This window comes from Jejuia sp. G7-7, from assembly GCF_055808955.1.
In genome coordinates this window covers 519043-980415 of sequence record NZ_JBVVSZ010000002.1, presented here as the reverse complement: position 1 = coordinate 980415, position 461373 = coordinate 519043, and the positions used below count along the sequence as shown (strand labels likewise).

General features: G+C 32.4%; 378 protein-coding genes, 4 tRNA genes and 36 pseudogenes (2 of these 418 cut by a window edge). 168 read left to right on the top strand and 250 right to left on the bottom strand.

What is annotated here, in order from left to right:
* The 4 genes in view from AC0L5U_RS14635 to AC0L5U_RS14620 are tightly spaced (at most 50 nt apart) and all read left to right on the top strand, a layout consistent with a single transcriptional unit that may run on beyond the window.
* Positions 1–641 carry the 3' portion of an HU domain-containing protein gene (locus AC0L5U_RS14635; protein ID WP_473417185.1) on the top strand. It extends 295 nt beyond the left edge of the window, so only the last 641 of its 936 coding nucleotides appear in the window; its start codon lies beyond the left edge, outside the window; its stop codon occupies positions 639–641.
* A 49-nt stretch (positions 642–690) separates the two neighbouring features.
* Positions 691–1254 carry a GNAT family N-acetyltransferase gene (locus tag AC0L5U_RS14630; RefSeq protein ID WP_473417184.1) on the top strand — a complete coding sequence of 188 codons (564 nt, stop codon included), beginning with the start codon at positions 691–693 and terminating at the stop codon, positions 1252–1254.
* A 39-nt stretch (positions 1255–1293) separates the two neighbouring features.
* On the top strand, positions 1294–1803 hold the full coding sequence (locus AC0L5U_RS14625) for an acyl-CoA thioesterase (RefSeq protein ID WP_473417183.1): 510 nt from the start codon (positions 1294–1296) through the stop codon (positions 1801–1803).
* 50 nt (positions 1804–1853) lie between these two features.
* A complete protein-coding gene (locus tag AC0L5U_RS14620) occupies positions 1854–2066 on the top strand; it encodes a DUF6515 family protein (RefSeq protein WP_473417182.1) in 213 nt (70 codons plus the stop codon).
* Positions 2067–2286: 220 nt separating this feature from the next.
* Here AC0L5U_RS14620 and AC0L5U_RS14615 read toward each other — a convergent pair whose 3' ends face one another.
* The 24 genes from AC0L5U_RS14615 to AC0L5U_RS14500 form a co-directional block, all read right to left on the bottom strand.
* Positions 2287–3471, bottom strand: a complete 1185-nt coding sequence (locus AC0L5U_RS14615) for a murein hydrolase activator EnvC family protein (protein WP_473417180.1) — start codon at positions 3469–3471, stop codon at positions 2287–2289.
* 50 nt (positions 3472–3521) lie between these two features.
* Positions 3522–4310 carry a lipoprotein insertase outer membrane protein LolB1 gene (gene lolB1, locus AC0L5U_RS14610; protein WP_473417179.1) on the bottom strand — a complete coding sequence of 263 codons (789 nt, stop codon included), beginning with the start codon at positions 4308–4310 and terminating at the stop codon, positions 3522–3524.
* Positions 4310–5677, bottom strand: coding sequence for a tetratricopeptide repeat protein (locus AC0L5U_RS14605; RefSeq protein ID WP_473417178.1), 1368 nt, complete (start codon positions 5675–5677; stop codon positions 4310–4312). The genes lolB1 and AC0L5U_RS14605 overlap by 1 nt, the downstream gene beginning before the upstream one ends.
* Before the next feature lie 211 nt (positions 5678–5888).
* Entirely contained in the window at positions 5889–6908 is a 1020-nt protein-coding gene (locus tag AC0L5U_RS14600; protein ID WP_473417177.1) for a sugar phosphate nucleotidyltransferase, read from the bottom strand.
* Positions 6909–6950: 42 nt separating this feature from the next.
* Complete coding sequence (dut, locus tag AC0L5U_RS14595) at positions 6951–7385, bottom strand: dUTP diphosphatase (protein ID WP_473417176.1); 435 nt, start codon at positions 7383–7385, stop codon at positions 6951–6953.
* A gap of 3 nt (positions 7386–7388) precedes the next feature.
* Complete coding sequence (locus AC0L5U_RS14590; protein ID WP_473418301.1) at positions 7389–8783, bottom strand: oligosaccharide flippase family protein; 1395 nt, start codon at positions 8781–8783, stop codon at positions 7389–7391.
* A 254-nt stretch (positions 8784–9037) separates the two neighbouring features.
* Positions 9038–9499, bottom strand: a complete 462-nt coding sequence (locus AC0L5U_RS14585) for a hypothetical protein (RefSeq protein WP_473417175.1) — start codon at positions 9497–9499, stop codon at positions 9038–9040.
* The gene (locus tag AC0L5U_RS14580; protein ID WP_473417174.1) at positions 9496–9987 is read right to left on the bottom strand and encodes an RNA polymerase sigma factor; all 492 of its coding nucleotides are present in this window, start codon (positions 9985–9987) and stop codon (positions 9496–9498) included. Before AC0L5U_RS14580 ends, AC0L5U_RS14585 begins: the two co-directional genes overlap by 4 nt.
* Positions 9988–9990: 3 nt before the next feature.
* Complete coding sequence (locus tag AC0L5U_RS14575) at positions 9991–10833, bottom strand: alpha/beta fold hydrolase (RefSeq protein WP_473417173.1); 843 nt, start codon at positions 10831–10833, stop codon at positions 9991–9993.
* 152 nt (positions 10834–10985) lie between these two features.
* Entirely contained in the window at positions 10986–11846 is an 861-nt protein-coding gene (atpG, locus tag AC0L5U_RS14570; protein ID WP_473417172.1) for an ATP synthase F1 subunit gamma, read from the bottom strand.
* A 52-nt stretch (positions 11847–11898) separates the two neighbouring features.
* Positions 11899–13473, bottom strand: coding sequence for a F0F1 ATP synthase subunit alpha (atpA, locus tag AC0L5U_RS14565; protein ID WP_473417171.1), 1575 nt, complete (start codon positions 13471–13473; stop codon positions 11899–11901).
* 6 nt (positions 13474–13479) lie between these two features.
* Positions 13480–14016 (bottom strand): ATP synthase F1 subunit delta, encoded by a 537-nt coding sequence (atpH, locus tag AC0L5U_RS14560; RefSeq protein WP_473417169.1) that lies wholly within the window; start codon positions 14014–14016, stop codon positions 13480–13482.
* Between the two features lie 7 nt (positions 14017–14023).
* The gene (locus AC0L5U_RS14555) at positions 14024–14524 is read right to left on the bottom strand and encodes a F0F1 ATP synthase subunit B (RefSeq protein WP_473417167.1); all 501 of its coding nucleotides are present in this window, start codon (positions 14522–14524) and stop codon (positions 14024–14026) included.
* An 88-nt stretch (positions 14525–14612) separates the two neighbouring features.
* Positions 14613–14804, bottom strand: a complete 192-nt coding sequence (gene atpE / locus AC0L5U_RS14550; protein WP_033959615.1) for an ATP synthase F0 subunit C — start codon at positions 14802–14804, stop codon at positions 14613–14615.
* A gap of 39 nt (positions 14805–14843) precedes the next feature.
* The gene (gene atpB / locus AC0L5U_RS14545; protein ID WP_473417165.1) at positions 14844–15965 is read right to left on the bottom strand and encodes a F0F1 ATP synthase subunit A; all 1122 of its coding nucleotides are present in this window, start codon (positions 15963–15965) and stop codon (positions 14844–14846) included.
* 103 nt (positions 15966–16068) lie between these two features.
* A complete protein-coding gene (locus tag AC0L5U_RS14540) occupies positions 16069–16467 on the bottom strand; it encodes a DUF6168 family protein (RefSeq protein ID WP_473417162.1) in 399 nt (132 codons plus the stop codon).
* On the bottom strand, positions 16468–16713 hold the full coding sequence (locus AC0L5U_RS14535) for an AtpZ/AtpI family protein (RefSeq protein ID WP_473417160.1): 246 nt from the start codon (positions 16711–16713) through the stop codon (positions 16468–16470).
* The gene (locus AC0L5U_RS14530; RefSeq protein ID WP_473417158.1) at positions 16658–17089 is read right to left on the bottom strand and encodes a bactofilin family protein; all 432 of its coding nucleotides are present in this window, start codon (positions 17087–17089) and stop codon (positions 16658–16660) included. The genes AC0L5U_RS14535 and AC0L5U_RS14530 overlap by 56 nt, the downstream gene beginning before the upstream one ends.
* 15 nt (positions 17090–17104) lie before the next feature.
* Entirely contained in the window at positions 17105–19663 is a 2559-nt protein-coding gene (gene porW, locus AC0L5U_RS14525; RefSeq protein WP_473417157.1) for a type IX secretion system periplasmic lipoprotein PorW/SprE, read from the bottom strand.
* A 466-nt stretch (positions 19664–20129) separates the two neighbouring features.
* Entirely contained in the window at positions 20130–20567 is a 438-nt protein-coding gene (locus AC0L5U_RS14520; RefSeq protein WP_473417156.1) for a hypothetical protein, read from the bottom strand.
* Between the two features lie 74 nt (positions 20568–20641).
* Complete coding sequence (locus tag AC0L5U_RS14515) at positions 20642–21337, bottom strand: ABC transporter ATP-binding protein (protein ID WP_473417154.1); 696 nt, start codon at positions 21335–21337, stop codon at positions 20642–20644.
* 14 nt (positions 21338–21351) lie between these two features.
* A complete protein-coding gene (locus AC0L5U_RS14510) occupies positions 21352–22746 on the bottom strand; it encodes a DUF5687 family protein (RefSeq protein WP_473417153.1) in 1395 nt (464 codons plus the stop codon).
* An 89-nt stretch (positions 22747–22835) separates the two neighbouring features.
* Entirely contained in the window at positions 22836–23237 is a 402-nt protein-coding gene (locus AC0L5U_RS14505) for a DUF2059 domain-containing protein (RefSeq protein ID WP_473417152.1), read from the bottom strand.
* Between the two features lie 123 nt (positions 23238–23360).
* Positions 23361–23699 (bottom strand): PadR family transcriptional regulator, encoded by a 339-nt coding sequence (locus tag AC0L5U_RS14500; protein WP_473417150.1) that lies wholly within the window; start codon positions 23697–23699, stop codon positions 23361–23363.
* Between the two features lie 111 nt (positions 23700–23810).
* On the opposite strand from AC0L5U_RS14500, the gene AC0L5U_RS14495 reads away from it, so the two are divergent.
* From AC0L5U_RS14495 to AC0L5U_RS14480, 4 genes are all read left to right on the top strand, one after another.
* Positions 23811–24869, top strand: coding sequence for a 2Fe-2S iron-sulfur cluster-binding protein (locus tag AC0L5U_RS14495; protein WP_473417149.1), 1059 nt, complete (start codon positions 23811–23813; stop codon positions 24867–24869).
* Positions 24870–25541: 672 nt separating this feature from the next.
* Positions 25542–28547, top strand: a complete 3006-nt coding sequence (locus AC0L5U_RS14490; protein ID WP_473417148.1) for a SusC/RagA family TonB-linked outer membrane protein — start codon at positions 25542–25544, stop codon at positions 28545–28547.
* A 45-nt stretch (positions 28548–28592) separates the two neighbouring features.
* Positions 28593–30122 carry a RagB/SusD family nutrient uptake outer membrane protein gene (locus AC0L5U_RS14485; RefSeq protein WP_473417146.1) on the top strand — a complete coding sequence of 510 codons (1530 nt, stop codon included), beginning with the start codon at positions 28593–28595 and terminating at the stop codon, positions 30120–30122.
* A 158-nt stretch (positions 30123–30280) separates the two neighbouring features.
* Complete coding sequence (locus AC0L5U_RS14480; protein WP_473417144.1) at positions 30281–33643, top strand: VCBS repeat-containing protein; 3363 nt, start codon at positions 30281–30283, stop codon at positions 33641–33643.
* 1 nt (position 33644) lies between these two features.
* Here AC0L5U_RS14480 and AC0L5U_RS14475 read toward each other — a convergent pair whose 3' ends face one another.
* From AC0L5U_RS14475 to AC0L5U_RS14465, 3 genes are all read right to left on the bottom strand, one after another.
* On the bottom strand, positions 33645–34235 hold the full coding sequence (locus AC0L5U_RS14475; protein ID WP_473417141.1) for a glycosyltransferase family 9 protein: 591 nt from the start codon (positions 34233–34235) through the stop codon (positions 33645–33647).
* Between the two features lie 65 nt (positions 34236–34300).
* Positions 34301–34669: a glycosyltransferase family 9 protein gene (locus AC0L5U_RS14470; RefSeq protein WP_473417140.1), complete on the bottom strand. Its 369-nt coding sequence runs from the start codon at positions 34667–34669 to the stop codon at positions 34301–34303.
* 37 nt (positions 34670–34706) lie between these two features.
* Positions 34707–35312 (bottom strand): DUF4254 domain-containing protein, encoded by a 606-nt coding sequence (locus tag AC0L5U_RS14465; RefSeq protein WP_473417139.1) that lies wholly within the window; start codon positions 35310–35312, stop codon positions 34707–34709.
* Between the two features lie 70 nt (positions 35313–35382).
* Here AC0L5U_RS14465 and upp point away from each other — a divergent pair, with 70 nt between their 5' ends.
* Positions 35383–36042 (top strand): uracil phosphoribosyltransferase, encoded by a 660-nt coding sequence (gene upp / locus AC0L5U_RS14460; protein WP_473417138.1) that lies wholly within the window; start codon positions 35383–35385, stop codon positions 36040–36042.
* A 92-nt stretch (positions 36043–36134) separates the two neighbouring features.
* Here the strand turns inward: upp and AC0L5U_RS14455 are convergent, their stop codons facing one another.
* Positions 36135–36953, bottom strand: coding sequence for a DUF6427 family protein (locus AC0L5U_RS14455; RefSeq protein WP_473417137.1), 819 nt, complete (start codon positions 36951–36953; stop codon positions 36135–36137).
* 39 nt (positions 36954–36992) lie between these two features.
* On the opposite strand from AC0L5U_RS14455, the gene AC0L5U_RS14450 reads away from it, so the two are divergent.
* Positions 36993–37220: a DUF6341 family protein gene (locus AC0L5U_RS14450; protein WP_473417136.1), complete on the top strand. Its 228-nt coding sequence runs from the start codon at positions 36993–36995 to the stop codon at positions 37218–37220.
* Positions 37221–37227: 7 nt separating this feature from the next.
* Here AC0L5U_RS14450 and purD read toward each other — a convergent pair whose 3' ends face one another.
* Positions 37228–38499, bottom strand: coding sequence for a phosphoribosylamine--glycine ligase (gene purD, locus AC0L5U_RS14445; RefSeq protein WP_473417135.1), 1272 nt, complete (start codon positions 38497–38499; stop codon positions 37228–37230).
* A gap of 308 nt (positions 38500–38807) precedes the next feature.
* On the opposite strand from purD, the gene AC0L5U_RS14440 reads away from it, so the two are divergent.
* A complete protein-coding gene (locus tag AC0L5U_RS14440; RefSeq protein ID WP_473417134.1) occupies positions 38808–39893 on the top strand; it encodes a phenylacetate--CoA ligase family protein in 1086 nt (361 codons plus the stop codon).
* Between the two features lie 183 nt (positions 39894–40076).
* On the opposite strand, the gene AC0L5U_RS14435 is transcribed toward AC0L5U_RS14440, so the two are convergent.
* The 25 genes and pseudogenes from AC0L5U_RS14435 to AC0L5U_RS14315 all read right to left on the bottom strand — a co-directional run bounded on the left by AC0L5U_RS14435 (position 40077) and on the right by AC0L5U_RS14315 (position 63682).
* The gene (locus AC0L5U_RS14435; RefSeq protein WP_473417133.1) at positions 40077–40661 is read right to left on the bottom strand and encodes a glycosyltransferase family 2 protein; all 585 of its coding nucleotides are present in this window, start codon (positions 40659–40661) and stop codon (positions 40077–40079) included.
* Positions 40661–41581, bottom strand: coding sequence for an exopolysaccharide biosynthesis polyprenyl glycosylphosphotransferase (locus AC0L5U_RS14430; protein ID WP_473417131.1), 921 nt, complete (start codon positions 41579–41581; stop codon positions 40661–40663). The genes AC0L5U_RS14435 and AC0L5U_RS14430 overlap by 1 nt, the downstream gene beginning before the upstream one ends.
* Complete coding sequence (locus AC0L5U_RS14425; protein ID WP_473417130.1) at positions 41547–41816, bottom strand: hypothetical protein; 270 nt, start codon at positions 41814–41816, stop codon at positions 41547–41549. The genes AC0L5U_RS14430 and AC0L5U_RS14425 overlap by 35 nt, the downstream gene beginning before the upstream one ends.
* Positions 41817–42074: 258 nt before the next feature.
* A complete protein-coding gene (locus AC0L5U_RS14420) occupies positions 42075–43061 on the bottom strand; it encodes a UDP-glucuronic acid decarboxylase family protein (protein WP_473417129.1) in 987 nt (328 codons plus the stop codon).
* Between the two features lie 10 nt (positions 43062–43071).
* Positions 43072–43959 carry an MraY family glycosyltransferase gene (locus tag AC0L5U_RS14415; protein WP_473417127.1) on the bottom strand — a complete coding sequence of 296 codons (888 nt, stop codon included), beginning with the start codon at positions 43957–43959 and terminating at the stop codon, positions 43072–43074.
* A 383-nt stretch (positions 43960–44342) separates the two neighbouring features.
* Positions 44343–45515 carry a glycosyltransferase family 4 protein gene (locus AC0L5U_RS14410; protein ID WP_473417125.1) on the bottom strand — a complete coding sequence of 391 codons (1173 nt, stop codon included), beginning with the start codon at positions 45513–45515 and terminating at the stop codon, positions 44343–44345.
* A 32-nt stretch (positions 45516–45547) separates the two neighbouring features.
* The gene (locus tag AC0L5U_RS14405) at positions 45548–46294 is read right to left on the bottom strand and encodes a dTDP-4-dehydrorhamnose reductase family protein (protein WP_473417123.1); all 747 of its coding nucleotides are present in this window, start codon (positions 46292–46294) and stop codon (positions 45548–45550) included.
* Between the two features lie 112 nt (positions 46295–46406).
* Positions 46407–47339 (bottom strand): annotated as a pseudogene (locus AC0L5U_RS14400) (UDP-N-acetyl glucosamine 2-epimerase); the annotation flags it as partial.
* Positions 47340–47542: 203 nt separating this feature from the next.
* Complete coding sequence (locus AC0L5U_RS14395) at positions 47543–48010, bottom strand: cupin domain-containing protein (protein ID WP_473417122.1); 468 nt, start codon at positions 48008–48010, stop codon at positions 47543–47545.
* Complete coding sequence (locus tag AC0L5U_RS14390; protein ID WP_473417120.1) at positions 47994–49013, bottom strand: polysaccharide biosynthesis protein; 1020 nt, start codon at positions 49011–49013, stop codon at positions 47994–47996. The genes AC0L5U_RS14395 and AC0L5U_RS14390 overlap by 17 nt, the downstream gene beginning before the upstream one ends.
* Positions 48989–50281, bottom strand: a complete 1293-nt coding sequence (locus AC0L5U_RS14385) for an O-antigen ligase family protein (protein WP_473417119.1) — start codon at positions 50279–50281, stop codon at positions 48989–48991. The genes AC0L5U_RS14390 and AC0L5U_RS14385 overlap by 25 nt, the downstream gene beginning before the upstream one ends.
* A 7-nt stretch (positions 50282–50288) precedes the next feature.
* Positions 50289–51449: a glycosyltransferase gene (locus AC0L5U_RS14380; protein ID WP_473417118.1), complete on the bottom strand. Its 1161-nt coding sequence runs from the start codon at positions 51447–51449 to the stop codon at positions 50289–50291.
* Between the two features lie 7 nt (positions 51450–51456).
* Positions 51457–52215, bottom strand: coding sequence for a glycosyltransferase (locus AC0L5U_RS14375; RefSeq protein ID WP_473417117.1), 759 nt, complete (start codon positions 52213–52215; stop codon positions 51457–51459).
* A 95-nt stretch (positions 52216–52310) separates the two neighbouring features.
* A complete protein-coding gene (locus AC0L5U_RS14370; RefSeq protein WP_473417116.1) occupies positions 52311–52517 on the bottom strand; it encodes a hypothetical protein in 207 nt (68 codons plus the stop codon).
* Positions 52518–52560: 43 nt separating this feature from the next.
* Entirely contained in the window at positions 52561–53400 is an 840-nt protein-coding gene (locus AC0L5U_RS14365; protein WP_473417114.1) for an EpsG family protein, read from the bottom strand.
* Positions 53401–53408: 8 nt separating this feature from the next.
* On the bottom strand, positions 53409–53780 hold the full coding sequence (locus AC0L5U_RS14360) for a hypothetical protein (protein ID WP_473417113.1): 372 nt from the start codon (positions 53778–53780) through the stop codon (positions 53409–53411).
* A 133-nt stretch (positions 53781–53913) separates the two neighbouring features.
* The gene (locus AC0L5U_RS14355) at positions 53914–55179 is read right to left on the bottom strand and encodes a lipopolysaccharide biosynthesis protein (protein WP_473417111.1); all 1266 of its coding nucleotides are present in this window, start codon (positions 55177–55179) and stop codon (positions 53914–53916) included.
* Between the two features lie 117 nt (positions 55180–55296).
* Positions 55297–56076, bottom strand: coding sequence for a dTDP-4-dehydrorhamnose reductase (gene rfbD / locus AC0L5U_RS14350; RefSeq protein WP_473417110.1), 780 nt, complete (start codon positions 56074–56076; stop codon positions 55297–55299).
* A complete protein-coding gene (gene rfbC, locus AC0L5U_RS14345; RefSeq protein ID WP_473417109.1) occupies positions 56066–56617 on the bottom strand; it encodes a dTDP-4-dehydrorhamnose 3,5-epimerase in 552 nt (183 codons plus the stop codon). The genes rfbD and rfbC overlap by 11 nt, the downstream gene beginning before the upstream one ends.
* 3 nt (positions 56618–56620) lie before the next feature.
* A complete protein-coding gene (rfbA, locus tag AC0L5U_RS14340; protein ID WP_473417108.1) occupies positions 56621–57478 on the bottom strand; it encodes a glucose-1-phosphate thymidylyltransferase RfbA in 858 nt (285 codons plus the stop codon).
* A 3-nt stretch (positions 57479–57481) separates the two neighbouring features.
* Positions 57482–58537 carry a dTDP-glucose 4,6-dehydratase gene (gene rfbB, locus AC0L5U_RS14335; protein WP_473417106.1) on the bottom strand — a complete coding sequence of 352 codons (1056 nt, stop codon included), beginning with the start codon at positions 58535–58537 and terminating at the stop codon, positions 57482–57484.
* Positions 58527–59588, bottom strand: a complete 1062-nt coding sequence (locus tag AC0L5U_RS14330; RefSeq protein ID WP_473417105.1) for a hypothetical protein — start codon at positions 59586–59588, stop codon at positions 58527–58529. The genes rfbB and AC0L5U_RS14330 overlap by 11 nt, the downstream gene beginning before the upstream one ends.
* An 11-nt stretch (positions 59589–59599) precedes the next feature.
* The gene (locus tag AC0L5U_RS14325; RefSeq protein WP_473417103.1) at positions 59600–61288 is read right to left on the bottom strand and encodes a DUF6909 family protein; all 1689 of its coding nucleotides are present in this window, start codon (positions 61286–61288) and stop codon (positions 59600–59602) included.
* Positions 61289–61315: 27 nt separating this feature from the next.
* Positions 61316–62818 (bottom strand): GH3 auxin-responsive promoter family protein, encoded by a 1503-nt coding sequence (locus AC0L5U_RS14320; RefSeq protein ID WP_473417102.1) that lies wholly within the window; start codon positions 62816–62818, stop codon positions 61316–61318.
* Positions 62819–63682 (bottom strand): M23 family metallopeptidase, encoded by an 864-nt coding sequence (locus AC0L5U_RS14315; RefSeq protein WP_473417101.1) that lies wholly within the window; start codon positions 63680–63682, stop codon positions 62819–62821.
* Positions 63683–63813: 131 nt separating this feature from the next.
* On the opposite strand from AC0L5U_RS14315, the gene AC0L5U_RS14310 reads away from it, so the two are divergent.
* Positions 63814–63999: a Sec-independent protein translocase subunit TatA/TatB gene (locus AC0L5U_RS14310; RefSeq protein WP_473417100.1), complete on the top strand. Its 186-nt coding sequence runs from the start codon at positions 63814–63816 to the stop codon at positions 63997–63999.
* Between the two features lie 68 nt (positions 64000–64067).
* On the opposite strand, the gene AC0L5U_RS14305 is transcribed toward AC0L5U_RS14310, so the two are convergent.
* The 4 genes from AC0L5U_RS14305 to AC0L5U_RS14290 form a co-directional block, all read right to left on the bottom strand.
* The gene (locus AC0L5U_RS14305) at positions 64068–65060 is read right to left on the bottom strand and encodes a DUF4837 family protein (protein WP_473417099.1); all 993 of its coding nucleotides are present in this window, start codon (positions 65058–65060) and stop codon (positions 64068–64070) included.
* A 25-nt stretch (positions 65061–65085) separates the two neighbouring features.
* Positions 65086–66669, bottom strand: coding sequence for a LysM peptidoglycan-binding domain-containing protein (locus tag AC0L5U_RS14300; RefSeq protein ID WP_473417098.1), 1584 nt, complete (start codon positions 66667–66669; stop codon positions 65086–65088).
* A gap of 79 nt (positions 66670–66748) precedes the next feature.
* A complete protein-coding gene (locus tag AC0L5U_RS14295) occupies positions 66749–67936 on the bottom strand; it encodes a phosphoglycerate kinase (protein ID WP_473417097.1) in 1188 nt (395 codons plus the stop codon).
* Positions 67937–68049: 113 nt separating this feature from the next.
* Entirely contained in the window at positions 68050–69123 is a 1074-nt protein-coding gene (locus tag AC0L5U_RS14290; RefSeq protein ID WP_473417096.1) for a DUF2652 domain-containing protein, read from the bottom strand.
* A gap of 386 nt (positions 69124–69509) precedes the next feature.
* Between AC0L5U_RS14290 and AC0L5U_RS14285 the strand changes: the two genes are divergently transcribed.
* On the top strand, positions 69510–70664 hold the full coding sequence (locus AC0L5U_RS14285; RefSeq protein ID WP_473418300.1) for a DNA polymerase III subunit: 1155 nt from the start codon (positions 69510–69512) through the stop codon (positions 70662–70664).
* A 110-nt stretch (positions 70665–70774) separates the two neighbouring features.
* On the opposite strand, the gene AC0L5U_RS14280 is transcribed toward AC0L5U_RS14285, so the two are convergent.
* The 13 genes and pseudogenes from AC0L5U_RS14280 to AC0L5U_RS14220 all read right to left on the bottom strand — a co-directional run bounded on the left by AC0L5U_RS14280 (position 70775) and on the right by AC0L5U_RS14220 (position 85413).
* Positions 70775–71458: a hypothetical protein gene (locus tag AC0L5U_RS14280; RefSeq protein WP_473417095.1), complete on the bottom strand. Its 684-nt coding sequence runs from the start codon at positions 71456–71458 to the stop codon at positions 70775–70777.
* A gap of 11 nt (positions 71459–71469) precedes the next feature.
* A complete protein-coding gene (locus AC0L5U_RS14275; protein ID WP_473417094.1) occupies positions 71470–72558 on the bottom strand; it encodes a hypothetical protein in 1089 nt (362 codons plus the stop codon).
* Positions 72559–72569: 11 nt separating this feature from the next.
* Positions 72570–73079: a hypothetical protein gene (locus tag AC0L5U_RS14270; RefSeq protein ID WP_473417093.1), complete on the bottom strand. Its 510-nt coding sequence runs from the start codon at positions 73077–73079 to the stop codon at positions 72570–72572.
* Between the two features lie 2 nt (positions 73080–73081).
* The gene (locus AC0L5U_RS14265; RefSeq protein WP_473417092.1) at positions 73082–73618 is read right to left on the bottom strand and encodes an RNA polymerase sigma factor; all 537 of its coding nucleotides are present in this window, start codon (positions 73616–73618) and stop codon (positions 73082–73084) included.
* Between the two features lie 109 nt (positions 73619–73727).
* Positions 73728–74384, bottom strand: a complete 657-nt coding sequence (locus tag AC0L5U_RS14260) for a GIN domain-containing protein (protein WP_473417091.1) — start codon at positions 74382–74384, stop codon at positions 73728–73730.
* 70 nt (positions 74385–74454) lie between these two features.
* Entirely contained in the window at positions 74455–75273 is an 819-nt protein-coding gene (locus AC0L5U_RS14255) for a DUF4249 domain-containing protein (RefSeq protein WP_473417090.1), read from the bottom strand.
* A gap of 13 nt (positions 75274–75286) precedes the next feature.
* Positions 75287–77660, bottom strand: a pseudogene (locus AC0L5U_RS14250) (TonB-dependent receptor).
* A 164-nt stretch (positions 77661–77824) separates the two neighbouring features.
* A complete protein-coding gene (locus AC0L5U_RS14245; RefSeq protein WP_473417089.1) occupies positions 77825–78340 on the bottom strand; it encodes an OmpH/Skp family outer membrane protein in 516 nt (171 codons plus the stop codon).
* 256 nt (positions 78341–78596) lie between these two features.
* Positions 78597–79457 (bottom strand): class I SAM-dependent methyltransferase, encoded by an 861-nt coding sequence (locus AC0L5U_RS14240; RefSeq protein WP_473417086.1) that lies wholly within the window; start codon positions 79455–79457, stop codon positions 78597–78599.
* 172 nt (positions 79458–79629) lie between these two features.
* On the bottom strand, positions 79630–81501 hold the full coding sequence (mnmG, locus tag AC0L5U_RS14235) for a tRNA uridine-5-carboxymethylaminomethyl(34) synthesis enzyme MnmG (RefSeq protein ID WP_473417085.1): 1872 nt from the start codon (positions 81499–81501) through the stop codon (positions 79630–79632).
* 75 nt (positions 81502–81576) lie between these two features.
* Complete coding sequence (ybeY, locus tag AC0L5U_RS14230) at positions 81577–81993, bottom strand: rRNA maturation RNase YbeY (RefSeq protein WP_473417084.1); 417 nt, start codon at positions 81991–81993, stop codon at positions 81577–81579.
* On the bottom strand, positions 81986–82282 hold the full coding sequence (locus AC0L5U_RS14225; RefSeq protein WP_473417083.1) for a hypothetical protein: 297 nt from the start codon (positions 82280–82282) through the stop codon (positions 81986–81988). Before AC0L5U_RS14225 ends, ybeY begins: the two co-directional genes overlap by 8 nt.
* A 56-nt stretch (positions 82283–82338) precedes the next feature.
* On the bottom strand, positions 82339–85413 hold the full coding sequence (locus AC0L5U_RS14220; RefSeq protein WP_473417082.1) for a hypothetical protein: 3075 nt from the start codon (positions 85411–85413) through the stop codon (positions 82339–82341).
* A 320-nt stretch (positions 85414–85733) separates the two neighbouring features.
* Here AC0L5U_RS14220 and gltX point away from each other — a divergent pair, with 320 nt between their 5' ends.
* The 3 genes from gltX (at position 85734) to AC0L5U_RS14205 (ending at position 88748) form a co-directional block, all read left to right on the top strand.
* The gene (gene gltX, locus AC0L5U_RS14215; RefSeq protein WP_473417081.1) at positions 85734–87245 is read left to right on the top strand and encodes a glutamate--tRNA ligase; all 1512 of its coding nucleotides are present in this window, start codon (positions 85734–85736) and stop codon (positions 87243–87245) included.
* A gap of 225 nt (positions 87246–87470) precedes the next feature.
* On the top strand, positions 87471–87770 hold the full coding sequence (locus AC0L5U_RS14210) for a hypothetical protein (RefSeq protein ID WP_473417080.1): 300 nt from the start codon (positions 87471–87473) through the stop codon (positions 87768–87770).
* Positions 87771–87809: 39 nt separating this feature from the next.
* Positions 87810–88748 carry a GDSL-type esterase/lipase family protein gene (locus AC0L5U_RS14205; protein ID WP_473418299.1) on the top strand — a complete coding sequence of 313 codons (939 nt, stop codon included), beginning with the start codon at positions 87810–87812 and terminating at the stop codon, positions 88746–88748.
* Between the two features lie 4 nt (positions 88749–88752).
* On the opposite strand, the gene AC0L5U_RS14200 is transcribed toward AC0L5U_RS14205, so the two are convergent.
* Positions 88753–89436 (bottom strand): hypothetical protein, encoded by a 684-nt coding sequence (locus tag AC0L5U_RS14200; protein ID WP_473417079.1) that lies wholly within the window; start codon positions 89434–89436, stop codon positions 88753–88755.
* A 74-nt stretch (positions 89437–89510) separates the two neighbouring features.
* Between AC0L5U_RS14200 and AC0L5U_RS14195 the strand changes: the two genes are divergently transcribed.
* Together AC0L5U_RS14195 and AC0L5U_RS14190 are read left to right on the top strand one after the other, a co-directional pair.
* Positions 89511–90434, top strand: a complete 924-nt coding sequence (locus AC0L5U_RS14195; RefSeq protein ID WP_473417078.1) for an SPFH domain-containing protein — start codon at positions 89511–89513, stop codon at positions 90432–90434.
* Positions 90427–90954 carry a hypothetical protein gene (locus AC0L5U_RS14190; RefSeq protein WP_473417076.1) on the top strand — a complete coding sequence of 176 codons (528 nt, stop codon included), beginning with the start codon at positions 90427–90429 and terminating at the stop codon, positions 90952–90954. The genes AC0L5U_RS14195 and AC0L5U_RS14190 overlap by 8 nt, the downstream gene beginning before the upstream one ends.
* 9 nt (positions 90955–90963) lie before the next feature.
* Here AC0L5U_RS14190 and AC0L5U_RS14185 read toward each other — a convergent pair whose 3' ends face one another.
* From AC0L5U_RS14185 to AC0L5U_RS14160, 6 genes and pseudogenes are all read right to left on the bottom strand, one after another.
* Complete coding sequence (locus AC0L5U_RS14185) at positions 90964–91467, bottom strand: hypothetical protein (RefSeq protein WP_473417075.1); 504 nt, start codon at positions 91465–91467, stop codon at positions 90964–90966.
* A 60-nt stretch (positions 91468–91527) separates the two neighbouring features.
* Entirely contained in the window at positions 91528–92202 is a 675-nt protein-coding gene (locus tag AC0L5U_RS14180) for a hypothetical protein (RefSeq protein WP_473417074.1), read from the bottom strand.
* Positions 92199–92678, bottom strand: a complete 480-nt coding sequence (locus AC0L5U_RS14175; RefSeq protein ID WP_473417072.1) for a hypothetical protein — start codon at positions 92676–92678, stop codon at positions 92199–92201. The genes AC0L5U_RS14180 and AC0L5U_RS14175 overlap by 4 nt, the downstream gene beginning before the upstream one ends.
* Positions 92679–92745: 67 nt before the next feature.
* A pseudogene (locus tag AC0L5U_RS14170) lies at positions 92746–93227 on the bottom strand (DUF1761 domain-containing protein).
* 86 nt (positions 93228–93313) lie between these two features.
* Positions 93314–95824 carry a sulfatase-like hydrolase/transferase gene (locus AC0L5U_RS14165; protein ID WP_473417071.1) on the bottom strand — a complete coding sequence of 837 codons (2511 nt, stop codon included), beginning with the start codon at positions 95822–95824 and terminating at the stop codon, positions 93314–93316.
* A 16-nt stretch (positions 95825–95840) separates the two neighbouring features.
* On the bottom strand, positions 95841–97838 hold the full coding sequence (locus AC0L5U_RS14160) for a glutamine--tRNA ligase/YqeY domain fusion protein (RefSeq protein WP_473417070.1): 1998 nt from the start codon (positions 97836–97838) through the stop codon (positions 95841–95843).
* A gap of 100 nt (positions 97839–97938) precedes the next feature.
* Between AC0L5U_RS14160 and folB the strand changes: the two genes are divergently transcribed.
* Positions 97939–98301 carry a dihydroneopterin aldolase gene (gene folB, locus AC0L5U_RS14155; protein ID WP_473417069.1) on the top strand — a complete coding sequence of 121 codons (363 nt, stop codon included), beginning with the start codon at positions 97939–97941 and terminating at the stop codon, positions 98299–98301.
* Between the two features lie 116 nt (positions 98302–98417).
* Positions 98418–98492: transfer RNA gene (locus AC0L5U_RS14150), tRNA-Cys, on the top strand.
* 59 nt (positions 98493–98551) lie between these two features.
* Here AC0L5U_RS14150 and AC0L5U_RS14145 read toward each other — a convergent pair.
* The 23 genes and pseudogenes from AC0L5U_RS14145 to AC0L5U_RS14035 all read right to left on the bottom strand — a co-directional run bounded on the left by AC0L5U_RS14145 (position 98552) and on the right by AC0L5U_RS14035 (position 130625).
* Positions 98552–99247, bottom strand: a complete 696-nt coding sequence (locus AC0L5U_RS14145; protein ID WP_473417068.1) for a LysE family translocator — start codon at positions 99245–99247, stop codon at positions 98552–98554.
* Between the two features lie 107 nt (positions 99248–99354).
* Entirely contained in the window at positions 99355–100938 is a 1584-nt protein-coding gene (locus tag AC0L5U_RS14140) for a T9SS type A sorting domain-containing protein (RefSeq protein WP_473417067.1), read from the bottom strand.
* A 354-nt stretch (positions 100939–101292) separates the two neighbouring features.
* Complete coding sequence (locus AC0L5U_RS14135) at positions 101293–102216, bottom strand: glycoside hydrolase family 17 protein (RefSeq protein ID WP_473417066.1); 924 nt, start codon at positions 102214–102216, stop codon at positions 101293–101295.
* Positions 102217–102342, bottom strand: a complete 126-nt coding sequence (locus tag AC0L5U_RS14130; RefSeq protein ID WP_473417065.1) for a hypothetical protein — start codon at positions 102340–102342, stop codon at positions 102217–102219.
* A pseudogene (locus tag AC0L5U_RS14125) lies at positions 102336–103549 on the bottom strand (MFS transporter). Before AC0L5U_RS14125 ends, AC0L5U_RS14130 begins: the two are co-directional and overlap by 7 nt.
* Before the next feature lie 264 nt (positions 103550–103813).
* The gene (locus tag AC0L5U_RS14120; protein ID WP_473417064.1) at positions 103814–104725 is read right to left on the bottom strand and encodes a glycoside hydrolase family 17 protein; all 912 of its coding nucleotides are present in this window, start codon (positions 104723–104725) and stop codon (positions 103814–103816) included.
* Positions 104726–104796: 71 nt separating this feature from the next.
* Positions 104797–105414 (bottom strand): hypothetical protein, encoded by a 618-nt coding sequence (locus tag AC0L5U_RS14115; protein WP_473417063.1) that lies wholly within the window; start codon positions 105412–105414, stop codon positions 104797–104799.
* A gap of 47 nt (positions 105415–105461) precedes the next feature.
* Positions 105462–106892: an MFS transporter gene (locus AC0L5U_RS14110; protein ID WP_473417062.1), complete on the bottom strand. Its 1431-nt coding sequence runs from the start codon at positions 106890–106892 to the stop codon at positions 105462–105464.
* A 34-nt stretch (positions 106893–106926) separates the two neighbouring features.
* Entirely contained in the window at positions 106927–108423 is a 1497-nt protein-coding gene (locus AC0L5U_RS14105; RefSeq protein WP_473417061.1) for a glycoside hydrolase family 30 protein, read from the bottom strand.
* 13 nt (positions 108424–108436) lie between these two features.
* Positions 108437–109744: a glycosyl hydrolase family 17 protein gene (locus tag AC0L5U_RS14100; RefSeq protein ID WP_473417059.1), complete on the bottom strand. Its 1308-nt coding sequence runs from the start codon at positions 109742–109744 to the stop codon at positions 108437–108439.
* Positions 109745–109746: 2 nt separating this feature from the next.
* Positions 109747–110967: a glycoside hydrolase family 17 protein gene (locus AC0L5U_RS14095; RefSeq protein ID WP_473417058.1), complete on the bottom strand. Its 1221-nt coding sequence runs from the start codon at positions 110965–110967 to the stop codon at positions 109747–109749.
* A gap of 28 nt (positions 110968–110995) precedes the next feature.
* Entirely contained in the window at positions 110996–114451 is a 3456-nt protein-coding gene (locus AC0L5U_RS14090) for a hypothetical protein (protein ID WP_473417057.1), read from the bottom strand.
* A gap of 78 nt (positions 114452–114529) precedes the next feature.
* Positions 114530–116818, bottom strand: a complete 2289-nt coding sequence (locus AC0L5U_RS14085; RefSeq protein ID WP_473417056.1) for a PKD domain-containing protein — start codon at positions 116816–116818, stop codon at positions 114530–114532.
* A gap of 16 nt (positions 116819–116834) precedes the next feature.
* Complete coding sequence (locus AC0L5U_RS14080) at positions 116835–117683, bottom strand: glycoside hydrolase family 16 protein (protein ID WP_473417055.1); 849 nt, start codon at positions 117681–117683, stop codon at positions 116835–116837.
* Between the two features lie 25 nt (positions 117684–117708).
* On the bottom strand, positions 117709–119133 hold the full coding sequence (locus AC0L5U_RS14075; RefSeq protein ID WP_473417053.1) for a carbohydrate-binding protein: 1425 nt from the start codon (positions 119131–119133) through the stop codon (positions 117709–117711).
* 13 nt (positions 119134–119146) lie between these two features.
* On the bottom strand, positions 119147–121732 hold the full coding sequence (locus tag AC0L5U_RS14070; RefSeq protein WP_473417052.1) for a hypothetical protein: 2586 nt from the start codon (positions 121730–121732) through the stop codon (positions 119147–119149).
* Positions 121720–122331, bottom strand: coding sequence for a hypothetical protein (locus AC0L5U_RS14065; RefSeq protein WP_473417051.1), 612 nt, complete (start codon positions 122329–122331; stop codon positions 121720–121722). The genes AC0L5U_RS14070 and AC0L5U_RS14065 overlap by 13 nt, the downstream gene beginning before the upstream one ends.
* A 456-nt stretch (positions 122332–122787) precedes the next feature.
* Positions 122788–125601 carry a helix-turn-helix and ligand-binding sensor domain-containing protein gene (locus tag AC0L5U_RS14060; RefSeq protein WP_473417050.1) on the bottom strand — a complete coding sequence of 938 codons (2814 nt, stop codon included), beginning with the start codon at positions 125599–125601 and terminating at the stop codon, positions 122788–122790.
* Positions 125602–125721: 120 nt separating this feature from the next.
* Entirely contained in the window at positions 125722–126456 is a 735-nt protein-coding gene (locus AC0L5U_RS14055; protein WP_473417048.1) for a head GIN domain-containing protein, read from the bottom strand.
* A gap of 28 nt (positions 126457–126484) precedes the next feature.
* Entirely contained in the window at positions 126485–128719 is a 2235-nt protein-coding gene (locus AC0L5U_RS14050; RefSeq protein WP_473417047.1) for a ribonuclease R family protein, read from the bottom strand.
* A gap of 196 nt (positions 128720–128915) precedes the next feature.
* Positions 128916–130070, bottom strand: coding sequence for a T9SS type A sorting domain-containing protein (locus AC0L5U_RS14045; RefSeq protein WP_473417046.1), 1155 nt, complete (start codon positions 130068–130070; stop codon positions 128916–128918).
* Positions 130071–130161: 91 nt separating this feature from the next.
* Complete coding sequence (locus AC0L5U_RS14040) at positions 130162–130338, bottom strand: T9SS type A sorting domain-containing protein (protein ID WP_473418298.1); 177 nt, start codon at positions 130336–130338, stop codon at positions 130162–130164.
* 14 nt (positions 130339–130352) lie between these two features.
* Positions 130353–130625, bottom strand: coding sequence for an FG-GAP repeat protein (locus AC0L5U_RS14035; protein WP_473417045.1), 273 nt, complete (start codon positions 130623–130625; stop codon positions 130353–130355).
* Between the two features lie 563 nt (positions 130626–131188).
* Between AC0L5U_RS14035 and rpiB the strand changes: the two genes are divergently transcribed.
* From rpiB to AC0L5U_RS14015, 4 genes are read left to right on the top strand one after another with little or no spacing between them, the layout of a single operon-like run.
* Positions 131189–131623, top strand: coding sequence for a ribose 5-phosphate isomerase B (gene rpiB, locus AC0L5U_RS14030; RefSeq protein WP_473417044.1), 435 nt, complete (start codon positions 131189–131191; stop codon positions 131621–131623).
* Complete coding sequence (locus tag AC0L5U_RS14025; RefSeq protein ID WP_473417043.1) at positions 131624–132541, top strand: cation diffusion facilitator family transporter; 918 nt, start codon at positions 131624–131626, stop codon at positions 132539–132541.
* Positions 132542–132550: 9 nt separating this feature from the next.
* On the top strand, positions 132551–132790 hold the full coding sequence (locus AC0L5U_RS14020; protein ID WP_473417042.1) for a hypothetical protein: 240 nt from the start codon (positions 132551–132553) through the stop codon (positions 132788–132790).
* Positions 132791–132813: 23 nt separating this feature from the next.
* Positions 132814–133257, top strand: coding sequence for a GNAT family N-acetyltransferase (locus AC0L5U_RS14015; protein ID WP_473417041.1), 444 nt, complete (start codon positions 132814–132816; stop codon positions 133255–133257).
* Here the strand turns inward: AC0L5U_RS14015 and AC0L5U_RS14010 are convergent, their stop codons facing one another.
* From AC0L5U_RS14010 to AC0L5U_RS13985, 6 genes and pseudogenes are all read right to left on the bottom strand, one after another.
* Positions 133258–134589: a T9SS type B sorting domain-containing protein gene (locus AC0L5U_RS14010; protein ID WP_473417040.1), complete on the bottom strand. Its 1332-nt coding sequence runs from the start codon at positions 134587–134589 to the stop codon at positions 133258–133260.
* Between the two features lie 175 nt (positions 134590–134764).
* A complete protein-coding gene (locus AC0L5U_RS14005) occupies positions 134765–135526 on the bottom strand; it encodes an OmpA family protein (RefSeq protein WP_473417038.1) in 762 nt (253 codons plus the stop codon).
* A 43-nt stretch (positions 135527–135569) separates the two neighbouring features.
* Positions 135570–137203 (bottom strand): annotated as a pseudogene (locus tag AC0L5U_RS14000) (S41 family peptidase).
* A gap of 4 nt (positions 137204–137207) precedes the next feature.
* Positions 137208–138011 (bottom strand): DUF4349 domain-containing protein, encoded by an 804-nt coding sequence (locus tag AC0L5U_RS13995; RefSeq protein ID WP_473417037.1) that lies wholly within the window; start codon positions 138009–138011, stop codon positions 137208–137210.
* A gap of 10 nt (positions 138012–138021) precedes the next feature.
* Positions 138022–138399 (bottom strand): ribonuclease P protein component, encoded by a 378-nt coding sequence (gene rnpA / locus AC0L5U_RS13990; protein WP_473417036.1) that lies wholly within the window; start codon positions 138397–138399, stop codon positions 138022–138024.
* Positions 138400–138542: 143 nt separating this feature from the next.
* Positions 138543–139274, bottom strand: coding sequence for a hypothetical protein (locus tag AC0L5U_RS13985; protein WP_473417035.1), 732 nt, complete (start codon positions 139272–139274; stop codon positions 138543–138545).
* Between the two features lie 306 nt (positions 139275–139580).
* Between AC0L5U_RS13985 and AC0L5U_RS13980 the strand changes: the two genes are divergently transcribed.
* On the top strand, positions 139581–141431 hold the full coding sequence (locus AC0L5U_RS13980) for a CBS domain-containing protein (protein ID WP_473417034.1): 1851 nt from the start codon (positions 139581–139583) through the stop codon (positions 141429–141431).
* Between the two features lie 5 nt (positions 141432–141436).
* Positions 141437–142468, top strand: a complete 1032-nt coding sequence (locus tag AC0L5U_RS13975; RefSeq protein ID WP_473417033.1) for a succinylglutamate desuccinylase/aspartoacylase family protein — start codon at positions 141437–141439, stop codon at positions 142466–142468.
* 187 nt (positions 142469–142655) lie between these two features.
* Here the strand turns inward: AC0L5U_RS13975 and AC0L5U_RS13970 are convergent, their stop codons facing one another.
* From AC0L5U_RS13970 to AC0L5U_RS13960, 3 genes are all read right to left on the bottom strand, one after another.
* Positions 142656–144353 (bottom strand): M1 family metallopeptidase, encoded by a 1698-nt coding sequence (locus AC0L5U_RS13970; RefSeq protein WP_473418297.1) that lies wholly within the window; start codon positions 144351–144353, stop codon positions 142656–142658.
* 235 nt (positions 144354–144588) lie between these two features.
* Positions 144589–146196 (bottom strand): S8 family peptidase, encoded by a 1608-nt coding sequence (locus AC0L5U_RS13965; protein ID WP_473417032.1) that lies wholly within the window; start codon positions 146194–146196, stop codon positions 144589–144591.
* Between the two features lie 23 nt (positions 146197–146219).
* A complete protein-coding gene (locus tag AC0L5U_RS13960; protein ID WP_473417031.1) occupies positions 146220–147080 on the bottom strand; it encodes an MBL fold metallo-hydrolase in 861 nt (286 codons plus the stop codon).
* Between the two features lie 311 nt (positions 147081–147391).
* Here AC0L5U_RS13960 and AC0L5U_RS13955 point away from each other — a divergent pair, with 311 nt between their 5' ends.
* A complete protein-coding gene (locus AC0L5U_RS13955) occupies positions 147392–149263 on the top strand; it encodes a cation:proton antiporter (RefSeq protein ID WP_473417030.1) in 1872 nt (623 codons plus the stop codon).
* A 24-nt stretch (positions 149264–149287) separates the two neighbouring features.
* On the opposite strand, the gene AC0L5U_RS13950 is transcribed toward AC0L5U_RS13955, so the two are convergent.
* The 16 genes from AC0L5U_RS13950 to AC0L5U_RS13875 form a co-directional block, all read right to left on the bottom strand.
* Positions 149288–151516, bottom strand: coding sequence for a SulP family inorganic anion transporter (locus tag AC0L5U_RS13950; RefSeq protein ID WP_473417029.1), 2229 nt, complete (start codon positions 151514–151516; stop codon positions 149288–149290).
* A gap of 405 nt (positions 151517–151921) precedes the next feature.
* The gene (locus tag AC0L5U_RS13945) at positions 151922–152671 is read right to left on the bottom strand and encodes a hypothetical protein (protein ID WP_473417028.1); all 750 of its coding nucleotides are present in this window, start codon (positions 152669–152671) and stop codon (positions 151922–151924) included.
* A gap of 187 nt (positions 152672–152858) precedes the next feature.
* Entirely contained in the window at positions 152859–155261 is a 2403-nt protein-coding gene (locus AC0L5U_RS13940; RefSeq protein WP_473417027.1) for a glycoside hydrolase family 31 protein, read from the bottom strand.
* A 308-nt stretch (positions 155262–155569) separates the two neighbouring features.
* Complete coding sequence (gene glgB / locus AC0L5U_RS13935) at positions 155570–157477, bottom strand: 1,4-alpha-glucan branching protein GlgB (RefSeq protein WP_473417026.1); 1908 nt, start codon at positions 157475–157477, stop codon at positions 155570–155572.
* 6 nt (positions 157478–157483) lie between these two features.
* Positions 157484–157912 (bottom strand): hypothetical protein, encoded by a 429-nt coding sequence (locus AC0L5U_RS13930; RefSeq protein ID WP_473417025.1) that lies wholly within the window; start codon positions 157910–157912, stop codon positions 157484–157486.
* Between the two features lie 56 nt (positions 157913–157968).
* Positions 157969–158184, bottom strand: coding sequence for a hypothetical protein (locus AC0L5U_RS13925; RefSeq protein ID WP_473417024.1), 216 nt, complete (start codon positions 158182–158184; stop codon positions 157969–157971).
* Between the two features lie 129 nt (positions 158185–158313).
* Positions 158314–159108, bottom strand: a complete 795-nt coding sequence (locus AC0L5U_RS13920; protein WP_473417023.1) for a hypothetical protein — start codon at positions 159106–159108, stop codon at positions 158314–158316.
* 3 nt (positions 159109–159111) lie between these two features.
* Positions 159112–160536 (bottom strand): alpha-1,4-glucan--maltose-1-phosphate maltosyltransferase, encoded by a 1425-nt coding sequence (locus AC0L5U_RS13915; protein WP_473417022.1) that lies wholly within the window; start codon positions 160534–160536, stop codon positions 159112–159114.
* Entirely contained in the window at positions 160533–161051 is a 519-nt protein-coding gene (locus AC0L5U_RS13910; RefSeq protein ID WP_473417021.1) for a maltotransferase domain-containing protein, read from the bottom strand. Before AC0L5U_RS13910 ends, AC0L5U_RS13915 begins: the two co-directional genes overlap by 4 nt.
* A 36-nt stretch (positions 161052–161087) precedes the next feature.
* The gene (locus AC0L5U_RS13905) at positions 161088–162353 is read right to left on the bottom strand and encodes a glucose-1-phosphate adenylyltransferase (protein ID WP_473417020.1); all 1266 of its coding nucleotides are present in this window, start codon (positions 162351–162353) and stop codon (positions 161088–161090) included.
* 33 nt (positions 162354–162386) lie between these two features.
* Entirely contained in the window at positions 162387–163589 is a 1203-nt protein-coding gene (gene glgA / locus AC0L5U_RS13900) for a glycogen synthase (RefSeq protein ID WP_473417019.1), read from the bottom strand.
* Between the two features lie 549 nt (positions 163590–164138).
* Entirely contained in the window at positions 164139–165518 is a 1380-nt protein-coding gene (locus tag AC0L5U_RS13895; protein WP_473417018.1) for a hypothetical protein, read from the bottom strand.
* Between the two features lie 150 nt (positions 165519–165668).
* The gene (locus AC0L5U_RS13890) at positions 165669–167048 is read right to left on the bottom strand and encodes an outer membrane protein (RefSeq protein ID WP_473417017.1); all 1380 of its coding nucleotides are present in this window, start codon (positions 167046–167048) and stop codon (positions 165669–165671) included.
* 284 nt (positions 167049–167332) lie between these two features.
* Positions 167333–169153 carry a sensor histidine kinase gene (locus AC0L5U_RS13885; RefSeq protein WP_473417016.1) on the bottom strand — a complete coding sequence of 607 codons (1821 nt, stop codon included), beginning with the start codon at positions 169151–169153 and terminating at the stop codon, positions 167333–167335.
* Positions 169131–169739 (bottom strand): response regulator, encoded by a 609-nt coding sequence (locus AC0L5U_RS13880; protein ID WP_473418296.1) that lies wholly within the window; start codon positions 169737–169739, stop codon positions 169131–169133. Before AC0L5U_RS13880 ends, AC0L5U_RS13885 begins: the two co-directional genes overlap by 23 nt.
* A 193-nt stretch (positions 169740–169932) precedes the next feature.
* Entirely contained in the window at positions 169933–170607 is a 675-nt protein-coding gene (locus AC0L5U_RS13875) for a hypothetical protein (protein WP_473417015.1), read from the bottom strand.
* 401 nt (positions 170608–171008) lie between these two features.
* On the opposite strand from AC0L5U_RS13875, the gene AC0L5U_RS13870 reads away from it, so the two are divergent.
* The 3 genes from AC0L5U_RS13870 (at position 171009) to AC0L5U_RS13860 (ending at position 175282) form a co-directional block, all read left to right on the top strand.
* The gene (locus tag AC0L5U_RS13870; protein ID WP_473417014.1) at positions 171009–173390 is read left to right on the top strand and encodes an outer membrane beta-barrel protein; all 2382 of its coding nucleotides are present in this window, start codon (positions 171009–171011) and stop codon (positions 173388–173390) included.
* Positions 173391–173405: 15 nt separating this feature from the next.
* Positions 173406–174413: a sensor histidine kinase gene (locus AC0L5U_RS13865; RefSeq protein WP_473417013.1), complete on the top strand. Its 1008-nt coding sequence runs from the start codon at positions 173406–173408 to the stop codon at positions 174411–174413.
* 104 nt (positions 174414–174517) lie between these two features.
* On the top strand, positions 174518–175282 hold the full coding sequence (locus AC0L5U_RS13860) for a LytR/AlgR family response regulator transcription factor (RefSeq protein WP_473417011.1): 765 nt from the start codon (positions 174518–174520) through the stop codon (positions 175280–175282).
* A 272-nt stretch (positions 175283–175554) separates the two neighbouring features.
* Here AC0L5U_RS13860 and lepA read toward each other — a convergent pair whose 3' ends face one another.
* On the bottom strand, positions 175555–177351 hold the full coding sequence (gene lepA / locus AC0L5U_RS13855; RefSeq protein ID WP_473417010.1) for a translation elongation factor 4: 1797 nt from the start codon (positions 177349–177351) through the stop codon (positions 175555–175557).
* Between the two features lie 104 nt (positions 177352–177455).
* On the opposite strand from lepA, the gene AC0L5U_RS13850 reads away from it, so the two are divergent.
* Entirely contained in the window at positions 177456–177854 is a 399-nt protein-coding gene (locus AC0L5U_RS13850; protein ID WP_473417009.1) for a DUF4345 domain-containing protein, read from the top strand.
* Here the strand turns inward: AC0L5U_RS13850 and AC0L5U_RS13845 are convergent.
* The 5 genes from AC0L5U_RS13845 to AC0L5U_RS13825 all read right to left on the bottom strand — a co-directional run bounded on the left by AC0L5U_RS13845 (position 177822) and on the right by AC0L5U_RS13825 (position 180943).
* Positions 177822–178028 (bottom strand): hypothetical protein, encoded by a 207-nt coding sequence (locus AC0L5U_RS13845; RefSeq protein WP_473417008.1) that lies wholly within the window; start codon positions 178026–178028, stop codon positions 177822–177824. The two genes, AC0L5U_RS13850 and AC0L5U_RS13845, sit on opposite strands and share 33 nt — an antisense overlap.
* A 10-nt stretch (positions 178029–178038) precedes the next feature.
* Positions 178039–178242 (bottom strand): hypothetical protein, encoded by a 204-nt coding sequence (locus tag AC0L5U_RS13840; RefSeq protein ID WP_473417006.1) that lies wholly within the window; start codon positions 178240–178242, stop codon positions 178039–178041.
* Between the two features lie 2 nt (positions 178243–178244).
* Positions 178245–178457, bottom strand: a complete 213-nt coding sequence (locus AC0L5U_RS13835; protein ID WP_473417005.1) for a hypothetical protein — start codon at positions 178455–178457, stop codon at positions 178245–178247.
* A complete protein-coding gene (locus AC0L5U_RS13830; RefSeq protein ID WP_473417004.1) occupies positions 178454–179845 on the bottom strand; it encodes a radical SAM protein in 1392 nt (463 codons plus the stop codon). Before AC0L5U_RS13830 ends, AC0L5U_RS13835 begins: the two co-directional genes overlap by 4 nt.
* 363 nt (positions 179846–180208) lie before the next feature.
* Complete coding sequence (locus AC0L5U_RS13825) at positions 180209–180943, bottom strand: prolipoprotein diacylglyceryl transferase (protein WP_473417003.1); 735 nt, start codon at positions 180941–180943, stop codon at positions 180209–180211.
* A gap of 64 nt (positions 180944–181007) precedes the next feature.
* On the opposite strand from AC0L5U_RS13825, the gene AC0L5U_RS13820 reads away from it, so the two are divergent.
* The gene (locus AC0L5U_RS13820) at positions 181008–182135 is read left to right on the top strand and encodes a T9SS type A sorting domain-containing protein (RefSeq protein ID WP_473417002.1); all 1128 of its coding nucleotides are present in this window, start codon (positions 181008–181010) and stop codon (positions 182133–182135) included.
* Here AC0L5U_RS13820 and AC0L5U_RS13815 read toward each other — a convergent pair whose 3' ends face one another.
* A complete protein-coding gene (locus tag AC0L5U_RS13815) occupies positions 182136–183791 on the bottom strand; it encodes a glycoside hydrolase family protein (protein WP_473417001.1) in 1656 nt (551 codons plus the stop codon).
* A 114-nt stretch (positions 183792–183905) separates the two neighbouring features.
* Between AC0L5U_RS13815 and dusB the strand changes: the two genes are divergently transcribed.
* Positions 183906–184901: a tRNA dihydrouridine synthase DusB gene (dusB, locus tag AC0L5U_RS13810; protein WP_473417000.1), complete on the top strand. Its 996-nt coding sequence runs from the start codon at positions 183906–183908 to the stop codon at positions 184899–184901.
* 375 nt (positions 184902–185276) lie between these two features.
* Here dusB and AC0L5U_RS13805 read toward each other — a convergent pair whose 3' ends face one another.
* From AC0L5U_RS13805 to rbfA, 4 genes are read right to left on the bottom strand one after another with little or no spacing between them, the layout of a single operon-like run.
* Positions 185277–186197: an alpha/beta hydrolase gene (locus AC0L5U_RS13805; RefSeq protein ID WP_473416999.1), complete on the bottom strand. Its 921-nt coding sequence runs from the start codon at positions 186195–186197 to the stop codon at positions 185277–185279.
* Positions 186198–186629 carry a hypothetical protein gene (locus AC0L5U_RS13800; RefSeq protein WP_473416998.1) on the bottom strand — a complete coding sequence of 144 codons (432 nt, stop codon included), beginning with the start codon at positions 186627–186629 and terminating at the stop codon, positions 186198–186200. It abuts the gene before it with no gap.
* 55 nt (positions 186630–186684) lie between these two features.
* Positions 186685–187890 carry an ABC transporter permease gene (locus AC0L5U_RS13795; protein ID WP_473416997.1) on the bottom strand — a complete coding sequence of 402 codons (1206 nt, stop codon included), beginning with the start codon at positions 187888–187890 and terminating at the stop codon, positions 186685–186687.
* Positions 187891–188295 carry a 30S ribosome-binding factor RbfA gene (gene rbfA / locus AC0L5U_RS13790; protein WP_473416996.1) on the bottom strand — a complete coding sequence of 135 codons (405 nt, stop codon included), beginning with the start codon at positions 188293–188295 and terminating at the stop codon, positions 187891–187893.
* 108 nt (positions 188296–188403) lie between these two features.
* Between rbfA and mce the strand changes: the two genes are divergently transcribed.
* From mce to AC0L5U_RS13680, 22 genes are all read left to right on the top strand, one after another.
* Complete coding sequence (gene mce, locus AC0L5U_RS13785; protein WP_473416995.1) at positions 188404–188808, top strand: methylmalonyl-CoA epimerase; 405 nt, start codon at positions 188404–188406, stop codon at positions 188806–188808.
* A 50-nt stretch (positions 188809–188858) separates the two neighbouring features.
* Positions 188859–188932: transfer RNA gene (locus AC0L5U_RS13780), tRNA-Ile, on the top strand.
* A 315-nt stretch (positions 188933–189247) separates the two neighbouring features.
* Positions 189248–190408: a mandelate racemase/muconate lactonizing enzyme family protein gene (locus AC0L5U_RS13775; protein WP_473416993.1), complete on the top strand. Its 1161-nt coding sequence runs from the start codon at positions 189248–189250 to the stop codon at positions 190406–190408.
* A 9-nt stretch (positions 190409–190417) separates the two neighbouring features.
* Positions 190418–191872, top strand: a complete 1455-nt coding sequence (locus AC0L5U_RS13770) for an NAD-dependent succinate-semialdehyde dehydrogenase (RefSeq protein WP_473416992.1) — start codon at positions 190418–190420, stop codon at positions 191870–191872.
* A gap of 33 nt (positions 191873–191905) precedes the next feature.
* Positions 191906–192904 carry a family 16 glycosylhydrolase gene (locus AC0L5U_RS13765; protein WP_473416991.1) on the top strand — a complete coding sequence of 333 codons (999 nt, stop codon included), beginning with the start codon at positions 191906–191908 and terminating at the stop codon, positions 192902–192904.
* 18 nt (positions 192905–192922) lie between these two features.
* The gene (locus tag AC0L5U_RS13760; protein ID WP_473416990.1) at positions 192923–193936 is read left to right on the top strand and encodes a family 16 glycosylhydrolase; all 1014 of its coding nucleotides are present in this window, start codon (positions 192923–192925) and stop codon (positions 193934–193936) included.
* 53 nt (positions 193937–193989) lie between these two features.
* Entirely contained in the window at positions 193990–194346 is a 357-nt protein-coding gene (locus AC0L5U_RS13755) for a hypothetical protein (protein ID WP_473416989.1), read from the top strand.
* 65 nt (positions 194347–194411) lie between these two features.
* Positions 194412–194648: a hypothetical protein gene (locus AC0L5U_RS13750; protein ID WP_473416988.1), complete on the top strand. Its 237-nt coding sequence runs from the start codon at positions 194412–194414 to the stop codon at positions 194646–194648.
* A 260-nt stretch (positions 194649–194908) separates the two neighbouring features.
* Positions 194909–196348, top strand: a complete 1440-nt coding sequence (locus AC0L5U_RS13745) for a sulfatase-like hydrolase/transferase (RefSeq protein WP_473416986.1) — start codon at positions 194909–194911, stop codon at positions 196346–196348.
* Positions 196349–196583: 235 nt separating this feature from the next.
* Positions 196584–197858: a ligand-binding sensor domain-containing protein gene (locus AC0L5U_RS13740; protein WP_473416985.1), complete on the top strand. Its 1275-nt coding sequence runs from the start codon at positions 196584–196586 to the stop codon at positions 197856–197858.
* A 104-nt stretch (positions 197859–197962) separates the two neighbouring features.
* Positions 197963–200650: a hybrid sensor histidine kinase/response regulator transcription factor gene (locus tag AC0L5U_RS13735; RefSeq protein ID WP_473416984.1), complete on the top strand. Its 2688-nt coding sequence runs from the start codon at positions 197963–197965 to the stop codon at positions 200648–200650.
* 333 nt (positions 200651–200983) lie between these two features.
* Positions 200984–201841: an AraC family transcriptional regulator gene (locus AC0L5U_RS13730; RefSeq protein ID WP_473416982.1), complete on the top strand. Its 858-nt coding sequence runs from the start codon at positions 200984–200986 to the stop codon at positions 201839–201841.
* Positions 201842–202030: 189 nt separating this feature from the next.
* Positions 202031–205222 (top strand): SusC/RagA family TonB-linked outer membrane protein, encoded by a 3192-nt coding sequence (locus AC0L5U_RS13725; RefSeq protein ID WP_473416981.1) that lies wholly within the window; start codon positions 202031–202033, stop codon positions 205220–205222.
* Between the two features lie 36 nt (positions 205223–205258).
* Complete coding sequence (locus tag AC0L5U_RS13720) at positions 205259–207019, top strand: RagB/SusD family nutrient uptake outer membrane protein (protein ID WP_473416980.1); 1761 nt, start codon at positions 205259–205261, stop codon at positions 207017–207019.
* Positions 207020–207174: 155 nt separating this feature from the next.
* Positions 207175–207903, top strand: coding sequence for an MFS transporter (locus AC0L5U_RS13715; RefSeq protein WP_473416979.1), 729 nt, complete (start codon positions 207175–207177; stop codon positions 207901–207903).
* An 11-nt stretch (positions 207904–207914) separates the two neighbouring features.
* A complete protein-coding gene (locus tag AC0L5U_RS13710; protein WP_473416978.1) occupies positions 207915–208493 on the top strand; it encodes an MFS transporter in 579 nt (192 codons plus the stop codon).
* Positions 208490–209650 (top strand): mandelate racemase/muconate lactonizing enzyme family protein, encoded by a 1161-nt coding sequence (locus tag AC0L5U_RS13705; RefSeq protein ID WP_473416977.1) that lies wholly within the window; start codon positions 208490–208492, stop codon positions 209648–209650. The genes AC0L5U_RS13710 and AC0L5U_RS13705 overlap by 4 nt, the downstream gene beginning before the upstream one ends.
* A gap of 19 nt (positions 209651–209669) precedes the next feature.
* Positions 209670–211439, top strand: coding sequence for an arylsulfatase (locus tag AC0L5U_RS13700; RefSeq protein WP_473416976.1), 1770 nt, complete (start codon positions 209670–209672; stop codon positions 211437–211439).
* Between the two features lie 44 nt (positions 211440–211483).
* Positions 211484–214036 carry a beta-galactosidase gene (locus tag AC0L5U_RS13695; RefSeq protein WP_473416974.1) on the top strand — a complete coding sequence of 851 codons (2553 nt, stop codon included), beginning with the start codon at positions 211484–211486 and terminating at the stop codon, positions 214034–214036.
* Positions 214037–214202: 166 nt separating this feature from the next.
* Complete coding sequence (locus AC0L5U_RS13690) at positions 214203–216488, top strand: T9SS type A sorting domain-containing protein (protein ID WP_473416973.1); 2286 nt, start codon at positions 214203–214205, stop codon at positions 216486–216488.
* An 8-nt stretch (positions 216489–216496) separates the two neighbouring features.
* Positions 216497–218380 (top strand): sulfatase-like hydrolase/transferase, encoded by a 1884-nt coding sequence (locus AC0L5U_RS13685; RefSeq protein WP_473416972.1) that lies wholly within the window; start codon positions 216497–216499, stop codon positions 218378–218380.
* On the top strand, positions 218338–218493 hold the full coding sequence (locus AC0L5U_RS13680; protein WP_473418295.1) for a T9SS type A sorting domain-containing protein: 156 nt from the start codon (positions 218338–218340) through the stop codon (positions 218491–218493). The genes AC0L5U_RS13685 and AC0L5U_RS13680 overlap by 43 nt, the downstream gene beginning before the upstream one ends.
* A 422-nt stretch (positions 218494–218915) precedes the next feature.
* Here AC0L5U_RS13680 and AC0L5U_RS13675 read toward each other — a convergent pair whose 3' ends face one another.
* The gene (locus AC0L5U_RS13675; RefSeq protein ID WP_473416970.1) at positions 218916–219887 is read right to left on the bottom strand and encodes a T9SS type A sorting domain-containing protein; all 972 of its coding nucleotides are present in this window, start codon (positions 219885–219887) and stop codon (positions 218916–218918) included.
* A gap of 486 nt (positions 219888–220373) precedes the next feature.
* Between AC0L5U_RS13675 and AC0L5U_RS13670 the strand changes: the two genes are divergently transcribed.
* The 20 genes from AC0L5U_RS13670 to AC0L5U_RS13575 all read left to right on the top strand — a co-directional run bounded on the left by AC0L5U_RS13670 (position 220374) and on the right by AC0L5U_RS13575 (position 248378).
* Positions 220374–223406, top strand: a complete 3033-nt coding sequence (locus AC0L5U_RS13670) for a SusC/RagA family TonB-linked outer membrane protein (RefSeq protein WP_473416969.1) — start codon at positions 220374–220376, stop codon at positions 223404–223406.
* Positions 223407–223434: 28 nt separating this feature from the next.
* Complete coding sequence (locus AC0L5U_RS13665; protein WP_473416968.1) at positions 223435–225204, top strand: RagB/SusD family nutrient uptake outer membrane protein; 1770 nt, start codon at positions 223435–223437, stop codon at positions 225202–225204.
* Positions 225205–225211: 7 nt separating this feature from the next.
* On the top strand, positions 225212–226918 hold the full coding sequence (locus tag AC0L5U_RS13660) for a hypothetical protein (RefSeq protein ID WP_473416967.1): 1707 nt from the start codon (positions 225212–225214) through the stop codon (positions 226916–226918).
* Between the two features lie 24 nt (positions 226919–226942).
* Positions 226943–227380, top strand: coding sequence for a hypothetical protein (locus tag AC0L5U_RS13655; RefSeq protein ID WP_473416966.1), 438 nt, complete (start codon positions 226943–226945; stop codon positions 227378–227380).
* Positions 227381–227622: 242 nt separating this feature from the next.
* Entirely contained in the window at positions 227623–229056 is a 1434-nt protein-coding gene (locus AC0L5U_RS13650; RefSeq protein ID WP_473416965.1) for a sulfatase-like hydrolase/transferase, read from the top strand.
* A gap of 14 nt (positions 229057–229070) precedes the next feature.
* Entirely contained in the window at positions 229071–229478 is a 408-nt protein-coding gene (locus tag AC0L5U_RS13645; RefSeq protein ID WP_473416964.1) for a hypothetical protein, read from the top strand.
* Between the two features lie 64 nt (positions 229479–229542).
* The gene (locus tag AC0L5U_RS13640; protein WP_473416963.1) at positions 229543–230565 is read left to right on the top strand and encodes a glycoside hydrolase family 16 protein; all 1023 of its coding nucleotides are present in this window, start codon (positions 229543–229545) and stop codon (positions 230563–230565) included.
* 25 nt (positions 230566–230590) lie between these two features.
* Entirely contained in the window at positions 230591–232075 is a 1485-nt protein-coding gene (locus tag AC0L5U_RS13635; RefSeq protein WP_473416961.1) for a family 16 glycosylhydrolase, read from the top strand.
* 45 nt (positions 232076–232120) lie between these two features.
* A complete protein-coding gene (locus tag AC0L5U_RS13630; RefSeq protein ID WP_473416959.1) occupies positions 232121–234100 on the top strand; it encodes a glycoside hydrolase family 127 protein in 1980 nt (659 codons plus the stop codon).
* 82 nt (positions 234101–234182) lie between these two features.
* On the top strand, positions 234183–236057 hold the full coding sequence (locus AC0L5U_RS13625) for a CRTAC1 family protein (protein WP_473416958.1): 1875 nt from the start codon (positions 234183–234185) through the stop codon (positions 236055–236057).
* A gap of 41 nt (positions 236058–236098) precedes the next feature.
* A complete protein-coding gene (locus AC0L5U_RS13620) occupies positions 236099–237667 on the top strand; it encodes an MFS transporter (protein WP_473416955.1) in 1569 nt (522 codons plus the stop codon).
* Positions 237668–237708: 41 nt separating this feature from the next.
* The gene (locus AC0L5U_RS13615; RefSeq protein ID WP_473416954.1) at positions 237709–238455 is read left to right on the top strand and encodes an HpcH/HpaI aldolase family protein; all 747 of its coding nucleotides are present in this window, start codon (positions 237709–237711) and stop codon (positions 238453–238455) included.
* Between the two features lie 12 nt (positions 238456–238467).
* On the top strand, positions 238468–239202 hold the full coding sequence (locus tag AC0L5U_RS13610; protein ID WP_473416953.1) for a GntP family permease: 735 nt from the start codon (positions 238468–238470) through the stop codon (positions 239200–239202).
* Positions 239181–239804, top strand: coding sequence for a GntP family permease (locus AC0L5U_RS13605; protein WP_473418294.1), 624 nt, complete (start codon positions 239181–239183; stop codon positions 239802–239804). Before AC0L5U_RS13610 ends, AC0L5U_RS13605 begins: the two co-directional genes overlap by 22 nt.
* 56 nt (positions 239805–239860) lie before the next feature.
* A complete protein-coding gene (locus tag AC0L5U_RS13600; RefSeq protein ID WP_473416952.1) occupies positions 239861–241936 on the top strand; it encodes a glycoside hydrolase family 127 protein in 2076 nt (691 codons plus the stop codon).
* A 113-nt stretch (positions 241937–242049) separates the two neighbouring features.
* Positions 242050–243696 (top strand): sulfatase, encoded by a 1647-nt coding sequence (locus tag AC0L5U_RS13595; RefSeq protein ID WP_473416951.1) that lies wholly within the window; start codon positions 242050–242052, stop codon positions 243694–243696.
* A gap of 169 nt (positions 243697–243865) precedes the next feature.
* The gene (locus AC0L5U_RS13590; protein ID WP_473416950.1) at positions 243866–245809 is read left to right on the top strand and encodes an FAD-dependent oxidoreductase; all 1944 of its coding nucleotides are present in this window, start codon (positions 243866–243868) and stop codon (positions 245807–245809) included.
* 29 nt (positions 245810–245838) lie between these two features.
* Positions 245839–246939 carry a hypothetical protein gene (locus tag AC0L5U_RS13585; RefSeq protein WP_473416949.1) on the top strand — a complete coding sequence of 367 codons (1101 nt, stop codon included), beginning with the start codon at positions 245839–245841 and terminating at the stop codon, positions 246937–246939.
* Between the two features lie 15 nt (positions 246940–246954).
* A complete protein-coding gene (locus tag AC0L5U_RS13580; RefSeq protein ID WP_473416948.1) occupies positions 246955–247770 on the top strand; it encodes a carbon starvation CstA family protein in 816 nt (271 codons plus the stop codon).
* Positions 247767–248378, top strand: coding sequence for a carbon starvation CstA family protein (locus tag AC0L5U_RS13575; RefSeq protein ID WP_473416947.1), 612 nt, complete (start codon positions 247767–247769; stop codon positions 248376–248378). Before AC0L5U_RS13580 ends, AC0L5U_RS13575 begins: the two co-directional genes overlap by 4 nt.
* Before the next feature lie 473 nt (positions 248379–248851).
* On the opposite strand, the gene AC0L5U_RS13570 is transcribed toward AC0L5U_RS13575, so the two are convergent.
* Entirely contained in the window at positions 248852–249439 is a 588-nt protein-coding gene (locus tag AC0L5U_RS13570) for a riboflavin synthase (protein WP_473416946.1), read from the bottom strand.
* A 64-nt stretch (positions 249440–249503) separates the two neighbouring features.
* Between AC0L5U_RS13570 and pdxA the strand changes: the two genes are divergently transcribed.
* From pdxA to AC0L5U_RS13525, 9 genes are all read left to right on the top strand, one after another.
* Entirely contained in the window at positions 249504–250562 is a 1059-nt protein-coding gene (gene pdxA / locus AC0L5U_RS13565) for a 4-hydroxythreonine-4-phosphate dehydrogenase PdxA (protein WP_473416945.1), read from the top strand.
* A gap of 62 nt (positions 250563–250624) precedes the next feature.
* Positions 250625–251161, top strand: a complete 537-nt coding sequence (locus AC0L5U_RS13560) for a YceD family protein (protein WP_473416944.1) — start codon at positions 250625–250627, stop codon at positions 251159–251161.
* Positions 251162–251169: 8 nt separating this feature from the next.
* Positions 251170–251370, top strand: coding sequence for a 50S ribosomal protein L32 (rpmF, locus tag AC0L5U_RS13555; RefSeq protein ID WP_473416943.1), 201 nt, complete (start codon positions 251170–251172; stop codon positions 251368–251370).
* 178 nt (positions 251371–251548) lie between these two features.
* The gene (locus tag AC0L5U_RS13550; protein WP_473416942.1) at positions 251549–252544 is read left to right on the top strand and encodes a beta-ketoacyl-ACP synthase III; all 996 of its coding nucleotides are present in this window, start codon (positions 251549–251551) and stop codon (positions 252542–252544) included.
* Between the two features lie 30 nt (positions 252545–252574).
* Positions 252575–253060 carry an acetyl-CoA carboxylase biotin carboxyl carrier protein gene (gene accB / locus AC0L5U_RS13545; RefSeq protein WP_473416941.1) on the top strand — a complete coding sequence of 162 codons (486 nt, stop codon included), beginning with the start codon at positions 252575–252577 and terminating at the stop codon, positions 253058–253060.
* Between the two features lie 80 nt (positions 253061–253140).
* Positions 253141–254490, top strand: coding sequence for an acetyl-CoA carboxylase biotin carboxylase subunit (gene accC, locus AC0L5U_RS13540; protein ID WP_473416940.1), 1350 nt, complete (start codon positions 253141–253143; stop codon positions 254488–254490).
* A 127-nt stretch (positions 254491–254617) separates the two neighbouring features.
* A complete protein-coding gene (locus AC0L5U_RS13535; protein ID WP_473416939.1) occupies positions 254618–255730 on the top strand; it encodes an NAD(P)/FAD-dependent oxidoreductase in 1113 nt (370 codons plus the stop codon).
* A gap of 52 nt (positions 255731–255782) precedes the next feature.
* Positions 255783–256232 carry a 3-oxoacyl-ACP synthase gene (locus tag AC0L5U_RS13530; RefSeq protein WP_473416938.1) on the top strand — a complete coding sequence of 150 codons (450 nt, stop codon included), beginning with the start codon at positions 255783–255785 and terminating at the stop codon, positions 256230–256232.
* A gap of 27 nt (positions 256233–256259) precedes the next feature.
* Entirely contained in the window at positions 256260–258512 is a 2253-nt protein-coding gene (locus AC0L5U_RS13525) for an efflux RND transporter permease subunit (RefSeq protein WP_473416937.1), read from the top strand.
* Between the two features lie 6 nt (positions 258513–258518).
* On the opposite strand, the gene AC0L5U_RS13520 is transcribed toward AC0L5U_RS13525, so the two are convergent.
* The 8 genes and pseudogenes from AC0L5U_RS13520 to AC0L5U_RS13485 form a co-directional block, all read right to left on the bottom strand.
* Complete coding sequence (locus AC0L5U_RS13520; RefSeq protein WP_473416936.1) at positions 258519–259430, bottom strand: ABC transporter ATP-binding protein; 912 nt, start codon at positions 259428–259430, stop codon at positions 258519–258521.
* 23 nt (positions 259431–259453) lie between these two features.
* Entirely contained in the window at positions 259454–260203 is a 750-nt protein-coding gene (locus AC0L5U_RS13515; protein WP_473416935.1) for a hypothetical protein, read from the bottom strand.
* 357 nt (positions 260204–260560) lie between these two features.
* Positions 260561–261529, bottom strand: coding sequence for an HAD hydrolase-like protein (locus AC0L5U_RS13510; protein WP_473416934.1), 969 nt, complete (start codon positions 261527–261529; stop codon positions 260561–260563).
* A 3-nt stretch (positions 261530–261532) separates the two neighbouring features.
* A complete protein-coding gene (locus tag AC0L5U_RS13505) occupies positions 261533–263698 on the bottom strand; it encodes a prolyl oligopeptidase family serine peptidase (protein WP_473416933.1) in 2166 nt (721 codons plus the stop codon).
* An 86-nt stretch (positions 263699–263784) separates the two neighbouring features.
* Positions 263785–264774 carry an aspartate-semialdehyde dehydrogenase gene (locus tag AC0L5U_RS13500; protein WP_473416932.1) on the bottom strand — a complete coding sequence of 330 codons (990 nt, stop codon included), beginning with the start codon at positions 264772–264774 and terminating at the stop codon, positions 263785–263787.
* 136 nt (positions 264775–264910) lie between these two features.
* Positions 264911–265315, bottom strand: coding sequence for a large conductance mechanosensitive channel protein MscL (mscL, locus tag AC0L5U_RS13495; RefSeq protein WP_473416931.1), 405 nt, complete (start codon positions 265313–265315; stop codon positions 264911–264913).
* Positions 265316–265392: 77 nt separating this feature from the next.
* A pseudogene (gene alr / locus AC0L5U_RS13490) lies at positions 265393–266493 on the bottom strand (alanine racemase).
* A 9-nt stretch (positions 266494–266502) separates the two neighbouring features.
* Positions 266503–267132, bottom strand: a pseudogene (locus AC0L5U_RS13485) (thymidine kinase); the annotation flags it as partial.
* A 109-nt stretch (positions 267133–267241) separates the two neighbouring features.
* Between AC0L5U_RS13485 and AC0L5U_RS13480 the strand changes: the two are divergent.
* The 5 genes and pseudogenes from AC0L5U_RS13480 (at position 267242) to AC0L5U_RS13460 (ending at position 269655) form a co-directional block, all read left to right on the top strand.
* Complete coding sequence (locus tag AC0L5U_RS13480; RefSeq protein WP_473416929.1) at positions 267242–267748, top strand: hypothetical protein; 507 nt, start codon at positions 267242–267244, stop codon at positions 267746–267748.
* Positions 267696–267992, top strand: a complete 297-nt coding sequence (locus tag AC0L5U_RS13475; protein ID WP_473416928.1) for a hypothetical protein — start codon at positions 267696–267698, stop codon at positions 267990–267992. Before AC0L5U_RS13480 ends, AC0L5U_RS13475 begins: the two co-directional genes overlap by 53 nt.
* Positions 267992–268666 carry a 16S rRNA (cytidine(1402)-2'-O)-methyltransferase gene (gene rsmI, locus AC0L5U_RS13470; RefSeq protein ID WP_473416927.1) on the top strand — a complete coding sequence of 225 codons (675 nt, stop codon included), beginning with the start codon at positions 267992–267994 and terminating at the stop codon, positions 268664–268666. Before AC0L5U_RS13475 ends, rsmI begins: the two co-directional genes overlap by 1 nt.
* Before the next feature lie 6 nt (positions 268667–268672).
* Positions 268673–269017 carry a HopJ type III effector protein gene (locus tag AC0L5U_RS13465; RefSeq protein ID WP_473416926.1) on the top strand — a complete coding sequence of 115 codons (345 nt, stop codon included), beginning with the start codon at positions 268673–268675 and terminating at the stop codon, positions 269015–269017.
* 65 nt (positions 269018–269082) lie between these two features.
* Positions 269083–269655, top strand: a pseudogene (locus AC0L5U_RS13460) (uracil-DNA glycosylase family protein).
* Positions 269656–270290: 635 nt separating this feature from the next.
* Here AC0L5U_RS13460 and AC0L5U_RS13455 read toward each other — a convergent pair.
* The gene (locus tag AC0L5U_RS13455) at positions 270291–270881 is read right to left on the bottom strand and encodes a carboxymuconolactone decarboxylase family protein (RefSeq protein ID WP_473416925.1); all 591 of its coding nucleotides are present in this window, start codon (positions 270879–270881) and stop codon (positions 270291–270293) included.
* A gap of 58 nt (positions 270882–270939) precedes the next feature.
* On the opposite strand from AC0L5U_RS13455, the gene AC0L5U_RS13450 reads away from it, so the two are divergent.
* From AC0L5U_RS13450 to AC0L5U_RS13440, 3 genes and pseudogenes are all read left to right on the top strand, one after another.
* Positions 270940–271368 carry an OsmC family protein gene (locus AC0L5U_RS13450; RefSeq protein WP_473416924.1) on the top strand — a complete coding sequence of 143 codons (429 nt, stop codon included), beginning with the start codon at positions 270940–270942 and terminating at the stop codon, positions 271366–271368.
* A 36-nt stretch (positions 271369–271404) separates the two neighbouring features.
* On the top strand, positions 271405–273096 hold the full coding sequence (gene recJ / locus AC0L5U_RS13445; RefSeq protein ID WP_473416922.1) for a single-stranded-DNA-specific exonuclease RecJ: 1692 nt from the start codon (positions 271405–271407) through the stop codon (positions 273094–273096).
* A gap of 2 nt (positions 273097–273098) precedes the next feature.
* Positions 273099–274366 (top strand): annotated as a pseudogene (locus tag AC0L5U_RS13440) (MFS transporter).
* A gap of 146 nt (positions 274367–274512) precedes the next feature.
* Here AC0L5U_RS13440 and AC0L5U_RS13435 read toward each other — a convergent pair.
* The 4 genes and pseudogenes from AC0L5U_RS13435 to AC0L5U_RS13420 all read right to left on the bottom strand — a co-directional run bounded on the left by AC0L5U_RS13435 (position 274513) and on the right by AC0L5U_RS13420 (position 278002).
* A pseudogene (locus AC0L5U_RS13435) lies at positions 274513–275291 on the bottom strand (UDP-2,3-diacylglucosamine diphosphatase).
* 101 nt (positions 275292–275392) lie between these two features.
* Positions 275393–275842, bottom strand: a complete 450-nt coding sequence (locus tag AC0L5U_RS13430) for a 6-pyruvoyl trahydropterin synthase family protein (protein WP_473416921.1) — start codon at positions 275840–275842, stop codon at positions 275393–275395.
* Positions 275843–276170: 328 nt separating this feature from the next.
* A complete protein-coding gene (locus tag AC0L5U_RS13425) occupies positions 276171–277505 on the bottom strand; it encodes an MATE family efflux transporter (RefSeq protein ID WP_473416920.1) in 1335 nt (444 codons plus the stop codon).
* Complete coding sequence (locus AC0L5U_RS13420; protein ID WP_473416919.1) at positions 277502–278002, bottom strand: GNAT family N-acetyltransferase; 501 nt, start codon at positions 278000–278002, stop codon at positions 277502–277504. The genes AC0L5U_RS13425 and AC0L5U_RS13420 overlap by 4 nt, the downstream gene beginning before the upstream one ends.
* A gap of 59 nt (positions 278003–278061) precedes the next feature.
* On the opposite strand from AC0L5U_RS13420, the gene AC0L5U_RS13415 reads away from it, so the two are divergent.
* The 10 genes and pseudogenes from AC0L5U_RS13415 (at position 278062) to AC0L5U_RS13370 (ending at position 286322) form a co-directional block, all read left to right on the top strand.
* On the top strand, positions 278062–278856 hold the full coding sequence (locus tag AC0L5U_RS13415; protein WP_473416918.1) for a universal stress protein: 795 nt from the start codon (positions 278062–278064) through the stop codon (positions 278854–278856).
* A 511-nt stretch (positions 278857–279367) separates the two neighbouring features.
* Positions 279368–280827, top strand: a pseudogene (locus AC0L5U_RS13410) (type III PLP-dependent enzyme domain-containing protein).
* 2 nt (positions 280828–280829) lie between these two features.
* Positions 280830–281768 (top strand): agmatinase, encoded by a 939-nt coding sequence (gene speB, locus AC0L5U_RS13405; RefSeq protein ID WP_473416917.1) that lies wholly within the window; start codon positions 280830–280832, stop codon positions 281766–281768.
* Positions 281758–282730 (top strand): annotated as a pseudogene (locus AC0L5U_RS13400) (deoxyhypusine synthase family protein). The gene speB and the pseudogene AC0L5U_RS13400 overlap by 11 nt, the downstream one beginning before the upstream one ends.
* A gap of 10 nt (positions 282731–282740) precedes the next feature.
* Entirely contained in the window at positions 282741–283025 is a 285-nt protein-coding gene (locus tag AC0L5U_RS13395; RefSeq protein WP_473416916.1) for a hypothetical protein, read from the top strand.
* Between the two features lie 2 nt (positions 283026–283027).
* Entirely contained in the window at positions 283028–283441 is a 414-nt protein-coding gene (locus tag AC0L5U_RS13390) for an NUDIX domain-containing protein (RefSeq protein WP_473416915.1), read from the top strand.
* A 10-nt stretch (positions 283442–283451) separates the two neighbouring features.
* A complete protein-coding gene (locus tag AC0L5U_RS13385) occupies positions 283452–283865 on the top strand; it encodes a VOC family protein (RefSeq protein WP_473416914.1) in 414 nt (137 codons plus the stop codon).
* Between the two features lie 3 nt (positions 283866–283868).
* Positions 283869–284657 carry an RMD1 family protein gene (locus AC0L5U_RS13380; protein ID WP_473416913.1) on the top strand — a complete coding sequence of 263 codons (789 nt, stop codon included), beginning with the start codon at positions 283869–283871 and terminating at the stop codon, positions 284655–284657.
* A 7-nt stretch (positions 284658–284664) separates the two neighbouring features.
* Positions 284665–286038: a 30S ribosomal protein S6--L-glutamate ligase gene (gene rimK, locus AC0L5U_RS13375; RefSeq protein WP_473416912.1), complete on the top strand. Its 1374-nt coding sequence runs from the start codon at positions 284665–284667 to the stop codon at positions 286036–286038.
* 210 nt (positions 286039–286248) lie between these two features.
* A tRNA-Ala gene (locus AC0L5U_RS13370) sits at positions 286249–286322 on the top strand.
* 28 nt (positions 286323–286350) lie between these two features.
* Here AC0L5U_RS13370 and AC0L5U_RS13365 read toward each other — a convergent pair.
* The 13 genes and pseudogenes from AC0L5U_RS13365 to AC0L5U_RS13305 form a co-directional block, all read right to left on the bottom strand.
* Entirely contained in the window at positions 286351–286491 is a 141-nt protein-coding gene (locus AC0L5U_RS13365) for a hypothetical protein (RefSeq protein ID WP_473416911.1), read from the bottom strand.
* Between the two features lie 52 nt (positions 286492–286543).
* Positions 286544–289663, bottom strand: coding sequence for a VCBS repeat-containing protein (locus AC0L5U_RS13360; protein ID WP_473416910.1), 3120 nt, complete (start codon positions 289661–289663; stop codon positions 286544–286546).
* 41 nt (positions 289664–289704) lie between these two features.
* Positions 289705–291361, bottom strand: a pseudogene (locus AC0L5U_RS13355) (solute:sodium symporter family transporter).
* Between the two features lie 15 nt (positions 291362–291376).
* Entirely contained in the window at positions 291377–293137 is a 1761-nt protein-coding gene (locus AC0L5U_RS13350) for a glycoside hydrolase family 36 protein (protein ID WP_473416909.1), read from the bottom strand.
* 126 nt (positions 293138–293263) lie between these two features.
* Entirely contained in the window at positions 293264–294859 is a 1596-nt protein-coding gene (locus AC0L5U_RS13345) for a RagB/SusD family nutrient uptake outer membrane protein (protein ID WP_473416908.1), read from the bottom strand.
* 10 nt (positions 294860–294869) lie between these two features.
* Positions 294870–297884, bottom strand: a complete 3015-nt coding sequence (locus tag AC0L5U_RS13340) for a SusC/RagA family TonB-linked outer membrane protein (RefSeq protein WP_473416907.1) — start codon at positions 297882–297884, stop codon at positions 294870–294872.
* Between the two features lie 677 nt (positions 297885–298561).
* On the bottom strand, positions 298562–299071 hold the full coding sequence (locus AC0L5U_RS13335; protein WP_473416906.1) for a GntR family transcriptional regulator: 510 nt from the start codon (positions 299069–299071) through the stop codon (positions 298562–298564).
* A gap of 20 nt (positions 299072–299091) precedes the next feature.
* Positions 299092–299934 (bottom strand): alpha/beta hydrolase family protein, encoded by an 843-nt coding sequence (locus tag AC0L5U_RS13330; protein ID WP_473416905.1) that lies wholly within the window; start codon positions 299932–299934, stop codon positions 299092–299094.
* 2 nt (positions 299935–299936) lie between these two features.
* Positions 299937–302693: a PD-(D/E)XK nuclease family protein gene (locus tag AC0L5U_RS13325; protein ID WP_473416904.1), complete on the bottom strand. Its 2757-nt coding sequence runs from the start codon at positions 302691–302693 to the stop codon at positions 299937–299939.
* A gap of 90 nt (positions 302694–302783) precedes the next feature.
* A complete protein-coding gene (locus AC0L5U_RS13320; protein ID WP_473416903.1) occupies positions 302784–304187 on the bottom strand; it encodes an OmpA family protein in 1404 nt (467 codons plus the stop codon).
* Positions 304188–304365: 178 nt separating this feature from the next.
* Positions 304366–304821: a hypothetical protein gene (locus AC0L5U_RS13315; protein ID WP_473416902.1), complete on the bottom strand. Its 456-nt coding sequence runs from the start codon at positions 304819–304821 to the stop codon at positions 304366–304368.
* Positions 304822–304951: 130 nt separating this feature from the next.
* The gene (locus tag AC0L5U_RS13310) at positions 304952–307255 is read right to left on the bottom strand and encodes a UvrD-helicase domain-containing protein (RefSeq protein ID WP_473416901.1); all 2304 of its coding nucleotides are present in this window, start codon (positions 307253–307255) and stop codon (positions 304952–304954) included.
* Complete coding sequence (locus tag AC0L5U_RS13305) at positions 307198–307500, bottom strand: UvrD-helicase domain-containing protein (protein WP_473416900.1); 303 nt, start codon at positions 307498–307500, stop codon at positions 307198–307200. The genes AC0L5U_RS13310 and AC0L5U_RS13305 overlap by 58 nt, the downstream gene beginning before the upstream one ends.
* A 124-nt stretch (positions 307501–307624) precedes the next feature.
* Here AC0L5U_RS13305 and AC0L5U_RS13300 point away from each other — a divergent pair, with 124 nt between their 5' ends.
* Both AC0L5U_RS13300 and AC0L5U_RS13295 read left to right on the top strand, forming a co-directional pair.
* Positions 307625–308233, top strand: a complete 609-nt coding sequence (locus tag AC0L5U_RS13300) for a superoxide dismutase (protein ID WP_473416899.1) — start codon at positions 307625–307627, stop codon at positions 308231–308233.
* Between the two features lie 110 nt (positions 308234–308343).
* Positions 308344–309254 (top strand): annotated as a pseudogene (locus AC0L5U_RS13295) (M28 family peptidase).
* A 453-nt stretch (positions 309255–309707) separates the two neighbouring features.
* Here AC0L5U_RS13295 and AC0L5U_RS13290 read toward each other — a convergent pair.
* Together AC0L5U_RS13290 and AC0L5U_RS13285 are read right to left on the bottom strand one after the other, a co-directional pair.
* Positions 309708–311606: an amidophosphoribosyltransferase gene (locus AC0L5U_RS13290; RefSeq protein ID WP_473416898.1), complete on the bottom strand. Its 1899-nt coding sequence runs from the start codon at positions 311604–311606 to the stop codon at positions 309708–309710.
* 114 nt (positions 311607–311720) lie between these two features.
* Positions 311721–312646 (bottom strand): annotated as a pseudogene (locus AC0L5U_RS13285) (PfkB family carbohydrate kinase).
* 185 nt (positions 312647–312831) lie between these two features.
* On the opposite strand from AC0L5U_RS13285, the gene AC0L5U_RS13280 reads away from it, so the two are divergent.
* Entirely contained in the window at positions 312832–313479 is a 648-nt protein-coding gene (locus AC0L5U_RS13280) for a hypothetical protein (protein WP_473416897.1), read from the top strand.
* 5 nt (positions 313480–313484) lie between these two features.
* On the opposite strand, the gene AC0L5U_RS13275 is transcribed toward AC0L5U_RS13280, so the two are convergent.
* Together AC0L5U_RS13275 and purN are read right to left on the bottom strand one after the other, a co-directional pair.
* On the bottom strand, positions 313485–314141 hold the full coding sequence (locus AC0L5U_RS13275) for a ribonuclease H1 domain-containing protein (RefSeq protein ID WP_473418293.1): 657 nt from the start codon (positions 314139–314141) through the stop codon (positions 313485–313487).
* Between the two features lie 12 nt (positions 314142–314153).
* A pseudogene (purN, locus tag AC0L5U_RS13270) lies at positions 314154–314725 on the bottom strand (phosphoribosylglycinamide formyltransferase).
* 186 nt (positions 314726–314911) lie between these two features.
* Between purN and AC0L5U_RS13265 the strand changes: the two are divergent.
* The 5 genes from AC0L5U_RS13265 to pyk all read left to right on the top strand — a co-directional run bounded on the left by AC0L5U_RS13265 (position 314912) and on the right by pyk (position 319205).
* Positions 314912–315145 (top strand): acyl carrier protein, encoded by a 234-nt coding sequence (locus tag AC0L5U_RS13265; RefSeq protein WP_473416896.1) that lies wholly within the window; start codon positions 314912–314914, stop codon positions 315143–315145.
* Between the two features lie 12 nt (positions 315146–315157).
* Positions 315158–316408, top strand: coding sequence for a beta-ketoacyl-ACP synthase II (gene fabF, locus AC0L5U_RS13260; RefSeq protein ID WP_473416894.1), 1251 nt, complete (start codon positions 315158–315160; stop codon positions 316406–316408).
* A 7-nt stretch (positions 316409–316415) separates the two neighbouring features.
* On the top strand, positions 316416–317156 hold the full coding sequence (rnc, locus tag AC0L5U_RS13255; protein WP_473416892.1) for a ribonuclease III: 741 nt from the start codon (positions 316416–316418) through the stop codon (positions 317154–317156).
* A 122-nt stretch (positions 317157–317278) separates the two neighbouring features.
* Positions 317279–317764, top strand: a complete 486-nt coding sequence (locus tag AC0L5U_RS13250; RefSeq protein ID WP_473416891.1) for an IPExxxVDY family protein — start codon at positions 317279–317281, stop codon at positions 317762–317764.
* Positions 317765–317768: 4 nt separating this feature from the next.
* Positions 317769–319205 (top strand): pyruvate kinase, encoded by a 1437-nt coding sequence (pyk, locus tag AC0L5U_RS13245; protein WP_473418292.1) that lies wholly within the window; start codon positions 317769–317771, stop codon positions 319203–319205.
* A gap of 225 nt (positions 319206–319430) precedes the next feature.
* Here the strand turns inward: pyk and AC0L5U_RS13240 are convergent, their stop codons facing one another.
* From AC0L5U_RS13240 to dinB, 5 genes and pseudogenes are all read right to left on the bottom strand, one after another.
* Positions 319431–319907: a hypothetical protein gene (locus AC0L5U_RS13240; RefSeq protein WP_473416890.1), complete on the bottom strand. Its 477-nt coding sequence runs from the start codon at positions 319905–319907 to the stop codon at positions 319431–319433.
* Between the two features lie 120 nt (positions 319908–320027).
* Positions 320028–320543, bottom strand: a complete 516-nt coding sequence (locus AC0L5U_RS13235) for a hypothetical protein (RefSeq protein WP_473416889.1) — start codon at positions 320541–320543, stop codon at positions 320028–320030.
* 15 nt (positions 320544–320558) lie between these two features.
* Complete coding sequence (locus tag AC0L5U_RS13230; protein WP_473416888.1) at positions 320559–321563, bottom strand: DNA cytosine methyltransferase; 1005 nt, start codon at positions 321561–321563, stop codon at positions 320559–320561.
* A complete protein-coding gene (locus AC0L5U_RS13225; RefSeq protein ID WP_473416887.1) occupies positions 321545–321721 on the bottom strand; it encodes a hypothetical protein in 177 nt (58 codons plus the stop codon). Before AC0L5U_RS13225 ends, AC0L5U_RS13230 begins: the two co-directional genes overlap by 19 nt.
* Before the next feature lie 71 nt (positions 321722–321792).
* A pseudogene (dinB, locus tag AC0L5U_RS13220) lies at positions 321793–322894 on the bottom strand (DNA polymerase IV).
* 57 nt (positions 322895–322951) lie between these two features.
* On the opposite strand from dinB, the gene AC0L5U_RS13215 reads away from it, so the two are divergent.
* From AC0L5U_RS13215 to AC0L5U_RS13185, 7 genes are all read left to right on the top strand, one after another.
* Positions 322952–323554, top strand: a complete 603-nt coding sequence (locus AC0L5U_RS13215; RefSeq protein ID WP_473416885.1) for a DUF2238 domain-containing protein — start codon at positions 322952–322954, stop codon at positions 323552–323554.
* Positions 323551–324021, top strand: coding sequence for a CYTH domain-containing protein (locus AC0L5U_RS13210; protein WP_473416881.1), 471 nt, complete (start codon positions 323551–323553; stop codon positions 324019–324021). The genes AC0L5U_RS13215 and AC0L5U_RS13210 overlap by 4 nt, the downstream gene beginning before the upstream one ends.
* The gene (locus tag AC0L5U_RS13205; protein WP_473416879.1) at positions 324021–324575 is read left to right on the top strand and encodes a YciI family protein; all 555 of its coding nucleotides are present in this window, start codon (positions 324021–324023) and stop codon (positions 324573–324575) included. The genes AC0L5U_RS13210 and AC0L5U_RS13205 overlap by 1 nt, the downstream gene beginning before the upstream one ends.
* Before the next feature lie 196 nt (positions 324576–324771).
* The gene (locus AC0L5U_RS13200; protein WP_473416877.1) at positions 324772–325437 is read left to right on the top strand and encodes an endonuclease/exonuclease/phosphatase family protein; all 666 of its coding nucleotides are present in this window, start codon (positions 324772–324774) and stop codon (positions 325435–325437) included.
* A 496-nt stretch (positions 325438–325933) separates the two neighbouring features.
* The gene (locus AC0L5U_RS13195; RefSeq protein WP_473416876.1) at positions 325934–326128 is read left to right on the top strand and encodes a hypothetical protein; all 195 of its coding nucleotides are present in this window, start codon (positions 325934–325936) and stop codon (positions 326126–326128) included.
* A 29-nt stretch (positions 326129–326157) separates the two neighbouring features.
* Positions 326158–326703 carry a hypothetical protein gene (locus AC0L5U_RS13190; RefSeq protein ID WP_473416874.1) on the top strand — a complete coding sequence of 182 codons (546 nt, stop codon included), beginning with the start codon at positions 326158–326160 and terminating at the stop codon, positions 326701–326703.
* Positions 326700–327290 carry a PcfJ domain-containing protein gene (locus AC0L5U_RS13185; protein WP_473416872.1) on the top strand — a complete coding sequence of 197 codons (591 nt, stop codon included), beginning with the start codon at positions 326700–326702 and terminating at the stop codon, positions 327288–327290. The genes AC0L5U_RS13190 and AC0L5U_RS13185 overlap by 4 nt, the downstream gene beginning before the upstream one ends.
* Before the next feature lie 47 nt (positions 327291–327337).
* On the opposite strand, the gene pbpC is transcribed toward AC0L5U_RS13185, so the two are convergent.
* Positions 327338–329704, bottom strand: a complete 2367-nt coding sequence (gene pbpC / locus AC0L5U_RS13180; RefSeq protein ID WP_473416871.1) for a penicillin-binding protein 1C — start codon at positions 329702–329704, stop codon at positions 327338–327340.
* Between the two features lie 209 nt (positions 329705–329913).
* Between pbpC and AC0L5U_RS13175 the strand changes: the two genes are divergently transcribed.
* Positions 329914–332238, top strand: coding sequence for a T9SS type B sorting domain-containing protein (locus AC0L5U_RS13175; protein ID WP_473416869.1), 2325 nt, complete (start codon positions 329914–329916; stop codon positions 332236–332238).
* Between the two features lie 237 nt (positions 332239–332475).
* On the opposite strand, the gene AC0L5U_RS13170 is transcribed toward AC0L5U_RS13175, so the two are convergent.
* A complete protein-coding gene (locus tag AC0L5U_RS13170; RefSeq protein WP_473416868.1) occupies positions 332476–333039 on the bottom strand; it encodes a hypothetical protein in 564 nt (187 codons plus the stop codon).
* 166 nt (positions 333040–333205) lie between these two features.
* Positions 333206–338776: an alpha-2-macroglobulin family protein gene (locus AC0L5U_RS13165; protein ID WP_473416867.1), complete on the bottom strand. Its 5571-nt coding sequence runs from the start codon at positions 338774–338776 to the stop codon at positions 333206–333208.
* 253 nt (positions 338777–339029) lie between these two features.
* Between AC0L5U_RS13165 and AC0L5U_RS13160 the strand changes: the two genes are divergently transcribed.
* Entirely contained in the window at positions 339030–339539 is a 510-nt protein-coding gene (locus tag AC0L5U_RS13160) for a CAP domain-containing protein (protein WP_473416865.1), read from the top strand.
* On the opposite strand, the gene AC0L5U_RS13155 is transcribed toward AC0L5U_RS13160, so the two are convergent.
* Positions 339536–340585 carry an isoaspartyl peptidase/L-asparaginase family protein gene (locus tag AC0L5U_RS13155; RefSeq protein WP_473416864.1) on the bottom strand — a complete coding sequence of 350 codons (1050 nt, stop codon included), beginning with the start codon at positions 340583–340585 and terminating at the stop codon, positions 339536–339538. The two genes, AC0L5U_RS13160 and AC0L5U_RS13155, sit on opposite strands and share 4 nt — an antisense overlap.
* Before the next feature lie 121 nt (positions 340586–340706).
* Here AC0L5U_RS13155 and amaB point away from each other — a divergent pair, with 121 nt between their 5' ends.
* The 7 genes from amaB (at position 340707) to AC0L5U_RS13120 (ending at position 346631) form a co-directional block, all read left to right on the top strand.
* Entirely contained in the window at positions 340707–342260 is a 1554-nt protein-coding gene (gene amaB, locus AC0L5U_RS13150) for an L-piperidine-6-carboxylate dehydrogenase (protein ID WP_473416862.1), read from the top strand.
* Between the two features lie 137 nt (positions 342261–342397).
* Positions 342398–343333, top strand: coding sequence for an OmpA family protein (locus AC0L5U_RS13145; protein WP_473416861.1), 936 nt, complete (start codon positions 342398–342400; stop codon positions 343331–343333).
* A gap of 17 nt (positions 343334–343350) precedes the next feature.
* Positions 343351–343896 (top strand): hypothetical protein, encoded by a 546-nt coding sequence (locus AC0L5U_RS13140; RefSeq protein WP_473416859.1) that lies wholly within the window; start codon positions 343351–343353, stop codon positions 343894–343896.
* A gap of 278 nt (positions 343897–344174) precedes the next feature.
* Positions 344175–344765: a DUF1800 family protein gene (locus tag AC0L5U_RS13135; protein WP_473416858.1), complete on the top strand. Its 591-nt coding sequence runs from the start codon at positions 344175–344177 to the stop codon at positions 344763–344765.
* Positions 344747–345046 (top strand): DUF1800 family protein, encoded by a 300-nt coding sequence (locus tag AC0L5U_RS13130; RefSeq protein WP_473418291.1) that lies wholly within the window; start codon positions 344747–344749, stop codon positions 345044–345046. Before AC0L5U_RS13135 ends, AC0L5U_RS13130 begins: the two co-directional genes overlap by 19 nt.
* Positions 345040–345438: a DUF1800 family protein gene (locus tag AC0L5U_RS13125; protein WP_473416857.1), complete on the top strand. Its 399-nt coding sequence runs from the start codon at positions 345040–345042 to the stop codon at positions 345436–345438. The genes AC0L5U_RS13130 and AC0L5U_RS13125 overlap by 7 nt, the downstream gene beginning before the upstream one ends.
* 2 nt (positions 345439–345440) lie before the next feature.
* A complete protein-coding gene (locus tag AC0L5U_RS13120) occupies positions 345441–346631 on the top strand; it encodes a DUF1501 domain-containing protein (protein ID WP_473416855.1) in 1191 nt (396 codons plus the stop codon).
* 321 nt (positions 346632–346952) lie between these two features.
* Here AC0L5U_RS13120 and AC0L5U_RS13115 read toward each other — a convergent pair.
* From AC0L5U_RS13115 to AC0L5U_RS13105, 3 genes and pseudogenes are all read right to left on the bottom strand, one after another.
* A pseudogene (locus AC0L5U_RS13115) lies at positions 346953–348087 on the bottom strand (DUF5929 domain-containing protein).
* A gap of 125 nt (positions 348088–348212) precedes the next feature.
* Positions 348213–348749, bottom strand: coding sequence for an HD domain-containing protein (locus tag AC0L5U_RS13110; RefSeq protein WP_473416854.1), 537 nt, complete (start codon positions 348747–348749; stop codon positions 348213–348215).
* Entirely contained in the window at positions 348746–349498 is a 753-nt protein-coding gene (locus AC0L5U_RS13105; protein ID WP_473416853.1) for an SDR family NAD(P)-dependent oxidoreductase, read from the bottom strand. Before AC0L5U_RS13105 ends, AC0L5U_RS13110 begins: the two co-directional genes overlap by 4 nt.
* A gap of 259 nt (positions 349499–349757) precedes the next feature.
* On the opposite strand from AC0L5U_RS13105, the gene AC0L5U_RS13100 reads away from it, so the two are divergent.
* The 13 genes and pseudogenes from AC0L5U_RS13100 to can all read left to right on the top strand — a co-directional run bounded on the left by AC0L5U_RS13100 (position 349758) and on the right by can (position 364021).
* Complete coding sequence (locus AC0L5U_RS13100) at positions 349758–350759, top strand: AAA family ATPase (RefSeq protein WP_473418290.1); 1002 nt, start codon at positions 349758–349760, stop codon at positions 350757–350759.
* Between the two features lie 78 nt (positions 350760–350837).
* A complete protein-coding gene (locus AC0L5U_RS13095) occupies positions 350838–351704 on the top strand; it encodes a DUF58 domain-containing protein (RefSeq protein ID WP_473416852.1) in 867 nt (288 codons plus the stop codon).
* Between the two features lie 35 nt (positions 351705–351739).
* Positions 351740–353379 (top strand): annotated as a pseudogene (locus AC0L5U_RS13090) (BatD family protein).
* Complete coding sequence (locus tag AC0L5U_RS13085; RefSeq protein ID WP_473416851.1) at positions 353379–354386, top strand: vWA domain-containing protein; 1008 nt, start codon at positions 353379–353381, stop codon at positions 354384–354386. The pseudogene AC0L5U_RS13090 and the gene AC0L5U_RS13085 overlap by 1 nt, the downstream one beginning before the upstream one ends.
* 5 nt (positions 354387–354391) lie before the next feature.
* A complete protein-coding gene (locus tag AC0L5U_RS13080) occupies positions 354392–354832 on the top strand; it encodes a cytochrome c oxidase assembly factor Coa1 family protein (protein WP_473416849.1) in 441 nt (146 codons plus the stop codon).
* A gap of 9 nt (positions 354833–354841) precedes the next feature.
* Positions 354842–355879, top strand: coding sequence for a VWA domain-containing protein (locus tag AC0L5U_RS13075; protein ID WP_473416848.1), 1038 nt, complete (start codon positions 354842–354844; stop codon positions 355877–355879).
* 171 nt (positions 355880–356050) lie between these two features.
* Positions 356051–356767 (top strand): tetratricopeptide repeat protein, encoded by a 717-nt coding sequence (locus AC0L5U_RS13070; protein WP_473416847.1) that lies wholly within the window; start codon positions 356051–356053, stop codon positions 356765–356767.
* A gap of 28 nt (positions 356768–356795) precedes the next feature.
* Positions 356796–358567, top strand: a pseudogene (locus AC0L5U_RS13065) (BatD family protein).
* Between the two features lies 1 nt (position 358568).
* The gene (locus tag AC0L5U_RS13060; RefSeq protein WP_473416846.1) at positions 358569–359324 is read left to right on the top strand and encodes a tetratricopeptide repeat protein; all 756 of its coding nucleotides are present in this window, start codon (positions 358569–358571) and stop codon (positions 359322–359324) included.
* A gap of 206 nt (positions 359325–359530) precedes the next feature.
* Complete coding sequence (locus AC0L5U_RS13055; protein ID WP_473416845.1) at positions 359531–359827, top strand: hypothetical protein; 297 nt, start codon at positions 359531–359533, stop codon at positions 359825–359827.
* 77 nt (positions 359828–359904) lie between these two features.
* Positions 359905–361497, top strand: coding sequence for a SulP family inorganic anion transporter (locus AC0L5U_RS13050; protein ID WP_473416844.1), 1593 nt, complete (start codon positions 359905–359907; stop codon positions 361495–361497).
* A 6-nt stretch (positions 361498–361503) separates the two neighbouring features.
* Positions 361504–363355, top strand: a pseudogene (locus tag AC0L5U_RS13045) (SulP family inorganic anion transporter).
* A gap of 24 nt (positions 363356–363379) precedes the next feature.
* Complete coding sequence (can, locus tag AC0L5U_RS13040) at positions 363380–364021, top strand: carbonate dehydratase (RefSeq protein ID WP_473416843.1); 642 nt, start codon at positions 363380–363382, stop codon at positions 364019–364021.
* A 199-nt stretch (positions 364022–364220) separates the two neighbouring features.
* Here the strand turns inward: can and AC0L5U_RS13035 are convergent.
* A pseudogene (locus AC0L5U_RS13035) lies at positions 364221–365182 on the bottom strand (sodium-dependent bicarbonate transport family permease).
* A gap of 90 nt (positions 365183–365272) precedes the next feature.
* On the opposite strand from AC0L5U_RS13035, the gene AC0L5U_RS13030 reads away from it, so the two are divergent.
* Both AC0L5U_RS13030 and AC0L5U_RS13025 read left to right on the top strand, forming a co-directional pair.
* Positions 365273–365455 (top strand): helix-turn-helix domain-containing protein, encoded by a 183-nt coding sequence (locus tag AC0L5U_RS13030; protein WP_473416841.1) that lies wholly within the window; start codon positions 365273–365275, stop codon positions 365453–365455.
* A gap of 88 nt (positions 365456–365543) precedes the next feature.
* Positions 365544–366200: a LysR substrate-binding domain-containing protein gene (locus tag AC0L5U_RS13025; protein WP_473416840.1), complete on the top strand. Its 657-nt coding sequence runs from the start codon at positions 365544–365546 to the stop codon at positions 366198–366200.
* 127 nt (positions 366201–366327) lie between these two features.
* Here AC0L5U_RS13025 and AC0L5U_RS13020 read toward each other — a convergent pair whose 3' ends face one another.
* From AC0L5U_RS13020 to AC0L5U_RS13005, 4 genes are all read right to left on the bottom strand, one after another.
* Complete coding sequence (locus tag AC0L5U_RS13020) at positions 366328–366759, bottom strand: tellurite resistance TerB family protein (RefSeq protein ID WP_473416838.1); 432 nt, start codon at positions 366757–366759, stop codon at positions 366328–366330.
* 885 nt (positions 366760–367644) lie between these two features.
* Positions 367645–367830, bottom strand: coding sequence for a hypothetical protein (locus AC0L5U_RS13015; RefSeq protein WP_473416837.1), 186 nt, complete (start codon positions 367828–367830; stop codon positions 367645–367647).
* Positions 367831–368001: 171 nt separating this feature from the next.
* On the bottom strand, positions 368002–368391 hold the full coding sequence (locus tag AC0L5U_RS13010; protein WP_473416836.1) for a DUF2459 domain-containing protein: 390 nt from the start codon (positions 368389–368391) through the stop codon (positions 368002–368004).
* Positions 368342–368650 carry a DUF2459 domain-containing protein gene (locus tag AC0L5U_RS13005; protein WP_473416835.1) on the bottom strand — a complete coding sequence of 103 codons (309 nt, stop codon included), beginning with the start codon at positions 368648–368650 and terminating at the stop codon, positions 368342–368344. The genes AC0L5U_RS13010 and AC0L5U_RS13005 overlap by 50 nt, the downstream gene beginning before the upstream one ends.
* 93 nt (positions 368651–368743) lie before the next feature.
* Here AC0L5U_RS13005 and mfd point away from each other — a divergent pair.
* Together mfd and AC0L5U_RS12995 are read left to right on the top strand one after the other, a co-directional pair.
* Positions 368744–372095: pseudogene (gene mfd, locus AC0L5U_RS13000) on the top strand (transcription-repair coupling factor).
* Between the two features lie 33 nt (positions 372096–372128).
* The gene (locus AC0L5U_RS12995; protein WP_473416834.1) at positions 372129–373466 is read left to right on the top strand and encodes a TlpA family protein disulfide reductase; all 1338 of its coding nucleotides are present in this window, start codon (positions 372129–372131) and stop codon (positions 373464–373466) included.
* A gap of 50 nt (positions 373467–373516) precedes the next feature.
* Here the strand turns inward: AC0L5U_RS12995 and AC0L5U_RS12990 are convergent, their stop codons facing one another.
* From AC0L5U_RS12990 to AC0L5U_RS12960, 7 genes and pseudogenes are all read right to left on the bottom strand, one after another.
* A complete protein-coding gene (locus AC0L5U_RS12990; RefSeq protein ID WP_473416833.1) occupies positions 373517–373876 on the bottom strand; it encodes a YraN family protein in 360 nt (119 codons plus the stop codon).
* A gap of 3 nt (positions 373877–373879) precedes the next feature.
* Complete coding sequence (locus AC0L5U_RS12985) at positions 373880–375040, bottom strand: metal ABC transporter permease (protein WP_473416832.1); 1161 nt, start codon at positions 375038–375040, stop codon at positions 373880–373882.
* Entirely contained in the window at positions 375033–376160 is a 1128-nt protein-coding gene (locus AC0L5U_RS12980; protein ID WP_473416826.1) for a metal ABC transporter permease, read from the bottom strand. Before AC0L5U_RS12980 ends, AC0L5U_RS12985 begins: the two co-directional genes overlap by 8 nt.
* Before the next feature lie 2 nt (positions 376161–376162).
* A pseudogene (locus tag AC0L5U_RS12975) lies at positions 376163–376898 on the bottom strand (metal ABC transporter ATP-binding protein).
* Positions 376899–376904: 6 nt separating this feature from the next.
* Positions 376905–377809, bottom strand: a pseudogene (locus tag AC0L5U_RS12970) (metal ABC transporter solute-binding protein, Zn/Mn family).
* 9 nt (positions 377810–377818) lie between these two features.
* Entirely contained in the window at positions 377819–378610 is a 792-nt protein-coding gene (locus tag AC0L5U_RS12965) for a transporter (protein WP_473416825.1), read from the bottom strand.
* Complete coding sequence (locus AC0L5U_RS12960) at positions 378597–379256, bottom strand: metal-dependent transcriptional regulator (RefSeq protein ID WP_473416824.1); 660 nt, start codon at positions 379254–379256, stop codon at positions 378597–378599. The genes AC0L5U_RS12965 and AC0L5U_RS12960 overlap by 14 nt, the downstream gene beginning before the upstream one ends.
* Positions 379257–379404: 148 nt before the next feature.
* Between AC0L5U_RS12960 and AC0L5U_RS12955 the strand changes: the two genes are divergently transcribed.
* The gene (locus AC0L5U_RS12955; RefSeq protein WP_473416823.1) at positions 379405–379944 is read left to right on the top strand and encodes a hypothetical protein; all 540 of its coding nucleotides are present in this window, start codon (positions 379405–379407) and stop codon (positions 379942–379944) included.
* A gap of 1 nt (position 379945) precedes the next feature.
* Here the strand turns inward: AC0L5U_RS12955 and AC0L5U_RS12950 are convergent, their stop codons facing one another.
* The 5 genes and pseudogenes from AC0L5U_RS12950 to AC0L5U_RS12930 all read right to left on the bottom strand — a co-directional run bounded on the left by AC0L5U_RS12950 (position 379946) and on the right by AC0L5U_RS12930 (position 383754).
* Positions 379946–380083, bottom strand: coding sequence for a FeoB-associated Cys-rich membrane protein (locus tag AC0L5U_RS12950; protein WP_473416822.1), 138 nt, complete (start codon positions 380081–380083; stop codon positions 379946–379948).
* A gap of 16 nt (positions 380084–380099) precedes the next feature.
* Positions 380100–381311 carry a nucleoside recognition domain-containing protein gene (locus tag AC0L5U_RS12945; RefSeq protein WP_473416821.1) on the bottom strand — a complete coding sequence of 404 codons (1212 nt, stop codon included), beginning with the start codon at positions 381309–381311 and terminating at the stop codon, positions 380100–380102.
* Between the two features lie 595 nt (positions 381312–381906).
* A pseudogene (locus tag AC0L5U_RS12940) lies at positions 381907–382338 on the bottom strand (FeoB small GTPase domain-containing protein); the annotation flags it as partial.
* Complete coding sequence (locus AC0L5U_RS12935; RefSeq protein WP_473416820.1) at positions 382331–382567, bottom strand: FeoA family protein; 237 nt, start codon at positions 382565–382567, stop codon at positions 382331–382333. The gene AC0L5U_RS12935 and the pseudogene AC0L5U_RS12940, both read right to left, overlap by 8 nt.
* Positions 382568–383080: 513 nt before the next feature.
* A pseudogene (locus tag AC0L5U_RS12930) lies at positions 383081–383754 on the bottom strand (SCO family protein).
* 162 nt (positions 383755–383916) lie between these two features.
* Here AC0L5U_RS12930 and rseP point away from each other — a divergent pair.
* Both rseP and AC0L5U_RS12920 read left to right on the top strand, forming a co-directional pair.
* Complete coding sequence (gene rseP, locus AC0L5U_RS12925; protein ID WP_473416819.1) at positions 383917–385248, top strand: RIP metalloprotease RseP; 1332 nt, start codon at positions 383917–383919, stop codon at positions 385246–385248.
* 71 nt (positions 385249–385319) lie between these two features.
* A tRNA-Asn gene (locus AC0L5U_RS12920) sits at positions 385320–385393 on the top strand.
* Positions 385394–385436: 43 nt separating this feature from the next.
* On the opposite strand, the gene AC0L5U_RS12915 is transcribed toward AC0L5U_RS12920, so the two are convergent.
* A complete protein-coding gene (locus tag AC0L5U_RS12915; RefSeq protein WP_473416818.1) occupies positions 385437–385784 on the bottom strand; it encodes an arsenate reductase family protein in 348 nt (115 codons plus the stop codon).
* A gap of 57 nt (positions 385785–385841) precedes the next feature.
* Here AC0L5U_RS12915 and AC0L5U_RS12910 point away from each other — a divergent pair, with 57 nt between their 5' ends.
* Entirely contained in the window at positions 385842–386306 is a 465-nt protein-coding gene (locus AC0L5U_RS12910) for a DinB family protein (RefSeq protein WP_473416817.1), read from the top strand.
* Here the strand turns inward: AC0L5U_RS12910 and AC0L5U_RS12905 are convergent.
* The 3 genes from AC0L5U_RS12905 to AC0L5U_RS12895 are packed head-to-tail and all read right to left on the bottom strand — an operon-like array spanning position 386286 to position 387828.
* Positions 386286–386393 carry a DUF3298 domain-containing protein gene (locus AC0L5U_RS12905; RefSeq protein WP_473418289.1) on the bottom strand — a complete coding sequence of 36 codons (108 nt, stop codon included), beginning with the start codon at positions 386391–386393 and terminating at the stop codon, positions 386286–386288. The genes AC0L5U_RS12910 and AC0L5U_RS12905 overlap by 21 nt on opposite strands.
* A 20-nt stretch (positions 386394–386413) precedes the next feature.
* The gene (locus tag AC0L5U_RS12900; RefSeq protein WP_473416816.1) at positions 386414–386995 is read right to left on the bottom strand and encodes a DUF4163 domain-containing protein; all 582 of its coding nucleotides are present in this window, start codon (positions 386993–386995) and stop codon (positions 386414–386416) included.
* A 26-nt stretch (positions 386996–387021) separates the two neighbouring features.
* Positions 387022–387828 (bottom strand): THC0290_0291 family protein, encoded by an 807-nt coding sequence (locus AC0L5U_RS12895; RefSeq protein WP_473416815.1) that lies wholly within the window; start codon positions 387826–387828, stop codon positions 387022–387024.
* A gap of 194 nt (positions 387829–388022) precedes the next feature.
* Between AC0L5U_RS12895 and gdhA the strand changes: the two genes are divergently transcribed.
* From gdhA to AC0L5U_RS12865, 6 genes and pseudogenes are all read left to right on the top strand, one after another.
* Positions 388023–389366: an NADP-specific glutamate dehydrogenase gene (gdhA, locus tag AC0L5U_RS12890; RefSeq protein WP_473416814.1), complete on the top strand. Its 1344-nt coding sequence runs from the start codon at positions 388023–388025 to the stop codon at positions 389364–389366.
* A gap of 141 nt (positions 389367–389507) precedes the next feature.
* On the top strand, positions 389508–390524 hold the full coding sequence (gene porZ, locus AC0L5U_RS12885; protein WP_473416813.1) for a type IX secretion system anionic LPS delivery protein PorZ: 1017 nt from the start codon (positions 389508–389510) through the stop codon (positions 390522–390524).
* Positions 390457–391854 (top strand): type IX secretion system anionic LPS delivery protein PorZ, encoded by a 1398-nt coding sequence (gene porZ / locus AC0L5U_RS12880; protein WP_473416812.1) that lies wholly within the window; start codon positions 390457–390459, stop codon positions 391852–391854. Before porZ (AC0L5U_RS12885) ends, porZ (AC0L5U_RS12880) begins: the two co-directional genes overlap by 68 nt.
* Positions 391854–392572 (top strand): annotated as a pseudogene (recO, locus tag AC0L5U_RS12875) (DNA repair protein RecO). Before porZ (AC0L5U_RS12880) ends, recO begins: the two are co-directional and overlap by 1 nt.
* 119 nt (positions 392573–392691) lie before the next feature.
* Positions 392692–393579 carry a TonB-dependent receptor plug domain-containing protein gene (locus AC0L5U_RS12870; RefSeq protein WP_473416811.1) on the top strand — a complete coding sequence of 296 codons (888 nt, stop codon included), beginning with the start codon at positions 392692–392694 and terminating at the stop codon, positions 393577–393579.
* The gene (locus AC0L5U_RS12865) at positions 393525–394838 is read left to right on the top strand and encodes a TonB-dependent receptor plug domain-containing protein (protein WP_473418288.1); all 1314 of its coding nucleotides are present in this window, start codon (positions 393525–393527) and stop codon (positions 394836–394838) included. Before AC0L5U_RS12870 ends, AC0L5U_RS12865 begins: the two co-directional genes overlap by 55 nt.
* A 147-nt stretch (positions 394839–394985) precedes the next feature.
* On the opposite strand, the gene AC0L5U_RS12860 is transcribed toward AC0L5U_RS12865, so the two are convergent.
* The 4 genes from AC0L5U_RS12860 to AC0L5U_RS12845 all read right to left on the bottom strand — a co-directional run bounded on the left by AC0L5U_RS12860 (position 394986) and on the right by AC0L5U_RS12845 (position 401168).
* Positions 394986–397964 (bottom strand): T9SS type A sorting domain-containing protein, encoded by a 2979-nt coding sequence (locus AC0L5U_RS12860; protein WP_473416810.1) that lies wholly within the window; start codon positions 397962–397964, stop codon positions 394986–394988.
* Positions 397965–398130: 166 nt separating this feature from the next.
* Complete coding sequence (locus tag AC0L5U_RS12855; RefSeq protein ID WP_473416809.1) at positions 398131–398928, bottom strand: T9SS type A sorting domain-containing protein; 798 nt, start codon at positions 398926–398928, stop codon at positions 398131–398133.
* The gene (locus AC0L5U_RS12850; RefSeq protein WP_473416808.1) at positions 398898–400379 is read right to left on the bottom strand and encodes a hypothetical protein; all 1482 of its coding nucleotides are present in this window, start codon (positions 400377–400379) and stop codon (positions 398898–398900) included. Before AC0L5U_RS12850 ends, AC0L5U_RS12855 begins: the two co-directional genes overlap by 31 nt.
* Positions 400380–400544: 165 nt before the next feature.
* Complete coding sequence (locus AC0L5U_RS12845) at positions 400545–401168, bottom strand: hypothetical protein (RefSeq protein ID WP_473416807.1); 624 nt, start codon at positions 401166–401168, stop codon at positions 400545–400547.
* Between the two features lie 77 nt (positions 401169–401245).
* On the opposite strand from AC0L5U_RS12845, the pseudogene AC0L5U_RS12840 reads away from it, so the two are divergent.
* Positions 401246–401718: pseudogene (locus tag AC0L5U_RS12840) on the top strand (regulatory protein RecX).
* A gap of 66 nt (positions 401719–401784) precedes the next feature.
* On the opposite strand, the gene AC0L5U_RS12835 reads toward AC0L5U_RS12840, so the two are convergent.
* From AC0L5U_RS12835 to AC0L5U_RS12800, 8 genes and pseudogenes are all read right to left on the bottom strand, one after another.
* Positions 401785–402300: a DUF6646 family protein gene (locus tag AC0L5U_RS12835; protein WP_473416806.1), complete on the bottom strand. Its 516-nt coding sequence runs from the start codon at positions 402298–402300 to the stop codon at positions 401785–401787.
* 62 nt (positions 402301–402362) lie between these two features.
* On the bottom strand, positions 402363–403223 hold the full coding sequence (locus AC0L5U_RS12830; protein ID WP_473416805.1) for a cupin-like domain-containing protein: 861 nt from the start codon (positions 403221–403223) through the stop codon (positions 402363–402365).
* A gap of 178 nt (positions 403224–403401) precedes the next feature.
* On the bottom strand, positions 403402–404496 hold the full coding sequence (bioB, locus tag AC0L5U_RS12825; RefSeq protein WP_473416804.1) for a biotin synthase BioB: 1095 nt from the start codon (positions 404494–404496) through the stop codon (positions 403402–403404).
* Positions 404497–404556: 60 nt separating this feature from the next.
* Positions 404557–405711, bottom strand: a pseudogene (locus AC0L5U_RS12820) (beta-ketoacyl synthase N-terminal-like domain-containing protein).
* 119 nt (positions 405712–405830) lie between these two features.
* Positions 405831–407096, bottom strand: a complete 1266-nt coding sequence (gene bioA / locus AC0L5U_RS12815) for an adenosylmethionine--8-amino-7-oxononanoate transaminase (RefSeq protein WP_473416803.1) — start codon at positions 407094–407096, stop codon at positions 405831–405833.
* On the bottom strand, positions 407093–407707 hold the full coding sequence (bioD, locus tag AC0L5U_RS12810; protein WP_473416802.1) for a dethiobiotin synthase: 615 nt from the start codon (positions 407705–407707) through the stop codon (positions 407093–407095). Before bioD ends, bioA begins: the two co-directional genes overlap by 4 nt.
* 95 nt (positions 407708–407802) lie before the next feature.
* Positions 407803–408216, bottom strand: coding sequence for a putative signal transducing protein (locus AC0L5U_RS12805; RefSeq protein WP_473416801.1), 414 nt, complete (start codon positions 408214–408216; stop codon positions 407803–407805).
* Entirely contained in the window at positions 408213–409367 is a 1155-nt protein-coding gene (locus AC0L5U_RS12800; RefSeq protein ID WP_473416800.1) for an aminotransferase class I/II-fold pyridoxal phosphate-dependent enzyme, read from the bottom strand. The genes AC0L5U_RS12805 and AC0L5U_RS12800 overlap by 4 nt, the downstream gene beginning before the upstream one ends.
* Positions 409368–409488: 121 nt before the next feature.
* On the opposite strand from AC0L5U_RS12800, the gene AC0L5U_RS12795 reads away from it, so the two are divergent.
* The 6 genes from AC0L5U_RS12795 (at position 409489) to AC0L5U_RS12770 (ending at position 413865) form a co-directional block, all read left to right on the top strand.
* Entirely contained in the window at positions 409489–410058 is a 570-nt protein-coding gene (locus tag AC0L5U_RS12795) for a DUF2975 domain-containing protein (RefSeq protein ID WP_473416799.1), read from the top strand.
* Between the two features lie 3 nt (positions 410059–410061).
* Positions 410062–410586 (top strand): DUF2975 domain-containing protein, encoded by a 525-nt coding sequence (locus tag AC0L5U_RS12790; RefSeq protein WP_473416798.1) that lies wholly within the window; start codon positions 410062–410064, stop codon positions 410584–410586.
* 2 nt (positions 410587–410588) lie between these two features.
* Positions 410589–410795 carry a helix-turn-helix domain-containing protein gene (locus AC0L5U_RS12785; RefSeq protein WP_473416796.1) on the top strand — a complete coding sequence of 69 codons (207 nt, stop codon included), beginning with the start codon at positions 410589–410591 and terminating at the stop codon, positions 410793–410795.
* A gap of 34 nt (positions 410796–410829) precedes the next feature.
* Positions 410830–411267: a DUF3157 family protein gene (locus AC0L5U_RS12780; RefSeq protein ID WP_473416795.1), complete on the top strand. Its 438-nt coding sequence runs from the start codon at positions 410830–410832 to the stop codon at positions 411265–411267.
* A gap of 600 nt (positions 411268–411867) precedes the next feature.
* Positions 411868–413124 carry a Y-family DNA polymerase gene (locus AC0L5U_RS12775; protein ID WP_473418287.1) on the top strand — a complete coding sequence of 419 codons (1257 nt, stop codon included), beginning with the start codon at positions 411868–411870 and terminating at the stop codon, positions 413122–413124.
* A 45-nt stretch (positions 413125–413169) separates the two neighbouring features.
* Positions 413170–413865, top strand: a complete 696-nt coding sequence (locus AC0L5U_RS12770) for a porin family protein (protein WP_473416792.1) — start codon at positions 413170–413172, stop codon at positions 413863–413865.
* 39 nt (positions 413866–413904) lie between these two features.
* Here AC0L5U_RS12770 and AC0L5U_RS12765 read toward each other — a convergent pair whose 3' ends face one another.
* The 20 genes and pseudogenes from AC0L5U_RS12765 to AC0L5U_RS12670 all read right to left on the bottom strand — a co-directional run bounded on the left by AC0L5U_RS12765 (position 413905) and on the right by AC0L5U_RS12670 (position 431576).
* The gene (locus AC0L5U_RS12765; RefSeq protein WP_473416791.1) at positions 413905–414513 is read right to left on the bottom strand and encodes a hypothetical protein; all 609 of its coding nucleotides are present in this window, start codon (positions 414511–414513) and stop codon (positions 413905–413907) included.
* A pseudogene (gene rpoN, locus AC0L5U_RS12760) lies at positions 414513–415972 on the bottom strand (RNA polymerase factor sigma-54). The gene AC0L5U_RS12765 and the pseudogene rpoN overlap by 1 nt, the downstream one beginning before the upstream one ends.
* Positions 415973–416261: 289 nt before the next feature.
* A complete protein-coding gene (locus AC0L5U_RS12755; RefSeq protein WP_473416790.1) occupies positions 416262–416408 on the bottom strand; it encodes a hypothetical protein in 147 nt (48 codons plus the stop codon).
* Positions 416409–416677: 269 nt separating this feature from the next.
* Entirely contained in the window at positions 416678–416950 is a 273-nt protein-coding gene (locus AC0L5U_RS12750; protein WP_473416788.1) for a hypothetical protein, read from the bottom strand.
* Positions 416951–417008: 58 nt separating this feature from the next.
* Positions 417009–418442, bottom strand: a complete 1434-nt coding sequence (gene asnS, locus AC0L5U_RS12745; RefSeq protein ID WP_473416787.1) for an asparagine--tRNA ligase — start codon at positions 418440–418442, stop codon at positions 417009–417011.
* Positions 418443–418557: 115 nt separating this feature from the next.
* Positions 418558–420969 (bottom strand): efflux RND transporter permease subunit, encoded by a 2412-nt coding sequence (locus AC0L5U_RS12740; protein ID WP_473416786.1) that lies wholly within the window; start codon positions 420967–420969, stop codon positions 418558–418560.
* A 59-nt stretch (positions 420970–421028) separates the two neighbouring features.
* A complete protein-coding gene (locus AC0L5U_RS12735; protein ID WP_473416785.1) occupies positions 421029–421949 on the bottom strand; it encodes a hypothetical protein in 921 nt (306 codons plus the stop codon).
* Between the two features lie 89 nt (positions 421950–422038).
* Positions 422039–422254: a hypothetical protein gene (locus AC0L5U_RS12730; RefSeq protein WP_473416783.1), complete on the bottom strand. Its 216-nt coding sequence runs from the start codon at positions 422252–422254 to the stop codon at positions 422039–422041.
* A 106-nt stretch (positions 422255–422360) separates the two neighbouring features.
* Positions 422361–422917: pseudogene (gene frr, locus AC0L5U_RS12725) on the bottom strand (ribosome recycling factor).
* A gap of 48 nt (positions 422918–422965) precedes the next feature.
* Complete coding sequence (gene pyrH, locus AC0L5U_RS12720) at positions 422966–423673, bottom strand: UMP kinase (protein WP_473416782.1); 708 nt, start codon at positions 423671–423673, stop codon at positions 422966–422968.
* Between the two features lie 144 nt (positions 423674–423817).
* The gene (tsf, locus tag AC0L5U_RS12715; protein ID WP_473416781.1) at positions 423818–424792 is read right to left on the bottom strand and encodes a translation elongation factor Ts; all 975 of its coding nucleotides are present in this window, start codon (positions 424790–424792) and stop codon (positions 423818–423820) included.
* Between the two features lie 85 nt (positions 424793–424877).
* Positions 424878–425660, bottom strand: a complete 783-nt coding sequence (gene rpsB, locus AC0L5U_RS12710; protein WP_473416779.1) for a 30S ribosomal protein S2 — start codon at positions 425658–425660, stop codon at positions 424878–424880.
* A 190-nt stretch (positions 425661–425850) separates the two neighbouring features.
* Positions 425851–426237: a 30S ribosomal protein S9 gene (gene rpsI, locus AC0L5U_RS12705; RefSeq protein ID WP_473416778.1), complete on the bottom strand. Its 387-nt coding sequence runs from the start codon at positions 426235–426237 to the stop codon at positions 425851–425853.
* Positions 426237–426693: pseudogene (gene rplM / locus AC0L5U_RS12700) on the bottom strand (50S ribosomal protein L13). Before rplM ends, rpsI begins: the two are co-directional and overlap by 1 nt.
* 224 nt (positions 426694–426917) lie before the next feature.
* Positions 426918–427142, bottom strand: a complete 225-nt coding sequence (locus tag AC0L5U_RS12695; protein WP_473416777.1) for a hypothetical protein — start codon at positions 427140–427142, stop codon at positions 426918–426920.
* Between the two features lie 92 nt (positions 427143–427234).
* Positions 427235–427432, bottom strand: a complete 198-nt coding sequence (locus AC0L5U_RS12690) for a hypothetical protein (protein WP_473416776.1) — start codon at positions 427430–427432, stop codon at positions 427235–427237.
* Positions 427433–427559: 127 nt separating this feature from the next.
* Positions 427560–428615 carry a DUF3179 domain-containing protein gene (locus tag AC0L5U_RS12685; RefSeq protein WP_473416775.1) on the bottom strand — a complete coding sequence of 352 codons (1056 nt, stop codon included), beginning with the start codon at positions 428613–428615 and terminating at the stop codon, positions 427560–427562.
* Between the two features lie 5 nt (positions 428616–428620).
* Complete coding sequence (locus AC0L5U_RS12680) at positions 428621–429571, bottom strand: transporter (protein WP_473416774.1); 951 nt, start codon at positions 429569–429571, stop codon at positions 428621–428623.
* A 137-nt stretch (positions 429572–429708) separates the two neighbouring features.
* Positions 429709–430671, bottom strand: coding sequence for an L-threonylcarbamoyladenylate synthase (locus AC0L5U_RS12675; RefSeq protein ID WP_473416773.1), 963 nt, complete (start codon positions 430669–430671; stop codon positions 429709–429711).
* A gap of 68 nt (positions 430672–430739) precedes the next feature.
* The gene (locus tag AC0L5U_RS12670; RefSeq protein WP_473416771.1) at positions 430740–431576 is read right to left on the bottom strand and encodes an AraC family transcriptional regulator; all 837 of its coding nucleotides are present in this window, start codon (positions 431574–431576) and stop codon (positions 430740–430742) included.
* A 151-nt stretch (positions 431577–431727) separates the two neighbouring features.
* On the opposite strand from AC0L5U_RS12670, the gene AC0L5U_RS12665 reads away from it, so the two are divergent.
* The 3 genes from AC0L5U_RS12665 to AC0L5U_RS12655 are packed head-to-tail and all read left to right on the top strand — an operon-like array spanning position 431728 to position 434449.
* Entirely contained in the window at positions 431728–432885 is a 1158-nt protein-coding gene (locus AC0L5U_RS12665) for a cytochrome P450 (RefSeq protein ID WP_473416770.1), read from the top strand.
* A 7-nt stretch (positions 432886–432892) separates the two neighbouring features.
* A complete protein-coding gene (locus AC0L5U_RS12660; protein WP_473416768.1) occupies positions 432893–433201 on the top strand; it encodes a 2Fe-2S iron-sulfur cluster-binding protein in 309 nt (102 codons plus the stop codon).
* A 12-nt stretch (positions 433202–433213) separates the two neighbouring features.
* Entirely contained in the window at positions 433214–434449 is a 1236-nt protein-coding gene (locus tag AC0L5U_RS12655) for an NAD(P)/FAD-dependent oxidoreductase (protein ID WP_473416767.1), read from the top strand.
* A 56-nt stretch (positions 434450–434505) separates the two neighbouring features.
* On the opposite strand, the gene AC0L5U_RS12650 is transcribed toward AC0L5U_RS12655, so the two are convergent.
* The 4 genes from AC0L5U_RS12650 to AC0L5U_RS12635 form a co-directional block, all read right to left on the bottom strand.
* On the bottom strand, positions 434506–435087 hold the full coding sequence (locus AC0L5U_RS12650; protein WP_473416766.1) for a hypothetical protein: 582 nt from the start codon (positions 435085–435087) through the stop codon (positions 434506–434508).
* Between the two features lie 210 nt (positions 435088–435297).
* Positions 435298–435927, bottom strand: a complete 630-nt coding sequence (locus AC0L5U_RS12645) for a response regulator (RefSeq protein ID WP_473416765.1) — start codon at positions 435925–435927, stop codon at positions 435298–435300.
* Positions 435924–437846, bottom strand: coding sequence for a tetratricopeptide repeat-containing sensor histidine kinase (locus AC0L5U_RS12640; RefSeq protein WP_473416764.1), 1923 nt, complete (start codon positions 437844–437846; stop codon positions 435924–435926). Before AC0L5U_RS12640 ends, AC0L5U_RS12645 begins: the two co-directional genes overlap by 4 nt.
* A 129-nt stretch (positions 437847–437975) precedes the next feature.
* The gene (locus tag AC0L5U_RS12635) at positions 437976–438191 is read right to left on the bottom strand and encodes a hypothetical protein (protein ID WP_473416763.1); all 216 of its coding nucleotides are present in this window, start codon (positions 438189–438191) and stop codon (positions 437976–437978) included.
* Positions 438192–438621: 430 nt separating this feature from the next.
* On the opposite strand from AC0L5U_RS12635, the gene AC0L5U_RS12630 reads away from it, so the two are divergent.
* The 3 genes from AC0L5U_RS12630 (at position 438622) to AC0L5U_RS12620 (ending at position 441644) form a co-directional block, all read left to right on the top strand.
* A complete protein-coding gene (locus AC0L5U_RS12630) occupies positions 438622–439188 on the top strand; it encodes a hypothetical protein (protein ID WP_473416762.1) in 567 nt (188 codons plus the stop codon).
* A gap of 12 nt (positions 439189–439200) precedes the next feature.
* On the top strand, positions 439201–439611 hold the full coding sequence (locus tag AC0L5U_RS12625) for a hypothetical protein (RefSeq protein ID WP_473416761.1): 411 nt from the start codon (positions 439201–439203) through the stop codon (positions 439609–439611).
* 80 nt (positions 439612–439691) lie between these two features.
* Entirely contained in the window at positions 439692–441644 is a 1953-nt protein-coding gene (locus AC0L5U_RS12620; protein WP_473416759.1) for a YgiQ family radical SAM protein, read from the top strand.
* A 3-nt stretch (positions 441645–441647) separates the two neighbouring features.
* On the opposite strand, the pseudogene polA reads toward AC0L5U_RS12620, so the two are convergent.
* From polA to AC0L5U_RS12570, 10 genes and pseudogenes are all read right to left on the bottom strand, one after another.
* Positions 441648–444513, bottom strand: a pseudogene (gene polA, locus AC0L5U_RS12615) (DNA polymerase I).
* Positions 444514–444647: 134 nt separating this feature from the next.
* On the bottom strand, positions 444648–445460 hold the full coding sequence (locus tag AC0L5U_RS12610) for a T9SS type A sorting domain-containing protein (protein ID WP_473416758.1): 813 nt from the start codon (positions 445458–445460) through the stop codon (positions 444648–444650).
* Between the two features lie 21 nt (positions 445461–445481).
* Positions 445482–446492, bottom strand: coding sequence for a hemagglutinin protein (locus AC0L5U_RS12605; RefSeq protein ID WP_473416757.1), 1011 nt, complete (start codon positions 446490–446492; stop codon positions 445482–445484).
* Positions 446493–446519: 27 nt separating this feature from the next.
* Positions 446520–447935: a hypothetical protein gene (locus tag AC0L5U_RS12600; protein WP_473416756.1), complete on the bottom strand. Its 1416-nt coding sequence runs from the start codon at positions 447933–447935 to the stop codon at positions 446520–446522.
* A gap of 18 nt (positions 447936–447953) precedes the next feature.
* On the bottom strand, positions 447954–448280 hold the full coding sequence (locus AC0L5U_RS12595; RefSeq protein ID WP_473416754.1) for a tail fiber domain-containing protein: 327 nt from the start codon (positions 448278–448280) through the stop codon (positions 447954–447956).
* A complete protein-coding gene (locus AC0L5U_RS12590) occupies positions 448277–450418 on the bottom strand; it encodes a hypothetical protein (RefSeq protein ID WP_473416753.1) in 2142 nt (713 codons plus the stop codon). Before AC0L5U_RS12590 ends, AC0L5U_RS12595 begins: the two co-directional genes overlap by 4 nt.
* A 30-nt stretch (positions 450419–450448) precedes the next feature.
* Positions 450449–450706 (bottom strand): hypothetical protein, encoded by a 258-nt coding sequence (locus AC0L5U_RS12585; RefSeq protein WP_473416752.1) that lies wholly within the window; start codon positions 450704–450706, stop codon positions 450449–450451.
* A gap of 1 nt (position 450707) precedes the next feature.
* Positions 450708–452702, bottom strand: a complete 1995-nt coding sequence (locus AC0L5U_RS12580) for an FG-GAP repeat protein (protein WP_473416751.1) — start codon at positions 452700–452702, stop codon at positions 450708–450710.
* A 178-nt stretch (positions 452703–452880) separates the two neighbouring features.
* Positions 452881–453570 (bottom strand): LytR/AlgR family response regulator transcription factor, encoded by a 690-nt coding sequence (locus AC0L5U_RS12575; protein ID WP_473416750.1) that lies wholly within the window; start codon positions 453568–453570, stop codon positions 452881–452883.
* Between the two features lie 101 nt (positions 453571–453671).
* Positions 453672–455462: a tetratricopeptide repeat-containing sensor histidine kinase gene (locus tag AC0L5U_RS12570; RefSeq protein ID WP_473416749.1), complete on the bottom strand. Its 1791-nt coding sequence runs from the start codon at positions 455460–455462 to the stop codon at positions 453672–453674.
* A 166-nt stretch (positions 455463–455628) separates the two neighbouring features.
* Here AC0L5U_RS12570 and AC0L5U_RS12565 point away from each other — a divergent pair, with 166 nt between their 5' ends.
* Both AC0L5U_RS12565 and AC0L5U_RS12560 read left to right on the top strand, forming a co-directional pair.
* Positions 455629–456861: a metallophosphoesterase gene (locus AC0L5U_RS12565; RefSeq protein ID WP_473416748.1), complete on the top strand. Its 1233-nt coding sequence runs from the start codon at positions 455629–455631 to the stop codon at positions 456859–456861.
* A 55-nt stretch (positions 456862–456916) separates the two neighbouring features.
* On the top strand, positions 456917–457213 hold the full coding sequence (locus AC0L5U_RS12560) for a thioredoxin family protein (protein WP_473416747.1): 297 nt from the start codon (positions 456917–456919) through the stop codon (positions 457211–457213).
* Between the two features lie 290 nt (positions 457214–457503).
* Here the strand turns inward: AC0L5U_RS12560 and AC0L5U_RS12555 are convergent.
* Together AC0L5U_RS12555 and AC0L5U_RS12550 are read right to left on the bottom strand one after the other, a co-directional pair.
* Positions 457504–458165, bottom strand: a pseudogene (locus tag AC0L5U_RS12555) (polysaccharide deacetylase family protein).
* Between the two features lie 16 nt (positions 458166–458181).
* Positions 458182–461373, bottom strand: a pseudogene (locus AC0L5U_RS12550) (glycosyltransferase family 117 protein); it runs 138 nt beyond the window's last position.

Below are 461373 nucleotides of genomic sequence, written 5' to 3'. Positions count from 1 at the left end.
TTAATAACATAGGCGAAATAATTTTTAATACAGAAGGAAAAATTGTTTTTGAACCTTCTTATAATCTAAATTATTTAACGGATGCCTTTGGATTATCTCAGTTTGAATCTACTGAAGTAACTCGTGAAGTTTATAAAGAAACAGTTGAAGCTGTTGAAAAAGTAGTCCCAATAACTATCTCTCCCGAAAAACGTAAAAGTAGAGGTTATTTAAAATATGCTGCCGTTGCATTAATTGCGTTAACACTAGGTGGAGTAGGTGCTTCAAAATATTATGTTGATGATATTGAAGCGCATAATCAATTAGCTCAAGAACAAGCGACGCAACAACTTGAAACTAAAATTCAAGAAGCAACGTTTAGCTTAAACCCTTTACCTGCTATTACGCTTAATGTTACCAAACAAACAGGTAATTACCATATTGTTGCTGGTGCCTTTAGAATAGAAGAAAATTGTGATAAAAAAGTATCTCAATTGAAGCAAGATGGTTTTAGCGCTCGTAAAATTGGTGCAAATAAGTATGGTTTACACCAAGTGGTTTATGCTAGCTATGAAGGTAGACTTGATGCACTTAAAGCTTTGAGGACCATTAAAAGAACGCATAATGAGGATGCGTGGTTGCTTGTTAAGAAACTAGATTAACTCTACTACTACATTTCATCTTAGATTTTTAAAGAAATAATTATTTACAATGGTTTTAAGCGATTTTTTCGAACAAGATATTGTTCTTGAAAACGAAATATTAGTATTGCGTCCACTTTCTAGAACAGATATTGATACTATTGAATCCATAAGCTATTCAAAAGCATTAGGCGAGTTTGGCGCTAGAGTAAATCATCGAAATGACTTGGAATATTATTTTGATTATATCTTAAATTCAAAATCAAATAAAGAGCTCTATCCATTTATTATCATCAATAAATCCAACAACCAAGCTATTGGTGTGACTATGTTTGGAAATATCGATTTCCCTCACAAAAGATTAGAAATTGGATGGACATGGATTGGCGAAAAATTTCAAGGAACAGGCTTAAACACAATATGTAAAAACCTCTTATTAGACTATTGTTTCAATACATTAAATTTAAGAAGAGTTGAGTTTAAAATTGATATTATAAATATTAAATCACAGAAAGCAATAGAAAAGATTGGTGCTATCAAAGAGGGGTTATTAAGAAATTATAATATTCAATCCTACGGAAATAGCTCAGGGACTTATGTCTATAGTATTCTTAAAGAAGAATGGGGGAATTAACTGGTTTAATATGTAACTTTGCCACTTCAAAACTCAAAGATGACCGCAAAAACTCCAGAACAATCTAAAACTACAATGACCGATATGGTTTTACCTAGTGAAACCAACCCTTTAAACAACTTATTTGGTGGTGAATTATTAGCGCGTATGGATCGTGCTGCTAGTATTTCGGCGAGACGTCATAGCAGACGAATTGTAGTTACTGCATCGGTAAATCATGTTGCTTTTAATCGTGCTGTACCTCTTGGGAGTGTTGTTACGGTTGAAGCTAAAGTGTCTCGTGCTTTTAATACTTCTATGGAAATTTATATTGATGTTTGGATGGAAGACCGAGAATCTGGAGCGAGAACAAAAGCAAACGAAGCTATTTATACCTTTGTTGCTGTAGATGAAACTGGGCGTCCTGTAAAAGTACCCGAAGTTACTCCCGAAACAGAACTTGAAATAGAGCGTTTTGAAGCTGCATTGCGCAGAAAACAGCTCAGTTTATTACTTGCTGGAAAAATAAAACCTAGTGATGCTACTGAGTTGAAAGCGTTGTTTGATTAAACCTTTTTTCACTACCAAAGTCTTATAGTAAACCCAAAAATCTTAATGCTATGAGAACTTTTGTTATTTTATTATCTGCTATTTGTATGATGAGTTTATCATCATGTGCCACTAGAGTAGTTACAAGACCAGCTTCTGTAACTGTTGTAAAAACACCTCCAAGACATTATAAAGTTGTAAAAGTAAAAGGGAAACGTTACTATTTCTGGAATGGAAACCATTATAGAAAAACGAAACGTGGTTATGTGATTTCGAGAGTCTAAAAGACTTCTTAAAATTAAACCTTCAGATTTAGTTTAAATATTCATTTTAGACGTATTTCCGCGTTAAGGATTGAGGCATTTGTTGAAGCTCCCCGACGTAGGAGGGAGCGACTGCCGAAAGCCTGACCCTTTAGGGTAACGCCCAAATGATTTAATAAAAAATTTAACATGATTACGAGATAAGATCCTGAAACAAGTTCAGGATGACACAAATTGTGTGTCACATCTTATAAATCCAACTTGAAGGGTTTTGTGTTTGTAAGTCTTTAAAAACAATAAAGTTAAGTACGGTTTCTCCTGTGGTTGGGTTTGTGAAAACTTCGCCTATTTCCTGCTTGGTAGTTACTTTGTCACCTTCTTTTACAGAGACTTTATGTAAGTTTTTATAGGCTGTAATGTAGTTTCCGTGACGAATCATTACAATAGGGTTAGCGTTTTTTATCAACACAATTCTACTCACAACGCCGTTAAATACAGCACGGGCTTTGGAACCCTTTTCGGTGGCGATACGCACACCATTACTTTTAATAGTTAACGATGGGTCTACTGGTGAACGTTGCGTGCCGTAACCTACCTTTACATAACCTTTCTCGACTGGCCAAGGCAACCTTCCTTTGTTAGACACAAAATTACTTGCCAATACCTTTTCTTCTGCGGTTAAAGCAAAACTAGATTTGCTTGACGATGTGGTTTTCTTTCCTTTGTTTGATGCTGCAATTGCTGCTTTTATGATGCGTTCTATTTCTCTATCAATTTTTGCAGCTTCTCTTTGTTTTGATTTTATTTGAGCCGCAAATTTATTTAAGTTCTTTCTAATTGAAGTCATCAAATTTTGATGTTGAGCACGTTCTTTTTCCAAAGACTTTTGGGTTACTCTATTTTCGGCTATTAGGGTTTTCTTGTCTTCTTTTTGAACCAGTAAGTCTTTGTTTATATTTTGTAATTCGGTAGTTTTTAATTTGATAGTTTCGCCTTGTTCCTTTTGATGGTTTGTATATTGTTTCATATACTGTAAGCGTTTGTAGGCTTGTTTAAAATCGTTTGAGGACAACAAAAACATAATACGACTTTGTTGGTTTCTACTCTTATACGACTTTACAATCATAGCTGCATAATTGGCTTTAAGGTTTTTTAATTCGTCTCTTAGGCTTGTAATTTGCTTTTGATTGTTGTTTATTTCTCGCGTTAATAAATTTGCTTGCTGATTGGTAACTTTTATCAGATTATTTAAAACACTAATTTTATAGTTGAAGTCTTCAATTTGTGATAATTCTGATTTTTCTTTAGATTTATTTTCGGCACTTAAGGCATTAATTTTTTGAATCTCTCTTCGTAATTCTTGCCTGCGTGTTTCTAGTTGTTTTTGTTTGTCATTCTGGGCAAAAGTAGAGTGACTGTAACTCAAGAAAAGAAGTGTTAAAAAAAGGAATTTCAGTATGTTATTTTTAGACCGCATTATAATTCTATCTTCTTAAAACCTGATGGTATTTTAAATGGAAATCTTAATTCTTCATTTAAGGAAACTGATTTGAATTCGAGTTCTGCAATCATCTCTTCATTCCCTTCAACTGCAATTACTTTTATATGCTCTGGTAATATTTGACTACTTATTTCTTGATGCGTTAAATAATCAATTTGTAAATGGCGTTGCTCCGAAATTTGAGATAATTGTTGCGACTTCACTTTATAATGCGAAGGGTTTAACAGAAAAAATATCTCAAAAAGTGCACGCTGATTTTTAGGTTGCAATAAATAACTCTCTTCATGAACAGATACTTTATAGCTTTCATCTTTTAGATTGAAAAGAGCTTCTCCTAAAATAATATTTTGAACTTTTTCAAAATCTAAATCTGTACCTAATAGCTTACTAAAATATTCAAAATTGCCTTCAAAATATGTATTGTCTAACTTATTATAAAACGCCACGTTTTTTGGCGTTATTTTAGCTCTAATAACTCCAAAAGTAGCACTCATCCATAGAACTTCATCTTTTTGCATGCGGTAGCTTACCGTATGTGATTGTCTTTTTTCGCCTTCGGAATAGGTGATTTTCAATTTAGACTGTAACGTTTTAAAATCTGGGGATTTTTTAGCGTTTTCCTTAATTAATTGTTTAGCTGAAAGCTTTAAATTTTTATCGCCTTCAGTTATCGTTTTTGAGGATTTACAACTGGTAAAACCAATTGTAATTGATAAGAGTGTTACTGAGATATATGTTTTGTAGGTCAAAATTTTAAGTTTCATTAATCCACTATTTTTGATTTGAGAGCATTAGCCTTATCCATAAACGATTTAGCTTTCGTAGTATTGCTTAATAACGTATTTGCCTTTGCTAGCTGTTTATAGAAATCGGCTTCCATTTTAGGATTTTCAACCACCCAATCTAAACCAGACTCTAAAATTTCAATGGCTATTTTGGGTTTATTTAATCCGTTTAGAGCAACTGCATTTATCAAATAACACAATGGTTGTGCTGGATATTTTTGAATAGCAGCTTTACTTTTTGTTTCGGCAACATCAAATTGTTGCAAATCAATATGTAGCAATAAAACGTGTTTTAAAATACTGAAATTCTCCCCATCTAGTTTTAAAGCATCTTGAAAGTAATTTAATGCTTTTTGCCCTTCGCCTTTCTTTAAATAGTATGCGCCTAAATCTGCTAAAGTTTTAGCATCGGTTTTTCCATCAAGTAAAGTTGTGGCTTCAATTAAATCATCTTCGTACTGCGGATTCTTTTTAACAAAATTCACAAAATCTGCGAGTACTTTGGCTTTTGCTTCAGGTTTTATTTCATTGCTTTTAACCACAATTTTCATGGATGTTATAGCGTCTTCTGTATTATTATCATCCAAATAAAACTTGTACAATGCCAAATGCACTATTTGAGAATTAGGATTAATCTTTAATAATTCCTTAGCAGTTTGAAATGCTTTTTCTTTTTGGTTTTGCTCACTATATCTAAAAATTAATGCTAAATAATTAGATTCTTTATCTGGGTTACTGTCAATTCTAGATTCTAAATTTTCAATCTGGTCTTTTGCTCTTCCAGTTACTTTGTAAATTCTATTACGCATCAAATCACGCGAAGCCGAAACTCCAAACGATGCATCCAATTCATCTAAAATATCAAGTGCATCATCAAATTTTTCCATTTTCAAATACAATGACGCTAAATCCTCTTTATAATCTGGGTGGTATTTTACCAACTGTTGTACCGTTTTAAGTGCCTTTTTTAAGTCATTTTGCGACACATAATACCCGTAAAGCTCATCTAAATACCACTCATTATCTGGAGCTTTGTCTACAGCTTCTTTCAAGGCATCTTCCGCAGCACCAAAATTTTTGAGCTTCATGTAATTTTTACCCAATTCAAAATATAAAACTGCTGGCGATTTATCGATTTCAACACATTTCAATAATGCATCAACAGACCTTTGATAATTTTCCACACCCTTTTGTTTTAAGGCTTCAAAAAACTGTTCTTGAAATTTATCTTCTACAATTCCTAAATCGTCATCGGGTGTTTTATTAAAATCTACTTGCGCATAATTTACCTGTGGAATGGTAATTATTCCGAAGAAAAAAATGAATATGTAGATTTTATGTTTCATTATTTATTTGGGCGTTACCTTTTACTCATACCTACAAGGTTTTCAAAACCTTGCAGGATCGCAAAAGGTCGGGCTATCCGTTACAAGCCTTCACACTTCCTACGTCGGGCTGTGGGCTTTTCACTACTATCCCTAACGCACTTATCCGCCATCATTTAGTTTGCACTAAGTTTATATTTATCTGCAAATAGATTCCTTTTTTAAAAGGAATTTATTCCAAAACAGAATAATCGCCAATACTAATACTCTTAAACTCACCGTTATATTTAACGTTATTACCAATCATAGCATTGTTTAATTTTGCATTTTTAATTTCAGAATTCGTCTGAATTAAACTATTTTCAATTGTACTATTTTCAATAACCGTACCATTTCCAACAGAAACAAAAGGGCCAATAGTTGTGTTTTTTAGCACTACGTTTTCGCCAATAAAACAAGGCTCTATAATATTAGAATTTTCTAGTTTAGCTGAAGAAGCTACCAATTGCTCTTCACCATCAGACTTTAAAAACCCTAACATACGTTGGTTGGTTTCAATTGTAATGGCTTTGTTTCCGCAGTCCATCCATTCATCAACAGTTCCTGTTTTAAATATTTTATCGTCTGCCATCATGCGTTTAATACCATCATTAATTTGGTATTCGCCACCATTCATAATATTTTCATCTAGTATTTCTTGAAGTTTTCCTTTTAAAACCGCAACATCTTTAAAGTAATAAATACCAATTACCGCTTGATCTGAAACAAAAGATTCTGGCTTTTCAACCAATTCCACGATTTCATCATTATCATTTAACTTAACTACGCCGTAAGCTTCTGGATTATCCACTTGTTTGGTCCAAATAACACTATCTGCTGTTGGGTCTAAATCAAACTCTGCTCTAATCAAGGTATCTGCATAAGCAATTACTGCTGGTCCTGATAAAGATGGTTCTGCACTCATTATAGCGTGCCCAGTCCCTAAAGGTTTGTCTTGACGGTAAATAGATGCTTTGGCACCTAATCCTTTGGCTAAATCTTTTAAACTAGAAACTACGTCGTCTCCAAACCATGCTGGATCTCCTAGAACAAAAGCTATTTCTTCAATAGGTTGTTTTAAAACTTTAGCAATATCTTTTACCAATCTGTGAACAATAGGTTGTCCTGCAACTGGAATTAATGGTTTTGGTACTGTTAAACTATGTGGGCGTAATCGAGAACCACGTCCTGCCATTGGTACTATTATTTTCATTTCTTAATTTCTTTGTTTGTTAATAGCTGTATTTATAATTCTTTATTTTGTTCCTGTACTTCCAAATCCTCCAGAACCACGATCGGTTTCAGATAGTATTTCGACCTGTTCCCATTCGGCACGTTCGTGTTTTGCAATTACTAATTGTGCAATGCGTTCGCCATTATTTATAGTAAATTCTTCGTTTGAAAGATTTACTAAAATCACTCCTATTTCGCCTCTATAATCAGCATCAATAGTTCCTGGAGCATTTAGTACTGTAATGCCTTTTTTAGCTGCTAAACCACTTCTAGGGCGTACTTGGGCTTCAATGCCAACTGGAAGCTCTATAAACAAGCCTGTGCCTACAATACTGCGCTCTAAGGGTTTTAAAACTCTTGATTCTGATATGTTGGCACGTAAATCCATTCCTGCAGAAGCTAATGTCTCATAATGTGGTAAATCGTGATTGGATTTGTTGATTATTTTTATGTTCATCTTTTAGGTCTTTTTTAATATCAATTTTAGTTCCTTTCTTTCTAAGAAAACAACTAAAGCTATAAAGAGTAACAAAAATACAGTTCCTAATAAAATATTTCTATCAAAAAGATAATAAGTTATGAAACTAAACAAAGTACTTATTATAAGGTAAATAGCTATTCGACTCACATCATAAGGTACTGGATAATACTTTCTCCCCAATACATAAGAAATTAGCATCATCAAGGCATAAGCCAATAACGTTGCATATGCACAAGCTATAAAGCCAATTTTTGGAATGAATATGATATTAAAGCCAATGGTAATGGCAGCACCAATAAGAGAAATGTACATCCCGAAACGTGTACGATCTGTTAATTTATACCAAATAGAAAGGTTATGATAAATACCTAAACAGAGATTAGCAAGTAATACGATAGGCACAATATCTAAAGCTAATAAATAGCTTTCTTTTTTAATAAAAATTGGTCTTAATAGATCTATATAAACTACCACAATCATTAAACCTAAGGCCCCGACAATTGTAAAATATTTTAAAATGGTAGCGTATGTTTGAGTTGCATTTTTTGTGTCGGAATGGTTAAAGAAAAATGGTTCTGCTCCCATTCTAAAAGCTTGAATAAACAACGTCATGAAAACTGCTAATTTATAACAAGCGCTATAAGCTCCATTAACAAACTCACCTTCGAGTTGAGGCAACAACCATTTATCTAAGTTTTCATTAATTACAAAAGCTAAACCAGCAATCATAATAGGCCAGCCATAATTTAAGAGTTGTTTTAAAATTTTAGGTTCAAAATTTAGCTTCGCCTTGAAGAAATAAGGTAATACCAGAATTAAAACAACTGCACTTGCAATTAAGTTTGCTATAAATATATACTCAACATTGTTTTCAACATTAAATAATCCTCTCAATCCTTCAGAGCCATAAGCTGTAGATAACAGAAGTACATTTAGAAGTACTATAATAAGTACATTAATCAATTTGATTGATGCAAACTTTATTGGTCTTCCTGTGACTCTTAAATAAGCAAACGGGATTACGATTAAGGTATCAATAAGAGTAATACCAACAAGAAGTGAATAGAAATCTGTATTAATTCGTAAGGCTTCTGAAATCGGGACTCTGAATAAAAATAATAATATTCCAAAAACAAAAGTACTAACCACTATCGTTATCATTGCAGTAGACAGGACGCTGTCTTTATCTTTATTTTTACTAAAGAACCTAAAGAAAGATGTCTCCATTCCGTAAGTTAAAATCACATTAAAAAAAGCTGCAACTACATAAAACTCTGTGTTTTCTGAATAACCTTCGTTGGGAAGTACATCGGTATGTAAACGCACTAAAAGAAAGTTAATTAGCCTAGGTAGTACAATAGCTAAACCGTAAATAACTGTGTCTTTAAAAAAGTTTTTAATACGCCCAAAAAGTTGTTTTTTATATGCCTAAAAATACGTTTTTAGCTAACGCTAACCAAAGATAAGTTATTGTCAATTCTCCCTGTAAAATTAAAAGCCTCACAAAAAGTGAGGCTTTGGTAAATAAAGAATTTTTTATTTTTGAATCTCCTTTATTAATACTAGTTCTTTTAGAATTTGTTTTCTGATATATAAACCCAAAATCACTAATATAACAACTCCAGAAACTAAAATATAATTATAAAACCAACTTGAGAGTGACGCTTTAAAAAAGGTAATAGTATAATAAACCCTGATATATAAAGTAAAAATACAATAGGCGTAATTATATAATGTATTTTAATTCTCTTTTTGTAAAAATTAATCATTTGTGATTTAAAGCTAGTATTAGTAGATGTTAGACTAATTTTATTAAGTTTTTTAACACTAAAATGTTCTATAACTATTCTAATAATTAATGAACTAACCATTAATAAAAGAGCCAATCCAGCAGTTATACTATTATAAGCCATTACATAAAAGAAAAAAGCAATTAGAATTATAACTGTTACGCTCAATACAATGTTAGTTGTTTTTTGTTTCCTTTTTATTGAGTTTAATTTATCTATAATTAATTTAGAACCGCCTATCGGTGTCTCCTGCTCTGATTGATTTTGCCAATTTGATTTTAAGTCTTCAAATGTTTTCATTTCTTTACACATTTAGTTAATTTTTCTTTTATTCTATGAACTCTTACTCGAATAGCTTCATGGCTTAATCCCATAATATCTGCTATTTCTTTCTGAGGCATATTCTCTAATTCTAATAGAATAATACTCTTATCTGCTTTTTTAAGTGTGTTAATACAGTTATACAATTGCTTTAATTGTAATGATTTTACTTCTTCCATCGATGAATCGTTCGTGCTTTCTAAACCATTAAGATGATTTGAAATAGCAACTGTTTTTTTCTTTCTAAAACTTACCAGACATGTATTTACTGTAATTCTATAAATCCATGTAGAAATGCTAGATTCATTTCTAAAAGTTTTTAAATTTCCCCAAACTTTAATAAAAATATCTTGGGTTAAATCTTTAGCCTGCATTATATCTCCATTAGTGTAACCCAAACATAAACGGAGTACTTTTGGATAGTGTTTATTATAAATCTCTTCAAATTTATATTCTAAATTTTTCATACTCTATTTAATTTCAGCCTTAATCGTATTTATTAGCCAGTCTGGTTGATCGTACATAATAAAATGTGCTGATTCCTTCGCAAATTTTAACGTATATCCTTTAAGGCTTTTGTATTGGTCGTTATATGTCTTTTTCACGATTTCTTCACCATAAGGAAGTGTTGCCGCCAAAACAGTAACTGGTGCCTTTATTTTAGAAATACTTTCTCTTAAATCTAACTTTAACAAGTCTGTATAACCGTAAACGTAAGTATTCTTATCTGCCTTTAATATCCAATTTTTTATAACTAATTGTTTTTCTTTATTTGATGTCATTCCTAACGCCATGTTAGTGGCCATAGTATCGAAAGCTTTTTCATCCATAGCTAAGATTTGTTTATTAAAAGGATTATCATATACTATATTTTCACTCTTAAAATTAGGTATCATCAAAGCTCCAATTGAAGGTAATGCATCAACTACGATAATTTTATTGAATTTATACTTGTTTTCAGATGCCAACCACAAACTCAAGCTTCCTCCTAGGCTGTGACCAATTAAAGTTGATGTTTCTAAATGGTTTTCAAAGATGTAACTTTCAATTTCAGTCTTTATTTTTGGTAACCAAGGTGTTTCAATTGAAGCTACACCTCCAAAACCAGCAAAAGTAAAAATATGACACTCATTTGTTTTCGATAATTCTTGCACTACTTCATCCCAAACTTCTCCTGTACAAGAAAACCCTGGAAATAACAATACTGATTCTCCTTTGCCAATTACTTCTACATTAAACGCTTTACTTTTTGCATTTGAAAAAATGCTAAAAAAGATAATACTACTAAATACTAATGTTTTAATTAAATTCATGATATGTAATTTTAAATTGATTTTCTCTTTAGATTCAAAATCAATAAAATGTTACATAAATGTTTAAAATAAAAAAGCCTCACTAAAAAGTAAGGCTTCATTTGTATTTTATTAAGATGCTGAAATAAGTTCAGCATGATAACTGTAAATGTCTAGTTATTCAAAGCTTCTGCACCACCAACAATCTCTAGGATTTCGTTAGTAATAGCTGCTTGACGTGCTTTGTTATAAGTTAATTTAAGTTGATCTCTTAATTCAGTTGCGTTATCAGTTGCTTTATGCATTGCTGTCATACGTGCGCCATGCTCTGATGCAAAAGAATCTCTAATACCTTTATATAATTGAGTTTTTAACGACTTAGGAATTAACTCGTTTACAATCTCTTCTTTTGAAGGTTCAAAAATATAATCTACATTAGAATCTGATGCGTTTTCAACAGGAACAATTGGTAAAAATTGTTCGGTCATAATTATTTGAGTTGCTGCATTTTTGAATTTGTTATAAACAATTTCGATTTTATCAAAATCACCTGCAACAAATTTATCCATCAAGTCCTGAGCAATAGCAGCAACATTGTCAAACGTTAAATCGTCATAAACTGTACTGTGATTATCAATAACCTTATTTGATTTTTTAAAGGCATCATTAGCTTTCTTACCTATTGCAACATAAGACACTTCTTGGTTTGCGTAAGTCTCAGAAGTTAACACATTAACTTGCTTAATAATGTTTGAATTAAAAGCACCTGCCAAACCTCTGTTTGAAGTAATTGCAACAATCAATACTTTTTTAACTTCACGTTGTTCAGAAAATTTACCTCCAGAATCTGCATCAAGTGTCGCGCTTAAACTTTGTAAAAGTTCAGTTAACTTGTCTGCATAAGGGCGCATTGCTGTAATAGCATCTTGTGCCTTCTTTAACTTTGCAGCAGATACCATTTTCATAGCACTTGTAATCTGCATCGTTGAAGAAACGGATGATATTCTGTTACGTATTTCTTTTAAGTTAGCCATATTTTAAAATATGAAATAAAGATTCCTTTTTACAAAGGAATATTAATTATGCTTAATACTTACCTGATAAATCTTTAGCTACAGCACTTAATGTATCTGTAACTTCATCAGTTAATTTACCTGCTTTTAAAGTATCTAAAACACCTCTGTGTTTAGCGTTTAAAAATTCAATGAAATCTCTTTCAAATTCTTTTACTTTATTTACAGGAACGTCTTTTAATAAGTTTTTAGATCCAGCATAAATAATTGCTACCTGATCTTCAACTGTAAACGGATCATTTTGAGCTTGCTTTAAGATCTCAACATTACGCTTACCTTTTTCAATTACATTTAAAGTAACAGCATCTAAATCTGAACCAAACTTAGCAAACGCTTCTAATTCACGGAACTGTGCTTGGTCTAATTTTAATGTACCAGATACTTTTTTCATGGATTTAATCTGAGCGTTACCACCAACACGAGATACAGAAATACCTACGTTAATTGCTGGACGAACACCAGAGTTAAATAAATCACCATCTAAGAATATCTGTCCGTCAGTAATCGAAATTACGTTAGTTGGAATATATGCAGATACGTCACCTGCTTGAGTTTCAATAATTGGTAAAGCTGTTAGAGAACCTCCACCTTTCACTAATGGTTTTAGTGAATCAGGTAAATCGTTCATATCCTTAGCAATTTCATCATTATTGATAACCTTTGCAGAACGCTCTAATAAACGAGAGTGTAAGTAAAAAACGTCACCTGGGTACGCCTCACGTCCTGGTGGACGACGTAATAATAAAGATACCTCACGGTAAGCAACCGCTTGTTTAGATAAATCATCATAAATGATTAAAGCTGGACGACCAGTATCTCTAAAATACTCACCAATTGCAGCACCCGCCATAGGAGCGTATACTTGCATTGGAGCAGGATCTGATGCATTTGCTGCTACAATAGTAGTGTAAGCTAATGCGCCTCTTTCTTCTAATACTTTAGCAATGTTTGCTACGGTAGATGCTTTTTGACCTACAGCAACATATATACAATATACAGGCTCACCTGCATCGTAAAATTCTTTTTGATTTAAGATGGTATCAATACAAACTGTTGTTTTACCAGTTTGACGGTCACCAATAACCAACTCACGTTGTCCACGACCTACAGGAATCATTGCATCAATAGATTTGATACCTGTTTGTAATGGTTCAGTTACTGGCTCACGGAAAATAACACCAGGAGCTTTACGCTCTAGTGGCATTTCGTAAGTTTTACCAGAAATTGGTCCTTTACCATCAATAGGGTTACCTAAAGTGTCAACCACACGACCAACAATACCTTCACCAACATTAATAGAAGCAATACGTCCTGTACGTTTTACAGTTGATCCTTCACTAACTCCTATGGAAGCACCTAGTAATACAATACCAACATTGTCTTCCTCAAGGTTAAGTACAATACCTTCTAATCCGCCGTCGAATTCAACTAACTCACCATATTGTGCGTTAGACAATCCGTAAGCACGAACGATACCATCACCTACAGTAAGTACAGTTCCTACTTCATTCAATGAAGCGGATGCTTCAAATCCTGCAAGTTGTTGTTTTAAGATTGCTGATACTTCAGCTGGTTTTACTTCTGCCATCTTATTTTAATTTAATGTAAATTCTCTTTTTAATTTATTTAGTTTGTTTGAGATACTAGCATCAAATTGCTTATCTCCAACTCTTAAGATGAAACCTCCTAGGATGCTTTCATCAACTATACTTTCTAATTCAACTGTTTTACTTGTAAGTTCCTTAACCTTTGCAAGAACTTTAGCTTCTAAAGCTTTTGTTAAAGGAACTGCTGTAGTAACTTTTGCTATTTCCTTGCCGTTATGGGCATCAAATAAAACAGAATATTTGACGGCAACATCATTTAAAATATCAATTCTCTTGTTAGAGATTAAAATATCAAATAGCCCGTTACTGATTTTATTTAACTTTGGAAAAATTGCTAACAATGCTGATTTTTTTGCTTCTGTTTTAACCACAGAATTACTAAGCACATTAGCTAAATCTTCATTTTGGGCAATAGTATTGGCAATAAGCTTCATATCATCATTAACCTTATCTGCTTTTTTCTCAGAAAGGGCTAAACTTAATACTGCCTTTGCATAACGTATTGCTGCTCTTGTTCCTGCCATAATACCCTTAGTTTAAAGTTGCATCGCTCAAAAGAGACTCCACTAACTTTTCTTGCTTACCTTTATTTGACAATTCATCCTTAACGACTTTTTCAGCAATATCTATAGATAAATTAGCAACTTGCGATTTTAAATCGGCAATAGCAGCTTTCTTTTCACTTTGAATACTTGCTTGAGCTTGTGAAAGCAATTTAGCAGCTTCGGCTTGAGCTTCTCCTTTAGCATCTTCAATCATTTTGTTTTTGATATCTCTTGCTTCTTTCAACATTACTTCACGCTCTGCTCTTGCTTCTTTTAATAATTTTTGATTGTCAGCTTGAAGATTTTCCATTTCTAACTTTGCTTTTTCAGCAGAGTCTAATGCATTTTTAATACCTTCTTCCCTTTCGTTAACAGCATTTAAAATTGGTTTCCAAGCAAACTTTCTTAGTAAGAATAATAATGCTAAAAACAATACTGATTGCCAAAAAAACAACCCAATCGAAAATTCTTCTAATAACTTTTCCATAATGTATTTACTCTATTATGTTTTTAATTTTTAAATCAAAGTAATCTTGCAACCAACCGTTACAAGATTACTTCTTAAAGTGTTTAGTTTATACTGCGAATAAAGCAGCAAATCCAATACCTTCAATTAACGCAGCTGCAATAAGCATAGCAGTTTGAATCTTTCCGTATGATTCTGGTTGACGAGCGATAGCTTCCATAGCTGAACCACCAATTTTACCAATACCAATACCTACTCCAATTACTACTAAACCTGCACCTACCATTACTGGAATTTCCATAATAAATATATTTAAAAATTAATATTCAAATTAAATGCACTAGTGTGCGTGAGCCTCTTCATGATGATCGTGCTCTTCTGCAGCAAAACCAAAATAAAGTGCTGATAACATTGTGAAAATATATGCTTGTAACAATGCTACTAACAACTCGATTAAAGAAATTGCAAAGGCTAATCCAAATGATAAAGGACTACCTAACCAACTCTTAAATAAAAACATTAAACCAATTAAACTCATTAATACAATATGTCCTGCTTTAATATTTGCATACAAACGAATTAATAACGAAAAAGGCTTAATAAAAATCCCTAAAACCTCAATTGGTATTAGTATAATGTATAATGGAATTTTAGCTATCCAAGGCATAGAATCGCCTAATGGATCGAAAATATGCTTCCAATAATCTTTTGTTCCAGTAAAGTTTGTAATTAAAAACGTAATTAAAGCTAAAGCTACAGTTACAGATATACTGTTAGTTACGTTTACACCTAGTGGTGTCAATCCTAACATATTGATAAACCATACAAAGAAAAATACCGTTAATAAATACGGCATGTATTTTTTGTACTTCTTCTGGCCAATATTCGGAATTGCAATGTCATCTCTAATATACATTACAATTGGCTCGAAAAACCTTCCAACACCCTTAGCTATTCCATTATTATTTGCGTATGATTTTGCTAATCCTTTGAATAAGAAAAACATTAAAATACAAACCAAGAAAATAACAAATACGTTTTTTGTAATTGAGAAATCCAAAGGCTTTACATTAGTTGCATGATGGTGTTCATCTTCTAAAATTTCTCCATTTGGACCATCTACCTTATATATTTTAGCATGATGTTGCTTGTAATAATTACCATCAACTTCAGCAATAGTTTCCCCATGATGAAATTTTGACGATGAAAACACCTTTAATCCATTATCCCACAAGATAACTGGTAATGGAAAGCCAACATAAACATGCTCACCGTTTTCTTTTGTATAAGATGTTAAACTAAAATCGTAGGAATCTTGTAAGTGATGTTGAATATATTCCTTAATCTCCGTCTTTTTGTCCTTTTTAGTGTCCCCATGTTGGTCACTATCTTTTGCATAAGAAAAGAACGTTATAAAAAGTAAGAGTAATGTAATCGGCTTAAAAGCTATTTTTCTATGCATATCACTTAAATAATAGTGGCTTAAAAATCGGTGCAAAGGTATGTTTTTATCTCAAAAACAAAAACTATTTTGGTTTTTATTTTATGACATGTTTTTCAACTCATTAAGTAGTGGTTTCGTCCATCTTATTCAACCATTTGCTAAGGCTCATTGTTTCTAATATTAAGCCAAATGCATATGGTACAAAAAAAGCGGCAAACTCAAGTTTAGAAATAGCACCATCTAGTTTATAAAAAGGGTAAAAAACTATAAAAAAGACTGCAAATTTTAATGCACTTCCGAATAAAAATAGAAATCCTAACTGACTTTTATATTTGTTCTTTAAAAAATATAGCACTCCAAAAATAGTAATGACTAATATTAAATTAACCACATAAGAAAGTATAATTCTGTTTTCAAAAAGAGGCAACTCTAAACTATTAAGTATGAAAAGATGAATGCCAAAAACAATTATTAGTATTACAATAGCTTTTAATGAAAAACTTAAAAAAGGATTACTCATTTAATATTTAATTCGATTGAGTTGTTTTACAACAGTATATAATGAAAGTCCGACACCTAGCAATGTCATAATTATAATGAAGCCTTTATCTCCATCATTATATTTGCCATCTAACCACTTTCCTAAAATAACAAATAGATAAATAATAACACCCATTTGAATTCCAATACCCGATAAAATGGCAACGTTTTTAAGCTGTTTTCCCGGCTTCTGGTTTTTTGGGTTGGATTTGTTGTTGTCCGCCATTGTTCATTGGTTTTACCGTGCCTTTCATAACACAGGTTACGTTAAAAGTAGCTCCTGGCTCTACAGCAAGCTTACCAACAATTACTTCACCTTCTATAAACGCAGAAGATTTTAAAGTTAAAGTCCCCGATAAGGACAATTTTCCAGAAAATTTACCTTCAAAATAAGCATCTGTACCTTGTAACGTACCTTTTATAAAGCCTTCTTTTCCAACAACTAATTTTCCTGTTGTTTTTATATTGCCTTCTATAACACCATCTACTCTAAAATCGCCTTCACTATTAAAGTCTCCAACAATTTTAGTCCCTTGGGCTATAATGTTTTGGTTTGATGTATTTTCAATCATTGGTTTATCTTTTTTATTATCAGAAAACATAATGTCTTGATTTATTTAGTATTCAAATTTAAGTAAGTATCCAAATTCTTGTGAATTTGTAGTATTTGATAATTTGTAGATGACACTCGCAAAATAAGGTTCTTTTATTTTATTCTCATCTTTATCTAATAATACCTGTTTAAAAGTTTTTGCTATTTGTCCGTTTCTAAAACCATGGATTAATACAAAGGTAGTATTTGTATCATAAATATCAACAGAACTGCTTAGATTATAAAGTCTTACGTTTTTTAAAACCTCGTCTAGAGTGGTTTTAAATGTGTTAATTTTATCAGTATTATTTTTGTCAAATTTAAAAACTACTTTAAACTTCTCCGAAATACTATCGCTTACAAAATCTTTACTTTCCAGTTTTGGCAGCATTTCTTGTGCCATTTTTTGTGATTGTTGTCCTTCGGGAGTGTTAGCGTAAGTAACTGCTATGTAATTTATGGCTTTCTTGTAATCTTTGAAACCATATAAACGCCCAGTAGCAGTTGCTTTTAGTAATTCAAATTTTGGTATAATTGGATCGCCATCAAATGCTTTAATATATTCCTCGCTTTTATCAATAACTGTTTGATACTCTTGATTTAAATGAACATCATACAGTTTTTCATACAGCACAATTGGACTACCTTCGTCTTTTTCCGATACCGCATCAGGATTACTTAGTATAGCTGCATATCTACTTTCAGGGTATTTAGAAATAATTTCATCTTTAGCAATTGAAGCTTCATCATTTTCGCCTAAAACTTCATAGATTTTATACAAATTGTACTTTGAAGGTAAAATTAAACGATCTTCTGGATCACTTTCTAATAAATTTTGAAACTTCGTTTTTGCAAGATTATATTCCTTGAACTTCTCTTTATATATCAATCCTAATTGATAATAGGCATAATTGCGCTCTTTAGAAATACTATCAATTACTTTTTCTTCTGAAGGAATTTTAGAAATATAAAACTGAGGATCAAATAATTCGTCTTCTGAAGCATTTGCTGTAATATCTCCAGCTGCACTAGAATTTGCTCCTCCTGAAAGCGCCTTGATAGACCATCGCCAATTATCTCCTAAAGGTCTGTCTCCCCAAGTTTTTAAAAATTCATTTTTGCCATAAGCAACAGTAGTTGGGTTGTAAAAATAGAATAGAGTACCTTGTCCCGGAACCCCAGGTTTTCCTTGATTTGGAGCTCTAGTTCCTATTCTATTATTTACAGTAGCAAAACCTGTATTACGCTTTACTGCTTCAGCTTTTTCCTTTTCTTCTTTAGCTTTTTCTTTTAGTTTATCTACAAAATCTTCAAAATAAGATAGCTTTTCAGCATCTGATAAATTCACAAATCTTAAAATACTATCATCTACTTTCGCAACGCCTTCATAGTAAATAACATCTTCTAAATTGTCTCGCTTGCGCTTAATAACTCTGTAAGGTTTAGAGTTCAATTTTAAATTTCCAAGCGTGCTATCATAATACGCACCAGCATCTGCATACAAGCGTTTATCAAAAGTTAAATCCCCTAAAATTTCATAATTTCTAGCTTTCAACTGCTGGTCTCTAGTATTTGTTCGTAGCGATTTATTAAAGTAACGCATCCCAATCTCGATAGATTCATTTTTTAAATGATGCGCCCCAATCTGGTGGTAAATTTTGTCTAAAAACGGCCTGTTTTCTCTATTGGTTTCTAATTCTTCTAATAGTTCGGCCAACACTAACTTATCGCCATTCTCGTAATCGAAGTTTTTAACTTTTTCCAGATGTGCACTAATCATATATATTCTAGGGGTCTTTCTGTTTAATTCAATGACCTTATCAAACACAATATTCGCGCTATCTTTATAACCTAATTTATTATATAACTGCCCTTGAATAAAACGATAACGCCCACGCTCATCATTATTTTTTGTAGCATTAGATGCTATTTCTAACTGAGTAATTGCTGTATCAATTATTTTTGTGTTCAAATATGCTTGTGCTAACATAGATGTGGCATCCGCTAAATCCTGACCCTCTAAATCTTCCTGCTTTAAAAGACGTTTTAAGTTTTTAATTGCCAAATCGTCATTATCTAACCTAATATTGGTTTTTTCTCTCCAAACCTTAGCCTGATTAATTTTATCGCTCGCCGGATATTTGTATAAAATATAGTTAAACGCCTCTAGAGCAGGCACAAAACGCTGATCGAAATAACGCGCTTTACCCAAAAGTAAATATGCTTCATCCATTTGCGGATTATACTCCTTACTCTCTATATTTATACTGTGCTTCTGAATTGCTTTCGCCGCTTTTTCTTCAGCACGACTAAAGTTTTCATTTTTAGATTGTCCAGGCAAAATAACATCTTCATCAATTTGCATGCGCTCAATGGGTAAAATATCCCAATAATCGTCTTGATAACTATCATTAAGGCTACTTTTTCCTTGTTCTAAAGCAATATTTCCATTGTACAACGCATTAAACTCTGCCGTAACAGCATGAAAATTTCTACTTAAAAACTTATTTTTTTTGCGAGAACAGCTTGTTATGACAATAACAGCGAATAATATTAATGATATAGGTTTAAAATATACTTTCAACACCTTTTTTATTTGGTTTATAGATAACTACAAAGTCTTACAAATAGTATGTAAGAAGGTAAAAATAAGCATCTTTTTCGATTAACCTATAATATGTTTGGAATTTTGATTGTCTTTTGGACGTTACCCTAAAGGGTCGGGCTTTCGGCAGTCGTTACCTCTTATGGTTGGGGAGCTTCAACAAATGCCTCAATCCCTAACTTGCAATATTTGCTGGGTTTAGATTTAAAATGAAAGTTGTTTTATTTTTTGGTAAGTTCGTTTAATAGTCTTGGCTATGAGTAGCTGTGTTGTTAATACAATAATTTAGCAAAAACGGAACAAGCCAAAGGAAAATCCGCAGGATTATTCGAGTAAGAACAGAACAAGCAATTACTTATAGTCATTGTTGTACATAGTTATTTTTTAATCAGATAATTTAACTTCCAACTTTTCACGACACTATCTACTCCAGCTTCATTCAGTTCTAATGTTTCTCTTGGGTCAGTATTAAAAAAGTTCTTCCCGTTCGGGTCAAAATAGAGTCATTAATTATTTTGCTGTATATGTTCAATTGTCTTATTTTTTCATTTGGTTCTTTTATCCGAAATGCGTCCATTTCCTCGTCCAATATAAATTTCTCATTTTCTGAAGGAATTACGGTTTTCCAGACGTGAAGTATTTCATTTTCCTTAGGTTTTTCTTTCCACGATTCCCATCTATTCCCAAAAAATTCATCGTGTCTACTTTCTGCTGTCATATAGTCATCGATAATGGGAACACTTATTGATTTTCTCAGTTCGTTAGCTTTGATTCCGTAATTCAGATTCTCAATCTTTTTTCTGTTATCAAAGTAATCGTATGTAAAATAAATTCCAATAATCAGAAGTACAAATTTGAATAAATGTTTTTTTAGATTTCTCATAATTATGTACAATACAAAGATAAACTCCATTAATGACGAAGTTTATATTTTTTCTGACTAAGTCAAGTAAGATACTAATTCGCAAAATGCACTTCCAACTCCTTTAAAGTCGCTTCATTCGTAATCAAATCTTTAACCACTTTACCTTTTTCTAGCACCACAATACGTTCGCAAACATCGGTAACATGTAGTAAATCATGACTTGAAATTAAAACTGTAACGCCTTGTTTTTCAGCCAAATCTTTTACTATACTTTTTAATCTGATTTGTGTAGTTGGGTCTAAATTTGCAAAAGGTTCATCTAGAATTACAACTTCTGGATTCCCAATAAGTGCAGCTACAATGCCTGCTTTCTTTTGGTTGCCTTTACTTAAATCGCGCAAGTACTTTTTCTTCCCAAGAATTTCATCATGAAAAAAATCCTCAAATTGAGATACCAATTTGTCTACATCTGCTTTATTTTGTCCGCGTAATTCCCCAATAAAATAGAAGTATTCTTCGGGTGTTAAATACCCAATTAAAAAACTTTCGTCTATGAAAGCAGATGTAAAAGGTTTCCAATCTTCACTTTTGTTCACTTGTATATCGTGTGTAACAATATACCCAGTTGTAGGTTGAATTAAGTCCAATAATAAACTAAAATAAGTGGTTTTTCCAGCGCCGTTATTCCCCACTAAGCCAAAGCTTTGTCCTTTTGGAATGTCTAAAGCTTCAATATTTAAAACTTGATTTCCATTATATTTTTTTGATAAATTTGATGTTGTTATCATAATCTGTTGCTCTGTTAGTTTTCTTGATCGAAAGCATCAATCATTTTATATTTAGATTCTAAGTATTTACCTTTAATAAAGCGCATTATTTTTTGATGAAAAGCAATACCTAAAACACCCATTGCAATAAGTATTGTACAGGCAATTTCAAAATTTAATAACCAATTGAGAATTCCAAATATCAACATGGGTAATAGTAATAAAGGAATACCTATAAGCCATTGAACTGCGCCAGTACCCTGATAGTTAAACGCCGCTTTTTGGTCTAAATTTATCTTTTTTCGATTGAAAGAGCCTCCCCATAAAATAACATGAGTGTTCACACCAACATTATAAATGGCTGCTGCAAAATGAGCAAATAAAATTTTCCATCCAAAATACACATACGGTATACCCAATATAAACAAGATGATGACGCTCAATGCCATTAAGGTAAATTTTGACTTCAAGTATTGTTCATACTTTATATTTTGACTCATTAATAGTTTATAATAACTGCTATCCCATGCTGGTACGAATTGTCCAAAATTCATTAAAAATATCCCTGTTGAAAAAATACCAACAAAAATGTAAAACGGTATCATACCCTGAAATTTCGGGTTTGGATATATAAATAAGCCGTATAATAATCCCATTCCGAGCATCCATACCGATGATTTTGTTCGTTTATTGCGCCAAATCAATTTTAAATCTAGTTGCATAAATGGTGCTATGTCTCCAAAGCTTTTAGTCCATTCTAAATTTGAAGTATTTACCTCTTTTACTGCTGCTTTTAATCCGCTATCCAAAAAGAGCTTTTTTCTTAACAGTTTAAAATTGAAAAGGTATAACCCTATCAAAATTAAAATTGGAACAGCAATCAAATAAGGAGTATTATAAATAGCTTCAAAACCACTTGAAACAATACTAGTGAAAGATATAATGTTAAAATAATCTAATACAAACAAGCCACCTGATAGTAATATAACAGGTAAAAATGATAGTTCTGTTTTTGCCGAAAAACTTTCTATTATAAAATTTAGGTAGTTTATAATTAAGGTTGTAATTGCCAATGCAAGCATCCAAATTAGCACAGCACTAGTTAAGTAATCGTTAAATAAAAGTGTTACCCCAAATGGAATTATAGTAAATAGTGGTAAAAAATTAAAAAACGAAAATGCAGATTTGCCTAAAACAAAATTGACAACTTTCGATCTTTTAATAGGCAAGGTTAATAATGGTTTAACACTCATTACTGGTAATTTCTGAAAGAAAAATCGAAAAATTAAATCGCCCAGAATCCAATAAAACAAATAGTTGTTTACAATAATTAATGGGTCTTGTTCTGGAAAGAATTTTTTAAGCGCCGAATATAGCCCAACACCCACAAACGAGAATATTACTATTAAATAAAGTGCAAAAAATCCCATCAAGATTTTTACGCCTAGACTCTTACCAAAACTGGCAGATCTAAAAAAGATTTCCATTCTAAACTTAAGAAATACTTTGCCATTATACACTAGTTGTATTTTTGAGCAATAGCCTGTACTTCCATACCCCAACTTTGGCCCATCATCATACCTTTTTGAGCTAAAGATACTTGTTTACCTGCTAGTTTCTTTCCTAAATCTGTTTTGTAGAATTTTACTAGTTCTTGAATTTCGCTTCTTGTAAATTCAGCCATATAAAGCTCAGACATTTTATCATACAACCCAGCTAATGTTGCTTTAGCTTCTTTAGTGTAAACCGCTTTATTCTCTTCTGAAACCATGGCTCCAATTTGATTAATTGCATCATCAAAAGCTTTTGTTGCTCCTGTTAATTTAATAAACTCAATAGTTTCAGTTTTGAACTCTGAAGTATCTTGTGCTTGAATTGAAAAACCGAAGAATATGGTTAATACTAGTAGAATTTTTTTCATTTGAAATTTAATTAATGTTAACTTTTGTTGTTAGTATAAATGTTGTGATAAATGTTACAGGGTTTAAAACTTTATTTTCATTCAAATTTATTAAAACTATGATTTATTGAACAATGGAATAGTTCATTCAAACCTAAATTTAGGATTTACCAAGGCTCTCATTGTTCTTATATAATCTTCTAACTCTGCCAATTTATCAACAGTTTCTTTAGTACCCATTTCGGTAAGCTTATAATATTTACGCATTCTATTATTCACTTTTGTAAACTCTACATCTAATAAACCTTCAGCTTCCAGCTTATGCAGAGATGGATAAAGCGCACCTTCAGTTATTTGGAGTTCTCCTTTGGTGATTTCTTTAACTTTTTGCGTAATTTCATAACCATACATTTTATCATTCTCATTTAAGAGTTTTAAAATTATAGTCGTTAAACTACCTTTATACAAATTTGAGTTTTTCATTGCATTCAAATATACATAAATTTCTTATGCATAAAATAATTATGTATTATTTTTTTATTTAAAATCACCGATAAAATGTAATGGCTTTATTATTTTTGAAAAAAATCAAACATGTCTGGATTTCATAAACTTTCAATACAAAAAATTACTAGAGAAACTGATAAAGCTATAAGTCTTAGCTTTAATCTTCCCGAAAATCTTGAAGAAACCTTTAGTTTTAAAGCTGGTCAATATATTACATTAAAAACCGTAATTAACGGTAATGAAGTACGTAGAGATTATTCGTTGTGTTCCTCTCCAAAAAGTGGTGAATTAAAAGTAGCTGTTAAGGAAGTTAAGGATGGGACATTTTCAGCATATGCGAACAGCACATTAAAAGTGGGAGACAATATAGAAGTAGCGCCCCCGAAAGGACGTTTTACTTTTGAGCCTAACGATAAGAAAACTAAAAACATAGCAGCATTTTCTGCTGGAAGTGGTATAACTCCTGTTTTAAGCATCATTAAATGTGCCTTAGAAGAGGAAGTGCATAGTAAAGTAATTTTGGTTTATGGAAATAAATCCACTAAAGATACCATGTTTTTGAATGAGCTTTTGGAGCTTCAACATCAATATAAAGATCGTTTTTCAATTCAATTTGTTTTTAGTCAAACAGATGAAGATAATGCCATATTTGGACGTATAGAGAAAAGCACCGTTAATTACGTGATGAAAAATCAGCACAAACACCTTGAAGTTGATGCCTTTTATTTGTGCGGCCCAGAACCCATGATTCATACAGTAAAGGATGTTTTGACAGGGCATGGAATTGAAAAAGACCGTATCCATTTTGAATTATTTAAAGCAGCCAAACCTGCCGAAATCAAACAGGAAACAGCTACAGTTTCAGGGAAAACAAAAATTACAGTAATCGTTGACGATGAAGAAACTTCTTTTGAAATGTCTGCAAAACAAACCATTCTAGAAGCTGCATTAGATGAAGATCTTGATGCACCATATTCATGTCAAGGTGGTATTTGTAGTAGTTGCTTAGCAAAAATTAAAGAAGGTGAAGCAACTATGCGTCAAAACAATATTTTAACAGAAAGTGAAATTGCTGAAGGTTTAATTTTGACCTGTCAAGCACATCCTTCTACTCCGAAAATTGTGGTTGATTACGATGATGTATAGTGTTAATTTCATTTTTTTGATATTTGAATACTAACCAGTATTTTTTTCTTTAAAAACACATATTTTTCTTTCAATTTAAACTCATTTGCTTAATTTTTAGTATTAATTTGTTACAATACTTTCTAATAAAAAATGTTTAAAAAATTTTAAATATGAAACAATTTTTATATTTGAAAATTAAACTAAAACCTATTAAAAACTTCAAATACAACTTTATAAACATTTACATATCAGTTGTTTACATTAAAATATAAATTCAAAATTAGGATTTAAATAAAGTTAAAATTTTAATTTTTTTTGATTTTTTAGTGCTTATTAAAAACACATTATTATATTTACGGCTTATAAATTATGAATTTCTAGTTTTTGTCTAGCCTAAATTACAAATTTCATAAATTTATAAAACTCAACTAAAACTAAACAATTATGAAAAAACAAATTACTGAACTAAGAAGATATGGCCTCTTCTGAAGTTTTCTTCACAAATATTAACTTAAAAAGGTAAAATCAGATGAAATTGGGGTAATTATGATTTACTTCTGACTCTGAAGATTAAATAATTTGCGATTTATTTAGCATAAATACATGTGCTTAATGAATTTATGGTATTTAAATGATTAACAATTTTTTCAACTAAAACTAAACAATTATGAAAAAACAAATGAGTATGCTATGGAGAAGCAGCCTATTTCTGGGGTTACTTCTTTTTTTATGGGCTTTAATCAAGCCAATGCTCAACAGACCATTAAGGGTACTGTTGTTGATGAATCTGATATTGGTGTCCCTGGAGCCAATGTGATAGTAAAGGGAACCACGAAAGGATCTGTAACAGATTTTGATGGTAACTTTAGTATCGAAGCATCTCCAACTGATGTGCTTGTAGTTTCTTTTCTTGGATATGTAACTCAATCGGTTACTGTAGGGAATCAAACTTCAATTAAAATTACTTTGGCTGAAGATGCTGCACAACTAGATGAAATAGTTGTAATTGGTTACGGTACAGCCAAAAAGAGTGATGTAACAGGTGCTGTATCTCAAGTAACTGCTAAGTCTTTTGAAAACCAACCATTAGTGCGTGTAGAAAATGCATTACAGGGTAGAGCTGCAGGTGTAACTGTTGCTGGATCTGGTGCGCCAGGTAAAGGTGTTAAGGTTAGGATTAGAGGTGTTAACTCTATTACTGGTAACAATGACCCGTTAGTAGTTATTGACGGTGTTTTTGGTGGAGATTTAAGAACAATTAACCCAAATAATATTGCTTCTATGGAGGTACTTAAAGATGCATCGGCATTGGCTATTTATGGTTCTAGAGGTTCAAATGGTGTTATTTTAGTAACCACTAAAAAAGGTTCTGGTAAACCAAAAGTATCCATCGATCAATTTGTTACGATTTCAAATATTAATAAAAGGATACCTACATTAAGTTCAATTGAATTTGCAAATTTAGAGAATGAAGAGTTTATTGCAAATCCTGTAAACGATCCAGCAGATGCTCCTTATGATTCTACTGCGCTTTCTATTTTAGAAGCAAATCCAATAAGATATCAAGATTTAATGTTTCAAACAGGTATTACTAACAACACACAACTTTCTGTAAGTGGTAGTACAGATGATAAATTAAGATATTTTATATCTGGTAACTTTATTGACCAAGAAGGAACACAAATTACTTCTAACTACAGAAGATATTCTTTTAGATCTAATTTAAGTAAAGAGTTTAACGATAAATTTAGTGTTGCTGCTAACGTTACTGTTAGTAGAGAAACTACACATAATGACCAAGATGTATTTAATAGTGGTGATGGTAGTTCTATATTAAGAGCAATCACTTGGGATCCTACTGCGCCGGTTAGAGATGCTGATGGAAATTATATTTTAAGATCTCCAAGAGAGGTTGCAAATAATAACTTTAACCCTATTAGAAGGTTAGAGCTTAGTGACCATGAAGTTGAAGCTGATCGCTTAAACATTACTTTAAACGGAAAATATAATTTCTCTGACAACCTTAGTTATACATTAATTACTTCAGTTTCTACACGTCACACTAATACTGAATCTTTTAGAGTTGAAGGTGATTTTGATGCAACTGGATTTACTAATATTTCTTTTAATAACAATAAAGCAACGTCTCATCAAATTAGTAATATTTTAAATTGGAAAAAAGAATTTGATAAGCATAATGTAGATGTTACTGGTGTATATGAATTCCAAGGCTCTCGTGGTCTTAATAATGGTTATAGTGTTTCAGATTTAAATGTAGGTGGTCTTTACTTAGCAGATGAAAGTGCTAACGAATCTTTCGCTAACTCTGGAAATGAATCAGCTATCCAATCTTACTTAGGTAGAGCTCAATATAACTATGATGGTATCCTATTTCTTACTGGATCAATGAGAATTGATGAATCTTCAAGATTTGGAAAAGGTAATAGAACAGGGTATTTCCCTTCAGGAGCTTTAGCTTTAAACTTAGGTGCATTTAAATTTATTGAAGATAGTCCTTTATCTTCATTAAAATTAAGAGCTGGTTGGGGTAAAGTAGGTAACCAAAATATTAATGCTAGTGCTAGATTTTCATTGAATAATAACTCTGGACTTTACACTATAGATGGAGAAACAACAAATACTGGTTCTGTTCAGTCACAAGAAGGTAATCCTAATTTAACATGGGAAACAACAACTCAAACCAATGTTGGTTTAGACTTTGGTTTTCTAAATGGTCGTATTTCTGGTTCAATAGATTATTTTAACAAGGATACTGAAGATTTATTACTTCAAACAATTGTACCTGGCACCTCAATTGTAACATTTATAAATGCCGGTGAGGTAAACAATAAAGGTTTAGACTTTTCTTTATCTGCTGACATTATTCAAAATGAAAATTTCAACTGGAATGCTAGTTTTAATTTATCAACACTTAAAAATAAAGTTACTAAACTTAATGATGGTTTAGATTTTATAGTTGGTAATGCGAATGGTATTGGTGGAGGTGGCATCAAGCTTAATGTGATAAAAGTAGGAGAGCCTTTAGGTACTTTTTGGGGCTATGTTGCTCAAGGTACTTGGAAAACAACAGACAACATTCCTGTTGATGGAGATGGTAATGCTTTATTTCAACCTGGTGATGCTAAATTTAAGCTAGATGAAAATAACGAATTAGAGTTTAATACTATTGGTAGTGGTTTACCTACTACTACATTTGGATTTAACAATACATTTACATACAAAAACTGGGATTTAAATGTTTTCTTTAACGGATCGCTAGGGTTTGATGTTTATAACCAAGCTAGAGGTGCAATTACTGGAAATGGAGGAAACAGAAGTAATTTATCTCCAGACGTTGGTGATAGATGGACTCCAACCAATGAAACAGACCTTCCTAGATTTGGTACAGGTAATGTATTAAATAGTTCTAGATGGGTAGAAAAAGGAGATTTTATAAGATTAAGCAACCTTAAATTAGGATATACTTTTGATGAAAATCTTATCAAAGGAATCTCTAGCCTACAGGTATATGCAAGTGGTCAAAATGTATTCTTAATTACTGATTATAGTGGTTATGATCCTGAGGTGTCTTCTCAAGTAAGAGGAGGTGCTAATACAGATGCAGGTGCTGGTATTGATGCAGGTGCTTATCCAAATCCAGTATCTTACACATTTGGTGTTAAAGCAACATTCTAATCAAAGTAAAAAAATATTATTATCTTTAATAAAAAAACATTTAATATGAAAACAATTAGTATTAACAAAGTATTTAAAAGTACACCTTTTATGGGGTTGTTCTTTTTAATTGCTACAATTGGGGTTACTGTACAAAGTTGCGCCAATTTAGATCCAGACCCTACTGAGTTCAATTTACCTCCAGAATCCTTTGGAAGTTTAGAAGAAATGGAAAGTGGTATTGGTGGTGTATATAGCCAAGTGACACTAGCTGCACGTATGACTACTTTTTATGCACCAGCATGGGCAGGAGATGACATGACAACGCATAGAGCGCTTAATAAGGCTGACTTTAGAGAGTTTGACCAAAGAGCAGTATTATCATCTAATAATAGGCTATTAAGAAACTGGAATGCTATTTTTGATGCAGTAAATGCTATCAATGGTGTACTAGAACGTTCTGCAGGTTTAGTTGGTTTAGAAGTTGTAAATCAAGATCTTTTAGAACAATTTATTGGTGAAGCGTATTTTTTAAGAGGTATTTTATTTTACCAATTAGCACGTGTACATGGTAGAATTCCATTACCATTAACAAAATTTCCAGACCCAAATATTTCTAGAGCTTCTTTAGAAGAAGTATATCTTCAAATTGAATCTGATTTTTTAGCAGCAGAAGAAAGACTTCCTGCTATTTATCCTGGTGTTAAAGCAGGTGCTCCAAGACCAAATAATGGTTCTGCAAGAGCTTTTTTAGCACGTTTGTATATGGATTGGGGAGGTTTCCCGATGAAAGATGCTAGTAAATATGCATTAGCGGCTTCTTCAGCAAAACAAGTGATGGACAATGCTGGATCTCATGGTTTTGGATTGGTAGACGATTTAGAAGAATTATGGACTCTAGATGGCCGTTTTAGTGAAGAATCTATGTATACAATTGCATATTGTAAAGGTTGTCCAAACAACTCAAGAGGAAATAGAAAGTTTAGTAGATTAGGTTTACCTGCTGATTTAGGTGGATGGAATGAAACTTTTGCGGAAATTAAAATGTTTGAAGATTTTCCTGAAGGCCCTAGAAAAGAGGCAACTTATAGAACTGATTTAGATTGGACAACGTTTAATGCTCAAAAAAGCCCGGTTTTCAAAAAAATTACTGGACCTCCAGGAGATTTAAATCCAGGAGATTTTATTACTGAAAGAAACGATTTAGTAATGCGTTACGCAGAGATATTACTAATTTATGCAGAGGCTTCAGGACTTTCTGGTAACGTTACTCCAGAAGCTTGGGAAGCACTTAACAAAATTAGACGTAGAGCTGCAGGCTTACCATATAATACTCCAGATGCTGGTGTTGATTTGACTTCTGGTGCTATCGAAGATTTAGCATTTGAAGAAAGTAAGTGGGAGTTTGCAGGAGAATACAAAAGATGGTATGATATGATGAGAAGAGAGAAAGTAAAAGAAGTACTTTCTGTAAGAGATAACGTAAGCGGTGCAATTCCAGAACATAATCCAATAATTGGTAGTTTGGAAACATCAAATTATTTAGCTCCAGTACCAGCAGATGCTGTTGCTAGAAATCCAAATTTAGCGAACTAGTAACATAGTTACTATATTCCATAAATTAAAGGCGAGAAATATTAATTTCTCGCCTTTTTTTATCTTCAAAAATTGCAATTTATTATATTTGTTTAGTTGATTAGGTTAGTCAATATCTGACTTATAAGTAGCTGTACTATCTATTATTCTTCAAAAAAATGAATCCATTTAAAAGTTTTAAATCATATAATTTTTTACTATTAATTTTCTGTGCATTATTATCCCTTTTTTCTTGTAAAGACGACTCAGAAAATAATAACATCGAAATTATTTCTGAAAAAATAGAGTCTAAACTCTTTACTTCACTTTCCGCTCATGCTACAGGGCTTAATTTTGTAAATACCTTAGAAGAAACTATAGAAGCAAATTATTTTCAATACAACTATATGTACATTGGTGCTGGTGTAGCTAGTGGAGATATTAATAATGATGGCTTAATTGATTTATTTTTCACTTCAAATTCAAATGAAAATAAATTATACCTCAACAAGGGCGATTTTAAATTTGAAGATATTACTGAAAAAGCAGGAATTATTCATAAAAAAGGTTTTGATACAGGCGTTACTTTTGTAGATGTTAACAATGATGGTTTCTTGGACATCTATGTTTCTAGGGGAGGTTGGATTGAAAAAGATAATAGGTTTGCAAACTTACTTTACATCAATAATGGTGATTTAACCTTTACTGAAAATGGCGAAGCACTTGGTTTAGCAGATAATAATAGAACCATACAAACTATTTTCTTTGATTATGACAATGATAACGATTTAGATGCCTATGTTTCTAACGCCGCTGACATTGTAAATAGAAATCAATCGGAAGTTCTAGATCTAAAAGCCATTCAAAAAGACCCAGAAACTATAAAACTCAAAGGTAGTGATAGGCTTTATAATAATGATGGTACTGGTCATTTTACAAATGTTTCTAAAAAAGCTGGAATACTTCCAGAAAAAGCATTTGGACTAAATCCTGAAGTAATTGATATAAATAATGATGGTTGGCTTGATCTTTACGTAAATAACGATTTTAATATGCCTGATTTTGTATATGTAAATAATGGCGATGGTACTTTTACTGAAAAAAGAGATAAAGTTGTAAAACATATGTCTTTTAATAGTATGGGTGGTGATGTTGCCGATATTAATAATGATGGCTTATTAGATTTGATGACGCTCGACATGAATCCTAAAGATTATATACGCTCTAAAACCACAATGGGCATGACTTCTATAAGTAAGTTTGAAGAAATGACAACTAGTGGCTACCATTATCAGTATATGCACAATATGTTACAACTTAATAACGGTAACGGTACTTTTAGCGAAATTTCCAAAATGGCAGATGTTGGTGATACCGATTGGAGTTGGACAATGCTTATGGCCGATTTTGATTTAGATGGCTATAATGATATTTATGTCACTAATGGTGTTTTTAGAGATGTTATTGACCGTGATTCTAACAGTAAAATACTGGAGCAATTAAGAGAAAAAGGAAGAAAACCAACTGATGAAGATTTTTTGAAGTATGCACAAATGTTACCTCAACAAAAGTTAGTTAATTATTTTTTAAAGAATAAAGGAAATTTAACTTTTGAAGATGCATCCAATAAATGGGCAAATGAAAAACCAACATTCTCTAATGGTGCTATTTACGCAGATTTAGATAATGATGGCGATTTAGATATTGTTGTAAATAATATTAATGATGAAGCTACAGTTTTAAAAAATAATGCTAAAGATTTAAATAAAGGAAACTTTTTAAGCATATCCTTTTCTGGTCAAGAAAATAATAAGTTTGGTTTAGGGACAAAAGCTATTATTCATTTTGAAAATGGAGAAAAGATAGTAAGACAACTTATAAATACAAGAGGGTTTTTATCTTCTGTTTCAAATAAATTACATTTTGGATTAGGATATTTAAATACACTTAAAAAAGTTGAAATAGTTTGGCAAGATGGCAAAACACAAGAATTAAGTAATGTTTCCGCTAATCAAAGTTTAAAAGTAGACTATAAAGATGCCACTATAAAAAGTGACTCTAAACTAAACCTAGAGCCCAAAACATTCAAAAAAATAGCTTCAAATTACAAACATTCAGACCCTTATTTTAATGATTATAGTCGTCAAGTATTACTACCTCATAAATTATCTCAAACAGGACCCGCTTTAGCAAAAGGAGACATAAACGGAGATGGTAATGAAGATGTTTATATGGGTGGTGGTCATGGACAGTCAGGATATTTACTTTTGGGACAAAATTCTGGAACATTCAAAACTGGAAACAATCAAATTTTTATAGGAGACAAGCAATATGAAGATACTGGAGCAACCTTTTTTGATGCTGATAATGATGGAGATTTAGACCTTTATGTTGTAAGTGGTAGTTATGAATTTGACAGAAATCCAAGGATGCTAAGAGACAGATTGTATTTAAACAATGGAAAAGGTTCGTTTTCTAAATCCAACAATCTACCAGAAATATATTCGGCAGGCTCAGTAGTTATTCCAGCAGATTATGATAATGATGGTGATATCGATTTATTTGTTGGTGGTCGTGTAATTCCAGCCAAATATCCACATGCTCCAGAGAGTTTATTATTGATTAACGAAAAAGGAATTTTTTCAAATGCTACTAAAACACAGTCACCTGAATTACAAAATACAGGTATGATTACTGATGCCACTTGGTTTGACATTGATAAAGATGACGATTTAGATTTGATTGTTACTGGTGAATGGATGGGTATTGAAGTGTTTTTGAACACATCTGGAAAACTAGAGAAAACAGAGACTTATGAATCGCTTAGTACTACAAAAGGGTGGTGGAATAAGTTACTAATTACCGACATTGATAACGACGGCGATGATGATATTGTTGCTGGAAATTTAGGGTTGAATTACAAGTTTCATGCTTCCAAAGAAAAACCATTTCATGTATACACATCAGATTTTGATTATAACGGTTCTCAAGATATTTTCTTAGCAAAGTATTATAATGACAAACAAGTTCCTGTAAGAGGTAAGGGTTGTACTGCCCAACAAATGCCTCATTTAAAATCTAAAATAAAAAGCTATCAAGATTTTGCAAACAGAGATTTAGAAGGTATTGTAGGCCCTGGCATAAAGAATGCGCTACATTATGAAGCAACAGAATTTCGCTCAGGTATATTTATCAACGATGGCAATAAAACCTTTACATTTTCTCCTTTTAAGAATGAAGCACAAATATTCCCTATAAACAGTATTTTGTTTGATGATTTTGACAAAGATGGACAAAACGATTTATTATTAGCAGGTAATAATTACCAGTCTGAGGTTGAAACAACAAGAGCAGATGCAGGAACTGGCTTATTTTTGAAAGGAAATGGAAAAGGAGTATTCAATTATCTATCTTATCTGGAATCAGGATTTTTAGCTGATAAGGATGTTAGAAATATGGCTTTAGTTGAAACGGGTGGAAAAAATATTATCATTGTTGCAAATAACAATGACACGCACGACTTGTTTAAAATAAAGAATTAAACTAATTTAAAATCTCTTTAATCTTTTTAATTACAGTTTCTGGTAAAATACTGCCAGCTGCCTTTTTATAGCTTTCTGGTGATGTTTTACCGTAAACAGATGTTGGTATTAACGGAAACTGAGACCTATCAGCAAGTAAAGCATAATCTCCAGACTGATTAAATGGTGCAAACCCAGCAAATGGATGCGTAATACCCCAAATGGTAATTACTTTTACACCCAACATCGCAGCAATATGAGCGTTTCCAGAATCCATAGATAACATTACATTTAAATTAGAAATAACATCTAATTCTTCATCAAGGGTTAATATCCCAGCAACAGAAGTTACATTTTTAAAATTACTTTGAAATTGATTTAAAGTGGCTATTTCATTTTGACCACCACCAAATAATACTACTTTGCAGGTTTTTGACAATTCTTTAATAACAACTCCCATTAAATCTAAAGGATACATTTTACCTTCGTGTGCTGCAAAAGGTGCAACACCTATAACTGCTTTAGAAGTTGTACCCATAATCTCTTTTAGCTTGTTATTTAAAGAAACTTTCTTAGGAAAAGTAGGGCTTGATAAATCAATAGGGTAACCCAAGGTTCTAAAAACATTGGCATACCGCTGATGTGTAGTTTTTAGTTGTTTGAAAAATTTTCCACTTGTTAACGCTTTTTTTCTGATCGCCCTTTGTCTATGGAAACAAATCTTTTACACTTAATAAATTTTTTTAAAACTTTACTTCTTAAAACGCTGTGTAAATCAGCAATGGCATAAAACTGATTTCCTTTATTAAGCTGTCTCGCTAATTTATATAGTCCTAAAACACCTTTATGTTCGCCTTTTACATCAGCAGAAAACACGTTTACATTTTTTAAACCTCTAAAAAATGGTTTAAAAAACTCTCGTGTTAATACAGTTATTTGTAATTCTGGATACTGTTCGGTGAGCGCTCTTAAAACTGGAACAGTCATGGCAACATCTCCCATGGCTGAGAGACGGATAACTAAAATATGTTTTGGTGGTTTTGGCATCTCAAATTACATTGAGATTCCTGTTTTCACAGGAATTTTACTTCTGAGATCGTAACACAGGATTCAACTCATCATCGTTATACATCTTCATTTGTTTGTATACTTTCATATACTTGTCTCCACTTTCAATATCATTTAATAAAGTATCAATAGCTGTGGATAAATCAACACGTTGTTCTAATAAAATATCTAACTTGGTTTGACAAGTAGCTCTATGAGCATCAGAAGCGTTCGTTCTAGTGGCTTCTTCATTCATATGATAAACCTTTAACGCCAAAATAGATAATCTATCTACTCCCCAAGCAGGACTTTCTGTATTAATAGTTGCATCAGCCTTAACCGAAACACCTTTGTACTTTTCAAGAAAATAACTATCAATATATTCTACCATATCCGTCCTGTCTTGATTTGAAGCATCAATTTTACGCTTTAAAGTTAAAGCAGCAACAGGATCTATTTGTGGATCACGAATAATATCTTCATAATGCCATTGTACAGTATCAATCCAACATTTTCTATATAATAAATGCTCTAACAAATCGCTTTTTGGATACGCATTTTCAAAAGGTTGATCTACAGTATTAATAATGTGGTATTTTTCTATCACGTCTTGGAATATCTTATTCGCTTTGGTAGTAAACATATTGTATTTAATTTAGACCACAAATATACTTATATTAGTTAACTTTACTATTGAAAAATAGTCGTTACAGATGCATATTCATAACCTTTCAAAAGAAAATTCAATCTTAAATACGTTCATTTCTGAAATTAGAGATAGTACTATTCAAAAAGATAGTATGCGTTTTAGAAGAAATATAGAACGTATTGGCGAAATTTTAGGCTATGAAATGAGTAAATCGTTAAACTATCATTCTAAAACTATAACAACACCTCTTGGCCAAAGCGGCATTAATACTTTTAATGATGATATTGTTTTATGTTCAACCCTAAGAGCTGGAGTTCCTTTACATAATGGCTTATTAAATTATTTTGATAAAGCTGAAAATGCATTTATTTCTGCCTACCGACATCATAAAGACAATCCTGAAACTTTTGAAATAGTTGTTGAATATTTAGCGTGCCCCAACTTGGAAGGAAAAACGCTTGTTTTGGCTGATCCCATGTTAGCAACTGGACAATCTATGGTTGCAACTTTTGAGGCTTTGAAACCTTTTGGAACACCCAAAGCAATTCATTTAATAAGTGTTATTGGTGCTCAAGATGGTATTACCTCTGTTTCTAAATCTTTTCCAGAAAACACGCATTTATGGATAGCAGCCATAGATAAAACCCTAAATAACAAAGGTTATATTATACCAGGTTTAGGCGATGCAGGAGATTTAGCTTTTGGTAAAAAACTACAGCAATAACAAAATAAAAGGCACCAAGATAAAAGTCCCTAGAAAAACTTCTTTAAACCATTTTTCTTTTATAATTTCTATATAATTTGTGATAATTATTGCTAATGGTGCAAACATGAATAAAAATTCACTTCCTTTTTTTGAGGAACAATTACAATAACCAAAAATGAAATTAATACAACCAACATTATAATATACAACGCAGGACGCAATGATTTTTTCTTTTCATTAATACTTTTGATGTAAAATATAGACGACCAAGCTCCAAAGGAAAGTAACAACGTTAGCCCAACTAAAAATGAAACAGTATTGTAATCACTAAAGTCAAAACTTACTTGAAAACCATTTAATACATAGCCTATTAAATCATAATCTATAATTACGCAAATACTATAGGCAATTAGTAAAACTGTGAGTAGGCCAGCAAAAGGAATTATCCAGTTTCTAACTTTGTTATCTGTATATAATCTTACTGCTAATGGTATTAAAATGAAAAAGAGAATACTCCATGTATAACAGATTGCTGAAATCGTAATCCAAAATGCAGCATCAAATAATTTCTTTTTTACATTTTTCTGTGATCTTAGACTTATAATTCTTCTTAAACTGAATAGTAAAAAAATGTTTGAAAGCAGAATAGTAAAATTCAAAGTTGTATATGGAATAAGCAATAAAAATAAACCATACAGCAATATTTCAAAATTATTTATCTTGGTTAAGCTATTCTTACTTGATATAAAATTTAGAACCAACAATGAGAAGTAACTCGCAAAAAAAAGACCACCTACATTTAGAGCATTACTGATGTTAATAGCGTTGTTTTCTATTTTAAAATAAGCCACAGTACATGCCAAACCAATAATAAAAAAGACAATTATAAAATTTATCGGTTTAGATTTACTAAAAACGCTTGTTATCATTAACTCTTTTTGTATTTTTGCAACGTAAATATACTAATCATGAAAGACTTCTTTTACGCAATACAAGATTTATTTGTTGACGTGCTTTTTGCACCACTAGACGGTTTAAGAGCCCTAGAGCTAGAAAACTGGTGGCTAGCAAACTTAATTTCTTGGATTTTTATCATCATTGGATTTGTTGCTATGGTTTACTGGATGAAGCAACTTAAAATTTTTAATGATAATAACGAGGAAGACAAAAGCATTTCGTCTCACTCGTTTTTATAAACTTAGTTTATAAATCAAAACCTATATCTTTACGATAATTCATCTTATCAAAATGTAGTTTTTCTATACTTTGGTAAGATTTTTTTATGGCCTCTTGATACGTTTTCCCATATGAAGTAATTGCCATAACACGACCTCCTGAAGTTACTATTTTATCATTTTTTAATTGTGCCCCGGCATGAAAAGGAATAGAATCTGTTATAGTTTCTACACCTGTAATTTCTTTACCTTTTTCATACGCTTCCGGATAGCCTCCTGAAACTAACATTATAGTAGTTGCTGCACGGTTGTCAATTTCAATATCTATTGAGTCAAGAGTGCCACTACCCATTGCTTGAAGTACTTCAACTAAATCATTTTTAAGTCTTGGGAACACAACTTCAGTTTCTGGATCTCCCATTCTCACATTATATTCAATAACTTTAGGGTCGTCTCCAACTTTAATCAATCCTATAAAAATAAAACCAACATAAGGTAAGTTATCCTTTTTTAGACCTTCTACAGTCGGTTTAACAATACGCTCTTCAATCTTATTTAAAAACTCATCTGTTGCGAAAGGTACTGGCGAAACCGCTCCCATACCTCCGGTATTTAAACCTGTATCTCCTTCGCCTATGCGTTTGTAATCTTTAGCTGTTGGTAAAACTTTATAATTTTCGCCATCAGTTAATACAAAACAACTCAATTCTATACCATCCAAAAACTCCTCAATTACCACTTTTGTACTTGCTGCACCAAATTTAGCATCAACTAGCATGCTTTTTAATTCAGCTTTTGCTTCTTCTAAATCATTTAAAATAACAACACCTTTACCAGCTGCTAAACCATCTGCTTTAAGAACATAAGGCGCATTTAAAGTTTCTAAAAAAGCATAGCCATTTTCAACAGTATCTTTAGTAAAACTTTCATAAGCAGCAGTTGGGATATTATGGCGGTATAAAAACTCTTTGGCAAATTCTTTACTTCCTTCAAGTTCTGCAGCTACTTTTTGTGGCCCAATTACAGACACATGCTTAATAGCATCATCGTTTAGAAAAAAGTCGTGAATACCTTTCACAAGAGGGTCTTCTGGCCCCACAACCACCATATCTATTTTTTGATCTAAAACCAGTTCTTTTATGGCATCAAAGTCAGTAACACTAATATCCACATTGGTTGCAACCTCTGCAGTTCCAGAATTTCCTGGCGCTACAAATAATTGATTGTATTTATCACTTTGTGCTATTTTCCAAGCAAATGTGTGTTCTCTTCCACCAGAACCAAGTATTAAAATATTCATAGTTGTTGTTATTTCCGCAAAAATAAAATTAATGACTCGAATACACGAATATTTTTTATTTACTTTACAAATAATCTGAATTAGTTTGAATTTATTTAATCTTTCCTTAAAATTGAAAGGGTTTCCTATTGAGAAAGCCCAACAAGATTTGGCTGCTATTCAAAATAAAAATATTGAAGATTATAGTAAATATTTGAAAAACAAAAAAAGAGATTATTGATTACCACATAAAACATAATCCATTTTATAAAGAATTTACAAAAGGAAAAGACACTTCAAATTGGGATAACATTCCTGTTATTAAAAAAGTGGATTTACAAATACCTTTAGAAGAACGATTATCTGAGGGGTTTACTATAAAAAACTTGCATTTACACAAAACATCGGGTTCTTCTGGCATGCCATTAATATTTGCGAAAGACAAGTATTGCCATGCCATGACTTGGGCTAATTTTATTAACAGATATGGATGGTATGATATTGATTTAGACACATCTAAACAAGCCCGTTTCTATGGAATACCTTTAAAGGGTTTTGCACATTATAAAGAACGGTTAAAGGATGTATTGGGCAATCGATTTCGATTTTCGGTTTTCGATTTAAGTACAAATGAATTTGAAAAAAACATTAAGATATTTAGAAAAAAGAAGTTCGAATATATAAATGGTTATACAAGCGCTATAGTTCAATTTGCTAAATATTTAGAGGAAAAAGCTATTGTACTCAAAACAATTTGTCCGAGTTTAAAATTGTGTATTGTAACTGCTGAAATGCTTTTTGAAGATGACAAAAAACTTCTGGAAAAGCAATTAGGAATCCCTATTATAAACGAATATGGCTCTGCAGAACTTGGTCTTTTTGCTTTTAATAATTCTAACGGAAAATGGCAAGTAAACAATGAAGATTTATTTATTGAAATTCTTGGTGAAAATGATAAACCTGTCCAAAACGGGAAAGAAGGGCGTATTGTAATTACTTCGCTATATAATTTAGCACACCCATTTATTCGTTACGATATTGGCGATATTGGGTCTTTAGATGAAACCAGTACCATACAAGCACCTATTTTAAAAAACTTAATAGGAAGAACAAGTGATATTGCAATTTTACCAAGCGGAAAAAAAGCTGCAGGCTTAACATTTTACTATGTGACAAAAACAGTTATAGAAGATGATGCTAATGTTAAAGAATTTATTATTGAACAATTAAAGCTAGATACTTTTAGAATTAGTTACACCAGCGAAAATGAATTATCAAAAGAAAAAATAGAGGCCATTAAAAAAGCTGTTGAAACTTATTTAGAATCTGGATTAAAACTACATTTTGAGAGAAAGCAGAAGCTTATCAGAACTAAAAGCGGAAAGTTGAAACAATTTACATCTCTTGTGAAGTAACCGTTTGTTTAGATTTAACGAAAAAGTATTCAAACAAAAAAACACCTAAATAATAAATTGATTTTAAAGTTGAAAAACCTAAACCTTCACGAAACACTAAATAATTATACTTTAAAAGATTGAATTTGTTTGATGAAATAGAATTTTTTCTAACTCTATAAATTGCTAAAGCGTCTTCTATTCCTATAGCAGAAGTATTACTTTTTTTACTGCATTGAGCCATAACAACCAATCTTGGCGCTTGCGTAAATTTGGAGCATATATTTTACCTAAAGCTTTAGCATTATACATTCCAGTTAAATTTCCTATGTAATTGCATTTCAGAAACTTTTTGTAGGTAAGTTTTGGTAATGCTTTTACTCTTTTATTTAGCAGTTTTCCTTCTTCATTCATTAAATCATAACTACTAAAGCTTACATTACAATTATGCTGCAACATAAACCCTATTTGTTTTTCTAATTTATTTGGCTTCCATAAATCGTCAGCATCTAAAAAAGCTATATAATCTCCTGATGCAGCTTTAATACCTCTATTTCTGGTAATTGCTGCGCCTTCATTAATTTTATTTTGAAGTAGCCTGATTTTAGAGTTTTCTTTTGAAAAATTATTAACTATTTGAATTGTTTTATCGGTAGAGGCATCATCTATAATTATTAATTCCCAATTAGCATGGCTTTGATTTAAAACACTTTGAATAGCTTGCGCTATAAAACTTTCAGAATTATACGTAGCAGTTATTATCGAAACTTTATGCGCGTTAATTTGCATTAATAAGCGTTGTTTTCTCCTTTAATAATATTTATTATCGTTTGAAAAATAATTCTTATATCTAAAAGTAAAGACCAATTTTCGATATAGAAATTATCATATTTTATTCTATTAATAATATCACTATCCGATTTAATTTCCCCTCTAAAACCACTTATTTGGGCTAATCCCGTAATACCAGGTTGCACATTGTGCCTAAACATAAAGTTATACTTGTCTATTACTTTTGAGTATTCATCTGTGTAAGATAACATATGAGGTCTTGGACCAACAACACTCATCTCACCAACTAAAACATTAAAAAATTGAGGCAACTCATCTAAACTTGTTTGACGCAAAAACTTTCCTATTTTAGTAACACGATTGTCATTCTCTTGAACATAAGTTCCTTTTACTTCATGGGTTGTTCTTAAGGATCTGTATTTATAACAATAAAATTCTTTATAATTTATCCCATTTCTTTTATGTTTATAGAATAGTGGTCCTTTGGATTCTAGTTTTATTAAAATATACATAATAATAGAGAACCAAGACATTATAAATACAATAACAAATAGTGAAAAAAGGACATCAAAACTTCGTTTGATAAACTTGTTTAATTCATTATTTAAAGATACTTCTTGAAGAGAAAGTACTGGTAAATAACTGTAATAATCCGTTTTTAGTCTTGTGGTTAATATTTTATCTGAATTAGGTATAAATTTAATATTGCTTTTATTTTTCTCAGAATATTGTATAAATTTAGTAACCTCACTTTCGTTTAATTCGTCGATGGCACAATAAATTTCATCAATATCTGAGTGCTCTTCTAAAAACTTGTAGCAATCTTTAACTGTTCCAGAAAATTTATAATCTTCTTCAGCATCACTAAAAATACCTTTTAGATTATAGCCTAACTCTTTTTTTGGTGAATACTTCACTTAGTTCTTTAGCCCCATCAGTACTTCCAATAATTAAAACATTTCGTAAATTACCTTTTAAATAGGTTCTAAAAAACTTTAAAGCATAATAGCTTAAAAACTTCATTAACGCAATAGCCAAGAAAGAATTTGTGAGGTATCTAAATGTTACAAAAGCATCTAAATCTATACTTCTAAAAACACCTATAAAAGCAAATGTTATAACTGAATAAGCAATAAATTGCTTTATTAACAACGAAATTATATTAAAGGGAGACGTGTACCTATAAACGCGATAAAACTTAACTAAATAAGACGATAAAAACCAAAATACTACTGAGTAGATTCCGTAGAGTAGATATTTGTTATTAAGCCATTCGTATGAGAAAAAATAAAGTTCCTCATTATTAAAACTTAACATATAAAAGGAAAATATATTTATGATAAACATATCATAAATCATCAACATAGGTTTTATTACCCAAGAATATCTTCCTCTGGCATATTGCATTAATTAAACCTTATTAAAATCAGAGAAATTTTTATGCTCACTTTTATAAAGTTCCTCTTGAGTTAAATTTTTAAAATAATTAAAAGTAATTGACAACCCTTCTTGTCTATGCACTTTTGGTTCCCAATCTAGTATTTTTTTAGCTAATGTTATATCTGGTTGCCTTTGTAAAGGATCATTGACTGGTAAGTCTTTATAAACCACCTTGTTTTTGGCACCTGTAAGATTTATAATTTCTTCTGCAAAATCTTTAATTGTGATTTCGTGAGGGTTACCAATATTTACTGGATAAACATAATCACTTAATAGCAACCTAAAAATACCTTCTACTTGATCGTCTACATAACAAAAAGAACGTGTTTGTAAGCCGTCTCCAAATATAGTTAAATCCTCCCCTCTTAACGCTTGTCCCATAAATGCTGGAATAACTCTACCATCATTTAATCTCATTCTTGGACCGTAGGTATTAAATATTCTAACAATACGTGTTTCTAATCCATGAAACCTATGGTAAGCCATTGTCATAGATTCTTGAAAACGTTTTGCCTCATCGTATACTCCTCTGGGGCCTATGGTATTTACATTACCATAATAATCTTCAGTTTGTGGGTGCACCAAAGGGTCTCCATAAACTTCAGAAGTTGAAGCAATTAATATACGTGCCTTTTTGGCTAATGCTAAACCTAATAAATTATGTGTACCTAAAGAACCTACTTTTAAGGTTTGAATAGGTATTTTCAAATAATCTATAGGGCTTGCAGGTGATGCAAAATGTAATATATAATCTAGTGTGCCATCTATACTTACAAACTTTGTAACATCATGCTCAATAAACTTAAAATTTGAATTGGATTGTAAAGGTTGAATATTTTTTTTGTTACCAGTTATGAAATTATCCATTCCAATAACAAAGTATCCTTCGTTTAAAAACCTTTCACATAAATGTGAGCCTAAAAAACCTGCAGCTCCAGTAATTAAAATTTTTTTCAAAGTAGTATTGTTATTTTAAACCAACCAAATTATTTATCTTTTTCATTAGTATTTCTAATAATACTTTTTCCCTTGCTTTTAACATTATCAATTTTACGTTGAAATTTAATCTTACGTTTAACATTAGAAAAGCTATAATTATACCTGTAAAAAAATAACCTAGTATTATTACTGTGATTACCAAAACAGCAACTAACCAAAAATTGTATGAGGTACTCCCCAATATTATAAATAAATAAACAAAAATCAAGTTAAAAGCGCCTATTATAAGGCTTGCCTTTTTATGAGATATTTTAAAGTAATCTATTAGAATGTGGTGCGTATGATTTCTGTCTGCCGAGAAAGGGCTTCTTCTGTTGGCCAATCTAATTGTAAAAACCCTTGCCGTATCAAACAATGGTACGATTAAAATACCTATTGCGATTAAGGGTATGTTTTCTATTAAAAACGGTAAGGTTTCAAGCTTAGGAGATGGTAATGCTAAAAACTTAAGCGTTAGAATACTAATAACAAAGCCTACTATTAAAGAGCCTGTATCGCCCATAAAAATTTTTTCCTTGGTGGAGGATAAGTTATACTTTAAAAAAGCTATTAAACAACCATTAAGTGTTAAACTTAACAGAAGGTAAAAATAGTCTTTGGTCATATAAAATATTGTAGAATATATGATTAGGATTACTATACCCACAATAGCTGCAAGCCCGTCTATGCCATCAATTAAATTGTACGCATTAATAATAGTTATCATTATAAAGCCACCTATTAAGTAAGAAGCAAAAACTGGGATATCAAAAACACCAAAAAATCCATGTAATGAATGGATATTAAAAGCATCATTACTTAAAATAAATGAAACAGATAAAAATTGGGCAACTAATTTTGAATATGGTGAAAGCACTACTAAATCGTCCTTTAAACCAATAATAAATAGTACTGTTAGCCCTGGAATAAGAAAAATAGCCTCATCATTCTCACTCCAATTTCTTAGAAAGAATAAGGCAAATATTAATGTATAAAAAAAGCTACACCACCCAAAGTTGGTGTTTTCTTTAAGTGCGAACTCCGAGTGTTCGGATTATCCATAAGGTTTTTATACTCAACTAACCTTATTATTTTCGGTATCGTAAGAAACGTAATAAGATACGATCCGACAAAAAAAGGATTGGATAAAATAAAGGCACAAACAATAAATTTTATGACCAAAAATAACAAATTATAAGGATGCAGTAGTGATTTTTAATAAATATATTAAAACTTAGATACTTAGCCTCTTAACATTAGCTACCTAATATCGTCTAAAATTTGCTTTGTAGTATTTTGTGCAGAAAAACGTGTTCTCAATAAATCATTGGCACTTTTACCAATTTTATTTCTTAAAACGTCGTTATTTAATAGTGATATTGCATTATTTGTTAAAGCTTCATCATCACCATTAACACTAATAAATCCAGCATTTCCAGTTTCAACTATAGATTGAAGATCATTATTAGGGTTTACACTCCCAAGTATTGGCATTTTATTAGCCATATATCCTAAAAGTTTGCCTGGAAAATTATGGCTGGAATGTAGCTTATGCAGACTAAATAATCCAATATCAAACTCAGATAGCATTTTGTTATACTCTTCTTGATTTACAGGTCCAAGGTAACTAACATTTTTAAGCTTATAGTCTAACACAGCCTTTTTTACTAAATCTACCTCATCTCCTATTCCAACAAAAACAAAATGTGCCTTTTCGTAGGGTAGCATATTTTTTGCTAACCTTACCAAATTCATCATATCTTGAGCTTTACCCATGTTTCCTCCATAGAAAAAAACTACTTTATCTTCTATTTTTAACTGAGGCTTGTACTTTGGTTTCGCTTTAACCAAAAAAGGTTTTTCTTTAAAATCGTTGGTCCAGTTGTAAAGCACTTTTAATTTTTTTGACACCTTAATATTGGTAGAAAGTAATTTTAAATTGTTTGGAGATTGAACCGCTATATAGTTTGCTGACTTATAGTTTAAGCGCTCAAAAAATCTAAAATATTTTGTAATTAAAGATTGTTCTTTAAGAATTTTTTGATCAATAGCCCGCTGTGGAAAAAAGTCTCTTAATATCAAATAAGAAGGGCATTCCCATCTTTTTTTGAGCTTAGAAACAAATGGTCCAAAAAATATTGTTGGAGAATAAAAAATTATTAAATCATGCTTGTTATTTTTTAATTTGGAATAAAAACCCAAATACATTCTAACAGATAAAAGACTTTCGTTTAAGGCTCTTTTTAATTTTGACGTGTTTTTAATCTTACCCGAATAAAATCTATAAACAGTAAGGTTTTTTATTGCATCTAGCTCAGGATATTGTTTTTTTGGAATACCGGGTGTTAAAACTGTTACTTGATTACCTTCTTCAATAAATTGTAATGCCAACTCATGCATCATTTTAGCTGCAATCTTTGTAGAATCTGGCACGTAATCATCTACTAAAGCAAAATCTTCATAAACTAAACTGTATAATGCTTATAATTATCCTTATTTTCTCTAATATCAAAAAACATGTCTTTTATCATATCATCATATGATGGTACTACATATTTAACTGCTTTATTTGTATCGATAAAACTTTTGTCAACCGATTTGCCCTCAACAGCTTCAATAGTAATATCAATATCGGCATATTTTGAAAACAGTTTTAACAATTCAAATTTATTAATCGAATTATTATTAGTAACATGGTATAATCCCTTTAAGTTATTGGTAATAGCTATTTCAATAAAACGTGCTAACTCAAATGTAGTAACACCTGACCATATAGCCTTAGTATAACCTTGTATTGAGCCTTTTTGATTGAGAAACCAATGTAATAATCCCTCTCCATTTTCCTTTAGTTCTGGGCCTATAATTGAAGTTCTTAGAGTTAAGTGATCATCATAGGTCACTTCACCCATACCCTTAGTTTTTGCATAATTGTCTTTACCATCTTTCTCATCATCTTCAGTATATTGTCCTTTGTAGCCCGAAAACACGCAGTCTGTGGAAATATGGATTAGTTTTGCTTTAATCTCAGAACCTAGTTTGGCAAGCAAATGTGGTAGATATGCATTGATATAAATGGCATTTTCTATATTATTTACAGATCCTTTAATTAAAATACCTACGCAATTAATAATATAATCTGGTTTAATCTCCCTTATTGTATTATTTAGTTTTTCTTTATTTGTAACATCTAATACTATAGATTCTGGAGACATTTTTGTTCTAAACGTAATGTCTGTTACAATAAACTCATCCTCCTTTTTTTAAAATTTTTATATACTTGATGCCCAAGCATACCTGAAGAGCCTATAATTAATACTTTCTTTTTCATATACCTTTTTTCCAAACAGTTCTATTTATATAATCTGTGTATGACAGTATTATTCTCAATACTTTTTTAGAGACATTGTCAACATCATAATCTTTAACCAACTTTATATTTCTATCTGTTTTGTTATGATGTTGTGTAACAATATTAATACTTTCAAGCACTCGCTCTCCTTCTAATCCAGACATAATTAAAGTGCCTTCATCCATTCCTTCTGGTCTTTCATGTGCTTGACGAATTGTAATTGCTGGTAGGTTTAATATAGATGCTTCCTCAGTAATTGTACCACTATCAGAAATTACACAAAATGCATTTTTTTGTAATTTAATATAGGAAAGAAACCCATAAGGCTTAGAAAAAGTAAGTAATTTGTTATCATTATGATATCCTATTTTTTCTAATTTTTTTCTTGTTCTAGGGTGTGTAGAAATTAAAATTCTTTTGTTATAGTGCTTTGATATTAAATCGAGTGTTTCTAATAAATCATCAAAATTCTTTTGGTAATCTACATTTTCTTCTCTGTGAATACTTACTATAAAATAATCTCCCGTTTTTAAATTTTCATCTTCTAGAACTGTTGATGCATCAATACGCTCCATATTTCGAGATAGCACTTCCAACATTGGAGATCCCGTTTTAATAATTGTTTCAGGGTTGATACCTTCGTTTTCTAAATATTTTCTTGCATGCTCCGATAACGGCATGTTTATATCACTTAGATGATCAACAATTTTTCGATTAATTTCTTCAGGCACTCTTTGATCAAAACATCTATTTCCGGCTTCCATATGGAAAATTGGAATTTGTCTTTTCTTTGCTGAAATTACGGACAAACAACTATTAGTATCTCCATACAACAATAAAGCATCTGGTTTTTCCTTTAGAAACACTTCATCTGATTTAGTGATTACATTTGCTATGGTTGTTACTGCATCTGCACCAGAGGCTTCTAAAAAATAATCAGGTTTTCTTAACCCTAAATCGTTAAAAAAACTTCATTTAATTCGTAGTCATAGTTTTGTCCCGAATGTACTAGAATGTGGTTTGAATGCTTATCTAGCTCCTTTATAACTTCACTAAGTTTAATAATTTCTGGGCGTGTACCCACTAACGTCATTATTTTAATCATGCTATTTTATTTTGTATCCACTTCTAGTTTATTCCAATCTAACCACATACTGTTATCAAATCTATAATTATCGTCTGGGTTTTCATTTAAATAATCTTCACAATAAGAAATTAAACTTGACTCTTTTCTTATGGCTTTAATACCATTTGCATATCCTGGAGGAATATATAATACAGAATTTTGTTGGTCTGCATCTATTTTAAATACTTCTGCTTCTAAATTATTTGAAGGGGTGGACCAATTATCAATTTTCACACATGCTACCCAAAATGCGCCAGAAGTAACATAAAAATATCTTGGTTGGTATTTGTGCCCCTGCCAAGCTCTGACAATATCTGTATTTGGGTGAGTTATTGCGTAGAAACGTTTTATTTTTTCTAAAGAAAAGTCGTTTATATATGAAAGAGAACCTCTTTCATCAACATGCTTACCGCCATGAATAAAAAATGGAGTTTTACTATTTTCTATAGTCATCTAATTCAGGTAAATAAGAAAGTGCAAGTATTTTATCCTTAACTTCTGCTACGGTTAATCTATCTGTATTGTGAGAATGGTATTCATCATTCTTAGATAACCTTGCTTTGTTTCCTTCTTCAAAATACTTGTCATAATTTAAATCACGGTTATCTGCAGGTACTCTATAGTAGCCTTCAAGATCTACTGCTTTAGCATATTCCTCTTTAGTTAGTAGGGTTTCATACAATTTTTCACCGTGCCTTGTACCTATAATTTTAATGGGCTTATGCGCTCCACTTATTTCTTGTATGGCTTTTGCTACATCTTCAATGGTACTTGCCGGAGATTTTTGCACAAACAAATCGCCTTGTTTTCCATTTTTAAAAGCATATAACACTAAATCTACAGCTTCATCAAGTGACATCATAAAACGTGTCATTTCAGGATCCGTAATAGTTAATGATTCTCCATTTTTAATTTGATTGAAAAATAGTGGTATTACCGATCCCCTAGATGCCATTACATTTCCGTATCTAGTAATACAAATCACAGGCCCTCCTTCTGGTATATTTCTAGATTCAGCAACTGCTACTTTTTCCATTAATGCTTTAGAAATACCCATTGCATTAATTGGATAAGCAGCTTTATCTGTGCTTAAACACACCACTCTTTTTACATTATTATTTATTGCAGCTTTTATAACATTTGCAGTTCCTATAACATTTGTTTTTGTTGCCTCTAGCGGAAAAAATTCGCAAGAAGGAACTTGTTTTAGTGCAGCGGCATGAAACACATAATCGATACCTACCATTGCAGCATTAATACTATCAAAATCTCTTACATTACCAATATAGAACTTTATTTTCTCGTTCTTATATTGAGTTCTCATGTCGTGTTGTTTTTTTTCATCTCTTGAAAAAATTCTGATTTCTTCAATATCTGAATCTACAAAACCTTTTAAAACTGCATTTCCAAAAGAACCAGTTCCGCCTGTAATTAATAGCTTTTTATTCTTAAACATTTACTTAATAATTTTTTTTGTTTCTCGTTTTTAAAAACGGGCATTAAACATGTAAATACTGCTACAAGAATTATCCCAGTCTGTCTATCTAATATAACTTCTGTAATGTAGTTTATTAAAAATATGGTATATATCCCAAAAATAAAAATAGAAGTTTTTTCAAACTTATATAGCATCCCTACAAAAAACATTAAAAATAATAATAAACCTATTATTCCTATTTCCACCCACATTTCAAGAAATTGATTATGGGAATTATAAGACCGGTTATACATTGTAAAAAGCGTATATTCTTTCTCTAAATTTCTTTTTCTTATAGTTTCTTTAGAGGTTCCAAATCCATAACCTAAAATAGGTTTCTTTTTTATGACTTCTAAGGATGCTTCCCATAATTTTATTCGAGACCCTGTACTATTGGCATTGTATACCTGTTTAACATCAAAAGGTTGTTTATAACCATCATAAATATTTTGAAATCTTTCAACTAAAATATTTTTGAATAGAAAACCAAAAGCAAATATAGTAACTAAAAAAAGTAAAAACATTTTTTTTGTTATATACTTATAATTATCAACTAAAAACAATATAATTAAAACAAATAGAGTGATTAATCCTGTTTTCGACTCAGAAAATACTACGCCTAAAACTAAAACCAATAAAACCACAATATATAATATATTGGTTTTATTAAACTTTAAATGCGTTCTGTTAGTAATTGCTTTTAAAACATACCAAATAGATATACACAAGTACATTGCATAATAACTTCTATGCATAAAAAGGCTGTGAACTTGACCAAACCCGTCTTTTACTGCAAATTCTGCTGAGAAATCTATACCATCTACTGGTGGTACATTAAACATGACTTTGTAAAATGTACCCGATAAACAAACTAAAGCTACAATAGTACAACTTAGCACAAAAAATCTTAAAAGATATTTTAAGTGCGAGCTATTTAATCTTATAAGGGGTATTATAATAGGGAATACTATTAATGATAATTTGTGCTCTAAATCTTTAAGTGTTACATTTAAATGCTCAGTCCATAAAGTACTTGTAATCGCCCAAACATATAAGGCCAACAAAGGAAGTGTGAAAGGAATAGACGCTATAAATTTATTTTTCCATTGCCCTCTTTCTCCAAAAATTAATGCTACTATTGTTATAAATATTATTAAAGGGGGAATAATTTTAGCATTAAAAGGCAGCAAAACAAACAAGAACAAGAGCAAGTAAAACGGAGATTCGCTTAATTTTAACTTCTGCATTACTATTTTATTTAATTATTTCTAAAAGAAACTCGAACGTTTTTTTACTTGTTTTTTCCCAAGAATATTTTTTTATTTCTTTTAAATTCTTTGTTGCATTATTCGCTCTATCCTCATGACTTAATATCATTTTCTTTATTGCATTTTTTATAGAGTTGATATCATAAGAATTAAAATAAGTACCGTTTTCTTTTAAAAATTCTGGCATTGGCTGTTTGTCACTACAAGAAATAGGATTACCTGATGCCATTGCTTCCAATAAAATATTTGGCATATTTTCGCAAGTTGATGCATATACAATCCCATCTGTTTCTTTATAATAGTTTTCAATTTTAGAATAAGGAATGTGCCCAAGATAATTAATAAATTCTTTTTTAGGATCTACTTCTTCAATAGTATTAAATAATTTTTCTCCAGCCTGTACAGAAATAATTCCACCTATTAAGTTTAATTCTACAGGATATCCTTCATTTCTCAGCATCAATATTGCTTTAATAACATTCCATTGATGCTTATATACATGTACAGTAGAAACATATAATATTTTATAAGGCACATCAAATGTGTATTCTGAAATTGATTTTTGTGGTTTTAACTGTCCTTTAAACTTTGTAGATAAACCATGATTAATTTTAATGGTCTTTTTAGACTGTAAATTAATTTTATCTTTAATATACGTACTGGCATAATCAGAAATAAAAATAACCCCATGTGCATTTTTAAAACACCTCTGTTGTTTTTTAAAATTCATCCAAAACCTAATAATTTCTTTTGGGGATTTAATTTCTTTCCAAATTTTTCTTTCGTAAAGCAACATATTTCTTGACATACCAACAACAGGCCTAAATTTACCAATATAATCTCCAGTAAGAGATAGTAGTACATCTATATTGCTTTTTTTTATGTGCTTATCATAACTAAATATTTGAAAAACTAGTCGTTTCAAAATACTTCCATTTAGGGCATTAAACGTAACCTTATCCAAAATTTCAAGTTTTGGTAATTGCTCTAATGTTTTTGTGGAACCAAAAATAATTATTTTGGCAATTTTGTGTTCAAAAAAAATAGAATCATAGGATTCTAAAATTTCTTTTAAATGAGTAATACCACCACCACCACCAATATTTGATGCGTCTATTCCAATAGCAATTGGTCTTTTATTGTTCATTTGGATATTAAGCTTTAAATTCAGAAATTAAAATTTCAGAAATTCGTTTTAAAGACAAATCATTTCTTAAATTTATTGATGTTTTCATTAGTTTTTCTCTAAGCTTCTCAGACTCAATTAACATCAATAACTTTTCCTTATACAATTCAATTTTATTTTGTTCTATTAGAAACCCATTTTCTCCATCAATTATAACATCTCTAGGTCCTGCATTACAATCAAAACTAATACAAGGCAAGGGAAATGCCATAGCTTCGCACAATGCATTCGGAAAACCTTCTGAAATAGAACTAAATGCAAAAATTTTAGATTGAGACATATACATACCTAATTCTCTTTTTGCCCCCAATAATTTGATATTGTTCTCTTGATTTCTGCTTTTTATTTCATTCTCTAATTTAGCTTTTAGTGGTCCATCACCAATTATATGCAAACGCCAATCCTTAACATTAATTTCATCAAAAATCTTAATTAATGTTAGCTGGTCTTTTTCTGGAACTAATCGACCTACATTTAAAATAATATTTTGCTTTATCGTTTCTACTTGAGAAATAATCTTAATGGGGTTAGGCATTAATATAATATTATTATGCCCTATTTTTTCTTTTATAATTTCTTTTGCCAAAGATGTTTGGACAATAATACCTTTTGCAAATGGATACAGTAGTTTTTGTAATAACTCTAAAGTATAAGGTAGCTTTTTTAATGGATTACTTCTATTGGACACAAACACATCAATATTCAATCCTAAAGCGCTTAATAACACAAAAGAATTGTATCCTTCCCCAAAACTTAAAATATTGTCTGTCTTGAGAATTCTATAATTCTTTCTTAAATAAAATAGTAGCCTTATTTTATATATCAGTTTAGAAAAGTGATTTTTTTATACCCAAAATTCGGCATTGATATAGAATTAACATTTTTATCAATTTCATAGAATGGCTTATGCTTAACTAAAAAAATTATATCAACCCTTATATCACTATTAGCCCAGTAATTAGCAAGTTCGCTCATTACTCTTTCCATACCACCAGATAAAAACGTAGGAATTATTAAGGTAATTTTCATTTTAGTTAGTTAAATCAAATTTGCTATTTATAACTCATTTTAATTACCATAAAAACACTAGCTCAACCTCTTTTAGTAGCATACCTATAAGGGTTAAAAAGTTTTTATTAAAAAGACTCTCCATCAAATAATCTCTATACACCATTATGTTAATAACAAAGCTTGGTATTAAAAATATAAAAAATGCTACTATTATTGATTTATTGTATTTATACTGAAACTCATAAAACAAAAGATAAATAAACATAATCTCAACTAAATATCCTATTCGCATATGTATATCGGGAGCAACACTAAAAATATTTAAAAAAGCCATTAGTAGAACAACTAAAAATCTATAATCTGATTTTCTCTTGTAAGTCAATAATAAATATATATGGGCAAAATAAATCCATGATTTCCTTATAACGTATGAAATCAAAGCTGCAACTGATTCTTGATTTCCTTTTTCGATAAGGTCTAAACCCAACAAATACCATTCTGTTTTTCTTTGCATTGTTTCAGAAAGAGGAAAAACATTTAAGATATCGTATAAGTATTGTTTTGTAAGGAATATGAAAACAAAAGAAATTAAATATGTTATTAATACTGTTTTATGTTTTATGTTTCTAAAAACACTTAAAACATAAACCGGGAAAAATAGTAAAACTCCAAAATGGGTAAAAGATGCAATTAATAAAATCAAAAAACCTTTCCATTTTTTATCATCAAAAAGACCAATATAGAAACCATATATGGTTATAGATACTGCTAATAAATTTCTAATCCCAGAATATAAACCTAATAATTCTATAGAAATAAAAACACTTATTACACCTAAAAAATAATACTTGTTCGGTAAGTTTTGCTTTTCAGCAAATTTATTATAAACCGCATATATCAAACGAAGCGTTATGAAAGTACAAATAGCAAAAAAAACTGACCAGAAATTCCTAATTTGGCAAAAATATAGATCCCAAGATAAACCATGAAATCTGGTCTAACTTCCATTTCTATCAAAAACCCATCAAAGTTAAGATCCTTTACATCTTTATAAAATCTATAAAACTGGTATAAATCTTTAGTGTCAGACGGTACCAGTTGATATGTTATCAAGGAGGCAAAGAGAATTAATAATATTAAACTGAAGTTGTTTTTTTTATAAACCCCTAAAAAAATTGTGGGTAAAGCAAAAAGCGGGCTTATTAAAAATAGGCCAAGATTAAATAGGTTGATTGTCTTAAATTTGTACCCTATATTATTATTTTTCATTTCTTTTTTCAAAAAAATAGTATTCTAAATCCATATCTAACTTTGCTTTTTTGTCAATTCATTGCATTCTATATTGCTCTCTACAAATCAAAATCTCTAAACTTGTCAAAGATAAAATTTTATTAAACCAGCTAAAGAATACATTTTATAATGTTATGTTTATTAAGTTTTCATGTTTATTAATTTTGTAGTTTATTATCAAATGGTTAGCTAAACTAGAAATTAATGTAGCAAGAGCATATATAAAAATAACTGAATCAAATTCGAGTTCAGTTTTAATTGCAAAAATTATTGATCCTATTTTAAAAATTAAAGAAGCTATAGTATAGAAAAGTGTATATTTCTGGAAAGGGTATACTTTAGAACAAATTGATGACGGTATAGATATAAAATACCAAACAAATATGGGTATTAATATTCTAGTTAATTCACCACTTTCCTTCCACGAACTGCCAAATATAAAAGTTACAATAGTTGGCAAAAGAATGTATATTCCAATAGATATTATTATCCCACCTATACTAAGGTAGGAAAATATTTTGTTGTACAAACTTTTTATACTTTCACTATTATTTATCTTTTCAGCAAATCTGGAAAGCAAGACCGGCCTTATCGATGATGATATTAAACCTGCAGGTTGTATAATTATACTAGCAGCTATAGAATAAATGGCTATTTTATCTAATGGAAAATACTCATTAAATATCAAAATAGGTAAACCTGAAGAAAGGGCAAATATTAGATTAGACCAACAAAAATATTTTGGATAAGCCTTATATTTCTTTAAATTTTTATATAATTCTTGCCTTTTTTGATTATCAAATAAACCCCTTTTTATATACTTGTCTTTATAAAAAAGGTATAAAACAGTTACTATTGCAGCCAAAATATAACCAAATAACAATCCATCTATTCCGATGATGTAGAACAAGGTCACTTGGAATAAAATGAGAAATAAGTTTCTCACTATTTTAGACTTACTCAATTGTCCGTAAAGATTATATCGTATTTTAAAATAGCTTAAACAATTAACACCCACTTGGAAAAACGTTCCTAAAGCAATAAAAAGTGAGATTTCAGTATATTCGTAAAAAAAGTTAAATGGTAGATTTAATATTAAAAAAATAAACGAAAATATAAATGCAAAAAAAAGTGAGATTTTTAATAAAGCGCTAGCATCCTTTTCTTTTTTTGGTAATACGATTGTATTGTCATAAGCTAACGTGACAAATGACGTAGTTATGCCTATTGATGATATAAAAAGCGCATATATCCCTATCTCCTCCTTACTGTAAATACGAGTAATTACAGGCATTCCTAATAACATAATAATTTGAGCAATAAAAGTGCCAGAAGACACTTTTAAAACATTCTTAAAAAACGGGCTGTTTAGAATGGCCTTTTGAAACATTTATGATTTAATCAAGTTTTATAAAATTCTTTCCCGTAATACTTTGCAAAATATAACGATTCATCACGTAATAAATGAGTTGCATCATTAAGTTACTTTTAGTTGATATAGTCTTACTCAAAGCAAAATAGTTGATTTAGGTCTAGTCGCAAAAGTAATATAATTGTTTGCCTTGACAAGATTTATTTTAGATAGTAATTTGTTTTCCTTTAAAATAGATTCAGCAAAACTGTACCATGTCATTATTTCTTTATCACAAAAATGATGTATCCCAAAATTGGTGCTTTCTGTTTTTATAATCTTAAAAATATATTGTGCTAATGATTCTGTATGTGTTGGACAGCCTGTTTGTGCATCAGTTATATAGAGTGTTTGCTCCGTTTGAGCTTTTTGTAGAATTGTTCGGTAAAAATTTTTACCAAATTTTTTACTGTATAACCAAGATGTCCTTATTATAAAATAATTAGGGTTTACCTCATTAATATACTGTTCTCCCAATAATTTAGATGTTCCGTATTCGTTAATAGGATTTGGCTTATCATGCACATGATATACTCCTTTTTTTCCATCAAACACATAATCTGTTGATATGTGTAATAATATAGTGCGATGGTTTTTACAAACTTCAGCTAAATTCTTTACCCCTTCGGCATTAATCTGGTATGCAATTTCAGGTGTTTTTTCAGCTTGTTCTACATTTGTATAAGCTGCACAATTAATACAGTAGTTAAATGATTGTTTGGAGAATAGATCATTTAAATCCTCTTTATTCGTTATATCAAGTTCTAATTTAGATAAAAAAGTAAAATCAATATCATCGGAGTTAACCTTGAATAATTCTTCAATAGTTTTCCCTAATTGACCATTTGCACCTGTAACTAATACTTTAATTTTCATTTACTACTGATTGAAAATTTGGAAGTATCATGTCCTTGTCAGAAAGAATCATTTTTTCTAAAGGAAATTCCCAGTCTATGTTCAAAACATCATCATTAAAAATAATACCTCCTTCAGATGCTTTATTATAATAATTATCACATTTATACGATAGTATCGTTTGGTCTTCTAAAGTCAAAAATCCATGGGCGAAACCTCTTGGCACATATATTTGCTTGTTTTCTACAGCATCTAAAACAACTTTAATATGTTTACCAAAGGTGATAGAGTGAGGTCTTAAATCTACACATACATCTAGAACTTTACCTTTTATAACTCGAATTAATTTTGCTTGAGCATGACTACCTTTTTGATAGTGAAGCCCTCTTAATACGCCTGTAGCAGATGTTGATTGGTTATCTTGTACAAAATTAGTTGTTATACCAGTATTATTTTGAAATACTTCGGTATTGAACGTCTCAAAAAAACTTCCTCTATTATCGCTAAACACCTTAGGAGTGATGATAAAACATCCTTTTAAGCTTGTATTTTCAATTTTCATAAACTATTGTAACTGTTGTAAATATTGACCGTAACCACTTTTTAATAATGGTTTGGCAAGCTCTGTAAGTTGAGTTTTGTTTATGTAACCCATTTTATATGCAGTTTCTTCAATACTGCCAATTTTTAAACCTTGTCGTTCTTCAATTACCTGAACAAATTGTGATGCTTGCATTAAAGAATTAAATGTACCTGTGTCTAACCAAGCAATACCTTTATCTAGAACTTCTACGCTTAAAAGCCCTTTGTTTAAATAAGCTTTGTTTACATCTGTAATTTCTAACTCACCTCTGGCACTTGGTTTCAAATCTTTAACAATATCTAAAACCTCATTATCATAAAAATAAATACCTGGAACAACATAATTGGATTTAGGTTTTTCAGGCTTTTCTTCTATAGAAATTGCCTTGTTGTTTTTATCAAATTCAACCACACCATAGCGTTGGGGGTCATGAACGTGATACGCAAAAATAGTTCCGCCTTTTGGGTTATTACAGGATGCTAATATTTTTGACAAACCAGAACCATAAAAAATATTGTCTCCTAAAACTAAAGCTACATTGTCTTTTCCTATAAATTTCTTTCCAATAATAAATGCTTCAGCAAGTCCATTTGGGTTATCTTGAACAGCATATTTAAAGCTACAGCCATATTTTCTTCCGTCGCCTAATAATTCTTGAAAAACTGGTAAATCTTTTGGGGTAGAAATGATAAGTATTTCATTAATTCCGGCCGACATTAAGGTAGAAAGTGGATAATATATCATTGGTTTATCGTAAATTGGCATCAATTGTTTACTTACCACTTTAGTAAGTGGATGTAAACGTGTTCCTGAACCGCCAGCCAAAATTATACCTTTCATTCCTTAGTTATATTGTTTTTTGTAATACGATAAATACACCTTGTTTATAACATTTTTTAGCCATTTTCCGTTATTTAAATACCAATCAATGGTTGCATCTAAACCTTCTTCAAAGGTAACGGACGGTTTCCAATCTAGATCATCTTTAATCTTAGAAGCATCTATAGCGTATCTTAAATCATGTCCAGGTCTATCTTTCACGTAAGTTATTAAACTTTCTGAAGTGCCTTTTTTCAAATGTAACTTGTCATCCATTTTAGAACATAGCAACTTAACCAAATCTATGTTTTTCCACTCATTCCAACCACCAATATTGTAAGTTTCTCCTATTTTTCCTTTGTGTAAAACTACATCTATGGCTTTTGCATGATCTATTACAAACAACCAATCTCTAGTGTAGTTGCCATCGCCATAAACAGGTAATGGTTGCTTTTCTAAAATATTATTAATGAATAATGGAATTAATTTTTCTGGAAATTGATTTGGCCCGTAATTATTTGAGCAATTACTAATTATATATGGAATACCATAAGTTTCACCATAAGCTCTAACAAAATGATCTGAGCTTGCTTTAGAAGCTGAATATGGGGAATTAGGAGCATAGGCAGTTGTTTCAGTAAATAACCCTGTTTCTCCAAGCGTTCCGTATACCTCATCAGTACTTATATGATAGAAAATCTTATTTTTCAACCTATTTCCATCGCAAGATTTAAACGCGTTCAAAAGGTTTAAAGTTCCTATTACATTTGTTTTTACAAATGCTAAAGGGTCCTTAATAGAGCGGTCAACATGAGATTCTGCAGCTAAATGTATCACTATATCAAAGTCGTATTTCAAAAAAAGACTAGAAATAAATTCTTCATCATTGATATCTCCCTTAATAAACGTATAATTTAAATAGGGTTCAACATCCTCAAGGTTTTCAAGATTTCCAGCATAAGTAAGTGCATCTAGGTTATAAATGTTATAATCTGGATATTTTAAGACAAATAATCTAATAACATGAGAGCCTATAAAGCCAGCTCCACCGGTTATTAATACATTTTTCTTAAGCCTCATAGTTTTTTACAAAAGTGATCATTTTTTTGGATGAATAAACCATCACTAGTAATAAGATTGTTAAAAATGGAAAAATAAACATATACCTTTCCCATATTTCCTTATCTACTGAACCTACATCTTGAAAACTTGATAAAGTATCAAAAAATACATCTTCCTCTACCTTCTGAGAATCTAATGCTGTTAATGCTTTTCTAAGTTCTAACTCTCTATCCAATAATTCGAATTCCTTAGTTTTAACACGTTCTTGTACTAAAGACATGCCGTCTTTTAGTGTTATAGTACCCTTATTGTTGGAATTTGACTCATTTTTAAGAACATCTATATAAACTTTTTGTAATGAATCTACCTGATTTAGGGATTGTATAATACGTTCTCTATCTATTGCAATTAAAGAATCTCGTTTTTGCATTTTCTTTCTAGAGAATGTATTTTCGAAAGTACCTCGTAATCCATCTTCTAAAGACCTGAAAATATCTTTTTTATAAGACTTCACCGTAATTTGATATAACGTTCCAGAATATATACTCCGGTTTTCAATAAATTCACTAAAATAAATACTTTGAGCCCTAGTACTATCAACCTGTTTGATAAAATCCTCATATTCCAAAATCCTATCATTTTCAGTTTCTGGTCCAGGGTTAATATCAAATTTTATGATTTGTTTAGCATCATCTTCTTGAATTTCGAAAAGAGTACTTAGTTGAGAATAATCTTTATCACCTATTAAAGCGTTGTAATAATTAATATTGGTAACTAATTGAAATTTAGAATCAAAATAAGGCTTTACAAGCATATTAGATGTATACTTAGTAGGTTGGCCTTTTTCAACAACATAGCCTAATACCCCTGCAATGACCATTGCAATTAAAAGGATTTTAAAATTCGCTATAATGGCCTTTAAAATAAAAATAAAAGCAGAAAAAATTGATTTTAAAATTGACTTAATAAAATGGAAAAGTCTATCAAAAGCATTGCCAATTAATTTGAACAATTGTCCTAAATCTACTTCCTCAGATTGTTGTGGTTGTTGAGGTAAATCCTTACTCATAATAAAATTTATTAATTAAATATTTGTTCTAATATAGTTCGTGTTATTACATATGTTGGTCTTACACCTGAAGCCCCAAGACCTCCTGACGCAAGTGTGCTACCCGTTTTTAATGGATTATCACTAGCGTAATAAGCATATCTTACTTTTACATCGGATTTAATATTACCGCGCACCTTTGATGCTGCTTGAATAGCTTTTTGATAATGAGCACCTTCCATTTCTAATCCTATAACATTCCACGTGGAATTGTAAAAGAATTTTAAAATATCTTTATTTTGAAGTGATGTGCCTAGTACTGTTATCATTGTTCCTTCATATATTGAAACACCTTTGCATTCCAAATCTTCTTTTTTTAGCTCATTTTTAAAAGGATAATTATCGGCTGTTCCTTCAAAAATATGTGCTGACGGAATCATAATATCTCCTTTATCTCCTTCTAATATTCCTGCTTTTCCCATTATTGAAATTGATTCAACATCTAAATGAATGTTTTTATCATTGTTTTTAAAAGGTTTCAATAATTCATCAATCGTTTCATAGGCTTGCTCTCCAAAAGCATAATCCATGACCAATATAATAGGTTTTTTCGATTTTAAGACAGTTTCATTAATTTTTATATCCAGTTTAGAAGTGTCAATTTTTCCAGCATCAAATATTTGTACATCAATATTAGCTCCAGAAGTATCTTTGATATAAATCATCCCTTCTTGTAACGCTAGTTTGTGCACTTTATTTCTTAAGTCCTTATTTAAATTATTACCAAGTGTTTTATAGAGTTCAAAAACATCTTGCTTAGCTGCTAATTCTTTTAAAGCACTTGGTGCAAAAAGTGTATTCATTACACTATGCATATTAGCACTAATAACATGAATTGGTCTATCTAAAAGGTTTTCTTTATGCAGGGTTTTCTTAATAGTATCTGCCCAAATTTCTCCGTGTATATGATGTCCAATTTCTTCTCGTAATACTGGGCTAAAAGTAACTGCACGTTTATTAAGCGATATTTGCTCCTCAATAGCCAATTTCCCCAGCCAATATATAATGTGCAATAAACGCTCTGGCTGTGTTGGAATTGCAAAATTATTATATATTGAAGTAATTTCGTTAAACGTTCTTCCTAAAATATTGGCAGCGTGAGATATTGCTACTTCACGTTCCCTTTGTGTTAGTTTTTTGGTTGCGTTTATAGTTTTCTCAAGTTTAACCCAGTCTCTTGATGTAGAACCTTTTTCATCAACAAGTACACGTTTGCTTATTTTGTGTGATTCTATAAAAAGAAACGTAAGATGAGTTAGAATATCATAAATTTCAGAGCGCCCTCGGGTAATTTCTATATTCATCTGCTCCTCATCTATTCTATAACAGTTTCGGCGACGTTTTTTTGGAATAATCGGCTTAAAATGAGATTTAGAATACCCTTCATCACTAGTTAAATTGATAACTGAGCATTCTTCAATACCTTGTGGTAATCTGTTAATAACATAAAGTAAACCTTCTAATTCTGCTTTTTCTTCTGCAATAGAGCCATAAATTTCAGGGCGTAATAACAGTAAAGATTGTCTTAATGTTTCTCCAGAAACACCCATTGGCTTATAAAACCCACGATTGAATAAGTGACGCATAGTGATATACATCCTCTCAATGGCATTAGAGCTTTCTTGAGCTCGTGTTCTTTCGTAGCGTTTAGTGTGTTTCATACTATTTAAGGCGCTGCAAATGTACTATTATTTTTTTGCAACCAAGTAAGAAATTGCATCGGCTATTTTTCTGTCGTTTGATAGTCTAGGAATTTTATTTTGTCCGCCTAATTTTCCAACAGATTTCATATAATTTTGAAAACCATCTTTTTCAACCTTAGTGATTTTTAGGGGCTGTAGTACTTTACCAGTAATTAAATCGAAGTAGTAACTGTTTTGTTGCTGCAAAGATTGGTCTAATTTTTCTTGTAAAACAGCTAAATCCTTTGGTTCGTTTTCAAATTCTATAAACCACTCATGATACGGTAAACCTTCACTTGGGTTAATTTGAGGCGCTACTGTAAACTCTGATACTCGAATATTAGTGCCTTTAGTAGCATCTTCCATGGCTTTTTCCACTTCTTTACCAATAACATGTTCTCCAAAAGCAGAAATAAAGTGTTTTATACGGCCTGAAACAATAACTCTGTAAGGCTTAGTTGAAGTAAATTCTACTGTATCTCCTAAGTTATATGCCCAAAGCCCTGCATTGGTGGAAATAATCATGACGTAGTTGACAGCAACTTCAACGTCTTTAATAGTAATCCGTTTAGGGTTTTCATTGAAAAACTCGTCAGCTTTTATAAACTCATAAAAAATACCTGAATTTAACTGAAGCAGCATTCCTCGCTCTCCTTGTTTGTCTTGAAACGCAAAAAAACCTTCACTAGCAGGATATAGTTCTATACTATCCACTTTCCGACCAATTAAGTTTTCAAACTTAGCGCGATATGGTTCGTAATTTACTCCTCCAAAAATAAATAGATTGAAATTCTTAAATATATCTCCTACTTTTTTCCCTGTTTTTAATTGTAGCTTTTCAAAATACATTTGCACCCAAGATGGTATCCCAGAAATCATTGTCATATTCTCAGGTAATGTTTCTTCAACTATCGCGTCAACTTTGGTTTCCCAATCTTCAATACAATTAGTTTCCCAAGAAGGCATTCTATTTTTTTGAAGATATTTAGGAACATAATGTGCTACAATACCAGATAATCTTCCTAGATTAATTCCATTTTGTTCGTTTAAAATTGGACTGCCCTGCAGAAAAATCATTTTTCCATCCACAAAATCTACATTACCTGTTTCATTTATGTACATCAAAATTGCATTTCGAGCCGCATCAACATGACTTGGCATGCTTTCCTTAGTGATTGGGATATATTTAGAACCTGAAGTAGTACCAGAAGTTTTAGCAAAATATATTGGCTTACCTTTCCATAAAATATGTTCTTCCCCTGCAACTACTCTTTCAATATAAGGTTTTAAGGCTTCATAATCTCTTACAGGAACATGCTTCACAAAATCTTTGTGAGATTTAATTTTATCAAAATTATGATCTTTGCCAAATTGCGTTTTGGAAGCCTTTTTTATTAAAGTTTGAAACACCTTCTCTTGAGTTTCTATTGGATTATTAGCCCACTTTTGAGTTTTTTTATAAACTCGTTTTGCAAAGGGTTTTGCTAATGCCGCTTTTATTGAAATCATTTATTCGAAATCTATAAAATTTGTTGGATTAATTGGGTAGCCATCACTCCATAATTCAAAATGCAAATGAGGACCAGTAGATAATTCTCCGGTATTACCTGAAGTTGCTATAACCTCTCCAGCTTTAACTAAATCACCTTGAGATTTTGTTAAGGAGGCATTGTGTTTGTAAACCGAAATTAATCCGTAACTGTGTTCTAAAATGATTACGTGCCCAGTTCCTGCTGTCCATTCAGAAAAAATAACAATACCATCGGCTGTAGCTTTAATAGGCGTATCTTTTGCAACAACAATATCAACAGCATAATGCTTTTCTTTAATATTGTAAGGCTCACTAATAGTACCGTTAACTGGTGGAAACAACACAAAATTCGTAACCGAAGTTGCAGACTCAAAAAGATTGTATTTATCTTCTTTATCAACTTTTGCACGAAGCAATGAGTCTTCTCTAGTTGGATTTAAATCAACTTCACTTATTTCTAGTTTTGTGGCTTCAACAATAGAATCTTTATTCAGGTTTTCCAGACCAGCATCGCCTCTTAATACTTTTTTGATAGAATTAAAATAACTCTCGTTCATTGCCAAAACCTGTTGTAACGAATCTGTTTTAAAACTTAATTCTGTGGCCTGTTTTTTTAATGCTGTTGAAGAATAACCAGGAATATATTCTTTTAAAGGAGAATAAGCAATCAATAGAATAGTAAGGCAAACCAAAATAATACTAGATAACGTAACCACTACAAAAACGTTTAATCTTGTCAATTTTAAAGAGAGACGTTCTTCAAAAGTATTTTCGTTCAATATTACTAAACGGTACTTATCCAGTAATCTTCTTTTAATCTTTTGTGGCTTTTTTTTACTCATAATTGAAAACAAAATTAAATAAAATTATCTCAAGGTATTGGATTTATCTTCACTAAACATATACTAATAGTGTTAAAAACGGTTTTATTAAACTTTAATTATTTAACTTTGTACTTTAAAAATACATTATTATGAGTTTATATATGTTACCATTGGCAATAGGCCCCATGCAAATAACTTTAATAGTTGTAGTTGTACTATTAATTTTTGGTGGCAAAAAAATACCTGAATTAATGCGCGGACTTGGAAGCGGTATTAAAGAGTTTAAAGATGCCAGTAAAGAAGATGACGAACCAACAAAAGATAAAGCTGAATAGTTTACAATCTTTATAAAAAATAAAAACCAACATGCAACATGTTGGTTTTTTTATGCCTTAATATTTTTTTACTTATCTATTTTTATTGATTTAATAATAGCTTCTAAATCAAACATATAATCTCGCTTTTCTACAGATGGTGCAAATGTAAACCCCTCAGCGATAATCCATCTTTTGTTTATTTTATCTTCAATAGCATAATTAATATATGGCCCTGCCATAACAGCACCATGTACTTTCCACATGCCTTTAGTTTCTAAAGTTGGCTTGTTATCTAAAATGGTTTCAGTATGAAAAGGTGTGTACATGTTTTCAGTAATCATATAACTACCTTCAAGAGGACCTTCAATATATTTTTTTCCTATTGAATCTCTTATTTTAATAATTTGTTCTACCAAACTACTGTCTTTATTTATCGCCGAATATGGTAATTCGTATAATAATACATTGGTATAACCAGTTCTAATATCTTGTTTTATCCAGTAAAATTTATCTTCTTCTTTAGCAGTCGTTTTTCCAATTCTATATGCGGTAGGAAACTCAATGGTTAATCCTAAGTTTTTTTGTATAACATCGGCTTTGTATAATGACTTTCTAATCATAGATTGTCGATATTCTAATTCAATATTCCTAAATGTTTCAATAATTTTAGGTGCATTTTCTTTTAGAAGATCTATAATTTCCTTTTTAGTTTTCCCTGAAATTAAGATTACTTTTTGTGGTTTCGCATAAACATTATCTTTAAAAAGAATACCAGCAGGTTTACCTAATTCTATCTTTAAAACAGTTCTTGTTCTTGTTATAAAATCTGTAAATACTTGTGGTGGAATTTGATTAATATTGAATGTCGGCTCATCCTGAGGTAGCCCGTATACAGGTGTCGCCAGAACATCTCGTATGGCTTCTCCAAGAAAACCCTTCCAAGTTTCGTTATCTACAACCACAGATACATCATTCAATTTTCCTTGCGAATCAAACAGTATTCTTTCGTTTTTAGATTTTCCATCTTTACATGATACTATTAGTAGTGTGATTAATAAAACACTTAATATTTTTTTCATCTGAATAGTTATTATTTTTTTGAAGTTATCCTTTGGAAATTTTAAGTTTCATTCCAGGTTTTAATTTACTACCACTAATACCGTTCCATTCTTTAATATTTTGAATAGAAACTCCAGAAAACTTTTGCGAAATACTCCAAAGTGAATCGCCATTCTTTACTGTGTAAATAGTTACATCACCAGAAATTGGTTTAGGTTTTATTTTCGCTTTTGCGGAAGTAGAAACGCTTACATTTGGCTTTCTAGGATAAATTGTAAGCCGTTGTCCTATCTTTAAATTATTACTTCGTAAACCATTCCATCGTTTGATATCGCTTACACGAACACCATATATTCTTGAAATTTTACCAAGATAATCTCCAGATTTCACTCTGTAACGCACCTTGTCTTTCGCATTGAATAACTGAGGTAATGGCTTTTCACGTTTTTCAGTTTCTGCTTTAGCAAAGGCGTAAATTTTATCTTCATTATTTACAAATGTACCTATGGCGTCAAGTGGTAATCGTAATGTATAGTTTTCGTTTTTAACAACCGGGATGATATCCAATTTATAAGATGGATTTAAAAACTGAAGCTGTTCTATTGGAGTACCTGTAACTTCAGATACTTGATCTAGAGTTATCATGTGTTTTACTCTAATGGTATCGGTTTCAAAATACACCAATTCAGGTTTATAGCGTTTAAATCCATGTTCTTTGGCATATTCAAAAATGTACATGTTTGCTAAAAATGCTGGTAAATACCCTGCAGTTTCTCGTGGTAAATTATGGCGAATGTTCCAATAATTTTTATACCCTCCAGAACGACGTATAGCTTTTGTTACATTCCCTGGACCTGAATTATAAGCCGCTAAAGCCAAATCCCAATCTCCAAAAATCTTATACAATCGCGATAAATATTTTGCTGCTGCTGTGGTAGATTTTATGGGGTCGCTGCGTTCGTCAACATAACTACTTACATCTAAACCGTATTCCTTACCTGTACCAAACATAAATTGCCACAAACCTGTTGCACCTACTCTAGATTTAGCATTTGGTTTTAAAGCAGATTCTACAATGGCTAAATACTTTATTTCTAACGGAATATTTTGATTGTCTAATTCCTGCTCAAAAAGTGGAAAATAGAACGCACTCATAGTCATTAATTTCTGTAAATGTTTCCTTCGGTGCTTTAAATAAGATTTTATAACGCTTTCTAAAGACGGGTTATAAGCCACATTAAACGGCGTTCTAGCATCCAGTTCTTTTAAACGTTTTTTGAGTGTATCTGTTGGTAATTCAGGAAAATCAATTTCATCATAAGTCAGTTCTGTAACCGATTTATAAATAGAATCGAATAGTGTATTATTATATAACTCTTCTCGCCATTTGGCATCAATTTTAGCAGAAAACTCATCATCTTTTAATGACTTGATAGAAAGACTATCTTCTTCAGCAACTGCTTTAATTGGAGTTACAACATTTTGTGTGGCATCAATTAAAGAGTCTTTAACTATTACTGTTTTAACAGCAATAGTATCCTTTAATTGCACAGGAATAGAATCTTGAGTTTGTGCAAAACAAACACCATTAATTAAAAGAAAAAATATTATAAGAAAACGAAAAGCCATAGTATCTATTCAGTTTGTTAATGAACGATATTACGGCTAAAATCGTATTTTTTCTGGGAATTTGAAAACTTAAATGCTATTATTCTAAAATAGCAGCAATACCTGGCAACGTTTTCCCTTCTAAACTTTCAAGCATTGCGCCACCACCTGTACTTACGTAACTCACTTTATTTTCGAAACCAAATTGTTTAACAGCAGCAACTGAATCTCCACCACCAACTAGTGAAAAAGCACCGTTTTTAGTAGCTTCAGCAATTGAGTTTCCTAATTCTATAGTACCGTTTGCAAAACTTTCCATTTCAAAAACACCAAGTGGGCCATTCCAAAGAATGGTTTTTGATTGCATCACTACATCATGAAATTGAGCTCTAGATTTTGGTCCAGCATCTACACCTTCCCATCCGTCAGGAATTTCATTGATATCTACAATTTGTGTATTTGCATCGTTACTAAAATCATCTGCAGCAATAGTATCAACAGGAATATGAATTTGTACATTTTTGGCTTTAGCTTGTTCTAATATTTCAAGTGCTAGTGGCATTTTATCATCTTCACAAATAGAATTTCCTATTTTTCCACCTTGGGCTTTTACAAAAGTAAATGCCATACCACCACCTATAATCAAATGATCTACTTTGTCTAAAATATTTTCAATAATTGTAATTTTTGAAGATACTTTAGCACCTCCTAAAATTGCTAGAACTGGCTTTTCTCCAGTTTCCATAACTTTTTTAATACTGTCAATTTCTTGAGCTAATAAACTTCCAAAACATTTTTTTCCTTCAAAAAACTGAGCTACAATAGTTGTTGAGGCATGTGCTCTGTGCGCTGTACCAAAGGCATCATTCACATAAATATCTCCTAGTTTTGATAGTTTTTCAGCAAAGTCTTTATCTCCAGCAGTTTCCTCTTTATAAAAACGAAGGTTTTCTAATAACAAGATTTGCCCTGGTTCTAAGCTTGCTGCTGCAGCTTCAACATCTACACCAATACAATCGGCAACAGTTTTTACCTCAACACCTAAAACGTCTTCAACTTTAGAAGCAATATGTTTTAATGAAAACTCATCTTGAAATCCTTTTGGACGCCCTAAATGCGACATTAAAATACAGCTTCCGCCATCTTCTAAAATCTTAATAATTGTAGGTTTTGCAGATACAATTCTTGTTGCATCAGTTACCTCAAAATTTTCGTTTAAAGGCACATTAAAATCTACACGGATTAAGGCTTTTTTATTTTCGAAATTGAAATCGTTAAGCGTTTTCATTTATATATGGTTTTGTTTTTTAGTTATTTGAAACACAAATGTAACTAATTAAATAGGTATAAAAAATGTGTTTTTTAACGAAAACGTTTGAAGTGATAAAGATTTTTAAAAAACTAGCTTTCCGTAGGTTTATTTATAGAAAAACCTGAATCGATGAGTAATACAAGTTCTTTAATGCTTTCGGAAATATTTTCTTTTAGTTTAGATTTTAATAACGGTTTCATTAGTATTCCAAATGGTTTAAAATCGGCAAATGCTTCTATATTTAATTTGGTTTTTCCAAAGTCTAATTCTTCTAACACGAAATAGCTATTGAAACGTTTTGTAAATGGAACATTGGTAGTCGATTCGCCATAAACCAACTGGTTTTTCTTTACGTTTTTTGAAATTGTAGTTTGAACAACGTCATCATTTTTATTGAACAAACATTTGTGTTTTTCGCCAACGCGATTTACTTTGTTTTTTTCGTATTCCATTTTATCAACACCTTTTGTCCAGAGTAGTCTGTAATCAAAATTGCTAATAACTTCGTAGAGGTCGTTGATTGGGATATTAATTATTTCGGTAGCATCAAATAATTTATGCTTGGGTACATCATCTGGAATAGGTTGAATTTCGGGTAATTTTTGTTTTAAGGTTTGAAGCGGGTTATAGGTAAACGAAACCTCTCCAAAATCGTATGTTGCTGTAATAACGTCCTCCGCATTTTTATCCAATTGCTTAACTGTTTCGGTAAACAATGCATATTCATCAATTGGCACTTCATTTTTTAGCAAGCGATGCACTTGAATTACATGACTACCGTATGGTTTCTTAGAATCTTTAACTTGAATAAATTCTATCTCGCCAAAATGCACCACGAATTTCAACTTTAAATTATAGGCTGATGAACATGCACCACAATGACAAATGCGCTGATATTCATACCGCTTTAAATGGATATGAAATGCTATATACATTTGCTCAATTTGCTGTTCTAACACAGACACCTCTACGTTATCCTGTATCTTATATAAAAACAGGGCGTCGCCTTCTATTTCGGCAAGTTCTAAACCGATGGTGTTGTTATCAATTAATAGCTCCAATAATTCTGAAATGATATGACGGCTATGGCTTATAGAGGTGTGATGTACAAACTCGGTAAAGCCTGAAATGTCTGGAATAAATAAAATCGCTTTTTGCGACATTGGTTGTGGTTTGGTTTAGAATATAAAAATAAGTCGATTTATTTTTAGTTTATTACAATGTCTTGTTAAAATGATTGAACTTTGAATTTACTTTATCAGAAAAAAAATCACAAATTAGTTTGACGGCGGATATAAGATATTACAACTACGCATTTCCGCAAAAACATTAAACGAACCCATCCAAAAAAACTACAACTTCAACCCCAAAACACAGCTTCTGCAAATAGACCCACGTTAGGGATTGAGGCATTTGTTGAAGCTCCCCGACGCAGGAGGGAGCGACTGCCAAAAGCCCGACCGTAGCGATACTGCAAGGTTTTAAAAACCTTGTAGGTATGAGCGAAGGGAACGCCCAAATATTTAAAAAATTAATTTACTTTTGTGCGATGCTGTTTCAGGATGTATTAGGGCAAGAACATATTAAAGCGCACTTGACGAAAAGTGCGGATAATGGACGTATTCCGCATGCGCAATTGTTTGTTGGACCTGAAGGTTGTGGTGCGTTACCCATGGCGATTGCTTATGCACAGTATATCTTATGCTCGAATACTGAAGGGGAAAACACTACTGGAAACGAAGCTTGCAACTTAAAGTTTAAAAATATTTCGCATCCCGATTTGCATTTTGCGTTTCCGGTAACTACAAGTGATAAGGTAAAAAGTAAGCCAGTTTCTAGTTTTTATTTGGAAGAATGGCGCCAACTTTTAAACGAACAGCCTTATGGCAACTTATTTGATTGGTACAAACTGCTTGGTGTTGATAATAAACAGGGGCAAATTGGAGTTGATGAGGCACTAAATATTGTAAAATCGCTTACCTTAAAATCTTATGAAGGTGGTTATAAAGTGATGCTGATTTGGATGGCTGAAAAAATGAATACTGCTTGTGCCAACAAGCTTTTAAAGTTGATTGAGGAGCCACCAAACCAAACAATTTTTTTATTGATTGCTGAAGATGAAGAGCAAATTATAAATACGATTAGGTCGCGTTGCCAAATTTTACATTTTCCGCCTTTGGCTGAAGATGTGATAAAAGATGCTATTATAAAACAGTACAATTTAGAGGCTTCTATTGCTACTAAAATTGCGCATCAATCTAACGGGAATTACAATAAAGCTTGTGATTTGGTGTATCACGATTCTGAAGATACACAATTTGAAACCTGGTTTATTTTCTGGATTAGAAGCGCCTTTAAAGCGAAAGGGAATAAGGCTGCTATTCATGATTTAATTTCGTGGAGTGAAGACATAGCAAAAACCGGTCGTGAAACCCAAAAGCAATTTTTGAACTTTTGTTTGGATTTTTTCCGTCAGGCGTTATTGCTAAATTATAATGCTACTGATTTGGTGTTTTTTGAACCAAAAACCGATAAATTTAAATTGGAGAATTTTGCACCTTTTGTGCATGGCAACAACATTATGGATATTAGTAACGAGTTACAAGATGCTATTTACCATATTGAGCGTAACGGAAATTCTAAAATTATTTTGACAGATTTGTCTATTAAATTGACGCGATTATTGCATAAGAAGGCGGAGTAGCTTGGCGGTTTTTGTCATGGCGAATAGCGTGAGACATCACATTACACCTCATAAACTATGTGATTTCTCCCTAAGGTCGAAATGACTAAGCACTTTACTTTTATTTCATTCTAATTAAAATCATCTTTTATTTTTTTCTTGTTTCTGCCCATATTGAAAATTCCGATTTTCAAGCCTAAACCTGCCGAAAACCCATTCATGTAATCTCTAGGAGAATGTACTACTCTAAAAGCATCTGAAAAACGATATTTCACACCTGTTTCTAATTGTACAAATCTTGAAATATTGTATTGTAAATTTACTCCAGGTTCAACAATAAAAAAGGAATCGAATTCTATTTTTCCTGCATCAATTTCATCGGTTGTAAAATCATAACCACCAGATTCTTTTTCTTCTAAAAGTGTTATCGCACCACCACCAATTAATACTGGGAAAGATACGCTTATAAATTTAGTGCCAAATAAAATAGGTTCTAAGTGTAAGCCTGCGTAACCACCAATTAGTAAAGTTTCCTCGCCTCTAAATACACCTGTTGTATTGGGTTGCTCGCTGAAAAAGAATGTTCCTGCAACTCCAATTTCTAGTTTTCTATTAGCTACATAAGCTAATTTAAGAGTGGTAAAACTTGCCCATTCATCGGAAAGTTCTCCTAAATGTTGTGTTAAACCTATATAAACCCCATGAACTGTGTTTTTTCTATCATCAAATTGTATGTATTCATCTGTTTCCTTTTTTTGTGCAAAAACGGAACTGACTGCTAATAAAGTAACTGCTATTGTAATTATATGTCGCATTGATTTATAGTTTAAAGTTCTTTTAAAATAATGATGCCTTTATAGCCTGTAAAATCGAAAATACCTTTGTTTTTCTTGCCATAATTAGCTCTTATTTGTCTTATTTTATTCTTTTTATCTAATACCTTACTGGTAACATTTTGCACCGTTTTTGGAATTCTTAAAACACCTTGTTCTAGTTCTGCTCCAAAATTAAAGTTGGTTTTTGAAATGTTGATATACACTTCAGATGATTTTTGATGTACGTTAACAACAGGTGCATCTGTATCTAAATTTAGAATGCGTAATTCTGCTAAATTCAAGTTTAAATTCACTTTACTAGTGATGCTATTTAGCACAACTTTAGAGTATTTTACTTTACCAAATACGTTGTTTAGATTACTGATTTCAATATCATCTTTATTCGAATTTAAATCCAATTCATTAATCGTTTCAATAGCAATGATAGAACCATCTGACTCTAATTGTAAAACCTCGGATGTATCATAAGACACCGTTGCATCTTTAGCATAAATACTAGAATTTCTTAAGGTATTAGCTCTTAATTTTCCGTACTTAATAGCTAGTTTAGACTCTGATATGTCGTCTATAATTCTTAAATCGCCATGTTCAACATCTGCTTTTAATTTTCCATTCCAATCAGAAATAATAATATCGCCATATTTATTAAACACTTCTACTTCGGCATGCTTTGGCAAGTAAATGGTGTATTTAATATCTGTGTTAGATTTTTCACTATTAAAAGGATCTATTTTATTGATGTATTTATTAAAAAACGAGGTTTCCTTTTCTTTGATCTCCGATTTAACAATAACTTGTTTATTCGTGTTTACAATGTTAGGATTTATTCGTTTTAAAAGGTCTTTCGCTTTGTCTAAATTTTTTCCTGTTACATCAATAGTAGCTTGTATTTGAATAGAATCTTTATCCCATCCATTAATAAAAACATCCCCGTATTTATTATCAATAAAAAACGCACCTTCGTTTGTAAACGGATATGTTTTCTCTATCTCTTTGCTTAGTTTATTTTGTGCAATACATATGCTTGAAAATAAAATAAAGCCACCGTAGAGTATATTTTTATAAAATAATTGCTTCATCTTCAAAGTTGTTAGTGGTTGGATAAGATCGTTCTAGTAAATCTTCCATCAGATTTATTTTTTCTATAATTATTAATTATGGCTTCAATAATTTTTTGGTTGTTGATGCCTAATTTAAGCTCCTCTTTAAGTTTTTTATATTCTTCATCTAAATCGTCTATTAAAGACAAGAAATCGTCTTGGTCTTCATTAGATAAGTGTGCATTATTCTTTATTAATTCTATTTGATTATTTACAAGAAGCTTGTAATGGTTATCTATTTCATACAATTCTTGATTCACAATTTGATGTTCTTGTGGTTGATTATTCATAAAAAAGAATAGGGTACATCCTAATAAAAGCAAAATACTAGCTGCCACTCTAAACGCTGTTTTTTTCCACAACGGGATTACCTTTGTAGGGGCGTCTGGTAATTCTGAAACTATGTCGCTCCAGAGTCTTAATTTGTCCACTTCATCTAAATCGAAGTCGTCAAACTTCCTTTGATTTTCGGTGGTATATTTTTTTAATTCGTCCATCATGTTCAATTCATTAATCCTATTAATTTCTTTTTTGCTCTATGGTATTGAGATTTTGATGTGGAAGTGCTAATTCCTAAAATTTCTCCTATCTCAACATGATCGTACCCTTCAATTAAATATAAATTGATAATGGTTTGGTAGCCTTCTGGGAGCTGTTTTATAGCAGTTTTTATGCTACTTATGTCTAAATCTTCTTCTTTAATCTCATCTTCTTGCTGCGGTATCCAATTTTCATGGTCATCTAAAGCAACTAAAGGAATCCGTTTTAACTTTAAATGATTAATGCTTTTATTGATGACAATACGTTTTAACCAAGAACCAAATGTGCTTTCGTATCTAAAACTATCCAGATTTTTAAAAGCATCTATAAAACTTTCTTGTAAAATATCTTCGGCATCTTCTTTAGATTTTACCATTCTAACACTCACGTTAAACATAGCATTAACGTATAGCGAATAGAGCTTGTACTGCGTTTTGCGGTCTCCTAATTTACTCCTCTCAACAAGGTCTTTATGTGTAAATAGTACTTGGTTAGTCACTACGTTTTATGGTTGCGAAATCGGTTTTATATTCAGTTTCTATTATTAAAGACAATAGAAATTTTAAAAGGTTGCACGAAAGGTACAATTAATTTAAAATCACGGTTTTCTAATTAGAATTTATTACAGATCCATCACTACTTGTTGCTACATTAACTGTTGGGTTTCCTTTGTAAAATATAACCCCGTCACTACTTACAGAACCTGTTAACGCTTCTGTACACGTAATAGAAACGCTAGCATCTGATGAACAATTTACATCGCAAGTTTTAGTTTCAAAATCAAAACCTTCAACTTTAGCATCGCTACTAGCATTAATATCCATACTATTTGATGATCCAGATATTAAGGTAATAGCGGCATCGCTTGATACTTTTATTCGAAGTGCATCTAAGTTTTCAAACCCCGAAAGTGTGCCAAAACTATCTGCTGAAAGTTCTAAACGTGTAATAGTTGGTATTGTAATTTCTAATCGTAATACATTTAATTTGCTGATAGAGCCGTTTAATCTTGCTGTTAGTTTTCCATTATTGACGCTTGTGGTTACCTTTTTTTGTAAATTATCACTAGTGGTTACTTTTACAGATTGCGTAGGACCTTGTCTGATAATTACCTCCATATCGCTTGAAACGTCAATCTCATCAAAGCTTGATAAAACTCGATCTTCTGTTATAATATCGTCTGAGGCTATAACGACATCTAGTGAACATGATGTTAGTGTTAAACTGAATGTAATGATGATGTAAAATAAATAATTAGTTTTCATGATGATTTGTTTTTTGATTAATTGATTTTTTTTCAATGTTACTTTAGCAGTAACTACTTTATTTTTAAAATTATTGAACTGTATATATTACCATATCAAATTCTGAAACTCTAAAGTACCCGAAAGCGTAATCTTTAGGCGAATCTAGATTGATACAATTGCCTTTTAATTTTCCTGGAACAGGGCTAAAAGGATCGCCTGCACTATCATATTGTTCTATTAATAAACTCATATAATTATTATAGCGTTCTGAAATACCATAGAGCGTAAATTCTATTTGATCGCCCGGTTCATATTCATCTTCAAAAAAAGTATCTAACTCATTTCCGTTTACAAATTCATCTGAAAAGTCTTCAAAAGTGGGTAGTATTTCAAATTTATCTATCAATTTTATGAGGTAGAAATTCTGTTCATCTGCAGGATCATCCCAGAAAATGGAAACATCTAAAATTTCATCATCAAAACCTCCTTCTAAAGATTGTTCTACCCTTTTTATTGGCGAAACCGATTTTAAAGTTTCGGTTGCGTTGTAAGTTTCATTGTTGTAAATAACCTCTAAAGTGTAACTGTTATTTATTACCGGCACAAAATTATCGATGGTATATGTGCCATCATTTTCATCTGTAAAAACATATTCTGTATTGGAATTATTATTTATAACTTTTACTGAAGCTCCCGTTACAATTTTTTGAATTGTATTTTCAAAATAGGGTGTTGAAGTGCTTAGCTTTATGGTTTGATTATTTCCGCTAGTGCCCTTTTCCCAATCTAAAGAAGCTTCTATTACTAATCTTGCTTTTGCAGTTGGCACTTCAACATCTATAACATCTTCACAAGATGTGATGCCGATACATAATAGTAGAAGAACTAATTTTATATATAATTTCATGACTTTCATAATTTTAAAATTTAAAGTTGTAAGTAATTGAAGGAATCATGCCAAAAATTGCGGTTCTAGATGCTTCATTAATACCTGTTTCATCATTCTGACGAAAATTAATTGCGGCTGCATTTTTACGATTGTAAGCATTGTAAATTCCAAATATCCATTCGCCTTGCCACTTTCTGTTTAAGTTCTTTTTTGGACTATACGTTGCCGAAAGGTCTAAACGATGATATGCTGGTAATCTACTTGCATTTCTATCTGAAAAACTGGCAATGGATAGGCCTTCGTATTTATATTGTCCGTCGGGATATGTAACTGGTCTACCTGTTTGAAAAACAGCATTAGCACTAAAATTCCAACGGTCATTAAATTTATAAACTCCTGTGAGCGATATATCGTGGGTTCTATCATAAGCTGTGTTGTACCATTTGCCATCGTTAATGCCCAATCCACCAGCTATACCTCCTGGTGTGCGTTGTTCAGATTTAGCTAATGTATAAGCCAACCAACCTGTAAAACGCCCTTTGTTTTTCTTAATAAAACTTCCAATCCGTAAGCTCTGGCTTCGCCATTTAAAATTTCGGTTTCAATGGTATTTGTTCCTATTAAATCGGAGCCATCTACATAATCAATTCTATTGTCAACGGTTTTAAAATAGGTTTCTAATTCTAGAGAATATTTACTGTCTTTAAAGTTTTTATAATATCCAAGAGCATATTGTGTTGCCTTTTGAGGTTTGATGTATTTGCCACTTGGTGTCCATACATCAACAGGTGTTACTGCAGACGTATTAGATAGCAAATGCATGTATTGCGTAGATTTTGTAAAACTTGCTTTTACTGAAGATGATGCGTTTAATTGATAAGATAAACCCAATCTTGGTTCAAAATTATCATAGGTTTCAATACTTTCGCTTTTCTTGAAAAATGTATTTTCTGTTGCTTCGCCTTCTTCATAAATGCCTAAATCCTCATTGTAAATTACAGGCATATTGTTAACATAATTCATGATATTTTGTCCGCCCAATCGGTTAAATCTACTGTAGCGTAATCCGTAATTTAAAGTCAGTTTATCATTCAATTGCATTTCTGCGCTAGCATAAATACCTCCTTCGAATGCACGTTTTTGTTCTAATTTTAAATAATTGACTGGAGAGTCGCTTGAAGTTGGTTTCACTTCCCCAGGGTTTAAATTGTAAAGAATACCACTTGCACCAAAATCAATTTTCAGTTTATCGTTTACGTAATAACCAAAATCGTATTTTACGTTGTAGTTTTTAATATTTGCTATCCAATCTAACTTTACAAAATCTAAGACAATTTGATAATCATACTTGCTGTAAATTAAAGATAGATTAGAAAACAATTTATCATTATATACATGATTCCATCTTAAATTTGCCGATGCATTTCCATAAGTGTTTTTAATAACATTAGATAAATCGAATACGTCTCTCCCAAAATAACCCGACAAATACACACGGTTATTGCTGTTGATTTCATAATTGGTTTTTAAGTTTAAATCGTAAAAAGAAATTTTATCGTCTTTTACTTCTTCAATAGCTTTCATCAATAAATGTGCATAAGATGAGCGACCTGCAATTAAAAAAGAGCCTTTATCTCCAAATAAAGGTGCTTCTGCAGTTAACCGACTAGAAATTAAGCCAACACCTCCACTTAATGCAAATTCTTTACTATTACCATCTTTTTGATGCACATCTAAAACTGAAGATACGCGTCCGCCAAACTGAGCAGGAATATCCCCTTTATAGAGTTTCACATTTTTTATAGCATCATTGTTAAACACCGAAAAGAAACCAAAAAAGTGCGAGGTGTTGTAAATAATGGCTTCATCGAGTAAGACCAAATTTTGGTCCGCTGCTCCGCCTCTTACATTAAATCCTGGAGTGCCTTCGCCACCATTGGTAACTCCTGGAAGCATTTGGATGGATTTAATAACATCTACTTCTCCTAAAACTGCAGGCATTTGTTTAATAGTTGATGCATTCAATTTTGAAACACTCATTTGAGGTTTTTTAATACTGATGCGTTCAGATTCTTCAGCGTTAATTACAATTTCATCTAATTGTTCTGAAGAAGGTACAAGCTCAAAATCTAAAACTTGATCTGCTTTTAGAGTAATTTCTTTTGAAATTTCTTGATATCCCATGTACGACACAATTAAGGTGTATGTGCCTTCTTTAGTGGTTAATGAATAAAAACCATATGGGTTTGTAACTGCACCGTTGGTAGTGCTTTTAAAAAAACAGCGGCTCCCATAAGGGTTTCTCCGTTTTTAGAGTCTTTAACTGTTCCCCTAATACTATATGTGTTTTGGGCAGTTAATACTGTGACAAGTAATAGGCATATGCCTAGAAGAATGTGTTTCATTTTGATCTGTTCGTTTTTTGATTGATGATTGATACTACTATTGACAGACTAAAAAATGAAAGGTTGCATAAGGGGTAAATATTATTTAGATATTTAACTTTATGACACAAAAAAAGTCAGGATAATTATCTGACTTTCAATTATTTATAAAATATTTAAATTTTCTATTTTTTATACTCCGCATTTAAAGCATCCAAAACTGTTTGCGTTAAATTATTCTCATCAGTACCATAAAGAACAGATGCTGCTGCATCACTAGTTCCCAAAATATAAGTGTAACCATTGGTTTTACCGTAGTCTTTTACAAAATCTTTTACTTTAACAATTAAAGTATCTATTTCTGTTTGAAAATCCAATTGTAACTGTTGTGCATCTCTTTGTTTAGATTGATCGTTAATTTGTTTTAACTGTCCTAATTGTTGATAACGAGCTTCAGCTTTCTTTTGAGACATACTTTTTGCCTGAACTTGAAATTTTTGTACGTCAACATTAAAAGCACTCTCAATACTATCGTATTTTTTTGAAAACGCCTGTTCTCTTATTTTGAATTTATCTTCTAAATCTTTCTTTTCTTGATACTCGTTAATTACTTTACTATTATCAACGTAACCTATTTTATTCGGTTTTTGACAAGATGTTACAGTTAACATCAAAAGTGCTACATAAATTATATGTTTCATTTTTCTAATTTTAAATTAATAATTTGATTTAATCTGTTTTTCAAATCCGCACAAATGTAATAAAGTCAATTAAAAATGAAAGCTGAATTGGTTCGTTTTTAACATATAAACAATAATTATCACAATTTCATTTTTGAATAAGAATAATTTATAGTTTTTGAAGCCAAATAAAGCGATTTAAGAAACTTTTAAAAAATCAACTAGTGTTTAGGCATTCCAATTATTAAAGTTTAAAAATCTATTGTGAGAATTAATTTTAGCTGTTTTTAATCACATAAATCAAAGAAGAGGCTTCTTTTGTTGTTATTGCTTTTAAATTTGAAAGTAATCCTATCCAAAATCCGTTGATAGGATTTATGCTTCCAGATTTATATTTTTCTGAAAGCATACTCACATAAAATGAATCAAACCACATAGGTTTTACTTTTTCAACTTTAAATGATTCTTTTGAAACTAATTTTGAAATAGATGTTTGGTTAAAATGCCAAAGGTGTCTTGGAACGTCATAAGCTGCCCAAAATTGTTTATAACGTTTTGCATCGTAACTTTTATAATTTGGCACAGCAATAATTAAAGTCCCGTTTGGCTTTAATAACTTTTTAAATACTGAAATATGATGTTCCAAATTTGGCAAATGTTCTAACACATGCCAAAGCGTAATAATATCAAAATTATTAGGTTTAAAATTTAATAATTGTTCAGTATCAAAAACAGAATTCTTTGTTTTTTTATTGGCAATATCTCTAGCTTTTTCGTTTGGTTCTATCCCTGAAACTTGCCAATTATTTTGTTGTACTACTTCTAAAAAATCGCCTGTTCCACATCCAATATCTAAAATGTTTTTTTCTTCAGAGGAACATGAATTAATCAAATTTAATTTCTTTTTAAGAGAAATGCTTCTTACTAAATGATACACCTTTTCGAATAAATTTCTTTTGGAATCTGTATGCGAAATGTAGTCTTCGCTATGATAATAATCGGGCAATTTATCTGAAGATGGCTGTGGTGTAGTTTCTAAAAAACCGTATTCTCGATTTTGAATTAATTCAAATTCCTCTCCTGAAACGGAGTGGTCTTTTACTTTTAAATGAATATGATTTGGGTTATGATTTGCCACGAATGTTTTATAAAAAGATAATTAACTTTAAGTGTGTTTTTAAATGCATTAAACAGAATTATATTTTATCATTTAAAAGTGGATTCCTGCCTGCGCAGGAATGACAAATGTTAGATTGAAAAACAAACGTTCCACGTGGAACATATCAAATTAACTAATGTCGATTATCGACCTATCTTCCCATGTAAACCAATAAAACAGAAATATCATTTGGCGATACACCGCTAATTCTTGACGCTTGAGAAACTGTTGTTGGTTGAATATTTTTTAATTTTTCACGTGCTTCTAAACTCATGGATTTGATTTGCGAATAGTCAAAATTCGCTGGAATTTTAACGTATTCCAATCGCGTCAACTTATCAGCATTGTTTTTTTCTTTAGCAATATAGCCGGCATATTTAACTTGGATTTCGGTTTGCTCAATCACTTCTCTATCCAAATTATTATCTTGAATATACGTCTCAACACTTTCTACTTTTCTAACATCCTCCATCTCAATATTTGGTCTTGCAAATATTTTAAAAAGTTTTCCTGATTGTTTTACAGCAGCAGATGTTTTAGACTCTAAAATAGGATTAATCTCTTCTGGCTTTACACTTTGAGTTTCAAAAAAGTTAACGAATTTTTCTGCAGCTTCATGTTTTTCTTCCATTCGCTTTAAACGTTTTTCAGAAGCTAAACCTAATTCAAATCCTTTTGGTGTTAATCTTTTATCTGCATTATCTTGACGTAACAAAGTTCTATATTCTGCTCTTGACGTGAACATTCTATATGGCTCTTCAGTCCCCTTTGTAATTAAATCATCAACCAGAACGCCTATATATGCTTCATCCCTTTTTAAAGTAAAAGGGTCTTTTTCTTGTACTTTTAAACTTGCATTTATGCCAGCCATCAAACCTTGAGAAGCAGCTTCTTCATATCCTGTAGTGCCGTTAATCTGACCTGCAAAATATAAGCCTTCAACAAGCTTAGTTTCTAAAGTATGCTTTAATTGAGTTGGTGGGAAATAATCATATTCAATAGCATAACCTGGTCTGAAGAATTTCACATTTTCAAAACCAACTACTGAGCGTAATGCTTTGAATTGAACATCTTCAGGTAAAGACGTAGAGAAACCGTTCACATAAACTTCGCAAGTGTTCCAACCTTCTGGCTCTATAAATAATTGATGTCTGTCCTTATCAGCAAAACGATTAATCTTATCTTCAATAGACGGACAATATCTTGGGCCTAAACTTTTAATTCTACCATTAAACATTGGAGATCTATCAAACCCTTCACGCAATAAATCATGCACTTTTTGACTCGTGTAAGTCATATGACAAGAACGTTGGCTTTCTAAAGACTTTGTAGTATCTAGATATGAAAACTTTTCAGGATTATCATCTCCAGGTTGTTCAAGCATTTTAGAAAAATCTAAACTTCTACCATCAACTCTTGGTGGTGTTCCCGTTTTCATTCTACCAGAATCAAAACCTAAATTAACAAGTTGTTCTGTAATTCCGGTTGCAGCTCTTTCTCCTGCTCTTCCTCCTCCAAAATTCTTATCTCCAATATGAATTAGGCCATTTAAAAAAGTACCATTAGTTAAAACAACAGACTTAGCTTTTATTTGAATTCCTAGAGATGTTTTAACACCAACTACTTTATGATTTTCAACTATTAAACCTGAAACCATTTCTTGATAAAAATCAAGATTAGGTGTTCCTTCCAAAAGCATTCTCCAATCTTCAGCAAAACGCATTCTGTCGCTCTGAACTCTTGGGCTCCACATTGCAGGTCCTTTGGATTTATTCAGCATTTTAAATTGAATAGCAGAAGTATCTGAAACAATACCGCTATAACCACCAAGTGCATCAATCTCTCGCACAATTTGTCCTTTTGCAATACCTCCCATAGCAGGATTACAAGACATTTGCGCAATGTTTTGTAAATTCATGGTAACCAACAAGGTTTTGCTTCCCATATTGGCAGCAGCAGCAGCAGCTTCACTTCCTGCGTGGCCTGCTCCAACAACTATAACATCATAAATCTCGTTAAACATAATTCTTTAGTTTCAAAAACATGTTCCACGTGGAACACTACTTAATTTTGAGTTTGCAAATATACATCTAAATCTTTAATTCAACTTAAGCTTAGATAAGTAGTAGTTCTCCTTTTTACGCATTAACTGAGCATCGGTATCTGCCTTATCTTTATAACCACAATAATGTAACACCCCATGAATGATTACACGATGCAATTCATCATCAAATGAAACACCAAAATCTTTAGCATTATCAGCCACTCTTTCAACTGATATAAAAATATCCCCTTGTATAATTTTTCCGACTGAATAATCAAAACTAATAATGTCGGTTAAAGTATCATGCTTCAAAAATTCAATATTCAATTTGTGTAGATATTCATCATCACAAAACACATAATTAATCTCTTCTAATTTATATGTTTCTGTAGAAATTGTATTTGTAATCCAAGTTGAAATTTGAGATTCTGACTCTAAATAAAACTCTGTTTCGTAATTGAAATTAATCATTCGCTTTTTTGAAATATTGCTGCACTTTCTTTTTATAAACTTGCTGCAAAGGTAAAGCTTGTCGGTTTAATATTTCTGTAGTTTGAAAATATTGTTTTGCTGTTGGTATTTGATTATTGGTATTGTTGTCAAATTTGTTTTTATTGGTTTCAGATTCACGCTTGTTTTCCTCTCCTTGTTGAAATGTTGCGTTCTCCAACTTCAATAATTGATGCTGTAAATTCATCATCTTTTGAAGTGTTTGATTCGTGAAGCCTTTATTCAGTAAATCCAACTCAATCTCTTCCATTTTTCTGGATAGTTTTCCTCCTGTGCCTCCTAAACCTTCTTTTTCTAATCGCTTATCTAAAGCTTTACGTAATTGCTGTTGTCTTTGGTAAATTTCATAAAGTAAACCATCATCATATTTATTATTACCTTCGCCTTCGCCACCATTTTGTTCTCCTCCTTCTCCCTCTTTTCCATCTTTGCCTTTCTGCTTTCCATTCTTTCCTTCTTTACCTTTTTCTCCCTCTTTACCTTTTTCTCCTTCTTTCTGACTTTTCCCCTCTTGCTTTCCTTGCCCTTCTTTAGGTTTACCCTGTTCGCCTTTTTCATACCCTGTTCCATCATTTTATTGAGCTCTTCTTGACTCATAATAATGTCTGGTAATTGCATCTCGCCTTCTCCTCCTTTTCCAGCAGACATACTCATACTCTCTTGCATGTTATCTAAAATATCGCTTAACATATCCGCCAAATTATTGGTTGATGTGATAGCGAATTGCTGATTAGAAACACCTTTGTATAATTGATTTTCTGCCAATAAATCGAGAGCTTTATCAATATTAAAATACACTTCCGAAATTTCCTTGTTAACCTGTTCGGATAGTTTTGGCTGACGTAAAGACAGCGCAAACAAACTATCATCTATATGCTCAAAATGTTCCTTAAGATTATTTTGTTTTCTGAGGTAACTTGCATACTTGTTATGATTGATATCTATAGATTTGAATTGCTTCATTAAATCCTCTTCATCAAATGAAAACAAAACCAAATTATCCAAAATTTGACGTAACATTTCTGTGTCTTCTTGCATTTGATCGCCACTCATAGATTGCATACTACTTTGCATCTTGCTACTCATTTGTTTCATTTTTTGAGCTGCTTTTTTCTGGCTTTGCTTTGCGTTTTTTTGACTTTGGTTTTTCTGTTCTGAGTTCTCCTCAGACTGCTCTTTCTTTTCTAATTCTTCTGATGCTTTTTGCTGTTCTTCTTTAACTTCCCTTTCGTCTAATTTATCCTGAGGAATATCAATTGGTTTTTTTAAAGCTTCGCTATCCTTTTTTAGTTTTTCAATCTCTTCTTGAAATTTTTGAAATTCTTCATTTAAAGCATCTTGCTTTTCCTTGGTGTTTTCTTCTTCAGATTTGTTAGATAATTTTTCTTGCTCTTCAGCTAAATTCTTTAAATCGTCAGCAAGCTTTTCTAATTTCTTTTCGACATAAAAACGCTTGGTTAATTCTAACAGCTGTTCTAAACTTCGTTTTTTATTCTTATTCTGTTTAGCAACTTCTTCAAGCTTTTTAATTAATTCTTCATTATTTATCTTTTCCTGAAGTTTTTTAATCTCATCTAAAAGTTTTTCATCTTTCTTAAGCTGGGCTTCATTCTCTTGTAAACGCTTCTTTAAATCTTCTTTAAAAGGATCTTCTTTTTGGTCTTCCTTTTGAAAATTCTCTAGATTATCCTTCAACTTTTTATTAAAGTTTTTCATCATCTCGTCTTGTTGTTTCTGACGTTTAAAAAATGATGCTAACTTCTTTTTATCATTAAAATTTAGATTCTTTTTCTCTTTGCCTGTTTTTGTCAATTCATCCAAACGCTTTTCTTGCTCTTCAAATTTTTGAAGTGATTTATTTAAATCTTTAATGGTTTCTCCTTGTTGTTCTAATTGTTGTTCTTGCTCTTCATCCTTGGTGCGTTTACGGTAATTAAACAGGCTGCTTTTTTTGCTTTTGTAACTATTAACTCTATCATTATCAAATACTTGAAAATATAATTGATAAGACACACCATCTTTAATTTCAAGATTATCAGGAAATGCTGAAATAAATTCAGAGACATTTGAAGCAGTAATCGGAATAGATTTAGTTTTTTTATCAGCTTCATTTTCAGATGGGTAATACACCAATTGCAGTTTACTCAACCCATAATCATCACTAACTTGTCCATAAAAGTAAAGCGTTTGCAAGTCCAGACTATCCACTTTCATTTGTACGTTCAATTCTGGGAATTCATCCTTAACAACATCAATTGAAAACGATAAATTTTCATAGTCTTTCAAATTCTTATTGCTTGTACTTAAAGTATAATCTAAATCATTAAAGAGACTTTTAGATGTAATAAAATCGCCTTCTTCATCTGAATCGAAACTGATGGTGTCTTTAGCATAAAGAAACACATTATCAGTAGATTTTGTTTTAAGTTGCCATGTTACTTTAGTACCTTCAGGAATAACAGCATTCCCAGTACTTTTTAAAATTTCATCTTTCTTTCTAGTGTGATTTGGATAGTCCAACACCATCTCAAAACTTAGTAATGACGGTACTTCAACAATATTTAGGCTATATGGTTTTGAATTCACATCATTAGCAGACAAATTAAATTCAATATCATTTTGTACTTGCGAAAACACATATTGAAACTCGCCTATTGCTGTTTGTTGCAAAAAATAAGTTTCATTATTATAAGTTATTTGCGCATTTTCTGGAACAACCTCCCCAGCAGTTTTTACTAGTAATTTAAAGTCTATCCCCTCAATAGCATTCATATCCTCATTCACTACAAAAAACTGAAAAGGTGCAGGTGGTTCGTAAGCGGTTTTATAATGCACAACTCGTTTATAACTGTCGCTAAACCAATTAAAATTACCTGTGATATAAACGAGTAAGAAAATAACAACTGGAATAACGGCGTATTTTAAATACGATAAGTTTTTTGTGAAATTAACTGCGAGTTTAAACGGAATTGGATGTAATTCTACCGATTTCTGGTCTATACTTGCCAACAACAATTCAGATTGTTCATTACTATTTTTAAGCTGAATAACATTTAGCAGTTTATCATCAACTTCCGGAAAATGTTTACCAATAATTCGTGCTGCTTTAGGATAATCTATACCTTTTTTAAGTTTGAATAATTTTGCTAAAGGAATTGCCACAAATTTAGTAAGCAACCCTAATTCTACTAAAATAAAACCCCAAAATAACACAGTTCTTGAAGTTGTGTTCAACCACAAAAAATGCTCCACTAAAAGTGTAAATAGAAAATATAGCAAGCCAATGGCAAAAAATAGAATACCGCCTTTTAGCAATTCGTTAGTATGATACCGTCTAATAAATCGCTCTAACTTATCTTGTATGTTTTTAAAATTATCCACGGTTTGGGGTTAAATCCTATGGTTATAAGTTATTTAAACTACTAAACTACAATTTTATTTTCTACTTCAATTTAACCGTACGTTAAAACATTACTAATACAAGTATTTGAGCGTTCCCTGTCGGGTCGGGCTTTCACTACTCAATCCCTCCTACGTCGGGGATTTCAAACATGCCGTTCAATCCCTAACGCACCTATCTGTTGTCAGCATTACAAAACCCAGAGCATGTTATTTATCTATTAAAGTTCTACACCCTATTCTTTGCTCTTTATCAAGTACTCCTCTATCTTTGTGGCAATTTTACATCATACAACAAAAAAATGACCAAAAACGTTCGTGTGCGTTTTGCACCAAGTCCAACGGGACCTTTACATATTGGCGGAGTTCGTACCGCTTTATTCAATTATTTATTTGCTAAAAAGCATAACGGTACTTTTGTTTTACGTATAGAAGATACCGATCAAAACCGTTACGTTGAAGGCGCTGAACAATACATAATTGATGCCTTAAATTGGTGCGGAATGCCATTTGACGAAGGCCCAAATAAAAACGAAACTTTTGGTCCATACAGACAAAGCGAACGTAAATATTTATATAAAGCTTACGCTGAAGAATTAATTGCTTCAGGAAACGCATATTATGCTTTTGATACTGCTGAAACCTTAGATTTTCATAGAAAAGACCACGAGGCAAAAGGCAAAACCTTTATTTATAATTGGCATAACCGATTAAAATTAAGCAACTCTTTATCGCTTAGCGCAGATGAAGTAAAAGCAAAATTAGAGGCTGGCGATGATTATGTGGTTCGATTTAAATCGCCTCAAGATGAAACCCTCCGCTTAAAAGATATTATTCGTGGCGATATTAAAATAGATACCAATATTTTAGATGATAAAGTATTATTTAAAAGTGATGGTATGCCAACCTATCATTTAGCTAACATTGTGGACGATCACTTAATGGAAATCTCGCATGTTATTCGTGGCGAAGAGTGGTTACCATCTTTAGCGTTACACTATCAATTATACAAGGCTTTTGGTTGGAAATCTCCTGAATTTGCACATTTACCTCTCATTTTAAAACCAACAGGAAAAGGAAAATTAAGCAAGCGTGATGGGGATAAATTAGGCTTTCCTGTATTTCCTTTAGAATGGACAGATCCTAAAACTGGTGACATTTCCAGAGGCTATAAAGAAGATGGCTATTTCCCAGAAGCTATGGTTAATTTCTTAGCCTTTTTAGGTTGGAACCCAGGAACTGAACAAGAAATTTTTAATCTTGATGGATTAATTGCTGCTTTCGATTTAAATAAAGTCAACAAATCTGGAGCACGATTTGATCCTGATAAAACCAAATGGTTTAACCACCATTATATGCAAGTGCAGGATAATGATGTGTTGGCCATAGCTTTTAAAAAGAATAATTCCGAATTAGCTGATATTGATGTTAATTATATTGAAATGGTTATTAATTTAGTTAAAGAGCGTGCCACTTTTGTGTCCGATTTTTGGGAATTGAGTCATTTCTTTTTTACTGCGCCTAAGTCTTATGATGAAAAGGCTTCAAAAAAAGCGTTTAAGGAAGGTACAAAAGAAATTCTAGAGCAAATAGTTTCTATTATAAATAATATCGAAGATTTTTCAGTAGAAACTCTTCAAACCGAAATTAAAGGTTGGATCACAGAAAACGAAATTGGTTTCGGAAAAGTAATGATGCCTTTGCGTTTAGCATTGGTAGGTGCTTTACAAGGTCCTGATGTGTTTGATATTATGTTTATGATTGGGAAAGCGGAGACTGCTAAGAGGATTGAGGAAGTTATTTCAACACTATAAATCCATTATTTTATCAGCTTATTAAAAACATCTTTAATTTTATTATTTGCAACTATATGTCTTAGTTGCAAATCGAAAAATCATATTGATAAATATGAAGTCAAGGTAGATTCTTTAAAAACTTTACCTGATGGTTTTTATGCGTATAGAAGTGGAGTTGTGTATAATGAAGACTTAAAACTTGAAAAGTTTAGGATTATATTTAAAATCGATAATAAAGGAAATTTGGGAAACCTTAAAATAGATGATTTTAAAAACTGGAAATCTTCAATTGAAGAGACCATAGAAAAACACAAAATTGACACAGTCTCGAACAGACTAATTATGCAAAAGTTTGTGGATTTGAGCCAGAAATTTAAGTTTGGACATATAAATATTGATCGCTCTAATAAAATATCCTTTTCATATATAGATGGTCTAAGAGAGCAATACGTCATCGCTTTTAACGATAGCGTTAAAGCGAGGTACTACAATAAGCCTGATTTTAGATTATTGGAAAATGGTTGGTTTGAATACATTGATTAAAATTTAATAAATATGAATTCTAGTAAGTTTTTTTGTTTGATGCTACTGTTAGGTATAATTTTCTCATGTAAAAAAGAAGAAAAACAAAACCTCCCACTCCACAATAAAAAAGTATTAATCCTTGGCAACAGCATCACTCAAAACGGAAAATACGTCGATTTTTTAGAATATTATTTACGTAAAAATCATCCTAAACAATCATTAGATATTATAAGTATTGGTTTGTCAAGTGAAACTGTCTCGGGAGATTCTGAAGCAGATCATCCTTTTCCAAGACCATGTATTCACTCAAGAGTAGATAAGGCTTTAGAACTCATAAAACCAGATATAGTTTTGGCTTGCTACGGTATGAACGATGGTATTTTTTCTAATTTTGATGAAACACGATTCGAAAACTATAAAATAGGTATTTTAGACCTGATACGTATAGTTGAAAACTCAGGTGCTGAAATGATTTTTTTAACACCTACACCTTTCGATCCCGACCCAATTAAAAACCGCATTTCTTTTGATGACGAACCTCATTCTTACAAAAACCCTTATTTTAATTATGGCGGTGTTTTAGCAGATTATTCTAATTGGTTAATGGGTTTAAATGATGTGAAAGTGATTAATTTAAACGGGTATTTAAATGAGGAATTGGTGGCAATTAAAACTCAAAAGTCCGACAGTACTTTTATTCCAGATGGTGTCCATCCCAATGAGATTGGTCATTTCTTTATGGCTAAAAAAATAATAACAGACCTTTACCCTGAGATTATTATAAACGACGTAGTTTCAGAAACAACACCTTTAAAAATAGATCCTGCTTTTGTAATGATTTCTAAACGCAGAAAAATAAGATCTGATGGCTGGTTAAAATATATTGGTTATACACGAGGAGAAACGGTAAAATCTGAAGATATAAAAACTACAAAAGAAAAAGTAAAGCAATTAGATTCAGCTATTGAACAGACTTTGAATTATTCTCAAAAATGACAACCTAAAACGAAATCATAGCTCCTAAAACCAACATGTTTTGATTGCCTTTAAAACGAGAATTTCCGCCTATACTGTCTAAACCTTCATTTTCAAGCTTCTTCAAAATATTCGTAAAACCATAGATATATTGGGCCTTCAGTTTAAAGTTTTTAACTCCAACTGAAGCTCCAACTACACCATTCAAATTAAATTGAGAAATCTTTGTGATGTCTTCCGCAGATAAATTTATGTAATTATTGATGTAATAATCCTCTTGCGCTTTGTCCTTAAACTCCAACTCGCCATTGTATTGTAACATTGGCCCAAAATCTATAGTAAAATAATCTGGAATAACTTTTACGTGCAATTGCATTGCCACTTGAGCAGCAAACATCTTGTAATCCACAAACTCCTCTTGGGTACTTACTAAAGCGGGTCTTCCAAGAATACCAATGTTACTTTCAGAGAGTTGCATACCAAAGCTAACGTTATACCAACGGTTGGGAATATCAACAGTAGCAGACATACCGCCTAAAAAACCATCGCCTTGAGTGGTCTCAAAATTATCTGTTGTAATATCAAACTTTGTAATGCCTCCAAAAATGGAAAATCCATTACTGATACGATAGTTTCCGCGTTGAGAAAAACTTTTTGTAACAATACATAGTGTAAATGCTACTAATAGTATAGGTCTATTAATTTTCATAGTATTTTAGGGTTTAATGCCCAAATATAGTTTAAATTAGTAAATCAATTTTTTAACCATTTAAAAACATAGATATGAGTTTCATTTTAATCCCAATAGTTTTCTTCGGATTACTAATTTTAATTTCGTCCTTTTTTGTTGTAAAACAACAAACCGCTGCTATTATAGAACGCTTTGGTAAGTTTCAAAGTATTCGTCATTCTGGTTTACAGTTAAAAATTCCTTTAGTAGATAGAATTTCAGGTAAATTAAGCCTTAAAATTCAGCAATTGGATGTTATTATAGAAACAAAAACGTTAGATGATGTGTTTGTTCGTCTTAAAGTTTCTGTGCAATATAAAGTGATACGTGATAAAGTGTATGATGCATTTTATAAACTAGATTATCCACACGATCAAATTACAAGTTATGTGTTTGATGTAGTACGTGCCGAAGTACCAAAAATGAAGCTAGATGATGTATTTGTTAAAAAAGATGATATCGCTATTGCAGTAAAAGCTGAATTAAATGATGCTATGCAGAATTACGGTTATGATATCATTAAAACCTTAGTAACTGATATAGATCCAGATGGCCAAGTAAAAGAAGCTATGAATAGAATTAATGCTTCTGAACGTGAAAAAATTGCTGCTCAGTTTGAAGGAGATGCAGCACGTATTTTAATAGTTGAAAAAGCAAAGGCTGAGGCTGAAAGTAAGCGTTTACAAGGGCAAGGTATTGCAGACCAACGTCGTGAAATTGCTCGTGGGCTAGAAGAATCAGTAGAAGTACTTAACAAAGTAGGTATTAATTCTCAAGAAGCTTCTGCGCTTATTGTAGTTACTCAACATTATGATACGCTTCAATCTATTGGGCAAGAAACTAATAGTAACTTAATTTTATTACCTAATTCTCCACAAGCTGGTAGCCAAATGCTAAATGATATGGTAGCAAGTTTTACAGCAAGTAACCAAATTGGCGAGGCTATGAAAAATGCAAAAAAGAAAGGAGATGCATAAAACAATTTCAATACTAGTAATGCTGCTAATATCTTTTAGCAGCATTACTTTTGCTCAATCTAAAGAAGATCTAAAAAAATCAGCTTTAAGAGACGCCAAAATAACAAGCGAAGCAACGCTTAAAAAGGATTTTAAAACTGTGTTTAAACACACCTATCCATCTATAATTAAAGTGATGGGAGGAGAAGAAAAAGCTTTAGAATTATTAAAAACTGTTTTTGAAAACTTGGATGCTCAAGGTCTTGTTTTTGAAAAAGCTGATGTGGTTAGTGTTTCTGATGTGGTTTTTGAGGATGGTCAATATCGCTGTTATGTGGAGGGTTTGAATCATATAAAAATGAATAACTCTCGTATAAAATCTAAAAGTTATTTATTGGGAATTTATAATGAAGATAAAAAGATTTGGTATTTCTTAGAAGCTGAAAAACTAAAAGATAAAGCTATGGAAGAGATGATTCTTCCAAACTTTAAAACGAGTTTAAAAATTCCTGAAGACGAAGTTACTACTGAACAAATTTAATTGAGTTCATTACAACTTCTTAAACTTTGGAACTTCTTTTACGTGTTCTTCTTTAGTTTTTTCACTATTAATACTTCCTGGAAACGTTAATGAAGTACTTGCAAACGTAGACCCAAAATTAATATTGGCATAATACACTTGACTTACTGCATCTTTAACTTGACCATCTGATAATTCTTTTAATGGATGAATAAACACAGACCATAGTACACCATCAGAAACTGCATACTTTACATCTAAAGCAGTATGAAAATTTGCCACTAAGGCTGCTTTAATCAATTCATCGTTTAAACTATTAGCATCTGTAATTGGAGAAATAATACGCATTCTATTATGATTAGTATCTGTTATGCACATTAAAGGGATTTCTTTAATAAAAAACTGCCATCCACCAGATTTACCATTAATAGAATCGCTTACCGAAGTGTAAATTTCTTGAAGTTTTTCATTATTCATTTCCTGAGTGAAACTCAAAAAAGGAACTATTAAAAAGAGAAAAAGTATTTTTTTCATTATGAAACGTTTAGAGATAAGTCGGAAACAATTTCAAATACTTAAAACTAATACCCCATTTTAACTAAATGGATGACGCTCTTTCCAATCTTGCTTAGGGTTCATCAACTTAAATACTTGCTTTAAAATTCCGTTTAGAATACTATTGGTATGTTTTAAATACAACACCATAGGTTTTGGTTTTGCACCCACCGAACTCTTTATTTCCATGGCAGTTCTTGCATATACAATGGTTTCAAATTTATTTTGAATGGCAAAATTTACCATATCATATAGCATATTTAAATACAATTGATTTGGATATTGATGTTCTGTATGATAGCCTAAAAAATACGTTTCCAATTGGGTATTGTTGAGAATTAAGGTGTAAAAACCAATCAATTCATCTTTTAAATAATACCCAAAAACTCTAAAACCTTCTTTAAGGTTAAGTTTGTAAGTATAAAAATGATTTTCAGGCAGTATAAACGTATTAAATTTCGCGTTATTTGATACATTAAGGTACAATTGATGTAATTGCTTAGAGTTGGCTTTAATTGTTTCTAAATCTAACTCTTTGCAAGTAATTCCGTTTAGTTTCTTTTTTGCACGTTTGTACCGGGTTCGGTACTTTTTATTCATACAAGCAATATAATCGTCATTTTGAAGCCATTTGTCTCTAACTTCCATAATCATATTTGGTTGTACAATAGCTTTGTGGAGTTTCTCTTTTCTAAAAAACTCAGCTTGAATCATTTCATCTTCACAAAGAAATCCTTTAGCAGTATTAATCGAATAGTCTTTTTTTGTTTAGATTTTATGATTTGTATTATTTCAGAAACTCCTTTGAAAATTTCGTTATAAAATTCTGTTTTTGATACTTTTTCAGGATTAAAAAACAGTCCATGTTGACCTGTGTGTGTCAAATTACCAACTACTAAAATATTTCCTTTAAGTAATTTTGAAATATTTTCCTTTAAAAATGTTTTAAGGCAAGATACTTTTGTGTCTCTAAACATGTCTTTAAGATAAAGTTGTACACGTTGAATTAGTGCAACACCAACCAATGTTTCATCTTTAAAAACACCAATAAAAAACGGGCTTATATTCTCAGGAGAAGCTTCTTCCAGCGCCTTTAGATAAGACCTTTTAAGAAGAACATTATGTGCAACCAAATCATCCCAATCTATTGGAACGGTGTTTATACTTTCGTAAACGTTATAATGTATCAATACAAAAAGAAAAAGACCGAAGTTAAAAAGCTTCAGTCTTTAATTATGTTAAAACTTTACAAAATTATTAGTGCCATCCGCAAATAATTGCTCCCATAATTGCCATTGTAACCATCCAATATCCACTATTTAAAAGAATATATTTTGCACTCTTACGCTCAAATAAAGCATTTGTACCAAGGACAGGAAGTACAATAAACACAGCTGAAAAAAACCGTGTAATGCACCATGCCCAAAAGTACGATGAGCATTACCATAATCAGCCATAAACGCAGCATAAGAGGGAAGTGCATTCTCAATATCTCCACCTACCATACCCATTGCACCAATTTGATGAATCGTTGAAGTAAGCATACTCATGGCTAATAAAACAGCAAATATAAAAGCCATAGCAAATATTTTTCCCATGTTTGCTCCTTTCATTTTTTCCTCGGTCATATCTGCTGCATTCATCCAAGCAGTACCAAAAACCTTTGGATTGTACCAAACAAATCCAACAACTAGAGCTGAAACCGCAGCGAAAAGTATCGCTAAAAAATTAATTTCCATGATATTAAAGTTTATAGTTAGTAGTTAAATATAGCTAAATTTAAATAGAGATGTGTTTTTTTAACACTAAACAAAAAACATCTTAGTTATTTTTTTGGAGAAGATATACTGAATACACTTTGAGTTTTATTGTATTGATAATCATTTATTTCAATTAAATTTAAGAGACTATGATAAAGAATATCGGTGGTTAGTTTATGGTTCTTATTTCCCATTAAAGCTTTAATTTTTTCAGGAAATTCTTCTCGAAACCCATTAGAATACCAAACCACCATAGCAGGGTTTTTACTAGCTTCGGTATTTTGACCATGGAGCCACTTCCCTTCCTCACCGAGAGCCTCTCCATGATCGGAAAGATAAATTAGAATTGTTGGGCTATCTTCATTTTCTAATTTTTTTATGATTTCTTCTAAAAAAAAGTCTAAATAAACAATCGTATTGTCATAAGAATTTATGAGTTCTTCACTACTCAATGAGGGAACATGTTTAGAATCTATTACAGGTTTAAACTTTCTATGAGCATCATCGTATCTGTTTTCATACCACCAATGACTACCCATCATGTGTACTGTAAATAAGCCTTTGTCTTTTTGAGAAAAATGAGTGTTGAAAGGCTCTAATAATTCTTGGTCTAATGCTTTATTAAAACTTAAAACCGACCTTAAACTATCTATTAAAACAACTTTAGTATTGGTTTTAACAATACTGGAAAAACTACTTTCTAATTCTTGGTTACCAATCCAAATTGCTGGATAATCACAACTTTTAAAAATATCAAAAACCGATGTTATGGTATCTATAGATTCATCATATATGCTAGCATCTGTAATTAGTCTTGGTAAACTAGCAGAAGTATATGTGTGTGGTGTATAAACATTCTTAAAGCTGATTAAATTTTTCCTTCTATTCAACAAAGGGGTAGTTTCTCTTTGATAACCATTTAATTGAAGATGATCTGCTCTTACCGTTTCGCCTAAAACTAAGACAATTTTTAAACTATCTATTTTGCTTTCAATTTCATCAAAATCATTCTTAAAAAAATAAGTTTCTTTATGCAAATAATCTTGAATACCAAACAAAACACTATATGGTAATCGGCTTTTTAAGGTATGTCCTCGTCTATTTTCAACGATAATAAAACTTAGTATGGAGAGTATTACAAGTATTAAAAAAAGAAAATTAACTTTTACAGGGCGTATTTTTTTATAAATTCTATCAAGGTAAAAAAGTAATCCAATTATAAATAAACTAAATGCGATAAATGGTATTGAAATCATATCTATAGCAATACTAGGCTTAGTTTCAATAAGAATTTCAACTAAAGCATGTGTTATTGAAATATCCTGAGTATAGGTCCAATAAGCAAATAGCGATAAACAGAAAAAGCATGGTGTAAAAACGATTCTAAATAACCATTTATTGAGTGTTACCAAATAAATATATCCTGAAACCGAAAATTGAAGTATAACAATATGACCTATGTATAATAACCTATCCTCAAAACCAGATAAAGGAATATGAACATATGAAGATAAAGTGATGCAAAAAGTAAAAGCGAGGTTTAAAAACAAATAAAATAATATTTGTTTTTTATGATTTTTTAAAAATAAAAATACTTTACTTTTTTGACTTCCCATTAATATTGGAGCGTATTTATTTACTAAAAATATAACCGGGACTATCAACAAAATTTGTAAAAATGTAAGTGTGAATTTTGTGGTTTCATTAAAGGCAAAAACAGTTATCCCGAACAAAATTAAAACGGTTTTAATAACAGTTAGAGCTCTTAATTGTAGTGCTAATAGGGGTATTGTATTTTTACCCAAAAAGGTTAAATATCTATGAAATTTAATTTGTTTTACCAGTAACATAACAAACAAAGTTCCTGATAAACCGCTTAAAATAAATAATGCAAAATGACCATACTGAGATCTATACATGTCTATTTTGGTATTATAAAGCCCTGTTATAATACTAATAGTAAAACAGCATATCATAAAAATATATAAAAGGTTATTTCTATTAAGTTGAATTAAATTATCCTTTAAAAAATAACCAATCCCGTAAAAAACAAGTGATACACATGCTACATCTAAACTCCACGGTAATTTAAACTCAAACAACTTAGGATACATAAACCCTAGTAGGATTAACATAATCAGTAATATATATCGAGCAACTTTATTTCCAATTGTTAGAACTAAAGCAAACAATAAAAACGATAAAAAGATGCATGGTAAAAACCACATTGGAATTCCCCAATCCATAAATTGAGCATCTCCTTGCGCATAAAAAACACCTATAAGCCCCTCAACAGGATCTAGATTGAAACCAACACTTTTGCCATAATGTCTTCCTATAAAGAGCCAGAATACATATAATAAAATACTCCAAACAAAATAAGGAATTAAAATATTTTTGGCACGCTTAACAACTGAACTAAGGTTAACTTTCTCTGGATGAAACATACCAGCAATAAAGAAAAATAGAGGGATATGAAAACTATAAATATAAGATTCTAAAAAAGGAAAATTATGTGCGTAAATAACTAAAAAGATTGCTACCCCTCTAGCTTGATCTACCCATTGATACCTCAAGTTTTTTTCTTCAAAATTAAAGTTTACTTGCTTCTTCTTTTAGAATTTCATTTTTATCTTCTATTGCTTTATCGATAAAAGCCATTATCGATTCATTTTTTGATTGTCCTTTTTCAATTAAAACTTTTAAAGCTAATGTAACAGCAATTCTAGTTCCAACCTTTTTTACTGATGTATTAAACAAAGATTCTAACTCATCATAAGATACGTTTTCGGCTAATTTAAGGATTTCGGCACGCACATTTTCCTGTTTTTCGATAGGTAAATTAGTGTATTTTTTTCCTAATTGTTTAATAACATCAATTGGTTTTCTTTGTGGTTGATTATTTGTAGGTTTTTTGTTTTGATTATTATTCTTTAGAACAGGTTTAATCTTAGCCCAAGTATCACGTAAACCAACTGTTTTATTAAATACTAATTTTTCTGAAGTTGCATCATCATCCACATTAAAATATCCTAAACGTTGAAACTGAAACCTGTCTCCTACTTTAGCGTCTTTTAAACTCGGCTCGACAAAAGCCTCAATAGTTTTTAAAGAATTTGGATTGATAAATTCCATAAAGCCTTTGTCTTGATGACTATCTGGAGCTTCATCACTAAACAATCTATCATATTCCCTAACCTCAGCTTTAACAGCATGTTGAATTGATACCCAATGTAATGTACCTTTTACTCTTCTGGACGTGTCTTCAGAATAGGTACAATGTATTTCTGTGAAGACACCTTCCTCATCTTTTAAAACACTTTCAGCTTTTATGATATAAGCGTTCTTTAGACGAACTTCTCCTCCTAATTTTAACCTGAAAAACTTATTACCAGCTTCTTCTTTAAAATCTTCTTTTTCTATGTATATCTCGCGAGAAAACGGCACTTTTCTAAAGCCAGCATTGTCATCTTCTTGGTTATTTTCAGCATCCAACCATTCTATTTTATCTTCTGGGTAGTTAGTAATTACCACTTTTATAGGGTTTAAAACTGCCATAACACGAGGTGCTATTTTATTTAAATTCTCACGAATACAAAACTCTAAAAGTGACACATCAATAACGTTTTCCCGTTTAGCAACACCAACAGTTTCAACAAATTTTCTAATTGCAGCTGGTGTATAACCTCTACGGCGTAATCCAGAAATTGTAGGCATTCTTGGGTCATCCCAACCATTTACAACACCGTCTTCTACCAGTTTTAACAACTTTCGTTTACTCATAATGGTATAACTCAAATTTAAACGGGCAAATTCTCGTTGTTTTGGGCGTAATTTATTAGTATCAACCACTTGATCTAAAAACCAATCGTAAAGCTCTCTGTGAGGCTTAAATTCTAAGGAGCACAAAGAGTGAGAAATTTGTTCTATATAGTCGCTTTCGCCATGTGTCCAATCATACATTGGGTAAATACACCATTGGTCTTTAGTTCTATGATGCTCTTTATTGATAACTCGGTACATTATTGGATCACGCATTAACATGTTTGGGTGTTGCATGTCTATTTTAGCTCGTAAAATATGTTTACCCTCATCAAATTCGCCATTTTTCATGCGATCGAATAGATCTAAGTTTTCTGCAACAGTTCTATTTCTATAAGGACCGTCAACGCCAGGTTGTGTTGGTGTTCCTTTTTGTTCCGCCATAGCTTCACTAGACTGAGAATCTACATAAGCTTTTCCTTCTTTAATAAGTAAAACTGCCCAATCAAATAGTTGTTGAAAATAGTCAGAAGAAAACAATACTTTGTCCCATTTGTAACATAACCAAGCGATGTCTTTTTTGATCGCGTCAACATATTCTTGCTCTTCTTTTGCAGGATTAGTGTCATCAAATCTTAGATTTACAGGCGCGTTGTAATATTCTCCCAAACCAAAACTGATTCCAATGGCCTTAGTATGACCAATATGTAAATAACCGTTAGGTTCTGGTGGAAATCTAAAGCGTAAATCGTTTTTAGACATACCATTTCCTAAATCTTCTTCTATAATTTGCTCGATAAAGTTGAGTGATTTTCTTTCTTCAGACATAAAATATGTAACAATTCATGGTTTCTCAATAGAAACTAATCTAATTAAACAAAAATATTGTGTAAAATTAGGTAATTTTGACGACTTAAAATCGGTTGTAATGGGAATTATAAAAGTTGAAAACATTAGAATTTTTGCATTTCACGGATGCTTAAAAGAAGAAACAAAAATAGGTAGTGATTACCGTGTTGATTTAACAGTAAAAGCTGATTTACAAACCTCAGCAAAAAGTGATAGATTGAGTGATACAGTAGACTATGTATTTCTAAATAAAGTAATTAAAGAAGAAATGAATAAACCTTCTCACTTATTAGAAACTGTTTGCAGACGTATTTTAGATCGCATTTTTAATGAAGATGAATTAGTAAAAAAAGCTACAGTTTGGGTTAGTAAATTAAACCCTCCAATTGGTGGAGATGTTCAAAAAGTAACTATAAAAATGACTGATAAGCGTAAAAAGTGATTTTTTATTAATAAAAGTCCTAAAAATTTTTACATTTGCAGCTGATTCTCGATGTCTCGAGAATGACAATTTTAAAAGTTTATCAAAATACTTTATTGATAGATTTTTTTAAATTAGGCGTCGTGGCCGAGTGGCTTAGGCACAGGTCTGCAAAACCTGCTACAGCGGTTCGATTCCGCTCGACGCCTCCAAGAAAGAGATGCTTTTTTAAGTATCTCTTTTTTTGTATAAAAATTAAAGAAATTTAGAATTACTCCGAAGCCTTTCCCTTTATAGGATTGATTTTATCTAACTTTTCCTTTATGAGTTCTTTTTCCTCTGGAAAGAAACCTTGTACCAAAAGCAACACGCCAAACCCAAGTATTACCAAAGCTATTACTTTTTTAGTTTTGTAGATTAAACGGGGCGTGAGTTTGTTTTTAAGTTTTTTGGCAATTACAATTTTTACCAAGTCTACCAGAAAGTAAACAATAAGTATGGTAGATAGAAATACAACAACACCATTCTTAGATTCGGTTAGGGAGTTTCCCAGCACTATAAAAGCAACCCAACCCAATAGCACACCAATATTTATAAAATTAAGCAGAAACCCTTTTAAAAACAGTTTTCCGTAGCCCTTTTTTATTTCAACTTTATGGTACTCTCTAACAATTTCCCGAAAGGACTTAGAGGTTTTAATAAATGTAATTAAACCATAAGCAACTAAAAGTACGCCTCCAAAGATTAAAAAATGCGGATCGTCCTTAACCTTATCCAATAACTTATTGGTACTAAAAAAAGCAACAATTATAAATAGGATGTCGGCTAACATAACGCCACAATCAAAAATCAAAGCACTTTTAAAGCCTTTGGTAGCACTTGTTTCAAGGAGCACAAAAAAAACAGGGCCTATTGTAAAGGCCAGTATAATACCAAAGGGAATTGCTGCAATTATATCGTCAAACATTTATGTAAAAAGAAATCTTCTCACAAAGTAAAGAAATAAAAGCATAAACGAAAAAAGAGCGCTTTTAAAAAGCGCCCTTTTAACTAAACTAAACTTTTGAATATTAATTATTGCTTGATTAGCTTAACGCTATTAATCCCAGACAATGTTTTTATTTGAGCAAAATAGATACCAGCTTTTAGACTAGAGCCATCTATTCTTACTTCTCTATTATTTGGAGAAAGTCTTAGCACTTCTTTTCCTAAAATATCAATTACATTTATAGTTTCAATTTGAGAGTCTTGCCCTTTAATTATCCAACTGTCTTGTGTTGGATTAGGATATGCTCTAAATGATGTTTTGTTGAAATCGTCGTTACTTAAAGGATCACCTTTGTATAAATATAGGTTATCGTAGTAAACAGTACCTAAATCAGAAGAAATTATAAACTGCACTAAATCGTTTCTACTACCAGCTGTAAAACTAGATAAAGGAAGATCTATTGATATCCAAGTTCCTGGGTTAGGGTTGGTTAATATATTAGCATTGGTTGCAGAGTATTCTATTGCGTTAGCTTCTCCGCCACCACCATTCCAGTTTGAAAACTTTATATTAAAACTTTTATCCATAGTGGCTGTTTCAGTAAAAATATCCATGTGAAAATGAGTAAATGTAGTTGCATCAAATCTACCAGTTAAGAACTCTACACCCTCACAGCCTAAACCGCTCACTTTTTTCATAACATCACCACTAATAGTTTCTTCTGTAGTTGTTCCTGGACACCAAGGCGTATCGTAAGTATCAACTGCAATGTCAGTATATGCACCACTAAAAATTGATTTCACATCGGCAGCAGCTCTAGCAGGTGGTGTTGGCGCTGCTGTTGGTGGGCCACTAGCAAAAATATTTACTGTATACGTTTGCATATCTGTACCATTTGAGGCTGTAACCTCTACAGTAGCCGTTCCAGGGATATTAGTCGCTTGATTAATAATACGAGTTGCGGCACCATTTGTTGTTGTTGCTAATGTAATTTGAGGTACTATAACAGTTCCAGGTGCAACTGCATAATTATATGTAGTTGTCCCAGATCCGAAACCTGAAATTTGAACACCATCAATTTGCAAATCACTTAATGATGCATCTGTTGCTGGGTCTACTGGGGCTTTCCAAAAATAAACATTGTCTAAGTAAATATCAACAGGTACTAAGCTTCCTGCCCCATTAGCAGCGAATTTCATTTGAAATACACTATCCCATGTCATTCCTGTAAAAGCAGATTTAGGAATATCTACACTTGTCCAAGCTCCAGATGTATAAGCAATCGATACAAGTGTTTCTCCTGCTCCAGACCCGTTATTAATAGGACTAACTTGTATATCGGTAGCTCCAGGATCTGCAGCTGTCCAAATATCAACATGTAGAAACTCCATAGATGCAGCATTCTGTGCAGTTAACTCGGTTCCTTGGTAATTAAAGTTAGGATAAGCCAACAATAGATTTCCAGTTCCTGGGTCGTAAGCAGTATTAACCATTGTGTGTCCAGATTGGCCCCAATTAGGGTCGTAGTTTGTAGCGACGTTTGTGAAAGTTCCTCCATAAATGGAGATTACATCAGCTGCATCGTTAGTGGGATCTGAAGCATTAGTTGTTGGTTGTGCATATCCAAAATATGCTGTCAATAATAAAAGTAATAATGTAATTTTTTTCATCTTAAATTGTTTTTAATTAATATTAATTGAATTCTTAGTTTTTGGTTGAATTCAAATTTAAGACCCAATCATTGCTAAATCAGTATTATAGACCCATACAAAAAACATACATCTCAAAAAAAGTGTCGTTTTTTTATAGAATCAACAAAGAAACCCTGATATCGTTACTATTCTAAAGGTGTTTAAATTCTTGTAAAACAACTGTTCAATTTTGGTAATAATCCAATGTTGTGGTAATGTTGTGGTAAGCTTAAATACTGTATTGATAATACTTAGCAGATGACAATAAATAATACCTACAAACTTGTGTATGGCAATGATTTAACTTAGAAAAAAGATCGTTAATTTATAAGATTAGGCCCTTTTTCTATTACTAAAACCCAGTCTTTTTGTATAAAACTTAGGCTTCTCATTCTTATCCCAAATCCCCCAATAAGCACCAACATCTCCTTCGGCACCAACTTTCCAAGATTCATCAAAGGATGAGAAGTAAAATATATCAACATCATCCTCTTGAGACCATAATTGAGTATTTATAAAATATTTCATGGCATTTTCAGCAGATGGAAAAGCACCATTTAAACCTTCTCCTTCACTAGGCCAACCTGTTTCAGAGATAATAACTTTTTTACCATTAGCTGCTTTTACTGCTTTATTATACATGTCTTTCATATAAATTAAAGAATATTCAATACTACAGCCTTCCCAATATGGGTAACAATTTGCTAAAATAACATCACAGGCTTCTGTAATTTTTGGCCTTAAAGTAAATTCGTAATAAGCATCTACATAACCTACAGGAATATCTGTTATCTCTCTTTTTACATCATAAATAAAGGCTATAAGTTCTTCTTCAGTTAAATCACCTCTATACATGACTTCATTGCCTACAGCAGCAATATCAACAACACCTTCATTAGCTAGTTTTTTTAATCCAGCAATTTCTTTTTCATTAATTTCTGGTTCATCTCCTAACCATGCACCTACCATAGTTTTCATACCCATGTCTTTAGCAATCTTAGGTATTAACTCATTCCCATCTGTACATGAAAATGAACGCACCCATTTAGTGTGTGGCTTAATTATTTTTAAGCGTTTTCTTATTTGTTTTTCTGAAAGTTGGTCTCCAGGTTTTTGTCCTTCTACATATGGACTAAACCCAATACCATGCATGCCTTTTTTAAGAACACGTTTAAAATAATTTTGTAATCCTTTTGTTGTTTTGTTGTCTAGATTATAACCTGACAGGGACATTATTTTATTAGACTTATATGACATTTAATCTATCATTTCTTTATTATAATTATCTTTTCTTTTATCTAGTTCTGCTCTGATTTCATTGGCACGTTCTTCGGTAACATCATAATTACGCATAATATACATGGCAAGAAGTGTTCCTACCATAGGAAAAAACAGAAAAAAGCATGTAACCCATCAACAGCAGATTGCTGATCTGTTGTAGTCAAGTCTGGGTTAAACCCAACAGTAGCAATTATAACGCCACTAAGCCCGCCAGCAATTGCAAATCCAACTTTTACCATCCACCAATAAATAGCACCAAATATACCCTCTCTGCGCAACCCAGATTTTAATTCATCAATGTCAATCACATCAGCAGTCATAGACATCATTATTGTGAATAAACCTCCGATTCCGAAGGAAAAAATGGTAATGCTATTATATATAACCATGGTTTTCCGGGGATGAATAAAAACCATAGCATAACGTACCCTATTACTGAAATACCTTGCGATACCAAAAATGCTTTTTTCTTACCCATTACCTTAGACATCCATGTTACAACAGGGATAACTAAAAACGTAGTACCCAAGGCCCCCAAACAGCCAAACAAAGACACCCAAATACCAGTAGCTTCTACATCACCATTAAATAGTTTGTATACAATAACAAAAAAGGTGAGTGCAGCAACCGTATTAAACGCATTAAATACTAAAAACGTAGCACCGCATAACTTTCTAAATTCCTTAATTTTAAATGCTTCAATAAAACTGAAGAATATATTCTTTAAACTGTTGCCTATACTAGATAAATTTAATGGCTCATAATTCTCATTCAAGGTAGATTTGCTCTTTATGAATATTGCGGGAATCATGGCACAAATGGCGCAAGGAATAGCAACCCATATAGCCAATTCTCTAACGGCTACTTCTGCAGATGGAAACCACTCAGGATTATACATGATGACCCAAAACCATGGTGCTATTACCCAAGCCCATTGTCCAACCCATTGAGCAACAGCCATAATATTAGTGCGCTCATGAAAATTATCACTCATCTCATAGCCCATAGCTACATAGGGTACGCTGAAAAACGTAAGTCCTAAATAAAACACCACAGACCACAAGAAAAAGTACCAGAAATTAAATTGCAAGGAGTTTTCTCTAAAAAGTTGCCACATGAATATATATGCTATACCCATTATTATTGCTCCTATAAAAACGTATTGTCTTCTCCGCCCCCATTTTGATTTTGTATTATCTGAGATATAACCCATTATTGGATCAGTAATGGCATCAAAAATTCTTGGAAAAAAATATATAAGTGACCACATCCAACCCGTAAAACCTAAATCTTGCACTAAAACCACCATAAATATTCCCAAAATAGCGGGAAACATTTGATTGGCTAGCATACCTACCCCAAATGCTACTTTTTGTCCAAATGGGACTTTATTTCTAGATACTGTCTTAGTTACTGACATACTTTGGTATTACTTATATTGAATTTTTATATTCTACGTTCCATGATTGATAAGTATTATTTTTACTGCATCTCAGTATCATTTAATGACGCCAATAACAAATAAAACTTTTAATTTGATAATTATATATATTTACTTACCTGACTTTAATTTTTAAAATTTTAAATTTTCATGTTTATCCCAAAGCCCCCAATACGCACCAACATCACCCTCGTCTCCAGTTTTCCATGACTCATCAAAAGATGAAAAGTAAAATATTGGAATGTCATTTTTTTCAGTCCATCTTATAGTATCTATAAAATATTTCATCGCAGCAGTATCACTAGCAATAGCTCCATCGAGACCACCTCCTTCACTAGGCCAACCTGTTTCTGTAATAATAATAGGTTTTCCTTGAGCAGCATCTACAACTGAACCAAACATAGCTTGCATATGCCCTAATGCATACTCAATTGGGCAACCTTCCCAATAAGGATATAAGTTTGCTAAAACAACATCTGTACTTTCAACTAAAATAGGATGTCTTGAGAATTCGTAATACGCGTCAACATAACCTACCGGAATATCTAATCCAGCTAAAGCTTCCTTAACACGAGAGATATATCCAACTAACTCATCTAGGGTTAAATCATTTCGGTATAACACTTCATTACCTACTGCAGCAACATCAACATTACCATCTTTTGCCAGTTGTATTAAGCCTTCAATTTCTCTTTCATTATCCTCTTTATCATCACTAAGCCATGCACCAACTAAAGTTTTAAGACCATGCTTTTTTGCTATCATAGGAACATATTCGTTGCCTTCAATACATGAAAACGATCGTATAGCACCAACATGAGACTTTAATATTTTGACCCTTTGCTCAACTTGCTCCATACTTATATCATCACCAGGTGATTGTCCATCCTTATACATGCTAAAGCATATACCATGAAACCCATCTTGTAAGGTTTTATACCATAACGCTTTTAACTCCTCTACTGAATAATCTGAAAGGTAGATACCTACAGTAGCTTTCTGGCTATATTTTGATTTATAATATGATTCTTCTCTATAAGACATTCTTTTTTATAATTTTATTTATTCATTTAGAATCTAACTCGCTAAACATATTTCTAGAAAACAAAGTGAATCTAGAATACTCCTCTACAGTTTTTTCTATTATATATTTTGATTCTATCTACTTCTTTAGCACCAGAAGGCAGCTCTTCAAGTTTTAATCCTGGGTAGTCTTCTGTTTCTTTCCATTTTTCAATAGTCTCGCTAAAAAATGAAGAGGCACTAGCATCTGCCTCAAAAACTATCAAATCATAAGCCTCTCCTTTATCACCACCAAAGCGCGTTACAACCTGCCATTCCCCATCTCTTTTGTAAGATGTATTGGTGTGGTCAGACTGTGGATAGTAACGATCATCGGTAGGACGAATTAAGACCCATATATCATTTTTATTAGACTCTGGATAGACGCCCATTGTTAAAATCCTGCAATCCACAGAATCTTTATCTATTGGAGACACAACTTTTGTAGCATTTACTGGACCACTAATTTTTAGCTTATTTCCAGTTGAAACTTGTTCCATTTGAGTATTATAATTGACTAAATCTGATGAATAACTCCCGTAAATCATCATTAAAACTCCAAGGATTCCTATAGGTATTCCTAGTTTGCTTGAACTAGACTTTTTAATAGCAAGTAGCCCAATTAATATGAATAAAACTCCTATGATTAGTATTATTATTTTGGTTGACATTTTATTAGTTTTTTAGTTTTTGAATACACTTAACAATACTACAATTGTTATAATACACCTCTTCTTTCTTCTAATTGCTCTTTAATATCTTTTGCTCTATCTTCAGACAAGCTATATTTCCACATAATCCAAATAGCTAAAGCAGCAGTAACCACAGGTACCACTATATCGGCAATTCTTAAGTTAATTAAAGTCTCAGCCGACTGTGTAGCTGCATCACCTTTAAATCCGATGAGCTTTAAAACCAAACCACTTGCTACAAGCGCAATACCTTGTCCTAATTTCACTACCCACCAATACAATGCGCCGAAAGTTCCTTCTTTTCTAGGCATGCCATTAACCAACTCATCTAAGTCACAAACATCAGCAGTCATACTCATCATTAATGTAAATAAACTACCCAAACCAAAAGACATTAAAGGAACTGGAATAAACATTAATAAAACATTGTCAGGATCGAAAGTCCACCATTTTATGATATAACCCACAATAGATATGGCAGTAGAAATTATAAACGCATTTTTCTTTCCCCACTTATTTGCCATAGCAGAAACAATAGGAATCACAAAAAAAGCAGATACTAATGCACCTATTGAACCAAACCAAGCAGGCCAAGTTCCTGTAGCTCCATAATCGCCATTGAAAAGAAAAAACACAATAATAAAAAAGCTAAAAGACGCCACAATTTGATACCCATTAAATACTAAGAATGTAGCACCACATAATTTCATAAAAGGCTTATTTTTTACAGCTTCTTTTATACTACCTATTAAATCTTTTAAATTGCTGAAAATAGTTTTAAAAGTTAGTTTCTTTCTGTTTCCCATGTGAGAAGCATCTATCCCTCTACAAAATATAGCAGGCAAAACACCTAAAAACAAACAACCAATACCAACATAAATAGCCATTTGCCTAACACCTTCAGCTTGACTACTAAAAAAATCAGCATTAGGAATTAGAGGCCAAAACCAAGGGACTATCACCCAAGCCAATAAACCAACCGTTTGCGAAAAGGCCATTAAACGGGTACGTTCATTGTAATCAGTAGTCATTTCAAAACCAAGACCTACTAATGGTGTAGCAAACATGGTATTACCAATTAAAAACACCATGGACATGATTAAAAAATACCAAAAGTTGAATGTAGATGAATTGTTTTCGTCCATCTGCCATAGCAGAACAAAGAATATAGCACTTAGAATAGCACCAACAAAAATATAAGGTCTTCTACGTCCGTACCTTGAACTGGTATTGTCTGAAATAAACCCCATTATTGGATCTGTAATCGCATCAAAGAAACGAGGTAAACCACCTAATAATCCCGCTTGAACAGGATCCATTCCAAAGGCTGTTAGCAAGAAAAACATGAATACACCCAGAGCACCAGGAAGTAAATTAAGAACCAAATGGCCAGCTCCGAAAGCGGCTTTTTGACCAAGAGGAACTCTATTTGTTACGGTTGTTTTTACATTTGGCATAATATTATTTTTTAGTTAGCTGGTTAGTTTTTGGTTATAGTTTAGGGATCACAATAGTTTGAATAGCTTGTGCATCTATTGAAAACTCTACCTTCTTTTCATTTAATAATAGGCTTATGGTTTTTGGGATTTTTAATTCATTAAAAAGTACTATGGCTATTGATCCGTCAGGATTATGAGCAGCTATTGCCATTAATTTATCATCAGAATTTTCTAGTTCGATAACTTTAGCTTCAGGCCTAATATATTTACTAAAATGTGCCATGGTGTGATAAATAGGAGTGAAGTAAACCTCATCGGTATCTGGATTTACTATTACAGGGGCAATGCACCAGTTTTTAAACCAGTTTGGACCTCCTTTGGTATCTAATACCATATTCCAATCTACCCAGCCGTCTACCCAATTATTTAAACAACCAATGATATCTCTGGCATAACGGTTTACTGGAGCATATTTTGGATGTAAATGCTTATCTTTTTCAGGTGCCCAATCCCAACCCCAATCTGTAGCTTCTTTTTCCCAGTACCATGCATCATCTTCCCAAACAGGAATTTCTGCATCTACACATGCTTCAGATTGAATTAAAAGTTTATTTGGTGCCTTATTGTGTGCATACTGCAATTCTTCAGGGAATACCTCAAATGTACTTGCGTACCAATGTATAGCTGTACCATCAAAATATTTAGAGGTTTCTTCATTTTTATATTGAGAATCTACCCATTCTTTTAAATGCTCTCTGTTTTGGTCATAACCTAAAATCTTTAAGTCTCCTTTTCCATCTGCTTCTAATTTTGGTCCTAAATAGTTCTGAACAAAATTTGTCATTTCATCTGGTGAGTAGTGCATACTTTCCCAGTTATTCCCATTGCCTAAAGGCTCATTTTCAACTGTGAATCCCCAAATTTCAATACCTTCGGCTTTGTAAGCATCTACATATTTAGAGAAAAATAACGCCCAAGTTTCATAGTATTCAAGTAATAGTTTACCACCAACCCATTCGTTATTATCTTTCATCCAAGGTGCTGCTGTCCAAGGCGAACCAAATATTTTAAATCCATCTGGGGAAGCAGCCATAGCATCTTTAATGAAAGGGATTAAATCATCTTTATCTTCTTCAATAGTGAAATGTTCTAATGTTTTATCTCCTTCAACTGGTGAATATGAATATTGCCCTAGTGAAAAATCACAAGAATTCATATGCGTTCGTGTTAACGAATAATGCGCTCCATCTTTACTGAAATAAGCATCGATTATTTTCTTACGATTTTCTTTACTCAACTTATTCAAAAGATATGCTGAAGACTCTGTAAAAGCGCCACCAAAACCAGTAATAGTTTGAAATGTTTGTTCAGGGTTTAATTTAAGTGATACTTTTTCTTCTAAATTTTGAAACTCTGTTATTTTAGATAATTTATGACCTGCAGCTGAAGTTTCAAAAACTTCAATTTTCAGCACTTCTTTTTTATCATTACAACTTGCTGTAATCATGATCCCTATGAATAATAATGCTATATTTTTTAATGTCTTCATATAATGGGTTAGTTTAATGTTTGTTTTGGCTTGCATGCCACGCTTCAGAAGTAGGAGGTACTTCGACGTCATTCATTAAGGCTTCTTTATCTCCATTATAAGTTTTAGTAATTGAGTTTCCGTTTCTTGTTAAACCTTTGAATATTCCTTTATCTACTTCATTCCATAAAACATATTTAGCTTTCCCATCAACAGTAAATAGTCCAAAATGCTTTTCGGAATTCCCTAAATTATCACCACCTTTCCATGGTTCATCAAAGCCTTCAAAATAGAAACATGACATTCCCGCTTCATTGGTCCAATCTCTCATGTGCTTATAGTACAATGCTTCTTTAAACTCATCACAAGCTTTTGAACCAGTAGTACCATAGTGTCCTGAAGAAAAACTTGCCCAACCTGTTTCACCAATATGCATTGGTTTGTTAACTCCTAAATGTTCCATGTATTTCTTCACATTTCCAGACTGCATGATGGCATAATCTTTTGCTCTTAACATGGAGATTTCTATTTTTTCCATATCGGTTTTACCTTCAAGTCCTTCTTGGTTTAACCAAAACTCAGGTTGATAATGAGTATCATGCATAGGGTAGGTGTGTACCGATAAAAAATCTACTGCTTTGATTAAATTATTTAAATCTTCAACGTGATATTCTTCACCACCGCCTCCCCAAGACGCAAAATTATCTGAACTTGTTACCCATAAATCTTTAGATAACTTGCCTTCTTTCTTTAAATTCTGCAGGTAGTTTACCCATTTAAGGATAATCCAAGGCTCAACATAATAAGTTGCTGCCCATTTAACCATAGCTTCATTACCAACAGCAATTACTTTTACAATATCTGGATATTGATTAGCCAACGCCACAGCTTTTTCCATTTGTGGTTTGTTATCTGCGCTTTCTTCATTATGAATTGGTGCTTGATCTGTCCAAGCGTTTTTACAATCTATCCAAGCACCAAGCATCACATACATTTCAAAACTTGGATCTTGTTGCTTTAGTTCATGAATAACTTTTAAAAGGTTTTCAGCTTGCGGTAAATGCACTTTATACGTTCGTAACATTCTTATACCTAAAGCATGCAAGATTTTCATATCTTCTTTAAGTTCTTCTAATGTAGGTTCAATGCTATGATCTGCATGTCTATATCCACCATAAGACATCGCTAAATATTCAGGGTTTCCTAAAATATCTTTTGCAGTTAATTGTTCTTTTTCTACTTCTTGCTTCACATTATCCTTTTTAGCTTTACCACAAGACCACATAAAACCGATTACTAAAATCAGTACACAATATCTTAGGGTTGATACATAGTTTTTCATAATTAAAAATTTATAGCAGTTTCCATTCTATGCGGTGGCACAACTACGCATGATAATAAATCCTCTTTATTTCCTCCATATGTTTTTGTTATAGGCTGTCCATCTCTAGTAAGCCCTTTAAAAACACCCTTATCTACTAAATCCCAAAGCGCAAATTTTGCTTGCCCCTTAAGGTTTATTAATCCAAAATGATTTTCTGATCCTAATTCGTTATTAGCATCCTTCCATGGTTCATCAAAAGCTTCAAAATAGAAACAAGATATTTCCTCGCTATTGGTCCACTCTCGCATCAACTGATAATACCTACCAGATTTATATTCATCTGCAGCTTTAGATCCGTTGGCGCCATAATGTTCGTTAGAAATAGTTGCCCAACCTGTTTCGCCAATATGAACAGGTTTATTGATACCTAATCGTCTCATATAGTTTACAACACCATCAAATTGTTGTTGTGAAAATAATAAAGCGCGTTGCATTGCAGATTCAATTTTTTCTGAATTAGAAAGTTTAAAATCTTCTCTTGGTACTAACCAAAAATCGGGATTATAATGCGAATTATGCATGGCGTAAGTGTGCATTGAAATATAATCTACAGCCCTTATAATATTGTCTAAATCTTCCGTATGATATGCAGTATCACCTCCTCCCCAAGATGAAAAGTCATCTGAACTAGTGATCCATAAATCTTTTGATAGTTCACCTGATTTCTTTAAATCCTGCAAATACGTTACCCATTTTAAAATAACGTTAGGGCGTACAAAATAACTTGTAGCCCAATGCACCATAGCTTCATTTCCAACGGCAATTATTTTTACAATATCCGGGTATTGTTTTGCTAATACTACAGCTCTATTAATTTCTCCTTCATTTTGTTCACTCTCAACCTCATGGTCTGGCTCTAAACCTGTCCATGCATTTTTACAATCAATCCAAGCACCTAACATCACATACATTTCAAACTTTGAATCTTCAACTTTTAATTCAGAAATAGCCTTTAAAATATTAGACGCTTGTTGCAATTGCACATTATAAGTACGCAATAACCTGATTCCCATTGCAAACAATATTCTCATATCATCTTTAAGCTCATTTATTGTTGGTTGTATATCACGCGTTTTTTTGCGATAACCACCATAAGAAATGGCTAGATAGTTAGGATTTCCTAAAATATCAGCAGCATTAATCTGCTTTTCTTTTTTTAGATTTTCGTTACTTCCTTCCATTAATAATATTATTGAGAGTATATTGTTTTTACTTATTTATCGAAACTATAATTTTATCCACTTCACCCTTTCTTTCAAAAAGCGATTTAGATATTGCTTGATCTAGACTATTGTCTTCAAAAACAATTTGTCTACCATTCTTGAAAATGACTTTAATATCTTTTTTATCTGCTAATTTGTATATTATTGGCACCTGATTATATGTGAAGCACAATGAATCTACTTCAAGCTGTATTTCCTGTGCCTCTTTAAGCACATTTGTAAATTTAAACCTAGATGGTGCTTTTATAAACTCTTTAGTTTGTAATAAACTGGGTTTGAAAATTAATTTTCCATTATCAACAAAAACACCAAGTTCTCCAAACCTACTTAATACATCTTCTTTAACCTGCCCAGTCATACCTGGTTGTTGCGCACCTTTAGTTGCTGGTGTGTGCGAGTAAGGATCGGTTGGGATAGCTCCATATAATTCAGGAGATTTATGCACCCCGATTCCTGCGTTTATCTCGTAATAATGATCTAATAGCCTCCCTATTATCACATCATCTTCATTGTTATTTATGGCTAATAAACAATTCTCTTGAACCGCCAATAATAACTTAGATACCATGTGCCAATAAATAGAACCCAAACCTTCGTAACCAAAGAAGGTTCCCGAACGACCAGTAAAGGATTTATGATCAAAAATATCTTCAAAAATTTGAAGTAATAATGCTTCATCTTTTTTAACCAAAGACTCATAAGATTCACCCAAACTATTTAAAGCATCTTTTAAGCTATTGGCATTATTGAAGTTTCCATTAAAATGATATGCTCCGTTAACATCTTGCTCAACAACCTGTCTGTTACCATCTGCAATTAACTGCTTAAGAAGGCCAGACTGCTCAACTTTATTACCAGGGATATTATTCTTTTTATCAAATCTTGGTAAATCCTTATTTGGATATAAAATATAACTATATTGATCTTCTCTGAAAAGCGCACTATTTTTCAATCCATCTAGCAAACTCAAGGCTTGAGTAGGAGAGAGGTAACCAGCACTTAATGCAGCAACCTGTCCTTCTAGCATTTCAGATAAATAGGAAATAGAAACCTCATTTTCATTTTCAACAGTCATCAAGTTATAAGCGTGATACATATTATCTTTACGCTTATTAGCATCAATACTATGTTCTAAATATGATTTGGTAACTGCAATAAAACGAGATACATCTGCTAAACTTAACTCAGATTTAGAGTTTGAAAAACCACTATTATAAATTGTTTCTCTATAGTCACTTCCTGCTTTACCAAGTCCGTCTAAAACTATTTTACGGTCTTTATCAGAAATATTTCCTGATAAAATAGATGCATTATTTTCAAGTGTTTCTGAAATTTTATTGAAAAATGTATTCAATTCCTCAGAAATTTTTACAGATTTTGTGTCTGACTTTAAAACAACACCTTCAAAGAAATTTAAGAACCTGTAGATGTAATAAAGTGTTACCATAGACACTCCATTACCTACTAAAGCATTGTTGGCATCATTCCATTCTGGACGTTGCGTATTTAACCAAATACCACCTTCTGGTATAAAGTTTGAAACTTTAGAAAGCGCTGTAGCTAATAATTTTTCAATAAAATTAACTCTATAAATATTTGAATCTTTATCAAGTAATAAAGCCCCATCTGCACCTAAAACATCTCTGCGTTTATTGATGGTTTCGTCTAACTTGTAATTAAAATCTATAGTGTCTTTTGGGTTTTTAAGTGTATCAGTATAACTTTTAATAACATAGGGCACGTTTGCATACACAAAAATATCTTGATCAAATCGTTTCTCTAATGTACCAGGGTAGTAGTCTTCAATAAACTCTAAGAATTTTAATAGGTAAATTATTTGATGATCTCCCCAATAGCCAATGTAAGACCATGGGTCATGCTCCTCAATAACCTCCCAATCAAAACCTCCTTTTGTTACACGGTATGGGTTATAACCTTCAAAAGTTGTAGCATTTAAAAACTTATGAATCATCCCTTCTATGTACTCCGGGTAAGAGTGTGCTAAAGCTTCCCAGTTTTGGAAAATATCACGCCAGTTTCCTTCGTAATCAAGAATTTTAGAACCATCAACTTCACTTCTTGTATTGATTGAAAACTTATTCCAAGGTCTACTTGGATCTCCATGTCTTCTACTGAATTTTAATGGTAAGTATTCGAAACATAAACGTTGGAAATCTTTATCATCATCATTTTCAGCAAGACTTTTAATGTCTTCTAATGTAAAAGTGTCTTGTAAAGTATTTAAAATAGATGTCTTTTCTTTAAACACATCTTTATTCGCTTTTGAAATATATTTTAAGAAATCTGACTTCTCTATAGTATAACCATCATCAAAAATACCACCACGCATAATATTGAATAGCGTATTAGAGAAATGCCTCATATTTGTTAAAGGATCTTGAGTGAGTTGTAAACCATCTGAAGCCCCCGTTAAATCTATTAAATTTCTTGTTCCAAAATCGATGTCTTTTTGAACTAGACCCTCTAAATCAGATTCTTTTTTGATGATTTCTGAAATATAAACCACATCCGAAATAGATTGATTTACATTAGCAACAAACATCCAATTCTCTTCTGTTTTAGCATCCAAGTGTATGGTTGAAGATATGAAGTAAGCTCCTTTTTCAGCTTTCATATCTACTTCTTGTGAAATGTTTTGACCTCTTCTGAAATTATCTAACTGTAAAGATGAAATTAAATACGTTGGATTATTCAATCCAGAAGACCAAACAATATTTGATTTTAAAGCTTCACTAGGTTCTGCTTTATCAACAATAACAGCACTTAACGCATAAATACCTAAACCAACATTTTCTTGTAATTCGCTCTTCTTGTAGGCATCTACAAGGTTACTTCTTCCGTTTTGTAAATCTGAAGTTACAGTAGCTGGTAAAATATTTTGTAAGCCGTCTAGAACTAAAATCTCAACTTTATCATCAGAATTATTTATTAATGTTGAACTTTTTACAAACCCAAATTGATTACTAGAACTCCATTGATATCTAAAAGTTAATCCTAAGTCAAGATTGTTTTCTTCAAAAACAACCTTATTCCCATATCTGTTTTTATAAAGATTACTTTGCGTATTGTAGATACCTATTTGACGAATAGAAAATGGCTCCCATAAGTGTGTTTTTCCATTTTTATTCACTTGAAAAATAGCTTTGCTACCTGTATTTTCAGCCATTTCAGTAATCTTATCATCGGTATAATATGGAAACAATGAAAACTCTGCATTCTTCCGTCCAGCAGTTAAGCCGCCATTACTTGAAATAAACATCCAGTGATTAGAATCACTAACGATGCTCATAAAAAATGGGCGCATTTTATCGCTATTCGAAATCTTGTAATACGTTTCATCCTCAAAAATGACTAAATCGCCATTTATCACATTCATTTCATTTGAAACTTTATCGTTTTCTTTATCAATTATAACGTTCATTTAGCTAATTATGGTTAGTTGAATATTATGAAAGGCTAGCTAGAGTAAGCTAGCCTTTAACTAATTATGTATCGTAATCTAGTTAGTGAATTTTACAGATATGTTATCAAAATAAGCTTCTACGCCACAACCACTTACTGCGCCACAAGCAGTTTTAAGTTGTACTGTTACACCTCCACTAACATCACTTCCTGTAGTTGTTGTAAAAGAGAAAGACTGCCAATCAGATGTTGGAGCAAGAGGGCCTCCACTAAGAATTTCAGCTTTTGAAACACCTTCGGTTGCTAACTCTGAGAAAAACTCAACAAAAATAACACCTCCAGCACCCATTAAAGATCCTTTCATATCGAAAGTAATGGTTACTTCAGTATTTGGTGTTACAGTTCCTATGCCAATATTAGCTTGCTTTACAACCACTTCTTTACCTTCACCTGCTGTTAACTTTCCTGAGAAAGAACCACCATTTGCCTCTTCATTGGTAACTGTAAATACACCTCCACTTGCGTCAAATATGGTATAGCCAGAAGTGTCACCAGTTTCAAAATCTCCATTTACAGTAAATTCATCAGCAGTACCTCCGTTGCCACCACCACCAGAACCACCACCGCAGTCTGAACAAGTAAGTGACACATTATCTATAACAACTACTCCAGTATCAGCTCCCATATCGAATATTACGCGACTGTTTGCACCACCAAAATCTGTTGATGTAGCCAGGTCTGTTGCTTTTAGCTCTAACGTAAATGTTTGTGATGTAGCTGTTAAATTAATTTCTGATACATTGTTGCTCCAAGGGTCTTGGTTTAGGCCAATTCCTGCTAACATAGTACGATTACCATTAGAAGAAGCCTCAAAAGAAAGTGTGTATGTTGCTCCAGGAGTGATGTCTACTACTTGACTTAAGTTTACAGCAAAAGCTTGCCCAGCCGTCATAACATCAGCAAAATTAAAAGAATTACCACCTTCTGTTCTCACGTCTAATGCATTACCAATCCAAGCAGTACTGCCATCTTCAAAATCTCCATTTGTTAATAATCCGTCGTCAAAAGCACCTCCGCCTCCACCGCCACCGGTGCCAAGGTTTAATTTTAAGTCATCAAAATAATAGGTGTTTCCATTTTGAGTTTGTAAATCAAAGAATATTACAATCTTATCATACAATCCACTATCTGATGCATTAAAAGGAATAGTTAATTCTTCCCATTCGTTAGTTTTAGTTGTAGCAGCTGATTCTATATCTGCAGTTTTTACAGCCCCACTAGATCCTTTGTCTTCTAACTTCATAGTTACTTTAAAACCTGGTTGTGCTGAATACACTTTCATTGTAAAACTAGAACCGTCTGTAAATGTTAATTTATCGGTTAAATCTATTTGCAAATTATCCCAAGGGTTTTGATTGCTGTTAGTTAGTTTACCTACCTTACATGATTTATTAGCATCAGTATCTGGGTTAGGGTTATCAGCATGTTCTAGAGTAGTATTATCTTCTATAACAGTAACACCACTTCCTGCAGCTTTGGGGTCGCTCATAAACGTTAAGTAAAAATCTGAAGCGCTTAATGATTGCATAGTTTCAGCTTCACAAGGGGGTATTGGCGTTTCAATTTGCACAATATCATCTATGTAAAATGCTCCTGCAGTTGTACCTGGTCCATCAACAAAAATTACAATCTTAGGATAAGATTTTGATGAGCTATAACTAAATGTTAATTCTTCCCATCCTGAACCACCATGACTTGCTGTAGTTTCAACAGCATCACTCTCAGTAATTTCTAATTTGAGTAAAATATTAACTGGAGCATCTGACCAAAAATTCAGTTTTACTGATTTCTCTGTAGATAAATCTAAATCTTCTCCTAATTCAAAAGCAATACCTTCAAAAATGGCTCCACTATTGGTGATTTTTCCAACTTTAGATGCCACATTATTAGTTCCTCCTGGAGCTGGATTATCTACTATTTCAAAGGCTGTCCCATTAAAAACTGCAGCACCATAATCTACATCAGGATTATCAAATGAAATAGGAAAAGCTATTACTTCAGGAATTGCTATTGTAATTGTATCCTCAAATGTATCTGATCCTCCAGAAACATGTTTAGATGTTAAAGTAATAGTATATGTTCCGTTAGCATAGGTTTTAACTGGGTTAATTAATGAAGAGGTTTCTCCATCTCCAAAACTCCATTCATACGTATTTGCATTTTCAGATATGTTGATAAACGTTACAGTTCCTGTATCCACATCAAGTGTATAGGTAAATCCTGCAAGAACTTGAGGTAAAACTACATCATCATCTTCACAACCTGAAATTGATAGTGCTAATATGAATACTGTTAAGTATTTAAATGTTTTAATTAGATTTTTCATTGTTTGTTTTTTTGAATTAGTTGTTCATTTCATACACTCGTACATAATCTACAAGCATGGTTTGAGGGAATACTGTTTCTGCATTTGGAGAACCTGGTAAAGCTCCACCAACAGCCATATTTAATATGATATAAAAAGGACCACGATTAAACACCCATTCTCCAGGAACATCTTCTGGGGTTATCTGATTGTATAATACATCGTCTACATAAAAATTGATGTAATCTGGACCCCATTCTATACCAAAAATGTGAAAGCCTGAATCGAATCTGTCATTCTCTAATTCATATGATTTACTAACGGATTCACCTCCTGAATATCCTGGCCCATGAACGGTACCAAACATCTTTGTTGGTTCGTCTCCTACGTATTCCATAATATCAATTTCACCGATTTGAGGCCAAGTTTCTGTACCCCCAGGATCGTCGCCAAGCAACCAAAACGCTGGCCAGATACCTTTACCATATGGCAACCTTATACGAGCTTCGTATCTTCCGTATGTTTGCTCAAACTTACCTCTAGTTAACAACCTAGCCGATGTGTAAGCAGACCCATTAAAATTTTCCTCTTTTGCGGTGATAATTAATACACCATTCTGCGCTGTTACATTCTCCGTACGATCAGTGTAGTATTGCAATTCATTATTTCCCCATCCATTTTGTCCGGTTCCTATATTGTAATTCCAAATTGAAGCATCAGGAGCCCCATCAGTATCAAACTCATCAGACATTACAAGGTTTGTAAATGTAGCTACGGTCTGTGTTTCATCAGTATTGCAACTAAAAACAACAACCATTACTATCAACAAGGAGGAGGTGATTAATGCACTTTTTGCTCTTCTTATGTGTTTTATTATAATATTCATTTTTAATGTTTTTTGAGTGTTATAATTATTCCTTGAAGTAGTAAATATTATCTACATAAATGTTAGATATTGTAGTATCTGAAATGAAGAATAATAGACCTAATTTATCTTTGGCTACAAGACCCGCAAAGTCAGCCAATGGTATATCTAAACTCACCCATTGGTTTGATTGTAATTGTGCACTAGTTATTGTATAATTACCAGCAGTTTCATTATTTCCAACAGAATTTAATATTGATAATCTTAAGAAATCTGCAGAGTCTAGAGCTTCTTGTACATTAATATCTACATGAAGATGTGTCATTGCTGAAGCATCTATAGAAGAAACGTTTAAGAAAGTACCTATACCAACAAAATTAAGTTGCGTGTAGTTTATAACCTGACCAGAACCTAGGGTTAATGGTGGTGCTCCACCTAAAGTAGTTTGACCATCAGGTGTAAAAAACCCATTGTAATAATCTACAGGAACATTAGTATATGCATCACTGAAAATTGATATAACGTTGGCTGGATTTCTCGTTGGTTCAGGCGCACCATCAAAGCTTCCTAAAGACTCTAAAGTTAAAGAACCCTTTACCTCAACACCACCTATTGTAGCAGTAATTGTTGACATACCAGAATCAAGAATGGTGATTATTCCTAATTCGTTTACACTTGCTATACTTGGGTTAGAAGATGTAAAATCGAAATAAGAAGGCGCAGCGACAACTGTTTTATTTTCTCCATTTGGTAAATTAAAGGTTTGTGTAAGACCTCTTTCGGCAAGATTTATTGCTGTACCAGTAAATGTTGTTTCTGTAACATTTTCTCCAGCTAACATTTCGGGTCTTGGTTGTGCTACGCTCCCTAAATTTTCAAATTTTAAATCGTCAATCCAAAATGTCCATCCAAAGCCACCTGCGTTCTGCGTTGCTGTTGAATACCAAAACATGCCTCTTTCTTGAATAAGTTTAGAGGGGTCAGGAATTGGAATAATATATTTAACCCAATTTGTAGTTATATTTAGGTTTGATGTGCCTACTTGGTATTTATTCTCGCCAAAGTCTTGACCAAAACCTATTTCTGCAATATTTCCTCCTCTTGAGCCTTTAGCCCAGAATGTTAATGCATCAAACCTTGATAAGTCACGACCAGCACCATCTACTCTAAATATAGCACCTGCATAACCACCTTCTGGGTCGTTTAAATTAGGTATATCAAACCGCATGGATGCAGAACCTTCATAACTTACTTCCTCATCAACAGTCCATGCTGTAGCTTTAGACCCTAAAAATGGTAAGTAAAAATCAGTCCCTAATCCAACTGGATTGTCATTAAAAATCTCTGGTGTAGCAGGAAAGGACGCTAAAACTGCTTCATCTGAAAGTTCTCTTTCGCAACTCATTGCAATTATAAAAATGAAACCCAAAAGGAATGTCATTTTCTTATATGTGAATTTTATATTTTTCATTATTCTGAATATTTTATTTTCCAATGTTAATGTGTATATAGGTTCTTATTTCCCATTCGCTTCCGTTTCCAAATCCTACTGGACTTATAGTAGGTACAGCTGGAAAAGTATTTGGTGGTACAGCTGTAGGTGAATATCTTGGAGAAAATTCATCTAATGAACGCCATATACCTCTAATACCAATTTTAGTATCTGGAAGGATAAACCAATCTGGCTTCCCTATAGATGTTGAAATATCAATCATATTCTGAACTGGGAACGTTAAGTTAAAATCACGATGGTAATCAAAAGGTCCCCAATCATTAATTTTAACCTGATATTCTAGTTTCCATTTTTTGTAAATCATTTTTATATCACCACCAAAGCGTTCAATGGTTCTATCGCTATCACCGTTGGCCTGAGCATTACCTCCATAAAAATTTCCAACAAGTCCTAAATCTGGACTTACTTTTGAAACTATACGCGAACTAATCTCCCAAAGATCTTGTGCTGGTGCAGCTTGTGGAAAGGCAAAAAATGTACGATTTGCTAAAAATCCAATATGTGCATCTTGGGCAGTTGGGTGATGCCTGTAAACAAATCCTAGATTAAATGCTATTTTTGCATCTTCAACTCGGTCACTATCCCATGTATAAAACCAAGAGGCTGGGGTTGGATCGTAAGTTAATAATAGCTCTCCCGCTGTGGTTTCTCTATTTGCTCTTACAGCAAAAGGATCGTCAATAACATTTCTTAAACGCCCTGGTGCATTTACATCACCAGGCATTGGAGCAACTAAAGGCTTTTGCCATAAAAAGTTTGGAGCAATTTGCCAATCTCCTGTTGAAAATGTGAAACCAGAAAGTATGTTAGTTTGGTTTCCGCTACCAGTATCTTTTAATTTCCACCCTGTAAATGTTCTTGTTGCATCTGCTCCTCCATTGGCTACTAAGCCCATATATGCTGCTTGTGCGTAGAAATTAAATTTACCTCCTTGATAAGTGAATTTGGCTTTACCACCCCAGTTATCATCCGAGTTTATTTTGTCTTCGTAAACAATATAATTTCCTGGACCACCTGTTACATCTTGAAAAGAACTTCCGTTAAGCGGGCTTCCTCCCCAAATACCTCCTAAAGAGATTCCAAATTTTCCAAACTCGCGCTCTAAAGCAATTGTAGCTCTTTCAGTTGGCCATGGTGGAATAACACCACTTCGTACCTGATTAGCATTTAAAAATCGTAATCCATTATCGTCAAATTCTAGGCTCGTGTCTAAATCTCTATGGTAAATACCTGTAATTTCCCAATTCTTAAAATGTGTTTGATATTTAAAAAGCATCGTTGGATTAGCTCCCCACCATAATTGAGGGCCAAAAGCCGCTTTTAAACCTTTAAGAGACCCTTTACCGTCAGCTTCTACACCTAAAATTTCACCATTGTAAATATCTAGATTAGGTCCATAGTTTGCTTCTGGATAAAGTCCGAAAAAATCTCCTTCATATCCCGAGTGGTAATGACCAGTTCTGTAAAACCCCCTTACGTCTGCAATCTTTGTATCCCATTCGAACTCTGCGTTATATACACGTACTCTGTTGTTATCTGTAATAATAACTTCTTCTCCCTGGGTGTTTTGCACAGTTACTGGTCTTCCAACATTTTCATAGAAAATCTCATTTATCGGATTTTGTGCAACATTTCCTAGTATATTAAAGTTAACTTCTGCTCGCATCTTAGATGTTGGCTTTCCTTCAACACCAACATAATAAGATTGCATATGATCGAAACCTGTTTGATTTGGAAAAGCTTCTTCATCTGGATTTGCAGTCACAGGAGTTGTTAATAAAGTACCTCCCGTACTAAAAGTTGAAAACTCAGCTCTTAATCTACTTAGCTTTATTTTAGCTCCGTCTTTAGCATCAAGTGCAGCTTTATCACCACGCGCCCTTAACACAGCATCCATTATATTGATATTTCCAAAATAGTTTTGAATAAAACTTAGATCAACACCTTCTCCATATGGATTTAATGAATGCGCATCTTTTAGAGTATAGTATGAAGCTCGGGGATACAAATCATATAAACCACGAACATCTGTGGGGCCTTTGGCACAAATACCAAACCACTCTTCATTCATGTTATTGGAACCATTTTTCGTATCATGGTAGTAACCTCCATTACTCCAAGAAGCTCCTGTTTCATGTGAGTCTGCCTTTTCTCTATCATCAAAACCTAGTTTCCACCAGCCATCGCTAAATTGAAATGTAAAACCTCCAATAGAATTTCCAACTTTACCCAATCCTGCAGCATTCTCATAAATTTCTTTCCAGTTTTTTAAGTTGTAATGTGCCTGCCAATATTGATCTTCTTTATCAGCTAAAGCATTGTATGCATCTGCACCAAATTCTGTAAACATTACTGGTATTCCTAATTGGTCTTTTACAACTTGGAAGAAATCTCCAAAAGATTCACCTCTATAGGTGTTGGCGCCGTAAACATCGATATCTTTACATTCTTCTGCAATGATATCAATGAATAACACATCTCCGTTACATATTGCAACTGGATGATTTGGATCCATTGCTTTCATTTTTTTAGCAACTTCATTCATTAATCGGTACATTGGTCTTCCCCTTTTTCTCCTACAGCTCTTTTTTCTTCTCCTTCAGGAAAATCTTCTGTTTCTGCACCCTGCCAGAATAAACCGTAATTATTTTCATTACCCATCATATACATTAATATCCCAGGTACATCCTTATAATCCTCAACCAATTTGATCATTTCTGATACTAAGTGGTCTTGTGTTTTTTTATCTGAATAGATTGTAACAGGTGTCCAAACGCCATCTAAGGTTAATCCATATCGTCCAAATGAGTGATTTAGCAGCGTGTAAATACCATACTTTTCATAGATATACTTAACCCATTTAGGAGGAACTCCAACATATTGTCTGATAACATTGACATTCATGTTTTTTAGTAAACCCATTTCTGTATCTAGACCTGCCTTAACAATATCATCAGGTTGTTTATAAAAATTGGCATTTGTGACGTCTGTACCAATAGGAACATAATCCCAATTCATACCATTGATCATAAATTTTTTACCGTCAACGGTAAGGTACATGCCTCCGTCTGAGTTTTCAACCCTAACATTGCTTACTTGTGCAAAAATTGAAATTGAAAATAGAGTGAAAACTAGTAGTAGAATGTTTTTTCTCATTACATTAATAATTAGTTAGTCTATTATTTTTTTAGTTGCATTGAATCCTTGAAAGCCGGATTAATGTTTCTCGATAATGTATTTTATACATACACAAGAGTGGTTTAGTAAAATTAGCTGTTAAGGTTGTTGAATTAGTATTTTGAACCCCTACAAAAAACATACATTTTAAAAAAACACATAAATTTTTATCAAAAACTCAGTAAAGACGCTGTTTTATTGAAATACTAACGAATCAAAAATTGACTGAATAAAATCTTCGAAATACAGTTTTGTTGTGGTAATGTATAGGTACATATCACCAATGTTGTATGTTTGAGATTTTGTTATTTTAATTAAATAGCCATTTGATATAGGTTTAGTTGATCAAATCTAAATATTTGTATTGTTTGCATTTAATCAAGTTAGTTCTCATATTAGCTCTTTCATGCTTTTAAAAGCATTACTTATCACAGCCTATATTTCTAAAATATAATCAGATAAACTCGCTTCGTGAGGTAAGTCTATTTTTTTACGAAGTCTATAGCGTTTCACCTCTACACTTCTAGGTGAAATATTAAGTAAAGGTGCGATTTCTTTTGAAGATAAATTTAGGCGAAGGTATGCACAAAGACGAAGGTCGTTTGATGTTAAAGTAGGGTGAACTGTTTTTATCTTTTTTAAGAAATCTTTGTCTGCATTATTAAACGCCTCTTGGAACAAATTCCAATCGTCTGCATTATTTAAGTTTTTATCAATAATTTTAATAACACGTTTAACATTTTTATTATCATTTAAGTCTTCTAATTCTTTCTTTATAGTACTTAAAAACTCATTCTTTTTTATCAAATTCATTGTAGAAACACCTAACTCCTTACTCTTGTTTTCTATATCTTCTCTGAGTTTATCGTTTTTAAATCGCATTAATTGTTGCTTGTTTTCTAACTCTTTTAGCTCAAACTCTCGAGTAGTTTTTTGCATTAATCTATCCCTCTGTTTTCTATAATATCTTCTATATATATAATGCATAAATAGTGAAAAAAGTAGTAGCCAGATTACATATAAAGCAATTGCTATGTTGGATAAAAACCACGGTCTATTTATTTTAAAACTATAAACGATAGTGTTTAAAGTAACTTGATTTCCTACTCTTCCTTTTGCTTTAAACGTATAATTTCCATAGGGGAGATTTTCAAATAATACGTTACCATCATTATTCCAATCACTCCATTTATCATATATACCCTCTAGTTTATATGAATATTCTGGTTTTTGAGTTTTTGAAAATTCTGCGATACTGTAAGAAAATTGTAAGTTGTTTTCGCTGTTTATAAACCTAGGATTAGCTGTTTGATCAACCAACTTAAAAGCATCACTTTTCTTCAAATTACTTACAGCTATTTGGTTTATATTAATCTTATGATCCTGATGATTAATTTTATCTAAATCCAAAATAATATATCCCGTAGTAGAGCCAAGTATGAAACGTTGTTTGTCTATATGAGTTACGCTTTCATAATCTACCACATCTTTTCTTAAGTCTTCAGGGAAAGGAATGTTATTTATCTTCTTTTCTCCGCTAAGTTTTGATACTGTTGTGTAATTAATACCTTTTTTAGAAAAACTCCATAGTTTATTGGTACTTTTCTCTGACACTATTATTCCAGAAGTAAAATTTTCTTTATCGATTAGCTTACTCAATAAGGTGTCTTTTTTGAATTTTTTTAAAGTATTATGGAATTTAAAAATTCCTTTTCTATTTGAATATAATAATTCATTATTATGCTTAATAAGGCTAGAATTTTGCTTAATTTTCATTAAAGTATCTTTAGTAAAACCAAATACATTAGTAAACTCATCATTTAATTTTAATTTATAAGCGCCTTTAAACTCATGTAATAAATAAATTTCATTCGTATTTATAAATTCAAAAAACCTACTTGAGATATCAAAGCCCTCTATTTTATTTCTGAATTGCCAATTTCCATTCTTTTTCTCAATTATATTTAAACCACGGTAATTTCCTTGAATCAATAAATTATTATGATTAGCAATTGGTTTAATTTGCCATGTCCCTTGCGCATTTGCTATTTTATTAGCTTTCTTGTTGTCAATAATAAAAGTACCTGAGTTGTGTCCACAAAAAAGTATGTTATCTATAATTTCTAAACACCAAACTTGACCTTGTGTACCCTCAATAAACTCAAAATCATTATTTATATTTAATGGTTTACAAAATAAACCTTGATTTGTACCTAAATACAAGATATTATTATAAACCTTTGAAGCATAAACACTTCCTATTATTCCATTATTATCATAATATATGTGATAGGGCGATTTAATGTTAATACAGTTGATACCGTTATCTAAACCAAGCCAGATATTATTATCAACATCCTCAAATAGACTTAGAACAGTATTATTGCTTAAACCATTAGATTGATTAATCTCATACTTTAGAGTTCCCGTTTTATCAATGTGAATTAACCCATCTGAAATAGTACCTAATACAAAACTTTTATCTTTAAGCTGAATACTACTAAATATACTTACATTATCTAAATTAGTTTTTGCTGGGATATTCCATGCTTTTAATTCACCGTTTGATAACTCAAAAAAACCGTTGTCTTGTGTAAGAAATAATGTTTTAGAGTTGAGTTTAAATACATTAATAATAGTATTTTCCTTTATAATTTTATCATCAGATATTAATACATCAACCCCATTTTCGATTTTATATAAACCATTATTTAAACTCTGAAAATAAAAAATTGTTCCCACCTTAAATAATTTAGAAATTTTGGTTTTTGGGTTAACAACTCTATACATTTTAGTAGTTGTGTTATAAATATGAATACGGTCTAAAGATTGAAATAATATTGAATTATCTAAATACATAATATTCCAAATTTCTTCGTCTTCAAGGAAATTTATTTTGAGTTCTTTTGCAAGGGATTTGTAATTTAAAACACCATAATTATCTTTACTCCAATATCCAAAATCACGATAACTACCTGTATAAATTAAAGCATCTATAACTTTTACAGTACGTAAAATAGTTTTGCTTGGTGATTTATATAAATTCCATGTTTCACCATTATATTCTAACAAACCTTTATTGTTTGCTACATATATATGACGTTCATTAGATTGAGAAATAGACCAATTTTGAGGAGCTCCACCGTATACTTCTGGATAAAAAACATTAATAGGAGGTCTGTCTTGGGAACCTGCTTTTAAAAAGCAAACCAAGAGCGTAAGCAAAACTAAATGTCTTATAGTTTTCAATACTTTATAGTTTTGTTGGGTTACTAAAGTACTAAAAATAGGTGTTATAAAACAATTTGTATAGTTTCTGTATGGTTTTAAAATAAGAAAGCCATCATAAATGATGGCTATAATTTATGTTTATTCTTCTATTTTTTCAATTCTTCCCCCTAAAACTCGACTTTCATCTACACGACTAGGATTTCCATAAATATATATATCACCTCCAGCTCTAACTTTTGCAGTTACTTTTTTTGTTGCATTTACATGAGCTTCTCCTGCTGCTCTAATTGAAACTTCAGTAGATTCTGTTTTTAAAGCTTTTCCATCATAATCGCCTCCTGTATAAATAGAAACATCTTGATTTTTGGCGGTACCAGATACAATAACATCTGCGCCTGTTACAGCTCTTACATTAACATATTTTACATCTACTACTACATTAATTTTAGCGCCCTCTTGAGCATTTAAATCTATTTCAAATTGTTTTATAATATCTGTAGAATATACCTTACCACCTTCATTTACATCTATTACATCAATGTTTGTGTAATATAATTTCACTTTTGTATTACTACCATCAAAAGCCTCTTCAAGCTTCATCTTGATTTTAAGAGTACCATTTTTGTTGTTTACCAAAACATCGTTGGAGTTTTTACCAGTAATTACAACTTTATCTTCTTTAGATTTTATGAGTTCTACCTCAATTAAATCATATACTTTTAATTCGCTGAATTGACCAACAGTTTTTTCAATTGGCTTTTGGGCAATAGCATTAATTGAAAATAAAAATACTAGTAAGAATGTAAAACGTTTCATTTTAATAATTTTAGGTTTTGTGATTAACGCAAAATTATCAATAATTATTCCGTTCATATACCACTTTAATAAAACTTTAAGCTTGTTATGACTTCCCAATCAAATTAAAATCTAAGTGCTTCTTAACTAAATCGGTGTTTTTAACTTTTACGATAACTTCGTCTCCTAATTGGTAAATCAATCCGTTGCTTCTGCCAACCATAGCGTATAAATCTTGATCGAAGGCATAATGATCGTCTTTCATGTCACGAACACTTACCATACCTTCACATTTGTTTGAAATGATTTCTACATAAATTCCCCAATCGGTTACACCAGAAATAACACCAACAAATTCTTGATCTTTATGATCTTCCATAAAGCGTATTTGCATGTATTTTATAGAATCGCGTTCGGCTTTTGTTGCTAAATTTTCCATGTTACTGGAGTGGTTGCATTTATCTTCGTAAGCGTCTTCATTGGCCGATTTTCCACCATCTAAATAATGCTGTAATAAACGGTGCGCCATCACATCTGGATAACGACGAATTGGTGAGGTGAAATGGCTGTAATAATCGAACGCTAAGCCGTAATGCCCGATATTATGTGTGGTGTATTCGGCTTTGCTCATACTTCTTATGGTAAGCGTATCTACAAGGTTTTGTTCCTTTTTACCATTAACTTCTTGCAATAAGTTATTTAGTGATGCTGTGGTGCTCTTTCGGTCTTTAAAATTGAGTTTATAGCCAAAACGACTCACTACATTTTGTAATGACGCTAATTTGCTTTCGTCTGGTTCATCATGCACACGGTAAACAAAAGTCTTTTTAGGGCTTTGTTTTCCTATAAATTCTGATACTTTTCTATTTGCTAAAAGCATGAATTCTTCAATCAATTTATTAGCATCTTTACTGGTTTTAAAGAATACGCCTGCTGGATTATTGTCTTCGTCTAAATTGAATTTTACTTCTACTTTATCAAATGAAATTGCACCATCTTTCATGCGTTTTCTTCGCATAATTTTAGCGAGTCTGTCTAGAGTTAAAATAGCTTTTGCTAACTCTGGTGTGGTATTGTATGCTTTTCCTGTAAGCGCAACTTCTTGTGGGATAAGAGTTTCAATTGATGAGATTCCTGCCTTCGCAGGAATGACAAAATCATGATTGTGTTCGATAACCGCTTGTGCTTCTTCATAAGCATAACGGGCATCACTATACGTTACGGTTCTTCCAAACCATTGATTCTTTATTTCTGCTTTATCATTGATTTGAAATACTGCAGAAAATGTGTATTTCTCTTCGTGCGGACGTAACGAACAAGCGTTGTTTGATAGTACTTCTGGCAACATAGGTACAACACGATCTACTAAATACACCGAAGTGGCACGCTCGTAAGCTTCATCATCTAAAACGGTTCCTTCTTGTAAATAATGTGATACATCGGCAATATGAATTCCTATTTCATATAAACCATTATCTAAAACTTCAAACGATAAGGCATCATCAAAATCTTTGGCATCTTTTGGGTCTATGGTAAAGGTTAAATCTTTACGCATATCACGACGCTTTGCTATTTCTTCTTTAGTAATTGAAGTATCTAATTGATTTGCAAATGCTTCAACATCATGAGGAAATTCGTGAGGTAAGCCATATTCAGCTAAAATAGCATGAATTTCGGTATTATGGTCTCCTGGTTTTCCAAGAACTTGCAGCACTTTACCATAAGGCGAATCGGCTTTTTCTGGCCAATCTTCAAGTTTTACTAACACTTTATCGCCATCTTCAGCATTATTGGTTTTATTAATAGGCACAAAAATGTCTTTATACATTTTATTGCTATCTGGTACTACAAAAGCAAAATTCTTATTATTCTGCATTTGAATGACACCAACATATTCAGATTTAGCGCGCTTTATAATATTTGTAATTTCTCCTTCTATCTTACCACGTCTTCTACGTTTGTAGGCGTAAAATTCTACTTCGTCGCCATTTAATGCTTTATTAATATTATTTGAAGCTATAAATACATCGTCTTCAAAATCATCACAGATAATATACCCATTGCCTTTGGCAGCTAGATCTAAAATTCCGATATGATATTCGGTATTTACAATGGCTTTAAATTTGCCACGTTCTACTTGCTCAATCTCTTGTTTTGCAGCAAGTTTAGCTAAGGTTTTTATAATTTGATTTCTGCTACTAGCATCGTTAACGCCTAATTTAGCAGCTATTTGTTTGTAGTTAAAACTTTGGTTTCTTTCTTTTTTTAATATACTTAAGATTGTATTTGTAAGGTTGGAAATACCACTCTTTTTGGATTTCCCTTTTCTTTTTTTACTCATTTAATTTTTGTAATCATTTTCAATTCCTAAGGTATAGGAAATTTTATTATTTAATAGCATTGTACACGTGAAGAAATTGCTATTTATTTTACAAAGTTAGGGTTTTAATATTAAATGGGGGTTTTGATACTATTAATTCAATAAAAAAGACTTTCAAATTAATGAAAGCCTTTTAAAACTTTTAAAGTTATTAATACTATTCTATCACTATTTTTTTAGCAGATTTTCCTTTATTGGTTTCTACTTCAATAAAATACATGCCGCTAGATAATTTACTAACATCAATTTTTGGAGTTTTTACAGAATATAAGTATTGACTTTGAAGATTATAAATATTTATATTCTTAAGTGTCCCTTCTTCTTTTAATTGAATGTTAATAAAATCGGACACAGGATTAGGATAAATACTAAATTCAGATGCTTCAAGTTCATCTACAGATAGTGTAACATCTATCGCAGTTACAATTCTACCTTGGCTTTGTAAAGACATATACATTCTGTTACCAATTAACACAACATCTCTAAAGTTTGCATAAAATGGATTACCATTATTAGTATCCTCATAAGTGGTATTTTGCGCTACTGTTACTAAACTTGCTGTGGGATTTCTTAAATCAATTTTTCTTGTTTGAAAACCATCTGCAACGTATAATTCATCGCCATTTTTAATGATTCCCCTATTGAAGTTAAGACCACTAACAACAGTTTCAACAGCAGGGGTGTTTGTAGTAACATCTATGCCATAAACCTGTTGATCGTCTGTTATAGATATTAATAAATCAGTATTATCAAGTAGCATACTTCTAACTACCCCATCATTACTAATATTAGGAACAAGATTAACAGGTGTGGGGTTGGTTTGAGTAATATCTATTTTATCTATGTGCGTAAAAAATGGTTCGAAAGCTGGAGGATTAACCAAAGTTTCTGAAGAAAAGTACATTGTATTTCCATCTATACTAAGGGCGCTTATATATTCCATAATACTGTATATTACAACAACAGGAGTGCTTGGATTATTTAAATCTAGTGAGGCTATTCTACTACCTAACCATGTATCGGTTGCAACTATATAATTTTCTTGCGCCATGTACAGTGTTGTTCCTTCAATAACAAAATCCGTAATAAAAAAATCTGTATCAGAGGTATGGATTGAAGTAGCTACAGGTGTTGGCGCAGTGGTATCTATTTTATAAATATTGTCAGGACCTTTTACGTACAAATCTGTACCATTTACAACAATTCCTGATGGATCAACTAAACCAGATACATAATCGGTTGTATTCGGTTGAGCGTTTGCGTTTAAAAAAATTAAAATAAGAGAAATGAGAGATAGTAATTTTAGTTTCATATTGAAAGTTTTAAGTGGGTTAATTGTTATAAACAATGATATGGAATATAAACCAACAAGTAAATACCCACTTATAGGTATATTTAGTTTGTTATTCAACAACTATCTTCTTAACAGATTTACCTTTATTGGTTTCTACTTCAATAAAATACATACCATTTGATAAATTACTAACATCAATTTTTGAAGTTTTTACAGAATATAAGTATTGACTTTGAAGATTGTAAATATTTATTTGTTTTAATTTTAAACCTTGATTTAACTCTATATTTAATAGATCTTTTACTGGGTTAGGGTAGAAAGAAAAGTAGTTTTTTGAAAGCTTTTAGTAGATAAAACTGCACTTAAATCATAAATTCTTACATGACCTGAATTATTACCATTTCCATCATTCAATGGAGCACCTATAGCTAGAATATTACCATTTGAAGATATACTAACACTTGAACCTAAAATGTTATTTGCAGCTTCTCCATCAATATCATCCCCAATTTGAATTTGAGAAAAATAAAAAAAGGAAACAAAACAATAAATAAATAAATATTTAATTTTCATTCAAATAACATTTTGGAAAAAGCAATAATAAGATTTTAATTACAATAAGTAAATTTATATCTTCTAAAAGGTAAATTGAACGATAATTGAAGTTATCCACATTATATACTATATAATAATTTTTCTTTTAAAATTTAAAAAAATAAATGATGGTTATTATAGCTTGTGAATAGCGGTATAACTTTTTTAAATTTTATTTTGATATATATCTTATTGAATATTGTTGATACGAAATGAACATGTTTTAAATATATAACTTGTTTAAATTGAAGTCTTTTATAAATTCTATTAACAATTGTTAGAAACTGCTATTAACAAGTATTTTTAATAAGTATTGTAGATAATAAGACTTACAACTATACCTTTTAGTGCTTATAAATTAACTAAAAATTTACATTAACTTATTTGCATGTTAATTATATGTTATGGATTGAAAAAATAATCGGATTCTCCTAATTTTATTTTTAGAAACTAATCAACAGTTATTAACAACTAATGAATATACTAATACACATTGTTTATAATTACTACCTTTGTAAAAGGATACAATTATAATTAAAAACATGACAATTTCAATAGGAAACGATCACGCAGGTACAGAGTATAAATTTGCTATAAAAGCATTATTAGAATCAAAAGGGATAACCGTTAATAATTACGGAACTGATGCTAATGATAGTGTTGATTATGCTGATTTTGTGCATCCAGTTGCAGAAGATGTTGAAAGCAATAAAGCAACTTATGGTATTTTAATTTGCGGAAGTGCAAATGGTGTAGCTATGACGGCTAATAAACATCAAAAAATACGTGCTGGTTTATGTTGGAATAATGAAATAGTAGAACTTATAAGACAGCATAATAATGCTAACATATTATGTATTCCTGCTAGATTTACCGCTATACCTCAAGCTTTAAAAATGGTAGAAACATTTTTAAATACAGAGTTTGAAGGTGGGCGTCATCAAAATAGGATTGATAAAATCCCATTATCTTGTTAAATGGGGCATCATCATGTGCATAACCATTCGCATGATCATGGCGACTTAAAAGGTCGTAATCTTTTTATATCCATTTTATTAAATATCGTTATTACTACTGCACAAGTTGTTGGTGGTTTACTCTCAGGAAGCTTAGCGCTTTTAAGTGATGCGTTACATAATTTTAGTGATGTAGTCTCTCTTATTATTAGTTATATAGCTAATAATTTAACTAAAAAGAAAGCCTCTTTTCAAAAAACGTTTGGTTATAAACGTGCCGAAATTTTAGCAGCTTTTATAAATGCAGCTACATTAATAGTGGTTGCTGTTTTACTAATTATTGAAGCTGTAGAGCGTTTTCAAAATCCTCAAAACATTGAATCTAATCTTGTTATTTGGTTATCTCTTGTGGCTATTTTAGGAAATGGCTTTAGTGTACTTTTACTAAAAAGGGATTCTGAAGCTAATATGAATATGAAAAGTGCTTATCTGCATTTATTAACAGATATGATGGCAAGTGTAGCTGTTTTAGTTGGTGGATTGCTTATGAAATATTATCAACTCTATTGGGTAGATAGCGTACTTACGTTTGCTATTGCATTATACTTAATTTGGATGGGTTTTGATTTGTTAAAAGATTCTACTAAAGTATTGATGTTATTTACTCCAGATACTATTCCTATTAAAAAAATAGTGGATGAAATTAACGCTTTTCCATCTATTAAAAACGTGCACCATGTGCATGTTTGGCAATTAAACGAAGAAGAAATTCATTTAGAAGCGCATATTGATTTTAATGCGGATATTACGCTATCACAATTTGATGAAATTTTGCAAGAGATAGAAGAGTTGGTGTTTAAAAAGTATGATATTAACCATGTAAACATTCAGCCAGAATACGGAAAGGATGATGCAAAGGAAGTGATAGTACAGGATTAAAATAAATTAATGGAAGAGTTTTTCGGATACATTATATTTTATGCAATATTCAATACAATAGGAGGAACTATTCGTTGGATATATGGTTCGATATGGCGCTCTATTTTTAAGAAGCCTAAATTTACTTTTAAAGAATATTTAAATGGACCTCATAAATCTTCAGATTTTTATGATGATTTTGCTCATAATGGAAATAATATAGTTATTGGATTGATTTTCTTCTTTTGTATAATTTTCATTTTGGTTTAACTAGATTTTTAAATAACTGCAAGATGATTGATATAACAGTAAAATCTTTTGAAGAACTCACAAAACATGAGTTGTATAGTTTGTTGCAATTACGTAGCGAGGTATTTGTGGTAGAGCAAGATTGTGTATATCAAGACATTGATTATAAAGACCAAAAAGCTTTACATGTTTTAGGTTTTAAAAATGAAAAAATTGTGGCTTATACACGTATTTTTAAACCAGGAGATTATTTTGAATTAGCCAGTATTGGTAGGGTAGTAGTGGCTAAACAGGAAAGAACACATAACTATGGTTATGCTATTATGAAAGCTTCTGCGGAAGCGATAAAAATTAATTTTAATGAAACCACTATTAAAATTTCAGCTCAAAAATATTTAAAGAATTTTTATTCTAATTTAGGGTTTAAGCAAATAGGAGTAGAATATTTAGAAGATGGTATTCCGCATATTGGGATGATTAAAAGTTAACTATCTTTTTAAAGCAAAATAACCTCTAATAATTTCATTATTGTTCAATACTATTTCATACCAATAACTATCTGTTGATAATTGATTGCCATTAAATGTTCCATCCCAACCTTGAGAACTAGAATTTAGAAATTTTAAAAGCTTTCCTTGTCGGTTATAAATTGAAATATTGTTTATTACCCCGGCATTGTCAATTACTTTCCAAACATCGTGTTCACCATCGTTATTTGGCGTAAAATATTTCGGTATAAAATAATCTTCAGTATTAATTAAAATACTGAAACTAGTTTCGTTGCTGTTACAACCAGATTCATTATATATATAAATGGTTTGATTTGTAGTTATCACATCTCCAGCGTTTAATTGAATTCCCATACCGCCAGATGCAGTATAATAATTTCCGTTATTTAATACGGGTAATGTGTAGCTACTACCAATAAAATCATCTAAAGTATCCAGCGGAATAAAGTTTCCGCAATTGTTAGGAGAATTTACATAATTTGTAAATGAATTTGGCTCCCACAAACTATGGTCTGCACTAGAATCATCCACCACAATACAGTTTAAATCAGGATTGTTGTTAAAATCGAAAAAAGTGATATTATCATTCGTTCCATTTTTAACATTTAAAGCGCATAATTGATTATTACTACAGTCAAAATTCAATACATTAGGGTTTTGAGTAAGATCTAATGTTTCTAAATTATTTCCAGCACACAGAAAAGTTCTTAAAATAGGGTTGTTACTCAAATCTAAAGTTGCTATTTGGTTATCGCCACAATCTATAAAGGTCAAATTTGGGTTATTGGTAATATCTAATTCTGTAAGTAAATTATCTCTGCATTGAAATCTAGTTAGTTTGGGGTTATTAGAAAGATCAAGACTTGTTATTTGATTAATTTCACAGCCTAAAACTACTATTTCTTGATTATTAGAGACGTCAAGGCTTGTGAGGTTGTTATCCCAACATACCAAAGAAATCAAATTTGGGTTTTGGGTAACATCAATATCAGGCAAAAGATTAATGTAACACCATAATACTTCTAAAATAGAATTTTGGGAGACGTCAATACTAGTGAATTGATTACCATGGCAATATAACTGAGTTAAATTAGTATTTTGAGTTACGTTTATTGTAGAAAGCTGATTTCTTGAGCAATCAAAAATTGATAAATCTCTAAAATCTTCAATACCTGTTAGGTCAGAGATATTTAAAAAATTTAAATCTAAATTGGTAACGGTTCTAATATTTGCTGTAGGCACATTATCATCTAAAGGGCCAACATCATACCCTAAATCTATTAAAGCTTGTTCAAAATTATCATCAGGCACAAAAGTGTTTTGGGAAACACAGATATAATTTGAAAACAAAAAAAGAAGATTAAGGCTCTATTAAACATAACCTAATTACTCTGATTTTCTCCTACGTATGTAATCAAAATTTCAACACGTCTATCATATTTAGGATCGCCACCTAAAGGAAACTTACGGCGCATTCCCATATATCTCATACGTTTTTTTCTACACCCTTTTTTATAAAGTAGTCATGTACATATTTTGCTCTTGCTACTGATAAATTGCGTTGTTTGGTTTTTTTATCAATAGCATCTCTACTAAACTTAGTACAACACACATGTCCTTGAATGGTAAAATAAATATCGTCTCGTTCTACCAGAGCTTTCGCAATATGTTCTAAAATTTTTTTAGAATCTTTTGTAATGGTGCTATAACCTGTTTTAAACAAGATGTTTTTAAAAATAATTTTATCCCCAACTTTTAATTCGCCTTTTATTTGTTCTGGAATGGTTTTCTTTTTGGTAATAGTTGGTGTTTCTACAACCTCTTCAATTATGGGATCTGGTTGTTTTTGAGTTACAATTATCTCAACTTTTCGGTTAAGCCCTCTAAGTTTTAAAACATTTTTTTCATTTACTATTTTTAAAAGAATTTCTCCTTTACCATCCACATTACTAATTAAAGATTCGCTTATTTCATTGTTAGAAAAGATAGTTTTTATAGCATCTGCACGCTGTTGCGAGAGTTTTAGGTTATAAGTATCTGCACCAACATCATCACAAAAACCATATATAGCAATTGAGTCTATTTCTATTTCTTGGAGTTTTGAAATAAATAGTAGCAATCTGTTCTCCTCAGTTTTGGGTACCTTAAATTCATCAGTATTAAAATATACATCGTGTGTGTATTGTGTTTGAGAAAACCCAATAGTTATTTGAAAAAAAATGAATATGACAACAAGCAGCTTGTGCATTGGGGAGCAATTAATTGAGTTAAAGATACTATTTTTTGTAAACCTACCTTAAATAATCCATGTAAGTCATTGTATTACCTAGGATTTCTGAACTTTTCTTGATGTTTTCATCATGAGTTTTATAGTATTCATACAAACCTTCACGATAGCTATAGCGTTTTATAATTTCTTCTGTAAGCATTTTTAATACATACTCTTTATGAGCATCAATAGCTTTATTTTTAGATGTTTTTAATGCTGAAATAAGCGTGTTATAATCACTTTCAATATCATCATTTAAATTTTCTTTAACGGAAGTTTCATAGGCTTTAAAAAGTGCTTTTTCAGTATCAGTTGTGAAAGAAAAATTACTAGTCTTTAAGAATGTTTTAAAATCTCTAAAATCAGCGTCAGTCAATTCAAAACCACTAATGCTTTTAGATGGGTTTTTGTAATAATAAGTCGTAGCGTAATCAAAAATTAAATCGCTATTCAAAATAGCTTTAGTAATGGTTGAGTTTTTTGTTTTCCAAAGGTAACGTCTGGATAAACACCACCGCCATCAAATACTTTACGTCCGTTTTTGGTTTTAAATTCGTTGTAATTTTCTTGTTTAACTCGCACCGCTTCGCCTTTTTCATCTCTATTCCAATAATCTAAAGATTGAATGCATCTACCTGATGGTGTATAATATCTAGAAATGGTAATTTTTACCTGAGTACCATAGGTTAAACGTTTTGGACGCTGCACTAAGCCTTTACCATAGCTACGTGAGCCTACAATTACAGCACGGTCTAAATCTTGCAATGTTCCTGAAACTATTTCGCTAGCTGAAGCGCTAGAGCCATTAATTAAAACCACCAATGGAATCTCAATATCGGTAGGTTCCTTTTTTGTATAATATTGGCGATTATACTTTTTAACTTTAGATTTTGTTGTTACCACTAATTGCCCTTTTGGCACAAACAGATTAACAACATTTACCGCTTCATTTAATAAACCACCAGGATTTCCTCTTAAATCTAGAATAATACGTTTTGCGCCTTGGGCTTTTAAATCTCGTAGTGCATAATTGGTTTCTGCAGACGCTTTACTGTTGAATTTACTAAGCACAATATACCCTGTTTGGTCGTTTACCATCGAAAAATGAGGAACTGCCTTGATTTCAACTTCTGCTCGTTTAATAGTTGCTGTTTTTGTGTCGTTATTACGTTTGTAAGTTACATTAACAGAACTTCCCGAAGTACCTTTTAAAAGGTTGCCAGCATCATCTTTATAATTTGAAACTAGTACATCCCCAACTTTAATAATTTCGTCTCCTGCTTTTAAGCCTGCTTTGTCTGCAGGATAATCTTTATAAGGTTCAATAATAACAAGTTTGTCTTTTTGGGTTTTTACTCGTGCGCCTATACCTGTGTAATCTCCTGTATTGTTTATTCTAGCTGCCTCAACGTCCTGTTCGTTCATAAAACGCGTGTAAGGATCTAAATCTTCCAACATACTTTTTATGGCTGTATCCATTAAATCCCCGGGGTTGGTCTCATCAACATAATTCATATTGATTTCTTTGTAAAGCTCTGTGAAAATTTCAATTTGCTTCGCTATTTCAAAAAAATCGTTTTTATATGCGGTGGTGCATAAAAACACAGCGCATAACACTATTGGAATAATTATTTTTTGTTTTAAAAAATACTTCATGAGTCTATTTTTTACTTTTTTTAAGCCATTTTCTTAATAAAAACACTCCTAATAAAACAATGACAATAAGTGGCCAAATATAGAGAATCCCTAAGAAAAATACTGATATGCCATAAAAACCACCTTTAATAGCATTCCACATTTTTGTACCATATGACGTTGCCACAGGAGCTTCAGATGTCAATGTATAAAATTCAATATCAATGGTACTTAATGATACTTTATTTTGAAGGTATTTTAACCGTCCTTGTTTAGATTCTATTTCTTCTCGAATTGTAGAAAGTTCACGTTCAATTTCCAGAATTTCCTTGACGTTTTTTGCTTTGCCCAATAATTCCAAATACCGTTTTTCTAAGGTTTCTTTTGCTTTTAATCGGGCTTCTAGATCTATAAATTCTTCGGTAACATCTTTAGCTGAAATTCGTTTGGTATCAAAATAAGACACGTTATTACTTATGGAATCGATGGCACTTTGAAAATTGGATGTTGGAATTCTAATAATTAAATGCCGTGTAATGGTGTTGTATGATTTGTTTGAATTATCATCCTGAACAAAACCTTTATTTGCTTTAACTGCTTTTATGATGTTTTGATAGCTTTTATCTAAATTTTGAGTTTCAAATTTTAAATATGAAGTTTTTATGATTTTTTGAGGGGCTGCTTGTGAAGGTGCAGGTACTTCAAAACGCAATACCTCAGAATCCATTTCAACATCCATTACAGAATCATCATAATTATAATTTTCACCTTTAGGAGACGAACACATCAAAGGCAACATCACAATCAACAGATAAGAAAATAGTTTCATAAAAGCTTATTTAAGAATTTGAAATTTTGCTTGAAAATTTTTCAAACAAACGTTTCATTGTGGTTTCAACTTGGGCAAAATCAGGCATGTCTTTACCAATGTACAAAATCATAAACGCATGTTGTGTTGTTAAATTGTTAAAATAGACTGCTTTATTTAATCGGTAAGTTTCTCTTAACAAACGTTTTATGCGATTTCTGGTTACGGCAGTTTTAAAATTACGTTTACTTACTGAAACTCCTGTTTTTACCATCACATCTTCATCAAAAGTAGTGCCGAGATATACCAAACGTAACGGATAGACAGAAACCGATTGACCTTCAGTAAATAGTTGGTCTATCAATTTTTTACTTTTTAGTTTATCTTTTTTAGAGTAGGTTGCAGACATACATGAATTTATCCTTACAAAAGTAGGAATTACAATTAACACTTCACGGAAGTCGTTTAAGCTCTTTTTTAAAATGCTTTTACAAAAAAAAGACCACCTAATGGGTGGTCTTTAATATTTAAATATTTATTATAAGCGAACTCTTATAATATCATTATTTTTTTACTTGAAATAGCCCCTTGTGCACTTAGTTTAACTACATAAGTACCACTAGCAAGGTTATTATTTTCTACAGACTGACCAATAATATTGTAGATTTTTATAGAAGTTCCTTCAGGTGCATTATTTACAATAATTTTACCCTCTTTGCTAATTATTCTAGTACCTGCTTTAGAAAACACATCGTCTACACCTGCTGTTGGAGCGACATCAACAACTAATGATGAGAACTCAAAAGTATCTGTCGCTAATAAATTAGCAGGAGTAGTATCTAGAAATCTTGCTCTTAACTGGATGTTTCCATCACCGTCCATTCCTGTTTCTAGATCTGTATCATTAAATACATATTCAACAGAAGTTGCGCCTATAGCCATATTACCTCCAGGTAGAGTTGTTCCAGCTGATTTAAAAAACACATTATTTGCAGTAGTGTTATTAATGTAATTAATAGTTACTCTGTTTTGTCCAGCAACAGTTACACCGTTAATTCTAAGCTCAAAAAAGTTTCTCGTACCATTTGGAGTTAAAATAAAACCAGAAGTAGGAACTCCTCCTCCATCAACATTTTGAGTAAGTGCCGCTTGAGCACCTGAATATTTAGTACCAGTAGCAGCGAGGTCAATGGTTGTAAAATCGTAATTTTCTTGTGCAGAAATTGTACATGTTGCAGCAATAACAAGAGTTAAAGCTAAATTTTTAAGTAAATTTTTCATCATTTTAAATGTTTTTTAGTTATTTATTGCTAAACAACATAAAATGCTGATTATCAATGTATTTATAGGTAAATGAAATGTATTTATAGGTAAATATGGACTGTTTTAGAGATAAAAATGGCTAATTACTATTTACTAAAGAATAACAAGTATTATTTAATAAACCATAATTTAGAGTATTAGAAAGTAAAATCAAATATTACTTTTTAATTATTAAAATAGGTGGTTATAGCAGCATGATAAAAATCATAGAATAAACATTTGTATCATAGTAATTTAACAGCATAAAAACAACCAAACAACATTGCTATGGGAGATATGAATATTTCGAAATTTGGCAAGAAAAAGGATAGGGCTAATTATGTGCATCATTTACTTAACGACATAAAGGCTTTAGATCTTATGTTAGGAAAAGGAATGATTGAAACTGGCCCTATAAAAATAGGAGCAGAACAAGAATTTTGTTTGGTAAAGCCTAATTTTTCACCAAGTAACAATGCGTTAGAAATTTTGAATGATATTGATGATAAACATTTTACCACTGAAATAGGCAACTATAATTTAGAGGCTAATTTAGACCCTATTGAATTAAAAGGAAATTGTTTTTCAGAGCTTCATAACCAATTAAAAACATTGCTTAAAAAAGCAAAAGATATTTCAGAAAAAAAAGACACCAAAATTGTACTTACAGGTATTTTACCTTCAATTGGATTAGATAATATAGGTGAAAATAATATGACACCTTTAAAACGTTATTCAGTATTAAATGAAGCCATTAAAGACTCAAGAAAACAGAATTTTAATATTCATATTCAGGGCGTAGACGAATTAAATTTATTATTTGATTCTGTAATGCTTGAGGGTTGTAATACAAGTTTTCAGATGCATTTACAGGTGGATCCTAACAAATTTATAGATACTTATAATTGGTCACAAGCTATTGCTGGACCTGTATTGAGTGCATGCACAAATTCCCCATTGTTGTTTGGTAAAGAGTTATGGAGCGAAACTAGAATTGCACTTTTTACACAAAGTATTGATACCAGAGCTAATTCTTTTTTATTAAATGAAAATCAATCTCGAGTGAGCTTTGGTAAAAACTGGTATACTGGTTCAGTAACAGATATATTTAAAGACAATATTTCTAGGTTTAGAAGTTTTTTAACTACTGATTATATAAAAGATAGTGTTAGCCTAATTGAAAATGGCAAGATTCCTAAATTAAGAGCTCTACAACTTCATAATGGTACGGTTTACCCATGGAATAGAGTATGTTATGGTGTGTCAGATGACAAACCTCATTTACGAATTGAAAACAGATATATACCTTCTGGACCTACAGTAGTTGATGAAATAGCTAATATGGTATTTTGGGTAGGAGTTATGATGGGAAAACCCAAAAAATATAATAACATACATAATCAATGGGATTTTAAAGATGTGAAAACAAATTTTTTTAATGCTTCTCGCTATGGAATGGCTGCACAAATTTATTGGGATGGTAAATATGTCTCTTGTTTGGATTTAATTCTTGATGAATTATTGCCAATGGCATATAAGGGGTTATACAAATTTGGAGTATCACCTAAAGATGCAGAATATTATTTGGCTATCATTAAAAATAGAGTTAGAGCTCTTAATGGATCAGAATGGACGGTGAGGAGTTATAGGCATTTACTACAAAGCCATAAGAGGTTTGAAGCTATGCAAATTTTAACATCCAAGTTATACGAAAAGCAAGAACTGGATTACCCTGTTTCTACATGGCGTATATTACAGGATACAGCACAACTACCTGGTCAAGAATGTAGAGTTGTAAAACATATTATGCGAACAGATATTTTTTCTGTTTATAAAACCGATAGTGTTGAGTTGGTTTTAAATATTATGCAATGGAAAAACATACATCATTTACCTGTTATAAGCCATAATAAAGAGCTTTTAGGTGTGCTATCATGGAACGATGTTAAGGCATTTCTTAATTCAAAAGCAAAGCATAATCATGCTGTTGGAACTATTATGAAAACAGATGTTATTTCTGTAAGTGATCAAATTACAATACCCGATGCTAAAACGTTAATGGAAACCAATAACATTCATTTTTTGCCAATAACAAAAGACAAAAAATTGATAGGATTGATATCTTCAAAAGATTTATAGCTTTAATGGATGTATTAAAAATTAAAGAACCGTATAAGAGTAAAAGAACAAGAATACTTTTTCAAATAGAAAAAGATCCTGTACTTCCTTCTGTTGTTTTTTTTGGTGGCATTCATGGGAATGAAAAAGCAGGTGTTAAGGCATTAAAAAAAGTTCAAAAAAATTTAAAGGAAGGTGTTATAAAAGGAAATATCTATGGTGTTTTAGGTAATTTAATGGCTTTAGAACTTAATCAAAGATATGTTGATGAAGATTTAAATAGATTGTGGACTAGTGAAAAAATAGATCAAATTCTTAGTAAAACCGTCTTAAATTCAGAAGAGAAGGAATTAAAAGAATTGTTACAACTATTACATCGAATTTTAAAAACAAATAAAGGTCCGTTTTATTTTATAGACCTTCACACTACATCAAGTAAAACGTTACCTTTTATCACAATAAATGATGCTTTAATAAATAGAGCGTTTTCTAAGTTGTTCCCTGTGCCAATTGTTTTAGGTATAGAGGAGTATTTAGAAGGTCCTTTACTAAGTTATATAAATAGTCTAGGCTATGTTTCAATTGGTTTTGAATCTGGACAGCATACAGACATAGCAGCTATTAAGAATAATATAGCATTTATCTATTTAGTGCTATTTTTTACTAACGTTTTAAATAAAGAAGATATAAATAATGAAAACCATTTTGAAACCTTAAAATTGGCTTCAAATAGTTCTGATAGATTTTATGAAATAGTGTATTTATATAAGATTAAATCTAAGGATTCTTTTAAGATGAAAGAAGGTTTTAAAAGTTTTCAAGCTATAGAAAGAGGTGAGCAGTTAGCTATTACTAATAATATAGAAATCACCTCAAATTATAAAGGGTATATATTTATGCCTTTATACCAATGCAAAGGAAACGAAGGTTTTTTTATTATAAAACCTATAATTCCATTTTTCCTGTATTTATCTAGAGTATTAAGATACCTAAAAGCAGACAGGTTATTAATAGGTTTGTTTGGTATATATTGGCAGAATAAAAAGCTGGAATTCTAAAAGTGAACTTAAGAGTAGCAAAATTTTTAGCAAAACCCATATTTCACTTGTTGGGCTATAGAAATAAGTTAATTACAGAAAACTATATGTTTTTATACAACAGAGAAAGTGTTGCTAAAAAAGAAATGTATAAAAACACAAAATGGTTTTAGGTGTTAAATTTTTAATACCCTGTTTACTATAGACCTTACTTCGTATTATTCCTTCTATCAACATCAGCCATCAACCCACTAGGGTCTATCTCTACCTTTTTAATAATTCTACTAGTTTCAAAAGTATAAGTTGGATATGCCCAAGCCCAATCTTTAATGATTGTTGCTGTAGTTGGCTTTTCGCCACGCATCATCTGTAAAGGGATGTAGAAATCTTCAGTTGTACCATCAACATAGGTAACAGTAACATCTATAGGCATTGGCATCAAGCCTATTCGTTCTAATACTATTGTTTTATCTTCTATAGATTTAACTGCATAGTCTATTGTGTTTGTGGTTTGTCCAAAATCTGTTAAATACCAGTCTAACTCTAGCCCAGATACTTTTTCAGCGGTTCTAATAACGTCTAAAGGTTTTGGGTGTTTGAAAACAAAGTCTGTAAAATATTTTTTAATGGTAAGGTCTAAATTTTTCTGGCCCATAATATAGCCTAATTGGGATAAAAACACACATCCTTTATAGTAAGAAGCCAAACTATAAGAACGGTTAAAAGCATAGCGGTCGCCTTGAGTAGTTAGTGGCTGTTCTCTCCCAGAATTTGCCAAAGCGATATAGGTATTATAAACACTTTCTAGCGGGTTCACTTTCCCTTCGTTAAAAAGAATATTAACAGCATGATATTCTATATAAGTTGCAAAACCTTCGTCCATCCAAGGGTGTTTTGATTCGTTGTTTGCCAATAAAAATTGAAACCAAGTATGAGCCATTTCATGTGAAATCACACCTTTTATTAAACCATCATAAGTGCCTTCTCCCAGTAAAAGGGTGCACATACCATATTCCATACCACCATCGCCACCTTGTATGATAGAATATTGTTTGTATGGGTATTTACCAACGGTTTCACTAAAATATTGCATAAATTCAACAGATTTGGGCTGAATCCTTTTCCAATTGTTCTTTTGTTCACTAGACATGGTTTTCTTATAGAAAAAATGTAACATTGGGCCATTAGGAACTTGAGCTGTATCATGAATATAATCTGGGTCTGCAGCCCAAGTAAAATCGTGTACTTTGGGTGCAACAAAATGCCATGTAAGTTTATCTTTTTTGGTAGATTTTACTTCAGAAGTTTCATAACCATGACCTATTTCATTAGGGTTCTGTAAATAACCAGTTCCTCCAACTACGTAATTTTTATCAATAGTTAGTTTCACATCAAAATTGCCCCAAACACCATGAAATTCTCTTCCAATATAGGGGTTGGCATGCCAACCTTCAAAATCGTATTCTGCTAATTTAGGATACCATTGCGCCATAGATAAGGCTACGCCTTCCTTGTTATTGCGTCCTGAACGACGGATTTGAACAGGAACTTGACCGTCAAAATCCATATTAAACGTAACGCTTTCTCCCGGTTGTATAGGTGTTGCTAAATTCACTTCTAAAATAGTACCTACAGTTTCATAATTGATAGATTTCCCGTTTTGTTTTAAAGAATTTACTTTTATATATCCTATTTCATTTGGTTTGAGCTTACTAATTCTATCGCCAACTCGCCTGTCTGGATCAGCAATAGTTCTAGATCGCACATCCATTTCACTTCCTGGTTGAAATGCGTTAAAGTATAAGTGGTAAAATACTTTGTTTAAAACGTCTGGAGAATTATTAGTGTAGACTAAAGTTTGTTTGCCTTTGTATTGGTATGTATTTACATCCATATCAACCTCCATTTTGTAATCTACATGCTGTTGCCAATATGTAGATTTTATATTAGACGTTGACAAAGACGGTTGAGATGATACATTAGGGGGTTAGGGGTGGTATTTTTTGAACCACTACAAGACATAAAAAGTAAAATAAAAACCCCAATAGTTAAGAAACGTTTCATACGAAAAAGTTTAAAAAAACAATTGCTTTACAAGGCTGTGTTAATTCCTGTAAAGCAATCTTTTTATTCAAATTTATTTATTGCGCCATTTTAGCTGCCATAATTAATGCATTATAAGCATTAACTATTTTGCCAGATTTTACAATATCTGCAAATGGCTTAATGTTATCTGAGTTACCACCAACTACAACTTTAGTTTTTATTGGTAAACCTGAGTCCATGATAATTTGTTTTACTTGAGCTGCTTTTAAACTTGGATAGTACGAACGAATTAACGCAGCAACACCAGCAACACCAGGAGCCGCCATAGAAGTTCCTCCTTTAGTATCATATTCGTTTTCTGGAGTTGTAGAATATACATCATCCCCAGGAGCAAAAACATCTACATTATTTTTCCCATAATTAGAAAATCCAGCCAATAAATTAGAGCCATACTTAGGTGCAAGAGCTCCAACTCGAATGTAAGTATCTGAAACTTCTTGTCCGTTTACGTTATCATCAGGAAAGTTTGGTTCAGTATCCACATTCTTACTATCGTTTCCAGCAGCATGTATAAAAACCACATCATTTTTTGCAGCGTAAGCTATAGCGTCTCTTACCCAATCGCTGTGCGGAGAAAAACTTTTACCAAAACTTCCGTTAATTATAGATGCACCATTATCAACAGCATAGCGAATAGCTAAAGCAACATCTTTATCATATTCATCTCCGTTGGGCACAGTTCTTATACTCATAATTTCTACATTATTAGCAACACCATTTGCGCCTTTACCATTGTTACGTTCGGCAGCAATTATTCCTGCTACGTGTGTGCCATGACTTTCTCTTTTCTTAACAGGTTTTACATTCCCGTTTCCATAAAACTTAGTAGACATATCATCAGGATTATCTCCAGTTTTTCGACCTTTAAAATCTTTGTTAAGGTTATAATTTAAGCGATCGTTAATACTTTCTAAGGCATCATTTATTTCTTTAACAGCGTCTGTCATAGAATCTATACCATTACTGAACATATACTGTGCAATTTGTTTTGCCTGACTTAAAGCTTGATCTTCAGTTTTAATAGCGCCCACTTCTTTTTGGGTATAGTCTTTTTTTCCAAAATGTTTGGTTAAGGTTTCATCAGCACCTTTAACTTGTTGTGCAATTTGTTCATATTGCTTTTTTCTTTGCATCCATTTTTGGTATTCTGCCTCATATTCAACTTTTGCAGCAGCGTAATCTGGATTGATGGTATTTCCACTTGCTAAAATTCTAACATATTCTAGTTGTTCATTGTAACCATCTCCTAAAAAATTCCAACCATGAACATCATCAATGTAGCCATTGTTGTCATCGTCTTTTCCATTATTAGGTTTTTCATCTTTATTGGTCCAAATTACATCGTTTAAATCTTCATGATCGATATCTATTCCAGAATCTATAACAGCAACAATTACCTTTTTACCTTTTTTCTTTTTAATAATTTCGGAATAGGCTTTGTCAACACTCATTCCGGGAACCGTATCATTAACTAAATCTAAGTGTCCCCAGTTGTGTTTTTCAGCTTCTGTTAAATCTGAAACTTTTAGTGGAATTGTATCAATGTTTTCAACTGGTGTAGATAGAATTTCTCCTGTTGTTCCACAACCAAAAAGTAGTGCTGATGTAACTACTGCTAATGTTAATTGTTTAATTGTTCTCATTTTTATATTTGAATTAGTCCTTTTTAATTAAATACGTCTTCGGCTTTTAAAATTGTGTTTAGCCTTACGCCTTTTTCGGTATGTTTTAGGGTAATTATTTCGTTGTGTGCATCATGCTCTAAAAATAGATAAAAATTGTTGTCTGCTGCCATATTCAGAAACTTTTCCTTTTCATCTAAAGTAAGTAAGGGGCGCATATCATAACCCATAATGTAGGGTAAGGGAATATGTCCTGCTGTAGGTAACAAATCTGCCATAAAACAAATGGTTTTTCCTTTATAATTTATCATGGGAATCATTTGTTTGTCGGTATGTCCATTTGCAAAAAAAATATCAAAACCAAGTTCAGAATTTTTTAGTAAATCGTTTTTTGGTACATCGGTAAATTTAAGCGTGCCACTTTCTTCAATGGGTATAATATTTTCTTTTAAAAAAGATGCTTTTTCTCTTTTATTGGGTTGCGTTGCCCATTTCCAATGAGCTGCATTGCTCCAAAAATGTGCGTTTTTAAAAGCAGGTTCGTAACCTGTTTTATCATTATTCCATTGAATGGCACCTCCGCAATGATCAAAATGTAAGTGTGTTAAAAACACGTCGGTTATATCATCTCTATGGAATCCATGGGCTTTTAGAGAATTGTCAATACTATCGTTTCCCCACATGTAGTAATATCCAAAAAACTTATCTGATTGTTTGTTACCCATTCCTGTATCAATCAAAATTAATCGGTTACCATCTTCAATGAGTAAACATCTTGCCGCTAAATCTATCATATTATTGGCATCAGCAGGATTGGTTCTGTGCCATAAAGATTTGGGTACTACACCAAACATAGCTCCACCATCAAGCTTGAAGTTTCCAGAATTTATGGGGTATAATTTCATAGGATTGCAAAATTACGAAATATGCAGTAAAACTTAATATTTGTTAAGAATTTATTAAGAAACGACTTGCTTTAAACCTTTGCTAAACGTTATTTACCAAAAAAAAGCACGTTTCTGTTAGATTCTATGTGATACTTTAAAAAAAATGTGTTACATCATTATTAAAAAATTTAGCAATGCCATCCCCATTATCACTTACATAAATAAAACGATTGAAAAATCAACATGATTTTTCAATAGGAATATCTTTAAAACCAGCAAAAACCGAACGTTTTACTTAAATTAGTGCTTTTAAAAACAAAAACTAAAGAATGTTAGAACTTGCTGGAATAATTATTTTAGGAATACTAGCCCAATGGGTAGCTTGGAAATTTAAGATACCAGCTATTTTACCATTAATTTTAATAGGTTTATTGGTAGGACCAATTGCAGCTCAATTTTTAAGTGAAGACGGAACAAAATGGATAGAACCCATTTGGAATGGTAAAAAAGGGCTATTCCCTGGAGATGGATTGTATTATTTTGTATCTCTTGCTATTAGTATTATTCTTTTTGAAGGCGGACTAACCTTAAAGCGTTCAGAAATTAGAAATGTAGGACCAGTAATTACTAAGTTGATAACCTTAGGGTCTGCAATTACTTTTTTTGGCGCGGGTATGTTGGCATATTTTATTTTTGATTTAAGTTGGGAGCTTTCATTTTTATTTGCTGGATTGATTATCGTTACTGGACCAACTGTAATTACGCCTATTTTAAGAAACATTCCACTTAAAAAGGATATTTCAACCGTTTTAAAATGGGAAGGTATTTTGATAGACCCTATTGGAGCCTTAGTTGCGGTTTTGGTATTTGAGTTTATTAGTGTTGAAGGCGATAGTGGTTTTACAAAAACAGCTCTAATCGAATTTGGTAAAATTGTATTATTTGGTACTACTTTTGGCTTTACGTTTGCACATGCTTTGGCGTTTGCTATTAATAAAAAATATATTCCACATTACCTTTTAAATGTTGTTTCTTTATCAACGGTACTTTTGGTTTTTGTTGAGTCCGAAATTTTTGCTCACGAATCTGGTTTATTGGCAGTTGTAGTAATGGGTATGGTTTTAGGAAACGGTAAATTAAATAACTTGAAGGAGCTTCTTTATTTTAAAGAATCGCTAAGCGTTTTATTAATTTCAATTCTTTTTATTCTTCTTGCAGCTAATATTAATATTGAAGATTTAATGTTGCTCTACACCTGGAAAACCGCTACTCTATTTGCTCTAGTGGTCTTTTTAGTTAGACCTTTAGCTGTTTTTGCAAGTACTCAAGGTTCTAAATTAAAATTAAATGAAAAACTATTTATTAGTTGGGTAGGGCCTCGTGGTATTGTAGCTGCGGGTATAGCATCACTTTTTGGTAGCAAGCTTATAAAACAAGGCGTTCAAGGTGCTGAATACATAACACCTCTTGTGTTTATGATAGTATTAGGAACCGTATTGTTAAACGCTACAACAGCACGATTATTTGCTAAATGGGTTGGGGTTTTCCTTAAAAAATCTGAGGGTATTTTAATTGTTGGTGCTTCAAAAGTTTCCAGATTGTTGGGGCATTATTTGGTTACAAATGGCAGGCATGTGGTGCTTATTGATAGCAACGAGCAAAATATTGAAAAAGCAAAAGAATTAGGTCTTGAAGCTATAAGTACAAATATTTATTCAGATAATTTAATGGATAATATTGAACTTAGCGATGTGGGGTATATTATGGCATTAACAGGAAACCCTGATATAAATGAGTTTGCTATAAATAAATTTAAAAAGCAATTTGGCGAAAATGGCGCATATAGGTTAGTCACTACCAAAGAAATGTTAGATGATAACACGAACCCAAAAGAAGGTATATTTTCTCATAAAGATGATTATAGCTCGCTTTTAGAATTAACCAGAGCATACCCATCAATTCAAGAAATTGATTTGAAAAATAAGGCACATTACGACGAGTTGATTAAAATTTCTAACAATGACACCGATATTATTCCATTGTTTGTGAAGGATAACGAAGGCGAATTTCATATTATTTCATCTCATAGTTTAGAGTTTGAAAATATAAAAACAGGCTATCAATTGGTATATTTAGGAAAGCCTTTTGATGTTGAAGAATTGCCAACTTTAGAAGTAGTGAATACTTCAAAAGACGATTAAAGGTTTTTTGCAATCTAGTAACCCCTAATCCATTCTTTCTATAAGTTTGGCTAATTCTTTACCATAATCTATAAATGCAATGGTTTCATCTGTCCTCGCCAATTTGATTTTATCAAAAATGACTAGTGCCTCACCATTACTTTCTATATGATAAATCTGATGACTTTCGAAAAAGCGAATGATTTCATCTGTAAAAAACGACCTAATCTCAGATTCATTATTTCCCATAAGCAAGAATTTTTTAGAAAAATCAGGATACATCTCAAAATCAATGTCCTTATAGCCTGTAAATGCCATAACCCTGTCAAATATTTTTTCTAATACAGCTTCTTTTTCCATGGTAAAAATGGGGATTTTTTTATTCAATTTTAAGATCATTAGAGTCGTATTAAACGTTTCAGCTGTAAAAGCCTGACCTTCATTAAATGTTACATCTGCAATTTCCCAAGACACATCCAAATCTTTAAATGTTCCCTTGAGACAATTGTATTTGCGTTCAATAGGTCTAATTTCAAAAAAGTGGAACTTCTTTAAATAATCTGTATTCCAATCAACTTGACTTGCGTATTGATAATTTTTCTCAGTTGCTAAATTTCGTAATCGCTTTTGCCTTTGTGATAGTTTAGCGCCAGAACCAGTGAAATTAATTTTTAAAGCCCTATTATGGTTAGAGGATGAAACATGAGAATCCAATCCTGATATAAAGACCTTACCGCCTGTAGCCCTTTGGCTGTTTAGGTATTCCACTAGGTAGTCCATATAGGTAATGCCTACCAATTTTGTTTCTGATAAATCAATATTGACATCTGCTCCAGAAGGAATTTGAGCCACTAGTTTATCGACTTTTATAATGCCTAAAAAATTCGCAATACCTCTAATCTTTAAATCGAAACTACCATCTGGTCGTTCTATCAATTTTGTACGCGACTTATAAACCATTTTAAAAAATCGAGAGATGGATAACTTTGCCAATAACATGTGAATGACTAGTGCTAATAATAATCCACCGAGTAAACCAATTAATAAATTAGTGTAAAGTGTTAAAACCATAGTGCCAACAAAAAATATTAATTGTTCGATTCCTTGATTATAAATTTGTTTGAAGACGGCAGGTGAAGCTAATTTAAATCCAGTATAAACGAGTAAAATAGCAAAAGCACAAAGTGGTACTTTCCTCATTATAGGGCTTAATAACACAATAAAAATTAATAATAAAAGCCCTTGATACATATTAGACCATTTTGTCTTTGCACCATTATGAATATTTACCGTACTTCGAATAATTACAGCAATAATTGGCAAACCTCCAATCATACCAGCTATCATCGTACTTAATCCAATGCCTGTTAAATCTTTATTCAAATCCGTCTTTCGTTTATAAGGGTCAATTTTGTCAATAGCTTTAGCAATAGCTAATGATTCAATACTTGTTATGATTAAAATAGATACTACGGTTGTCCAGAATTCAATGGTATTAATTTTACTAAAATTTGGATGCATTATTGAATCTATAATATTATCTGGAATATCCAACAGTAGATTAGGCCCTACTTCGTATGCCTTTCCAAAGAATGAAAGCGTATGTTGGTCAAAGAAATTGAAAAAATAAACAAAGGGAATGGAAAGGGCGACGACCCACATTGGCGTAGGCAAAATATGGAAAAACCGATTACTAATTCTGGAATGAAACAATAATAAAAGTAAGCCTACCAAAGCAATAATCACCACAAAAGGATTCGCTTGCGGTAGGAATAGAACCGCATCAATAAGATTTTGTATTATACTCGGACTATCTGAATGCGTGCCTAGGGCAACATGAATTTGTTTAGCGAAGATGATAATTCCGATGGCTGCTAAAATACCATGAATTACGGAAGAATGGAATATATCTGCTAATCGACCCAATTTCAATAGACCTAATACGACTTGAATTGCACCTGATACGACCACTGCTGCCAATACATAATTAAATGCTTGCCCAGAACCATCATCCATCAATACAATACCCAAAAGTATAACCGCAATAACTCCTTTAGCAGGTCCGTTAACTGATATATGACCACCTCGATAAAGGGTTGTTACAACACCGCCAACAATTGCTGAGATGATACCCGACATTGCAGGAGCACCTGCCGCCAAAGCAATGCCTAATGAAAGAGGTAGAGCAATGAGCGATACACTCACCGCAGCAATTAAATCACTTTGCCAATTTTCAATTAAACCTTTGAAGCCTTTTTTTGGTGTAATTTCCATGTATTTAACTATCTGTATTTATAAAATATTTGGATTTTGAATATAAAACATATCAATAGGTCTTTTCACAATTTTAAAATCATGTGGTATATGACCTAGCTTTACTTTTGAGAAATTTGAATTTAAATCGATAATTTTTAACATAAAGTCATATTAAAACTATATATATTACTTGTTAATGGTGCCTAACTACCTGCTAAATTCAGTTCGTCTTTGATTAACGAAGATACAAAAAGTGGAAGATGAAAACACTAATTTTCGGGCTACCACGAAGGAATTAGTGTTTTCAACCATCAACTTATTAGATTTTTTCCTTAGAAAAATTTGATAAGTGACCCACTTTATTGTATTAGGAGTTCGATGAGTCGAATCAAATTACTTATAGCCATTGTTGGGCATAGTTTTTTAATTTTTAAGCACAGTTCGTTTCAATATTTGCCAAATGATTAAAATCAAAATTATTAATCCGTACTTAATCCATTTAGCTTTTTTGTCCGCTTTTGAAGACTCCTCAACTTCTGATGCTTGATTTGGACTTTTAAATTTTTTAAATATTACCTGTTCCATTAATTCATCTCCATCAGAATGGTCAAGTAAAACTCCTAATCTTCTTTTTGCAATTCCAAAAGTAAAGTCTTCCATTAATTGGTCTTCAGTGAATTCCTTTTCTGGGTCGTCATCATTTTTCCAGAAGTTTAGATTGTCCCTTGAATAAGACTTATTATAGATTTCGTTTTCTTCCTTTATACTCTCTCCGAACTCAATTCTTGGTTCATCAGAAGATATAATTTTAAGTCTTTTTTTAATTCCGCTTTCTATTAGAGAATATCCGTGATAATTTATAGCACTATGGCAAGCCACAGTTACGATTTCTGATGTTGGAAATAACTCAACAAGTTTTTTCTCCTCTTCTGTCAAGTTGAGTTTATCTGCTCTTTCAAGGCTATTTGTTGTTAGTTGGTAATCATCACTAATAATTATATTTCCGTTGTAATATCCGATATTTATGGATTTATCATTCGGATAAATACATTCCTCAAGAGTCAATTCTTGATCAAATTTGTATTCTGATTTTCCTAACACATTAAGAATTTCAATTTGATTAGTAAAATTCTCTTTATTTTCAATTATAATTAATGATGATTTCCATCCCATATTTCGGTTTCGTTAAATTATGCCCAACTTATTATATGAAGATAAATATAAGAATTTATTCATGTTTTGTTCCGTTTTGGAATGATAAGAGGCGTTATTATTCCTCTCTTGTGATTTTGATAATAGTCAAAAAAAGCCTCACTTTTCTTAAAAATGAGGCTTTTTTAAAACTATAATATAGTTGTGCTTAACCTATAATATGCAATTCATTAAATTCCTTAGTCAACACTAACGTATTATCTCCATTAATTTTTAAATCTTTTAATGGAATATCTACGTTATCTACTTGAACCTTTTTAATTTTGAATGGTAACCCATGTAAACTCAATTTAAAGGTTTTGTAAGTTGTTGTAAACTTACCAGTTTTATGCTGTTGGATAATCAACTCCTTTTTCTTTCCAGATAATTTGAAGTTTCTTAAACTATATCTACCTTTTATGTAATCATAACCATCAGTTGCATCTTCATAAACCATAGATTCTTCTTTACCTTCTGTATAATATACATCCAGTAATAACTCATCAATGGTTTTTTCGCCTACATATTGTTGGATAGGGTATTTAGGAATAATAGCTCCTTCTTTTACAAAAATTGGCATACTATCTAAATCTGCATCAACCCATACTTCTTGACCTCCAGTTACAACTTCATCTGTCCAGAAATTGTACCATTGCCCTCTTGGGATATACATACGCCTCCCTTTTTGATTAGGACCTGTAACAGGACATGCTAATATTTTTTCTCCAAAAATAAACTCATCATTTCTATAATGTGTTTGAGGGTCTTCTTGGTCATAAAGCACTAAAGACTTTAAAATTGGAACACCATCTTCGGCATATCTCCAAAATGCTGTATATAAATAAGGAAGTAACTGATATCTTATTTCAATAAACTTTCTAACTACATCAGTAATTGTTTTTCCAAACGCCCAAGGTTCTTGATCGCCGTGGTCTCCAGAAGAGTGAGTTCTACAGAATGGGTGGAAAATACCTAATTGAATCCAACGTGCATACAATTCGCCATTTGGTTGTTCAGCAAATCCTCCAATATCAGATCCAATAAAAGAGAATCCAGACATACACATACGTTGCGCTTGTAAATTTGCAATAGTTAAATGATCCCAAGTTGCAATGTTATCTCCTGTCCAACTAGACGTGTAGCGTTGTGTACCAGAATAAGCAGCTCTTGTAATTACAAAAGGACGTTTAGGGTATGAGAACTTCTTTAAACCTTGATATGTAGCGCGTGCCATTTGCATACCGTAAACGTTATGTGCTTTTCTGTGGCTACAATGGTTTCCGTCGTAATCATGCCTAACATCGTTAGGGAAAGTTTTTCCTGGAACATCCATTACTGCTGGCTCGTTCATATCATTCCAAACACCTTTAACACCAATGTCTTCTACTAATTCTTTGAATAAATTTGACCACCATTCTCTTACTTCAGGATTTGTGAAATCTGGGAAGTAACATTCTCCAGGCCATACTTTACCTTTCATGTAAGGACCATCTGCACGTTTACAGAAGTAATCTTTGTCAAGGCCTTCTTTAAACACCGAGTAATCCATGTCTATTTTAATCCCTGGATCAATAATAACGATGGTTTTAAAACCATCATCGGCTAATTCCTTAACCATGCGTTTTGGATCTGGGAAATATTCTTTACTCCAAGTAAAACATCTAAATCCTTCCATGTAATCGATATCTAAATAGATGGCATCACAAGGGATTTCTAATTCTCTAAATTTTGAAGTAATTTCTTTTACGTTAGATTCAGGATAATAACTCCACTTACATTGGTGGTAACCTAAAGTCCATAACGCTGGCATTTCATGAGGTTTTCCTGTTAAGTCGGTATAATTTACAACCACATCAGACATGTCTGGACCGTAAATGAAATAGTAATTCATTTCGCCACCTTGTGCCCAAAAACTTGTAATATTTCTACGTTCGTTACAAAAATCAAAAAATGATCTAAACGTATTATCGAAAAATACGCCATAAGATTTTTTATTGTGTAAGCCTGTGTAAAACGGAATGGCTTTATAAATAGGATCTGTGTCTCTACCATAAGCATAAGAATCTGTTACCCAGTTCTCAAATCGTTTTCCTTTAAGATTGTTATCAACAGGTTTATCGCCTAAACCATAGTAGCTCTCACCTGGTTGAGATGTTTTAGACATTTTGACAATATTGCCACCATGCTCGTAACTTTCTTCCCAATGGAATCCAAGCTCATCTTCACAAATTAAAGACTTGTCTTTGGCATCAAAAATTGATGTTCTTAAATCTAATTTAGAAATGTGACAAATCAATTTTGATGTTGTGATGATATAGTCATCACCATCTTCAGTAACCTCAAGATGATTATAACCTCTACTTGCATATTTGGTAATGGCATAAGAAAAATCATTTTCAAAAATACCAGTTGTTGTAAATCTAAAACGAAGGATACTATCTCTACGAACAGTAACTTCTAAAACAACACCATTTTCTGTAGTGAAGGAGAGTACATTTAGGTTCTTTTCGTATTTTATTATTTTTGAAGGAAACAGATTTCCTTTATATTCTAATTCAGTATTTAATATCATAAAACAGGTACTAAAATTAATCCACGAAAATACTAAAATTTAAATGCTTGATAAGTTTCTTTTTATTAAAAAAAGGGTTAATTATTTGCGCAAAATTTAATAAAACAAAGCTCTAATTGCTTAATTATTAATAAAGTGTAAATAGTGTATCTTTTTTCTTTAAGAAAATTTAAAAAACGAAGAGATATAGTAATTTTAAATGAAAATTGCTTGAAATGAATTTAGTTACAAATAGCTTTTAACTAAAAGTTCGATTATTGAATTTAATTTTTCATTCAATAATCGAACTTTCTTAAAATTTAAGAGTTTTATTTAAACTCAAAAATGGTAACTGCCAATGGTGGCAAGGTTATTTCTGCTGAATAGTCTTTACCATTCCAAGCTTCTTTTTTAATGGTAACTTGTTTTTTATTGGCAATTCCGCTTCCTCCAAATTCTTTAGAATCACTATTAAAAACCTCTACTAATTTACCCTTTGAAGTAACGCCTATTTTGTAACTTTTTCTAACAGCAGGTGTTAAATTACAAACTACAACTACATTTTTCTTATCATCATAGCCTTTTCTAATGTATGAAATCACACAGTTTTCATGGTCATCATGACTTATCCATTCAAACCCCTCATTGCTAAACCCTTTCTCATAAAGTGCTGGTGTGTTTTTGTAAATACCATTAAGCGATTTAAAGTAATTTTGCATGTCTTTATGCGGCTTAAACTCTAGTAAGTTCCAGTCTAAACTTTCTTGGAAGTTCCATTCGTTATATTGTCCAAATTCGCCACCCATAAATAATAATTTTGTGCCTGGATGTGTAAACATATAACCGTATAATAAACGCAAGTTTGCAAAACGTTGCCATTCATCTCCGGGCATTCTTCCTAAAATAGAGTTTTTTCCATAAACCACTTCATCATGAGATAATGGTAACATGAAATTTTCAGTAAATGCATAGGCCAAACTGAATGTAATTTCATTGTGATGGAATTTTCTGTACACAGGATCCTTGGCAAAATATTCTAAGGTATCGTGCATCCAACCCATCATCCACTTCATTCCAAAACCTAAACCGCCTACAAATGTTGGCTTAGAAACCATTGGGAATGCTGTAGACTCCTCTGCAATAGTTTGTACATCTGGGAAAGAGGCATAAATTTCTTCATTTAATTCTTTTAAGAAGCTTATTACAGCAAGGTTTTCTCTACCGCCGTATATGTTTGGCTCCCATTCGCCATCTTCTCTTGAGTAATCTAAGAATAGCATAGAGGCAACGGCATCAACACGTAAACCATCGGCATGGTATTGATCCATCCAAAAAACTGCATTACTTATTAAGAAAGAACGTACTTCATTACGTTCATAATTAAATATTAAACTTTTCCAATCTTGATGGTAACCTTTACGTTTGTCTGGATGTTCGTAAAGATGGGAACCATCAAAGAAACCTAATCCGTGAGCATCTTCTGGAAAGTGCGATGGTACCCAGTCTAAAATAATTCCAACACCAGCTTGGTGTAATTTATCGACTAAATATTTAAATTCTTCTGGGTATCCAAAACGAGATGTTGGTGCAAAATACCCTGTAAGTTGATATCCCCAAGAAGGATCATAAGGGAATTCCATAATAGGCATCAATTCTACATGCGTAAAATTCATGTCGCTCACGTATTTTACTAAATCATCGGCTAATTCGAAATAAGACATAAAACGATCTTCTTCAATGTGTCTTTTCCAAGAGCCTAAATGAACTTCGTAAACAGAATAAGGCGCATCTATAGCATTATGCTTTTTTCGTTTTTTCATCCAATCTTTATCTTTCCACTTATAATCATCATCCCAAACAATTGATGCTGTATTAGGATTATGCTCATAACGCCTAGCGTAAGGATCGGCCTTTTCGGTTTTTATATCGTTATTATTACTTTGTATTTTATATTTATAGGTAGCTCCTTTTTCAACAAGAGGAATAAAACCTTCCCAAATACCACTAGAATCCCAACGTACGTTCAATTGGTGTTCGCCTTCCATCCAATAGTTAAAATCCCCAATTACAGAGACTTGTTTTGCTGTAGGTGCCCAAACTGAAAAATAAACCCCATCAATTCCGTCAACGGTAACAAGGTGCGATCCAAATTTTTCGTAAAGTCTAAAGTGCTTTCCAGCTTTAAAAAGGTTAATATCAAATTCTGTGAATAAACTGTAAGGTTTAACGTGTGCCATAGTTTGTTAGTTGTTTATAATATTAGAAATTCCTTTTAAAGGAATAATTGCCCATTGCGGACGAGAATTGAGTTCGTAACCCAATTCGTAAACGGCTTTTTCGAGCAACGCATATTTCAATAGAAAAATACGTTCTTGATTGTAACCAATATTTAAATTTGCATCTCTTACCTCGGTAACATAAGTGCCCAAAAATAAGCCAATGCAATAATTATATAATATTTCGCCAGCGGCAAAAAGTTGTTCAGATTTGTTGTTATAGTTTTCTAAATTGTTAAAGATAGTGGTGTAAATAACGTAATGAAAACTTCTAAATAAACCTGCAATATCCTTTAAGGGCGGTTGTTTTACTTTTCTATCGCGAATGGTGCTTTCTGGTTCGCCCTCGAAATCCAGAATGTAGAAATCGTCATCTTTTACTAAAACTTGGCCCAAATGATAATCGCCATGTACGCGAATACGCTGCCCTTTAAGTTTGGTCCAATCAAAATTTATAAAGCGTTTTCTAATACTGTTTTTTTAGCTAAAAATTCTTTGGCAAGGTCTAAAGCCATACCATCTAGTTTGTGCAAATTATTTTCAACTGTATTTAATCTGTTTTGAAACTGGTACAATAACCTGTTTTTCAGCCAAACTTCATAATCACCATTATAATGCGTGGGTGTAAAAGCAGTTTCCTCAAATTCTGAACCTAGTGCAATGTGCATTTCAGCAGTTCGTTTTGCTAAGGTTTGTATTTTTTTAAAAAATCTAAACCCACCCAATCTATCAAAACAGCAGGGATATTATTTATGTTTAATTTCAAAAAAGTTCGGTTTCTGGTATTTCTTTGAGGTTTACTTTTTTTCATCAAAAGCCTTGAATATTCTGTCGAATTCTTTAAGCATATAATCCCAAGCATCACCTTGATTCGGAATCATTTTTTGCATCAAAGCTATGGTAATAATCTCTCTTCCATCATCTTCAATATTAATGCTTCCTAAATAAGGTGGTGTATTTTTGTATTCTCTTTTTTCTGATAAATACCTGCTCATTTCATAGTCAGGATTTTTACCAGCATAAATTCTTCTGAAAAACTTTAAAACATATTTCTCATTATAAATTATAGAGGTATTGCTTTGCTCTAACCCCATGAATTTAGAGGACTCATAAGCATTATCTTCAAGAAGATTACTTTTATGATATTGCACTTTGGTTCTGTCTATGGGCTCTGAAGTAATGATACGCTCAAACACCAATTTTCTAAACGCTTCAAGGTTGATAGCGTCAATAATATGACCACTTTTTCCGTTAATGTTTACAGGTAATATTTTATCCTGTTCTGCAAAAGAATCATCTGTTACAAAAGCAATTGGTAAAAAGTAATGCTGATAAAAAGCCTCGACAAAATCAACTTCTAAAATTAAACCATAATAGACTTCTTCGTTTTGTTGAATTTTAAAATATTCGGATAATTCAATGTATTTTAATTGACTTGCTTTTCCACCATACCAGCGTTGTTTTTGGATGTATTCTTCTAAAACATCAGATAAAAAAACCGATAGAAAATTTGTGTCGTCTAGGAGATGTTCCCAAACGCCATCAAAAAATAGAGGTGTTTTTAAGGTATTTTCAGAAGAAGTTTCAACCATATATTATTTATTTATATGAAAAATATGGAATGGTAGTGTAGGGTGTAATTCTACAAAATTCCATTCGTTTTGCCAATTATAACGACTATCCGTTATTAAATCGTGCATTTCCATATGATGTCCATGATGTACTCCTAATTCTTGGAGCGGCATTTGAACAGTACCCTGTTGAGAGTTGTAAGCATCTAGACTTATAATTACGAAAATATGATTTGTTTTATCATCATTCCATTTGTAAAATGCTATTAAGTTGTCATTTTCTATGTGACAAAACTTAATGTTATTAGTTTGCTGTAATGCAGGATTATGGTGTCTTATATAATTTATTTTCGCAATTATTGTTGAGAGTTTATTTTGAATATCCCAATCGTAATGCGTGATTTGAAACTTTTCAGAATTTAAATACTCTTCTTTACCTAATAGAGAATCAGACAGCATATACTCAAACACAGGTCCGTAAATACCAATACTTGAACTTAAAGTTGCAGCAAGTGCATAACGCTGAATATGTTTAGATTCTCCTGTACCTTGTAAATGGAATGGGTTAATGTCTGGAGTATTTGGCCAAAAATTAGGCTGCATATACTCTTTTAATTCCGTCTGGGTTAATTCTTCAACATATTCAATTAATTCATGTTTAGAATTACGCCAAGTAAAATAAGTGTATGATTGTGTGTAGCCTTGTTTTGCTAGTTGTTGCATTACTTTTGGTGCGGTAAATGCTTCAGCTAAAAAGATGACATTAGGATATTTCTCTTTCACTTTAGTGATAACCCAATTCCAGAAATAAAAAGGTTTTGTGTGTGGATTATCCACTCTAAAAATTTCTATACCACATTCAATCCAATGAAATAACGTGTCTAAACATTCGTGCCATAAGGCTTCATAATCTTCGCTTTCCCAATAAATAGGGAGAATGTCTTGATATTTTTTAGGAGGATTTTCAGCATACTGCACAGTACCATCTGGTCGCCATTTAAACCATGAAGGATGATCTTTTACCCAAGGATGATCTGGAGCTGCTTGTAGCGCATAATCCATCGCAATTTCTAAATTATTGTCTTTAGCCATTTGAATTAAAGATTTAAAATCATCAAGGTTTCCTAACTCTGGGTGTATTGCTTTATGTCCGCCATGTTTTGAGCCAACACCCCAAGTTGAACCAACATCACCAGGTTTAGCTTCTGTAGTATTGTTTTTCCCTTTTCTATTTACTTCTCCAATAGGATGAATAGGTGGTAGGTAAACCACATCAAATCCCATGTTTTTTATGCGAGGTAATAAGCGTTCACAATCTTTGAAGGTGCCATGAACACCTTCTTTTTCTGAAGCTGAGCGCGGAAAAAATTCATACCAAGTACTAAAACGGGCCTTTTTTCTATCTACATAAACCTGATATTCTTTTGAAACATTTTCAAGAATTTTCACAGGATTGTTAAAAAGAGCTGATAAAGTCTTTCTGAAGTTGCTTCATTAATAGCTTCACCATATTTATCTTCATCTTGAAATATAGTATGCAGTTTTTCTAAATAAGCTTTATCTTCTTTTGACGCTACTTTATTGGTAATAGCTTTAACATACTCTGCGCCTTCAAGTAATTCAGAGGTTACATATTGTCCGTCATCTATCTTTCTGATAATTCCATGTCTCCAATTTAAAGCATAGTCTACCCAAGCTTCAATTTTATAATTATAAAACCCTTGTTTTTTGACAGTAAAAGCAGCTTGCCACTCGTTGTTAAAATCAAGAGCCATTCTAGTTGCTCTCCAAGTTCTTGCATTTTGATGCTTATAGTGGACTGATGCACCTAAAACATCATGTCCATCTGCAAGAATATGCGCTCTAACATTTACAATTTCGTTTACTACGCGTTTTATATAAAACTCACCACAATTTACACTTGGCGAGACATAATCAATTACAACTCTTCTTTGGTCTTGCATTTTTGTTCGTATAATAAAAGATAAAATTTAAATGTTTTAGATTACGGTTCCTTTTTCAATTGTAGCTCCTTTTTTAACTACAACAATGCCCTGTTTTACCATATATTTATCTGTTTCAATATCTTCCAAGTGTGAGCCTCCGTTTATTCTAACATCGTCTCCAATACGGCAATTTTTATCTAAAATGGCATTTTTTATAAAACAGCGTTCTCCAATTCCCATAAGATTTGGAATTTTTTTCCTATTAATATCATCTAATGATTCATAATAATCACTACCCATCATATAAGTATTAATTACAGTAGACTCATCACCAATTCTTGAACGAATACCAATTACTGATTTTTCAATTTTTCCAGCACTAATAATACATCCTTCAGCTATTACTGATTTTTCAACCATAGTTCCTGCTAACTTTGTGGTAGGTAACATTCTAGCTCTAGTGAAGATACGCTTTTTCTTATCGTATAAATCGAATTTAGGGATATCATCTGTTAACCCTAAATTAGCTTCAAAAAATGAATCAATATTTCCTATATCTGTCCAGTAGCCTTCATATTGATAACTCACAGTTTTGTGTTTATCTATAGCTTGAGGGATAATTTCTTTACCAAAATCGTTGGTATCAGGGTTTTTCATTAATTCTTCCAAAAGCTCACGATTAAATACGTATATACCCATTGATGCTAAATAGTGTCTCCCTTCACCTTTCATCTCGTCACTAACATCTGATGTCCATTCTGGTAACAAACTTGCATCTGGTTTTTCTATAAAAGAAGTGATGACGTTTTTATCATCCGATTTTAGAATACCAAACTCTGTAGCTTCTTTTGCATTAACAGGAATTGTAGCAATTGATATTTTGGCTTTACTTTTTACGTGTTCTTTAATTAAATCCTCGTAATCCATCTGATATAATTGATCTCCAGAAAGGATTAAAAAATACTTAAAATCGTGTCTTAAAAAGTGGTGCATACTTTGGCGAACTGCATCAGCAGTACCTTGAAACCATTTGTCGCTATGAATGGTTTGTTCTGCAGCTAATACATCAACAAAAGCCGAACTAAAAAAGCTAAAATGATACGTATCTTTTATATGACGATTTAGCGAGGCAGAGTTGAACTGAGTTAATACAAACATACGCTTGATGTCAGCATTGATACAGTTAGAAATTGGAATATCTACCAATCTGTACTTTCCGGCTATAGGTACTGCAGGCTTAGAACGTTCTTCTGTAAGAGGATAAAGTCTTGAACCTTGTCCACCGCCCAAGATAATTGCTAATACGTCGTTATTTATCATAATTTAGTTTTTTAATTAATTAGTCAATTTTTTTTATAGTAATGATTTGTAAAGTTCTTCTACTTGTTTTGCAATTGCAACCCAATCAAAGTAATCTTCAACTCGTTTTCGTCCATTTTTTGCCATAGTTTCTCGTAGTGATTTATCACCAATAACTTTGTTGACACCGTTTGCTAAATCTCTTGCAAATTTATCAGGATCAATAGGTTCAAAAGGCGCTTCTTTTTGTTGTTCTAACGGAATTAAAATACCTGTTTCCCCATCAACAACAACTTCTTTTATACCTCCTACGGCACTTGCTACTACCGCAGTATCACAAGCCATAGCCTCAATGTTTATAATTCCAAATGGTTCATAAATTGAAGGGCAACAAAATACATCAGCATGAGAATATAACTCTATAATTTCTTCTTTAGTTACCATTTTATCAATCCAAATAACGTTGTCTCTTGTCTTTTTAACTTCATTAACAGCGTCTTCCATTTCTTTACCAATTTCTGGTGTATCTGGCGCACCAGCACAAAGTACAATTTGAGTATCTGGATCAATATATTTTATGGCATTTACCAAATGGATGATTCCTTTTTGGCGTGTAATTCTACCAACAAAAAGTACATATGGTTTGTTTTTATCAACACCATATTCATCTAAAGTAGAAGATGTTTCTGTTTTAATATATTGTTGAAGATTAATACCATTATAAATAACATGAATCTTACTTTCATCAACATCAAAATGTTTAATAACATCTTCTCTGGTTTCTTCAGAAACTGCGATTAAAGCATCTGCCATTTCAATAGCTGTTTTTTCAACCCATGAAGATGCATCGTAACCCCTACCTAATTGCTCGCGCTTCCAAGGCCTTAAAGGTTCTAGAGAATGCGTTGTAATCACTAAAGGCGTGCCATAACATAGTTTAGCAACTATTCCAGCAAAATGTGCATACCAAGTGTGGCAATGTACTACATCAGCATCTATAGTATCTACATTCATTTGAATACAAGTACTTAGCGTTTTAAAAACAGATTTTAATTTATCATCAGCACCATCAAAAATAGGATTATCAAAAGGAAAACCTTTTACAGTTAAATTATCCGATGTATCATCCTGATCTCCAAAACACCTTACATCCATTTCCATTAATTTAGCCAATTCTCCAGCTAAATATTCAACATGTACTCCTGCACCACCATAAACATATGGTGGAAATTCTCTAGTGTAAAAAAGTGCTTTCATATAAAATTGTTGTCAGTTTTGGTTTAGTTTATTAAAAAAATGAAAATGTTAAGACACATCAAATTTTTTGAATATAACGTTTAAAAATAATTTTTGCAGGCTATAATCATTTGAAATGAAGCAATTTACTATCTAAAATAAGCGAAATTGTTAATAACAATTTTGAAACAAAATTAAAATTAATCTATAAATTAGATTTGTGCCAACCTTAATGTTTTTAAGGGTTGAGTAAGTGATTTTTAACACTAAAAACTCACAGTTATAAACTTACAAAAATAATTATTAACAATTTTGATGATTTGAAATTTTTATGAAAAAAAGGTATTTTTCAGATAACAAGCAATTATCAATAAAAAAGAAGTGCAAAACTCTAAGTTTGGTTTAAATCATTCAAAGAATTTGAAAGAAACATCTAGTAGGTACTGTTTGGGTTTATTAGTGCCCATATTATTCGGATGAGTAAAATGATACTTAAAACTAAGAAGAAATAAAAAGCAGCCCTGAAATATATGATTTGAGGACTGCTTTTTGAAAAACTATAAACTAAACTCAAAAATAAAATCGTATTCCTAATTTTATGGGGTTATTTTTATTTAATAGTACAGAAGTACCATCAGTTTTAAATTCTCCACCAGATTCAGATTTAAACGTAAAGGTTTCATAAATTAAAATAGGAAATTGACCAAATACAGACCAATCTTCGCAAACACGGATATTAACACCCCCATAGGCGCAAGCTATAATTCCTGAAACATCATCTTTAGAAAAGCCATTATCGTTAGTTCCAAAGTTATAACTACCCATAATGCCTGCAACAAATTGTGTTTGTTGACTAGGTGTTGCAGGTATGTGATATTGTAGTTTTGTACCAATATTAAATCTGTTAGAACTTGCGTCATTAAAACTTGAATTAGAATAAGACGCTTCAGCCCCCCAGTACAAACCATTATCGCTTCCATAATTTATTTTTTTAATATATTCTGCAAATACACAATACGAAATGTTTTCAAAATCTTGAGTAGCACCAAAACCAGCGCCTCCTCCTAAGGATTGATCTGGCATTAAATCTTGAATTTCTTCAGTTTGTGGTTCAGATGAAATAGGTTTTTCAGTATTACTTTGTCCACAGCATTCTAAAGATAATACTGTTATTTTTGAATCTTTTGGCACACCAAATGTCATGTCGCTATAAGTAAATTTTCCAATACTAGTAGCAGTATATTCAAAACTCCCACTTTTTACTTCTTTTGTGTCTAACCCGTTATTACAAACACAATTTACCGAGACATGAGTGCTCAGATGCCAAGTAACATTTGGATAGCTGAATTTTGCAATTTTTAAAGTAGATTTAGCAGAGGTTCTACAGTTTTGATCTAGACTTTGGTCATAACTTACATTAAATTCCAAGCCATTAAATAACCTTTTTAAGGTATTGTAATAACGTCTTATATTGTCTATGTCTTTTGTTACTAATCCACCACCTGATGTGATACTTCCATTCAAGTCACCTATATTTTTGCCAGTATAATTAGTAACAAATTCTGTAAATTTTTTACTTTTCTTTAAAGCATTAAAAGCTTTATCTTCTAAGGTCATAAAGAAACCTTTATCAAAAGTTTCACTTGTCTTAGGTGCTCTTATAGTTAAATATAATCCATCAATAGCTTGTGCAAGACTGGTTGGGAAAACAGCTATGGTACCTGCACTTACTTTTTTTATCAAGTCCTCTGCTGAACATGTTTTACCTTTAATTTTGGTTACAATAGTGGTTGTTTTATGCATATTATCAAAAGCATTATCGAGTTCTTTTGCTGCTTTTTTTGTTAGTGCAATACTGATAGGGATCTTTTTTTGAGTATATCCTTTTAATGATAAGCTTAAAAAGAATAAACACGTTAATAACGTTGATACTGTTTTGTTGGTTTTCATAATGTATGGGTTTAAATTGATTACGAATAAAATTACTGATGCTTCTACTTTTGGACAATACCAGAGTTCAGGTAGATTTCTCGAAAAGGTGTCTAAATAAAAAGAGGTTTTAGAAAATGCTAAAACCTCTTAGTAAAACTAAATTTAAACTTAGAAACTATATCTTACTCCTAATTTTAAAGGGTTATTTTTATTTAAAAGAACAGAAGTACCATCAGTTTTAAATTCACCACCAGAATCGGACTTAAACGTAAAGGTTTCGTAAATTAAAACTGGAAATTGACCAAATAACGACCAGTTTTCGCAAACACGGATATTAACACCACCATAGGCGCAGCCTATAATTCCAGTAACATCGTCTTTAGAGAATCCGTTATCATTTGTTCCAAAGTTATAACTACCCATTATACCCGCAACGAATTGAGTTTCTTTGCTAGGTGTAATAGGAACGTGATATTGTAATTTTCCGCCAACATTAAATCTGTTAGAACCAAAATCGCCAAAGCTTGTATTAGCATATGATGCTTCAGCTCCAACGTACCAGCCATTATCTCCTGTGTAATTTATTTTTTTAAGGTATTCGGCAAATACACAATATGAAATCTCCTCAAAATCTTGAGTAGCTCCAAAGCCAGCACCTCCACCAAAAGTTTGGTCTGGCATTAGGTTTTCAATACCATCATCGGCAAGTGCAGTTTCAGTAGGTTCTTCTTTTTCTTTTGATGGACAACAATTTAAGGAGATTACATTAACTATCGGATTTTTGGCTTTTGAAAAAGTAAAAGCAGAATGTGTAAAAAGTCCTGTAGTGGTAGCTTCATATTCAAAATAACCTGATTTTACGCTTTCTTCTGTTTTACTTTCTAGCTCGCAATCGCATTTTACGTCAACTTCAACTTTCAATGTATATTCTATATTAGGATAACTATATTTTTTCACCTTCATACTATAAATGCTATATACCATACATCCATCTGCGGCTTGTTTTTGATGATTTATAGGAATATCATCAGTAAAGAATTTTTTGATGTTTCTGTAAGTAGAGTTTAAGTAGTCTATATCCTTAAATGTTTCGTTGTTATCATTGGTCTTTTCTTTTTTAATTTGTCCAATTTCTTTTCCGGTTAAGGCGTAAACAAATTCACCAAAGTTACTAGTAGTGTTGTAAGCGTGTAAAGCTTTGTCTTCAAGTGTTTTAAAAAGCCCTTTGTCAAATTCTTCAATAGTATAATCCTGAAGAAAAAGACCGGCACCACTTATAAAAGGACTAAGTGCCCAAGAGCCAATATATACGGGCTTAATATCGTCGTTAAATTTTGCTATCAAGTTTTCTGAGGTACATGGTTTTCCGTCAACACGTTTTGCTAAAGTTGCATTTTTAGTCATAGAATAAAAAGCTTCTTTTAATTGTGTTCTAAAAACTGATGTTCTTTTGTTTTTTGTTTCCCAATCTATTTGTGATTGTACTTTTAGATTAAAAAGTAATAGAAAACAGATAAAAAGAGTTAGGGTAATTTGATTGGTTTTCATAATGTTTATATTTTAAATTGATTACAGTAAAATTACTTTGCTTAAGTATTTCAGCGCAATACCAGAGTTCAGGTAGATTTTAAGTTTTAAAAAAACAAAGAGGCTCCAACTTGCATTGAAACCTCTTATTTTCAAGATAATTATTTAATCAATTTAAAACATACATCTTGAAAGTTGGTTAACTTAACTTAAGCTAAGAATTGATTAATAGTATTAATATTTTGATAAAGCTACACCATGAAGCTATTATTGCACAATACCAGAGTTCAGGTAGATTTTTTATTTTAAATAGGAAGTGTAATGAGTAAGGAAGTGCCTTTATTAATTTGAGAATCTATAGATAAAGCACCGCCAATTTGATGAATACGCGATTGCATATTTTTTAATCCGATACCACCTTTTTTATGTTTAGTATCAAATCCATCGCCGTCATCTTCAATAGAAATAGTAATAGAATCTTTATGCCCCATTAATTGCAAATCGATATGATTTGCATTGGCATGTTTTAAAATATTATTGAAGGCTTCTTGAACTACTCTGTATAACTGTGTTGAAATATCATCATCCAGTTTTTCTGGAAAATGATAACTATTAAAATCTACTTGTAATGTAGTTTGATTTGAAAGATTCTGCGATAAATCTTCAACAGCATTTTTAAATCCCACAATTTTTAAATCAGAAGGCGAAATATCATGCGATAAATTTCTAACATCGTTACAAATTGTATCAATGGTTTCGGTAATAGCTTCATCTTTAAATTTATCAGAAATAAAACGTTTTAAATAACTTAATTGGCTACCAATATTATCATGTAATTCTTTACTGATGCGTTTTCGTTCTTGGTCTTCGCCTTTTATAAAAGCTGTTAGGTTTTTCTTTTCTTCAATTACTATTTTTTCCGATAGGATATTGCGCTCGTCATAAATGTCTTTTACCATTAAAGCAACTGTAAATGTTAAGAATAATATTTCTAAAAACGATGAGTAGAATAGTAATGGTAAATCATACACATAAGTATTTACCAAACCGTAGCTATGATATAGTATGCTTGCCAAAGTTCCAATAATCATAAACAGATACGCTAATGCGAAAAAGGAAGTGCGTTTATTGTTTTTACGGAAGTATATGGTAATCTCCACAACAATTATTAGTATCAGAATTAAAAATATGGCGTACCAGATATTCATAAACACGGATACGGCATTTTCAAAAACTTTGTTGAATACAAAATGAATGAGTAATCTTAATACAATGAGTATGGTTAAAAATATATCTATAGCCCGCTTTAGTTTTGGCATATAGGTTTTTGCCTCGAGAATTTTTTGCGATAAAAGTGCAAATAAGATTAATGATATTTCACTAAATATCACATAATGCGTGTACTTATTTACATAGTCGCTTTCTGTTAGAAAAATTTGAGAAAACACACCAATATAAGAACTGATAAAAAGCCCTAAAGCAATAACATAACCCGCATAAATCAAGTAAATACTTTTTCGTAAAAAGTAAAAGATAAATAAACTAAAAATGACGGATAATAAACTAACCCCAAAATAAGAACCGATTATAATTTGCTGAACAAACCCCTGTTTTACAAACGTGTTTTCACTTTTAATACAAGCTGTTAATACTAATGGTTTTCCATCTTCTTTTTTAAGTTTTAATTGATAAGAAGCTGTTTCGCTAGCTTTTAAATGAATTGGGAACGCAAAAAGTCTATGCTCTATTGGTTTTGTTGAAATAGGATGTTCAATACCTGTGGTAACTAAGGGAATAAATGTGTTGTTTTCTAGCCTGCCAAAAACGATTTCTTTTATAAATGCGTTTGAAAGTTCTAAAATGACTTTTTTGGGAACATCAAATTTGTTTTTAAGTGTGAAATCAATCGTGTTGATGGTTTTATTGAAACTGAAATAATAGTAACTTCTTTCATCTGAAGTTTGATTTTTAGACTCCTTATTTACTACTGAAAATGGTTTTAGATTAACCGAAGATAAATTAGAATCTAGATATAAGGTGTCTACTTGAGCTTTTATACTGATACTAATTCCAAGGTATAAAAGCAACAAAAAAACAGATCGCTTATGACAATAGATTTTTTTCATTTACAAGTTTAACAAGATCGATAGAGTTATGGATATCTAATTTTTTAAAAATATTTTTCTTGTGTGTTTCAACAGTATGAGCACTTATGAATAGTTTTTCACTTATTTGAGGTACATTATAACCTTTCATTAATTCTGTAATTATTTCTTTTTCGCGACGCGTAATTTTAATTTTCTCTAGAAAACCATCAGTTTCAATTACATTGTTTTTTACTCCTTTACCTATGTAAAACTTGTTGCTTTCAAAAACAGCATCTAAAGCGTTTAGTAAATCGTCTGAAGAACAGTTTTTTAGTAAAAAGCCATCAGCATTAAATTGTTTTACTTTTTTAACAATACTTTCTTTGTTGTACATGGTAAGAAATATGACTTTTACTTTAGGAAAAGACTGTTTTAATTCTTGAAGTATATCTATGCCATTTTTATTGGGAAGATTAAGGTCTAATAAAATCACATCAGGAGTATTAGTTCTCACGGTTGGTAAAACATTATCTCCATTAGTAATGTAACCTAAAACTTGATAATCGATTTGATTTTTGAATATAGAAAGCAATCCATCAATAACAATTTGATGGTCTTCGCAGATGAGAATTTTTTTGGTTGGGTTTTCATGTTAGCAATCTACTGGAAGAAAGGTACTTAAAATGTTGAAGAAGAAATTAAATATCCTATGTATGCCTTATATTTTAGATGAATTAAGCCAATAAAGAACCCCCATAAATGAATATGGAGGTTTTATTGAATTCTCTTTATTAAATAAACTTGTTTGAATTTATTCGTTAAAGTTTTATAACTAAAGACATAAAAATGAGGTTGTTTTGATTTAACGCACCCCAAGTATTATTGGTTTCAATTTTTGCGCCACCATTATCAGGTTTTTGAGTTTGCCTAACATGCGCCAATACATTTGTTTGTACCATAAAGGTTAATTGAGAAGTCAAAATAATGGCTAAACCCAATACAAAGGCACCAGTAAATGCAGTAATGTCATACTTACCTCCGCTATCAAATTTTTCTGCTCCAATACCATAGGATAATAATAATCCGTAAATAAAAAAGACTTGACTAAACTGTGTAATGGGAGAAAACATTAAAAGCCGTAATGGAATTTCTAAAAGCGATCTGGTAAAAAAGTCATTGCTTAATCCACTAAAAGCTAAACCTAAAGCACCGTATAAAAAGGAGTTACCCATAGTTGCAAGCTGAATATAATATGCAGCATGTAAGCAGTATAGAAATTGATCGCTACCAAAACCAAATCCAGCACCAATTGCTAACATAGTGGCAGCAAGTGAACGGGTTGCTTCAGGATCATGAGGTTCTAGTGTGTATGATTCTCTAAATTCATCGGTTATTCCAAATAATTCTGCTGATACTGAAGTATCAAGATTTTCCGAAGTATAGGGAGCAATTGTAAACGTGTTTTCAGTAGCATCGGCTATGAGTTTGAACATACTGTCCTGTGAGAACAGGCTACTGGAAAAAAGAAATAGCAATAAAATGCATACTAAGTTAAGGTGTTTTGTTTTCATAATTATGTGGTTTGATTAGTTACTTTTTTTAACTAAGCAAGATTAACCACATGATAATTTGAAGCTAAGGTTTTGAAAAGTTACAACAAATTTTGCTATAAAACAATTCTTTTTAATTGATAAACAGATACTTATGTTTAAAACCTATTACTTGTTCTGCTTCAAAATCGCCATAAACACTTGTTAATTTTATATAAATAAATTTAGGTTTATCACTAAAAAAGTAACTTTTCAACCTTTTTTTACCCCGATTCAGCAGAAATGGTTTCTAATTAAGTGATATAATAACCAGTTTTGTCTTATCAATCTTAAATCGAACAGTTATGAAATTAAATTTTTTAAGTTTTTTCTTGATTTTATTTGGTGCAACACTAAGCTTTTCTCAGAATATCACAGGAACAATAACAGAAGAAAACAATCAACCTTTGGAGTATGTAAACATTGTATTATATGATGCTAGCTCAAAAGAAGTGGTAAAAGGTGTTATTTCCAATGAAAAAGGAGCTTATAATTTTGATGACCTTTTAAAAGGGAGTTACTATATAGTAGTTTCAACCTTAGGTTTTGAAACTAAAAAAACAGAAGCCTTTGAATTATTGGATACTAAAAACTTAGACTTTGTTTTAAAAGAAGAAACACAACTATTAAACGAAGTAGTTGTTAAAAGTAAACGCCCAGTTATAAGACAAACTGCTGAAAAACTGATAGTAGATTTAGAAAAATCAGAAATGATTAACTCCAATTTAGAAGATGTTATAAAACGTGTACCTGGATTAATTGTAACCAATAACGGAATTAATTTTGCTGGTAGAAGCGATGTTAGAATTTTAATAAATGGTAAAACCACTAGTTATATGGATGTGGAAACACTATTAAGAGATTTACCTGCAGATAATATTTCAAAAGTAGAACTAATAGAGCAACCAGGAGCTGAATTTGATGCAGAAGGCTCAGGACCAATAATTAATATTATTTTAAAGAAAAATGTACGTTTAGGGACTCACGGAAGTGTAAAAGCTTGGGTTGGAGAAGACGAAGGTATAGAGCATGGTACAAGCTTTTCTATTGCGAGCTATAAAAACAAACTAAACTGGCAAGCAAATGTTGGGCAATCTAGCCCTACATGGCGAGACGATTTATTTATAAAACGAAGAATTCAAGACCCAAATTCGCAAGAAGAAACCATCTACAACCAAGCTACGATAGAGCCTTATGACCCTAAAACATTTAGACTTGGCGGAGGTTTAGATTATTATATAAACGATAAACACTCCATAGGATTTAGCGCTCGTTATATTAATTCTAATTCTGATAGAATATCTAGAAGCAATACTTCAATAACGTCTCCAAGTTTGGATGAAATGTTGGTTTCTGAAAATTCATTCGATAGAGAGCGACACACCATAAATATAAATCCATATTACGAATTTAAATCAGACGACCACAAATTAGTAGCCGATTTTAACTATGTAAACTTCACAAATGACAATATTGACGATGTGTTTGCAGCAAATGGTAATACAGTTCCTTTTACAAATCAACGTTATTTACAAGATGGAAAGTTTATAATAAATACCTACAAAGTGGATTACACCAGAATATTTTCAGACGATTTAAAATTAAGATTTGGGAGTAAATATGCTTTAGTTGATACCGATAGTGATTTAAAATCATTCACTCAAAACTCAAATACTAACGAGTTTGAGTTTCAGGAAAATAACAGTAACCGTTTTTTAATTGATGAATCTATTTTTGCGGTTTACACAAAACTTAATGCTACTTTTGGGAAATGGTCTTTTTCAGGAGGTGTTCGTTTTGAGGATAGTAATACAGAAGGGATTTCAACAAATGCTAATGATAGCAGAACTAGAAAAATTTCTAAGTTCTTTCCAAGTGCATCTGTAAGCAGAAAAATAAACAAAAGCTTAGGCGCAAATATTGCTTACAGTTATCGCATTAGAAGACCATCGTATAATAGTCTTAATTCATTTGTGCAATTTTATGATCCATTAACATCAGAAGTTGGAAATCCTAACTTGAAACCTTCATTTACCAATAATTATCAATTTAATTTAACTTTTGATAGTCAGCCATTTTTCACAATAGCGTATAGTGAAACTAGAGATGATTTGTTTCTTTTTATCTCGCAAGATGATGCCACAGCCCAGGTAAGCCGTTCTACAATTAATCTATCTGAACGTAGAAACTGGAATTTCAGATTGTTTGGTCCTCTAGATTTTATAAAAGGCGTAGAAGGGTTTACAGGTTTTATAATAGATTATAATGAATTTCAATCTTTTGATTTAAATCCTCAATTAAAACTTGATAAATGGAACATTGGTTGGTATACTCAAGCTAGTTATGAGTTACCGTGGGAGGTTAATGCAGAAATGTCTAGTTATTTTGGTTCAGGGGCTTTAGAAGGTCAAATTGATGTAGGTTGGATAGGAAGTTTAGATTTCTCTTTTGGTAAAAAGTTTTTAGACGATAGGTTAAAAGTAAACTTAGGTATTAGTAAAGTATTAAATAGAGGCTTTGTTGGTACTGTAAATTATGATAATATTAATGCTGAAATAGAAAGTAATGGCTCAAGACAAAACGTACAATTAAGGCTTGCTTATAGTTTTGGATCTAAGTTTGGCAAAAAGAAAAGCAGAAGAAACTCATCTAGAGAAGAACAAAACAGAATTGACGATAATAATTAATACTTTAGTAGTGTTATGAATACCAAATTAAATAAATCAGATTTTATTGTTCTAGCAGTATATTTCTTAGTGTCTTTGGGAATACAAACTAAAGATTATTATGATAGAGATGCTCTTTTAATAGAATACCTAGTTGATTTTCCCGCACAAATCATAGCTATTTGTTGTACTATCTTCGTATTTGTTTTTTGGTTAATTCCAAAATTTGTAAACAATAATAAAAAGTATTTTCGCTTTGCAATATTAGGAATATTAACACTAATTTTCTTTACTGCGTTTGAGTATACCATTGGGTTTTGGTCTGGCAATAACGATTGGAATAAATACCCCAAAGGTTTAAATTTCGTGATTTATATGATAAATGTTGGCTCACAACAAACAGCCTTTCCTTTTGCATTATTTCTTACCAAAAAATTCTATGAAGGACAAAATCAATATTTAAAAATTGAAAAACAACAAAAAGAAAACGAACTCAAACTATTGCGCTCGCAAATTGATCCTCATTTTCTATTTAATAACCTAAATACTTTAGATTCTTTAATAGATAGTAATACAGAAAAAGCTAAGGAATATATTAATAGATTGTCTTTAATATACAGATACCTTATTAAAACAAAAGATGCTGAGGTTATGGAACTAGCAGAAGAAATTGAGTTAGCCGAAAACTACATGTTTTTAATAAAAACCCGTTTTGAAAACGACTATGATTTTAAAATAGATATTAAAACACAAATTGAAGATAAATTTATTCCCACAGGAGCTATACAAGCACTTTTAGAGAATGTTGTAAAGCATAATAAACCTTATAACGGAAACTCCATTAAAACCGTAATTTCAATCGATGATGATTTCTTAAAAGTAACAAACTCAAAATCTAATACACTATCAAAAAATGAATCTTTCGGGACAGGATTGGATAATTTAAAAGCAAGATATCAATTACTATCAGACAAAGAAGTCATCATTATAAATACAGTTAAAGAATACACTATTTCCATTCCAATTATTAAACTTATTGAATAATATTTCAGGCATAAAATGAGCTATAATAACCAAATGGTAATACACATCTAAATGTTTAATAGCGAATTACATCTTACCTATTTGAAACAATAAAATTTAAACAGATGAAGATTTTAATTTTAGAAGACGAAATACCAGCATACAACAAACTCGTTTCATTTGTAAACGATTATTTTGAATATGAAGTCCCTCATGATTGGGCAAGATCAAATAATGATGGTAAAGCATTATTGCTCCAAAACAAATACGATTTTATTCTATCAGATATTCAACTTTTAGATGGTATTTCGTTCGATTTGTACAATGAAATTTCTATCGAATCTCCCATTATATTTTGTTCAGCACACGACGAATATCTATTCCAAGCATTTAACACCAACGGCATTGCATATATTTTAAAACCCTACACACAAACCGATTTTAAAAAGGCTATCGAGAAATACCAATCTTTATTTCAAAAAGGGAATTACAATACTTTAAATCAGCAAACAATAACCGAGCTCAAATCGGCTTTAAGAGAAGAGCACAACAATTATAAAAAACGTTTTGTCATCAAAAAAGCAAAAGGGATTCAGCTGTTAAATGTTTCTGAGATTGGTAAAATTGAAGCTTCAGGAGATTTTTGTATAGCCACCGATTTAAAAGGGAAGCGCCATACTATTTCTCAAAATTTAGGAACCATCAATCAACAACTACATCCCGACAAATTTTTTAAAATCAACAGAAGCGAAATTGTGAGTATTGATGCCATTGAAACGATTGAAGGTCACTTTAAAAATAGATTGCTCATTACTATAACAGGAACAAAGGAAAAAGCGATGACAAGTTCTTCTACAACTTCCGATTTTAGGAAATGGTTGGAGCAATAGGTTTTGGACGCCTGCCTGCCGGCAGGCAGGTTAGCACAAGTGCTGGGATTTTATTCACGCTTTTCTATTTTAAATTATTGAATTCATGAACATAAATGTTTCACTATATCTTTTTTGTTTGTCATTGCGAAGCACGTTTTTCTCGTGCTGTGGCAATCTCATAGCTGCCAAGAGATTACTTCGGTCATGCTTCTCTCGTAATGATGGCTTAATTTGGAAACACAAAAAGGATGCCGTTTTAATCCTTAACACAATTATCCGCCAGCTAAACGTTAATCATTCAACTTCAATACAGCCATAAACGCCTGTTGAGGTATTTCTACATTACCCACTTGACGCATACGTTTTTTACCTTTTTTCTGCTTTTCCAAAAGTTTACGCTTACGCGAAATATCTCCACCATAACATTTTGCAGTAACATCTTTACGCAATGCTTTTACAGTTTCTCTCGCTATAATTTTGGCACCAATAGCTGCCTGAATTGGAATATCGAATTGCTGACGAGGGATTAATTCCTTCAGCTTTTCACACATTTTTTTACCAATGTTATGCGCATTATCAGCATGAATCAAAGCAGAAAGCGCGTCAACAGGTTGTGCATTCAATAACACATCCAAACGCACTAATTTTGAAGTTTTCATACCAATTGGATGGTAATCAAAAGAAGCATAACCTTTAGATACTGTTTTTAATCTATCATAAAAATCAAAAACAATTTCAGCCAAAGGCATTTCAAAAGTTAATTCAACACGCTCTGTGGTTAAATAGGTTTGATTCAAAATCATACCACGTTTTTCAATACACAACGACATTACGTTACCTACAAAATCTGCTTTTGTGATAATTGTAGCTTTAATAAAAGGTTCTTCAACACGATTTACTGTAGATGGTTCTGGTAAATCAGAAGGATTATTTACAATAAAAGCATCATCAGGATTTTTATTGGTAAACGCATGATAAGATACATTGGGAACAGTTGTAATCACGGTCATATCAAATTCACGCTCTAAACGTTCTTGGATAATTTCCATATGCAACATTCCTAAAAATCCACAACGAAAACCAAAGCCTAATGCTGCAGAACTTTCTGGAGCAAACACTAAAGACGCATCATTTAACTGTAACTTTTCCATTGAGTTACGAAGCTCTTCGTAATCTTCAGTATCAACTGGATAAATACCTGCAAAAACCATTGGTTTTACATCTTCAAAACCTTCAACAATGTTAGTGGTAGGTGTTTCAAAATCGGTAATAGTATCTCCAACTTTTACTTCTTTAGCGGTTTTTATACCTGTAATTAAATACCCTACATCTCCTGTTTTTACACTTTGCTTTGCAACTTGGTTGAGTTTAAGCGTTCCAACTTCATCTGCAAAATATTCTTTATCTGTAGCAACGAATTTAATTTTTTGTCCTTTTTTAATTTCGCCATTAAATACTCTAAAATAAGTTTCAATACCTCTAAAAGTATTATAAACCGAATCGAAAATTAAAGCTTGTAATGGTGCATTCGGATCTCCTTCTGGTGCTGGAACACGTTCTATAATGGCTTTTAAAATATTATCAACGCCAAAACCTGTTTTTCCACTAGCGTGAATTACTTCTTCTGGGTCGCAACCTAATAAATCTACAATATCATCGGTAACTTCTTCTGGGTTGGCACTTGGCAAATCCACTTTGTTCAACACAGGAATAATTTCCAAGTCGTTTTCTAAAGCTAAATATAAATTAGAAATGGTTTGAGCCTGTATACTTTGTGCAGCATCCACAATTAAAAGAGCTCCTTCACATGCGGCAATAGATCGTGAAACTTCATAAGAGAAATCTACATGACCAGGAGTATCAATCAAGTTTAAAATATATTTTTCGCCTTCAAATTCATAATCCATTTGTATGGCGTGTGATTTTATTGTGATACCACGTTCGCGTTCCAAATCCATACTGTCTAGCAGTTGCGCCTGTTGTTCTCTAGCCGTAACCGAGCCTGTATAATCCAACAAACGGTCTGCAAGTGTACTCTTCCCGTGATCAATGTGTGCAATAATGCAAAAATTTCTAATGTTCTTCATAGTCAACAATCTCTATCAAAAGATGCTGCAAATATAGAGGATTTAAGTGAGGTGTTTTAGGATAAAATAAATCTTCACTACTTTTATTCAGTTGAATTATTACAATGCTAAAGACAAAACAAGATTTTATTACAAAAATTCATTTGCTGGTATCTCTAGCTGTAGTAATACCCATTTCAATTATATATGGATTTTGTCCAGATTCTCAGTTCAATATTTATTTAAGCACAGTTGATGAACACAATGCTTTTAAAGCCATTATGGGTTTATATTTAGGGTTTTCTATTTTGTGGCTTTTGGGAATTTTTAAAACGAATTACTTAAAACTAGCACTTGTAAGTAATATGATTTTTATGTTAGGACTGGGCTTTGGAAGAGTTTTAAGCTTAATAATAGATGGCACTCCTACTTCAGGATATGTGTTTGGCACAATTGGCGAACTTGTATTGGGTTTTTATGGGTTATGGTTATTAACCAGAGACCAAAGCCCCACAAATACCTAGGCTAATAATTACATAAACTACTGCAATTATAAATAATACTTTAGCGGCTTTTTTATTTTTACTTCTAACCAACAATCCAATAATAGCTAATAAAATAGCAGGACCAAACATTATGGCAATAATTAAATAAAGCAAACCGTCTAGATTCATATTCGGACTTAAAAAGAATGTCATAATTATAGTTTTAAAGCATTAAAGAACCACATATGCCTAAGCCTATAATGGCATAAGTAGCTACAATAATAAGAATTACATTAGACGCTTTTTTATTTTTTGTTCGGATTGCAATCCCGAAAATCAATAAAAGTATTGGCACTCCAAAAATAAGACAAATCATTAGGAGGATATACCAACCTAAAGCATCACTTTCTAATAATAAACTCATCATTTTTAAAATTCTGATAAAATTAGTCCACAAGTTCCAATGCCTACAATAGCATAAACAACAGCAATTATCTGTAAAATTTTTGCTGTTTTAGGTCTTTTATTTTTTACGCGAGATCCAATTAATGATAATATTAAAGCTGGAATTAAGGCAATAAACAAAATGGATATACCTATCCAAGTAAAGTCATAATTTCCCTCGTTTAGACTTTTTATCATATATCACTCCTAAGTTCCTCTAATCTCGCCTTCTTATCATCCCGATAAAACAAATTCATGGTTTCAAAAGGGATAATTTTATTGTCTTTATCCACAATATGCACGCACGATTTTTTAATGGCGCGCACATCAAAGTTGTAAGCATCAATAAATTGCATAATAATAACACGAAATAAATTGTCATAACCCAAGTTAGGTGCATCAATATTTGGCAAGCAACACATAATACTTTTCAAATTTTCTTCAGCAACCTCAACTGAATTTCCTGTACTAAACAATTCAATCATTTTATCCTGTAACTGAGAATCTTGCTCGTAAATAATGGTGTTTTTGCTATTATCCAACAAATCGTTAGGGTTAATGTAGCGCGTTAACGGAAATACCGCATCATCCAATTTCAACGCATAACCCATTACTAAAGCGTCTGGATTACAGGGTACAGGTAGTAAATCGTCTGAAGTAAAAATATCAGTCTGTTCCATTATTTTACGGCGTACCTCTGTAAGCGTCATTCTATCCGTTTCTGGATTGAAATTTTCCAAACGTCCAGCGATTTGTGTTGGCTGCAAGGTTACCCCACGCACACATTTTTGTTTTAAAGCATAATCAATAATTTTTCCAATCTCATGGTCATTCAATCCTTTTTGAAGCGTTACTACCAAAGTTGTAGATAGGTTTACGGCATTCAAATTTTCAATCGCTTGCTTTCGTATATCATTCAAATCAGCCCCACGAAGCTCACGCAAAACTTCATTTTCAAACGAGTCAAACTGCAAATAAACCTCAAAATCTGGTGCATAAGTTTTTAATCGTTCCGCGAAAGCGAAATCCTTAGCAATTTTAATCCCATTCGTATTCAACATCAAATGCCTGATTGGTAATGATTTGGCATAATCTAAAATGGCCCAAAATTGCGGATGAATAGTTGGCTCCCCACCTGAAATTTGTACCACATCAGGCTCTTTTTCGTTCCTAACAATGGTGTCCAGCATTGCCTTAACCTCATCCAAAGTGCGATGTCTACCATAGGTAGGGGAAGATCCAGCATAACATGTTGGACACGTTAAATTACAGCGGTCCGTAACTTCCACAACCGTCAAACAAGAGTGCTGCTCATGGTCCGGACACAACCCACAATCATACGGGCAACCATAATGCGTTTGCGTGTTAAATTTATACGGCGTTTCACTCGGTTTATTATAGTTCCTAATGTTTTTGTAGTACTCAATATCGTCAGCAATCAACACCTTTGAATTTCCATGTTCATTGCAAAGTTTTAGCATGTAAACATTGCCATTTTCAAACACAATTTTAGCATCCACACGCTTTAAACATTCTGGACACAAGCTTAATGTAAAATCGTAATAGGTGTATTTTCTAACGGGCATATTTTAATATTTTTTTTGGCGTTACCCTCCTAAGGTCGGGTCAGGCTTTCGGCAGTCGCTCCCTCCTGCGTCGGTGAGCTTCAACAAATGCCTCAATCCTTAACGCGGGTGTGTTTGCTAACCAAGTAATATAATCCAACTTTTTCTTACCTAAAGAGCTTTAATACAAATACGGTGAGAAGTCCACTAATCATTATGGTACCAGTCCAGTAAAACATTCTAGCACCCCATTGATTAAACATCTTTTTACCATGTATTTTTTTAACGTATCCATTAGTAAGTTTCCACCATACAAGAGTAATAATAAAAAAGAGCCCTGCAGATAATAGAATAATTGATATGTTTTCCATAGTTCCTGTAGTTTTATTTAGAATAAAATATTAAAGTTTTTCTGTAATAGAGCAGACAAATTATGCATAATATTTGAATCGTGCTTAATCCAAACACATAAAAAACATTGGGCTTTAAAAATTCAATGAAAAACCGAAATCCAAAGTACAATATCATAAACCATTTAAAGAGGTCGCCATTTTTTAAGTTTCGATGATTCTTAATGTAATTCAGTCCAAAAAACAATAGCATCAAAAATACTAATTCGTAAAGTGATGTGGGATGCCTCAAAACTCCATCACCCAAATCCATTCCTGTAAAAAGTGATGTTTCTTTACCATAAGTAAATTCGTTTACACCAGATAAAAAGCAGCCAATGCGACCAATAAAAATCCCTAGAATGATAGGGAACGTAAACAAATCACCCGAAGATTCTGTTTCGCCAATACGTTTTTTAGCAAATTCTACACCCAATAAACCACCAAACAAACCACCCATAATGGTTTTTGTGTTTAGTAACTGAATGATGTTTTCTTGTGAAAATTCAATCATTGGGTTTTCTAAAAAACCAATTAATCTGGAACCAATTAAAGCACCCAATGCAGCACCAAGAATAATAGAAAGTCTGTTAATGGATGTAATAACATCGGTACTCTTTCTTCTTAAAAAAACATAATACCTGAACGCCACAAAAAAGGCGAGGTATTCTAAAACCAAATGGATATTTATGTTGTAGCCAAATAATTGAGGCTCAAAAGGAATTTGCAAAAGCTCATTTTTGATAAATATAAATGATTTATGGTACATTTACCTTTTCAGAATATTAAGATTCATGAAAGGCTTAATTTCACTTTTATTTTTTGTTTTAGGACTATGTAATGCTTTCGGACAAATTAATGTCTCCGAAAAATTTCAGCTACCTCCAAGTTTAAATGAATCTTCTGGTGCTATTTTCTTCAATAATAAACTCATTACGCATACCGATTCTGGAGGCGAAAATAAATTGTACGAACTAGATACCATTTCTGGTTTAGTAACAAGAACTGTTACCATTACCAATGCAACAAATACCGATTGGGAAGCTATAGCACAAGACAACACCTCCATATATATTGGAGATATAGGAAACAATAATGGTACGAGAACAGATTTAAAAATCTACAAAATAAATAAAACTGATTATAGCAATTCTGAAAACATAACTGCCGAAACGATTGCATTTAATTATTCAGACCAAACCGATTTTACTTCAAACCCAAACAATACCATTTGGGATGCAGAAGCATTAATTTCTTTTGATGAAAATAATTTAATTCTGTTTACAAAAAATTGGGTGGATGGGATTACAAAAGGTTATGTAATTCCCAAAGCATCGGGAACATATGCTGTAAGTCCGTTAGCTACAACTTTAGATAGCGATGGGCTTATTACAGACGGAACATTTAATGCCTTAACTGGAAGACTATACTTAGTGGGTTATAACCAATTATTATTACCATTTGTTTGGGAATGCTATGATTTTAACGCAAACGATGTTTTTTCTGGGACTAATGTACAAGAGGAGCAATTGTCTATCGGGCAAGAACAAATTGAAGCAATAACTCATGTTAGCGCCAATAGATATTTAATGACTTCAGAGTTTTTTAATGTAATGTCTGGTGGATTTACATTTACAGATACAGCAAAATTGATGGCTTTTTCAACTAGTGATATTGAATTATCTAACCCAGTTTTTAAAGATGAACTTGAGGTTGTATTATACCCTAATCCAGTAACGAGTATCTTGAATATTAAAAGTAAATCTGTTGCTTCAATAGAGATTTTTGATACTAAATCTACTCTTTTGTATCAAGGAACAAACAAAAGCGTAGACTTATCAAGATTAAACTCTGGGATGTATTTAATTAAGGTTAATTTTTTAAACAATACTTCTGTTTTCAAAAGAATTGTAAAGCAATAATTATCTAATTATAATTGGTCCAGTTAGTGTTGAAGATTCTTGATTTTTTTGAAGAATCGTTACTCTAATATTTACAGCTTCATCTCTATTAGCAAATTTTTTATCAAAAAACGTCAATATTGTTTTTTCAAAAGGTTTTAGTTCTGGTACTTTACCTTTTACAAGTTCAATCCATTTATTGTCTTTTTGATAACTAATAATTAGTTCTGAAGGTTGTGATACAACTTGCCCAAAATTTTGAACTTCAAGTTCTATCTTCAATTTTTTACCATCTAAAGACAATTCAGCATATTTGCTAGATAATGCCTGTTCCTTATAGGACAACCAAGGTAATCTTGCATAGCCAAAAAGTAGTTTTCCTTTTTTTGTTTTGCCTAATAGTTTTCCTGCGAAATTGGCATTGGTTAATCCATTTCCAGCACCTTTAAAAGTAATGATAAGGTCGCCGCCATCCTTTTTCGTTTTATGGACTTTACTGCCTTTTCCAAAGTTCACTTCTTCTGAAGCACCAAAGCGTAGTGATTTTAAATTGAGGTCTTTATGAGGATTAAAACGAGCTTCAGCTTTAATTTTTACATCAATAAATTTAGTATTAGCATCAATTTTTTCTTTATTTTGAATTGATAATAAACGCCCAACTGCAAGAGGAATTCCAATATTTTTTGAGCTATGGTTATCACTTTTTTTGTCTTCCCATTTAATAGTGTCAGCTACTGCAAAATTTGCCTGAATTGCCCGTCCGTATTTATCTTGAAACATTTTAATGCGTTCGTATTTATACCAATCTACCAAAGTACCATCTTCATATTTAGAGATGCCTGGTGCATAAGCTTCACCTGGGTCTAATTTCCAATTAATGCCATCTTTAGAGCGTAAATAATAAGCAATTCTACCCAACCAGTCATTTACAATCATATGGTATTGAATGTTGGTACGCCAAACTACTGGGTCTTCATATTTTCCCTCAAAAGGAGGATATACGCTTTTTTCACTTACTTGATAATAAGGTGGCAATCCAGTTTCACTAAGCCAAATACCACCACCTCTGCAAACCATTAAATATGAACCGTCTTCGCGTTGTGCGAACGTGAAATTTGATAAATGATCCATGATGGGTCTTTGGCGTTGGTCGTATTCAAATTTGTGATATTCCCATGGCCCATTGTAGTTTTTGGAGATGTAATAGCCACCGTTTACATATAAAAAAAGCCGTCCATCTTTTAATCTGTAAGCTTCGGGATTATGCCCTTTTCCAACAACTTCAGCAACCTTAAAAGGACCTAATTTATCCTTTGCAACTGCATGTACAGTTTCTGATTTTGGCCATGCCATATGTCCTTTTTCAGCATCTTCGCGCCAGCGACAAACATATAAATGATAAATGCCTTCTCCATCTTGAAGCATATTGCCTCCCCAATAAGACCATCCATTATCTTCCAAACCATTTTGTGTAGACCTAGGCACAACACCTATAGCTCCCCATGTATCAGAAGTAAGTTTACCAATTATAGGCATAGGTTTAAATAAATCCATAAACCTACCGCCATTTACTAAGCCATCCCACTCTTTTGGGCGTTGGCGTTTTACGTCTTGTGCTATTAACAGGGTTGAAAAAAATAAGATGAATACTGTTGAAAGGAAAGCTTTTGTGTTCAATTGATGAGGTTTTGAAAGTAAAAGTAAAAATTTATATTGAAACGAATAGCATAAAATGGGTATCATAGCGAGTTACAATTATTTGTATCTTTGCGCCCTGAAAAACATACTTTTTTGGTAAAAATAGACAACATAGAACTTCCAGATTTTCCATTGCTTTTAGCGCCTATGGAAGACGTTAGCGACCCGCCATTTAGAGCTTTGTGTAAGGAACAAGGTGCAGATGTTGTATATACTGAGTTTGTATCTAGTGAAGGTTTAATCCGAAACGCTGCAAAAAGCGTCATGAAACTAGATATTTATGAAAAAGAGCGACCTGTAGGCATCCAGATATTTGGTGCAAACCTGGATAGCATGTTGCAAACCATTGATATTGTTGCAGAATCTAAACCAGATATTATAGACATCAATTTTGGATGTCCCGTAAAAAAAGTAGTAAGTAAAGGTGCAGGCGCGGGTATTCTAAAAGATATCTGTTTGATGGAAAAACTAACTGCCGAAATGGTAAAACGCACCAATTTACCCATTACTGTAAAAACCCGTTTAGGTTGGGATCACGATTCCATAAAAATTGTTGAGGTTGCAGAACGTTTGCAAGATGTAGGCTGTAAAGCCATTGCCATTCATGGGCGTACCCGAGCTCAAATGTATAAAGGCGATGCCGATTGGAAACCGATAGCACAAGTAAAAAATAATCCACGCATGCACATTCCTGTATTTGGAAATGGCGATATAACTAGTCCTGAACGCGCCATGGAAATGCGTGACGATTATGGATTGGATGGTGCCATGATTGGTCGTGCAAGCATAGGTAATCCGTGGTTTTTCAAACAAGTAAAACACTTTTTTAATACAGGTAAACATTTAGCACCAATTTCTCTGGAAGAACGTGTAGAGGCTGCTCGCAGACACTTACAAATGTCCATTGATTGGAAGGGCGAAATTTTAGGTGTTTTTGAAACCCGACGCCATTATACCAATTATTTTAAAGGGATTCCTCATTTTAAAGAATACCGTATGAAAATGGTAACTAGCGACCATTCTGAAGATGTTTTTGCAGCTTTTGATGAGGTTTTGGAGAAATTTGCTGGATATCAGTTTACCGAGTAATTTTTTTATTTTGGCAAATGGCAAGCCACCGCGCTATCCGCTATATCTTTCTTGTGCTGAACTTGTTTCAGTATTTCATCAAGTTCTTTCTATTTTTTAAAAGACTAGTTTAATACATATTTATAGTTTAGCACAAAAAAGGATGCCGCTACTATCGCTTTTGCACTTATCCGCATTATTCATTTTAAGCCTAAAAATTCTGGTTTATTTATTTAAGTCATTTCGACACAACAGGAGAAATCTTATACCAGTTGGGAAATCTTATATAAATAATGTGATGTCTCCTGTCGTCGACATGACTTGGAAGTATCAATGTGATGTCAAGAGTAAGTATTGTTTAGTATGGGTAATTTTTACAAACGAGCACTAGCAAAATTATAACGCACCTTTTAAAAGAAACTCTACAACACGATTAAAATAGATATCCCCACCAACTTTCCAAACATTAAGATGATTTGCGTTTTTTACTTCTATAAATTCTTTTTGTTTGCTTGGTATTTTTGCGAAGTTTTGTAATGCATAATTTATACTAATCCTCTTATCTTTATTCCCATGCACTAAAAGAAGAGGTTGATTAATTTTTTCGCAATACTTAATGGGTTTTGCATCTTCTGGGTCAAAATCGGCTATTGCACCAGCTCTATTTACTAAGTAATTGGTTAGAAGCTTTACATTAAAACCAGCATGGTATTCAAAATAATCATTGGTAATTGTTCTAAAATCTGAAAAAGTACTTTCTATAATACCAAATTTTATTCGAGAATCATTTCCCATGGCTTGCAGACCAATAGCACCTCCAAGAGATTGTCCCCAAACACCAATATTTTCATTGATTCCTTTTTGTTTTAACAAAATATCTATTAACGCGGAAACGTCTTTTTTCTCTTTAACACCAAATGTACAATGAGCGCCTTGGCTTTGTCCGTGTGCTCTAGAATCTAGCGAGACGGAATTATAACCTAGTTTTGATAGTTTTCTAGAAAGAGCTATAAAGTGTTCTTTGGTAGACCTAATACCATGTAACAATAGTATAGTTCCTTTTATGCTGTCAGCATTAGAAAAAGTTATGTAAGAAGATAGCTCTGTCCCATCAAACGAATTAAAAATAAGGTATTCTCCTTCCGATGTTTTATTGTTAAAACACACTTTTGCTTCGTAATTATTTTGTTTAATAGCTGATATTAATGGATTTTTAATTTCGGTAATGAATCTTGGTGCATAAAAATGAAGAAAGAGTAGAATTAAGATTGTTAATCCAATTAGGATTTTCTTTATGCGCTTTCGTTTCTTTTTCATTTATTCTGTGCTTTTTAAAGTTAGTTTATTAACTAAATAATAAAATCCAACAGACACTATAAAACACAAAACCCATGCAATTAATTCAGGTTTTAATTCGTAATAATCATTGTGATTCCAATCCTTTAAAAAGAAATAGAATATTGGTGTTGTTAACGTTAATAATAATCCCGTTAAAATTAATTCAAAGTTTACATTTAATTTGATTTTTTTAATTCCATAGACTATTGGGAAATATAAAATTAAACTTAAGATTAAAGTAGCCATATTGTAAAAAAATGCACCATAAATTATGTCCCAAAGACTTGATTCTGATGTAACACTTGGATTATTAATTTCAGTAAATACATATTTAATAAGTAACCAATAGAAAACCAAAAAAGATAAATCTTTTATTAAAATATGTATAGGGAAAAATCTAAAACCTTTCATTTATAAAATAGTTTTCAAATAGATTACAACAAATGCATAGGATTGTCCAAAAAAATTAAAACCCTGTAACTAACTTTTCAGTAACTCGAGTCGCACTTATTTTAGAGGAAACAATACCTAAAACCGAAATGGTTAAAAACACGATGATGAAGTTTTCTAATTTTAAACTTACTGGGTAAGCCAATGACGGCGTAATAGGAACTAAACCGAATGTTTGTTGTACTTGCACGATTACATAACCTAAAAACAAACCAATGGTACAGCCTATTAGCGTGATAGCCGACCCCTGTAAAAAGAAAATTTTTCGCATGTTTTTTACGGATACACCAAGATTAAATAAGGTGTTTAGTGATTGTTTTTTTTCTAAAATCATCATGATAATAGACCCGATAACGTTAAAGATTAATAATGCCGAAACTAATGTAAGCAAAAGGTATATGAGTAGGTTTTCGCTATTGAGCATTTTATAAAGTGCATCGTTGAGTTGTATGCGATTTTTTAGAATAATTTTGTCACCTAAAATATCTTGAATTTTTGATTTTATCACAGTTTCGTCTGTGTTGTTTTTCAGTTTAAATTCTATAGCTGATATTTGATTTGACTTATAATTTAAGAGCCCTTGTGCTAAACTTATGGGAGCATAAACGTAAGTATCGTTAAGTTTTTCGTTAATATCGAAAATACCAACGTTTATAGCGTTTACTGTGTTAAAAGCATTTTTTGTGGAAGTTATTTGTCCTTTTCCAGGTTTTGGCACGTAAATATTTACCGATTTACCATAATCTAAAACACCAAAGGATAAATTTTGGGCTACGCCCCAACCTGATACTATTTGATTGCTTTTTTGGGCTAACCAACTACCTTGGGATATTATAGAATCTACAGTGTTAACTTTATTAAAATTACTATCTACACCTTTAATGCTTGCTAAATAGTTTTTACCATCGGCAAGCACCACAACACGCTCTTCTATAATTTTAGAATAGATCGCAACACCTTCTATGGCGTTGAGTTTTTCTTGTTGATGATGAGTTAAAATAAAGGATTTTCCGATGGTAGTTTCGGCTTTTAAATCAGGATCTACAATACTAGAAAACTGTAATGTAAAATCTTTTAAACCAGCAAAACCCGAGAGTACAATAAATAGGGAAGCTGAGCCTAAAATTACACCAATAAGCGCAATTATAGTAATAAAATTAATAGCATTGTTACTGCTCTTAGAGCGCAGGTAACGTTTGGCTATATATAGAGAAATATCCAATTATGATTTTTTTCTTTTATCTAGTAAATCTGGATTTTCAATAGGGTTTTCTTCACCTTTTAAAGATTTTTCTATGTTGTCGATATACTCTAAAGAATCGTCAACAAAGAATTCTAGATTTGGCATACGGCGTAATTGGTTTTTGGTACGTTGTGCTAATTCGTGACGAATTAGTGGTGTGTTGCTTTTAATACCTTCAATGAGCGCCTTGGCTTTATCGTTAGGAAAAATACTTAAATAGACTTTGGCTACCGATAAATCTACAGTTACCCTAACTTTAGATACTGATATTAGTATACCTCGCATACCACCTTGCGTTGCTGCGTTTTGTAACACATTAACTAAATCACGTTGCAATACCGAACCTATCTTTTTTTGTCTTTGACTTTCCTCTACGTTACTCATTATTAAGTTTTATACAGCAAAAATAACGGATATTTAAAGATTATGTTACTTTTAGGGTGCTATTTTCATATCTTGATAGTGATTTTGGGTTAGATAATAAGATTATAGATGAATAAAATTGAACATATAGGTATTGCCGTAAAAAATTTAAAAGATTCTAATACTTTATTTTCTAAACTTTTTGGCGAACCACACTATAAAATAGAAACCGTAAAAAGTGAGGGTGTTAATACCTCGTTTTTTAAAGTTGGTGATAATAAAATTGAGTTGCTAGAAGCTACTAAAAAAGACAGTCCAATTGCAAAATTTATTGATAAAAAAGGTGAAGGAATTCATCATATTGCTTTTGATGTGGATGATATTAAAGCTGAAATAAAACGTTTAAAGAAAGAAGGTTTTAAGGTTATAAATGAAACACCAAAGAAAGGTGCCGATAATAAGTTGGTAGCGTTTTTGCATCCAAAATCGTCCAATGGTGTTTTAATTGAGTTGTGTCAGGAGATAAAGAAATAAAATTTCTTGCTAACAATTAAAAATAGTAGTAATATTGCACTCCAATTTCGGGTCCTATAACTCAGTTGGTTAGAGTATCTGACTCATAATCAGAAAGTCCATGGTTCGAGCCCATGTGGGACCACTTTTAGAGATTGTAAAGCCTTTGCAGAAATGTGAAGGCTTTTTTGTTTTTACTCATCAGAATTCAAGTTTTACTTATCAGTTTTAAAACATACAATTTATATTTTATTGAATAGGGTAAAATAATGCAAGAACAAGGTAAATTAAATTATTTGCTAAGCGCTATTATTGGCGTTCTTTGATGTTCGAAATGTTTGAGAGTAATAATTGAATAAAGAAATAAAAAAGGTTTAACACAATTGCACCAACATTTCTCAAGACACATAAAGAGTTTTATTATGTATCTTGTATATTCTAACCAATAAAATTACAACAGATGAAAATAAAGTCAATAGAAACGTTTGTTTTAAAAGATAAGTTGTCTCAAAGTTTTTTCTTTTCTCAATGGGAATATTCAGAAAGATGTATTTGCGTTGTAAAAGTAACTGCTGAAGATGGCACACATGGTTGGGGAGAAGGTTATGGTCCTGCTACAGTTTTAGAGGCTGGTATTAAGCTTTTAGAGCCAATTGTTGTTGGAGAAAACCCTCTTGAAAATGAAGTAATTTGGAATAAAATGTACCGTAAAACATTAGATTTTGCTAGAAGAGGTATTTTAATGGCATCGGTAAGTGCAATAGATATTGCAATCTGGGATTTGAAGGGTAAAATTTTAGGATTGCCAGTTTCAACTTTATTAGGTGGTGCTCACAGAAATAAGATAAAACCTTATGCAACCGGTCTGTATTTTACTAGCCATGATAATTTTTCTGAAGGATTTGTAGAAGAGGCTAAACTTTATGTTTCTCAAGGCTTTAAAGCTATGAAGATGAAGGTTGGTTTAGGTATTAAAGAGGACGTAAAAAATGTTAAATTAATTAGAGAAGCAATTGGTCCAGATATTGATTTAATGGTAGATTCTAATCATGCGTATACTTTAAGAGAAGCAGTAGAACTTTCTAGAAAAATCGAAAAGTATGATATTAAATGGTTTGAAGAACCAATATCTCCAGAGTTTTACGGACAGTATAATGAATTAAGACAAAAAACAACAATTCCTATCTCTGGTGGAGAATGTGAATATTTACGTTTTGGATTTCAACAATTAATTCAAAACAAATCTGTGGATATTTTGCAACCAGATATTTGTGCAAGTGGAGGTTTAACTGAAGCAAAACGAATTGGAGCTCTTGCAAGTGCAAATGGAGTGGATTTGATTCCGCATACTTGGGGCACATCAATAGGTATTCACGTAGCGTTACATTTTATATCTAATATAGAATCAATTCCAGGTAGAATGTATCAGCCAGATTTTTTAATTGAATTCGACCAAACTGAAAATGGATTAAGAGAAAAATTGACTTATCCATCTATTAAAATGGTAGACGGTATGTTAGAAGTACCAAATAGACCCGGATTAGGTATAGATGTTGATGAAGATGTATTAAGAAGTTATGCGGTTTCAACACAAGAAATTAATGGAGTATTATTAAAATAAATACAAAAAATGAAAACAGAAAATTTCGGATACAAGAAGTTATATATTGATGGTAAATTAGTTGATGCAGAAAGTGGAGAAAGAGAAGATGTAGTTTGTCCTGCAACAGGGGAAGTTATTGCTCAAATCGCAAAGGCAGGAAAAGCAGATGCTGAAAAAGCTTTGTTATCCTCACAAAAAGGCTTTAAATATTGGAAAAATCTTTCTTTAACAGAAAGAACAAAATGGATGCTTAAGCTAAGAGATGCAATTCTTGAAAAAGAAGATGAGTTAAGAAATGCAATGGTTCATGAAATGGGTAAAACCTATGCAGGATCGCAAGAAGATATTGATAGACTTACGGAAGCTCTTGAGTGGTATCCAAATGCTATGCAAAACTTAAGAGAGGAACAAATTCCAGATTACGAGAATACACATACTCATAAAATGATTTCTCAACCTGCTGGTGTTGCTGTTGCCTATTTAGCATGGAATTTCCCATTATTAAATGTAGGTTATAAAATAGGACCTGCACTAGCTTCTGGGTGCTCATTAATTATAAAGCCATCAACTTTATCACCATTATCAACATATATGGTTGGCGAGATTATGCACAGTATTAATTTCCCAGCTGGTGTTGTAAATATTTTGGCTGGCTCTAGTAGAGATGTTGCTACGCCAATGACAACTAGTAAAATTCCTGCGGTGCTAACTATGATTGGTTCTACACAAACAGGACAAAGAGTTATTGCAGATAGTACAACTTCTATTAAAAAACTAGGAATGGAATTAGGCGGAAATGCACCTTTCATTGTTTTTGAAGATGCTGATTTAGATGTTGCTTTAGATTTAGCAATTGGTTTAAAATTTGGAAATACAGGACAAATCTGTGTTGCAGCAAACAGAATTTTTGTTCACAAGAATATATATGATAAGTTCTTAAAAGATTATGTAAAAAGAGCTTCAGAGCTTAAAGTTGGTTTCGGTACTAAAGAAAATAAAGATGTATTTATGGGACCATTAGCATCTAGAGAAGCAAGAGATAGAATGTTCGAAATTGTTGAAGATGCTGTAAGTAAAGGTGCAAAATTAGAATTTGGAGGTAAAATTCCTGAAGATTTACCAGAAGGTGGAAATTGGATGGAGCCAACCATATTATCTGGAGTTAACCAAGACATGACGGTGTTTAACCAAGAAACATTTGGCCCAGTAGCAGGTATTATGCCTTTTGAAACTGATGATGAAGTTTTAGAATTAGCTAATGATACTGAATTTGGATTAGCTTCTTACATATTCACTAATGACCATAAAAGAATAGCAAGATTTACTGAAGAATTGGAGTTTGGTGAAATTCAAATAAACGGTGTTAAATACGCTATATATTTACCTCACGGAGGATTTAAAAATAGTGGTATTGGTCATGATTGTTCACACTTAGCTTTAGAAGACTATTTGGTTAAAAAACGAGTTTCAACTGCATTATAGTGGGGTTTTAAATAGTCTATAAAAAATAAAATTATGATTGTAAGTAATATTAAATATATTTCTAAACTATTAGTTTTTTGTTTCGCTTTTCTAGGTGTAATTGGATGTTCTAATAGCAATACTCCTGAAGAAGAAATGGAGGAAGAAGAGCCTAAAATTATAGTTCCAAAGCCTGAGGATGGAGCTATAGACCCAAATCTTCCATTGTCAGACCAAGATAATGTTGGTAAGTGGAAGTTGAATGCTGAAATGAGTGATGAGTTTGAATCGGCGACTTTAAACGAATCTAAATGGCTTATTCAAGGTAGAAATGGAGAATATCAATCAAATTTTCGAGGAAGACCACCTTCGCAATTTTCAACAGAAAACGTAAGATTGGAAGATGGAAAACTAAAAATTCAAACTAAATGGGAGCCAAATTATAATTTTTCGCCTAAGACTAATAGTTCTGGAGAGAAGTTTGAAAATATCACAACCGCAGCGATAATTAGTAAAAAGGTATTTAAATACGGTTACATGGAAATTAAGAGTAAAGCTGCAGATGCGCAAATAACCAGTTCGTTTTGGACTACTAATGATAAAAATGTACCATCTAATCAAAGATCAGAACTAGACATGTTTGAAATGTTTGGAGGACATAAAAGTAATGCTTCATGGAGAAAAAGACTAAAGTTCAATATTATTAGTTGGGATCCAAATAACACTTATTATTTACCAGATGGTAAAGGACCAGTACACTCTAGAAACATCCAAATAGAGAATGAAACAGCAAAAGGATTTAATGTTTATGGTTTTGATTGGACCCCCGATTATGTTAAAGTGTATGTGAACGGAAAATTACACCCAGATGGCACAATACTAAAAACAGCCTTAACCCAAAACGGAGCAGATAATGAACGTTGGGTTACAGATGTACCTTATCACATATGGTTTGATTCTGAAACATTCCCTTGGTTGGGTTTGCCTACAGCGGCTGATTTACCAGTGGATTATGAAGTTGAGTATTTAAGAGTTTGGCAAAAAGAAGAGTAATTATCAATAAAAATTAACATGATTAATTCAATTAAAAAACTAATCCTTATTTGTTTTCTTTTAGGAGCAGTAAGTCTACTATATGTAGGTTGTGGCAGTCAATCAGCTACAAAAAATAATGCTAAATCTACCTCTAATGTGTATCCTTTTTCAGATCAAGATAATACTGGGAATTGGGTTTTAAATACTGAAGCAAGTGATGAGTTTGAAGCCTCTACTATAGATGAAGACAGATGGTATATTGTTGGAAAGTTTGAAAATGGAAAACCTGTTTATAAAGACCCAGATTACCCTAACAAACGTGTTTGGAAGGGTAGAGCTCCATCTCAATTCTCGGGTAGAAACTATCGTCTAGAAGATGGTAAATTAATTTTAGAAACACGCTGGGAGCCTGATTTTCCTTTTGCAGATGATAATAAACAAACTTGGGGACCAGATAAAAAAGTAGAAAAATTTCAGAATATCACTACCGCTTGTTTTATAGGTCGTAAAAACTTCAAATACGGCTATATGGAAATAAAAAGTAAAGCAGCTGATGCTGAGATTACTAGCGCGTTTTGGGCAACAGGAAGTCAAACCGAACTCGATATTTTTGAGCAATTTGGAGATCATCGTCAAAAAGGGAAAGAATGGAAAGATCGTGAGCTTTGGTGGTCTATTCACGACTGGAGTAGAGAAGGTAAAGGAAAAACAGTTTTTACAGAGCGTTTAGATTATGGTTTTAGAGTTGCAGACGATTTTCATGTGTATGGTATAGAATGGAATGAAAATGGCTTGAAATTGTATGTTGATGGTAAATATAAAACTGGAGCAACTAGAGAACAAGTTGATGCTTACGCTAAAGAGAGAAACTTACCAAATGGTTGGGTTATGGATGGTCCAATACATATTTGGTTAGATCAAGAAACATTTCCTTGGCATGGTGTTCCTGATAGTTTGGAAGATTTAGAATTGAATAGTCCTGATGGTCAAAAAGAAGATGGTATTGTGGATTTTGAAATTGAATATGTTAGAATTTGGCAAAAAAAATGATATAAAATAACCAACTAAGATTAAATATATATTAACGATTTAAAATTAGAATTATGAAAAAAATCATTTTAGTATTTATAGCTGTGATATCATTTACAGCTACATATGGACAAAGCAAGTGGCATATCAAACAAAATAATTATTATGCTGAACAAGCAGCTATAGAATTCAATTTGAATAGCGAACAAAAGGAAGAAGTAAAAGAAATGAGAATGGAAATGGTAAAGGCTTTTATTGACACTAATTATGAGTTTAAAGAAGAATTTATTACTGATGAGGAAAGGAAAGAAGAGAACCGAATTGCGAGTAGAAAATTTAATAGTTCTTTTTGTAAATTGGTTGGAAAGCCTTACAATCAAGTTGAACCATTTTTTAATCGAATGCGAAAAGAAATCAAGAATTTAAAGTAAGTTTATTGTGACAAATATTTATCTGCGAAAACTATAAATAGAAAATTTTAATTAAAACAAAAACGATGAAAAAAATCATTTTAGTATTAATAGCAATAGTTTCATTTTCTGCTACATATGGTCAATCAAAATGGCATCAAAAACAAAATAATCATTTTGTAGAAGCAGCAGCAAAAGAGTATAATCTGAATGATGAACAAAAAGATAATCTTGCACAAAATAGATTAAGCATGATGAAAACTTTTATGGAATCTAATAAAGAATTTAAAAGTGGAAATATTACTCAAGATGAAAAAAGCTAAAACACGAGAGGCTAGTAAAAAATTCAATACTTATTTCGCTAAATTAGTGGGCAAACCTTTCAAAGAGATTAAACCATTTATGGAAAGAATGAGAGGCGAACTCAAAAATTTAAAGTAATATAAAAAGTTTATTAAAATCCTTATCTGCTTTATCAAGTACTTAGGGTTTTAAATTTATACTGCTTCATATTAACACATTAATCTTAGCTCATGAATTCTTCTTTAAAAAAAATAGTTCTTTACTTTTTTCCATTGCTCTTTTGGGGTGTAATTCAACTAAAAAAAGTAATTCAAAACAAGAAATTTCAACTCCTAAAGTTGTTACTCCAGTAAAGCCAAATATCCTGATGATTTTATGTGATGATTTAGGGTATTCTGATCTTGGTTTCAATGGGTCAAAAGATATACCAACGCCAAATTTAGACGTGCTTGCTAATAATGGTACAATTCTTACCGATGCATACGTAGCGCATCCGTTTTGTGGACCAAGTCGCGCTAGTTTATTGACTGGTAGATATGCTCATACAATAGGAGCACAATTTAATTTACCACCTAATAGTGGTGAAACTATAGGAAAAGGTATTGATGTAAATGAAACTTATATTAGTAAAGTACTGCAAAACGCAGGTTACTTTACTGGAATTGTGGGAAAATGGCACTTGGGCGCAAACCCTCAATATCATCCTAATCAAAGAGGTTTTGATGACTTTTATGGGTTTCTGGGAGGAGGACATAATTACCACCCGGAACAATTTAAGGCAGCGTATAAGAGACAGAAAGAAAGTGGTAGAAAAGTTATTTGGGATTATTTGCACCCTTTAGAACACAACGGAACAGAAGTTGACGAAACAGAATATGTAACTGATGGTTTATCAAGAGAAGCCATACGTTTTATTGGTGAAGCTGCTGAGAAAAAAGACAATCCTTTTTTTCTGTACTTATCTTATAATGCACCTCATACACCTTTAGAAGCAAAAGAGGAAGATTTAAAAATGTTCCAAAATATAAAAGATAAAAAGAGAAGAACTTATGCTGCAATGGTATACGCAGTTGATAGAAATATTAAAAGCATAGTTGATAAATTAAAAGCTACTGGACAATTTGAAAACACATTAATAGTTTTCTTTAGTGATAATGGAGGTAAAACAGTTGCTGGAGCCACTAACTATCCTTTAAAAGAAGGTAAAGGAAGTGCCTATGAAGGGGGTTTTCGAGTACCAATGTTTTTTCACTGGCCTAATGTTGTGCCTAGTGGTAAGAAATACAATTATCCAGTATCTGCTTTAGATTTTTATCCAACATTAGCCAATTTGGCTGGAGCAAATATACCTGCTGAAAAAAAACTTGATGGTAAAGACATTTGGAATAGCTTTTTAGCTGGTAAAAATCCAAGACAAGGCGAGAATATTTATGTGTTACGCCATAGAAATGGATATAGTGATGTAGCCATTAGAAAAGATGATTGGAAGGCATTAAAGGTTTACCAACAAAAATGGAAATTATTTAATATTTCTAATGACATTGAAGAGAATAACGATATAAGTAACCAGAACCCAGAGAAATTAAAAGAATTGGTGTCTGAAGGATCAAAATGGGCAGACACACATATTCAGCCTTTATGGTGGCATGATGTGAAGACTGGAAAAGAATGGAATGCTGATGAAATGCCTAAATTTGATGTAACGTTTCAGGTAAAATAAGATATGATCACATAATATATTCAAAATTTATTTTTTGTGTAATAATACCTTTCAGTAGGCAAAAAATATAGTAGGTTAGTAACTTAGCCCTTCCAAATATAGTTGATATTAGGAAGGGCTATTTATTTTGCCGCTTTTCATTAATATGTTGATTTGCTATAAATTTGACAAAAAACAAAATATGTTGTAATATTATTAAATGTTTAGACTGGCTCATATTATCTTTTTTCTAGTCATGTCATTCAACATGTTAAATGCTGATAATGACAGGTTAAAACCTGCGCTACAACTTTCAGTTCCAGATGGGCTTTCAAGCAATAGTGTTACTTGCTTTTTAGAGGATTCTAGAGGTTACCTTTGGATAGGTACATTTAATGGGTTAAACAAATACGATGGCTATCAAATTAAAGAATATAAGAATACCAGTAACAAAAAAATTCTAACCAGTAATAGAATTAGGTCTTTGTATGAAGATTCAAATGGTATTATTTGGATCGGAACAGATGATGGCTTATCAATTTACAATTACTCAAACGAGCAATTTACCACTATATATTCTAATAAACTTTTAAATAAATTAGATAAGGGCCCTGGTATTTTAAAAATAATTGAAAATGAAGAAAAGTCTAGAATTTACTGTCTTACATGGCAAGAAGGAGTTTTAGTTTTTGATTTGAAAACAAAATTTTTAAAGAAATTAGACACAGCGATATCTTTATTAGATAGAAATATTCAGTTAAATGATATGAGTCTAATTAACGAGGATAATTTGCTAATTGCTTCTTCAAAAGGCCTAATTCATTTAAATTTATTAGAAGAAAAATTCAATTTTATTACAGATGCTGATATTACCGAATGTACTAATATAGAGAAAGTAGACAAAGACCAATTTTTACTCACATTAAAGGCTGGTATTGCTATAATAACAGGTAATTCTTACAATAATTCTTTTCAATATACTAAGGGTTACGTTGGGCTTAAATCTTATCGGTTTTCTTCAGTTGCAATTGATGATTTTGATACGCTTTGGTTAGGCGATTTTGTTAAGGGAGTACTTCAAATAGACAATTTTTATAATTTGATAAATAGTGAACCGTACAAACTTGCTTTTTTCAATTTTGAAAGAGATCAATGTAGAGCGCGGGCTATTATTTCCACTAAAAATAAAGGATGTTGGGTAGGAACTTTTGACAAAGGAGCTTTTAAATTTAACTTAAAAAGTAACCCATTAAATATAAGAGAGCATATTGAAGATGAAAATTTTAATTCTAGTATTTACAGATATAGTAATTTTGTAAAACTAGATGAACAAAATACTTATTTTGTTTCTTTCGCGGGTAGAGTTGATATCATTAATACTAAAACGTTTAAAAGAGAGCATTCAGAAATTGATTTCTCAAGTATATCAGAGAGTGATGTAGTTGATGTATTAGTAGACTCAAAAAAAACACTTGGGCATGGTTCAAAAACGGAAAACTTTTTAGGATTAGTGCGAATAAACAGCAAGTAAATGAAATTAAACATGAGAATATTTCCGCATTAAAAAGTTTCAGGTCTATAACAGAAGACCCTGATGGTAATATCTGGATACAATCTGCCAATGAGCTCTTAAAATTGTCATTCAAAAACCAATATGAACTTACCAGTTGTGAGTTTTTAAATAATAACCCGTTTTTTAGAAAAGACAAGCTTTATTTTATAAAGAAAATATACTTTGACTCTTCTTATGATTATTTATGGATAGGTACCATTCATGATGGATTATTAAGAGTTGATTTACAGGATGATGGAGCACTTAAAAACCTCAAAATTCTTCAATTTAAAAATAATAAAAACAATAACACTTCTCTTTCCAACGATCATGTTACTGCCATTGAGAGAGATAAAAATAATGTGTTATGGGTTGGTACTGATGGAGGAGGAATTTGTAAAGTTTTTGAAAAAAATAATACCGTCCAATTTAAGTCATTTACAGTAGAACAAGGGCTATCAAACAATAGTGTTCAAGGTGTTTTAATAGATGATACTATTTTATGGGTCACCACTAATTATGGTCTTAATAAGTTTGATACCAGTTCATTAGATATCAACAAGTTTTATAAAGAAGATGGTTTGCCTTTTGATGAATTTAGAGAGATTAATATGTTACTAAATGGCAATACGCTTTTATTTGCTGGAGATAAAGGTTGCTTTTTTCTTAATAAGAAAGAACTTTTGTTTGAAAAGCCAATGCCACAACTAGCTTTTGATAATTTAAAGGTTTTAAACAAATATCTCTCTCCAGGCGATACTTTAAATCACAGAATTTTACTAGATAAAAACCTAAATGAGATAGAAGAATTAAAATTGAGATATTATGAAAACGTATTTTCAATAGATATTACTTCTTTGCATTTTTCCAATCCGCAAAAATATGATATCAAATATCAATTACTCCCAGATAACGAAGAGTGGATAACAGTTGTGAGTAACGAAAAAACAATTAATTACAGCGGTTTACAACCAGGCAAATATGTTTTAAGGGCAACAGCGTCAAATTCATTAAATGAATGGACAGAAATTCGAGAACTTAACATTACTATTCGCCCACCTTGGTGGAATACAATTTTAGTTTGGGTAATCTATGTTTGTCTTATTATTTTGTTTGTTTATGGCATTATTAAATACAGGTTACAATTTTTAAGGCTAAATCATGATTTGGAGATAGAACAACTTGAAAAAGATAAAGCAAAAGAAATTAGTGATGCAAAACTTAGATATTTTTCAAGTATATCCCATGAAATTAAAACACCAATAGCTTTAATTTCTGGTCCAGTATCGTTATTGTCTGAAAAATTCAGCAATCAAAAAGAGGTTTCAAGTAGTTTGCAATTAGTAAAAAGACAAACTAAAAAAATTATTCAGCTTATAAACCAAGTTAATGACTTTCAGAAATCTGAAGCGAATGCTTTAAAATTAAATAAATCACATTTTTATTTTGATGACTTTATAAAAGAAATCGCTAAAGATTATCAGTTTATGGCACTAGAACATCATAAACACCTTAAAATATCTGGGAATGAAAGGCTCTATGTATTTGCAGATAAAGATAAACTAGAAAAAATAATTAATAATCCACTCACAAATGCATTTAAGTTTACCGAAAAAGAAGATAGCGTAGTTATAGACTATAAGAGTGATCATAATTATTTAATAGTTACTATTGAAGATACAGGTAAAGGCGTTGCGGAAGAAGATTTGCCGCATATTTTTGAACGCTTTTATCAATCTGAGAACAGTCCGAATGTAGGTGGTTCAGGTATTGGATTGGCTTTTTCAAAAAGGCTTGTAGAAATGCATTATGGAAGCATTAAAGCGAAAAGTGAATTAGGAAAAGGTACAACCATTGAAATAAGGTTGCCGATTATTCAATCGATAACCCATAATTCTGCTTTTGAAGCAAAAGTTTTAGTATTAGAAGAGCAGGAAAGTAATATACAAGTTGGCAATCAAGATTATCAAACACAAAATTTAATAGTAAATAAAGAGTTTTTAGGGTCTCATATTTATTTAGCTGAAGATAATGATGATATGAGAAAATTTATTGCAACTACATTATCTCCTTATTTTAAAGTGTCAACATTTTCTAATGGAAAAGAATGTATTGCTGCAATTGAAAATGAATGGCCAGATTTAGTGATAAGTGATGTACTAATGCCTGAATTAAATGGATTTGAATTGTCTAGATATTTAAAGTCAGATATAAAGACAAGCCATATTCCTATAATTCTATTAACTGCATGTTCAGATTTAGATGAAAAATTAAAAGGGCTCTTGAGTGGAGCCGATAGTTACATTACCAAACCTTTTGAGATAAAATACGTCATTTCTAAAATTGAATCCATACTTCAAAACAGAAAACAACTTCGCGAACGCTTTGAAATTAATTTACCGTTTTCTTACAAAAACGATGACGGATTTAATAACGATAAAACGTTTTTAAACAAACTTTATGAGCTTATGGATGAAAATCTGGATAATATAAATGTGGACATAAACAGTTTTGCAAAACAGCTTTTTTTAAGTAGAACTCATTTTTATCAAAAAGTTAAAACCCTTTCAGGGAAAACACCTTATAATTTATTAAAGTCTTATAGAATTAAAAGAGCTTCAATAATGTTAGTACAAAAAGAAATGACTGTAAACGAAGCTTTCCTAAATACTGGTTTTAAAAGTAGGACTCATTTTAACAAAGCTTTTAAGTCAGAATTCAAGATGTCTCCATCTGAGTATATTTCAAATGAATCAAAAAAGAGTAATTAGTAAATATACTTTTTTACCTTATTTGTAGAATAAACCATGATTTATTTAAATAATTGCCTGATTTTACCCTAAATTACATCTTTAAATTTAGAGTAACATACTGTTTTTAAAGGTTTTTATTTCTATGATTTCTAATATTGTAGTTACTTAATCTATTTTAACCCTAAAAAAATAAAATTTAAAATGCTTATTATCAGAGTTTTAATTATTGCCGAACTAGTGGAGAAGGTTTTTGTACTCAAGGAGAAGGGTTAAATTTAGATATTTAGGTAATTTTGGTTTATAGTTAATTGTAAATTTAACTTCAAAAGCTATAATCAATACATTTATGTTATGAAATTAGTTCTTAAAAATACCAACAGTTTTTCAAATACAAAGTTAAATATCTATACAAAAGAGGTGCCTTGTCTTGACACATCATGGCATTACCACCCAGAATTTGAACTATTATATATTTCTAAAAGCAACGGCATTCGTTTTGTAGGCGATAGTGTAGCACATTTTGAACAAGGAGATTTAGTATTGGTAGGAGCAAATCTGCCCCATCTATGGAGAAATGATGTTTCTTATTATACAAATGATAATGAGAAAATTGTAAAGACAGTAGTTGTTAAATTTTTGAAAAACTTTTTGGGAGACAATACATTTGATACGCCTGATTTTATAGAAATAAACAAGATGCTATCAGATTCTAAATATGGCATAAGTTTTAGTAAAAAGGTCTCGAAAGCTTTGCATAATGATTTTATGAACATTGTAAAACTTAATAGAACGGAACAACATATAAAGTTACTTGAGTTACTCCATAAATTATCTTTAGCTAATGAAAAGCAGTTGCTGTCATCTTCAGATATGAGGCAATACACTCCTAAAGGAGCTAATAGGATAGATAAGGTATTAAGATTTATTTCAGATAGCTATTCTAAACAAATAACCTTAGAAGATGTTTCGGAAATAGCATGTATGACTCCAAACTCTTTTTGCCGTTTCTTCAAGAAAAAAACGAATAAATCATTTACTGGTTTTTTGAACGAAGTTAGAATTAGAAATGCTTCTAGGTTATTAATTCAAGAAACTTTACCTGTTAACGATGTATGCTTTTTAGTTGGTTATAATTCGATAACAAACTTCAATAAACAATTTAAAAGGATTATGGGTAACACTCCTAAACAGTATAGAGAAGCTGTTTAAATGTTACTTATTTATGAATAAATGATGCCTTAAATTGGTAAAATAGTATTATGATAAGGTAATTTTTGCCATATTCTCATATAGTTTATACTCTTTCTTTGTCACAGAATATAAGTTGGTGGTTTTCATTCTCAAGAGAACTAATGCCAAATTTGTAGGTAACTAAATTTTAATAAACTAAACTATTTTATGAAAAAAGTCAAACTAACTTTAGCGGTTTTTTCTATTGTTTTAAGTGGTTTTTATGGTTATTCCATAAATTCATTTTCACTCAATGAAGAACTGAACTTAAGCTTAAATGAAAAAAAATCTGACGTTACAATCCAGAGTACAGAAATTTCTGGAACAGTATCAGATGCTGATGGACCACTTCCAGGTGTAAATATCTTGGTTAAAGGCACATCAAAAGGAACACAAACTGATTTTGATGGTAATTATTTAATTTCAGTAGAAAGTAATGCTGTATTGGTATTCTCCTATATTGGTTACAAAACTCAAGAGGTTTCCATTGGAAGTAATACTAGTATTAATGTTACTTTAGAACCAGACTTTGTTGGTTTAGATGAAGTTGTAGTTGTTGGTTATACAACTAGAAAAAGAGGAGATATTACAGGGTCTGTAAGTACTGTAAGTTCTGAAGAAGTTCAAAATACTGCCAATAGAGATGTTGCTAAATCTTTATCTGGAAAAGTATCAGGTTTAATTGTTGCAGATAGAGGTGGATATCCTGGTTCAACGGATTCAGATGATATTACACTTTTAATACGAGGTGTATCCACACTAGGTAATAATGCGCCTTTAATATTAATTGATGGTATTCCTTCAGGTTCTTTTCAACAATTAGCTCCTCAAGATATTGAGTCTTTGTCTGTTTTAAAAGATGGTGCTGCAGCCATTTATGGAACTAGAGCTGCAAATGGTGTTATTTTAATTACTACTAAAAGAGGTAAGTCTGGAAAGCCAAAATTTAATTTTTCATCACAATATTCAATTTCTCAATTTTCTACGTTTCCAACTCAAATGTCATCAGAGCAGTATGCCATATATGAGAACGAAATAGCAGAAAGAAATGGATTGGCATTGCCTTTTTCTGAATCTGATATTCAAACTTTCGCTAATGGTAGTGATCCAATAAATTTCCCTAATACAGATTGGGCAGATTTAACATTTGCTAGTTCTTCACCAGAAACAAGAAACTCATTATCTATATCAGGAGGTAGTGAGAATGTGAGTTATTTTGTAAGTGGAGATGCACTTAATCAACAAGGTATTTATAGGTCTGGTGATTTAAAATTTAAGCAATATCAATTACGTTCTAATATAGATATTAAATTGTTTGAAGGTTTTAAATTGGGGGTTGACTTAACTGGTAGAATAGGAGAGACTAATGAGCCAGGGGTTAATAGATCAAACATATATAAACACATATATACAAATTTGCCTACACAGGTTGGGTTATATCCTAATGGATTACCTGGTTTTGGTGGTGAGAACGGACAAAATCCATACATAATGGCAAGTAATGCTTCTGGGTTTGTTAACAGAAAAACTCATAACTATAGAGCAAGAATTTCTTATGATTATAAATTGGATCAATTTGTTGAAGGTTTAAATATAAGAGGTTTTGCAGGTCTTGGGCAAGTTAGTTTTGAAAACAGATCTTGGGACAAACCTTGGACATACTATCAATTAGTTAATGGAGAATATGTAGCATCTCAAGGATTCCAAGTTAGTCCAGCTAGAGTTTTAGAAGACACTTTTAATAAAAGTAATTCTACAATATTAAATACAACAATTCACTATTCTAAAACTTTAGGCGAAGATCATAACATAAGTACTTTTGTAGGTTATGAGCATTCAACTACTAAAAACCGTTCGTTTTTTGCTCAAAGAACAGGTTTTAATTTAGAATCAATTACAGAATTAGATCTTGGAGCTGGAGATAATCAAACAAATGGAGGTACTTCACAGGACTTTGGGTTTGTAAGTTATTTTGGGTCTTTATCATATGATTATCAGAAAAAATATTTTATTGATTTAACTGTACGTCGTGATGGTTCTAGTAGGTTTGCTCCAGGTAATAAATTTGGTACATTTCCTGGTGTAGCAGTATCTTGGGCAATAGATAAAGAGTCATTTATGGACAATGTTGATTGGATTAATGCTCTAAAAATAAGATCATCGTTCTCAAGAATGGGTAATGATAGAATACAACAATTTCAATACTTAAATAGTTACGCTCTTGGTTATCCAACAAATGCACAAGGTAATGGTTGGTATCAACCTAATGGTTATGTATTTGGTACTCCAGGTGTAGCTCTAGGTGGCTTTGGTAGATCTGTAGTTCCAAACGAAGCGGTTACATGGGAAACTGCAGATATGATGAATGTTGGATTAAACTTTTCATTATTTGATAGTAGACTTTCGGGAGATTTTAATTATTTCTTCCAAAAACGAACTGATATATTAGTTGGAAGTAGTGGTGTTCCTGATATTTCTGGATTAACAGGAAGTGCTTTACCTGATGAAAACATTGGTGAGGTGGATAACTTTGGTTGGGAATTTGAATTAGGTTGGAGAGATAAAGTAGGTAATGTAGATTATAATCTTGGTTTTAACTTCACAAATGCTCAAAATGAAGTGGTTACTCTAGGAGAATCTGAAAACGTACCAGAATGGAGAAAAAGAGAAGGTCGTTCTGTAAATTCTTATATAGTTTTCCCTACTGCTGGTATTTTTAGAGATCAAGCACAAGTAGACGCCACAACAGTTAAAAAAGATGGTACCGTAGAAGGGGAGCCTATTTATTTAGATACTAATGGAGATGGTTCCATAAGTGCTGATGATAGAATAAGAGCAAATACTTCAGCAATTCCTGAAATACAATATGGTATTTATGGAGGAATGAATTATAATAACTGGAATTTTAACTTTCTTTTCCAAGGTCAGGCACAAGCAGATGTTTTAGTGTTCTTTGACCAAGCAGGAGCTAAACCAGATTTTGTTTTTAATGATAGATGGACACCTAATAACCGTAATGCATCATACCCACGAGCATTTGCTCAAGGAGATACTTATAGTGGAGTGCAAAACGAAGCTGGAGGTGGTGCTGTAAATAGTGGTTTTGAAGGTGCTGATTTATATTTAAAGGACGCTTCTTTTTTAAGACTAAAAGAGATAGAAATAGGATATACACTTACAAAAGACGTTACAAAATTTGCTGATATTAAAATATCATTAAGAGGTTTTAACGTCCTTACAATGTTCTCAGATATTTATGACTTAGGTCTAGATCCAGAAGCAACAGGTTACAATAACTTTAGAAATAGTACATATCCATCACTTAAGAGTTATACTCTAGGGTTAAACGTTAATTTCTAATTTGCTATGATGAATTATAATTTAAAAAGAATAAAAATGAAAAATATAAAGATATCATCAATTATTTGTCTTGTTACTTTTCTTGCAGTTTTTAGCTGTGAGGATGTAATAGATGTAGAGCCTCAAGATAGAGTTACAGAAGTAGCTGTTTATGGCGATATTGATCAGGTAGAAGCATTAGTTTATCCAATGTACAATAGTACAGAAGGTTGGGCTATAAGAAGAAATACTTTTTGGGGGCATAGAATTAATCTTGAAGGAGCATCTTTTGAAGCTAAATTTAATTTTAGAGATTTGAATAATGTATTTCAATTAAGAGCTGGTGGTTGGTCTAAGTCTAATGTAGGATTATCATTTGCTGCAAAATGGCAAAACTATTGGTCTTATGTACAATCAACCAATGAGTTTTTGAGTAAGATAGATGCTAGTGCTGCTATGTCTCAAGACCCAGACAGAGCTGAAGTTTTAAAAGCCGAAGTACGTTTTTTAAGAGCTAATCTCTATACTAAGCTAATTAAATATTTTGGTGGTGTACCAATTATAACTGAGCCTGCAAAAATTACAGATAATTTTGAATATTCTAGAGATAGTTATGAAGACTGTGTTAAATTTATTGTAGAAGAGCTAGACGCAGCAGCAGCGGTATTACCCACAACACGACCTGCCGCAGAGTTTGGTAGAGCAACAAAAACAGCAGCATTGGCAGTAAAATCTCGTACGCTACTGTATGCTGCTAGTGATTTACATGACCCTAACCTTTTACCTCAATCAACTAATTCAGAGCTTTATGCTTATCCTGTAGCAAGTAAATGGGCAGATGCAGAAAATGCTGCAAAAGCAGTAATTGACATTGTAGGAGAAGATGCTTTAATTCAAGTAGCAGATGCTAGCGAATATCAATCACTTTTCTTATCGCCTAATGATAATATTATTTTTGCAAGGCCTTATGCAGCTGGTTTTTATGAAGTTGGTACAGGTGGGTTTGCAGCTGCAAATTCATTACCAGATCAAGCACAATCTCCTAGTGGTTACGGTGGTTGGGCGTTGTGTTCTCCAACACTTAATTTTACTCTAGAGTTTAATTTTAATGATGGAACAACTACTGGGGGTGTTACACCTGCTAGTCCAAATGATAACAGAGAAATGAGATATTATGCAAATCTTAATTTTCAAGGCGCTAATTTTAGAGGGCGACCAGTAGATTATTCATTATCTGATACTTTGCCAGGTCAAACTACTCCTGCTTTTCCTCATGGATTAGATTCTCCACAAGGATTAGGAAACGTTTTACACTCTTCTAAAACAGGTTATAATATTAGAAAATTTCAAGATGAATCTTTAGATGCCACTAACGGTATTTCAGCTAATCGTCCATATATATTATATAGAGTAGCTGAAATTTATTTGAATTATGCTGAAGCTTTAGCTGAGCAGGATAAAGATGGTCTAGCTAGAACTTATTTGAATAAAGTATCGTCTAGAGGTTTACAGCCAGACATTACAGTTGGAGGAGATGCTCTTAAAGAAGCTATAAGAAGAGAAAGACGTGTTGAACTTTGTTTTGAAGGACATAATTTCTTTGATGAGAGACGTTGGTTAAATGAAGACCACTTAGGGTTCGATATTAAAGGACTAAAATGGAAGACAGATACAAGTGGAGATTTATCTTTTGAAGAGTATTCTCTTTTTGAAGATCCTAGTCAAGGGAGAATATGGTTTGATAGAATGTACTATTTGCCAATACCAGAAGGAGATTCAGAAATTGTACCTACTTTACTTCAAAATGATGGGTATTAATAAAATTGTGATTGAAGTAATTAGCTTTCACATTTATGTTTAGTGTTTAGTTTTAAAATACCGAGGACAAATTCCTCGGTATTTTTTCTTGTATAAGTTTATTTAAAATTATTTAAATTATAGAGTTTCATATTTTTTAGAAAATAATAATCGTGATGAATAAAACAAAGATTACAAAAAAACGCTATAATATTTTAGCTTTAATTTTTGGAACAGTAGTAATTAACTACTTAGACAGGACGAATATATCCGTAGCTGCATCTGCAATAAGTGAATCATTAGATTTGACGACCGTTCAAATGGGGTCTATTTTTTCGATATTTGGTATAGCTTATGCTGCTTTACAAATTCCAGGAGGAATTATTGTAGATAAAGTAAGATTACGATTTTTGTATGCTTTAATGCTCTTCTTATGGTCAGTAGCAACACTTTTTCAAGGTTTTGTAAACTCATTTAAACTTTTATTAGGCCTAAGAGCTAGTATTGGTGTTTTTGAGGCACCATCTTATCCTGCCAATAATGCCATAGTTACAAAATGGTTTCCTGAAACAGAGCGAGCTTCGGCAATAGCTATTTATACTTCGGGTCAATTTATTGGGCTAGCGTTTTTGTTTCCGGTTTTAACTCTAATTCAAGATAAAGTAGGCTGGAGAGGTTTACTAATTATTTCAGGTGTAATTGGAATTGTGTGGGCTGTAGTTTGGTATGCATTTTATAGAGATCCAGACCAGCACAAAACAGTAAGCGAAGCAGAGTTAAAACTAATAAAAGATGGAGGAGGTTTTTCAAAAAAAGCAAAGACTGATTCTGAAAAAAAGAGCCATTTAATTGGAATGATTTTTTTGAAGCTTTTAAACATAGAAAACTTTGGGGTATTTATCTAGGTCAATTTTGTATGGGATCTATGTCAATCTTCTTTTTAACATGGTTTCCAACCTATTTAGTTGAATATAGAGGTCTAGACTTTATTAAATCAGGATTTTTGGCGTCTATACCTTTTTTAGCAGCATTTTGTGGTGTTTTATTAGCTGGTTTCTCTTCTGATTATTTAGTCAAAAAAGGTAAAACTCCTGAGTTTGCAAGAAAAGCACCAGTTTTAATTGGCTTGTCTTTATCAACTTTAATTATAGGTGCAAATTTTACTGATAGCACGTTTTTAATCATTTTATTTTTAACCATAGCTTTCTTTGGAAACGGACTTGCATCTATTACTTGGGTATTTGTATCTTTAATAGCTCCTAAACGTATTATAGGTCTTGTTGGAGGTGTTTTCAATTTAATTGGTGGGCTGTCAGCAGTTATTGTACCATTTGTAATTGGTGTACTTGTACAAGATGGAGATTTTAGTCCTGCATTATTTTTTATTGGTGCACTTACAGTTATAGGTTTTCTTTCATTTTTATTAGTAGTGGGGAAAGTAAAACGAATAGAATTGAAAGATGATGTAGATGAAATTGAAGATATAGGATTATGAAAATAACAGATGTAAAAGTATTTCCAGTAAATATTGCTGGCAGAAGTCAATTAAATATTAAGGTTGAAACAGATGCCGGAATTTACGGTTGGGGTGCTTCTGGAATAACCGGAAGAGAGTTTGCTGTTATTGGAGCAATTAGCCATTATAAGCCTTTGATAGTAGGTAGAAACCCTATGCAAATCGGAGCCATTTGGCAAGATTTATATAGAGGACAATATTTTGAAGGTGGACGTGTGCTTACAGCTGCTATTTCAGCAATTGATATAGCACTTCACGATTTGAAAGGTAAAGCTTTAGGTGTTCCTGTTTATGAACTTTTAGGAGGAAAGCAACGTGATTATGTGGAGTGTTTTGCGTCATTACGATTTAGTAGCAAAGAAGAATTAATAGAAAGAGCCAAAGTACTTATTAAAGAAGGTTGGCGGATGCTACGTTTAGCACCAGCAGAATATGAAGAAGGAAAGTATGCTTCAGAATTTGAACCCAGAGATTCTATTGCCATAATAGCAGATTGGGTTTCAGCATTACGAAAAGAAGTTGGAACTAAAGTAACTATTGGAATAGATTATCATCATAGATTATCTGTACCAGAAACTGTGTCTTTTATCCAACGTATGCCAACTGGAACACTCGATTTTATTGAAGAACCTATAAGAGACGAATCTCCAGAGGTATATCAAGAATTAAGAAAAATGGTAGATGTGCCTTTTGCTATTGGCGAGGAATTTGCTAGTAAATGGCAATTTATGCCTTACATAGAAAAGAATATCACACAATTTGCAAGAGTAGATGTTTGTAATGTTGGAGGTATTACCGAATCTATGAAAGTTGCTAGTATGGCAGAAGCACATTATATAGATTTACTTCCGCATAACCCAATTGGGCCAATTTGTACAGCAGCAACAATTCATTTAGCTGCTGCTTGTCCTAACTTTACTTGGTTAGAAGAAATGAATACTCCAGTTGAAAATCCAGGATTAGATGATATTAATTATTATCCAGTTCAACCAAAATTAGAAGGCAATCGCTATAAAGTTTCAGATGCTCCAGGTTTGGGTATCGAGTTTAATGAAGATTTAGCTTTAAAAGAAGGTTTTAATCCTGTTGAAACACCTCGTTTAAAAAGAAAAGATGGGTCTTTTACAAACTGGTAAAACAATTAATAAGAATACAATGAAACTATTATTTTCAGTACTGATTACTTTCACTTTTAGCATCATTTATGTTCAAGCTCAAGAAAGGCCTAACATCATTATTATGATGACGGACGATCAGGGTTATGGAGATATTGGCGCTCATGGAAACCCATATTTAAAAACACCTCATATGGAATCCATTGGGCAACAAGGGGTTGAAATGACACATTTTTTCACGTACCCCAATTGTTCAGCATCACGCGCGGCATTATTAACAGGTAGATATCCATACAGAACAGGGGTTACAGCAGTTACCCAAGTAGATCATTTTATGAATGCTTCAGAAGTTACTATTGCTGAAATTTTAAGTGATAACGGATATAGAACGGGAATTTTCGGAAAATGGCATTTAGGAGATAATACACCAATGCGTCCAATAGATCAAGGTTTTCAAGAAACTTTAGTTCATAAAGGCGGTGGTATTGGTCAAGCAGCAGGACCAGCAGGAAACACGTATTTTGATCCAGAATTAGAGCACAATGGGACTCCAAAGAAATACAAAGGCTATTGTGATGATATTTTTACAGAGGCTGCTTTAGATTTTATGAGTAAAAAAGATGGGAAGCCATTTTTTACATATTTAGCAACTAACCTTCCGCATTTCCCATTACAAGTTCCAGAAAGTCGTGCAGAACCTTTTAGAAAAATGGGTTTACATGAAGACAATGCCTTAACCTATGGTATGATTGATAATATAGATTATAACGTTGGTAGAGTACTTGATAAGTTGAAAGCTTTAGGAATTGAAGATAATACAATCGTTATTTTCCTTTCAGATAACGGACCAAGACATAGAAGAACAAAAAACGATTCGTATCCTGGGCGTTGGGTTGCTAATTTAAGAGGAACTAAAACTAGTGTTTATGATGCGGGTATTCGTGTGCCATTTTATGTAAAATGGCCTAGTAAGATTAAAGCAGAAAGACAAACGTCTAATATGGGAGCAATCATCGATTTATTTCCAACATTATTAGATGCTGCTAATGTTGATGCTCCAAAAGGGATTCATATTGATGGTCAATCATTATTACCATTATGGACAAAGAACAACTCTGACAATTTAAAAGAAAGAGATTTTGTTGTTCAGATGCATTATGGTCCTACGCCTTTTAAGTACATGCATTTTTCATTAAGAACGCCAAAATATAAATTGGTAAGTCCTCATAATTTTCCTCACGGAATAGTGCATCAACCAACAGATTTTGAATTGAAGAATGTGCTGAAAAATTTGGAGTTGTATGATGTTGAAAAAGATCCTAGTGAGCGTATTAATATTGCTAAAGATCATCCGGAAATTGTAGATGCAATGTTATCGCGTTATGAAAATTGGTTTGATGAGGTTACCGAAGAACGTGATGCTAAAGGCATTCAAAAAATCCATTTAGGTACTAAAGCCCAACCACACGTAACGCTATCTCGATTTGATTGGGGAGGACCACGTGTAATTTCAAGATTTGATTATGGTGGGCCACGTGTAATAGAAGACAATCAATTAGGTTTTTGGGGTGTAAAAACTCAAAAAGGAATTTATAAAGTATCTTTTGATTTACCAGAAATTACATCAGATTGTATAGCGCATTTAAAGTATAATAAATTACATATATCTCAACCAATTAAAGCAGGACAAAAACAAGTTGTTTTTGAAAATGTAGAATTACCTACTGAGGAAGGAAATTTTCATGCATATATAAAAATGGATAGACTACCTATAGGACCTCATTTTGTAGATGTTATAAAATTAAATTAGAGTTTTTTATAATGAATTATAACAATTACGAGACTAAAATTAAGATGATATCAAACAGAATAATTTGTTTGCTATGTTTCGTATTGGTATTTAATTCTTTTAATACTACTGCACAAACTCTTGAAGCTACTGCGCAACAGAAAATTAATGAGTTGAATACACTTATTGCAACAGCTGAAGCTTCTGGAAAAGAAACTCTAAAAGAAAAACTAACTGTAAATACAGCGGAAATATTTTTGGATTATGCTAATTGGGATGAAGCAAATATTTCTAATAATACAGACTATTTTAGTGATTCTTGGCATTATAAAGATAATGCATCTCAAATGGCAAATTTACTTCCAGATTTTGAGAGACAGGATATTATTACCATGCTAGATTCGTCATTAGTAGAATTAAACAGAGTAATAAATGGTGATGTAATTAGAAAACCAATCCCCAATATAGATTGGGCTAATATCACCCCAAGTGCAGGTCAATTGTTATTCAACGGAAAGCCAGTTTTTTTAGAAGATTGGACATGGAAGCCAAAAAATACTAAACTCGAAGAATATCATGGTCAATTAGGTGATTACTTTATTACTCCAGGTTATGTAATTAATGAAACAGGAACAATAAGAGCTAATAGACTTAATGAAGTAAATAGTAAACCCTCAGGAAACGCTGGATTTATTTTTATAAATAATAGAGGTGTGCCACAATGGGCAATTGATAAATATGGTGCCGATTTTGTAATTAAGGATGAAAAAGGAGTTCGTTATACCGAATATGATATAGATCATCCAGGGGCAAAAGAAATGATGGGGTTTTTAATCCAAGGGATGGTGCCGCAAATGTCTGGTAAAAATTATAGCAACCTTGGATATATGATGTGTAATGAACCACATTTTATAAATACTGTAGAAGCTAATGGTAATTTAAGTTGGGCGAGTAGTGGCGTTTCAAATTATACAATTGAAGCATTTAAAGTATGGCTACAAAATAAACATACTGCTATTGGTAATCTTAATACGCTTTGGGGAACAAGTTTTGCAAATTTTGATGCTGTAACTATAACTATTCCAATTTCTGTAACACTTCAAGGCACAGCTAAATGGTACGATTGGATGTCTTTTAATATGGACAGAGTAACCAATTGGTATCAATTTATGAAAGATGAAATTATAGCTTCAGACCCCAATGCTAAAGTGCATCTTAAAATCATCCCTAAGCATTGGACTAATAATGAAAGAACCCAAGGACTGGATGTTGAAGCGCTTACGCGTATGTCTGGTATAATTGGAAATGATGCAGGAGCAGTTCATAGAAGTGCACCTTGGAAAACAGAAGATTGGGAATCAAAATATATTTTTGAATGGCGCGAAATGTCGATGGCACATGATTTCTTCAAGTCTGTGAGTCCCAATAAACTTATGATTAATACAGAATCCCATTTTTTATCTACTAAAGCATCCATTAATTTATATTTAAATCCACTACACTCAAGAGCTACATATTGGTTGGCGCATACACAAGGCTTAAATGCAAGTCAAACGTGGTATTGGTCCAGACGAGAAGATGGAAGTCCAAGAAATCAAAATGATGTAGGGTATGCAGGTTCAAACAATCATCAACCAAGAGTTGTAAATGAATTACATGCTACTTTAATGGATTTAAATTCACATTCAGAATTAATTACAGAATTCCAAAAACAACGAAAACCTATTCGTATTTTTTACACAAAAGCGTCGTCTATAAATAAATCCAATCATATGGATGATATTTATGAGCTATACGAATCACTTGCATTTGAAGGCATACCACTCGGGTTTGTTACTAAAGATATTTTATTAAACGAGAATTCTAGTGATTGGGATGTTGTATTAGTGCACAAAACCCAGTTTGTAACTCAAGACGATAAAGATGCTTTACAAGCTTATATCAATGCTGGAGGAAAAGTGATAATGGATAATGTTAGTTTCGCAACAGATGAATATGGTCGTAATACTAGTGCTTTAACTGGAAGTATCATTTATGCAACAGGAGTTGAAAATATAAAAAATAATGCACTATCAATTCTTGATGGTTTCGGCAATTTACCAAAAGTGGAAATTACGGAAACGAGTAGTGCGAGTCATCCAATCTGCTTATGGAAAGCTGTAGAGGATGGATCTGGTAATCAAGTGATGTCTATTATTAATACAGGTAAAGTAGATGCGCAAGTTGAAATAAATTTAAAGAATCCTTCTAATGGAACTATTGTAAAAGATCTTTTAAAGGGTATAGATATTCCTAATACTAAGGTTTTGAAACCGTACGAATTACTTTTTGTAGAACTTAGGGACGAAAACAAACTTGGAGTAAATGATTTATGGGGTGATAAAAGAATTAAATTGTTTCCAAACCCTTCATTTGAACAAGCAACTTTACTTTTTCCGAAGATTATGAATAATGTTAGTATAAAAGTAACTAGTTTGGAAGGCAAGTATATTTATAATTTAAAACAGAATAATATTCAAAAATTTAATTTGGACTTAGGGTTTGCGTCTTCTGGAATTTATATTATTGAAGTAAAAAGTAATGGTATAAACAAAAACTTTAAGTTCGTTAAAAAATAAGAATTAAGCAGTTTTCATAAGTATAACCTAGAATTAAATATCCTTTATCTTGATAGTTTCTCTTTATCAGTTACAATGCATTATGGTAATGTAGAGTTAACTATGGTTAATTTTTGCCCTATTATCATCTTAAAAACGTATTAATTTTGTGGAAAAAGGGATGAAAATGAATTCAAAAATACTACACTTAAAAGTCTCAAAGTTAATATCTATAATTATTCCAATAATTTTTATTGGTTTAAATTTTGATGCTAAAGCTCAGGTTTACCCTGCTTCAGACCCTACCAATAGTGGTGTTTGGGTTTTAAATTCAAACATTAGCGATGAGTTTGAAGCGGCTAATATTAACGAAGATAAATGGTTAATTCAAGGACGTAAAGATGAAAATGGTGTTCCAGAATATCAATCTGGGTTTATAGGAAGAGTTCCTGCGCAATTTTCAACTGAAAATGCAATTTTAGAGAACGGAAAATTAAAAATACTTACAAAATGGGAGCCTACTTTTCCTTTTACTACAGATGCTAGTGGTAATCAATTAGGAGTATATCAAGGTACATCAAAACCAATAACTACAGCTGCAGTAATTAGTAAGCAACAATTCCAGTATGGTTATATGGAAATTAAATCTAAAGCAGCAGATGCGGAAATTACAAGTTCTTTTTGGACAACGGGTCCAGGAGGTCCTAACGGTGCTTCTGAATTAGATATGTTTGAAATGTTTGGGGGACACAAAACAAATAACTCATGGAAAAAAAGACTGAAGTTCAATATTATTAGTTGGGACCCAAATAATTCAATTAAACAAGCAGCAACTGCAGCAGGACAAGCAGTAGGAACTACTCATACAAGAAATATTCAAGCGGATAATAACACGGCAGACGATTTTCACGTATATGGTTTTGAATGGACAGCTGAGTACATTAAGGTATATATTGATGGTGTTTTACATCCAAATGGAACTATAACAAAAACCGAAATAACCAATAATGGGACAGAACCAGATAGATGGGTAACAGATGTGCCATATTGGGTATGGTTTGATTCTGAAACTTTTCCTTGGTTAGGTTTACCAGATGAATCTGATTTATCAACACCTGCCGAATATCAAATTGAATATATTAGAGTGTGGCAAACAAGTGCACAAATAGACCAAGTTTCGGTGGTAGGAACAACTGATGCTGAAGAACCAAATATCAACGGTGAATTTACAGTTAGTTTGCCTAATGGAGTTTTGGCAGACCAAAATATAGTGGTAAATTACACAGTTGGTGGAACAGCAACAGAAGGAACAGATTATTCAAATTTGTCTGGAACTGTAACAATTTTAAACGGAAATAATAGCGCATCAATTCCTGTTGTTGTAATAGATGATAATGATGTTGAAGGGAATGAAACCATAACAATTACTTTATCGTCTACAAGTGTTGGAACCATAAATACAACACCTGCTACAATTAATATTGAAGATAAAGTAACTGGAACTATTTTAACTGCTGGAGATGTAGCTATAGTAGGATGGAAAGCAGAAGGAACCGATAACGGAGCCGTTTCCTTTATGCTTCTAAAAGATATTATAGCAAATACCAAAATATCATTTTCAAATAGAAGCTGGAAAGGATCTCAAGATGGGTGGACAGGAGATTATAGTGTTGATGATGTTTGGACATGGACATCAGATACATCTTATAGTATTGGGTCTATTTTTAAGTTAGACTCTGATGGTCAAGTAAAAAGAGTTAATGGCGGGGCTGAAGTAGCGGTTGGTAATATGGCGCATAACGTTTTGGGAAAAATAACTACATCTGATGACGATTCAGATTTCGACCTTTCTAGTAATGGAGATTCTGTATTAGTGTATCAAGTATATGGTCTTTTTTCTGAACCTACAGACCCAAACTCTACAGTCTGGATTACGGGTATAAACACCAATGGTGGCTGGGGCATAGGTGGTGGAAATACATTTTGTGCATTACCATCAGTATTAGATAACAGCGTAAATGCTAATGCCGTCGGGTCAAAACAAGATAATGGAGTTTATACTGGCGAATTGTTGGGAAGTGTTTCTTCTCTTAGAGCCAATATTAATAATAGTTCTAATTGGATTGCAGATGATGATACAAATTATAATTTATGGAGTTATGCTGAAAGTGTAGGTGCTAATTCTGGAGATATTGGAACTGCTGGAACGCTAAGCATATCAAAATATCAAATAGAAAATAATATTTCAATTTACCCTAATCCAATAAATACTTCCGTTTTAAAGAGTATAAATGTTTCTGCTCCAAAGGCTAAACAAATTGTATTGTATAATATAGCTGGAGCTAAATTATTAGCATTGGATAAAAAAGCAGAACCTTTTAAACTCCCAGTCGATAAATTAAAGAGTGGGGTATATTTTATATCGCTAATATTCAACTCTAATATTGAAACTAAAAAAATTATAATTAAATAAATTTTAATATGAAAAATTTTACTCTCAAAAGTATTGTATTAGTAGTTGTTGTTTTGATGCTCACACATACTTCCTTTTCTCAAACAGCAGGCACTAAGCCCAATATAATTGTGATACTAGCTGATGACTTGGGATATAGTGATGTAGGGTTCAATAGAGCCCCAGGTTTTAATGCTGGTTTGGGAATCATCCCTACACCAAGATTAGACGCTTTAGCTAGCAACGGTATTGTATGTACTAATGGGCATGTTGCACATCCTTTTTGTGGACCAAGTAGAGCTGCGATTATGACAGGGATGTACCCTCACAAAATTGGTGCTCAATATAACTTGCCTAATGATATAACAACAGATTTAGGTGTTCCGATTGATGCCTATAATAACGAAGCGGTATTTTTTCCTAAATTAATTGATGGAGAAGGATATCATACAGCTGCTTTTGGTAAATGGCATTTAGGGTTTACTGAAGGAAAATATCAACCTATGGATAATGGGTTTGATGAGTTTTTTGGCTTCTTGGGTGGGGGTAAACCTTACACAAGAGAGCAATATGATAGAACTTGGTATAGATGGACAGTCACTAACCCTAATTATAATGGCACTCCGCTGGTATATAACGAGCCAAAAGGGGGATATGACTCCCCAAATATTACAAATGAGTATCAAGATCCATTACAAAGAGGTAGAGATTATGTTGATAGAAAAGAATTTGGACTGGACGATTATTTAACAGATGTTCTTACCGATGAAGCTGTCGATTTTATTGACAGACAAACTGCACCTGGAATAACAGATCCATTTTTTGTTTATCTAGCGTATAACGCGCCTCATACACCATTAGAAGCACCGGCTGATGAGATTCAGGCTTTTAAGGATGCAAATCCTAATTTTGAAAATAATGTTAGAACAGACCCATACATTACACAATCCAATCCTGTTACTAAATTACCTGAAGCTGAAAGGCCTGCAAAAATTGAAGAGTTAGTTCAAGACCGTATTACATATGCTACAATGGTGTCAAATATGGATACAAATATTGGTAAAGTTGTTGATAAGCTTGTCGAGAAAGGAGAACTAAGCAATACTGTCATCATATTTTTAAGTGATAACGGAGGAAAAAGATGGGAAGCAGGAGCTGTTAATCTACCTGTGGAGCAAGGTAAGGGTAGTGTTGATGAAGGAGGTCATAAAGTACCTTTCTTTGTGCATTGGCCAGATCAAATAACTCCTGATAAAACAGGAACTTATAAATATCAAATTAGTTCTATAGATTTATATCCAACATTAGTCAGTCTTGCGGGAGCTACAAATGATATTCCAGCCAATAAAACTATTGATGGGGTTAATTTTATGGATAAACTTTTAGCGGGAGAAGATGCTAGACCTGGAGAACCCATTTTTATATTAAGACCTCAAAATGGATTTCATAATGCTGCAATAGTATCTTACCCATATAGAATAGTAAGAAAAGGTGGTAATGGAGCATGGAAACTATATCATGTTGATGATGTTCCAGAACAACAATTAACAGGAACAGTTGATGGCAGACCCGTAAGCGAAATAATTGCTGAACTTGAAGCTCTTGGTGCAGATTGGGCAAGAGATTTTGTAGATATAAAACCAGCTTGGTTTGACCACGAACGCGGGGACGGTCATCCACATAGAATTTTATGGTTTGGAGAAGATAACTCCGGAAATACGGGTCCAATAGTTTTTCCTGGATACGATTCTACTTTTGGAGATGCATCTTTAGGTGTTGAAGATGTGTTCAATAAATTATTTAATTTATATCCAAACCCGACAACAGATTACTTAAATTTAAAGTTTAAACATTCAGTAAATAATCTAGAATTGGAAGTATTATCCATAACTGGGCAGTCCATAAAAAAATAAAAGCTACCAGTAACAATCCTAAATTAGATCTTTCAGATTTAGAACAAGGAACTTATATTTTAAGAATTCAAGCTGATAATAATCTTTCTATAGAAAAAGTAGTTAGGCTTTAGAATTTTAACAATAGAAAATAAACAAACCTCATAATTTTGATTATGAGGTTTGTTTATTTTAATAACTGAAGTACAATATGTAATGCGGTGTAAAAGAAAAGGATATTACTTATAGTATTAGAGCTTTACTTTTCTATATAAGTGGATTCAGAGATAGTTTAAGGAAAGCACACTCAACCGAGAGATTTAAGGTACTTGTAATGTTATAACTCAACGCTAGAGTTAACTCCTTAATAATTTTACAGATAATAATTCACCTCTCTAATACAGTACTCATTGTTACATATGTTAAAAGAGCATTTAAAGTACTTAGCTTAGTTGCTATGTTAATTGAATATTTTGTATAACATAAAAAAACCATTGAAACTATTTTCAATGGTTTTTAATTTTAGTACCAAGTTTTATTTAAATCGATAATAATATTATTCTTTAACAAATTTACTAGTTGAAATACCTTTGTCAGAAGTTAATTTAACAATGTATAAAGCACTTTTTAAAGAAGATACATCAACAGCATCAAACACATTATCTTGAGATAAAACTTCTTTACCAAGTAAATCTAAAACTTGAAGTTTTTTAATTGGTTCCTGAGTTCTAATTTGTAATTGCTCTTTTACTGGATTTGGATACATTGCAAATTCAAATGCATTTTTAGGGTTATCAACTGAAAGTATAGTGGTAGTATTATCAACCTTAAGATCATTAAAAAATATAGCAGAAATTCCGGTACCAGTCCAAGCATAAGCCCAACTCCAAAAATACACACCATTTGCAGGTGTTGTAATGTCAGTATAAAGTTCTGGGTCAATTCCAGTAGTAGAACCAATAGTACCTCCATCAACTCTTACAGATAGCGTAGAACTTGCAGCATCAGCACCAACACCAATTTCAATTTTAACGTTATGAACTGTATTAACGGTTGCGGTTACAGAAGGGTTTGGTGATATTGCTGAACTACCATTTGCACCACCAGGCCCTGAATTAGGGTTGTCATTAGATGATTGAGATGCAAAAACAAAGTTACCACCTGTACGAGAAATAGTAATTCCTTCACGGTTATGCCAATCAGTAGTATTGTTTGTTGATTTAAATCCAAGCCAGATTAAAGTGCCATCTCCAGTAAAAGCATCCGTATCTCTCCCAATAACAATATTAAATTCTGCAGAAAGATAATCTCCTGAAGAGGCATTAACTTTTTTATCAAGTACAACTTTCCTCCAGTTAGCATTATCAATTAATACTTGATCTACAGCATTAGCTCTCCATGCGGCTTGACTAACCCAATCAGCGTGATCATTTAATAAGGCTTGTGCGGCAGGAGCATCATAACTTGCCTCACTAAAATCTGTAGTAAAGAATTGCGCATTTGCGAAAAAAGTGCAAGCAAATACCACCAATAAAGTAATGTAATTTTTTTCATAATCTTATAAATTTTAGATAGTTAATATTTATGTCTATAAAATTACCCATAATAGCCTCAGGACTTTAGTAAATATTTACCCTTTGTCTGCACAATTTTATCTTATTTATGTTCTCAGGTTGCTAGTTTTCAGTATTTTAAAATATTACCAAACCATATGTTATTTCATGGCTTTTTGTGTGTTTAAAGTTTTTTATGTACGAATTTCGTTTTTAAAAACACATATGGGTAAATTTAGATAAGTAATGGATAATTATTTACCTGTAATTTTCATATGATGGATTTAATTTTACCATCTCGTAATTTTTAAACTATTGTGAGGATGTGAAGATTTAGAGTTAATAATCTAAAATTTTTCATAAACTATTTTAAACTAAACTAATTCTTAAAACATGAAATTAAAAAAATGTTTGCAACAAAAGCTATAATGAGGGTATGGATACTCTTTATAGTTTTATGTATGCATGGTACCATAATCGCTCAAAATGGCGAGATAACAGTAAAAGGTGTAGTTACTGGTACAGAAGATAATCTACCAATACCAGGGGTTTCTGTAGTACTCAACAAAAATGGTAAAACTACTGGAGCAGTTACTGATTTTGATGGAATCTATGTAATTCAAGCTGAGGTTGGTGATGTTTTGACTTTCAGTTACTTAGGTATGACTACTGTAAAAAGAAAAGTTATTGGTAATGAACTTAATGTAGCAATGGATTCTGAAGCCGATGAACTAGAAGAAGTTGTTGTAATTGGTTATGGTGCTGTTAAGAAAAAAGAATTAACAGGAGCTGTTACTCAAGTTAAAGCAGAGGCGTTAGAAAAAATAGTTAGTGCCGATTTAGGATCTGCACTACAAGGTCAAGCTGCTGGTGTAAACGTTGTGGCTTCTTCCACTCCAGGGGGTGATTCGGAAATTTTAATTAGAGGTATTACTTCTTTAGATAACAATACACCATTATATGTTGTAGATGGTATTGTTCAAGAAGGAGATCCAAGAATTCCTCCTACAGATATTGAAACTATTGATATTCTTAAGGATGCTGCATCTACTGCAATATATGGTGCGCGTGGAGCTACAGGGGTAATTATAATTACCACCAAACAAGGTAAACCAGGATCATTACAAGTGAGGTACAATGGTAATTATGCAATACAGCGTAGACAAGCTGCGGTGCCTTTAATGAATTCGGTGGAACAAACATATTTTGATGTAGTAACACAAAGAAATGTTGGAGGAGCTTTGGATGATGAAGTTAGATTACAACTACTTCAAAATCCTATTCAATTTCAAAATGAAACTAATTTGAACGACATATTGTTTAGGCAAGATGTACCAACACAAACCCATAACTTAAATATTTCTGGAGGAACAGAAGATATTACATATAATGTTGCTCTTGGATTTTTTGATCAAGAAGGGATACAGATAAACTCTGCATTTCAACGTTTTAATACACGTATTAATACAGTTTATCAAAAAAATAAAATTAGAATTCAAACCAGTTTAGCTCTTATTCAAGACAGTAGAGATATTCCTCAAGGTAACTTGTTATCTCAAGCTATTGTTTATAGACCTACACAAAACGGTTTAGAACTAGATACTTTTGATGAGTTAGAACAAGGTGGTGACGATGTAAATCGTTTAGGCTGGGTTTTAGAGAGTTTAAGAACAGAGCAGAATCAAAAAAATGTTAGAACAAATGCTTCTTTCCGTTTAGATTATGATATTACAAAAGAATTAAAATTTTCCAGTAATATAGGTCTTACATCTTTTAATTCTTTTAGAAAAATATATAGACCTTATCAAGAAATTTTTAACACGCAAGGTATAAGACAATCTCAACCTATAAATAGTTTCATTGATAATAGTACAAATTATAATAGGTCTTTAAATATAAATGCGGGTTTAACATATCAAAAAGAAATTGATGACCACAAACTTACCTTTACATTTTTTGTAGATCGTGAGAAGTATCAAAATGAGGCTTTTAGAGCCAGGCGTTTAGAAGCTACTAATCCAGATGGAAGAGTATTAAACTTAGCTACTGGAGATCAAAGTGTAACTTCTGGTTTTGATTACACCACAACAAGAATTGGAACTATTGGCCGTGTGCTTTATGGTTATAAAGAGCGGTACTTATTAAGTGCAAGTGTACGTCGTGATGGTTCATCTTTAGTATCATATTTAATATCTCCAAAAAAACAATGGGGTATTTTCCCTGGAGTATCTTTTGCATGGAATGCTTCAGATGAACCATTCTGGGAGAAATACAAAAGAACTGTAAATAATTTTAAAGTAAGGTTGTCTCATGGTACTATTGGAAATGACCGTGTTAGGCCTTATTCTTTTATTCCGGGTATTGAGCAAAATATTAACTACATTGGTAATGGAGGAACAGATGATATTGTAAATTTGGGAGCAACACAACTTAGTTTTGCTAACAAAACGCTAAAATGGGAATCTACAACAACTTCAAATATTGGTATAGATTTAGGATTTCTAAAAAACAAGTTAACACTTACTGCGGAATATTACTATGCTGACAAGGAAGACATGTTGTTCCCTGTATTTTTACCATTATCTGCTGGTGGAGGTAATAACGCCCAGGTAACGTTAAATGTAGGTAACATGGTTAATAAAGGTTTAGAGTTAACTGCAGCTTACAGAGGGAATTTTGGGAAGGTAAGATTTAAAATGAATGGAACATTTGCTACAAATGATAACGAGATTACTAAGATTAATGGTGATACAGATTTCCAATTAACTAATGATTTTGGACTTGTAGGTAGAGCACCTCAACAATCTAGAGTAACTGCTTTAGCAACTGGACATGAAGCTGGTGCATTTTTTCTTTGGAGAACCGATGGAATTGTTGATACTGAAGAGAAACTCGCTGAATACCAGTTAATAGATAATAATGCAAGAATGGGTGATACTAGATTTATTGATCAAAACAATGATGGTATTCTTGATGATAATGACCGTGTATATAGTGGTAGCGGACTTGCTAAATATGAAATTGGATACACTTTAGGTTTAAACTATAAGAGTTGGGATTTCTCAATGAACTGGTACGCTGCTTTAGGACAAGAGATTATGAATGGTTTTGACGCATGGGCTTACGGTTTTGGTAGACATAAAGATCAAATTTACCGGTGGTCTGAGGCCAATAGAGATTCTCCTATACCAGCTTTTAGAAATGATGTAAGAAGGCATCCAAACTATTTAGGGTATAGTGATTTATGGCTAGAAGATGGGTCTTATTTAAGATTAAGACAAGTATCATTAGGATATGCCATCCCTAAAAAGACAGTTGAAAAATGGGGTTTAAAATATTTAAGATTCTATGTTAGAACACAAAACCCATTGACATTTACCAAATATTCAGGTTATAATCCTGAAATTGGAGGAGGAATAGTATCAAGAGGATTAGATAAGGACACAGGACCTATCTCTATTCAATATCTATTTGGAATGAACTTAAACTTTTAATTAAAAATTTATATAACTTTTAATTGTTATGAAACATATAATTTTAAAATCAATTTTGTTAATTTTCGCTGTGGGCACCATATGCTCATGCGCCGATAACGAATTTCTTCAAGAGCAAAACCCAAATATAATTGGTGTAGACCGTTATTGGAGAGATTTAACAGAGACAGGAGCTGGTTTAAATGCCGTTTACCAAACGTTGCATCACCCAGCAGTACTAAACGTAATAGCCGAAGCTTTACGCTCAGATATGGGTTATCCTGGCTATGGACGTCCAGTTGCTCAAAATACTGAGGATTTTTATCTACACACTTATAATGGTGGAACTAATGAAATATTAGATAAATGGCAAACATGTTATCAAGGTATTTTTAGGGCTAACCAAGTAATTGAAGCACTTGAAAATATTAAGGAAACTATAACAGATGAGACAGAGTGGACATCTCAGATGGCTCAAGCTAGGTTTTTCAGAGGTCTTTTTCATTATTATTTATATAATAGTTTTAACGAAGGCAGTATTATAATTAGAGATTTTGTTCCAGTTACAAATGAAGATTATTCACTACCAGTTTCTTCTGCTGAAGATGTAATTACATTTGTAAGAGAAGATTTGGAATATGCTTATGCTAATTTGTACAAAAAGGGAGAGTATCCAAGTGGTGATATAACAAGAATAACTTCTGGTGCAGCCGGAACTATTTTAGGTCATTCATATTTACAGAATTTAGAGTATGAAAAAGCAATGCCATATTTTGATGATGTTATTAATAATCATGGATATGAACTTGAATATGATTTTGATAAAATGTTTACTACTGCTGGAGAATTTAATAATGAATCTATTTTCGAAATTAATTTTAGTATAGAAGATGCAGATTTAACGAATGAAAGTAGATGGACTGGAGAAACAGGAACAAATTGGTTAAACCAACAAACATCAAATACAAGAGGAGCTGTTGGACCTGCTTGGATAGCACATGCTTATAAAACAGAACCTATGGATCCTTTGGATTTGCGGAATTATTATAATGACCCTGATGACGGACTTACACTTAGAAATGTCCCATTGAGAGCTTCATCAATGATTGCTCTTGTAGATGATGAACAAACCATTTATTATGAGGTACAAACTAGTGCATATGGTAGATTTCATGGAACTGCTTGGGGTTTTGCGTGGTGGAAGAAATATACTAACCATGATTTGGTAGCTTCAGAAGGACAATTATCAACAGGATCAGCAACCTTATCTGAAAAAAATGTTGTAGTTAATAGGTTAGCAGAAGTAATTTTAATGCAAGCAGAATGTAAAATTAAAACAGGTGATATTGATGGTGCTTTAGAATTGATTAATGACATTAGAAAGAGATGGGGACTTGTATTACTTGGTGAGCAAGGCTCTGACACTAATCGTACTTATGATGATGTGGTTTATACTGAGGACACTTTAATGAAACGTTTGATGTATGTTGAAAAACCATTAGAAACATCGCTTGAAGGACATGCTATTCGTTGGATTGATTTCTTAAGATGGGAAAAATCAGATGGTTATAGTTTCAAGGATAGATTAGAAGAATTGTCTGATGTAGTTCTGTATGCTGTTAATTTCACTTATGTAAACGATGAAGGGACTTCAAGAACAAGATTCAATTTTCCTTCTTTAGAAGGAGAACTACCATCAGGATCACATATAGTAGTTGACTACGAGTATGATACATCAGCTTTAAATTACAACGAAAGTACACAAAGATATTATCCTATTCCATTTGCTGAAGCTAATGCAAACCCAAATATAAATTAAGAAGATTATGAAAAATATTAAAATATATACTATTCTTTTCAGTTTCCTATTTGCTATGACTGCTTGTGAGGAAAAGGAATATGCCGATTTTACAGCTCCAGATGAGTTGTCAGATGTATCATGGTTAATAGGAACACAACCGTTTGTAAATGATCCTTTTAGTATCAATGTTGATACACAAGTACCTTTTCTTGATTTATCTCAAGGAACAGTAACCCATGAGTGGATAATAGAAGAAGGGAACAAGTTTCTTAAAACAGGTTTTAAAAACTCTGATTCTATATTTGACAAATTCATAATGGAAGATGCAGGTTTATCCATAACAGATCCTAAAGCCTTTGTGTTATTCAAAAATAATGGAATAAATAAGGTAAGATTACTTAATAAATTTGAAAACCCTGTAACTTATCGTTCTAGTGTTGGTAATCTTGAATCTGTAAAAGAGGGAGATTTATGGGTAATAGATACTACTTTTGCTTTTGATGTTTATGCTAAAATACTTCCAGCTTTTTCAGTATTAAAGGATGGTGTTGAAGTATTGAACATAACAGCTGATGAAGAAACATCTTTAGACGATGAGGCTAATTGGCCAACTGTAGAAATTGAAGCAGCAACAGGTTTAACTTTCGTAGATAACACTACTATTGGAAGACCAAATGCTACAACATGGTTTGCACCAGATGGAGTGCCAAACCGAATTGGTGGTGAAGAACAAGAAATTAAATTCTTTAAACTAGGTACCTTTAATGCAGGAACAATTAGATCTTTAAGGATTAATGAGTTGCCTAAATTCTCTATAGATAAAGTAATTCCACTTAAAGTTAAAGTCCTTCAATCCAGTCAGCCTTTCGAATTTGATGGAGCTTTAACTGAAAACGAAAATGAAGTGATTCGCTTTAGAGTTAATGGTGAGGTCGTACCATTTTCAGCCGAAGAAGGTAACTTTACAGTTAATGTAACTAACTCTGTAACTGGTTTTGATCAAGATGTGGCTGTAGCCTCAGCAAAAGTAAGTGAGGATAATGCGATTTTTATTGAATTAACTTTAGCTGAGCCTATATATAATAGTGATGTGGTAACAGTATCCTATAACGGGAATGGTACTATCAAGTCAGCTGATGAAAGACCATTAGGAGCTTTTGGTCCAGAAACTGTAGCAATGCATTTTGGTGGTAATATTATACCAGAGAAAGCACATGCAAGTTTTGAAGAACCAAGTGGTGCAGCCAATAGAGCTTTTGCATTGAATTATTTTACTGGGAACAATAATATTCTTGGAGGTGGTGCTTTTGCTTTTGAGAGAGTTTTAGATAAATCTTCTGATGGTGATGCGAGCATGAAATGGAGTACGCCAGCTTCTAACCCATTTCCTAATGTTAACCTTTGGAGTTTTGGTTTGGCACGTATAGCACCAATACCAGCAGGAACATATCGTATTACTTATGATTTGTTTATAGAACCAGGAACTACTATAAAAGTGTTTAGAACCGAATTTAATAAACCAGCATTCAGTAGACAACTATGGAATATAGAAAATGAACCAAGAGGTGAATGGATTACAGTTGCGAACACGTTTACTACAGGTGAAATTACTACTACAGCTAATCTAAGATTTACGTTTAGGCCTCATGCTGCAGAAAATGCTGGTGTGACTGGAGCACAGGTGATGTATATAGATAACTTAAAGTTTATCGAAATAGAGGAAAGACCATAAATAATAAGTGTAATAATTAATAATATGAAACATATAACTAAAATAATAGGAGTTCTAATTTTAATGTTCTCTTTAGTAGCTTGCGATGAAGAAAGCAATTTTAAAGAATCAGATATCCAACTTGTTCCTGTTTACGCTTTAACAGATATTTCTGGAGCTAATATGCCTCTTGCAATCAATATTTATAAAGAACAACCGCTAATTATCGAATATAGTTCGGCAGTAAATGCAAGTAAATTTAAATCTGGTGGTTTTTCTGATACATCAACCGATACTACTTACGAATTTTCAATAGGTAAAATTGTTGACGTGCTTGACAATGAAGGCAACAAAACAGGTGAAGCAACTATTGGGTATTGGGTAAGTGCAGATAAAATAACAGGTGAGGGTACCTTATCTATTGTTACTGATGTTACTGAAGTATTTAATGTAAAAGTTGAAGAAAAAGAGGTTTATAACTAGTTTAAGTGTTTTTAAGCCAAAAGGGATAGCAAATTTTGTTATCCCTTTTTTATTTATCCAAATACTAATTTTTAAAGTAGTGAATTATCCCTTAAAACTGCTTTATGTGTCAAATTAAGGTAAATATTGATTAAAACAGGTTATTTAAGTAGTAGTAAAATAGCTGAGAACAAATTATATTTAACCTCATTTTAAATGAAATATTATTTCTCTAAAATTCTAGTCTAATAAATTAAGTTTTTATGAAAAAATTAAAATACCTTATCATTTTACTGCTTGTTGTATCCTGTCAATCTTCAACAGAAGCACAAGATAAACCAAACATTATTTTCTTATTCTGTGATGATGCTGGTTATGCCGATTTTGGTTTTCAAGGAAGCAAGGTTATGAAAACACCTAATTTAGATAAGCTTTCTGAAGAAGGAATACGGTTTACTCAAGGTTATGTAACAGATGCTACTTGTGGACCCTCAAGAGCAGGTTTAATTACGGGGAAGTATCAACAAAAATTTGGATATCAAGAAATTAATGTACCAAACTACATGAGCCCAAATTCAAAGTATTTAGGAGATGATATGGGCTTGCCTTTAGACCAAAAAACAATTGCAGATTACTTGAGAAAATTGGGTTACAAAAATGCAGTTTATGGAAAATGGCATTTAGGTAATGCAGATCGTTTTCATCCTTTAAAAAGAGGTTTTGATGAATTCTACGGTTTTAGAGGAGGTGCTAGAAGTTATTTTAGCTACAAAAATTTTGATGGTGTTCACCATGATAATAAAATGGAAAGAAATTTTGAAAACTTTGAAGAGCCTAAAGGCTATGCTACAGACGTTTTTGCAGATGAAGCTGTATCATTTATTGAGAAAAACAAAAACAATCCTTTCTTTATTTACTTAGCCTTTAATGCAGTACATACGCCAATGCAAGCTACTGAAGAAGATTTAGCGAAGTTTCCAAACTTAAAAGGAAAGCGACAACAGGTTGCAGCTATGACTTTAGCTTTAGATAGAGCTTGTGGTAGAGTAATGGATAAGTTAAAAGAATTAGGCTTAGATGAAAATACGATTATCGTTTTTTCAAATGATAATGGAGGGCCTACTGATAAAAATGCATCATTAAACTTACCTTTAAGCGGCACAAAATCAAATCATTTAGAAGGCGGACTAAGAGTGCCTTACTTAATGAAATGGCCAAAGAAATTTAAAGCGGGGACGGTTTATAATTACCCAGTAAGCACGTTCGATTTATTACCAACATTTTACGCAGCAGCTGGTGGAGATGCAAAAGATTTAGAAGAAGTTGATGGTGTTAATTTAATTCCTTTTGTTGATGGGTCAAACAAACAAAGGCCTCATAAATATTTATTTTGGAAAAAAGAAGCTCGCGCTGTATGTAGGGATAATGACTGGAAATTAATTCGTTTTGCAGATAGACCAGCAGAATTGTACGATTTGTCTAAAGATATTACAGAACAAAATAATTTGGCATCTCAAGAGCCTGAGCGCACTAAAGAAATGTTCAAGAAGTTATTTGAATGGGAATTAACCCAAGAGCGTCCATTATGGATGTTACAACAAAAATTTGAAAAATACGATATCGATAGAATGGATCGCTATAGAACTCCAGAATTGGTAAAAAAAGAAATGGAGAAGTACACTAAAAAGCAAGAATAAAACCAAACTAAAAAATGATTAAAACTAAAAACTGCTTTTTTGTTTTATTGTTAAGTGTTTTTACACTTATTAATTTAAGTTGTGAACAAAAAGGTCAAGATAAACCAACAGTTAAAGAAACCGAAACAATAGAAGGACCTCTTCCTCTTTCTGACCCAAAAAATGAAGAAGCCTGGATTTTAAATGAAGACATCTCAGATGAATTTGAAGGCACTTCAATTGATACATCAAAATGGTTTGTTGAAGGTCAAAATGGCGATTATTATATCTGGAAAGGACGCGCACCTTCACAATATGCGCCTCATAACGTTGTTGTTAAGGAAGGTAAATTAATATTAAAAACCCGAGTGGGAGCCAGATTATGCGTTCGCAAAAGAAAGTTATGCAGATGGTGCTCACAAAGACACATATGGTGTTCATGAAGGGAAGCCTCTACCAGTAACAACAGCAGCAATTGTAAGTAAAAAACGATTTTTAAATGGCTATATGGAAATAAAATCAAAAGCACCACATGCAGCAATGACAGCAGCATTTTGGGCCATTGGTTTTGAGCAAGAATTGGATATGTACGAGCAATTAGCTGTTCCAAAAATAGATAAAAAAGGTTCGATAACTAACAATATGAATAGAACTGCAATCCATGATTGGAGTCCGCCTTCTACAAGACCAACAAAAGCTTTTGGTTATGATGAAATGTTATCTTACATCCCTTCTGATGACTTTCATGTGTATGGTGTTGAATGGGGAGAAGATTATTTAAAAATTTATAGAGACGGAAAATTCATCTACGAGTTTACTCAAGATGAATTAGGAACAGATTGGGTATTAAACAACCCTATGGAGATATGGGTAGATTCAGAAATTTTTAAATGGTTAGGAGTTCCTCATAAAGAAGAGTTGCCAGCAACATTTGAAGCTGAGTATGTAAGGGTTTGGCAAAAACCATCAGATAATTTATTAGCAAAAGATCGTGCTTTCTATGGTTTTGAAGGACCAATTTTATTTGAAGAAAGCCCAAGGCCTCTAAAAATGGTTCCTGAAGATTCTAATGCAAATGATTATCAAAAGTTTTGGTTATTTAGTGAAGGTTCTGAAAGATATTTGAAAATTACAGAAGGACATTACGCAAGTGGTGTTGAAGCACTTCAGTTTTTTGGATATGGAAAAAATGATTCTCTTAACGTAGAAAAAGTTGTAGCTAAAACACCTGAAGGGTCTTTAAATATTCCATCAGGAGACTATAAGTTATCAGCTAAAGTTTGGCTAGACCAAGGAAGAATTACCGACAGTATTCATATATCACTAATGAACCCTAAAATAGATTTACAATTTAATGGTTTAAAAGAAGAGCCAAGACTAGAATGGGTTACTGTAGAAGCTGAATTTTCAAGAACAGAAGCTTCAGCTGAAAATGATGGATTAATTATAGAAATTCGTAAAGAAGACTTGCCAAAAACTAAAGCAGCAAAATTATATATTGATGATATTTCAATTAAAAAATTAAATTAAGTAATAAGCTAACCAGAATAATAAAATGAAGAGATACAATAATTATTTGCTATTTGTATTATTTATAGCATTCACATTTGTTAATGTAAGTTGTGGTCAAGAAGCAGAAGATAAAAAAACTGAAACTGCTACAGAACAAGTTGGCCCAATGCCTTATTCAGATCCAGAAAATGAAGGGGGATGGATACTTAACGAAGAATTAAGTGATGAGTTTAAAGGTTCTGAAATAGACACTACCAAATGGTTTGTTGAAGGCTTAAATGACAAATATTATATATGGAAAGGAAGAGCGCCTTCTCAATTTGTACCTCATAATGTAATTGTAGAAGATGATAAATTGAAATTAAGAACAGCTTGGGAACCAGACTATAAGTTTGTAAACGAAAGTTATGGAGATGGTAATATGGGGTCATCTAGATATGGAGTTTATAAAGATGGAACACCAATGCCAGTTACAACTGCAGGTGTATTAACTCATAAGCGTTTCTTATATGGTTACATGGAAGTAAAATCTAAAGTTGGCAATGCAGCTATTACTGGTGCTTTTTGGGCAATTGGGCATGAGCAAGAATTAGATGTTTATGAATTAATGGGGAATCCTAAAAATAAAGGAAATATAAGAGAAGATTCTTATTTAGCAACAGCTCATGATTGGAGTCCGCCAGCGCAAAGACCAACAAAAATATTCAATCATGTAGAAAATTTACCTTTTAGAACTGCTGATGATTTTCATGTTTATGGTGCAGAATGGGGTGTAGATTATTTGAAACTTTTTATTGATGGAAAACTAATTCGTCATTTTACACAAGATAAATTAGGTACCGCTTTTGTGTTAAATAATCCTATGGAAATATGGTTGGATTCAGAGATATTTTTCTGGTTAGGTTTGCCTCATAAAGAAGAATTACCTGTAGATTTTGAGATTGAGTACATGCGTATATGGCAAAAGCCTTCAGATAATTTATTAGCAAAAGATGCTGCTTTTTATGGATTTGAAGGTCCAATTCTGTTTGAAGAAAATGGAAGACCTTTAACGTTATTACCTGAAAGTTCAGTTCCAGATGATTATCAAAAATTTTGGAATATTGATGAAGCATCTTCTAAATATTTATCGATTACTTATGGAGATTATCATCATGGTGTAAATAGTTTGAAGTTTCCTGGATATGACAAAACTCAGAACTTTGAAGTAGATAAAGCAGTTGCAATGGCTCCAGAGGGCTCATTAAATTTAGAGGCCGGTAATTATACACTATCAGCAAAGGTTTGGCTAGACCAAGGTATAGTTGCAGACAAAGTCCATATGGTTTTACAGAATCCAAAATTAGAAGTAACTTTTGATAGTATTAGGAGTTTACCAAGGCGAAAATGGGTAACTATTGAATCTAAAATATCTAGAGAGGAAGCTTCTGCATCAAACGATGCTATTGCTATTGAAATTAGAAAAGAGGATTTGCCAAAAACAAGAGCAGCTAAATTCTTTATTGACGATATAGCTATAAAAAAATAACTTTCGCATTGATTACAGAACAACATAATACAAATTATATAACTAATGAGCATTCATAAAAAAGCAATAACAAACACTTCGGAAAGTCCGTTTGTAAAATTAAAAAGCATCAATTTTGGAGATTGTAAATGGAATTCTGGTTTTTGGGCAGATAAAGTAAAAGCAGCAGGAGACAGAATGCTTCCTTATATGGGAGATGTTCTTTGTGGAGATGTTGGGCACGGATTAAACAATTTCAAAATTGCAGCAGGAGAAAAAGAAGGGGAGCACAAAGGATTTTATTGGCATGATGGCGACTTTTTTAAATTCATGGAAGCCAAAATGTACATCTATGCTTTAACTAAAGAAGACGCCTTATTAAAAGAACTAGATGAATACATTGAATGGATTGGTAAAGCTCAAGAAGAGGATGGGTATATTCATACTCACATTCAGATTACAGAAGGCGCTGAACGATTTTCAAATAGAAAGTACCATGAAATGTACAATTATGGGCATTTGTTTATTGCAGCTAGTGTTCATTTTCGTTTAACAGGTCAACGTAATTTCTTAGATATTGCTATTAAACAAGCAGACTTGTTAGTCGCTTATTTTATGCCTGATACAACACATTACCAACGTTTTGGGTTTAATCAAACTCAAATTATGGGATTAGTAGAGTTGTACAGAACTGTTAATGACAAGAGGTATTTAAAACTTGCTGAAAAGTTCATCAATAGAAGAGGAACTTTTAAAATAGAACATCACTCAACTACAGAAGGTTATCCAATTGGAGATATGGTTCAAGAAAGAACTCCTTTTAGAGAATCAGAGGAAGCAGTAGGGCATGCAGTATTAGCTTTATATTATTACGCAGGTGCAGCGGATGTATATGCTGAAACTGGAGAAAAAGCACTTCTTGATGCATTAGATAAGTTATGGGAGAATGTAACAGGCAAGAAAATGTATGTTACAGGTGCAGTTGGACAAGCTCACTATGGTGCGTCTACAAGTTTAGATATGATTGAAGAAGGGTTCATTGATGCTTATATGATGCCAAATATGACAGCATATAACGAAACTTGTGCAAACCTTTGTAATGCTATGTTTAGTAGCAGAATGATGGGAATTAAAGAAGAATCAAGATATGCTGATATCATTGAATTAGTACTGTATAATAGTGGATTATCTGGAATAAGTATAGAAGGGAAAGATTATTTCTATTCTAATCCATTAAGAATGGTGAATAATTCTAGAAATTATGATTCGCATGATGATGTAACGGAAAGTCCTGTAAGACAACCTTATTTAGAGTGTTTCTGTTGTCCTCCAAACCTAGTAAGGACTATATGTAAAAGTTCAGGATGGGCGTATAACTTATCTGAAAATGGAGTAGCTGTTGTTTTATTTGGAGGCAATAATTTAGAAACAACCATGTTGGATGGTTCTAAAATAAAACTATCTCAGGATACTGAATATCCATGGAAAGGATTAGTTAAAATCACAGTTGATGAATGTAAAGATTCAGCTTTTGATATTAAAGTTAGAATTCCTAAATGGGCTGTTGGTAGTACGTTAAAAGTAAATGGAGTAGCAGTTGGAGTTGATGTTGTTCCTGGTACATTTGCAACAATTAAACGTACTTGGAACGCAGGAGATATTATAGTGTTAGATATGCCTATGGAAGTAACACGTTTAGAGGGGCATAATAGAATTGAAGAAGTAAGAAACCAAATTGCTGTTAAAAGAGGGCCTATTGTATACTGTATTGAGTCTCCAGATTTACCAGAGGGGACCTCTATTCTAGATGTTTATATTAAAGGTGATGCTGAGTTGCAAGCTGAACATAAAGAAGATTTCTTAGGCGGTGTAACAGTTGTAAATACAGAGTTATTGCTAAGAGAGGATAAAAATAATGAGATGTATCAAGCAGTAACTAAACCTGTTTTAAAATCACATAAAACACAATTAGTCCCATATTTTGCATGGAGTAATAGAGGTCAAGCAGAAATGACAGTATTTATTCCGGTAATTTGGAATAATTAAATGTAAAACGCCCAATACAAATTATGTTTTGGGCGTTTTTGTTTTATATCATTAAAAAATATTCAAATAAAAACTAACGATAATGAATAATAAACCCTTTACACTTTTTTCTTTTGTATGTTTTAGCTTTTTATGCTTTAATATTACTGTTAATGCACAAATAGCCAAATCAAATGCATTTAAAGAAGTTTTTAAAGAATTTCCTAGGCAAGATAAAAACCTAAGAAAATGGGATGCTCCCGTAGTTGCTGATTTAGATAAAGATGGGTATTTAGATTTATTAATAAACGACCACGGTTTTGGTATTCAAGTATGTTGGAACAACAAAGGAAAATTTGCAAAACCTTATGATATTATCATGGGAGATTTACATGGTGTTTCTGTTGGAGATATAGATTTTGATGGTAATCTTGAAGTTATAATGTCCAGAGGTGGAGGCTCAGGCAGTAATGCTAGAAACTCTAAAATGTATCGTGTAGTTGGTAGAGATTTTATTCCAATGGGAGATTTCAAAGAACCATTGGCTTTAATGAGGGGTAGAACAGTTGATTTTATTGATATAGATAATGATGGAGATTTAGATTTATTAAATTTTGCATTTCCTGATGGAGCAAAAAAGGGTGCTACAGAGAATTATATTTATGAAAACAATGGAAATGGTGAGTTAATTTTAAATTCCACACTTCCAGCAAGTAAAGTTAATGGCCAAAAAGTTTTAGTAACAGATTTTAATGGTGACAATATTTTCGACATTGTTATGTATGGTCATGAGAATGTTATCATGTATCAAGGTGGTAAAGGTTTTACTTTTGAAGATGTTACAAAAAAGGTATTACCTCATGATATAGATGAGGTAACAGGGGTTGCCGAAATTGATTATGATAATGATGGCGATTTTGATTTGTATTTTACAAGAGGATTAGAATTTAAAATTGGAGAAACGTTTTATGATAAGGAAACTAAAACATTTGGTTTTTTTACTAAAAGAGGCGAATTAAAAATAGATGATTTAGAAGTTGGTGATATTTTGCAAATGGAAAATTTCCAATCGCAATGGCCAAATAATGATACGTATTATATTGGAGAAGCTTCTTACGATTATGAATTCCCTGGAGAAACACATTCTGGAAAAGACATAAAATTGGTTGTAAGTGACGCGCTAGGTTTTCCTGATAATGCAAATTACAAAGAAAAGAAAGGCTGGTATATTGGCTATATAGGAAATCAAAAATGGAGAATTTCAGGTTTTTTATGGGCACCTGCAACTGGAATAGTACACGGTGTAAAAAATTATCCAAAATACGATCATCCAGAAGGTCTTAAAGATGTATTATTAGAAAACAAAGGGAAAAAGTTCCATAATGCTTCTAAAAAGGCTAACATGTTGTTTGAAGAACATTCAATGGCAGCTACAATTGCTGATTTTGATAATAATGGGTTTCAAGATATTTTAGTTGTTCCTAGAGGAAATTTAGTGAATGGGCTTGAAACAATTGTTTATTTAAACAATGGAAATGCTACATTCAAAAGAATAAAAGGGCATAACATGATTTCAGCGGAATTAGGAGGTATAGGTATGGCAGTTGAAAGATTAGACTATAATAACGATGGTAAAGTAGATGTTGTTTTAGGTAACGAGCGCGGTAAATGGCATTTGTTTAAAAACACATTTGCATCAGCAAATAGTAATAATTATGTAGTTGTTAATATTGGTAATTCGCCATCAGGAAAAGCAACGGCTTTAGGCGCATTAGTAACATTATCGTCTGGTAAATTAAAACAAACCAGAAGAGTTGGTGCAACAGGAGCGCAATACTCACTAAGCTTTAATAACTTAGTACACTTCGGTTTGAGTGTAAATACTTCATCTGTAAAAGTAAAAGTCACTTGGACGAATGGAGAAACAGCTGAAAAAACAATTTCAACACTAAATAAAACCATAAAAATTGGGAAGTAACCCATCATAATATTAAAAACTAACTTAACACTAATAATAAAATGAACAAATACACAAAAAATGCGTTTTTATATTCTATCATAGTAGCTTTAGGGTCGTTTGTCTTTGGTTTAGATGCTGTATTAATTTCAGGGGGATTTAAATTTATCACACAAGAATTTAATTTAACGGCTTCACAAGTTGGTTTAATTGGTTCAGCTCCAGGTATTGGGGTTTTAATTGCATTACCACTAACTGCTTTTTTAGCCAATAAAATTGGAAGAAAACTTACACTTCAAATCATAGCATTATTTTATATTATTTCTGCAGTTGGTTCTGCTTTTGCTCCGTCATTTTTATCATTATTTTGGTTTAGGTTTTTAGGTGGATTAGCTTTTAGCTCTGTTACTTTAGCTTCTATGTATATTGGGGAAGTCGCGCCTGCAGAGCAAAGAGGTAAAATGGTTTCTATGCTACAAATAAATATGGGCGTTGGTTTTACTTCGGCCTATTTAATAAATTATTGGATTTTACAAAAAATGGGATCTGATGCGCAATGGGTATTAGATTTGAATTTAGCTGAAACCGGCTGGCGTTGGATGTTAGGCATAGAGATAGTTCCTGCTGTGCTGTGGTTTTTCTTATTGTTTTTAATTCCAAAAAGTCCAGCTTGGTTAATCTATAAAGGTAGAACTGATGAAGCAAAAAGATCGTTAGGAAAAGTATATCCAGAAGATAAAGTTGAGGTACAAGTTCAACAAATGATTGAGAGTGTAGAAAATTCAGAAGCCAAGGGTTCTTCAACAATTGGTCAATTAAAAGAGATTTTCAGTAGTAAAACAAGAATCGTACTAATTATAGCGTTAACACTAGCGGTAGTTCAGCAATTTACAGGTATGAACGCTGTTATGATTTATGCACCTACCATGTTTGAGCAGTTAGGTTTAGGGACAGATGCAGCATTTTCTAGCACCATTTGGATTGGTGTAATTGGTTTGGTAGCTACTTTGATATCATTATCTTTAATTGACAGATTCGGTCGTAGACCATTAGTACTTGGTGGCTTAATTTTAATTATTATAAGTATATCTACTGTTTCTTACGGCTTTAAACAAGCAACATACGAAGTAACTGAAGATGCTATGGTTAAAATGAAAGATATTCCAAATATAGAAAAGTTAAATGCAATAGTTGGGAAAGAATTTAATAGTGATATTGAATTTAAAAATTCTTTAGCTGAAATTCTAGGCGTAGAGTCTGCACGTGACAACTCGGGTGTAATTTTTAAGGAAACTGCAAACATGAATGCAATGTTAATATTACTGAGTATTTTAACTTTTATTGCAGCGTTTAATTTTTCAATAGGACCAATTATGTGGGTGCTACTTTCGGAGATTTTCCCAATTTCTAATCGTGGCGTAGCAATACCTTTATTTGCGTTGATTTCTAGTACAGTTAGTGCGTTAGTTCAATACTTATTTCCTTTGGAAATGGAACACTTTGGTGCAACCACAACTTTTATAATTTACGCAGGTATTGTACTTGTAGGTGTTATTATTTTATACAAATACCTTTTAGAGACTAAAGGACTTTCTTTAGAAGAGATACAAGAAAAACTTCAAAGAAAATAATAAAGATTTTATAGCTTAGCAGAAATAAAATAAGAAACTATATGAGTTTATTTGAAAATAAAGATTTTGTCGTAGGGCCGTTTATGAAAGTAAGTGATCCTGCTTTAGTGGAAGTTGCAGCCTTCGCTGGCTTCGATTTTGTAATTATAGATTTAGAGCATGGTCCTAATACTATCCAAACAGTACAAGGACATGTAAGAGCAGCACAAGCAAAAGGTATTACACCTGTAATTAGAGTGCCAGAAATCAACGAAAATATGATTTCTAAAGCATTGGATATTGGTGCAGATTACGTTCAAGTGCCACAAATTGAAACAGCGGCAGATGCAGAACGTGTTGTTAAAGCAGCTAAATTCTATCCTGAAGGCGCTAGAGGTGTTTGTAGATACGTTAGAGCTGCAGACTATGCATCAATGCCTAAAGAAAATTACTTTGGCAATGCTAATAAAACTACAGGTACAATTATTCACATTGAAGGAAATATTGCTTTTAATAACATTGATGAAATTCTAGCTGTGGATGGTATTGATGTTATTTTTATTGGGCCATATGATATGTCTCAATCTTGTGGGGTTCCCGGGCAGGTGAATCATCCAAAGGTTATTTCTCAAATGAAAGAAATAGTTGAGAAAGCCGCTCCTCTAGGTAAAGTAGTTGGAACTTTTGTTGAAAGTCCAGAATCTGCTAAACAATGGATAGATTTAGGTGTGAAATACATATCTTATGCAGTAGATGTTGGTATCTATTTTGATGCTTGTAAACGTATTGTTAACGAAGTAAATGGGTAGTATGTAAAATTTATGGTATTAAGCTTGTCTATACTGTTGTTCTTCCTTTTGTTATTGATATTTTCAATTTCAAAATGGAAAGTGCACCCTTTTATAGCTCTAATCCTGACAGCTTTAGCTTTATCTTTAGCATTAGGAATGGGTGGAGAGAAAAGTGTACAAGTTCTTTTAGAAGGCTTTAGTGGTACATTAAGAGGTATTGCCATAATTATTATTCTTGGGGCTTTCATTGGTGAAGTGCTTCAAGAAACAGGAGGTGCATTTCGAATAGCAAATCGTATTATAAAATGGCTTGGTGAAAAAAAGTTGCCTTGGGCAATGGGTTTTACAGGCTATGTGGTTTCTATTCCAGTTTTTGTAGATGTTGCTTATATTTTACTACAACCTGTTGTAGAATCACTTTCTGTAAAAAGTAAACGTCCTGTATTATTTATTGGTTTATCCTTAACAGCAGGACTTACGGTTGCCCATACATTAATTCCACCAACTCCCGGTCCATTAGCAGTTGCAGAATCCCTTGGTTTAGACATAGGAAGAATGCTTTCTGTCAATTTAATAGTAGCTGTTTTTGCGATGACTGGTGGTATTTTATGGGTGTTATATTTTGTAAAAAACACATGGCTTGAATATGATGAAAAACTAAAGGAGTCAATAACAGATTCAAAAAACAGCTTTGATAACGAGACAAATTTTCAAAAAGGAATTTATTTTATGATGTTTTACCAATACTTGCCCCTATTGTTTTAATTGGATTAGGATCTTTTTTGTCTTTCGAAACCAAAAATTTACTTATTCAAGTTTTTAATTTTTGTACAATTCCTTTAGTTGCAGTTCTAATAGGTGCTGTTATAGCAGTATTTCAAATTAAATCAAAAGATAAAAAAAGCACTACTAATAGATTGGTAGAACAAGCAATAGTAAAATCAGCTTTAGTTATTATGATAACTGGTGCAGGAGGCTCTTTAGGTTATGTTATTCGTGAAACAGGAATCCAAGATCAAATAGTCGAAGTATTTGCACAGTTTCCATTTTTAGGGATTTTATTACCGTTTATTGTAGCGGCCATATTAACAACGTCAACAGGGTCAATTACTGTATCTTTGGTAGGAAGCGCATCCATGTTAGGTCCTATGGTAGATAGCTTACCTGTCTCTCCAGCAATCGTAGCCGCACTAATAGGTTGCGGTTCATTTTGTGTGTTTCATGCCAATTCTAGTTTCTTCTGGTTGCTTAATCGACTGCATGATGTACCTCCAAAAATATTGTACCGTACGTTTACAGCACAATCATTAGTCATGGGATTATCAGGCTTGATAGGCGTATTTATTTTGATGTTATTTGGATTTTAATGATTGATTTTTATTAATTTAATCCATTCGAACACTACTAACCCTTATTTTTAATTATGAAAAGATTAATAGTTACTATCTGTTGTTTTTCTTTATTTCTGTCATGCATTAGTATTCAAGGTCAAAAACGAAGTGCAGTTGTTGAGAAATCTGATGTAAAAAAAATTGAAATAGACGGAAGAGGAGTTATAAATAACACCAATAGTCCTAATGTAAAACTAAAAAGTATTGATATAGGCGATTGCAGATGGACGGATGGCTTTTGGGGAAATAAATGGAAAGAAGCAGAACAGGTAATGATTCCCCATATGGGTGCCATTTTAAAAGGAGATATTGGTCATGCTTACAACAATTTTAAAATAGCAGCAGGCTTAAAGGGAGGAACACATAAAGGGTTTACGTGGCATGACGGCGATTTTTATAAATGGATGGAAGCATCAGTTTATTTATATGGTGTTAATAAAGATGAAAAAATTATTGAGGATTTAGATGAAATAATTAAAGTCATTGCAAAAGCACAACAGCCTGATGGTTATTTATCTACGCCTATAATTATCAGGGACGATTTAGAACCTTTCTCAAACAGAAGAAATCATGAGCTTTACAACAGCGGACATTTATTAACTAGTGCCATCATCCATCATCGTGTTACAGGCAAAACAAATTTCTTGGAAATTGCCATTAAACATGCCAATATGTTGTATAGATTGTTTCAGCCACAGCCAGAACATTTGAAACGATTTGGATTCAATCAAACCCAAATTATGGGCTTAGTTGAGCTTTATAGAACTACCAAAGACAAAAGGTATTTAGAACTTGCCGAGATATTTATAAATATGCGAGGTAAAACTAAGATGTCTGAGGATTCAACAACTAGAGGTTATCCAATTGGAGATATGGTACAAGAACGTGTTGCATTACGAAAAGAAACCGAAGCTGTTGGGCATGCAGTTTTAGCGTTGTATTATTATGCAGGTGCTGCGGATGTTTATGCAGAAACTGGAGAACAAGCATTAATTGATGCTTTAGATAGACTTTGGGATAATATTGTAAACAAAAAAATGTATGTAACTGGTGCTTTGGGGCAAACACATTACGGACGTTCTTCAAGAAAGGATAAAATTGAAGAGGGGTTTATGGCTGAATACCAAATGCCAAATTTAACCGCCTATAATGAAACCTGTGCTAATATATGCAACTCTATGTTCAACAACAGAATGCTCGGTATAAAAGGCGAAGGGAAATATGGAGATGTTATGGAATTGGTGCTCTATAATAGTGGGCTTTCGGGAATAAGCTTAGATGGGAAAAACTACTATTACTCAAATCCATTGAGAAAGATTGAAGGTGCTTTAAATTATGATAAAATGAATGTGGAATTCCCACAACGTCAACCTTATTTAAATTGCTTTTGCTGCCCGCCAAATTTGGTAAGAACCATTGCAAAATCGCCAGCTTGGGCTTACAGTAAATCAAAAAACGGTATTTCTGTAAATCTTTACGGTGGAAATTTATTAGCAACTACCTTATTAGATGGTTCAAAAATTAAATTGAAACAAGAGTCAAATTATCCGTGGGAAGGACAGGTTAAAATAGCTATTGAAGACTGTAAAAAAGACCCTTTTGAAATTTTATTACGTATTCCTGCTTGGGCAAAAGGAACAAAAGTTACCGTAAACAATAAGCTTATTGAAAATGTTGAAGCAGGTAATTTTGCTGTTATTTTTCGCCAATGGAAAAAGGGAGACGTTATTTTAATAGATTTTCCAATGGAAATTAAGTTTGTAGAGGGGCATCCAAGAATTGAAGAAATTAGAAATCAGGTAGCAATAAAAAGAGGCCCCGTTGTATATTGTCTAGAATCTGTAGACTTGCCTAAAGATGCTAATATTTTTGATGCTTATTTATCTTCAGGAGAAGAACTAAAAGCTACCTATAAACCAAATCTTTTGGGTGGAGTTACAGCTATAGAAGGCGAAGTACTTATTAGAAAGGATGATTTAAAAGGGATGTACAATGAAGTTCAAAAGCCTAACCTTGAATCTTATCAAACACAGTTTGTTCCCTATTTTACTTGGAGTAATCGAGGCGATAAGGAAATGACAGTTTTTTTACCAATTATTTGGGAATGATTGTTTGTCATATAAAACGGGTAAATTCGATATATTATTTGGTATAATTGATTAATAATAAAACCTTTTTATTTCTCAAATTGACAACACAATAATTAAAAAATTATAAACTAATGAAGCCATATTATTTTCTATTTGCTGCACTTATTGTATTTGGATGCAAAAACGCAGAAAAACCAAAAGAAGAAAAGAAAAAACCAAACATCTTATTTCTTGCAGTCGACGATTTACGTCCAGAACTTGGAGCGTACGGCTCAGAAATTGCCATTACTCCAAATATAGATGCCTTAGCATCTAATGGCTTGTTATTCAATAGAGCGTATTGTCAAGAACCTATATGTAGCCCTTCAAGAGCAAGTTTAATGACAGGTGCGCGGCCAGAAAGTATTAATGTTGTAGAGAACTTTACTTATTTCAGAGATGCTAATCCAGAAATTATAACAGTAGCTCAACATTTTAAAAATAACGGTTATGAAACAGTACATACTGGTAAAATATTTCATAAGCCAGCATGGTCTGATATGGAAAATTCTTGGAGTAGAAAGCCTGCCCAGAATAAAATGACCGTTAAGAAAAGTAAAGCTCCAGGTGGATATGCGCTACCAGAGAATCAAGCTTTTTCAAAAAAGGCTACAGAAGAGGTAATTGCTAAATATGGACCTAACGCACCCAGAAATGGCTTAGGAAAAGGGCCAGCTTATGAAAAAGCAGATGTTCCAGATACGTTTTATGAGGATGGATACAATGCAGAGTTAGCTATAGTGACTCTTAAAGATATGTTGGAGAAAAACCCAGAGAAACCTTTCTTTTTGGGTATGGGGATGAAAAAACCTCATTTAAACTGGTTAGCACCAAAAAAATATTGGGACATGTACGATCCTGCAAAAATTAAATTAGCTGCTCAAACAGAATCCCCAGAAAACGCTGCAACAATGGGTTTACATCCTTCTTTTGAATTACGTGCAAGATATGGTATTCCAAAAAAGGGTCCAATTGATGATGAAATGGCAATAATATTGAAACACGCCTACTTGGCATGTGTTAGTTACATAGATGCGCAAATTGGTAAAATGATTCACGCATTAGAAGAAGCAGGTGTTAGAGAGAATACAATAATAATACTTTGGAGTGATCACGGATGGCATCTAGGAGATATGGGTATTTGGGGTAAAGCTACCAATTATGAAATTGCAACTCGAGTACCATTAATGATATGGACACCAGATATGCCAAAAGCAAATAGAGGAAAAAAGACAGATGCACTAGTAGAGTTAGTTGATATGTATCCAACTTTATGTGAGTTGGCTGGAATAAGTCAGCCAGAACATTTAGAAGGAGCTAGTTTTGTGCCTTTACTTGAAAATCCAGAGAAACCATGGAAAAAAGCAGCATTTAGTCAATTTCCAAACCCAGCATTGAGAGAATGGGCTGCTAATCCTTTATCACAAGGGATGCGTGAAACTTTTTTCGGACCATTAATAGAAGAACAAGAAGCTAAAATAAAAGCACAGCTAGGAGATAAATGGGACAGGGATTTATTTGAGAATAATGTAATGGGATATGCAATGCGAACAGATAAATACAGAATCATTATTTGGAAGGATTATAAGAACCCTGAAAAAGAACCTCTTTTTGTAGAATTATATGATCATGTAAACGACCCTACAGAAACTAAAAACGTTGCAGATAGTAACCCTGAAATTGTTAAAGAATTAATAGTACAGTTTAATAAAGGTTGGAAAGGGAATTTACCTAAGTAGTAGCGTTGATTAATATTTTGATGATGCTATGCTAATGGAATATGGTAATATAAATTGTTTGAAATTCATACTATACCTAAAGTTTTTTACTGAGCAATACATGAAATGAATTAAAAAGCTCAAACAACACATTTGTAAATATTAACTTCACTAAATAAGTCGAACAAATATGGAAAGAAGAAAATTTTTAAGAAATGTTACAGGGGCTGCAATCACAACTGCTGTATTGCCATTAGCATCATGTAAATCTATTGATGGCGATTTAACTGAAATAAAAATAAGCAATAACGCTGCTACTGATGGAGCCAATTGGCATCAACTAGGTACTGGCAAAAAAGTAAAGACACCATTAAGACAAAAAACAGCAACTTACGATGTTGTTGTTATTGGTGCTGGTATGGCTGGAATTCCTGCAGCTGTGGCATCTGCAAGAAATGGAGCAAAAACAGTTTTAATAAATGACAGGCCTTGCTTAGGAGGAAATGCATCAAGCGAAATACGAGTAACAGTAAATGGCGTTGCCCATCTTAAACCAGATGGAAAACCTGAACGTGAAACAGGTATTGTTGAAGAGTTACTAATAGAAAATAGGGTAAAAAACGCTCAGGAATCTTATCCAGTTTGGGATCATATTGTTTATGATTTTGTTACGCGTGAACCTAACTTAACAGTCATGCTAAATACACAAGCTATTGATGCTGAAGTGAAAGACAATAAAATTGTTTCTGCTACATGTTGGCAATTAACAACTGAAACAGAATTCACTATAAAAGCGCCTATTTTTATAGACTGTTCGGGAGACGGGATGATGGCTTCAAAAGCTGGCGCATTATATAGAACAGGCCGTGAAGGTAAAGCCGAATTTAATGAAACATTTGCTCCTGATAAACCTGATGGTTGGCAAATGGGAGCCTCTATTTTAATGCAAGCAAAAGATATGGGCAGACCAATGCCGTATGAGCCACCTGCTTTCGTAATAAAATATGATAAGGAAAAAGCACACGATAGAAAAATAAAACAATTCATTGACGGATTCTGGTGGGTAGAGCTAGGAAGTGACTATGATATTGTTGATGTTCAGGAATTTAACAGGCATAAATTATTAGGTTATCTTCATGGAGTTTGGGATTACATCAAGAATTCAGGAGATTTTCCAGATTCAGAAAATTTTGCTTTGGATTGGGTAGGCTCATTACCTGGTAGAAGAGAATCAAGGCGTTTTATTGGCGATTATATCTTGTCTGAACGTGATTTAGTAGAACACAAAAATTTTGAAGATGCCATTGGTTTTGGCGGCTGGTCATTAGACGAACATAACCCAGGAGGTATCGAAAATTTGAGTGACAGACCTAGTTTTTTTCATCATAAATTTAAAGAGATTTATCAAGTTCCGTTTAGGAGTTTATATTCTGTAAATATTGAAAATTTGATGTTTGCAGGACGTAATGCCAGTTTAACACATATAGCTTTATCTTCAACCAGAATACAAGGCACATGTGCACTTATGGGGCAAGCAGTAGGTACAGCGGCAACAATATGCCTTAATAAAAATATTTCACCTCGAGAGGTAGCAGAAAAGCACATTTCGGAGCTACAAGAACAGTTAATGCGTGATGATGTTTATATCCCTAAAAAAGTTGCAAAAGACCCAAAAGATTTAGCTAGAAAGGCCAATCTTATTTTTGCATCATCCACAAAATCTGGAGATGTTAATAATTTAATTAATGGTATTTCTAGAGATATTGGTGGTAAAATAAACCATTGGTGTTCAGAAGGTTTAGATTCAAACGTGCAATTTGAATGGAAAAATCCAATAACTCTATCGCAAGTTGAAGTTAAATGTGATACTAATTTAAAAGTAAATATTATGATGCGTAAACAACCTTCTAAAAGGTATCATACTACAGCAATTCCTCCAGAATTATTAAAATCGCTTGATGTTGAAGCACGTATAAATGGAGATTGGATAAAACTTGATAAAAAGGAAAAAAACATTACTCGTTTAATTAAATTTAATTTTGACCAGATTAAAACAACCGCCATTCGTATTAACCTTAAAGACACTTATGGCACAAAAGATGTTAAACTCTTTGAAGTAAGATGTTATGCTTAACAAATGATATATTTTTTGAGGACATATTTGTGGGTGATTATTCCGGTTTTTTTATAAATAAATTAATACCGAATCAAGAATTATTTAAAACAATATCCCATGAGGTTGTTATTAATCATCCAGGAGAAAAAGAACCTGTAAAATCAATTTTAGAAGAAATTCAGGATAAAAATGGACTTCCTATTCAATATACCATGAATGTTTATTCGGTAATATGTTTAGAAGAAGTTTGTAAAATTATTCCTGTAAAATTGTTTTGGAATAATATTGGAGTTTATCAGAAATACGAATTAGCAGAAGGAGATACTTTAGAAAAATATGAAGCTGATCTATTTGAAACCCAAGATTACATAAAACTTCAAAACATATTATCTGATGAAAATTCCCCTTTCAAAGAAGTTTATATTGATGAAATTCTTACAGTACCTGATGAACATGGTAACGATGATGTTGATGCTGTTTCTGGAGCAACAGCATTAGAGCTAGATGAAAAAGATACTGTGCCTGGAGCGGCATTAACTTGTTACACTATATGGCATTGGGCAAATGGCGATGTGGTTTCAAAAATTAAAAATCAAACAGGAAAGTCTGTTTCAACTAAACAACTTCAAGAGTTTGTTTTAAATGATAACAACACCTATTTCCAAATAGCATTAAACGAATTTCAAAATAGAAATGAATTTTCAAAACCTGTTATTGATACTATTATTAAAAAATTAATAGAAGACCATACTGTTATAAGACCAGCTTTTAACTACCTAAAGTATGTTTCACAAGAGCTTTATCTTTATTCTATAAATAGAATCTTTTTTGAAGGTAAAAAAGAACAAAAATTAGCTGCTATTCAATCTTTAAGACAAAGTTCTCATGATATTCCAAAGGATTACTTAGATAAGTTTAGTTCTGAATTGAATATATTAAACTCTTTTCAAGAAGTTTCACTTTTTTTAGGTTTAATGGAAGATAAGAATGTTAACTCAAAAATTGTTATTGATAATACTTTGAAATTACTAGATGCCGATTTTCTAATTGCACGCCGTTCGTATTGGTTTTTAAAAAATCAAGAATTAAGTGTCGAACAAACTAAGCAACTTCATTCTTTTTACGAAAAACACAAAAGTAGACTCTAATTTCTTAACCAAACTATGATAAGTTTTATAATCTGTGTTGTAATTTTAATCCTTGGATATTTTATTTACGGTAATTACATAGAACGAAAATTTGGAGCTGATATAGATAGAATAACACCTGCTATATCTAAAGAAGATGGTGTTGATTTTGTTCCATTACCATTGAGTAAAATCTTCTTAATCCAATTTTTAAACATTGCAGGTTTAGGTCCAATATTTGGAGCTATTGCAGGCGCATTATGGGGTCCAATTGCTTTTTTATGGATTGTTTTTGGATCTATATTCGCAGGTGCAGTTCATGATTATTTTTCGGGCATGTTGTCCATTAGGCATGGTGGTGATAGTATCCCAGAAATTGTTGGCCAATATCTTGGTACAGGTATTAAATATTTTATGCGTATTTTTTCAGTAGTCTTACTTGTTTTAGTAGGCGTGGTTTTCGTAAAAGGACCTGCCACTATTTTGCATGAACTTACTGGTATGGGGACTTCTATTCTTGTCATTATCATATTTGTATATTATTTATTGGCAACTATGATTCCTATTGACAAATTGATTGGTAAGGTATATCCTCTTTTTGGAGCCTCTCTTTTGATTATGGCTATAGGCTTATTTTTTGCATTACTTTTTCAAGATTATACAATTCCTGAATTATCAGTTCAAAATTTACAGAATATGCATTCTGATCCAGATAATTATCCAGTATTTCCATTACTATTTATAACTATTGCTTGTGGTGCTATTTCAGGATTTCATTCTACGCAATCTCCGTTAATGGCTAGATGTATTTCCAACGAAAAGCAAGGAAAAAAGTATTTTTTGGAGCAATGATTACTGAAGGTATTGTGGCGCTAATATGGGCTGCAATTGCCATGGCTTTTTTTGGAGGCGTAAAAGAACTTGGAGCTACAATGGCTGAAGAAGGACACAATGCCGCTTGGGTAGTTAATATTATTTGTAATACCACATTAGGTAAAATCGGCGGTATTTTGGCTGTTTTCGGAGTTGTAGCAGCACCAATTACTTCAGGAGATACAGCATTTAGAAGTGCTAGACTTATTATTGCAGATGCATTTGATTTTGATCAAGCAAAATTGCTGAAACGTTTTATTATTACCATTCCAATTTTTGTTATTGCATTAACAATAACTCAAATAGATTTTGCTATTGTATGGCGCTATTTTGGGTGGTCGAACCAAATGTTAGCTACTGTCGTGTTATGGGCAATTGCTGTATATGTAAAACAACAAAGTAAATCGTATTGGTTTATTTTAATTCCTTCTGTGTTTATGACAGCTGTTGTAACGACTTATATATTAGTAGCACCTGAAGGTTTTAAGTTAAATTACACATTATCATTGTCTATTGGAGTTATTGTAGCTATAATACTTTCAGTTTGGTTTGTGTTTTCAAAACCTACAATAGTTAGAAAAAAATAAGTTATTCGTTAGGTTTTGTAGTTTTTAACTTATCATTTGTTAATATTTTAAGACTAATGCCTTTCATGTCATCAAATCTTTTTTATATTTGTCCTGTAATTAAGTATAAATAAAGGGATTAATATACTTTAAAAAGATTTATTGCGTTTTAAATAGAAATGATAATTTAGCAAAAAATGTATTTCATCGAATATTTTTAACGTTTTATAGATGTTTTTTTAATGTATTTCTTTTGCTGTCATTCTTTTTTTATACATTTGCGTCCCAATGATGATACAAAATAAAAGAATATTTGCCTCAATCTTATTTGTATTAATAAGTTTTGTTTGTGTTGCACAAGGTAGTGAACCGCCACCACCTTTGCCTCCACCACCTTTTGGTTTTCCAATAGATGGAGGTGTTTTAATAGGTGCTTTTATCGCGTTATTGTATGGTGGTAAAAAGCTATTAGCAAGTAAAAAGAATTGTAGTATCTATTTTAACTCCATTAGTCTAGTCACATATTTTCCTAAAACATCAAATTCTAGATTAACTTCTGTGCCTTTTTTGAAGTTTTTAAAGTTCGTATGTTCGTATGTGTAGGGTATAATTGCCACGCTAAAACTATTATTGCCAGAATTTACAACTGTTAAACTCGTTCCATTAATTGTAATAGACCCTTTTTCTATAGTAATATTATTCAATGAGCTATCATATTCAAAAGTAAAAACCCAGCTGCCATCTTCGTTTATAACGTTAGAACAAATACCTGTTTGATCTACATGCCCTTGAACAATGTGTCCATCAAGTCTGTCTCCTAATTTCATGGCGCGTTCTAAATTTACTGTACTACCAATTTCAAGTGTATTCAAATTGGTCTTATCTAATGTTTCTTTTATTGCTGTAACCGTATATTCATCATTATTAATTTCTACTACCGTTAAGCAAACCCCATTGTGAGCCACGCTTTGATCTATTTTTAATTCATCTGTAATAGTACTTTTAATAGAGATGTGTAGATTGTTTAGGTCTTTTTTTAATTCAGTAACAGTCCCAATAGATTCAATAATTCCAGTAAACATAATATTGTGCGTTTATTTGGTTAAATTTGCACTTCAAAATTACAAACAAAAGTTAGCATTGTTAATGAAGAATCAAGAAAATATTGTTGTTGGAATTTCTATAGGCGATTTAAATGGTATAGGTGGCGAAATTATCTTAAAAACGTTTGATGATTTAAGGATTCTTGAATTTTGTACACCTGTTATTTTTGCTTCGGTTAAAGTGATGAGTTTTTTAAAAACTCATTTTCAGTCTTCAATAAACTTTCATAGTTTGCATGATATCAAACAGCTAGCACATGGAAAAATAAATGTATTTAATTGTTGGAAAGAACCAGTAAACATCAATTTTGGACAAGAAGAAACTAAAATTGGTGAGTATGCTTTGAAGTCTCTTCAAGCCGCAACAAAAGCCTTAAAGGAAAAACATGTAGATCTTTTAGTAACTGCTCCCATAAACAAACACAATATTCAATCAGAAGCTTTTACTTTTCCAGGACATACTGATTATCTAGCAAAAGAATTAGAAGGAGAAAGTTTAATGTTTATGGTAACAGATACTTTAAAAGTTGGGCTATTAACAGATCATGTTCCTGTTAAAGATGTTTCAGACCATATTTCAGAAGAACTCATCATACAAAAGATTGAAACGGTTTATAATACACTAAGGAAAGATTTTAAAATAGTAAAACCAAAAATAGCGGTTTTAGGAATCAATCCTCATACAGGAGATAATGGTGTTATTGGAAGTGAAGATGACGACATTATGAGGCCAACTTTAAGTAAAATAAAAGAAAAAGGCAAGTTAGTCTACGGACCTTACGCCGCCGATAGTTTTTTTGGATCAAATAATTATAAGAATTTTGATGCCATTATAGCATCTTACCACGACCAAGGTTTAATACCTTTTAAAACATTATCATTTGGTCAAGGCGTCAATTTTACAGCTGGTTTAACCCGAGTAAGAACCTCTCCTGACCACGGCACAGCTTATGAAATTGCTGGGAAAGGAATTGCAGATGCAAGCTCTTTTAAAGAAGCACTTTTTATGGGTATCAGTATTTTTAAAAACAGATGTGATTTTGAGGAACTTACAGCAAATCCATTAAAAAAATCTCCCAGAAAAATAGGTGTAAAAAAATAACCATAACACATTTGGAGTAAGTAAAAAATTTATATATTTGCAGGCTCAAAATAGTTGTGATAATGAAGCCACTAAAAGAATATACAATCCCTTTTGTGGGATTAAAGGTTGCAACACATGATTTTGAGTATAAAATAAACCAAACGTTCTTTGATTATTTTGAGTATGAAGATTTTAATGCTGTAGTTATTGATGTAAACCTTGCTTTAACAAAAAAGGAAACATTATTAGAATTACACTTTAAAATTTCTGGATATGTTAATGTTAACTGTGATTTAACTAACGAGCCTTACAATCAAAACATTGAAAATGAATTTGATTTAGTGGTGAAATTTGGGAATGAGTATAACGATGAAAATATTGATATACTAATCATTCCACACGGCGAATATGAAATTAATGTTCAACAATATATTTACGAACTAATAATTCTTGCAGTACCTATAAAAAGGCTACATCCAGGAATTGAAGATGGTACACTAGATTCAGAAATTCTCAAAAAACTTGAAGAATTAAGTCCTAAAGGCGAAAAAGAAAAAGCAAATGAGGAAATTGATCCTCGTTGGAATACATTAAAGAAATTATTAACGGATAAATAATATAAAAAATGGCACATCCTAAAAGAAAAATCTCGAAAACAAGAAGAGATAAAAGAAGAACACATTATAAAGCAACTGTGCCACAGATTGCTACATGCCCAACAACAGGAGAAGCTCATTTATACCACAGAGCACATTGGCACGAAGGTAAATTGTACTACAGAGGTCAAGTGCTTATTGACAACTCTGAAGCAGAAAATTTAGCATAGTAAATATGCATGCATATTAAAAAGCGCTCACTTGTGAGCGTTTTTTTTATGATAAGTTTTTTCTAAAACATAAAAACAACTTAATTTGCATCATATTTATTCAAAATTTCCTATTTTACGTGATATTTTGGATGTTTTTGATTCATTTAAAGCATTTTTTTGCAATAACTAAAAAGGTATGAGTAAAATTTCAGCTGCAATTACAGCCGTTGGGGCATATGTTCCAGAATATGTATTAACCAATCAAATTCTTGAAACAATGGTCGATACAAATGATGAATGGATTACAAGTAGAACTGGAATTAAGGAACGAAGAATTTTAAAAGACGATGGTAAAGGAACTTCATACCTTGCTATTAAAGCCGCTCAAGATCTCATAAATAAAAAAGGTCTAGACCCTAAAGATATAGAATTAGTAATTGTAGCGACTGCTACCCCAGATATGAAAGCTGCTTCAACAGCATCTTTTACGGCATCTGAAATTGGAGCCGTAAATGCTTTTTCTTTTGATATGGATGCGGCATGTTCTAGTTTTCTGTATGGTATGTCTGTAGCTTCAACTTATATAGAATCTGGGAGATATAAAAATGTACTATTAATTGGAGCAGATAAAATGTCTTCGATTATAAATTACAAAGATAGAGCTACATGCATCATCTTTGGAGATGGAGCTGGAGCTGTTTTATTTGAGCCAAATACAGAAAATCTAGGGTTGCAAGATGAATACTTGAGAAGCGATGGTTCAGGACGTGAATTTCTACAAGCTACTTACGGAGGATCTTCTCATGCTTTAACTGCTGAAGTTTTAGAAAAAGGAGGACACTATGCTTTTCAAGAAGGAAGAACAGTTTTTAAAAATGCAGTTTTTAATATGGCTGATGCTGCCGTTAAAATCTTGGAGCGAAATAATTTAAATAAAGATACTGTAGATTGGTTGGCAGCACATCAAGCAAATAAGCGTATAATTGATGCTACTGCGCAACGTATAAGTTTAGACGATAAAAAAGTAATGGTTAATATTCACAAATACGGAAATACAACTTCCGCAACATTACCATTACTTATTAATGATTACGAATCACAACTTAAAAAAGGTGATAATATTATATTTGCTGCTTTTGGCGGCGGATTTAACTGGGGAGCCATTTATTTAAAATGGGCCTATAATTCTTAATAACTAACTATTAAAACCAATAGCTAAATTATGGATATAAAAGAGATTCAAAACTTAATTAAGTTTGTAGCTAAATCAGGAGCAAGCGAAGTTAAATTAGAGATGGATGATGTAAAAATTACCATCAGAACAGGATCAGACAGCGATGGAGTAGCACCAGTACAATACGCGCCTGTAGCTGCACCTCAAGTGACTCAAGTCGCAGCAACACCTGCCGCAGTAGCACCTGCTGCCCCTGCTGAAGCTTCCAAAGAAGCTCAAGACGATACTTCTAAATTTATTACTATAAAATCACCAATAATTGGTACATTCTATAGAAAACCTTCACCTGATAAACCACTATTTGTTGAAGTAGGTCAAACTATTGCTGAAGGTGATGTACTTTGTGTTATTGAAGCAATGAAGCTTTTCAATGAAATTGAATCTGAAGTTTCAGGTAAAATAGTTAAGGTTCTTGTTGATGATTCTTCACCTGTTGAATTCGATCAACCATTATTCTTAGTAGATCCGTCTTAATGTAAAATCACAATTTTTAAATTCCAAAATCCAATTTACATTGGAATTTGTTTTTTGAATTTTGAAAATTTGAAGAGTTTATGTTTAAAAAAATATTGATTGCCAATAGAGGTGAAATTGCACTACGTGTAATTAGAACCTGTAAAGAAATGGGCATTAAAACTGTTGCTGTTTATTCTACCGCAGATGCAGAGAGTTTACATGTAAAGTTTGCAGACGAAGCTGTATGTATTGGTCCTCCATCAAGTGCAGACTCTTATTTAAAGATGTCTAATGTAATATCTGCTGCCGAAATTACAAATGCAGATGCAATTCATCCTGGATATGGGTTCTTATCGGAGAATGCTAAATTTTCTCAAATATGTGATGAGCATGGTATCAAATTCATTGGAGCTTCGGCTGAAATGATTGATAGAATGGGAGATAAGGCTAATGCAAAAGCAACTATGAAAGCCGCTGGAGTACCATGTGTTCCTGGTAGCGAAGGTATTATTGAAAGTTTTGAAGAATGTAAAAAACTAGCTGAAGAAGCTGGTTATCCAGTAATGCTTAAAGCCTCTGCTGGAGGTGGTGGAAAAGGTATGAGAGGTGTTTTTAAACCTGAAGACCTTAAAGATGCTTGGGATTCTGCTAGACAAGAAAGTAAAGCTGCCTTTGGTAATGATGATATGTACATGGAAAAACTTATAGAAGAGCCAAGGCATATTGAAATACAAATAGTTGGAGATTCTAAAGGTAAAGCATGTCATTTATCAGAAAGAGATTGTTCAGTACAACGTCGTCATCAAAAGTTGACAGAGGAAGTGCCTTCTCCATTTATGACACCAGAACTTCGTAAAAAAATGGGGGCTGCAGCAGTAAAAGCAGCTGAATACATTAAATATGAAGGCGCAGGAACAGTAGAGTTTTTGGTGGATAAGCACCGTAATTTCTACTTCATGGAAATGAATACTCGTATTCAAGTAGAGCATCCTATTACAGAACAAGTTATTGATTTTGATTTAATCAGAGAGCAAATTTTAGTCGCTGCAGGTGTGCCAATTTCTGGTAAAGATTACAATCCAAAATTACACTCAATAGAGTGTAGAATAAATGCTGAAGACCCTTATAACGATTTTAGACCGTCACCAGGAAAAATCACAACATTACACGCTCCAGGAGGTCACGGTGTTCGTTTAGACACCCATGTTTATGCAGGTTACACTATCCCACCAAATTACGATTCTATGATTGCTAAGTTAATTACAACAGCGCAAACCAGAGAAGAAGCAATTAGTAAAATGAAACGCGCCCTAGATGAGTTTGTTATAGAAGGTATAAAAACCACAATTCCATTCCACAGGCAATTGATGGATCATCCGGATTATATCGCTGGAAACTACACAACAAAGTTTATGGAAGACTTTGTTATCAAACCTCAAGAAGAATAAATCATTTAAAACTCCGAAAGCAAAAATTCGGAGTTTTTTTATGGCGTTACCTACTGGAGGTTGGGCTATCCACTTCAATCCCTAACGCAATTTACGTCAGTCAAACATAAAGCGGTAAATTAGCATTATGAATCTGTCTTACTGGGAAATAAAATCATGGTTAACTAACGTCGATTTCTGCATAGTAGGAAGTGGTATAGTTGGTCTTAATTGTGCTTTACAATTACATAAACGTTTTCCTAAAGCCAAAATCATTATTTTAGAAAAAGGCATTTTACCTCAAGGAGCAAGTACAAAAAATGCTGGATTTGCCTGTTTTGGAAGCCTAAGTGAAATTATAGATGATTTAAATTTTCATTCAGAACAAGAAGTTTTAGAATTGCTTCTAAAACGAATAAATGGTTTAAAACTACTAAGAAAAACCATAGGAGATAAAGCTCTAGATTACCAACAATTAGGAGGCTACGAGTTGTTTCTAAAAAACAATACACAATTATTTAAAAACTGCTTATCAAAAATTGAAGCTATAAATAAATTTCTCAAACCCATTTTTAAAGCAGAAGTTTTTAGTTTAAAAAACAACAGTTTCAACTTTGAAAATGTAAAAGGAAATTATGTATTTAATCAATTTGAAGGACAAATAGATACTGCAAAAATGATGGATGCACTTTTAAAATCAGTTCAATCAAAAGGCATAAAAATTTTAAATAATACAGTAGTTAAATCATATTCTGAGGCAAATAGTTCTGTAAAAATAAACACAAATCATTTCGAATTTACTGCTTCAAAATTATTAATTGCCACTAACGGGTTTGCATCACAATTAATTAATGAAACAGTAAAGCCTGCAAGAGCACAAGTAATTATTACAAAACCTATTAAAAACCTTCAGGTAAAAGGTGCATTTCATTTAGATAGAGGCTACTATTATTTTAGAAATATTGATAATAGAATTTTATTAGGTGGCGGACGACATTTAGATTTTAAAGGCGAGGAAACTATAGAGTTTAAGGAAACCAAATTAATTCAAAGTAAACTAGAGGACCTTTTAAAAACTACTATCTTTCCAGCTTCTGATATTGAAATAGAACATCGTTGGTCTGGGATCATGGGAGTTGGTGAACAAAAAAGACCTTTAGTAAAGCAGCTTTCAAACAATGTGTATTGCGGTGTGCGCCTTGGAGGTATGGGAGTTGCTATTGGTAGTTTAGTTGGAAAAGATTTAGTAGAATTGCTGTAAAAGCTTGTTATTTCTGTAAGAACAGAAATCCATTTTTAAAAGATTAAAAGATTTGAACATTAAAGAACAATTATATAAAAAGTGTTATGAATTTGTTGAAAACCGATTTCAAACTATTCAAAATACCATAAACGAAATACAAGAATCTTTACTCTCTGAGACTAAAAGTAGTGCTGGAGACAAACATGAAACAGGTCGTGCTATGCTACAATTAGAGCGTGAAAAATCTGGGAATCAATTGGCTGAAATTCAAAAAGTAAAAGAAACACTTTCTAAAATAAACATTGAAAAATCATCAGAAATTGTTGGACTAGGAAGTGTTGTTTTTACAACCAATCTTAATTATTTTATTGGAATTAGTGCAGGAGAGTTCAAGGTTGATAATGCTATTTTTTATGCAATTTCTGCATCTACACCTATTGCAAAATTATTAATTTCAAAAACAATCGGAGATCAAATCCAATTTAGAAATACTACCTTTACAATAACTCAACTAAAGTAAAAATTTAGAGAATTTGACATTATTTTAATGAAGAAGTTAGAAAATGTTATAAAAACCATTATTAGGTTTCGGCTTATAATTATTCTAGTACTATCTGTTCTTATGGGAGCAGCTGGATACCAAACGCTACACAAACTTAGGGTTGATAACTCTTTAACAATTTGGTTTCTAGAAGACAATCCAAGTTATAAAGCATATATAGATTTTCAAGAAGAGTTTGGTTCTGATGAGATTTTTATAGCAATGTTTCCCGTTGATAATGCCATTGGAGCTAAAGAGCGAGATAAATTAAATAAGCTTCATGATCATATAGAATCACTCTCTTTTGTAAAAACCTCTTTTAGCTTAGCTAAAGCAAAGTATCCTATTTATGGCAACAATAAGATAAACTTTGATGACTTATATAATACAAATCGAAGTAAAAAAGGTTTAAAAAATTTATTGTCTAAACTGCCAAATATCTCTGCACAACTTGTTACCAAAGATTTTAAACATCAATTCTTTTATATTCAACTAAACCCTACACATTTAATTGAAGAAAAAAGAGAAATCATAGCCAACGAAATTAGAAATGCTATTGAAAAAGAGTATTCTAATTATTATTTAACAGGCCCACCTGTTTTAGCAGAAGCATATAGTAAAGGCATTTATAAAGAGAGCTTAGTCTTTGGAGTACTTACAGTTTTAGTAATTACGTTAATGCTTTTATTTCTATTACCAAGTAAACGTTATTTAATAGTTTCTTTATTATCTGTTGCAATTCCTGTATCATTATTGTTTGGAATTATTACCTCTTTAGGTTATGCCTTAAACATGATTTCAATGCTTATTCCAACTATCCTGATGGTTTATAGCGTTAGTGATGCCGTACACATTATTAATATTTACCATAAAGAAGGACTCTCTAAAAAAGGATTAGATAAAGTAAAGTTACTTACACTTTCAATTCGTAAAAGTTTCATTCCATGTTTTTACACAACGCTTACAACGTTTGTGGGCTATTTTGCATTATACCTATCGCCATTGCCAGCATTTAAAAATATGGGAATTTTCACTTGCATAGGCTTACTGTTGAGCTTTATACTGGTTTACGTTATAACAATTATTGGTTTTAGTTATATGGCGCTTAATTTTGAAAGCAGTACACCAGTATTGTCTATAAAAAGTATAAGCCAAACTAAATTTGTTAATTGGATAAACAGAGTAACTTCCCAACGTAAAAATAGTATTATCATTGGTTTTACCATCGTTTTGATATATGGCTTGTATTCAGTTTTTCAAGTTAAAATTGATACAGATTCATTAGATCTTTTAGCAGAAGGAAAAGCAAAACAAGACTTACGAATAGTAGAAGCACAACTACACGGAAGTTCTAGAATACAACTAGATATTTCCTTAATTAACGGACAAAGTATTTTAAGCAAAGATGCCATGAAGCATCTTGAAGATTTCCAAAATAAGTTGGAGCAAAATAAAACAATTTCAGCTCCCGTATCTGTTGTGAATATTAAAAGGTTTTTAGAAAAACGTTCTCCTGTACTATTTCAAACGAATGTTTCTGAAGAAAAAATAAAAAGCACGTTAGCATCAGTTGATAATAAAGATAATAGCTTTTTTAAATTATTTTCAGAAGATTTAACTTCAGCAGGTATAACCATAAGTTTTAAAGAAATTAAAACATCTCAATTAGAGCAGCTTTTAGTAGATATTGAAAATGATTTTCAAGAGACGTTCAACACCAACGATTATCAATTGAAAATTAACGGATTTGCAGTCGTTTTTGCTCAACTCAATCATTTTATTCTAGAAACACAATTTAAGTCATTTTTTGCAGCTTTTTTTGTGGCATTTTTATGCCTGTGGTTTTTTATAAAAAGTATTAGAACCACACTTTTGGTATTAATTCCAAATATACTCCCACTTGCTATTTTAGCTATTTTTATGAGTTTATTAAATATTCCGCTAGATGTTTCAACAGCAATGATAACGCCTATAATGTTGGGTATAGCCATGGATGATACTATACATTTGGTGTATAAATACAAACGAAGTAAAGTGATAAAAGGAAAACCAGAAGCCCGAATGAATAATGCAATGCACTATACAGGAAGTGCATTATTTTCTACAACACTAGCATTGGTTGGAGGGTTTTTAATTATAAGCTCTAGCGCAACACCTTCTGTAAGAGACTTTGGATTGCTTTGTGCTATAACTGTTGCAATAGCCTTAATTACCGATATATTTTACTTACCTGCTTTATTGAAGAAGTTTGACAGATAAAATAGGTTATTTTTTAATTTTGAGATGAATAATTTTTTCTGGTTGTATCACAGAATTATATTCAAAGAATACTGTGTTTCCATTTAAATCAGCTTCAATTAAATAATAATAACCTTTATAATAGGATTGTTTTACAATTGCTTTTAAAACAGATTTTTCAACAACTTTTAACTGATTTGCATAAACAATAGTACCATTTATTTCATTAAACTCGCCAAAGAAAGAGGCTACTAATTTATTTTTTGGATTATCGAATATATGTTGGGGTGTGTTGTTTGCTATTATTTTAGCATTATCAAGAACAATCATTTTATCTGAAAATGAAAGCACATCATCTTTATCATGTGTAGCAACAATACATGTAATGTTTTTTTCTTTCAAATATTTAAATAAACTTCTGCGAAGGGATTGCTTTTTAAAATTATCAATATGGCTGAAGGGTTCATCTAATAACAAAACTTCAGGCTGTTTTGCAATAGCCCTTGCTAAAGCAACACGTTGTTTTTGTCCGCCACTTAACTCTTTTACTTTGGTTGTTGCAATAGTACTTAATTCTACAACTTCTAAAAGTTCAGTAATACGTTCTTGTTTTTGTTCGGGGTAAAAATTAGATAAAAATTCACCTATGTTTTCAGCAACCGAAGTATAAGGCATCAAATCAAACTCTTGGGCTACATATTTCATATAATTAGGGCCTGTTATTAAATTATATTTAGGTCCTAAAACTTCTTGATTATGCCAAAATATTTGGCCTTTATTTAAATCGTATGTGCCATATAATAATTTTAAAATTGTGCTTTTTCCAGAGCCGCTTTCTCCTATAATGGAAAGATGTTCTCCTTTAGACACTTGAAAGGAAATATCATCTATAATAATATTCTTTTTGTACCCAAAAGATATGTTTTTGACTGAAAGCATGAATTAAAATTTTTTCTAAAACCTTATATAGTTTTATCAGTTTTAAAAAAATTAGACTTTAATAAAAAAGAACCTTTTAGAGAAGAAAACCTAACAAATTTATTAAATCTATAATACAAATAGATTAGGTAACCAGGTGTTAACGATGCTAAAACCTTGTTTTTTCCGTAGAGTACAGGTTTTAACTTTGCAACATATCGAAACGATGCTTCTGGTGTTAACACAAATGTTTTTATATAACTTGTGATACTTTTTCCTTTTTCCTTTTCATAGGATATCCCAACCTTATTTGTGCCTATATTTTGATAAAAACCTGAATTTAATGATTGGATAAACTTTAATTTTCTACTATTTATAAACAATCCCGTTTTTAACGCTTTTTTAGCGAGTAAGGTTTGCACCATATTTTGATTGTAGCAAACAGACTCTAACTGTTTTAATAACACTTGATGAAACTCAAACATTTGATTTTGATGCTCTCCAATATAAGTGTCAAACAACCATTTTTCTTCTTCTTTATGGTTTTCAAGAACAAAACCATTAGCTTTAGAGGTATAACCAAGTGCACTACCATGGTTTGCTCCTGAGAACTGTTCATAGTACTGTAGATTTGCCATTAAAAAACTATCATTGTAATCTATATACGGTAAAATAGAAAACAATAAACCATGACGTTTTGTTTGCTCTTGTATGTCATAAATTTCTCTGACACCTAAGTAATATCCAGTAACGGGTATTTTTTCTTCAAAAAAACCAAAAATAGATTCTTGCATAGTACCGCCCCAACCAACATCAACTAATTGTATACCTTCTTCTTTATAATTTGAACCAAAAGAATTGATATAATCTTCAAAATACGTTTTACTGGAGAGACGATGATTTTCGTAAAATGTCCTAAAAGTAGTATTAGATTTTAAATTTTGAAATACTTCAGAAGCAAAAAAATCATCTAAAATAACATTAGCATCGGCGTTTATTTCTAACGCAATAGTTTCTTTTTGATGTTGAGCAATTAAAAAAGTACAGAAAGTCTTCCAAACTCATCGATGGATGTTTATTCCTCAAATATTTAAACTCCTCTTTTTCAATGTCTTCTAAGTTTATTTGCATTGAAGCCTGACGAGAAATTTTTAAGTAATGCGTATTAATTTTATTATCAATAGATGTATATTCTTGGTAAGAATCAAATAACTTTTTAAGTACATGCCTTCTCTAGAGAGAAAAAACAAGTTTTTTACCTTATCCTGCTTGCATTTTAAATACAAACGTTCAGTAAAAAAATGGTAAAATATAATATACTCAACAAATGGCATTACTGATTTTTCTGAGCAATCTGAATAGACATTGTCTATTACTGTTTCAAGTGTCTTGAAATCATTACCTAAATTGTTTAATTTATTTCGGCGCAAGTGTTTGCCATGAGGTAATAAAAAAGCGTTGAGTCCGTATTTTGTGGAATTTTGGTAATCACTTATTTTGTTATCACCAATCATCATGATCTCTTCTGGATTTAATGATAATAGAGTAGTTAACTTATTAAATATAGAACCTGTGGCTTTGCTCGCTTCTAATTGTGCAGAGCTGTAAATATCAGTAAAAACATCAGAGATGTTATGGTGAGCTACTAAGTTTTCGAATAAAGATTTAGAAGCGTAAAAATCTGACACTAAATAGACTTTTCCACCATCAGATTTAAAGTCTCTAAGTACTTTAACAACGCCTTCGTTTAAATATTGAACACTTGATTCTGCTTTTACATCTGCCTTTTCAAATAGATCAAAAAATTTGGTTTTTGGATAACCTGAAATAATCTCTTCATTTACCATACGTCTAAAAATTTCATCTTTTAGTACATCATACGGTATTTCTAAAATGTCTTTTTCAAGCTTTTTGCTTAAATATTTGTTTACAGAAATTCTAATAAAGTAGAGTTCGTCAATAGAGATTTTTAAACCACATTCTTGTATTAAGAATTTAGCCCAAAGCCTTAAAGCGTAATTTGGGTGTGTGGTTCTGTGTATAATAGTATCATAGTAATCGGTAAAAATTACTTTGATGTTTTTTGATTTAAGGTCTTTTTTAAGTTGATTGAGGCTCATGTATTATCCTTTTACTTTTTCTTTCGATTTACTAGGTAAAACTTTAAATCCCATATTGTAAAGTGTAAACCCGAAAATATCTGCGTATTGTTCAATAGTTTTACTAACTGGAGTTCCTGCACCATGACCAGCATCGGTTTCAATTCTAATTAAAGTTGGATTATTTCCAGATTGTTTGCTTTGTAATTCGGCCGCAAATTTAAAACTGTGCGCAGGAACTACACGGTCGTCATGATCTCCAGTTGTTACCATAGTTGCTGGATATTCTAAACCTTGCTTTACATTATGTACGGGAGAGTAGCCTTTTAAATATTCAAACATTTCTTTATCATCTTCAGCAGTCCCATAATCATAAGCCCAACCTGCACCTGCGGTAAATGTGTGGTAACGTAACATGTCTAAAACACCAACGGCAGGTAATGCTACTTTAGCTAAATTAGGACGTTGGGTCATAACAGCTCCAACTAATAAACCACCATTAGAACCACCGCGTAAAGCTAAATAATCTGATGAAGTATAGTTGTTTTTTATTAAATATTCTCCTGCGGCTATAAAATCATCAAATACATTTTGCTTTTGAAGTTTAGTGCCTGCAATATGCCATTTTTTTCCATACTCGCCACCACCACGTAAATTAGGAACTGCTAAAATACCACCTTGTTCCATCCATACGGCATTTGTAATGCTAAACGAAGGGTTTAAACTTATATTAAAACCTCCATAACCGTAAAGGATTGTTGGATTTTTACCGTTTAGCTCTAACCCTTTTTTATGTGTTATTATCATTGGTACCCTAGTACCATCTTTTGATTTGAAAAATACTTGATTACTTTCATAATCTTCACTATTGAAAGCAATAGATGGTTTCCAATACAATTCTGATTTACCAGTTTCTATATCAAGTTTATAAATACTGGTTGGAGTTTTATAATTTGTAAATGAAAAATAATCTATTTTTTCTTCTTTTTTAGAACCAAAACCATTGGCATTACCGACACTAGGTAGTTCAATTTCTCTAATGAGTTTACCACTATAATCGTATTGCAGAACTTTAGAGATGGCATCTACCATATATTCCGTAAAGAAATAACCACCACTTGTTGAAGGGTTTAAAACATACTCTGTTTCAGGAATTACATCTACCCAATTTTCAGAAGAAGGATTTGAAGCATCTACCGAAACTATTTTTTTATTAGGTGCATTTAAGTTTGTTACTAACAATAATTTACTTCCAATATTTTCAACAACATATGTATCACTATCGGTATGATCAAGAATAGTAACAAGTTTACTATTTGGTTTTGATAAATCTTTAATAAATAGTTTATTTCCTGAAGTGGAAACTTTTGGAGATATTAATAGATAACGATTGTCTTCAGTTACTGAGGCATAAATGTATCTGTGTTTTTGTTCAGGTGTGCCTCCAAAAACCAATTTATCTTGTTTTTGAGATGTTCCTAGTTTATGATAATATACTTTATGTTGGTCTGTTTTAGCAGTTAACTCGCTACCTTTTGGTTTATCGTAACTTGAATAGTAAAAACCTTCATTTTTATACCAAGACATTCCACTAAATTTAATATCAACCAAAGTATCTTCCTTTATTTGTTTGCTTTCGGCATCCATAATCAGAATTTTTCGCCAATCGCTCCCACCTTCGGAAATGGAATAAGCTAGTATTTTACCATCTTCTGTAAAACTTATATTTCCTAATGATACTGTACCGTCTTCAGAAAATGTATTAGGATCTAAAAAAACAGATGCTGTACTTGGATCTTCTCCATTTTTATGACGGTAAATTACATATTGATTTTGTAAACCATCATTCTTATGAAAATACGTATAATTGCCTTCTACAAAAGGAGATCCTACTTTTTCGTAATTCCAAAGTGTAGATAAACGTTCTTTTAAATCGTTTCTAAATGGGATATTATCTAAATAATCAAACGTAGTTTTATTTTGTGTTTTTACCCAAGCTTTAGTGTCTTCACTTTTATCATCTTCAAGCCATCTGTAAGGATCTTTTACTTCTATTCCAAAATAATTAGTAACGGTGTCAATTGTTTTTGTTTTTGGATAATTCACAACAATAGCATTTGTTTTTTGATATTCTTCTTTGCAAGCCATTAAAACTATAAGGGTTATTACGCTCAATATTAGTTTCTTCATGATTGATATAGAATTTTGTAATATCAAAAATAAACAAAAAAAGCCTCTGCATGAGCAGAAGCTTTTAGAGTTTTGGAATAAAAATATTACACTAAATTATTCTCGATTAAATATTCAGCAATTTGTATTGTATTTGTTGCAGCACCTTTACGTAAATTATCAGCTACAATCCACATGTTTAAAGTATTGGGTTGTGTTTCGTCACGACGAATACGTCCAACAAAAACCTCATCTTTTTCATGTGCAAAAATAGGCATTGGGTACGTATTCGTATCTGTATTATCCTGAACTACTACTCCTGGAGTTTCATGTAATAATTTACGAACATCTGCCAAATCAAAATCATTTTCAAACTCAACGTTTACAGATTCTGAATGCCCACCTGCAGTAGGAATCCTAACAGCAGTTGCTGAAACAGAAAATGTACGATCGTTCATTATTTTTTGAGGCTCTCTAGCCAATTTCATTTCTTCTTTGGTATAACCATTATCTTCAAAAACGTCACAATGAGGCAATGCATTTCTTCCAATAGGATAAGGATAAGCCATTTCGCCTTCAATACCTGCGATTTCATTTTCTAGCTGACGTACAGCTTTTACACCAGTACCAGAAACAGATTGATATGTTGAAACTACAACACGTTTCATTTTATATTTTTTATGAAGCGGATTTAATGCCATCACTAATTGAATTGTGGAACAATTTGGGTTAGCAATAATTTTATCTTCTTTAGTTAATTCATCAGCATTAATTTCTGGAACTACTAATTTTTTAGTAGGATCCATTCTCCAAGCTGATGAATTATCAACCACAGTTGTTCCAACTTCGGCGAATTTTGGTGCCCATTCTAAGGATGTTCCTCCTCCTGCAGAAAATAAAGCAATATCTGGTTTCATGGCTACAGCCGTTTCTAAAACAACCACTTTATAATCATTGCCTTTGTAGGTTATTGTTTTTCCTTCTGAACGCTCAGATGCTACCGGGATTAATTCAGTTACAGGAAAATTACGTTCTGCAAGAACTTTTAACATTACTTCGCCAACCATTCCAGTTGCGCCAACTACAGCTACTTTCATTATTTCAATATTTTAATAAATTGCGTTTGCAAAACTAAGTATTAATTATAATTTTAAATCTAAAAAAAGCCCTCATTTTTAGAAAACGAGGGCTTTTTAACAAGAAATAACAGCTTGTTATTTAATTAACACTTTGTTATTTTTTTAGTAAATCTCTTATTTCAGCAAGTAAATCTTCTTGAGAAGGTCCTGCTGGAGCAGGTTCTTCAGCTGGTGCTTTAGTTTTGTTATAAGCTTTAACAATTAAGAACATTACAAAACCTACAATAAGAAGGTTGATGATTGTATTAATCCAAGCACCATAAGATATTACTGCTGCTCCAGCTTCTTTAGCCGCTGCAACTGTAGCATACTCTTTTCCGTCCATTGCAACATGTAGTTCTGCAAAGTCCATTCCGCCTGCAAAATAACCAACAAAAGGCATTGCAATATTATTTACAAAACCATTGATTACGCCACCTAATGCTCCAGCCATAATTACTGCGACTGCAAATTCGATAACATTGCCAGTCATGATAAAATCCTTAAACTCTTTTAACATAATTTATAAATTTTTAGTTAGTGAATTGCTAAAATAATGAAAAAAGTGAAATCATTAACAATTGTTAAATAACTGGATTAAATAAAAATACGTTTAACCCTCTGAGAAATAGAGGTAATTAACTCATAGGAGATGGTCTTAGCAGATTCAGCTAAACTTTCAGCAGTTATGTTTGCATCAAAAACAATAACTTCATCTCCTTCATTACAGTCAATATTGGTAATATTTACCATAATCATATCCATACACACATTACCAACAATTGGTGCTTTTTTACCATTTACAGTCACAAAACCTTTTCCATTGCCATAAATACGACCAATACCATCAGCATGACCAATAGGAAGTGTTGCAGTTTTAATGAATTTATCTGATTTATAAGCGCGGTTATAACCCACACTTTCTCCTTTCTCTATGGTATGTATTTGAGAAATTACTGTTTTTAAGCTAGCAATAGGTTTCAGGTTTTTACTTTCTTTTTTGAATTCCAAAGCCATATAGGCCAATTCCAGAACGTACCATATCAAAATGAGCTTCCGGATAATTTATAATACCTGAAGTATTACATATGTGCAACATAGGTTTATAACCCAATAGCTCTGTACAATTATCAGCTATGTTTTTAAAAGTGTTTATTTGGTTTAATGTGAATTCCTTTTCGTTTAAATCTTCACTTGCAGCTAAATGAGAAAATAATGATTTCACTTTTATAGCTTGAGATATTTTTACTTTTGAAATAACATCATCTACATCACTCTCTGTAAAACCCAAACGATTTAACCCTGTATTAAATTTAATATGCACAGGATAGTCTTTTTGTTTTTCAGCTGAGGCATAAGCAATAAACTCATTTAAAATTTTTGAATTGTAAAGATTAGGCTCTAAACAGTTTTCAAGAATTGCATGAAAGTTTGTTGCTAGTGTATGTAACACTAAAATTGGTTTGGTAATTCCAGATTTTCTGAGAGCGACACCCTCATTAGCGTAAGCTACAGCAAAATAATCTACGTCTAAGTTTTGAAGATATTTGGATATCTCTTTGGCATCACTACCATATGCAAAAGCTTTTACTACGACCAGAAAATATGTCCTTTTTCTAATTTTGATTTTAAATAACCAAAATTATGTTTTAGAGCTTTTAAATCTATTTCAAGCAGGGTTTCTTGCGCTTTAGGCATTTGAGTTTTTTGTTTTGAGGAAAGGTCTTCGGCATCTTTCACTTTCATCGTTTTTATTTTTTCTCGCATTGTTGCTTTGTAGTACGCAGCTCTGCTTAATGGTTCGTATTCATCAATTTCTCCTAAGAGCACAATATTATCACTATCGGCTTTTCTAAAACTATACTGCGCTAAATTCCCTGTTCTTGTACAAACCGCATGTACTTTTGTTACATATTCTGCTGTTGCCATTAAATTTGGCATAGGTCCAAAAGGGTTGCCTTTAAAATCCATATCTAAACCAGCAACAATTACGCGAACACCTTTGTTGGCTAAATCATTACAAACTCGTACAATTTCATCATCAAAAAACTGAGCTTCGTCAATACCAACTACATCACAGCCATCGGCCAAAATAGGAATATTAGCTGCTGCAGGAACAGGTGTTGACCTAATTTCATTGGCATCATGAGACACCACCATATCCTCATCATAACGTACATCAACCGTAGGTTTAAAAATCTCAACTTTTTGTCGAGCAAATTGAGCTCGCTTGAGTCTACGGATTAATTCTTCCGTTTTTCCAGAGAACATGGAACCACAGATGACTTCAATCCATCCAAATTGTTCTTTATGATTTACTGTATTTTCAAGAAACATTTCGTAATTTTAACACTAAATTGAGGCAATATATCGTTTCGTATAAAGGTGGCGTAAATTTATTAAAAATCAAAAGGCTAAAGTGCATTAATTTTAAAATTGTATTAAAATGAAGAAGAAATTGGAATCTGAGTTGGTTAGTATAGCTCACAGAATTCTTAAATTAAAAGGGCGCGAAGATCTACTTAAAATGCATGAAGAAGCTCGGGTGCTTTACGAAAAACTTTCTGTTTTGAAATTTGCACATGAAAATTTTGAAGATGATATTCCTACTATTGGTAACAATTCTTCCTTTTTTGGAATGTTAGATACTGCTTTCAACAATAAAATAAGTGATACTATTGAAGTTGAAGACAAAATATATATCAACTTAGACGATGTAGAAGAAGATGAAATATCTGAACCTGTGATGAATAAGATTAAGGATATGGTTGAGTTAATGCCAGAAGAAGATGAAAAACTACAAAATGTTGATGAGTTTATAGAATCTATAGTTCCAAAAGAAAACTATCATAAAAATGATTTGGAAGAGTTGACTTCAGATTTTAAAGAGATGCCAGTTTTTGAACCTATTTCCAAAGTATATCAGCAAAACGGACAAGAAAAAATCGCTTAATGATCGTGTAAAAAGTGGTGGACTAAACATTGGGCTTAATGATAAAATAGCATTTATTAAGCATTTATTTGAAGGGAATACCGCAGATTACGATCGCGTAATTTCACAATTAAACACCACACAATCTTTTGAAGACGCCACACGTTTTCTAGAAACTATTGTAAAACCAGATTATAATAATTGGGAAGGTAAAGAAGAATTTGAAGCACGTTTAATTCAAATAATAGAGGTTAAATTTTCTTGATGAGCAAACTTTTCATAGTTCCTACACCTATTGGAAATTTAAAGGACATTACATTTAGAGCTCTAGAAGTTCTAAAAGAAGTCGATTTAATATTAGCCGAAGACACCCGGACCTCGGGGAAACTCCTAAAACATTTCGAAATTTCAACCCACATGCAATCGCATCATATGCACAATGAGCATAAAACAGTTGAGGGCATCATTCAAAAAATAAAAAGTGGAACATCGGTAGCGTTAATAAGTGATGCTGGAACACCAGCCATTTCAGATCCTGGTTTTTTATTATCTCGTACTTGTATTGAAAATGGTATTGAAGTAGACTGTTTACCCGGAGCAACAGCATTTGTTCCAGCACTTGTAAATTCTGGTTTGCCTAACGATAAATTTGTTTTTGAAGGTTTTTTACCTGTAAAAAAAGGGCGTCAAACCCGACTATTACTTTTAGCAGAGGAAACCAGAACCATGATTTTTTACGAAAGCCCTCATAAGTTAGTAAAAACTCTAGGGCATTTTTGTGAATATTTTGGAGAAGACAGACTTGTTTCAGTATCTAGAGAATTAACAAAATTGTTTGAAGAAACCATCAGAGGAACAGCAAAAGAAGTGTTACAATATTATACCAATAAACCACCAAAAGGAGAAATTGTTATTGTGGTTGGAGGAAAAAGTAAATAACATAAAATGAATATAGAATCTTTCAAAACTAAACTAAGAAGTACAACAAAATCAATTGAGTTTTCCGAAACTATGGCTGTTATAGATGCAAACTATAATTTTACACCAACAGCTTTTAAAAATGGAGATTTAGAAAATGCTGAAAGTCAAAATTCAGGATCTTGTAAATTATTTGCTTTTGCAAAAGCACAAGGATTATCAAAAGAAGAAACCTTAGCATGTTTTGGACTATACTATTTCGATGATGTATTAAAAGACCCAAATGGAGATGGTCATCAAAATATCAGAAACTTCATGAAAACAGGTTTTGAGGGTTTAAGTTTTAAAGATATTGCATTAACTAAAAAGTAAATCATTTTTACGGATTATCCCCTTGAGGGGACTTTAGGGGTGTTTTTGAAACCTCAAAAAATGTAATGAAAAACCTCTTAAACGACATATCACAATGCACCATTTGTAAAGAACATTTGGCTTTAGGCCCAAGGCCTGTAGTATCTGCGCACCCAGATTCTAAAATTGTAATTATTGGTCAAGCACCAGGGACAAAAGTACATGCTTCTGGAATTCCTTGGAATGATGCAAGTGGCAAGCAATTACGAAAATGGTTGAATGTTACAGATGAAGATTTTTATGATGAAAAAAGTTCGCCATAATCCCCATAGGGTTTTGCTACCCTGGAAAAGGAAAAACAGGCGATTTACCACCACGGCCAGAATGTGCTCCTAAATGGCACAAGCCTCTTTTTTGATGAACTTAAAAATGTTGAATTGGTTATTTTAATTGGTATGTATGCCCAAAAATATTATTTGGGTAAAAAAGCGAAGAAAACGTTGACTGAAACTGTAGATAATTTTCAAGAGTATTTGCCTAAATATTTACCTCTACCACATCCATCTCCTAGAAATCGGTTTTGGCTCACTAAGAATCCTTGGTTTGAGGTTGAGGTGTTGCCTGAGTTGAGGGAGAGGGTAAAACATTTACTTCCATAGTTTAGGAAACTTAAATTTTGTTTTAGTGTTTTTTATAAAACTTTCAATTTTTTCAACTCCTTCTTTTGGATATAGAATCCTTAAGATTAAAATTTGCAAAATTTTCCCAGCACTTAATGATTTTAGTAATAGTGCTATTGCAATATAGCTTAGATATGTTTCCATAATTTGACACTTTTCAGCTAAAGTAAATCAGTCTTTTGAAATGGTTTAAGACATGAAATTTCACTTATACTTTTTGTTCATAATAAAAACTATCAATTAAACAAGTTTCAAATTAAATATTTAGGCGCTAGTTTCCGTAGTTTCCCATCATTTGTTTGAACCAAATATATAATAGGATTTTACTTTTTAAAAGGACAACCTCGATGCAGTTTAATCTGTTGATTATGAATGGTGTAGTTTCAAATTAAGTTTTTCAATCTTTCAAGACACCAATGTCTTAGTTAATTTTAGGGGACAAATCTATTCTTATTTTCTTAACACTAATGCTTGTAAGGTGTTTGAGAGGTCTTAGCTTAAAATAAAACGAAATTTCACTTTTCAAAATGTATTTATTAAAAACCTCTCCATTTCTGGAAAGGTTTCAAATAAATTATTCGTCTCTCGAAGTTTCAAGAGTAGCTATAAGAAATCTAAACATGCTTCCCTTTCTCCCAACCATGTTTTCCTAAATATTGTTCACCACTTTCAACAGCACCATCTTCAATAGAAGTCCCCATAGAATCATTCCATCTATTGAGATATCCAAACAAAGAAATCACTCCTAGCATTTCTACAATTTCTCCTTCGTTCCAATGTTCGTATAAACGCTTTTTAATTTCTTCATCAACACCATTAGGCACTTGAGAAGCTTGTAACGAAAAATCAAGAGCAGCACGTTCGGCTTCACTAAAAGCAGGGTGTGTTCTGTATTCCCAAATGTTATCTAACTGTTCTTGTTCGGCACCATAACGTTCAGCAGCACGAATGGCATGTGCTTGACAATAGCGGCACCCTGTTGAGTTACTGGATACCCATGCAATCATACGTTTTAAGGCTGAAGTTACTCTACCTTCATTTGCCATAACAGCTTTATTTAAATTAATAAAAGCTTTGCTAATAGCAGGACGACGTTGCATGGTTAATACTGAGTTAGGACAAAACCCTAGAGTTTCATTAAAGAATTCAGCGAGTTCTTTGGTTTCTAAATCATGATTGGCAGATAATGGCGTTACTAAAGGCATATTTTATTTTTAAGTAGTATTTTTGAAGTTACAAGTTAACAAAAAATAATTCAGAAAAATGGCAGTTAAGGTTACCACAACATGGTTAGGAGAAATGCGGTTTGAAAGTACAAACCCGTCAGGACATAATTTGTTTATAGATGCAGGAGAAGAAAATGGAGGAAAAAGTGAAGGATACCGCCCTAAAGCTTTGATGTTGTCAGGTTTAGCGGGCTGTTCTGGATTAGATGTAGCTGCTTTGATTAAAAAAATGAAGTTAGAAGTAGCTAATTTTAGTATAGAAATTGAAGCAAATTTAACAGAGGAACACCCAAAACATTATGATAAAGTTGCCATACATTTTCATTTTTATGGTAATGATTTAAATGAAAAAAAATTACAAAGAGCTGTAGACTTATCTGTTCAAAAATATTGTGGCGTTATGGAAATGTTCCGTCAGTTTGCCAAATTAAATATTGAAACTCATTTTCATAAAGAAGATGTTTAAAAATGAGTTTTAAACTTTGAAATACCCTCAAATCTAATGCGTTGGACACTTAAGCCAAAACCAGACCAAAGTAAAATAGAACATCTTCAAGACGTATTGCAAGTAGATGAAGCAATCGCAAGCTTGTTGGTGCAGCGTAATATTGAAACTTACGATGAAGCTAAGGCATTTTTTAGACCAAGCCTGAGTCATTTACACGATCCTTATCTTATGAAAGATATGGATAAGGCTGTGGCACGTATTGAAAAGGCAATTACCAATAAAGAAAATATTTTGGTATATGGCGATTATGATGTTGATGGTACGACTTCTGTGGCGTTAATGTCAACTTATTTAAAAACTAAGCATGAGTTAGTTTATACTTATATCCCTAATAGATATGATGAAGGTTATGGCGTATCTTATAAAGGGATAAACTTTGCTTTAGAAAATGAATTTTCTTTAATAATAGCATTAGACTGTGGTGTTAAGGCAGTTGAAAAAGTAGCATATGCAAAAAAATTAGGTATAGATTTTATAATTTGTGATCACCATAGACCAGGAGATGAAATCCCTGAAGCTGTTGCTGTTTTAGACCCTAAACAAGACGATTGTAATTATCCGTATAAAGAATTATGTGGCTGTGGAGTTGGTTTTAAATTAGTTCAGGCTCTAGCTCAAAAAGACGGTCAGACCGCAGAAGATTTAACTGATTATCTAGATTTGGTAGCAACTGCAATAGGCGCAGATATTGTACCCATTAATGGCGAAAATAGAGTTTTAGCTCATTTTGGTTTGAAGGTAATTAACACGTTTCCAAGACCAGGAATTAAAGCTATTTTAGATCAGGTTGAAAAAACAGAATTAACCATTACCGATGTTGTTTTTATTGTAGCACCTAGAATTAATGCTGCGGGACGAATGAAACATGGGAATTTTGCAGTTGAATTATTATCTGATGATGATCATGAATTGGCAAGACAGCACGCCTCTGATATTGATTCATACAATTTAGAACGTCGAGAAATTGATAAGGAAATAACGGTAGCGGCATTGGAACAAATTGAAGAGAATAACGAACAAGACCGACTTACAACAGTAGTTTACCACGAAGATTGGCATAAAGGCGTTATTGGTATTGTGGCGTCTAGATTAACAGAAACCTATTACCGCCCTACTTTAGTATTTACTAAAAGTGGCGAGAAATTGGCAGCATCAGCACGCTCAGTTAAAGATTTTGATGTATATAATGCTTTGGAAGCTTGTAGCGAATATATTGAACAATTTGGTGGGCATAAATATGCGGCTGGATTAACGCTTAAAGAAGAAAATTATGAAGCATTTAAAAAAGCTTTTGAAGATGAGGTTTCAAGAACTATAGATAGAAACCTTTTAATTCCTGAAATTAAAATTGATACACAAATTGATTTAAAAAATATAACACCAAAGTTCTATAGAATTTTAAAACAATTTGCACCTTACGGACCAAGTAATATGACACCTGTTTTTTTAACTGAAGATTTAACAGATACAGGTTACGGAAAATGTGTTGGAGCAGATAAAACGCATTTAAGATTAACGGCTTCTCAGCCAGATTCAAACCCTATTATAGGTATTGGTTTTGGTATGGGTGATAAGTTTGATTTTATTTCTGATAAAAAACCATTTAAAGCTGTTTATTCTCTAGATGAAAATGAATGGAGAGGGAATGTGTCACTTCAATTGAAATTAAGGGATATAAAAGCATAGATATGTTAAAAACCGACCCTTACGCGGCTTTACGAATTAGAGAATTTAATATTTTTTTACTACTGCGTTTGTTCTTAGTATTTGGTTGGTCCATGCAATTTATTGTTATTGAATGGCAGGTTTATAGTATTACTAAAGATCCACTTTCTTTGGGGATTATTGGTCTTATGGAAATAATTCCAGCCTTTACTATGGCACTTTTTGCAGGTCATATTGTAGATCAAAAGGAAAAACGAAATCTTTTTGCGCTTTGTATTGCAGCATTTTCATTAATTAGTTTGGGACTTTATTTATTAACTTATGATGCTGTGGTTGGCAATTGGTCAACAAATGCTATTCTATATTCTATTTATGCGCTAGTTTTTTTGGAGGATTTTTGCGTTCTTTTTTCGGGCCTATAATCTTTTCGTTGGTGGCATTAATAGTTCCTAAAAAAATATACCCTAATGCGGCTACGTGGAGTACCAGTACATGGAAAACCGCAGCAGTTTTAGGTGCTCTTTTTGGCGGTTTTGCTATTAGTTGGATTGGTGTTGCAAATACATTATGCGTCGTTTTTGTGTTGGTATTGATTTCTTTTTTTATGACATTTCTAATCAAAAAGAAACCAATTTTAAATAAAAAAATAGGTGAACCCGTAAAAGAAAGTTTAAAAGTAGGTGTACGTTTTGTGTTTCAAAACAAAGCTATTTTAGGCGCCTTAACACTTGATATGATTGCTGTTTTATTTGGGGGAACCGTTGCAATTTTAGCTATTTTTGCTCAAGATATTCTTGAGGTTGGTAGCGAAGGTTTTGGTATTTTAAATGCCTCAATTTCTTTAGGAAGTATTGTAACTATGTTTGCTACTACTTATATTCCTATTAGTAAGAATACGGGTAAAAAGTTGCTTACTGCAGTCTTTATTTTTGGAGTGAGTATTATTGGTTTTGGCTTGTCAAATATTTTTTGGTTAAGCGTTTTAATGTTGTTTATTAGTGGTGCTGCCGATGGCGTGTCTATGATTATTCGCCAGACTATTTTACAGTTAAAAACTCCCGATGATATGCGTGGACGGGTATCTTCGGTAAATTCTATGTTTGTAGGTTCTTCAAATGAATTGGGTGCTTTTGAAAGCGGATTAGCCGCCAAATTAGTTGGTCCCGTTGCTGCTGTTGTTTTTGGTGGTTCAATGACTTTGATTACCGTTTTTACTTTAGGAATTAAAAACCCAACACTAAGAGACTTGGATTTGAGAGCTGATATGGAAGCTCATGAAAATGAAGATTAAAATAATTTGGGCAATCCCCGAAGAAAAATTCGGGTCAGGCTTTCCGCAGTCGCTTTTTTGTGTTGCATAGGTGCAACAACACAAAAAGAGCTTCAACAATGCTTCAATCCTTATTGCAGGGCGTGTTTGCTAGCTTCGTTTTAAGCCTAATATTCTTTTAATTCTATAGTTTCTCCATCAAAAACACCATAAGTAAAATACTGAATCCAATCGCCAAGATTGATGTATTTTGAGTTTTGGTTGAGGTCTATATTTAGTGGTAGATGTCTATGACCAAATACGAAATAATCACGATGTTTATCTTCTAGTTTGCGTTTGCAATATTGCACTAGCCACTCGTTGTCTTCTCCAAGGAATTTAGCATCGTCATCACCAGAAATCAGTTTGTTTTTTACCGATAAATGTTGCGCCATTCGTACGCCTAAATCTGGATGTAACCACCGGAATAACCATTTGCAAAACGGATTGGTAAACACTTTTTTCATGCGTTTATAGCCTTTATCTCCAGGCCCTAATCCATCACCATGACCGATAAAAAATGTTTTATCATTAAACGTGAATTCTTTTGGTTTATGATATACGGGAATGTTGAGTTCTTCCTCAAAATAGCCGTTCATCCAAAGGTCGTGATTACCAACAAAATAGTAAATGGGGATTCCAGAGTCGCTAATTTCAGCTAGTTTACCAAGTGTTCGCGTAAAACCTTTTGGAACTACGGTTTTAAATTCCATCCAGAAATCAAATAAATCACCTAAAAGGAAAATCGCAGCTGCATCTTGCTTTATTTCGTCTAGCCATGCTATGAACTTTTTTCACGAGGAAATGAGGCTTCTTTAGTAGGAGCTCCTAAATGATTATCTGAGGCGAAATATATTTTTTTCCTTTTGGGATATTCATGAAGTAAATATAAATAAAATAGCCACAAATGCACTAATATTTGTACTTGAACGGTATTTGGTAGACTGTTTTGCGTTAGGTATTGAAGTGGAAAGCCGCCCCTTTTTTCGGAGAAATGCCCAAATTATTTTATTGATCGTTGGCAAACCACTCTGCAAAACTTGTTGCGGTTTCTTGTAACTTGAGTGAGTGTAGTTTGATGTTTTGCGGTAAGCGTGCTATTATTTTTTTGGAGAAATCTATCACCATCATTTCGCTAGTGGGTTGATAATCTACCAATAAAACATTATGACCTCGGTCTTTTAATTCTTTTGCGAGTTCTACATGCGGAGTGTTTTTGTTAAATACAGCGGCATGATCAAACACGTTTACAATTTCTTCTTTCACGATTTTTTTTAAATCGCCAAAGTCTATTACCATACCGTATTTTACATTTGTGGTATCGGTAATTGGTTTACCGATAACGGTAACATCCAAACGGTAGCTATGACCGTGAACGTTTTTGCATTTACCATCGTAACCGTAAAGGGCATGACCTGTTTCGAACGAAAATTGTTTGGTGATACGTATGTTGCTCATTTGTATAATGTTGGTTAGCAAAGATACTATCTTCTTCGTTTTTTATTCACAAAATAAACGATTATTAATACTAAAGCAAGGAGCAAAAAGAGTCCATTACCGCTTAAAAAATTTAAGATATCCATGGTTTAATTATTGTTGTTTCTTTTTTTGTTGTAGTAAAAAATCATATAAGCAATAATAACTAGAATGATGAAAGGGAGCATAGAGCCAATAAATATTCCTATTTCGTAACCGTTGTCTGGAGCATTTTCAATTTTTTCTTCAATGTTTAGGTTTTGTATAAAGCTGAGAATCATTTTAGTATTCTTGAAATGATGGCGTAAAGTTAATTGTTTTTAGCGAGTGGTATAAATTGTTTTCGGAAATTTATAAGTAAAGGAATTGCTCTCGCTACCATCCAAAATGTGAGTGCTATGAAAATACCGTTGAGTTTTAAGTTAAAGTAGTCTAAGCTATAAAGTATTGGAATAAATACTAGAAATGTGGCTAATAACAATACATTTCTAAGGGTACTCATTTTGCCTAAACCTTTAAAAATACCATCGTAGATAAATGCAATGGCGCAAATAGGTTGCATGATAAGTACAATCCAAAATACGGAGTAGAATGTTTCCAGAACTTGTGGGTCTTTAGTAAATAGCAACCCTAGGGGTTTATATAGTGCAAAACCAATAATTGCAAGAGTAACTCCTACTATAAGACCTATTTTTATAAGTTTTTTATTAAAATAAATCAAATCTCTGTAGTTTTTAGAACCATATAATTTGCCTGACATAATGTTTCCTGCGCTTGCATAACCATCTATTATAAATGCACCCAAAAACCATAAATTTATGGCAATGGTATATGCTGCGATATAGGTTTTACCATAGCCTGTGGCAAATCGTGTACAAAAATAAAGTGTGATGTTTAGTGCTAATGTTCTCACAAATAAATTGAAAATCATGATTAGAAACCTCCAAATTTCATCATTAAACTGAAAGCTTATTTTTAAAGGAATACTTGTTTTATTCAATAAATAATATGCCGAAAGTAGCGCCATTAATATTTGAGCAAATACGCTAGCATATGCTGCACCTTCAATATTCATAGGTTGTAAATATCCAGAAATACCATATACCAAAACGTAATCTAAAATAATATTAGAAACAGCTCCAATTATAGCAATTATCATGGGGTAGTAGGTGTTTTGTAAGCCTCTAAATGTGCCAAAAACTGCTATGGTGAATAGGGTGAATGGAAATCCGAATACTCTAATTTTATAATACAAAACACTATAATCTAGTATTAAATCTGAAGCATTATACAATTTGAAAATATGATTAGCTAGAGGATAGGTGCCAATTATTATGAACAACCCTAACGATGTAATAATAAAAATAGTTTGGGCTGGAAGATTTTTTATTGCTTCTAAATTACCTGCGCCTAAGTATTGGGATACAATTGCTGAAATTGCACTTCGGCATTGTCCTAAAATCCAAATAAGCATGGATAAAAAGGTTCCTACAATACCAATTGCAGCTAATGATTCTACAGGGTTTACATCAATATTGCCAACAATAGCGGTATCTGTAATGGACAGAATAGGTTCTGCAACTCCAGAAATTAATGCTGGAATTGCAAGTGTATTTATGTTTTTTAAGCTGATATTGTTTTTCAAAATACTAATTCATAACAATGAAATGGATATTCACTTTGATTTGGAAAATAAATATCTCCAAGCTTTTTGTAACCTCTTAGTTCATAAAATTTTTGATTTCTTTTATTTTGAGAAAAGGTATCTAAACGAACGGAATTGAACTGATTGTATTTTGCAAAATTTTCAGCAAATTGCATCAAACTTTGGGCATATCCGTGCCCTTGAAAATCTGGATGAATTGCTAATCGATGTATGTAAATATTATTTTCATTGGAAGTTAACCAGGATATTGGAGCATATTCTTCATCCATAAATGTTGAAACTGTAACGCAGCCAATAATTGTATTTTCAATTTCTAAAACATACCATTCATTAAGCTTTAAATCATTTTCAAAGGCTATTTTATTTGGGTATTCCTCATTCCATTGAAAAATATTTTGAGAAATCATGTAAGCAGTACAGGCTTTTGTAACTTTCATGATTTTCGCTATATCTTTTGGTGTTCCTTTCCGAATCATTTAAATATCTTACTTTTGCTTCAAATTTATTAATAAATTTAGGTTTAAACTTTTAAGAGATGAAGAATATTTTAGTTCCCGTTGGTTCGTCAAAAAATGCTGAGAGTCACTTGCAATACGCTATTGATTTTGCTGAGGCTTTTGGTGCAAAATTATTTGTAGTTCAGGTATATAATGTTTTTACAAAAGCTGGAACTATGAGAAAGGTTGATAAAATTATTGAAAGGGAAAGTCTGAGATTTTTGAATGAGTTAGTTTCAAAAGTAAACACCAAAAGTGTTGATGTTATTATTAAAACTATAAAAGGGGATTTAATTGATATGTTAGAATTGGCTTGTAAAGCTGCTGATGTAGATTTAGTTTTAATTGAACCCAGAACAAATTCTATAAAAGATGAGGTTTATTTAGGTAAAACTTCTGGTAAAATTGTGAAGCAGATGGATGTGCCTGCTTTGATTGTTCCTGAAGGGTTTACGTATAGTGCTCCTTCTAATATTTTAATGGCTATTAAGTCTGCAATCATAAAAAAGGATAGTGCATTACAGCCTTTAAAGGATTTGAAAAATAAGTTTAAATCAACAGTTGATTTATTATTGGTAAAAACACCATTTCATAATAAAGGAGATTTTGATGTGAATGATGATTTACAGGAAATGGTAAGAAACATCACTAAATCTGAAAACGCTACTACATTTCAAGGTGTTTTACTAAATTTCGAATCTCATAAACCAGATATGTTATGCGTTGTAAGACGAAATCGTGGTTTTTTTAATAAAATATGGGAGAAAAACACAATTCTTAAAAAGGATTTTCATAGTAATATACCTGTTTTAGTGTTGAGTGGTTTAAAATGATACAAAGTAGGGGATGTAGCTCAGTTGGCTAGAGCGCTTGACTGGCAGCGAATTACGGAGAAATCTTCATGCTCTCGTATACCTTGTATGTCAATGGTTTTCATAGGTTAGTATAATTTGAATTTGGTGGTGGTGGGGTGTTGCGGTGGGTTTTTCAGTGAGTTTTTATTAAAATCGTAAAATGCTCAAATAAATAATATTTTTTTTATTCATTTTTTTATATTTCATTTGCTATACTAAAGCTTTTATCATAGGAGCTTTTAGCTGAACAAATTGAAACATGTTTATAAGTTCGGTCTTTTGAAAATTAGGAAGTCATATTCAAAAGAAGCTTACGGAGTGAGTAACCGAAATTTAAAGCTAACTTCCGTTATAGAAAACATATCTACGCAGTATAAATTGTGTTTTGTCCCCAAAATGCAATATCAAATTATGATTTGATTTTAGTTATTAATTCTTTTTTAAGAGAGCTACATGCTTTCATATTCTAATAACTTTTATCACATCTATAATGAACACTAAATATATTGATTTAGTCAATCAAACTTTTGATTTCCCCAAGAAGAATTTCTTCTTGATAAAGGCCACTTACGCTTTCACGATATAGACCTAAATAAATTGGTTAAAACTTATGGTGCACCTTTAAAATTCACATACTTACCTAAAATTTCCGATAATATAAATAAATCAAAGGTATGGTTTGAGAATGCCATTAAGAAACATAGTTATAATGGGAATTATAACTATTGCTATTGTACAAAAAGTTCACATTTTAAGCATGTTTTAAATGAAGCTTTGAAGAATGATATACATATTGAAACCTCTTCTGCTTTTGATATTGATATTATTGAAACTTTAAAAGAAGAAGGGAAAATAAGTGACAATACGTTTGTTATCAGTAATGGATTTAAGCGTGCTCAATACATCACAAATATTGCGAGGCTAATTAATAACGGTCATCAAAATTGTATTCCAATTATTGACAATTATGAAGAGATTGATTTGCTTTCAAATGAAATACATGATAACTATAATATAGGCATTCGCATAGCTTCAGAAGAAGAACCCAAATTTGAATTTTATACGTCTCGATTAGGCATAGGTTATAAAAATATTGTGCCTTTTTATAACAAGCAAATTAAAGACCATCCAAAAGTACAGCTTAAAATGCTTCATTTCTTTATTAACACAGGTATTAAGGATAATGCATACTATTGGAACGAGCTTTTAAAATGTCTTAAAGTTTATACAAGTTTGAAAAAGATATGTCCAACACTTGATAGTTTAAATATTGGAGGAGGATTTCCTATTAAAAACTCATTAGCCTTTGATTTTGATTATGAATACATCATAGATGAAATCATTAATCAAATTAAATTAACATGTGAAGAAGAAGGTGTAGATGTGCCTAATATTTTCACAGAGTTTGGAAGTTTTACAGTTGGAGAGAGTGGTGGAGCAATCTATGAAGTACTTTATCAAAAACAACAAAACGATAGGGAAAAATGGAATATGATAAACTCCTCATTTATAACTACACTTCCAGATACTTGGGCGATTAATAAACGCTTTATTATGTTACCCATAAATCGTTGGAATGATACTTATGAGCGTGTTTTACTTGGAGGATTAACTTGTGATAGTGATGATTATTATAACAGCGAACAACACATGAACGCTATTTATTTGCCAAAATACCATAAAGATAAACCATTATATATAGGATTTTTCAACATTGGAGCTTATCAAGAATCTATAGGTGGTTATGGAGGATTGCAACATTGTTTAATCCCTGCACCTAAGCATATTTTAATTGATAAAGATGTCCACGGAAATATTTCAACACAGTTATTTAGAGAACAACAAAAAAGTGAAGAATTGCTTGAAATTTTAGGCTATGATAAAAAGCCTGAAAAACATACAATTCAAAAATTAAATAGAAATGCTGAATTACAATTAGCAGATAAATAAAAATGGAAGCTAAAACTTACGCAGGAATACCAGAAGAATTTGCAAAATTAGAACAGGCAAAGATTGTATTAATCCCTGTTCCTTATGATGTAACAAGTACATGGCAAAAAGGAGCAGATAAAGGACCAAAAGCCTTTTTAGAAGCTTCTGAAAATATGGAGCTTTATGATATTGAAACCGATTCGGAAGTTTATAAGAAAGGCATACATCTAACAGAGCCTATTACATTAAATGCAACGCCCGAAGCTATGGTGGATGCTGTACATCAGGAAACTAAAAACTACATAAAAAAGAAAAAATTCGTAACTGTTTTTGGTGGCGAACATTCTATATCTATTGGAACAATTAGAGCATTTAATGAGATGTTTCCAAGCTTAACAGTATTACATATAGATGCACATGCTGATTTACGAAAAAGATATAATGGTAGTTCTTGTAATCATGCCTGTGCGGTTTATGAAGCAAGTCAGAATACCAATTTAATACAAGTAGGTATTCGTTCTATGGACATAAAGGAGAAATCTGTTATGGATTTAGATAGAACTTATTTTGCTCACGATATGGCAATAGAGGATTCTTGGATGGATTCTGCTATTGACCAGATGACAGAAAATGTGTTTATAACATTTGATTTAGATGCTTTTGACCCTTCAATTTTACCAAGCACAGGTACACCAGAACCCGGAGGATTACTTTGGTATGAAACATTAGATTTTTTGAAACAAGTCTTTAAAGAAAAAAATGTAGTTGGATTTGATATCGTTGAATTATGCCCAAATGAAGTTGATAAATCATCAGATTTTTTGGCTGCTAAACTGTATTACAAAATGTTAAGTTATAAGTTTCAAAACGATATAATAGAAAACGAATATGATAACACTTATAGTGCTAAATCAGTAACTAACGCTATATTAAAATTCAAAGAAGAAGATGACTACTAAAGGTGCAATTTCAAACTTTATAGAAACATATTATTTGCATTTCAATGCTGCTACTGTTGTTGATGCAGCAAAATCTTATGAAGAGCAATTAAACAAAGGCTCAAAAATGTTAGTGTCTTTGGCAGGAGCAATGAGTACAGCAGAAATAGGAAAGATTTTTGCTGAAATGATACGACAGGATAAAGTGCAAATTATTTCTTGTACAGGAGCAAATTTAGAGGAGGATATTATGAATTTGGTTGCACATTCTCATTATAAACGTATTCCCAATTACAGAGACTTAACGCCAAAAGAAGAATGGGGTTTATTAGAACAAGGTCTTAACCGTGTTACAGATACTTGTATTCCAGAAGAAGAAGCATTTAGAAGATTACAAATACATATTTATGCCATCTGGAAAGAAGCTAACGACAAAGGAGAACGTTACTTGCCCCATGAGTATATGTATAAGTTACTTTTATCTGGAGCATTGGAAGCTTATTATGAAATTGATTTAAAGGACTCTTGGATGTATGCAGCAGCCGAAAAAATCTACCTATAATTTGCCCAGGGTGGGAAGATAGTACTATGGGGAATATTTTTGCAAGTTATGTATTAAAAGGAGAGATTAAAGCCAGTACTATGAAATCTGGAATTGAGTATATGACCTTTCTTGCAGATTGGTACACAGATAATTCTAAAAATGGTATAGGATTCTTTCAAATAGGAGGTGGAATAGCAGGAGATTTTCCAATATGTGTAGTACCAATGTTATATCAAGATATGGAACGAACAGACACCCCTTTTGGAGTTATTTCTGCCAAATAAGCGATTCTACTACAAGTTATGGTTCGTACTCTGGAGCAGTTCCTAATGAAAAAATAACATGGGGAAAATTAGATATTAATACACCAAAATTTATAATAGAGAGTGATGCTACGATTGTTGCTCCATTAATCTTTGCCTATTTGTTAGGCATGTAATACTAAAAAAATGATACGCAAAATTGTAGATTACCAAAAACTGAATGAAGATATTTTAAATCTATTAGTGGAAAAATTTCCTGATGGTTATGATGATGATGACATTATTTCGTTTAGAAATGCCAAAAATGAAGTTATTGAAGCTGTAGAAGTAAGAACTGATGACACTGTTTATCTTGTTAAAGTAGGTATGAAATTAGTAAAGGCAATGGAAGATTTTGGAGATGAAGAAGATTTGAACAATGATGATACAAATGTAGATATTGATGCTTCAGACGAAGAAAATTTAGATTAAACATGTTAAACAAAATTGATAAATCTAGACTCATTGCAGTTAAAAAGGACAAGATTCTTGTTCTTGAAAAAGTAGGTGTTAAGAAAAAATATGCACTTGCCGGTGGAGTAAAGAAGAAAAAAGAAACAGATTGTCAATCATTGGTAAGAGAAGCTTTTGAAGAAATAGGATTAAAGTTAAAAAAGAAAGATTTGACTTATTTTCTATCAAGAAAGAGCACCAACAAGGAACGACAAGAAATATATAAGCATTACTTTATTATAATAAAACCTATTAAAAATATTGAAGTATTAGAGCTTCATAAGTTTAAAAAAGTATTATGGGTTTCTTGGTATGATGCACTTGAATATCTAGATAAAGATGATAGAAGTGCAGTAAATCTATATTTTGACCAGTTTAGGAAACAAGTAAATTAAAACAAAAATTATGAAAGCACAATTTCACTTAGCATTGCCTTGTGAGAGCATAGAGGCTACAAAAGCTTTTTATTTAGATACTTTAGGAGCCACACAAGGCAGACAAACTGATAAATGGATTGATATAAATTTATATAACAATCAACTTACTTTTACTGAATCAGGAGTTTTTAACTTTAAATTTAAAAACTACAAACTTGATGATAATATTCTACCTTCTTTTCACTTCGGTGTTATTATTGGTATAGAAATCTGGGGTACATTATATAAAAAGCTATTACAGTCTAACCAAGAAGTAACGACTGAGGCTACTTTTATGGAAAATAAAGTTGGAGAACATCTTTCCTTCTTCATCACAGACCCAAATGGATACATGATTGAATTTAAAAGTTTCAAGTATAAAAGTGAGGTTTTTGCCTCGTAAAGCATGAAAACAACTGCCATTGCTATTCAGATAGCAGAGCATATTGATATTAAATCGTTAAAAACGATTTTTAATCAACGGCCATTATTTTTAGATAATGACGAAATATATTTTTGTTTAGACAAAGACAAATATTTATATGCATTTAAATATGGAATTATTTGTGTTTTTAATTTCACTCCAACTGAAATTAACGCTCTAAAAAAGAAAATTAATTCAACCCTAAAAGGAAATGTCTTCATTAATTCAATAATCTCTGAAACACTTGGAATAGTTACAGGAGGAGAATATTTTAGTTCGGATTTTGATAACATAACCTTACCAGAAAGTGATGCAGAAAAACTTCGTTTAGTGATGCTTAATCTATCACATTCTGTTGCACTAGATTATTATGCTAGTATTGCAGAACAGTTATTAGAAGATACGAGAAGGCATACAAATTTTCTAGAGCATCATGGTAGGTTAAATATTGGTGGAAAAAAATTAAAAAGATACATCGGCAAGGTATTAAATGTGAAAAATAAGATTTCTGAAAACCTATATATTTTTGATTCCCATGATGCCGCTTGGGATGATGAAAACCTAAATAAGCTTAATTCTGAATTAAAGAAAAAATTCGATTTAAAAGACAGGTATCAAATTATCTATCAACAGGTAAATATTGTAAAAGAAAATCTGGACCTCTTTAAAGACATTATGTTTCATAAAGAGAGTAGTAAGTTAGAATGGATTATTATCATTTTAATAGTTATCGAGGTAGTAGATTTAGTCATTTTAAAAATTATAAAATAAAGAGACATTGAACGATTTAAAAATAATTGGAAGCGAAGAGTGGTGTTCATTTGAAACCTTTGGTATTCCTGCAATAAAAGCACGTGTAGATTCTGGTGCTAAAACATCATCTATACAAGCAAATAAGATTAAAGTTTTTTATAAAGATACAGAAGAATGGGTGCGTTTTCATGTTAATCCTATTCAAGATAATAGAAGTATAAATATAATTTGTGAGGCAAAAATACATGCCAAACGCTCTGTAAAGAGTTCTATGGGGATATCTGAAGAACGAATTGTTATAAAAGCTCCAATAACCTTGGGAGACAATATTTTTGATATTGAATTAACTCTTGCAAATAGAGATTCTATGGAGTTTAGAATGCTACTAGGTAGAGAAGCATTAAACAATCGTTATTTAGTAAACTCATCGGAAAATTATCTTTTAACTAAATTTTCACAAGAAGATTTAGATGAAAAATATATAGCTTTTCGTAAAGAAAAAACGGGTTTAAAAATTGCTTTATTAGCAAGCAATCCCGAATTATTTAGCAATAAACGTCTTATTGAAGCTGGAAAAGCAAGAGGACACGAAATGATTTTTCTTAATGTGCAACAAGCTTATATGAAATTTGATGCTAAAGAGCCTCAAATACGCTATCGTGGAGGGAACGTTATAGATGAGTTTGATGCTATTATCCCAAGAATAAAACCATCTGTAACTTTTTATGCCTGTGCATTATTAAGACAGTTTGATGCTATGAATACCTATTGTTTAAACTCAGCAGATGCTATAACACAATCAAGAGATAAGTTATTGGCAACCCAGTTATTTGCTAAAAATGATATACATATACCTATTACTGGATTTGCAAATTCTCCATTAGACACAAAAGACTTAATAAAGATGGTTAACGGTGCCCCACTAATTATCAAATTATTAGAAAGTACGCAAGGGAAAGGGGTTGTATTAGCTGAGACTACTAAAGCAGCGGAAAGCGTTATTAATGCTTTTAAAAGTGTAAAAACTAATATTTTGGTTCAAGAATATATTAAAGAAGCAAATGGACAAGATATACGTTGTTTTGTAGTAAATGGAAAAGTGGTAGCCTCAATGCAACGACAAGCTGCTAAAGGAGAGTTTAGAGCTAATATCCATCAAGGCGGTTCTGCATCAAAAATAAAGATTACTACTGAAGAACGTAAACTAGCTATTAAAGCTGCTAAAATTTTAGATTTACCAGTCGCAGGAGTAGATATTATTAGGTCTAATAAAGGCCCTTTATTATTGGAAGTCAATTCTTCTCCGGGGCTTGAAGGTATTGAAAACTCTACAGGGCTAGATATTGCTAATATTATGATTGAAGCTATAGAAAAGAAGCTTAAGTTTAAGCATGATTAATTAGTTATATTTAAAGAAAGAAATTAACATTTTTAAATATAAGTTTTCGCAAATTTCTAATCATAAAGTATTTCAAATAATAAATTAATAGAGGTAAGTTTTAGTTGTAACTTTTTATATTAGAATCCATACATTTGTAACATTACACAGATAAATGCAGCATAGCTTAAATGTTGTAAAATGTATGCAAATACTGTAAATAAAGGCAATGGGGATGTAGCTCAGTTGGCTAGAGCGCTTGACTGGCAGTCAAGAGGTCGTCGGTTCGAATCCGATCTTCTCCACAAAAAAAGTAATATACTTTAATGTCTCTTATTTTGTTCGCGTACTCTTAATGAACTGAAAATAATCATTGTTTTTTCCAGCAATAATATAATTTTCATTATCTACTTTGATAGTTTCTAAATCTTTTACATCACCTTGAACAAAAAAACCACTCTCAGAAGGTTTCAAAGGGTTGAAAGAACCATCTCCGCTTCCTTTTAAAAATAAACCGAAACCACCATCATTTCAGTGGTGTTTCAACTTCGGAAGAGTATAAATTCCCAGCTATTACTGCATCCAATAACCCATCTTTATCATAATCATCAACAAGTATTTTATTGATACTAGATATTTGAGCTTCAGCGGGCAATTCATGAATACTAAATTTTCCGTTTTTGTTTTCTAAATAGATGCTTGCAAACGATTTTACTTGATAATGTGTTGCAGATTCTAAGGCGTCTTCTTCATAAACATCAACCAGCGTTGCATTAGAAAATGTTTCATAATTTTTGAATTTTTCTTTGATATTCGGGTTTTGCTGTGAGGAACATTCACGGCCGCGCACAGGATATTGCTTGCCTTCATTGTAGTAACTGAGTACAATGTCACTTTTATTATCGTTGTCAAAATCATTCACATAAATATCAAACGTTTCGTCTTCTGTGGCTTTGTATTTATAATTTAAGCCATTATTTCCAACGATGTAATCTATATCGCCATCGCCATCAAAATCGCCTTCATTGATGCTCCACCACCAACCTGTAGTGTCTTTGTTAAGCCCAAGGTCTTCTGAAACTTCTTTAAAAATGCCGTTTGTGTTCTTAAAAACTCGAATAGGCATCCATTCCCCTACAATGATGATATCTTCTGAATCATCATTATTGAAATCAGTTACAATGGCAGAGGTTGACATTCCTAAATTTTTAAACCCTTCTGCGGAAGTATTTGTCATATCTTCAAATTTTACAACACTATTTTCAGATTTGTTTTCTAGAAGATATGTATTGGTAGCAGCAGGATAGTTTCCTGGAATTTGCCTACCCAAAACTAGTAAATCTTGTTTTCCATCCTTATTGAAATCTAAGTTGTAAACTTTAGAACCGCTTGTAATCATTTTTGGTAAGGCATCTGATTTTTCGAAATTACCTTTTCCATCATTTAGATACAATCGGTCTTGCAGCATTTTAGATTTTGATGAAAATTCATAGCCACCACTTACCACATACAAATCATTATCGCCATCATTGTCAGCATCAAAAATTAAAGCACCAACATCTTCACTCAATTTATCAGCTTCTAAAATGGGATTTTCTTGTTTTTTAAATCCATTCTTATTTTGATAAAACAGACTTCCAGTTCTGTTGAAAGCTCCACCAACAAAATAATCATCTAAACCATCATTGTTTAAATCGCCTACGGCCAATGCTGGACCAAAAGTTGACATTTTATGTGGTAATAATACTTGATATTTAAAATCATCAAACTTATTTTCATCATGCTTATACTCTGGAAAAACATCTACAATATTTGAATTAAAAATAGGGGTTTCAATATTTATTTGTTCATTTTCCAGACTTGCGTTAGAATGACTAAGCGTTATAATTTGATTAACTGAAACATCTTTCTTCACTTCAATAGTACCATTAGCCCAAACCACTTTTAGTTCATCAATTTTATCAGATTCGCCTAATCCGAAATGTAATTCTGGAGCTACAGAAGATTGAAAACCACGTGTTAAAGTCAACTCTTGCATTTGAGTTTCTCCATCTGTAGATACATAAACACGATTACCTAAACCAAATTTATTTTCAGAAACACCTTCAAAATTAATAGTGATATAGTTGTTAGTTTCAGCACTATGGTTTTCAAAAACAGAAGCTTTGTCATCAATATTATTAGTGATAATTTCCAAATCACCATCATTATCTAAATCGGCGTAAGCCACACCATTGGAAAAGCCTTTAAATTCGACTCCCCAGTCTTTATTAACTTGTTTAAAGTTTAAATTCCCTTTATTTTTATAGATGAAATTATCAATACGCTCTGAAGGTATTTTCATGCTCATCTCTAATGTTTTATCACTATCAATAGTAAAGGCATCATCAATTTGATTGAAGAAATCACGGTTGTTTACCTCACGACGTGTTCCGTTAGAAACAAACAAATCCTTTAGGCCATCATTATCAAAATCTGCAAAAAGTGGACCCCAACTCCAATCGGTAGACGATACACCTGTGATTCTAGATACATTTGAAAAAAATGGATTCCCATCTTCAAACACACCTGTATTCATTTGCATACAATTCTGCATATATTGATAATGAAAACCGGCATTTACAACGCCCCAAAACAGGTCGGGATTCATGCCTGCCATATTCGCTTTTTTACGTTTGTTGGTTTTGGCATCCATATCTACTTGGAATACATCTAAATTTCCATCATTATTGAAATCTGAAATATCTACGCCCATACCATAAAAAGAGGTGTGTGAAGTTGCTTCTTTTACCACTTCTCTAAATGTGCCATCTTGATTGTTCATGTATAAATAATCAGGAGACGCAAAGTCGTTTGAAATGTAAATATCTGGCCAAGAATCGTTATTTAAATCGCCAACCGTTGCACTTAATGTTAATCCGAAACTTTTAACGCCAGCTTCATTAGTAACATTAGTAAACTTACCATTATCGTTTCTGTATAAATGGTCGGTTTCAACGTCGTTTACCGTTTTCATTTTTTGCTCGTAAACATAAACTGATGCGTTGAATTTTGTAATAGGATAGTTAGCAACATAAACATCTAAGTCACCATCTTTATCATAATCAAAAAAAGTCGCTTGTACACTTTGTCCAGCATCTGCTAATCCATATTCTTCAGCTTTTTCAGTAAATGTTCCATCTTGATTATTAATATAAAGTTCGTTTGATTTTTGTAAAAACTTACCAGCAACAGAGCAATAAATATCTAAAAAACCATCAGCATTTATATCTGCCATAGTAACACCTGTGTACCATCTGTTATCTCCAGAAACCCCTGATTTTTTAGAAATATCTTCAAATTTAAGATTGCCTTTATTTAGATATAATGTATTTGAAACTTGGTTTCCTGTGAAAAATATATCCTTTAAACCATCATTATTAATATCTCCTACAGCAACACCGCCACCCATGTACAAATAGGAGTAGGTGAAGTAGTTTAAACTATCGTTTTCAGTAAGTGTATTTGTGAAATCAATACCAGAACTTGAGGCTTTAAGTGTTTTAAATACGGTTTTTGAAGTTGTATTGTTTTCCTCCTTTTCACAATTGAATAAGAGCATTAATATAAATAAACAAGTTACTAATTTCAATGCTCTGTTTTTCATGCTAATAATCAATATTTTATTCAAATTTTTTATTGCAAATACTAAAATATTAAATATGTGCTTAATACTAAAAGTGTAATGGCTATACCAACTACTTTTGCATATTTCCAAGGTGTAATATCAATTTCCTTTGTAATTTTTGGCGTGTATTCATTTTTATTTGGAAAAAGTTTACCCATAAGCAACATGAAACCAACATTAATTACAAATAGAATGCCCATAACATGTAAAAAGTGTGGATATGCTTTTGCTTTAATGATACCAAGTTGTTTTGCATTAGTAATACCATTTGCGGCAGCTTCAGCCAGAGCGGCATCTACAAAATATGGACTTAATAAGAACTGACTAATTAAATACATTAACACACCAACGGTTAATACAATTTTTGCTCCGATAGCAGGAACATTTTTAGTAGCCATACCTAAAGCAACAACTGCTAAAATAGGCACACTTAAACTTCCTAAAGATTCTTGAATGTATGAAAATAAACCATCGGGAGCATTTGCTATAAATGGAGCAATTGTCATTGAAATAAGCGCTAAAAGCATTCCAAATACTTTTCCTGCTTTCACCATTTTTTGTTCAGAAGCATCTTTATCAAAGTATTGTCGGTATAAATCTATGCCAAACAATGTTGAACTACTATTTAATAAACTATTGAAAGAACTTAAAATCGCACCGAATAAAACTGCAGCAAAGAATCCTAAAAAAGCACCTGGTAACACTTTTTTAACCAGAGCAGGGTAAGCAGAATCTGGGTTTGCATAAATCATTTCCGAAAATATGCCATGCAATAACACCTGGTAAAACTACTATTACAGGAATTAGAAATTTCACAAAACCTGCTAGTATCATTCCTTTTTGCCCATCGGCTAAACTTTTAGCACCAAAAACTCGCTGTAGAATAGATTGATTGGTACCCCAATAATACATTTGGGCAATCATCATTCCTGTAAAAATTGTTCCAAAAGGAATAAAAGAATCTATTTCTCCTTTAGCATTGAATTTATCTGGATTTTCGGTCCATAATTCACTTAATCCATCAGAAATACTTCCATCTCCAATCAACATCAAGCCAAACACGGGAATTAATAGACCTCCAATTAAAAGACCAATAGCATTTACTAAATCTGAAACTGCAACGGCCTTCAGTCCACCAAATATGGCATAAATAGAACCAATAATTCCGATAGACCATACGCAAACCCAAATAACATTTGATTTTGATATGCCCAATGTTTCAGGTAAATCAAACATCGTACTAAACGCTAAAGAACCCGAGTATAGAATAGTTGGTAATAATACTACACCAAATGCTACTAAAAACAAAATGGATAATATAGATTTTGTTTGCGCATCAAAGCGTTCTTGAACAAATTCAGGAATGGTTGTAATGCCCGATCGCATGTATTTTGGTAGTAAATAAATAGCAGTAACTATCATGGAAATAGCTGCCAGGGTTTCCCAAGCCATCACTAAAACACCTTGTGCGAACGATTGCCCATTAAGTCCAACAATTTGTTCAGCAGAAAGGTTGGTTAAAAGTAAAGAGCCTGCGATGGTTATGGCACCTAAACTTCTACCGCCAAGGTAATAGCCATCTGCCGAACTTTCATCTGTTTTTCTTGTGGCATACCACGCTATAAAGGCTACTAATAAAGTAAAACCTAGAAATGAAACGATTGATAGCGTATCCATAGGGTTGATTATTTTTTAGTTAAGTTGAGCTAATCCGCAGGCAGGAATAATGATTTCAATTACGCCTTTGTTAAGAAGTAACTCGGTATCATTTACTATTTCGCCTTTACAATTAAAGATACTGCAATTATAGTTTCCTAAATCAGTTTTAATTTTAAGAATAACACTTTCAGTTAATTTTGCATTTAAGACATCAAGATATTCAAATGCTTTATCAATTAGAGCAACATGATCGTCATGAACTCCAATAAGTAGCTTTTCTGTGTTACTTACGTTTTGAATAGGATAGTTAGCTAAAGGCCTATATGGTGTAAATTGTCCTTTTGTGATGAGTGCTTTATTTGTGTTCCAATATTCAGTATAAAACTTAACCATTTGAAGATGATCTTGCGGAATATCATCTAAAACTACTGAAATTTGTGGGACACCAAATAAGGTGTTTACCATTTGTAAAGCAGCAACCTCTAACTTTTCATCATTATGCCATGTAATCATATCTGAATGCACCGCTGTATTACCTGCTAACATTCTAATATCTGCAATTCTAATACGATTCATAGTTGCATCTCCAGGGCAATCAAAAGCTCTAAACATGTTGCCATATTTGCGCATTGCAGGACCCACATATTTTTGTCTGAACTCAATGAAAACATCTGGATTAATAGCTTTTAATGTTGTGATAACATCTGTTAGTAATCTATCAACAGCTGCGTTTATGGAAGTGAAATCCATTGCATTATTTACTTTAGGTGTATCTATATACAGTCTAAAATCATCAATAAAATCAAGTTTGAAACCATCTAAATTCCAATCCAATATTGCGTTTTTATAAATATTGATAAGGTACTCTCTAACTTCTGGATAACGCGGATCAAAGACAGGAGCCCATCGATGATTTTCAGTTAGGAATTTGCCTTTAAAACGTTTGTATGCTTTCGATTTTTTTCCGCAGAAAGGCACCGAATACCAAAAGCCGATTTTCATACCTGTAGCATGGATATCTTCTACAAATTGTTTGGTTTTGTTTAAGCGCTCTGGCTCCCAATCACCTGTAAAATCATAACCTCTGTTGCCATCATTGGTTTGCCAACCATCGTCAACAATAATAGCTTTATAACCTAAACTGTATGCTGTTTTACATTCATCAATTAAAACATCCTCATCTAAAGTTTGATGGAAATTGTACCAAGTTGAATAGAGTGGTGTTAAAGCAATATCAGGAACATGTGTTGGTTTTAGGTTATCAAAAGACTCCCACCATTTTGAAACACCTTTTAATGCTTCAGAAAAGTGTTTTTCTTCTTCATCAATTCTAATTTGAATCTCGTAGTTGTCAATTTCAGATTGTTGTTCTAAAAACAAGGTTACATGGCAGTAGAAACAATCATCCTCTTCTCTAATTTCAGCATTTAGTTCTAATTTGTTTATAGCGTTAGAACAGGCAAAAGTATGACGATTACTATCATCATGACCAAATAAACTTATAACTGGAGCATCAATGGAAATTCTAGATTCCATATGATCTAATTCCCAATCAGCTTGAATTCTCTTTGCAAAATCAGTAGTTGGTTTCCAAACGCCTTTCACATTGTGTGCTGGAATTTTCCATTTTATTGTTAATGGTTCAGGTTTTTTTGGCGCGTCAGAAGTGATTTGAATGTTAAATAAAGATACATTCAAATGTTCAGAAATAGTAGTTATTTCAGTTTTGAAATTATTACAACCACTTTTTATAGTGATATCTTTTTTAGATATAGTATCGACAATGTTTGTCATTTTACTAAATGTAATTGGGAATTAATATAATATTTTTTGAAATGCTTTTGTCATTGATTTGAGTAAAAGCCAAGTCAAACTATAAACTCAGCTTTTATTCAATCAAACTAAACTAAATCAAATATTTTAATTGTAACCGGGGTTTTGACCAAGGTTTGGATTAGCATCTCTTTCAGAATTAGGTATCCAAATTAATTCATGTTTCCCGTTTTGGAAAGTACCACCACTTAATGATTTTGGATGAGTTCCATGTAAAGATGTTGCTCCCATATAATCATCCGCTAATCCCCATCTTACTAAGTCAAAGAAACGGTGTCCTTCACCAGCTAATTCCATAGCGCGTTCTTCAATAATAGCTTGGCGCATATCTGTTTGATTAATACTAGGGTTAGTGTCAGCAATTAAAGTTAAGCCAGCTCTATCTCTTACCATGTCTATAAAAGGTATAGCTTCAGAAGTTCTAGAGTCTTCATTTAAGGCTTCAGCTAACATTAATAACACATCAGCATAACGAATAACCCTCCAATTGTTACCTACATTAGTTCCTAAGAAATCTACTTGATCTCTAGTTCCTAACTCCATACCAGAATATTTTTTAGAAAATATTGGCTCTACACCAGCATCAGTTGCAATTTGGATATCATTATTTCCATCAGAATTATTTGTTGAAAAATCAGTTAGGAAAGCTACTCCACCATAACCTGTTGCTCCTGGATAGTCATAAACTAAAGTTTCGTTTCTTCTAACTACATCGCTATTTGCATTATATAAATCTTTTAGCCAAGGATTAACAACATGACTTCTATCTGGAGATTTTGCAGGTGGTGCATAATCAATATGAAAATTACCCATGCTTCCAGTTCCAGGAATATCAGAACCCCAAACAAATGTATCTTGACCTAAGAATTGTAATTCGAAAACAGACTCACTATTATTCTCGTTAGTTGTTGAGAAATTGTCGCCAAATTGAGCAGCTGGTAGTAAACTATATTTGCCTATTAAACTATTTAAAGCCGTAGCAGCGGGACCATACTGTTTCATATATAAGTAACTTTTACCTTTAAGTGCAGTTGCAGCACCAGATGTAGGTCTTCCAACATCATCTCCACTCCATGCATCAGGTAACATACTTTCAGCCATTTCTAAATCAGCAATAATTTGAGACCAAACCGCATCAGATGTTGCTTGTTCTACTAATAGATTATCCAAATCTGGTAAATCTGTAATTAATGGTACATTACCGTAAAGATTGGCCAAGTACCAATAATCAAATGCTCTTAAAAAATAAGCTTGTCCAACTAAATTTTCTCTAGTTGTAGTATCAGCAATACCTTCTTCAGTAACATTGATAATGATGTTGTTACATCTAGCGATAGATTTGTAAAGTTCTTGCCAAGGCTCAGTTGCCCAACGATCTCCAGGGTTTCCTTGAAATGTTGACATGGCTGTATTTGATCCAAATGGAAATACATTAAACTCATCTGAACGTAACATGGCGCCAGTATGTACAATTCTACCCCAGAAAAAAGTTCCAGTTATTGGGTGGAAAGCACCGTTTATAGCAGATTCTACTTGCTCTACAGAAGTACCAAAGTTTGCTGTTGAAGTAGCGTTGTTGTTATTTTGATCTAAAATATCATCAGAACAGGCAACACCAATTGTCATTAATAACGTAACCGCTATTATGCCTAAAGAGGACTTTATTTTCATTAAATTTTTCATATTCTTATTTTTAAAACTTAGCTTGTAAACCTAACATGAATGTTCTAGCATTTGGATATGCTCTTTGGTCTAAACCTCTACCCAATAAAGGATTTACGTTTGATCTTACACCTGGTACCCCAGAGTTGATATTAGCTCTACCACTATTTGTTGATGCCACATCAGGATCATAACCAGAGTAATCAGTAATTACAAAGACATTTTGTACATTTAATGATACTCTTACACTTTTAATCCAATCTACACCTAATGCATTTTCGCCAAAATTGTAACCAACTTCCATGTTTTTAAGCCTAAAGTAAGACCCGTTTTCTACGAAGAAAGATGAAGGTGCTTTATTTCCTGCAGGATCATCAACAGAAGCTCTTGGGATACTAGTATTTGTATTACTAGGTGTCCAAGAATTTAAAACATCCGTTAATTTACCACCATCTTGCCATAAGATGTTATAATATCTACTTAAGTTATAAATTTCGTTACCAGAAACCCCGTTGAAGTTTAAAGCAATATCGAATTTTTTATATTTCCCATTGAAATTAAGGCCATATGTAAAATCTGGTGTTGGATTACCGATAATAGTTTGGTCATCCGAAGTAATACCTGCAACACCATCAGTATCTACTCTAATAAAATCTCCTGTTGCGGGGTCAACTTTATCTTCAACAATGTATCCGTAAAATGCGCCAACAGGACCGTTTGCTTCAGTTCTATTAACTACACGCAAATCTTCATCAATTCCAGGGCCTAAAATGGTTGCAGGAATATCTTTTGCTTCATTTTTAAGATTGAAAGAGAAGTTTGTACCAACACTATAGGTGAAGTCGCCTTCAGATTTTCTATAAGTTAAATCAAATTCAAATCCATTATTTACCAATGTTCCCGCATTTCTTGTTACAGGTAAACTAACCCCTGCTGTTGAGGGAATACTAATTGGAACAAGCGCGTCTTCAACATCTTTTGAATAATAATCTGCTGAAAATGTAAGTGCACTATTTAGTAAAGACATATCAACACCAATATCGAATGTTTTTGTAGTTTCCCAAACTAGATTCTCATCAGCTAAAGTTGTTTGTGCTAAACCATTTGCAGTTCCGCCACCAAAACTTGTATTAGATTGATTTGCCAAAAATACTGCTTGAGTTGGGTAAAATACATCAGGATAAGATCCTAATTCTCCATAAGATACTCTTAGCTTGAAGAAATTTATTGTTTCAGATTTCCAAAAATCTTCATTTGAAATATTCCAACCTGCAGAAACTGCTGGGAAGTAACCTACTTGATTTGCTTTAGCAAATCTTGAAGAAGCATCACGTCTCATTGTTCCAGAGAATAAATATTTATCGTTATAGTTGTAGTTTAATCTTCCAAAATAAGAAATTAAACCAGCTTCATTATTTTGACCTAATAAAATGTTTTGATCGTTTGAAGGTAAAGCACCAACAACTCTAATACTGTTTGCAGGTGTTCCTTGACCGTATATACCGCTACTATTTTGATTTTCAATAAAGCGCGTGTAACCAACTACTGCTGATACTTTATGAACATCATTAAACGTTTTGTTATAAGATAGTGTTGGCTCAAATAATAGGTTAACGTCTTCTTGATTAAACTCAGTAAGGTCGTTTAAATCATTCACATTTCTTACAGCATCAACGGTACTCATAAAGTATGTTGGCGTAAATTGAAAACGTTTTTGAGTTGTATAATCAACACCTAAATTAATACCAGCTGATAATTCTTCAGTAATCTCATAGTCTAATTTTAAACTTGCAAAAAGTGTACGAGTTGTTTCTAAATTATCTTCTAAAGTTGCTAATGCAAATTGGTTTACACCTCCAGGGCCTTGAACACCTGTTGAAGGTGCTTCAAAACCACCATCGTTAGCAGCGTTTCTTAATGCAACCGTTGGTGCAGTTGTTCCATCAAAACCGTACCAGTTGTTATCTTGTAGTTTTCCTTCAGCTAAACCTAAGGATTGTGATAATTTAAACTTACCAAACTCGTGAGTACTGTTAAATCTTGCATTTAACCTTTTAAAACCAGAACCTATTAAGATACCATCTTGATTAAAGTAGTTTATTGAAGAAAAGAAAGATGATTTTTCGCCACCACCAGATATTGATAATCCATAATCTTCAATTATTCCACTTTGTAAATTTTCATCTTGCCAATCAGTATTTACACCATTAGAAGTAACAGTTGTTGAGCTTCCGTCATTTGCAAAACGTTGATTTAAATAATCGGTGTATTGTTGTCCGTTTATAAAATCTAATTTTTTACTTGGCGTATCAAAACCTATTCTAGAATTGAACGTAACTTCTAAATCTCTATTTTTTCTACCATGATTTGTTTTAATTAAAACTACACCATTGGCAGCTCTAGAACCATAAATTGCAGCAGCAGCAGCATCTTTAAGTACTGAGATGTTTTCAATATCTAGTGGATTAACATAACTCATATCATCAACAAACAAACCATCAACAATATATAATGGATCGGCGTTACTTAAAGAGTTTACACCTCTAATAAAAACGTTTCCTTTAGCACCAGGCTTACCACCAGGGTTTTCAACTTGAATACCAGTTAATCTACCTTGTAACGCAGAAGTTGGGTTACCAGCTACCGTAGTTGCAATAGCATCACCTTTAATTGTACCAACAGAACCTGTAAGTTCTCTTTTATTTGAAGTACCATAACCAACAATTACTACTTCATCTAGAGCAGCTGCATCTTCTAATAATGTTACATTAATTGTGGTTTGGTTTCCAACTGTGATTTCTTGTGTTTTATAACCCACATAGCTAAAAACAATAACGTCTGTAGCACTTAAATCGTTTAAGGTATAATTACCATCAAAATCTGTAGTTGCTCCCTTTGCTGTGTTTTTTACAATAATGTTAACTCCCGGGAGAGGGAATTGACTATCAGAAACTGTTCCTGAAACAGTTTGGGTTTGGGCATTAGCACTAATTCCTGATAAGGAAAGGACTAAGCAAAATAATAGTCGTAGTACGTTTTTTTTCATAAGTTAATAATTAATTGTTAGTTTCAGTTGTGATACAGTATGCTACTTTTAAAATAAAGTATGCTACTCTATGCTACTTTGCAAATATATAAAAAAAATTGACATATTTTAAGAATATGAAAAAAATACTGTGATTTAATAGTGAAATACTGTGAAATTAGGCATTCTTATACTATAATGATTTTCTTTGGATAAGTTCAGAAGGTATTATTTTCTGGGTGTGATCCTTTAATTTTACATAGCTTGCAGCTTCTTTTGCCATCTTTTTAAAATCGATAGAAATAGTAGTAATACCTCCAAAAATAATTTCTTTAATAGCATTATCGTTATGGGCTAATAACCCTATGTCTTTTCCAACAATGTAATTTTTAGGCTTACTGTCTTTAAGAACTTCCCATAAATCACTATCATTAATAAAAAAGTATAAGGTGTTTTTTTTGAGATTTCCTTTTTTATATTGCGACTCTACTTTTGCATTGATATTAAATTCATCAACAAATTGATTAAAGGCATTTAGTATCCCGATAGGGTAGTCAGAATCGTTCCTAAAGAATAAAATAAAATGGTTATATTTTTTTATTTCGGGTAATATTTTTTTAATTGATTAAAGGTTGAGTTTTCAAACTCTTGAGATATATATGAGTAATCTGGAGGAAGTTGAATATATCTATCAATAACTAACAATTTCTCTGACGGGATTTTTTTAACAAATCGCTAACTTCAGGAATTTGTATTGGAGCAATAACATACATACCATATCTTCCGGAAATTCTGGTGAGAATATCTTTAAAAACATCTGTATTATTATGATGAAAGAACACGTTGATAATATATTTTTTACCCAACTCTTCTCTAAAGGTATTGTAAAAGTCTTCTTGGAACGTATGAAATGCATAGAGTACTAGTGCTACTCTTAATTTCGTACCTGTATTGATATCAGCAATATAGTAACCCTTGAAGTTTTTAGACTCTACAATGCCTCTACCTTTCAATTCCTCATAGGCTTTAACAATTGTTTTTCTTGCAAAACCAACCTCTGCTACCATTTTATTAATAGAAGGTAAACGATCTCCTTTTACTAGATCTTTGGATTCTATGGCACTAGTTATTCCACTAATTAACTTTTCATGTTTGTTTAAATGAGTAGCATTTTTTAATTTATTTATGTTTTCAAAAACAATGTCCATAGGTTAAGGGAAATACTTTTTTAGTGTTTCAAAAATATACTTATTTTTTCAATAACTTTTTCCAATTGTTTAGGAATAGTTTCTTTTTTCCATGGGTGTGAAGCTCCAAAGACATGATCTGCACCTTCAATAATTTTTAATTTACTATTTGAATTCCATTTATGAAGTGCATAAGCTTCATCTATTAAAACACTTGTATCATTATCGCCATGAATAATGAGATATGGTATTTTTAAATTTGAAACGGCTCGTTTTATGGTCAATCGTTCTTCATTTTTAATAAAATTTTCATAAAACTGATAAAAGTGGGGCATTTGTTGTTTGGTTCTGCCATTCATAACGTATTTAACACCATCTTTTTTCCATTGTTCCAAATCTCCTGTTGTTGATGTTCTTTTTCCAAAACTGGAGACACCTGCAAGGCTTATTACTTTTTTAATACGATTATCTTCTTCTGCTTTTATGGTTACAATGCCACTTGCTCTACTATGGCCTATTAAACTAATAGTGTTTATATCAGCTTCATTTTTAAGTTTACTATTTGAACAAACCCAATTTATTACAGTTTCTAAATCGTCTAATTCTTTAGTGTAATTGTTATTTCCGAAAGCTTCTAAATCTGGAAAATCTATAGGCTGTTCAACTGTTCCACCATTATGCGAAAAATTGAATTTTATAAAAAAGAATCCAGTTTTTGCGAATGCTCTTGCCATTAAATCCCAAGCACCCCAATCTTTAAAGCCTTTATAGCCATGACAAAATATAATGACTGGTTTTGTTTCTGAATTTTCAATAAAAAAAGTATCAACTAAAATAGGCTTTTCATGTTTCCCAGGAACGATATTGTTTTTTGAAATTTTCATAATTAAACTTCTTTTTCTGTAAAATCTATTTTTGGATTGCAAATTTCTAAAATGAGTTTTTTTAGTTCATTTTCAAAGGCCAATAATGTATCATCAATTATTAGAGTATCCTTTGTCCTACTACGAACACTTTCTTTTTTCGCAAATCTTAAAAAGCCAGAATTTAAATTTTTAAATGAAATAATACCAGCTTCAATAGGAAGCTTAATTTTATTCGATTTTTGCATCATATATGCGTAGGTTAATACCTGGAAACTCTTGCTATACTTTTTATAATCTGTAGTGATATCATCCCAATCTACTATTTCAACTTGGTTTTGTTGTACGCTACCTGTTTTGTAATCTATAATTCTTGTTACACCATTGAATTCATCAACTCTATCTACTTTCCCTCTAATTTTCACAGGAAAATCAAGCTCTGGAATAGTAATTTCAATGTTGTTATCAGCTTCAATATTGATTATTTTTATTTGGTTTCCAGCTCTTAATGATTCTATTTCAAAATTTAAGAAATTTAAAACATAGCGTTTCGCAATTTCAAAAACAATGAGATTTTTTCCTTTTGAAATATCTCCTTCTTTATATTCATTTTTAAAATGATATGTTATGCGCTCTTCAATTTTTGATTTTAAACTTTTGATAGTATCAACTGCCAAAAATGTATTGATTAAAGGATGATAAAAATCCTCAAGAGTATTATGCACAACAGTTCCTAGAGTGTTTGCCCTAACAGTTTCTTCAACATCATTATATTCTTTTATTTTCAGAATCTTTTGATAATAGAAGTCTATTGGGTTTCTCATGTAGTTAGTCAACGATGAAGGTGAGAATCCTTCTTTTGCAACTTTATAAATATCTTTTAATAAAGAACCTGTTTTGTTGATACTTATCAAAGAGGCTTCATTTATAGGGACTTTTGGTACTATTATTTTATGGTTGATGTCATGAATGCTCTCTAACTCTAATTGTCTAAGAAATCTGCTTTTTTCACCTCCAGTTAATACATCAGCTTCTGTGTTGTATAATATATAAACGTTTTTAGCACGTTGTAATAATCTGTAAAAGTGATAGGTGTAAACGGCGTCTTTCTCCTTATAAGTAGGAAGGTTGTTTTCTATTTTAACATCAAAAGGGATAAAAGAATTATTGCTTTTTCCTGCAGGAAGAATACCTTCGTTTACGGACGATATAATTACAGTTTCAAAATCCAAAACTCTAGATTCTAACATGCCCATAATTTGTAATCCTTGAAGAGGTTCGCCTTGAAAATCTAATGTTTCAGAGCTTAGTAGTTCATTGTAAACACTATGTAGAGACGATATATTCTTAATATGATTGTATTTTGAATTTAATTTTAAAATCTCATTAAATAAGGTATTAAAACGAAACAAATATTCTAATGAAAGTTTATTTGATGATTTATCTTCGTCTAAATACGTTTTAATTTGATGTATTAATTTGAAGCACCTTGACAAAGCATCATCTATTGATTTTTCCCAATTAGAAAAGAGTAAATCAATACTATCTTTCTTTTTTGGAGCGAGGTTTTTTAATTGTTCCAAGTTTAAATAAACAAGGTTGTTGGTATTTATGGCTTCAATTAGTTTAGCTGAATAGTCAATACCATCGCTATAAAATAGAGGTCTTATAAATTGATGTGATAGAATTGCTATCACATCTTTAAAGTAAATAGATTTCGAACTAGATTTATGTAACCTAAATAAGTGTTCAAATAGAGATGCTAATGGAATAGATTTTAGGGGGAATCCCATTGTGATATTCAAAGCATCAATTTGAGTTGGTAACGAGTTTAAAACAGGCACTAATAGGTTTTCATCACCTAAAACTACAACCGTATTTTGTAAAGATGCATTTTTTTTATGTAGCCCTTCTAGCAGTTCTGCTATATATTTTGCTTGCCCTACGTTTTTTGGAATACCAAAAGTAGATATGTTTTTTTCGTTTGAATAATTATTAGTAATCCAATTAAAAGGATTGTTTTTAAAGTAGTTCCATCTACTTTTATGTTGTCTCATAAATAGGGCTGCATCATGTTTAGGATTGTCAATAAAAACCTGATCAATATCCCAATATATTTTTGCGATATCATTTTGAAGTAACTCCTTGATAATTGTTTCTTCAGCTGTATTTAATGCATTAAATCCTAAAAAAACTAAATTTTGATTGCTGTTATTTTGAATAAAAATATCAAGGTTTTTGACAGCTTCTCTATAGATTAATCCCTGATAACCAATTTTTTGGTTAATGAGTCTTGTCGAAAAATGTTGATAGTACGTATTAAGTTTATTCCAAAATGAAAGGTAGTTTTTAATGAATTCTGTTTGGTTTTTTTCTGCAGACCAATGATTTACTTCTTGTATAGCACCTAAATAATTGAAAATTTGTTCATGTGGAATAAGATACCTATCGATTTCATTAAAATCTTGTAGTAGTATTTGACCCCATTTGGAAAAGGATTCAAAAGTATCTTGTTTTGAGGTTTCGGTAAGTTCTTGGTAAGCCGAATAAAATTCAAAAAGCAAATTGGTGTTAGATACGTTTTTAAGTAGAGAAAGCTCTTCTACAAACTCTTCAATACTTAAAATTCTAGGAGCAAAAACAGTTTTGTTGCTAACCTGTGCTAGTTGGTGCTTAATAAACAAACCTGCACGTTTGCTAGGTATTACAAAAGTTAACTCAGAAAGATTATAATTACCTTTTTGTAAATCTTTTAAAACATCAAAAATGAATGTGGTCATATAGACTATTGAGATAGACTATAAAAATAAAAAACGCTTCGGGATTACCGAAGCGTTTTTTCAAACTTATTATTTTAAAAGTTAACTAGCTTATTTTGCTAAGTTAATTTCTACACGTCTGTTGTTAGCTCTACCAGCTCTAGTTTTGTTAGAATCAATTGGTTTTGATTCACCATATCCAAGAGCAGATAATCTGAAAGCGTCAATACCATGGCTAGTTAAGTATTCTTTAACTGAATTAGCTCTAGAATCAGATAATCTTTGGTTTAGCTTTTCGCTACCTACACTATCAGTATGACCTTCAACTGTAAATTTAGCAGTTGGGTATTCTTTAAGGATATTAATGATATCTCCTAATACAGCTTCTGATTGAGATTTGATAGAAGATTTACCAGTATCAAATAAAATCGTTTTAGCATACTCATTAAGAGTAGCTTGAACTGCAGCAGTTACTTCAGGACAACCGTTATTAGCAACAGTACCTTTAACATCTGGACATTTGTCATCTTTATCTAAAACACCGTCACCGTCAGCATCTGGCCAAGGACAACCTTTGTTAGCAGCAGGTCCAGATTTGTTAGGACATTTATCATCTGCATCAGTAACACCGTCACCATCAGCATCAGGACATCCACCTAAAGCTTTTAATCCAGCTACAGTTGGACAGTTATCGTTTTTATCAACAACACCATCACCATCGCCGTCAGGACAACCGTTAAATTCAGCTGCACCAGCTTCATTAGGACAATCATCTTTACTGTCTTCAATACCATCACCGTCAGAATCAGGACATCCGTTGAAAGCTTCTAAACCAGCAACATCTGGACAAGCGTCATCTTTGTCATAGATTCCATCACCATCAGTATCAGTTCCACCAAATTTGATAGAAAGACCAGCAGAATGTTGGAAATGTGTGTTCAAATAATCTTCAAATGCATGTTTGTATGCAGATTGGATAGTTAAACCTATGTTTTCGTTGAACCAAATGTTGAAACCTAAAGTACCATTTAGAGTACCAGCTCCAACTTCATCAACCCAAGTGTAACCACCTCCAATTCCTACGAAAGGATCGAAAGTTCCCCAACCTAATGCTTCTCCAATACCATATTTAATAGTACCATCGATACCATAGTAAGATAAATCGTCTACATTGTTAGTTTGCTCTGGTAATAATTTCACCCCATTTGCATCAGTTGCATCACCCCATTTGTCTATCTTGTTTAAAGATCCTGCTATTCCAAAAGAAAAACCGTCTCCAATGTATTTAGAAACAGAAATAGTAGAAAGGGAAGGCAAAATATTGTAGTGATCTTCTACGTTAACTAACTCATCAAAGATAGTTTCGCTAAAGTTTCCACCGTCACCAGAAGGATAAGCATCGACTGCATTTACCCCAATGGTTATTTGCCACGGGTTGTTTTTGTCTTGCGCATTAACGTTGCTATAACTAAGTACAAGCAACATAGCGAACAATAATCGGCTAAGATTTTTCATATTCAAAAGTTTAATTTTAAGTGTTAATTGTGAACAAAAGTAAGTTGTTAAATCTTATTAACAAAGACAAATATAGAAAAAAATGCAGATTACCTTTATTCATGCGTATTTCAGAATGATTTTAGATAATATTTTCGTCATATGAGCACATTTTGACAATGTTTTTTTCCGAATTACTTTAAAATGTCTTCACAAAAAGGGTTTTGTCTGTGTAAATGAGAATTTTTTCTTTAACTGAGTAGCCCATTTCAGTTAAAATAGTTTCATAATTATTAATTTGACTTATATGCTTTTGACTTTCCTCTCCAGTTTTGTAATCTATAATGGTAATAGAATTTTTGATTTCATCAAGAACTAATCTGTCTGGTCTGTACATAGCGGCGTTTTTAGTTATAATATCTCTTTCATTATATATTATGTATTTTAATTTGAAATATTCTTTAAGTTTTGGATGCTCTACTATTTGTGTGATAATACTTTTTAAAATTTCTGACTGCTCTTTATTAATTATCGAAGTATCTAAAAAATCAGCAATTACAAAATTTACATCATCTTTAGTTTTAATTTGAGCCATTATATCATGAATAAGATTTCCTTTTTCAATGGCTTCTTGCTGTTGCGTGTCCCATAACATGCCAGATTTTGTGACTACCTTTATATTGAGTGTTTCTTTTGCATTTGAAATAAATGAATTTTGGAAAAAGTTAATTGTTCCTGAATAGAAGATATACTTTTTCTCAAGGAGTTTCCAAAACTATAGCTATTCACAGTATCATTCCATTTGCCCAAATGCTGCAAATAATTAATGAGAAGTCCAGAATATTTTTTGCTCTAGCTTCATCTTTTAATTTACTATCATTTTTTGAAATAATATATAATTGCTCTTCAGCTCTTGTTAATGCTACATATAGCAGGTTAATGTTATCTAATTCCTGCTCTGATTTGTGAGTGTTATAAATCTCTAAACCTTTTGGCCCAAAGTGTTCAAAATCATTATTAAAATTTAATAGAGTATTTGAAAAGCCAGCATAGTTGTCTTTATTTATGTCAATCCATTCTTGTGGTTCTATTTCTTGATATATATCTAAATCGGCATAAGGAAAAATGACTACTGGAAACTCTAATCCTTTAGATTTGTGAATGGTCATAATTTGCACAGCATTTTGACCTTCAGGAGAAATAATACTCAGGGTTTCTTTTTTCTTATTAAAATAGTTTAAAAAGGCTGCAATATCTGATCCTTTCTTCTGATAGAAATCTAAAACGGTATCTAAGTAATATTGTACATATGCATTAGATGACGGAACTAAATTGAAATTACGGACAATAGTTTCAACTAAATCGTATAAAGGTAATTGGAGTAATACATTATTGTTTACAAAAACTTTATACGTTTCTAATTGTTTAAATAATTTAGATATTGAAAGGTTTAAATACTCTGAAAAGAATTGATGCTCATCTTCAATATTAAAATGCTCTGATAAATATTGTAAAACCTTAATTTTTATCTCATTATTAGTTGGTTGCAGCAGTAGAGCCAATAGATTATTAACAAAAGCAACTTCAGCAGAATTGGCAATTAATAATGTTTCGGAAGATACAATAGGAATGTCTTTAGTGCTTAAAAAATTGGCAATTGCAACACCTTCTTTCTTTTTTCTTACTAAAATCGTGATTTCCCCTAAAGTAAACCCATTAGAAATACAAGTATTTATGGTTCTTAAAACAGCTTCAAGAAATACTTCATTTCTATCATCATCTTTTTCAATGTCTAAAAATGACAAACCCACATAGCCGTTTTCTTTCTTAGAAGTTGCCTGATTAGCACTTCTGTAAAGATTTATATAATCAGTATGCTCAAACAGGGTTTCTGAAAGATAATTGAATAAGCCATTGTTAAACGTTACAATTTCTTTAAAACTTCTATGGTTTGTAGGTAAGTTCGCAATATGTTTTTCTGCATTTAAGGGATTAGCCTCATTAAATAACCTTATAAATTGTTCAGCTTTTCCACCACGCCAACGGTAAATAGCTTGTTTTGCGTCGCCAACTAGCATAGTGCTTCCGCCTTCGGTAGATAGCACATTGTTTAGTAGCGGAATTAAATTTTCCCATTGTTTTACTGAGGTGTCTTGAAACTCATCAATAAAATAATGTTTAAATTTTTCGCCAATACGCTCGTAAATAAAAGGAACAGGTTGGTCTTTTATCTCATTACTAATAATGGTGTTAAATTCTGAAATCAACATTTTGTTTTGATCTTCTTTTAAGATTTTCAATTCATTATTAATTTCATTTAAAACTGAAAGAGGCGTAACATTTTTATAAAATGCTTTTAAAAATTTAAGATGAAAAACATGTTTTTTTAAAATTTTATACAACACTTCTATTTCTGGTAATAATGCGTCTATGCTGTTTACAATATCAGTTGACGCTATTTTGTTATAAATACTTTTTCTTTCAGAAATATTTTCTTCTAGTTTATTCTTGTAAAGCCCGTTTAAATCTAATTTTGAAGCTTTTTTAAAATGATTGGGAAGTGTTGCTCTAGTAAAATCAGTATGCTGTAAACCTGATTTTTCAATATTATATAAAACTGTTTCAGCATTTTTAACAATCTCTTTTTCGGTTTCAGTAATTTCTTTTTGCAAAATCCCCTTTAAGATTTTAAAATCCTCAAGTGTTTTGTCTTTTAGGTTTTCTATGTATGGAATGTCATTTTCATTAACCAATAATTTGGCAATCTTATTAAAATCGTTTGAAACATCCCAACTTTTATCATCATCGGCTTTTTCAATGGCAAAATCGACTAAAATTTTAGTGAGTTCTTTATCTGTTCCTGCTTTAGCAATTAAACTATCAACAACTTCAGATAGTAGTGCATTTTGATCAAGTTCTACTTCAAAATTTAAAGGTAGTTTTAAATCATATGCAAAAGTTCTTATCAGCTTATGCGTAAATCCATCAATGGTAGAGACATCAAAAGCAGCATAATTGTAAATAATGCTTTCTAAAATGTTTTTGGATTTTTTTGAAGCGTCTCTGGTTGCATGTTTAATTCTTCGCAAAGCGATTCAAACATACTGTCTGGATTTTTTAAAATTGAAACATCTGAAAACGTTTTGAGGGTCTCTATTATACGCCCTTTCATTTCAGCAACTGCTTTATTCGTAAACGTAATTGCCAATATATATTTAAAAGTTTCAGGTCGTTTAGAATTCAATAAAATTTTTAAATAAGACTTTACAAGCGTATAGGTTTTACCACTTCCAGCAGATGCATTATAAATTTTAAAAGGATGATTTTCGAGCACGAATATGAATTTGAATACAAGATAAAAACTATCGATGATTTCATAACAATTTATTATTTTTAATTGACTTGTTTTATGTGTAAATTTGAAAGAAATTAAATATTAATAAAAAAACAAAATAATTATGGCTTTCGAATTACCTAAATTAGGATATGCTTATGACGCTTTAGAACCTCATATAGATGCAAGAACAATGGAGATACACCATTCTAAACATCATCAAGGATATACTAACAATTTAAATAATGCAATTGCAGGAACAAATTTAGAAGGAAAATCTATCGAGGATATTTTAACTAATCTGGACATGAGTAATACTGCTGTAAGAAATAATGGAGGAGGTTTTTACAATCACTCTTTATTTTGGAGCGTAATGAATCCAAATGATGGTGGGTATTTATCTGGAGATTTAAAAGATGCAATAGAATCAGCGTTTGGTTCTAAAGAAGAATTTATGGATGCTTTTGCTAAGGCTGCTGCAACACGTTTTGGTTCAGGCTGGGCTTGGTTGTGTGTGCATAAAGGGGGTAAGGTTGAAATTTGCTCATCTGCTAATCAAGATAATCCATTAATGCCAGGAATTGGTTGTGGTGGAGTACCAATTTTAGGAATTGATGTTTGGGAACATGCTTACTATTTAAATTACCAAAACAGACGTCCAGATTACATAAAAGCATTTTTTAGCGTAATTAACTGGAATGAAGTTGAAAAACGTTATGCTGACGCTAAGTAATTAGTAAAGCGCATAATAAAAATAAGTTTTAAAAGCTATTTCATTTTTTTGAAATGGCTTTTTTTGTATACTAATTTTAATAAATTTCTGTTTAGAAAGGTAATAACACTATGAAACGATATCTTTTTCTTTTTTTAATACTGATACTAAATTCTGGTTTCGCTCAAGAAAGTAGTAATGTTGAAACAATAAAAAGCCATTTGGTTAAATTAACTAAAGCTGAAACCTACAGAAATCATTCGAATATTGAAAGATTAAATGATGTAGCAAATTATTTAAATACTCAGTTTAAAAAGTCATCTGATAGTGTTGTATTTCAAGAATATGATGTTAAAGGAAAAATCTATAAAAATGTTATTTGTTCCTTTGGTACAGAACATAAAAAGAGAATTATAATTGGCGCACATTATGATGTTTGCGGCAATCAAGAAGGAGCCGATGATAATGCAAGCGGCGTAGTTGGTTTGCTTGAGTTATCTAGATTGTTAAAAGGAAAAAACTCAAGCATAGAATAGATATAGTGGCATATACACTTGAAGAACCACCTTATTTTAGATCGGAATACATGGGTAGTTACGTGCATGCTTTATCATTATTAGAAAATAATATTGATGTTTACGGAATGGTAAGTTTAGAGATGATTGGGTATTTTTCTAATGAAGAAAACTCACAATTATATCCAGACCCAAGATTAAAACAACTATATGGCAATAAAGGAGATTTTATAACTTTGGTAAACAAATTTGACAAGAAAAAATTCGCTATAGATTTTGGTAATACATTTAAAAAAACTGCGGACATTAAGACTGTAATTTTTGATAGTGAACCTTTAAAACAACCCATTGATTTCTCAGATCATTTAAATTATTGGAATTATGATTTTAGTGCACTTATGATAACTGATACTGCTTTTTTAAGAAATAAAAACTATCATAAAAAAACTGATACTTTAGAAACTTTAGATTTGAAATCTATGGCTGAAGTTATTAATGCTGTATTTAAAACTATAATTATGCTTTAGTTAATCTTTTGTCTGTAATTAAGAAAGTACTAAAAATGAAAAAGGTGAACAGATGTTCACCTTTTTGCCCCAAATCTACCATAAACTTAACCTACTTATGTTATGGTGGTTCAAAGATATACTGATACTAAAGATTGCGAAAATATTTTGGCTGAACTGCCTTATATATTGGCTTAATAGAGATAATGCTTAAAAATGAGGATAAACGGCAAGTTTTTAAGGCTTTAGAGCACTTGTGAAGAGAAATTAGAAATGTTTGTAAAATAAAAAAAGGCGAACAGATGTTCACCTTTTTTTGCCCCAAATCTACCATGAACTTAACCTACTTATGTTATGGTGAGACTAATTTATATGTATTTAAGATAATCCGATTATTTATTAGATGAAATACATAATTATCGGATAAAATACATAATTTACGGTTTAACCGTAAAAATATTATGAATTTGATAATTAATAGGCGCGTTCATTATTACCTTCGTAAAAATTGATGAATGCTCTGTTCACCACTCGATTTCCACCATCTGTTGGATAATTTCCTGTAAAATACCAATCTCCTAAATGCTCCGGACATGCCTTGTGTAAATTCTCTACAGGCTGAAATAATATTTTTACTTCGGCATTAATAGAATCGTCACTAAGCAATTCAGATATCCTTAAAGAGACTTCATCATCTGTAAAAGGAGCGTATATTTCCTTTACAAAGTTTTTTACGTTTTTGTCTTCAAAATCCTCTTGAGCTTTACACTTTTTGTATACTTCCTCTATAATATCGTATTTGTCGTGGTCTTTTAATAAAGATAAAGTTGCTCTAAAAGCTACTAAATCTTCTAACCGAGCCATATCTATACCATAACAATCTGGATAACGAATTTGTGGTGCAGATGATACTACTACAATACGCTTAGGGTTTAACCTATCTAGTATTTTTAGGATACTTTTTTTAAGGGTTGTTCCTCTAACTATACTGTCATCAATAATTACCAAATTATCTTCTGGCTTTATAACACCATAAGTAACATCGTAAACGTGTGCTACTAAATCGTCTCGACTACTATCTTCTGTAATAAATGTTCTCAACTTTACATCTTTAATAGCTATCTTTTCTACACGAATACGTTCAGATAAAATTTCGGTAACTTTTTCTGCTGAAATACTGCGATCTCCATTTAAAATGGTTGAAGTTTTCTTTTTGTTCAACTCAGATTCTGCAGTTTCAATCATTCCAAAAAAGGATGTTTCAGCTGTATTTGGTATATATGAAAATACCGAGTTTTTTAAATCACCCTCAATAGCTTCCAATACCTTAGGCATTAGTAGCTTCCCTAGCATTTTTCGTTCTTTATAAATCTCGGCATCACTTCCTCTGGAAAAATAAATGCGCTCAAAAGAACACGATTTTCGTTCTAGAGGTTCAAGGATTTTTTTGATACCTACTTCTCCAGATTTTTTTGTGATTATAGCATGTCCTGGAGGCAATTCTTGAACATTTTCAAACTTCACATTAAATACTGTTTGAATTACTGGGCGCTCTGAGGCGATAACAACTACTTCGTCATCTTTATAATAATAACAAGGTCTTATTCCTGCAGGATCACGTAATACAAAAGAATCTCCGTGGCCAATTAGACCAGCCATAGCATAACCTCCGTCCCAGTTTTTTGCTGCTCTTTTTAGTATTTTAGATACTTTTAGGCGCTCTGCAATTAATGGAGAAGCTTGTTGTTTATTATAACCTTCCTTTTTTAAATCTTTGTAAATCTTGCTTACTGCATCGTCCAAGAAATGACCAATTTTTTCCATTACCGTAATGGTGTCAGTATACTCTTTTGGATGTTGTCCTAATTCAATCAGGTTTCTAAAAAGTTCTTTAACATTAGTCATGTTAAAATTACCAGCCATAATTAGGTTCCTGTGCATCCAATTATTTTGTCTTAAAAAAGGATGAACACTTTCTACACTATTTTTCCCAAAAGTTCCGTAACGTACATGTCCTAAAAGCAACTCACCAATGTATGGCATATTTCTTTTTTGCAATGCTACATCATTGTTATATTCTGGGTGTGCTTTAAATTCATTATTAACACGCTCATTTATTTGATCAAAAATATCTTGAATAGGTTGTTGCTCTACGGATCTAACTCTGCTTATGTAGCGTTCCCCTGGTTTTGTGTCTAGTTTTATACTTGCAAAACCAGCACCGTCTTGCCCACGATTGTGTTGCTTTTCCATCATGAGGTACATTTTATTTACCCCATAAAAAGCAGTACCATATTTTTTTTTGTAAAATTCAAGAGGTTTTAAAAGCCTAATTACTGCAATTCCACATTCGTGTTTTATAGCATCACTCATAGTTAAAATCTTTTCGCTTTTTCGCGGAAATAAAAATTATGTTTAGATTCCCATCTACGTGGGAATGACAAAAATATGTTAAATAAAAACGCACTCAATTTTAGAGTGCGAGGTTTATGTTAGTTCTATGTCAAATTGTGTTAACTGCTTAAACTGTAACAGTCGTTCTTCAACTTCATTTTTTTCTAAATGTTGCATGCGCTCTGTTCCAAATTTTTCTACACAAAAGGAAGCTAATGTTGAGCCATATATAACTGCATTCTTCATGTTTTCAAACGAAATATCTTGAGTTTTTGCTAAATACCCTGTAAATCCTCCTGCAAATGTGTCTCCAGCTCCTGTTGGATCAAAAACTTCTTCTAAAGGTAATGCTGGTGCGCAAAATACATTTTCATTGTGAAATAGTAAAGCACCATGTTCTCCTTTTTTTATAACTACATATTTTGGCCCCATCTCATGAATTTTTCTGGCGGCAACAACCAAAGAATACTCACCAGTTAACTGTCTAGCTTCCTCATCATTTATAGTAATAACATCAATACGTTTTATCACCTTTAATAAATCATCAAGAGCGCAATCCATCCAAAAATTCATAGTATCTAAAACTACCAACTTAGGCTTTTCCGTCATTTGATCTAAAACACTAGATTGGACGATAGGATGTAGGTTTCCTAACATCACAACATCAGCATTTGTGTAATTTTTAGGAACTACGGGGTTAAAATCAGCAAGAGTGTTTAGTTCTGTAACTAAAGTGTCTCTAGAATTCATGTCATTGTGATAACGACCACTCCAGAAAAAGTTTTACCATCTTTAACAATTTCAATACCAGAAATGTCAAGATTTTTGCTAGTTAAGAGATCTAAATGTTCTTGAGGGAAATCACCTCCAACTATAGACACCAAAGTTGTATCTATGTTAAAATGAGAAGCTGAAAGCCCTATGAAAGTGGCCGCGCCGCCCAGAATTTTGTCAGTTTTACCAAAAGGCGTTTCAATAGCATCAAAAGCCACAGTACCAACAACTACTAATTTACCCATAAAAAGGAATACTAATTTTTCGCAAATATAAGTCTTTTTAGTAGCTATTTCTAGAATAATTTCAATATGATTTTGATTTGGTTTTATATGCCCTTATATTAGTAATCTCTTAAAATTGTGACATCTATCTCAAAATGTGTCATACTAATAAATGTTATTGCTATTATTAATTAAAGAATTAAGTTATGAGGGATCTAACTTTAATATTTTTAATGGGCTTGTTTTGTCTTAATACGGCTTTTAGTCAAGTTGGTATTGGTACGACTGACCCATCGGCTGAATTAGAAATTGAAACTACTAACGCAGGTATTCCTGCCTTAGAATTAAATCCGCAAACAGGGCCAATAGGAAGTGCTGATGGACAACTTTCAGTAATTGGTAATAAATTGTATATGTTTGATACATCGCGAGGTGTTTCTCCAGTAGTAGGAAAGTGGTTAAGTGTTGAAACATTCGCATTCTATTTTGGAAGAAGTGGAAATGGTATTACTACCGAAAATTTAAGAATGGCAGGGCAGGTCTCTACCGCTAATTCAGGTTCTTTAATGCCATATAATGGGACTATTGTTGCAATTACAGCAAATTCTAATGCTTCTAACGGTGCTACTAACTTATCTAAAGAGTTTGATGTGAGAGTAAGAAATGGAAATACAACTCAAAGTACTATAGATTTTAGTTTAGCCTCAGGTACTTTCATAAATACTACCTACAACATTGATTTTTCGTCTGGAGATCATTTAATTGTAAGAGCTAGAGATCCTGATGCAAGTGGAGATACTGTTAGTAACCCTGTTGTTACAGTTTGGGTAAAGTGGCGAGTAGACAACCCTTGATTAAATCATTTCCGCCCAAAATCTGCAGGAATTTCTCCCCAAGCTTTAGTTTCCCATTTTACGATAACAGTTGTGTAAGAGTTATTTTTTAACCATTCAATAGCTCTATCGACCAAGTCGAGTACGGGTTTGTTTTTGTCGTTTCGTTTAAGTTTGGTGTTACAGTTTTTCTTTCTAACCCAGCTCATTGCCGTTCTAGAGTCTGTATATAATATTCTATCGCTGTTATTTTTTTTAAGTATAGCTAAGCCATGAACAAGCGCTAAAAATTCTCCGATATTATTGGTGCCTTCATCAAAAGGGCCTTGAATAAAAAGCTGTTTTTTAGTTTTTGTGTCCACGCCGCGGTATTCCATGATGCCAGGGTTTCCGCTAGACGCAGCATCAACAGAAATAGAATTATAGTTTGGTTGTCCTATTTTTTTAAGTTGTTCAGGAGATAATTCACTTTTAAATCCTTTGTTTTTTCCAACATAATCAAAATAGTTGCCTTTTAGAGCAGTTTTTGCAGCTTCAAATGATGAAAATGATTTGTATTGCGCTCCTTGAAAATCTTTAATTTGAGCTTTACAGTCTTTCCAAGACTCGAAAATTCCTGTTTTGTGACCTTTCCAGACGGTATAATATTTTTTTCTTTTTTGACATTTTTTATTTCCGCGAATACTTACATCTTTTTAAATTTCTTCAAGAAGTAACTTATCAACTACTTTAGGAAAATATTCCATCTCCAATTCATGAATCTTAGCTGCTACATCTTTTGCAGTATCAGTTGCAGCCACATCACATTTTACCTGAAAAATAATGGCACCTTCATCATAATGTTCATTTACATAATGAATAGTAATGCCAGTTTCGGTTTCATTATTGGTGACAATAGCTTCATGAACATACGTTCCATACATGCCTTTTCCACCATATTTAGGTAATAACGCAGGGTGTACATTAATAACTTTATTAGGAAATGCATTCAAGATAAATTCTGGAAATTTCCACAGAAAACCTGCTAAAACAATTAAATCTGGATTTGTGGTTTTTAAAATATTCAAGACATCATCGGTTTTAGAGAAGGCTATTCTGTTGAAAGACAATGCGCTAACTTTAAGTTTTTAGCACGATCTAAAACTTTGGCATGAGGATTGTTAGATAATACCTGAATAACAGACGCATTATCGCTGTTGTGAAAAAATTTAATTAAATTTTCAGCATTAGTACCACTCCCGGACGCAAAAATTACAATACGTTTCATTTACAGACTATAGTGTTAAATATTATTCAAACAAAAAAAAGAATAAATATTAACAATTAGTATAGAAAAAGTAAATACTTAAAAGTAATTTTAGTAAATTACCAACACATTTTTATCGTAAAAGTGTGTTTTAAAATAAAGTTTTTTATTTTTGCCAACTAATTAAAACATTAAAATTAAAAGATTATGTCAGACATTGCATCAAGAGTTAAAGCGATTATCGTTGATAAACTAGGAGTAGATGAGAACGAGGTTGTAACAGAAGCTAGCTTCACAAACGATTTAGGAGCCGACTCTTTAGACACTCGAGAATTAATTATGGAGTTCGAAAAAGAATTCGATATCCAAATACCAGATGACCAAGCAGAAAATATAGCTACTGTTGGTCAAGCTATCTCTTATATAGAAGAAGCAAAATAAGCAAAACATTTTATGGAACTAAAGCGAGTTGTAGTTACAGGACTAGGAGCTTTAACGCCAATTGGGAATACCCTAGAAGAATACTGGGAAGGCTTAATTAGTGGTAAAAGTGGTGCTGCGCCTATTACATATTATGATACCGAAAAGTTTAAAACAAAGTTTGCTTGCGAACTAAAAAACTTTAACGTAACCGATTTTATTGATCGGAAAGAATCTCGTAGAATGGACAAGTTTGCTCAATATGCAATGGTGGCTTCAGATGAAGCAATTGCAGATGCCAAACTTAACGTTGAAGAGGTTAATAAATTACGTGTTGGTGTTATTTGGGGAGCAGGTATTGGTGGTCTAGAAACTTTTCAGCAAGAAGTATTAAACTTTGCTGATGGAGATGGTACGCCAAGATTTAATCCTTTCTTTATTCCGAAAATGATTGCAGATATAGCACCTGCAAACATCTCCATAAAATATGGCTTTATGGGGCCTAATTACACAACAGTTTCGGCTTGTGCATCTTCTGCTAATGCTATGTTTGATGCTCTAAACACTATACGTTTAGGACATTGTGATGTAGTAGTTACTGGAGGGAGTGAAGCAGCTGTTACTATTGCTGGTATGGGTGGTTTTAATGCTATGCATGCATTATCTACTAGAAATGAAAGTCCAGAAACAGCCTCTCGCCCTTTTGATGGTACAAGAGATGGTTTTGTTTTAGGAGAAGGTGCAGGCGCACTAATTCTAGAAGAATATGAGCATGCAAAAGCAAGAGGAGCAAAAATATATGCTGAGATAGTAGGAGGAGGGTTATCTTCTGATGCTTACCATATGACAGCTCCACATCCAGAAGGTCTTGGTGTAGTTGAAGTTATGAAAAACTGTTTAGAAAACGCAGGTTTAAAACCTGAAGATGTAGATCATATAAACACACACGGAACTTCAACACCATTAGGTGACGTAGCTGAGTTAAAGGCAATCTCTAAAGTTTTTGGAGATCATGCTAAAAACATAAATATTAATTCTACAAAATCAATGACAGGGCATCTTTTAGGTGCAGCTGGGGCTATAGAGGCAATTTCTAGCATCTTGGCTATTGAAAACGGCATTGTTCCACCAACTATTAATCATACAACAGTTGATGAGAATATAGACCCAGAATTAAATTTAACGCTAAACAAAGCTCAAAAAAGAGATGTTAAGGTTGCAATGAGTAATACGTTTGGATTTGGCGGACACAACGCCTGCGTAGTATTCAAGAAATTAGACTAAATCCCGAATGGAGTACATTCGTAACATACTAAATTCCCGTTCCAAACGAAACGGGAATTTTTTTATACAATTAACTCAAATTTTAGGTTATAAACCTAAAAAAATGGGCATTTACAAAAAAGCATTTACTCACCGTTCTATGAACATAAAAGATAGTAAAGGAAACGCTCTCAATTATGAAAGATTAGAATTTTTAGGAGATGCCATGTTAAGTGCAGTAATAGCATCACATTTATTTCAAGAAGTACCAAGTGGAGACGAAGGGTATCTAACTAAAATGCGTTCTAAAGTAGTAAGTAGAGAGCATTTAAATGAGCTGGGAAGAGAACTAAATTTGATTGATTTGGTGGAAAGCAAAATTCCTGCAGGTCAGTTCGGAGATAATATTCATGGTAATTTATTCGAGGCTTTAGTAGGTGCTATTTTTTTGGATAAAGGTTATAAATACTGTGAAAAATTTATCTACAAGCGCATTATAAACCCGCATGTTGATATAGGGCAACTTGAAGGTAAAGTTATTAGTTATAAAAGCTTATTGATTGAGTGGTGTCAAAAAGAAAAGAAAGTTTTTAACTACAATGTTTATGAAGATACAGGAAATGATGATGTCAGGCATTTTTCGGTAAAACTATCAATAGATTCTAAAATAGTAGCCAAAGCCAGAGCCACTTCCAAGAAAAAGGCCGAAGAGAAAGCTTCTAAACGTGCTTTTTTTGCATTTCAAAGCAAAATATCGAAAATGATTTAATAGAAATCAACTAATTCGGCCTACTATAACGTTTTAGTGATTGTTACGGTTAAGAAATTTGAATTCGTTTTATTAGTAAATATATTTAACGTTATATTTACATCTTATTTTTAAGTCAGGTTATGGCAGTACACAAACTTATTCTTGATGATGTTTTTGAGGACACGTTATGTACTTTAATTGCAATACATTGTTCAATTGAAGATTACCGACTAGCGTATTTGTTAAACAAATATTTAAGTATAAGCCTAACTAGAAGCCGTGACGATTTAGACTTTAATAAAGGCATCACTAAGTATTCAGTTTATGAATATGAAGATGAAAATCAATTACTAACTTGGAATTTGGTATCAAATGTTTTTAAAACAGAAACCTTTTCTAATATTGATTATCAATCTTTATTTACAACACAACAAAAGGTAATTAAAACATATAATTTGATTCCTGAATACAAAAAAGTGAATTATTTTTTAAAAATTGATAATGAGCTACATAGTAGCAAACAAAAACATATTGTAAATAATCTCCTTAAGATTCCGCAAATAGCAATGGCTTATAACATAAATGTAAGCACATTAAAATCTAAGGAGTATTTAATATTTAACTAATGGGATTAAGAAAAAAACCAAAATAGTAGCAACCCTAGGCCCTGCAACAAGTACCAAAGAAGTTTTAAAAGGCATGCTTGAAGAAGGTGCTAATGTATTCAGAATTAACTTTTCGCATGCGGATTATCAAGACGTAAAAGAACGTATCAATATGATACGTGAATTGAATGATGAGTATGGCTTCAATGCAGCAATTTTGGGTGATTTACAAGGGCCAAAGCTTCGTGTTGGTGTCATGAAAGAAGAAGTTGAAGTAAATCCTGGTGACGAAATTATTTTTGCTACTGGAGAACGCTTTGAAGGCACAAAAGAACGAGTTTACATGACCTACGATAGGTTTCCTCAAGATGCAAAACCAGGAGAACGCATCCTTTTAGATGACGGAAAATTAATTTTTGAAGTAGTTTCAACAGATAAAAAATCAGAAGTAAAAGCAAAAGTTATTCAAGGTGGGCCTTTAAAATCTAAAAAAGGAGTAAATCTTCCAAATACAGATATTTCCCAACCAGCATTAACAGAAAAAGATATTGAGGATGCTATTTTTGCAATCAGTCAAAATGTAGATTGGATTGCATTATCTTTTGTGCGACATGCAGAAGATTTAATGCAACTGCGTGATTTAATAAAAAAACATAGTGATCATAAAATTCCAATTATAGCTAAAATTGAAAAGCCAGAAGCTGTAGAAAACATAGATAAAATCGTAACACAATGTGACGGTATTATGGTAGCTCGTGGAGATTTAGGTGTTGAAGTTCCTGCAGAAGAAGTACCACTAATTCAAAAACAATTGGTGTTACGTGCTAAAAAAGCAAGAATTCCTGTAATTATTGCAACCCAAATGATGGAGACTATGATAGATAGTTTAACACCAACAAGAGCAGAAGTAAACGATGTCGCCAACTCCGTTATGGATGGTGCCGATGCAGCGATGCTTTCAGGTGAAACATCAGTAGGGCAGTACCCAATTCAGGTTATAAAGCAAATGAGCGATATCTTAAAAAGTGTAGAAGATTCTCCACTCATTAAGGTCCCAGAAATGCCACCACACATCCGTACCAATCGTTATATTACAAAATCAATTTGTTACCATGCCGCAAATATGGCAAACGAAATTGATGCCAGAGCAATTTCTACATTAACCAATAGTGGCTATACCGCGTTTCAAATTTCAGCTTGGAGACCATCATGTCACATTCTTGTGTTTACCTCAAACAAACGTATATTAACACGTTTAAGTTTATTATGGGGTGTAAAAGCATTCTATTACGATAAGTTTGTAAGTACTGATGAAACCATAGAAGACGTAAACGCCATAGCATGTAAAAAAGGCTATCTTGATGTTGGCGATATGCTAATTAGTTTGGCCGCAATGCCTATTCAAGATAAAGGAATGGTAAATACACTTCGAGTTTCAGAAATTGAAACCTGTAGCTTTTAATGGTTAAATTATTTGGGCGTTACCACAAGGGTCGTGCTTTCCACTATATCTTTTAAACACAAAAATGGTTGCTTTTGGCAATCATTTTTGTGTTTAAAAGGATGCCGTTGCAATCGCTAACGCATCTGTTTGCAGGCTTTAGGGTTCCTAAGTTGAGGTTAGTTTTGTTTTTACGAGGTTCTTTTATCATTCAGGTTATATCAATTAAATATTTGCCAAAACCTACTATTTTAAACTAACTATCAGTCTCTTAAAGTGAGGATAGTATATTCTGCCCCACATAGGGTTCTTTTCAAATTGAAAAATTTCGTGAGTGTTAGAATCATAAACAATAGGGATGCTGAACCCTGCCCATTTTTTTCCTGATTTTAATTTTAAGCAATAATCTTTAGCTTCGTCTTTAATATTACTTGAAATCAAAATAGATATTACGCCAAGACCAGATTGTAAGCCTCTTGGCCAACCTTTGTAATGTTGCTTGGAAAACTTAAATGATTCAGATAAATGATTTTCAATTATAGTTTTATTAATTTCTTGATTTCCAAAATCAGTTGCAACAATAAAGGTGTTTAATTGAGTCGCCACCCAACTCCATTTAAATTTTTTTTCATACCCAATTACACTTAAGCTATTTAGTATTTTATATTCAGAATGGTAAATGGAAGACTCTGTTAATTTAGCTTTTATTGATTCAATATTCATCTTATTTTTATTAATTGTAGATTAATTAGGCATGTGGCTCACATACACAATGGCAAACGAAATTATTATTATTTCTGATAAACTTTAATGCTACCTGAATTGTTTCAAAAAATCTAAAACTTACAACCCCTCTTTTTTAAATGTATTTAGTTTATCAATGGATAAAATAGTAGCATTAGCCTTTACAAATTGAAATTTACCAAAATCTTTTCCTTTAGGTATAAACTCTCCTTGTTTAAAAAACTCTTCACAAGAAATCCAGCCCAAAATCCAACCCTTGCTATAGTCATTTAAAATTCTTAGGAATATATAAAAATCGGCATCTTGTTTATAAACCCCAGACAAGTCATGCGAGTTAACAGTACACCAATAATCTGGTTTTGGTTTAAACTTACATGTAATAGTTTTAACTTCAAGTTTTTTTCCTTTGTTAGATATTAAATCATAATGGTATTTGTCTTCATCATTTTGAAGCCCTAAATACTTCATTATTATTCTCTCCCCAATATAGCCTACTAAAATTCTATTTCTTTCAGAGCCAAATTTACTAAGCCCTAGGTTGTCATGCATGTTTACATGCTCTAATTTGTTATTAGCATAATCAATAATATCTTGTGTGATTATAACTTCAATCATAAATTCTTAAACAGACTACAAATGATTTTTAATGGCCATCGCTACAGCTTTTGCTAATAAAGGAGGTACTGCATTACCAGTTTGCACTCTTGCTTGAACAGTTCCTCCTTTTATCAAAAAATCATCAGGAAAGCTCTGTATTCTGCAGCGTTCTCTTATGGTTAACCCACGATTATCCTTTGGATGTCCTAACTGAAATTGCGGACGTATACCACCAGAAACTTGTGTTGGACTCAAAATATCCCAGGCTAATCGTATGCGCTGTTTAAACCTCTCGTACATAGGTTCGCCAGGTTTTGTGTTTTTTATTTTATCAATTGTGGATGATGGATGATTTGGCGCTGTATGACCTGTTACATTCCCGTTTGTGTTTAATCGCATTAATTTTTGAAAAATCACTAAAAGGCTTTTTTGATATTTGGTTTTGGTCTCCTTGGAGTTTAAAGAAGGTAAATCGCCTATAGCATCTTTTATAGTTACATAATCTTTTTCTGTCTCTGGGCCATGTGTTTTAATGATATCGTTGAAATCAAAATCTACACCTTTAATACCAACAAATATAAGTCTTGTTCTTTTTTGCGGGACACCATAATCTGGAGCATAAAGCAATTTACTTTTAACTTTCATATGTCCAATTTCACTTAAATGAGTTTCTATATCTTTTACAAAATTACCAGTACTTTTCATTCCAGAAACGTTTTCTAGAACCACAACTTTAGGTTGTAAAATTTCAACAAAACGAGCAAACTCTCTGTACATAAAATTTCTATCATCATTATCGTGCCGTTTTCTATTATTTAATGAAAATCCTTGACAAGGAATCCCTCCTATTAAAACATCAAGTTGTCTGCCATTCAATAATTCCTTTATAACTTCTGGGTTGACATTCTTTATATCACCGGTAATTGTGGAGCAATTTGGATGGTTTTCTTGAAATGTTTGAATAGATGGGGTGTGAATATCGCAACCCAATACAGTTTCAAAGCCAGCCATTTCAAAACCTAGGAAGTGCCACCACATCCGCAGAATAATTCTGCTACTATTGGCTTTTTAGTATAAATGTTAGTGCCTTTTTTAAATATAGGTTCGTTATTCCAATAATATCCGTTTTCTTCAACTTTTACAGAAGTATCCCAAGCACTTTTTTTAATAATATCTTTTATTTTTATCTCAGGCATGTTCTGTTTTTCTTATAATATTAAATTTCGGTAAAAATCAAATGTAATGAATTAAACGATTTACGTATTTATTAAAACTCAAATCGCAACTGTACACTAACACTTTTTTTAACTTCAGGTTTCTTCTTTTTCTCAGTATTTAGATTAGACATCGAAATTCCTAATAAACGTACAGAATTATTTAATTTTTCTTGATACAATAAATCTTTAGCAGTTTCTAAAATTACACTTTTATCACTTATATAATAAGGCAACGTTTTACTTCTGGTTTGCAATGTAAAATCACTATACTTTATTTTTAAGGTAACTGTTTTTCCAGCAACTTTACTCTTGTTTAATCTGCGCGAAACCTCTTCAGCAATGTGCTCTAGTTTTTCGAGCATAAAAATTTCTGAAGATAAATTTTCACTAAATGTACGTTCGGCGGCTAAACTTTTTCTTGTTCTGTGTGGTTTTACTTCGCTGTTATGAATGCCTCTAACAATGTGGTAATAGTATCTGCCCGATTTTCCGAAATTTTCATCTAAATATTCTAGAGATTTTTGCTTTAAATCCATACCAGTAAAAATACCTTTTTGGTACATTTTTTCTGCAGTAACTTTTCCAACACCATAAAATTTCCGGATGTCAAGTACTTCTAAAAATTCTAAAACTTCTTCTGGATTAACTGTTTTTTGTCCGTTAGGTTTGTTGAAATCGCTCGCTACTTTAGCAATAAATTTATTGATAGAAATACCTGCTGAAGCAGTTAAACCAACTTCCTTAAAAATGCGTTCTCTAATTTCTTTTGCAATTAAAGAAGCACTTGGGTTTCCTTTTTTGTTTTGGGTAACATCAAGATAGGCTTCATCTAAAGAAAGCGGTTCAACCAAATCGGTATAATCGTAAAAAATTTTCCTAATCTTTTTTGATATTTCAGAATACCTATCAAAATGTGGACGTACAAAAATAAGTTCCGGGCATAATTTTTGCAGCTAAGCGTCCTGCCATAGCACTTTTAACGCCAAATTTTCGGGCTTCGTAACTTGCTGCACTTACTACACCACGTTTTCCGCCACCACCAACAGCAATGGCTTTTCCTTTTAAATCAGGATTATCCATTTGCTCCACAGAGGCATAAAATGCGTCCATATCTACATGAATAATTTTTCGATGTGGTAAATCGGCACTCATTCTTAATTGTTGATTCTATCAAAAATAAGATATCTTTGATAGAGATTACTCCAAAGGATGAAACTAATTTACACACTTCTTGTTTTAACTATTTTATTGCTTATTTGGTCTGCCATAAAACCTTTAGAATATTTTACGTGGTTCCTAGAAATCTTACCTGCAATTGTTGGTATTTTAGTTTTAGCATTCACTTTTAAATCATTCAGATTTACCAACCTTATTTATGTTTTGGTGTTTGCTCATTGCGCCATATTAATTATTGGCGGCCATTATACCTATGCCGAGGTACCTTTGTTTAATTGGATTCAAGAAGTATTTCATCAAACTAGAAATAATTATGATAAAGTTGGTCATTTTGCTCAAGGCTTTGTTCCTGCAATGATTACAAGAGAATTGTTATTGCGTAAAGAAGTGGTTATGAAAAAAGGCTGGCTAAATTTTATTGTAGTAGCTATAGCATTAGCAATAAGTGCAGCGTATGAATTTATAGAATGGGGAGTTTCTTTAAGCACAGGAGAAGGTGGTAATGCTTTTTTAGGAACACAAGGCTATATTTGGGATACACAATCGGATATGTTATATGCAACAATTGGAGCGATCACAGCTTTGGTTCTTTTAAGTAAACTTCATAATAAACAATTAAAAGCAATTCCAAATTGATAGAAATAGAACGTAAATTTTTAGTGATTTCTAATGCATTTAAAACAGAAGCATTTAAGCAATCTAGAATAAGTCAAGGCTATTTAAACTCACATAAAGAACGTGCTGTTAGAGTGCGCCTAAAAGGAGAACAAGGTTTTTTAACTGTAAAAGGAGCATCGTCAGAAAATGGATTATCACGGTTTGAATGGGAAAAAGAAATCACAAAAGGAGACGCATTAGAATTATTAAATTTGTGTGAAGTAGGCGTTATAGATAAAATACGTTATGAAGTAAAAATTGGCAATCATACTTTTGAAGTTGATGAGTTTTTTGGAGATAACGAAGGTTTAATAATAGCAGAAGTAGAATTGACTCACGAAAATGAAACCTTTGAAATACCAATTTGGTTAGGTAAAGAGGTAACGGGAGATATAAAATATTACAATTCGCAATTAAGTAAGCAACCCTATAAAACTTGGAAATAATGAAAAAAATTATAATACTATTGCTATTCGCATTGTTGCAAATAAGTTGTAAAGATGAAGTCAAAATAGCGGAGCCTAAAACAAATGAAGTTGTTGAATATTCAGAAGAAAAAGAAAACACAAAACCTGTAGTATCTGAAATAGTAGTTGAAGCATCAGTTCCAAAAACTACCAAACAAATTAAAGAAGAATTGATTGCCAAAGGTTTTAAAATCTTTGATTATGTTGACAAAAAAACTAAAGATACCGTTGTAATGCAGCAATATTTTATGGCGTTTTTAAAAAGTGGGCCAATTCGAGGTCAAAATGAAGAAGAATCCGCTGAACTTCAAAAACAACATATGGCACATTTAACAAAAATGTATGAGTTAGGATATGCTGATATTTCTGGACCATTTGGAGATGATGGAGATATAAGAGGTATTACTATTTACAATGTACCAACTCTTAAAATGGCGGATAGTTTAGCTAAATCAGACCCAATGGTTAAAGCTGGACGATTAGAAATTGAAGTTCATCCTTGGTGGGCTGGTAAAGGGTTTCCATTGCGATAATAATGTTGAAAATTTTTCTAAAGTTTTTTAAAATACTGATAGTTTCAGGGTTGGTGGTTCATTTTACTATTAAGGATTTGTTTCATTGGTCATCAATACTATTTTACGCACTACCATTACCCGTAATTAGTGTGTTAACCTTACTTGTATCTTTTTTTCTAAAAAATTATTACGGGTTACATTACTAATTATAACTTTGGTTTGTTCTATAATTTGGGTAAATAAAAGTTATAAGTATCACGAAACAGAAAATATCTCTGATGGTTTTGAAATTGTATTTTGGAATGCGAGACATAATAAACGCTTTCAAGATGCATTTACCATAAACAAAAGTATACCTGATGTCCTTGCTATAGTAGAATATGATGACGAGAAAATAAATAAAGCTAAAGTTCAATATTCAGAATATTTCTTTTATCTGTCAGAAGAAAATGTTGGAATTTTTTCAAAAACTCCTATCAATATTTTAAATGAAATAAAACATGAAGACAATTCATTAGTAATTCATTTTGAAACAAATGGACTAAACTTTTATGCTATTGATATTTCAGCAAGTACTTTAAATTTTAGAAAAAAATCACTTCAATTTGTAGTTTCTAATATTCATAAAAAAGATAAAACGCTAATTTTAGGTGATTTTAATACGCCTATAGAGTCTCGATACTTTACTTTTTTTAAAGAAAATTTCGTGAACGCCTTTGAAGAAAAAGGTAACGGTTTTAGAGAAACTTGGCTTTGGAATATTCCTTTATTGACGCTAGACTATATTTGGGTTTCTAAAGATTTAGAAGTTCAAAAAATTGATAAAATACAAACATTAAAATCTGACCATGTTATGCTTAGAATGGTTTTAAATAACTAGTTACTTCAGAACTTTATTTGGAAATAAGAAAAAAAGGATTCTATCTTTGCAACTCAATAAAGAAAAATAAAATGCAATTAATAACAACCACATATCGTCTTTATAGCGTTGGAGTAACTCCAAAGCTAAACTCGGGTGTTGTTAATTGTTTACATCAAAAATAGGATTAAATTAATAACAATATATCTAAACCCGAGTTATTAATAACTCAGGTTTTTTTATGATAAATTTTAAAATAATGACAACAATAAATTATAGAATAATTAATCAACTAATGTTAGATACCATTAGACATCACGAATTTGAATCGAATATCTATATATAAATATTATAGACAATAATGCTTAACAAAAGCTCGGTTCTTTAATTAGAATCGAGCTTTTTGTTTAATAAAAATCAAAGCCAAAAAACAATAAATGACAGGATATAAACACAGTTTAGTAACCGAATTTATAAGTGGTTTTACATAGAAATTAATCTAGTAAAAACTTTAAAAATGAAACCTATATGCAACATAAAAAAAAGAAACATAAAACCTAGTGCTTACTTGGCCTTGGTTGAAAAAGTTTACAGCAATAATAATAAACCACAACGCTACAAAGGAACTGTAGAGTCTATGTTACAAGAGTTTTTTTCTAAAACAAGTAAAAAAGATACACTTGGAAAAGAAAAACTTTCAAACAACTCTTAGAACGTTTGTACAACCAAAAGTGTTATGCATTGCTTAGACAATACAAGTATGTTGAAATATTACACAATATAAGTGCCTTTGGTAATAAACTTGTGAGACCTATTGATGGATGGGAAAACAACTATTTTAATGAAGATGAGCAAATAAGCGCATTGTTGAAATACTGTTTTACTAAATATGATACACCTCAGTTTTTAGAACAATCATTTTACACTAGCAATAAATTATACATGCTTTGGTATGTACAATTAGGTAGCGGTAAAAGTGTTAAAGATTTATCTCAATTGCAGGTTGTATTGACTAAGAAAATGGCACACGAATTTAGAAATGCACCTCAGTTCTTTAGTCCAAATGAAGCATTAGTATATGCACAAGCATTGGGTTTTGGAGCTGCAAAAGATGCTGCAAAAGTTATAGCATTTTCTAGATTGTCTATCATAGGTGGTAATGACCCAAAGTTTTGGACTACAGTAGTTCAGTTCTTTGCAAAAGTGGAGTGCTTAGAAACAAACGAGTTGAATCAAATTATTGATTATATCGCGTTTAAGTTTCGTGAAGACGTCTCTTTTCTATGAAAGGAAGAACATTTAACGCGTTGTTACATCAAACCAATGAGTGGCATCGCAGAATGTATTTCAATAGAAATATTGGTAATGTTTTGTCTTGGAATTCATCTGGAATAAAACCTTTGTATGTGGTGGAAATTGTAAACGGACAAAGAATTGTTTACAAAACTATTGAACTTAGAAACTCTATAGAACTTTATGATGAAGGTTTAGAAATGCAACACTGTGTTGCTGAATATGATGAGGAATGTAGCGATGGTACAAGTTCTATTTTCTCTTTGCAAATGCAAATTGAAGGTAAAACTTCTGAGCGTTTAGCAACGTTAGAGATTGGCTTACCTGATTTTACGGTTATACAAGCAAAAGCTAAGTGTAACCAAGAGCCATGTGCCAAAGCAAATGAGTTGATTGATAAATGGATTAACGCATCTAGTATTCAAAAAAAGCCTAGTGTGGGTTATGAACAACCATATCAACCTTTTGCGTATAGAAGAGCTGTAGATCTTGAGCGCATGCGAACTCCAGAATTGGATGTATGGTTAATTAAGGTTGTCATTTGGGTAATTTATTTAATCCTCCGATTCGCTATGAGTTGATATGAAGTTGTTCAGAAAGTATGTAAAGTACTTTTTGGGCAACTTTTTTATTTTAAGAAATTTTTATTCTGATATTTCAAATTGTCTTTTGCTTCATTCCCAAATTCATCAACAACGGTAATTATATGTTTTCCTTGTTTTGGTTTCACAGCTAATTCATGAATATCTTTTGTACTGCCAATAAAAGTGTTGTCAACATACCAAAATACCGTACTTTCTGGTTTTGAATGGGCTATTTTTAAGATGAGGTCGTTGGTTTTTCCATCAAAATCTTTAGGTAAAAAGATGCTGTTGTTAGCTTTCGGATAAATAAAATCAATTGAAACTGAATTTTCACCTAAACAGTCATCTCTAAATTTTGGTAACGATTTATAAAACGGATTTTTAGTTTTATAATAATAAGCCATTAACGGTGGCAGTACAAACCAAGATTTATGTTGCATTTTTTCTAAGTCTTCACATGAAGAATTGACTTGAAAACTTTCATTTTTATCCAGATGAATCAAAACATGATAGGGGCAAGGCTTAGTTTTTAGCCCACTAACCTGAATGAATTTTTCTTCCACAACATCACAATTAGGCGATGAACGATGCCCACTTTGTTTACAAATTGAAACTTCTTGCATTTCATCAAAAGGTTTTGCAAACCAGTCGCTATTTGGTAATACATCAAATACATCAAATAAAATAGGTGCAGCAGTTTGAACGCCTACTAATCCTGGACGTCCTTCGCCATCAGCATTTCCAACCCAAACCCCAACTACATAATCTTTTGTAGTGCCAATGGCCCAAGCATCACGAAATCCAAAACTAGTTCCTGTTTTCCAAGCAATTTGTTTAGAGTCATCAAAAAAGGCCCAACTCTCATCACTTTCTGGTCTGTTTACCTCTTTTAAACTTTCATAAGTTAAATAAACTGAAGCGGCATCAAAAAGGTTTTTTTCAGGTGTTTTGTTTCCAAAATCAATTTCATCTGAAGCTAAAAAAGTAGGTTCACAAAATTCATTTGAAAAATATTCACTTGAGTTTTCAGAGAAATGGTTTAAGGTTGAAGACAATGCCGCATAACTTTTACACAAATCCCAAAGGTTACTTTCTGCACCACCTAAAGCCAGAGATAATCCGTAATGATTCGCATTGTATTTTAAGTCTCTAAGCTTTAATTGCTTCAAATAATGATAAAATCTATCCAATCCAAATTCTTGCAACATTCTAACAGCAGGAACATTTAAAGACCTTGATAAAGCACGACTAGCAGGAACAGCCCCATCATAAGTTTTGTTGTAATTTTCAGGATTATAACTTCCAAATTGTGTTGGAACATCAGCAACTAATGTATTTGGTAATAAGTCGCCAGAATCCAGCATTGAGGCATATAAAAACGGTTTTAAAATACTTCCAGTACTTCTGGGTTTATCGATAATATCTACATCTTTTTGATGTGTTTTATCTGTTGGTGAATTACCGACATAAGCTAAAACTTGTCTTGTTTTTACATCCAAAACTAAAACCGCTGCATTATGAATTTCATTCTGACTTAATTGATTATAATGTGATTTAACAATGAAGTTGACTTGTTTTTGAAGATTTTTTTCAACAGTAGTCTTAATTCGTTTTCCATAATGAGATTTCGCTACTTTCTGCAATAAATGTGGTGCTATTTGAGGTAGTGGATATGGTTTTTGAGGCAACCCTTCAGCCAGAGACAACTCATAAGTAAGTGTATCAATAATCGAATTACTTAACAATTTTTCTAAAAGACGATTTCGTTTTTTTAATAACCGTTCTTGATTTTTACCAGGGTAAATTAGGCTAGGGGCATTAGGCAAAACGGCAAGTGTTGCACTTTCCGCCCAAGACAAGTCATTTGCGTTTCTATTAAAATAACGCCAAGAGGCTGCATCAAGCCCAACTACGTTTCCTCCAAAAGGAGCATTACTGGAATAGTAGGCTAGAATTTTATCTTTAGAATTTCGTATTTCCAATCTGGTAGCGAGGATTATTTCCTTAATTTTTTCGGAATACGTTCTGGATTGTCCTTTTCTAGACAATCGAATTACTTGTTGTGTAAGGGTACTTCCACCACGTTTAATTCCACCAGATTTTAAATTATCTCGTAAAGCTTTAAAAATAGAAATAGGATTAAACCCTGGATGCTTATAAAAATATTCATCTTCAAATTGAATAATACAAATTTTGAATTTCTTAGGAATAGAATCATTATGTGGAAATCGCCATTGTCCATCTTTTGCAATTTGAGCACCTAATAATTCATTTTTAGAACACGTAATTACGGTTGCAGTAGGATCTTTAAAAAGCCGACTTGGTAGGCAAAAAACATAAAAAACTAATAACACCCCAATAGTTGCAGATTTAATTTTATGTTTCTTTATGTAGCGTATAATGGATGTCACTTAAATTATATACTCTTGTAAAAAATGATTAGATGTTTTTTAAGATAAATTTATAAAACTAATATATTAGTGTTTTTAAAAACTATGAAGATTAGCTAAAAAGGATGTTTATGTTAGTTTTTTACTAGTTTAGGTTAATATTTATTAAGGTATTAACCATTTATTTTTGGTAATATAGCTACTTATAAATGATTTTAAAGAAAATTCAGTTGGACTTTGCACTCAGAAATAAACTTTTATTTATACTACTCGCATTAGTAATCTCAAAATCTAATGCTCAATTAGGATCCTGTACAGGTAATTCTGGAGCATCTATATTTGTTGAAGATTTTGGAATTGCACCTAGTGCAGCTACACAACATGCACCCTTACCTGCACCAGGAACAACAACATATACTTTTTTAGGTAATCCGCCAGCAGTTTTTGCAGATGGTAGATATACAGTTAGTAATATGAATTATCAACAATGGAATTGGTTTAATGAAGAAGATCATACTGTAGGCGATACAAATGGAAGAATGCTTGTTGTAAACGCCAGTTTTACTCCTGGGGAATTTTACAGATTACCTATTACAGGGCTTTGCGAAAACACTACTTATACATTTTCTTCATGGATTAAAAATTTAACACCAAGAGATTTGATAGATGCAGGAAGAACTCCAAACCCCTGTAATGTTAGGTTTGAAATCTGGGATAGTACTGATGCTATTTTGTTGAAATCTGGTAATACAGGCGATTTTTTAGGGGCTTTAAGTACTGAAAACGGTGAATGGCTTCAATTTGAACTTTTATTTCAAACACAGCCAGGTCAAAATGCGGTGATATTGAAGATGGTAAATAATGGAATTGGTGGCTATGGAAACGATTTAGCAATAGACGATATTGAATTTAAAAGCTGTGGCGATAGTATTGAAATAGAAGACCCTACAACTAATAATAATATTAATATTTGCAGTACGTTAACACCATATACTACAACAATAAACGCAGTACCAGACAATACTGTATTTAGTTCTCATTTTTACCAATGGCAAATGAGTATTGATGGTGTTACTTGGACAGATATTGTTGGTGAAACCTCCTCAAGTCTTGCGATATCTGGATTAACAGCAACAACTTATTATAGAGCAAAAGTTGCCGAATCAGCAGTTAATGTAAATAATGGTTCTTGTAATACAATATCAGATGTTTTCGAGATTGATGTCACATCAGCACCTTTAGCTCCAGCAATTGAATGTTGGGAAACTGCAACGTTTAGTGATGTTACATGTTCATGGAGTGTAACTGGTACACAACCTGTACAGCCTGCTTTAGAGTGTTGGGAAACTGCAACATTCAACAATACAACATGCATTTGGGATATTACGGGGACACAACCTGTACAGCCTGCTTTAGAGTGTTGGGAAACCGCAACATTCAACAATGCAACCTGTAATTGGGATGTTTCAGGAACACAACCTGTACAGCCTACCTTAGAGTGTTGGGAAACCACAATGTTTAATAATACAACATGCATTTGGGATATTACGGGAACACAGCCCGTACAGCCTACTCTAGAGTGTTGGGAAACCGCAACATTCAATAATACAACATGCATTTGGAATATTACGGGAACACAACCTGTACAGCCTGCTTTAGAGTGTTGGGAAACTGCAATATTCAATAATACAACCTGCGTTTGGAACTTAACTGGGACACAGCCTGTACAGCCCACTTTAGAGTGTTGGGAAACCGCAGCATTCAATAATACAACCTGTAATTGGGATGTCATGGGAACACAACCCGCACAACCAGCAATAGAGTGTTGGGAAACCGCAACGTTCAATAATACAACTTGTGATTGGGATGTGACAGGAACAAGACCAGGGTCTACTTTTGATGAAATCGTGTTTTTCTGTGGTTTGGAAATGCCAACTTTAGATGCCAGTTTTACAACTGTGCCAGATCCAATGTTTCAATGGAGTACTGGAGATATTTCAGAGTTTATTGTAATTAGTGCGCCGGGCTTTTATACTGTAGAAATAACTAGCGCAACAAGTTGTGCTTTTGAAACTCAAAATTTTGATACCATTCAAACGGATAATCCAGTCATAGAAAGTATTATATCCGAAGGTCGGGATATTATTATTAATACAACTGTTTTAGGTAATTTTTTATATTCTTTAGATGGTATTTCATTTCAAAGCAGTAACATATTTGAAAATGTTGAAGGCGGGCAATACACTATTTATGCTAAAGGTCGTGCCTGTAGCGATAGTATGGAAACAACATACATTCACTTTTATGTCCCAAAGTTTTTTACACCAAATAATGATGGGTTTAATGACACCTTCAATTTAGCAGGAATAGAAGCTTTTAGCAATTCCAAAGTATCAATTTTCGACAGATATGGAAAACTATTAAAAAATTCGGCTAAAGGTCCTTTTTCATGGAACGGTACTTTTAATAATCAACTATTACCAACAGGCGATTATTGGTATATTATCATCATAGATAATCAAAAAATTACAGGACATTTTACTTTAAAAAGATAAACTATTTGGGCGTTAACACAATGGTCGAGCTTTTCTCTGCAATCCCTAACGCGGGTTATCTGCTAACTTGTTTTTTAAAATTAGAGTTGGATTTATTTTTGGAGAGGTTCGTTTAACGGTTATGTATAAGAATAGTTGCGGGTTTGTATGCGAGGATTTTCCGAAGGAAAATCAGATGCAGGCAAACACGCAATTGCCTTTGTTTAAGCACTAAACCGCAATTATTTTTATACGGTGTTAGCAACTGGCTTTATTCTTTTTTTCTTTCCAAATCCCGAGTTCATTTTCCTTTGCATATAGTTCCGCTTCTTTAAGTTTCTCAATGAATTTTTCATATTCACTATCGTTTATGAAAACTTCCACGTCTGGTTTTTCCATTCCACGATATATTTTCTTTTCCTTTCGGCTCATTTCTTTCCAAGTTCTCGGGCGTTGCATAGTTCCTCCAGGATAACAACCATTTTTTACCAGATAAATATTCAGATTTTCAGTTCCGTCAACAATCCAAGAGTATGTGATTTTTGATTCCGAATTGAGAGCAGAAATAGGAATTAGTTTTGCGTTCGGATGTTCAGTTAACCAATTCTTTAATAATTCAGCTGAATTTTCAGAACGTGGTGTTCTGAAGAAACCTTGACCAAGTAAACAATAAACATCATCTTTGTTTTCTCCTTTTTTATTTCCGAAAATAGATTCAAATTCAAAGTCCTGAATCGGAAATTCAGTCAATTTGTTTTGAGATTTACAAGATGTTGTAAAAGTCAAAAATATGATTATTATTAGTTCAAAAGTTTGTTTCATTCGCTTGTTGCTAACGCAAAGATAAAGTTCCGTTTCAATGAACTTTATTGATCGTTAAACGAATTTATCATTTTTTTCTGATAAAATCAAGTGAATGAATGCTATAATATCTTCGGTAAGATTCCTGCTGTACTGAAACAAGTTCAGCACAAGTCGCAGGAATTTATCACTTCTCAACCACAACCCATTTTCCTTTTGTTCTTACCAAAAACTCATCATCATACATCGCTTCAGCTTGCACTCCAGGTAAATAATATGTACCTAAATACGAGGCATTCAACATTACGTTAAAGGTTTTTGTGCTGTGTTTTCCTTTTTTTGGTAAATCAAAATAGAAATTCACACGGTCGTCTCTAATATCGGTATGTCTTGCAGCACTTGTTGTTGTGCTTCCAAAAGCGGTAAAACGTGTATTCACAATTTCCCAACCCGATGGAAAAATTTGAGTTAATGCTACATCATTAACCGATGCATTTTTTAAATTACTTACACTTACGGTAGCCACAAAATCTTGTCCTTGCATGAGTTTAGAAACATCCATTGTATTCCCTTTTAAATCTTTGTATTGCACCGATACACTTAGTCCACGCTGTTCTACCAATTCTTGCCCAAGTGGTAATTTTCCAGAATTCAATACTCTTACATAAATCACATTGTCTTTAGCATTTTTAAATACTAAATTGTTTGTGCCTTCAACTACGTTTAAATCTCGTTGTGCAATTGCACTTTTGGTGTCTATACTTTCGGTTTTTCCATTAATGGTATAATTTAGGTTTAAAGCTTTTCCACCATTGGCATTTACCATTTTTGCCATGGCCAATAAACTATACGCTGTAGTTTGTGTGCTCATCCATCGGTTACTTGATAAATCTCTAGCAATGTCTTCAGTAAGTGCTCGCATTTTAGAATCTTTGGTCAATACCATAGTTTCCAAAGCCATCGCTCGATTTCTATCTACAGATCCATAGGTGTAATAATTATAACGCTGCGGTTTAAAATTAATATTAGCTGATTGCGAAATCTTGTCACTAGCCTCTTTTTGTCCTGCCAAAGCATAAGCTGCTGCCAATCGCCATTTGGCTTCATTCGAGATTTCAGAGAATTCTCTAAGGCGGTTCATACTTGCTAAATCCGGACTACCAGCCAAAGCCAAAGTATATAATCTGTAAGCCTGTGCTAAATCAGAGTTGTAGGTGCGATAACTTGGTCGCCAATTTCTAGCGGCTTGCTTTTGGTACATCAACCAGTTACTTTTAAATGTTAATGGCAGCACATAACCTTTTTTTTCGGCTTCAATCATAAAATGTCCTGCATAACTGGTGCCCCAATCGTTGGCACTAGCTTCTCCAATCCAATAACTGAGTCCACCATGAGCACGCTGAAAATGCCCTAAACGTTTAATCCCATTTTCAATATTCGTTTGAATTTGTTTCTTTTTATCAAAAGTTAAATCAAAAATATCAGCTAAAAATAACTGCGGAAATACACTCGATGTGGTTTGCTCTACACACCCATGCGGATAACGAATTAAATACTGTAAGCGTCTTGAAAAATCCATCGGAGGCAAGGTTGAAAATTCAATGGTAGCCGAATTTGTTCCAGCAACCCCAAACGTTGAAAAGTCTAAACTTTCAGATGCATTTGCTGCTAAAGTTTTATCCAATGCTTTTGAAGTTATTGGATTAGTATTCACAACATCCAATTCCACTTTATAAGTAGATTTCTCGCCATTGCCAGTTGCAATCACTTCAACAGTATTAATCCCTTTGGCTTTACTCACATCCAATTCAAAATACGCCATTTGCTCATCAGGTTTTGCAAAAGAAAGTGCTTTAGAATTTTCACCAACTACCGAAATTCCATCACTCAGTTTCAAACTAATATTTATGTTTTTTACTTTAGGTTCCATAGCAAAAACGGTAACAGGTAAGGTTACTTTTTCGCCTGGGCTTAACTTCCGCGGAAGCGTTGCTAAAACCATCAATGGTTTTTTAACTTCAACGGCTTTATCGGTACTTCCATAAGCTTCATTGTCATTGTTTCCTGCAACTACCATCGTTCGAACAGAACCTATATAATTTGGTAATTTTATTTGATGGGTTTTTGTTTTTCCAGCATCCAATTTAAAAGGGCCTAAATACGTAACCACAGGTTTAAAACGATTCGCTTTTTTGTTTTTTCCACCTGCAGCATTGCCATCGCCACCAATGGCAAATACTTGGTCGATACTTCCTGAATACGCACCAATAACATCATCAAAAATATCCCAAGTTTTTACACCCAGAGCTTGACGTTTATAAAACTCATGCCATGCATTTGGGGTTTTAAATCGGGTTAAATCTAGTAACCCTTCTTCAACCATGGCAATAGTATAAGTCATCGCTTTGTTGTTTTTTTCAGAGACTTTCACTTCAAAAGTTTGCTCTGGACGCAATTTATCTGGCATGCTTAATTCAGGGTGCAATTTCGTGTCTGGGTTTTCAACCATAATGGGAATGACGCCATATAAGCGAATTGGTAAATCGTTAACAGTAATCGCATGTGGTTGTAATAATGAAATATTCACAAATACGTTTGGAGCCATTTCTTTACTGATTGGAATATCAACAGTAGTTTCACCTTTACTCGTTTTTACCCATTTATAATCCAAAACTTCGGTGCCATTTTCAATACTTACCAAAGCACGCCCTTCACTTCCTGACGCAAAAGTCACTTTAGCTATTTCGCCTACATTATAGTTTTCTTTATCTGCTGAAAACACTAACATTTTAGCAGCTTCTTTATCTGAAGATGGAGCTTTTTGCCACCAGTTTTTATAGAAATATGCGGTTCTTCCTGTGGCGTGCCCGCTAGCAGGGTCTGATATTCTAATGAGGTAACGGCCACGATCATTATCTGGAATTTTTACATTGAAATTGGCTTTCCCATTGGCATCTGTATTTATTTTTAGAGATTTATAAGGTCTGTGATAACTACTAGACACATAACTTGCCAAATCATCGTAAGACGAATTCCACCACCAGCGCCATTCTACTTTATAAATCTTCACTTCAAGATTATTACGTTTTATAGGCTTGCCATTTTCATCAACTACCACCACATCAAAGGTTTGGTTTTCATCTGTAAAAAAGGAGCCATAAGCATTTCCTTTTGGGGATTGTAATCCAACAAAAGATTTATAAGGCGCATATTTTTTGGTAAATGCGTCCATGGAGAAATCTCCACCATTTTCAAACGCACGGACTAAAAATTGAACATTCAACATCCCTGGAGCGTTCTTCCCAACATTGAGTTTTTTGTTGATTGACGCTAAACCTTCTTCATTTACTTTCCCTTCAAATACGTTAATTTCTTCTGTATTGAATTTTCGTGTAGGGTCGTTAAACGTGTAATTTTTATAGTTTTCAAAAGCGGTATAAGCAGAAGTGAATTTCGCTTTTATCTCAGTTTTTAAATTTTTTCCTGGAGCGCCATGAAGCCATTTCACATCCAAATCGCCTTTTAATAGTTCGTTATTTGAAAGGATTTCGTTTTCAAAATCGACCTTAATTTTTAATCGATTTGGTTTAACAGTTTCAATTTTTAAACCTTTATAAAAAGTAGCTCCTCCAACAGAAACTTTAGCATTGTAATTTCCAGTTTTACCTTCTGAAGCTATTGGTACGGTAAACTTGTAGAAATTATTTAAGTGGTCTGCGGTAACGTTTTTGTAAACCAATTTCCCGTTAGGATCGGTAATTTCTAGTTTTACTGGATGCCTTTTTGGAAGTTTATTAGCGTTGTCATTCAACATAAACGTTAAATGCAAAGTATCTCCCGGTCTCCAAACACCACGTTCGCCATAAATATAACCTTTAAGTCCACGTTGTAAACGATAACCAGACACATCAAACTTACTAAGCGACAACGAATTCCCATCATGAAGTTTAACATACGTTGTGTTTTTTACTTTTGAAACAATAGCGAATGCTGCATTTTTATCAGAATCAATTAAAGTTAAACCTTGTTCGTCCGTAGTTCTGCTTGCCAATTCTTGCTGCTGAAAATTGTAAAGCGCAACCTTTGCTCCAGCCTCTGGATTGGTGTTTAAAATATTAGTAACCGCAAAATAATACGAGTTGTTAGCGCCCTGTTTTGCAATAACGCCCAAGTTTGAAGCGAGTAAATTTTGAGATACAATTTTACGCTCGTTATAATAGGCATCATGACATGGGTTTTGCTCTTCGCGCCAATTGTAAACATAATTTTTGTAACGATAGGCTTTGTTATCCCAATAGGCTTCCTCACGTAAGTCTTGATTTTCACTATCTATTTCAGCGTAATCGCCTTCATAGTAATCTTCCTCATAATAGTCATCATAATCATCATTTTCTGAAGTTGAAATACCTGCATTGGCTTCACAATCGTATAGCGAATAGCGTTTGTCAAAACTTAATTCCACCCGATAAATAGCGCCAGCATCAGCTTTAAAAAACTTTGATAAATCGATGCTATAGACTTTCCATTTTCCTGTGTTTTCTGCTGCGGTTTGTAATTGAATAGTTTGTTTCGCAATGCGTCTACCAACTTTCTTGATGTCATATTTATTATTGCTATTTAAATTATTGTCTTGCAAAAATTGCAGCACGTTATCTTCAAAGATCTTAATCACACGAACATCAACGGCACTCAAATTAACGGCTTCAAAATTGAATTTTAATTGCTCAGAATTTGGTAGAATGGTTCCGTTACTAATTAGTTTTACTTGTGGTTTTAAATCTTCAAAAGCTATGGTTTCAGAAAATGGTTTTTTCAATTTATAACCTTCAGTATTTTTGATGCCTTGAAATACATCTACCTGAATATTACCCACTAATTTAGTGTCTGGATATACTTTAAGAACATTTCCATCTACTACATATTTTGGATTCTTTACTTTTTGAATGGAGACTAAACCATCAAAATTTTGTTGTTTTTTAAGTGGGTCTGAAAAGTTAATGGATAGATGCTGTTCTGGAGATTGCGTGACATTAGTTTCAACAATCGTGAAGTTATTTATACCCGGAATTAAAATGGTGTTTTCTCCTTGGTTATCTGCTTCAATAGATTTTCCATTCCATTTTACAAGGATGTTGTCGTCTTCAATTTTTCGATTAATACTATCAATTTTAAATTCAAAATACTTCGAACTTTCATTTGCTTCATTAAAAACCAATGCTAATTTTTTGCCATTTTGGGAGGCTTCAACTAATGTTTTGGCATCTTCAATTGAAATAACATCTGCCGATTTTATAACGCCTTCAAGGTATTGCCAATTTTTACTGTACGATTGTAAATGATTAGTTTCAATATTAAAACTTGGTGTGATGGTTTTAAACTGAAACGTATAATCTTTAAAGCCATCTGGCATTTTTTTATAGATGTCGTTTAGCTTTACTACAACCGTGTATTCAGTATCGGGTTCTAAATGTTCATCGGGTTTAAAAAGTAATGTGTGTTTGTTTGCAACTGTTAATTTACCTTCAACATGAGGTTTTATGCTTACAATTTTATCGGTTATTTCCTGTCCCATTTCCCAACCTTCAACTTCGTTTGCAAAATTGATTTGAATTGGACTAGCTACTGAAGTTATTCCCGATGTGGTATAACTGATATAATCCCGGAATTTGAAAAGATTATCGGTTTCTACGGGTTTCTTTTTACACGAAACAGCTAACATAATAAGCAATACGAAAGCGAAGCCTTTTTTTAATGACATAAAGATGAAGATTTAAATGAACAAAATAGTTAAAAAACGAAAGCGTAGGTAGAATCCCGTTAATTAAATTACGTTGAAGAATTAAAGTTTAGTCTTTTGGAGATGTTAAATATGTCTTAAGATTTTGAGTAACGCTTTGTCGAAAAGTACCGACGTATGACAGAATTTGTTAAGATTTAAGTGATTTCTTCAGTTTTATTAATCTCTAAACATCTGATACTCGTATATTTCAATAACCCAATCTACTTATATTATGAAAATCTTTTGTTTAAAAACCTGCATCGCAGTATTCTGTTTTGTTGTGATATTTTCTTCTGTTTCTTGTTCTAAAGATGATGTTACTGAAAATGATATTGAAAAATATGAGGTAATTTCTATGGCTGAGGAAATTCTACAATTAGTCAATGCGCATAGAAAAAGTATTGGAAAACAAGCCTTGACTTTTAATACGTTAGCAAACGATTTGGCATACGAGCATACACGCTATATGATTGAGCAAAACGATATAAGTCATGATGATTTTGATAATCGTTCTGACATATTAATTGCTGAAGAAAATGCGAATAGAACAGGCGAAAATGTGGCTTATGGACAACGGTCTGCTAAGGCTGTTATGGATGCTTGGTTAAATAGTTCGGGACACCGAAGAAATATAGAAGGCGATTTTACGCATATTGGGATTGCAGTTATAAAGAATAGCAACGGGACCTATTATTTTACACAGCTTTTTTTGAAGAAAAGACCAGAAAATAATAATATTTAATCTTTAAACATCCCAATATATAATTCCCCTTTATCATTCATCGTAGCTCTAAACATACCTTGAGTGTTAAATTCCATAGCCATATTACCATCCTTATCAATAGCAACTATACCACCTGTTGCTCCTTGATCTCCAATGTTTGGTAATTTATTTTGAATGACTTCTTTTGCAGCGTCTTCAAGACTTAGACCTTTATATTCCATCAATGCAGAAATATCATATGCCACCATACCTCGAATAAAAAACTCGCCCCAACCTGTGCTTGAAACTGCACAAGTATTATTATTAGCATAAGTGCCTGCGCCAATTATTGGAGAATCTCCAATGCGCCCCCAACGTTTGTTTGTCATGCCACCGGTAGAAGTTCCCGCAGCTAAATTTCCATGTTTGTCTAGAGCTGCACAACCCACGGTTCCGAATTTTGAGTCTTGCAAATCTGTATCATAAAATGAAGCTGCTTTATTTTTTTCTGAGGGTTTAACGCGCTCAAGAGATTTTAGCTTTTTTTTAGTAGAGAAATAATTAGGGTCAACAATAGTTAAACCTTGTTCTTGGGCAAAAGTTTCAGCCCCATCTCTGGAAAGTAAAACATGTGGCGACTTATCCATAACTGCACGCGCCAAATTAATTGGGTTTCTAACGGTTTTAGTTCCTGCTGAAGCACCGGCGTTAAGTGTTCTTCCATCCATGATAGACGCATCATGTTCGTTAGTCCCTTCATGAGTAAAAACAGCACCTTTACCAGCATTAAAAAGTGGCGAATCTTCTAAAACATTTATTGTGTTTTGTACAGCATCTAAACTAGTTCCGCCGTTTTTTAAGATGTCATAACCAATGCGAATCGCTTCTTTGAGTTTTTGACGATATTTTGCTTCTCGCTGTTCAGACATATTATTGCGTCTGATACTTCCTGCTCCACCATGAATCACAATTGAAAATTTTACTTTTTCGGTTTCCTTTGGAATAATTTCAAGAGTCTTTTTAGATTCATACTTACAAGAAGAAAAAACGATAAGTATAACAAGTAAATAAATGGTTTTTTTCATAGAAATTCCGATTAATTAGCATACTAAGTTAATAATTTTATCATTAGCAAATTTTAATAAAAACGACTTTTAATTAGTATATTCGCAAATAATTCTCATATAAATATTAAATCAATAATTAATGGGTGCAATCGCAACAAGTTTTGGTATTGATGAAGCTTTAAAAACTTTAGGAATAAAGTCTATAAATGAAGGTACATCAACTGGTTCAGATAATTTTTCTAACGGAGAGATTATTGAGAGTTATTCACCAGTAGATGGTCAATTAATCGGGAAAGTAAAAGCGACAACAAAAGAAGATTTTGAAGTTGTAATGGGTGTAGCTACTTCAGCTTTTAAAACTTGGAGAAAGATGCCTGCACCACAACGTGGAGAAATTGTACGTCAATTTGGAGAAAAATTGCGTAAAAAGAAAGATGCTCTTGGGAAATTGGTGTCTTATGAAATGGGTAAAAGCTTTCAAGAAGGCTTAGGCGAAGTTCAAGAAATGATTGACATTTGTGATTTTGCAGTTGGATTATCTCGTCAGCTTCACGGGTTAACGATGCATTCTGAACGTCCAGGACACAGAATGTACGAGCAATACCATCCGTTGGGCGTAGTTGGAATTATTTCAGCCTTTAATTTTCCTGTAGCGGTTTGGGCGTGGAATACTGCTTTAGCTTGGGTTTGTGGCGATGTTTGTGTTTGGAAGCCTTCTGAAAAAACACCAATATGTGGTGTCGCTTGCCAAAATATAGCTGCTGAAGTTTTTGCTGAAAACAACTTGCCAGAAGGTATTTCTTGTTTGATAAATGGGGATTACAAGGTGGGAGAATATCTGACAAAGGATACTAGAATTCCGTTAATTTCAGCAACAGGTTCTACAAGAATGGGTAAAATTGTAGCAAAAGAAGTAGCAGGACGTTTAGGGAAATCTTTGTTAGAATTAGGAGGGAATAACGCCATTATCGTAACTCCTGACGCCGATATAAAAATGACGGTAATTGGTGCTGTTTTTGGTGCAGTTGGTACAGCAGGACAACGTTGTACTTCAACACGACGTTTAATAATTCACGAATCTATTTACGATAAAGTAAAAACAGCTGTTGTTGATGCTTACAAACAATTACGTATTGGAAATCCGCTTGATGAAAACAATCATGTTGGTCCATTAATCGATACCGATGCCGTAAATATGTATACTAAAGCTTTAGAAAAAGTAGTAGCAGAAGGAGGACATATTGTTGTTGAGGGAGGCGTACTTTCAGGAGAAGGTTACGAAAGTGGATGCTATGTAAAACCAGCAATCGCAGAAGCAAAACCTAATTTTGAAATTGTACAACACGAAACATTCGCACCTGTTTTATACTTATTAAAATATTCGGGCGAGGTTGAAAACGCTATTGATATTCAGAATGAAGTAGCACAAGGATTAAGTTCGGCCATTATGACAAACAATTTGCGTGAAGCAGAACGTTTCTTATCTGTTCAAGGTTCAGATTGTGGCATTGCCAATGTAAATATTGGAACTTCAGGTGCTGAAATAGGCGGTGCTTTTGGTGGCGAAAAAGATACTGGTGGCGGACGAGAATCAGGCTCTGATGCTTGGAAAATTTATATGCGCAGACAAACAAATACCATTAATTATACTACTGAATTACCTTTGGCTCAGGGTATAAAATTCGATATATAAAACTAAATGCATTGCCTATATTAAAAAGCCGCATTCCCTAGAATGTGACTTTTTAAGTTTTTATGGTTCTTAATGTATGAGCTTAAAGTGTTATATTGCAAGCACTTATAATTTCATTAACCATAAACTATTTTAAAATGAGTAAAAAAACATCCTATCTTTTAGGGATTATACTCACTATTATTCTCGGTACAATTTTGTATTATTTTCTATGTTGCAGCGTATGTTGTGGCAAAGAAAGTTGCGAACACAAACACGATGAGACTAAGAGTGCAGTAACTCCAGAAATTAAAGATGCAACTAGAAATGCATTTATGATTAAAGACGCTAACGGCGACTTTAATATTGACATGAATGATAATTTCAATTTCAAAACTTCTAATTTTTCAATTTTAGATCCAGTATCGCAAAACGTTGAGAATGGTGTATTGAAATTAAAAGGTTATTTATTAGCAAACCCTTCAAAAACAGTTGATATTACTGGGTTTTATAAAAGTGATGAAATCAATAATTCTGCATATCCAAATTTAGGTTTAGCCCGTGCAAACTCGGTTAAGAATTATTTAGTTTTACATGGCGTGCCTTCAAAACAAATAGATACTTATGGCGAATTAAATGATGCTATGAATCCTGATGAAAAAAGTACTTTGTTTGGACCATTGAAATTTGGGGTATTAACTACAGATGCATCAGATACATCAGCAATTGAAGCTCTAGAAAAAGCTTGTGATGCTATTAGAGGAAACCCATTAGTCCTCCATTTTAAAACTGGTCAAGCTTCTATTAATTTAACATCAGAGCAACGTCAGAAAATTGCAGACATTTCGCATTGTGTCGATAAATTAGGTGTAAAAATCCAAGTGGTTGGACACACAGATAATACTGGCGATGCTGCAAATAATTTGGTACTTGGTCAAAAGCGTGCAGATTTTGCAAAAGGATACCTTATTAGAAATGGTATTTTAGAAAGCAATATTGAAACATCATCTAAAGGACAATCAGAACCTATTGCAGATAATGCAACTGATGAAGGTAAAGCAGAAAACAGAAGAACAGAAATAACAATTAACTAATTAAAAAAATATAGAATATGAATTTTTTAGCAATACATTTACCATGTTGGCTTATTCCAGCAATTGTGGGTATAATTTCAGCAATATTAGGTTACTTATTAGGGAAACTTTTAAGAGGTGGAAGCAATGACGATAACAATAGAATCGAACAATTAGAAGCAGATCTTGATGCTTGTAGAAAAAGCAGACTATCTTTAGAAGACGATTTAAAATCAACTAAAGCTTCATTAGCGTCATCATTAACTGCAGCAAGTGTTGCTTTACTACCATTTGATGCAGCAGCAGCCAAAGCAGTTTTTGGTAAAAAAGTTAAAGAAAACGATTTAACAATTGTTGAAGGCATCGGTCCAAAAATCCAAGAATTATTCCATAATCATGATGTAAAAACTTGGAAAGCTCTATCGGAATGTACGGTAGATAAATGTCAAAGTGTTTTAAATTCTGGTGGCGAGCGGTACAAAATTCATAAACCTGGAACATGGCCAGAACAAGCTAAAATGGCTTATGAGGGCAAATGGGAAGCACTATTAAAATGGCAGGACGAATTAGATGGTGGAAGATAAATTGAATATTAGTGACTAGTTCAAAAAAACCGTTTCTGAATAAGAAACGGTTTTTTTGTATCTTCAAATATTGAATTTAAACCTTTTTTAGAAGCAGAAGTCTAAGAATTTACAATATCATTTTTCAAACAGAATTAATCTCATCGCTTTATGAAAGCCAAACACATACAACATTTATATAGGCGCATTGGTTTTGGAATATTACCAACCGAATTAAATACCCTTTCTAAAAAGAGTAAAAAAGAGGTTATTAATTCGCTTTTTAAAGCATCAAAAAAATGACACCACTCGAAGTAGACACTTCAGAAATAAAAGACATTTTTAGTGGTAGCATGATGATGAATTCTAGAAATCTCGATCCAGAAACTCGGCGAAAAATTCAGAAAATAAGTCGTAAAAAACAAATTGAACTTAATGTTGCTTGGATAGATAGACTTACCAACTCTTCAGAAGTTCTAAGAGAAAAAATGACACTCTTTTGGGCAAATCATTTTGTATGTGAAGATAACAGCATCACTTATATTCAGCAATTTAATAACACACTTAGAACACACGCTTTAGGTAACTTTAAAGATTTTGTAAATGCCGTTTCTAAAGAAGCTGCTATGACAAAATATTTAAACACCAAACAAAACAGAAAGCAACGGCCAAATGAGAATTTTGCAAGAGAGTTAATGGAATTATTCACTTTAGGAGAAGGACATTATAATGAAGAAGATATAAAGGAAAGCGCAAAAGCATTTACTGGATACAGTCATAATTTACAAGGCGAATTTGTATTTAGAAAACGCCAACACCATGAAGGCGAGAAAACTTTTTTGGAAAAACAGGCAACTTTTCAGGCGAAGATATTGTTGATATTATATTAGAACAAAAACAATGTGCCACGCATATCTGCGAAAAAATATACTGTTATTTTGTGAATGAAGTCATAGACGAAAACCATGTTAACACTATGGCTAACGTATTTTATAAAGACTATAATATCGAAAATCTAATGCGTTTTATGTTAAGCTCAAACTGGTTTTATGATGAAAAAAATATTGGTACAAAAATAAAATCTCCAATAGAGTTTTTAGTTGGCATTAATACTTTAGTGCCAACGGAGTTTAAAAACCAAAGCAGTTACTTTACCTTCAAAGATTGTTAGGGCAAATTTTATTAGATCCGCCTAATGTTGCAGGTTGGAAAGGTGGCAAAAACTGGATAGATAGCAACACCATTGTTTTGCGCTTAAAGTTACCATCTTTACTGCTCAATAACGCCTACATTTCAAAAGTAAAACAAGGGCAAAATGATGCTCAAATGGAGGTTAAAAAAGAAGTGTTCAAGAAAAAATATGGTAAATATTATAATACAAAAGTGAATTGGGAGTATTTCAACACGCAATTTAAAAGTGTTGACATCAACGAATTTCAAAATCACTTATTAGCCTGTAAAGTTAACGACGCTGCAAAACAGTATTTAAGTGCTTTACATAAAGTATCTAAACAAGAATATTGCATCCAATTGATGTCGTTACCAGAATATCAAATGTGTTAATTATGGACAGAAGAAAATTTTTAAAACAGTCGTCATTAGCTAGTAGCCTATTTATGGTGCCTAGTTTTGTACGTGCTTTTGAGCAAGTAGCAAGTAGCAAATTAGGTTACAAACGTTTGGTAATTATTCAATTGTCTGGCGGAAATGATGGGTTAAATACCGTGGTTCCTTACAGAAACGATTTGTATTATAAAGAGCGCCCAACATTGAGTATTCCTAAAAACGATATCATTAAATTAAATGATGAAGTTGGATTACATTCTAGTTTAGAGCCTTTAAAAAAACTTTATGATAAAGGGTATTTGTCCATCATCAATAACGTAGGGTATCCAAATCCTGTGCGTTCGCATTTTAGATCTATGGATATTTGGCAAACAGCTACAGATTCTAATGAGTTTTCTCAAAGTGGATGGGTAGGTCGTTATTTAGATAATTATGGAAAACAACCGTATAGCGCTATCGAAATAGATGAGAGTTTATCCTTAGCCATGAAAGGCGAAAACTCAAATGCGATCGCTACTCAAAATGCTAAAACGTTATATAATTTCTCAAAAGATCCATATTTTAAAAACATCCATAACCATCAAAACGATGCGCATTTAAGCGAACATAATTTAGGGTATTTGTACAAATCCATGATAGCTGCAGAGTCTTCGGCTAAGTACATATTTGAAACCAGTAAAACCGTTACAAGTTTTCAAGAATATCCAAACAATAAATTCGGGAAACAGTTAAAAACAACAGCACAATTCATTAATTCTGGACTAGACACCAAAGTGTTTTATACCTCTTTAAATGGATTCGATACACACGTTAATCAACTCAATACCCAAAAACGATTATTGGGGCAATACGCAAATGGCATCGAAGCTTTTGTAAAGGATTTAAAAGATAACGACACCTTTAAAGACACGTTAATTCTAACGTTTTCAGAATTTGGGCGTCGTGTAAAACAAAATGCAAGTGTTGGCACAGACCACGGTACGGCAAATAATGTATTTGTAATTGGCGAAAATTTAAAAACCCAAGGTTTCTATAACGATATGGCGAGCCTTAGTGATTTAGACGACAATGGCGATTTAAAATTCGAGATAGATTTCAGAACCATTTACGCCACCGTTTTAGACAAATGGCTTGAGGTAGATGATAAAAAAGTACTCAACAAATCTTTTAAACAGTTAGATTTTATTTAGAATTATTTGGGCGTTACCTATATCCTGAATTTAGTTCAGGACCTAGGTCGGGCTTTCCGTTCCAAGTCCTCGCACCTCCTGCGTCGGTGCTGTGGGCTATCCACTACAATCCCTAACGCGGGCGAATTTGCGATTAACAGTAATTAACCATCGAAGAGAAAGTATTCTTACTAAAGTCTAGAGTAAAAAAAACCTTGAGCCTATTCTTTCGATTTGGGGCATCAAGGTTTAATTAAATGATTAATAGCGGTGCAAATTTACAGTTTTTCCGTAAACCAAAAAACTTTTAATGTGAAATAAAGGTTAAATTATTAACAAATGTTAATTATATTTTACTTTCCTTAAAATACGAATCGCTTCTTTATATAAAACATAAATAGATGTATTGTGATGTTTTAAATATGGTTTAGCTTCCTGTAATCTATCTAAAGCTTCTGGAAAGTCGTTGAAGTAACATATTAAATAAGTAGAAGGCAAATTGTTCAAATCTGTCAATTCATTGTTAGTTAATGTTAATCCTTTTTTTAATTTTTCTAAAATGGCATTATTCGTATTGTAAATATGATGTAATGTTTTCTTATTAAATCTAGGCGGTTCAAAAAGCAGTTTCTTTTCAATATTATAGTTTGCATTATCATGAAAATTGATGATGGTTTCTTCTAACGGATAATATTTATAAGATTTCTTAAATCCTAAATTAACATATTCTATAATTTTAAATGTATCATCTGTAATTGAAATGGATACTTCATCTAAAGCAGAAAAAAACAAACGCACCTGCTCGTTAATCAATTCAATATCAACCCGAGAATAAAACACTTCATCTTTCACAGTTTTTTGTTGCCCTGCCCAACATACCACAAAATACTCTTTAAACACTTTGTATTGTGCATTAAAGTCTTTCCGGGTATTCATAAAATCCATCACACCATTAAGCGTATGCTCAATATTGTTTTGAGCATTGTTTTCAATGGCTTCCACAATTTTAGAATTCACATCTTTTATGTCGCTTTCAAAAACTTTTGGCATACTAATGCTGCCATCTCTAAAAAATACAGAGCCGCCATAATATTTCCAGATATTTTTTCTGAGAGAAGTTAATTTTCCAGTAGGCCTAATAGTGACCAGCCCAATAACTTTATCATCAGGTAAATGCGGAAACGGAATGTTTTCATACTGAACAATTGGCGGATTTGATAAATATGCATTAATCAAATTTTGAATTTTACTATCGTCAAAAAAATCTACACCAATTATTTTGTTGTCTTCGTCTTCAACACCAATAACTATAAACGAATTGTTTTTTGGGTTACTGTTTGAAAGTGCGCAAACATGCTTTAAAAATTTCGCTTTTCCTTCCTTTTGACCAATATCTATTTTTTCGCTTTTTATCATAAAAACTATTCTCATCGTTGTGAGCAAGTAAGTGTTTTATTAAAAGACGTTTGTTAATCATATTTGTTATTCCGCAATTCATGCGGTAGCTATTTTATAGCAATTCTATTTCTTGTTTTAAATTTTCTCTGGCTTGTGTTTCAAAATTCGTTTTATAATGTTCTGTAAAGAATAAAGTATAACGTTCTAAAAATGCTGTAATACCTTTTTTCGTCCTTTTTTGTACATAAAGTTAGGGTAAATGGCATATTCTTTTCTAATGTTTTTGATATACTTCTTATAAGTTTCCCAATCTGTCCCTAAAATAGATAAATCTAAATCCAAAAGGATAGCATTATCATTATTTTCTGTTAAAATTAATTCATGTTTTTTAGTCGAAATGATGAGATTTTGAATAATTTCTGTTCTTTTTTCATTAAAATTGAATGATTTTAAACGATTTTTGGCAAAATCAGCACTTTTCTCCTCGTTATCCTTTTTTGTGGATTTGTAAATCACATCGTGATACCAAATAGCAAACTTTAATGATTGAACATCATTAATTTTTATATCAAACTCTTCTAATTGCATGAGCATTTTATAGATGTGTGTGAAATTATGGTAATGTCTTGACTTGCTCGTGTAATTAATCTCAAGTTCTTTCCAGAGAGAGTCAATTAAGTTTTTATCTTCCGTAAACTGAGATACTAAACTTAGCCATTCATTTTTCAACCAATTTTTCATCTTTCCTTTTTCACAGTTGTACTATTAGCCTGCGCCGTACAAAACATCAAAACATCAGCAATATTAACATGTGGTGGTCTGGAAATTGCAAAATAAATAACTTCGGCAACATCTTTAGCTTCTAAAGCTTTAAAACCAGTATACACAGAATCGGCTGCTGCACCACCTTTAAAACGCACTTGTGAAAATTCAGTTTCAACCAATCCAGGATTTACAGCACCAACCTTAATTCCAAACGGATTCAAGTCTACACGCATCCCTTCGGTAATGGCCAAAACGGCATGTTTACTACCACAGTAAACATTCCCTTTTGGGTAAACTTCCTTTCCTGCAGAGGAGCCAATATTTATAATATGTCCAGATTTTCGCGCCGTCATTTGAGGAATAATAGCTTTACTCACATATAGCAAACCTTTTACGTTAATATCCATCATGGCATCCCAGTCGTCTAAACTACCATCTTGAATTGGATCTAAACCATGTGCATTTCCTGCGTTATTGATTAAAATGTCAATCTGTTTAAAATTTTTAGGTAAAGATGCAATAGCATCTAGTGTTGCTTGTTTGTCTCGTACATCAAAATTTAAAATATGAACATCTGTTAATCGACCTAATGCTTCTTGAATGGTTTGTAATCGGTTTAATCTTCGACCACAAAGCACAAGGTTAATGCCCTGTTTTGCAAACTCATAAGCTGTAGCTTCGCCAATTCCGCTTGTTGCGCCAGTAATAAATGCTGTTTTAGTCATTAATGGGTGTATTTATTTCTCTTTAAAAATACCTAAAAAGGTTTGTAAAGCCATCGTGTTTATTACAGATTTCATCAGAATTTATTCACGTCTACTTTCAAATTAAGAGATTCTTATCATAATTATTGGTTAAAGTTAGAAAACATGGTACTTTACTATTTTTTTTAACCAATTTTTAACAGGTTTCAATTAAAAATTTTAACAATTTGCAATGCTGAAAAAATGAGCAGCATATTCGAGCTTTAAAACTTAAAAAATGATGGAAGAAACAAGTACAATTGATATTAAGTCGATAAACGAGAAAATTGAAAAGGAAAGTGCCTTTGTTGATTTACTAACTTTAGAAATGAATAAAGTTATTGTAGGGCAAAAACACATGGTAGAGCGCCTACTAATTGGGCTTTTAGGACGTGGACATATACTTTTAGAAGGTGTGCCTGGTTTGGCAAAAACTTTAGCCATTAATACTCTGGCACAAGCGGTAGATGGAAGTTTTAGTCGCATACAATTTACACCAGATTTATTACCTGCCGATGTTACAGGGACTTTGATATATAATATGAAAGTGAATGACTTCTCAATAAAAAAAGGACCAATTTTTGCCAACTTCGTATTAGCAGATGAGATTAATAGAGCGCCAGCAAAAGTACAGTCGGCTTTACTTGAAGCCATGCAAGAAAAGCAAGTAACCATTGGCGATGAAACTTTTATATTAGATAAACCATTTTTAGTAATGGCAACTCAAAACCCTGTGGAGCAAGAAGGAACGTATCCTTTACCAGAAGCGCAGGTTGACCGTTTTATGTTGAAAACAGTCATTGATTATCCTAAAATTGATGAAGAGCAACTCATTATGCGCGCCAACTTAAAAGGTGCTTGGGATAAAGTAAACCCTGTAGTTTCTATCAAACAAATTTTGGCAGCCCAAGAAGCTGTAAAGGAGGTTTACATGGATGAAAAAATAGAGAAATACATACTGGATATTATTTTCGCAACCAGATATCCAGAAAAATATAGACTTACCGATTTAAAACCATTAATCTCTTTTGGAGCTTCGCCTCGTGGAAGTATCAATTTAGCTACGGCAGCAAAATGTTATGCATTTATCAAGCGTCGAGGCTATGTGATTCCAGAAGATGTTCGTGCTGTTGTTTATGATGTGTTACGCCACAGAATAGGTATTACTTATGAAGCTGAGGCTGAAAATGTAACTTCAGAAGACATCATCAATAAGATTGTAAACGAAATAGAAGTGCCTTAATAGTTTATTTGTTTAACTGTTTATTCGGTTAAACAGGTTTCAATTAAACGATTTAACAATTCAACATTTCAACAACAATTGGATACTAAAGAATTACTAAAAAAAGTACGTAAAATAGAGATTAAGACACGCCGATTGTCTGATCATATTTTTGGAGGAGAATACCACTCTACCTTCAAAGGGCGTGGTATGACTTTTAGTGAAGTACGCCAGTATCAATTTGGAGATGATGTAAGAAGTATTGATTGGAATGTTACAGCACGCTACAGCGAACCTTATGTAAAAGTGTTTGAGGAAGAACGAGAATTGACCATGATGTTAATGGTAGATATCTCAGGCTCAGAATTATTTGGTACAGAACAACAATTCAAAAATGAAGTGATTACTGAAATTGCTGCAACTTTAGCGTTTTCGGCGACTCAAAACAATGATAAAATAGGGCTGATTTTGTTTTCAGACCAAGTAGAATTGTTTATTCCGCCTAAAAAAGGACGTTCTCATGTATTACGAATTATTCGTGAACTGATTGAGTTTAAACCTGAAAGCAAACAAACAAACCTTGCCGAAGCTTTAAAATTCTTAACCAATGTGATGAAGAAGAAAGCTATTGTATTTGTACTATCTGATTTTATTGCAGATGATTATGAGCGTACCATGAAAATTGTTTCAGGAAAGCATGATGTAACAGGCATTCGCGTTTACGATAAACGAGAAGAAGAAATTCCAAATTTAGGTGTAGTACAAATGCAAGATGAAGAAACTGGCGAATTAATGCTAGTAAATACCACATCAAAAAAAGTAAGACAGAATTACGCCAAATTTTATAACGAAAAAGTCAATTATTACAAAGAAACATTTTCACGTTCAGGTGCTGGTACAATAGATTGTCGTGTAGACGAAAGTTACGTGAAAAAATTATTAGGTTATTTTAAACGAAGAGGATAAAAGATTAACGATTTATGATTAACGAATTACGATTTATGAATAGAAAAATTTCTGGCTTTAGTCTTCAGGCTTCGGTCATTTTTTCTGTGTTCTTTTTTCTGTGTTCTATTTGTTCGTTCGCTCAGGTTACATCTTCAATAGATTCAACATCAATTACAATTGGCGAACAAATTACCTATAAAATTCAAGTTGAAACTGATTCTACTAATTTGGTGGTTTTTCCAGAAGGACAAACATTTGCACCTCTAGAAATGATAGAATCTTACGCCATAGATACTATCAAAAAGAAAGATAAATTCAGCTTGATAAAAAATATGGCCTCACTCAATTCGATTCTGGAGCTTATACTATTCCAAGACAGCAAATTGTAATTGGCGATAAAACTTTTTTTACAGATTCTTTAAAAGTTGAAGTAAATACAATAGCCATAGATACTACTAAACAAGGGTTGTATGATATTAAACCAATGATTGAAGTTGAAAAACAAGGCAGCGATTGGTGGAAATATCTATTAATTGGGTTGCTTATTATTGGACTAATAGCGGCGATTTTATGGTGGTTTATTTGGCGAGAAAAACCTTTGAGTGAGGAGGAAAAAATAGCATTATTACCACCTTATGATAGAGCAAAATTAGCTTTAAGAAAGCTAGACGATAGTGCTTATTTGCAAAATGAAAATTTAAAAGACTACTATTCTGAATTAACGTTTATCATCAGAAAGTATTTGGATGAAAAAGTATATGATAAAGCATTAGAAAGTACTACAGATGAATTGATTTCGAGGTTAAAACTTCTAAAAGATGGTAATCAGGTAGATTTAAGTCAAGAGGACATTAAAAATCTCGAAAGTATTTTAAAACGTGCCGATTTAGTAAAGTTTGCAAAATCTGCTCCAGATATCGAATTAGCTAAAATTGATAGAGATACTATTGATGTTGAGATAGATCATGTGAAAGAAGCATTGCCAGAACCAACCGAAGAAGAAAAGTTGCTGGATGAAAAATACCGTGAAGAACAAGAGCGTAAACAAAAACGTAAAAAAGTTTGGATTACAGTCGGTTTAAGTGTGTTTTTATTGTTAGTTACAATCACAGGGTTTTCTCTAAAGTTTGGATTTGACTATGTAAAGGATACCATTATAGGTCATGAAAGTAAAGAACTTCTAGAAGGCGAATGGGTAACCAGTAAATATGGTGTGCCGCCAATAACTATTACTACGCCAAGAGTATTAAAAAGAACACCGCCACCAATACCTGAAGAAGCTAAGCAACAAGTAGACATGACCTTGTTTGCTTACGGGAGTTTAATTGATAAGTTTAATGTTGTAGTTGCTACAACCAAAATAAAAAATTTAGGAAAAAATAAAATTGAACTGGACCAAATTAGCGAACAGAGTATAAAAATGATGGAAGCCCAAGGTGTAGAGAATATGCTGGTTAAATCAGATAAGTTTGAAACGCCAAACGGTGCAGAAGGATTGAAAGTACATGGTTCAGGTGATTTCCCGTCGCTAGGTACAGATAAAAAGGAAAAAGGGAATTATATTATTTTAGTTTTTAATGCTGAAAATGTTATACAGCAAATCATGTTAACATGGAAAGAACATGATAATTATGCTGATAAAATAGTAGAGCGTATTTTAAATTCTGTTGAACTTAAAAATGAAGAGGAATAATGTTAGAGGGTATTCAGTTTTTAAATAAAGAATTATTTTGGCTGTTGTTATTGCTGCCAATAGCAATAGCATGGTATATTTTTAAGAATAAAAAGCAAACCGCAGAACTTAAAATTTCAAGTCTAAAAGGTTTTAAAGTAACCAATTCTTGGTTACCAAAATTAAAACATTTACTGTTTCTTTTACGCCTTTTGGCTCTAGGTTTGTTAATTACAGCTTTAGCAAGACCACAAGCAGTAGATGTGTCTACAAAAACAAAAACTACACGTGGAATTGATATTGTAATGGCAATAGATGTGTCCGCAAGTATGTTGGCAAAAGATTTAAAACCTAATAGATTAGAAGCTCTAAAAGATGTAGCTGGAGAGTTTATAAAAGGAAGACCAAACGACAGAATAGGTTTGGTAGAATATGCAGGCGAAAGTTATACAAAAACTCCAATAACCAGCGATAAAGCTATCGTATTGCGTTCATTAAAAAGTATAAAATACAATACAATTATAGAGGGAGGAACTGCAATAGGTATGGGTTTAGCAACATCTGTAAACCGATTAAAAGATAGTAAAGCTAAAAGTAAAGTCATTATTTTATTAACTGATGGTGTAAATAACTCTGGTTTTATAGACCCAAGAACGGCTAGCGGATTAGCGGTGGAATACGGCATAAAAACATATACTATTGGCTTAGGTACAAATGGCATGGCATTATCGCCAGTAGCTTTAGACCCAAGAACTGGGCGTTTTCAATACGGAAGAATTCAAGTAGAGATTGATGAAGACTTATTAAAAGAAATAGCAGATGCCACAGGAGGCAAATATTTTAGAGCAACCAATAATGAAAAGCTAGAAGAAATTTATAAAGAGATAAACAAGTTAGAAAAAACCGAAATCGAAGAGTTTAAATTTTATAATTACGAAGAAAAGTATCGTCCTTTAATTTTACTTGCAGGTATGTTACTGCTTTTAGAATTACTGTTACGATTTACTGTTTTTAGAAGTTTTGTATAGCAAAAATGAACGAATTAATAGAACATAAAAGTTGGATACAACGCCACCGAATATGGTTTATTCCTGTAGTTGTGGTATTGGCCATAATTATTTTTATGTTTTTCAGTTCTGGTCTGGGTGGTAAATTTAAAGATGTTGGTAAAGCCTATACTGAAACGTCACTTTATGATAATGCAATTGAAGCAATAAGAAAAGATAGTGAAGCAATAAAGGTTTTAGGAGAAATTAAACCTACCGATAATTTTGCAATAGCAGAAGGTTATGTTAAGTATTCTGAGGATAATAAAGAAGTAAGATCAACCATCAGAATTAAAGGCACAAAACAAAAAGGGAAACTTGATATTTATGCCGAACGAAATGGAGATAATTGGAAATACAAGGAACTAAAAATTCGAATTAAAAGTATTGATAAAACAATATTCATAATAGGAGGTAAAAACAAATAAACATTATAAATGTATCAATTAGATGAAAAAATATGGTTTTGGGCATTGGGAATTATCCCAGTAATACTGCTATTCTTTTTGGTGCTTCAAATTTGGAAAAGTAAAACTCAAAATAAATTTGCTGATAAACAATTACTCAAAAAATTAAGTCCAGATAAATCATTATTTAAATCTATTTTAAAAATTGGTTTACTCAGTTTGGCATTTTTGTGTTTTACAATTGCATTAGTAAATCCTAAAATAGGTACAAAACTAGAAACCGTAAAGCGAGAAGGTGTAGATATTGTATTTGCAGTTGATGTTTCCAAAAGTATGTTGGCCGAAGATATTGCACCAAACCGACTGGATAAAGCAAAACAATTGGTCACTCAAATCATCAATAACCTGGCTAGTGATAGAGTTGGAATAATTGCCTATGCTGGAAAAGCATTTCCTCAATTACCTATTACAACAGACTACGGATCGGCAAAAATGTTTTTAAATAACATGAATACCGATATGTTATCTTCACAAGGAACAGCAATCAATGAAGCTATAAAACTATCAAAAACTTACTTTGATAATGAAGAGCAAACCAATCGAGTATTAATTATTATTTCAGACGGAGAAGATCATAGTGAAGAAGCTATTTCGGTTGCCGAAGAAGCTTCCGAAGAAGGTATTCGTATTTTTACTATAGGTGTTGGAGATTTAAAAGGTGGTCCAATTCCGTTAAAACGAAATAACGTTGTGGTAAGCTATAAAAAAGATAGTCAAGGCGAGACAGTTATTACTAAATTAAACGAAGAGACTCTAAAAGGGATAGCATCTGAAGCAAATGGAGCTTATATCAACGGTAAAATTACAGATGATGTTGTAGCAAGTATACGCGATATTTTAAATAAAATGGATAAAACCGAATTTGAAGCCAAACAATTTGCTGATTTTAAATCCCAATTCCAATGGTTTTTAGGTTTCGGTATTTTCTTTTTGTTTATAGATATTTTGTTACTGGAACGTAAAACGGCTTGGTTGAAGAAATTGAATTTATTTAATGAGAATTTATAAAATTTTTAACGCACAAAAATCAAGGGTTTTATAACTTAGAAATAAAAAAATGAAACAAATAATAACATCTATTCTAATGTGTTTGGCATTATTATCTTTTTCACAAGAAAAAAATAAGGAACGTTTATTGGCTGAAAAAAGTCAAATAATTACGTCTATGAAGCTAATGAATTGGTAAATGAAGATTTCGTTTCAGCTGAAATGGAATACAGAAAAGCATTATCTAATCAGTCAGATAACATTGCGGGGTTATATAATTTAGGGAATTCATATTACAAAAACGGTAATTTAGAAGAAGCCTTATACCGTCATGAACAAACCGCAAAATTGGCAACTTCAAAAGATGAAAAGCATAAAGCCTTTCATAACATGGGAAATATTCTCATGAAAAACAACAACTGTAAAGAAGCGGTAGAAGCCTATAAAAATGCATTAAGAAATAATCCTTCTGATGATGAAACCCGTTACAACCTTGGTTTAGCAAAAGAGTGTGCTAAAAAACAGGAAGAGGAAAACAAAGACGACGAGAACAAAGACGATAAGGAGGATAAAGACAATAGCGAAGACAAAAAGGACGAAAATAAAGATAACCAAGACGACAAAGATAATAAAGAGGGCGAGGATAAAGAGGATAAAGAGGATAAGAAGGATGATGGTAAAGATGAAGAAGATGAAAAGAAAAAGCCTGAAGATAAAAAGGATGATAAAGGGAAAGGCGATAAAGATAAAGAAGAAAAGAAACAGCCTAAACCACAACAAGGTCAGTTATCTCCTCAACAAGTTAAGAGTTTGTTAGAAGCTATGAACAATCAAGAAAAAAAGGTACAAGAGAAGATGAATGCTGAAAAACAAAAAGGGGTTAAAATAAAAACTGAGAAAGATTGGTAAAAATTTTAATCATTGTTCGTTAATCTTTATGAGATTCATTAATCACATATCCATAATTCTCTTCATACTTGTTTCAAGTATTGCTTCTGCTCAGGTTAAATTTGAAGCAAAAGTGAGCAAGAAAAAGCTTGGTATCAACGAGCGTTTACGTGTGGATTTTGAGATGAATCAAGATGGAGATAATTTTAATCCGCCTAGTTTCTCAGGGTTTACTGTGGTTGGTGGTCCAAACCAATCTGTAAGTAATTCTTGGTTTAACGGTGTGCGTAAGTATAAAAAAACCTATAGTTATTTTTTGGCACCAAAAAAACGAGGAGCATTTACAATAGGTCAAGGTACTATTGTGATAAAAGGCGAAACGTATAAAACTACTCCTGTAAAAATTCAAGTTACTGCAGCTATTGATAAACCAAAAACCCTAACGACCCTAATTATGTTGCTTCCAACAACATTCATTTAGTTGCTGAGGTTTCGAATACAAGCCCATATCTAAACGAAGCGATTACTGTAGTATACAAATTGTACGTTGCTCCGAATACAGGTGTTGATAATTGGCGAGAAATAGATATTCCAAAGTATAACGATTTCTGGAGTCAAAGTATAGACACCAAGGGACAACGTGTGCAAAACGGAACTTATAATGGAGAAGATTATCGCTATTTAGTACTGCGTAAAACCGTATTATATCCGCAAAGAACAGGTAAATTAAACATAGAACCTCTAAGTTTAAATGTATCTGTTCAAGTGCCAACAAATAGGCGAGATATATTTGGAGGTAGACTAATGACAAGGGTTAACAAAACTGTTTCAGCAGGCAACAAGACTATCAATGTTAAACCATTACCAGAAGAAGGAAAACCTGCAGATTTTACTGGAGCAGTTGGAGATTTTACATTTAAAGTTACTACTTCTAAAACAGAGTTGGATGCTACAGAATCTTTACAAGCTAAAGTTGAAGTACGTGGAAAAGGTAATTTAAAATTATTCAATCTACCTAAAATTAACCTTCCTAGTTCTTTGGAGGTTTATGAGCCAGAACATAAGGAAAATGTAAGTACCACAACTCGCGGTATGCAGGGAAGTATTTCTGATAGCTATACCATAGTGCCTCAATATCGCGGTAAATACCCTTTACCAAGTGTTTCGTTTTCTTATTTTGATGTGAAAACTGAAACTTATAAGCGTTTATCTTCTGATGAGATTGTGATTAATGTTTTAGGCGGACCAGTAAATACTGCTTCAGAAGCAAGTAATTCGTCATCAAATACTGTAAAACAAACCGTGGTTACAAATAATAATCAATTTGCTTTTATAAAAACCCAAACCAACTTTTCGCCAACTAAAACCAATCACTTTTTTAAATCTCAGTTATTTTGGAGCTTATTATTAGGGCCTTTTTTAGCCATTCCTATTGCTATAGTTTTTAGAAGAAAAAAGGCATATCGTGATGCTGATGTTGTTGGAAATAAAATCAGGAAAGCTGATAGGTTGGCTAGAAAATATTTGAAAGGTGCGAAGAAACACTTAGGTAAAAAAGAAGCATTTTATGAAGCCTTAGAAAAAGCATTACACAATTATCTAAAAGCTAAATTAAATATAGAAACTAGTGAATTAAGTAAGGATAGAATTGAAGCGTTATTAAAAGAAAGAGGCGTTGAAACCTCTGTTATAAATGACTTTTTATCCATTTTTGAAAACTGCGAATTGGCCAGATATACACCAATTACAAATGTAACAATGCAAGAAGATTATAGTAAAGCCGCTAAAACAATTTCGCTAATTGATAAACAGGCACGTTAAAATGAAAAGGTTTTTATACATATTATTCGTTCTACTAAGTTTCTCAACTATTGAAGCTCAAAACAATCAGCTTTTTGATACAGGGAATAAACTCTATAACGAGGGTAAATATGCCGAAGCTATTGATAAATACATGGCGGTTTTAAAAACTAAAAATCATTCTTCAGAGCTGTATTATAATCTAGCAAATGCGCATTATAAATTAAATAATGTAGCACCAAGTATTTATTATTACGAAAAAGCGTTACAATTAAACCCAAACGATAAGGACATTAAAAACAACTTAGCGTTTGCAAATAACATGACAATAGACGCCATTGATTATTTGCCAGAAGTAGGCTTTTCAAAGTTGATTAAAAACATGACAAATACCTTTCATTTTGATACATGGGCAAAGGTTTCTGTGTCATTAGCAATTTTATATGTTTTATTGGTATTAATCTACTATTTTTCCTATTCGTCTGTAAAAAAGCGTATCACATTTGTTACGAGTATAACATGCTTAATTGCACTTTTTATCACGTTAGCTTTTGCATTTAATAAATACGGATTGGATAAGAAAGACAACCCAGCTATTGTATTTGCTCAAGAAGCCAAAGTGAATACCGAGCCTAATTCTAGAAGCGAAGAATCATTTAGACTACATGAAGGCACAAAAGTACAAGTTATTGATACTGTTGATGATTGGCAAAAAATTAAACTTTTAGATGGGAAAACAGGGTGGATTTCAAGTGAAGATATTAAAATATTAAAATAGAGTCAATTTTTATAAATAAATGAGGTTTTATGCAAAATGACTACCTAAAACACAAGTACTAGGACGTTGTAAATAACTGGAAAAGAAATAAAACTTTCTGATTGAAAAATGGGCAGAATTTCTTCTAGGGGCATAAAAAAATTAAAAGAGTTTTAAAAGCTTCATAAATATGTATTATATTTAGTTTTTTAATAGTATAACCCGCAATGTTAAGAAACACTATCGCCGTTTTATTAGTCTCAATATTCATGCTAATTGTAGTAACGCCTACAGTTATGATTCTTATTGATGATAATATAGATGTTTCTATGATTTATGCAGCTTCAGAAGAAGAGAAGGAGAAAAATCAAGAAAAGAATAACGAAAAAGATTTTATAGTTTTAGAAATAAAGAACCCGATATCTACACATATTATAGGTTTTTGGGAAAACACTTTAGAGTACTGTTTAAAAATGTATAAAAAACCACATATCAAGCTTTCTTTTCCTCCTCCAAAAGTATAAATGCTTTTCTATAAACTCAAATTTCTTACTAACTAAACTGTCAGCCTATTAGGCTTTGGTTTACAATTATTTATTTTATGTTTAAATATTTAAAAAATGATCTCCCTGCTAGTATCGTAGTATTTTTTGTGGCTTTGCCATTATGTTTAGGTATTGCTCTAGCTAGTGGAGCACCACTATTTTCAGGTCTTATTGCTGGTATTATTGGAGGTATTATTGTTGGTTCTTTAAGTGGCTCTAAAATTGGAGTTAGTGGTCCAGCTGCTGGTTTAGCAGCAATTGTACTTACCGCAATTGGTGCCTTAGGTGGCTATGAAAACTTCTTAGTAGCTGTAGTTATAGGAGGTGCTATTCAATTATTACTTGGGTTTTTAAGAGCAGGTATTATTGGATACTACTTTCCTTCTTCGGTAATAAAAGGTATGCTTACAGGCATTGGAATTATAATTATTCTAAAACAAATACCTCACTTTTTTGGAATGGATGAAGACCCTCAAGGAGATTTTGCTTTTCTGCAAATAGATGGAGAAAACACACTAACAGAGCTTTTAAAAGCTATTAATGCCTTAATAAGTGGTAATATTAGTATTGGCGCAACAATTATTGCCATAATAGCCATGACTATTTTGTTATTGTGGTCCAATGTTTTAGTTAAAAAGGGAAGGGTTTTTCAACTTATACAAGGGCCTTTGGTTGCTGTAGTTGTGGGTATTGTATTCTACATTTTAACTAAAGGAGGAACACTTAATATTACACAAAACCATTTGGTTTCAGTACCTGTTCCAGAAGATTTTGATACTTTTTTAGGACAATTTAGTTTTCCGAATTTTTCGGCAATAACTAGAGTAGATGTTTGGATTACAGGGTTTACAATTGCCGTTGTAGCTTCGCTTGAGACTTTGTTATGTGTAGAAGCTACTGATAAATTAGATCCGCATAAAAATGTGACTCCAACCAACAGAGAGTTATTAGCGCAAGGCACAGGTAATATAATTTCTGGTTTTATTGGGGGGTTACCAATTACGCAGGTAATTGTTAGAAGTTCTGCAAATATTCAATCAGGAGGGCGGACAAAAATGTCTGCAATAATTCATGGGTTTTTCTTATTAATTTCAGTAATATTAATACCTAAACTTTTAAATATGATTCCGCTATCTGTATTAGCAGCGGTATTATTTATTGTAGGTTTTAAACTAGCTAAACCTTCAACATTTAAAACAATGTTTAGTTTAGGCTGGAAACAATGGGTGCCTTTTATTGTAACAATTTTAGGAATTGTATTTATAGATTTACTTTGGGGTATTGGTTTAGGCTTAGCAGTAGGTATTACTGTTATATTAATCAAGAGTTTTCAAAATTCACATTTCTTACACAAAGAAGGGGAAGATGTTGACGATGGTAAAATAAAAATGACTCTTGCTGAAGAAGTTACATTTTTTAATAAAGGAGCTATACTTAAAGAGTTAGACCAGTTACCTCATGATTCATTTTTAGAATTAGATGTTAGAAAAACAAGATATCTGGATAATGATATTATTGAAATTCTTGATGATTTTGCTTTTAAAGCAAAAGAACGAAATATTGATATTAGGTTAGTGTCAGAAAGAGGTGTAGTTGAAAACCCTGATAGTTATATAGAGTTTTTTAAATTAAATAAACTTAAAAAATAAGTGTTTTTGAAACAATTATTTTCAAATATAAAAGGAGATGCATTTGGTGGTATTACTGCTGGGATAATAGCTTTGCCACTAGCATTGGCCTTTGGGGTTTCCTCTGGACTTGGACCGGCTGCAGGATTATATGGTGCTATTTTTATTAGCTTTTTTGCTGCCCTTTTTGGAGGTACAAATACGCAGATTTCTGGACCAACTGCTCCAATGACGGCGGTAAGTATGGTAGTGATAGCTACTATTATAGCTGCTAATAATGGCGATGTTACCAAAGCATTACCAATTATACTTACTGTATTTCTTTTTGCAGGTTTACTTCAAGTTAGCTTGGGTATTCTAGGTTTAGGGAAATACATAAAGTACATACCTTACCCTGTAGTTTCTGGGTTTATGACTGCTATTGGAATAATTATTCTAGTAACTCAAATTTTACCATCTATTGGGTATTATTCAAAAGAAGATACCGAATATGTTGAACGATTTAAACCAGCTGTAGAACAAGTTATTTTTGATAGGCAAATTAAAGACACAAGAAATAAAAAGTCTGATAAACTATTAAATCTTCAAGATTACAAAAGTGCAGTATCAAAAGTTGATAATATAACAGATGTAGAGATTTTAGATGAGGCAAAAGTGTTGGCAGGCAGAAACGCTTCGGGTGTTTGGGGTACTTTAAAAATTCTGCCTAGAGCACTTCAAAATATAAATTGGTTAGAGCTCATGTTGGCTTTGGGTACTATTATAATTATTTATGGATTTAAAAGAATTACAAAAGCCATTCCTAGTACTTTTGGTAGCTTTGGTAGTCATGTCTGCAATTGCAGTATTATGCAAATTGAATTATAAACCTATAGCCGAAATCCCTAGTGGTTTACCATTGCCTAATTTGGAAATATTTACTGGGTTTCAGCTAAAAAATATAACACCATACATATTTACTGCATTAACCTTGGCACTATTAGGAGCTATAGATTCTTTATTAACTAGTGTGGTTGCAGATAATATGACCAAAACTAAGCATAAGCCAAATAAAGAACTTATTGGTCAAGGAATAGGAAATAGTATTGCTTCTGTATTTGGGGGTATTCCTGGTGCTGGCGCAACTATAAGAACTGTTATAAATATATCATCTGGTGGAAAAACAAAACTATCGGGTATGATAGCTAGTTTGCTATTATTAGGTATTTTACTCGCTTTAGGCCCCGTTGCTTCCAAAATTCCTGCAGCAGTACTATCTGGAATACTTATTACTGTTGGTATTGGCGTTATGGATTATAAAGGTTTAAAGGCCATACCGAGTTTACCTAAAGATATGGCTATAGGTCCTATAAAAATAAGTTCAGAAGTGCTTATAATGTTTGTTGTATTAATACTTTCTACATTTTGGAATTTAGTATATGCCGTAGGTATTGGGTTGGTATTGGCATCTTTAATTTTTATGAAGAAGGCTGGCGATATTCTTGGTAAAAAATCTAGCGTAAAACAATTAAAGGAAGAACCATGGGATGATGAAACTAATTTTCCTTCTAATCTAAAGGATAAAATTTTATAAAACACATTAATGGGCCATTATTTTGGTTCTACGGGAGATTTTTTACAACTTAAATCCCAACTTCCAGATAAGGCAGAAACTGTTATCTTGAGATTGGATAGAATGGAATATATGGATCAATCTGGACTTTATGCTATGGAAGATATGCTCTACGACCTTACTAAAAATGATGAGCAAATATTATTTGTAGGGATACATGAACAACCTAGATATATGATGGAACGTATAGATATTATACCTGACCTTGTATCCAATGAGCATATTTTTGATACCTTTAAGGAATGTCTAGATTGGATTAAAAAATAACATTAATAAAAAAACATATTAAAAATGAAAAACACATATTACAATCAGTTATTAGTAAATAACAAAGAGTGGGTAGAGGAAATGACCAAGAAAGATAAAAACTATTTTAAAGATTTATCTAAGGGACAAAAACCCCCAGTATTATGGATTGGTTGTGCCGATAGTAGAGTGCCAGCTAATGAAATTACAGGAACTCATCCTGGAGAATTGTTTGTACATAGAAATATTGCAAATATGGTAGTGCATACTGATATGAATATGTTAAGCGTATTAGATTATGCTGTAAACCACCTAAAAGTAGAACATATTATTGTTTGTGGACACTATGGTTGTGGAGGTGTTGCAGCTGCAATGCAAAACAAATCTTTAGGTTTGATTAATAAGTGGGTAAGAAATATTAAAGAAGTTTATAAAGACAATAAAACTGAACTTAAAAAGATTGATGATGATAAAAAACGTTTCGATCGTCTTGTAGAATTGAACGTAAAAGCCCAAGTGTATGATTTAGCAAAAACATCTATTGTACAACAGACATGGAAAGATGGAAGACCGCTAGAAGTTCATGGTTGGGTATATGATTTAAAAGATGGGATTATCGACGATTTAAAAGTATCAATGGATAGTCCACAACATTTAGACGATATTTTTACTTTGGATTTAGATTAGTTTTAATTTAAACTCTTAATCGCGTTAGGGATAGTAGTGGAAAGCTCACAGCCCGACGAAGGAGGTGTGGTAACTGTAACGGATAGTCCGACTCCTTTTTGGGGTAACGCCCAAATTTTTAAAGCTATTTTATTGAATTGAAAAGCCATCATATTTAAAACTTGATGGCTTTTTTGTTTTTCTGTTTGTAAAGTAACAGCTATGTCATTTGTATAAAAGCGTAGTAAATTGGCATCCCTAATGTAATATTGAATGGAAAAGTAATTCCTAGTGCCATTGGGATATATATACCTGCATCGGCTCTAGGTTCTGCCAGTTTCATGGTTGCAGGAACAGCGATATAGGACGCACCTGCGCCAAGTATTGCAAACAATAATCTGTTTCCAATACTTTCTGTGATGAAACCACTTAAGTAAGCCACAATTAGGCCGTTTATGAGTGGGACTATTATTCCGAAAGCGAATAAAAAGAAACCATATTGTTTAAAACCTTTAATTCGTTTTGCGGTTACCATACCCATTTCTAGTAAGAATAAGGATAGAAAGCCTTTAAAAATATCTGTTGTAAAAGGCTCGATACCTCTGGCTTGAGTAGCATCGGCAATTAATCCAATAATTAAACTTCCAATTAACATTAATACACTTCCGCCTGTTAATGAATGTTTTATTAAAGAGGGAATGGATTTGTTTTTGGTTTTAGTTGAATCATAAAGCATAATTAAAATTACGCCAACAATAATAGCAGGCGATTCCATAATGGCCATTATAGCTACCATATGTCCACCAAAACTAATGCCTTGGTTTTCTAGAAAAGAGACCGCAGTTACAAAGGTTACAGCACTTACCGAGCCATATGCAGCTGCAATAGCACCTGCATTGGGTACACCTACCTTTTTTTGAGAGCAAAAAAAGTATATAAAGGAACCAGACTTGATAGCACTATAGCAAATATGATAGAGTATAAAATTTCAGAGTTAAAGTCGCTATGCGATAACTCTTGTCCACCTTTAAAACCAATGGCAAATAATAAATAGAGTGAAATAAATTTAGAGGAGTTTTCAGGGATTTTTAAATCACTCTTTAAAACTGTGGCTAATATTCCTAAGAGAAAGAACAAAAGTACTGGATTAGTTAAGTTGCTAATAAGTACATCTATATTCATGAGGTTATTTTTTAAAGTTCGGGGCAAAAGTATTTTAAGTTATTCATATATTTTTATTTAAATTTGTTATCAAACACATAAAAAATATTAATGAATTTCACGTTACATCAATTAAAAGTATTTAGTGTTATTGTTGAAAACAAAAGCATTACTAAAGCAGCAGAAGAGTTAAACATGACGCAACCAGCAGCATCAATTCAACTTAAAAACTTTCAGGATCAGTTTGATATTCCTTTAACCGAGGTTCTTTGGGAGACAACTATACGTAACTAATTTTGGAACTGAAATTTATAACATAGCAGAATCAATATTAAACCAAGTAGGTACTATAGATTATAAAACCCAAGCCTTTAAAGGCTTATTGTCTGGAAAGCTAAGAATATCCGTAGTATCTACTGGAAATTATGTAATGCCTTATTTTTTAAATGGCTTTTTAAAACAACACCCAGAAATAGATTTGGTATTGGATGTTTCTAACAAAACAAATGTTATTAGAGATTTAGAACAAAACGAAGTCGATTTTTCATTAGTAACCATAAGTCCTAAACATTTGGATTTACACGAGGAGCATATTATGGCAAATAAACTACACTTAGTAGCTGCAACAAGTAATAGTTTAAATATTAAAAAGATTGAAAACAAATCAATTTTTACTAGAATACCTTTAATCTACAGAGAAGAAGGTTCTGGCACGCGTTATACCATGCAGCAGTTTTTTGCTGAAGAACATATAAAGCCAAAAATAAAACTAGAATTAACCACCAACGAAGCTATAATACAAGCGGTGGTGGCAGATATAGGTTTGTCTATAGTTTCACTATTAAGTATTAAAAACGAATTATTTCAAAATGAGTTAAAAATTATTCCAGTAAAAGGACTCCCACTAGAATCGCAATGGAAATTAATTTGGTTAAAGAAAAAGAATTTATCTCCAGTAGCTTTAGCCTTTTTAGATTATGTAAGGCAAGAAAAAGATAAGGTTTACAACGATTTTTTTAAGTGGATGGAGCAATATTAATTCATTGTATAACTGTATCTAAAAACTTTTACCAAGTATCATAAAACAAAAAACCAGAACATTGATGTGTTCTGGTTTTTTTATGTTTAAAAATAGTGCAAATCCAATTTAAGACAATGCAATATAATTATCTATTCATATTCTTAATCTGGTCTACAAAATCATCCAAATCAGCGCCGTTGTTCACTAGCGTTAAGGCTTTGTCAATAATGTATTTCACGTTAACCGCATGAAAACCAAGCCCCACAGCAATCTTCTTTAAAAGTGAATATTCAGAATCCCCTTTAATATTATCAACATGTACCATTCTAACCAAATCATACAAACGCTCCAAACGTAAATCGTAAGATACAGGTGGGTTAATCGGGTGCGAATTATAATTCTTTAAAATAGCCTTATAATCTCCCTCTCCAATTTCAAGCCTTTGCGCAAGTCTATCTAAAAACTCTTGCTCTTCAGTAGTAATAATTCCATCATCCATTGCTACACGAACAATTGCAGCAAAATGGCTCTCATTACGCTTTTTAAACCCACTATCAAATAAATTTGAAAACGACATATATTCTCTTTTTTTTAATGCTGCAAACCTACATATTTTTTTTAAGAATTTAAACTGAAAAGATTTAATTTTTTGGGCGTCACCACAAGGTTCGGGCTTTATTCATTGGTTGATATTTAAAAATTAAGTATTCATGAATGTAAACATTTCGGCAGTCGCTGCCTCCTGAGTCAGGGAGCTTCAACAAATGCCTCAATCCCTAACGCACTTGTTTGCTAGCTTGTCCCCTAAACCAAAAGGTGTTTATTTTTAGAGAGGTTCGTTTTTTTGAGCGCAGGCAAATTGTTTACATAGGAAGCAAAATTATATTGATTATGCTTTTTATTAGAGAATTATTTAATAATTGCGATTTTTGGTTAAAATAATCGTAAAAATTATTGATAATTCGCCGAATTTAACATTGTATTGTAGTACATTACAATTTATTTTTATTAATTTGTAACAACAAAAAAACGCCAGTACTAAGAATACTGACGTCTAATTTGGGTGTATTATCTAAGCGTTACACGTCTAGTAATACGAATTGTTCGAGTGATTCTAACCGTCCTAGACGGAATACGAATCGTTCTTCTGACTGTTGTCATTTGAATGTCGATTTTAAATTAAACAAATGTCGGAGACGGACTTTCCTAATCCCAAATGGTGTTAGTTTGGTGTTGACCTGTAATGAGGTTTTACCTTTTTACCATTCCTTTGTGTGGGGCTACGTACACTTTTTTCTTGCCCTCGCCAGTTTTGGCCATAATATTGGAATTTAAGTTAATACTCTTCTTAACATCAAGCTGTAAGAACTCAGCTAAAACCCTTGTTACAGCAGGGGTTTTTATTTTAATTCATTCATTTTCATTTAGTTTAAAGGGCACTATTTCTAGCACCCTTGATTTTTTAAGCATTTAATCCAATACCTCGGTAATGTTTCATACCAAGTCTCATTAATGTTTCAGCCATGTTATTGAAATTACGATTATTGTCCTCTGCGAGGTCTTCAATCTTATCAACAACATCTTTCTTTAGTCTAAGTGTTTTAGACTCCGTCGGGGGTTTTGGTGTTACATCCGGATTTTTTTTCATACTGACTTATAGAAATTAGTTTTAATTAAAATAAAGTTAGATAAAAATTGCATTACATAGTGGTGCAAAATAAAAACCTTTTCAACAAGTTTTTAACAATCAAAATTTCATCCGTAAACAAGCTAAAAAAGAATAAAGATAATTCAGATGTTAGTATAATGAGTAAGCTTTTTACTCATATTTGCCAATCAATCCAAAATCAAAAGGCGTCCAAAAACAAGCTTTTAAGCCAGATGCTTTAAATCCGCTATTTACCCATGAGTTGCAGGTATTAAAACAAGAATAACTCCCGTTAGCTTTATAAAAATTATCATTAAAACTGTACGATATATCGGGTAATATAATTTTATCAGCGTTTTCGTCTATATAAAAGGAATCTAAAATATATTGGTTTAAACCTTTCAATTCTGATTTACTTATTGGTATTTCAATCCAAGGACTTCCAATCGATTTATATCTAGTTAAATGTATTAAAGTAGTACTCTTTAAAAATAGAGCAGAAAAGGCATTTTTAAAAGTTAAATCGCCCCAAGTAGGCGTGTTGATGTAAAAAATTCTCATCGCCCCAACCAAAAGAGACATATGCTTCATTGTCTAATATCAATAAGTTTTTTAAAAGTGCAGTATCAATATCCTTTTTCTGAAGCACGATATCTAAATGGACACCATTTGTATTTAAATAGATTTTACTGTAATTTTCAGATTCAGAATTTACCTTATCTTCTGTTATTGCTGTTAGAGCAAGAGATATGATTAAGTATAACACAGGAAGCGCTAAAATATATAATACCCATCTAAATATTTTTTTAAGAGTTTTCAAGATTACTAATAATTAATAATAACAAGCTAATTTACACTTAATAGTTTTTAAAATAATCCTAAACCGTATATTTGCACTTCAAAACATAATTAGGTGAGTAAAACCCTTATCTCTCAAACCTATTTACAGACTTTGCAAACGCAAAATCTGCAAACTGCTATTGCCCAACCTCAAAGTAAAACACATGTAAAAGGGTTAGTAGGCTCCTCATTTTCATTTGTAATTTCAAGTATTTTTAAAGAAGCTCAAAAACCATTTTTATTAGTTTTTGATGATAAAGAAGAAGCGGCGCATTACCTAAACGATTTAGAACAATTATGCGGCGAAAAAGATGTGTTGTTTTACCCAGGAAGTTACCGCAGACCTTATGAAATAGAAGAAACCGATAATGCAAACGTATTATTACGTGCCGAGGTTTTAAAACCGCATTAATTCGCAAAAAACCTGCCATAATTGTAACCTATCCCGATGCTTTATTTGAGCAGGTGGTAACAAGAAAAGAACTGGAACGACATACGCTTAAAGTTGGTGTAAACGATAATTTATCTATTGATTTTGTTAACGAAGTCTTGTTTGAATATAAATTTAAACGTGTAGATTTCGTGACTGAACCTGGAGAATTTTCAGTACGTGGCGGTATTGTAGATGTTTTTTCATTTTCACATGATGAACCATATAGAATAGAGTTTTTTGGTGATGAGGTAGATAGTATTAGAACCTTTGATGTTGAAACGCAATTATCCATAGAGCAGATAAAAAAAATCAATATTATTCCTAATGTTGCCAATAAATTATTGGAAGAAAGTCGACAAAGTTTTTTAAAATATATTGCGCAAAAAACAGTCATCTGTTTAAAAAATGCTGACTTATTATTTTCTAGAATTGATGATTTTTATACCAAAGCAGAAGATGCATTTAAATCACTTTCAGAAGATATTAAACATGCCGAACCTCATGAGTTATTCTGTAATTCGGAATTACTAAAAAAACAATTACTTGATTTTTCTATTATTGAGTTTGGTGGTTCTGCTGTCATGTCGAAACAAAGTGAGACATCACATCACATAGAATTTAACACCACACCGCAACCTGCATTCAATAAACAATTCAATCTACTAATTGAAGATTTAAACAACAATCACGAAAACGGTTATAAAAATTACATTGCTTGCGTAAGTGAACAACAAGCAAAACGCTTCCATGATATTTTCGATGATTTTAACCTTGATGTTAAAGAGTATCAAACTGTTATTATATCATTACACCAAGGATTTATTGACCATGGTAATAAAATAGTTTGTTACACAGATCATCAAATTTTTGAACGCTACCATAAATTTCATCTTAAAAATGGCTATGCAAAAAAGCAAGCTATTACTTTAAAAGAACTTACCAATTTAGATATAGGCGATTATGTAACCCATATAGACCATGGTATTGGGCGTTTTGGCGGACTTCAAAAAATTGATGTAGAAGGCAAAAAGCAAGAAGCCATAAAACTGATTTATGGCGAGCGTGATGTCTTGTATTTAAGCATTCATTCGCTTCATAAAATCACCAAGTTTAATGGTAAAGATGGCAAACCTCCCAAGATTTATAAATTGGGGAGTACTGCTTGGAAAACCCTAAAACAAAAAACCAAAGCACGTGTAAAACATGTGGCGTTCAACCTCATAAAACTCTACGCAAAACGTAAAACCGAAAAAGGCTATCAGTACAACCCTGATAGTTATATGCAACATGAGTTGGAAGCCTCGTTCATCTACGAAGACACTCCAGACCAAAGTACAGCTACAGCTGATATTAAAGCTGATATGGAAAGTGAACGCCCAATGGATAGACTGTGTGTGGAGATGTTGGTTTCGGTAAAACAGAAGTCGCAATTCGTGCAGCGTTTAAAGCTGTCGATAATGGTAAACAAGTTGCTGTTTTAGTGCCAACAACTATATTGGCATATCAACATTCTAGAACCTTTAAAGAACGTTTAAAAGAATTCCCTGTTACGGTAGATTATGTTAACCGATTTAGAACCGCCAAAGAAAAACGCGAAACTTTAGAAGGTTTGGAAGCAGGAAAAGTGGATATCATCATCGGAACACATCAACTAGTTAACAAAAATGTAAAATTCAAAGATTTAGGCTTATTGATTGTTGATGAAGAGCAAAAATTTGGCGTAGCCGTAAAAGAAAAATTAAAGACCTTAAAGGATAATGTGGATGTGCTAACTTTAACCGCTACACCAATCCCAAGAACGTTGCAATTTAGCTTAATGGCAGCTCGTGATTTATCGGTAATTACTACACCGCCTCCAAATCGTTACCCTATTGAAAGTCATGTCATTCGGTTTAGTGAAGACACTATTCGTGATGCTGTGAGTTATGAAATTCAACGTGGTGGGCAAGTTTTTTTTATTCATAATCGCATAGAAAACATAAAAGAAGTTGCTGGTATGTTGCAACGTCTAGTGCCAGATGCTAAAATTGGTATTGGTCATGGACAAATGGATGGCAAAAAACTAGAACAACTCATGCTTCAATTTATGGATGGGGCTTTTGATGTTTTGGTAAGTACAACTATTGTAGAAAGCGGATTAGATGTGCCAAATGCTAATACCATTTTTATAAATAATGCCAATAATTTTGGTCTGAGTGATTTACACCAAATGAGAGGTAGAGTAGGACGTAGCAATAAAAAGGCATTTTGTTATTTTATCACACCAGAATATTCTGCAATGACAGATGATGCTAGAAAACGTATTACAGCTTTAGAGCAATTTACAGAATTAGGAAGTGGTTTTAATATTGCGATGAAAGATTTAGAAATTCGTGGTGCAGGCGATTTACTGGGTGGCGAACAAAGTGGTTTCATTAATGAAATTGGATTTGATACCTACCAGAAAATTTTAAATGAAGCTATAGAAGAGCTTAAAGAAAACGAATTTAAAGACCTCTATAATGAAGGTGAAGCGGATAAAGTGTATGTAAAAGATGTAACTATCGATACCGATTTTGAGTTGCTATTTCCAGATAATTACGTCAATAATATTGCTGAGCGATTAAGCCTGTACACGCAACTCAATAATTTAAAAACAAAAGAAGAATTAGATAAATTTGAGACCGAATTGATTGATCGCTTTGGAGAATTACCAAAACAAGTGACCGATTTATTAAATAGTGTCCAAATAAAGTGGTTAGCTACCAAAATTGGATTTGAAAAAGTTATTATGAAACAAAATAAACTGATAGGTTATTTTATTAACGATCAGCAAAGTAGTTTCTATCAAAGTGGTAATTTTACAAAAGTATTACAGTTTGTACAAAAACACCCAAACGTTTGTAAAATGAAAGAGAAACAAACCCGAGTAGGTTTACGTTTATTACTCACTTTTGATACTATAAAATCGGTAAAACAAGCATTAGAAGCTTTACAGCCTATTGTGGCTTAATTATTGTTTTAATAAAATAAATAAAATAGCACTTTGAAACAGTTACTTTTTTTAGCACTTTTTTTACCAACACTTCTTGTTGCACAACATAGTATTAAAGGCACGTTTGCCCCAGCTGGAGAATTTGAAATGGCATTGTTGTACAAAGTAGAGCCAACTCACTCCAATTACATTGCCAATTCTAATATAGAGCCTGATGGTAGTTTTGAGTTTAAGCTAGATTCTACTGTAACCAAAGGTATGTATCGCATCACATACGCTGTCCCTCAAGAAGAATACAATTTTGATGTAATTTATAATGCTGAAGAAGATGTAGAACTAACGTTTAATTCTGAAACTGGTGTAGAATTTTTAGCTTCCAGAGAGAATAAATTGTTAGAATCTTATACCAATAGCATGCTTATGATTACCAGCACTATTGGTAATTATTTTAGAGACGAAAACAAAGAAAAGGATACCTTGGCATTAGCGGCTATTTTTAAAACCCAACGTGAAACTCAAAAGGGTTTTGAAGAAGCTTCAAAAGGCACAATTGCATCTCATTTTATAAAAGCGAACAAACCATTTGTGCCAAAACAAATTCCAGATGTAAAAACCTATGTAGAACAATTAAAAACGCATTATTTTGATGATGTAGATTTTAATGATTCCATCTTACAACGTTCTGAATTTTTAACAGAGCGTATGCTGAATTATATATTTGGATTGTCTTCTGAAAAAGAAGATGAAACAACCACGTATAAACAAAATATTACTGTTTTTAGCAAAGTAATGAAAGACGCTCCGCTAACAGTAAAAAAGTCTTTATATACCGATTTATGGGAACAGATGGTGGATTTAAAGTTAGAATCTGTTGCCAATTTTATTGCTGAAACCTATTTGATGGATTTGTGTGTTGAGTTAAACGATCAACAATTATTAGCAGCATTGATATTGTACAAAGATATGTCGTTAGGAAATCAGGCTCCAGATTTTTCTTTAGAAATAGCGGAGAAAGAAAGAACGATTACAAAAAAATTGAGTGAACTAGATTTAGCTGAAAATTACATCATTACCTTTTGGAGTAGTACCTGTTCGCATTGTTTAGAAGAAATTCCACAACTGCACGAATTTGCTAAAACCTTTGAGAAAGGGAAATTAAAAGTTATCGCAATTGGTTTAGAAGATGAACCTTATGGCTGGAATACTTTAACTTATGATTTTCCTGAATTTATTCATGTTTACGGTAAAGGAAAATGGGATAATGAAATAGGTAATAGTTACGGCGTTACTGCCACGCCAACTTATTTTATTTTAGATAAGGGTAAAAGGATTGCTGGTAAACCAATTGATTATGAAGCATTGAAGCAATTTTTTGAAGTTGAAGATTAATCTATTTTTAAACTCTGAATTCATTGTGATAATATGTTTAAATTTCTTTTCTAAAAATGATAAAAAGCATTCTCTAAATGCTCAATTTTAAAACCCTTTTTTTCTTTTACAATGGCAATAATATCAAAGCGTACTTCAACATCTAAATCGTTTACAACAACATACTCATCTACGGCTTTTACCAAACGCTGAATTTGTTTAGGTTTCACAAAATCTTGTGGATCTCCAAAATCTACAGTAGAGCGTGTTTTAACTTCAATAATAGCTAGAATATCATCTTTTTTAGCAATAATATCAACTTCGGCTTTATCAAATCGGTAGTTGCGTTCTACAATTTCATAGTTGTTTTCCAAAAGGAAATCTACTGCGAGTTGTTCGCCTTTTTTACCGAGTTCATTGTGTTGTGCCATAATCTAACCCCTAAACAAAAAGAAATCATCTTTCATATGTTCAATTTTACCGTCTTCATTCGTGATGATATAATCAATAGCTTGAGATGTGAAATCTTCGCCTTTTTCAGTCAAAGAAACTATATTCTTATCAAACTTAATCATGTTGTTTTTTAATGCCAAATCCAGAACTGTTTTAGAACGTACTTTTTGCCAATTGATATGTTCGTTTAGGTGGTTTACATGCCGTTCGCGTTCTTCAGTATGATTTTTTAAGTGCAATAAAAATGTTAATAAAGAGACTTCTGTACGTTGTTGTTTCTCTCTATACATTACGGCAATAACGCCTTTGCTTGGTGCAAATAAATAAACTGCTAGAAATAACAACCCTAACATAGTTGTAATTGATCCTGCAATGGATGCATCCAGCCAATGTGCTAACCAATAGCCTGAAATTGCACTAAAAACTCCAAAACTTATTGAGTAAACAAGCATGCGTTTTAAATTATTAGTCAATAAATATGCGGTTGCTGATGGTGCAATCATTAGTGCAACGACTAGAATAGCACCTACAGCATCAAAAGCGCCAACGGTTGTTACAGATGAAACGGTCATTAACCCATAGTGGATTATTGCAGGCGAAAACCCCAAAGAGGCTGCTAAACCAGCATCAAACGTGCTTATTTTTAATTCTTTGAAGAATGCAAATAAAAGTCCGACTGTGATGATTAAAATACTCCCGATAATCCATAGCGATTTTGGTCCGACATCAACTCCAGAAATTAGCAACCTATCAAAAGGTGCAAATGCTAATTCGCCCAGTAAAACCGCATCAACGTCTAAGTGAACATCGTTAGCATTTTTGGCAATCATGATTACTCCAATACTAAATAAAATTGGAAATACTAACCCAATGGCAGTATCTTCTTTTACCAAGCCAGTTTTTTGAATGTATTCTACCAAAACAACTGTTATAATTCCTGTTAATGCTGCAAGTAAAATTAAAAGTGGCGAGTTTAAATCTTGAGTTATAAAAAATCCAATAACAATTCCTGGTAATATAGAATGACTTATAGCATCACTAATCATTGCCATTTTCCGAAGTACTAAAAACGTCCCAGGAATAGCACAGGCAATAGCAACTAAACTCGCAATTAATTGTATTTCAATTTGAGCACTACTCATTATTGTCGGTTTGTTGATTGTATAAATTTGATGCTGTTTTATAACCTTCTTCAGTTAAACTCCACATCACTCCATCTAATTTCACATAGTTTTTTTGAACTAATTTTTGAAGTGTAGCTTTGGTGTAACCTTGAAAGTTATTTAAGATTTTGATAGCGTGTGGATGTGATATGTTTTCGTGTGTTTCTGCAATATGAAACATGAACGACAATGTTTTTTGCAATTGTAAATCGCGACGGTTTTTTATAAAACGAATTTGTTTAAATAATAACCCACGGCTTGGAGAAAATATAAAAGATACTAATACAAAAACACCTGCAACAATAACAATGACTGGACCTGTTGAAAGGTTGTTTTGACTTGCGCTTATGGCTGTTCCAAAAACACCTGAAAACGCACCAAAAATGGCTGCTAAAAACACCATTACACTCAAACTGTTAGTCCATTGGCGTGCTGCTGCAGCTGGTGCTAATAGCATAGCACTCATTAGTACTACACCTACGGTTTGTAAACCTAAAACAATAGCTAAAACTATAAATGAGGTAATAAGAATGTCTATAAGCTTTGTGTTAAAACCTAATGTTTTGGTATAATCGGCATCAAACAAAAGGATTTTAAATTCTTTCCAAAATAGGAGTAGTACGAATAGACAAATACCTGTGACGATTGTCATCATCCAAACATCACTTTCAATTAAAGTAGCTGCTTGCCCGAATAAATATTTGTCTAATCCTGCTTGGTTAGCGTTAGGTTGCTTTTGGATAAAAGTAAGTAACAACATGCCAAAGCCAAAGAATAAAGAGAGTATTAAGCCTAAAGCGGTGTCTGATTTTAGATGTGTTTTACTAATGATACCTCGAATCCAGAATGTGCCTATGAGCCCACTAACTAACGCGCCTAATAGTAATGTGTTGCCGTCTTTCGCGCCCGTAATTAAAAAAGCGATAGCTATTCCTGGTAAGGCTGCATGCGAAATGGCATCACCCAATAAACTCTGTTTTCTGAGTACAGCGAAACTACCAAGCATGCCAGTTACTGCTCCCAATATTGCAGTTCCTAAGGTAATGGTTCTTAGAGTGTAGTCTGTAAAAACTAGTTTTATGTATTCTGTAACATCCATTGTTATTCTTGAATACTTACTTTATAATTAATTCCGTAGGTTTTTGTTAAATTATCATCATTAAATATATCTTTTACTGGTCCAGTAGCAATCTTTTTACGTTTAAAAAAGTGACCCAATCGAAATATTCAGGAACGGTTTGCAAATCGTGGTGCACTACAATAACTGTTTTTCCTGCTTTTCGTAATTCTTTTAAAATATTTATGATAGCAATTTCGGTTGTAGCATCAACACCTTGAAAAGGCTCATCCATAAAATAGATAGAAGCGTTTTGCACTAAGGCTCTTGCCAAAAATATACGTTGTTGTTGTCCACCAGAAAGCTGACTTATTTGTCTGGCTTTAAAAGGAAGCATTCCCACTTTTTCAAGGGCTTCTAATGCTGCTTTTTTTGTTTTTGTCCGGGACGCTTTATCCAACCTAAACTTCCATAAGTACCCATCATTACAACATCTAAGGCTGTGGTTGGGAAATCCCAATCTACACTACCTTTTTGAGGAACATAAGCTACGAGTTGACGTTGTTTTTCGTAAGGTTCATTGTAAATACTAACGCTTCCTGCTATGGGTTTTAAAATACCCAAAATAGATTTTATGAGCGTAGATTTTCCTGCTCCGTTTGGTCCAACAATAGCCATAAGAACACCTTCAGGAATTTCTAAATCTATATCCCAAAGAACAGGCTTGTAGTTGTAAGCTACGGTTAAATCATCAACTTTTACGGCTATTTTTTTACTCATAATATTTTATTTTAACGCGTTGACAATAGTATTTACATTATACTCAAACATTCCGATGTATGTACCTTCAACGGTTCCAGCATCACCAAGAGCATCAGAGTATAAAGTGCCACCAATAGAGACTTCGTGACCTTTAGATTTTACGGATGCTTGCAAAGCTTCAATCGTACGTTTAGGAACTGAACTCTCTACAAAAATGGCTTTTACTTTATTTTCTATAATGAAAGCTGATAGTTTTTGAACGTCTTGAACACCAGCTTCTGTTGCTGTTGAAAGCCCTTGTAAACCAACGACTTGGAAATCAAAAGCTTTTCCGAAATAATTAAACGCATCATGTGCAGTTACTAAAATACGTTCTTCTTTTGGAAGCTCTGAAATAGTAACTTCTAACTTACTTTTAAGTGTGTTTAACTGCTCTAAATATTTTGCGCCATTGGCTTCAAAATTTGCTTTCTGTTCTGGAATAGCTTCTGAAAGTGTTTCGACAACAAACTGAGTAGCTTGTTTCCAATAATCAATATCAAACCAAATATGAGGGTCGTAATTTGATGCGAAATATTCTGAACCTATGAGTGTGCTTTTATCTAAAACATCAGAAATAGCAATGGTTTTTTTGTTTTCATTTTCTCGAAAACTTCAACTAGTTTGCCTTCTAAATGTAAGCCGTTATAAAAGATAATATCTGCTTGTGATAGTTTTGTTACATCTCCTTCGCTAGCTTTATATAAGTGCGGATCTACGCCACTACCCATTAAACCCCGTAAGTTGATATGTTCGCCACCAATATTTTTTACCAAATCGGTAATCATTGTGGTTGTGGTAACAATGTTTAGTTTTCCGTTTTCTTTCTTATCGTTTTTACAACTGAAAAATAGTGTAATGATTAAAAGTGATATAAGTTGTTTTTTCATTTTCTGTAATTATTTTTTTCTTACTCTGTAACTTAATCCTAGTCCGAATAATAAATCTTGACCTTTAGTTATGCTTGTTCCGAAATAGGTATCTAATTGTAAATCGTTATTCACTAAATAGGTAAAACCAGCGTCCCAATAGTGGTTTGCTGAACTATCTTCAGGTAAATCGCCGTACAATTCTGCGTATATGCCAAATTTATCAGTAAAGCTGTAACCATAAGCTACAGTATAAATGGCAGCAGCTTCTGGAGAATCATCGCCCCATTGTGCGCCAATATTATATCCTATACTAGATTTTTCGCTTAACGTGTGAGATAATGATAATCTAAAATCAATGCCTGTGTATTCTGGTCTATAATCAGCCGATGCGCTAAATACTGGAAATACATGGCCAATTAATGCTATTTCTGGCATGCAACCGTTTTCTTCAGCAATATCTATTTTCATACCTAATAATAATGGAGATAAGCCACTCATTACATTGTCAAGTTTATTGTTATTTACTGTGGTAACACCTTCTACAAAATCCCAGCCTAAGCGTAATTCCACATTGTCTAGAATTCCGTAACGGATAAGCATGGTGTTAAATGTGTAGTTTTCAGATTTTATGTTGTTTTCTTCAAAAGATTCGTATAATCCTCCTGTTTCAAATTGTAAAATGCCTTTTCCAACTGTTGATGATGCTTCTGTAGCATCTGGTCTATCAGTTACTAAAGCACCTAAATTATCTTCTTGAGAAAAAGCTGAAAATGAAATAGCAAAAATTGCTAAAATGAATATGTTTTTAATCTTGTTCATTAACGTAAATAATTGATGTGAAATCTTGGTTTAAAAGAATGGTGTTATTGTTTATTAAAATTTGAGTCATTTTGTTTTTACTGAATTGTTTCGATATTAAAACTGAGTTTCCGTATTTCAATCCGTTTTGTGCACAGAAATCGAAAAATTCTTTATCATCACTCATTAATCGTGAGATGGTATACGTTTTACCTTCTTCAGTATTTGAAAGAGGAATGGAGGTGTCAATAGTTGTGATTTCTCCATCTGCGTTTGGAATAGGGTCTCCATGTGGGTCAAACTTAGGGTTTCCAAGAAATTCACTTATTTTATTGGCTAATAAATCTGAGGTTTGATGTTCTAATAATTCAGCTTCGCGATGAATATCATGTAATGATAAATCGAAAAGTTTGAATAGTAAAGCTTCCCAAAGCCGATGTTTACGTACTACGTTAATAGCCATTTTAGTGCCTTTATCAGTAAGTTTTAGCTCTTGATATTTTTCGTAATTAATAAGGTCTTTAATAGCTAATTTTTTAGCCATATCGGTTGCGGCGGCATTAGAAATGCCTAATTCCTTGGCAATATTACCAGGTTTGGTATCGTTATGGTCGCGTTTTCCGTTTTTGTAAATGGCCTTTACAAAGTTTTCAATAGCTACTGACATTCGTTTTGCTTTAAAATATTTTTAAGTAAGCTTAAATATTTTTCAAATGTAGCTAAAAAATAATAAAATATTATTTTTTTATAGAATAACTTATAAGTTTTCTGTTGATGGTATAGAAATTGATGCTTTGTAGAAAATCAATTTTGATATGAAATCATTTGTAGTCTTTTTATTTATTTTATTAATAACATCTTGTATTCCTGTTAGAATTGCACCAAGCATTAAAACCGATAAAGTCATGGTGGCTAAAAAGTTTAAAAGAAAACTTCCAAAACGGAATGCCTTTATTTTTGAAGACCCTAAAGATGCCAATGAGTTTTACAATTACGTTAATACAAAATACGAGTTGAATTATCAAGATGTTGAGTTTAATGTGCCTTTTGAAGTGGATGGGAAACCTTTTTATTTTTCATTTCATGAAGTTGAAATAGCTGATAAAGCTATAAATATTGTACCAATTGCAGTAGACGCAGCACTAGAAAATAAAAATAGAAGTCCTATTTTTGAAGGTGCTCATATATCAAGAGTTGGGAATTGGTATTTAGCTTTAACAGTTTCTGATGATGCTATGGAAGATTGCTTAAAAGAAGGTTATAAAGACAAAGAAGCTATTTTAAAATATTTAAGAAAATTAAGAGTAGAATATTTGAATACACAAAACTATTTAGAGGCCTTATTACGAAAGTAATTTAATGACACCCACAACCATCATCGCCACCACAAGGTTTTTTAGGTTTTGACTTTTTCCAGAAGAATTTTTTAATCAAAAAAGACATAGCTAAAGCCATTGCTACAAAAACTAAAATATTTTGAATAATATCGTTCATAAGCGTTAAGTTGATTTCATTTCAAAAATTGAAATGCAATTAAAGCTACAATATAAGCAAAAGCCGTCATAATGACCAGTTGTAATATGGGCCATTTCCAGCTATTGGTTTCTTTTTTTACTATGGCTAAAGTGCTCATGCATTGCATGGCGAAGGCATAAAAAAGCAAAAGTGAAATTCCTGATGCAAATGTAAATACCGCTTTATTTGTAAGCTGATGCCTTTCGGATTGCATTTTAGCCCTAATTGTTTTATTTTCATTATCTTCAATTTCACTTCCAACACTATAAATAGTTGAGAGCGTGCTAATAAAAACTTCTCTAGCTGCAAAACTACTCACAATAGCAATTCCAACTTTCCAATCATAACCTAAGGGCTTAATAGCGGGTTCTACTACTTTTCCAATATAGCCTAAAACAGAGTTTTCTAATTTAAGCGAAGCAATTTCATCATTAATAATTGCTTTTTTGAATAAGGGTGTTTTAGACACTATAGAGTCTGAGATTTGTGTTTTTGAAAGAGTAGTATAGTCTTCAGTTAAAGTAATCTTATATCGTTCTATTTTATTTTGAAGCGATAATTTTTGAATCGTATTTAATCCATTTGAACTCACTTCTTTATTCACAATATTTATAGCGTCATCATAGTTAGGATTTATACCAATAGACCCTAAAATCCAAATTACTATTGATATGGCTAAAATTATTTTTCCTGCTCCAAATACAAACGATTTTGTTTTTTCAATTACCGTTAAAGCAACATTTTTAAAGAGAGGCAGCTTATAGTTTGGCATTTCAATAACAAAAAAAGTCTTGCTTTTTATTTTGAGAATTCTATTTAATATGTAAGCTGATAAAACAGCAGTTCCAAAGCCAATTAAATACAAAAGCATTAAAGTTAAGGCTTGATAACTAAGTCCTAAAAAACGACCTTCTGGAATTACTAACGAAATAATAATGAGATATACAGGTAATCTCGCAGAACATGTTGTAAATGGTGTTACTAAAATAGTAATTAAACGTTCTTTCCAGTTTTCAATATTCCGTGTTGCCATTATAGCAGGAATAGCACAGGCAGTTCCAGAAATTAACGGAACTACACTTTTTCCACTTAATCCAAATCGTCGCATAATTCTGTCCATCAAAAACACAACGCGACTCATATAACCACTTTCTTCGAGTACAGCTATAAACAGGAATAAGAAAGCAATTTGTGGAATAAAAATCACTATACCACCAAGCCTCTGGAATTATCCCTTCAGCAAGTAAACTAGTAAATGCGCCATCTGGTAATGTGTTTTTAGTCCATTCACTTAAACTCGCAAATAAGCCATCAATAAAATCCATTGGCACGCTAGACCAATCGTAAATAGCTTGAAATATGGTAAGTAGAATCAATCCAAAAATCAAATAGCCCCAAACTTTGTGAGTTAAAATTCTATCTAGTTTTATTCGTAAATCTTTAGCTTGACTTAAATCAATAGTTTGTCCTTTATCGAGCGCATTATTGATAAACTGATAGCGTTTTATAGTTTCCTTTTGCTGCAAACGCTTTAAATCACCTTTGCTTTTCGTCTTGAAATCTGCAACAGCATCAATTTCTTTTCTATCAGTTTTACCAAAGTTTACATCTTGCGTAATAACTAACCAAAGTTTATACAGTAATTGATTTGGGAACGTTTTTTTTAAATTTCCAAAGTAAACAGGGTCAATCTCTGTAGTATCCAAACATGGCGTAACAGATACTTCTTTATAATTTAAAATTAGCTGTTTTAGCTTGTTAATACCCACATTTTTGCGAGTACTAATTAATGCAATCTTGGTGTTTAACTTTGCTTCTAAATACTCAATATCTAACGAAATACCCTTGTAACTCATTCGGTCTGCCATATTAATAACCAACACAGTCGGGATCTCTAAATCCTTAATTTGCGTAAAAAGTAACAGGTTACGCTTTAAATTTTCAACATCAGTTACTACAACAGCGATATCAGGAAAATCCTTATCATTCCTATTAAGCAATAATTCAATCACTACATTTTCATCAAGTGATGAAGCGTTCAAACTATAAGTTCCTGGTAGATCTATTATATGAGCTTTTACACCACGAGGTAATTTGCAAATACCTTGTTTTTTCTCAACGGTAATTCCAGGGTAATTCCCAACCTTTTGGTTTAAACCTGTTAGTGCATTAAAAACTGAAGTTTTTCCTGTGTTTGGGTTTCCAATTAAAGCAACGTTTATCTGTTTACTCATGCGTTACTTTTTCAATTAAAATAAGTGCAGCTGTTTCTTTTCTAATCGCCAAATGAGAACCGTTAACATTCAAATACATTGGGTCTTGAAACGGTGCAACCTGAACTAGCTCTACTCTATTACCAGGTAAACATCCCATTTCCAAAAGTTTTAAAGGAATATCAACTGACGAAACATCAGTAATAATAGCGCTTTCCCCTCGTTTTAAATGTGCTAAGGTATCTTCCAATATTATTTAGATTCATTTTAAAGAAGCAAAAATAGTGTAAAGTTTATAAGTTTAAAAGTTTAGAGGTTTAAAGTTTTATAAAGCATTGAATTATTTGGGTGTTACCCCGAAAAAGGGGTCGGGCTTTCCTCGACAATCCCTAACGAATACATCCGCAAAAACAAGTTGTAAAATATGAACAGCATCATACAATTTTCGGATTTAAAATAGAATCTAAGTCTATTGTAATATGTAAGTAAGATTAAAGTACCGTAAAGGTAATATAGCATAGAAACTTGCCAAGAATGTTGTTTTTCATTGATTTTAAGGCTTTTACATTTGTATCCTTAAAATAAAACCTCAAATAGAGTAGATTATGAAAACAAATATTACAACTCAATTAGCAGAAAATAAAGTTGGATCTAAAACAAAAGCTTTTAGTAACGCAACTTCTATAGTTTGGAATTCAAGAAGACGTAACAAAATAAATTAAAAACTTAAAATCAAAAAAGCTCTTTTTTAAAAGAGCTTTTTTTATCTTTTGTATTCTTCTTTCAATACTGAAATATCATTGAGTAAGCGGTTAATTTCCTCTGAATCTGTACCATCATAAAACCCTCTAATTTGTCGCTTTTTATCAATAAGCATAAAGTTTTCAGTATGTATCATATCATAAGGACCACCATCTCCATTTTCTTTTACGGCTAGATAACTTTTTCGAGCAAGCTTATATATTTCTTTTTTATCCCCCGTTACTAAATTCCATTTGTTGTCATTTACACCTTTTTTAATAGCGTAACGTTTTAATTGCTCAACGGTATCAATTTCTGGAGTCACGGAATGCGAAAGTAGCATCACCTCATTATCATTTAGAATTTCCTTTTGAATATCTGCCATATGATCCGTCATAATAGGGCAAATAGTTTGGCAAGTGGTAAAAAGAAATCTGCAACGTAAATTTTGTTTCTATAATCGTTTTGAGTTATTGTTTTCCCGTTTTGATTCTTCAAACTAAAATCTGCTATAGTGTGATATTTTGTTTTGTGCTGAATGGTGCTATCTACTAATACTGGATCTACCATTGCAGGTCTATAAATATCAAGTGGTTGGTACACATTTAAAGTATTGTAAATAAGCGCAATTATAATGATAGAAATAACTCCAAAGACTATGGCAAAAACTTTATATTCTTTAAAAAAGGACAACATTTTAAGCTCGAAAGGTTTAAATTTTAGCAAAAATACAATGAAATTGAGTTTCTACGAATTTAAACCAAACTTAAATTAGTGTTAAAACGAGTTGCATTATGAGAATGACTTTTTAAACTTGGTTTAAAACCTTACTTTTGTGCGATTATAAAAAAAATGTAGATGTCGGTATTTTTGATTAAAACGGCTCAATTGTTATTGAGTCTCTCCATATTAGTAGTTTTACATGAGCTTGGACACTTTATTCCTGCTAAGTTATTTAAGACTAGGGTAGAAAAATTCTACCTGTTTTTTGATGTAAAATTTTCATTATTTAAAAAGAAAATAGGAGAAACCGTTTACGGAATTGGTTGGTTGCCACTAGGAGGCTATGTGAAAATTTCGGGAATGATTGATGAAAGTATGGATACCGAGCAAATGGCTCAAGAACCGCAGCCATGGGAGTTCCGTTCAAAACCCGCATGGCAGCGTTTAATTATTATGTTAGGCGGTGTTACGGTTAATTTTATTTTAGCCATTGTTTTATTCATTATTATGTTATCGGTTTGGGGAACAAGTTACTCCACAAAAGATAGCGCTAAATATGGATATGGTATAACTAAAACATTAGAAAGTTACGGGTTTCAACAAGGTGATAGAATTATTTCTGTAAATAATGAAGCGATTGAAGATTTAACTATTCCTATTAATAAATATATAATGTTTAGGGATGTAGATAATATAAAAGTAGAACATCCTAATGGAACTATTGAAGCCATTAAACTTCCTGAAGATATAGGTACTCAACTTTTTGAAGCTGGAGATTTACCTGCCTTAGAACCGCGTTCGCCTTTTGAAATAGATTCTGTAGCTCCTGAATTTCCTGCTGCGAAAGCTGGTTTGCTACCAAAAGATAAAATTGTTGCTATAAATGGACAACCAGTTACTTATTTTTCAGATTTCACTTATGGTGTTAAAAATAGTACTGATTCTATTATAAATTTAAAAATTGAACGCAATAATAGTTTTTTAGATTTAAAAGTAACTCCAAATAAAGACAATAAAATTGGTATTGTTTCCCGAAAAACAGATTCAACCTATGTAACATATTTTGACAAAGAATATACATTATCTGAAAGTATAACAGGAGGTTTTAATCAAGCTTATTGGGAAGTAAAAGATTATTTGGCACAGTTTAAATATATTTTCACCAAAAAAGGAGCTACTCAAATAGGAGGGTTTGCTGCAATAGGGCAAATGTTTCCAGCTGAATGGAATTGGCAAGCATTTTGGTATTTAACAGCGTTTTTATCTATTATGTTAGGTGTTTTAAACTTACTCCCAATTCCTGCACTAGATGGCGGTCATGTTATGTTTTTACTTTATGAAATGGTATCAGGAAGAAAGCCAGGAGACAAGTTTATGGAGTATGCACAAATGGTAGGTTTCTTTATTTTAATAGCCTTAGTTTTATTTGCAAATGGGAATGATATTTATAAAGCCATTTTTGAATAAAATTTATTAAAAAAAGGTTTGCAGAAATTAAAAAACAATATATATTTGCACTCGCTTAGTAAAAAGTACAGTCCTTCTTAGCTCAGTTGGTTAGAGCATCTGACTGTTAATCAGAGGGTCCTAGGTTCGAGCCCTAGAGAAGGAGCAAAATAAAGTTCAACAGAAATGTTGGACTTTTTTGTTTTTTATTATATTTCTTCTTTGACTGCTTCAACATTCCTTTTAGAATTCCCTATAAATATTTTGTCATCAATAATGAAAACAGGTCTGCTTAAAAACGTATAATGCTCTAAAATATAATGTTTAAGGTCTTTTTCAGTCAAGTCTTGGTTTTTTAAATCCATTTCTTTGTAAAGCTTAGAGCGTTTGCTAAAAAGTGCTTCATAGCTGCCTGATAGGGTTTTCATTTCTTCAACTTGTTTTACTGTAATTTCTTCAGATTTGATGTCTTGCAGTATAAAATCAGAAGGTAAATCCAATTCTTTTAATATTCGGGTACAGGTGCTACATGTCTTTAAATAATATACTTTTTTCATGGGTTTGTTATTTCTAAAAAGCAAATTAAACTATATTTATCGAAAAAATAAATAATCATGGATTTTACATTTCAAGTTTTGAACAATACCCGAAATATCTTTAAAAAAATAATCGAAAATAATTCGTTAACTGACTTAAATAAAATCCCAGAGGGCTTTAACAATAACATTATTTGGAATATTGGTCATGTATTGGTTTCTGAGCAACTATTGGCTTATAAATTATCTGGTCTAGATACTGTACTTAGTGATGAAATGATTAGTAAATACAGAAAAGACAGTAAACCTGAAGGCGATATTACACAAGCTGAGGTTGATGAAATCAATGATTTATTACTATCTACAATCGAAAAAACAAAAGAAGATTATTACGGGAATATTTTTGAAACTTATAATGAATATACCGTTTCTACAACTGGAAATACATTAACAAATATTGATGAAGCGTTACAATTCGTTACAATACATGAAGGACTACATTATGGATATGTATTGGCGCTTTTAAAGGCCGTTAAAAACTAAGTAATCGTTTATTTCTTCGTAAGGAATAGTAAATTCAATTATTCCTGTTGAATAAGGTTGAATTTCATATATGTTGTAAAGGAAAATAATACCCTCGTCACTATAACCTATGCTAGATGGTAATTCAAAAGTTTGAGATTCAAAAAAAGAGGTTCATCTTTAGTAGCTTCTTTAAAGTATGTTTTTGCTATGTTTTTAAGAGCATCTGCATCATTATACAACTCTGTATTAGGAATTAATTGTCCTGTTTCAGCTTCAAAATTTAAAAAAGAAATTGTTGTTGAGCCGTGTGCGCCTCCTGTATTTATATAGGAATTCATTGCAATACTTATTATTTCAGAAGATTTAAAGATGACTTCTCCATCTATTTGAGCTTCCCAAGCTAAGCTACTATCTGGAAAATCAGTTATAAAATTTTTATAAGATTGATTAAATGCATCTATTTGAGTATCCAAAATAAGTTGAGTAGATGTGTCATCTTGAGAAAGTTCTTTATTGACATAACTTTCAATTTCACTATTAATTTTATTTGCTACTGATGTGTTTCCTGAAGCATTAGGAATATTAATTTCAACTATAGAATTATCTTCAGTCGTTTTGGTTACCTCAGAAAACGTAATGATTTGCTCGTTTTTACACGAATTAAAACCAAGGATAATCAAAAGGAATAAAAGAATCTCTCTATTCACTAAATAAGTAAAAATTTAAAGAAAAATTAATCAAGATAGTAGATGTAACCCACATTAAGCCACAATAACCAATCGTTATGTTTGTTGTATACTAAATCGTGGTTAAGACCATCAACCCAATCATCAAAATAATACTGCCATCTTAAATCAAGCATAATATCAGATAGTTTTCCAACTTTGTAACGCACGCCAACACTAGTTACCATAGACCATGTACTTCCTGGAGAAGCATCAACTGATCCTGGAGCCCAAAAAGAATAAAAATTACTTGGGTCTGTAACATCTCCAAAAGCAGATGGAACTGGATTTGCATATGTAGTTGTAACTTCAGGCGTAAAACTTGTGTAATGCACTCCTAGACTGGCAAACGGTGCTAATCTGTATCCAAAAGATTGAAAAGATCTAATACTTAATGGGAAAAATTCAAGTTGTGTTCCTATGTCAAGATTTTTTGCTACACCTGTATGACCTCTTAATTGGTTTGCTTCAGGAGTCGTTCTGCTAGGATCAACCCACATACCTAAATGCTCAAGCTTTGTTTTATTCCAAGAAATTTCATTCCTCAGTTTAAAGTGATCATTAAAATAGGTGTCTGTGGTGTAACAGTTACAGTCTGCTCGATATGAGAAATTTATATAATGTACAATACCAATACCAATGCCAGAATTCCCAAAGTTAGTCTCTTCATCTGATCGATTTCCAAAATCTGATCTAAACTGAACAGGGCCTGCAATAACGCCGATTTCGTGAGAGAAACCTAATTGAGAGTAGGAAGTTTGGCAAATACCAAACATGCAAAGAATAAGAGCTAAACGTTTAAAGTCAAGCGTCATAGATATTGTTTTTTCGAGGCGTTAACGGAACAAATATATAAAAACCCGATGAACTACCAAATATTTCTGATAAACCGCATGGAGCTTTTACTAGTAATTGCGAAATTATAAAAAAAATCACTTGTTTTTTAAAGATAACGTATCTTTGTGTCTCAAAATTGTATATTCATTAAAATTTAAACATTTGTTAATACATGAAAAAAGTTATTTCAGAATTTTTAGATTTAGTAAAAGAGCGTAATGCTCACGAACCAGAATTTTTACAAGCGGTAGAAGAGGTTGCTGAAACTGTTATTCCTTACATTGTTAAACATGATATTTACTATGGTAAAAATGTATTGCTTAGAATGGTTGAACCAGAACGCTTGATTTCTTTTAGAGTATGTTGGGTTGATGATAGCGGAGAAATTCAAGTAAACAGAGGTTATAGAATTCAAATGAACTCTGCCATAGGGCCTTACAAAGGTGGTTTGCGTTTCCATCCTTCAGTTAATGCTAGTATTTTAAAATTCTTGGCTTTTGAACAAGTGTTTAAAAATAGCTTAACTACTCTACCTATGGGCGGAGGTAAAGGGGGTAGTGATTTTAATCCTAAAGGGAAAAGTGATAACGAGATAATGCGTTTCTGCCATGCTTTTATGGGGGAATTGTTCAGACATATTGGCCCAAATACAGATATTCCAGCTGGAGATATAGGTGTTGGTCAGCGTGAAATAGGCTTCTTATTTGGAATGTATCGAAAATTGAGGAACGAATTTACTGGTGTTTTAACAGGTAAAGGAATGACTTGGGGTGGTTCTTTAATACGACCAGAAGCTACTGGTTATGGTACAGTATATTTTGCAGATAATATGTTAAAAACTAAAAATGATAGTTTTGAAGGTAAAACGGTAGTTATTTCAGGCTCTGGAAACGTAGCGCAATTTGCTGCTGAAAAGTCACTTCAGCTAGGAGCTAAAGTAGTAACGCTTTCAGATTCTTCAGGTTATATTTATGACGAAACTGGAATTGATGAAGATAAGTTAAAATTTGTAATGCATCTAAAAAATGAAAAAAGAGGAAGGATAAGCGAATATTTAGATGAATATCCAAATGCTAAATTTGAAAAAGGAAAAACACCTTGGAGCGAAAAATGTGATATTGCATTACCATGTGCCACACAAAATGAACTTGATGGAGATGATGCAGAGGTATTATTATCAAATGGCTGTATTTGTGTAAGCGAAGGCGCTAATATGCCTTCAACTAAAGAAGCTATTGCAAAATTTCATAAGGCTAAAATATTATTTGCACCAGGTAAAGCATCAAATGCTGGTGGTGTAGCAACTTCTGGTTTAGAAATGACACAAAATTCATTACGTTATAAATGGACTAGAGAAGAGGTTGACAAAAAGCTCAAAGAAATAATGGAAGATATTCATCAATCTTGTACTGAGTATGGAACTGATGACGATGGTTATATTGATTACGTAAAAGGTGCAAACATTGCTGGTTTTGTAAAAGTAGCAGATGCAATGTTAGCCCAGGGTGTAGTATAATTAAACCATCAAAAAAATAAGAAAATAAAAGCTTCCTTGTTTATAGGAAGCTTTTGTTTTTATAGTAAAATGAGTATATGTATATTATTTTATACTATAATTCGTTACTAATAAATATCTTTGAACGCAGAAAAACTTGCTATGTTAAAAAAAATCACCATTCTACTCATCTATATTTTGCCTTTATTACAGTTTGCTCAAGACTTTTCGGCGTTATGGAACGGGTATTTTTCATATTACAATATAAAAGATGTTGTAAGTAGCGAGACTAAAATTTATGCTTCCGCAGAGAATGCTGTTTTTAGTTATGATATTCAAACTAAAGAAATTGAGACTATAACAACTGTAAACGGACTATCCGGAGATGCAATATCCACCATTTACTATAGTGATGATTATCGTTTATTATTAATTGGTTATGAAAATGGATTAATTGAAGTTGTTTTAGATGATGAAGATGATATATTAACAGTAGTGGATATTCTAGAGAAACCAACTATTCCGCCTAATGATAAGACGATAAATCATTTTAATGCCTACGAAAACGTAGTTTACATCTCAACAAATTTTGGTGTTTCTGTTTTTGATTTAGAAAGACTAGAATTTGGAGACACCTATTTTATTGGCGACTTAGGAAGTCAAATAAAGGTAAAACAAACAACAATTTTTGATGGGTTTATTTATGCAGGATGTACTGAAGGTGCAGGAATAAGAAAAGCTTCAATTAGTAATAGTAACTTAATTGATTATAAAAATTGGGAAACAATTGTAGGAAGTAGTTATTCAGCTATTGAAACAGTTGAGGGTAAATTATATACATCAAGAACTGATGGTAGAATTTATGAGATAAATAATGATGTATTAATAGAGCGTTTTCGTTATAACGATGTGCCTCTTAAAATGCTTGCTTCAAGTAATAATTTATTAGTTACCACCAGAAAAAATGTTTTTGTTTATTCAAGTGATTTTACCTTAGTAGCACAGATTGATGTTTCTGATGAACTAACAACCACTTTTAAAGCATCTGCTTTCGATGAAGATTTTATTTATATTGCAACCGAAGACTTTGGTGTTTTAAAAACGTTCTTTGTTGGACACTACAAGTTTCGAAGAAATTCGTCCAGATGGACCATTGTTAAATATTCCATTTTCTATTGAAGCAAAATTCAACAATTTGTGGGTAACTTATGGAGAGTACCAAGCTAACTTAAACCCTTACCCTTTAAACAGTCAGGGTTTTAGTGTTTTAAGAGAAAATGGCTGGATTAATACGCCTTACAGTGATATTTTTGAAGCAAAATGTTTAAATAATATATCTGTTAATCCATTTAACACTAGTCAAGTTTTTATAAGCTCATTTTTTAGCGGTTTATTAGAGGTTAATGATGATGTGCCTACTATTTTATATAATACTTCAAATAGCGATCTAGAATCTTTAATATTGCCAACAAGTCCCAATTATATTGATATTAGGACAGGGGCTTCTGTTTTTGACGAGAATGGATTACTCTGGACTATAACAAGTAGAGTGCAACGTCCGTTAAAATCATATAATCCCTCGAATGGGAAATGGACTAATTACGACTTTACCGAAATAATAGCAAATGGATTAACCAATAATATAGGATTCAATGATATGGTATTAGCACCAGATGGTACGTTCTATATAGCATCATGGTCAAAAGGGGTTATTGGTTTTAACCCTAATAACGGAAACCAACTCTTAAAAAATATTAGTGAAGAAGATGCGAATTTACCAGATAAAACAGTAAGATCAATAGCAATAGATAAAAGAAACCAGTTATGGATTGGTACAATAAAAGGGTTAAGGGTAGTTTTCAATACATCCAACTTCTTTAACGATGATATTGTGGCTGATGAAATTATAATTGAAGAGAATGGTATTGCAAAAGAATTGTTGTTTCAGCAGTTTATTTCTGATATTGAGGTAGATGGATCAAATAATAAATGGATTGCAACTTTTGATTCTGGTCTTTTCTATTTATCTCAAGATGGGCAAAGAACTATTTTTCATTTTACTAAAGAGAATTCACCATTACCGTCTAATGTGGTGACTGATGTTTCTATAGATGAAATCAATGGAGAGGTATTCATAGCAACCAGTAAAGGGTTAGTGTCTTTTGCTTCTGGAAGTTCAACAACCAAAGGTGATTTTGCTGATTCGCATGCATACCCAAATCCAGTAAGACCAAAGTTTGATATTGTTGAAGAGAAAGTGAAAATTAAAGATATTCCAGAAAATGTGAATATTAAAATTACTGATATTGAAGGTAATTTAGTGGCCGAAGCTCAATCTAGAACCAATTTAAGGTATCAAGGTTTTAATTTAGAAATAGATGGGGGTATAGCCTATTGGAATGGAAAGAATTTTGCAAATAATGTAGTGGCATCTGGAGTGTACTTAATAATGCTTTCAGATTTAGACAGCTTTGAAACCAAAGTAATTAAACTAATGGTGGTAAGGTAATGCTTAGTTCAACAAATGCAATCGTTCTTTCAAGTTTAAAATATAGAGACAACGATTTAATTGTTAAATGCTATACTCAAGAACATGGCATTATTGGCTTTTTGCTAAAAGGCGTTTTAAAATCAAAAAAATCACATACAAAAGCAGTTTATTTTCAATTGCTATCGCAGCTTCAAATAGTATTTAATTACACTCAAAATCGTTCTTTATACGCTTTAAAAGAAGTGAAGCCATACGGACTTTACAGTACCCTGCATTCTCATATTCTAAAAAGTTCTGTTGCTATGTTCTTGTCTGAAATATTGGTAATTACACTTCAAGAAGAAGAAAAAAACGAAGCATTGTATAGTTATTTAGAAACAACATTACAATGGTTTGATTCCCAAGAAGAATGTCCCAATTTTCATCTTCTTTTTTAATAAAACTCACTAAATATTTGGGGTTTTATCCAGATAATGAGCAAGTTGACTTTGATTTCTTTAATTTAGAGGATGGTTGTTTTGAAATGAAAAACCAAGGAAAATATTCCGTTTCAGGAGAAAATTTAATACTTTTAAAAAACCTTTTAGGCACAACATTTGATGCCTTAAATACTATAAAAATAAATGCACGTCAAAGACAGTCGTTTTTAAGTATGATTTTGCTTTATTTTGAACTACATTTGGGCAGTTTTAGAACACCCAAATCACTACAAGTTTTTAATCAGGTTTTTAATTAAAATAATGAAATTTAGCTATCTATTTTTATTGTTTTTACTCCTTTCAATAGGAGTGAAAGCTCAAGAAATAAAAGTATTAAATACCATTACCGAAGAACCCATTTATGGTGTTGCAATTTTTGATTCAAAAAAATAAAAGTGTTATCACCAATTTTAAGGGTTTAGCAGTATTAGACAAATTTGCTTCAAATGACACGCTTTATTTTCAACATTTATCACATCTTACTAAGATAATATTGAAATCTGATATTTCAAAGGCCAACATTGTTTATCTAGAGTCTAATACTCAAGGTTTAAATGAAATTGTTATTTCTGCTTCTAAGTTTGAACAAAATAAGCGTGATATTCCTCAGAAAATATTAAACAGTAACGCTCAAATAATTGAACTGATTAATCCGCAAACAAGTGCAGACTTGTTGCAGAATACAGGTTTGGTTTATGTACAAAAAAGCCAACTAGGAGGAGGAAGCCCAATGATTAGAGGATTTTCTACCAACAGATTGCTAATAACTGTTGATGGAGTAAGAATGAATAACGCTATTTTCAGAGGCGGTAATTTGCATAATGTTATAGCTGTAGATCCACTTTCAGTTCAGAGTACTGAGGTTACTTTAGGCTCTGGTTCTGTAATATATGGTAGTGATGCAATTGGTGGTGTTATGAGTTTTTATACTAAAAAACCCAAATTATCGTATGCTGATACGCTTTTAGTTAAAGCCAATATACTAACAAGGTATGCTTCGGCAAGTGATGAAAAAACAGCACATTTCGATGTGAATTTGGGGCGTAAAAAATGGGCTTTTTTAACTAGTGCTAGTTACACAGATTTTAATGATTTAAGAATGGGCTCAAATGGTCCAAATGATTATTTAAGACCAGAGTTTGTGAGTTCTAATGAAGGAATAGATGTAGTTATTTCTAATCCAAACCCAAAGGTTCAAAAGTATTCGGGATACAATCAGTTAAATTTAACGCAAAAATTAAATATAAGCCTTATAAAGATTTAGATTTTGATTTAGGAATTCATTATTCAAAATCTTCTGATATCCCCAGGTATGATAGGCTTATACGATATAAAGATGGTGATTTGCGCTCCGCAGAATGGAGTTATGGCCCTCAAAAATGGTTTATGTCCAATCTTCAGGTTACCAAACTGAGTAGTCGTTCAAACTTATATGATAAAATAAAAGCTACAGTTGCATATCAAAATTTTCAAGAAAGCAGAATTGATAGAGATTTTGAGTCTAACAACAGAAATATTAGAGAAGAAACATTAGATGCTTACTCATTTAATTTAGATTTTGAAAAACGCCTAAGTGAAAAAACTCGATTCTTCTATGGCGCAGAATATGTGTTTAATAAAGTAAAGTCACAAGGGCAAATTGAAAGTATAAATTCAGGAACAATCTCTAATACTATTTCAAGATACCCAAATGGAGCTAGTTGGTTTTCGGCAGCAGTCTATTCTAGTTTAAAGTACAAGCCTAACGCTAAGTTTGTTTTTCAATCTGGATTACGCTTTAACCATGTAGTTTCAAAAGCCGATTTTACTGAAAACAACCAATATTTAAATTTACCATTTCAAAGTGCAATGAATAAAGCAGGTGCGCTAACTGGAACTGCAGGTATAACGTGGACTACAAACCAGATAATGCAATGGAAACTTAATACGGCATCAGCATTTAGAGCTCCAAATATTGATGATATTGGTAAAGTTTTTGATTCTGAGCCAGGGTCAGTTGTAGTACCTAATGAAAATTTAAGGCCGGAATATGCTTATGGTGGTGAGTTAGGTTTAAAATTAGATTTTAATCAAAAGTTTGTATTAGATTTAAGCACGTATTACACATATTTGGATAATGCTTTGGTGAGAAGAAATTTTGTATTTGATGGTAATAGCGAAATTCTATACGATGGTGAATTAAGTAATGTTCAAGCCATACAAAATGCGTCTAAAGCTTGGATTTATGGTTTTGAAGTTGGTATAAAAATAGCTCTTGCCAAATATTTAAAATTTACGTCTCAATATAGCGTTATAGGAGGTACAGAAGAAAATGATAATATAGAAGTACCTATAAGGCATGTCGCTCCAAATTTTGGAAATGCACATTTGGTCTGGGCAAATAAGAAATTTACGCTAGATGTTTTTGCAGATTACAATGGCGAATTATCTTTAACCAATTGGCGCCTTCAGAACAGGAAAAGGATTTTATATATGCTGCTGATGAAAATGGAAATCCATATGCACCTTCGTGGCACACTTTAAATCTTAGAGCACAGTATAAAATAAGTGATTTTACTTCGATTACTGCTGCTTTAGAGAACATAACAGATCAACGTTACAGACCTTATTCTTCGGGAATAACCGCTCCAGGAAGAAACCTTATTATTAGTTTAAAATATAGTTTGTAAACTATTTTTTAGCCCATTTCTTAATAGTTACAACACCATTGGCTAACCTTACTTTAGCTATATAGACCGAAGATTTAAGATTAGAAAAGGTGTAGGTTTCAGAATTAGAACTTCCCTTTAAATTGTATAATTCTCTACCTAATAAATCAAAAATGGTAATAGATTTTAGTGTTGAGGTTTTTGTGTTGAATTTCACGTTATCATCTTCCAACTCAATAATACTCAAATAACTTTGATTCGAAGCAAAACCATCAGTTGATAACAATGCACTCTCATTAAATACAATTTCAAAACGATTGTTAAATTCGCCAATTTCTGAGGTAAACGCATAATCGCTTTCTGATAAATTGTGGCTTATGTTTAACAAACTATCGTTTAAATAAACAATATTATTTGTTAAAAAGTCTCCTTGTAACTTTTCAATGGATAATGTGTAAATAGTTGGAGTTGTTATGGAAGAGTAAAAGCCAATAGGAATTATTTCATCTTTAGTGATACTATCGGGGTTTTTACCTTGGATTGCATATTTTTTATCATTTATACCATTAATTTTAGTATAAATTATTGATACTACACCACTTGATAAGTTTCTGGGTGCGTCATAAGCCATTCCATCAAAACCATTAGTAGCTCCATTTACATAAGCAACGAGTATTTGATTAAATATCCCATTATCAGAAGTTAAGTTTACCCAAAGCTTGTTAGATTGAGGTGTATTAGATTTACTTTTTGTTTTAGAGTTTTTGAAAAACTGGCTATTGCTAGTACCGTTATCTTCTCGCATAGAGTTATTAAAAGTAACATTACCATTTGCTATTCCAGCGATGAAAAAACCTTGTCCTGAAGGAATAAAGTCGTTTGGAATTATACCATCTCCACCAGCGGTATTACCGCTTCCAGCAGAAATAATGGCATAATCGGTTTGTGCAAAATTATAACCTTGATTACCATTTGCGGTATTTGTTGCATCTGTGTTGTGAGACCACAAATAAGCTGCACCGTTAACTAATCCAGAATTAAGTGTATGAAATTCATTAAAATCTATAGCACATGGATATGGGTTTCCAATTAAATTCCAATGATCTCCAACATTAGCAGGGTTATAGTAAATTGTAGAAGTAATTACACCATTGTTAAACGAACCTTCAAAATTATAATTATAAGCTGTTCCAGAAGAAAAACCTGTGCTAGTATGAGTAGCAGCGTACCCAACTCCTGGGGTTAAAGTGGTACCTGCTGCTAGTATTTGCCAATCATCACCATCATCATCAATATCATCAGAACCAGGGACAAGCGTATTATTATTGCTAGTTTCTTGAAAAGCATCTAAATAATTGTTAGCATTAAACCAAAAGCGCATATCTGAAGTAGATAATACTGTGCCCGCTGTTGTACTTGTAACTGGAGATGACCAATACGTATAGTCGTACCAGTTGGTTAATATACTTGTTTCTTTTCTAACGGTAGAATTACCACTCACACCTAGCGTAAAAGATGCACTATCATTATTCTGAACAAATGCGCCATGATTTTGAACATTAATTTCTCCATCATCTACATCAACATCATTTTCAACTTCAACGTAAGTGTTGTCCGCTATATTTAAAACAGCACCGTTGTCGATAACCAAACTACACGCACTAAAGTTACCGTTAGTACTCGTATCATAGTCGTCATTTAATATTACTTTTCTACTAATGGTAGGTGCTACATCCCAAGTTGAACCATTCCAAGTAGATGTTCTATCATATGCTCTACCATGAACTTCTATTGAGTTAGGCAATGTGCCTCCTGTACTTTTAAAACGAGTTTGTCCTGGGTTAGGGCCACCAATATCATAGCTGTATATCCTATAAGTTACTGTTGTAGAATTAGCTAATTGAGAAAATGTAAAAATAAAATATTCAGATGAATTATTTACCGTTGGACCAGGAATTATACCTCCTAAGTTGGCTGTATAGCCATCAATTGAACTTCTAAGCGCTAACTCTTTGGATCCAGATGGATTTCTGCCTAATTTAAATTGTATTGAGCTTACATCAAATAAATAACATTCTTGAGGCGTTACAGTAAATTCGTAATAATCATCTGCAGCTACTGCAGCATCAATATTTGCAGCAGATGAAATCATTGTATCTTCAACTAGAAACCCTGTAGAGGAGTAACCGTTTGCTTCTGGGTCAGGCACTAAGCCTGGTCCTCTTATTATTGTTGATGCTGTTAAACCAGGATCATTATAATTAGATGGTTCAGGAACAGCGTTAGGTGCAACCCCTAGAGTAATGTTGGCACCGCCAGTATCAAAATTAAAAGTTAGCATTGCAACTTCACAGCCAAAACCACAATTTGGCATAGTTTGTCTAACCGCGTTGCTACCAGTCCAATTTCCTCCAGTTGTTACTGCCGCCAAAATAAAAGCAGGGCCATTAGCTTGTGAACAATCATAAATTACATTATCAGCATTACGACTAAAAGCATTTGTGCCATCTGTTAGGCCAGCAGGAACAGCACTAGTTTGAGGATCAATTGCTGTAGCTACCCATCCACTTCCTCCTCCACCAGCAAATTGCATTGCATACAAAAAAGTAGGAGCAGTAGCTAATCCTTGATAAGCCAAAATCTGGTCTCCTCCTGCAGCTAATGCAAAACTAGAATCATCAGTAATACTGCCCACAGTTGCAGAAAAAGGGCTATTATCAGTAATAATTATTTCGGTGCCACAAGATAAATCAGTAGTGGCTGTCCAAGTTAAGGTGCCTTCTCCTGGTCTAAAATCTAGGTCAGGCGCAGCTCTCCATCCATTGTCAGTAAAATTTATAGTAGTGCTAGTTACAACATCGGTTAATAAAACGAAAGCGAATTCATCAGGATTATCAGCATTAACACCAGTAATAGCAATATCACCAGCGGCCAAAACAGTTTGTCCAAAATTAAAATTGCAAGCAAGAAATAATACTAATACACACGTAATTTTTTTCATCTGGTTAAGCTCTAAACTAAAATGGGTTATGTTCTAGACAATATTAATTGTTAGGCATACACAGTCAAAACTAAGCTATAATTCTTGAACTAAAAATATCTTCATCAAGATCTTAGGCTAAACGGTTTGATTATCCGATTAAGGGTGTTTTTTTGAAAGCAAAAGATTACTTTTTAAGGAATTTTTTAGAAATACTGCTTCCATTTGATAATTCAACCTTAGCTATGTAGATAGAAGCTTTTAGTCTCGGCAGCGTGAAAGTTTCAGAGTTAGAACTACTTTTAAAATTATAAAGATCTCTACCCAGTAAATCAAAAATAGCAATAGATTTTAGAGTTGAATTTGTTGTACTAAATTTAACCATATCATTTTCTAATTCAATAATACTTAAATCACTTGAGTTTGCAGAGAAATCGTCTGTTGATAATAAAGCATTCTCGTTAAATACGATTTCAAAACGCTCATTAAATTCGCCAACCTCCGAGGTAAATGAATAATCACTATCAGATAAGTTGTGTATTTTATTTTGCAATCTGTCTATAAGATAAACTGAATTGTTATCAAAGAAGTCCCCTTCAAACTGAGCAACAGATAACTTATAAATTGTAGCTACTTCAATATTAGTGCTTAAACCAAGGTTAATAATTTCATCTTCATTTAGACTACTTACTGCTTTACCTTGAATAGCAAATTTTTTATTCGAATTTTCAATAGTTGAATATAAAGCTGCATAAGCAGTTGGTGCAACTATTTTATGAGCATCGTAAAAAGCACCATCATAGTTATTTGAAGCACCATTAACATACCCAACTAAAATTTGATTAAAAACTCCATTATCTGATGTTAAGTTAACCCATAATTTATTGGCCGAAGATGTCGAATTGTTTTTTGAATTTGAATTTTTAAAGAATTGGCTGTTATCTGGAGTCAAACTTAGATTTCGCATAGCATTGTCAAAAACCACAGTACCTGAATTTGATGGATGATTATCTGAAAAAGAAACAAAAAAGCTTGACCTGAAGGAATAAATCCATTTGGTGTTAGTCCATCACCACCCATTGTACCACCGGTTCCGTTGTGCGTAGCATAATCAGTAGTGTCAAAATTTAATGCTTGATTACCATTAGCTGTTCCTGCATAATCAGTATTTTGAGACCAAAAATATATGGCACCTTCCAAAGGCCCTGCTGGGTAAATGTTTTTAGCCATGAAAGTGCTAATATCAATAGCAGAAGGGTATGGGTTTCCTATTAAATTCCAATTAAAATCTGCTGTAGTTACATCATTCCTACTTACTGGGACATTTACAATTCCGTTATTAAAAACACCTCCTTCGAAAGTGTATCTGTAATTTCCACCGGGTATTACGTAAGCAATTTCAGAATGTGTTGCAGCATAACCTACACCGGGTTGCATTACTGTAGCCCCATTAACTTGTTGCCAATCATTACCATCATCATCAATATCATCTTGCCCAGCAACGGCAGCATTGTTATTACCAACTTCAGCAAATTCATCATTAAACTGACTAGCATTAAATATAAAACGTCTATTTACATCAGAATCTGATAATGCAGCACCAACAGTAGCATTAGAAACCGGTGAACTCCAATAAGTGTATTCATACCAATTATTTAATGGAGCAGTAAGCTTATCAACCGTAATTGTTCCATTGTTGGTGTTTATTCCTAAATTATTATTTTGAATAAAAGAGCCATATGGTTCTACATGAACTACTCCATCAACAACTAAATCATTTTGAACTTCTACATAATATCCATCAGCAATTGTTAAGGTTCTCAACGGATTTACAGTTATGCTACATGCAGAAAAACTACCATTTATAGCATTAGTAGTATAATCATCATCAATAATAACTGGTGTGTTTTTTGATGGCGCCGAGGGAGTCCAAGCTCCCGAACTCCAGGTAACTGTTGGAGAACTACAAGCAAAACTAGTTGAAATACATAAATTATCGAAACTGGCTGTATCAGTAGCATTAGTTGCATGATTATAGACAACTGCTATGTAATTTAATAAAGAGCTCGTATAGGTAGTGTTTACGGCAGTTGAAATAGAGTTTGAAGCGTCTAAAGAAATTGGGTTGCTAAAATATAGTCCATCATTTCTAACGTATAGTTCCCATGTATCTGTTGAAGGGTCGTAAGTAACTCTTATACTCAGGTTTTCGTTTCCATAATCGGTAACTCCTGTAATTACATCTGTTAAATTACTGTTTAAATCTAAGCCTCCAGAGTATTCGACTAACCTTACATTATCAGTAATACCTGTTTGTCCTAGAACAACGGCATAGCCCTCTCCTTGTGTTAAATCACTATCAGTTCCTCCCAAAACAAAAGCAACTCCATAATTACCAGAATTAAATCCTGAAGGGTTTACTCTAGTTTGAGCCATGTTAAATTCCCAAAGAAATAGAATTACCTAGAGTGTTAAGTGCTGTATTATATGCCGTACTTGTATTTTGATATATATAATCAATACCAGTCACCCCTCCAGTTGCTATTGATAATTGGTCAGAAATTATGCTTGAATTGCTTCCAACATCTGACCATAGTCCACCTAGGATGGGCCAGTAAAATCGTCTGAGATAACACATGTAAGAGGTGTATTGGCAGCAACTGAACCGGATATAATTAAATCATTATTTGACCCTTTGAGTCTGCTGGTTCCTCCAGCTGTTTCAGCATATCCATACAGTCTATAGGTAACTGCAGCTGTATTATTTGGTTGAGATACATTAAAAGTAAATACTTCTGGTGTACCAGCTAAATCAACAACTGGTTTTATACCGTCAATATTTGCTATGTAGCCATCAATAGAACTCCTTAAAGCTATTTCACTTAGACCATTAGCAGACCTACCAATACTCATGCTTATGGTTGTAACACTAAATTCAAATCCAACATTTGGTGTTATAGTGAACTCAAAGTAATCATTATTTGTAACTGCACCAGGAATATCAATTGCATTCCAATCAGATGCATCAAAACCATTAGTTTCAGGTTCAGCTACAAGACCAATACCTCTAGAAATAGTAGAGACAATCAACGCATCATCATTGAAGTCAGATGTGTCTGTAATAGTTGTGCCTGTTAATCCATCAAAATCAAAATATATAATTTGACCATAGCTAAAACTAAAAGCCAAAAGCAAAATTAGTGTAGAGGTAATCTTTTTCATCATGTTAAGTTTTTAAATTTAGATTTGGATCTATAAAATTTAATTTTTTATCAATTTCAATTGTTATTTTTGATGCGCCTATGCAAACAAAAAAGACATATACAGTACAAGAAGCTACTAAAAAACTTGAGCATTTTTGTGCGTACCAAGAACGTTGCCATAAAGAAGTTAGACAAAAGCTTAGGGATATGAAAATGATTCCTGAAGCTGTAGATGTAATTATAGTACATCTACTTGAACATAACTTTCTTAATGAAGCACGTTTTGCCAAAACGTTTGTAAGCGGTAAACTTAAAATCAAACGCTGGGGCCGTTGTCGATTAACTTTTGAATTAAAGAAAAAAGACATAGGCAAAGTTAATATAAATCAGGCACTTGCAGAAATAGAAGATACGGAGTATATCGAGGTTTTTAATGGTTTAGCCGAAAAAAAGGCGAATTCTATTACGGAAACCAATAAATACAAAAAAAGAAAAAATTAATCGATTATCTGCTCTATAGAGGCTGGGAATCACATCTTGTGTACGAAAAGGCAAATGAGCTTTTCGGGTAAAACCATAAAAAGCAGATTAAGTACATTTTTTAATCCGCTTTTTAATTTATTTTAAAATTTTGCCTTCTATAAATTAAAGCTAGCACCAAAATTAATAGTAAACTGATTGTGAAGCATTTCAGCAGCAGTTAAAGTACCTGTTTTGTATTTTGCAAAAGGTGTATTCAATTCAGTATAAATACCAAAACCATCGCTAAAAAAGTAACGTGCTCCTAAATGTCCGCCAAAGTTTTTAAGTCCAAGACTTAAACCAGGGTATATATCAAAATTATCATCAATATTAATTACGTTACCTAAATTAGCGTTAAAACGAGCTCTAACATCAAAACGGTTATCAAATTTTGCATTTAATGCATCAACCATATTGTTCTTTAAAGCATCGTCAACACCCAATAAATAAGTTGTAGATAAACCAATTGATATATTCTCACCAATTCCATAATCGTAACTAATATTAATACCAGTACCATTATCTTGAAAGTTAGCACCAACTTGAAATTTGTTATCGTTTTTACCAATAAAAGCCTGTGCATCCATAAAAGAAACACTTAGTATTGCTAATAATAAAATTAATTTTTGCATGATTTGAGTTTTTAATTTGAAAGCGCAAAGATATTATAAGTTTAATTAAATCAAACTTTTATTTACAAATGCTTATGTGTTCTAGAAATAGCCTGTTCATTTTTCCAATCAATCCATTTTTGTCCCATAATACGTCGCATTAAATTATCGTAGTTACGCATTACAAATACATTATAAACAGCTTTACTAAAATTTTTAGGATTTCTAGCAATAGCACGTAAACTCATCGAAAAACCAGGAGTAATATACCGCATGTAATGCCAATAACCTTCGGGCATGTAGAGCACTTCACCATGATTAAGTTCCGTTTTATAACCTTTCGCTTTTTTAAGCATAGGCCATTTATTAAAATCAGGATTATTAAAATCGATATCCTCTCGGGTAATCAAAGAATGAGGTATTTTATACAAGTAATCATTCTGCGATTGGTCAAACAAAATACATTGTTTTTTACCTTCAAAATGAAAATGGAAAATATTTGCCAAATCAATATCATGATGCATAAATGTATGTGAATCTCTACCTCCAAAAAACAACATGGGCATGCCTTTCATCAATCGTAAACCAAAATCTGGAAACGTAAAATCTTTTTGCAATTGTGGAATTTCCTTAAGTGCATTCCATAAAAAAATACGATATTTGGTAGGTTCGCGCTTCAATAAATCAATGTAGTCGGCCAACTTCATTTTAGCATGTGGTTCATTAAACCCATCCTTATAGTCTACAGGTCTGTCATCGTAAAGCGGCACAGTAATAGCTCCGCCAATGGATTTCATATAATCTAAATTCCATTTGCTATATGCGGGCCAGTCCTCAATAAATCGCTCAATAACTACTGGCCTTTGAGGTCTAAAATAATATTTTAAGAAATCCGCTTTGGTAATCGTTTTAACACGCGGAATGTCCTGTAGATTCAACTGCAAAGTCTGTTTAGTTTAGTAGTACAAAGTTAAGAAAACGTTGCCAAATGTAAAATAGTATTTTGGGCGTTACCCAAGGGTCAGGCTTTCGGCAGTCGCTTTTTTGTGTTGCATAGGTGCAACAACACAAAAAGAGCTTCAACAATGCCTCTATCCCTAACGCAGAAGAAAAACCTGCAAACTATTTAATAGCCTTAGCCTTTTGTTTAGCAACCTCATTACGCGCAATAGTATACTCAGGGCGTGTCCATTTAGGTTTTTCACCTAGAGCTTCTAATTTAGAGTCTGCTGCTTCAACTGTTTGCGGTTGTACTTTTTTAGTAAATGGTTTCTGAGGATTTAGCCCAAGTAGTTTAAACATTTCCATATCCTCATTAACATCAGGATTTGGAGTAGTTAATAATTTATCACCCGCAAAAATAGAGTTAGCACCAGCAAAAAAGCACATGGCTTGTCCTTCGCGAGACATTTGCGTTCTACCAGCACTTAATCGTACTTGAGTTTCAGGTAAAACTATACGTGTTGTAGCAACCATTCTTACCATATCCCAAATAGAAACTGGTTTTTGGTCTTCTAAAGGTGTGCCATCAACAGCAACTAATGCATTAATAGGAGTAGATTCAGGTTGAGGGTTTAAAGTTGATAATGCCACTAACATACCTGCTCTATCTTCAATTTCTTCACCCATACCAATAATACCACCACTACACACAGTAACATTGGTTTTACGTACGTTATCAATAGTTTCCAAACGGTCTTCAAAACCACGGGTAGAAATCACTTCTTTATAATACTCTTCAGAAGAATCTAAATTATGATTGTATGCATATAAACCAGCTTCGGCTAAACGTTGTGCTTGGTTTTCGGTAATCATACCTAAAGTACAACACACTTCCATATCTAGTTTATTAATGGTACGAACCATTTCTAAAACCTGATCAAACTCTTCGCCATCTTTTACATTTCGCCATGCAGCACCCATACAAACACGAGAACTTCCAGTAGATTTTGCACGTAAAGCTTGGGCTTTTACCTGCTGTACACTCATTAAATCATTGCCTTCAATATCCGTATGATAACGAGCTGCTTGTGGACAATAACCACAATCTTCAGAACATCCACCAGTTTTAATAGATAATAGCGTACTTACTTGTACCGTATTGGGGTCGTGGTTTACACGGTGTATAGTTGCAGCCTCGTAAAGTAACTCCATTAAAGGTTTGTTGTAAATATCTAGAATTTCTTGTTTGGTCCAGTTGTGTTTAATCTCGCTCATAAATCTGCTAGTTGGTTTAGTCTGTATAAAATCAAAAATACTAATTTAAAAAGTTATACCTTAATTTTTAGATAATAAAATAGAAACCGCGTTTCCGCCAAATCCTACGGCGTTTATTAATATATAATTAATTTTATCAGGAGTTTTTTGATTTTCTAAATACGGCACACCAATAAATTCTTGATGTTGTAACATTAAAACAGCAAGTTCAATACTTAATGCACCAGATGCTCCAAACGTATGCCCAATCTTCCATTTGTTTGAGGTTAGTGCTGGCATATTGTTTTTAAATACCGTTTCAATGGCTTTATATTCAGAAATGTCCCCTTTTATGGTGCCTGGGGCATGCATAACAATTACATCAACTTCATCAGGGTTTATATTTCCTAATGCCATTTTCATAGACTTTTGAAAACATTTTGCATCGCTAGAAATAGAGATGTTATGTTTTAAAATTTCAGTAGCGTAGCCATAGCCTTTAATTAGCGCTAATGCGTTTTCTTTTATACCAGTTTCTAAACAAGTTATGGATGCACCTTCGCCTAAAACCATAGTATTTTTGGTTTTGTTGAGGTCTAGAGCACGACATGGGAAGTCTCCTGTTTCTTTTGAATATATTTTTAAGGCTTGCATTTGTGCAATAGTAAACGGTGTTAACGGTGCTTCGCTACCACCAACCATAAATTTATCGCACATGCCAGAATTTATCCAAGCAATACCGTTAAGCATACTATGTAATGCTGTTGAGCAGGTAATAGAATGACTTATTTCTGGACCTTGCGTTTGCAAATCATGAGCTACCCATGATGATATATTGCCTAGTGTTGTTGTTGGAGAACTTAAAGTCTCAGAGGTATTGTTTTCTAAAAAGGACTTATGGTATTTTTCAAAAGAGAGGTAGCACCACGAGAAGAGCCTATGTTAATCCCGAAATTATCAGAAGGATTCCAACGGGCTTGTTTTAGGGCTTGCCTTGATGCATAAATAGTATAAAGAACCGTATTATCTAGTGATTTATATTTTGAATCGGATTGTTTTAAAACAGCTATATCTTGTTTTGCAGCTTCTGTGAGCTCTGAAACAAATACAGCTTTACCTAAAATTTTTTTTGGTGATGTGATGTACATTGTTTTGATAGCTTTTCCATGATGCTTCAAGAGATTTTCCTAATGAAGATATGGATGAAATGGCTGTTATTGAAATTGGTTTTTGCAAGGGTTTTAAAACTTTTCACAAAAGTAGTACTTATGCGTTAGGGATAGAAGCGGCATCCTTTTTAATTTTCAAAAAAATTAAAAAGATATAGCGGATAGCCCGACCCTTGTGGTAACGCCCTAAATAATTTCTAAAACAGCTTTAATAGCTTGATACACCTTTTGCAATTCAGTTTCTGAAATCACATAGGGGACTTGAATGTATATCGTGTTTCCGAGAGGTCTTAGGAAAACGCCACGATCCATAAAAAATTTTAAAATTTTATCGCGCAAATCGCCATAACGCTCGATCTTGGTGTTGAGGTCTAGAGCAAAAACGACTCCTAAATGGCGTGTTGATTTTATTTTTGGATGGTTTTTTATGCGGTTTTGAAAGGCACTATGGGATTTGATGATGCGTTTTATATGCTCTTGAATTTCTTGAGACGTTAAAAGCTCGATACCAGCAATGGCAGCTGCACATGCCACAGGATTTGCAGAATAGGTGTGGCAATGGAAAAAGCCTTTTGAAATATCATTGCTTAAAAATGCATCGTAAATTTTTTGGGTACAGGAGGTTATTGCCATTGGTAATAATCCTGCGGTTAAGGCTTTACTTAGGCAGATAATATCGGGTTTTGTGTCTATATAATCTGATGCGAAATATTTTCCTGTTTTGCCAAAGCCTGTCATAACCTCGTCGGCTATAGTGAGTATGTTTTGTGCTTTTAAAAACTTTAAAATGTCGTTTAATCCTTTAGCATCATGGATTTTCATGCCTGCAGCACCTTGTAATAGGGGTTCGTAGATAAAACCAGCAATATTGTGGTTTGAAATATAACCTTGGAGCTGCTTTAAAATGACTTCGGTATTTGAGCCATTTGGTGTTGGAATGCGTTTTACATCAATTAAAAAATCTTCAAACGGACCGTTGTATACTGATAATCCTGAAACACTCATAGCTCCGAAAGTATCGCCGTGGAATCCGTTTTCAAAGGCTATAAATGTTGAGCGTTTATCTCCGCTATTAAAATAATATTGAAGTGCCATTTTAATTCCAGCCTCTACTGCAGTAGAGCCATTATCATTAAAATAAATTTTGTTTTGATTGTTGGGAAGTATTTTAATGAGCTCTTCAGAAAGTTTTACAGCAGGTTCATGCGTGAAATCGCTAAACATAACCTGATCTAACTGTTGCATTTGTTTGTAAGTAGCCTCAACAATATAATCATTACAATGCCCATACATACAGGTGTACCATGAAGCAATAGCATCAATGTATTCATTGCCAGCTTCATCTGTAAGTATGCATCCTTTTGCTTTTACAATGGCTAAACTTTCTGGGTTTAGTTGATGTTGTTTTAGCGGATGCCAGAGGTGTTTTTTGTCACGGTCTTGTAAGCTCATAAATTTTCTTTAAACAATTCTGCATATTCCTTTACCACATTTTTATCAAAATAAGGTTCTTCGTTAATACGTCCAATAATTGGAACTTGAGTCATTTTTTTGATAATAGACTCAGTAGTAGGATGCTTGTTTCCGCTAAAAATAATAGAGACATTAAAACCTTTTGCTTTTAAAGCATTTACAGTTAAAAGGGTGTGATTAATGCTTCCAAGATAATGCCTCGACACTACGATAACTTTATAGTTTGCTTGTATTAAATCGAAAACGGTGTTTTCGTTATTTAATGGCACTAACAAGCCACCTGCACCCTCAATAACTAAATGATTACTGGTTTTTGGGGCTTTAATTTTCTTGATATCGATTTCAATGCCATCAATATCGGCAGCTCCATGAGGGCTCATAGGTGTTTTTAAGGCATAAGTGTTTGGATAGAATACAGATTTGGTATTTGATACTAAGCGCTTCACTTTTTTAGTATCGCAATTATCCAATTCTCCTGCCTGTACGGGTTTCCAATAATCAGCTTTTAAAGCTTCAGTTATAATTGCTGATGCTACGGTTTTACCTACATCGGTTGAGATTCCTGTTATGAAATATGTTTTTTTATCCATTAAATCTTAATAATAAGCCGCTACGAATACATAAATATTCTTATAAAATACGTGCGAATTTATGAGAAAATAATTTGTGTATTCGTGGCAAAAAATCATTTTAAATCAAATTCAGTTTTGCAATCATCACATTTATATTTATGCCTTGTGTAAAATGGAAGGGCTGAAAATAATACACCAAAAATAAACGCAAAAAATGATTTGGCATCTTTTATAGTTGAAAACAATTCAATTTTTTCGCTCTCACAATTTGGACAATTTATGGTATTCCCTTCATCATCAACAGAATATTTGCTTATAGAATCTAAAATATGTTGTGCTTTTAATGCATCTTTTGATAATACTTTTAATTTGACACCTCCAATAGCGTTGCTTACCAGAGGGTCGGTGTCTATGGTAAGATTATCAGATAAAAATACTTGAATACCATCAGCCTCTAACCGTCCTTTTATAATTTGGGCTTCAGAGGAGTATTGATATCTTGCTATGGTTTTAAAAGTATCGCTCATTCGTTTATAAAACTAGCTAATAGTTGAAGTACTTTGGTTATTTCTTTTTCATGATTATAACTGTGTAAACAGAAACGCAAACGCTCTTGCCCTTCCGGAACAGTTGGGGATAAAATGGGTTTTACATCAAAACCTGACTCTTGAAGTTTTGCAGCTATTAGTTTAACCGTATGATTCCCTGAAATAATACAACAATGAATAGCTGAATGGCTTTCTATAAAGTTGTTTTCAAGATTGTTTTTTAGAATTTCAGATTTAAATAATTTAATATTTTGATGTAGTTTATTCCTGTTTTCGGTATGCTTTAATGTATTGTATACTGCATATAAAGTTGCTAAACTATGAGGAGGCAATGCTGTTGTATAAATAAAACTTCTTGAAAAGTTTATTAAATAATTTTTCAGATTGGTATTCCCTAAAATAGCTGCACCATGTGAACCTAATGCTTTCCCAAAAGTGATGATACGTGCAAAAACCTTTTGTTCTAGATTTAATTCTTGAATTAGACCGCCACCATGTTTTCCAAAAACACCTATAGCATGTGCTTCATCAACTATTAAATAGGCTTTGTGTTTTTTACTAATTTCAGAAAGTTTTATTAAATCTGGAGAATCTCCATCCATAGAGAATATAGATTCTGTGACAATATAAATTTCTGAATTAAGAGGACTTCGACTGCGCTCAGTCTGACATTTTAACTCTAAGTCTTCTAAATTATTATGCTTAAACTTATACGCTTTGGCATTGCTCATTGTTATACCATCGCGAATAGAAGCGTGGATGTACTCATCATAAATAATAACATCTCCTCTTTGAGGTACTGATGAAAAGAAACCAACATTAGCATCATAACCAGAATTGAATATTAAGGCACTTTCGCTATTGTGAAAATTAACAAGTAAGTCTTCAACAATAGTGTAAAGTTTATGATTCCCAGAAAGTAGGCGAGAACCCGTAGCTCCATTTTCGATACTATCATTACTTTTTAAAAAAGCATGAGTATCATCAAAAACACTTTTGTTTTTTGAAAACCCCAAATAATCATTTGATGAAAAATCTACCAAATTATTTTGCACTCCAAGTTTGCGAATAGTGTTATTCGCTTTGCGCTCGTTTAATTTTTCTAGCAGTTTTTTGGGAAAGTCTTTCATTCTAAACAAATATAAATAATGCATTTGGGATTGATGATGTAAAATTATTTTAATTAAAAATTATTGTTTTTCGATAATTTTATATACATTTGTTATCGTTAAACAATAATTATTTTTACAGATGACTAAAAATATACTTTTAAACATCGCAATTGTAATTTGTAAACTTATCAGGTTACTAATTGCAATTGCTTTTATAGGTGTAACTACAGTTTTGATTCACTTACAGCTAGACCGTAGTTATTACAAAGGAAGAGAAGTAAGTTTTAATTTTACAGATTATAATTACTCTATTTCACAAAAGTGGAAAATAAACACTAAAAGTTTAGACAAAGATGTTTATGTTTTGGGAGATATAAAAACAGGTTCTTTATACTTAAACTATCTAAAATATATTGCTGTATTAATTGTTTTGTTTTTAGCAATTATAGAGTTTCAAAAAGTGATGACTTCGGTAAAAGGAGTTAAAACATTTGAGCAAGATAATATTAGGTCTTTTAGGAATATCGGGAAATATATTTTTATTTATTTTTTATTAACTAGTTACCATTCTATGAATTTTAAGTTGGGCGGTTATAGTGGAACAACTATTTCTCTTACACCTCTAATTTTTATTCTAATAGCATTTATAATGGCAGAAATTTTTAAAGAAGGAAAGTTGTTGAAGGAAGAAAACGAATTAACAATTTAAATTATGAAAGACAATACTAACATTTTGACAATTATCACTTGGGGGATTTTATTGTCCTCAGTATCGGTATTACTCAATGATATGCGTGAATTTGACTTTAACCAGTTTAAGGAATTTCAAAATTGGGCAAAAACAGCAAATAAAAATGAATCTTGGTTTACATCAAAAAATGCTATAAAATGGAGTTACTACGCTATAAATGCAGGGTTATTTTTTTGGAGAGGGTATCTCATTTACGGATTTTCATATTTTTTATCCATTCTTAAAGAAATTGAAAACGGAAATTATTTTAGCGATAAGAATATTAGTTATTTTAAAAAGATTGGAAATATCTTTATTTGGTATACCATTAATGTTTTAGTATTAAGGTTTCTTTTAGCAGCAATTGGAGAATCTACATTTAACTTTTTTAATGAACTCAAGTCCGAATTTACATTTTTAATCCCAGCAGGTTTAGCTTTTTATATCCTAGCCGAAATATTTAGGAGAGCTAAGAGCGCTGAAGATGAAAATAAATTAACCATATAACTATGCCAATAATTGTAAATCTCGACATTATGCTCACTAAACGAAATATGAAGAGCAAAGAACTCGCTGAAATTATAGGTATTACTACAGCAAATCTATCCATTTTAAAATCAGGAAAAGCCAAAGCAGTTAGGTTCTCGACCTTAGAAGCCATTTGCAAAGCTTTAGATTGTCAACCAGCTGATATTTTAGAGTATGTTGAAGATTAAATTGTATTTTTGAGTTTAATTTATTTTATACGCTATGAAAAAATGTCTTTTAATTTTAATATGCCTTATATCTTGTGTTGGTTTTGCACAAGACAATCACATTGTAAAAACCGAAGATGGAAGGCGTGTGCTATTAAAAGCCGACTTTACTTGGGAGTATATTGATTTGAAGAAACCTTCAAATGAGAAAGACATAGCTACTACACCTAAATCGAATAAAGAAAACTCCTGTAGTCTTCCTCAAGATTTTGTGGAGCCAAAATTGAATAAAAAAATTCAATCTCAATTAAAAAAAGGACGAGCAACAATAGTTCATGTAAAAAAGAAAGTAGCTAAAGATTATAAGTGTAATGTTGAAGATGTAGTGCTATTATCAGTTTCTGAATCTAAGGCTAAAGGCGTTTATAATTTATGTGCTAATGGAAAAAAAGTAACTTACAAACGTAATGGACACAGTATTGCAAAAAAATAGATTTATTTTAGGGTTTTAATTTAAATATTCAATTTCCCCAGTTTCTCTATAAACTTTTTTGTTAATCCATTTGTGATAGCCTCGTTTTCTGGCATCAAGTAAATTTATATTTAGTTTTTCAGAAAAGAAAAAACCTTTTTTAAAACTTCGTCAAAGTCATCTAAAGCAAATAAATTCAAAATCTTATTTTTTTATACCAAAGATTTACTTCGTAGCCATTTGCAGTATTAAATACAGAAACATATTTTAGGCCTTCTAGGTTTTGCCACTTTTTATTATATCTAAAAATACTGATGGAATAACTATGTTGAATTTTTAGATTCGTAAAATTAAAGTATATATAATGTCTAGAAATAATAGGAAGTATATAAACAACTAATATTAAAAAAAGTATTACAATATATGTAATTGCTTGTGTTTTGTCGCTCAAAGTTAATTTATTTATAATATCACTATTAAAAATATAAATAACAAGAGCAATAAAACCAGATGCTAAAGCAGAAAACAGTATTCTATTAAACCACGGAGTTTTTGGTTCTCTTATTGTAAATTCTATCTCGTACATAAAACAAATGTATGTAAAATTTGTACTTTTATACCATGTATGCTTTAGTAGATTGTAATAACTTTTATGCTTCTTGCGAACGGGTTTTTAACCCTAATTTACAAGGGAAACCTATTGCTATTTTAAGCAATAACGATGGTTGTGTTATTTCTCGAAGTGATGAGGCTAAAGCATTAAATCTGCCTATGGGAGCGCCTATTTTTAAATGGGATGGGTTTTGTAAACTAAAAGGGATTAAGGTATTGTCTTCAAATTATCCATTATATGGAGATATGAGTCATCGCGTAATGACAATCTTGGAACAATTTACTCCAGATGTAGAAGTATATAGTATTGATGAAGCCTTTTTGGGGTTTAAAGGTTTTAATAATCGCGATTTTTCAGATTATGGGAATCAAATGCGTTTGCGTATTTTAAAATGGACAGGTATTCCAACTTGCGTTGGTATTGCGCCTTCAAAGGCTTTAAGTAAAGTGGCAAACAAAATAGCACGCAAATTTCCAAAAGAAACAAATGGAGTTTATGTAATTGATTCTGAGGAAAAACGAATTAAAGCCTTAAAATGGATTAAAATTGAAGATGTTTGGGGTATTGGTCGCGGATTACAAAAACATCTAAAGGCTAAAGGCTGTGAGAAAGCTATAGATTTTGTGAACCTTTCTGATGAATGGGTACGAAAAAAATTTGGTTCAACAGGTTTTAAATTGAAAAAAGAATTAGAAGGTATCCCTCAATTAAAACTTGAGGAAGTTATTGCCAAAAGAGCCATTGCAACCACCAGAAGTTTTGAATACACGTATTCTGATATTGATAATATAAAAGAACGCATTTCAACTTTTGCTACAAGTTGCGCCGAAAAATTGCGTAAACAACACTCTAGTTGCCACATGATTTATGTGACGCTAAGTAGTGATAGACATAAAAAAGGGTTAGAACAACATAGAGCTAGTAGAGTGGTAAGTTTGCCATATCCAACCGATTCCAACCTAGTTATTAGTAGTGAGGCAGTTAAAGCAGTTACAAGTATTTTTAAGAAAGGGATAAAATATAAGCGGGCAGGGGTTATAGTTATGGGTTTGGTGCCAACAGATAATCATCAGTTACACATGTTCGAGACAGAAAACCCAAAACACAAACCCTTAATGCATGCCATAGATAAGCTAAACAAAAAGTATGCAGATTATAAAATAAAGCTAGGGAATCAAGATTTAGAGCGTACCTGGAAAATGCGTCAAGAACGTTTGTCTCCTAGATATACTACCAATATAAAGGAGATTATTGTTGTAAAATGATAGAGTTGTATTTATATTATATTTGTTAGAGTTATAAAATTGAAAATGAAAAAACTTCTAGTAGTATTAATTACAATAGTATCATTATCACAGATATTTGCTCAAGAAATAACAGGCAAAATCACAGATTCGTTATATAAAGAAGATCAATTTTATATAGGAACAACTTATAATCTGATTAATAATAAACCAAATGGCTTAAAGCAAAATAGCTTTTCGTTAGGGTTTCATTTAGGGTTTATAAAGGATATGCCTATTAATAAAAGAAGAAATAAAGCCATTGGTATTGGACTTGGGTATTCTACAAATTCCTATATACAGAATATGCTCATCAATAAAGATAATATTGGAAACTATACATATAGTATTATTGATGGTAGTACTGTAAATTTTACGAAAAACAAGTTTTCAGAGCATGTTTTAGAGTTGCCAATTGAGTATAGATGGCGCACTTCTACGGCAAGTTCTTATAAGTTTTGGCGCATTTATACAGGTGTAAAATTCGGTTATGTTTTTGCAAATAGAAGCAAGTTTAAAGGCGATTTGGGGGATTTTAAATATGGAAACATTAAAGATTATAATGATTTTCAATACGGACTAACCTTAAGCGTGGGTTACAATACTTGGAATCTTTATGCGTATTATGGGCTAAATCCTATTTTTTCTGATAGTGCAAAAATTAACGGAGAAACTCTAGATATGAGTGCCGTTAAAATAGGTTTGATGTTTTATATTTTATAATGCACACCTTTATCTTCCTTGAAGAAAGGAATTAATCCTTTAAAGCCAATTGTTTACCAAAATCAATTGAGGAAGCATACCAACAAACATTCCCATAATTAATTCTGGATAAGTATGTGCTTTTAAGTGTAAGCGAGATGTAGCTGTTGCCCCAGTAATTATGCACATTAGTGCTAAAGTACCATTTATATTAATGCTAAAATGAATGCTTAAAGCTATAAAAAACATAAATACTCCAGAAATAGCTATCATGTGTATACTTGCTTTAAATTTAAAAAAAGCCAATATCAAGCAAGCTAATGTTGAAATTAAAACACCAACAAAAAAGAAGTAAAGTTCAATATATTGCTGAGGTCCTAGGATACGCTGTATTACAAGAAACATTATAATAGCGTTTAGTATTAAGGGAATAATACGCTCTTTTGGTGTTTCTAAATTAATGGTTTTAACCACTCCAAGAGTCTTTAATAAAAAATACGATAAAATGGGTAAAATAAAAGTAAGAATAGATACAGAAATAAGTTTTGCCCATATAACGTCTTCATCAATAAATCGAGGTGTTTTTGTAAAATAAAAAATAACACCAGCAATAGGCATTAATAAAGGATGAAATATATATGAAAAGCTCTTTAAGATTTGGTGCAGCATTATATCTTTTTTCTTAAACGAGCTACAGAAATATCTAATTGTTCTCTATATTTTGCAACAGTTCTTCTTGCTATAGGATAGCCTTTTTCTTTTAAAATTTTAGCTAAAGCTTCATCGGTAAGAGGTTTTTTCTTGTCCTCTTCTTCTATAACTGTTTCTAGAATTTTTTTAATTTCTCTAGTAGAAACATCTTCGCCTTGATCATTTTTCATCGACTCTGAAAAGAATTCCTTTATCAATTTAGTACCATAAGGGGTGTCAACATATTTGCTGTTTGCAACTCTAGAAACTGTAGAAACGTCCATGTTGATTTCATCTGCAATATCTTTAAGAATCATTGGTTTTAATTGACGTTCATCCCCACTTAAAAAATAATCTTTTTGGTAGTGCATAATGGCACTCATAGTTACAAATAATGTCTGTTGACGTTGCTTGATAGCTTCAATAAACCATTTTGCTGCATCTAGCTTCTGTTTAATAAACATAACCGCATCTTTTTGCGATTTGCTTTTATCTTTTGAGTCTTTATAGCCTTTAAGCATATTGTTGTATTCTCGCGATACATGCAGTTCTGGTGCGTTTCTACCATTCAAAGTTAACTCTAATTCTCCATCAACAATTTTAATTGCAAAATCAGGTACAACATGTTCTACAATACGATTATTGCCAGCATAAGAACCACCTGGTTTAGGGTTTAAATGCTCAATTTCAGTAATAGCATCTTTTAGCTGAATTTCAGAGATATCAAACTTCTGAAGCAGTTTTTTGTAATGCTTTTTGTAAACGCATCAAAAGCTTTGTCAATAATATTAATAGCTAAATCGGTATCCGATGTTTTTTCTTTTCTATGTAATTGAATACTTAAACACTCTTGAAGATTACGAGCACCAACACCAGCAGGGTCTAATTGATGTACAATTTTTAAAACACGTTCAACTTTATCCTCTTCAGTATATACATTTTGCGTAAATGCCAAATCATCTGTAATGTCAGAAAGTGAACGTCTTATATAACCACTTTCATCAACACTACCTACTAAAAATTCAGCAATATCACGTTCGTCATCAGATAGTCTGTAAGTGTTTAATTGATTTTTTAAATGTTGTGTAAAAGATGTGCCAGCAGCATAAGGCATTGTTTTTTCTTCATCATCGCTACTGTAGTTATTAGCTTGTGTACGATAATCAGGAATTTCGTCATCACTCAAATACTCATCTACATTAATGTCCTCAGCATTAATAGTTTCACTATCCTCATAATCATCCGTTCCGTTGTCTAAATCAGCATCAAATTCATCTGCCTTTTCCTCTTTACCACCTTCTAAAGCAGGGTTTTCTTCTAATTCTTGTTTCAGGCGTTGCTCAAAAGCTTGTGTAGGCAACTGAATCAATTTCATCAATTGAATTTGCTGAGGCGATAGCTTTTGAGATAATTTAAATTGTAAATATTGCTTTAACATGGTTGTTTGGTGTTAATCAAAGATAGAAAAAGCAATACGTAAACCAAAGGTCGTGCCAAACAATTCTCATCTAAAAATTTCAAGAATCTGGTTTTTTTGGCGTTACCCTAAGGGGTCGGGCTTTCCGCTGCTCCCAAAGCTTCGGGACTCGTACCTCCTACGTCGGGCTGTGGACTTTACACTACAATCCCTAACACGGGTTTATTCGCCAAAGTGATTTTATACACTAGCTAATTGCTAATCTTCTTAGCGTCCTAAAGTATTAACATGATAGATGCAAATGTGTAGTTTAATATAATTTTTTAGGTAAATCTAATTTCATTCTAAGATGATAGTCTCCATTCCAAGAGCAACTACCATCAGATAATATTATTTCTTGATTTTTATATCTTACAATATAAGTGTCTGTGGTTGTGCAATAACCAGAAGATTCCATATTATTAAGCTCTATTTCAAAATATTTAATAGATTCTATATCGTGACTATTTAACAGCTTTTCTTGATTTCTAAAAGTGAGATAGTATTTGTTGTCTTTTCTTCTAATTTTAATTTTTTCATCTGAACTATGAAAACATCCTTGTGATAAAACTTGTATTGAATAACTTTCTCCATTACTTAATTGATCAATGAATGGTGGTTGATTGTAATCTGAGTAATAATCTAAGTAAGTTAAGCATAAATCGATATTAAACCTTTTGCTATTAATTAATTCAAAAAGACCTTCTCGGTTTTTTGAAATATCGTTTTGTATTCAATTTTATATTTACCAAACTTTAATTTTTTTAGTATCTGTTTTCTATCATGCTTTGGTTCAACTGTTTTAATTAAAGTATCGTTTCTGAATAATTTGAATTCTGCTAAATAACTATTATTACCTTCTGGTCTGCAGTCTTTTATATTTACTTGTATTGAACTTTGGGCATTATTAACTCCACAAATAAATATTATCGTTGATACTATAATTATAACTTTTTTCATATCGCTAATAATTGTAGTTGGTTTTAAACCAGAATATATTTAAAACTAAGATTATAATCTAAAAATCAGCATTTTGTGGAGTTCGTGGATAAGGAATCACGTCTCTAATGTTGCTCATGCCAGTAACAAACATCACTAAACGCTCAAAACCAAGCCCAAAGCCTGAGTGAACTGCAGTACCATATTTTCTTAAATCTAGGTACCACCATAATTCTTCTTCTGGAATATCTAGAGCAGCCATTTTTTCTTTAAGTACATCTAAACGTTCTTCACGCTGTGAGCCGCCAACCATTTCGCCAATACCTGGAAAAAGAATATCCATGGCACGAACCGTTTTGCCATCATCATTTAAACGCATATAAAATGCTTTAATGTTTGCAGGGTAATCAAATAAAATCACAGGGCATTTAAAGTGTTTTTCAACTAAAAAACGTTCGTGTTCACTTTGCAAATCTACACCCCATTCGTTAATTGGGAATTTGAATTTTTTCTTTTTATTAGGTTTGCTGTTGCGTAAAATATCAATAGCTTCGGTGTAGCTTACACGTTTAAAATTATTTTCTAAAACGAAATTTAATTTTTCAATTAAACTCATATCGCTACGTTCTGCTTGCGGTTTAGTTTTTTCTTCGTTTAATAAACGTTGCTCTAAAAAATTTAAGTCTTCTCTATTATGTTCAAGTACGTAATTTAAAACGTATTTCATGAAATCCTCGGCTAAATCCATGTTACCCGGTAAGTCCATAAAAGCCACTTCTGGTTCAATCATCCAGAATTCTGATAAATGTCTTGATGTATTAGAGTTTTCAGCTCTAAAAGTTGGTCCGAATGTATAAACTTTACCAAGAGACATGGCATAAGTCTCAGCTTCTAATTGTCCAGATACGGTTAAATTAGTTTCTTTTCCAAAGAAATCTTTTGAATAATCAACTGCACCATTTTCAGTCAAAGGCGGATTTTTAGCATCTAATTTCGATACCTTAAACATTTCTCCTGCACCTTCAGCATCACTACCCGTAATAATTGGTGTATGCATGTAGTAAAACCCATTATCGTTAAAATATTTATGAATAGCGAAAGATAATGTAGAACGTAAACGCATTACCGCGCTAAATGTGTTGGTGCGTGTACGTAAATGTGCATTTTCACGTAAAAACTCAAATGAATGTTTTTTTGGTTGAATAGGATATTCATCTGGATGTGAATCGCCTAAAATTTCTAATTCATTCACATTAATTTCTACCTTTTGTCCTTTTCCTTGACTTTCAATTAATTCACCTTTTACATGTATTGCAGCTCCTGTAGTAATGCGCTTTAAGAGCGCTTCATCTGTATTTTCAAAATCTACAACACATTGAATGTTATTTAGTGTTGATCCATCGTTCAAAGCAATAAATCGGTTGGCTCTAAATGTTCTCACCCATCCTTTTATTTCAACTTCTGGTAACTTATTTTCTTGATTTAATAATTGAGAGACAGAATATAACTGCATACATATGGATTTTGAACAGTAAATATAATAGTTTCAATGTTTAAAATTCAAATTATAAATTCTAAAAATTTAATAAATTTTGAATATTTACAGAGAAAGAGGTTCTAAATTGTAATTAATATTGATTTTCAGGGAGTTCAGATTCGTTTTCATCTTCTTCAGGAATCACATTAATAGGCGGTTTTCTTAAAACTTCTTTGTTTGCTATGCTACGTTCAAGCGATAATAATAGAGAAGGTAGCAGCAATAAATTAGATAACATGGCAAATAATAATGTGGCTGAAACTAAAGCTCCTAAAGCAACTGTACCACCAAAACTTGAAATTGTAAACACCGAAAACCCAAAGAATAAAACGATAGAGGTGTAAAACATACTCACACCAGTTTCACGTAAAGCACCATAAACCGATGGTTTTATTTTCCATTTATTAGCTTGTAATTCTTGTCGGTATTTTGCTAAAAAATGAATAGTATCATCTACTGAAATACCAAAAGCTATACTAAATACTAAAATGGTTGATGGTTTTATTGGAACACCTATATATCCCATTACTCCGGCAGTAACTAAAAGAGGCAATAAGTTAGGGATTAATGATACAATAATCATTCTGCCTGATCTAAACATATATGCCATAAATAGTGAAATTAAAAAAATGGCTAAAGACAATGAAATTGCTAAATTCTTTACCAAATAGGTAGTTCCTTTTTGAAACACCAAGGCATTACCTGTTAAAGTAATGTTGTAACGCTCTTCTGGAAAAACTTTATCTATTTTATCTTGCAGATTTTCTTGAATACGCACCATTTTATCGGTGCCAATATCTTTCATAAATGTGGTAATTCTGGCGTATTGGCCAGTACTATCTACAAAATTTTTGAGTAAATCTACGTTTGAAGAGGAATTTTTAGCGTATGATAAAATAAAACTGTTTTCTTGAGAAGTAGGCAGTTGGTAATGTTTAGGATTACCATTATAATAGGCTTGTTTAGAATATTTAACCAATCCAACAACCGAAATAGGTTTAGATAATTCTGGTGTTTCAATAATTAAGTCTTCTAATTTATCCATCCGTTTTAAGGTGGATAATTTCATGACCCCTTTCTTGCGCTTGGTATCTACCATGATTTCAACTGGTAAAATACCGTTAAACTCTTCTTCAAAAAAACGAATATCATTTACAAATTGAGATTTCTGTGGCATATCTTCAATCATGCTACCCGAAATTTTAATTTGATAAATACCGATGATACTTACAACTAAAAGTAAAACAGATACCGCATAAATAGCAATACGTTTTTGTCGTACCATTTTTTCCATCCAGTTTACAAAGCCACCAATCCAACGTTTATTTAAATGTTCTAAATGGCGGTCTTTTGGAAATGGTAAAAACGTATAAATAATAGGAATGATAAGTAGGCACAAAATAAAAATAGCCAAAATACTAAGTGACGCCACAATACCAAATTCCTTTAGCAAAGTGCTTTCCGTAAGAATAAATGTTGCAAAACCAGAGGCTGTAGTAACATTGGTCATTAAAGTTGCATTACCAATTTTAGTGATAACGCGTTGTAATGACTTTACTTTATTACCATGTAATTTTACTTCGTGTTGGTATTTGTTAATTAAGAAAATACAATTAGGAATACCAATAACAATAATTAATGGCGGAATTAGAGCTGTTAAAACAGTAATCTCGTATTGTAAAAGGCCAATAATTCCTAAGGTCCACATTACACCAATACACACTACAATTAATGAGATAAATGTTGCTCTAAAAGACCTAAAAAAGAAAAAGAAAATTAGAGATGTTACTACAAGTGCTGCTATAACAAAGGTGCTAATCTCTCCAATAATATTTTCAGAATTTTTGGTACGTATATAAGGCATACCAGAAACACGAACGTCTAGATTATACTCTGCTTCAAAAGCCTTTATTTTTGGTTCTAAAACATTGATTACAAATTCTTTTCTTGCAGAAGTGTTTACAAGCGATTTTTCAAAATAAATAGCAGTACGAATGGTTTTTGTCTTGCTATTGAATAAAAAATTATCGTAGAAAGGATACTGATTAAAGAGCTCTTTTTGAAGTATTTCAACTTCAGCTATGTTTGAAATAGAATCTTTAATAAAGGGTTCTAAGTTAAATTTTTCTTCATTAGTATTCTTTACAAGTTTTTGAAGATCTTTAATTGAAATTACAGATTCAACAGCATCATTAGTATTAAATTCTTCACAAAATTTATTCCAAGCATTAAGTTTTTCTACCTCAAAAAGTGATTCGTCTTTAACCCCAATTATAATTAGGTTTCCTTCTTCTCCAAAAATCTCTAAAAATTTTTTGTAGGTAATATTTACTTCATGGTCGTCTGGTAATAAGTTTGCACCAGTATTACTAAAACGCATGTGTTGCCATTGGGTACTAAAGAGATAGGTTGCTATAACTATTCCAATGAGAATAATTATCTTATTCCTTAGAATAACTCTAGCAGTAATGTCCCAAAAATCTTTGTTAAAAAGTTTAAACATACATGTTTATAAAGATGCGCAAAGGTAGAAAAAACAATGTATTAAGCGCGTTAAATCGTTTATAATGTTAGGTTAAACGTAAATTTAAATGCTACATTATCTCCAATTGAAGGTAAATGATATGCACCGTAGCGATATGTGAAACTTAGTCCAAAACCAAACAAGAGTTTGTTAAGTTCAAAGCCAGACTCCGTAAAACCTTTTCTCAAAGAACCAAAAACTATATTTTGATGACGTTGCGGGTTATTCATATCTCCAATAGCATAACGTGTAATTAAAACAAGTTGCGGTTTGTAGCGTTGAGACACTTTAAATGGTTTTAAAAAATGTTTTAGTTGAATAGTGGTAAACTTATCTGAAAAGAATTCATTAAAAAACATCGTTTCAAAACTGGTTAAACCAGCTACTGAAAATCTTTGCAAAATAGTTTCTTTATTAATGTTGTTAGGGTAGGCGTGGTACAGGTGTGTTAATGGTATGTCTCCACCTGCTATTCCAGAAACTAGTGTTAATTCAGATACGTTTTGGTTTTGATGTTCAATCCTGTGAATCGTTTTAAAATCTAATTTTGAAAAATTAAAATCCCCTTTAAATGCATTTTTAATACCCTTTGTGTATTGAAGTGTGAATTTTGGATAACCATGTTTCATTTCTTTTAATACATCATCATCGCTTTTGAATTTATTGAATGGACTCCATTGAATTGATGCTTTAGCCATGCTAATTTGAAATTTATTATAAGTAGTTCCATCTAAAATAAATTGATAATTATAGGTGGGGTCTATATTACTTATGGCAAATTGTGCTTCAGATGATAACTTTGGGTGTAATTGATGTTCTAATGAAATAGCTTGTGTAATATGTTTATGAAACAAGTCAATATTTAATAAGCGCGGTTCAAAAAACTGAAAAAAACGCGTATCAGTTAAAAAATTAGAGCTACCTGTTTCTTGTAAGTCATCAGTATAAGAAATGTTCAACCATGTTTTCGTAGGTTCTGATAATCTTACACTTCCGCCAATACTATATTTAAAGGCTTTGTCTCTAAAGCCATAAACAGTATAGGCGTTTATTCTAATTTTTTTGAAAAGTCATCACTTGTTTTTCCGCCTAACCCCGTTCTTAAGCCTTCATATTGATTGAATTTTAATAAATATCTTAAATCGAAATCAAAATAGGTTGTTGGGAAGTAACCATTACCTAATTGTTTTAAGAAAAAGTTCTTTTTAATGGAATCTTGCTCAATTTTGAGAAGATTTACAGTAGAATTTTGAGATTGCATCAAACCAAAACAGCAAAATAACAGAAGGTTGACACAAAATTTTATCATTTTCAATGAATGAAAAGTAGGGTTTTTAATGAAAAAAGCGACTATTGAGTCGCTTCTTTATTTATACAGTCATGATTTCTTTTTCCTTATTATCGAAAAGTTCATCGACTAATTTAACGTGATTATCTGTGATTTGTTGTATGTCTATCTCAGCATTCTTCTTTAAATCTTCTGATACATCATCATTTTTTTCACATCGTTCATAGCATCTTTACGAGCAGTTCTAACACTAACTTTGGCATCTTCAGCTTCAGCTTTAGCTTGTTTTGCTAGATCTTTACGGCGTTCTTCGGTTAATGGCGGTACATTAATAATAATTGTTTCGCCGTTGTTCATAGGATTAAAACCAAGGTTGGCATAAGCTATACCACGCTCTATTTCTTGAAGCATGCTTTTTTCCCATGGTTGTACTGTAATTGTTCTGCCATCAGGTGTATTAACATTTGCAACTTGGCTTAGCGGTGTTTGCGTACCATAATAATCCACCATTACACTACCTAACATGGCAGGGCTTGCTTTTCCAGCGCGTATGTTTAAAAATTGTTTCTTAAGGTGTGCAATGGCATTATCCATCGCTTCCTTAGTAGTATCTAATATAAATTGTATGTCTTCGTTCATTTTTTTAAAATTTAATTACAAATTAAGATTCAAAAATTACGCCACATTTTAAATATTTACCTCTGTACCAATGTTTTCTCCAGAAACAACTTTAAGTAAATTGCCAGGTTTGTTCATATCGAAAACAATAATTGGTAAATTATTTTCTTGACTTAAAGTGAAAGCAGTTGTGTCCATTACTTTCAATCCCTTTTTTAATACATCATCAAATGAGATTGAATCAAATTTTACTGCATTACTATCTTTCTCTGGGTCTGTATTATAAATACCATCAACACGAGTACCCTTTAAAATAACATCTGCTTCAATTTCGATAGCTCTTAATACTGCAGCCGAATCTGTTGTAAAATAAGGATTTCCTGTGCCACCTCCAAAAATAACTACGCGTCCTTTTTGTAAATGACGCATTGCTTTTCTTCTAATAAAAGGTTCAGCCACTTCATTAATTTTTATTGCAGTTTGTAATCTAGTAGGGACATCAGCATTTTCTAATGCACTTTGTAATGCTAAACCATTAATTACTGTGGCTAGCATTCCCATATGGTCGCCTTGTACACGGTCCATACCATTACTTGCGCCTGCAACACCTCTAAAAATATTACCACCACCAATTACTATGGCGACTTCAATACCTTTTTCTGTAATAGTTTTAATGTCATCGGCATATTCAGATAAACGGTCTGGATCTATACCGTATTGACGCTTTCCCATTAAGGCTTCGCCTGATAATTTGAGGAGTATTCTTTTGTATTTCATTTTCAAAATTGAAGTTTAGCAAAACTACATAATTTTTTTATTTCTGAAATTGATATACTTGTTGTTTTTGAGTACAAAACAGCCACTATTCATAAATTTATGAATAGTGGCTGTTATATTTAATTCTGATTGCTCAGAAAATTTTTATCCTAATGTAACTCTATTGAAACCGGTAATTGCAACTTCTCCGTAAGAAGAAACATAAGCAGCAACAGTTTTCTTTTCATCTTTAATAAACTTTTGATCTAATAAACATTGTTCTTGATCTAAAGTTGTGTTATCAGAAATAAAGCGTTCCATTTTACCTGGTAAAATTCTATCCCAAATTTGTTCTGGTTTTCCTTCAGCTTTTAATTCTGCTTTTGCAGCTTCTTCTGCAGCAGCAATAACTTCTGGAGTTAATTGTGCCATTGAAATATATTGAGGTACATTTTTAAGTGTTTTACCTAAACGTCCTAATTCAATATTGTCTTTTTCAATTACAGCAATTCTAGCTTCCGTTTCAGAGGCAACATAAGTAGGGTCAAAATCTTTGTAAGATAGTGATGTAGCGCCCATAGATGCAATTTGCATTGCAACATCTTTAGCCAAAGTTTCAATGTTAGAAACTACACTTGAAAAACCTACAACAGCAGCAATTTTATTGATATGAACATAAGAACCAACATAAGCAGCTTCGATTTTCTCAAAAGCGTTGATTTCTAACTTTTCGCCAATTACGCCAGTTTGCTCAACTAGTTTTTCAGCAACAGTCATTCCACCAAAATCAGCAGCTAAAAATTCGTCTTTAGAAGAAGTATTTAAAGCAATATCTCCTAATTGACTTGCTAATGCTAAAAAGTTTTCGTTTTTTCCAACAAAATCAGTTTCACAACCTAATACAATAGCAACACCAACGGTGTTATCAGCGTTTACTTTTGCTACAGCTGCACCTTCACTAGATTCTCTATCAGCTCTTTTTGCTGCAACTTTTTGTCCTTTTTTACGTAAAACTTCAATAGCTTTATCAAAATCGCCTTCAGCTTCAACTAAAGCTTTTTTGCAGTCCATCATACCTGCACCAGTAGCTTTTCTTAATTTATTAACCTCTTGGGCTGTTATTTTTACTGTAGTACTCATAATGATTATAATTTAAAAAAGTCGTTCAATAAATTTTCAATAAAGAAAAGAATTAAACGACTTTATAATGTGTTATTAATGTTATTTATTCTTCTTCTTGAGAAACTGCTGGTGCTACTTTTTTAGCTTCAGCTTTAGGTGCTTCCTCTTTTGCTTTAGGAGCTTCCTTCGCTTCTTTTTCAGCTTTACGTTCTGCTAAACCTCCAGATACAGCATCTGTAACGTGAGTTAAAATTTTGTCTATCGATTTAGAAGCATCATCATTTGCTGGTATTACATAATCAACTTGACGTGGATCAGAGTTGGTATCTACCATTGCGAAAATTGGAATGTTTAATTTTTGAGCTTCTTTAATCGCGATATGCTCACGCTTAATGTCAACAACAAATAAAGCACCTGGTAAACGCGTCATATCGCTAATAGAACCTAAGTTTTTCTCTAACTTAGCTCTTAAACGATCAACTTGTAAACGTTCTTTTTTAGAAAGTGTCATGAATGTTCCATCTTTCTTCATTCTATCAATAGCAGCCATTTTTTTAACTGCTTTTCTGATAGTTACAAAGTTAGTTAACATTCCACCTGGCCATCTTTCAGTAATGTAAGGCATGTTGATGTTGCCAGCTTTTTCAGCTACAATATCCTTTGCTTGTTTTTTTGTTGCAACAAATAAAATTTTACGACCAGAAGCTGCAATTTTAGCAAGTGCTGCTCCAGCTTCGTCAATTTTAGCTGCTGTTTTGTAAAGGTTTATAATATGAATGCCATTACGCTCCATATAAACGTAAGGTGCCATATTTGGATCCCACTTACGTGTAAGGTGTCCAAAGTGTACACCTGCTTCAAGTAATTCTTTTACTTCTACTGCCATTTTTGTAATAGTTTACGTTCTGTTGAATTAGCAATGATTAAGTGGTCATTTTTTTAAATTCGCCTTAACCATTTAGGTGCTAAACTAAATCCTGTCTTTATTGGACTAGGACAACAATTATTATTAATTTTTGGTTGAATTGCATTTCGATTGCACTCAATGAGATACAAAAACAATTCGAAATTGGATATTAACGTTTCGAGAATTGGAATTTTTTACGCGCTTTCTTCTGTCCGAATTTTTTACGCTCAACCATTCTTGGATCTCTAGTTAATAAGCCTTCTGGTTTTAAGATTAATCTGTTTTCAGCATCTATTTCGCACATTGCACGAGATAATGCTAAACGAACAGCTTCTGCTTGACCAGTAATGCCACCTCCATATACATTTACTGTAATATCAAAGTTGCCGTCATTGTTAGTCAAAACTAAAGGTTGCTTTACTTTGTACTGTAAAGTACCAGTTGTAAAGTAACTAGCTAAGTCTTTTTTATTAATTGTAATGTTTCCTTTTCCTTTAGAAACATAAGCACGAGCAACAGCCGTCTTTCTACGGCCAATTTTGTGAATTACATCCATTATTTGAATTCGTTTAAGTTAATTGTTTTTGGTTTTTGAGCTTCGTGTTTGTGCTCTGAACCAACAACAACTGTTAGGTTACGGAATAAAGCTGCGCCTAATTTATTTTTAGGTAGCATTCCTTTAACTGATTTTTCTACGATTCTTGCTGGATCTTTTCCAAACAATTCAGTCGCAGTTAAACTTCTTTGACCACCTGGGTAACCTGTGTGACGAATGTATGTTTTGTCGTTCCACTTGTTTCCAGATAAGTTGATTTTTTCTGCATTAATAACAATTACGTTATCTCCGCAATCAACGTGTGGTGTGAAGTTTGGCTTGTGTTTACCTCTTATAAGTTTTGCAACTTTAGAAGCTAAACGACCAAGCGTTTGATTTTCAGCATCAACTAAAACCCACTCGCTTGTTTACAGTAGCTTTGTTAGCCGAAATCGTTTTGTAGCTTAATGTGTCCACACTTTTAAATTTTTCTGATTAAACATTCCTCTCTAAAAAAGAGTTTGCAAATTTACGATTAAATATTTGATTAACAAATACTGTGGGATAATATTTTGGATTTAAAAAAGTGTATTAAATAGGAAGTAAATGGGGTAATTAAAAACCCAATTAATTGCTACTATAATTTCGCAAATTAATCGGGTTCAATCAAACTAAAAAATTGTGTTCTGTTTAATTTGAAGTTATTTACATTGTATACAATTGATAATAAGGCCCGATATATTTCCTTTCATCCAAGTTGAATTACTTGAAGTGTTAAAAACGCCACTCAGTTCTGAAGCTTTAGAACTGTTATCTTCTTGATAATTATAAATGTCTAATGTGCCAGCTAATCCAGTAAAGGTCGATGAATTATCTACATATCTTATTGTGGAGTAAAATGATTTTGAAGTATCGCCAAACGGCAACTCATTTTCATTAACTATAGCTTTAAAAGAAGCATCATTATCAACAAGGGTAATAGTTAATTCTCCACTACCTCCAGCTGTACCAGTAATAGTTATCGTTTTGGTGTCATTGGTGTTATAAAAACTTGTTGTGGTGGCTTTAACATTTTCAACAATAAAACTTCTACCATCGGAAAATGTGAAGCTAACCGCTCCTTCAGTTTGTTGTTTTTTTCTTCTGAATCGTCACTTTCAGAACATGAAAAAGTAAGTGTTAATAATAAAAGGGCAAGAATTTTAAATAATTTCATTTTGATTTTCTTTTTTTAGATTATACCAATACATCAGCATAATTTAAAAATGTCATCATTTATTTTTTAATAATTTGAGTTTATAAATTTTGTTCATCCTTATTGTTTATTTGTAAAGAGAGTGTTTCTATTTTGAGTAAACCTCAGGATCTGGATAAAACGCAGCAATAGCAAACCAGTAACTCATTACAGATTTTACTGGAGTTAGAGATTCTCCAGTTCTAGGGCCATCAATAGCTTTCCCAAAAACTGACCACAAATTACCTTCATTATCTTTAAAAAACACTTCTGAATCATTATCTAAGCTATATTCAAACGTTATATTCAAATAATCATCTTCTAGTTTAAAGCCATACATCAAATTTTCATTTCCAACAATCAAATAGTCTTCTCCTTCAAAAGTATCTCTAATAACATTTCCTCCATTAAAATTTGAAAATTGATATATCTTAGACTTATCATCATTTATAATCGCATAAACTCGTTCTTTGTTGGGTATGGCAGAATTCAATATTTCTGGTCTGAAAATAAAACGATCATTATTTGTGGCATAATCTCCATAAGGAGAAACACCATAATTTCTCGAGAATCCTGTTTGAGTGCTTAAAACCTGAGTATTAGGATATAGTGTTTTCCAAGTTTTCCAATTGGTTTCAATAGTACTATACAATTTTGGTTCATCATTAATGAGACTTCCATTGACGCATTCTAGACTGAGTTGAGACCAATTACTATCTGTATTTCTGTCATACATAATAAGGTTAGCATTATACAATAATCCAGAAACGCCAAATGTGGTTCTAGTGTTGTTTGTTTTACTCTCCCAAGAAAATGCAGTTCCTGTTAGGGGACAATAATTTAAAGTGAAGAATGCACCATTTATCTCGTCATTTACTACTTCATGCCAATCCAACACTATATGAGGATAAGCTCTAACGGTATTTTCTTTAACAATACCAACTACTAAATCGTCATCATTTAAAAATAAAACTGATGAGGCATCTATAAACTGAGGGTTATCTATTGATGGAATGCCGTCTTTTCCTGGACCACCATCTTTAATTTGATTTATTGGAATTAACCATTCTGAAAACTGATTAGGGATGTCATCTCGTGAACTATCACTAGTTGTGCTGCAAGATACAAGTAGTAATATTACTGATATTAAAATATAATTTTTCATAGCTATTAATTTAAATTTAATATGTTTTTCTTGGGTTTAAGTTTTAGTAAAAAACCTGTTGTAATTCTATATGTTGGGGTTAATTGTGTACCATCAACATTACTATAAAGCGGTAATTCTGCTCTTGTTGTAAACATAAGATTTGAATTTATATTTATTGAGAAATCTGGAATAACAAATAACCAATTACCACCTGTATTATCTAAGTTGAAGCCATCAATTTCATCCAATGTCGCATTTCGATATTTAAAAGAAATACTAGGCGTTGTTAACGATTTTAAAATTATAAATTGATCGGATACTCCTAAAAAAGCTTGAATTTCATTTCCAAATTTATAAGAAGAGTTTTCTAGGTAAGAACTATTAGTGCTTGTACTTCTGTAAATAATTCGTCCAGAAAAAGTTAACGACGGTCTAAACTTTGTTTGCTTTGATGTTGCTAGAAAATAAATCAAATCCCAAGCATTACTGCCAGGTTGTAAATCGGCATTTAAAGTGATACCCTGGGCATTGGTTTCAGTTGAAGATCCAAAAGGAATTTTTACCCCCAAACCAATTTCTGTACTACTATTTTTTCCTAAAAGATTACTAAAATTGTATTTTAGTAATAATAAACCATCACCTATCCCAGAAGTTTCATCTAAATTTTCATTTCCAAATTGTGAAATATTTCTGCGTTGATTTACCCAAGAGAATAGACCTTCAACTGAAAACCGATTAGTGATGGAATAACTAGCATTTAATAATACGGAATGTGTAATGCGTAATCTAGAATTGTCATCTAGTTTTTCATTACCATTATTAAGTGTGTTTAAGTTATTGTAATCATAATTAAGGCTTAATTGAAGTGTTCCTTTTTCTTCAATAGACATCCCTATGTTATTTGAAAGGGGAATCCCTCCAGAGCAGCAAGTTTGTGCGTTTGAAGATGAAACACCAACAAAGAATATGACCAAAATCAAACTTTTAAGAAACATAGCTTTTTCAATAATAACATTAAAAGTGTCGTTAAAACCTCTAACTTCTTACCAATTTTAACATCAAAGAAGAAAAAAGGGAAGTTTTGACATATAATTAATTTACATATTCTTTTTTAAGAGGAAAAAGAGGCTCTTTGTAGTCTGTCGTTAATAGATTTTCCTAAACCATAATCTGGAAAAATTTCGGCAATAATAACATCTAAGTTCTGTTGATCCAATTGATGAAGTGCATCATATAATTTTGATGTTGCTTCAAGCATATCGCCTGAATTAGATAGCACAATTTGAGTATCAATCTCATTGCTTTTAATGGCATCATGAAAGATTAAAATGCCAATGCGTTTTCCAGAATGTTTTTTAATAGCATCTAGAATATTATTAGATAAAATAGTTAATGTAGAAGGTGCATAATGTCTATCCAGCATTCCTGGAGCATCAGGGTTGATTTCTTTTTTATTTTTAATTACAATTTTCCCCACTACAGCTTCAATATCTTCTAAAGCAATAGATCCCAAACGGTAAATAATTGGTGCATCATTTTCAAAACCGATAATTGTAGACTCGATACCGTTTTTACAAGGGCCACCATCTAAAATCATATTAATATCTTTTTTAAAATAACCTTCTACATGTTTTGCGGTAGTAGGACTAATACTTCCAAAAGGATTAGCACTTGGTGCTGCTAAAGGAAAAGGTAATTGTTTTAAAAGTTCTAAAGTTAATGAGTGGTTTGGTACCCTAACAGCAACCGTGTCTTTACCAGCAGTAATCAAGTCTGGTATAATGTCTTTCTTTTTTAAAACAAGAGTTAGTGATCCAGGCCAAAAGGCATTAGCTAATTGCTGTGCTTTTTTTGGAATTTCGTTTACAATAGTATTTAAATATGCAGCAGAAGGGATATGAACAATAAGCGGATTAAAAAATGGACGCTTTTTAGTTTCAAAAATAGATTTAATTGCTTTTTTACTATAAATATTTCCTGCTAAACCATATACTGTTTCGGTTGGGATAGCAACTAATTGGTCGTTTGTTAGAAGAGTTACAGCTTTAGATATGTCTTTTGAAATGATACTCATAAAAGCAATTTATTGGCTGCAAAAATACGTTGATTTCTTGAATTTTTAGAATAACATTTTTTCATTGTTTAAACCATATGTTTCTTCCGATACTTTGCTGGGGATAATTGATGAGCTTCTCCAAACTTCTTAAAGAAAAAAGGTAATGATTCATATCCGCAAGCAAAGCCTATTTGAGATATCGTTTCATCAGAATCTATCAACATTCGCGTTGCAATATTAATTCGGTATTGATTTAAAAAAGTAAAAAACGAACGCCCCATCATTTTATTAAAAAAGCGAGAAAATGATTGTTCGCTCATATTTACCAAATCTGCTACTTCTTTTAAATAGATTTTTTTATTGTAGTTGGTTTCAACAAAGTCATGCACTTTGGCAATTCTTTTACTATATTCTGACGGTAGATCATCAATAAAACTAGCTTCTGATAAAGTGTTGTGTGTACATTCAGAAAGTTTTACAAGAAGCGATAACAATTTAATATAAAGTTCATGACCTTCTAAATTAACTAATGTTTTAAATTGTGGAATTAAAGATGCAACTTCTTCTTTATTAAAAATAATACCTTTTGAAGCTGTTTTTAGCATGTTAAAAACAGGTGCTAATTCGGGTACATGGGTAAAAATACCTTTATTCCATTGTATGACCAAGGATTTTGATTTTCGATTTTGATGCAATTCATTCTTCCAACAATGAGGCAGCTTTGAACGTAATAACACTAATTCTCCTGGTTCGTAAACACCAACATAATCTCCAATAAACTTAGTGCCAAAACTTTCTTCTATATATGTAAGTTCATGCTGAGGGTGGAAATGCCAAGGTGTTTCAAAGTTGGATTTTTCATAAATAAAACCTGTAATACTCTGATGTTTTTCTAAATGTATTGGTTCTAGAATAGGCTTCATTTGTAGTTTATTTTGTGGTAAAAATATTTAAAATAAAAATAATATATACAGAATAGTTTATTTATTTAGCAAAAAAGGTTATGAAACTATTCATATTTATTGTAATTTTTGCATTCTATAATAGTTTAAACAACTAGTTAATTAACATCATATGCAAAACAGTAAGTTTCCTGATCCGTTTGAAAAAGCAAGGATTGAAAAAGGTATAGGAGAAATGGACGATCAAAATGATCCAGTAACAATGCTTTTAAGACATAAAGATGTTAGAAAATCTGCACATAATTGGAAAACATTTCAATCTGGCGCTAAGCCTGGAAGAATTGTAATTCCTTCTGAGGTAAATATTCGAACCACAAGACAAATTCCTTTTGAAGTTGATCCACCAATGCATAAAGAATTTAGAAATTTAGTCGAGCCTTGGTTTAAAAGACCTTTGGAAGCTGAATACCAAGAAAAATTAACAAATCAAATTAATGGTTTATTAGATGATGTTTTGGATAAAGACAATCTAGACGCCATTGAAGAATTTGCATTAGTGCTACAATCTAGAGCTCTAACATTATTGTTGAATACCCCATTTGAAGAATCTGAAACTTGGATTTCTTGGGGCACACATGTGTTTAGAAGTGAAGATACAGCACTAGATGGCAATAAAGCGGCAATCTTATATGATTATATTGATGCACGTATAGATCAAGCTATTGAAAACCCTGGCGAAGGCTTGTACACCATGTTATTAAATTCCGAAGTAAACGGAAAAAAATTAACCAAAGAAGAGGTGAAAGGTGTGATGATTTTAACCTTTGCAGGCGGACGAGATACCGTCATAAATGGGCTCACTAACATGATTGCGTATTTTGCAGAGCACCCTAAATCTTTAGATAGATTAAGAGAAGAGCCAGAAATTATAGGAAACGCAACCGAGGAGTTTATTCGTTATTTTTCGCCACTAACCCAAATGGGACGCGTGGTTACTGAAGATACTCAAGTTTGTGAATATTCAGCCAAAGTGGATACTAGAATTTCACTCTGTTGGGCTTCAGCTAATCGCGACGCAAATGTATTTGAAAATGCAAATGAAGTGGTTTTAGACCGAAAAATAAATCCGCATGTAGGGTTTGGTTTCAGTCATCATAATTGTTTGGGTGCTACACATGCTAGACAAATCATGAAAATATTCATTTTAGCACTTACCAAAAAAGTACGGTCAATAGATATAAAAGATGCCAAAGAAAATATAGAAGAATTAGGAGAGTTTAAGCGTAAAGTTGGCTTCGATACATTAAAAGTTAAATTTAATAGCAAATAAAATAGGTATGGCAAAAATAACATTTGTAACAAGCGATGACGAGCGTATTACAGTAGAAGGAACGTCTGGTTCAGTAATGGCATTAGCTGTTGAAAACAATGTAAAAGGAATTGATGGAGATTGTGGTGGTGTATGCTCTTGTGCAACATGCCATGTATTTCTTTCTCCTGAAGATATTGAGAAAATAGGTGCTGCAAGCGATATAGAGCAAGATATGCTAGAACTGGATGATAACGCAAACGAATACAGCCGTTTGGGTTGCCAAATAGAAATTGACGAGTCTCTTGATGGGATAGTATTTCAGGTCGCTAAATAGAAATTTCAAATCATGGAATCAACCAAAGACAAGGTTTGCATCATTATTGGTGCAAGTCATGCAGGCGTAAATTGTGCCTTTAATTTACGAAGAGAAGGATGGGAAGGTAGTATTGAATTATTTGATGTAGATCCTTATTTACCTTATCACAGGCCACCTTTGTCAAAAGCTTATTTAACTAGCGATAATGGATTAGATAAGAACTTGTTGAAATCTGCCGAAGCCTATGAAAAAGAAGCAATAGGCTTACATTTAGGTGTAAAAGTTAAAAGTATCAATAGAGATGAAAAAACGATTTCGCTTGAAGATGATACAACGCATAAGTACTCCAAATTAGTTATTGCTACAGGAGCACGCCCTATAATTCCACCGATTCCAGGAATTAAAACTGCTAAAAATTTGTTTCCATTGCGTACTGCAACCGATGTAATTAGTATTAAACAAACCATAAACACGCTTTCAAATAAAAAAATAGTAGTTATTGGCGGTGGTTATATTGGTTTGGAAACCGCGGCATCTCTCAAAAAGTTAGGTGCAAATGTTACTGTTTTAGAACGTGAAGAACGCATTTTACAACGAGTTACAGCACCTGTAATGTCTCAATATTTTAGGCAATTACATCAAGAAAATGGTGTTGCTATTTTAGAAGGGAAAAATGTAACATTGATAGAAACAAATACAGTTATTTGTGCTGATGGTTCTAAATTTGATGCTGATATGATTATTGTTGGTGTTGGCATTTTCGTAAATAAAGAACTCGCCGATGCCTCAAAAATAGTCACTAAAAATGGCATTTTAGTTGATGAACAAGCACGCACAAACGACCATGATATTTATGCCATTGGCGATTGTACGTTCCATCATAATCCACATTATAATAGACATGTAAGATTAGAATCTGTACAAAACGCAGTAGATCAATCTAAAGTTGCGGCAGCTTCAATTTGTGGGCAAATGCCTGTTTATGATACTATTCCTTGGTTTTGGAGTGATCAATATGATGTAAAACTTCAAATGGTAGGCCTTTCAGAAGGTTATACGGAAGTCATTAAAAGAGAAGAAGCAGACGGAAAAAGTTTTTCAGCTTGGTATTTTAAAGATGATGAATTACTAGCAGTCGATGCTGTGAATAATGCAAAGGCATACGTTTTTGGGGCAAAATTTATTAAAGACAGGTTAAAAGTTGATAAGTCTAAATTGGTAAATCCTGAAACGCCAATGAAGCTTAATGAGTTGAAAGTTATTTAGCTTTTATATTCTGCGGGTGATTTAAATACATACTCACATAATCGTTTTATTATTTTTTAGCGTTCTGGTTTTAAATGATTATTCAAATAATTATTAAAAAAGCTTTCAGGTAATAAGTTGTTTTTGGAGAATAGCTTTTTGAAAGGAAAACTAACATGTTTCATATACACTTGAGATTCTAGATTTCCTCGAACTGTATATTCAGGTTTATTTTGAGATGACTTCATGTTTAAGATACTATAATAACGACTCACGCCTTTTACGCCTACAGCTAGAGATTCGTAATAGGAGTCTGTTTTTCTTGATGCTATAGCTAAAATTACTGGTACACTTAATCTTGAGCCAAAAAATCTAGCGGTATTATACAACGGATTGAAATTATGTTGATTAAGTGTTTCAAACTCTTTATACAATAAATGCTGAGGTAATTTTATAGATAAATGAAGGAGTCCAAAACTTTTTCTGCCTTCATCGCGTTGAATAAAATGGATTAAACTTTTCAAATCTTTAAGAAGATGATTTGAAGTTGTTTTATAAACTGATTCGGGTAATTTTAAAGCATTAAATTCATTTTTTAATAGAGTATCATACTTTTTTACTTTAATGATAACGCTTTTATGAAAAAAGGGAGTCCCCAAAATCGATTATCCATCCATTTGCAAACGGTGTCAAAATCAGCCGAACTTGAAATCTTATAATAATTATTACTCAGATTTGAGAAGTCTATCTTTTCAAAAGTCATTATTTCAGAATGGATAAATTATATACTGATTATTTATAATTAGTATATAAAATTACCTTTTACTTATAAGAATTCATATACCTATCGTTAGGTATATCTTAATAACCTATTTAAGATTTTTTAGGGCGTAGTTAACCAATCCGGTATTGCTTTTAATACCCAGTTTTTTGTGAATGTTTTTACGGTGTGTATCAATTGTGAATTTACTCAGGCTTAATTGTTTTGCCATTTGTAATGAGGTTCTGCCTTTTACTATAAGTTGCAAAATTTCAGTTTCGCGTTTTGTTAATTTGGTTTTAGGAATATCTCTTTCTTGGTTAAACCAATCTTTAATATCATCAGGTAAATTTTTGCTGAAGTAATAGTCGTTTTTCACTAATGTGTTAATGGCTAATTCTAGCTCATCTTTATCAACATTTTTTGTAACATATCCTTTTGCACCAGCTTCAAGCATTTCGGTTACATCAATGGTTTGGTCGAACATACTTAATGCTAGTACTTTAATTTTTGGATATGTTTTACTTAAGGTTTTTGTTAAACCAATACCATCAAGAATGGGCATACGTATGTCTGTAATGATTACATCAGGATTATGACCTTCTTCAAGTAATTTTAAAACCTCCAAACCGTTGTTTGCTTCTCCAATAATGTTAACATTTAATACACTCTGAATGATTGATTTTATGCCATCTATAAACAATTGGTGGTCGTCTGCTATTATAATTTTGATGATCATAAAGGAATATTTAAAATTACAGTAGTTCCATTGCCTTTTGCAGTATCAATCATAAATTCGCCATTAATTTTTTCAATACGTTTTTCAATATTTGAAAGCCCAATACCAGATTTTTGACTGTTAAGATTGAAGCCATGACCGTTATCTTCTACAATGATATTCAATACATCATCGTCCTCAGAAAACTGAATTGTGGCTTCAGATGCTCCAGAATGTTTAATAATATTGGTAATTAATTCTTGAATAATTCTAAAAATTTGTATTTCAATATTGTTTTCAATGCGTTTTTCAACATCAATATTTATAACATCCATTTTTAATTTTTTAGTCTCCGAAATTTGAGATGCTATTGCTTTTGTAGAGGGAATTAATCCGTTACTAATTTGTGCGCCAAAGTTTTTATTTTTCGAAATGCTTCGTATTTCATTATAGGTATCTCCAATTAAATTTTTAAGCTTATCATAATTTTTTGAAAAATCATCTTTAGTGTCTGAGCTTTCTAAAAACAGTTTTAGGGTTGCGACTTTGCTCCCTAAATTGTCATGTAATTCAGCAGCCATTTTAGAACGCTCTTTTTCTTGTGCTTCTAAAATATCATCAATGCCTTCCAATTCTTTTGCTTTTAAGGATTGATTAAAGTCTTGCTCTTTTATTTTCAAATCCTGTTGCATAATTATGCGCTTTCTTTTTGCATTTTTCTGCAAGAAATAAATAGAGAAAATAGCTAAGGATAACGCCAATAAAGCCCATGTAAATAAGTATAGATTCTTTTTGCGTTTATAGTTTACTTCAAGGTTTTCAGCTTTCAATTTTAAAATTTCATTTTCCTTTTTTTCTATCTCGTATTTGGTTTGTATTTCAAGAAACCCTTTTTGATTTTCAATATTTAAAATGCTGTCATTTAACGCATTAGACTTTTTAGCATACTCTAAGGCATTTTGTAATTGTCCAGTTTTACTATATGCTTCAGATAAATTATTGTAAATCGATACCAATTGTTTTCCTTTGATACGTTTTTCGGCTTTTTTAAAATAGGAAATAGCAGTACTATACTCTTTACTTTTAAGATAGGTGGCGCCTAAGTTATTTTGGGTAATTTCAATCCCAGATTTAAGATTTAATTCGTTTTTAAGTTGAAGTGTTTTTTCAAGATAGGCTCTTGCTTTTTTTGTGTCTTTTTCTAGATATAAATCTCCTAGGTTATTGTAAATTATTGAAAGAGAGCGTTTGTCGTTTGACTTTAAAGCTAAATTTTCTGCTTTAGTATTATAGGTCAATGCATTTAAAGTATCTCCATTTTTATAATATTGTGTTGCAAGATTAGGTAGAGCGATTAGTTGCAATGGGGTAGCGTTTAAATCTTCAAAGATAGTATTGGCTTTTAGGCTGTATTCAATGGCCTTGTTGTAAAGATCTAATTCTGCAAAAGAACTCGCGATATTTAAATAACATTTTGCCGCATTAAGATTATCGGCAGATTTTTCAAAATAAGCAGCACTTTCGGTTAATGTTTTAATAGTGCTATTGTAGTCTCCTTGTCTTAATTGTATAGCGCCGAGGCTAATTTTTATAATAGCTGTACGTTTTTCATCTTTTAATTTCGAATAAATACTAGAAGCGTTTTTAAAATAAATTGTTGCAGAATCTAATTGTCCAGTAAAAAAATGAAATCTGCCTATTTGGTTGGCAGTTTGAGCGAGTAAAGTATCATTTTCTTTATAATTAAAGGCCTTATAGGCGTAGTTTTTCCCTTTAACTAAGTCGATACGTTCGTGCAATTCTGCCAATTTCAAATTTAATATTGCTTTTTTATGAGGGCTGGAAGTAACCTCTAAAACAGATTTTAAACTGTCTACTTTTTTATTTTGAGACCATAATAAAGAAGTTGAAAATAAACATATAATTAGTATTAGTCTCATGTTATAATTAGAAAAGGTGTAAATTAAATATAGGCATTTATTTTGTGGCAACTAAAGCTTGCTTTAAATTACTTAAGGTATTAAACGGGATTTTTCTAGCGTATTTTTTCATAATAGTTTGCGGTAAATTCATTTTTGGGTTGAAGTTGCCATACATAGTGATAATGATTTTAGAGTGTTTTTTTCTATCTCCCAATAGCCATTGAATTCATCTATTCTCACAAATTCTTTTTTGTCAGACACATAATTATCTATAGCGGTAAAATTTACTTTAATTGTATTTTTATCAACAATTTTTTTCCAAACGAAGCACATAATCCCTGTTTTTAAAAGGCCATGTAGCATGACAGGTTTGGTATAAATATGAGGTAGACGACTCTTTTTTCAGAAGCTTGGAGTTTTTACAGTTGTAAACCCAATTACTATGGTTTTTATAGTCGGTTAAGGTACTGATTACCTTTTTTAAGAGTGTACTATCTAAAGTTAGCGCACCTTTATATGTAATGTGTTTTTTATTGGGATCTATTTTAGAATAGATGCTAATGCCGTTTTTACAAAACTCTAATTCAAATTCTTTTTGGGCTTCTAAAGTGAAGGTGTAGCAGATGCATATCGAGAAGATGAAATGTTTTAGTTGAGATAGCATTAAATGGATTATTGGATAATTTATTTCAAAATTAGGGAGGTGTTAAGATGTTTCATATACCTAACATTAGGTATATGATGTATGGCATACAGAGCATAATTTTGTTTTAAAACCGAAAAATTTAAAACCATGAAAACTAACCACATTCTATTACTTATTTTACTAAGTACCCTGTTTAATTGTGATGAACTTGAAGAATTATTAGAACAGGAAATAGATGTACAAACTACATTTATTACAGAGTTTGATATTAATGCTCCAAACGCTTCATCACCTGAGGAAGCCTTAGAGTTTAAGTCTAAATTTGGATTTTGGGATTTTACAAAAGACCCTAATGTATTAGAAGTTATCGGGAGCCCTGATGAAATCACAAAAATTGAGATCAATTCTGTACGCTATTTCTATAAAAACGTTGCAGGCAATAAAAATGCTAATGTTGAAGGGGAAATGGTATTTATTGTGGGACAAGGGGAAGAAAGGTATAGTACAGTTCAAACTAATTTAACCGAAGCCGATTTTAATAACACTCTGTTTACACTTAGTGGCAATTTTAGTCCTGTAAATTCTGCTATTTCCCTAAACAAAACAATTGGGTTTTTCTATGAAGGTTCCGTGTCTGACAACCCTGTGAGCTTTACGACTGATGTTTCTATTAGTGTAACAGTAACTATTAAGCCTGATATTGATAATTTTTAAAAATGTATTGATATGAGAATAACAAAAAATATATGTTTAGTCGTTTTATTGAGTGTGTTTCTGTTTTCATGTGATGAAGATGAAGTGCTTTCAGAAAGCAGAGATTTATTAAAATTTGAAATACAACTTATCAATAATAATTTCGATGTTTGTAAGTCGCTTCCGCTCACATATTTAATTGATAAAGATAATGTTCAAACCAGTTATAATGTTGCTTCGGGAAATACTAAAACCTTAGAATTCACTATCAGAAGAGGTGAATTCATTGGGGTAACAGCTTTTGATACAGATGATAATAGTAATACGGCTTTGGCTTTTGCTAATATTGATACAAGTCAATATTCTAAAGATAAAGAAAATCGATTAAGGGTGTATTATACTGAGTGTCCAGTTATTGATAAGATTTTGTGGTCACCATTTTAAAAACTCGAAGTTTGATAGAATTCATCTGAATTTGAGGTTTATAGCAATAAACATTGATTTTTGCTTATTTTTGCAGCGCTATGCAAGAATTAAAACTTTCAGATTGGTTGCCTACCACAAATAAAGAGGTGAAAATACGCGGTTGGGATACCCTAGATGTTATTCTGTTTAGTGGTGATGCTTATGTGGACCATCCAACGTTTGGACCTGCTGTAATAGGGCGCTTATTAGAAAGTTTTGGTTTACGAGTGGCAATTGTGCCGCAACCTAATGTAAATGATAATCTTCAGGATTTTGTAAAATTGGGAGCTCCGAAATTGTTTTTTGGGGTTACTGGTGGCTGTATGGACCCTATGATTAGCAATTATAACGCGAATAAAAAACGCCGTGATAAGGATGCGTATACACCAAATGGTGATATTGGTTTTAGACCAGATTATGCAACTACCGTTTATTCAAAGATTTTAAAAGAAAAGTGGCCAGATGTACCTGTTCTATTGGGAGGTATAGAAGCGTCTTTACGTCGTGTAACACATTATGATTATTGGAGCGATGGTTTGATGCCTACTATTTTGGAAAGCTCTAAAGCGGATATGCTGGTGTATGGAATGGGCGAGCAACCTCTGCGAGAAGTGGTGCGTTTAATGCAAAAAGGGGTGCCGTTTTCTAGCATTACGACTATTAAACAAACGGCTGTTTTATTGGATGCTGAAGCCAGAATTCCGAAGAATAGTAATTGGGAGGATGTTGAAATTGCATCGCATGAGATGTGTTTAAGGGATAAAAAGAAATACGCTTCTAATTTTAAAATTATCGAGCAGGAGAGTAATAAATTGGCTGCTCGTAGAATTTTTCAGAAGGTAGGAGATAAGACTTTGATGATTAATCCGCCTTACCCCACAATGACGGAGGATGAAATTGATGCCTCTTTTGAGTTGCCTTATACACGTTTACCGCATCCAAAATATAACAAGCGCGGACCGATACCTGCGTTTGAAATGATTAAGTTTTCTATTAATATCCACCGTGGGTGTTTTGGTGGCTGTAGTTTCTGTACTATTTCTGCACACCAAGGTAAGTTTATTGCGTCACGGAGCCAGGAATCGGTGTTGCGAGAGGTAGATAAAGTAGCAAATATGCCAGACTTTAAAGGGTATTTATCTGATATTGGTGGTCCAAGTGCGAATATGTACAAAATGAAAGGGAAGGTGCAGTCTATCTGTGATAAGTGTGTGGCACCTAGTTGTATTTCGCCTGTAATTTGTAGTAACTTAGATACGTCTCATAAGCCGTTAACAGATTTATATCAGGCTGTTGATAGTCATCCGAAAGTAAAAAAATCATTTATTGGTTCTGGGATTCGTCATGATATGTTGGTGCCTGAGTTTAACAAAAACGCAGACCCGAAAGAATTGGATGATTATACGGAAGAGGTGATGACAAAGCATGTTTCAGGTCGACTTAAAGTTGCACCAGAACATACCAGCGACCCTGTTTTAAAGTTGATGCGTAAACCGTCGTTTAGTTATTTCCATAAGTTTAAGGAGCGTTTTGATAAGATTAATATCAAGAAAGGATTGAAGTTGCAGTTGATTCCGTATTTTATTTCGAACCATCCTGCTTGTGAAGTAGAAGATATGGCTAATCTTGCTGCCGAAACTAAAGATATGGGTTTCCAGTTAGAGCAAGTTCAAGGCTTTACACCAACACCAATGACGGTGGCTACAGTTATTTATTATAGTGGTTACCATCCTTACACGCTTAAAAAAGTAAACACGCCTATAACTCGTAAAGAAAAAGATGAACAACATCGTTTTTTCTTTTGGTATAAAGATGAAAATAAAGAGTGGATAAAAAAGACGTTGAATAAATTAGGTAGACAAGATTTACTAGATGTGTTACTTCCTGCAAAAACAGAAAAATGGCGTAAAAATAAGCCTAAAGGTGATGCGAAACATACTTTTGATGATGCGGTGCCTTTTAATAAACGCAAGAATAAAGCTAAGTTTAGGAGTAAGAAGAAGAGGCGTTAATTATTAATGGGCCTCTAACCAATTCAAACCAGTATCTAACTCCACATCTAAAGGCACGTCCATTTTAAAGGCATTTTCCATCTCAGTTTTAACTAAAGTTTTGATGGTTTCCAATTCTGGTTTATAAACATCAAACACCAATTCATCATGCACTTGTAAAAGCATTTTGGTTTTAAAATCGTCTTCTTGAAGCTTGCTGTAAATATTAATCATGGCAATTTTAATAATATCGGCAGCGCTACCTTGAATGGGGGCGTTTACAGCATTTCGTTCTGCAGCCCCACGTACTACAGCATTTCTAGAATTGATATCTTTTAAATAACGACGACGACCTAAAACGGTTTGCACATAACCATTATCTCTAGCAAAATCGACTTGCTCACTCATGTAGGCTCGCAATTTAGGATAAGTTTCGTAATAGGTGTCAATCAATTCTTTGGCTTCTCCACGAGATAAATCAGTTTGATTACTTAATCCGAAGGCAGAAACACCATAAATAATACCGAAGTTTACAGTTTTTGCATTGCTTCGTTGTTCACGAGTTACTTCATCAATGGTAACATTAAATACTTTTGAAGCAGTAGACGCATGAATATCTTCTCCATTTTTAAAAGCTTCAATCATTGTTTCTTCTTTACTTAAAGCGGCAATAATACGGAGTTCTATTTGGGAATAATCGGCAGCCAATAAAATGAAATCTTCATTTCTAGGGATAAACGCTTTGCGCACTTGTCGTCCACGTTCAGTTCTAATTGGAATATTTTGTAAATTAGGATTGTTACTACTTAAACGTCCTGTAGCGGCAACGGTTTGCATATAATCTGTATGTACACGTCCTGTAGTTTCTTCAACCTGAGAGGAGAGCATCAACATAAGTGCTTTTGAGTTTTGATAAACCTCTAAAATCTAAAATATTCTGAATAATCTCATGATCTTTCGCCAAATAACTTAAAATATCTTCTCCAGTTTTGTATTGCCCCGTTTTGGTTTTTTTAGGTTTATCAACTAAGTTTAGTTTTTCAAATAGAATTATACCCAACTGTTTTGGAGACGCAATATTAAATTCTTCGCCTGCAGCCTCATAAATACTTTTCTCAAGATTTGTAATATCAGTATTCAGTTCTTCAGATAACCCATTTAGAAAATCTTTATCTAGATTAATACCTTCTAATTCCATAGCTGCTAAAACGCGTAGTAATGGAATTTCAATGTCATCAAACAATTTTTGAGTGTTTGCTTCGCCTAATTCATTTTTAAAGTGTTCTTTGAGTTGCAGAGTGATATCTGCGTCTTCAACAGCATATTCGGTCTGTTTTTCTATTGCAACCTCACGCATTGATAACTGATTCTTTCCTTTTTTGCCAATTAATTCTGTGATAGAAATTGGGGTGTAATTTAAGTACGTTTCAGCCAACACATCCATATTATGACGCATATCTGGATTGATTAAATAATGCGCTAACATGGTATCAAATAATTTGCCTTTAACTTCAATATTATATTTAGCCAATACTTTAATATCATATTTTAAATTCTGGCCAACTTTTTCAATAGTTTCACTTTCAAAAAACGGACGCAATTGCTCAATCAATTCTTGAGCTTCGTTTTTATCTTCTGGAAATGATAAGTAAAACCCTTTACCAACTTCCCAAGAAAAAGCAATACCAACCAATTCCGCAGTTAAAGGATTCAACCCTGTAGTTTCCGTATCAAAACACACAGACGTTTGGCTCATTATATTTTTAACAAACAGTTTTGTTGCCATGCCTGACGCCACACTTTGGTAAAAATGCGATGCGGTTTCAGCGGTTTTTCTCGTAGATACAGAATTTGTTTCAGCATCTGTTTCATTTGAAGGGTCTGCACCAAATAAAGAAAACTGACCAGCACCAGCCGAAGCTTGCTCTTTTGGAGTCGCTTTAGGTTTTTCTTCAGCAGCTTTAGTGTTTGATGATTGCGTTGTTTCAGTAGCTGTTGCTTGCCCTTCAACACTAAAAGTTTTCGTGAAATTATCAATTAATCTTCTAAATTCTAACTCTTGGAAAATCTCAACAACTTTAGGAATATCTGGTTGGTCTAATTCAAAATCTTTTGCATTAAATGTTACAGGAACATCCAACATAATAGTAGCTAACTTTTTTGAAAGCAATCCCAATTCGCCATTCGCCTCCACCTTCTCTTTCATTTTACCTTTTAGTTGGTCTGTATTAGCCAATAATCCTTCCATACTGCCATAGGCTGCCAAAAACTTTTTTGCTGTTTTCTCGCCAACACCAGGTAATCCAGGAATATTATCACTAGAATCGCCCATCATACCTAAAAAATCAATGACTTGTAATGGGTCTGTTACTTCAAATTTTTTCTGAACTTCAGGAATGCCCCAAGTTTCGTAACCACCGCCAAACATAGGGCGATACATAAAAATATTTTCAGAAACCAATTGCGCAAAATCTTTATCAGGTGTTACCATAAAGGTTTTGTAACCTTCTTTTTCGGCTTGTTTAGCTAGTGTACCAATAACATCATCTGCTTCATATCCAGCCTTGACCATAATGGGTATATGCATAGCCTTTAAAATATCCTGAATAATAGGAACAGCAATACTTATAGCCTCAGGCGTTTCATCTCTATTGGCTTTATAAGCTTCGTACATTTCTACACGGTCTGCACTTCCGCCTTTATCAAAACAAACTGCTAAATGGTCTGGGCGTTCCCGTTTTATAACATCTAAAAGCGAATTCATAAACCCCATAATTGCTGAGGTGTCTAGACCTTTTGAATTGATTCTTGGGTTTTTAATAAAGGCATAATAGCCACGGAAAATTAATGCAAATGCATCAACTAAAAAGACACGTTTATTATCGGACATTTTGTTTGATTTGAAAGAAAATCAAATCTACAAAAAGTTATGGGTATTTTATAGGGTAAAAGGAATGAATAAAAAAAGGGAAGTAACATAATTTTACATTTGTTACTTCCCCTTAATGTTGATTTAAAGTTTTATTAATCAACCATAATTTTTTTAGTGAGTATTCCTATTTCAGTATATACTTTTAATAAATAAACACCCGTTTGTATATGATTTATTTTAATATGAGACATTTTAATTGTATCTAATACACGCTTACCTAACAAATTAAATAATTCTACTTTTTCAAGTTTTAAAGGCGAAGAAATATTAATATAGTCCTTCGCTGGATTTGGATAGATAGAAATATTATGTTCTAATTCGTTAATCTGTTTGGTACTTAATGTTGCAAAGGAAAAACTTGTAGTACCAGTTTGTCCAGCATAAACATCTGTAGGAGCAAATCCACCAGTTGGATCTGCTGAAAAATAACTGTTAAGTGCACCTCCAGCTTCTGTACTAGTTGCCAATGCACTATTGTTATCTAGAATGCTTATTTCGCCAGTTGAAGGTGCCCCTAAAACATCAAACGTTGCTAGTACAATAATATCATTAACATCATGTGCTGGTAAATCTGCATCACCTGAAGTGCTCGCAATGAGGGTAGCAGATCTATCATAACCTGGGTCAAATGCATCAAGGTTTGACGCAGGTATAACCGTTGCTGAATCTAAACTTAAAAAGCCTAAAGTAATATTACTTATTGAGGCACCATCTTGTAGCATGATGGTAAACCCAAACGATTCTAAATTTGGAGGGTTAGCTACGTTACCCATAAAATTTGGAATAGCTGCTACCGAATAATTGTAATCGCTGTTTTGAATTAATGTGAAACTATAATTGTCTTGTGCTTGTATTGTAAAGTAACTTAAATATACAATACTGAATAAAAGTAATTTTGTTTTCATGATTTATGGTTTTATTATTAATTAATTGTTCGCGCCTTCTGGAAGCTGTTGTGTAAACACATAGGTTGGTACAGGTGGCGCCCCAAAAATTGAGTTAGAAGGGTTGTTTAACGTGTTGTTTCTTATATGAAGTACATCACTTCCGCCTCCAAGATATTTTGTGACATTATTTAAATCAACATCTGTATTATTATATCCTAATGACGGAAATGTTGGTATTGGAGGTGCACCAAATACGGAATTGTTAGAGTCGTTAAATACTTGACTTCTTATGGATGTGTTTTCTGAAAAACCACCAAGATAGTTGAGCCTTCCATCGCCATTAGCATCGCCAGCCCAAAGCGCAAGCACACCAGAAGGCATACCAAATGAGGTTTGTGCATTGGTGCCAAAAGTTGTAAAACTATTGGTTGTGAAATCCACTACAGTTCCTGTGCTTTCGTTTAAAGCAATGGTTGCGTTAGACATTACGCCTAAATGGTTTCTGTGTTTTACAACCACATAATAATTGGTTGGTGCTGCTGTCATTATCAAATCTGAAACGCCATCTAAACCAACAACATCCCCATCACGTTGCAATAAGGCAGATTTTCCGTTTATAAGTTTGATATTATTATTTGCTGCCCGTAATTCTACCCAAACCCAATCTACAATGGCATTTGTTCCAGAAATGCTTAATACTGCTGGCGCAACGGTAACACCATCTGAATACGGGCTAGTTGTTGGTATTACGCCTTCTTCACGTAAAATATCATTCATTAAACCTGCTGTTGCAGGATTTAAAAGTGCGCCTTGTAAAAACACTTTTGGATCTATAATGATTTTGAAATTGGCATTTATAAACCCTTCGGAAACTGAAACGGTTTCAGAGGTGCGTTCTGCAATGTTAACTTCGCCTATGGTATAAACTACCTGCAGAGTTGCATTGCTTACAGTTGCTCCACCGCTATCGATACTAAAATTTTCTATGCTTTGGCTAAAACTCGCTGTACATATAAAAAATAGAGCTAAAACTAAATTTTGTGTTTTCATTTTTTGATGGGTTTTAATGTTATTTTATTAATCTATTTTCATTAGAACTAGTGAGAACGTAGCACCATTATATTGAGCATCAGAAGACTTTAAAACTATATTGTTTTGAGAACCGTTACCTCCACCTCTGAGGTCAACGTATACAGATTGGTTATCCCCAGAACTGTAATTTCCCAATGAGGTATACCAACTAAATCCACCCACACCGCCAACTGTCGATCTTATTTTAACACTTACTACATAAGAGTTTTCCCAATTATAACCAGAAGGGTAATTGATGTAAGTAATTCCAGAGCCATCAGTTACACCAGTTAGTTTTGTAAGCCCTGAAATTGCTACACCAGATGCCCCAATTTTTGTTGTACCAGTTACAGTTAAATCACCATTAATAGATACTTTACCATCACCTTTAACCCTTACAATATTTCCTGCATTGGTATGGAAAATATTAAAAGCGCTGCTAGCATCAGAATCATTAGTATCTCCATAAAGTGTCCATAAGTTTCCATTGGTTGTATCTGTATTAGTAAAATTGATACGTGCTCCATGTATGCCTTCATGAATTAAATTGAGATTGGGTTGAGATGGTGTGTTGACGGCTTTTACTTCTAAAAAGCCATTGGGTTGGTGCTCTCCTATACCAACCTTACCGTTTTTTAAAATGGTTAATGCGTTATTTCTAGTTGAACTTGTACCATTACCAATTTCAAACAAAGGGTCTGTTGCAATAATATTACCTGTGGTGCCACCTCCAATATTATATCGACCAATTGCAGTTGAGCCATAAGCTTCGGCTCTTGTAGAAGCACCTAAAGCTGTTGAGTAATATCCAGAAGCTACTGTGTTATTGCCCATTGCAGTAGCGTAAATTCCAGAAGCAGTATTAAATCCACCCAAAGCTGTTGAATTCAAACCAGTTGCTCCTTTTGTAGCTGAATCAACGCTATTATAACTTAAATCAATAGCATTTTTACCAATATTTCCATAATTACTAGGTGCTTGCCCTTTTAATCGCCAACCATTTCCATTACCTTCATCTAAAACTTCAAGACCTGAAATATTACCTGCTGTAAGTGCATAAGGTACAGCCATAAACTGCGTTGTACCTAAATCAACTAAACCAGAACCAGTATTTATTTTTACATTTAGAAAATGGTCATCACTTTCCCAAGAAATACTGTTGTAAGTTCCGTTGATTTGTGCGCCATCTCCAATTTTAAGAATAAGTAAACCATTGGCATCTGTAGTTGTAGTGTGAGCCTCTCTGTATTGAAGGGTTTGTGTTGCTCCCTTTAATATTGATAATTCAGTAGTTACTGATTGGTTTGCCACCACATTGCCAGAAGCATCTCTAATTAGAGCTTTATAGTTAATGAATTGTGCTTGTGCAGCACTAACCATTGTAATAAGTAAACAACTTGTGATTAGGAGTAATTTTTTCATGATTAATATTTTTTTGTGTTATGGCGTTTGTGAATAGTTATTTTCTAAAGCACTTAAACGTTCTTTTAAATCATTGATTTCTGAAATTGAAGCTTCTAGTGCATCTATTTTTTGTTGTTGATTTTCAATGGTAAGTGCCATTGCTTTTTTCTCTTTTCTTAATTCTTGAATTGCCTTTATAGCAATAACCCCAAAGCCAGAGTAGTTGAGATGGTACACATCATCTTTTGTATTGTAGTTTACTAATTCAGGATAAATGGCTTTAACATCTTGTGCAATCAATCCAAGACTGCGTTTATCATCTTTTTGGGCATTATAGAGATAGCTTAGTGTTTCTAAATTCATAAAGTTCTGCCATGAGAATGGAAGTGGTTTAAAATCTTTTTTAAGGCGTCTGTCTGATGTTGAAGAATACACACCTGTAACGTTATCGAAATTACCAACAGAACTAGTCCCTTGTTTTTTAGAGTAAAGAAGTAAACCTCCGATGTGCTATTAGCGGTGTACATGCGCCACCAATTAGTGTTAGTGTCTGTGTTTTCTAGTTTAAAACCTGAATTCGAACTTGATGTGTCATGATACACATGAAATTCAGTATTTGGAGTTCCATTTACACCTACTTCACCATCTCCTATAACCTGAATAATATTACCAGCATTTGGATGATATAAGTTAAAAAAGCTACTAGCATCTGTATTATTTGTGTCTCCATAGAGTGTCCAAAGGTTTCCGTTGGTGGTATCTGTGTTACTAAAGTTAATACGTGCTCCAGTAGGACCTTCGTGTATTAAATTAAGATTGGGTTGAGATGGAGTATTTGCAGCTTTTACTTCTAAAAAACCATTGGGTTGGTGCTCACCAATACCTACTTTACCGTTTTTTAGAACTGTTAGAGCGTTATTACGATTATTATTATCTCCATTACCAATCTCAAAAAGAGGATCTGTTATTATCCAATCTTCTGGATCACCACCTCCAATATTATAGCGACCAATTGACGTAGAGGATAATGTTTCCGCCAAAGTACGATCACCCATAGCTGTAGAAAGGTCACCAGATGCAGTTGAAGACCCCATTGATGTTGAGCCTTCACCAGATGCAGTTGAAAACCCCATGGCTGTGGCAACATACCCAGATGCAATTGAACCTTCTCCCATTGCCGTAGCTCCAGTTTCTGAAGCTAAAGTATAAGATCCCATAGCTGTGGAATAATACCCTGAAGCAGTTGCGCCGGACCCCATAGCTACAGAATATGTGTCAGACGCAGTTGTCCCGTTTCCCATTGCAACAGAGTATGTGCCTGTTGCTCCTGTTTCGGTAGAAGCTGTACTTGAATAACTTAAATCAATTGCTTCTCTGCCTATATTTCCATAATTGTTTGGATTTTGTCCTTTCAGTCTCCAACCATTGCCATTGCCTTCGTTTAAGACTTCTAGTCCAAAACTATTTAAATTTGTATCTGCATACTCTTTAGTAATAAGTGCTTTATCATCTGTGATTTCTGCTAAATCAAAACTTGGTGCCGTAATAGTTCCATTTTTTAATATAGTTAAAGCGTTGGATCTTTCAGTATTATTATCACCATTTCCAACTTCAAAAAGAGGATCTGTTATTATCCAATTTTCTGGATCACCGCCTCCAATATTATAGCGACCAATTGACGTAGAGGATAATGTTTCCGCCAAAGTACGATCACCCATAGCTGTAGAAAGGTCACCAGATGCAGTTGAAGACCCCATTGATGTTGAGCCTTCACCAGATGCAGTTGAAAACCCCATGGCTGTGGCAACATACCCAGATGCAATTGAACCTTCTCCCATTGCCGTAGCTCCAGTTTCTGAAGCTAAAGTATAAGATCCCATAGCTGTGGAATAATACCCTGAAGCAGTTGCGCCGGACCCCATAGCTATAGAATATGTGTCAGACGCAGTTGTCCCGTTTCCCATTGCAACAGAGTATGTGCCTGTTGCTCCTGTTTCGGTAGAAGCTGTACTTGAATAACTTAAATCAATTGCTTCTCTGCCTATATTTCCATAATTGTTTGGATTTTGTCCTTTCAGTCTCCTCCCATTGCCATTACCTTCATCTATTGTTTCCAAACCAGTAACATTTCCTGCAGAAAGCGCATAAGGCACAGCCATAAATTGCGTCGTGCCCAAATCAACTAAGCTAGATCCTATATTAATCTTCACATTTAGAAAATGGTCATCAGTACCCCAATCAATTGTTGAATAGTTTCCACTATCTACTGAGCCTTCTCCTATATTTAAAACAACAATACCATTAGCATCAGTAGTTGGTGTATGCGTTTCTTGATATACTGAAGTAACATCTTCTAAAATGGTTAGTTGTACGGTTACAGTTTGGTTAGCAATCACATTGCCGTTGCTATCTTTAATGAGAGCTTTGTAGTTAATACCATTTTGAGCAACTAGTAATGCTGAAAATAGTATTGCCGAAACTGTAAGTAAAATTGTTTTCATTTTAGTGAAAATTTTATTGATGATAGATGTTTAATTTACTTTCTTGTATAAATAAACGGCTCCAGCATTATTGGCTGAAGTATCATTTTGATTTCCTTGGATGCCTGTTGCATTGCTGTCTTCAAATAAACTACCCACTATGATAGTGCCACCATTTGCACTTATTGCAATATTATTGCTGTTGTGTTGAATAGATGATAAACCACTTTGTCCAGGTATTACAGCAGAAACCGTGTTTTCCGCTTGAGTTAATTGATCGCCTGGTTTTGGATTTGTTGCTTTTAGCATTTTAGTTTGAGACCAAACACCTTGATTTTTGAAATACAAATGCAGCACCAGAAACACTAAATTCATTGTTGGCGCTTGCAGTATTTGAAACACCAGAGGCTAAACTATCTTCTCCGTGGGCTCCAACCACTAATTTAGAACCATCAGTATTGATAGCTATTGAAGAATAGCCAAATAAATCATTATTATCAATAATGGTATTTTTAATATATGCATCCTGTACCCATGAATCAGTACTGTCGTTAAAAATATAAACAGCTCCAGAAGATGATTTATAATTATTGGTACCATCAGTTGTATTTATTCCTGGAAAACCACCAGATTCATTTGGTGCTCCAACAGCAATGGTATGGCCATCTGAACTTATGGCAAGCGCATAGCCAAACCTGTCTCCAGCATCTGCATTTGAAGCTTTTATAAACGTGTCAAATTGCCAAGTGCCCCCGTTTTTTCTATACACATATACTGCTCCAGAGTTTGGGCTATCATTATTACTTTCATCGCCATTCAATCCTGTTGCATTACTGTCTTCTAAAGGAGCACTTACAGCCAATACTGTGGCATCACCGCTCAATGCTACTTTAAATCCAAATGAATCTGTAATGTTATCGTCAATTACATTTGGTTTAAAAAATTCTTCTACTTCCCAAGTTGTACCATTAAATACATATATATAAACGCCTCCATAGTACCTTATAAATCCAGTTGAATGTGCTGGATTTGCGCCTACACCAGTTTCTATGCTCGTATTTGCTATAGCACTTATAGCTATTGTATTCCCATCATCACTTAAATCTAAATTTGCTCCAAATTTCCCCCAGAATGGTTCAGGATATACAATTTGTTGTTGCTCAGTCCAGATTCCAGAGGTTCTTCTGTATATAAAGGCTTCATCATCGCGACCTACAGCTAGTGTGTTCCCGTCAAGCGATAAGGATACGCTCATCCCAAAACTAAAGTAAAGAGTAGAAGGCTTTATATATGCTTCCTGCTGCCATTGGGTACCATCATAATGAAAAACATAAACGGCTCCACGATTACTACTTGTTCGAGATTCATCACCATTAATAGTTGTAGCTATACTTCCTTCTTTTGGGGCACCTACCGCCATAGTTAATCCATCGCCACTTATATCTAAAGACATTCCGAAAAAATTATTGAATGCTGTATTGGATGCCTTGAAATAAGATTGTTCCTGTACTTCATAGTCGCTTAAAGACGTATTAAATGTTGTTGTATTCCCCATTTTATCTAGACCTAAACATAGCCAGTCTCCATCTGTAAAAATGCAAAAACGTTTATTTGATGTATCAAAAACCAACGTACCATCTACTGGTGGGTTTCCATCGCCGTCTGTCACGCTACTTAAATCAGAGACTCGAGGCATTACAGCACCCATATAATTACTAGAAATGTCTAATACTCCTTTTGGATTATCTGTACCTATTCCCACACGGTTGTTTTGACCATCAACGAAAAGAACGGTGTCATCACTTGCCGTTATTATTTCAAGGCCGTCTCCAGTTATTTCCACTTTTCCATCTGTTGCATTGATTACTCTTCCCAAACCATTACCACCTTTATTATAGCTGTCGTTAAGTGTTCCTTTACGAGTGTCCTCAGCAAAGTTTGCATATGGCACAGATAAAAATTGAGTAGTACCCAAATCAACTAAACCAGAACCAATATCTGTTTTCACATTTAGAAAATGGTCATCAGCACCCCAATTAATAGTTGCATAATTACCACTATCTACTGAGCCTTCTCCTATATTTAAAACAACAATACCGTTAGCACTTGTAGTTGGAGTGTGAGTTTCTTGATATACAGAAGTAGCGTCTTCCAAAATGGTTAGTTGTACGGTTACTGTTTGGTTAGCAACCACATTACCTGAATTATCTTTTATTAGGGCTTTATAATTGATGCTTGAGCTTTGGGAATAAGCGTCCACAAAACAACACATTACCAATATGGCAATAAGTAATTTTAATTTCATGATGTTAATTTTTGAAGTCTTATTTTGAGATAAATAGAGGCTTATTACAAAAAAACAACCCTATAATTATTTATGAAAGACTGATTAATAGCTAAGTGAAATTAGCCATTGTACTAAAGAATGGGTGCTTTTATTTAGTGAAGACTAAATTTTTTTTAGTGAATGCAAGTAAACTTAATTATAGGTTTTTTAGCTTGTTCATGACTAAAGCCTTTTGGGAAGCACTTAACGGAATAGGTTCTGTTTTAAGAAACAGTTTATTACTTTCTATAGCTTCAACATGATTTAAATTTACCCAATACGAACGATGTGTTTGAGTAAACATGTCTTTATTAAGTTGTTGTACCATATATTTTAGAGTATGTGGTACTAAATGAGAACGTGTAGTTGTATATACGTAGCAATAATTATCAAAAGCTTTTAAATAAAGGATGCAGTTTTGATTGATTTTATAGGTGCGCCCTTCAGATTTTAAAGTTATAAAATGGACGTTTTGAGATTCGTAGTTATGCCATGCCAATTCTATATTGCTTCGCAAACTATGTTCTGTAAAAGGCTTTACAATATATCCTAATGGATTGGTTTGCTTCACACGGTCGATGGTTTCGGGGTCGGTTTGTGAGGTTAGAAATATATAGGGTTGCTGGTGTTTGTCTAACTCTAGAGCTAAATCAACACCGTCTCTTGAGCCTTCCAATTGGATGTCAATAAGAATCAAATCTGGTTTTAGGGTTGTAATGTCTTTTAAGGCAGTAATAGCATCTTCGGCATCACCTACCACTTGGAACCCTTGTTTAAGTAATGCGATTTCAATTGTAGATACAATTAAAGGTTCATCTTCAACAATATAGATGCTTTTTGCTTTCAAAGATTAAGTTTTTAAGAAAACTACATTAAGGTAGTGCTTTTGGCATAAAAATTTAGTGAAAGCCTACTTTTTTTTAGTGAAGCAAATTCTTCTAATCTCATTTAGGATAAAATAGTGAACTTTTTAATATTTAAAATCGCCTCTGTGCCTTCGTTTTTCTTAGAGTTGTAATTTAAAGTGGCTTTTAGTTTTTTAGAAAGTGCTTTCATTAGAGTAATACCAAAGGATGTACTTTTAATATTGCCTTCAAAACCAACACCATTGTCTTTTACTTTAAGTATCAGTTCATCGTTTTTATGCTCAAACTTAACCCATAGTTTACTAGATTTATCAATGTTTTTAAAAGCATGTTTTAGTGTATTCACAATAAGTTCATTCAAAATTAAACCAATAGGAGTGATGGTTTCAATATCCAAAACGACAGATTCAGTATCCACTTGGTAGTTAATAGATTCCGATTGAAATTGATGGCTTTCAAAAATATCATTAACCAAATCGTTAAAATATTCTTTAGTGTTAATACCAACTAGCTCCTCTTTATTATATAATTTTTGATGGATAAGTACCATGGAGCGCACCCTGTTTTGAGCTTCTTTTATGGCAACTTTTGCCTCTTTATCTTCAACAGATTCAGATTGCAGATAAAGTAATGAAGACACAATTTGAAAACTGTTTTTTACACGATGATGAGTTTCTTTTAATAATACATTTTTCTCGTCCAAAGTGTTTTCCAACATACGTTTTTGTGTGGCTAGCAATTTGCTTTTTTTCTTGTTTTCATAACCAAAATAGCCCAACAGACTTATAATAATCAAACCAGAAATTGCTAGAATGAGATACAATCTTTTTTGTTGTTCATTCTTTTCTCCTTCTACTTTTAAGAGTTGTAGTTGCGCATCTTTCTTTTCAGCTTCATATTTTGTTAGTGCTTCAGCCATATTTTGGTCTTGCTCTATTGAAATTACAGAATCTTTTAATTTTTGTGACTCCAAGGAAAGCTCATAAGCATTTTTATAGTTCTTGGTTTGAGAATAATAATTAGCCATGGCGTTGTAAGATTCCATGAGTTGTTCATCGTGTTTTACGTCTTTTGCTATTTTAATACCTTTCTCTAAATAGGGGAATGCATTGTTAAATTTCTTTTGATTAGTTAATGCTAAGCCAATGCCTGTATTGGCTACAGCATGCACTATAGGCACTTGCTCTATTTTTATAAAATTGAGAGCATTAGTATATTTTGGAATTGCTTCATTATATTTTTTACTAAAAATCTTTGAGTTTCCATAATTCATGTAGCTTATGCCTAAGCTTATTGAATCGTTTATGGTTTTGTAGTAGGAAATAGCATCATTTAAACAAGCTTCAGATTTTAAGAACTGCTCATTATTCATATATAATATCGAAAGATTATTGTTTACATTGGCTACCCAAGGTTGGTCGTTAATTTTTGAAGCTATGCCTTTAGCTTTTAAAAAGTATTTTTCTGTATTTTTAAAATCGTCTCTAATGTTGTAACACGCTGCAAGATTATTGTATACTCTAGATAGTTTTTTGTTTGGTGTCTCTTTTTCTAACAACTTAATAGCGCTTAAATAGAAAGGTATAGCCTGTTCGTAATTATGCGTTACATAATTTATCATACCATTAAAGTTTAAAGCATTAATAGTGTTTAAAGGAGTAGGTGTTTTTTTTGAAATAGAATCATATAGCTTAGTGTATACTATGGCATAGTCTGGATTGGCGTATAATTGTGATGGAATTACAGTTGCTAAATAATCCAGTTTGTTTTGATTGTTCTCAATAGTTTTTAGACTATCTAAAACCAAATTGTCTTGAGAGAAACTTAAAAAGCTAGTTAGTAGAATTAAATAACTTATGAGAAGATATTTCAAAATAGCAATGTTTTACGTTGTATTGCTAAAATAGTGATTTTTATAATGAAAGGATTTTCTATATGTAGTACTACCTAAGGAAAATGTATAATTTCTTAATCAATAGTTAAATAACTTACACTTTTTAAATATTAATTTTGAATACCGCTATCTTTGATCAAAAAACATGTTGCGCTGGATTATTTTCATACTTATTTTTATTATCATAGATATTTACGCATTTCAAGCGTTTAGGGTAGTTTCTAAAAGCCTTTGGTTAAGTTTAGCGTATTGGTTTGTTACGCTTTTGGTACTTGGTAATTTTATTTATCAATTCTATGGATTAACAAGAAGCGATTTTGGGAATCCCCAAGCCTATGCGTTTGGTTTTTTTATAGCTTTATTAGTACCTAAAATGGTAGTACTAGGACTAATGTTTACCGAAGATGTTTTTAGAGTTCCACAAGCAATATTTCGTTATTTTACTGAGGGTTCAAATACCGATATTAAATACATGCCTTCGCGTCGTTCATTTATTTCAAAAATTGCACTTGGAATTGCTGCGATACCTTTTGGAGCCATTCTTTATGGAATGTATAAAGGAAAATACAATTTCAAAGTATTAAAATATACGCTAAGTTTTGAGGATTTACCTGAAGCTTTTGATGGGTATACATTAACTCAAATAAGTGATATCCATTCTGGAAGTTTTGATAATATTGATAAAGTAAATTACGCAGTAGATTTAATAAATGAGCAAGAAAGCGATGTGATTTTGTTTACTGGAGATATGGTAAATAATGTAGCTGAAGAAATGATACCGTATGTAGAAATTTTTAGTAAACTTAAGGCTAAAGATGGTTTGTTTTCTGTTTTAGGAAATCACGATTATGGCGATTATGTAAAATGGGATTCAAAAGTGGCGAAAAGTAAAAACCTAGAACATTTAAAAGCCATTCAAAAGCAAATAGGATTTGATGTGTTGCTTAACGAAAGCAGATATATTGAGAAGAATGGAGAAAAAATAGCTATACTAGGTGTAGAAAATTGGGGAGCAGGAGGTTTTAAAAAAGCAGGAGATTTAAAGAAAGCAGTTTCTGGAATTCATAAAAATGACTTTAAAATATTACTAAGTCACGACCCATCACATTGGGAAAAAGAAGTAATTGATGATGATTACCACTATCACTTAACACTAAGCGGGCATACACACGGTATGCAATTTGGCATTGAAATACCAGGTTGGTTTAAATGGAGTCCTGTAAAATGGCGTTATAAATATTGGGCAGGTATTTACAAACAAATGGGACAATATATAAATGTAAATAGAGGTTTTGGGTATTTAGGCTTTCCTGGTCGTGTTGGAATTTGGCCGGAAATCACAGTAATAGAGCTTAAAAAAGACACACATAGTTCATAATTGCATGGAAATGTTATATTTGTAATACAATGTTTTTAACTTAAGCATTAAGATTATGTCAAAATTTGGGGAACTAATTGATGTTGAAATTCCTGTTCTGTTCGATTTTTATGCAGAATGGAACGAACAATCTACCGCAATGCACCCTGTGTTGCGAGATGTTGCAGCTGCCCTAGGCGACAAAGCTAAAGTCATTAAAATTGATGTTGAAAAAAACCAAGAACTTTCCGATGCACTACGTGTAAAAGGCTTGCCAACATTAATTATTTACAAAAACGGCGAAATGAAATGGCGACAAAGTGGCGAGCAAGACGCCAATACACTTATTGGTATTATTCAAGAGTACATTTAAATTTATATTTTTACCCTAAAAAGGTCAGGTTTTCACTACTCGCTCCTCCTGTGTCGGGAGCTCTTGATATGCCGTTCAATGCCTAATGCCTTTGTTTACTAGCTTTGTGTTTTTAATTTAAAGTTTTTTTGTAGTGGTTTGTTTAAGGCGTTGATATTTCTATTATTAATTTTCCAAATATTCTTTTTTGCATTTTTTTCAAAATATTGCCCTGTTGTTTTAAAGGAAGTGATTTTATATCCTACGCTAAACGAATATATATTGAATCATATACAAAGCCAAGCATTCTTCTAAATTTTAAAACCCTTATTCAAAACATTCAAACCCTCAAACCGATACCCCATTTCACTAAAATACTCTAAAGCTTTAGGTAATACATATTGCATGTTTTTTGAAGCTTTTACACTATCATGAAACACAATAATACTTCCGCTTTTAGTTTTTGAAATCACGTTGTTTAAACATTCTTCTTTGGATATACTCTGTTTCCAATCAAAAGCTAAAACATCCCACATGATTATTTTGTAATCTAATTCAAGTAATGATGTGCCTTGGTTAGAAGTGATTTTTCCATATGGCGGACGAAATAATTTTACGTTTCCTAAATTCGGAATTTGAGATTTAAAAACCGCATCACAATGCGACACATCTTCAAGGTAATCTGAGTTTTTACTCTTCCACCCTTTAATATGATGTTGTGTATGATTCCCTATGGTATGCCCAGATTGAATAGTTTTCTTGAAAATCTCGGGATATTTTTCAACATTAGTGCCAATACAAAAAACGTAGCTTTTGCATTGTATTGTTTTAAAATATCTAGAGTCCATTCTGTAATTTCAGGTGTGGGACCATCATCAAAAGTTAAGTAAATTACCTTTTCGGAAGTTTCAATATTCCAAACATAGTTTGGAAATAAAGATTTAATAACTTTAGGTGTTTTTACAGGTATCAAGGATATGCCTTAAATTTTATTCTACAGCTTCAATAGGCGCATTACTATCTAACGGAACGTCAATATCTGTTTCGTTTTCGATAGCATCATCTTCATCACCATAAAAATATTTGAATTTCCTAAGGTAATTATTAAAGGTCTCGCCTTCTTTTTCTGCTAGTTCAGTATCATAGCGAACCAAAACATCAATCAAACCTTTATAACGTTGGATATCGGTATACACCTCTTCAAATAAACGTTCTTGATTGTCTCGAGTTAAAGTGCTGTAATACAGTAAATTTTCTTGATATTTTTTGCTTACGTCAAAATAGAGTTCCTGTGCCTTTTCTTTACTGCCAACCTCATAATACGCACCAATGTAAGGTTCTAATAAGGTGTAATAACCAAAGTATTCAACAGGCATGTTTTTCATGGCGATATCTGCGATTTCTTCAGCTTTTTCAGGCTTATCTTCGTTAATCAATTGTTCTACTAACCGTGCTAAATTTCCACGATAAGTAATAGAGTTTTTGCGGGTTTCAGGATCGTGATAAATATCTGTACTACCACTATTACCCCAGTTCCATTTTTTGACTTTTTCATACATGATATCGGTATCTACACGTCCCATATCAAAAGGATTTGCTCTATCAACTTCTGTTTTAATTGGGACTAACTTGTAGCACATGCCATCTAACTGTAAATAGTCCTTCATCCATAGATAATCATCGTCTCCAAAACTTCCTCCGGTAAAATAAATAGGGCGTTTCCAATCGTTATTAGCAACAATATCTAGCATTAATAATCTATTCTTATATAGAGCACTTGATGCTATTTTAATATTAATATGAGGTACAATTTTATCGGCATCTTCAGACTTTACAATACCATGTTTTAAAGCATTCTCTTTATTTACTGGAATACGTATAAATTCCGTTGGCAAATAGCTATTATTTAAATCTTGCGGTCTTAGCACAGATATGTCAACACCTTGTTGTTGTAAAATGTATTTATATTTTGTTTTAGGATTATCACTTTGTATAAAATCTATGGCATACTTTAAATCTAAAGTATCTTTTGTTACCGATTCTATAATCACATAATCGTTTGTGCCATATTTATAATCATCATGTTCAAGTTGCGACGGTATTGGATCACTTTCATAAGCTTTACGTTTCATTTGGTCAATATACCAATCAGTTTGAAATAAACTGGTGTTTACAACTCTAACATCGGTTCTATAACCTTCAATTTCTTGGGCATACCAAAGTGCAAAAGTATCATTATCGCCAATGGTAAATAATATGGCGTTTTCGGCACAGGAATCTAAATATTTTCTTGCCATAGCTTGTGCTGTGTATTTTCCAGAGCGGTCATGGTCATCCCAGTTATTTGCTGCCAAAATCCCAGGCACTAAAACTAAGCAAACAATAGTTACAATAGGAGCAACTAATGTTTTTGGAAGCGCGTTTTTTAAAGCATTATAAATAGCATACACCCCAAAACCAATCCAAATAGCAAACACATAAAAAGAGCCAACTACCGAATAATCACGCTCACGAGGTTCAAACGGACGTACATTGGTGTACACTTGTATTGCAATTCCTGTGAACAAGAAAAACACAAGCATCACCCAAAAGCGTTTTTTATCAGTATTTAATAAGAAAAACATACCAATAAGCCCTAAAATTAACGGGAAAAAGTAATATGTGTTTCGCGCTTTATTGTTTTTTACATCACTAGGTAAATTATCTTGAGAGTAACCTAAAAGTTTTTCGTCAATAAGTTTTATACCACTTTATCCAATTTCCATTGTTGTCGTATCTTCCTTGTATATCATCTTGCCGTCCTGTGAAATTCCACATAAAATAACGCCAGTACATGTATCCCAATTGGTATTCAAATAAATACTTAATATTGCTAACCAAATCAGGTTTTTCAATATCAATATAACTTTTGTAACGTTTTAAGAAGTTGTTATAATCATCATAATCCACATTACCTTGCATCACTTCTTTTCTAAAGTCAGAAACTACTTTGCGCAATTCGTTTTGCATTTGGTAATCGGGCTTCAAATTAAAATTTAAATACCCAGTAAACATCATGTAGTTTTCAGCATGTTCACCGCTCCACATTCTAGGTAAAATGGATGCATGCTTAGAATTGTAGTTCTGTTTTGCGTTTTTCCATGTATTTACAACAACATATTCGCCTTTGTCTTCATCCTTTTCATATTTAGGTTTATCATCTATATAAGGATTGTTGTCGTCTAAATATGCATATTGATCTGTAAACTGAGGACCATAAAACAAATGCGTTTCAGGATATTGCTCTAAATTATAATAAGCTAGAAGCTCTCTAGCACTTGACGGATTATTTTCATTAATTACCACATTAGCATTAGCGCGAATAGGTAACATTAACCACGTAGAAAACCCAATAATTACGAAGGTTAAACATAAAATTCCAGTATTTAAATGCACATAATTTTTTTGTCTTGTATAACGTAATGCATAAAAAATAACAGCAACTAAAAGTAATCCTGCAATAATGGATCCCGAGTTAAAAGGTAACCCAATACTATTCACAAAGAAAATCTCAAAAACACTAAAAATCTTAAGAATATTAGGTGCCAATAATTTAAATACAAATAATAAAATAGCCACCGAAGCAACATTTGCAACAATGAAGTTTTTTACAGTAACTGTTTTATAGTTTTTAAAGAAGTAGATAAGCCCAATTACAGGAATAGTTAGTAATCCCATAAAGTGTACCCCAAATGAAAGTCCAATAACAAACGCAATGATTATTAACCAACGGTTTCCACGAGGTTTATCCATATCTTGTTCCCAACGTAATGCCAACCAAAACAAGGCAGACATAATTAAAGTTGCCATCGCATAAACTTCGGTTTCAACTGCATTAAACCAAAACGAATCAGTAAACGTAAACGCCAAACTACCTACCAAACCACTACCTAAAACAGCAATGTACTGTTGTTTAGATAATTTAGAATTTTTCTTTTTTCAGGATTTAAATTAACCACTAACTTTGGTAAAAGCAACGTAATGGTCCAAAACATAAATAAAATGGTAAATGCACTAGCTACGGCACTCATCATGTTCATCATCAAGCCAATAGCCTCGTTATTACCAAAAGTAAATGTTGAGAAAAAAGCACCAAGCATTTGGAAAAGTGGTGCTCCAGGTGGGTGGCCTACCTGTAATTT

Excerpts from the sequence above, each read along its gene's own strand:
- AC0L5U_RS14630 (WP_473417184.1), top strand. The coding sequence starts at position 691 with ATGGTTTTAAGCGATTTTTTCGAACAAGATATTGTTCTTGAAAACGAA.
- AC0L5U_RS14625 (WP_473417183.1), top strand. The coding sequence starts at position 1,294 with ATGACCGCAAAAACTCCAGAACAATCTAAAACTACAATGACCGATATG.
- AC0L5U_RS14620 (WP_473417182.1), top strand. The coding sequence starts at position 1,854 with ATGAGAACTTTTGTTATTTTATTATCTGCTATTTGTATGATGAGTTTA.
- lolB1 (WP_473417179.1), bottom strand. The coding sequence starts at position 4,310 with ATGAAACTTAAAATTTTGACCTACAAAACATATATCTCAGTAACACTC.
- AC0L5U_RS14605 (WP_473417178.1), bottom strand. The coding sequence starts at position 5,677 with ATGAAACATAAAATCTACATATTCATTTTTTTCTTCGGAATAATTACC.
- AC0L5U_RS14600 (WP_473417177.1), bottom strand. The coding sequence starts at position 6,908 with ATGAAAATAATAGTACCAATGGCAGGACGTGGTTCTCGATTACGCCCA.
- dut (WP_473417176.1), bottom strand. The coding sequence starts at position 7,385 with ATGAACATAAAAATAATCAACAAATCCAATCACGATTTACCACATTAT.
- AC0L5U_RS14585 (WP_473417175.1), bottom strand. The coding sequence starts at position 9,499 with ATGAAAACATTTGAAGACTTAAAATCAAATTGGCAAAATCAATCAGAG.
- AC0L5U_RS14580 (WP_473417174.1), bottom strand. The coding sequence starts at position 9,987 with ATGAAAAATTTAGAATATAAATTTGAAGAGATTTATAATAAACACTAT.
- AC0L5U_RS14575 (WP_473417173.1), bottom strand. The coding sequence starts at position 10,833 with ATGAATTTAATTAAAACATTAGTATTTAGTAGTATTATCTTTTTTAGC.
- atpG (WP_473417172.1), bottom strand. The coding sequence starts at position 11,846 with ATGGCTAACTTAAAAGAAATACGTAACAGAATATCATCCGTTTCTTCA.
- atpA (WP_473417171.1), bottom strand. The coding sequence starts at position 13,473 with ATGGCAGAAGTAAAACCAGCTGAAGTATCAGCAATCTTAAAACAACAA.
- atpH (WP_473417169.1), bottom strand. The coding sequence starts at position 14,016 with ATGGCAGGAACAAGAGCAGCAATACGTTATGCAAAGGCAGTATTAAGT.
- AC0L5U_RS14555 (WP_473417167.1), bottom strand. The coding sequence starts at position 14,524 with ATGGAAAAGTTATTAGAAGAATTTTCGATTGGGTTGTTTTTTTGGCAA.
- atpE (WP_033959615.1), bottom strand. The coding sequence starts at position 14,804 with ATGGAAATTCCAGTAATGGTAGGTGCAGGTTTAGTAGTAATTGGAGTA.
- atpB (WP_473417165.1), bottom strand. The coding sequence starts at position 15,965 with ATGCATAGAAAAATAGCTTTTAAGCCGATTACATTACTCTTACTTTTT.
- AC0L5U_RS14540 (WP_473417162.1), bottom strand. The coding sequence starts at position 16,467 with ATGAGTAATCCTTTTTTAAGTTTTTCATTAAAAGCTATTGTAATACTA.
- AC0L5U_RS14535 (WP_473417160.1), bottom strand. The coding sequence starts at position 16,713 with ATGGCGGACAACAACAAATCCAACCCAAAAAACCAGAAGCCGGGAAAA.
- AC0L5U_RS14530 (WP_473417158.1), bottom strand. The coding sequence starts at position 17,089 with ATGTTTTCTGATAATAAAAAAGATAAACCAATGATTGAAAATACATCA.
- AC0L5U_RS14520 (WP_473417156.1), bottom strand. The coding sequence starts at position 20,567 with ATGAGAAATCTAAAAAAACATTTATTCAAATTTGTACTTCTGATTATT.
- AC0L5U_RS14515 (WP_473417154.1), bottom strand. The coding sequence starts at position 21,337 with ATGATAACAACATCAAATTTATCAAAAAAATATAATGGAAATCAAGTT.
- AC0L5U_RS14510 (WP_473417153.1), bottom strand. The coding sequence starts at position 22,746 with ATGGGATTTTTTGCACTTTATTTAATAGTAATATTCTCGTTTGTGGGT.
- AC0L5U_RS14505 (WP_473417152.1), bottom strand. The coding sequence starts at position 23,237 with ATGAAAAAAATTCTACTAGTATTAACCATATTCTTCGGTTTTTCAATT.
- AC0L5U_RS14500 (WP_473417150.1), bottom strand. The coding sequence starts at position 23,699 with ATGAAAAACTCAAATTTGTATAAAGGTAGTTTAACGACTATAATTTTA.
- AC0L5U_RS14495 (WP_473417149.1), top strand. The coding sequence starts at position 23,811 with ATGTCTGGATTTCATAAACTTTCAATACAAAAAATTACTAGAGAAACT.
- AC0L5U_RS14490 (WP_473417148.1), top strand. The coding sequence starts at position 25,542 with ATGGAGAAGCAGCCTATTTCTGGGGTTACTTCTTTTTTTATGGGCTTT.
- AC0L5U_RS14485 (WP_473417146.1), top strand. The coding sequence starts at position 28,593 with ATGAAAACAATTAGTATTAACAAAGTATTTAAAAGTACACCTTTTATG.
- AC0L5U_RS14480 (WP_473417144.1), top strand. The coding sequence starts at position 30,281 with ATGAATCCATTTAAAAGTTTTAAATCATATAATTTTTTACTATTAATT.
- AC0L5U_RS14470 (WP_473417140.1), bottom strand. The coding sequence starts at position 34,669 with ATGCCAAAACCACCAAAACATATTTTAGTTATCCGTCTCTCAGCCATG.
- AC0L5U_RS14465 (WP_473417139.1), bottom strand. The coding sequence starts at position 35,312 with ATGTTTACTACCAAAGCGAATAAGATATTCCAAGACGTGATAGAAAAA.
- upp (WP_473417138.1), top strand. The coding sequence starts at position 35,383 with ATGCATATTCATAACCTTTCAAAAGAAAATTCAATCTTAAATACGTTC.
- AC0L5U_RS14455 (WP_473417137.1), bottom strand. The coding sequence starts at position 36,953 with ATGATAACAAGCGTTTTTAGTAAATCTAAACCGATAAATTTTATAATT.
- AC0L5U_RS14450 (WP_473417136.1), top strand. The coding sequence starts at position 36,993 with ATGAAAGACTTCTTTTACGCAATACAAGATTTATTTGTTGACGTGCTT.
- purD (WP_473417135.1), bottom strand. The coding sequence starts at position 38,499 with ATGAATATTTTAATACTTGGTTCTGGTGGAAGAGAACACACATTTGCT.
- AC0L5U_RS14435 (WP_473417133.1), bottom strand. The coding sequence starts at position 40,661 with ATGCAAATTAACGCGCATAAAGTTTCGATAATAACTGCTACGTATAAT.
- AC0L5U_RS14405 (WP_473417123.1), bottom strand. The coding sequence starts at position 46,294 with ATGTCTCCAGAATCTATAGTATTAGATGTTACAAATAAAGAAAAACTA.
- AC0L5U_RS14395 (WP_473417122.1), bottom strand. The coding sequence starts at position 48,010 with ATGACTATAGAAAATAGTAAAACTCCATTTTTTATTCATGGCGGTAAG.
- AC0L5U_RS14390 (WP_473417120.1), bottom strand. The coding sequence starts at position 49,013 with ATGTTTAAGAATAAAAAGCTATTAATTACAGGCGGAACTGGTTCTTTT.
- AC0L5U_RS14385 (WP_473417119.1), bottom strand. The coding sequence starts at position 50,281 with ATGCAGAAGTTAAAATTAAGCGAATCTCCGTTTTACTTGCTCTTGTTC.
- AC0L5U_RS14380 (WP_473417118.1), bottom strand. The coding sequence starts at position 51,449 with ATGAACAATAAAAGACCAATTGCTATTGGAATAGACGCATCAAATATT.
- AC0L5U_RS14370 (WP_473417116.1), bottom strand. The coding sequence starts at position 52,517 with ATGAAAATTACCTTAATAATTCCTACGTTTTTATCTGGTGGTATGGAA.
- AC0L5U_RS14355 (WP_473417111.1), bottom strand. The coding sequence starts at position 55,179 with ATGTTTCAAAAGGCCATTCTAAACAGCCCGTTTTTTAAGAATGTTTTA.
- rfbD (WP_473417110.1), bottom strand. The coding sequence starts at position 56,076 with ATGAAAATTAAAGTATTAGTTACAGGTGCAAATGGTCAATTAGGGAAA.
- rfbC (WP_473417109.1), bottom strand. The coding sequence starts at position 56,617 with ATGAAAATTGAAAATACAAGCTTAAAAGGATGTTTTATCATCACTCCT.
- rfbA (WP_473417108.1), bottom strand. The coding sequence starts at position 57,478 with ATGAAAGGTATAATTTTGGCTGGCGGTTCAGGAACACGTTTACATCCA.
- rfbB (WP_473417106.1), bottom strand. The coding sequence starts at position 58,537 with ATGAGGCTTAAGAAAAATGTATTAATAACCGGTGGAGCTGGCTTTATA.
- AC0L5U_RS14330 (WP_473417105.1), bottom strand. The coding sequence starts at position 59,588 with ATGAGTAAGGATTTACCTCAACAACCACAACAATCTGAGGAAGTAGAT.
- AC0L5U_RS14325 (WP_473417103.1), bottom strand. The coding sequence starts at position 61,288 with ATGAAACACACTAAACGCTACGAAAGAACACGAGCTCAAGAAAGCTCT.
- AC0L5U_RS14320 (WP_473417102.1), bottom strand. The coding sequence starts at position 62,818 with ATGATTTCAATAAAAGCGGCATTAGCAAAACCCTTTGCAAAACGAGTT.
- AC0L5U_RS14315 (WP_473417101.1), bottom strand. The coding sequence starts at position 63,682 with ATGAGTAAAAAAAAGCCACAAAAGATTAAAAGAAGATTACTGGATAAG.
- AC0L5U_RS14310 (WP_473417100.1), top strand. The coding sequence starts at position 63,814 with ATGAGTTTATATATGTTACCATTGGCAATAGGCCCCATGCAAATAACT.
- AC0L5U_RS14305 (WP_473417099.1), bottom strand. The coding sequence starts at position 65,060 with ATGAAAAAAATATTAAGTGTTTTATTAATCACACTACTAATAGTATCA.
- AC0L5U_RS14300 (WP_473417098.1), bottom strand. The coding sequence starts at position 66,669 with ATGGCTTTTCGTTTTCTTATAATATTTTTTCTTTTAATTAATGGTGTT.
- AC0L5U_RS14295 (WP_473417097.1), bottom strand. The coding sequence starts at position 67,936 with ATGAAAACGCTTAACGATTTCAATTTCGAAAATAAAAAAGCCTTAATC.
- AC0L5U_RS14290 (WP_473417096.1), bottom strand. The coding sequence starts at position 69,123 with ATGTCGCAAAAAGCGATTTTATTTATTCCAGACATTTCAGGCTTTACC.
- AC0L5U_RS14285 (WP_473418300.1), top strand. The coding sequence starts at position 69,510 with ATGCTGTTTCAGGATGTATTAGGGCAAGAACATATTAAAGCGCACTTG.
- AC0L5U_RS14280 (WP_473417095.1), bottom strand. The coding sequence starts at position 71,458 with ATGCGACATATAATTACAATAGCAGTTACTTTATTAGCAGTCAGTTCC.
- AC0L5U_RS14275 (WP_473417094.1), bottom strand. The coding sequence starts at position 72,558 with ATGAAGCAATTATTTTATAAAAATATACTCTACGGTGGCTTTATTTTA.
- AC0L5U_RS14270 (WP_473417093.1), bottom strand. The coding sequence starts at position 73,079 with ATGATGGACGAATTAAAAAAATATACCACCGAAAATCAAAGGAAGTTT.
- AC0L5U_RS14260 (WP_473417091.1), bottom strand. The coding sequence starts at position 74,384 with ATGAAAACTAATTATTTATTTTACATCATCATTACATTCAGTTTAACA.
- AC0L5U_RS14255 (WP_473417090.1), bottom strand. The coding sequence starts at position 75,273 with ATGAAATTATATATAAAATTAGTTCTTCTACTATTATGTATCGGCATC.
- AC0L5U_RS14245 (WP_473417089.1), bottom strand. The coding sequence starts at position 78,340 with ATGAAACATATAATTTATGTAGCACTTTTGATGTTAACTGTAACATCT.
- mnmG (WP_473417085.1), bottom strand. The coding sequence starts at position 81,501 with ATGTTTAACGAGATTTATGATGTTATAGTTGTTGGAGCAGGCCACGCA.
- ybeY (WP_473417084.1), bottom strand. The coding sequence starts at position 81,993 with ATGATTAATTTCAATTACGAAACAGAGTTTTATTTAGAGTCAGAATCT.
- AC0L5U_RS14225 (WP_473417083.1), bottom strand. The coding sequence starts at position 82,282 with ATGGAAGAGATTGAGTTGGATTTACTGAATAAAGGCTTCACGAATCAA.
- gltX (WP_473417081.1), top strand. The coding sequence starts at position 85,734 with ATGACCAAAAACGTTCGTGTGCGTTTTGCACCAAGTCCAACGGGACCT.
- AC0L5U_RS14205 (WP_473418299.1), top strand. The coding sequence starts at position 87,810 with ATGCTACTGTTAGGTATAATTTTCTCATGTAAAAAAGAAGAAAAACAA.
- AC0L5U_RS14200 (WP_473417079.1), bottom strand. The coding sequence starts at position 89,436 with ATGAAAATTAATAGACCTATACTATTAGTAGCATTTACACTATGTATT.
- AC0L5U_RS14195 (WP_473417078.1), top strand. The coding sequence starts at position 89,511 with ATGAGTTTCATTTTAATCCCAATAGTTTTCTTCGGATTACTAATTTTA.
- AC0L5U_RS14190 (WP_473417076.1), top strand. The coding sequence starts at position 90,427 with ATGCATAAAACAATTTCAATACTAGTAATGCTGCTAATATCTTTTAGC.
- AC0L5U_RS14185 (WP_473417075.1), bottom strand. The coding sequence starts at position 91,467 with ATGAAAAAAATACTTTTTCTCTTTTTAATAGTTCCTTTTTTGAGTTTC.
- AC0L5U_RS14180 (WP_473417074.1), bottom strand. The coding sequence starts at position 92,202 with ATGATTCAAGCTGAGTTTTTTAGAAAAGAGAAACTCCACAAAGCTATT.
- AC0L5U_RS14160 (WP_473417070.1), bottom strand. The coding sequence starts at position 97,838 with ATGTCTGAAGAAAGAAAATCACTCAACTTTATCGAGCAAATTATAGAA.
- folB (WP_473417069.1), top strand. The coding sequence starts at position 97,939 with ATGGGAATTATAAAAGTTGAAAACATTAGAATTTTTGCATTTCACGGA.
- AC0L5U_RS14145 (WP_473417068.1), bottom strand. The coding sequence starts at position 99,247 with ATGTTTGACGATATAATTGCAGCAATTCCCTTTGGTATTATACTGGCC.
- AC0L5U_RS14140 (WP_473417067.1), bottom strand. The coding sequence starts at position 100,938 with ATGAAAAAAATTACATTATTACTTTTATTATTGACAGCATATTTTGGA.
- AC0L5U_RS14135 (WP_473417066.1), bottom strand. The coding sequence starts at position 102,216 with ATGTCATATAAGTCTAATAAAATAATGTCCCTGTCAGGTTATAATCTA.
- AC0L5U_RS14130 (WP_473417065.1), bottom strand. The coding sequence starts at position 102,342 with ATGGTAGGAACACTTCTTGCCATGTATATTATGCGTAATTATGATGTT.
- AC0L5U_RS14120 (WP_473417064.1), bottom strand. The coding sequence starts at position 104,725 with ATGTCTTATAGAGAAGAATCATATTATAAATCAAAATATAGCCAGAAA.
- AC0L5U_RS14115 (WP_473417063.1), bottom strand. The coding sequence starts at position 105,414 with ATGTCAACCAAAATAATAATACTAATCATAGGAGTTTTATTCATATTA.
- AC0L5U_RS14110 (WP_473417062.1), bottom strand. The coding sequence starts at position 106,892 with ATGCCAAATGTAAAAACAACCGTAACAAATAGAGTTCCTCTTGGTCAA.
- AC0L5U_RS14105 (WP_473417061.1), bottom strand. The coding sequence starts at position 108,423 with ATGAAGACATTAAAAAATATAGCATTATTATTCATAGGGATCATGATT.
- AC0L5U_RS14100 (WP_473417059.1), bottom strand. The coding sequence starts at position 109,744 with ATGAAAAACTATGTATCAACCCTAAGATATTGTGTACTGATTTTAGTA.
- AC0L5U_RS14095 (WP_473417058.1), bottom strand. The coding sequence starts at position 110,967 with ATGGAAGGAAGTAACGAAAATCTAAAAAAAGAAAAGCAGATTAATGCT.
- AC0L5U_RS14090 (WP_473417057.1), bottom strand. The coding sequence starts at position 114,451 with ATGAACGTTATAATTGATAAAGAAAACGATAAAGTTTCAAATGAAATG.
- AC0L5U_RS14085 (WP_473417056.1), bottom strand. The coding sequence starts at position 116,818 with ATGAAAAATCTAATTAAAACATTTAAATACTTAACAGTATTCATATTA.
- AC0L5U_RS14080 (WP_473417055.1), bottom strand. The coding sequence starts at position 117,683 with ATGAATATTATAATAAAACACATAAGAAGAGCAAAAAGTGCATTAATC.
- AC0L5U_RS14075 (WP_473417053.1), bottom strand. The coding sequence starts at position 119,133 with ATGAAAAATATAAAATTCACATATAAGAAAATGACATTCCTTTTGGGT.
- AC0L5U_RS14070 (WP_473417052.1), bottom strand. The coding sequence starts at position 121,732 with ATGTACCGATTAATGAATGAAGTTGCTAAAAAAATGAAAGCAATGGAT.
- AC0L5U_RS14065 (WP_473417051.1), bottom strand. The coding sequence starts at position 122,331 with ATGAGAAAAAACATTCTACTACTAGTTTTCACTCTATTTTCAATTTCA.
- AC0L5U_RS14055 (WP_473417048.1), bottom strand. The coding sequence starts at position 126,456 with ATGAACGGAATAATTATTGATAATTTTGCGTTAATCACAAAACCTAAA.
- AC0L5U_RS14050 (WP_473417047.1), bottom strand. The coding sequence starts at position 128,719 with ATGAGTAAAAAAAGAAAAGGGAAATCCAAAAAGAGTGGTATTTCCAAC.
- AC0L5U_RS14045 (WP_473417046.1), bottom strand. The coding sequence starts at position 130,070 with ATGAAACTAAAATTACTATCTCTCATTTCTCTTATTTTAATTTTTTTA.
- AC0L5U_RS14035 (WP_473417045.1), bottom strand. The coding sequence starts at position 130,625 with ATGAAAATTAAATATTTATTTATTTATTGTTTTGTTTCCTTTTTTTAT.
- rpiB (WP_473417044.1), top strand. The coding sequence starts at position 131,189 with ATGACAATTTCAATAGGAAACGATCACGCAGGTACAGAGTATAAATTT.
- AC0L5U_RS14025 (WP_473417043.1), top strand. The coding sequence starts at position 131,624 with ATGGGGCATCATCATGTGCATAACCATTCGCATGATCATGGCGACTTA.
- AC0L5U_RS14020 (WP_473417042.1), top strand. The coding sequence starts at position 132,551 with ATGGAAGAGTTTTTCGGATACATTATATTTTATGCAATATTCAATACA.
- AC0L5U_RS14015 (WP_473417041.1), top strand. The coding sequence starts at position 132,814 with ATGATTGATATAACAGTAAAATCTTTTGAAGAACTCACAAAACATGAG.
- AC0L5U_RS14005 (WP_473417038.1), bottom strand. The coding sequence starts at position 135,526 with ATGCACAAGCTGCTTGTTGTCATATTCATTTTTTTTCAAATAACTATT.
- AC0L5U_RS13995 (WP_473417037.1), bottom strand. The coding sequence starts at position 138,011 with ATGAAACTATTTTCTTATCTGTTGATTGTGATGTTGCCTTTGATGTGT.
- rnpA (WP_473417036.1), bottom strand. The coding sequence starts at position 138,399 with ATGTCTGCAACCTACTCTAAAAAAGATAAACTAAAAAGTAAAAAATTG.
- AC0L5U_RS13985 (WP_473417035.1), bottom strand. The coding sequence starts at position 139,274 with ATGATGAAAAATTTACTTAAAAATTTAGCTTTAACTCTTGTTATTGCT.
- AC0L5U_RS13980 (WP_473417034.1), top strand. The coding sequence starts at position 139,581 with ATGGGAGATATGAATATTTCGAAATTTGGCAAGAAAAAGGATAGGGCT.
- AC0L5U_RS13975 (WP_473417033.1), top strand. The coding sequence starts at position 141,437 with ATGGATGTATTAAAAATTAAAGAACCGTATAAGAGTAAAAGAACAAGA.
- AC0L5U_RS13970 (WP_473418297.1), bottom strand. The coding sequence starts at position 144,353 with ATGGAGGTTGATATGGATGTAAATACATACCAATACAAAGGCAAACAA.
- AC0L5U_RS13965 (WP_473417032.1), bottom strand. The coding sequence starts at position 146,196 with ATGAGAACAATTAAACAATTAACATTAGCAGTAGTTACATCAGCACTA.
- AC0L5U_RS13960 (WP_473417031.1), bottom strand. The coding sequence starts at position 147,080 with ATGAAATTATACCCCATAAATTCTGGAAACTTCAAGCTTGATGGTGGA.
- AC0L5U_RS13955 (WP_473417030.1), top strand. The coding sequence starts at position 147,392 with ATGTTAGAACTTGCTGGAATAATTATTTTAGGAATACTAGCCCAATGG.
- AC0L5U_RS13950 (WP_473417029.1), bottom strand. The coding sequence starts at position 151,516 with ATGGAAATTACACCAAAAAAAGGCTTCAAAGGTTTAATTGAAAATTGG.
- AC0L5U_RS13945 (WP_473417028.1), bottom strand. The coding sequence starts at position 152,671 with ATGGGATGGAAATCATCATTAATTATAATTGAAAATAAAGAGAATTTT.
- AC0L5U_RS13940 (WP_473417027.1), bottom strand. The coding sequence starts at position 155,261 with ATGATATTAAATACTGAATTAGAATATAAAGGAAATCTGTTTCCTTCA.
- glgB (WP_473417026.1), bottom strand. The coding sequence starts at position 157,477 with ATGGCACACGTTAAACCTTACAGTTTATTCACAGAATTTGATATTAAC.
- AC0L5U_RS13925 (WP_473417024.1), bottom strand. The coding sequence starts at position 158,184 with ATGCACATTGCACTAGGTTCAGAATTTGAGGAAACTGCTTTTACACCC.
- AC0L5U_RS13920 (WP_473417023.1), bottom strand. The coding sequence starts at position 159,108 with ATGGTTGAAACTTCTTCTGAAAATACCTTAAAAACACCTCTATTTTTT.
- AC0L5U_RS13910 (WP_473417021.1), bottom strand. The coding sequence starts at position 161,051 with ATGCAAGACCAAAGAAGAGTTGTAATTGATTATGTCTCGCCAAGTGTA.
- AC0L5U_RS13905 (WP_473417020.1), bottom strand. The coding sequence starts at position 162,353 with ATGATAAATAACGACGTATTAGCAATTATCTTGGGCGGTGGACAAGGT.
- glgA (WP_473417019.1), bottom strand. The coding sequence starts at position 163,589 with ATGAAAGCACTTTTTTACACTAGAGAATTTCCACCATATGTTTATGGT.
- AC0L5U_RS13895 (WP_473417018.1), bottom strand. The coding sequence starts at position 165,518 with ATGAAAACCAACAAAACAGTATCAACGTTATTAACGTGTTTATTCTTT.
- AC0L5U_RS13890 (WP_473417017.1), bottom strand. The coding sequence starts at position 167,048 with ATGAAAACCAATCAAATTACCCTAACTCTTTTTATCTGTTTTCTATTA.
- AC0L5U_RS13885 (WP_473417016.1), bottom strand. The coding sequence starts at position 169,153 with ATGAAAAAAATCTATTGTCATAAGCGATCTGTTTTTTTGTTGCTTTTA.
- AC0L5U_RS13875 (WP_473417015.1), bottom strand. The coding sequence starts at position 170,607 with ATGTTCAAACTCATAGCCGATGCTACTGAAAACACGTTTACAATTGCT.
- AC0L5U_RS13870 (WP_473417014.1), top strand. The coding sequence starts at position 171,009 with ATGAAATTAAATTTTTTAAGTTTTTTCTTGATTTTATTTGGTGCAACA.
- AC0L5U_RS13865 (WP_473417013.1), top strand. The coding sequence starts at position 173,406 with ATGAATACCAAATTAAATAAATCAGATTTTATTGTTCTAGCAGTATAT.
- AC0L5U_RS13860 (WP_473417011.1), top strand. The coding sequence starts at position 174,518 with ATGAAGATTTTAATTTTAGAAGACGAAATACCAGCATACAACAAACTC.
- lepA (WP_473417010.1), bottom strand. The coding sequence starts at position 177,351 with ATGAAGAACATTAGAAATTTTTGCATTATTGCACACATTGATCACGGG.
- AC0L5U_RS13850 (WP_473417009.1), top strand. The coding sequence starts at position 177,456 with ATGCTAAAGACAAAACAAGATTTTATTACAAAAATTCATTTGCTGGTA.
- AC0L5U_RS13845 (WP_473417008.1), bottom strand. The coding sequence starts at position 178,028 with ATGACATTCTTTTTAAGTCCGAATATGAATCTAGACGGTTTGCTTTAT.
- AC0L5U_RS13840 (WP_473417006.1), bottom strand. The coding sequence starts at position 178,242 with ATGATGAGTTTATTATTAGAAAGTGATGCTTTAGGTTGGTATATCCTC.
- AC0L5U_RS13835 (WP_473417005.1), bottom strand. The coding sequence starts at position 178,457 with ATGATAAAAAGTCTAAACGAGGGAAATTATGACTTTACTTGGATAGGT.
- AC0L5U_RS13830 (WP_473417004.1), bottom strand. The coding sequence starts at position 179,845 with ATGCCCGTTAGAAAATACACCTATTACGATTTTACATTAAGCTTGTGT.
- AC0L5U_RS13820 (WP_473417002.1), top strand. The coding sequence starts at position 181,008 with ATGAAAGGCTTAATTTCACTTTTATTTTTTGTTTTAGGACTATGTAAT.
- AC0L5U_RS13805 (WP_473416999.1), bottom strand. The coding sequence starts at position 186,197 with ATGAAAAAGAAACGAAAGCGCATAAAGAAAATCCTAATTGGATTAACA.
- AC0L5U_RS13800 (WP_473416998.1), bottom strand. The coding sequence starts at position 186,629 with ATGAAAGGTTTTAGATTTTTCCCTATACATATTTTAATAAAAGATTTA.
- rbfA (WP_473416996.1), bottom strand. The coding sequence starts at position 188,295 with ATGAGTAACGTAGAGGAAAGTCAAAGACAAAAAAAGATAGGTTCGGTA.
- mce (WP_473416995.1), top strand. The coding sequence starts at position 188,404 with ATGAATAAAATTGAACATATAGGTATTGCCGTAAAAAATTTAAAAGAT.
- AC0L5U_RS13775 (WP_473416993.1), top strand. The coding sequence starts at position 189,248 with ATGAAAATAAAGTCAATAGAAACGTTTGTTTTAAAAGATAAGTTGTCT.
- AC0L5U_RS13770 (WP_473416992.1), top strand. The coding sequence starts at position 190,418 with ATGAAAACAGAAAATTTCGGATACAAGAAGTTATATATTGATGGTAAA.
- AC0L5U_RS13765 (WP_473416991.1), top strand. The coding sequence starts at position 191,906 with ATGATTGTAAGTAATATTAAATATATTTCTAAACTATTAGTTTTTTGT.
- AC0L5U_RS13760 (WP_473416990.1), top strand. The coding sequence starts at position 192,923 with ATGATTAATTCAATTAAAAAACTAATCCTTATTTGTTTTCTTTTAGGA.
- AC0L5U_RS13755 (WP_473416989.1), top strand. The coding sequence starts at position 193,990 with ATGAAAAAAATCATTTTAGTATTTATAGCTGTGATATCATTTACAGCT.
- AC0L5U_RS13750 (WP_473416988.1), top strand. The coding sequence starts at position 194,412 with ATGAAAAAAATCATTTTAGTATTAATAGCAATAGTTTCATTTTCTGCT.
- AC0L5U_RS13740 (WP_473416985.1), top strand. The coding sequence starts at position 196,584 with ATGTCATTCAACATGTTAAATGCTGATAATGACAGGTTAAAACCTGCG.
- AC0L5U_RS13730 (WP_473416982.1), top strand. The coding sequence starts at position 200,984 with ATGAAATTAGTTCTTAAAAATACCAACAGTTTTTCAAATACAAAGTTA.
- AC0L5U_RS13725 (WP_473416981.1), top strand. The coding sequence starts at position 202,031 with ATGAAAAAAGTCAAACTAACTTTAGCGGTTTTTTCTATTGTTTTAAGT.
- AC0L5U_RS13720 (WP_473416980.1), top strand. The coding sequence starts at position 205,259 with ATGAAAAATATAAAGATATCATCAATTATTTGTCTTGTTACTTTTCTT.
- AC0L5U_RS13715 (WP_473416979.1), top strand. The coding sequence starts at position 207,175 with ATGAATAAAACAAAGATTACAAAAAAACGCTATAATATTTTAGCTTTA.
- AC0L5U_RS13710 (WP_473416978.1), top strand. The coding sequence starts at position 207,915 with ATGGGATCTATGTCAATCTTCTTTTTAACATGGTTTCCAACCTATTTA.
- AC0L5U_RS13705 (WP_473416977.1), top strand. The coding sequence starts at position 208,490 with ATGAAAATAACAGATGTAAAAGTATTTCCAGTAAATATTGCTGGCAGA.
- AC0L5U_RS13700 (WP_473416976.1), top strand. The coding sequence starts at position 209,670 with ATGAAACTATTATTTTCAGTACTGATTACTTTCACTTTTAGCATCATT.
- AC0L5U_RS13695 (WP_473416974.1), top strand. The coding sequence starts at position 211,484 with ATGATATCAAACAGAATAATTTGTTTGCTATGTTTCGTATTGGTATTT.
- AC0L5U_RS13690 (WP_473416973.1), top strand. The coding sequence starts at position 214,203 with ATGAATTCAAAAATACTACACTTAAAAGTCTCAAAGTTAATATCTATA.
- AC0L5U_RS13685 (WP_473416972.1), top strand. The coding sequence starts at position 216,497 with ATGAAAAATTTTACTCTCAAAAGTATTGTATTAGTAGTTGTTGTTTTG.
- AC0L5U_RS13670 (WP_473416969.1), top strand. The coding sequence starts at position 220,374 with ATGCATGGTACCATAATCGCTCAAAATGGCGAGATAACAGTAAAAGGT.
- AC0L5U_RS13665 (WP_473416968.1), top strand. The coding sequence starts at position 223,435 with ATGAAACATATAATTTTAAAATCAATTTTGTTAATTTTCGCTGTGGGC.
- AC0L5U_RS13660 (WP_473416967.1), top strand. The coding sequence starts at position 225,212 with ATGAAAAATATTAAAATATATACTATTCTTTTCAGTTTCCTATTTGCT.
- AC0L5U_RS13655 (WP_473416966.1), top strand. The coding sequence starts at position 226,943 with ATGAAACATATAACTAAAATAATAGGAGTTCTAATTTTAATGTTCTCT.
- AC0L5U_RS13650 (WP_473416965.1), top strand. The coding sequence starts at position 227,623 with ATGAAAAAATTAAAATACCTTATCATTTTACTGCTTGTTGTATCCTGT.
- AC0L5U_RS13645 (WP_473416964.1), top strand. The coding sequence starts at position 229,071 with ATGATTAAAACTAAAAACTGCTTTTTTGTTTTATTGTTAAGTGTTTTT.
- AC0L5U_RS13640 (WP_473416963.1), top strand. The coding sequence starts at position 229,543 with ATGGAAATAAAATCAAAAGCACCACATGCAGCAATGACAGCAGCATTT.
- AC0L5U_RS13635 (WP_473416961.1), top strand. The coding sequence starts at position 230,591 with ATGAAGAGATACAATAATTATTTGCTATTTGTATTATTTATAGCATTC.
- AC0L5U_RS13630 (WP_473416959.1), top strand. The coding sequence starts at position 232,121 with ATGAGCATTCATAAAAAAGCAATAACAAACACTTCGGAAAGTCCGTTT.
- AC0L5U_RS13625 (WP_473416958.1), top strand. The coding sequence starts at position 234,183 with ATGAATAATAAACCCTTTACACTTTTTTCTTTTGTATGTTTTAGCTTT.
- AC0L5U_RS13620 (WP_473416955.1), top strand. The coding sequence starts at position 236,099 with ATGAACAAATACACAAAAAATGCGTTTTTATATTCTATCATAGTAGCT.
- AC0L5U_RS13615 (WP_473416954.1), top strand. The coding sequence starts at position 237,709 with ATGAGTTTATTTGAAAATAAAGATTTTGTCGTAGGGCCGTTTATGAAA.
- AC0L5U_RS13610 (WP_473416953.1), top strand. The coding sequence starts at position 238,468 with ATGGTATTAAGCTTGTCTATACTGTTGTTCTTCCTTTTGTTATTGATA.
- AC0L5U_RS13600 (WP_473416952.1), top strand. The coding sequence starts at position 239,861 with ATGAAAAGATTAATAGTTACTATCTGTTGTTTTTCTTTATTTCTGTCA.
- AC0L5U_RS13595 (WP_473416951.1), top strand. The coding sequence starts at position 242,050 with ATGAAGCCATATTATTTTCTATTTGCTGCACTTATTGTATTTGGATGC.
- AC0L5U_RS13590 (WP_473416950.1), top strand. The coding sequence starts at position 243,866 with ATGGAAAGAAGAAAATTTTTAAGAAATGTTACAGGGGCTGCAATCACA.
- AC0L5U_RS13580 (WP_473416948.1), top strand. The coding sequence starts at position 246,955 with ATGATAAGTTTTATAATCTGTGTTGTAATTTTAATCCTTGGATATTTT.
- AC0L5U_RS13575 (WP_473416947.1), top strand. The coding sequence starts at position 247,767 with ATGATTACTGAAGGTATTGTGGCGCTAATATGGGCTGCAATTGCCATG.
- AC0L5U_RS13570 (WP_473416946.1), bottom strand. The coding sequence starts at position 249,439 with ATGTTTACTGGAATTATTGAATCTATTGGGACTGTTACTGAATTAAAA.
- pdxA (WP_473416945.1), top strand. The coding sequence starts at position 249,504 with ATGAAGAATCAAGAAAATATTGTTGTTGGAATTTCTATAGGCGATTTA.
- AC0L5U_RS13560 (WP_473416944.1), top strand. The coding sequence starts at position 250,625 with ATGAAGCCACTAAAAGAATATACAATCCCTTTTGTGGGATTAAAGGTT.
- rpmF (WP_473416943.1), top strand. The coding sequence starts at position 251,170 with ATGGCACATCCTAAAAGAAAAATCTCGAAAACAAGAAGAGATAAAAGA.
- AC0L5U_RS13550 (WP_473416942.1), top strand. The coding sequence starts at position 251,549 with ATGAGTAAAATTTCAGCTGCAATTACAGCCGTTGGGGCATATGTTCCA.
- accB (WP_473416941.1), top strand. The coding sequence starts at position 252,575 with ATGGATATAAAAGAGATTCAAAACTTAATTAAGTTTGTAGCTAAATCA.
- accC (WP_473416940.1), top strand. The coding sequence starts at position 253,141 with ATGTTTAAAAAAATATTGATTGCCAATAGAGGTGAAATTGCACTACGT.
- AC0L5U_RS13535 (WP_473416939.1), top strand. The coding sequence starts at position 254,618 with ATGAATCTGTCTTACTGGGAAATAAAATCATGGTTAACTAACGTCGAT.
- AC0L5U_RS13525 (WP_473416937.1), top strand. The coding sequence starts at position 256,260 with ATGAAGAAGTTAGAAAATGTTATAAAAACCATTATTAGGTTTCGGCTT.
- AC0L5U_RS13520 (WP_473416936.1), bottom strand. The coding sequence starts at position 259,430 with ATGCTTTCAGTCAAAAACATATCTTTTGGGTACAAAAAGAATATTATT.
- AC0L5U_RS13515 (WP_473416935.1), bottom strand. The coding sequence starts at position 260,203 with ATGCAAGAATCTATTTTTGGTTTTTTTGAAGAAAAAATACCCGTTACT.
- AC0L5U_RS13510 (WP_473416934.1), bottom strand. The coding sequence starts at position 261,529 with ATGAGCCTCAATCAACTTAAAAAAGACCTTAAATCAAAAAACATCAAA.
- AC0L5U_RS13505 (WP_473416933.1), bottom strand. The coding sequence starts at position 263,698 with ATGAAGAAACTAATATTGAGCGTAATAACCCTTATAGTTTTAATGGCT.
- AC0L5U_RS13500 (WP_473416932.1), bottom strand. The coding sequence starts at position 264,774 with ATGAAAGTAGCTGTAGTTGGCGCAACTGGAATGGTTGGCGAAGTAATG.
- mscL (WP_473416931.1), bottom strand. The coding sequence starts at position 265,315 with ATGTTAAAAGAGTTTAAGGATTTTATCATGACTGGCAATGTTATCGAA.
- AC0L5U_RS13480 (WP_473416929.1), top strand. The coding sequence starts at position 267,242 with ATGAAGAAGAAATTGGAATCTGAGTTGGTTAGTATAGCTCACAGAATT.
- rsmI (WP_473416927.1), top strand. The coding sequence starts at position 267,992 with ATGAGCAAACTTTTCATAGTTCCTACACCTATTGGAAATTTAAAGGAC.
- AC0L5U_RS13465 (WP_473416926.1), top strand. The coding sequence starts at position 268,673 with ATGAATATAGAATCTTTCAAAACTAAACTAAGAAGTACAACAAAATCA.
- AC0L5U_RS13455 (WP_473416925.1), bottom strand. The coding sequence starts at position 270,881 with ATGCCTTTAGTAACGCCATTATCTGCCAATCATGATTTAGAAACCAAA.
- AC0L5U_RS13450 (WP_473416924.1), top strand. The coding sequence starts at position 270,940 with ATGGCAGTTAAGGTTACCACAACATGGTTAGGAGAAATGCGGTTTGAA.
- recJ (WP_473416922.1), top strand. The coding sequence starts at position 271,405 with ATGCGTTGGACACTTAAGCCAAAACCAGACCAAAGTAAAATAGAACAT.
- AC0L5U_RS13430 (WP_473416921.1), bottom strand. The coding sequence starts at position 275,842 with ATGAGCAACATACGTATCACCAAACAATTTTCGTTCGAAACAGGTCAT.
- AC0L5U_RS13420 (WP_473416919.1), bottom strand. The coding sequence starts at position 278,002 with ATGATTCGGAAAGGAACACCAAAAGATATAGCGAAAATCATGAAAGTT.
- AC0L5U_RS13415 (WP_473416918.1), top strand. The coding sequence starts at position 278,062 with ATGAAGAATATTTTAGTTCCCGTTGGTTCGTCAAAAAATGCTGAGAGT.
- speB (WP_473416917.1), top strand. The coding sequence starts at position 280,830 with ATGGAAGCTAAAACTTACGCAGGAATACCAGAAGAATTTGCAAAATTA.
- AC0L5U_RS13395 (WP_473416916.1), top strand. The coding sequence starts at position 282,741 with ATGATACGCAAAATTGTAGATTACCAAAAACTGAATGAAGATATTTTA.
- AC0L5U_RS13390 (WP_473416915.1), top strand. The coding sequence starts at position 283,028 with ATGTTAAACAAAATTGATAAATCTAGACTCATTGCAGTTAAAAAGGAC.
- AC0L5U_RS13385 (WP_473416914.1), top strand. The coding sequence starts at position 283,452 with ATGAAAGCACAATTTCACTTAGCATTGCCTTGTGAGAGCATAGAGGCT.
- AC0L5U_RS13380 (WP_473416913.1), top strand. The coding sequence starts at position 283,869 with ATGAAAACAACTGCCATTGCTATTCAGATAGCAGAGCATATTGATATT.
- AC0L5U_RS13360 (WP_473416910.1), bottom strand. The coding sequence starts at position 289,663 with ATGAAAAACAGAGCATTGAAATTAGTAACTTGTTTATTTATATTAATG.
- AC0L5U_RS13350 (WP_473416909.1), bottom strand. The coding sequence starts at position 293,137 with ATGACAAACATTGTCGATACTATATCTAAAAAAGATATCACTATAAAA.
- AC0L5U_RS13345 (WP_473416908.1), bottom strand. The coding sequence starts at position 294,859 with ATGAAAAATTTAATGAAAATAAAGTCCTCTTTAGGCATAATAGCGGTT.
- AC0L5U_RS13340 (WP_473416907.1), bottom strand. The coding sequence starts at position 297,884 with ATGAAAAAAAACGTACTACGACTATTATTTTGCTTAGTCCTTTCCTTA.
- AC0L5U_RS13335 (WP_473416906.1), bottom strand. The coding sequence starts at position 299,071 with ATGGACATTGTTTTTGAAAACATAAATAAATTAAAAAATGCTACTCAT.
- AC0L5U_RS13330 (WP_473416905.1), bottom strand. The coding sequence starts at position 299,934 with ATGAAAATTTCAAAAAACAATATCGTTCCTGGGAAACATGAAAAGCCT.
- AC0L5U_RS13325 (WP_473416904.1), bottom strand. The coding sequence starts at position 302,693 with ATGACCACATTCATTTTTGATGTTTTAAAAGATTTACAAAAAGGTAAT.
- AC0L5U_RS13320 (WP_473416903.1), bottom strand. The coding sequence starts at position 304,187 with ATGAAAAATCTTAGCCGATTATTGTTCGCTATGTTGCTTGTACTTAGT.
- AC0L5U_RS13315 (WP_473416902.1), bottom strand. The coding sequence starts at position 304,821 with ATGTTATGGGACACGCAACAGCAAGAAGCCATTGAAAAAGGAAATCTT.
- AC0L5U_RS13300 (WP_473416899.1), top strand. The coding sequence starts at position 307,625 with ATGGCTTTCGAATTACCTAAATTAGGATATGCTTATGACGCTTTAGAA.
- AC0L5U_RS13290 (WP_473416898.1), bottom strand. The coding sequence starts at position 311,606 with ATGAGTGATGCTATAAAACACGAATGTGGAATTGCAGTAATTAGGCTT.
- AC0L5U_RS13280 (WP_473416897.1), top strand. The coding sequence starts at position 312,832 with ATGAGGGATCTAACTTTAATATTTTTAATGGGCTTGTTTTGTCTTAAT.
- AC0L5U_RS13265 (WP_473416896.1), top strand. The coding sequence starts at position 314,912 with ATGTCAGACATTGCATCAAGAGTTAAAGCGATTATCGTTGATAAACTA.
- fabF (WP_473416894.1), top strand. The coding sequence starts at position 315,158 with ATGGAACTAAAGCGAGTTGTAGTTACAGGACTAGGAGCTTTAACGCCA.
- rnc (WP_473416892.1), top strand. The coding sequence starts at position 316,416 with ATGGAGTACATTCGTAACATACTAAATTCCCGTTCCAAACGAAACGGG.
- AC0L5U_RS13250 (WP_473416891.1), top strand. The coding sequence starts at position 317,279 with ATGGCAGTACACAAACTTATTCTTGATGATGTTTTTGAGGACACGTTA.
- AC0L5U_RS13240 (WP_473416890.1), bottom strand. The coding sequence starts at position 319,907 with ATGAATATTGAATCAATAAAAGCTAAATTAACAGAGTCTTCCATTTAC.
- AC0L5U_RS13235 (WP_473416889.1), bottom strand. The coding sequence starts at position 320,543 with ATGATTGAAGTTATAATCACACAAGATATTATTGATTATGCTAATAAC.
- AC0L5U_RS13230 (WP_473416888.1), bottom strand. The coding sequence starts at position 321,563 with ATGTGGTGGCACTTCCTAGGTTTTGAAATGGCTGGCTTTGAAACTGTA.
- AC0L5U_RS13225 (WP_473416887.1), bottom strand. The coding sequence starts at position 321,721 with ATGCCTGAGATAAAAATAAAAGATATTATTAAAAAAAGTGCTTGGGAT.
- AC0L5U_RS13215 (WP_473416885.1), top strand. The coding sequence starts at position 322,952 with ATGAAACTAATTTACACACTTCTTGTTTTAACTATTTTATTGCTTATT.
- AC0L5U_RS13205 (WP_473416879.1), top strand. The coding sequence starts at position 324,021 with ATGAAAAAAATTATAATACTATTGCTATTCGCATTGTTGCAAATAAGT.
- AC0L5U_RS13195 (WP_473416876.1), top strand. The coding sequence starts at position 325,934 with ATGAAACCTATATGCAACATAAAAAAAAGAAACATAAAACCTAGTGCT.
- AC0L5U_RS13185 (WP_473416872.1), top strand. The coding sequence starts at position 326,700 with ATGAAAGGAAGAACATTTAACGCGTTGTTACATCAAACCAATGAGTGG.
- AC0L5U_RS13170 (WP_473416868.1), bottom strand. The coding sequence starts at position 333,039 with ATGAAACAAACTTTTGAACTAATAATAATCATATTTTTGACTTTTACA.
- AC0L5U_RS13165 (WP_473416867.1), bottom strand. The coding sequence starts at position 338,776 with ATGTCATTAAAAAAAGGCTTCGCTTTCGTATTGCTTATTATGTTAGCT.
- AC0L5U_RS13160 (WP_473416865.1), top strand. The coding sequence starts at position 339,030 with ATGAAAATCTTTTGTTTAAAAACCTGCATCGCAGTATTCTGTTTTGTT.
- AC0L5U_RS13155 (WP_473416864.1), bottom strand. The coding sequence starts at position 340,585 with ATGAAAAAAACCATTTATTTACTTGTTATACTTATCGTTTTTTCTTCT.
- amaB (WP_473416862.1), top strand. The coding sequence starts at position 340,707 with ATGGGTGCAATCGCAACAAGTTTTGGTATTGATGAAGCTTTAAAAACT.
- AC0L5U_RS13145 (WP_473416861.1), top strand. The coding sequence starts at position 342,398 with ATGAGTAAAAAAACATCCTATCTTTTAGGGATTATACTCACTATTATT.
- AC0L5U_RS13140 (WP_473416859.1), top strand. The coding sequence starts at position 343,351 with ATGAATTTTTTAGCAATACATTTACCATGTTGGCTTATTCCAGCAATT.
- AC0L5U_RS13135 (WP_473416858.1), top strand. The coding sequence starts at position 344,175 with ATGACACCACTCGAAGTAGACACTTCAGAAATAAAAGACATTTTTAGT.
- AC0L5U_RS13120 (WP_473416855.1), top strand. The coding sequence starts at position 345,441 with ATGGACAGAAGAAAATTTTTAAAACAGTCGTCATTAGCTAGTAGCCTA.
- AC0L5U_RS13110 (WP_473416854.1), bottom strand. The coding sequence starts at position 348,749 with ATGAAAAATTGGTTGAAAAATGAATGGCTAAGTTTAGTATCTCAGTTT.
- AC0L5U_RS13105 (WP_473416853.1), bottom strand. The coding sequence starts at position 349,498 with ATGACTAAAACAGCATTTATTACTGGCGCAACAAGCGGAATTGGCGAA.
- AC0L5U_RS13100 (WP_473418290.1), top strand. The coding sequence starts at position 349,758 with ATGGAAGAAACAAGTACAATTGATATTAAGTCGATAAACGAGAAAATT.
- AC0L5U_RS13085 (WP_473416851.1), top strand. The coding sequence starts at position 353,379 with ATGTTAGAGGGTATTCAGTTTTTAAATAAAGAATTATTTTGGCTGTTG.
- AC0L5U_RS13080 (WP_473416849.1), top strand. The coding sequence starts at position 354,392 with ATGAACGAATTAATAGAACATAAAAGTTGGATACAACGCCACCGAATA.
- AC0L5U_RS13075 (WP_473416848.1), top strand. The coding sequence starts at position 354,842 with ATGTATCAATTAGATGAAAAAATATGGTTTTGGGCATTGGGAATTATC.
- AC0L5U_RS13060 (WP_473416846.1), top strand. The coding sequence starts at position 358,569 with ATGAAAAGGTTTTTATACATATTATTCGTTCTACTAAGTTTCTCAACT.
- AC0L5U_RS13055 (WP_473416845.1), top strand. The coding sequence starts at position 359,531 with ATGTTAAGAAACACTATCGCCGTTTTATTAGTCTCAATATTCATGCTA.
- AC0L5U_RS13050 (WP_473416844.1), top strand. The coding sequence starts at position 359,905 with ATGTTTAAATATTTAAAAAATGATCTCCCTGCTAGTATCGTAGTATTT.
- can (WP_473416843.1), top strand. The coding sequence starts at position 363,380 with ATGAAAAACACATATTACAATCAGTTATTAGTAAATAACAAAGAGTGG.
- AC0L5U_RS13030 (WP_473416841.1), top strand. The coding sequence starts at position 365,273 with ATGAATTTCACGTTACATCAATTAAAAGTATTTAGTGTTATTGTTGAA.
- AC0L5U_RS13020 (WP_473416838.1), bottom strand. The coding sequence starts at position 366,759 with ATGTCGTTTTCAAATTTATTTGATAGTGGGTTTAAAAAGCGTAATGAG.
- AC0L5U_RS13015 (WP_473416837.1), bottom strand. The coding sequence starts at position 367,830 with ATGAAAAAAAATCCGGATGTAACACCAAAACCCCCGACGGAGTCTAAA.
- AC0L5U_RS13010 (WP_473416836.1), bottom strand. The coding sequence starts at position 368,391 with ATGAGAATTTTTTACATCAACACGCCTACTTGGGGCGATTTAACTTTT.
- AC0L5U_RS12990 (WP_473416833.1), bottom strand. The coding sequence starts at position 373,876 with ATGGCACAACACAATGAACTCGGTAAAAAAGGCGAACAACTCGCAGTA.
- AC0L5U_RS12985 (WP_473416832.1), bottom strand. The coding sequence starts at position 375,040 with ATGAGTAGTGCTCAAATTGAAATACAATTAATTGCGAGTTTAGTTGCT.
- AC0L5U_RS12980 (WP_473416826.1), bottom strand. The coding sequence starts at position 376,160 with ATGGATGTTACAGAATACATAAAACTAGTTTTTACAGACTACACTCTA.
- AC0L5U_RS12965 (WP_473416825.1), bottom strand. The coding sequence starts at position 378,610 with ATGAACAAGATTAAAAACATATTCATTTTAGCAATTTTTGCTATTTCA.
- AC0L5U_RS12960 (WP_473416824.1), bottom strand. The coding sequence starts at position 379,256 with ATGTCAGTAGCTATTGAAAACTTTGTAAAGGCCATTTACAAAAACGGA.
- AC0L5U_RS12955 (WP_473416823.1), top strand. The coding sequence starts at position 379,405 with ATGAAATCATTTGTAGTCTTTTTATTTATTTTATTAATAACATCTTGT.
- AC0L5U_RS12950 (WP_473416822.1), bottom strand. The coding sequence starts at position 380,083 with ATGAACGATATTATTCAAAATATTTTAGTTTTTGTAGCAATGGCTTTA.
- rseP (WP_473416819.1), top strand. The coding sequence starts at position 383,917 with ATGTCGGTATTTTTGATTAAAACGGCTCAATTGTTATTGAGTCTCTCC.
- AC0L5U_RS12915 (WP_473416818.1), bottom strand. The coding sequence starts at position 385,784 with ATGAAAAAAGTATATTATTTAAAGACATGTAGCACCTGTACCCGAATA.
- AC0L5U_RS12910 (WP_473416817.1), top strand. The coding sequence starts at position 385,842 with ATGGATTTTACATTTCAAGTTTTGAACAATACCCGAAATATCTTTAAA.
- AC0L5U_RS12895 (WP_473416815.1), bottom strand. The coding sequence starts at position 387,828 with ATGACGCTTGACTTTAAACGTTTAGCTCTTATTCTTTGCATGTTTGGT.
- gdhA (WP_473416814.1), top strand. The coding sequence starts at position 388,023 with ATGAAAAAAGTTATTTCAGAATTTTTAGATTTAGTAAAAGAGCGTAAT.
- porZ (WP_473416813.1), top strand. The coding sequence starts at position 389,508 with ATGTTAAAAAAAATCACCATTCTACTCATCTATATTTTGCCTTTATTA.
- AC0L5U_RS12860 (WP_473416810.1), bottom strand. The coding sequence starts at position 397,964 with ATGAAAAAAATTACGTGTGTATTAGTATTATTTCTTGCTTGCAATTTT.
- AC0L5U_RS12850 (WP_473416808.1), bottom strand. The coding sequence starts at position 400,379 with ATGGCTCAAACTAGAGTAAACCCTTCAGGATTTAATTCTGGTAATTAT.
- AC0L5U_RS12845 (WP_473416807.1), bottom strand. The coding sequence starts at position 401,168 with ATGATGAAAAAGATTACCTCTACACTAATTTTGCTTTTGGCTTTTAGT.
- AC0L5U_RS12835 (WP_473416806.1), bottom strand. The coding sequence starts at position 402,300 with ATGCAAAAATTAATTTTATTATTAGCAATACTAAGTGTTTCTTTTATG.
- bioB (WP_473416804.1), bottom strand. The coding sequence starts at position 404,496 with ATGAGCGAGATTAAACACAACTGGACCAAACAAGAAATTCTAGATATT.
- bioA (WP_473416803.1), bottom strand. The coding sequence starts at position 407,096 with ATGAGCTTACAAGACCGTGACAAAAAACACCTCTGGCATCCGCTAAAA.
- bioD (WP_473416802.1), bottom strand. The coding sequence starts at position 407,707 with ATGGATAAAAAAACATATTTCATAACAGGAATCTCAACCGATGTAGGT.
- AC0L5U_RS12805 (WP_473416801.1), bottom strand. The coding sequence starts at position 408,216 with ATGAGCGATACTTTTAAAACCATAGCAAGATATCAATACTCCTCTGAA.
- AC0L5U_RS12800 (WP_473416800.1), bottom strand. The coding sequence starts at position 409,367 with ATGAAAGACTTTCCCAAAAAACTGCTAGAAAAATTAAACGAGCGCAAA.
- AC0L5U_RS12795 (WP_473416799.1), top strand. The coding sequence starts at position 409,489 with ATGACTAAAAATATACTTTTAAACATCGCAATTGTAATTTGTAAACTT.
- AC0L5U_RS12790 (WP_473416798.1), top strand. The coding sequence starts at position 410,062 with ATGAAAGACAATACTAACATTTTGACAATTATCACTTGGGGGATTTTA.
- AC0L5U_RS12785 (WP_473416796.1), top strand. The coding sequence starts at position 410,589 with ATGCCAATAATTGTAAATCTCGACATTATGCTCACTAAACGAAATATG.
- AC0L5U_RS12780 (WP_473416795.1), top strand. The coding sequence starts at position 410,830 with ATGAAAAAATGTCTTTTAATTTTAATATGCCTTATATCTTGTGTTGGT.
- AC0L5U_RS12775 (WP_473418287.1), top strand. The coding sequence starts at position 411,868 with ATGTATGCTTTAGTAGATTGTAATAACTTTTATGCTTCTTGCGAACGG.
- AC0L5U_RS12770 (WP_473416792.1), top strand. The coding sequence starts at position 413,170 with ATGAAAAAACTTCTAGTAGTATTAATTACAATAGTATCATTATCACAG.
- AC0L5U_RS12765 (WP_473416791.1), bottom strand. The coding sequence starts at position 414,513 with ATGCTGCACCAAATCTTAAAGAGCTTTTCATATATATTTCATCCTTTA.
- AC0L5U_RS12755 (WP_473416790.1), bottom strand. The coding sequence starts at position 416,408 with ATGGAATCTTCTGGTTATTGCACAACCACAGACACTTATATTGTAAGA.
- AC0L5U_RS12750 (WP_473416788.1), bottom strand. The coding sequence starts at position 416,950 with ATGAAAAAAGTTATAATTATAGTATCAACGATAATATTTATTTGTGGA.
- asnS (WP_473416787.1), bottom strand. The coding sequence starts at position 418,442 with ATGCAGTTATATTCTGTCTCTCAATTATTAAATCAAGAAAATAAGTTA.
- AC0L5U_RS12740 (WP_473416786.1), bottom strand. The coding sequence starts at position 420,969 with ATGTTTAAACTTTTTAACAAAGATTTTTGGGACATTACTGCTAGAGTT.
- pyrH (WP_473416782.1), bottom strand. The coding sequence starts at position 423,673 with ATGAAATACAAAAGAATACTCCTCAAATTATCAGGCGAAGCCTTAATG.
- tsf (WP_473416781.1), bottom strand. The coding sequence starts at position 424,792 with ATGAGTACTACAGTAAAAATAACAGCCCAAGAGGTTAATAAATTAAGA.
- rpsB (WP_473416779.1), bottom strand. The coding sequence starts at position 425,660 with ATGGCAGTAGAAGTAAAAGAATTACTTGAAGCAGGTGTACACTTTGGA.
- rpsI (WP_473416778.1), bottom strand. The coding sequence starts at position 426,237 with ATGGATGTAATTCACAAAATTGGCCGTAGAAAGACGGCTGTTGCTCGT.
- AC0L5U_RS12690 (WP_473416776.1), bottom strand. The coding sequence starts at position 427,432 with ATGAAATTATTTAAAATTCTTGCCCTTTTATTATTAACACTTACTTTT.
- AC0L5U_RS12685 (WP_473416775.1), bottom strand. The coding sequence starts at position 428,615 with ATGAAAAATTATATTTTAATATCAGTAATATTACTACTTGTATCTTGC.
- AC0L5U_RS12675 (WP_473416773.1), bottom strand. The coding sequence starts at position 430,671 with ATGAGTATCATTTCAAAAGACATATCTAAAGCTGTAACTCTTCTAACA.
- AC0L5U_RS12670 (WP_473416771.1), bottom strand. The coding sequence starts at position 431,576 with ATGAAGCCTATTCTAGAACCAATACATTTAGAAAAACATCAGAGTATT.
- AC0L5U_RS12665 (WP_473416770.1), top strand. The coding sequence starts at position 431,728 with ATGCAAAACAGTAAGTTTCCTGATCCGTTTGAAAAAGCAAGGATTGAA.
- AC0L5U_RS12660 (WP_473416768.1), top strand. The coding sequence starts at position 432,893 with ATGGCAAAAATAACATTTGTAACAAGCGATGACGAGCGTATTACAGTA.
- AC0L5U_RS12655 (WP_473416767.1), top strand. The coding sequence starts at position 433,214 with ATGGAATCAACCAAAGACAAGGTTTGCATCATTATTGGTGCAAGTCAT.
- AC0L5U_RS12645 (WP_473416765.1), bottom strand. The coding sequence starts at position 435,927 with ATGATCATCAAAATTATAATAGCAGACGACCACCAATTGTTTATAGAT.
- AC0L5U_RS12640 (WP_473416764.1), bottom strand. The coding sequence starts at position 437,846 with ATGAGACTAATACTAATTATATGTTTATTTTCAACTTCTTTATTATGG.
- AC0L5U_RS12635 (WP_473416763.1), bottom strand. The coding sequence starts at position 438,191 with ATGCTACATGGCCTTTTAAAAACAGGGATTATGTGCTTCGTTTGGAAA.
- AC0L5U_RS12630 (WP_473416762.1), top strand. The coding sequence starts at position 438,622 with ATGAAAACTAACCACATTCTATTACTTATTTTACTAAGTACCCTGTTT.
- AC0L5U_RS12625 (WP_473416761.1), top strand. The coding sequence starts at position 439,201 with ATGAGAATAACAAAAAATATATGTTTAGTCGTTTTATTGAGTGTGTTT.
- AC0L5U_RS12620 (WP_473416759.1), top strand. The coding sequence starts at position 439,692 with ATGCAAGAATTAAAACTTTCAGATTGGTTGCCTACCACAAATAAAGAG.
- AC0L5U_RS12610 (WP_473416758.1), bottom strand. The coding sequence starts at position 445,460 with ATGAAAACAAAATTACTTTTATTCAGTATTGTATATTTAAGTTACTTT.
- AC0L5U_RS12605 (WP_473416757.1), bottom strand. The coding sequence starts at position 446,492 with ATGAAAACACAAAATTTAGTTTTAGCTCTATTTTTTATATGTACAGCG.
- AC0L5U_RS12600 (WP_473416756.1), bottom strand. The coding sequence starts at position 447,935 with ATGAAAAAATTACTCCTAATCACAAGTTGTTTACTTATTACAATGGTT.
- AC0L5U_RS12595 (WP_473416754.1), bottom strand. The coding sequence starts at position 448,280 with ATGAATTTAGAAACACTAAGCTATCTCTATAATGCCCAAAAAGATGAT.
- AC0L5U_RS12590 (WP_473416753.1), bottom strand. The coding sequence starts at position 450,418 with ATGAAAACAATTTTACTTACAGTTTCGGCAATACTATTTTCAGCATTA.
- AC0L5U_RS12585 (WP_473416752.1), bottom strand. The coding sequence starts at position 450,706 with ATGCTAAAAGCAACAAATCCAAAACCAGGCGATCAATTAACTCAAGCG.
- AC0L5U_RS12580 (WP_473416751.1), bottom strand. The coding sequence starts at position 452,702 with ATGAAATTAAAATTACTTATTGCCATATTGGTAATGTGTTGTTTTGTG.
- AC0L5U_RS12565 (WP_473416748.1), top strand. The coding sequence starts at position 455,629 with ATGTTGCGCTGGATTATTTTCATACTTATTTTTATTATCATAGATATT.
- AC0L5U_RS12560 (WP_473416747.1), top strand. The coding sequence starts at position 456,917 with ATGTCAAAATTTGGGGAACTAATTGATGTTGAAATTCCTGTTCTGTTC.